Origin of the sequence: Pseudomonas sp. R1-6, from assembly GCF_051132115.1 — a bacterium.
Classification (GTDB): Bacteria; Pseudomonadota; Gammaproteobacteria; order Pseudomonadales; family Pseudomonadaceae; genus Aquipseudomonas.
In genome coordinates this window covers 4,590,400-5,051,772 of the sequence record NZ_CP071662.1, presented here as the reverse complement: position 1 = coordinate 5,051,772, position 461,373 = coordinate 4,590,400, and the positions used below count along the sequence as shown (strand labels likewise).

Here is a 461,373-nt window from a genome sequence, read left to right as displayed (position 1 = left end):
CTTGAGCAGATAATCGGAAAGCTTGAGGTTGGCCGTGCTTTCGGTCGCCAGCAGGCTGCTGCCGCCGGCTTTCTGCGCTTCGATGGATTGCTGCGTCACCGTTTCCTGGGACTGGGCCAGGCGTTTCTGGTTGATCAGGTTCTGCAGGTCCTGGATTTCCCGCTCCATGCGGTCGATCTTTTCCGAAAGCAGATCGTGCTGGCTATTGCCCAGGTCTTGCAGTTGGCTGTTGCCGGCCAGCTCCTGGCGGCGCAGTGGAATCAGCGCGTTGAGGGCCGCCAGTTCCGCATTGAGCTGGTCGCGCTGCTCGGCGCTCAGCGCCTTGCCCGCATCCCGTCCGGCCTTGAGGATGGCGTTGATCTGCTGGATTCGGGTCTGGCTGGCGGAGATTTCCGCCTGGGCGCGCTCGGGGCGGGTCTGGGCGGTGATGACCAGGCTGTTGGCGTCGGCCAGGGCCTTTTGCAGATCGCTCTGCTGGGTAGAGCGTTCCGTCAGCATTTGCTCTAGCTGGGGAATCGGCAGGTTGGCGTAGCGTTGCGCCACCGGCACCACATTGGTGCCCTTGAGCCGCGCCAGTTCGCGCTGGTTCTCGATGTTCTGTTTGGGCGCGTTGGCCAGTTGCTGCTTGAGGGCGAGCAGTTTCTGTTCGTAGTCGGCCTTGTTGGTCAGCTGGGTCAGGGTGTTTTGCAACACGGCCTGCAAGGCTTTCTGGTCGGCTTCCGGGAGCTTGCGGTCGGCGATTTTGTCCAGGCTGGCCTGGACCGAGGTGCTGGTCGGCGGCTCAGCGGCCTGGACCGTGCAGATGGAAAGACCCAGGCCGAGCAGGGCGATGGCGAATAAGGAGCGCAGGGTAGGCATAGAGACCGGTCAAGCAAATGAGAGTGGGAGCAGTTTAGAGGAACAAGCCGGGACCCGGGCGACTTCCTTCGGGGAATCTGACGCCCACTTTGCCAATCTTGTTCCCGTCCATGGCCGCGACGGTCCACAGGGTGTTGTTCCAATCCACCTGGTCGCCAACCACGGGTGCACCGCCGACTTTCTGGGCAATGAAACGGCCCAGGGTCATGTCCGGATCGATGCCGTCCAGCTTCAACCCATACAGCGTGGCAACCGCGGCCAGCTGGGCGTCTCCTTCGAGTACGAAGTCGCCGAAGAAGCGCAAATCCAGGCCCCGTTGCGGTGCCTGGCTGAACAGTTTTCCAAGGGCTGGCAAATCATGTTCATGGCCGATCACGCAGAGCAAATCGTCCACTTCCAGCACCGTACTACCCGACGGATGGAGCAATTGCTGGCCCCGAAACAGGGCCGCGATGCGCGTTCCGTCGGGCATTTTCAAGTCCCGTAGAGGCGAACCGATGCACCACTTTTCCGCACCGAGGCGGTAGATAAACAGTTCCCACTCGCTTGTCACATGTACTTCCAGCGCCGCCCGGGAAATGGGCAGCGGTTCTGGCGGGACGGTCACGTGCAGCAGCTTGGCGACCCAGGGCAGGCTGGTGCCTTGTACCAGCAGTGACACCAGCACGATAAAGAACGCGAGGTTGAAATAGAGCTGCGCGTGAGGCAGGCCGGCCATCAGCGGGAACACCGCGAGAATGATCGGTACGGCGCCCCGCAGGCCGACCCAGGAAATGAAAGCCTTTTCGCGACCATGAAACGCCTTGAACGGCAACAGCCCGACCATGACCGACAGCGGGCGCGCGATCAGGATCATCCACAACGCCAGGCCCATGGCGGGCAAGGCGATGGGCAGCAGGTCATGGGGCGTGACCAATAGCCCCAGCACGAGGAACATGCCGATCTGGGCGAGCCAGGCCATGCCGTCGAGCATGTGCAGGATGCCGTGGCGGCTGCGCACCGGGCGATTACCCAGGACCAGGCCGCACAAGTACACCGCCAGGAAGCCGCTGCCGTGCAGGGCGTTGGTCAGGGCGAACACCGCGAGGCCGCCGCTGATGACCAGGATCGGGTAGAGGCCGTTGGCCAGGTTGATGCGGTTGACCAGCTGCAGCATCAACCATCCGCCGCCCAGGCCGATCACCGCGCCGATGCCGAACTCGCGCACCAGATGCCCGAGCAGGCTCCAATGCAGCCCGGTCTCACCGCTGGCAAGCATGCCGATCAGGGTCACGGTGAGGAACACCGCCATGGGGTCGTTGCTGCCGGACTCGATTTCCAGGGTGGCGCTGACCCGCTCGTTCAGGCCTTTGCCACCGAGCAACGAGAACACCGCAGCGGCGTCGGTAGAGCCAACAATCGCGCCGATCAGCAAGCCTTGGATCAGGTTCAGGTTGAACAACCACGCGGCGGCCATGCCGGTCAGCCCGGTGGTGATCAACACGCCCACAGTGGCCAGCGACAACGCCGGCCACAGTGCCACGCGAAAGCTCGAGACCCGCGTGCGCAACCCACCGTCCAGCAGGATCACCGCCAACGCGAGGTTGCCCACCAGATACGCCGTGGCGTAGTTATCGAAAAGAATACCGGCGCCGTCGACCCCGGCGAGCATGCCCACGGCGAGGATGATCACCAGGATCGGGATGCCCAGGCGCGACGAAAGAGAACTCACCAGAATGCTCGCACCCACCAGCAACGCGCCGATCAAGAACAGGCTGTTGATGGTCGTCGCGGTCAAAGGCAGTACTCCGAAAAACTGAGGGCGGGCACAAACTGACCATGCAGTCTGCGTGCCAGCGATTCTAACCTGTTGAAATGTGATGCTGTCAAAAAAGGTTGGGGGACCGATAGGCATCGGCTCCCTTGAGCGGAAACATTGTGGCGAGGGAGCAAGCTCCCTCGCCACAAAAGCCAAGCGGAGGATTGCTCACGGTCTGTGAGCAGTCATCGTCACGTGGGTTAAAGGCTGAACCGCCCAACCATGCTGTTCAAATCCACCGCCAGGCGCGACAGTTCGGCGCTGGCGGCACTGGTCTGATTCGCACCGGTGGCCGTCTGCACCGACAGGTCGCGGATGTTCACCAGGTTGCGGTCCACTTCGCGGGCCACCTGGGCCTGTTCTTCGGCGGCGCTGGCGATCACCAGGTTGCGTTCGTTGATCTCGACGATGGCGGTGTTGATGGTGTCGAGGGACATGCCGGCGCCGCGGGCGATGTTCAGTGTCGATTCGGCGCGTTCGGTGCTGTTGCGCATCGAGTCCACGGCCTGTTCGGTGCCGCTCTGGATGCTGCCGATCATGCGTTCGATCTCGCTGGTCGACTGCTGGGTGCGGTGGGCCAAGGCGCGGACTTCGTCGGCGACCACGGCGAAACCACGACCGGCTTCACCGGCACGGGCAGCTTCGATGGCGGCGTTCAGGGCCAGCAGGTTGGTCTGGTCGGCCAGACCGCGGATCACGTCGAGCACCTTGCCGATGTCTCGCGACTCATCGGCCAGGTTGCCGATCAGCGTGGCGGTGCTCTGGACGTCGGCGCTCATGCGCTCGATGGCACCGACGGTTTCCTGCACCAGGTCGCGGCCGTCGCCCGCTGAAGTCGTGGCGTTCCTGGACGCTTCCGAGGTGCTGACCGCGTTGCGGGCAACTTCTTCAACGGCGCTGGTCATCTCGTTGACCGCGGTGGCGGCTTGTTCGATTTCGTTGTTCTGCTGGGTCAGCCCACGGGCGCTTTCGTCGGTGACGCTGTTGAGCTCTTCGGCGGCGGAGGCCAATTGCGTGGCCGAGCCAGAGATCCGTTGCAGGGTGTCGCGCAGTTTTTCCTGCATGGTCGACATCGCCCGCAGCAGTCGGCCAGCCTCGTCGCTGCCGTCAACGGTGATCGGCCGGGTCAGGTTGCCCTTGGCGATTTCTTCGGCGGCATCCAACGCGTTGGCGATCGGCTTGGTGATGCTGTTGGTCAGCAGCCAGGCGAACAGCAGGGTCAGGCCGGTGGCGATGGCCAGAAGGGTGACGACCCAGATGAAGGCTGTGGAATATTGCTGTGCCGCGTTTTTGTTGAATGCTTCCGCTTGCTGGTTGTTCATGTCCGACAGGCGAGCGAGCGCTGCGTTGATAGCGTCGGAGTTGCTCGTCAACTCAGCGTTGAGCAGCGCTTGCAGTTCGTTGAGCTGATTGTTGCGCGACAGGGTTTTCATCCGCTCTTCGAGCTGACGGTACTGATTGAGCAGCTGCGTGAGTTGCTCATACGCGGCCCGTTCTTCAGGCGCACTGATGAGTTTCTCATAAGACATCTGGGCGGCGCGGACCTGCTGGTTGCGTTGCTCGAACAGGTCCAGCGTTTTTTGCTGGGTATCCGCTTCGCGGTTGATCAGCAGGCGATAGGACAACACGCGCAGGCGCAGGGTGAGCTGGGTGACGTCATTCAGTGCTTTGATACTGGGCACGCTGTTCTGAGCGATGTTTTCGCCGGACACGCGAATCTTGCTCATCTGGCTCAAGGCAAACACGCCGAGGGCCAGCATCAGGGCGCCGATCAGGGCAAACCCCAGGAACGCCCGCGGCGCGATGTTCATATTACGTAGGGACATGGAAGTTACCGTGAAGAAGCGCGTCCGTGCGGGGCTGTGACTGGTTTCAATGACTTATCGGTCTTGCGACTGAAGTCTTGAGGGCGCTGCGTGCTTTTGTCGCACTCCACCGGCAACGGCGCGACGAAGGGTCGGAACCAGATTCCTTGTTCGCAGTCTCTACAGCTCGCCAGTGGTGCGCCGCTGTTCTCTGAGTCGTGGCGTTGACGATGACTTTTCTTTATCGTACGCGCCCCTTGAAAAACCCTGGAAATCAATATGTTGGAAACATCCCTCAGCCAGCTGGAGCAATTGGTCAACGACCTGGTGCAACAGAACCGTCACCTCGCCGGCCTGAATGAAACCCTGGGCGCCGAACTGGCGAAGGCCAAGGATGAAAACGAAAGCCTGCAACTGAGCCTGATGGAGCAGGAAGAACTCCACGGCACCACCACCGCCCGGATCCAGGCGCTGATCGAGCGCGCCAGCACCGCAACGGCCAGCGCATGAGTCAACGTGTCGATGGGGTGACAGTCGTCTCGATTCTCGGGGAGGACTATTCGATCAAGGCGCCGGCCGGGCAGGAGCAAGCGTTGCTGGACGCTGCTTCGATGCTCAAGGCGGCCCTGGCCGATACCAAGCGTAAATACCCGACCTTGATCGGTGATCGCCTGCTGGTATTGGCGGCCATGAATTTGTGTTCGCAACAAATCGAAATGCAGAAGCAGCATCGGGCGGAACTCGACCGTTACCAGGAGCAGGTCAGCGCCACGGTCGAAGTGATCTCCAAGACGATTCAGCAGGCCTGAGGCCACGGTCCGGCTTATAAGCGGCGTTGTCCGCACTTAAGTCATCGCGAGCAGGCTCGCTCCCACATGGGGGCTAAGTGAACATGAAACTGCGTTCACCGCCGATCATTGGGGGAGCGAGCCTGCTCGCGATTGGATGTCAGCCGCGCTACAGGCGCTGGCTCAGAACCATTCATCCCGCATTCCCAGGCAGGTGTCATCCCGCGCTTCGAGCAGCGTCAGCTCATGCTGGCAACCCGGCACTTCCCAGGTCAGGAAGTAGCGCGCCGCTTGCAGCTTGCCTTGATAGAAGTCGACGTCCGTCGCGGTCCCCTTGGCCAAGCCCTCCTCGGCACGAATCGCCTGTTCCAGCCAGCGCCAGCCGATCACCATGTGCCCAAACACTTTTAGGTACAGCGCCGAATTGGCCAGGCTATCGTTGACCTTGCCTTGGGCCAGGTCGGTCAGCAGGCCGAGGGTGACTGTTTGCAGGCGTGCCACCAAGGCTTCCAACGGCTGACGCAAGGGTGTCAGCGATTCGTACGCTTGGGCGCGCTCAGTGGTGTCGGCCACCAGGCGGATCAATTGCTTGAGCCCGGCACCGCCGTTCTGCGCCAGTTTGCGTCCCAGCAAGTCCAGGGACTGGATACCGTGGGTGCCCTCATGGATGGGATTCAGGCGGTTGTCGCGATAATACTGCTCAACTGGGTATTCGCGGGTGTAACCATGGCCGCCGAGAATCTGGATGGCCAGCTCGTTGGCCTTCAGGCAGAACTCCGAGGGCCACGACTTGACGATGGGCGTGAGCAAGTCCAGCAACTCATGGGCGCGCCGACGCTCGGCTTCGCTTTCCAGCGTGGTGGTGTCGTCGAACAGGCGCGCCGCGTACAGGCCCAGGTCGAACGAACCTTCCACGTAGGCCTTTTGGGTCAGCAGCATGCGGCGCACGTCGGCGTGCTGGATGATCGCCACAGGGGCGGTGGTCGGGTCCTTGCTGTCAGGCACGCGGCCCTGCGGGCGCTGGCGGGCATATTCAAGGGAATACAGGTAGCCGGCGTAACCCAGCATCACCGCCCCCATGCCGACACCGATGCGAGCCTCGTTCATCATCTGGAACATATAACTCAGGCCGTGGTGCGGTTTTCCTACGAGATAACCCACGCATTCGCCGTTGTCGCCGAAGTTCAGCGCCGTGGACGTGGTGCCGCGCCAGCCCATCTTGTGAAACAGACCGGCCAGCAGCACGTCGTTACGCTGGCCGAGGCTGCCATCATCGTTGACCAGGAACTTCGGCACGATAAACAGCGAAATACCCTTCACGCCCGGCGGCGCATCCGGCAGTTTCGCCAAGACCATGTGCACGATGTTTTCCGACAACGGATGGTCGCCGCCGGAAATGAAAATCTTGTTGCCCTTGAGCCGATAGGTACCGTCGGACGCCGGCTCCGCGCGTGTACGAATATCCGACAACGATGAACCCGCATGGGGCTCGGTCAGGGCCATGGTGCCGAAGAAGCGACCATCGATCATCGGTTGCAGAAAGCGCTGTTTCTGATCATCGCTGCCGAAGCTTTCGATCAGGTTCGCCGCGCCCATGGTCAGGAAGGGGTAAGAGGTCGACGCGGCATTGGCCGACTGGAAATGCGCGAAACAGGCCTGGGACAGCAACGTCGGCAGTTGCATGCCACCGGCCTCGAAACTGCGTGCGGCATTGAGGAAACCGGCCTCCAGAAAGGCATCCACCGCCGGCTTCACTTCGGGAATCAGGATCGCCTCGCCGTTCTCGTAGCGCGGTTCGTTTTCATCATTCTTGCGGTTGTGAGGCGCGAAAAATTTCTCGGCGATGCTGCGGGCCGTGCCGAGGGCGGCGTCGAAGGTTTCGCGATTGTGCTCGGCAAACCGCTCGCGCTGGGTCAGGCCTTCGGCATCAAGGACTTCATACAGCTCGAAAGCCAGATTGCGGGAACTGAGCAGCGTCTCGGACATGGCGGCCTACCTTTTCTTGGGATGGGCCGAGTCTAGGTCTGGGAATGGAGGCTGAACAGGATGATTGATTTGGGTGATGGAGCAGAAGGGGCGACGCTAATCAAAAAATGTGGGAGCGAGCCTGCTCGCGATAGCGGTGGGTCAGTCAGAAATGATTTCAACTAGCACACCGCTATCGCGAGCAAGCTCGCTCCCACAGGGATTTCGACGACCAGGCACCTATTGCAGATGCCTGGTTTGCAGCGTTTAACCGATGGTCATCAGGCTGGCGTTACCACCCGCCGCGGCGGTGTTGACGCTCAGTGCCCGTTCGATGACCAGGCGCTCCAGCGCGATGTTGGTTTCGCCTTGGGACAAGCCATGCACGCCGACGATGGCACCGGCTCGCTTGGCCACTTGCTGGCAGACACCGCGCAGTTGATCCGAATCGCCGTGATGCAGGACGGCGTCGAACAGCACGTCGTCCTTGGTCCAGTCGGCAACGCGCTGGATGCGCGCCTGGATTTCCTTCGGCAAGCGTGCGAACACGGCCTTGCTGGTGTCGGACTCCGGCCACACGGCCGAGCCGCCGACGGCCAGTACGGCTGCCAGTTGTGTAAGCAAGTCGCCTTCCACATCCGCCAGGCACAGCACGTGCTCGCGGGGCAGGATGGCGTAGCTGTTACGTTCGCCTGTCGGGCCGGTGAGCTGGCGGGTGATGCCGCTTTGCGACTGGGCGGCGAACTGCACGCACAGGGCGCTCAGTTCGGCAAGCTTCTGGCTGTCGGCCCAGGTTTGCAGGGCGGTCAGCGGCTTGCTCATGGCGTCGCGCAGGCGCAGGTCTGGCGCGGCCAGGGCGTCGCCACGTACGAAGGATTGCTGGATCGCATCGGTAGGACGGGTCGACAGCAGGCGGTACAAGTACAGCGGGCCGCCGGCCTTCGGACCGGTGCCCGACAAGCCTTCGCCGCCGAACGGCTGCACACCGACCACCGCACCGACGATGTTGCGGTTCACGTAGACGTTGCCGGCATGAACGTTGTCGATCACCTTGGCGATGGTCTCGTCGATTCGGGTGTGCACGCCCAGCGTCAGGCCGTAGCCGGAGGCGTTGATCTGGTTGATCAACTGGTCCAGCTCCTTGCGCTTGTAGCGAACCACGTGCAGCACGGGGCCGAAGATCTCCCGTTGTAGCTCATCGAAGCTTTCCAGCTCGATCAGCGTCGGCATCACGAAGGTGCCGCGCTTGCATTCGTCGCTGTCGGCAATCGCCATCTGGTACACAGTGCGACCTTTATCGCGCATGGCCTGGATGTGCTTCTCGATACCAGCCTTGGCTTCGGCGTCGATCACCGGGCCAATGTCCACCGACAGACGCTCCGGGTTGCCGAGGCGCGATTCGGCCATGGCGCCCTTGAGCATTTCGATGACGCGGTCGGCGGAATCTTCCTGCAGGCACAGCACGCGCAGGGCCGAGCAACGCTGGCCGGCGCTGTCGAAGGCCGAAGACACCACATCGATGACCACTTGTTCGGTCAGCGCCGAGGAGTCGACGATCATAGCGTTCTGGCCGCCGGTCTCGGCGATCAGTGGGATCGGACGGCCCTGGTTGTCCAGGCGCCCGGCGATGTTGCGCTGCAACAGGCGGGCGACTTCAGTAGAGCCGGTGAACATCACGCCTTTGACGCGATCGTCACCCACCAGGCGGGCGCCGACGGTTTCACCGCGGCCCGGCAGCAATTGCAGGACGCCTTCCGGAATACCGGCTTCCAGCAACAGGCGTACAGCCTGGGCCGCTACCAGCGGGGTCTGCTCGGCGGGCTTGGCCAGTACCGGGTTGCCGGCGGCCAATGCGGCGGCGACCTGGCCGCTGAAGATTGCCAGCGGGAAGTTCCACGGGCTGATGCAGACCACTGGACCCAGTGGGCGGTGGGCATCGTTGGTGAAATCGTTGCGGGCCTGCACCGCGTAGTAACGCAGGAAGTCCACGGCTTCGCGTACTTCGGCGATGGCGTTGGCGAAGGTCTTGCCGGCTTCACGGGCCAGCAGGCCCATCAGCGGCTGGATCTCGGCTTCCATCAGGTCGGCGGCGCGCTCGAGGATGGCGGCGCGTTCGGCCGGTGGCGTCGCCTGCCAGATTGGCGCGGCGTTGAGGGCGCATTGGATGGCGTTGTCGACGTCTTCGACGGTGGCTTCCTGGACGTGACCGACCACATCGCGATGATCGGCCGGGTTCAGCACCGGCGCCGGCGCTTCTTCGCTGGCGGCGCAACCGAGCATCGGCGCGGCTTTCCAGTTGTTGTGAGCAGTAGCCAGCAGGGCGCAGGACAACGAGGCCAGGCGATGTTCGTTGGCCAGGTCGATGCCGCTGGAGTTGGCGCGTTCGCTGCCGTACAGGTCGCGTGGCAGCGGGATGCGTGGATGCGGCAGGCCAAAACCGCCTTCCAGGGTAGCCATCTGCTCAATGCTTGCCACCGGATCGGCCACCAATTCCTGAATGGAAATGGACTGGTCGGCGATGCGGTTGACGAACGAGGTGTTGGCGCCGTTTTCCAGCAAGCGACGCACCAGGTAGGCCAACAGCGTTTCGTGGGTGCCAACCGGAGCGTACACGCGGCACGGACGGTTCAGCTTGCCTTCGGAGACTTTACCTACAACTTGCTCGTACAACGGTTCACCCATGCCGTGCAGGCACTGGAACTCGTACTGGCCCGGGTAATAGTTCTGACCGGCGATGTGGTAGATGGCCGACAGGGTATGGGCGTTGTGCGTGGCAAATTGCGGGTAAATGACTTCTGGCACCGACAGCAATTTGCGTGCGCAAGCAATGTAGGAAACGTCGGTGTAAACCTTGCGGGTGTACACCGGATAGCCCTCCAGGCCTTCGACCTGGGCGCGCTTGATCTCGCTGTCCCAGTACGCGCCTTTTACCAGGCGGATCATCAGGCGGTGACGGCTGCGACGGGCGAGGTCGATCACATAGTCGATTACGTATGGGCAACGCTTCTGGTACGCCTGGATCACAAAGCCGATGCCGTTCCAGCCGGTCAATTGCGGCTCGAAGCACAGGCGCTCGAGCAGGTCCAGGGACAGTTCGAGGCGGTCGGCCTCTTCGGCGTCGATGTTGAGGCCGATGTCGTATTGCTTGGCCAGCAGAGTCAGCGACAGCAGGCGCGGGTACAGCTCGTCCATCACCCGCTCGTACTGGGCGCGGCTGTAGCGCGGGTGCAGGGCCGAGAGCTTGATGGAGATGCCCGGGCCTTCATAAATCCCACGGCCATGAGACGCTTTGCCGATGGAATGGATAGCCTGTTCGTACGAGGCCAGGTACTTCTGGGCGTCATGCTCGGTGAGTGCGGCTTCACCCAGCATGTCGTAGGAATAGCGGAAACCCTTGGATTCGAACTTGCTGGCGTTGGCCAGGGCTTCGGCAATGGTTTCGCCGGTGACGAACTGCTCGCCCATCAGGCGCATGGCCATGTCGACGCCCTTGCGGATCATCGGCTCGCCGCTCTTGCCGATGATGCGGCTCAGGGACGAGGTCAGGCCCGCTTCGTTATGGGTGGCGACCAGTTTGCCGGTCAGCAGCAGGCCCCAGGTAGCGGCGTTGACGAACAGCGACGGGCTGTTGCCCAGGTGCGGCTGCCAGTTGCCGGTGCTGATCTTGTCGCGGATCAGCGCGTCGCGAGTGCCCTTGTCCGGGATACGCAGCAGCGCTTCGGCGAGGCACATCAGTGCCACGCCTTCCTGGGACGACAGGGAAAATTCCTGCAGCAAGCCCTGAACAATACCGGCACGACCGCCGGCACTCTTCTGGTTACGCAGCTTCTCAGCAATAGAAGCCGCCAGCTTGTTGGTGGCTTCGGCCATTTCGGCCGGCAGGCGCGCTTGCTCGATCAGCATCGGCACCACTTCCGGCTCTGGGCGACGGTAAGCGGCGGTGATGGAGGCACGCAGGACCGATTGCGGCAGGATGCTCTCGGCGAATTCCAGGAAGCATTGATGAGCGTGGTCCGCTTGGACTTCGCCGGCATCGTCATTGTCGGCGCGGCTTGAACCGTTCAGCTCGGTCAGGGTTGCACCACCCTCGAGTTTCTCCAGGTAATTGAAAATTGCCTGCTTGATCAGCCAGTGCGGCGTGCGATCAATCGAAGTCGCGGCCGCCTTGAGACGTTCGCGGGTCGGGTCGTCGAGTTTGACCCCAAGGGTGGTGGTAGCCATATTTTTATCCTCATGTTTGCCACGTACCGCGTGGCATCAGCTGGCGGCAAGATTAGCTGCGAGCCGGGGGAGGTGCAACCGGGTGCAACCGGTTTTTTGTCGAAATTATGAGCAGTTCATCCGGATGGTCTGTAGTCCCTTTCATGAGGGCACCTGTTTGGTGCGAAAAATCTTGCAAAAGCTTCCTTCGATGCACCAATAACGGGCAATAACTGCCATCCGTACGATTATTCCGACTGGGTGCAACTTATTTGAACGAAACTGGTTGCACCTTATTTGGATTGTTGAATAGCATTCGCGGCCAAGGTGCAACCGGTTCTGGGTACAAAAACCGGGTCGAGCTGCATCGGCTGATGGCTTTCCTGGGGAAACATCAGTCATAAATTCGCGGGTCCACAAAACGTCCGCACAACGTTCGCGTTGTCGACGCTTTCAACTGCCACCGCACCATAAAAACAAAGCCAGGGCGTAACTCATGAGTGTTAGCAATCCCACCCTGATCACCTTCGTGATCTATATCGCAGCCATGGTCCTGATCGGCCTGATGGCTTATCGCTCCACCAACAACCTTTCCGACTACATCCTGGGCGGTCGCAGCCTGGGCAGTGTTGTGACGGCGCTTTCTGCCGGCGCTTCCGACATGAGCGGCTGGTTGTTGATGGGCTTGCCCGGTGCAATCTACATGTCCGGCCTGTCGGAGAGCTGGATCGCCATCGGCCTGATCATCGGTGCCTACCTGAACTGGCTGTTCGTGGCCGGTCGCCTGCGGGTCCAGACCGAGCACAATGGCGATGCGTTGACGCTGCCGGATTATTTCTCCAGCCGTTTTGAAGACACCAGTGGCTTGCTGCGGATCATCTCTGCGGTGGTGATCCTCGTGTTCTTCACCATCTATTGCGCTTCCGGCATCGTGGCCGGTGCACGCTTGTTCGAAAGCACCTTTGGCATGTCCTACGAGACGGCGCTGTGGGCCGGTGCTGCCGCGACCATCGCCTACACCTTCATCGGTGGTTTCCTGGCGGTCAGCTGGACCGATACCGTACAAGCCACGCTGATGATCTTCGCGCTGATCCTGACGCCGATCATCGTGCTGCTGGCCACGGGCGGCGTGGATACCACCTTCCTGGCGATCGAAGCGAAAGACACGACTTCGTTCGACATGCTGAAAAACACCACCTTCATCGGGATCATCTCGCTGATGGGCTGGGGCCTGGGCTACTTCGGCCAGCCGCACATCCTGGCGCGCTTCATGGCGGCGGATTCGGTCAAGTCGATCGCCAAGGCGCGTCGCATCTCCATGGCCTGGATGATCCTGTGCCTGGGTGGCACCGTTGCCGTTGGCTTCTTCGGTATCGCGTACTTCTCGGCTAACCCAGAGGTGGCCGGTCCAGTGACCGAAAACCCTGAGCGTGTATTCATCGAGCTGGCGAAAATCCTGTTCAACCCATGGGTTGCCGGTGTACTGCTGTCGGCCATCCTCGCGGCAGTCATGAGCACTCTGAGCTGCCAGTTGCTGGTGTGCTCCAGCGCCCTGACCGAAGACTTCTACAAGACTTTCCTGCGCAAGAGCGCTTCCCAGGTAGAGCTGGTCTGGGTCGGCCGTGCCATGGTGCTGCTGGTGGCCCTGATCGCCATCGCCCTGGCCGCGAATCCGGAAAACCGCGTTCTGGGCCTGGTGAGCTACGCCTGGGCCGGTTTCGGTGCCGCCTTCGGTCCGGTGGTCCTGATCTCCGTGGTCTGGAAGAACATGACTCGCAACGGCGCCTTGGCCGGTATCTTGGTCGGTGCGATCACCGTGGTGGTCTGGAAGCATTTCGAGCTGCTGGGTCTGTACGAAATCATTCCGGGCTTCATTTTCGCCAGCCTGGCCATCTACTTCGTCAGCAAGATGGGCACGCCTACCACCGGCATGCTGCAGCGCTTCGAAGCGGCTGAGAAAGATTTCCGCTTGAACCAGTAAGGCTTTGGCGAGCCTGCAATGGCTCGCTCAAAACAGTAAAAAAACGGCCCGCCTCCATTGGAGCGGGCCGTTTTTTATGGCTGAGGGTCCAAGGTGTCGGGCTGGTTGAGAAAAATCAGTACGCCCAGCAGCGCCATGTAGAACCTGAACGCGGCATCCTGGCCATTCCAGATCTCGGATTGCCACATCAGGAACCACTCGCCGCCAACAACCATGAAGCCGAAAAACCAGACGAAGAATCCGACCGTCAGCCCAACGATGGGCCATTTTTTTGCCCGATTGAAAGCCAGGCCATCCGCCCTGCGTGCCCGCCAGAGTGTCAGCCCGCCATAGGCCAGCAGCACGGTGGTGATTGCTTCGCCGAGGATGATCAGCCCATAAGCCCCGTGCCACATCCAGGGCTTGTCAATGGCCCGATATCGGGCGGCGTTGTTGGGAAAGGTGGTGTCCATGCTCAGCACATGCTGGACGAAATTGAAGTTGGAGCTGTAGTCCGTGACGTTGTTGAACACGGTCAGGAAGGCGAAGGCGGCAAGCGCCAGGATCATGGCGATTTTTGTATAGCGGAGGGTCATGGTTGCGTCCTTGGCTTTTACGACCAAACGACGTTATCACGCCTTTGCGCGATAGAAGGCCGGTCGCTGTGTAAGAAGCAGCTGATTACTTTGTACGAAGGCTTTCAGGATCGCGGTGTATGGATTGTCCATCGGAAAATGCAGCGTGCCTTGCAGCTTTTTGACTCTTGGGTGTAGGGGAAATCTGTTTTTCCTGACAATGGATCAACACTGCCAGTGGCTCGTGCAGAATGGCCCGTCTCATTCAGCAGAGGCACATCGGATGTTCGCGCCTGCCAATTCACCACGTTTCACGCTGGCGTTCGACAGCGGGCCAAATGACCTCAAGGTGCTTGAGTTCAAGGGCAAGGAAGCCATCAGCCAACCCTATTGCTTTGATCTGGAGCTGGTCAGCGATCGGCCCGACCTGGTGCTGGAGGACCTTCTGCATCGCCAGGCTTACCTGGGTTTCGATCACCGCGGCGGTGGGATACATGGCCAGGTCTACAGCGTGGCCCAAGGCGACTCGGGCAAGCGCCTGACCCGTTACCAGATCACCCTCGTGCCACGCCTGGCGTACTTGCGCCACCGCATCAACCGGCGAATTTTCCAGCATCTGAGTGTGCCCGCTATCGTTGGCCTCGTCCTGAAGGATCACGGCATCCTGGCCGATGCATGCCAGTTCAGTCTGGGTGGGCAATACCCCGAGCGTGAATATTGCGTGCAGTACGGTGAAAGCGATCTGGACTTCATCGAGCGGCTATGTGCCGAGGTCGGCATCCATTACCACTTCCAGCACAGCCCTGACGGGCATCTGCTGGTGTTTGGCGACGACCAGACGATGTTCAAGCGTTTACCCGAGTCGACACTATACCTGCCGGGCAGCGGGATGGCTGGCGCTGCGCCGGCCATCAAGCGCTTGGCGGTACGGCACCAGGCGCGAACCACTGCGGTGACGCTACGCGACTATGACTTCCGCAAGCCTGGCCTGCTGCTGCAAGCCGGTCTCGGTGGGCAAGCGCCAGCTTCGCTTGAAGATTATCAATATCCCGGCCAATTCATCGACCGTGCCGATGGTAGCCACCTGGCCCGACGTTCCCTCGAGCGACACGGCGCGGAGCACCTTTTGGCGGAGGGCAGCAGTGACGACAGCGCTTTCGCCAGCGGACATTTCATGCGCATCGAGGAGCATCCCCGCCCGCAATGGAATGATCTCTGGCTGTTGACGCAGGTCGATCACCGTGGCCGGCAGCCGCAAGTGCTGGAAGAGAACGCTTCGGTCGGCCCGGGTGAATTCCAGGGCTACGGCAATACCTTCCTGGCGACGCCCTGGGACGTTTTTTTCCGTCCGCCTTTGCAGCACAAGAAGCCGTCGATCAGTGGCTACCAGTCAGCGGTAGTGACCGGACCGGTGGGCAGCGAGATCCATTGCGATGAGTTCGGGCGGGTCAAGGTGCAACTGGTCTGGGATCGCGACGGTGCAGGTGATGAGCATTCCAGCTGCTGGCTGCGCGTGGCCACCGGCTGGGCGCACGATCGTTACGGCAGTGTGATGGTTCCTCGGGTCGGCATGGAAGTGCTGGTCGGGTTCATGGACGGCGACGTCGATAAACCGCTGGTGGTCGGTTGCCTGCCGAACGGCGCCAACCCGCTGCCGCTCGACCTGCCGGCCGACAAGACCCGCAGTATCCTGCGCAGCCAGAGCAGCCCCGGTGGTGGCGGCTACAACGAATTGCGCATCGAAGACCGCAAGGGCGCCGAGGAGATCTACCTTCGAGCCCAGCGCAACTGGACCCAGCATGTGCTGCATGACCAGCGCGTGCAGGTCGATCATGAGCGCAGCATCTTCGTTGCCGGCTTGTCCCGGCACGAACTCAAGGACGGCGAGCAGCGCATCACCCGGGGGCGACGGCAGGTTGAAGTTCGCCAGGACGATCACCTGATGGTGGCGGGCGACCGGCATATCCGCGTCGCCAACCAGGCCCTGAGCGCTGCTGGGCGGTTTCATGTCAGCGCCGGCCAACAGATCGTGCTGGAGGGCGGCGCCACTGCGACCATCCAGGCCGGCGGGCACTGGATCAACATCGGACCGGGCGGAATCTTCAGCAGCGTACCCATCCAGGTCGGCGGCGCGCCGATGGTGGCGATGGGCGCCGAACCCGTTGCAGCGGGCGCTCCGGATAAACTTGCCGCCGCGCTGGCGCCACCGCTGTCATTGGCGCAAATACTCAGTTTGAAAAGTCCTGCGCCGTTCTGTGAGGAGTGCGAACGCTGCAATGGGGGTTCCTGTGCCGTGCCGTTGGCTGCGCTTGGGAGATAAGTTCAGAGATGCGCAGTGCAGCGTGAGCAAGCTCCCTCGCTACGGGGCGCTGTTCGTCCACTCGGCCGCCAACCCTGACGTTGGGCGCGCTTCGAGGTAAACTCGTCGCCCTTCGCAGGAGCCGCCATGAATTATCGCCACGCCTTCCACGCCGGCAATCACGCCGATGTGTTCAAACACCTGACCTTGACCCGCCTCATCGCCTTGATGTCGCGCAAGGAGCAGCCCTTCGCCTACCTTGATACCCACGCAGGCATCGGGCTTTACGACTTGCAGGGCGACCAGGCCAGCCGTACCGGTGAATACCTGGAAGGCATCGCACGGTTGTGGGACCAGGACGACCTGCCGCCCCTGACCGCCGATTATATGAAGGTGCTGCGCGAGATGAACCCGGACGGCCAGTTGCGCTATTACCCGGGCTCGCCGGAGTTGGCACGGCGACTGACCCGACCGCAGGACCGAGTATTGCTCAACGAGAAGCATCCGGAGGACGGCGTGCTGCTCAAGGACAACATGAAGGGCGACCGTCGCGTGGCGGTCCACTTGGGCGAAGGCTGGCATGTTCCTCGTGCGTTGTTGCCGGTGGCAGAGAAGCGCGCTCTGATGTTGATCGATCCGCCGTTCGAACAGCTGGATGAGATGCAGCGTTGCGCCGCGTCGCTCAAGGAAGCCGTCAGTCGGATGCGCCAGACCGTGGCGGCGATCTGGTACCCGGTAAAGGACCAGCGCATGTTGCGTCGTTTCTACCAGGACTTGGCCGGCACGGGCGCGCCTAAATTGTTGCGGGTGGAATTGCTGGTGCACCCGCTGGCCACGCCCAACAGCCTGAACGGCTCGGGCCTGGCCATTGCCAACCCGCCGTGGGGGCTTGAGGAGGAACTGCGCGAGCTGCTGCCGTGGTTGTCCAGGAAACTTGGGCAGACCCAGGGTGGGTGGCAGATGGATTGGTTGATTGCTGAAAGCTGATCGCTGAGCCGATGCATTCAGGTCGTCAGGCAGGACGCCTTCGCGAGCAAGCCCGCTCCCACATGGGGTGTCGAGGTGTGCGCGACATCTGTGTCCGCCCCGGGCCCCTGTGGGAGCGAGCTTGCTCGCGATGGCGGCGGCACATCCAACATCACCGCCCCAGATCCACCGCTATCGCGAGCAAGCTCGCTCCCACATGGGGATCTGAGGCGTACGCAAGAGTTATGTACGCCACCGGACCTGTGGGAGCGAGCTGGCTCCGGGCGGCGATCCGACGAAGCTTTTCAGGGCCCGACCGTCAGATCGGGCAGGTCACGCCCGTGCCGCCAATCCCGCAATAGCCTTCAGGGTTCTTCGCCAGGTATTGCTGGTGATACGCCTCGGCAAAGTAAAACGTCGGCGCTTCGTCGATTTCGGTGGTGATTTCCCCCAGCCCGGCCTTGCCCAGCTCAGCCTGGAACACTTCCTTGCTCTTCTTCGCCGCTTCCAGTTGCTCGGGCGTGGTGCAGTAGATCACTGAGCGGTACTGGGTGCCGATGTCGTTGCCCTGGCGCATGCCCTGGGTCGGGTTGTGCAATTCCCAGAACATCTTCAGCAAGTCGTCATAGCTGACTTTTTCCGGCTCGTAGACCACCAGCACGACTTCGCTGTGGCCGGTCAGGCCCGAGCAGACTTCTTCATACGTCGGGTTTGGCGTAAAGCCGCCCGCATAACCCACCGCCGTGCTGACGACGCCTTCACGTTGCCAGAACCTGCGCTCCGCGCCCCAGAAGCAGCCGAGGCCGAAGATGGCGAAGTCCACATTGGTGACGAATGGGCCCAACAGCGGCGCGTCGAGGACAAAGTGTTTTTCCGGCACGGCCATTGGGGTTTCACGGCCAGGGAGAGCTTGATCGGGAGTAGGAAGCACGTTTTTGTTCACCAGGATTTCCGAGCGCAAGACCATCATCAGTCCTCTCAGTCAGATTGAGTTGAGCGAAATAGACCGTCAGTGTGCCTCAGAAAAGCCGCTGCAAGCTATAAGCGGCTGTCAGACCAGCGGACCGCGCGGGTAGCGCTTGAGCTTCTCGACGAGCTCTGCGCCGGGGATCGGCCGGTCGAAGAGGTAGCCTTGGCCGACGTCACAGCGGTGGCGCCGCAGGAAGGCGAGCTGCTGGGCGGTCTCGATGCCTTCGGCCACGACCTTGAGCTTCAGATTGTGGGCCATGGCAATCACCGCGGAGGTGATCTCCATGTCGTCCTGGTTGTCCGGGATTTCATGGATAAAGCTGCGATCGATCTTGATGATGTCGATCGGGAATTTCTTCAGGTAGCTCAGGGATGAATAACCGGTGCCGAAGTCATCCATCGCCAGGGTCAGGCCCAGGCGCTTGAGCTGGTCGAGTTGCAGGTGGGTGTCTTCGGTGGCTTCGAGCAGCAGGCCTTCGGTCAGTTCAAGTTCCAGCAGCCGCGCGGGCAATTGTTCTTCCTTGAGGATGCTGGCGATCGAGGCCACCAGGTCCGGGTCGGAAAACTGCTTGGGCGACAGGTTGATCGCCACTTGCAGATTGCCCAGGCCAGCCGCGGTCAGCTGTTTGCTCATGCGGCAGGCCTGGCGGGCGATCCATTTGCCGATGGGGATGATCAGGCCGGTTTCCTCGGCCACGCTGATGAACTGGTCAGGACGGATCATGCCTTTTTCCGGATGATTCCAGCGCAGCAGCGCTTCCATGCCCAGCAAGCGACCGCTGCGCAGACACAGCTTGGGCTGGTAGAACACGTCCAGTTCGTTCTGGGTCAAGGCGCGTCGAAGGTTGTTTTCCACGAACAGCTTGTAGCTGGCCTCGGCGTTCAGCGCCTCGGTGAACACCTGGACCTGGTGCTTGCCGTTGGCCTTGGCCTTGTGCAGGGCGAGGCCGGCGTTGCGCATGAGGGTCTGCGGGTCGCGGCCATGCAAAGGCGCGCAGGCCAGGCCCACGGAGCCGGTCACGCTGATCAACTGGTTATCGACGAACATCGGCTTGTCGAGCGTCATCAGCAGCTGGCTGGCGATCTGTTGGCCGGCCTCAAGGTCGGTGTCGTCCAGCAGCACCGCAAATTCGTTACTGGCGAAGCGCGCCAGGCTGCCGCTGGAGCTCAGGCTATTGCGCAGGCGCCGGGCCAGGCTGATCAGCAGTTTGTCGCCGGTCTGATGGCCGAGGCTGTCGTTGATGCGCTTGAAGTTGTCGATGTCCACCAGCAGCAGGCTAATGGGCGAATTGCTGTCGCGGGCGAAGCGTTCATCCAGGTTGCGGATAAAAGCCGGACGGTTGCCCAGATTGGTCAGGTTGTCGGTGTACGCCAGGCGTTCGATGCGCTGCTGGGCCAGTTTGGTCTGGGTGATGTCTTCGTAGATGCCGATGTAGTGGGTCAGCTCGCGGTTGTCGCCATAGACCTTGGAGATCGACAACTGGCCCCAGTAGGGTTCGAGGTTCTTGCGTCGGCTCTTGAATTCGCCCTGCCAGCTGTTGCTCTGGGCCAGGGCCGATGGCGCATCGAACAGCAGTTCGCTGAGGTTCTCCAGGGCCGGCAGTTCCGAGAGGCGCTGGCCGTGGACTTCTTCGGTGGTGTACTGGGTGATGGCGGTGAAGCTTGGGTTGACGTACTCCACCACACCGTCGCAATTGACCAGCAGGAACGCGTTGGCGCTCTGTTCCACGGCGCGCTGGAACAGGTGCAGGGCGCTGGTGGCGGTGCGGCGGTTGTGGTTGTTGATGACCTGGGCGAATTGGTCGGCCAGTTCGCCGGCGAAGGCGATTTCGTCCGACTGCCAGGCGCGGGTCGCGCCTACTTGCTCCAGGCAGAGCACCCCGACGACTTGCCCGTCGATACGGATGCTGGCGTCGAGGATGGCATTGACGTCCCGGGCCCGGAGGTTCTCGGCCAATTCCCGCGTGCGAGGGTCGCGCATCGCGTTATGGGCATCGATGGCGCGGCAGGTCTGCAACGCTTCCATGTAGTCTGGAAATTCGCTGGCGTTGATCACCTTTGGCAGGAAATGTTCCTGGGAGGCGCGATTATAGGCGGAGATCGGTACCAGCTTGCCGTCCTCCAGATTCCAGATGCTCGCGCAATCGATCTGGTAGATGTCACACGCGCTGCGCGTAATCAGCTCGGCGGCTTCTTGCAGGGATTTGTTGGCGCTGTAGCGCTGGCGAGTCAACAACAGGATCAGGTCTTGCTGGGCGCGGACCCGGTCCAGGTGCTGGAGTTGCTCCTGCTGCGCGCGTTGATTCAATTCCAGGGCGATCTGGAGCCTGGAGTTCTGGGTTTCCAGGTCCACGGCCGGCATGGATGGCCCGTCCTGCAGCAGGTCGTCCACCACCATCAGATAGCCGCGCAGCAGATGGCGATTGTGCTGCCTGTAGGCTTCACCGGTCTCCAGCAGGTTCATCGGCCCTTTGGCGGTGTGCAGTGTGTAGCGGATCAGATAGTGGGACGCCTGGGCCAACTGCTGTTGGATCGCGTCATGCAACTGATAGCGCGCTTCAGGCTCCATCAGGCTGGCGAAGGGAGAGCTGACCAGCGAGCAAAGCTCAACGGCCGGCAGGCCGAAGTAGCGTTCGCAGTTTGGATCGAGGAACAGCAACGCCCAGCTTGCTTCATTCAGCCGTTCGAAACGCAGCATACCGAGCCGCGAGGGCACCGGTAACTGCGTCACTACCTCGGCCGCCATACGACTGGCGGCATCGGGTTGGCTTTTCATGGGGAGACTCGCTTCGAAAATGCTGATCGCGCCGGGCTGACGCCCTCGTTATTACGGATTGCCGCAAGGTTGCATCATTGCGGCACTGGCTGACAAGAGACATGAAGGCCAAGTGCTATAAACCTTTTATCGGCCGACGAGGGGATTTCTCCAGTTGTCGGCCGATCAGAGGTGTTCCCTGGGCTACGCAAGCTCAGCGCAACGGTATGTCGACGACCTCCAATGGGTCTCCGTCACGGTCATGAAACGTCACTTGAACGCTCTGGGCCGTGACTTTCAGCTGGGCAAAGTTGTCCTGGCTGATCACCTTGCCGGTCAGCTCGTATTGATACTCACCGCTTGGAGCCCGAGCCATGGGTTTGCCGGGAATAAAAGTCGAGGCATTGGCGTAAGGCAACAGCCTGCTGTTGCAAAATGGCGACGAGACGACTGTGTGGATTTGGAAGTCAGGATCCTGGCTGTGGGTCAGCATGCTCGTCAGGGAACCGTGCACGTCACCAGAGACGAAGATCACATTCTTGATCCGATGGCTGCGGATGGTTTCAAGCAAGCGTAGCCGTTGCTCTGGAAACGCTTGCCAGGCATCCCCTGCGTTGAATTTGCGGTCGGGGTAGAACATGACACCGGTGACGACGAATTTGACCCGGTAGGGGCTGTCGATCAGCCATGTCAGCAGCGAATGTTCCTGTTCTTCATCCAGGATGCGCCGGTTGTTTGCCGACAGGTTGCGTCGAGTCCGGCTGTCGGTAACGAACCATCCTGTATTGCCATGGGCAAATGTATACCAGTAGCGAGTGAGTGCCCTTAACGTGCCGTCATCCAGAAGTTCATGGGCCGGGCTGTGACTGGCTTGATAAAGCTCGTAAGTATCAAGAGCGTTTGTATAGAGAGTTTCGTCTTGGTGATTCTTCTTGGCGGGCCAGTTGTCCTTTATTTCATGATCGTCGAGCATCATGTAAGTCGGCACGCTGGACATCAGTTTTTTAATATGGGGTTGGGAAAAGGCAGTTCGGTACTTGAATAACATGTCCTTGAGGTTGCGGTCCGGCGCAATGAAATTCAGGTCGTCGAGATACACTTGGTCGCCGGTCATCACTACTGCGCTGATGGGTGGGTTGGCTCGCTCCACGATTCGGTTGATACCCGCGAATGTGCGATCCCCCCGTTCCGGTGTCGCCGGGACACCCGCGATAATGCGCAGGTATCGACACGAGCCGACGATATAGCTGCGTGGGGCGTCGGTCTCGCTAGAGGGCGTGCGCAACTGGTAAATCTCCTTGGGCCACTGCAGCGGCAGCTCCAGTATGGTCTCTGGAGTGTGCGCCGGGCTCAATGTGCTTTTCCAGCCGGCCTGGTATTCATAGAAGGTGTCGGGCTCAAGGCCTTTCAATACGATGACACCGGCTAAGTCGCGATAAGAAACCAGTCGGATGAACTGTCCCCTGGACCAGGCCGTGTCGCCTTTTCGGCGGTAGCGGATACCGGCGAATAAAGGATTGTCGGTGTTCCCATCGCCTCGTAGAAAGATACGAGCGTGGTGGGTTGTCGTGTGGCCAATAATAGGGCCAACCGTTGGCTTTAACATGTTCGAATCCATTCGAAGTTTATATTTTCGTCAGCGCCAAAGTTGTTGGGCGCGTTGGATTCATGCTAAAGCCGCAAGCAGGTTAAATATCGGTAGGGCAGGGGGCGGTAGTTGTGGGCAACGACTACCAGAGCAAGTAGTCTTTTATGCGCAAGGGGGTAGGAAAAACCGTTAGTGAAATACGGTTTTAGCCCGAGCAAAAAAAGCCCCGCCAAACGGGCGGGGTTGAGGTACGAGCGTGGCGCTCGGAAAACAGCAGTCAAACGGCCCTCCGCAAGGGAGGGCCGTTCGGTATTACAGCAGGATGGTGCGGATGTCGCCCAGCAGGTCACTCAAGCGCTTGGTGAAGCGCGCTGCGGCGGCGCCGTTGATCACGCGGTGATCGTAGGACAGCGACAGTGGCAGCATCAGCTTCGGCTGGAAGGCTTTACCGTCCCAGACTGGCTGGATGGTGGCCTTGGAAACACCCAGGATCGCCACTTCCGGCGCGTTGACGATCGGCGTGAAGCCGGTGCCGCCAATGTGGCCGAGGCTGGAGATGGTGAAGCAGGCGCCCTGCATGTCGTCGGCGGTGAGCTTCTTGTTCCGGGCTTTTTCGGCCAGGGCAGCGGCTTCGCCAGCCAGTTGCAGAAGGCTCTTCTGGTCGACGTTGCGGATGACCGGTACCAGCAGGCCTTCCGGGGTGTCGACGGCAAAGCCGATGTGCACGTATTTCTTGCGGATCACAGCCTTGCCGCTTGGGGCCAGGGAGCTGTTGAAGTCCGGCAGTTCCTTGAGCAGGTGCGCGCAGGCCTTGAGCAGCAGCGGCAAGACCGTCAGTTTCACGCCGGCCTTTTCCGCCACGGCTTTCTGCGCAACGCGGAAAGCTTCCAGCTCGGTGATGTCAGCCTGGTCGAACTGAGTCACGTGCGGGATGTTCAGCCAGCTGCGGTGTAGGCTCGACGCGCCGATCTGCATCAGGCGAGTCATGGCCACTTCTTCGGTTTCGCCGAAGCGGCTGAAGTCCACCGCCGGGATCGGCGGGATGCCCGCGCCGCCGGTGGCGCCTTCGGCCGGTGCGTTCTTGGCCTTCTGCATCATGGCCTTGACGTAGGCTTGCACGTCTTCCTTGAGCACACGACCGTGAGGGCCGCTCGGGCCTACGGCGGACAGCTCGACACCGAACTCACGGGCCAGCTGACGCACCGCAGGGCCAGCGTGCACCTTGGCACCGCTAGGCGCAGGCGCCGCGGCGACAGGGGCAGGAGCCGCTTCGGCCTTGGCGGCGGGGGCGGCGGCTGGCGCTGGCGCTGGGGCGGCTTCGGCCTTGGCGGCAGGCGCAGCAGCCGGGGCTGGCGCGGCAGGCGCCGAGGCACCGGCCACTTTCAGCTTCAGGATCAGGTCACCGGTGCCGACTTCGTCTTCCAGCTTGATCTCGACGCTTTCCACCACACCGGCGGCCGGCGATGGGATTTCCATGCTGGCCTTGTCGGATTCCAGGGTGATCAGCGACTGGTCGGCTTCGACGGTGTCGCCGGCCTTGACCAGTACTTCGATGATCTTGGCCTTGCCCGACGAACCGATGTCCGGGACATGGATGTCCTGAACGGTGGCGGCGGCAGGCGCAGCGGCCGGAGCTGGAGCTGGAGCTGGAGCCGCTTCGGGAGCGGGCGCAGCGGCAGGCTTTTCAGCCGCCGCCGGGGCAGCAGCAGGGGCGGCCGCTTCAGGCGCCGCGGCGGCGCCCTCGACTTCCAGCTCCAGCAACTCGTCGCCTTCCTTCAGGCGATCGCCCAGCTTCACTTTCAGGCTCTTGATGACACCGGCTTTCGGCGCAGGCACTTCCATGCTGGCCTTGTCCGATTCAAGCGTCAGGATGCTCTGGTCGGCTTCGATGCGGTCGCCGACCTTCACAAACAGTTCAATTACTTCACCTTCACCGCTGCCGATGTCAGGTACGCGAATGAGTTCGCTCACGAAAATTCTCCTCAGCAGTCCAGTGGGTTGCGTTTTTCCGGATCGATGCCGAACTTGGCGATGGCTTCGGCCACCACTTTAGGTTCGATATCGCCGCGGTCAGCCAGGGCTTCCAAGGCTGCCAACACAACGAACTTACGGTCGACTTCGAAGAAGTGACGCAGCTTCTTGCGGCTGTCGCTACGGCCGAAACCGTCGGTGCCCAGCACTTTGAATTCCTTGGAAGGGACCCACTGGCGGATCTGTTCGGCGAACAGCTTCATGTAGTCGGTAGAGGCGATGACCGGACCTTTGCGGCCGTTCAGGCACTCTTCGACGTAGCTCAGCTTTGGCTTCTGGCCAGGGTGCAGGCGGTTGCTGCGCTCCACGGCCAGGCCGTCGCGACGCAGTTCGTTGAAGCTGGTGACGCTCCAGACGTCGGCGCCGACGTTGAACTCTTCACGCAGGATCTTCGCCGCTTCACGCACTTCGCGCAGGATGGTGCCGGAGCCCATCAGCTGGACGTGGTGCGCCGCTTCGCGGGTGTCTTCTTCGAGCAGGTACATGCCCTTGACGATGCCTGCCTCGACACCGGCCGGCATGGCTGGCTGCTGGTAGGACTCGTTCATCACGGTGATGTAGTAGAAGACGTCCTGTTGCTCTTCGGTCATCTTCTTCATGCCGTCCTGGATGATCACCGCCAGCTCGTAGCCGTAGGTCGGATCATAGGTGCGGCAGTTCGGGATGGTCCCGGCCAGCATGTGGCTGTGGCCGTCTTCGTGCTGCAGGCCTTCACCGTTGAGGGTGGTCCGGCCGGCGGTGCCGCCGATCAGGAAGCCACGGGTACGGCTGTCGCCAGCGGCCCAGGCCAGGTCGCCGATACGCTGGAAGCCGAACATCGAGTAGAAGATGTAGAACGGCAGCATCGGCTGGTTGTGGCTGGAATACGAAGTACCGGCGGCAATGAAGGAGCTCATGGCGCCCGCTTCGTTGATGCCTTCCTCGAGGATCTGGCCCTTCTTGTCTTCCTTGTAGAACATCACCTGGTCTTTATCGACTGGCTCGTAGAGCTGGCCGACGGACGAGTAGATGCCCAACTGGCGGAACATGCCTTCCATGCCGAAGGTACGGGCCTCGTCCGGGATGATCGGGACGATGCGCGAGCCGATTTCCTTGTCCTTGACCAGTTGCGCCAGGATCCGCACGAAAGCCATGGTGGTGGAGATTTCGCGGTCGCCCGAGCCGTCCAGGATGGCCTTGAGGGTATCGAGTGGCGGCGTCGGGATGCTGAAGCTCTTGGCGCGACGCTGCGGCACGAAACCACCCAGGGCGGCGCGGCGCTCGGCCAGGTAACGGGCTTCGGCGCTGCCTTCTTCCGGCTTGAAGAACGGCAGGTTTTCCAGTTCGCTGTCCTTGACCGGGATGTCGAAGCGGTCACGGAACAGCTTCAGGCTCTCGACGTCGACCTTCTTGGTGTTGTGCGCGGTGTTCTTCGCTTCGCCGGCACCGGTGCCATAACCCTTGATGGTCTTGGCCAGGATGACGGTCGGTTGCTCTTTGTGATTGACCGCCTGATGGTACGCCGCGTAGACCTTGTACGGGTCGTGGCCGCCACGGTTGAGCTTCCAGATCTCGTCGTCGGACAGGTCGGCAACCATCGCCTTGAGTTCAGGCGAGTTGAAGAAGTGCTCACGGACGAACGCGCCGTCCTTGGCCTTGTAGTTCTGGTACTCGCCGTCGATGACTTCGTCCATGCGGCGTTGCAGGATGCCGTCGACGTCCTTGGCCAGCAGTGGGTCCCAGAAACGGCCCCAGATGACTTTGTTGACGTTCCACTGGGCACCACGGAACACGCCTTCGAGTTCCTGGATGATCTTGGCGTTGCCGCGAACCGGGCCGTCGAGGCGCTGCAGGTTGCAGTTGATGACGAAGATCAGGTTGTCCAGCTTCTCGCGGCCGGCCAGGGAGATCGCACCCAGGGATTCCGGCTCGTCGCACTCACCGTCACCCATGAAGCACCAGACTTTCTGCTTGCCTGGCTGGATGAAGCCACGGGCTTCGAGATACTTCATGAAGCGCGCCTGGTAGATCGCCTGGATCGGGCCCAGGCCCATGGAAACGGTCGGGAACTGCCAGAAATCAGGCATCAGCCAAGGGTGCGGGTACGAGGACAGGCCGTTGCCGTCCACTTCCTGGCGGAAGTTGTTCATTTGGTCTTCGGTGATGCGGCCTTCCATGAACGCACGGGCGTAGACGCCTGGCGATGCGTGACCCTGGAAGTAGATCAGGTCGCCGCCATGTTCGTCGGTCGGGGCCTGGAAGAAGTAGTTGAAGCCGATGTCATACAGCGTCGCACTGGAGGCGAAGCTAGAGATGTGACCGCCCAGGTCAGAATCTTTCAGGTTGGTACGCATGACCATGGCCAACGCGTTCCAGCGCACCAGCGAGCGAATGCGGCGTTCCATGAACAGGTCGCCAGGCATGCGTGCTTCGTGGGTGACAGGGATCGTGTTGCGGTATGGCGTGGTGATGGCGTAGGGCAGTTGCGAACCGCTGCGGGTTGCGAGTTCACCCATACGGGTCATCAGATAATGAGCACGGTCTTCGCCTTCTTTGTCGAGAACCGATTCCAGGGCGTCCAGCCATTCCTGGGTTTCGACGGGATCGAGGTCTTGCATGGCTTGCTCCAGGGCGGAAAGGCTACCAGAATCGGTTGCCTGAGTTTGCGACTGGCCTTGTGGGCAGACGATATAAATTCTTGGATTGCCGAAGGTTGTCTCGGCGGCGTGTAGTTTTACTACAAATCGTTGGCCGTTTCAGCCTTTCGAATGTATAGACGAGTAGTAAAACTACACATGAGCGGCTTATGGCCCCTCGTTTCGTTGTGAGAATAATCGTTACTGTTGGTCATTAGCCAACTCGAACAGGTAAAAACTTGATGCCGGCTGCCAATAAAACCAGAAAATCAGCTATTTATCATCTTTGTTCGACAGTCGATCAGGTAGTGGCATTCGAAAAAATACTACATCCAGCCTTTCCCGCGCCGATCAAGGATAGACCATGAGCCTGCCCTCGCTTGCCGAAATACCGGCGATTCTCCAGTCATTGGTCAGTCGGGCCGAGCAGTCGTTCCGCGCGGCGGTCGCCACTCTGGACGACGACCATGGGCTCTCTGCCTGGACGCCGCAGCGCTGGGCCGAGTTCAATCGCGTCGTCGCGGCCAGCGACTTTGTCATCGAGCAAAGTGTACGAGACCCGTCGATGCTATTGGAGCTGGTGCACAGCGGCGAGCTGGACCGCAGCCTGGCCCCCGGTGAAATGTGCGCGCAGATCGGCGCCGCCGTCCAGGCCGCCGAAACCGAAGATGAGTTGGGTCGCGTGCTGCGTCGCCAGCGCACCCGCCAGCAGGTGCGCATCATTTGGCGTGACCTGACCCGCCAGGCGGACCTGGTCCAGACCTGTCGCGATCTCTCGGACATGGCCGACACCTGCATCGACCAGGCCTATCGATGGTTGTACCAACGCCTGAGCCAGCAATTGGGGATACCCACCGGCCGGCGCAGTGGCGAGCCGCAGCAGATGGTCATCCTAGGCATGGGCAAGCTAGGCGCCGTCGAGCTGAACCTGTCGTCGGACATCGACCTTATCTTCGCCTATCCCGAAGGCGGCGAAACCGTCGGCGCGAAGCGGCCGCTGGATAACCAGGAATTTTTCATCCGCCTTGGCCAGCGCCTGATCAAGGCCCTCGATCCGATGACCGTCGATGGCTTTGTATTTCGTGTCGACATGCGTCTGCGTCCCTATGGCTCGGCCGGCGCGCTGGTGCTGAGCTTCAATGCCCTGGAGCAGTATTACCAGGACCAGGGGCGCGACTGGGAACGCTACGCGATGATCAAGGCGCGGGTGGTGGCGGGCGACCAGGTGGCCGGCGCGCAACTGCTCGACATGCTGCGCCCGTTCGTCTATCGCCGTTACCTGGATTTTTCCGCCATCGAAGCGTTGCGCACCATGAAGCAGTTGATCCAGCAGGAGGTGCGGCGCAAGGGCATGGCCGACAACATCAAGCTGGGTTCGGGCGGCATCCGCGAGGTGGAATTCATCGCCCAGGCGTTCCAGTTGATCCATGGCGGTCGCGACCTGAGCTTGCAGCAACGACCGTTGTTGAAGGTGCTTGGCACATTGGAGGGCCAGGGCTACCTGCCGTCCAAGGTGATCGACGAGTTGCGCCAGGGTTATGAGTTCCTGCGTTACACCGAACATGCGATCCAGGCCATTGCCGACCGCCAGACGCAGATGCTGCCGGACACTGCGCAGGATCAGGCGCGCATTGCGTTCATGCTGGGCTTCGCCGACTGGTCGGCGTTCCATGAACAGCTGATGCATTGGCGTGGGCGCGTGGCATGGCATTTCGGCCAGGTCATCGCCGATCCGGACGAAGAAGAGGGCAGCGAAGGCGAAGTCGCGGTGGGTGGAGAATGGCTGCCGCTGTGGGAAGACAGCCAGGATGAGGAAGCGGCGTGTCGCCAGTTGGAGGCGGGCGGTTTCACCGATGCGTCCAAGGCGCTGAGGGCCTTGGCTGCCTTGCGCGCCAGCCCGCAATTGCGCGCGATGCAACGTTTGGGGCGCGAGCGCCTGGATGCATTCATTCCGCGCCTGTTGGCTCAGGCGGTGGAGCACGCCAATCCGGACCTGGTGCTGGAACGGGTATTGCCATTGGTTGAAGCCGTGGCCCGCCGTTCGGCTTATCTGGTGCTGCTGACCGAGAACCCTGGCGCGTTGCGGCGTTTGCTGACGTTGTGTGCGGCGAGCCCATGGATTGCCGAGCAGATCACCCGTTTTCCGCTGTTGCTCGATGAATTGCTCAACGAAGGCCGTTTGTTCAAGCCGCCGTTGGCGCCTGAGCTGGCGGCGGAATTGCGCGAGCGGCTGACGCGCATCCCCGAGGACGATCTCGAACAACAGATGGAAGCCTTGCGGCATTTCAAACTGGCCCACCGCCTGCGCGTCGCTGCCTCGGAAATCGCCGGCAGCCTGCCGTTGATGAAAGTCAGCGACTACCTGACGTGGCTGGCCGAAGCCATCCTCGAGCAGGTGCTGGCCCTGGCCTGGCGCCAGACAGTCGCCAAGCATGGCGTACCGTTGCGCACCGATGGGAGCCCGTGCGATCCGGGGTTCATCATTGTCGGTTATGGGAAAGTCGGTGGCCTGGAATTGGGGCATGGTTCCGACCTGGACCTGGTGTTCATCCACGATGGCGACCCGCAGGCTGAAACCGACGGCCCGAAACCCATCGACGGCGCTCAATTCTTCACCCGGCTTGGCCAGCGGATCATTCACTTGTTGACGGCCCAGACGAACTCCGGGCAGTTGTATGAAGTGGACATGCGTCTGCGGCCGTCCGGGGCGTCGGGCTTGCTGGTCAGTTCCCTGGGGGCGTTTGCCCGCTATCAGGAAAACGAAGCCTGGACCTGGGAGCATCAGGCGTTGGTGCGTGCGCGAGTGCTGGTGGGCAGCCAGGACGTCGGCCAGGCGTTCGAAAAAGTCCGCGCCCAGGTGTTGGGACGCACCCGTGATTTGCCGACGCTGCGCCAGGAAGTCAGCGAGATGCGCGCCAAGATGCGCGACAACCTTGGCAGCAAGGCCACCGCCGCCGGGACCGCGCCGAATGCCTTCGAAGCCACGGCGCCCTTTGACCTCAAGCAGGACGCCGGAGGTATCGTCGATATTGAATTTATGGTGCAATACGCGGCCCTGGCCTGGTCCGAGGCGTACCCTTCACTGGTGCGCTACACCGATAACATCCGCATCCTGGACGGATTGCAGGAGGTCGGATTGATGCCTGCCGAGGATGCCACGCTGTTGCGCGAAGCCTACAAGGCCTACCGCTCCGCCGCCCACCGCCAGGCCTTGCAGAAAGACACTGGGGTGATAGCAGGCGACCAGTTCGTGGATGAGCGTCGACAGGTGATGCGGATCTGGCGAGAGCTGGGGCTGAGTTGAAGGATTGAATGTAGGAGCGAGCCTGCTCGCGATAGCGGTGTGTCAGGCGACATCGACGTTGGATGTGCTGGCCCCATCGCGAGCAGGCTCGCTCCCACAGTTGATTGGCGGTGCCGCACGGTATTGGATACTTGTGCGCAACCCCTGTGGGAGCGAGCCTGCTCGCGATAGCGGTGGGTCAGGCGACATCGACGGTGGATGTGCTGGCCCCATCGCGAGCAGGCTCGCTCCCACAGTTGATTGGCGGTGCTGCACGGTATTGGATACTTGTGCGCAACCCCTGTGGGAGCGAGCCTGCTCGCGATAGCGGTGGGTCAGGCGACATCGACGTTGGATGTGCTGGCCCCATCGCGAGCAAGCTCGCTCCCACAGTTGATTGGCGGTGCTGCACGGTATTGGATACTTGTGCGCAACCCTTGTGGGAGCGAGCTTGCTCGCGATAGCGGTAGGTCAGGCGACATCGACGTTGGATGTGCTGCCCCATCGCGAGCAAGCTCGCTCCCACAGTTGATTGGCGGTGCCGCACGGTATTGGATACTTACGCGGAACCCCTGTGGGAGCGAGCCTGCTCGCGATAGCGGTAGGTCAGACAACATCGACGTTGGATGTGCTGGCCCCATCGCGAGCAAGCTCGCTCCCACAGTTGATTGGCGGTGCTGCACGGTATTGGATACTTATGCGGAACCCCTGTGGGAGCGAGCCTGCTCGCGATAGCGGTAGGTCAGACAACATCGACGTTGGATGTGCTGGCCCCATCGCGAGCGGGCTCGCTCCCACAGTTGATTGGCGGTGTCGCACGGTATTGGATACTTGTGCGCAACCCTGTGGGAGCGAGCCTGCTCGCGATAGCGGTAGGTCAGGCGACATCGATGTTGGATGTGCTGGCCCCATCGCGAGCAAGCTCGCTCCCACAGTTGATTGGCGGTGCCGCACGGTATTGGATACTTGTGCGCAACCCCTGTGGGAGCGAGCCTGCTCGCGATAGCGGTGGGTCAGGCGACATCGATGTTGGATGTGCTGGCCCCATCGCGAGCAAGCTCGCTCCCACAGTTGATTGGCGGTGTGTTGTAGATTAAGGCCACAGGCAACGACCTAAGCCACAGTGATTCTCGAGGCGGGGAGGCGTAGGCCTCCCCGTATCGTTTTTGGAAAGCACATGAATATTCTGATCGTTGGGCCCAGTTGGGTCGGTGACATGGTGATGGCCCAGACACTGTTCCAGTGTCTGAAGCTGCGTCATCCGCAGTGCGAAATCGACGTTCTGGCCCCTGAATGGAGTCGTCCGATCCTTGAGCGCATGCCCGAGGTGCGCAAGGCCTTGAGCTTTCCGCTCGGCCATGGCGTGCTGGAGCTGGCGACTCGCCGGCGCATCGGCAAATCCCTGGTCGGCCACTACGACCAGGCGATCCTGTTGCCCAATTCGCTGAAATCGGCGCTGGTGCCGTTCTTTGCCGGCATTCCCAAGCGCACAGGCTGGCGCGGCGAGTTTCGCTATGGCTTGCTCAATGACGTGCGCACGCTGGACAAAGATCGTTATCCATTGATGATCGAGCGCTTCATGGCCCTGGCCTACGAGCCGGGGGCCGAATTGCCCAAGCCGTATCCGCGGCCGAGCCTGCAAATCGATCCGGTAACGCGCGAAACGGCCCTGGCCAAGTTCGGTCTGACCCTGGATCGCCCGGTATTGGCCCTGTGCCCGGGCGCCGAGTTCGGTGAGTCCAAGCGCTGGCCGGCGGAGCATTACGCCCAGGTTGCCGAGGCGAAGATCCGTGAAGGCTGGCAAGTCTGGCTGTTCGGTTCGAAAAACGATCACTCGGTGGGCGAAGACATCCGTTCGCGGCTGATTCCGGGCCTGCGGGAAGAGTCGGTCAACCTCAGCGGCGACACGTCCCTGGCCGAGGCGATTGACCTGTTATCCTGCGCCGATTCGGTGGTGTCCAATGACTCCGGCTTGATGCACGTCGCGGCCGCGCTGAACCGTCCGTTGGTGGCGGTCTACGGCTCGACTTCGCCGGGTTTTACTCCGCCGTTGGCCGATCAGGTCGAAGTCGTGCGCCTGGGCATCGAGTGCAGTCCATGCTTCGACCGTACCTGCCGCTTCGGCCATTACAACTGCCTGCGCCAGCTGATGCCGCCGGCGGTGAACGAGGCCCTGGAGCGTTTGCAGGGCACTCCCGTGGAGGTCCGGTAACTTGCGGGTATTGTTGATCAAGACCTCTTCGCTGGGGGATGTGGTCCACACGTTGCCAGCGCTGACCGATGCGACGCGGGCAATTCCTGGCATCACATTCGACTGGGTGGTGGAAGAGGGTTTCGCCGAAATCCCTACCTGGCATCCGGCCGTGGGCAAGGTCATCCCGGTGGCGATCCGGCGCTGGCGCAAGAACCTCTGGCAAACCCTCAAAAGCGGTGAATGGCGACGCTTCAAGCAGAGCATTCGCGCCGAAAAATATGATTTGGTGATCGATGCCCAAGGCCTGCTGAAAAGTGCCTGGCTGACCCGCTACGTCAAGGCGCCGGTGGCTGGGCTGGATAAGGATTCGGCGCGTGAACCGCTCGCGGCGCGCTTCTATTCGCGTCGCCTGGCGGTCGCTCGTGGTCAGCATGCGGTGGAGCGTGTACGTCAACTGTTCGCCTTGGCGCTGGGCTATGACTTGCCGCAAACCCAGGGCAGCTATGGCCTGGACATCGACCGACTGGTTGAATTGCCGCGCCCATACACCTACGTGGTGTTCCTGCATGGCACGACGTGGGAATCCAAACATTGGCCTGAGCTCTACTGGCGTCAGCTCACCGAGCGCATGGGGCAATTCGGCGTGGTGGTGAAACTGCCGTGGGGCAACCCAGCCGAGAAGGCCAGGGCCGAGCGCATCGCCAACGGGCTGCGCAATGCCTTGGTGCTGCCGAAATTGAACCTGGGCGGCATGGGCAAGGTGCTCGCCGGTGCCCAGGCCTGCGTGGCCGTGGATACGGGCCTCGGGCATCTGGCCGCCGCTCTGGATGTGCCGACCATCTCGCTGCTCGGTCCGACCAATCCCGTGCTGACCGGCGCCTATGGCAAGGGCCAGATTCATCTCGCCAGTGATTTTCCTTGCGCGCCGTGCATGCAGAAACAATGCACTTACCCACCGACCGCCGAAGATGCCCGGCGGTTCGACCTGAAACGCGAGCAGCCCCTGTGCTTCACGCGTCTGAATCCCGAGCGTGTTGCCAGCCACCTGAGCACGTTATTGGCTGAGGAGCCGCGCTGATGCAATTGGCTTTTGTCCTTTACAAATATTTCCCCTTCGGCGGCCTGCAGCGTGACTTCATGCGCATCGCCTTGGAGTGTCAGCGACGCGGTCACCAGATCCGCGTCTACACGCTGATTTGGGAAGGTGACGTCCCGCCCGGCTTCGAAGTGCTGGTGGCGCCGGTCAAGGCGCTGTTCAATCACCGCCGCAACGAGAAACTCAGCGCGTGGATGGAGGCCGACCTGGCCAAGCGCCCGGTGGACCGGTTGATCGGCTTCAACAAAATGCCCGGCCTGGACGTGTACTACGCCGCCGACGGCTGCTTCGAAGACAAGGCGCAGAACCTGCGCAATTCGCTGTACCGACGCTGGGGGCGCTACCGGCATTTCGCCGAGTACGAGCGGGCCGTGTTCGCCAAGGACGCCAAGACCGAAGTCCTGATGATTTCCGAAGTCCAGCAGCCGCTGTTCATCAAGCACTACGACACGCCGCTGGAGCGCTTTCACCTGCTGCCGCCGGGCATTGCCCACGATCGTCGTCGGCCCGCCGATGCCGATGAGATCAGGGCGGCGTTCCGAGCCGAATTCGAGCTGGCCGACGACGATTTGTTGTTGGTGCAGATCGGCTCCGGGTTCAAGACCAAGGGCGTCGACCGCAGCCTCAAGGCCCTGGCCGCGCTGCCCACGCAATTGAAAAAACGCACTCGGCTGTTTGTAATCGGCCAGGACGACCCCAAGGTATTCCAGATGCAGAGCGCTGCGCTGGGTCTGGGCGATAATGTGCGGTTCCTCAAGGGTCGCAGCGATATCCCGCGTTTCCTGCTCGGTGCCGACCTGTTAATCCACCCGGCCTACAACGAAAACACCGGCACGGTACTGCTCGAAGCGCTGGTGGCCGGGTTGCCGGTGCTGGTCAGCGCGGTGTGCGGGTACGCTCACTACATCGCCGAGGCCGACAGCGGCCTGGTGCTGGATGAGCCGTTCGAACAGGCGCAGTTGACCGAATATCTGAGCCGGATGCTTAGTGATCCGCAAGCGAGGGCGGCCTGGAGCCGCAATGGTCTGGCCTTCGCCGAGACGGCCGACCTCTACAGCATGCCGCAGCACGCGGCCGATGTGATATTGGCGGAGCACGCTTAATGAAATTGATGCTGGCCGAACCGTTCAAGAGCCTTTGGGCCGGGCGCGATGCGTTCGTCGAAGTCGAAGCGCTCCAGGGCGAGGTCTACCGTGAGCTCGAAGCCCGGCGCACCCTGCGCACGGAGGTAGAGGGTCGTGGTTTTTTCGTGAAGATCCATCGTGGCATCGGCTGGGGCGAGATTTTCAAGAACCTGCTCACCGCCAAGCTGCCGGTGCTGGGCGCGGGCCAGGAATGGAAGGCCATCCAACGGCTGCAGGAAGTCGGCGTGCCAACCATGACCGCCGTTGCCTATGGAGAGAAGGGCAACAATCCGGCGGACCAGCATTCCTTTATTGTTACCGAGGAGCTGGCGCCTACCATAAGCCTTGAAGACTTCAGCCTCGACTGGGTCAAGCAGCCTCCGCAGCCCCGGCTAAAGCGAGCACTGATCGCCGAAGTGGCGCGCATGACCGGCATGATGCACCGCGCTGGGGTCAACCATCGCGACTGCTACATCTGCCACTTCCTGCTGCACACCGACAAACCGGTGACGCCCAAGGATTTCAAACTCTCGGTGATCGACCTGCACCGCGCCCAGACCCGTCCGGCTATCACCACGCGCTGGCGTAACAAAGACTTGGCGGCGCTGTATTTCTCCGCGCTGGACATTGGCTTGACCCGGCGCGACAAGCTGCGTTTTCTCAAGGGCTATTTCCAGCAGCCGCTGCGCCAGATCCTGGCGCAAGAGGCTGCGTTGCTGGCCTGGCTCGAAGGCAAGGCCAAGAAACTGTATGAGCGCAAACAGCGGTACGGGGATGCGCTCTGATGTCGGGTTGGAATTTGGAACCCGCCTACGCTGAGCTGGCACAGGATTTCGGCAGCCTCGACGCGGTGTTCGCCCTCCAGGGCGAGCGCCTGACCCGCGATCCACTGTCAGAGGTGATCCGCGTACAGCGCAACGGCGTGAATTATTACGTCAAGCGCTATACCGGCGCCGGCAAGGGCTTGCGTCGTTATCTGGGCAAGCCACGGGTCAAGTCGGAATGGCAGAACCTCAAGCGTTTCGCCAAGTGGGGAATTCCCACAGCGGAAATTGTCGCCTGGGGGCTGGAACGACGGGGTGCGGCCTATGATCGCGGCGCGATGATCACCCGCGAATTGCCGCGCACCGAAGACCTTTCAGCCCTGGCCGAGCGGCACGATTCGCGGCTCGACGATCGCGCCTGGGTCGATGGCGTGAGCCGGCAGCTCGCCGGTTATACCCGGACCATGCACGATCACCGTTTCACCCATAACGACTTGAAATGGCGCAACCTGCTGATCGACGACCGGGCGCGTCTGTTCCTGATCGACTGCCCGAACGGTGACTTCTGGCGCGGCTTCTGGCTCAAGTACCGGATCACCAAAGACCTGGCATGCCTGGACAAAGTCGCCAAATATCATTTGTCGGCCACCCAGCGCCTGCGTTTTTACCTGCAATATCGCCAGCGCGACCGGCTCGATGCGTGCGACAAGAAACGTATTCGCCACGTGGTGAGATTTTTCGAGGGGCGTGAATGACCGATTTCCTGGCCGCCGAAGACCGGGCCTTGCTGGAGCGCCATGGCCTGGACAGCTTCGAAGCCCTCTGGTTGCGCAAGCTGGACGCAGTGGACGAGCCCAATACGGCGGGCGATGGCTGGAGCAGTGTGTTCCGGCTGGAGCTCGAGGGGCAGGGTTATTACCTCAAGCGCCAGAGCAATTACCTGACCCGGACGCTATCGCACCCTTTTGGCGAACCCAGTTTTTCCCGGGAGTTTCGCAACATCAGCCGGTATCGCCAGTTGGGTATCCCAGCGTTGCAAGCGGTCTTCTACGGGCGGCGGAAAGTGGACGGCGAGGTTCGGGCGATTCTGTTGACCCGCGCCTTGGACGGCTGGGATGACCTGGATTCGCTCCTGGAGCGCTGGCCGTCCCTGACGACCGTGCAACGCACCACCATCGTTCAGGCCTGTGGTCACCTGGCGCGGCGACTGCACGACATGCATCAGGTGCATGGCTGTTTCTATCCCAAGCATATTTTTCTGCAGGCCACTGCCGGCGGTCACCAGGCACAGTTGATCGACCTGGAAAAGACCCGTCCGCTGCTGTTCGGGCAGCGTGACCGGGTCAAGGACCTGGAGCCGTTGCTGCGCCGGGCCCGGGCCTGGAGTGAAGAGGATGTGCGTCAGCTGCTGTCTACCTATCTGGACCAACCGCTTGACGGTGCGCTGGTCGATCGATGGTTGGCCCGCCTGAGCGCTCGACGCACTCATAAGGAGACCCGCTGATGCATTTGTCGGAATTGAAAGGCGCTGGCCGCAGCCCAAGCCTGCCCCTGAGCCTGGAGCTGGCGGATGCCGCTGGCCCGGCGCAATTGCAACTGTTGTCACTGTTGCGGGTGCTGCCTGGGCAGCGTTACGTCGGCGCCGGTATCTGGCGCGGCCGGCCGGTGCTGGCCAAGTTACTGGTGGGCAGCAAGGCGCCGCGGCATTTCCAACGAGAGCTGCAAGGTGTTCGCCTCCTCGCGGAACAGGGGCTGACGACCCCATTGCTGCTGGCCGATGGCTTAAAAGAAGGCGAGGGTGGCTGGCTGCTGTTCGAGCTGCTGGAAGGCGCCGAGAGTCTTGGCGATGCCTGGAAGCAGGTCGAACATCTCCCCATGCTGGCGGACGAACAAACGGCGGTGCTGGCCGAGGCGCTGGGCGCTATTGCGCAGCTGCACGGCAAGGGCCTGTGGCAAGAAGATCTGCACCTGGACAATCTGCTGCGCCATGGCGACAAGCTCTATCTCATCGACGGGGCCGGCATTCGCGCCGAAACCCCCGGCCAGCCATTGTCGCGGCAAAAGGTCTTGGAAAACCTGGGGGTGTTTTTCGCCCAGCTTCCAAAATCCATCAAGCCGTTCAATGAAGAGTTGCTGGTGCATTACCTGTTGAGTAACGCCGAACACGCCCTGCCGATGGAAGCGCTGCAAAAACAGATCGACAAGGTCCACGCCTGGCGGCTGAAAGATTTCCTTGAAAAGGTCGGGCGCGAATGCAGCTTGTTCAGCGTGCAGCGCGGGCCGTTCGGCCTGCGGGCTATTCGTCGCGATGAAGAAACGGCCATGGTCCCGGTGCTGGAGCATGCCGATGCGTTGCTTGACCAGGGTCACTTGTACAAGACCGGTGGTGCCGCCAGTGTCGGTAAGGTCGAGTCGAACGGTCGCACCCTGGTAATCAAACGCTACAACATCAAGGGCTTCGCCCACTGGCTCAAGCGCTTCTGGCGCCCGAGCCGAGCCTGGCATTCCTGGCGCGAAGGCCATCGGCTGGCCTTCCTCGGCATCGCCACGCCCAAGCCACTGGCGTTGCTGGAGAAGCGTTTCCTGTGGTTGCGTCGTGGCGCCTATCTGGTCACTGAACACCTGTCTGGCCCGGACATCATCGAACGCTTCGCCCCGCATGTGGAAAGCGGCGAAGCTCCTGAGTCCGAGCTGTTGGCGCTGGATCGCTTGTTCGCCGACCTGATCCGCGAGCGCATCAGCCACGGGGACTTCAAAGGACACAACCTGTTCTGGCAAGACGACCGCTGGGCATTGATCGACCTTGATTCCATGTGCCAACACCGGACCCAGGCCAGCTTCGCCCAAGCCTACGCCCGGGATCGCGCACGGTTCATGCGTAATTGGCCTGAGGGAAGTGCGCTGTATCGGGTGATCGATCAGCGGTTGCCGAAGGCAGTCGATAACACGTCGGCTATCGTGTAACCGCTCACCGTGGCGAGGGAGCTTGCTCCCGCTGGGCTGCGCAGCAGCCCCGACGCCATTCAAAGCGCAGTACCAGGAAAAAACGATTCGCAGTTCCTGTGACGGCTGCGCCGCCGAGCGGGAGCAAGCTCCCTCGCCACGGACCGTGTAAACCCTACGACTCCGCTAGAGGCTTAAGATCGCTTTTAAGCTATAATCCCGCCCTTTAGCTGCCCCGTACCCTTGATGCGTGGCACATCATTTTTTCGCGGCGCTTGTCGCCCGTATGCAGACATAAGAGGCTAGACCCCTGTGGCATTGACGATTCTTGGCCTGTCCGGCGCCCTTAGCCATGATCCTTCCGCAGCGCTGTACATCGACGGCAAGCTGATCGCGGCGGCCGAGGAAGAGCGCTTCGTACGCGATAAACATGCAAAGAACCGCATGCCCTACGAGTCGGCGAAGTTCTGCCTGGAGCAAGCCGGCATCAAGCCGTCTGACGTTGACGTGGTGGCGATCCCCTTTGCCCCGATCAGCCTGTTCGGCGAAGCGCGCTGGCACTACGCCAAGCGCTACTGGTACGCCCCGGACCGTGCCCTCGATGCGATTCTGATGGGCAATCGTCGCTACAAACGTTATCGCCGCAAGATCGTCTGGTGCCTGGAACAACTGGGTTTCGACCCGAAAAAAATCAAGATCGAGCCGGTTGAGCACCACCTGGCCCATGCCTCCAGTGCCTATCACTGCTCGGGTTTCCAGGAAAAAACCGCCATCCTCGGCATCGACGGCAAGGGCGAATACGCCACGACCTTCTTCGGCTATGGCGAAAACGGCAAGATCCACAAGATCAAGGAATTCTACGACCCGGACTCCCTGGGTGGCCTGTACGGCGCGATCACCGAGTTCCTCGGCTTCGAGATGCTCGATGGCGAATTCAAGGTCATGGGCATGGCGCCCTACGGCGACGCCAGCAAATATGATTTCTCGCGCCTGGCCTCGTTCGAAAACGGCCAATTGGTGATCAATACCGATTACGCCAACGTGATCGGCCTGCGCCGCTATAAAGAGAAAGGCAAGGGTTTCTACTTCTCGCCAAAGCTGATCGAGTGGCTCGGTCCGAAACGCGAAGGCGACATCGCCGACGAGCCGTACATTCACTACGCGGCCAGCATGCAAGCGCTGTTCGAGAAGCTTGCGCTGCAAATGATCGATCACTACCTGGGCGACGTGCTCAAGGAAACCGGCAAGCTGGCGTTCGCCGGCGGCTGCGCATTGAACGTCAAACTGAACCAGAAAATCATCGCCCGCGATGACGTCAAGGAGCTGTTCGTGCAACCGGCTTCCGGCGACGCCGGTACGGCGGTGGGCGCGGCGGCTTATGTGTCCCACGCCCGTGGCGTGCCGGTGGAGAAGATGGAACACGTCTACCTCGGCCCAGCCTATAGCAACGAAGATGTGATCGCCGCCTGCGCCCGTCACCCGAGCAAGCCGGCGTGGCGCAAGATCGACAACACCCCTGAGCGCATCGCCAAGATCATGGTCGACGGCAACCCGGTGGCCTGGTTCCAGGGCCGCATGGAGTTTGGCCCGCGGGCCTTGGGCGGTCGCTCGATCATCGGTTGCCCAAGCGCCAGCGGCGTGGCCGACCGCATCAACGAACAGATCAAGTTCCGTGAACGCTGGAGGCCTTTCTGCCCGTCGATGCTCGACACCGTTGCGCCGCAGATGATCAAGGTCGACCACCCGGCACCGTTCATGACCTTCACGTTCGAAGTGGCTGAGGAATGGAAAACCCGCGTGCCGGAAGTGGTCCATGAAGACGGCACCTCCCGGGCCCAAGTGCTCAAGCGTGAATACAACCCGCGTTACTACGACATGATGAAAGCCCTGGAAGTCCTGACCGGCAATGGCGTGTCGCTGAACACCTCACTCAACCGTCGCGGCGAACCCATGATCTGCTCGCCCACCGACGCGCTGAACATGTTCTATGGTTCCGACCTGCAATACCTGATCATGGAGGACATCCTGGTGGTCAAGGACGGCGTGGACGCTTATGACACGCTCGGCTGAGCGACATGTGCTGCAGTTCTGCCACGGTTATGACGGGCCGTTCCTGGACTGCGCCCGTCAGTACGCCAGTCTGTTCGCCGGAACCGGTTATCGTGTGACCACGGTGTTTCTCACCGGCTCGGCGGACGCCGAGGTTGCCGCTGCCTGTGCCTCGGACGAGGTGTTGTTCATGGAGTACAGCTCCAGTGCCATTCGCGGCCTGAAGCTGGGTGCCATCGGCGATCTGCGCAAGATCGCCGCCTCGCGCAATTTCAGTTTCTGCATCGCGCACCGGTTCAAGCCGATCTACATCGCCCTGCTCGGCACTGGGTTGCCGGTGATCGGCGTGCACCATGCCTTTGGCGATTATCAACGGCGTACCCGCCGGTTGTTCGCCCAGGTTTTTCGCAAGCGCCTGAGCTTGCTCGGGGTGTCCGACGCCGTGCGCGACGACATGCGTCGCTGCCTGCCAAAATGGCCGGTCGGCAGGATCCAGACCCTCTACAACCGTATCGATCTGGAGGCCTTGCAGGCCAGCCAGGTTTCCCGGGAGCAGGCGCGACAAACCCTTGGGCTGGAAGCGAACGCCTGGATTGTCGGCAACGTCGGACGCCTGCATCCGGACAAGGACCAGGCCACCCTGCTTCGCGGTTTTGGCGCTGCGCTGGCGTACCTGCCAAGCCACAGCCAACTGGCGATTCTGGGCAAGGGGCGCCTGGAACAGGACCTCAAGGCTCTGGCGCGAGAGTTGGGCATTGCCGACCGCGTGCTGTTTCTCGGCCAGGTGCCAGAGGCCCGTCGTTATTTCCGTGCCTTCGACGCGTTTGCGCTGAGCTCCGATCACGAGCCGTTCGGCATGGTGCTGCTCGAAGCCATGGCTGCCGGCGTGCCGTTGCTGGCCACGGCCTGCGGTGGCGCAAAGGAGGTCGTCGAGGGCGTCGGTATCCTGTTCCCGCTTGGTGACGCCGAGCACATGGCCCAAGGTCTGCAACACCTGGCTGCGATGGACGAATTGCAGCGGCGCCAATGCGCCGAGCTGATGCTGGAGCGCTTGCGCGAACGTTTTTCCGATCGCGCCGTACGCGAGGCATTCTGGCGCTTGCCCCAAGTGACTGAACTGGCGCCGAGGAACTGATGCTCAACCGATTCCAAGGCTGGCGAGAGCGCGGCTGGACCACCACGGATGCCTCGAGTTACGCCCAGGCGTGGCAACGTTTTGGCGGCAGTGTGGCGACACACCCCCTGGTCGTGGAGCGCCTGGCCGCCCTGGCTGGGATTCCCGTGCGTTACCTGGCATTCGAGCAGGGCGGCGAGCTGAAGGCGGCAATTCCGACCTGGGGCCGCGATCTGGCGCTGTCGAAGGACGTGCTCAAGCGCAGCGGAAAAAAAGGCCTGTTCGACCTGGGCAATGCCGAGTTGATCCTGCCGGCCGCGCCCGACACCCAGGCACCGTTGCGTCATCGAGGACGGTATCTGTCGGCGCTCAATGAAGGTCGCTTCAGCGGTTTGAAACTGCAGAAAGAGCAGCTGGCCATGGCTCGCCTGCCGGAAGAACTGTCCAAGAAGTTCCGCTACAACCAGCGCCGTGAATTGCGTCTTCTGGAGGAAGCCGGCGGGCAGGTGCGGCCGGTCGGCGAGTTCTCCAGTACCGAGTTGGCGTCGATCTACTGTGATCTTTTCCAGCGTCGCTGGGGTTTTCCCGCCACCGGTGCCGAGCGCATGGGCGAGGTGGTCGAGCTGCTGCGCGAGCTGCTGATCGGCTCGGTGATTTTTCTCAACGATGCGCCCATCGCCATCCAACTGGTCTATCGCGTCGAAGCGCCTGAATGGATCAGCGTCGAATACATCAATGGCGGCGTCGACCCGCAAACTCGCGAATTCAGCCCGGGCAGCGTTTTGAGCTTCCTCAATACGCAAGGCGCCTGGGAGCACGCCCGGGCCGCTGGCAAGCCGTTGCGGTTTTCCTTTGGCCGGGCGGATCGCGAATACAAGGATCGCTGGTGCAACCCCGTGCCGGTATTCAGCGTATGAACCCGCCGATGAATCGAAAACAACAACTGCTCAAGCGCCATCGTCGCAACAAGCGCGTGGGGCTGTTGTGCGCCCTTGTCGTATTGGGGCTGATAGGCGTTTGGGTGGCCTGGTGGCTGCCGCTGGTGCTGGCGCTGTTGGGCTGGGTAGCCCACGAGGCGTGGTTCGCCGATCATCTGTTCTATTCGCCCAAGGATGACTACCAGTACGATTTTCCCCCCTTCACGCAGCAACCGAAGGTTCACCTCAATGCAGGGCGACTGCGCCTGGATGAAGGTGTGATTCTCGATGACGGCGCGACTCTGGTCCTGGCCTTGCGGATCAAAAGCACCTGGCTGGGGCGTTTCTTCGATCCGAGCGTCGAGTTGTCGGGCGGTGAAGCGGCGGACCGACAAACATTCGAGCGTGGAGTCAACGGCCTGCGCTACCTCAACCTCAGCGAGCAGGGCGCGGTGCTGTCCCGGGGTGAATTGCGCTTGCGCGGACGCTTTTGTCGCTTGTCGGGCGAGCCGATGCTGTGGTCGTTTGCGCCGATGGAGCTACAGCGTCCGCGGCTGATGGTTATCGCGCCCCACGCCGACGATGCGGAACTGGCCGCTTACGGACTCTACAGCCAGGCCGAAGAGGCCTGGATCGTCACCCTGACGGCCGGGGAAATCGAAGCACAACATTACCAGCGCATGGGCCTGGGACGTGCCGAAGCTGCGCGGCTCAAGGGCCGATTGCGCGCCTGGGACAGCCTCGCCGTGCCGCGTTGGGCCGGTGTGCCGCAGGAACACTGCGTGCAACTGGGGTATTTCTGCCTGCAACTGGCGGCGATGCAAGCCGCGCCCGGCCAACCCCAGGGCTCCCGCGAGGCGGATCTGAGCGATACCCGGCTGTTTCGCCAACTGAACCCGTTTGCCTTGCCCGGCGATGCAGACGGTGCGCCGACCTGGAACAACCTGCTGGCGGACTTGCGCGAAGTGCTGCTCAAGGCGCGTCCCGAAGTGATTGTGCTGCCTCACCCGACGCTCGATCCGCATCCCGATCATCTTTGTGCCCACCAGGCTGTCTTGCAGGCGCTGGAAGGACTGGAGTGGCAGCCCTCCGTGCTGCTGGGATACGCCAACCACCTGCACGACAACGATCGTTGGCCCATGGGTGATACCGGCATGGGCGTCGTGTTGCCGCCCCATTTCGACCCGGCCCGGCCGATGCATCCGTTCAGCCTGGGCCTGACCCTGGCCGGGCAACGTGACAAGGCCATGGCGCTGGGCATGATGCATGACCTGCAGCCGCCTGCTCCGTTCAAGCGTCGATTGCGTCGTGGTATCCAGCGTCTGTTGGCCGGGCGCCGGGAGTCGCCCTATGGCGAGAATGAATTCTTTCGCAAGGCTGTACGCCGTCATGAACTGTTCTGGCGGCTTTAAGGGCCCAGGGGGCTACAAGGCCTCCGGTTATCTATCAAGTCGTTCGGTGCCGCAAGGAAGACGATGAAAGTTCTGTTTCTGGTGCAGAAAGAACAACGGGCCATCCTGGATCGGCTCTATGAAGGTGTCGCCGCCCATTGCGAGTGCGACCTGCGCTGGCTCGACAGCCAGGAGCAACGCAACCTGCGAGGCTACTTCCGGAGACACGTGGACGTCTCCCGCTACGACCGGATTGTATTTTTCCTGCGCTTCAAGCAGGAAATCCGCCAGGCGGGGTTCATCCGCACGATCCCCAACCTGGTGATCCTGGAGCATGATGCCTACCAGAACTACATCCCGTGCAAATACACCGGCAAGTTCAGCGCTCATTACCGACGCCTGCCGTGGGTGCGGGTCATCAGCTCCGGGTTCATGGTGACCGAACGCTTGCGTGCCGAAGGGTTCGATGCGGTTTTCGTACCCAAGGGCTATGATCAATCGCTGTTGCAAGACCAGCAGCGCGAGCGGGACATCGAGCTGGCGTTTGTCGGCAGTACCAACAGCGTCGCCTATAGCGGGCGCAAGGCATTGCTGGACGAGCTGGCGCGCGTCGAGCCGCTGGTCGTCACCCGTACCAAGTCCGGCGAAGAGTATTGCGAAACTCTCAATCGGATCCGCTTCTTCGTCAGTGCCGATGTGGGCATGGGCGAGTACATGATCAAGAATTTCGAGGCGATGGCCTGCGGTTGTGTGCTGCTGGCCTATGATCAAGGCGCCGAGGAAGCGCGGGCGCTGGGGTTGCAGGACATGCATAACGTGGTGTTGTATCGGGACATCCCGCAACTTCAGGAAAAACTTTCCCGGCTGCGCGCCGAGCCCGAACTGGCGCAAAGTATCGCCCGCAACGGCCACAGGCTGGCATTGGAGCAGTTCAGCTTCGCGCGTATCGGACAAAAAATCGTGGAAGCGCTGGAACCTCCGCTGCGACCGCGCGAACCGTTGAGTCTGCTAGAGTCCTTGCGCCAGAAACTGGGTATTTAACAAAAACCGCGATGCCATCCAACGACCTGGGTGGCATTTGACTAAATGGTATTTCAGTGCAGTTTTCCGACGATAGTGACATCACCCTGGTGGTCACCAGTTGCGGCCGGCTCGACCTGCTCAAGCGGACGCTCGAGAGTTTCGACCGTTTCAATACTGCGCCTATCCGCGAAGTGTTCATTACCGAAGATGCGGGCGACGATGGGGTGCATGAGGTCCTTCCTGCCCATTGGAAGGCGCACTGCACGGTTTTCATCAATCGGCCGAAGCTGGGGCAGCTGGCGTCGATCGATCTGGCCTACGGACACGTCAAGACAGCGTATATCTTCCACTGCGAGGATGACTGGGAGTTCTACCGCCCGGGGTTCGTGGAGGACTCTCTGACGGTCCTGCAACTGCGGCCCGAGATTCTCCAGGTATGGCTGCGCAATTATGTCTACGACCTGTGTGTCCACAGTCCCTACATTCGCTTGGGCGAGCGTCAGCTGATCGGCGGCGTGCCGTGCTATCCACTGATATCCGACAAGCCTGAATGGCAGAGTTTTTCCCTCAACCCTGGCCTGCGCCGTTTGAAGGAATACCAGTTGTGCGCCCCGTTTGCCGGTTTTGGTGGCGAAAAGGCCCTGTCGCTTCGTTACGCTCAACTGAACTTGACCGCGGTCACCCTTGAAGGGGATGCTGTTTTACACACCGGATTCGGTGTCCATGTCGAAGTCCCTGTCGAACGCCAGCGCAAGGCGCGTCGCAGGCGCCGTGAGCAAATCAAGCTCTTTCTGATCCTTTTGCTCGGAGTCTGTGTTGGCTGGCTTATCAATTATTGAGTTTCTCGAAGCACGAGTTCGGGTCCGCGATCAAAGGTTTGCTGCTCGATGAGCATTATTAATGTTATGTGGGCAGGCGGTTCGCCATTCGCTTCGGTGCATAAGGTCCATCGCCAGATACTTTCACAAATCGACCCGGCGATGCCTATCAGGACATGGCTCTTGCAGGGCTCGGAATCTGCGTGCCTGGAGGGCGTGGGTCCGGCGCGTGAATGGAACCTGACCTCGGCGAAACTCAAGGGGCGGCACTTCTGGCGCCTGTTCAGGCCCTGGATGCACAGCCGTTTTCGCCAGGCGCTGCTCGACAGCGCTGCCCAAGTGGTCCTGCTCGACGGCCTCGGTGTGGCTCGTACCCTGTTGCCAGTATTGAAGGACATGCCGCACATCCATGTGGTGGTGATATTCCACGGGGCGACACGGCTCAATGCCGTGGGCCGGGATCTGCTGCGCGGCTTTGCGCCCTCGCGCCTGGCCCTGGCTGCGGTGTCGCAGACATTGGCGGCATCGCTGCAGGAAGCGCTGGGGTTGCCGGTCACTGCGTTGCGCAGTGCATTCGATCCGGCCGGATTCCAGACCTGCCTCCTGCCACGTGAAGAGGCTCGTGCCCGGATGCACTTGCCTTTGGCGGGCCCCCGCATATTCGGCGCCGTGGGGCGGCTGGTGGACAAGAAGGGCTTCGCCAGTTTGCTCGATGCCTTTGCCCTGGCGGCTGTCGCGCAGCCTGACTGGCGCCTGGTGATCGTCGGCGAAGGGCCTGCACGGGAAGCACTGCAGGCGCGCATCGACCAGCCGGACCTGGTCGACAAGGTATTGCTTGCCGGGCATCTGGAAGACGTGGCGAAGCTCTATAGAGCGTTCGACTGGGTGCTGGTCCCCTCCTTTGAAGAGGGCCTTGGCCTGATTCTTCAGGAGGCGATCCTGGCCGGCGTTCCGGTGCTGGCCAGTGACCTGGCGGTGTTCCGCGAACAGCTGGCCGATGCCGGTTGGTATGCGCCTGCCGGCGATGAGAGTGCCTGGGGCGAGGCGATCACGCGGGCTTCAGAGGCTTCGGCCGAAGCCGTCGCGGCGGCGCAATACCAGGCATTGGCGCCGGACGAGGCATGGTCGGGTTTCTGCCGGACCGCCCGGGAATTGATCTCAGGCAGGCAGTAGGGCGTTTTCCAGCGCTTGCATCGGAAAGCTCCCGTTCAGGTTTTCCCGCGCAATATAACGAGCGAAATGCTGCAAGTTGCGGCGCGCCAGATAGCGCGGCAATGGCGAGCGCAGGAAGCGCATGTCGGCGACATCGATCAGCCCCAGGGTGTTTTCCGGAGTGACGACGATATTGCCCAAGTGCAACGAGCGAAAATAGACACCACGGGCGTGGAGGCTGCGGATCAGTTCGATCAGGTCCGGGAGGCGCTGTTGCCAGCTGAAGCTCTCCTGATTCGACAATTGGCGCAGGGTTTTTCCCGGAAGCGGCCGATACAGTACGGCGGTCATGCCGGGCTTTTGCAGTTTGTAGTAGGCAAGCACTTCGAGAGTCGGTACGCCGAGTTCTTGCAAGCGGGCCGCGTTTTTGATGAATCGCGTCGAATAGGGCCTCAACAGGGCCGACGAAAATAGCCGCTTGCGGCGAAACAGTTTGAGGATGTTTCCATCCTGCAACAGATAGACTTTTGGGCCGTAGCTGTCGGCCTCCAGAATGCTGGCGCCTTCAATCAATTGATTCAAAGCGGCTTGGGGAAGCCGTGAGGATTGCATCGTAGGGAAACCTTGTTGAAAGAACCGGTGCCGTGGCGGGCCATGATGCCCAAAAGTTTTTGTTTTAACCATGCCGGTTTGGCTGGTACATCGATTAGGAGCTTTGGATGCAAGCAACACGTTGGGCGCAGGTATGGATGGCCTTTGGCTTGTCATGGTTTTTGCTGGCGATCGCACTGGCACCCGCCAACAAGGTTTATCAACAAGGAATGATCGCATTCGTCTGGTTGCCCGCGATCCTGTTCGCCTGGCCCGCGCGGCACAGGCTGGTGGAGTTATGGCGCGCCCAGCGCTTGATCTACACGGCGTTGCTGGCATTGATGGCGTGGGCATTGATCACCCTGTTCTGGGCCGAGTCGCCGGAGCCCGTGCGCGAAGCCAAGCGGTTGTTGTACATCCTGATATTCCTGATGTTCTTCCCGATTTTCGCTGACGGTCGACCTGAGCGGGTGATCCGTATCATGCAGTGGGGCGGTGTTGGGCTAGCCCTGACGGCCTTGATGGCAATGATTCATTTCTATGGCATCGAGAACCAGCGCTGGGTGGCGCGTCTCGAGGGGCTGGGCGAGTTGTCCCATCCGATCCTGGGTGGCTACGTGATTGGCCTCGCGGCGATCTGGATGCTGCATTGGGTGCCGCGTCGTATCGGGCTGCAAGCTGTGTGTGCCGTGGCCTTGGCTCTGCTGGGCTTGTTCGTGGTCATGAGCCAGAGTCGCGGCGCGGCCCTGGCCTTGTTGCTCAGCGTACTGGCCATGCCGCTTTACTGCCGGGACTCGCGTACTCGTTTGATTGCCGCCGCGGCGCTGGTGCTGGCGATGGTGACTTTCTGGTTGCTGGAACCCTTGGTGATGGCCCGCGGAGCTTCCTATCGTCCGGAAATTTTTGCGTCCAGCCTGCAGATTATTTCCGAGCATCCCTGGGGGGGGCTGGGATTGGCAGGCGACTACCGGGTTCCTGTCGGTGGCCGTTTGTTCGACCACTCGCATAACCTGTTCACCCACGTTGCCATTCAGTTGGGCCTGCCCGGAATGTTGATATGGTGCGTGGTCTGGTTCGCGGTGCTGCGCGAGGCCTGGCGTGCCCGTGACACCCTGCTGGGCCGAGGCGTGCTGGGCATGTGGGTGTTTTCGTTCCTGGCGATGCAGTTCGACGCGGCGAGCCTGACGGGCACCCCGCGCGCCGAGTGGTTCATCACTTGGCTGCCGGTCGGCATGGCCAGCCTTTTGACCTGGGCGCGGGCCAATCCCGATGGCTGTGATAAAATCCCGCGCTCTTCCTAACCAGTGAGCTCGACGATGAGTGACGCACCGCCTAAAGCGGAACAGGATTCCAGCCTGAAAATCTATTTCCGGCTGCTGGGATACGTCAAACCCTACTTGGGCATTTTCCTGCTGAGTATCGTGGGCTTCGTGATATTTGCGTCCACCCAGCCCATGCTGGCCGGGATACTCAAATATTTTGTCGACGGGTTGAGCAATCCCGATGCGGTACTGTTTCCCAGCGTGCCGTATCTCAAGGATTTGAAGCTGCTGATGGCCGTGCCGCTGCTGATCATCCTGATCGCTGCCTGGCAGGGCCTGGGGTCGTTCCTAGGCAACTATTACCTGGCCAAGGTCTCGCTGGGGCTGGTGCATGATCTGCGGGTCGAGTTGTTCAACAAGCTGCTGGTCCTGCCCAACCGCTATTTCGACACCCACAATTCCGGTCATCTGATTTCCCGGATCACCTTCAACGTGACCATGGTCACCGGTGCTGCCACGGACGCCATCAAGGTGGTGATTCGCGAAGGCCTCACCGTGGTGTTCCTCTTCGCTTACCTTGTGTGGATGAACTGGAAACTGACCTTGGTGATGCTGGCGATCCTGCCATTGATTGCAGTGATGGTCAGCAGCACCAGCAAGAAATTCCGCAAACAAAGCAAAAAGATCCAGGTGGCCATGGGCGACGTGACCCACGTCGCCTCTGAGACCATCCAGGGTTATCGGGTGGTGCGCAGCTTCGGTGGCGAGGCCTATGAAGAGCAGCGTTTTGCCAGCGCCAGCCAAGGCAATACCGACAAACAACTGCGCATGACCCGCACCGGCGCGGTCTACACGCCGATGCTGCAATTGGTGATTTACACCGCCATGGCCGCGCTGATGTTCCTGGTACTGTTCCTGCGCGGTGACGCGACAGCGGGCGATCTGGTGGCCTACATCACCGCGGCGGGCCTGCTGCCCAAGCCGATTCGCCAACTCTCGGAAGTCAGCTCCACGATCCAGAAGGGCGTGGCGGGCGCCGAAAGCATCTTCGAGCAATTGGACGTCGAGCCCGAAGTGGATAAAGGCACGGTCGAGCAGGAGCGCGTGAGCGGCCGTCTCGATGTGCGCAACCTGAGCTTTACCTACCCGGGCGCCGATCGGGAAGTGCTCAAGGACATCAGCTTCACCGCTGACCCTGGGCAGATGATCGCCCTGGTAGGGCGGTCGGGCAGCGGCAAGTCGACCCTGGCCAGCCTGATCCCGCGTTTCTATCACCACGAAGTCGGCCAGATCCTGCTCGATGACGTGGAAATCGAAGATTATCGACTGCGCAACCTGCGCCGGCATGTGGCCCAGGTGACCCAGCACGTCACGTTGTTCAACGATACGGTGGCCAACAATATCGCCTACGGCGACCTGGCCGGCGCGCCGCGGGCCGACATCGAAAAAGCCGCCCAGGACGCCTACGCGATGGACTTCATCGCGCAGCTTCCCCACGGCCTGGACACCGAGGTCGGCGAAAACGGCGTGCTGTTGTCCGGTGGCCAGCGCCAACGGCTGGCGATTGCCCGGGCGTTGTTGAAAAACGCGCCGCTGTTGATCCTCGATGAGGCCACCTCGGCACTGGACACCGAGTCCGAGCGGCATATCCAGGCCGCGCTGGACCAGGTCATGAAAGGCCGTACGACCCTGGTCATCGCGCATCGGCTGTCGACCATCGAAAAGGCCGACATGATCCTGGTCATGGATCAGGGGCGCATCGTCGAACGCGGCACCCATGGCGAACTGCTCGCGCAAAATGGCTATTACGCGCGTCTTCATGCCATGGGCCTGGATGTTCCCACCCAGGACATCGCCTGAATACGAGGCCAAGGCTATGCTCTGGTGCATGACGACGATGGAATGCTCGACATGGATGAGACAACAAGGGCATCAAAGCAACAATCGCAGGCTCAGCCGGGCGCGCTGACACTTTCGCCCTCGGACCGGGCGGCCATCAAGATCCAGCGGCCTCGCTGTTTCTGGTTGACCGGGCTGTCGGGGGCTGGAAAGTCGACCTTGGCCAATGCCCTGGAAGTTCGCCTTCACCAGCAAGGCCTGCATACCGCTTTGCTGGACGGCGACAACCTGCGCAGGGGGCTTTGCAGTGACCTTGGGATGGATGCCGGCTCCCGAAAGGAAAACGTGCGGCGAATAGCCGAAGTGGCGCGCTTGATGGTCGAAGCAGGGCTGATTGTCATCGTCGCGGCGATTTCGCCGTTTCGGGCCGATCGAGACGCGGCACGACTGCTCTTTTCCCAAAATGACTTCATCGAAGTCTACGTCAGTACGCCGTTCGACGTGTGTGCCGAGCGCGACCCCAAGGGGCTGTACCGCGAAGCCCTAGCCGGGCGGATCAAGCATTTCACCGGTCTCGATAGTCCTTACGAGGCGCCGCTGGCGGCCGAATGCGAAATCGATACCAGCGAGATGGAGCTGGCCCAGGCCTGCGCGCAGATGATGGCATTGCTGTGTGAAAACAATGAAAGCGCGGCTTGATACTTCCGGTCACCGCCATGGACGAGCCTCCCCCAACCCTGTGCTAATATCGCGCCCCTGTTCATTTTGTATGTGGGATGTTCCATGAAGTTGTCCATGCCGCGATTCGATCAAGCCCCTGTATTGGTGGTCGGCGATGTCATGCTCGACCGCTATTGGCATGGCGGTACATCACGGATTTCCCCCGAGGCGCCGGTACCGGTGGTCAGGGTCGAGCACATCGAGGACCGTCCCGGCGGTGCCGCCAACGTTGCCCTGAACATCGCCGCCCTCGGCGCCCCGGCTTCCCTGGTCGGCGTGACCGGCGACGATGAAGCGGCAGAGAGCCTGGCCAACAGCCTGGAAGGCGCTGGCGTGCGGGCGATCTTCCAGCGCATCGCGCACCAGCCGACCATCGTCAAGCTGCGGGTCATCAGTCGTCACCAGCAACTGCTGCGCATCGACTTCGAAGAACCGTTCGCCACCGACCCGCTGTCCCTGGGCGCCGAGGTCGACAACCTGCTCGACGGTATCAAGGTCTTGGTGTTGTCGGACTACGGCAAGGGCGCGTTGAAGAACCATCAAGTGCTGATCCAGGCTGCCCGTGCCCGCGGTATTCCCGTGCTGGCCGACCCCAAGGGCAAGGATTTTTCCATCTACCGTGGCGCGAGCCTGATTACCCCTAACCTCAGCGAGTTCGAAGCCATCGTCGGTGGTTGCGCCGATGAGCACGAACTGGTGAGCAAGGGCGCACAGCTGATGCACGACCTGGATCTTGGGGCGTTGCTGGTTACCCGCGGCGAGCACGGCATGACCCTGCTGCGTCCCGATCATCCGGCCCTGCATCTTCCGGCCCGTGCCCGCGAAGTATTTGACGTGACGGGCGCCGGTGACACGGTGATCTCCACCCTGGCCGCGGCGATTGCCGCCGGCGAGGAACTGCCCCACGCGGTTGCCCTGGCGAACCTGGCGGCGGGCATTGTCGTCGGCAAGCTGGGTACGGCGGCGATCAGCGCCCCGGAACTGCGGCGCGCGATCCAGCGCGAAGAGGGATCGGAGCGCGGTGTGCTGGGGCTGGAGCAACTATTGCTGGCTGTCGATGACGCGCGCGCCCATAAAGAGAAAATCGTTTTCACCAACGGTTGTTTCGACATTCTCCATGCTGGCCATGTGACCTACCTCGAGCAGGCCCGGGCCCAGGGTGATCGCTTGATCGTCGCGGTCAATGACGATGCTTCCGTGAGCCGCTTGAAAGGGCCGGGCCGGCCGATCAACAGCGTCGACCGCCGCATGGCGGTCCTGGCCGGCCTTGGCGCGGTGGATTGGGTTATCAGCTTCAGCGAAGGCACGCCGGAAAACCTGTTGCGCCAGGTCAAGCCGGATGTGCTGGTCAAGGGCGGCGACTACGGTATCGACCAGGTCGTGGGTGCCGACATCGTTTCCGCCTATGGGGGCACGGTGAAGGTGCTGGGGCTGGTGGAAAACAGCTCGACGACGGCGATTGTGGAAAAGATCCGCAATAACTGATTTATCTGACAAAGCGCAGCACTTGTGGGTGCGAGCACGCTCGCTCCCACAAGGGTTCGTTGTCCGGTCAGAAAAATCGGCGTCAGGCCTAACGAGCCACCTTGCTCGGGACGATTTTCTTGAGCAGCTGCCGCGCCTTGCCCTTGAGCCGGGTCAGCCCGGACTCCTTGCCCGGTGGCGTCAGCCCTTGCTGGCGTAGCCAGTCCTTCCAGCGAATCCGCTCGTCACGCACCAGCCAACCGTCCTGCCGGGCGAAGCTCTCCGCCAGGTATAAGCCACGGGTGCTGGCCGCAAGCAGCTGATCTTTCTTCAACGTATACAGTTCGGGCAGCGGTTGTCCGTCCTGCAGCGGCATCAGGTAAAGATCGGGTCGCTTGCGGTCCAGGCGCGCCACCAATTGATCGCCCTCCAGACGCTCATCGACATGAAACAGGCTCAGTGACTTGGCTTCCTTGGGCACGTCCAGGCGCAAGTCATAAATCAATTGCAGGGAGGCCGTCGGCAGATGCACGTAGGCCCGTGGTCGTTCGATCAGTTGCAGATTGGCGCAGCGCACCGGCCGGGCCGAGCCGGACAGCGGAGCCAGGCGAAACGGCAAGGCTTCGCGATAATGCAGTGCGCTCGAATAAGGCGCCGGGAGCCAGGTGTCGTTGAAGCGCCCGCCGAGCCAACCTTCAGGTGTTTCCAAAAGGCATTCTTCGGCTATTTCGTTGATGGCGGTAAGCAGCGGCAGGTTCAGCTCATGGGCCGGGACATAGCCGGAGATCAGCTTGAGCACCACGTCGCCGCGATCCTGCCGACGCTGACGCACCAATACCCAATACTCGCGGTTCTGCCAGTGCAGGGTCAGGCGCACCGAGACGCCCAGGTTCGCAAGCTCCAGGGAGAAACGCTCGGCATCGTCCACAGCCACGGGACGCCGCCGCTGCAAGGTCTGGGCAAAATTGAGCGGCATTCCCACGCTCTGGTAAGTCAGGCCTTCGGGAGTCGCTTCGACGGAAAGGGGCAGAGTCTTGAAGTTACTTGGATTTTTTCTGATGAGCGTACGCGGCATGTCGGCTCCTTCCTTAAGGCCGCGTAGGGCGGCGTCAGTTTCTGCGTAGGACCTTGGCTACGGTCGCAACGTTGTGGGCGAGGTGCAGCGGATTGATGGTGCCGACAATAGCACTGGCAACCCCGGGATGCTCAAACAACAGTTCAAAGCTGGCGCGAACCGGGTCCTCACCGGGGCTCAGGCAGGCATGACCGCTGGCCAGGGCTTTTTTCACCAGGATCGCCTTGCCGTGCTCGGCCGCGTACTCAATGACCGCCTTTTCGCTTCGTTCGTTCAGATTGTAGGTGACCATCGCGCAATCACCTTGCTCCAGGGCTTTCAAGCCACCGTCGACGGTCTTGCCAGAGAATCCGAAGCCGCCGATCTTGCCCTCGCGCTTGAGCGCCGCCAGGGTCGGGTAGACCTCGCTGTCGTCGAGGATCGCCAGGTCATTGCCGTCCGAATGCACCAGTACCAGGTCGATGTAGTCCGTTTCCAGGCGCTGGAGGCTGCGCTCAACCGAGAGCCGCGTATGAGCAGCGCTGAAGTCATGACGGGACTGGCCATCGCTGAATTCCTCGCCGACTTTGCTGACGATCACCCAGTCGTGACGCTGGCCGCGCAACAGCGGCCCGAGGCGTTCCTCGCTGCGGCCATAGGCAGGCGCGGTGTCGATCAGGTTGATGCCCAGGTCGCGCGCCAGCTTGAGCAGCATGCGCGCTTCGGTGTCATCCGGAATCTGGAAACCGCTGGGGTACTTGACGCCCTGGTCGCGGCCCAGCTTGACCGTGCCCAGGCCCAGGGGCGAAACCAACGGGCCGTTTTTGCCCAGCGGGCGACGCAGATCGTGGAGTGTCGGCTGGCTCATGGCAGCAGTTGCTCCCAGGCGGGAACGCCCATGGGCGGCTTGGGCAGGTCCGGCAGCGGGGCGGTATGGCTGGGCTGGATACCATCGCGTTGCAGCGCGGCGATCACCCGGTCGGAGAAGTCCGGGGCCAAGGCGAGCTTGGTCGGCCAGCCCACCAGCAGGCGACCCTGTTCGGCGACAAAGGCGTTATCCGGGCGGGTCAGGCCCGATTGCAGCGGCTCGGCGCGGGCGACCCGCAACGTGGCCCATTGTGCGGTGCTCAGGTCGATCCACGGCAGCAACTGGCCGAGCTCTTTCTGGGCGACGGCGATCTGCGCAGCGGGCTCGCGGGCGACGGCATCCCCCTCGGCAAGATCGCCTCCCAGGTACCAGACCCATTGGCCATCGGCGGCCGGATGGGTGGTCACAGTCACCCGGGGCTTCGGCCCGCCACCCAGGCAATGGGCGTAAAGCGGCTTGAGGCTGGGGCCCTTCGCCAGGACCATGTGCAACGGCCGGGTCTGCATGGCCGGCTGGTCGAGGCCCAGGGCGCGGAGCAGGTCGGCGGTGCCGCCGCCGGCACTGAGGACGATGCGCTGGGCGCGGATTTCGCGACCGTCGACCTTCAGCCCGACAAGTTGGCCTTCCTCGTGCAGCGGTTCGACCTGCTGCCCGGCCAGCAGGCTGTCGCCGGCCAGGTCTGCCAGGCGCGCGATCAGGCTGGGAACATCCACCACCAACTCGGCCAGGCGGTAGACCTTGCCTTTGAAACGCTTGTCTTGCAGGGCTGGCGGCAGTTGCTCGCCCTTGACCTGGTCGACGCGCCCGCGCACGGCCTTGCTGGCGAAAAAGCTCGTGAGGTTGCCGGCCAGGGTGCCTGGGGACCAGAGGTAATGGGCGTCGGACAACATGCGTACCCCCGACAGGTCCAGCTCACCGTCGCCCTTGAGGGCCTCGCGCCAACGGCGCGGCATGTCGGCAATGGCTTCCGAGGCGCCAGTCAGGGCTCCGTGCAACGCATACTTGGCGCCGCCATGGATGATGCCCTGGGATTTGACGCTCTGCCCGCCGCCAAGGCTGGCGCTTTCCACCAGCACGGTTGAAAACCCCTGGCGGCGCAAGCGCGCATTCAGCCAGAGGCCGGCGACTCCGGCGCCGACAATGAGGATGTCGGTGGAAATAACGGATGGCATGCAGCGACCTCGGAGGAAATTAAGCGGCAAGTTTCAAGCTTCGAGCTGCAAGTTACAAGCGAGAGGGTATCGCTTGTGCTTGCAGCTTGAGGCTTGGAGCTGCGCTGCTTCAATGTCCTGCAGTCTTGGAAAACAACTGGATCACCACCACCCCCAACACAATCAACGCCATCCCCAGCATCGCCGGCACGTCCAGTTTCTGCCCATAGATAAACAGCGCCGCGACGCTGACCATCACGATCCCCAAGCCGGCCCAGACCGCGTAGGCCACCCCCACTGGAACGGTGCGCACCACCAGCGTCAGCATCCAGAACGCAGTGCCATAGCCGGCGATGACCAACAACAAGGGCAGGGGCGTGCTCAAGCCCTTGATCGCTTTCATCGATACGGTGGCGATCACTTCGGCGCAGATGGCGATGGCGAGGTAGTAATAGGCGTTCATGAGCGATTCCTCTCGGGTCGTTGCGTCGTTCGATGGGCCCATTCTAGGGAATGGCCAAATGGGGTAAAGTCATTACCTATCTGCGATAGAGATAGGTTGAGCGATGAATGTTCAATGGAATCTGGAGCAATTGCGACTGTTCGTCGGTGTCGCCGAGAAGCGGTCGTTTTCCGCGGTGGCCCGGGATCAGCGCAAGGCTCAGTCGGCTGTCAGCAGTGCGATTGCACTGCTGGAAGAGGACCTGGGTGTGAGCCTGTTCGAGCGCAGCAGTGGTCGCCAGCCCAGACTCACCGATGCGGGCGTGGCGCTGCTTGAGGAGGCCCGGGAAGTGTTACGCCAATGCGAACGCCTCAACGGCCGGGCCTTGGCCCTGATGCGCGGGCAGGAGGCATCGCTACGCCTGGCCCAGGACGAGGCCATGCCCTATCAGCCCGTTATCGACAGCCTGGCGGCGCTGGCCGAACGGTTTCCCACCCTAGAAGTGCAACTGGCCAGCGCCGCCCAGGGCGATGTGGCGCGCAAGCTGGTGGAGCGTCGCGCCGATCTCGGGTTGTTGTTTTATCACGATCAGATTCCCGAGGCGCTGGAGCGCCGGGTATTGGGTAGCGTCGAGATGGTCACGGTGTGCGGCCGGGGGCATCCCTTGGCGAGCCATGATTACGTGACCTGCCTGGAGATGGCCCGGCACCGGCAATTGCTGATGGCGACCCAATCCAGCGTCTATCCCGGCAGCGAGCAGGCCAGCCCGCAAGTCTGGCGGGCCGACAGCTTCTACGTGCTGGCCGAGTGGTTGAGAAGTGGGCTGGGCTGGGCCTGGCTGCCGCGGCACGTCGTGCAGTACCCGGCGTACCTGGGGGACATGGTCGAGCTCAACAGTGAATGGACCCCGCCAGCCCTGGTGGTGGAGTTGGTCTGGCGCCGCGACGAACCCCTGGGCCCGGCGGCCCGTTGGCTGGCGGAACGTTTTGCCGTGCAGTTGCAGGCGCTCGGCTGAAAAACCGATAAACTCCGCCGCCATGAACAGAACTCTCTATAGCGCATTGTTTTATCTGGGGCTGCCACTGGTGGCGATTCGGCTGTGGCTGCGGGCTCGCAAGGCACCGGCGTATGCGCGGCGTATCGGCGAGCGTTTCTCGTGGGGCTTGCCGACGATGGCGCCGGGCGGCATCTGGGTCCACGCGGTGTCAGTGGGCGAGAGCATTGCCGCTGCGCCGATGATTCGCGCGTTGTTGCAACGCTACCCACAACTGCCGATCACGGTGACGTGCATGACGCCCACCGGTTCGGAGCGGATCAAGGCGTTGTTCGCCGATGAGCCGCGCATCCAGCATTGCTACCTGCCTTATGACCTGCCGTGCGCGGCCAAGCGTTTTCTCGACGAGGTCCGGCCGAAACTGGCGGTGATCATGGAAACCGAACTGTGGCCCAACCACATCCATCAATGCGCCCTGCGCGGTATCCCCGTGGCGTTGGCCAACGCGCGGCTGTCGGAGCGCTCGGCGCGCGGTTATGCCCGTTTTCCCAAGCTGACCCGGCCGATGCTTGCTGAGATGGGCCTGTTTGCCGTGCAGACCGAAGCCGAGGCAGAGCGCTTTCGTCAACTCGGTGCCAGGGCGGAAACCGTTGAAGTGACCGGCTCCATCAAGTTCGACCTGACCATCGACCCGCAACTGCTGGAAAGCGCCAGTGCCTTGCGCCGTCAATGGCAAGCGGTGGAGCGACCGGTGTGGATCGCCGCCAGTACCCATGAGGGTGAGGACGAAGTGGTGCTGGCCGCCCATCGTCGGTTGCTCGACAGCTACCCGGATGCGTTGCTGATTTTGGTGCCGCGTCATCCGGAACGGTTCGATGCGGTGGCGCAACTGTGCGAGCGTGAAGGCTTCGCCACGGTCCGGCGCTCCAGTGCCCGACCGGTCGACGCACAAACTTCGGTGCTGCTGGGCGACACCATGGGTGAACTGTTGTTTCTCTATGCCTTGGCTGACAGTGCGTTTGTCGGCGGCAGTCTGGTACCCAACGGCGGGCACAACCTGCTGGAGCCGGCGGCGCTGGCAAAACCGGTGCTCAGCGGGCCGCACCTGTTCAACTTCCTTGAAATTGCCGCCCAACTGCGCGCGGCCGGAGCCTTGGCGGAAGTGGAAGATGCCCACGGCCTGGCCCTGGCCGTGCAGCGTCTGTTCGAACTGCCCCGGGATGCCCAGCGCATGGCCGAGTCGGGGTTGGCGGTGATGCGTCGCAACCAGGGCGCGTTGCAGCGGTTGTTGGATGGGTTGGGGCGCTTGCTCGACTGAGCTCTGTGGCGAGGGAGCTTGCTCCCGCTCGGCTGCGAAGCAGTCGTAGGATCAGCGCTGCGGTTCTGGCCGGCAGAGCGCGGCGACTGGTTTTGGGCCTGCTTCGCAGGCCAGCGGGAGCAAGCTCCCTCGCCACAGGGGATTTGTCGCAGCTGTACTACTGCGCCGGCCGCGAGCGCAACTGTTGTGCCGCCGCTTGTGCCAGGTCTGGCGGCAGGAAGTCCTTGTCCGGGTTGTAGTCGGGCTTGAGGTAGCGGGACAGGGCTTGCAGGTCTTCCGGGCTCAAGGTCCCGGCGGCTTGCTTGAGGCGCAGGTTGTCCAGGATGTAGTCATAGCGGGCGTTATTGTAGTCGCGCACCGAGGTGTACAGCTGGCGCTGGGCGTCGAGTACATCGACGATGTTGCGAGTGCCCACCTGGTAGCCGATCTCCGTGGCGTCCACCGCGCTCTGGTTCGAGATGATCGACTGGCGCCGGGCCTGGACCTGCTCCACATCGGTGTTCACCGCGCGATGCAGGTTGCGGGTGTTTTCCACCACCTGCCGGCGCAGGCCTTCGCGCTGCTGCTCGGTCTGGGTGAGTTGCGAGTAGGACTCGCGAACCTGGGAGCTGGTCAGCCCGCCGCTGTAGATCGGAATGCTCAATTGCAGGCCAATGGTGCGTTGCTCGGCGTCGCCACCGTAGCGCTGGCCGGTGGGGCTTGGGTTGGTGAAGCCGAGGCCGTCGTTGTCACCTTTGCGGTACTGGGCGATTGCATCGAGGGTCGGCGCGTGGCCGGCCTTGCGCTGGCGAACGGTGTCTTCGGCGGCATCGACGGCATAGTTGCTGGCCAGCAGGTTGAGGTTCTGCCTGGCGGCGGTGTCGACCCAGGCCTTGGCGTCGTTGGGCGCCGGCGGCAGGATCGGCAGGGTATGAACGACGCCCTGGATCGAATTGTACTGGCGGTTGGTCAGGGTGATCAGCGCTTCGAAGGCATCTTCGACTTGACGCTGGGCGATGATCCGATTGGCCCGGGCGGTGTCGTAGCTGGCCTGGGATTGCAGCACGTCGGTCTTGTCCGACAGGCCGACGTCGAAACGTTCGTTGGACTGGTCGAGCTGACGCTTGAACGCGGCTTCCTCGGCCTTGGTCGAGGCCAGGTTGTCCTGGCTGCGCAGCACGTTGAAATAGGCTTCAGCGCTTTGCAGGATCAGGTTCTGCTCGGTAGCGGACAGCTGCAGCGATGCTTGTTCATTGACCGATTTGGCCGCTTGCAGCTGGAACCAGCGGTCGGCGCGGAAGATCGGCTGCGACAAGGTGGCCTGGTAAACCGTTGAGCTGCGGTTGGCGGTCATCGCCGGTTGGTCGAGCTCGGTACGGGTGTTGTTCAGGTCGGCGCCGGCCGACAGGTTGGGCAGCAGCCCGGCGCGTGCCTGGGGCACCACTTCCTTCTGAGCACCATACTGGGCACGAGCGGCGGCCAGGTCGGCGTTGTTGTCCACCGCTTCCTGGTACACGCTGACCAGATCGGTCTTGGTGGATAAAGGCGCTTCGGCGGCCCAGGCCATTCCATTGGACGCACAAGACACGGCCAGGGCCAGTGAGAGTTTGCGCAGCATGAGGCGATCCCTTACGTTCAAATTGAATGCGCATAACAGGCGCGCGGCGTAGCGAGTGTAGTTGTGCGTACGCACGGCAACAATCCTGTATTTGCGCCATTCATCACGGCTTTTGCCCAGGCGATGGCGTTCTGCGCCGGTTGTGTCTAGACTGGCCGGGTTCTTGTCGGGGTGCCTTGCTATGAGGCTGAGATCGAATAATTTCGGATCCCGTTGAACCTGATCAGGTTAGCGCCTGCGTAGGGAACAAGATTTCTCGTCACCCGGCGAGTCCTCTTGTGCTTCGTCCGGGATGTTGTTCGACAATCGATTTCCGATGTTCGAACAGGCTCGAGCAGCAAGCACAGCGTCCGCACTGTCGTGCAGGGGCGCGTCCATTCGTTACAGGTTCGCTCCGACAAAAATCCACTGCCTGGATGTGTGTCTGGAGAGCCCGTGATGACGACAAAATCAAAAAACGCGACCAACCTCAGTGAATCGGCCCAGGTCGATCAGCAATCGGTTCAGCCCTTTACCCGCTCGCAAAAAATCTACGTCCAGGGCAGCCGCCCGGATATCCGCGTGCCCATGCGCGAAATCAGCCTCGACGTGACCCCCACCGACTTCGGCGGCGAAATCAACGCGCCGGTAGTGGTCTACGACACCTCGGGCCCCTACACCGACCCGAATGTGGTTATCGACGTGCGCAAAGGCCTGGCCGACGTGCGTTCGCCTTGGATCGAAGCCCGTGGCGACACCGAGCGCCTGGCGGGCCTGAGTTCCAACTTCGGCCAGGAGCGCCTGGCCGACCCCGAGCTGACCCAACTGCGCTTCGCCCACGTGAACAACCCGCGTCGCGCCAAGCCGGGCGCCAACGTCAGCCAGATGCACTATGCGCGCAAAGGCATCATCACCGCCGAGATGGAATACGTCGCCATCCGCGAGAACATGAAGCTGGAAGTGGCCCGCGCCGCCGGCCTGCTTGACCAGCAACACGCCGGCCACAGCTTCGGCGCCAGCGTGCCGAAGGTCATTACCCCGGAGTTCGTGCGGGACGAAATCGCCCGTGGTCGCGCGATCATCCCAGCCAACATCAACCACACTGAACTGGAACCGATGATCATCGGCCGTAACTTCCTGGTGAAGATCAACGGCAACATCGGCAACAGTGCCCTGGGTTCGTCCATCGAAGAAGAAGTGGCGAAGCTGACCTGGGGCATCCGCTGGGGTTCGGACACGGTCATGGACCTGTCCACCGGCAAGCACATCCATGAAACCCGCGAATGGATCATCCGCAATTCGCCCGTGCCCATCGGCACCGTGCCAATCTACCAGGCCCTGGAAAAGGTCGGCGGCGTGGCCGAAGACCTGACCTGGGAACTGTTCCGCGACACGCTGATCGAGCAGGCCGAGCAGGGCGTCGACTACTTCACCATCCACGCGGGCGTGTTGCTGCGCTATGTGCCGATGACCGCCAAGCGCGTCACCGGTATCGTCAGCCGTGGCGGTTCGATCATGGCCAAGTGGTGCCTGGCGCACCACAAGGAAAACTTCCTCTACACCCATTTCGAAGACATCTGTGAAATCATGAAGGCCTACGACGTCAGCTTCTCGCTGGGCGATGGCCTGCGTCCGGGCTCGATTGCCGACGCCAACGATGAAGCGCAGTTCGGCGAGCTGGAAACCCTTGGCGAGCTGACCAAGATCGCCTGGAAGCACGACGTGCAGTGCATGATCGAAGGCCCCGGCCATGTGCCGATGCAGTTGATCAAAGAGAACATGGACAAGCAGCTCGAGTGCTGCGACGAGGCGCCGTTCTACACCCTCGGCCCGCTGACCACCGACATCGCGCCGGGCTACGACCACATCACCTCCGGTATCGGTGCGGCGATGATCGGCTGGTTCGGTTGCGCCATGCTTTGCTACGTCACGCCGAAGGAGCACCTCGGCTTGCCGAACAAGGATGACGTGAAGACCGGGATCATCACGTACAAGATCGCCGCCCACGCCGCCGACCTTGCCAAGGGCCACCCGGGCGCGCAGATCCGCGACAACGCCTTGAGCAAGGCGCGTTTCGAGTTCCGCTGGGAAGACCAGTTCAACCTCGGCCTGGACCCGGACACCGCCCGTTCGTACCACGATGAAACCCTGCCGAAGGACTCGGCCAAGGTGGCGCATTTCTGCTCGATGTGCGGGCCGAAATTCTGCTCGATGAAAATCACCCAGGAAGTGCGTGAGTACGCGGCGAACCAGCGCATTGAAGCGGTGGACGTCGAAGTCGCCCAGGGGATGGCCGAGCAGGCGGAGCGGTTCAAGCAGGAAGGTAGTCAGCTTTACAAGAAAGTGTGATTTGAGCTGGGGGCGGTGGTGACTTTACTGCCGCCTTCGCGAGCAGGCTCGCTCCCACAGTGGAACTCGGTCGTTCACAAAACTTGTGTTCACCGCAGGTCCATTGTGGGAGCGAGCCTGCTCGCGAAAGCCATCACCAGAACAACAAAATATCCCTCTGAGATAACAACCCTTGAATATCCAACCCAGCACCTACTCCCCAGACGCTGCCGTACCTTTGGACAAACGCGTCTTCGGCGCTCGCGATCTGTTTTCTTTGTGGTTCTCTCTCGGCATCGGCCTGATGGTCTTGCAGGTCGGCGCCCTGCTCGCGCCGGGCCTGGGCCTGAGCGGTTCGTTGCTGGCGATTTTCCTCGGCACGCTGGTGGGCGTCCTGCTGCTGGCGGCGGTCGGGGTGATCGGCAGCGACACTGGCCTGTCGGCCATGGCCGCGCTCAAGCTCAGCCTTGGCGGCAAGGGCGCGAGCGTGCCGGCGGTATTGAACCTGCTGCAGCTGATCGGTTGGGGGTCGTTCGAAATCATCGTCATGCGCGACGCCGCCAGCCTGCTCGGCGCCCGGGCCTTCAGCGAAGGCAGCCTGGGCTCCAACCCACTGCTGTGGACGCTGTTCTTCGGCGCCCTGGCGACCCTGCTTGCCGTCAGCGGGCCGCTGACCTTTGTGCGTAAGGTCCTGCGTAAATGGGGCATCTGGCTGCTGTTGGCCGCGTGCATCTGGCTGACTTGGAACCTGTTCGCCAAGGCTGACCTGGCGGCACTCTGGGCCCAGGCGGGCGACGGCTCGATGCCGCTGGCGGTGGGGTTCGATATCGCCATCGCGATGCCGTTGTCGTGGTTGCCGCTGATCGCCGATTACTCGCGTTTCGGCAAGCGCGCCAAAAACGTCTTCGGCGGTACGGCCGTGGGCTTTTTCATCGGTAACTTCTGGCTGATGAGCCTGGGCGTGGCCTACACCCTGGCGTTCGCGCCGAGCGGCGAAGTCAACGCATTGCTGCTGGCCCTGGCCGGCGCCGGACTGGGCATCCCACTGCTGCTGATTCTGTTGGACGAGTCGGAAAACGCCTTCGCCGACATCCACTCGGCGGCGGTGTCCAGCGGCATGCTGTCAGGGTTGAAAGTCGAGCACCTGGCCTTGGCGATTGGCGTCATCTGCACCTTGATCGCCTGCTTCGCGCCGTTGGCGCAGTATCAGAACTTCCTGTTGCTGATCGGCTCGGTGTTCGCGCCGCTGTTCGGCGTGGTGCTGGTGGACCACTTCATCCTGCGCAAGCGCAGCAGCCAAGTGGTGTCAGCCGCGTTGCGCTGGCCGGCCCTGTTGGCCTGGTTGGGTGGGGTGAGCACTTATCACCTGCTGGCCAACTTCTACCCGGACATCGGTGCAACCCTGCCATCGTTGATCCTGGCAGGGTTGCTGCAACTGTTGCTGGGCCGGGCCTTCAGCTACGGCCGGGAAACAGCTCGGGCTTGAGGATGCCGTTGAGGCGTGGGTAGGCGATCTTCAATTCGATGTGGCCCAGGGCGTACGGCGCGATGGTGCTCACTTCGTACTTGAGGATCACCCCGCCGTAGGTCAGCGCGATGTGTGGGGTTTTCTGAAAGGACCACTGTTTCAGGAACTCGGGTTCCTGATCCAGCTTGGTACTGATCAGCCAGCTGTTGTGAGCCACTTGCGCGGCTTTCCAAAAGGCTTCCTCCTGGCCCGGCAGCAGCATGTCCGACAGCGTCAGCACTTTGTGCTGCTGGCGCGAATAGTTGATGAAACCGCGACCCGGCGTGCCATGGGCGCCGCCAGTGTCCAGATAGCTGGACAATTCGATAATCACCAAGCCGTCATGCTGCTCGCGTACCTTGGCCTGCAAATAGCTGCTGTTGCGCGGTGCGGCGCTGCGCAGGAACTGCTCGCGATAGGCGGCCAGCGTCGGAGCCGCAGGGGCGTCCGGGCTGGTGCGGGTCATTTGCAACAGGCGTTTTTCGATGATGCCGTCCAGGGCCGGCTCGGCGGGAAAGCGCAGGGTGTCGATGTTCACCAGCGGGCAGTCGGCACTGGCGCAACCGGGCTGCAATTGCTCCGACGCATCGCGAGTCGTCTCCAGGGGCGCTCGGTAATTGGGTTGGAAGAGGCTTTGGCAAGCACCCAGGGTCAGGGCGATGGCGGCCAGGGAAGCGATTCTAAAAAGCGACATGGGCGTCCTTCGTGGAACAGGGAAAGGCAAAAAGTTACCCGCTTCGACTGTCGGCAGGGCAATCAGTTCGCCACTAAGCTCATTAGAGTAATTTTAAAGGCAGCCGTCTATCCCGATGACCGGAAAGGGGCTGCATCAAACGGTACGGGCGCGTTAGGATGGCGCGAAGCCGAGGTTGGAACCTCGTACTGGATCACCGCACACGAGGATTGTCATGACTGATTTCGCCAACGCCACACCGAGCGCCGTGGAGATCGTCAAGCGCGAAAATTGCTTCAAGGGTTTCTACAAACTTGATCGCGTGCACCTGCGCCACGAATTGTTCGCCGGTGGCATGAGTCGCGAAATCAGCCGCGAGCTGTTCGTTCGCCATGACGCGGTGTGCGTGCTGCCCTACGACCCACAGCGCGATGAGGTGGTGCTTATCGAACAGTTCCGCGTCGGTGCCATGGGCAAGACTGCCAATCCCTGGCTGGTGGAACTGGTGGCCGGCCTGATCGACAAGGACGAGCAGCCGGAAGAAGTTGCTCATCGTGAGGCGCAGGAGGAAGCTGGGCTTGTCTTCGCCGCGCTCTGGCCGATGACTCAATATTTTCCATCGCCGGGCGGCAGTGACGAGTACGTGCATCTTTTTTTGGGGCGTTGCGACAGCTCGGGGGCGGGCGGCCTGCATGGCCTGCTGGAAGAGGCTGAAGATATCCGCGTGAAGGCCTGGGCTTTTGAAGATGCCCTTCAAGCGGTGCGCGACGGGCGAATTTGCAACGCGGCCAGCATCATTGCCTTGCAATGGCTGGCCTTGAACCGTGATGAAGTGAGGGGGCTATGGTCCTGAACAAGTTGCGCGATCGTTATCGCGTCGATCTGGTGGGGTTGCAGGCCGCCTGCGAGGCCAACTACGCCCGCCTGATGCGCTTGTTGCCGGACATGCGCAACGATCCGGCACCGCGCCGCATCGCCGTCACCCACGGCGACCAGATGCTGGGTGTATTGGCCCTGGAAGTGCTGCAAACCTGTCCTTACACCACTACTTTGCAGGTGCGCCAGGAACACAGCTTGCCCTGGCTGCCGGTGCCGCAGTTGGAAGTGCAGGTCTATCACGATGCGCGCATGGCCGAAGTCGTCAGCGCCGAACATGCACGACGCTTTCGCGGCATCTATCCTTATCCCAATGCGTCGATGCACCAGCCAGATGAAAAAGCCCAGTTGAACCTGTTCCTGGGGGAATGGCTGAGTCATTGCCTGGCGCTGGGCCACGAGTTCGAAGTCGTACGGTAGTTGTGAACCGGTTCCGGTTCGCGGGTTTCCCCTTTCGATCATCCCCCAGCATAATTGCCGCTTCATGCAACGGCGTGATTGCGCCTGGGAGAGAGCGATTTGCCGAGCGTATCCAGCTTGACCACGGCCGATGCGGTGCTGTTGGTCCAACTGTCTGACAGCCATTTGTTCGCCGATGCCGATGCATCGTTGCTGGGCATGAACACCCGTGACAGCTTGCGGTCGGTCATCGATTTGGTGCTCAAGCAACAGCCGGCCATCGACCTGATGCTCGCCACCGGCGACCTGTCCCAGGACGGCACGTTGCAATCCTACGAGTCGTTTCGACAACTGACAGCGCGTATCGATGCGCCGACGCGGTGGATTCCCGGCAACCATGATGAGCCGCAGGTGATGCTTGAGGCGGCGGTCAGGAGTACGTTGCTCGATCCGGTGGTGGACATCGGAAACTGGCGGGTAACGATGCTCGATTCCGCCGTGCCAGGTTCGGTGCCGGGCTTCTTGGCCGAGGAGCAATTGATTCTGTTGGCCAATGCCTTGAGCGAAGCGCCGGAGCGGCATCATCTGGTGTGTCTGCACCACCATCCGGTGTCGATTGGGTGCGCGTGGATGGAACCGATCGGGTTGCGTAATCCCGAGGCTTTGTTTGCGGTACTGGATCGCTTTCCCCAGGTGCGAGCGGTGTTGTGGGGGCATGTGCATCAGGAGATTGACGAGGTGCGCGAGGGGGTTCGTTTGTTGGCTTCGCCTTCGACCTGTATTCAATTCGAACCGGGCAGCGAGGATTTTGCGGTGGGCTCGCAGGCGCCGGGGTATCGGTGGTTGCGGCTATTGCCGGACGGGCGGTTGGAGACGGGGGTAGAGCGGGTGGTTGGGTTTGCTTTCACTCCGGACTATGGCTCCAACGGATATTGAGGACGAGGCGGCCTGACAGCCTGCCCATTTCTCACTGCTGTACTCCGATCCAATTGTGGGAGCGAGCCTGCTCGCGATGGCGGCTTGACAGTCGGCCTTGTTGACCGGGTACATATCCATTTCTGCGGTAATAGCGGCTTATGGTTCCGCCCTTACGGCGGCTCACTTTTTTTCAAACGCCAAAAAAAGTAAGCAAAAAAGGCTTGGCCCCACCACTCGGTGCCTCGCCAAGGCTCGGCATGCCCTCACTCCGGCATTGCTCCGTGGGCCCGCCGCGAAGGACCATCCATGGTCCAGCGCGGCTATCCCGGCATCCATGCCGGGATGCCCACTCCACAATGCCTGCGTTCGGCCATCGTGGTTAACGGGGCCCCTAGATCAAAAGCCAAGCCGAGGCGGCCTTAGGGCCGACCTGGCTCTCGGTGGGACCGCGTTTCCCCTGTGGGAGCGAGCCTGCTCGCGAAGACGGCGGCACATACAACATGGATGCAAGCTGACCCACCTCCATCGCGAGCAAGCTCGGCTCCCACAGGGATCGGCGGTGGACACTGATCTTATAAACGACCCGAAACCTGTGTGGGAGCGAGCTTGCTCGCGATGGCGGCCTGACAGTCGGCCTTGTTGACCGGGTACATATCCATTTCTGCGGTAATAGCGGCTTATGGTTCCGCCCTTACGGCGGCTCACTTTTTTTCAAACGCCAAAAAAGTAAGCAAAAAAGGCTTGGCCCCACCACTCGGTGCCTCGCCAAGGCTCGGCATGCCCTCACTCCGGCATTGCTCCGTGGGCCCGCCGCGAAGGACCATCCATGGTCCAGCGCGGCTATCCCGGCATCCATGCCGGGATGCCCACTCCACAATGCCTGCGTTCGGCCATCGTGGTTAACGGGGCCCCTAGATCAAAAGCCAAGCCGAGGCGGCCTTAGGGCCGACCTGGCTCTCGGTGGGACCGCGTTCCCCCTGTGGGAGCGAGCCTGCTCGCGAAGACGGCGGCACATACAACATGGATGCAAGCTGACCCACCGCCATCGCGAGCAAGCTCGGCTCCCACTGCAATCGGCGGTGGACACTGATCTTATAAACGACCAAAAACCTTCGTCGAGCCGAGACTATGAGGATTCAAGGCTGACAAAGCCCTCGCCACTAAGGCGAAGTGTTATCGAAATCACCCCAAACCCCCACAAACTCCCTGTAAACTCCGGCCTTTGCCCAGCACCCAGGGAGTCGGCAATGTCGGGTTCGATCCTTTATATCCATGGCTTCAACAGCGCCCCGGCGTCGACCAAAGCCTGTCAATTGGTCGACGTGATGGCTCGCCTTGGCCTCAGCGACCAATTGCGGGTGCCTGCCTTGCATCACCACCCTCGCCAAGCGATGGAGCAGATGGAGCAGGCGATTGCAGAACTGGGCCGGCCGCTGCTGGTCGGCAGCTCGCTCGGCGGCTACTATGCGACTCACTTGGCCGAGCGCCACGGGCTCAAGGCCCTGTTGGTCAATCCTGCCGTGAGCCCGCATCGGATGTTCGACGGGTACCTGGGAACGCAGAAGAATTTGTACACCGACGAAACCTGGGAGTTGACCCACGACCACGTCACGGCCCTGGCCGAGCTGGAAGTGCCGGCGCCCCGGGATCCGCAGCGCTTTCAGGTATGGTTGCAAACCGGTGACGAAACGCTGGATTATCGCCACGCCCAGCAATATTACCGGGCCTGTGCCTTGCGCATCCAGGCCGGCGGTGACCACAGTTTTCAGGGGTTTGCCCGACAGTTGCCGGCGTTGTTGAGTTTTGCCGGCATTGGCGCCGATTTGTATCAGGCGATCGACTTCACGTCGCTGTGAGCCATCGCCCCCTTTTTCATTGAACACTGACGACGAGACCCCATGGCCACTCCCAGCGCTAGCTCTTATAACGCAGACGCCATCGAAGTCCTCTCGGGCCTCGACCCGGTGCGCAAGCGCCCCGGCATGTACACCGACACCAGTCGGCCGAACCACCTCGCCCAGGAAGTCATCGACAACAGCGTCGACGAAGCCTTGGCTGGGCATGCGAAGTCGGTGCAGGTCATCCTGCACGCCGATCACTCGCTGGAAGTCAGCGATGACGGTCGCGGCATGCCTGTGGACATTCACCCTGAAGAGGGCGTGTCGGGCGTCGAGCTGATCCTCACCAAGCTCCACGCCGGCGGCAAGTTTTCCAACAAGAACTACCAGTTCTCCGGCGGTCTGCACGGGGTGGGTATTTCCGTGGTCAACGCCTTGTCGACCCAGGTGCGGGTGCGGGTCAAGCGTGATGGCAACGAATACCAGATGACCTTCGCCGATGGCTATAAGGCCACCGAGCTGGAAGTGGTCGGCACTGTCGGTAAGCGCAACACCGGGACCAGCGTGTATTTCGCCCCGGACCCGAAGTATTTCGATTCGCCGAAGTTCTCCGTCACCCGCCTCAAGCACGTGCTCAAGGCCAAGGCTGTCTTGTGCCCGGGGCTGTTGGTCAGTTTCGAAGACAAGGCCACCGGCGAGAAGGTCGAATGGCATTACGAGGACGGCCTGCGTTCCTACCTGGTGGACGCGGTCAACGGTTTCGAATGCCTGCCCACCGAGCCGTTCTGCGGCAGCTTGGCCGGTAACAAGGAAGCCGTGGATTGGGCGTTGTTGTGGCTGCCCGAAGGTGGCGAAAGCGTTCAGGAAAGTTACGTCAACCTGATTCCGACGGCCCAGGGCGGCACGCACGTCAACGGCTTGCGCCAAGGCTTGCTCGACGCGATGCGCGAGTTCTGCGAGTTCCGCAACTTGCTGCCCCGTGGCGTGAAGCTGGCGCCGGAAGACGTCTGGGAGCGCATCGCCTTCGTCCTGTCGATGAAGATGCAGGAGCCGCAATTCTCCGGCCAGACCAAGGAACGCCTGTCGTCCCGTGAGGCGGCGGCCTTTGTTTCCGGCGTGGTCAAGGACGCGTTCAGCCTCTGGCTCAACGCCAACCCGGAAACCGGCCTGGCCCTGGCGGAGCTGGCGATCAACAACGCCGGCCGTCGTCTCAAGGCCAGCAAGAAAGTCGAGCGCAAGCGCATCACCCAAGGACCGGCGTTGCCGGGCAAGCTCGCCGATTGCGCCGGGCAGGATCCGATGCGCTCCGAGTTGTTCCTGGTGGAAGGTGACTCCGCCGGTGGTTCGGCCAAGCAGGCACGGGACAAGGAGTTCCAGGCGATCCTGCCGCTGCGGGGCAAGATCCTCAACACCTGGGAAGTGGACGGCAGCGAAGTGCTGGCCAGCCAGGAAGTGCATAACATCGCGGTGGCCATTGGCGTCGACCCCGGCGCCGAGGACATGAGCCAGCTGCGCTACGGCAAGATCTGCATCCTTGCCGACGCCGACTCTGACGGCCTCCACATCGCCACGTTGCTCTGCGCCTTGTTCGTCCAGCATTTCCGCCCGCTGGTGGATGCTGGCCACGTCTATGTGGCGATGCCGCCGCTGTACCGCATCGACTTGGGCAAGGAAATCTACTACGCCCTGGACGAAGCGGAGCGCGACGGCATTCTCGACCGCCTGGTCGCCGAGAAGAAACGCGGCAAGCCGCAGGTCACCCGATTCAAAGGCCTGGGCGAGATGAACCCGCCGCAGCTGCGTGAAACCACCATGGACCCGAACACCCGTCGCCTGGTGCAGTTGACCCTGGACGACTTCGCGGCAACGTCGGAAATCATGGACATGCTGCTGGCGAAAAAACGTGCAGGCGACCGCAAGACCTGGCTCGAATCCAAGGGTGACCTGGCTGAGGTTCTGGCCTGATGCGCAAGGGTTTCGCCCTGGCGCTGTTGCTGTGGGCGGGGGGGGTAGTGGCCGAGCCGGCGCCGGAGCTCACGTTGTTGTCCGAGCATGTCGTCGAAGGCATGCGCGGCGGCAATTTGTCTGGGCTGGCCCTGTGTGGCAACGAAATGTGGACTGTGTCCGATCGCGACGATGACCGGATCTATCGCCTCCAGCCGGTCGATGCGCCAGTCTGGGCGGCCGAAGTGGTCGAGATCAAGGTGCCGATGGTGCCGGACAGCGGTTTGCCGTGGGGCTTGAGGTCCCGCACATGGGCGGCGTCGTTCCTGCGCGGTGGCGAATTGGATTTCGAAGGCATCAGTTGCGACAGCGCAGGCAATCGCTATGTGGTCAGCGAGTCCCATGCCGCCGTCCTGCAAATCCCGCCGACAGGCGCTGCATCGTGGTTGAAAATCGCCCCGACGATGATTCGTCAAGCCCGGGGCAGTGGCATGTTGTTGCATTTCAATTCGCTGTTCGAAGGCCTTGCGGTCAACCCGGCCGGGGATCACATCTGGCTGGCGGCCGAGCGTGAACGGCGCGGCCTGCTGTTGATCAAGCGCCAGCAAACTGTCTGGGACTGCGACGGCAATTGTGTGTTGCTTAGCGAAGCGGGGCAGCAGATGCAGCCGCCTCAATTCCCCAAGGCCAAGGCGGTTTCACGGGATTTTGCCGATCTGTCATTGTTCAACGGCAAGCTGTTTACCCTGGAGCGCAACGCCTTCCAGATATGCCGGCGGGATGCGCGGACGGCCGAGGTCGAGCGCTGCTGGTCGTTCGCAGCCGAGGCCTTGCAGGACGCTCGTCGTTTTTCCCAGCCCTACGGACTGGCCGAAGCGCTGGTGGTGGACGCCACCGGCGCGTGGATTGGCCTGGACAACAACGATGGAGCCCGTGCCGATGGCGAGCGGCGGCCGGTGATCTGGCGCTTCGCCGCGCCGGACAGCGGCTGGGGCGCCTCGCCATGACCCGGCAATCGCCGGGCACCAGCGCCCTCCAAGCATTTGAATTTATCCTGCGCGACGGCAATGCGCCGTTGCGCCAGACAACGAACTGATGAGGCCCGCATGAGCGATATTCTTGCAGACAGCTTGGACGGCGTAGAACGCCGGTCGCTGGCTGACTTCACCGAAAACGCCTACCTCAATTACTCCATGTACGTGATCATGGACCGCGCCTTGCCGCACATCGGCGATGGCCTGAAACCGGTTCAACGGCGGATCGTCTACGCCATGAGCGAATTGGGGCTGGATGCTGACTCCAAGCACAAGAAATCGGCCCGTACCGTCGGTGACGTGCTCGGTAAGTTCCACCCCCACGGCGACTCGGCCTGCTACGAAGCGATGGTGCTGATGGCTCAGCCGTTCAGCTATCGCTACACGCTGGTGGACGGGCAGGGCAACTGGGGTGCGCCGGATGATCCCAAGTCCTTCGCGGCCATGCGCTACACCGAGGCGCGGTTGTCGCGCTATTCCGAGGTGCTGCTCAGCGAACTGGGCCAGGGCACCGCGGACTGGGGCCCTAACTTCGACGGCACCCTCGACGAACCCCTGGTGTTACCGGCGCGTTTACCGAATATCCTCCTCAACGGCACCACCGGCATCGCCGTCGGCATGGCCACCGACGTGCCCCCGCATAACCTGCGGGAAGTGGCCACTGCGTGCGTGCGTTTGCTGGACGAGCCGAAGGCCACGGTGGAGCAGCTCTGCGAGCATATCCAGGGGCCGGATTATCCGACCGAAGCGGAAATCATCACGCCCCGCGCCGATCTGCTGAAAATCTATGAAACCGGTCGTGGTTCGGTGCGCATGCGGGCCGTTTATCACATCGAAGACGGCGACATCATCGTCACGGCGCTGCCCCATCAGGTCTCCGGGGCCAAGGTGTTGGAGCAGATTGCCGCGATGATGCAGGCAAAACCGTCGAAAGCGCCCCAGGTGGCCGACCTGCGTGACGAATCCGACCACGAGAACCCATGCCGCATCGTGATCATCCCGGTCAACAGCCGGGTCGACCACGAAGCACTGATGCAGCACCTGTTCGCCAGCACGGACCTGGAGTCCAGCTACCGGGTCAACATCAATATCATCGGCCTGGACGGCAAGCCGCAGCTCAAGAACCTGCGGGCGTTGCTGGTGGAGTGGCTCGAATTCCGGGTCAAGACCGTGCGCCGGCGCCTGCAATTCCGCCTGGACAAGGTCGAGCGCCGCCTCCACCTGTTGGACGGTTTGCTGATTGCCTACCTCAACCTGGACGAAGTGATCCACATCATCCGGACCGAGGAGCACCCCAAGGCCAAGCTGATCGAGCGTTTTGCGCTGAGCGAAATCCAGGCCGACTACATCCTCGACACTCGCCTGCGCCAGTTGGCGCGCCTGGAAGAGATGAAGCTGCGTGCCGAGCAGGACGAACTGCTCAAGGAGCAAGCCAAGCTGCAAGCCTTGCTGGGCAGCGAAGCCAAGCTCAAGAAGCTGGTGCGCACCGAGCTGCTGAAGGACGCCGAAACCTACGGCGACGACCGTCGCTCGCCGATCGTCGAGCGCGCCGAAGCCAAGGCGTTGAGCGAGCACGACCTGCTGCCGAACGAGAAGGTTACCGTCGTGCTCTCTGAAAAAGGCTGGGTGCGCTCGGCCAAGGGGCATGATATTGACGCCGCCGGGCTTTCCTACAAGGCCGGGGATGGCTTCAAGGCCTTGGCGCCGGGGCGTTCGAACCAGTTTGCGGTGTTCATCGACTCCACCGGGCGTAGTTATTCGGTCCCGGCCCACACCTTGCCATCGGCCCGTGGACAGGGCGAACCGCTGACCGGTCGTCTGACGCCACCACCGGGTGCAACTTTTGAATGTGTGCTGATGCCTGATGATGACGGGCTGTACGTTATCGCGTCGGACGCCGGGTACGGGTTCGTCGTCAAGGGTGAGGATCTGCAAGCCAAGAACAAGGCGGGCAAGGCGCTGTTGAGCCTGCCGAACAACGCCAAAGTCATCGCGCCTCGCCCAGTCATCGACCGCGAGAGCAATTGGCTGGCGTCGGTGACGACAGAGGGCCGGTTGCTGGTGTTCAAGATCAGCGATCTGCCACAGCTCGGTAAAGGCAAGGGCAACAAGATTATCGGTATTTCCGGCGAACGGGTGGCGAGTCGCGAGGAATATGTCACGGATATTGCAGTGATACCGGAGGGTGCCACGCTTGTGCTGCAGGCTGGAAAGCGTACGCTTTCATTGAAAGCGGACGATCTTGAGCATTACAAAGGTGAACGTGGTCGGCGGGGCAACAAGCTTCCGAGAGGTTTTCAGCGGGTGGATGCACTGCTCGTCGAAAACCTCAATTGAGCGTGCTAGAGGGCTCGGTCCGCGATTAAAAGCCGCGGATCGGTGCTTTGGCGCTGGAGTCGGGACGCATATTCACGGATGATAGGCCCTTTCAAGCGCCGGCGTGGCCGAGCGTTCTTCAATAATGACCGAGTATTTTTCACTGTGGTAAGCCTTGTGGCCGCCACCTGGACGAGACGATGACTGCTCTGCGCCTTCCTATTTTGTGGCTCGCCGGCCTGCTTGGCCTGGCGGGCTGCAGCATGAACCAGCCGGTGTCGCTGTACCAACTGGACAGCGGTACCCCGGCCCAACCTGCACAAAGCACGGGCATGGCCGTACTGCTTGGCCCGGTTCTGATCGCTGACTACCTGCAGCGTGAAACCTTGTTGCAACGTCAACCGGACGGCAGCCTGCAAGCCGCCACCGATGGTCGTTGGGCCGGCAGCCTGTCTTCGGACATCGATCAATTATTGCTGCGTCAGGTGGCCGGACACCTGGACAGCCAGCGCGTGGTACTGGCCCCCGCTACCCAGGGGTTCACTCCGGACGTACAGGTCTTGTTGTCGATTACCCGTCTGGACTCAGGCAAATCCCAACCTGCGGTACTGGATGCCCAGTGGCGGCTGATCGATCGTCGCGGCACGGTTCGCGAAAACCGTATCGTGCACCTGCAGGAGCAGCATGCAGGTACCACCGCGGCGCAGGTCCAGGCTCAAGGCGTGCTTTTGCAGCGCCTGGCCGAGCAACTGTCCGTGTCGCTCAAGCCCCTGGCCAACCAACCCCCTATCGCGGAAGTCCCGCGCAAGGCGGCGCCCGCTCCGGCCAAGCCGGTGGAAAAGGAAAAGGACAAGATTCCCATGGCTCTGCCGATTCGTACGGACATGGAAGTGTTCCGGTTCTGACGATTTGATGACTGCCAGACAAAGCCCGCGTTGATGCGGGCTTTGTTGTTTCTGCCGGTTGGAATATCTGGTGTCTGTGCTGGCCTCATCGCGAGCAAGCTCGCTCCCACAGGGGACCTACGGTCGTATGAAGATCCCTGTGGGAGCGAGCTTGCTCGCGATAGGGCCAGCGAAGGCAACAAAAAACCCGCAGACGATTACTCATCTGCGGGTTTTATTATTTCAGGGCCGAGACCTCAGGCCTGACGCTCATGCATGCGCGCCAGTTGCCGCTCCAGCATCGATGGATATGGCTCCATCAATCGTTCCACACAGCAAGCGCCTTCCGGGCTGGCGATGGGGCGGATGCGGGTGCGTTGGCGGATCAGGGCGTCATCGTTGATCTTGCGCTCCACCAGCAACAAGTTGCGGCTGTGCTGGGAGAGGGCCAATGCGTCCTGGGCGGTTTCGGTGAGCAGCAGGTCGATCTGGCTCAGGCCGAACAGGCCGTCGCCCAAGGTCAAGCCCAACTGCAATTGCAGGGTGATGCCGCTGTCGGCGACTTCGATTTGCAATTGATGACCCAGCGCGCGCAGCAGTTCACCGCAGCAAATGGCGTTGGTCAGGTAGTCGTCGCCGCTGTCTTCGGCATGGAAGAGCATCAGCGTACTGCCGTCATTGAGGGTATGCAGTTCGCCTTGATAAAGCGATGCGGCTTGGTCAAGGCAGTCGCGATAGCGTTCGAGCAGCTCCTTCAGGCGCGCCTGGGGCAGGCGGCGCAGCTGATCCTGGGCACCCAGTTGAACGGCCAGCACAGCGCTGTGCTGGGGCACGTTCGAGGCGGGGCGGGCAGCCGGTTGAGGAGCGCCGGTCACCGCGTCGTCGCGCAAATCGGCAAAGGCGTCGTCGTCTTCCTCGTCTTCGACCGTGCGCACCACATGGCGCGGCGCAGGGCGGGAGGCGGGCATCGGTGCGCTTTCGTCAAAGCCCGGGTCACGCAGGTTGCGCACCTCGAAGCCCGGCTCGGCATCGTCCTCGTCGACGTAGTCGATGTCTTCAGGCTCCGGCACCGGCTCAGGTTCCGGCGCGAAGCTGGCGTGAAGTTGCCGGGCCAGGTCGCCGATCTCATCCTGGCGCTGGGTCGCCGGCGTGTGTTCATCGATGTCCCGCAGCCAGACGCGCAATTGCAGCAGCGGCGTGGAGATGTGCCGTCCCAGGCGCAGGCTCAAGGCCAGGGCAAGCGCCAGCAGGATCGCGCTGAGGATGCCCATGCTTTGCAGGCTGATGGTCATCGGTTGTTGGAACTGGTCCATGTCCAGGCTGATGCGCAGTTGCCCGGCCGTCACATCCTGGAAAGTGATCTTGCTCTGGTACATGCCGCCGGTCTCGCCCAGCAGGCCAGGTTTAGGGCGCTGGCCGGCCTCCGCGAGGATGCGGTTGTCCACGCTGTAGATGGCGGCGTGGGCGACCAGTTTGTTCTTGGTCAGGTTGTTGAGCAGCACGTTGAGGCTGAGGATGTCGTTGGACACCAGCAACTCGGTGGCAGAGGTGGCGGTCTGGGTGGTCAGGCTTTCACCCAGGGCGTCCGCCTGCTCATGCATGGCCTGCTTGAATTGCAGGCCCATCACGCAGGCATAGATGACCAGGGCCAGGGCGACCAGGATCACGTTATGGCTGGCGATGCGCAATGCAATCGGCACGCGGCGATGGCGCAATGCACGGAAGATCAGCAGGAAGAAGTTGTCGGTTTTGACTGGCGTGGGCCGGTTCACTGAGCTCGGCTCTTTGTCCGTGAAATTGACGCGCAGTATAGCGACAGGCCCATGGCCGGCAAAGCACTGGCGGTGCCCGATGGTCACTGAATGTGGGTAGAATGCGGTTTTTTTCCACCTGCGGGGGTGCGCCTTGCGCGAAATCGTCCTGATAAACATCACTGGCAGCGACCGTCCGGGTCTGACTGCGGCCATTACCGGCGTTCTGGCCCAGGGTGGTGTGACCATTCTCGACATCGGTCAGGCGGTGATCCATGACACGCTGTCGTTCGGCATCCTGGTTGAAATTCCGGACGCCGAACAAAGCAAGTCGGTGCTCAAGGACATCCTGTTCACGGCCTACAAGCTTGACCAGCAGGTGCGTTTCACCCCGGTATCCGAAGCTGATTACCAGCATTGGGTAGCCGGCCAGGGCAAGAAGCGCCACATCGTGACGCTGTTGACCCGCAAGGTGACCGCCGAGCAGTTGCAACGGGTCAGTTCGATCACCGCCCAATACGGGCTGAACATCGACCATATCGACCGACTCTCCGGGCGTATGCCGCTCGATACTCCGGCTGACCAGGGCAAGGGCTGCATCGAGTTTTCCGTGCGCGGCGAACCGGCCGATCCCCAGGCGCTGCGGGCCGAATTCCTCAGCGTGGCCCAGGAGCTGAACGTCGACATCGCGTTCCAGGAAGATTCGCTGTTCCGCCGCAACCGTCGCCTGGCGGTGTTCGACATGGATTCGACGTTGATCGAAGCCGAAGTCATCGACGAATTGGCCAAGGCGGCTGGCGTGGGCGATAAGGTCTCGGCGATCACCGAGCGGGCCATGGCCGGCGAGCTGGATTTTCGTGCCAGTTTCAAAGAACGCCTGGCGCTGCTCAAGGGCCTGGACGTCAGCGTGCTCGATTCCATCGGCGCCTCACTGCGGCTGACGGAGGGCGCCGAAACCCTGTTCGCCGAACTCAAGCGCCTGGGCTACAAAACCGCCATCCTGTCCGGCGGCTTCACCTATTTCGCCAAGCAGTTGCAGGCCAAGCTCGGCATCGACTACGTGTTCGCCAATGAACTGGAAGTGGTGGACGGCAAGGTCACCGGCGTGGCCGTCGAGCCGATCGTCGATGCCCAGCGCAAGGCGGACCTGCTGCGCGAATTGGCCGAAAAAGAAGGCCTTCGCCTGGAGCAGACCATTGCCGTGGGCGACGGAGCCAACGACCTGCCGATGCTGGCCATCGCCGGCCTGGGCGTGGCGTTTCGGGCCAAGCCGTTGGTCAAGCAATCGGCCCGGCAGGCGATTTCGACCTTGGGGTTGGATGGGGTGTTGTACCTGTTGGGCTTCCGGGATCGCGACGGGCAGGTTTGAGCAATTCGCCGATCGTTGGATTTCGCATACCCGTGGCGAGGGAGCTTGCTCCCGCTGGCCTGCGCAGCAGGCCCAATACGGCCCACCTGAAACGCCTGGGTGTCAGGTTTCGGGGCCGCTTTGCGGCCCAGCGGGAGCAAGCTCCCTCGCCACGGAATAGTTGTTGTTCCTTAGAGCGACTTCCACAACGAATCGAAATCCCCCTCTTGCGTGCCGTCACCCCCGTTCGCCGCTGATTCGTCCTGGCGATAAGCGAACTGGTTGAAACTGTGGGTGCTGGTCACTCGTCGATCGAGCCCAGCGCGCCGTTCCTCGCCATTGGTGTTGATCAACACCTGCTGGCCTTCCTGGAAAGGCAGGCGCGGGGCGATTACGGTGGGGGGCAAGTCGATGGCGCTGATCTCCGGAAGCAGCAGCCCGCGCAGATAGTGCCCTTGCTCGTTTTGCTCTCGAAGCAATTGCAGGCCGCACGGCTGGGCATGGGGCGCGACCAGTTCGATCCCCATCTGCATGGCGCCATTGCGCACCTGGCGAATCCAGCGCACCACGGCGATGCTCCAGCTCTGGTCGTTGGCGTCCCGGATACCCACCATTTCCCCAGCCTGTAGTTGTTCCGGCACCTCCTTCGGCCAGCCAAGGCAGTAACCTCCCGGGCTGTGGTTGATGATCGGCAAGTCGTAGGTGGGGAAATGGTGCTGGTTGTCGGAGCTTGCGGCGTCATCATCGGCCGGATTGACCGGGTATTCGATTTCTTCGTAGGGCAAAAGCTCACTGTCACCGCTGGGCGCTGCGTCGAAGGCTTGGTCCCAGGTATCGTTTTTCCGGGTGGGCGACGCCTCGAAGCGGGCCTTGCGGGTGGCCGGGTTCTTCAGGATTTCACTGAATGAGCGTTCGCCGCCAAGGTAATAATGCAAGGCGCTCATGCCCACGCACAGGGTCAGTGTGCCGTTGCCCTCGGTGCGCTGGAAACTGCGCTCGGCAGCTTCGCCCCAGGCGGCTTGCAGATGATGCAAGGTGTCGGCGCTCATGCCGGCCGGTACCGTCAACGTCGACTCGACCGGTTGCGCCAAGTGGGTGGTAATGGCACGCACCAGCGGCTGTGGGTCGAAACCCAGCAGCGTGGGTTGCTGTTCCGCCCGGAATTTCGAGCGGTAGCGCGGACCGACATCCAGCTGCGGCGCGACCGCGAACAGGCTGGAGGCGGTCACGGCCGGGTCCAGCTTGACCCCTTGGCTCCAGGGTTCGAGCACTTCGGCCAATCGGGCAATCTGGCTCTGGCGCAATTGGTTGCTGCGCGAGGCGCCCAGCAATAGCGCGACGACGTAGGTTTGCTCGACGTTCAGTTGGTGAACCTGGCTGGCCAGTTCATCGCTGACGGCCAGGTGCTGCAGTTTATGCTGGCAAGCGATCCGGTACAGCTGATGCAGATCGAGCCAGAGCCCCTCGGGCACAGGGCTGTACAACTGGCTGGAGCGTAGCAACGTGCTATTGAGCGCGTGGACTGCCCGTTGCGCTGCGGTAGCCAGCAGGCGCGCCCGGTCCTTGGAAAATTTCGACGAGATACGCCCGACGATCTGTTTGTAGCCCATCGCCAGGTGGGCTTGCAGGGCCTGGCACAGGTTGACGATCTTGCGCGATCGCTCATCCAGCACGATGGCCTGCTGCAGGAAGTGCCGCTCAAGGTGCTTGCAGACGTAATAAACCTCTGGTCGCAGCAGCTCCAGCAGTTGCAGGCGATTATCGCTGGGGGTCAGCAGTTGGTTCAGCTCGCCGAGTGCCTGGTACAGCAGGCGAGCGGTTTCGCCGATGTTGGCCTTGGGCAGGTTGGCGATCCAACGCTTGAGGTCGCGTGGCGCGGCATCGCAGAAAGACAGGCGCGACTGGGTCGGTGTCAAGACGCGCAGTAGCTGGAGAGGGCTGGTCTCATTCATGCCGTGGACGGGCTCCGGCGGGAAATGAAAAGGATGTTTCCAACTCTAGCAGCTGTAGGCGAAAGAGGTGCTCTGTGATTGTCGGATACCCAGTGGGAGCGAGCTTGCTCCCACTGGGTGAGTTTTTGGGTCAGGCGTTCGGCAGTGCCAGGGCCTGGCCCATCTGCACCGGCGAGCCCGCCACGAGGTCTTCGGCCCATTTCACCTGGTCTGGTCCAAACAGCACGATAGCGGTCGAACCCAACTTGAAGCGGCCCAGTTCGGCGCCTTTTTCCAGGTGGATCGGCGCGCGAGCGGCCTCATCGTAGCGGAAAGTCTTCAATTCGCGCTTGGGCGGTGTCACCAGGCCGGCCCAGACGGTTTCGATGGAGGCGACGATCATCGCGCCCACCAGCACCACGGCCATCGGCCCGCGCTCGGTGTCGAAAATGCACGCGACGCGTTCGTTGCGGGCGAACAGCTCCGGGACGTTTTCGGCGGTGGTCTGGTTGACCGAGAAAATCCGTCCTGGGATGTAGACCATTTCCCGCAGGGTGCCGGCCAGCGGCATGTGTACGCGGTGGTAGTCCTTGGGCGACAGGTAGATGGTGGCGAAGTCGCCGCCCATGAATGGCGCCGCGTTGGCCGCATCCCCGCCCAGCAGTTCCAGCACGCTGAAACTATGGCCCTTGGCCTGGAACACCCGGCCATGCTCGATCGGGCCGAGTTGGCTGACGGCGCCGTCGGCGGGGCTGAGGATCGCGCCGGGCGTTTCGTCCAGGGGACGAGCACCGTCTTTCAATGCGCGGGTGAAAAACGCGTTGAAGTGTTCATAGGCGGTGAGGTCTTCCACCAGCGCCTGGGACATGTCCACCTGGTAACGCTTGGCGAACCAGGCCGTGAAGGCGTTCTTGAACCAGCGAACGCGACACTCGGCGATGCAGCCGGCCAGCCGCGACAGCAGGTGGTGCGGCAGCAGGTATTGGGAGAGGATGAACAAGCGGTTTTTCATTAACTGTCCTTAAATCTTCAAAGCTCGATGGGCGTGTCGGGATGATTGCCCCATTCGCCCCATGAACCGGCATAGCCCTTGACCCGCGGATAACCGAGCGCCTTGGCCACCAGATAGGTGAAGCCAGAGCGGTGGTGGGTCTGGCAGTGGGTGATGACTTCTTTATCGGGCGTGATGCCCAGCTGTTCGAGAATCTGCGGCATGTCCTTGCGGATGCGCAGGCTGCGCGCAGGATCCATGCCGGCCGTCCATTCGAAATTGACCGCGCCGGGGATGTGTCCGCCCCGGGCCGCCACGACTTTTTCACCGGAATATTCCAGCGGGCCGCGTGCATCCCAGATCGCCAGGTCTTTCGAGCCAAGACGGCTTTGCAGGTACTCGCGAGTGGCGGTGGGTTCGTCGTGCAGCACCAGGCTGACATCGCCGGCGGCCGGCGCCGGGGTGTCGATCGACACCGGCAGGCCCTGGTCCAGCCAGGACAACAGGCCGCCGTCGAGATAGTGGTAATTGGAGTGCCCGATCACGTCGAGCAGCCAGATAAAACGCCCGGCCCAGCCGCCGCCTTCGTCGTCATACACCACATAGACCGCGCCAGGGTTATGCCCGAGTTCGCCGAACAGCGTTTCCAGGTCGGCCTTCGCCGGCAACAGTCCCGGCGCCGGGGGCTGGCCCAGTTGCGTGCGTTTGGGATCGACGAAGCGCGCGCCAGGAATATGGCCGGTGCTGTAGCGCGCCGCGCTGGTCAGGTCCACCAGAATCAGATTGGGAGCATCGAGGCGCGGCAAGAGCTCGTTGGGCTCGATTACCAGCGGCAAGCCAGAGAAGTCAGGCATGTGAGGTCTCCTGGGGCGCAAAGGGAAAGGATTGTAGCAAGTTCAGCGGCCACGGTTGGTAAAGCTGTGCAGGGCCCTTTCGATGCATTGCACGGTTTTGCCGAAAGCCTGAACGGACACGTCCGAGAACGGACCGCCACCCTGGTCCGCGACCACTAGCATGATCACCCGTCCATTACACGTCAGTGAGCGCAACAGCAGGTGCTCGCCCCGGAACAGGGCGCGAAGGCCCGGAGGCAGCAAGGCGGAGAACTGGGCGTTGTTCTCTGGAGTCAGGCGAACCTGGGCCTGTTGAGCCAGTAGCCGCTGCAAGACCTTGCTTTGGCTGATGGAGAAGCTCATCGCCGCCGCTTCCTTGGGCAGGCCGGCGGTCTGATGCACACGAACGCTGGTCTGGCTGCGATCGGGCATTAAAATCATCACCCGGCGCATGCCGCACGCCACCAGGGTATCTCGCGCCGAAGTGGTCAGGTGCATGGCGTTGCTGAAAGGGCTCGGTTCCACCAGCAGCGCGGCGCATTGCTTGCGCCATTGGGACAGGTCCTGGGCGCTGGGCGGGGCGGCGGGCAACAAGCCGGGATGCACGCGGCGGCTGCCCGGGGGCCAGATCAGTGCCACGGCGGGGTGCCAGAGGTCCGGCATGGTGTGCTGGCGAGCACTGTTGGCGGCTTGTTGGTGCAGTTGCTGCTGAAGTTCGTCCATCGGCATCTGCAGATACAGGCTGGTGAGGTATTGCCAGCGAGCGCTGTGCGGGCTTTCCCAGGCCTCTTGCGCCGACAGTGCCAGACCATTGGCCAGCAGCACTGTATTGGCGGGTTGATTGAGCCAGCGCCGCAGCGTTGGGTCGTCGTCCAGGCGATTCTGCTGGCGTAGCGGATGTTCGCTGTCGCGGGCGATGCGCAGCACTTTCATCAGTTCGCGGCGTTCATTCAGCAGCAGGCGATAGCCTTGCGCCACCCAGATGGGCAGGCGCCACGCCTCCACCAACGCGAGGCAGATGTTCAGCAGGCTGACGCCGAACAGTTCGCGCTCGACCTGTCTGGCCGGCTGGCGTTTATGGACGACCCGCAGCTCCCATTCCGCCAGCAGGCGTGGATGGGTCAGGGCCAAGGGCCAGAGCGGCGACAGAAACAACAGGCTGCCCCAGTGGATGTCCTGCCACAGCCGCGCCAGGCGGCTGGCGAAAAAACCATTGGCCTGTTGTGTGGCGTGCTGGCTGATCAATTGCAACTGGCGCAGGGCGACCGGTATCTGGTGCGCCGGTAGCGAAGGCAGGCGCGCGAGCAATTCCTCGGTGCGCTTGAGGCCGAGGCGGTTGATCGCCACTTCGAGGTTTTCAGCCGGCTCCGCCAGGCTGCCGTGGGTGTGATGGTTGGCTTCGCGGATGACGCTCAGGGCCAGCGCGGGGCTGTCCTGCATCAATTCGGCGATGTCGCGCAACGAGCGGCGGCTGTCGGAAATGGCCTTGCAGACCAGATCATGACTGGCCTGGGGCACCGGCAAATGGACGCCTTCGAGCAGCTTTACCCAGCCTTCGATCGTGGTCGGTCTTGGAGTTGGAACGTTCGTTTCGTTAGCCATGGTTGGACGTGATCTTCGCATGAGGTATCTACGCCCGGAACGGGGCAAATTGGCTTTTCGCCGGAACTGGCTATAGTCTGGCGCAGTTTTGCCGATAAGTAGAAGAAGAGATTTTTCAGCTTCCGAATATGACCTTGAACCCGACTTAAATAAGTACTTTCTATCTATGGCTAAAATTATCGGCATCATTGTCGTGTTCGCGAGCGTGCTCGGCGGATACGTGCTTTCCCATGGCAAGATCGCTGCGCTGATCCAACCGTTCGAGGTGATGATCATCGGCGGTGCGGCTCTTGGCGCATTCCTCCAGGCGAACCCTGGCTATATGACCATGCATGTGCTCAAGAAATCCTTGAGCATGTTCGGCTCGCGCTTCAGCCACACCTTCTATCTTGAGGTGCTGGGGCTGGTCTACGAGATCCTCAACAAGAGTCGCCGCGAAGGCATGATGGCGATCGAGGGCGACATCGAAGACGCCGCCGCCAGCCCGATCTTCGCCAAGTACCCTTCGGTGCTGAAAGACGAGCGCATGACCGCGTTCATCTGCGATTACCTGCGCATCATGTCGTCCGGCAACATGGCGCCCCATGAGCTGGAAGGCTTGTTCGACATGGAGCTGTACAGCCTCAAGGAAGACCTGGAGCACCCATCCCACGCAGTCAACGGCATCGCCGACGGCATGCCCGGCTTCGGTATCGTTGCGGCGGTATTGGGTATCGTGGTGACCATGGCGTCCCTGGGTGAAGGCGACCAGGCTTCCATCGGCCTGCACGTGGGTGCGGCACTGGTGGGTACCTTCTTCGGTATTTTGGCCGCGTACGGTTTCTTCGGCCCGCTGGCCCACTCCCTGGCCCATGACGCCAAGGAAGAACTCAATGTCTATGAAGCCATCAAGGCTTCCCTGGTGGCCTCGGCCTCGGGCATGCCACCGTCCCTGGCGGTGGAGTTCGGCCGCAAGGTCCTGTATCCGGCGCACCGTCCAAGCTTTGCCGAGCTGGAACAAGCGGTTCGCGGTCGATAGTGCTCTGCTTTGCAGATACGTTCCTTTTTTGGCGAGTGACTGTTGCTGCCAGACAAGGCGCCGCGACGAGTCATAGCCCGCTATGGCGAGGAGCGGCAACACAGTATGGCAGCAACAGGCACCGTCAAAATGGAACAGTATTTGTGAAGCAGAGCACTCGTTATGGAGAATAACCAACCGATCATCGTTAAGCGCGTCAAGCGTATAGCTGGCGGGCATCACGGCGGCGCCTGGAAAATCGCTTTCGCTGACTTTGCCACGGCGATGATGGCGTTCTTCCTGGTGCTGTGGCTGCTGTCCACGGCGACGCCGGAACAGAAGATCGCGATCGCCGGTTACTTCAAGGACCCGGTGGGTTTTTCCGAGAGCGGCACGCCGTACATCATCGATCTGGGCGGCTCGCCTGTCCTGGCACCGGAAAATACCCTCAACCCCGAGGTCAAATCCCAGCCCCAGCCCGACAAGGCGACCGTCGACGCCAATGAGGCCGAGGGCATGGCCGAGCAGGTCGAGCGCGAGCGCCTGGAATTGCTCCTGCAAGAGTTGCAGAACAAGGTCGAAGAAAATCCCGAATTGCAGAAGTTCAAGGACCAGATCCTGTTCGAGATTACGCCGAACGGCCTGCGCATCCAGATCATGGACGCCGATAACCGGCCGATGTTCGACTCTGGCAGCGCGCGGCTCAAGCCGTATTTCGAAGACATCCTGCTGGCCATGGCCGACACCATCAAGGCGGTGCCGAACAAGATCAGTATCAGCGGCCATACCGATGCCAAACCGTACGTGGGCAAAGGCGATTTCGGTAACTGGGAACTCTCGGCCAACCGCGCCAACGCGGCACGTCGCGCCCTGGTGGCGGGCAGCTATCCGGATGAGCAAGTGGCGCGGGTGGTCGGTTATGCGTCTTCGGCACTGTTCGATCGCCAAGACCCCTTCAATCCGGTCAACCGGCGTATCGATATCGTGGTGTTGACCAAGAAGGCCCAAAAAGCCATCGAGGGTTCACAAGCAGACGATTCGGTGCCCGATTCGGTGCCCGGTTCGGCCCAAGGCGAGGGCGCGCCAGGTGAAGTGTCGGTGCCACCGGCCGCGCCAGGTGCAGCGGTCGATCCGAACGCCTTGCCGGCGGACCAGCAGCCGGTGCCGGCCCACGAGTTGCGCGAACGCCTGAACCTGTTCGACGACGCCGCACCGAAACCGGCCGAGCCGCCGGCGCAGTGATCCACAAAAAAGCCGACATCATTGTCGGCTTTTTTGTGGGTATCGGTTTACCTGAGACTCGTCACCATAGTGACCAACAGTCAGTAACTGCTCTCCGGCAGGCTGGCAATGATCGAGCGGTAACTGTTCATCCGTTGCTGGTGCACGCGGCCTTCTTCCAGTGCCTTGAGCAAGGCGCACCCGGGTTCGCGATCATGCTTGCAGTCGCGGAAGCGGCAGGTGCCGATCAGCTCGTTGAATTCGATGAAGCCGGCTTCGACATCCGCCCGGCTGACGTGGCCCAGGCCGAATTCGCGGATGCCCGGCGAGTCGATCAGTTCGCCGCCGCCGGGAAAGTGGAACAGCCGCGCGGTGGTTGTGGTGTGCGTGCCCTGGCCGGACAGCTCGGACAACGGCCCGACGCGGGTCTCGACCTCCGGCAGCAGGCTGTTGACCAACGAAGACTTGCCGACGCCGGACTGGCCGACGAACACGCTGATGCGTCCGTCCAGTTGCCGCTGCAATTGTTCCATGCCGTTGCCGTGATGGGCCGAGACCTCCAACACTGGGTAACCCAGGTCCCGATAGACCGACAGCAGTGCATTCAGCGCCGGGGCGTTGTGCTCATCGATCAGGTCGAACTTGTTGAGCAGCAGCAGCGGACGGATGCCGGCGTGTTCGGCCGCTACCAGGTAACGGTCGATCAGGTTGGCGTGGGGCTCGGGCAACGGAGCGAACACGATGACGATCATGTCGACGTTGGCGGCCACTGGCTTGAGTTGGCCCCGGCTGTCGGGACGGCACAGCTCGGTGTGCCGGGGCAGTTGCGCGACGATCACGCCGATGCCCTGGTTGCCGGCACGCCAGACCACTTGGTCGCCGGTCACCAGCGCTGGCAGGTTGGCGCGCAGGTGGCAGCGGAACACCTGGCCGGCCAGTTCGCCTTCCCGGGCCTCGACCTCGACCTGCACACCGAAGTGAGCGATCACCAGGCCGGTCTGCTCGGGGCCCAGGTCACCGCCTTCCAAGGCTTCGACAGCGCTGGATTCGCGCTTGGCGGCACGGGCGGCACGCTCGCCCTGGATCTTTTCGATGCGCCAGTTCTGACGACGATTGAGTTGGCGTTTGGCCATGGGTGTTCCGTATGAAGAAATACATCGATTGGTTTAAAACGGCGGCGAGTTTAGCACGCCCAAGGGGCTGCCTAAGCTAAACTGCGCAGCTAGCCGAGGAGCTCCCCCATGCAAAACCTGCAAAACCCGCAGAACCTGATCTGGATCGACCTGGAAATGACCGGTCTGAACCCTGACACCGACGTCATCATCGAAATGGCCACCATCGTCACCGACAGCGATCTCAATACCTTGGCCGAAGGGCCGGTGATCGCAATCCATCACAGTGACGAGATCCTGGCCGGCATGGACGAGTGGAACACCCGCCAACACGGCGGCTCGGGCCTGACCCAACGGGTGCGCGAGAGCAAGATCAGCATGGCCGAGGCTGAAGCCCAGACCATCGCTTTCCTCGAGCAATGGGTGCCGAGGGGCAAGTCGCCGATCTGCGGCAACAGCATCTGCCAGGACCGTCGCTTCCTGTACACCCACATGAAATCCCTGGAAAGCTATTTCCATTACCGCAACCTTGACGTCTCCACGCTCAAGGAACTAGCCGCTCGCTGGGCTCCCGAAGTGCGCGACAGTTTCCAGAAAGGCAGTACGCACCTGGCCCTGGACGACATCCGCGAATCCATCGCCGAGCTGAAGCATTACCGCAAGCACTTCATCAAGTTCTGAGCCAACCCCAAGCGATTGGCGGGCAAGCTTTTGTGGCGAGGGGATTTATCCCCGTTGGGCTGCGGAGCAGCCCCTTGACCTGATGTCTGGTTGTGTCAGGCCGGTCGGTGTTGGTTGTATTTGGGGCTGCTTTGCAGCCCAGCGGGGATAAATCCCCTCGCCACGCTCCGGCAGCCGGCGGATCTTGCCCTCTTTTGGTGCTCGCCAAAACTGGCTAGACTGCGCGCCTTCCCGCAAGGACCGCCACCATGTTGCTGATGCTGTATCTGATCGCCATTACCGCCGAAGCCATGACCGGCGCGCTATCCGCCGGGCGGCGTGGCATGGACTGGTTTGGTGTGGTGCTGATCGCCTGCATCACGGCGCTGGGTGGTGGCTCGGTGCGCGACGTGTTGCTCGGTCACTACCCGCTCACATGGGTCAAGCATCCGGAATACCTGGTGCTCACCACTGCGGCTGCGATGCTCACGGTGTTCCTGGCGCGCTGGATGCGTCACCTGCGCTCGCTATTTTTGGTGCTCGATGCCGTGGGGTTGGTGGCATTCACGCTGATTGGCTGCATGACTGCGCTGGAAATGGGCCATGGCATGTTGGTCGCCTCGGTGAGCGGCGTGATCACGGGGGTATTTGGCGGCATCCTGCGGGATATCTTCTGTAACGATATTCCGCTGATCTTCCGTCGCGAGCTCTACGCCAGCGTCTCGTTTGCCGCCGCGTGGTGCTATTTGTTATGCGTCTACCTGCAATTGCCCAGCGAGCAGTCGATCCTCATCACATTGTTTGGCGGTTTTCTGCTGCGGCTCCTGGCGATTCGTTTTCACTGGGAAATGCCTAAGTTCGTCTATAACGACGAAGTCTGACGCGTGGCGTGCTGGCGCAGCGCCCATTCCACGTGTTCGCGCACCAGTTCCGACGGATAATCGCGCCGCGCCTCCAGCGCTTGCAGCACGGGAATCGTTGACGGCGCGTTGCCCAGGCCCACCGCCAGATTGCGCAGCCAACGTTCGTACCCAGCACGGCGCAACGGTGAACCTTCGGTACTGCTGAGGAATTTTTCCTCGTCCCACATGAACAGCTCCGCCAGCCCGGCGTTGTCCAGGTTGTGCCGTGGCTTGAAGTCGCTTTCGCCGGATGGCCGGGCGAAGCGGTTCCACGGACAAACGATCTGGCAGTCATCGCAACCGAACACCCGGTTGCCGATCAAGGGCCGCAGATCCTCCGGAATGGCGTTCTTCAACTCGATAGTGAGGTATGAAATGCACCGTCGGGCATCCAGTACATAAGGGCCGACGAAGGCATTGGTCGGACAGATGTCCAGGCAAGCGGTGCATTTCCCACAATGCTCGGTGCCGTGGGGCGGGTCCACCGGCAACGGCAGGTCGACAAAAAGCTCGCTGAGGAAAAAATAACTGCCGGCCTTGCGGTTCAGGACCAGGGTGTTCTTGCCGATCCAACCCAGGCCGGCCTGTTCGGCAATGGCTTTTTCCAGCACCGGCGCGCTGTCGACGAAGGCGCGATAGCCGAAGGGGCCGATGGCCTCTTGGATTTTTTCCGCCAGTTGCTGCACGCGCTTACGGATCAATTTGTGGTAATCGCGGCCCAACGCATAACGCGAAACGTAGGCTTTTTCCGGTTCGCCAAGTAACTGGGCCATTTGGGTGTCGCCCGCCAGGTAATCCATGCGCAGCGACACCACCCGCAGCGTGCCGGGCACCAGTTCTTCAGGGTGCGAGCGTTTGCTGCCATGGGCGCCCATGTAGTCCATTTCGCCGTGGTAGCCGGCCTCAAGCCAGCGTTGCAGATGTTGTTCATGCTCGGCCAGGTCCAGGCCGCTGATGCCGACCTGCTGGAAGCCCAGCTCGCGGCCCCATTCCTTGATGGATTGGGCGAGGGTGGCAAGGTCTGTGGGAATGGCAGGCATGAGGCGAGAGAAACCGGAGCTGAGATGCGTATAATTCTGCCAGACATCGGAGCCCGAAGACGCATGCCGCAGACTAAAGATGATTTTCCCGACGCGCTGTACAGCGCCGCGCAGGTCCGGGCCTTGGATGCACAGCTGATCGCGGCAGGCACCAGCGGCTTCGAACTGATGCAGCGTGCCGCCCGCGCCACGTGGCGAGCAATCGTGCGACGTTGGCCGCAAAGCACTGAATTGACCGTGCTGGCCGGGCATGGCAACAACGCCGGCGATGGCTACCTGGTCGCTGCCCTGGCTCGCCGAGCCGGCTGGTCGGTACGGGTCCTGGCCGTGGGCGAGCCCCGGCGCCTGTTGGGTGATGCCGCCAATGCCCATGCAGAGGCCGTGGCCGTGGGTGTGCCGGTGGAGCCTTGGACGGACGATAGCGAGCTGCGGGGAGTGCTGCTCGACGCGCTGCTCGGCACCGGGACCACCGGCGAAGTGCGCGAGCCTTATATCCGGGCGATCGATACGGTCAATGTCAGCGGTTTGCCGGTCGCGGCGGTGGATATACCGTCGGGGCTGTGTGCGGACACCGGCCGAGTGCTCGGGACCGCCGTGGCGGCTGACCTGACCGTGACGTTCATCGGCTTGAAGCTTGGCTTGTTCACCGGGGATGCGGCGGATCGAGTCGGTGAGTTGGTGTTCAACGACCTGCACGCCGACCCTGACATTGTTGAGTCGGCGCCTTCCAGTGCCCGCCTGCTCCTGCCTGTTAATCTGCCGCGCCTGACGCCTCGCCCGCCCACGTCCCACAAAGGCAAGTTCGGTCACGTGCTGTTGATCGGCGGCGACCGGGGTTTCGGCGGCGCGATCCAGATGAGCGCCGAAAGTGCGCTGCGCTGCGGCGCGGGCATGGTTTCGATGGCCACCCGCAGCGAGCACGTCGCCTCGGCGCTGGTCCGTTTGCCTGAGGTGATGGTGCAGGGCACTCATTCGGCCAATCAATTGATGGACTTGCTCAAGCAGGCCAACGTCCTGGTGGTCGGCCCGGGCTTGGGCCAGGCTGCCTGGGGACGCAGCCTGCTGTCGGCGGCGGCCAATGCTGCGCTGCCCCAGGTGTGGGACGCCGATGCCCTGAATCTGTTGAGCCTTGGCGCGGTCAGCCTGCCCGAACATTGCGTCATTACCCCGCATCCGGGCGAGGCAGCGCGATTGCTGGGGATATCCACGGCTCAGGTGCAGGCCGACCGCTCGGCGGCGGCCCACGCGTTGAGCCAGAAATACACAGCTACCGTGATCCTCAAGGGGGCCGGCAGCTTGATCGCCAGCCCGGACGGCCGCCTGGCGGTTTGTACCCAAGGCCACCCGGCCATGGCCACCGCCGGCCTGGGGGATGTGCTCGCCGGGGTCGTCGGCGCGTTGTTGGCCCAGGGGCTGGAAGCGTTCGAGGCCGCATGCCTGGCGGTCTGGCTGCATGCCAGCGCGGGCGTCCAGTGCGGTCGCTCGGGCCGGGGATTGGCGGCGACCGATCTGATCCCGGCCATTCGTCAGTTGTTGGAGGAGCATTCACCGTGTCTGAAGTAACCCTGTACGTGCCGGACGAACAAGCCATGACACAATTTGGCGCGCGTATCGCGCAAATCACCGCAGGGCATGGCTTGATCTTTCTCGAGGGCGACCTCGGCGCGGGAAAAACCACCTTGTCCCGTGGCATCATCCGTGGTCTCGGGCACGTCGGCTCAGTCAAGAGCCCTACTTTCACCCTGGTCGAGCCCTACGAGATCGGCGACATCCGGGCGTTTCATTTCGATCTGTATCGGCTGGTCGATCCCGAAGAGCTGGAGTTCCTCGGCATCCGTGATTACTTCGAAGATGACGCCTTGTGCCTGATCGAATGGCCCCAGAAAGGTGCAGGCTTTTTGCCAAAGCCGGACCTGACCATTACCATTGGCGCGCAGAATGGCGGGCGTTCGCTGAAACTGACACCGCAAGGCTCGCGTGGCGAGTCGTGGTGTGCCGCCTTGGCTTTGGAAATTAATTAAATGATGGGGTTTGGTATGCGCTTTCGCGCGGTGGTTGCTGTCGTAGGACTGTTGCTTACGGCACTGGCCGTCGATGCTGTGGCTGAGACAAAGGTCAACAGCGTTCGCCTCTGGCGGGCGCCGGACAATACCCGGCTGGTGTTCGACCTGACAGGCCCGGTGCAGCACAGCGTATTCACCCTGACCGCCCCGGATCGCCTGGTGATCGACATCAATGGCGCGTCCTTGGGCGCGCCGCTGAACGTGCCCACCGCCAACACTCCGATTACCGCCATGCGCTCGGCCCAGCGTACGCCGACCGACCTGCGGGTGGTCGTCGACCTGAAACAAGCGGTGACCCCGAAGAGCTTCACCCTGGCGCCCAACGCCCAGTACGGCAACCGGCTGGTGGTGGACCTGTTCGATAACCCGGCCGATGCCGCGCCGACACCGCCGCCGCCGACCAAAGTCGCCACGGTGCCCGCCGTGCCGGTCACGCCCACTGAACCCGCGATCAAGCTGCCACCGGCCCCGGCCGGCAAACGCGACATCATTGTGGTTATCGACGCCGGCCACGGTGGCGAAGACCCTGGCGCCTCGGGTTCGCGCGGGCAGCGTGAGAAGGACGTGGTGCTGTCCATCGCCCGCGAACTGCAACGCCAAGTCAACGGCATGAAAGGCTTCCGCGCCGAACTGACCCGCACGGGCGACTATTTCATTCCCCTGCGCGGACGCACGGAAATCGCCCGCAAGAAGGGCGCGGACCTGTTCGTCTCGATCCATGCCGACGCCGCACCCTCCAAGGCTGCATTTGGCGCCTCGGTATTTGCCTTGTCCGACCGTGGTGCCACTTCCGAGACCGCCCGCTGGCTGGCCGACAGTGAAAACCGTTCCGACCTGATCGGCGGTGCTGGCAACGTCAGCCTCGACGACAAGGACCGGATGCTCGCCGGTGTGTTGCTGGACTTGTCGATGACCGCCTCGTTGACCTCCAGCCTGAACGTCGGCCAAAAAGTGCTGAGCAACATCGGCCGCGTCACGCCATTGCACAAGCAGCGGGTCGAGCAGGCCGGGTTCATGGTGCTCAAGTCGCCGGACATCCCGTCGATCCTGGTGGAAACCGGGTTCATTTCCAACGCCAACGAAGCCTCTAAGCTGTCGTCGTCAAGCCACCAGCAGGCCTTGGCCCGATCCATCAGCAGTGGCGTGCGGCAGTTCTTCCAGCAGAATCCACCGCCCGGCACCTACATCGCCTGGCTGCGCGATTCGGGCAAGATCGCCCAGGGCCCGCGCGACCATCGAGTCAACCCGGGCGAAACCCTGGCGATGATCGCCGTGCGCTATCAGGTGTCGCCCGCGACCTTGCGCAGCGCCAACAATCTGCAAAGTGACGAGCTGAAGATCGGGCAGACCCTGACCATTCCTGGCAACGAAGTGGCGGCCAAGCAATGAGCGATGACGTGATCGACAGCACCGCCCGCATCGAACTGCTCAGCCCTCGGCTGGCGAACCAGATCGCCGCCGGCGAAGTGGTCGAGCGCCCCGCGTCGGTCATCAAGGAGCTGCTGGAAAACAGTCTCGACTCCGGGGCCAAGCGCATTGACGTCGATGTCGAGCAGGGCGGGGTCAAGCTGTTGCGGGTGCGCGACGACGGTCGCGGCATTCCCGCCGATGACCTGCCGCTGGCCCTGGCGCGTCACGCGACCAGCAAGATTCGTGACCTGGAAGACCTCGAACGGGTCATGAGCCTGGGGTTTCGTGGCGAGGCGCTGGCGTCCATCAGTTCGGTGTCACGCCTGACGCTCACGTCCCGCACCCGAAACGCCGATCAGGCCTGGCAGGTCGAGACCGAAGGCCGCGACATGGCTTCCCATGTGCAACCCGCCGCTCATCCGGTGGGCACGTCGGTTGAAGTACGGGACTTGTTCTTCAATACTCCGGCCCGGCGCAAGTTCCTCAAGGCCGAGAAAACCGAATTCGATCATTTGCAGGAAGTCATCAAGCGCCTGGCCCTGGCACGGTTTGACGTGGCGTTTCACCTGCGCCACAACGGCAAGACCATCCTCAGCCTGCACGAGGCCAACGATGATGCGGCTCGCGCCCGGCGTGTGGGCGCGGTGTGTGGCGCGGGTTTTCTGGAGCAGGCCTTGCCCATCGAGGTGGAGCGCAATGGCTTGCACCTGTGGGGTTGGGTCGGCTTGCCGACGTTTTCCCGCAGCCAGGCGGACCTGCAATATTTCTACGTGAACGGCCGTGCGGTGCGCGACAAATTGGTGGCCCATGCGGTGCGCCAGGCCTACCGCGATGTGCTGTTCAACGGTCGGCATCCCACCTTCGTGCTGTTCTTCGAAGTCGACCCATCGGTGGTGGACGTCAACGTCCACCCGACCAAGCACGAAGTGCGTTTCCGTGATGGACGCATGGTCCACGATTTCCTCTATGGCACGTTGCATCGAGCCCTGGGCGATGTTCGGCCGGAAGATCAGTTGGCGGCCCCGGCGGCCGTGGCCGGCATGGTCCGGCCGACCGGGCTGGAGGCCGGCGAGTTTGGCCCCCAGGGGGAAATGCGCCTGGCGGCCCATGCCCTGCTGGAGCAACCCCAGCCCCAACCAGCCTACAACACAGGCGGAAGCGGCGCTGGGAGCGGTTATCAGTATCAATACACGCCGCGCCCACAATCCAATGTGCCGGCAGCCGAGGCCCAGGCCGCGTATCGCGAGTTCTTCAAGCCTCTGCCTGAAACCGCTGCGGCGACATTGCCCGACGGTCAGGGAGATATACCGCCGTTGGGTTATGCCCTGGCCCAGCTAAAAGGCATCTACATCCTTTCCGAAAACGCCCAGGGCCTGGTCCTGGTGGATATGCACGCCGCTCACGAGCGGATCATGTACGAGCGATTGAAGATCGCCATGGCCAGCGAAGGCTTGAGCGGCCAACCGTTGTTGGTTCCCGAATCCCTGGCCGTCAGCCAGCGCGAAGCCGATTGCGCTGAAGAGCACATGAGCTGGTTCCAGCGCCTGGGCTTCGAGCTACAGCGCCTGGGCCCGGAAACCCTGGCGATCCGGCAGATCCCGGCCTTGTTGAAACAGGCCGAGGCCAATCGCCTGGTCAGCGACGTGCTGGCGGACCTGATGGAATATGGCACCAGCGACCGGATCCAGGCGCACTTGAACGAATTGCTCGGCACCATGGCCTGCCACGGCGCGATCCGCGCCAACCGGCGCCTGGCCTTGCCGGAAATGAACGGCCTGTTGCGGGACATGGAAAACACCGAACGCAGCGGTCAATGCAACCATGGCCGGCCGACCTGGACCCAACTGGGCCTGGACGACCTGGACAAACTGTTCCTGCGCGGTCGTTGATGAGCCAGTTGCCACCCGCGATTTTCCTGATGGGGCCGACGGCCGCCGGCAAGACCGACCTGGCCATCGAACTGACCAAGGTCTTGCCCTGCGAGTTGATCAGCGTCGATTCGGCGCTGGTCTACCGGGGCATGGACATCGGCACCGCCAAACCGTCGAAAGCGTTGCTGGCTGAATATCCCCATCGGCTGATCGACATCCTCGACCCGGCCGAAGCCTATTCGGCGGCTGATTTTCGGCGTGATGCGCTCCAGGCCATGGCCGAGATCACTGCGCGAGGCAAGATTCCGCTGCTGGTGGGCGGTACGATGCTGTACTACAAAGCCCTGGTCGATGGCCTGGCGGACATGCCGGCGGCCGATCCCGAGGTGCGCGCGCAGATCGAAGAAGAGGCTGCGCGCCTTGGCTGGCAAGCGCTTCACGAACAATTGGCGGTGATCGATCCTGAATCGGCGGCGCGCATTCACCCCAACGACCCGCAGCGGCTCAGCCGGGCCCTGGAGGTTTATCGGGTGAGCGGCCAGAGCATGACGGCCCTGCGGCAGCGACAATCTGCGCAAAGTACTGAAGCAGCCGCTTCGGGACTGCAACAATTGCCCTATACTGTCGCGAATCTGGCCATCGCTCCGGCGAACCGGCAAGTGCTGCATCGGCGAATTGAACAAAGATTCACATTAATGTTGGAACAGGGATTCATAGACGAGGTCGTAGCCCTGCGTGAGCGAAGTGACCTGCATGCCGGGTTGCCGTCTATACGTGCGGTGGGTTATCGACAAGTCTGGGACTACCTGGACGGCAAGCTGACGTCAGCCGAGATGCGCGAGCGTGGAATCATTGCCACGCGCCAATTGGCGAAACGCCAGTTCACCTGGCTGCGCAGCTGGACTGACTTGCATTGGCTTGACAGCCTTGATTGCGACAATCTGCCACGCGCCTTGAAATACCTCGGGACCATCTCCATATTGAGCTGAGTCCTTGCAATTGCCGTCTATCCTTGGGGGTGTGACGGCCCAAGCCATCTGAATTCCGATTTTTATAATTGATCCTTAAAGGAGTGCGGCACATGTCAAAAGGGCATTCGCTACAAGACCCTTACTTGAACACTTTACGTAAAGAGAAAGTTGGGGTGTCCATCTATCTGGTCAACGGGATCAAACTGCAAGGCACGATCGAGTCGTTCGACCAGTTCGTCATCCTGCTGAAGAACACCGTCAGCCAGATGGTCTACAAACACGCTATCTCGACAGTGGTGCCGGTTCGTCCGATTCGTCTGCCTAGCGCAACCGAATCCGAAGGCGGTGACGCTGAGCCGGGTAACGCTTGATAGGAGCCTCCTTTGTTCTTTGAGCGCCACGGTGGTGGTGAGCGGACCATTCTCGTTCACTTGGAAGGACAGGACCCTGAGGCGCGCGAAGATCCGCAGGAGTTTCAGGAATTGGCAATTTCGGCCGGCGCCGAGACCGTCGCGTTTTTCAACGTGCCGCGTCATCGGCCAACCGCCAAATTCCTGATCGGCAGTGGCAAGGTCGAGGAGTTGCGCGACCTGGTCAAAGCCGAGCACATCGATCTGGTGATTTTCAATCACATCCTCACGCCCAGTCAGGAACGCAACCTCGAACGTGTCTTCGAGTGCCGCGTGATCGACCGCACCGGGCTGATTCTCGATATCTTCGCCCAACGCGCGCGTACCCATGAAGGCAAGCTCCAGGTCGAACTGGCCCAGCTTGAGCACATGAGCACGCGGCTGGTCCGCGGCTGGACTCACCTTGAGCGCCAAAAAGGCGGTATCGGCCTGCGGGGCCCAGGTGAAACCCAGCTCGAAACCGACCGGCGCCTGCTGCGGGTTCGCCTGCGCCAGATCAAAGGGCGGCTGGAGAAAGTCCGCAGCCAGCGCGAGCAATCGCGGCGCGGCCGCAAGCGGGCCGACATCCCGACGGTTTCACTGGTGGGTTATACCAACGCCGGCAAATCGACCCTGTTCAACAACGTCACCCAATCCGATGTCTATGCCGCCGACCAGTTGTTCGCCACGCTCGACCCGACCTTGCGTCGGCTCGACCTGAGCGACCTCGGGCCCATCGTGCTGGCCGATACCGTGGGTTTCATCCGGCATTTGCCGCATAAGCTGGTCGAGGCTTTCCGGGCTACGCTCGAAGAGTCGAGCAACTCCGACCTGCTGCTGCACGTGATCGATGCCGCCGAACCGGACCGGATGCTGCAGATCGAACAGGTCATGGTGGTGCTGGGAGAGATCGGGGCCCAGGACTTGCCGATCCTCGAGGTATACAACAAACTCGATTTGCTCGAAGGCGTGGAGCCGCAGATCCAGCGCGATGCCGACGGAAAGCCGCAGCGGGTCTGGCTTTCGGCCCGTGATGGCAGTGGCCTGGACCTGCTCAAGCAGGCCGTGGCGGAACTGCTGGGCGATGACCTGTTTGTGGGCACCTTGAAGCTGCCGCAGCGTTTTGCCCGGCTGCGTGCGCAGTTTTTCGAGTTGGGGGCGGTGCAGAAAGAAGAACACGACGAAGAAGGCATCTGCCTGCTGGCCGTTCGCCTGCCTCGGTCGGAACTGAACCGGCTGGTCAGTCGCGAAGGGCTCCAGCCGATGGAATTCATCGAGCAACACACTTTGCAATAAAAGCCTGAGAAAGCTGTGTCAGGCATTCTGTAGCATTGGCCGGCGCGCCGTGGGTGCGTCTTTGCTTTATCAGATGGAGAGCGCTATGGCTTGGAATGAGCCGGGTGGCAACTCGAATAACCAGGATCCCTGGGGCGGCAAGCGTCGTAACAACGGCGACCGCAAGGGACCACCGGATCTCGACGAGGCCTTCCGCAAGCTGCAGGACAGCCTGAACGGTTTGTTCGGTGGTGGTAGGAAACGCGGTGACGATGGCGGCAGCCGTCCGGGCAAGGGCGGCGGTTTCGGCCTGCTCGGCATCGGCCTTGTCGTGCTCGCGGCTGTCTGGCTGTACAGCGCGGTGTATGTCGTGGACGAGCAGGAGCAGGCCGTGGTGCTGCGCTTCGGCAAATACTACGAAACCGTCGGCCCGGGCCTGAACATCTATTTCCCGCCGATCGACCAGAAGTACATGGAAAACGTCACGCGCGAGCGTGCCTACTCCAAGCAGGGCCAGATGCTGACCGAAGACGAGAACATCGTCGAAGTGCCGCTGACCGTGCAGTACAAGATCACCAACCTGCAGGACTTCGTGCTCAACGTCGACCAGCCGGAGATCAGCCTGCAACACGCGACTGAAAGCGCCCTGCGCCACGTGGTGGGTTCCACCGCCATGGACCAGGTGCTGACCGAAGGTCGTGAGCTGATGGCCAGCGAAATCAAGGAGCGCCTGCAACGGTTCCTCGATACCTATCGCACCGGTATCACGGTCACCCAGGTCAACGTCCAGAGCGCAGCGGCACCGCGCGAAGTGCAGGAAGCCTTTGACGACGTGATCCGCGCCCGTGAGGACGAGCAACGCTCGCGCAACCAGGCCGAAACCTATGCCAACGGCGTTGTACCGGAAGCCCGTGGTCAGGCCCAGCGCATCATCGAAGATGCCAACGGTTATCGCGACGAAGTGGTTTCCCGCGCCAAGGGTGAGGCTGATCGCTTCACCAAACTGGTAGCCGAGTATCGCAAGGCGCCTGAAGTCACGCGCCAGCGCCTGTACCTGGACACCATGCAGGAAGTCTTCAGCAACACCAGCAAGGTCCTCGTGACCGGCAACAAGGACGGCCAGAGCAATCTGCTGTACCTGCCGCTGGACAAGATGGTCGAGAGTGGTCGCAACACCGGCACACCGCCAACCGGCGCGGCGGCAGCCGCCAGCAATGAAGCCAATGCCCGCGCGGCGGCGGACCTGCAGCAACAGCAAGCACGTACCAGGGAGAGTCGCTGATGAGCAATAAATCGCTGATCGCCCTTATTGTCGGCGTCGTCGTGGCGATCGCTGCCTGGAACTGCTTCTATATCGTGGCTCAGACCGAGCGCGCGGTGTTGCTGCAATTCGGTCGCGTGGTCCAGGCTGATGTCCAGCCAGGGCTGCATGTGAAGGTGCCGTACGTTAACAAGGTGCGCAAGTTCGATGCGCGCTTGATGACGTTGGACGCACCGACGCAGCGCTTCCTGACGCTGGAAAAGAAAGCCGTGATGGTCGATGCCTACGCCAAGTGGCGCGTGAAGGATGCCGAGCGCTTCTACACCGCGACCTCTGGTCTCAAGCAGATCGCCGACGAACGTTTGTCCCGTCGCCTGGAGTCGGGCCTGCGTGACCAGTTCGGTAAACGTACCCTGCACGAAGTGGTGTCCGGTGAGCGCGACGCGCTCATGGCAGACATCACCCGCTCGCTGAACGCGATGGCGGAAAAAGAGCTGGGTATCGAAGTGGTCGACGTGCGTGTCAAGGCCATCGACCTGCCGAAGGAAGTGAACCGCAGCGTGTTCGAGCGCATGAGCACCGAACGTGAGCGTGAAGCCCGCGAGCACCGCGCAAAGGGTAACGAGCTGGCCGAGGGCATCCGTGCCGACGCCGATCGTCAACGCCGCGTGCTGCTGGCCGAAGCCTATCGTGAATCGGAAGAGGTCCGTGGTGATGGTGATGCCCAGGCCGCTGCGATCTACGCCAAGGCCTATGGCCAGGACCAGGAGTTCTACGCGTTCTACCGTAGCCTGCGTGCCTACCGTGAAAGCTTCGCGAACAAATCCGACGTCATGGTCCTGGACCCAAGCAGTGACTTTTTCCATTACCTGGAAAAGGCCAAGCCTTGATGCGACGTTGACCTGAAGCACTCCGCCCGGCGGCTAAAACGTCGGGCGGGGTGATCCTTTGGGAAAACGTGTGTATGATGCGGCAGCCGGGAAATTCCCGGCTTTTTTGCGTCTGCGCGTTCGATTGTGGTTTATACGGTGCAGGCGTCGGGTTGAATGACCCGACAGGTTTTTCGAGGAAAGTGCTTGGCGAGGCCGATCCAGGGCCATTCGTCACGTCGCCCTTGCGCGTTGTTTGCGGTTTTTCGCATGACGCGGGCATTTTCTGCTTCACTCAAGGCCAGCCCGAAAGCTGGCCGCCCGGACCATAGGGGAATGGCGTAATGGCAACGGTAGACCGCTGGCTGCTGCCAGATGGCATCGAAGAAGTACTGCCACCGGAAGCCGCGCGTATCGAAGTAGCGCGTCGGCAGGTGTTGGATCTGTTCCAGAGTTGGGGTTACGAGTTCGTCGTTACCCCGCATATCGAGTACCTGGAATCCCTGCTGACCGGTGCGGGCCAGGACCTGGATTTGCGCACCTTCAAGGTTATCGACCCGCAATCGGGCCGGCAGATGGGCTTTCGGGCCGACATCACGCCACAAGTGGCACGCATCGATGCCCACACCTTGCGCCGCGAAGGCCCGAGCCGTCTGTGCTACGCCGGCAGTGTCCTGCATGCCCAGCCGCGTGCCTTGTCGTCTTCGCGCAGCCCGATCCAGTTGGGCGCCGAACTTTATGGCGACGCCAGCCCAGTCAGTGACGTGGAAGTCATCAGCCTGATGTTGGCCATGCTGCAACTGGCCGACGTGCCGGATGTCCACATGGACCTGGGCCATGTCGGCATCTACCGTGGCCTGGCCCGTGCGGCCGGTTTGTCCGGTGAAGTGGAGCAGCGGTTGTTCGACGCCTTGCAGCGCAAGGCCATCGATGAAGTCATCAGCCTGACCGAAGGGCTGCCGAGCGACCTGTCCGGCATGTTGCGGGCATTGGTGGATCTTTGCGGCGGCCGTGAAGTGCTGGGCGCGGCCCGCGAACGCTTGGCCGGCGCGCCGGCACCGGTGTTGGCGGCGCTGGACGACCTGTTGGCGATTGCCGAGCGTCTGTCGGTGCGTTTCCCTGAGTTGCCGCTGTATTTCGACCTGGGTGAGCTGCGCGGCTATCACTATCACACTGGCGTGGTGTTCGCAGTGTTTGTACCGGGCGTTGGCCAGTCCATCGCCCAGGGCGGTCGCTACGACGACATCGGCGCCGACTTCGGTCGCGCCCGTCCGGCGACCGGCTTCTCTACCGATTTGAAAACCCTGGTGACCCTGGGGCGTGCTGAAATCGAGTTACCGTCCGGCGGTATCTGGATGCCTGACAGTACGGATGCGGCACTCTGGCAGATGGTCTGCCAGTTGCGCAGTGAGGGTCAGCGTGTCGTCCAGGCCTTGCCTGGGCAACCTTTGGCCGCCGCCCGTGAAGCGGACTGCGACCGGCAATTGATTCAGCAGAACGGGCTTTGGCAAGTATTGCCGCTGGCTTCTTGAGTTTTCCTGCCGGCCTGGAGCCGGCACCAAGTTTGCGCGAATGAGGACAAGTGTTATGGGTAAGAATGTCGTAGTCCTGGGCACCCAGTGGGGTGATGAGGGCAAAGGCAAGATCGTTGATCTGCTGACCGAACATGCTGCCGCCGTAGTGCGCTACCAAGGTGGCCACAACGCCGGTCACACCCTGGTGATCGACGGTGAAAAAACCGTTCTGCACCTGATTCCATCGGGCGTGCTGCGCGAAGGCGTGCAGTGCTTGATCGGCAACGGTGTGGTGGTGGCGCCCGACGCCCTGCTGCGGGAAATCATCAAGCTGGAAGAGAAAGGCGTACCGGTGCGCGAGCGCCTGCGCATCAGCCCGTCCTGCCCGCTGATCCTGTCCTATCACGTTGCGCTGGACCAGGCCCGTGAAAAGGCCCGTGGCGAGCTGAAAATCGGCACCACCGGCCGCGGCATCGGCCCGGCCTATGAAGACAAGGTGGCCCGTCGTGGCCTGCGTATCGGTGACCTCTTCCACCGTGAGCGTTTCGCCGCCAAGCTGGGCGAGTTGCTGGATTACCACAACTTCGTGCTGGTCAATTACTACAAAGAGCCGGCCATCGACTTCCAGAAGACCCTGGACGAGTGCATGGAATACGCCGAGTTGCTCAAGCCGATGATGCTCGACGTCACCGCCGAGCTGCACGAGCTGCGCCGCGCCGATAAGGACATCATGTTCGAAGGTGCCCAGGGCTCGCTGCTGGACATCGACCACGGCACCTATCCGTACGTTACCAGCTCCAACACCACCGCTGGCGGCATCGCCACCGGTTCGGGTTTTGGCCCGATGTACCTGGACTACATCCTGGGCATCACCAAGGCCTACACCACCCGCGTCGGTTCGGGGCCGTTCCCGACTGAGCTGTTCGACGACGTCGGTGCGTTCCTGGCCAAGCGTGGCCACGAGTTCGGTGCAACCACCGGTCGTGCCCGTCGTTGCGGCTGGTTCGACGCCGTCATCCTGCGTCGCGCCATCGACGTCAACAGCATCTCGGGCCTTTGCCTGACCAAGCTGGACGTGTTGGACGGCCTGGAAACCATCAACATCTGCGTGGGTTACAAGAACCAGGACGGCGCTGTCATCGACGCACCGACCGACGCCGACAGCTACATCGGCCTGGAGCCGGTTTACGAGCAGATGCCAGGCTGGACCGAGTCCACCGTGGGTGCCAAGACCCTGGAAGAGCTGCCAGTGGCCGCGCGCAACTACATCAAGCGCGTCGAAGAGTTGGTCGGCGCGCCGATCGACATTATTTCGACGGGGCCGGACCGCAACGAAACCATCGTTCTGCGTCATCCATTTGCCTGATAAGTCGTTGATGTAACAAGCAAAGGGCTCCGTATGGAGCCCTTTGTCGTTTCTGCCTGTCGGGCGGCATGACACTTGCTACGCATCTCCATTAAGGCACCGCTTCCAGGCGTGCCATCAAATTAATGGCGTTTGGTAGAGGGATTTCACGTGTCGGCCGTTCTCTCACTGTTACAAAGCCGTTTGCTGCGGCCTGTTTTCGTTACCCTCGGTATCGCCCTTTTGGTGCAGGTGCTGGTGGCCGTTGCGCTGACCCGAAGCACGGTCACCGCGCTTGAGTCCGACCTGGGCGTGCGCCTGGGCGTTGACAGCCAGAAACTGGCGGGTGAGTTGGAGCAGGCTGGGCGAGAAGTCACCTCCAGCCTGGACAGCTTGTCCACCAGTACCCGCCAGCGATTGACCGCGGGGTTGTCTTCCCGTCTGAAGGAAGAGCAGGCTCAACTGCGTGCGACCCTGGAAAAAGACCTGAGGGATTCCGCCAATGATATGGCGCAGCTTCTGGCCTCGGTCGCGCCCCGGGCAATGTGGGACAGCGACGTGCCCACCCTGTCCGAATTCGCCCGTCGGGCCCAGCGCAATCCCAATGTACTGTTCGTCATCTATGACGACGCCGCAGGGGAACACCTGACTCGCTACCTGAACCGGGAAAATCCGATCAACAAGGCCCTGCTGGAAAAGGGCAAGGGCGATCGGGCGTTGGATAAAGTATTGGATGCGGCGAAGAACGATCCATCGGTTTATTACCTCGAAGCGTCGATCAACCCCAATGGCGTCGAGATCGGCAAGGTGCTGATGGGCGTTTCCACCGCCTCGGTGGAAACCGACCTCAAGGCGCTCGACCAGCGCTTCTCCGCGCTGATTGCCAGCAGCGATCAATTGGTGGGCGACAGCCTCAAGGGCGCGGCTGCCGACAGTGCCGCAGCCATGCGTGGCCGCCTGGGCTCGGCGCAGGCCACCGCCACCGATATGCAGACCAATACCGCCGTCACGGTTCAAGAAGCCGCAGAGACCTTGCGTTGGCGCATCGGCCTGGGCCTGGCGTTGGTAGGGTTGGGCGTGTTGGTGTTGTTGGCCGTGGTGCTGGGGCGTCGGGTGGTCAATCGCTTGAAGTTGTTGATCGCCGCGATGAACGATCTGGCGGCGGGCGAGGGTGACCTGACCAAGCGCGTGCAAATCAACAGCAAAGACGAAATCGGCGACATGGCTTCGGCGGTCAACCGCTTTGTGGATAAATTGCAACCCATCGTGCGCGAGGCGGGCGATGTGGCCCAGCGTACCGGTCAGGAGATCGGCGCGATGACCCTGCGCAACTCGGGCGCCGACGCGGCGGCCGGCATGCAGCGCGATGAAGTGGCCGAGAGCCTGCGTGCGCTGTCGCAGATGGCCGATGAGGCTCAATCGGAAAGCCAGGCGATGCAGGCGGCCTTGCAACAGGTAGCGGAGATCCGTCAGGCCACCGATGAAACCACCCGCACGTCAGCCAAGGTCGGCGGCTTGATCGAAGCGTTGGCCGGGCAGGTCGACACGGGGGCGAAAGTCATCGAACGGCTGGCCCAGCAGAGCGAGCAGATCGAAGTCGTGTTGACGGTGATCCATGGTATTGCCGAGCAAACCAACCTGTTGGCCCTGAACGCGGCCATCGAGGCGGCGCGCGCCGGGGAGACCGGACGCGGCTTCGCGGTGGTTGCGGATGAAGTGCGGGCGCTGGCAAGCAAGACCCAGAGCTCGACGGGCGATATCCAGGCGCACATCGTGGCCTTGCAACAAGGCGCGCGCGAAGCCGTGGCGGCCATCGGCCAAGCGGGACGGCAGGCCAATGAAGGTCTGTCAGTGTTGCGTGACAGCGCGCGGCTGCAGCAGTCGGTGCAGGCGTCGGTCGAGCAGGTTCACGCGGCCATCGGCTTGGCGACTCAAGCAGCCGCGCATCAAGCCCAGGGCGCGCAAGCGGTACGCGGCCGGGTTGAGACCATCCACGCCCAGGCCGAGAAGGCTGCCCAGGCGGTGGTCGAGACCACGGCCAGCGGCAAGGTGCTGGATAAACTAGCGGCGCAGTTGAAGGCCAGCCTGGGTCAGTTCAGGGCTTGATTCGAGGTTGTGGCGGGCCCTCCGCGAGCGGGCTCGCTCCCACAGGTTTCTTGCCGTTTACAAAACGGGTGTCCACACCAACTTTGTGGGAGCGAGCCTGCTTGCGAAAGCGGACTCAGCGACTCAGATACATCCGCGTCGTCAGCAAATAGACTGGCAACCCCGACACCAGAATCAACAGCGCCGCATAGGGCGCCGCCGCTGCGAATTCCACATTCGACGTATGTGCCCAGACCGCCGTCGCCAACGTATTGAGTCCGGTCGGGCTCAGCAACAGCGTCGCGGTCAATTCCTTCATCGCATCCAGGAACACCAGGGCGAACGCCGCGCCCAGGGCCGGGAAGATGATCGGCAGGGTCACCCGACAAAACGCACCGAGCGACGAAGCCCCCAACGTCCGCGCCGCTTCTTCCAGTTGTGGGGCGGCCTTGTTCAGCGCCGTACGCACCGGTGCTTGGGCCAGCGGCAGGAACAGCAGCGCATAGGCAATCAGCAGCAGGCCGGAAGTCTGGTACAGCGCGGGCACGTAGTGCAGCGCGAAATACACCAGGCTCAGGGCGATGACCAGGCCCGGCAGCGCGTGCAGCAAGTAGGGCAGGCGCTCGGCCCAAATCGCCAGCCGCCCCTTGTGGCGCACCACCAGCAGGCCCACCGGTACCGCCAATACGAGGCAGAGGGCGGCGCCGCCCAGCGAAAGCGCCAGGGACGACAGCAGCGCTTCGCCGATCTCGCCCGCCGGGAACGCCGCGGAAGTGCCCACGGCCAGCCAATACGCCAGCATTCCCAGCGGGATACCGCTGCCGATGATCGCCAACGCCAGGCAATACAGTTGACCGCTAAGCATCCACCGGCCCAGGCGTACTTGTTCGGCCTGGCGTGCCGCGCCTTGCCCGGTGCGCACATGGCGCCCCTTGCCGCGCACCCGCAGTTCCAGCCACAACAGGACCAGGCACAGCGTCAGCAATACCGCCGACAACATGGCGGCATTGGCGTTACTGAATTCCAGCTCGAATTGTTGATAGATGGCTGTGGTGAAGGTCTGCAGCCCGATGATTGACAGTGCGCCGAACTCCACCAGCATGTGCAGGGCAATCAGCAACGAACCGGCCAGCAGCGAAGGCCAGAGCAGCGGGAGCGTGACGCGAAAGAACACGCCCCAGCGATTTTGCCCCAGGGTGCGGGCAGACTCTTCGAGGGACGGGTCGAGGTTGCGCAGCGTTGCGGCCACGGGGAGGAAAATCAGTGGGTATTTGGACAGGGTCATCACCAGGATCGCCCCGCCCAATCCCTCGAATTGCGCACTGAGGGATACCCAGGTGAAGCTGCTGACAAACGCCGGCACGGCGAACGGCAGGCACAAGACAACGCCCCAGATACGACGCCCCGGCAGGTTGCTGCGTTCCAGCAGCCAGGCCAGGGACAGGCCGACGATGCCGCAGGCCAGCGTGACGCCGGCCATCAACGCCAAGGTGTTGCGCAGCAAGCCGAATACATAGGGCCGCCACAACAGATGCAGTGCCTCGGTCCAGCCGGCCTGCCAGGTCTTGGTGACGACGTAGAGCAGTGGCAGCAGGCTCAGCAAAACGAGCAGCAGCACGGGCAGCAGCAACCCGATCGAGGGGCGCTTGCGCCGGGGCACGTAGACCCCGGCTGGAGGAGAGGCGCTCAGCGACGACGTCATCAGTTCAAGCCGACTTCACGTTCCAGCTCCAATGCTTCTTCGGCGTTACCCAGGTCGGCGGGCGTCACTTTTGGCGGCTCCAGTTCATTGAACGGCTTGAGGCCGCGATCCGACGTCATGCCCTTGTGCAGAGGATATTCGGCGGACGTCTGGGTAATCACCCGCTGCCCCTCCTCGCTGGCCATATAGGCAAGCAACTGTTGGGCCTCCTTGGGGTGTTTGCTGGATTTCAGTGCCGCGGCGCTGGAGACGGTGACCAGGCCACCGGCATCGCCGCCAGTGAAGTAATGCAGCTTGGAATCCAGCTGTCCCTTCTCCCGCTGCAGGGCGAACCAGTAGTAATTGTTCACCAGGACCGTCGCCACTTCACCGTTCTCCACGGCTTTGAGGGCGACCATGTTGTTGCTGTAGACCTTGCCGAACGCACGTAGCCCGGTGAGCCATTCTTCGGCGGCTTCCTTGCCGTGCAATTTGATGATCGCAACGGCTTGTTCCTGGAATGCGCCGCTGGTCGGTACGAAGCCGACCTTGCCTTGCCATTGTGGCTGGGCGAAATCGAGGACGGTTTTCGGGAGGTCCTTTTCATCGATCAGTTTGGGGTTATAGGCAACCACGCGAACGCGAGCGGTCACGCCCATCCAGGAGCCGTTGCTGGCGACATAATCCTTGGGAAGCACGTTGAGGGTCGCATCGTCGATCTTCGCCAGCAGACCTTGTTCACCAAGTTTGTTCAGCGGCGGCGATTCCTCGGTATAGATCACATCGGCCGGGGAGCGGTCGCCTTCCTCGACGACTTGGCTGGCGAGCTGGTTGCTGCTGCCCTTGCGAACGTTGACGTGGATACCAGTCTTGGCTTCGAAGGCCTTGGCCAGTTCATCGCCGACTTCTTTGTGTTGGCCGTTATAGAGTGTCAGTTCAATTTTGTCGGCGGCTTGGGTGAGGGGTGTTGCGAGGGTCAGGCCGAGCAGGGTGCAGGTCAGGGCGCGGCGCAGGGTGGTTCGAAACATCATTCGCGGGGTTCCTCACTGTCGTGTAGCAAAAACTTGTAACAATGATAAACGATATTGTTTCTCATGTGCGTTGTGGCGAGGGAGTTTTCGGGTGCCGGAAACGCAAAAACCCGCTTTCGCGGGTTTCTGTGAGGTTCAAGGCGTATAACCTTGAAGCTTGAATTTGGTGCCCAGAAGAAGACTCGAACTTCCACGACCTTGCGGTCACCAGCACCTGAAGCTGGCGTGTCTACCAATTTCACCATCTGGGCAGCATCTGCAGCGTTGCCGCTGTTGATGTGGCGCACTATACGGAGCGCGTTTTGATCTGTAAACCCCTGTTTTTATTTTGATAATTGCCAAACACATTCCAGGGGCCTGAAACGCAAAAACCCGCTTTCGCGGGTTTTTGTGAGGCTGGCAGGCCGTTGACCTGCTGCTCGAAATTGGTGCCCAGAAGAAGACTCGAACTTCCACGACCTTGCGGTCACCAGCACCTGAAGCTGGCGTGTCTACCAATTTCACCATCTGGGCAATATCGGCAACGTGAGTGCGTCGTCGATGGCGCGCACTATACGGAGCGTGTTTTTAACTGTAAACCCCCAGGAACAAAAAAAACGCTAAATTTCACGAGCGGTGCAATCAGGGGCTTCAAAGGCCTGTCGAAAGACTTTAGAAAAGGCATCTGCTGCTTGAAATTTCCCGTTTCATTACGCCTATGCCAAACTAACCCGCATATAGACAAGGTGAAAACTCTCTAATGGCCGATTGGCAGTCCCTCGATCCCGAGGCCGCTCGTGAAGCGGAAAAATATGAAAACCCTATTCCTAGCCGCGAACTGATCCTGGCGCATCTCGCCGATCGGGGTTCGCCTGCTAGCCGTGAGCAGCTGGTCGAAGAGTTCGGCCTGACCACCGAGGACCAGCTCGAAGCCCTGCGCCGCCGTCTGCGTGCCATGGAGCGCGATGCTCAACTGATCTACACCCGGCGTGGCACTTATGCTCCGGTCGACAAGCTCGACCTGATCCTGGGCCGTATCGCCGGTCACCGCGACGGTTTCGGTTTCCTGATCCCCGACGATGGCAGCGACGATCTGTTCATGAGCCCGGCGCAGATGCGCCTGGTGTTCGATGGCGACCGTGCGCTGGCCCGGGTGTCCGGCCTGGACCGGCGCGGGCGCCGTGAAGGCGTGATCGTCGAAGTGGTGTCCCGTGCGCACGAAACCATCGTGGGGCGTTATTTCGAGGAAGGTGGCATCGGCTTCGTCGTCGCCGACAACCCGAAGATCCAGCAGGAAGTGCTGGTCACCCCAGGTCGCAACGCCAACGCGCAGATCGGGCAGTTCGTCGAGGTGAAGATCACTCACTGGCCTACCCCGCGCTTTCAGCCTCAGGGCGATGTGGTGGAAGTGGTCGGCAACTACATGGCGCCGGGCATGGAAATCGACGTTGCCCTGCGCACCTACGACATTCCTCACGTCTGGCCTGAAGCGGTCCTGAAAGAGGCCGCCAAGCTCAAGCCGGAAGTCGAAGAGAAGGACAAGGAAAAGCGCATCGACCTGCGTCACCTGCCGTTCGTCACCATCGACGGTGAAGACGCCCGGGACTTCGACGATGCGGTCTACTGCGAAGCCCGGCCCGGCAAGTTGCGCCTGTTCTCCGGCGGCTGGAAGTTGTACGTGGCCATTGCCGACGTTTCCAGCTACGTGAAGCTCGGCTCGGCGCTGGACGCTGAAGCCCAGGTGCGCGGCAACTCGGTGTATTTCCCCGAGCGCGTCGTGCCGATGTTGCCAGAGCAACTGTCCAACGGCTTGTGCTCGCTCAACCCCCATGTCGATCGCCTGGCCATGGTTTGCGAGATGACCATCTCCAAAGCCGGCGAGATGACTGACTACTGCTTTTATGAAGCCGTGATCCATTCCCACGCGCGCCTGACCTACAACAAGGTTAGCGCGATGCTGGAAACGCCGAAGCTGGCCGAGTCGCGCAAGCTTCGTGGTGAATACACGGATGTGCTGCCGCACCTCAAGCAGCTCTATTCGCTGTACAAGGTATTGCTGGCGGCGCGTCACGTACGGGGCGCGATCGATTTCGAAACCCAGGAAACCCGGATTATCTTCGGTACCGAGCGCAAGATCGCCGAAATCCGGCCGACCGTGCGCAACGATGCCCACAAGCTGATCGAGGAATGCATGCTGGCGGCCAACGTCGCTACCGCCGAGTTCCTGAAGAAGCATGAAATCCCTGCCTTGTACCGGGTCCACGACGGCCCGCCGCCGGAGCGCCTGGAAAAATTGCGGGCCTTCCTCGGTGAGCTTGGCTTGTCCCTGCACAAAGGCAAGGAAGGTCCGACGCCGAAGGATTACCAAGCCCTGCTGGCGAGTATCAAGGATCGTCCGGACTTCCACCTGATCCAGACTGTGATGCTGCGTTCTTTGAGCCAAGCGGTGTACAGCGCCGATAACCAGGGCCACTTCGGCCTCAACTACGAGGCGTACACCCACTTCACGTCGCCGATCCGTCGCTATCCCGATCTGCTCACGCACCGGGCCATCCGCAGCGTGATCCATTCGAAGATGAACACCCCGCACGTCAAGCGTGCCGGTGCGATGACCATTCCGAAGGCGCGTATCTACCCGTACGACGAAGCGGCTCTGGAGCAACTCGGCGAGCAGTGCTCGATGAGTGAGCGGCGCGCCGACGAAGCGACTCGCGACGTGGTGAACTGGCTCAAGTGCGAGTACATGAAGGATCGCGTTGGCGAGTCGTTCCCGGGCGTGATCACCGCCGTGACCGGGTTTGGCCTGTTCGTCGAGTTGACCGATATCTACGTCGAAGGCCTGGTGCATGTCACCGCGCTGCCGGGTGACTACTACCACTTCGACCCTGTGCATCACCGCCTGGCCGGCGAACGCACCGGCCGCAGCTTCCGTCTTGGCGATACCGTCGAAGTACGGGTGATGCGCGTCGACCTGGATGAACGCAAGATCGACTTCGAGATGGCGGAAAAAACCATCAGCGCACCGATCGGCCGCAAGAAGCGTGGCGCCGAAACCACAGCGCCTGCCGCCAAGACCGCCGCCGAGCCCGCACCGTCCAAATCCGGACGTCGCGGTCCGGCCAAGGAAAAGGCCGGCGAAGCCTATCGTCCGAGCGATGCGGCGGCGAAAAACGCCGAATTGCGTAAGAGTCGCGAAATGAAACAGGCCTTGCTGGCCGAAGCCAAGAGCGGCGGTAAAGCGGCGTCCGGGGGCAAGGCCGGCCGGTCGGCTCCGGAGAAGGCGAGCAGCAAGCCGAGCAAACACCGTAAAGGCCCGCCGAAAGCAGGCTCGGCCCCTGCCAAGAGTGGCGGGGCGCGTAAACCCAAGGCCAAATCATGAGTCAGTTGGAAAAAATCTACGGCGTGCATGCCGTGGAGGCGTTGTTGCGTCACCACCCCAAGCGGGTCAAGCAGATCTGGTTGGCGGAAGGTCGTAGCGACCCGCGGGTCCAGACCTTGGTCGAGCTGGCCGGCGAAAACCGCGTTGCGGTCGGTCAGGCCGAGCGGCGCGAGATGGACGCCTGGGTCGAAGGGGTGCATCAAGGCGTCGTGGCCGAGGTCAGCCCGAGTCAGGTATGGGGCGAGGCGATGCTCGACGAGCTGCTCGATCGCACCGAAGGCGCGCCGTTGTTGCTGGTACTGGATGGCGTGACCGACCCGCACAACCTCGGCGCCTGCCTGCGTTCGGCGGACGCCGCCGGTGCGTTGGCGGTGATCGTGCCCAAGGACAAGTCCGCGACATTGACGCCGGTCGTGCGCAAGGTCGCTTGTGGCGCTGCGGAAGTTATCCCGTTGGTGGCAGTGACCAACCTGGCGCGCACCCTGGAAAAGCTCCAGCAGCGCGGCTTGTGGGTTGTCGGCACGGCGGGCGAGGCCGAGGTCAGTATTTATGACCAGGACTTGACCGGCCCTACCATCCTGATCATGGGCGCCGAAGGAAAGGGCATGCGCCGTCTGACCCGCGAGCATTGCGATTACCTGGTCAAGCTGCCGATGGCCGGCAGCGTCAGCAGCCTCAATGTCTCGGTCGCCACCGGTGTGTGCCTGTTCGAGGCCCAGCGCCAGCGTGGAGCCAAGTCGGCCGCCAAAAAGCCCTGATCCAGACGCGGTCAAAATGTGGGAGCGAGCTTGCTCGCGATGACGGTGTATCAGTGACGGAAATGTCGACTGACACGGCGCTATCGCGAGCAAGCTCGCTCCCACAGTGTTTTGTGTAGGGCCAGGAACGGCGCTGTTCAAATAATCACCAATTGCCTTGCGCCGCCCTCGGCCCTTCTCTACAATTGCGCCCCTTGCTGTGATGGCAGGCACTTATGTGTCTAGCGTCCTCAAGTCCATAAGTGTCATTCACTCCTTGTCTGACCGTTTTTGAGCGGCAGGCTACAACCCGTAAGGAGCATTCATGCGTCATTACGAAATCATCTTTTTGGTCCACCCGGATCAAAGCGAGCAAGTCGGCGGCATGGTTGAGCGTTACACCAAGCTGATCGAAGAAGACGGCGGCAAAATCCACCGTCTGGAAGATTGGGGCCGTCGTCAACTGGCCTACGCAATCAACAATGTTCACAAGGCTCACTACGTGATGCTGAACGTTGAGTGCACCGGCAAGGCCCTGGCCGAGCTGGAAGACAACTTCCGCTACAACGATGCAGTGATCCGTAACCTGGTCATCCGTCGCGAAGAAGCCATCACTGGCCAATCCGAGATGCTCAAGGCTGAAGAAAACCGCAGTGAGCGCCGTGAGCGTCGCGACCGTCCTGAGCATTCTGACAGCGCCGAAGGCGATGACAGCGATAGCGACAGCGACAACAGCGATAACGCTGACGAGTAATCCACGGACCTTTTAAGGAGCCAATCACATGGCACGTTTCTTCCGTCGTCGTAAATTCTGCCGCTTCACCGCTGAAGACGTGAAAGAGATCGATTACAAAGATCTCAACACTCTGAAAGCCTACGTATCCGAGACCGGCAAAATCGTTCCAAGCCGTATCACCGGTACCAAAGCTCGTTATCAGCGTCAGCTGGCCACCGCTATCAAGCGCGCCCGCTTCCTGGCCCTGCTGGCCTACACCGACAGCCACGGCCGCTGAGACCGGGCAGTCGACAAGTAGTAAGGGATTGAATGCATGCGCGCCTTAGCTGACTTCATCATGCGGGGACGTATGCAGGCCACTCTGGTAGTGGCTGGATGTGCGGCATTGCCGTTGTTGTACTGGTTGGGTGCTGCCGCCGGGAGTCTTGTACTCCTGCGGCGCGGATTGAGGGACGCCTTGGGCGTTCTTGCTCTGGGACTTCTGCCAGCCTTGCTCTGGTGGATGTATTCCGCGGACCCGCGTGCAGTCATGGTGCTGCTGGGGTCTTCGGCGCTGGCGTTGGTGTTGCGCGCCAGCGAATCCTGGAACCGCGTGCTGCTGGTCAGCATAGCGATAGGTGTGGTGTTTTCAGTGGTGCTCGGGGTGGCTTTTGCGCCCCAGATCGAGATGCTGTCGCAGGCTTTGATAAAAATCCTGCCCGAGGCACTCGGTGATCTCTACCAACGGATGTCGGTAGAAGAGCAGGCGCGTTTCGCGTCCCTGATCGCCCCCGTCCTGACCGGACTGATTGCGGCCTTGTTGCAGATCGTCAGTGTGCTGAGCCTGGTTATCGGGCGCTACTGGCAGGCGTTGTTGTACAACCCGGGTGGTTTTGGTCGCGAGTTTCGCGCCATCCGTTTCCCGCTTGGGCTGGCGATGTTGCTGTTGGCGGGCATGCTTCTGGGGCCGAACTTCGGTCCGCAGATGGCAATGCTCACGCCGTTGTGCAGTGTACCGCTGGTCTTTGCCGCCCTGTCCCTGATTCACGGGCTGGTGGCGCAAAAGCGACTGGCCAGATTCTGGCTGGTGGGGTTGTACGTCACGTTGCTGCTGTTCATGCAGCTGATCTATCCGTTGCTGGTGGTCCTGGCCATCGTCGACAGCCTGATTGATTTTCGCGGTCGTATGGCGCCGAAAGACGCCGACAACGCGAACGGTGAAGGTTAAAAGTTAGAGGATTTTCACATGCAACTGATCCTTCTGGAAAAAATCGCCAACCTGGGCAACCTGGGCGACAAAGTAAACGTTAAGGCCGGCTACGGTCGTAACTACCTGCTGCCTTTCGGCAAGGCCACCGCTGCGACCGCTGCCAACCTGGCTGCGTTCGAAGAGCGTCGCGCCGAGCTGGAAAAAGCCGCCGCAGACCGTAAGGCATCGGCTGAAAGCCGTGCTGCCCAACTGGCCGAGCTGGAAGTGACCATCACTGCCACCGCTGGCGACGAAGGCAAGCTGTTCGGTTCGATCGGTACTCACGACATCGCTGACGCACTGACCGCCTCCGGCGTTGAAGTTGCGAAAAGCGAAGTTCGTCTGCCGAACGGCACCATCCGCAACGTAGGCGAATTCGACGTAGCCGTGCACCTGCACGCCGAAGTTGAAGCCACCGTACGCGTTGTCGTGGTAGCAGCCTAAGCAACACCTGTCGGCTGGCACCCTCGGGTGCTTGCCGGTAACATCGGGCACGATCCTGTCTACAGGTCGTGCCCTTTGTCTTTCTGCAATTGCTGAATTTCATAACCAGACGTGGCCATGAACGAAATCACCGCCCCCGAGCAATATGATCTGCAAACCGCTGCCCTGAAGGTGCCTCCGCATTCCATCGAGGCCGAACAGGCCGTGCTCGGTGGCCTGATGCTGGACAACAACGCCTGGGAGCGTGTGCTCGATCAAGTTTCCGACGGCGATTTCTACCGGCATGACCACCGCCTGATTTTCCGCGCGATCGCCAGGCTGGCCGACCAGAACATGCCGATCGACGTCGTGACCCTGGCCGAGCAATTGGACAAGGAAGGGCAGACGTCCCAAGTCGGCGGCCTCGGTTACCTGGGCGAACTGGCGAAAAACACACCGTCGGTCGCCAATATCAAGGCGTACGCACAGATCGTGCGCGAGCGGGCAACCTTGCGTCAGCTGATCGGCATCAGCACCGAGATCGCTGACAGCGCGTTCAACCCGGAAGGACGCACCGCCGCCGAGATCCTCGACGAAGCCGAGCGGCAGATCTTCCAGATCGCCGAGGCACGACCGAAAACCGGCGGCCCGGTGAGCGTCAACGACCTGTTGACCAAGGCCATCGACCGCATCGACACCTTGTTCAACACCGACAACGCCATTACCGGTTTGTCCACTGGCTACACCGACCTCGACGAGAAGACCAGCGGCCTGCAGCCATCCGACCTGATCATCGTCGCCGGCCGTCCGTCCATGGGTAAGACGACCTTTGCGATGAACCTGGTGGAAAACGCCGTGCTGCGCAGCGACAAAGCGGTGCTGGTGTACTCCCTCGAGATGCCAGGCGAATCGCTGATCATGCGTATGCTCTCGTCCCTGGGGCGTATCGACCAGACCAAGGTCCGTTCCGGCCAGCTGGAAGACGACGATTGGCCGCGCCTGACCTCGGCGGTCAACCTGCTCAACGACCGCAAGCTGTTCATCGACGACACGGCGGGGATCAGCCCATCGGAAATGCGCGCCCGGACCCGCCGCCTGGTGCGTGAGCACGGCGACATCGCGCTGATCATGATCGACTACCTGCAATTGATGCAGATCCCCGGGTCCAGCGGTGACAACCGGACCAACGAGATTTCCGAGATCTCCCGTTCCCTCAAGGCCCTGGCCAAGGAATTCAACTGCCCGGTGGTGGCCCTGTCCCAGTTGAACCGCTCGCTGGAACAGCGTCCGAACAAACGCCCGGTGAACTCCGACTTGCGGGAATCCGGAGCGATCGAGCAGGACGCCGACGTGATCATGTTCGTCTACCGTGACGAGGTGTATCACCCCGAGACCGAGCACAAGGGTATCGCCGAAATCATCATCGGCAAGCAGCGGAACGGCCCGATCGGCTTTGTTCGCCTGGCCTTCATCGGCAAATACACACGCTTCGAGAACCTGGCGCCGGGTAGCTACAATTTTGATGATGATGAGTAAGTTCTTCGTCGCCTGATCCGCCCCTATCGCGAGCGGGCTCGCTCCCACCCTGGAATGCATTCCTCTGTGGGAGCGAGCCTGCTCGCGATAGGAGCGCCACCAATTTCCGACCATAGCCGTCGGAATTGGTTATTTTTTGTGCTATATTCCGCGCCCGCGATTTTTCATCCTTTATACCGGTCATCGACATGCAAGCAGCCAAGCCGTTATTTGACTATCCCAAGTACTGGGCCGAATGTTTCGGCCCGGCGCCGTTCCTGCCCATGAGCAGGGAGGAGATGGATCAGCTCGGCTGGGATTCGTGCGACATCATCATCGTGACCGGTGATGCCTACGTCGATCACCCGTCGTTTGGCATGGCGATCATTGGTCGTTTGCTGGAAGCCCAGGGCTTTCGTGTCGGTATCATTGCGCAGCCGAACTGGCAGTCCAAAGACGATTTCATGAAGCTCGGCGAGCCCAATCTGTTTTTCGGTGTCGCGGCCGGCAACATGGACTCGATGATCAACCGCTACACCGCCGACAAGAAAATCCGTTCCGATGACGCCTACACCCCAGGTGGCCTGGCGGGCAAGCGGCCGGACCGTGCGAGTCTGGTCTATAGCCAGCGCTGCAAGGAAGCCTATAAGCACGTACCCATCGTGCTGGGCGGTATCGAAGCGTCCCTGCGTCGCATTGCTCACTACGATTATTGGCAGGACCGGGTGCGCAACTCGATCCTGATCGACGCCTGCGCCGACATCCTGCTCTACGGCAACGCCGAGCGAGCGATCGTCGAAGTCGCCCAGCGCCTGTCCTACGGCCACAAGATCGAAGACATCACCGATGTGCGCGGCACCGCCTTCATCCGCCGTGACACGCCGCAAGGCTGGTATGAAGTCGATTCCACGCGCATCGACCGTCCGGGCAAGATCGACAAGATCATCAACCCGTACGTGAATACCCAGGACACCGCTGCTTGCGCCATTGAGCAAGAGAAGGGGCCGGTTGAGGACCCGAGCGAAGCCAAGGTCGTGCAGATCCTGGCGAGCCCGAAGATGACCCGCGACAAGACCGTGATCCGCCTGCCGTCGGTGGAAAAGGTCCGTGGCGACGCGGTGCTCTACGCCCACGCCAACCGTGTGTTGCACCTGGAAACCAACCCGGGGAACGCCCGTGCGCTGGTGCAGAAGCACGGCGAAGTCGACGTCTGGTTCAACCCGCCGCCCATTCCGATGACCACCGAAGAAATGGATTACGTGTTTGGCATGCCTTACGCACGTGTTCCTCATCCAGCGTACGGCAAGGAGAAAATCCCGGCCTACGAGATGATCCGTTTCTCGGTGAACATCATGCGCGGCTGCTTTGGTGGCTGCACCTTCTGCTCGATCACCGAGCACGAAGGGCGGATTATCCAGAACCGTTCCGAAGAGTCGATCATTCGCGAGATCGAAGAGATCCGCGACAAGGTTCCAGGCTTCACCGGTGTCATCTCCGACCTCGGCGGCCCGACCGCGAACATGTACCGCATCGCCTGCAAGAGCCCGGAAATCGAATCGGCGTGCCGCAAGCCGTCCTGCGTGTTCCCCGGCATCTGCCCGAACCTGAACACCGACCATTCTTCGCTGATCCAGCTGTACCGCAGCGCCCGGGCCTTGCCTGGGGTGAAGAAGATCCTGATTGCCTCCGGCCTGCGTTACGACCTGGCGGTCGAGTCGCCGGAATACGTCAAGGAGCTGGTGACGCACCACGTCGGCGGTTACCTGAAGATCGCCCCGGAGCATACCGAGGAAGGCCCGCTCAACCAGATGATGAAGCCGGGCATTGGCAGCTATGACAAGTTCAAGCGGATGTTCGAGAAGTACACCAAGGAAGCGGGGAAAGAGCAGTACCTGATTCCGTACTTCATTGCCGCCCACCCAGGCACCACCGACGAAGACATGATGAACCTGGCGCTGTGGCTCAAGGGCAACGGCTTCCGCGCCGACCAGGTGCAGGCGTTCTATCCGTCGCCGATGGCCACGGCCACCGCCATGTATCACTCGGGCAAGAACCCGTTGCGCAAGGTGACCTACAAGAGCGACGCGGTGACCATCGTCAAGAGCGAGGACCAGCGCCGTCTGCACAAGGCCTTCCTGCGCTATCACGACCCGAAAGGCTGGCCGATGCTGCGCGAGGCGCTGACCCGCATGGGCCGCGCCGACCTGATCGGGCCGGGCAAGCATCAGTTGATCCCGCTGCATCAGCCCTCGACCGACAGCTACCAGAGCGCTCGTCGCAAGAACTCGACGCCGGCTGGCAGCCACAAAGTGGGCAAGGAAACCACGAAGATCCTGACCCAGCACACCGGCCTGCCTCCGCGCGCCAGTGATGGCGGCAATGCCTGGGACAAGCGCGAGCAGGCCAAGGCCGCCGCGTTCGCCCGCAACCAGAAGGCCGCCAAGGAGCGCAAGGACGCGGCCAAGGGCAAGGGGCCCAAGCCGGCGCGCAAGCCTGTCGTGCCGCGCTGATCATCCGCCACCTCGTAAAACGCCAGCTTAAATGCTGGCGTTTTGCTTTCTAGCGGGCGTGCTGGCTGTTTGTTATCGTGGCGACCGCCAACGGCGTGACGGCGGATGCATAGCTTTTTGTGGCGAAGGAGCTTGCTCCCGCTGGGCTGCGAAGCGGCCCAATCCCATGCAATGTTCCCAGGCAGACCGTGCCGGCCGGTTTACGACGGCTTCGCCGCCGAGCGGGAGCAAGCTCCCTCGCCACAGGGGTTCTGTGTGGAAAGAATTAAATCCATCGATTTTCAAGGACGATTCATATGAGCAGCGCTACAACGGGCATCGGCATGGACCTGAACTTCTCCCAGTTCATGGCCCGCAAACGCATTGAAAGCCAAGTCAACCTGCCACGTCTGTTCGCCGCCATCGATGCCGACCCCAACATTGCCGGGGCGGGCGTGGTGTACATCGATTCCGAGTACAACGTAGTGACGCTGCGCGAATTCAAGCCGATTTGCAGCATCGCGCCCAAGCGAATCATCTTGCGCGAGGCCAAGAAGTACATCGCCCCGCAGCAATTCATCGATCAGGTAAAAAGCAGCCCGCGTGAGTCAAAGCTCGGGACTGAGTCGATGAATGCCGGTTTTTCCTGTGTCGCCGCTGTCATCGGTTGGGTGGTGGTATTCAGTGGGAGCGTCGCTGTGCCGTTTACGGCGGGGGCCAGTGCCTTTGTCGTTGCGCTGGGCGCCGCTGCCGCGACGGCCAGTACCGCGCAATGCGTCATAGGCGGGATGCGGGTGGCGAATGAGTTGACCAATCCTACTGGCAACGATGAGATGAACGACGCCGATTGGTACAACATCGTAAGCCCCATTCTTGACGGTGTTTCCCTTGTCGGCGTCGGTGGCTCGGCTCTCACGACTGTTCGGCTGCTAAAGGCCAGCAAAGCAGCGGGTACCGGGAAGAGCTGGTATCAGTTGCTCAAAGGCCTGAGTCGTCAGGAGCGCAGCAAACTGACAAAGGAGTTGTTGACCCTGAAAGATCCGAGTCTTACCGCCAAGCTGCTTAAGCTGCAGCAACGAGCGGGCGCCTTGCCCAAGCGTTATTCCTCCGCTGAAATCAGGCATGCCACGCTGACTCAGATAAAGGATTCTCTCGGCGGCGCTTTGGGGATCATCGGCAGTTATACCGGTGATGGCGCCGTGAAGACTGTTGCCGTCGGGCTGTATGAGGAGTTCACGGAATGATCGGCGGCGGATCACTGAGGCAGTTCCTCGCCCGTTATTTTCCGGTGTTCATGGGGGCGATCTTTCTGGGCTGCTTTTCCGGGTCTACGCTGCTCGTTTTGTGCGCAGGTACTTATTGGCGTGCCTTGGAGCCTTCCGTCAGGAGCAACTACGTTGGTCTCGGCACTTTGGCTCTAGTGAGTGTCCTGGTCTTGGGCAATCTCATGATCGCACGCGGGCGCGCCTGGGCGATCTGGTGCGTGGCGGGTTATTTCCTCGCTTGCCTGGCGGCGGTGCTGCCGACGTTCGCTTATGGACCGCACCAAGGTGTTTACGTGTTTGCGGTGCTGTTGCCGCTACTGGGACTATTGCTGCTCAATAGCAAACGCCACCGGGAAATGCGCAGCGAACTCATCGAAATCCGTCACCAACGCGAACGCATCATCCAGTCCGCCAAGGCCTCGCGCCCGCGCCGCTGAGTCGATTCGCTACCCTCTGCGCCGCATTTATGTGCGGCCTTCGCAGATCAATACAGGCATCGCGCGGTTTTAGTGCTCTACTGCCCTGAGTAGAGGTTGAAAGTGTCCGGCCTGCCTGCATGGCATAAGTCTTGCGCCGCTTTCGATAACGCCCAGGCTCCGCAGGAGGCACGCCGTGTCGATCCATGTCGCTTTGCACCATGTCACACACTATCGCTACGAGCGCGCTGTCGAACTCGGTCCACAGATCGTTCGCCTGCGTCCGGCGGCCCATAGCCGCACGCGCATTCTTTCGTACGCGCTGAAGGTTTCCCCCGATCAGCATTTCATCAATTGGCAGCAGGATCCCCAGGGCAATTACCTCGCGCGGCTGGTGTTCCCGGAAAAGACAGATGAGCTGCGGGTGGAGGTCGATCTGGTCGCCGAGATGGCGGTGTTCAATCCGTTCGATTTTTTCCTCGAGCCTTACGCCGAGAAAATCCCGTTCACCTATGCGGCTGACGAAAAACACGAGCTGATGCCCTACCTGGAAAAGCTTCCGCTGACGCCGAAATTCAAGGCGTATCTGGACAGCGTCGACCGCACGCCGTTGCCAGCGGTGGACTTTCTGGTGGCGCTCAACCAGCGCCTGAGCGAAGACATCAACTACCTGATCCGCATGGAGCCGGGCGTGCAGACGCCGGAGCATACGTTGGAGCACGCGTCCGGCTCCTGTCGCGACTCGGCCTGGCTGCTGGTGCAGCTGTTGCGTCACTTGGGCCTGGCGGCGCGTTTTGTCTCCGGTTACCTGATCCAGCTGACCGCCGATGTGAAAAGCCTCGACGGCCCGTCCGGTACGGAAGTGGATTTCACCGACCTGCATGCCTGGTGCGAAGTGTACCTGCCCGGCGCCGGATGGATCGGCCTCGATGCCACGTCCGGGTTGTTCGCCGGCGAAGGGCATATCCCGTTGGCGTGTAGTCCTGATCCGTCCTCGGCGGCGCCCATCAGTGGCCTGGTGGAACCGTGCGAGTGTGAGTTCAGCCACGAGATGTCCGTCGAGCGAATCTGGGAAGCGCCACGGGTCACCAAACCCTACACCGAAGAACAATGGCTGGCGATCCAGGCGTTGGGTCGACAGATCGATGCGGACCTGCAGGAAGGTGACGTGCGCCTGACCATGGGCGGTGAGCCGACCTTCGTTTCCATCGATGACCCGGACGGCGCCGAGTGGAACACCGCGGCGCTTGGACCGGACAAGCGCCGCCTCAGCGCCGAATTGTTCCAGCGCATGCGCGAACATTACGCGCCGCAGGGGCTGGTGCATTTCGGCCAGGGAAAGTGGTACCCCGGCGAGCAATTGCCGCGTTGGTCGCTCAACTGCTATTGGCGGCGTGACGGGGTGCCGATCTGGCACGACAGCGCGTTGATTGCCGACGAGAAAAAAGACTACGGCGCCGATGGCGAATTGGCTGGGCGTTTTCTGGCGAGTGTCGCTGAACGCTTGAAAATTCCCACGCAATTCGTATTTCCCGCCTACGAGGATAATTTCCATTATCTCTGGCGCGAAGGCTCGTTGCCTTCGAACGTGACGGCTGAGGATTCCCGTCTGGAAGACCCGTTGGAGCGGGCGCGATTGCGCAAGGTCTTCAGCCAGGGGCTGGGCAAGGTGATCGGTCAGGTCCTGCCGCTGGCACGCACCGCCAAGGGCGACCAATGGCAAAGCGGGCGCTGGTACCTGCGCGACGATCAATGCCGGCTGGTGCCGGGGGATTCGCCACTGGGCTACCGCCTGCCGCTGGCGTCTCAGCCGTGGGTGACGGCGGCCGAATATCCGTTCATCCACCCCACCGACCCGAACCAGGATTTGCCCGAGCTACCCGACACCGAGCAGTTGAAGCATCACGGCGAGCCGGCGCTGGAACAGGAGCGCGTGCCAAAGGTCGACGACTCGGCCGATTGGCTGACCCGCACCGCCTTCTGTGCCGAGGCCAGGGAAGGGCGGCTGTACCTGTTCATGCCACCGCTGGAGCGGGTCGAGGATTACCTGGAACTGGTCAGCGCCATCGAAGCGACGGCGCAGGAACTGGGTTGCCCTGTTTTGTTGGAGGGCTACGAGCCACCGAGCGATCCGCGCCTGAGCAATTTTCGTATCACGCCAGACCCAGGTGTCATCGAGGTCAACGTGCAGCCTTCGGCAACTTGGGAAGAATTGGTCGAGCGCACCGAGTTTCTTTACGAGCAAGCGCGACTGAACCGGCTGACCACCGAGAAATTCCTGATCGATGGCCGGCACACCGGCACCGGTGGCGGTAACCATTTCGTACTGGGCGGCGCGACACCGGCAGATTCACCGTTCCTGCGGCGCCCGGACTTGCTGCGCAGCCTGATCAGCTACTGGCACAACCACCCGTCATTGTCCTACCTGTTTTCCGGATTGTTCATCGGCCCGACATCCCAGGCACCGCGCGTGGACGAGGCGCGCAACGATGCGTTGTATGAGCTGGAAATAGCCTTCGCGCAAATGCCACAGCCCGGCGACGAATGCCCGCCGTGGTTGGTGGATCGGCTGCTGCGCAACCTGCTGATCGACGTCACCGGCAACACCCATCGCGCCGAGTTTTGCATCGACAAGCTCTATTCGCCGGACGGCGCCACCGGACGGCTCGGCTTGCTGGAGCTGCGCGCTTTCGAAATGCCGCCCCACGCGCGCATGAGCCTGACTCAGCAATTGCTGTTGCGGGCGTTGGTGGCGCGGTTCTGGCGCGAGCCCTATGCACCGGCCAAACTGGCGCGCTGGGGCACCGAGCTGCATGATCGTTTCCTGCTGCCGCACTTCATCGAGCAGGATTTTGCCGAGGTCATCGAAGAGTTGAATGGCGCCGGCTACCCGCTGCGTGCCGAGTGGTTCGCCGCGCACCTGGAGTTTCGCTTTCCCAAAGTGGGCGACTACGCAGTCAACGGTGTCGAGCTGCAGTTGCGCCAGGCGCTGGAGCCTTGGCATGTGCTGGGGGAAGAGGGCTCGGCGGGCGGCACGGTGCGTTATGTGGACTCGTCCCTGGAGCGGTTGCAGATCAAGCTTACGGGGCTGGCGCCACAACGTTACCTGCTGACCTGCAATGGCGTGCCGGTGCCGTTGCAGCCCACCGGCCGGGTGGGGGAGTTTGTCGCCGGGGTACGTTTCCGTGCGTGGCAACCGTTCAACTGCTTGCAGCCGACCATCCCGGTCCATGCGCCGTTGGTCTTCGATGTGCTCGACACCTGGATGCAGCGCTCCCTGGGCGGCTGCCAATACCACGTGGCGCATCCGGGCGGGCGCAACTATGACAGCCTGCCTGTCAACGCCAACGAAGCGGAGAGCCGGCGGATGGCGCGATTCTTCCGTATCGGACATACGCCCGGAAAATTGCCGATACCCAGCCTGGCGGTGGATGACGAGTTTCCCTTCACGCTCGATCTGCGACGCTTTCACCGGACCTCAAAAAGCTAGCTGGACCTTCTGGCGGGGGGATAAATCCCCTCGCCACGATTGCACTCTGAAAACCCAGGTCGGATCCAACACAAACACACCTATCCGGGCGTCATGCGCTTGCGCTAGTCTCACCTATCATCGCTGTCCTGCCGAGCTTTCCATGCCTGACCTGCTTGACCGTTACCCGCTGACGACGGGGACCTATCACGAACTGCTGGACGGCAGCGGCGCGGTGCGTGCGCACTGGCAACGGCTGTTCGACCAGTTGCAGCGCAGCACGCCGGGCCAATTGGTCCAGCGCCAGGCACTGCTGGCAAGGCAGATCCAGGAAAACGGTGTCACCTATAACGTCTATGCCGACCCTAAGGGCGCCGACCGGCCGTGGGAGCTGGACCTTCTGCCCCACGTCATCGACGCCCAGGAATGGAAGCTGTTGTCGGCCGGCATTGCCCAGCGCGCGCGTTTGCTCAATGCGGTACTGGCCGACCTGTACGGACCGCAGCGGCTGATCAGTGAAGGGCTGCTGCCAGCGGAGCTGGTCTTCGGACACAACAATTTCCTCTGGCCTTGCCAGGGCATCGCTCCGCCGGACGGTGATTTCCTGCACTTGTATGCCGTGGATCTGGCGCGTGCGCCCGACGGCCGCTGGTGGGTCACCGCCGATCGGACCCAGGCGCCCTCAGGGGCGGGTTATGCGCTGGAAAACCGCATGATCGTCTCTCGTGCCTTTCCCGATCTCTATCGCGACCTGAAGGTGCGGCATCTGTCCGGTTTCTTCCGCACCTTGCAGGAAACCCTGGCGCGACAGGCCCCCAGCGATGGCGAGCCGCCGCTGGTGGTATTGCTCACGCCGGGACGATTCAACGAAAGCTATTTCGAACATCTCTACCTGGCGCGCCAACTCGGCTATCCCCTTGTGGAGGGGGGTGACCTGACCGTTCGGGACGCCACGGTGTACCTCAAGACCCTCAGCGGCCTGCGCCGGGTTCACGCGATCATGCGTCGGCTCGACGACGATTTCTGCGACCCCCTGGAGTTACGCACCGATTCGGCCCTTGGCGTACCCGGATTGTTGGACGCGGTGCGCCAGGGCCGGGTATTGGTGGCCAATGCCCTGGGCAGTGGCGTGCTGGAGTCGCCAGGTCTGCTGGGCTTCCTGCCGCGGATCAACCAGTATCTGTTCGGCGAAGAACTGCTGCTGCCCTCCATCGCCACCTGGTGGTGCGGCGAGCCGCCGGTGCTGGCCCAGGCGCTGGAGAAATTGCCCCAGTTGTTGATCAAGCCGGCGTTTCCTTCCCAGAGTTTCGCACCGGTGTTCGGCCGCGATCTGAACGAGGAGCAGCGCGGCCAGCTGGCGGCGCGCATGCAGGCGCGGCCCTATGCGTATGTCGCCCAAGAGTTGGCGCAACTGTCCCAGGCTCCGGTGTGGCAGGCCGAACACGGTCAGCTCCAGCCCCGGGCGATCGGCATGCGCGTGTATGCCGTAGCGGGAAAAGACGATTATCGGGTCTTGTCCGGCGGCCTGGCCCGAGTGGCCGCCGAGGCCGATGCCGAAGTGGTATCGATGCAGCGCGGCGGTGCCAGCAAGGACACCTGGGTGCTTGGAGAGCAGGCACCCGGCGGCGAGCAATGGAAGGCCCAGCGTACCGTGGGTGTTCACGACCTGGTGCGGCGTGATCCGTACCTGCCCTCCCGGGTGGTGGAAAACCTGTTCTGGTTCGGTCGCTACTGCGAGCGTTGCGATGACAGTGCGCGTCTTTTGCGGATCATGTTGGCGCGGTACGTCGATGGCGATGACCCCCAGGCCTTGCAATCGGCGGTGTCTCTGGGCGAAAGCCTGATGTTGTTGCCTGAGGAGGGGGCATTGCCCGAGCGCTTGCTGGCTGCAGTCCTGGGGGATGACTGGTCGTTCAGCCTGCGCTCCAACCTGCAGCGCTTGCAGTGGGCGGCCTCGCAGGTGCGCGGCAAGCTGTCGCGGGAGAACTGGCAGGCACTGGTGGAGTTGCAGCGGGAAGCCATGGAGCTGGAAACCAGCGAGCCGGATTTCGGCGAGCTGTTGGATTTCCTCAACCGCCTGGTGATGTCCCTGGCCGCATTGTCGGGGTTCGCCCTGGACGACATGACGCGCGACGAGGGTTGGCGTTTTCTCATGATCGGCCGACGCCTGGAGCGCTTGCAATTTCTCAGCAGCAGCCTGGCGGCGTTCCTGCGGGGCGAGGCGGTATTCGATCAGGCCGGGCTGGAATGGTTGTTGGAATTGGGCAACAGCAGTATCACGTACCGCTCGCGCTACCTGGCGGTGGCGCAGTTGATTCCGGTGCTCGACCTGTTGTTGCTGGACGAACAGAACCCCCATGCGGTGCTTTTCCAATTGAAACTGGTGGCGCGCACCCTCAAGCGCTTGAACGATGATTTTGCCGCGCCGAGAGAAACCGCCCTGCCGGAGTTGGTGGCGCGCCTTTCGCGGTTCGACTTGCGGTGCCTGGAGAATCCGCTGTTCGGTGAGTCCAGCTTGCGCGCGGCGGTCGATGGCCTGGCCGATCTGTTACAGGAAGTCGCCGACGTCAGCGCCCAAGTCTCCGATCGCCTGGCCTTGCGACACTTCGCCCACGTTGACGATGTCAGCCAACGCACGGTATCCGTCTGATGAGTGCCCGTTACCAGATCCTCCACGACACCCATTATCACTACGACAGCCCGGTGTCCCTCGCGCAGCAACTGGCTCATCTATGGCCGAGACACTGCGAATGGCAGCGCTGTACCGGGCAACAGCTGTCCATCAGCCCGGAGCCGACGACCCGCCGTGACGAACACGATGTATTCGGCAACCCGCTGACCCGCCTGGCTTTCGAGCGGCCTCACGATGAGCTGCTGGTCAACGCCCGGCTGAGCGTCGAGGTGCTCGCGCGGCCCGCGCTGGATTTCAACCTGTCGCCGGCCTGGGAGTCGACCGGTAACGCCTTGACCTACAGCGGCCGGCCCCTGACGGCACAATGGATGGACGCGTGCCGCTACCGTTTCGAATCACCCTACGTGCATCTCAAGCGCAGCTTCGTCGAGTTTTCCGAGAGCTGTTTCCCGGCCGGCCGACCGTTGATGGTCGGTGTGCGGGCGCTGATGGAAAAAATCTTCGAGGAGTTCACCTTCGATGCCGAGGCCACCCAGGTCGCGACACCGCTGGTAGAAGTGCTGGAGCGACGCCGGGGTGTCTGTCAGGATTTCGCCCATCTGATGTTGGCCTGCGTGCGTTCCCGCGGGTTGGCGGCGCGGTATGTCAGTGGCTACCTGCTGACCCAGCCACCGCCCGGCCAGGCCCGGCTGATCGGGGCCGATGCGTCACACGCCTGGGTCTCGGTGTTCTGCCCGGTGCTGGGCTGGGTGGACTTCGACCCGACCAACAACGTGCAGCCGGCGCTGGAACACATCACCTTGGCCTGGGGGCGGGATTTTTCCGATGTGTCGCCGCTGCGCGGGGTGATCCTGGGGGGCGGTACCCATGATCCGGATGTTCGGGTGACGGTGATGCCGCTGGAGTCATAAGAAGATCCATCGTGGGAGCGAGCCTTCTCGCCAAAGCGGCGGTTCAGCCAGCATGGAAGGGCCAGGCAAACCGTCATCGCGAGCAAGCTCGCTTCCACAGGGCATCGGCGGAACGCTGAATTCAGGCGTTGGGTGCCTGGTCTTTCGGCACGTCCACATCGTGTTCTGCCGCCACGTCGCCGTCGCTGTCCGGGTTCAGGGCCGCTTCTTCAGCCGAAGCCTTCTTGCGCTGGAGCTTTTCCTCTTTCTTCTGCTCCTTGGCCAGGTCTCTTTGACGTTTGGCGAAGGAATAATTGGGTTTAGCCATGGGCGATCCTCTGGGGTCGAAGGTGAGGTTGAGCGGCGCGTATTCTGCCCTGTATCGGGACCGAGCCGTTAGCTTGGTTTTTGTTCGGCCCACTTTGGCTGCACGGACGGTTGCCATTCGTCCAGCGCATCGAGCAGTGTGTGCGCAGATTCGCTTACCTGCAGCATGTCACGATGCGGCGCGCGGACGAAGCCTTCGCCGACGATATGATCGAGGAAGCCGGTGAGCTTGCTGTAGAAACCGTTCACTTCCAGCAGCCCCAGCGGCTTGCCGTGATAACCGAGCTGACCCCAGGTCCAGACTTCGAACAGTTCCTCCAGGGTGCCGAGCCCGCCGGGCAAGGCGATGAAGGCGTCGCTGAGCTCAGCCATGCGGGCCTTGCGCGCATGCATGCCGTCTACCACTTCAAGGCGCGTCAGGCCGCTGTGACCGATTTCCTTGTCTTTCAAACTTTGCGGGATGATGCCAATCACTTCGCCGCCAGCGGCGAGGGCTGCATCGGCAACGACACCCATAAGACCGACCGCGCCACCGCCGTAGACCAAGGTGAGTTTTCGTTCGGCCAAAGCACGGCCCAGGGCCCGGGCCGCTTCCAGATAGGCCGGGTGGCTGCCGGTGCTGGCGCCGCAAAATACACAAACAGACGCTATGGACATGCTTCACTCCGCGATTCGATGACCGGACCAGAGTAAAGCCTGCCCTTTGTTGCGCAAAGAATTAAACCTCGCGGCGAGGTTTTTCATAGGTGCCACTGGCACCGCAGGCGTAGGCGGCGAGCAAGCTGCATAACAGGCTGTTGAGGTTCATGACCAGCACTCCAGGGTTGATGGGACAGATCTTAGAGGTGCGTCATACTTCTGGCCGGTTGATTCTGTCCATCAGGCTGATAGTCTTAAGTTGTATACAATCTTTGACTCAGGTCATAGGAACTTGCCAGAAAATCAGGCAGTCTTCCCCTCTGACGGATTTCGTTAACCATGCTTTGGAGATTCATGATGTTCGCCAAACTTGTAGCAGTATCCCTGTTGACGCTGGCCAGCAGCCAACTGATGGCAGCGGAGTGCAAGACCACCATCGATTCCACCGACCAGATGACCTTCAGCACCAAGGCCATCGAAATCGATAAGAGCTGCAAGACGTTCACCGTTGAGCTGACTCACTCGGGTAACCTGCCGAAAAACGTGATGGGTCATAACTGGGTGCTGAGCAAAGAGGCCGACATGCAGCCGATCGCCACCGATGGCCTGGGCGCCGGTATCGACAAGAACTATCTCAAGGAGGGTGACGCCCGCGTTATCGCACACACCAAGGTTATCGGCGCCAAGGAAACCGACTCGGTGACTTTCGATGTCTCTAAGCTGGACGCTGCCGAGAAGTACGGTTTCTTCTGCTCGTTCCCGGGCCACATCTCGATGATGAAAGGCACGGTTACCCTGAAGTAACAAATTTCAGGCAGAAAAAAGCGCCCCCGTGCAGGGCGCTTTTTTTATACCAGGCAAATAACCTTTGTGGGAGCGAGCTTGCTCCTACATGATGCTGTCCACCAAATGGTGGTCAAGGAGCGTACGGCATCACTCGCTTGTGCTCGGTCTTGCGGTAGGTGTCGCAGATAATCTTCGCCGCTTCTTCGCGAATCGGTTGGCCATGCAGGAACGCGTCGATCTCGGCATAGGTCACGCCGTGGGCCGCTTCGTCCGGCTTGCCAGGCGACAGGTCTTCCAGGTCGGCGGTGGGGACTTTTTCCACCAGCGATTCCGGCGCGCCAAAGTCGCGGGCGATGGCCCGGACCTGGTTTTTCACCAGCCCGCTCAGCGGCGCCAGGTCGCAGGCGCCGTCACCGAACTTGGTGAAGAACCCCATCACCGCTTCGGCCGCATGATCGGTGCCGATCACCATGCCCTGTTCGGCGCCGGCGATGGTGTATTGCGCCACCATGCGCATCCGCGCCTTGGTATTGCCCAACACGAAATCCCGCGAGCCCGGCGCCTTGCCCTCAAACGCGAGGACTTCCTTGGCCAATGCCTTGACCGCCGGGCCGATATTGACGGTATGGCGCTCGTCAGGCTCGATGAAATCGACACAGGCCTGGGCTTCGTGTTCGTCGAACTGGGTCTCGTACGGTAAGCGCACGGCAACGAACTTGTACGCCGCATTGCCGGTTTTTTCCCGCAACTCGCGCACGGCACGCTGGGCCAACAGGCCGGCGGTCAACGAGTCGACCCCGCCGCTGATGCCCAGTATCAGGCTCTTGAGCCCGGAGTTGACGAGGCAGTCCTGGATGAAGCTCACCCGACGAGCGATTTCGGCCTTGAGGGCGGCGTCATCGGCAAATGGCGGTTGGACCTTGAGCTGTTCAGCAATCTCACGCTGTACGGCTTGCATGAATTCACTCCTTGCTTGATGTGCCAGAAAGGGCGGCAGGTACTTGGAAAACATGTCGCATATAGGCGACGAAATTCGGGTCCTTGCAGTGGGTCTTACCGGGCTCGTCTGAAATCTTGGCCACGGGTTGCCCGTCACAACTGATCATTTTAAGCACGATGCTCATGGGCTCCACGCCTGGAATGTCACAGGTCAGGTTGGTCCCGATACCAAAGCTCACATTAATGCGACCACGCAAGGCGCGGAAAATCTCCAGGCATTTTGGCAATGTCAGGCTGTCGGAGAACACCAGGGTCTTGCTCATCGGGTCGATACCCAGCTTGTGATAGTGGGCAATGGCTTTCTCGGCCCAGATGACCGGGTCACCCGAATCATGGCGCAAGCCGTCAAACAGCTTGGCGAAGAACAGATCGAAATCCTTGAGGAAGGCGTCCATGGTGATGCAGTCGGTCAGCGCGATGCCCAGCAGCCCTCGGTATTCGCGCACCCAGCAGTCGAGCGCGGCGATCTGACTGTCGATCAGCCTTGGGCCCAGTTGCTGGTGAGCCATGATCCACTCATGGGCCATGGTGCCCAAGGGTTTCATGTCCAGTTCACGGGACAGATGCACGTTGCTGGTGCCGACGAAGCGTCCCGGGAAGTCGTGCTTGAGCACGTTGACCACTTCTTCCTGGGTTCGGTAGGAGAACCGACGGCGGGTGCCGAAATCGGCCACTTGCAGTTCGGACAATTCCTCGGCACTGGCATTGGCGTTCAGCCAGTCGAACTTGCGATAAAGCTGTTCCCGCGCCTGTTCCAGAACGATTTCACGGTAGCGATAGCGGTTGCGCACTTCGCTGACAATGGCCAGCAAAGGCACTTCGAACAGGATGACGTGCAGCCATGGCCCGCGCAGGCGGATAAACAGCTCGCCGTTTTCGATGCCCGTGTGCACATAGCGCAGGTTGAAACGGAACAGGCCCAGAAAGCGCAGGAAGTCCGGTTTCAAGAAGCAGATGCGTTCGAGAAAACCCAACTGGTCGGCGCTCAGGCTCAGCTCGGCCAAGCGTTCGATCTGGAAGCGGATCTCCGCCAGGTAGGGCCGCAGGTCTTCGCTGTTTCGGCAGCGGAACTCCCACTCCACTTCGACGTTGGGGTAGTTATGCAGCACCGCCTGCATCATCGTCAGCTTGTAGAAGTCGGTGTCGAGCAGGTTCTGCACGATGCGATCGGCAAATACACTCTCGCTCATAACGTGAATCTCCAGACAGGTGGCTGCGGCGGGCAGCGGCGTACGGCAGTTCGTAGTGAAAGGGCTAGTGGCGCATAACCGTGGTGGGTTTTGCCAGTGTTTTTTGCCTCACACGCCTTCGTGGCGAGGAGCCCTCTTATTGTTGCGCAATATCAGCACCGTCGATCTGCTCCAACATCCACTCCACGAACATCCGCACCTTGGGCACTTCCGCCGAATGTTCCGGATAAGCCAGATAATAGGCATTGGTGCTGGGCATCGCATGCTGCCAGGGAATGACCAGCTTGCCGTCGGCCAGTTCTTCTTCCACCAGAAACCTGGGCAGCAGGGCCACGCCGCAGCCGACCTGGGCTGCGCGGATGCACATATAGAAGGTTTCGAAGCGCGGCCCGTGGTAGCTGTGTTCGGTGTGATAACCCAGGTCTTCGAACCAGTCGTGCCAAGCCTGTGGGCGCGAGGCGTTTTGCAGCAGGACCAGATCGGTCAGTTGCGTCGGGTCGGTGAAAGGCTGGTCCGGCAGGCTGCCCGGCGCGCAGACTGGCACCAGTTCTTCGCCGAACAGTTTCAAGGATTCAGTTCCGGGTCGTGAGGCTTGGCCAAAATAGAACGCCAGGTCACTGCGACCTTGCTGTAGGTCATCGGCCTCTTGCTCGCTGCACAGGTCCAGATGAATGCTGGGATGGCGCAGGCGCCAGCCCTTGAGCCGTGGGACCAGCCAGCGCGCGCCGAACGTTGGTGGCGTAGACACGCGCAGGACTTCGGTGTCACCACCGTAGGAACGCAGGTAATGAGTGGACATCTCAACTTGGGTGAGGATTTTTCGTACTTCTCCCAGGTACAAATCCCCTGCGGGAGTCAATTGCAGGCGTCGACGCACGCGACGGAACAGCAAGTGCTGGAGCAACTCTTCCAACTGCGCGACCTGTTTGCTGACGGCGCTCTGGGTCAGGTTCAATTCTTCGGCGGCGCGGGTGAAGCTCAGGTGACGGGTCACTGCTTCGAAGCACTGCAGCGCGGTGATCGACGGCAAATAGCGTTTATTGAGCATGATGGAGCCTTATTTTTTGTCGCTCTGCTTTTGTGCTGAAGAGTCTGCTTCAGTGGCAGCATGAATAAACGGAATGATATCTCGCTTAAAGGTCGTTTGTTGGCAAGTCTCGGGCCAGCTACAACTACAGGTCTGATCAGCCGTGTTCGTCCGGCTGCCAACCCATTGTCTTTCGCTTGAGGAATTTACCCATGGTTGCTGCATTGCTTGATCGTCTGGGTGTCGACCCGGCCTTGTACCAGAACGGCACACAGCCAGTGCATTCGCCCATCGATGGCAGTCGCATCGGCGCGGTGAACTGGGAAGGCGCCGCCGAGGTCGAGCAGCAGGTCAGCCGGGCCGAGCATGCCTTTGACCTGTGGCGCAAGGTGCCGGCCCCCCGTCGTGGCGAGCTGGTGCGCCAGTTCGGCGATCTGTTGCGTGAATACAAGGCCGACCTCGGTGAACTGGTGTCCTGGGAAGCCGGCAAAATCACCCAGGAAGGCCTGGGCGAAGTGCAAGAGATGATCGACATCTGCGATTTCGCCGTCGGCCTGTCCCGCCAGCTTTACGGCCTGACCATCGCGTCGGAGCGCCCCGGCCATCACATGCGTGAGACCTGGCACCCGCTGGGCGTGGTCGGCGTAATCAGCGCCTTCAACTTCCCTGTTGCAGTCTGGGCCTGGAACACCACGTTGGCCCTGGTCTGCGGCAACCCGGTGATCTGGAAGCCTTCGGAAAAGACTCCGCTGACCGCCCTGGCGTGCCAGGCCTTGTTCGAGCGCGTACTGAAGAACTTCAGCGACGCGCCACCGTACCTGAGCCAGGTGATCATCGGCGGTCGCGATGCCGGCGAAGCCTTGGTGGACGACCCGCGCGTGGCGTTGATCAGCGCCACCGGCAGCACCCGCATGGGGCGTGAAGTGGCGCCGAAAGTCGCGGCGCGCTTCGCCCGCAGCATTCTCGAATTGGGCGGTAACAACGCCATGATTCTGGCCCCGAGCGCCGACCTGGACATGGCGGTGCGCGCGATCCTGTTCAGCGCCGTCGGCACCGCCGGCCAGCGCTGCACTACCTTGCGCCGGCTGATCGCCCATGAGTCGGTGAAGGAAGAAATCGTCACCCGGCTCAAGGCTGCTTACTCGAAAGTGCGCATCGGTCATCCGTTGGAAGGCAATCTGGTGGGCCCGCTGATCGACAAGCAAAGCTTCGAGAACATGCAGGACGCACTGGAGCAGGCCCTGAGCGAAGGCGGGCGGGTGTTTGGCGGCAAGCGCCAGCTCGAAGACCAGTTCCCGAATGCCTATTACGTTTCGCCCGCCATCGTCGAGATGCCGGAGCAAAGCGACGTGGTGCGCCATGAAACGTTCGCACCGATCCTTTATGTGGTCGGCTACAAGGATTTCGCTGAAGCGCTGGACTTGAACAACTCCGTGCCCCAGGGCCTGTCCTCCTGCATTTTCACCACCGACGTGCGTGAAGCCGAGCAATTCATGTCGGCGGTGGGCAGCGACTGCGGCATCGCCAACGTCAACATCGGCCCGAGCGGCGCGGAAATCGGCGGCGCCTTCGGTGGCGAAAAGGAAACCGGCGGCGGTCGCGAATCCGGCTCCGATGCATGGCGCGCCTACATGCGCCGTCAGACAAACACCGTGAATTACTCGTTGGAGTTGCCGTTGGCGCAGGGGATTACGTTCGACTGAGAACCGGTCAAGTGTCCCTGTAGGAGCGAGTCTGCTCGCGATAGCGGTGTGCCAATCACTTCTGATGTGACTGATTCGCCGCCATCGCGAGCAGGCTTGCTCCTACATTGAATTGTGTGTTTGTTGGGTTTCTGTTGGAGTCTGGCAATGCCGTTACGCGAAGAATGTCTGTGGGAAAAACTGACGCCGCAAAGGCCTGAAAACACTGCGCTCACTGGCGAGATCATGGTGGATGTCTGCATCATTGGCGCAGGTTTTACCGGCCTGTCGGCGGCGGTGCATTTGCTGGAGCAAGGCAAGCGTGTCGCGGTGCTTGAAGCTCATCGGGCCGGGCATGGCGGATCGGGGCGTAACGTTGGGCTGGTGAATGCCGGCCTGTGGATCCCGCCGGACGAGATCGAGGCTGGGTTTGGCGCGGCAGTGGGCAGCCAGCTCAACCGTATGCTGGGCGCCGCGCCGGCGTTGGTGTTCAGCCTTGTCGACAAGTACGCCATCGATTGCCAGCTGCGCCGCGAAGGCACCTTGCACATGGCCCATAACGCCCGGGGCGAGGCGGACCTGCGCAGCCGCGAGGAACAATGGAAGCGCCGTGGCGCGCCGGTTGAGCTGCTCACCGGCCAAGCCTGTGTCGATGCCACCGGCACCGACAAGATCGCCGCGGCGTTGCTCGATCGCCGGGCCGGCACGCTCAATCCGATGGCCTATGCCAGTGGATTGGCCAAAGCCGCCAAGGATCTTGGCGCCCAGATGTTCGACCATTCGCCGGTGACGCGGTTGGAGCGCCAAGGCCAGCGTTGGTCGGTTCAGACCGCCCAGGGCTCGGTGCTGGCCGAGCAAGTCGTGATCGCCTCCAACGCCTATACCGAGGGCGACTGGACCGAATTGCGGCGCAATTTTTTCCCCGGTTATTACTACCAGGTGGCCTCGGTCCCGCTGGACGACGAGGCGGCCCGACGCATCCTGCCGGGCGGGCAGGGCTCTTGGGATACCCGCCAGGTGTTGAGCAGCATTCGCCGGGACAAGGACGGTCGCCTGCTGCTGGGCAGCCTGGGCAATGGTAACCGCAAGCCAGCCTGGTTCCTCAAGGCCTGGGCTGACCGGGTGCAGCAGCACTATTTCCCTTACCTGAAGCCGGTGGAATGGGAATGCACCTGGACCGGTTGCATCGCTTTCACGCCTGATCATTTGATGCGTCTGTTCGAACCGGCCCCCGGCCTGGTGGCAGTGACCGGTTACAACGGGCGGGGCGTGACCACCGGCACTGTGGTGGGCAAGGCATTTGCCGATTACCTGTGCCACGGCGATGCCAAGGCGCTGCCGATCCCCTTCGCGCCGATGCAGCCTTTGGCGGGTGTCGGCCTGCGCAGCTGTCTGTATGAAGCGGGCTTTTCGCTGTACCACGCGGGCCAGTGCTTGCGCATCGTCATCTGATTGTTGAAAAGTGTTTCGGATGGCGGCGTTTTTTAGTTCAACGTCTAGCCTGTTATGGTGCGGGTTGTAGCAGCCGCGCACCGACAGTGTGCAGTTCGGTGACGTAGGTTGTTACACAGTGGTTGCACGCCGTTTCATGTGGCGGTTGCAATGATGGCTCATGGAGGGTTTTACCTACTTTTAAATCAGGTTGCACCTCGTGCGGTTTAGACGGTTGCACGCCCTGTGAAAAAGGGCCCGAAACAGTCGAAATAACAATAAAGCAGCGACTTTTTTAAGAATAAAAAACCGATGGCACGGCCCTTGCTCTGAGCTTTTCAGTGAAGTGAAGTCGCAGTGCCAACTAAAAAAAACCTTGGAGCACCACCTCATGTCCCAGACGTTTTACAAGAAAGGCTTTCTGGCCCTCGCAGTGGCAACTGCGCTGGGTGTTTCTGCGTTTGCTCAAGCTGATGTGAAATTCGGTGTGGCGGGGCCGATGACCGGTGCCAACGCTGCGTTTGGCGAGCAATACATGAAAGGTGCGCAGGCAGCGGCCGATGTCATCAACAAAGCGGGTGGCGTCAACGGCGAGAAAATCGTACTGGTAGCCGGCGACGACGCCTGCGAACCCAAGCAAGCCGTGGCCGTGGCCAACCGTCTGGTTGACCAGGACAAAGTGATCGGCGTGGTTGGGCACTTTTGCTCGTCCAACACCATCCCGGCTTCCGAGGTCTATGACGAAGCCGGCGTCATCGCCATGACCCCCGGTTCGACCAACCCGGCCGTGACCGAGCGTGGCCTGAGCGCGATGTTCCGCATGTGCGGTCGTGACGACCAGCAAGGCATCGTGGCCGGCGACTACATCGTCGATGTCCTCAAGGGCAAGAAAGTCGTCGTGCTGCACGACAAGGACACCTACGGCCAAGGCCTGGCGGATGCCACCAAGGCACAACTGGCCAAGCGTGGTGTGACCCCGGTGTTGTACGAAGGCCTGACCCGTGGTGAAAAAGACTTCAGCGCCGTGGTCACCAAGATCCGTTCGGCCGGTGCCGACGTGGTCTACTTCGGCGGCCTGCACCCGGAAGCCGGCCCGCTGGTTCGCCAGTTGCGCGAGCAAGGCCTCAAGGACGTGAAATTCATGTCCGATGACGGCATCGTCACCGACGAACTGGTCACCACCGCTGGCGGCGCGCAATACGTCGATGGCGTGTACATGACCTTTGGCGCCGACCCACGCCTGCTGCCCGACAGCAAGGCCGTAGTGGACGCTTTCCGTGCTCAGGGCGTCGAGCCTGAAGGCTACACGTTGTACGCCTATGCGTCGGTCCAGGCCTTGGCCGCCGGCTTCAACGGCGCCAAGTCCAACAAGGGCGAAGACGCTGCCAAGTGGCTGAAAGCCAACCCGGTGAAAACCGTCATGGGCGAAAAAACCTGGGATTCCAAGGGTGACCTGAAAGTCTCCGACTACGTGGTCTACCAGTGGGACAAGGATGGCAAATACCACCAGTTGGAAAAACAGAAGTAATTTGAAGGGATGACTAGCCTGTGGCGAGGGAGCAAGCTCCCTCGCCACGGAGACTGTGCTCACCCTGTCCTGATTGGCATTAGCCAACGGCCCGTCTGTTTTTTTCTACGAGCCGCACATTTTTGGGCGCTGGGCTTCGAACCCGTCGTCGCGTCCCCGGGATGTGCTGTCTCACTGCGTGAGATTGCGTTATGGATGGTATTTTCCTGCAGCAACTGATCAATGGCCTGACCCTCGGGTCGGTCTATGGTCTGATCGCCATCGGCTACACAATGGTCTACGGCATCATCGGCATGATCAACTTCGCCCACGGCGAGGTTTACATGATTTCCGCTTACCTCGCGGCAATCAGTCTGGCTCTGCTGGCTTACTTCGGTATCGAATCCTTTCCGCTGATGATCCTTGGCACCCTTGTGTTCACGGTCGTGGTCACCGGGGTCTACGGCTGGGTCATCGAACGCGTCGCCTACAAACCCCTGCGCAACTCAACCCGGCTGGCACCGCTGATCAGTGCCATCGGCATTTCGCTGATCCTGCAAAACTATGCACAGATCAGCCAGGGCGCCCGTCAACAGGGTGTTCCGACACTGCTTGAAGGCGCCATGCGCGTCGACATCGGTACCGGTTTCGTGCAGCTCACCTACACCAAGATCTTCATTCTGATCGCCGCGTTCGCCGGCATGGCGCTGCTGACCTACATCATCAAGTACACCAAGCTCGGACGCATGTGCCGCGCCACCCAGCAAGACCGCAAGATGGCCTCGATCCTGGGGATCAACACCGACCGGGTGATTTCCTACGTGTTCATCATCGGTGCAGCCATGGCGGCCCTGGCCGGTGTGCTGATCACCATGAACTACGGCACCTTCGACTTCTATGCCGGCTTCATCATCGGCATCAAGGCGTTCACCGCGGCGGTACTCGGCGGCATCGGCTCCCTGCCTGGGGCGATGCTCGGCGGGATCATCCTCGGGATTTCCGAGTCGCTGTTCTCCGGTCTGATCAACTCCGACTACAAAGACGTGTTCAGTTTCTCGCTGCTGGTGCTGATTCTGATCTTCCGTCCCCAAGGCCTGTTGGGTCGCCCACTCGTGGCGAAGGTGTAAGTATGTCTGCTGCCAATAAACCGCTTGATATCAAACAGAGCGTCATCGACGCGATCCTGGCCGGCCTGATCTCGCTGATTGTGTTCGGGCCGATCGTCGGCGTGGTGCTCGATGGCTACAGTTTCAACCTGCAGCCGGCCCGCGTCGGCTGGCTGGTGGCGATCGTGATGGTCGGGCGCTTTGCCCTGAGCCTGTTCCTGCAAACCCCCAAGGGACTCAAGATTCTCCAGGGTTTCGAGAGCACCGGGTCCGGCGTGCATGTGCTGCCTCCGGACTACAAGTCGCGCCTGCGCTGGATCATCCCGGCGCTGATCGTGATCGCCATCGTGTTTCCATTCTTCGCCAACAAGTACGTGCTGACGGTGGTCATCCTCGGGCTGATCTACGTGCTGCTGGGCCTGGGCCTGAACATCGTGGTCGGCCTGGCCGGGCTGCTCGACCTGGGTTATGTGGCGTTTTACGCCATCGGTGCCTATGGGCTGGCGCTGGGCTACCAATACCTGGGGCTGGGTTTCTGGACCGTGTTGCCGCTGGCCGCCATCGCTGCGGCGATGGCGGGGTGCATATTGGGCTTCCCGGTGTTGCGAATGCACGGCGACTACCTGGCCATCGTGACCCTGGGGTTTGGCGAAATCATCCGGTTGGTGCTCAACAACTGGCTGTCGTTCACTGGCGGACCGAATGGCATGCCGGTGCCTTCCCCGACCTTCATGGGCCTGGAATTTGGCAGGCGAGCGAAGGACGGTGGGGTGCCGTTCCATGAGTTCTTCGGCATCGACTACAACCCCAACGTCAAATTCCTGTTCATTTACATCGTGCTGTTCATCACCGTCCTGTTGGTGCTGTATATCAAGCATCGCCTGACCCGCATGCCGGTCGGTCGCGCCTGGGAAGCCTTGCGCGAAGATGAAATTGCCTGCCGCTCCATGGGCCTGAACCATGTGCTGGTCAAGCTCTCGGCCTTCACCATCGGTGCCTCCACCGCGGGCCTGGCGGGTGTGTTTTTCGCCAGCTATCAGGGCTTCGTCAACCCATCCTCGTTCACCTTCTTCGAGTCGGCGCTGATTCTGGCCATCGTCGTGCTGGGTGGCATGGGATCGACGGTGGGTGTGGTGATCGCGGCATTCGTGCTCACCGTGGCACCGGAGCTTCTGCGCAGTTTCTCTGAATACCGGGTGCTGCTGTTCGGCGTGTTGATGGTGCTGATGATGATCTGGCGCCCGCGCGGCCTGATTCGTATCAGCCGTACCGGCGTGACGCCGCGCAAGGGGGTAGCGCCATGAGCGAAGTCGTACTCAAAGTCGAAAACCTGATGATGCAGTTTGGTGGCATCAAAGCCCTCAGCGACGTGAGCCTGCAGGTCGAGCGCAATTCGATCTTCGCCCTGATCGGCCCCAACGGCGCGGGCAAGACCACCGTGTTCAACTGCCTGACCGGCTTCTACAAGGCCTCGGGCGGCAAGATCGAACTCAACGTACGCGGCGAACAGACCAACGTGATCAAGTTGTTGGGCGAAGCGTTTCGTCCTACTGATTTTGTCTCGCCGAAATCCTTCGCCAGCCGGCTGTACTACAAGATGTTCGGCGGCACGCACCTGGTGAACCGCGCCGGCCTGGCGCGCACCTTCCAGAACATTCGCCTGTTCAAGGAAATGTCGGTACTGGAAAACCTGCTGGTGGCCCAGCACATGTGGGTCAACCGCAGCCTGATCGCGGGCATCCTCAACACCAAGGGCTATCGCAAAGCTGAAAGCGACGCCCTGGACCATGCCTTCTATTGGCTGGAAGTGGTGGACTTGGTGGATTGCGCCAACCGCCTGGCCGGCGAGCTTTCCTACGGCCAGCAGCGCCGCCTGGAAATCGCCCGGGCCATGTGCACGCGTCCGCAGATCATCTGCCTCGACGAACCGGCCGCCGGCCTCAACCCCCAGGAAACCGAAGCGCTGAGCGCAATGATTCGGCTGCTGCGCGACGAGCATGATTTGACCGTGGTGCTGATCGAACACGACATGGGCATGGTGATGAGTATTTCCGACCACATCGTGGTGCTGGACCACGGCAACGTGATCGCCGAGGGTGGTCCCGAGGCGATTCGCAACGATCCGAAGGTGATCGCGGCCTACCTGGGCGCCGACGAAGAGGAGCTGGTATGAGTGGACCTATCCTCGAACTCAAGGAACTGGACGTATTTTACGGGCCGATCCAGGCCCTGAAGAAAGTCTCGATGCACATTGGTGAAGGCGAAACCGTGAGCTTGATCGGCTCCAACGGCGCGGGCAAATCCACGCTGCTGATGTCGATCTTCGGCCAGCCCCGCGCTGCGGGCGGGCAGATCATCTACCAAGGCGTGGACATCACCCACAAGTCGTCGCACTACATCGCCTCCAACGGTATCGCCCAATCGCCGGAAGGACGGCGGGTATTCCCGGACATGACCGTCGAGGAAAACCTGCTGATGGGCACCATCCCCATTGGCGACAAATATGCCAGCGAAGACATGCAGCGCATGTTCGAGTTGTTTCCCCGGCTCAAGGAGCGGCGCAACCAGCGGGCCATGACCATGTCCGGCGGCGAGCAACAAATGCTCGCCATTGCCCGGGCACTGATGAGCCGGCCGAAGTTGTTGCTGCTCGATGAGCCGAGCCTGGGGCTGGCGCCAATCGTGGTGAAACAGATCTTCGCCACCCTGCGTGAATTGGCTTCCACCGGGATGACTATTTTCCTGGTGGAACAGAACGCCAACCACGCGCTCAAGTTGTCGGACCGGGCCTATGTCATGGTCAACGGCGAAATCCGCCTGACCGGTACCGGCAAGGAACTGCTCGCCAACGAAGAGGTGCGTAACGCGTATCTCGGCGGCCATTGAGGCGGCGGCTGCAACAAAAAAACCGGCGAGTGATCGCCGGTTTTTTTATCTCTCCAAAACGCCACCAACCCCTGTGGGAGCGAGCCTGCTCGCGAAGGCAGTGGATCAGGCGACATTCATGTATCTGATACGCCGCCTTCGCGAGCAGGCTCGCTCCCACAGTGAAATTTGTAGGGCTTCAGCAATTGTGGACAACAATCCTGACCCTCTGTGAAACCGCGACATAAAGTCGCCGCAAACAGTTGTTTTGTCACGGTTTTGACTTGTCCCCGTTTGCTGTGGAACTGGCTGTGGGTAACGTGGGAGTAGCTGGCTGTAAGCCTTTGAATACGTGCCTTTCAGGCTTGTGATCGTTTTTTGATCAGGCATTTTTGGTTAAAGGGGAGCGGCTGTTGTCAACAGTTTTATGTGGGTGGAAATGGGCTCGAAAGTCTGGGGGCAAGCCTGTGGATAAGTCTGTGACTAAACTCTGGAAAGACGGCGCTCAGCGGCGTGATTGCTGGCTTGGAGCCATCGCGACATCAAGCGCCGCCTTATAGCAGATAACCTGATCTGCACAACCTGACTTGCCAGGTCAAGCGAAAAAATATTCCAAAACCCGCGCAAAGCCTTGTGCACAAAGGGTTACCGGTTTTTCACTTGCCCCCGTTTATTGTGGACCTACCTGTGGATAAGGTGCGGGCAACCCGCTGCGGCCCTTGCTGGACAAGGCCTGACGGTCATTGTTTGTTTTTTGAGCAATCGCAGGATTAAAGCGTTGATCAAGCCTTGCCCCTGGCGGGCCAGCCCGGGCATGCTGTGGGCCGATTTCCATTCAATGGCTGTTTGAAGCCCAAGCAAGGAGAACACGATGTCTGACACCCTGTTTATCACTGGCGCGACGTCCGGTTTTGGTGAAGCCTGTGCCCGTCGTTTCGCCGAGGCCGGTTGGAAGCTGGTGCTGTCCGGCCGTCGTGAAGAACGCCTCGATGCCCTTTGTGCCGAGCTGTCGAAGCAGACCGAGGTCCATGGCCTGGTGCTGGATGTGCGTGATCGCAAGGCCATGGAAGAAGCCATCGGCAACCTTCCGCCATCCTTTGCCACGCTGCGCGGGCTGATCAACAATGCCGGCCTGGCCTTGGGCGTCGATCCGGCGCCCAAGTGCGACCTTGATGATTGGGACACCATGGTCGACACCAATGTGAAAGGTCTGATCTACAGCACGCGCCTGCTGCTGCCGCGCCTGATCGCCCATGGTCGTGGCGCTGGCATCATCAACTTGGGTTCCATTGCCGGTAATTACCCGTATCCAGGCAGCCATGTTTATGGCGCGAGCAAGGCGTTCGTCAAACAGTTCTCCCTGAACCTGCGTTGCGACTTGCAAGGCACGGGTGTGCGGGTGAGCAACATCGAGCCGGGGCTGTGCGAGAGCGAGTTCTCGCTGGTGCGTTTTGGTGGCGACCAGGCGCGCTACGACGCGACCTACGCCGGCGCCGAGCCGATCCAACCGCAGGACATCGCCGACACCATTTTCTGGGTGCTCAACACCCCGGCGCACATCAACATCAACAGCCTCGAACTGATGCCGGTGAGCCAGACCTGGGCCGGGTTCGCCATCGAACGCAACAAGGCCTGACCGCTGGCCTTATTGAGCTGGAATTGATGAGCTCTTGTGGCGAGGGTGCAAGCTCCCTCGCCACGAAAAGTGTTACGCCAGGTAGTGGGCCAGACCGCGGTAGCAGGTCAGAAGATGATAAGGGGTGGTCGAAGGCATGTCCCGGCGGCTGACGATGCCGTCGGCGTCAAGACATTCATTCCAGCCCCGGGGATGCAGGAAATGCTGCTGCAGCGCTTGCAGTTGACGCAGCAAGGCATTGTCGCTTCCCGGGCGCAACGTCAATGCCCGCAGGTATTCCGCTTGGGCCCAGATGCGTTGAGTGGCGTCGCGTGGGGTCGATTGCGGCGCCAGGCTCAGCATCGCGCGTACCGCGCTGGAGTCCGGATCGACACCTTGTCGCTCGGTAAAACCAAAGCTGTGCTCTAGCGCCGTGTGCAGCTTGCCACCACGCAACAAGGGCGATGAGGCCAGCAGGAAATACCATTCGAATTGATGGCCTGGCTCGAACCAGTTATCCACAGCCTTGAGTGGTTTCTCCATCATGGCCTTCTGTTCCGGGTCCACGAAGTGCCGGTACATCCCATCGCAAAGGCTCAGCAACGCCTGGCGCACGGTGGCATCGTCGCGAACCGAGAGGGTTGCCAGGAACGCTTCGGCCAGGTGCATCAGCGGATTCTGCAACGGGCCGGATTGGCAGGTCGACCAGTCACGCCCCAGGCTGGCTTCGTAGAGACCGTCCCCGGTGGCGAAGCGCCGGCTGATCACTTCCAGCGCGGCGTTCAACGTCGATTCCACCAACGGCTCGCGAACCTTGCCCCAGTAATGGGCGCAGGCGAACAGGATAAACGCGTGGGTATAAAGGTCTTTGCCCGTGTCCAGCGGCGCGCCCTGCGGGTCGATGCTGTAGAACCAGCCGCCATGTTCGGCGTCGTGGAAATGCCGCTGCAATGAGCGGAACAATGCGGCGGCGCGCTCCTCGGCCTGCGGCACCTCACCGATCAGGCTGGCGAACACATACAGCTGCCGCGCACAGGCCATGGCCCGGTAACGCTGGGGCGGCAGCGGCTGGTGCTGGCTGTCGAGGGATTCATAGGGCAACGCCAGTTCGGCATTCCAGCCCGGGCCCTGCCACATCGGCACGATCACGTCGTGAAAATGCTGGCGCACCGTGGCGAACAGGGCGGTCAATTCAGGCTGGGGAGCGGGGCGGGAAGCATCAGGCATTGGCGGACGTCGTCACGGCGGGGGCGAATGCGCGACATGGTAGCAGAGTGACCGACTCCAGAGAGATGACGCCTGTAAGTCCGTCATCGCGAGCAAGCTCGCTCCCACAGGGCGGGGCGTACACCGATCAAAGTGGGGGAGCGAGCTTGCTCGCGATGAGGGCCGGCTGGGCGCTAGAGAATCAACCCGCCAACAGCCAAACCCCGGCCGCCGCCGAAGCCGCCCCAGCCAACCGCACCAATGGCGCCGCCGCTCGCGGCAACACCCGCACCAGCGCAAAACCTGCGCCGTGCAACGCCGCTGTCGCTGCGACAAAGCCTACGGCGTAAGCCCAGGGGCTGGACATGTCCGGCAGCTCCAAGCCATGGGCCACGCCATGGAACAGCGCAAACACCGCAGTCGCAGCGACAGCCAGGCCCAGCGGTGGACGCACGGCCAGTGCCACCGCCAGGCCCAGGGCGAGTACCGAGGCGGCGATCCCGCTTTCCAACGCCGGAAGGTGCAGGCCTTCAAAACCCAGCACGCCGCCAAGCAGCATTGCGCCGACGAAGGTACACGGCAGTGCCCAGCGCGCAGCGCCTTGTTGTTGGGCGGCCCACAAACCGACCGCGAGCATCGCCAGCAAATGATCGAGCCCGCCGATCGGGTGGCCCAGCCCGGCGATCAGGCCATTATCGCCGTGGCCGGGGTGGGCGAAGGCCAGCGCCGGGGTCAATAGCAGGGCGAGGGCGCCGCAGATACGTTTGCATGTCATGGAGAAGCTTCCTTGTTGAAATGGGAAAGATCACGCGGCCGTCAACAGGCCTTGGCGCTCGATGAAGGCGATGATGTCGTCCAGGCCCTGGCCGGTCTTCTGGTTGCTGAAGACGAACGGCTTGCCGTTGCGCATCCGCTGGGTATCGCTGTTCATCATTTCCAGGGACGCGCCGACCAGTGGCGCAAGGTCGATTTTGTTGATCACCAGCAAATCGGACTTGCAGATACCCGGCCCGCCTTTGCGCGGCAGCTTGTCGCCCGCCGAAACGTCGATGACGTAGATGGTCAGGTCTGACAGTTCGGGGCTGAAGGTAGCCGACAGGTTGTCACCGCCGGACTCCACCAGGATCAGGTCCAGGCCTGGGAAACGCCGGTTCAACTGGTCCACTGCTTCCAGATTGATCGACGCGTCTTCACGGATCGCCGTGTGTGGGCAGCCGCCGGTTTCGACGCCAATGATCCGTTCCGGCGCCAGGGCTTCGTTGCGCACCAGGAAGTCGGCGTCCTCGCGGGTATAGATGTCGTTGGTGACCACCGCGAGGTTGTAGCGCTCGCGCAGGGCCAGGCACAGGGCAAGCGTGAGCGCGGTCTTGCCGGAGCCCACCGGGCCGCCGATACCCACGCGCAGAGGTTGTGTGTTCATATGTGTCTCCTAGGAACGAAACAGGCGGCTGTACTGGCGCTCATGAGCCATGCACGCCAGGGACAGGCCAAACGCGGCGCTGCCGTAATGATCGGGATCGATGTTCGAGGCGATGTGCTGGGCTTGTTGAAGCACCGGCAGCAACTCGCTCGTCAGACGCTGGGCGGCTTGTTGACCCAGGGGCAGGGTTTTCATCAGCACCGCCAATTGGTTTTCCAGCCAGCTCCACAACCACGCGGCGAGGGCGTCCTGCGGGCCGATGTTCCAGGCGCGCGCCGCCAAGGCCCAGCCCAGCGCCAGGTGGGGTTCGCCGCGCTGCTGCAGAAAGTTCCGGGCCGCACTGTCGAGTTCCGGCAGGCCGGCGAGCAGCTGCTGCAACGAGTAACCCATCTGCCGGCTTTCCTGAAACAGCTCGCGGGTTTCCCGGCTGGCGCGGTGTTGCTCGCAAAGTTGCCGCAGCCCGTCCCAATCGTCAGCCGCGGCGGCTGTGCAATGGGCCAGCAGCAGAGGCGCTTCGAAGCGCGCCAGGTTCAGCAGCATTTGGTCGCTGAGCCATTGGCGTGCGTCGTCGGGCGTCCGAACCTGGCCGTTATCCACCGCCATTTCCAATCCCTGGGAATAGCTGTAGCCGCCAATCGGCAGTTGTGGACTGGCCAGGCGCAGCAGCGCCCAGGCCGGGTTCATGTGCGCACACCAAACTGGTGCAGGCGCGGCGCGTAGTTGAAATCTTCATCGCCGTGCCGGGAATGATGGTGGCCGCCGCCGTAGGCGCCGTGTTCTGGCTGGAATGGGGCTTCGATGGATTCGGCGGTGGCGCCCAACTGTTCGAGCATCGCCTTGAGCACGTAGTCATCCAGCAAGCGCAGCCAGCCATCGCCTACTTGCAGGGCCACGTGGCGATTACCCAAGTGGTAGGCCGCGCGGGTCAGCTCGAACGCATTGGCGCAGGTGACATGCAGCAACTGCTCGGGACGCGCGCAGACACGCACGATGCGCCCGTCCTCGGCCTGCAGGCATTCGCCGTCGCACAGCGGTGGCTGGCCTCGTTCGAGGAACAGCCCCACGTCCTCGCCTTCGGCACTGAAACAGCGCAGGCGGCTTTTGCTGCGTGCGTCGAAGGTCAGGTGCAACTCGGCGTCCCAGCCTGGTTGTGTGTCGATTCTGCGGTGAATCACCAGCATCGGAGTGCTTCCAGCAATGAACATTGCTGTGTTTAGAGCAAGGGGCTTGCCAATCGAAGATGGTGTAGGAAATACCTGGGGATGGCGTTTCAGGATGGGGCGGATTGCGTGTCGTTATGGTGCGCTTGGTGGTGTTGCGCACCATTTTGTAGCTTGCACGGCGCACTGTGGAAGCGAGCTTGCTCGCGATAGCGGTAGACCAGCCGACATCAGTGTTGCCTGACCTGCCCCCATCGCGAGCAAGCTCGCTCCCACACGAAAGCGCTGCCTGGTTCAAGCCTGACAGTGCCTTTCTGCCATATGATTTGCTGACCATCGCGATCAGCGTTGATCACAAGGCACAGGTCGAGCTATGGAACAGGAAGACTAAGCGAGACCAAACTTAACGAGCATGGCAAGAGCAATCATTACCGATAGAAGTGCGATAACACACCACTGCAGTGCTACTAGCTTGCGCTTAAGGCTCGCGGGAAAACTATTTATGTCTTCGACATTAAGTCCGCCTCTTTTGAGGTAGAAATTGGGAAAGGTGATGAGTCCGGAAATACCGCCTACCAGCATCAATTTTCCCCAAGGACCACCATGGCGCAGTGATGCGATCGTCGTGACGGCTGAACAATTTTTCAAGTGATCCAATATTAGGTCTATTTTTTTGTAAGCCAAGTACAGACACATTCCAATCCAAATGAAAATTCCTCCCAAATCAATTATCCCGACGACCATAAATAATTTTTCAGAGACGCTCACAGTCATTGGGCAGCCTCATAGATAAGTTCGCCTGTTTTTTCACCCAGTATTCCTCCAAGGACACCCCCCGCAAGCGACCCCGTTCCGACCACCAGAAGACCGCACCCCACCATTGCCAACCCTCCTGTCGGCACACTTAACCCGATACAGATCGCTCCAACCACAGGCCCAGTCAGGGCGGCGCCTGCTGCTACACCACCTGCCACGCCACCAGCGAAGCTGCCAGTCTCAGCGAACTTAACTTTCTTACAAGCCTGCGCACTGTCTGCCGTGCAAACATCCTGGACCTTCATATACGAAGCTCCACCACCAATAATCGGGCCAACCCACCCCCCGTACTTGATGATTTTGGCCGCTTTGGAGACACCCTCAATATGTGTCGCATAACCTGGAATCTGACCTGCGCCACCAGCCTTGGTCCAACGGTGGACCAAACTGCGACTGGAGATGCCCAAGGCGCTTTTCAAGTTTGGATGATCTGGAAGCCCGGTGCCCTTTCGCGTCAGGGTGGTCAGATGAGTGTCGAGCCTAGAGAGCAGTTGTTTGCGCTCTGCAAAAAAATCCGACGACCGTAAGTGCCCATCGCGCCGGAAAGTACGTTGATGCAACGCCTCGATATCCCGCAGAACGGTTTTAACGTCCTCCAGATTTTTGGCGAAGATGGCCTCACCAACACCGATGGCAGTCGAGCCTTGGGCGAAGAAGGTCTCGATTTCATCTCGATGCCGGGCCATGAAGTCGGCCTCGTCCGCGCTTAGCGGCTCAAGGGCATCGTTGATCCATATTGCTGTTTCCATCAACAGCGCCTCTTCGCGGGTGCATTGATGATTGTTCGGATCGCTCAGCACGATCATCGAACCGGCCTTGACCACATCGCGATTAGGATTGAGCGCGCGGAATTTGCGCATCACCGCCGGGTCGGGTGATTGGAACAGCATCGCCTCCAGCGCTTCGCGGGTCACGCTTCTGGGCACAACGTAGAAGCCCGGTTCCAGGGGTTCTACGCGGGTGGATGTGCGGGGCGGCGGGCTGATTGACGGGGCGAGAAACGATTGGCGTGAAGCACTTGGTGCGTGGGTCGCGGTCGCGGGCTGAGGAGCCGGCTGAGCGGCTCGGTTGGCTTGCGGTGCAGAATTCGCACCTTCATAGGTGGCCCAGGATACCGAGGGGATCAGTTGCGCTTTGCAGGGGCAGGTACTGTGACTATCCAACGTGCCGGCCATTCGCTTGCCATGGCTGACCATGTGCGCTATACCGCCCCTGATCTGATAGATTTTTCCGTCCTTTCCACACGAAACCCGGTCCCCTTCGCGGGCGTGCAGCAGGCCGAACATATTGACCCTGCCATCGCCATCCAGCACTTCACCACCACACGTGGTCTTGTCGCCCCGGCCAATGAAATAGCCTCTGTTCATTGGGTGTTCTCCTTCATTTCATTGCGGCGCGCAAGGCGGCCCACGGCTGGCTCTACCGTGGGTAAAAAATCTTCTGCGTTCATTTTCATGGCTCCTATACAAGTCCGTCTTACGCAAGGGCGCGTTGACAGTTCTCGGAAGCGATGAATAAGACGATGAGCCGCTGATTGAGCGCAATTCCGGCGCGGGTGGCATTTGCAGCGAATAGGAAAGTTCGCAGGCTCGGATGCGCCTTTTCCTACATCGCGGAACATCTGTCCCGTGGTTTTTCGGGAGGCGGTGTGTCAGGTAAGCAACCAGGGGACTGAGACTCCGCCATCGCGAGCAAGCGCCTTCCCACTAAGGAAACATCAGGCGCTATTCGGTACTGCCCAATCCACGCCAATGCTTGAGGCCAATGAAGATGAACCGCAGTTGCTGGGTAATCTTCGCCTGGGGCGTGAGGTGCTCGGGCAGGGCTTCGGCGGGCGGGTCGATGATGTCCGGCAAGGTGGCGAAGACACTCTTGACGATGAGATCGGCCATTACGTTGAGCCCGGCGAGGTCCAGGTGCTGGAGTTTCGGCATCAGCGCCAGGTCGGCGGCCAGGTCCGAGCTGATGTCTTCACGCAGCCTCGCGATGGCTTGTCGGACCGGCTGCGATCCACCGTATTGCTCGCGAGCCAGGAACAGGAACTGGGATCGGTTGGCATGAACCACGTCGAGAAAAATCCGCACTGACGCGTCGATGATGCCGCCCATGACGAACTCGTTGTGACGTACCAGTCGTATGGTTTCGCGAAAGGTCTGGCCGACTTCGCTGACGAGCGCCAGGCCCAATTGGTCCATGTCCTGGAAGTGTCGGTAGAACCCGGTCGGTACGATGCCTGCCGTCTTGGCCACTTCACGCAGGCTCAGGCTGCCGAACCCCCTGCCACATTCCATCAAGTGGCGGGCTGCGTCCATCAGGGCGTTTCGGGTCTGTTGTTTCTGTTCGGCGCGGGGCAGCATCGCAGGACTGACTTCCGAGTCATGGGAGCGACGCACTCTAGCAAATCGGCTTTGCCGTCGTCGAACGGTAGGAGGTAATCGGGGAAAACGAGGTGCTGGAAAATCAAAAGCCCGATTCAAGGAATCGGGCTTTTTTCATAACCACCATGGGCTCAGCTCACTTCGCCGCGGCGTTTGATGACGCGATCGCCGCCGTCCGCAGCAAGGAGTTGGCCTTGTGGAGTGCGACCGGAACCATCGGCAGCCAAGGTCTGGCCTTGTGGAGTGCGGTCGGAACCATCGGCAGCCAGGGTCTGGCCTTGTGGAGTGCGGTCGGAACCGTCAGCGGCCAGGGATTCGCCCAGTGGGGTGCGGTCGGAACCGTCAGCGGCCAGGGATTCGCCCAGTGGAGTACGGTCGGAACCATCGGCAGCCAAGGTCTGGCCTTGTGGAGTACGGTCGGAGCCATCGGCAGCCAAGGTCTGGCCTTGTGGTGTACGGTCCGAGCCACCTTCAACCAGGCCTTTTTCTTCCAGGCGGTCACGGCCACCTTCGGCGACGGTTTGGCTGTAGATAGAGTGGCTGTCCTTGACCTGTGGAGTGGCTTGTTCGGAAGCTGGCAGGGCGAAAGCGGTAGAGGCCAGCAGTGAAAGGGAAAGGCTCATCAGTATTTGGCGTTTCATGATCGTTGCTCCTCGGGAGGGCTGAAAAGTGGGTACGAGGGCAATGCTACTCTCGATAAGTCGATATAAAAGTTCATAAAGACAATGGTAATAATCAACAGAATTGATTGTTCCGCGCAAAGGCTCTAGAACGGGGGTCTCAGGGCAGCAGTTTTGCCCTGAAGTGGGTAGTTTGTACTCACTCGCGCCCCGCAGATGTGCGGGGGCGGTAACAGGTAGCTGTCGAGTCGGTCAGGTTCGTGCGTGTTTTTTTAGTGCCGTTCGTCACCCTTGGTGGTAAACCTGTTGGCCGTTTTGCCTGTCCAACGATCATCGCAACGAGCCGGCTACAGGTTCGTGCTGCCCCAGACGTCGCGGTCCGGACGTCCATCTGCCTCAGGAGCCTTGTGCATGACGCGCACCTCAAAAATCTTCGCCTGGGGCTTTGCCTGCCTCGTTGTCCTGCTGACCGTGCTGGTGCTGTTCATCGCGTTCTTCGATTGGAACCGCATCAAGCCTGCGCTCAATGCCAAGGTTTCCGAAGAGCTGCATCGCCCATTCGCAATCAATGGCAACCTGGCGGTGATCTGGCGGCGCGAACCCGGCGAGGGCGGCTGGCGGGCATGGCTGCCATGGCCGCATGTGGTCGCCGAAGAGCTGACCCTGGGCAACCCTGATTGGTCGAAGCTCCCGCAGATGGTCACGCTCAAGCGCGTCGAGTTGCGTATCTCGCCCCTGGCGTTGCTGGCGCGGCGGGTGGCCATCCCGCGTATCGACCTGACCGGCCCCGACGCCAGCCTGCAGCGCCTGGCCGATGGACGGGCCAATTGGACTTTCCAGTTCGATCCAAAGGACCCGGACGCCGAACCGTCCAGTTGGGTGGTGGACATCGGCGCCATCGGTTTTGACAAGGGGCATGTCACGCTCGACGACCAGACGCTAAAGACCCGGCTCGACGTGCTGGTCGACCCTTTGGGCAAGCCCATTCCCTTCAGTGATATCGTCGGGGAAAAAACCGCGAAAAGAACCCGGGAACAGGGCTCGTCACCACAAGACTATGCCTTTGCCTTCAAGGTCGACGGGCAATATCACGGGCAGGGTCTCAGCGGATCCGGCAAGGTCGGCGGCCTGCTGGCGTTGCAGGATGCGGCACAACCTTTTCCATTGCAGGCCCAGGCGAAGATCGCCGACACCCGCGTCGAACTGGCCGGCACCCTGACCGACCCAAAGAACCTCGGCGCCCTTGACCTGCGTTTGAAACTGTCCGGCAACAGCCTGGCCAATCTTTACCCGCTGACGGGCGTGACCCTGCCGGATTCGCCACCGTATTCCACGGACGGCCGATTGATCGCCAAGCTCCACGAGCCGGACGGCGCACAGTTTCGCTACGAGGCGTTCAACGGCAAGATTGGCGACAGTGACATCCACGGTAACCTGGCCTATGTCGCCAGCCAGCCCCGGCCGAAACTCAGCGGTGCGCTGGTGTCCGACCAGTTGTTGTTCAGTGATTTGGCGCCGTTGATCGGCGCAGACTCCAATGCCGAACAAAAAGCCCGTGGCGGCGCCAGCAAACAACCGTCCGACAAGGTGTTGCCGGTGGAGGAGTTCCGCACCGAACGCTGGAGTGCGATGGACGCCGACGTGGAGTTCACCGGCAAGCGTATCGTTCACAGCGAGCAGTTGCCGTTCACCGATCTCTACACGCACCTGGTGCTCAACGACGGCCAACTGAGCCTGGAGCCCCTGCGCTTTGGCGTCGCCGGTGGCCGGCTCGATGCGCAGATCCGCCTCAACGGCCACACCCAGCCCCTCGAAGGCCAGGCGAAATTGACTGCGCGGGGCTTCAAGCTCAAGCAGTTGTTCCCGGGATTCGAGCCAATGAAGACCAGTTTTGGTGAACTCAATGGCGACGCGGATATTTCCGGGCGCGGCAATTCGGTGGCGGCGTTGCTGGGCACCTCCAATGGCACCCTGAAGATGCTCATCAACGACGGCGCCATCAGCCGCGAGCTGATGGAACTGGCGGGGCTCAACGTCGGCAATTACGTGGTGGGAAAAATCTTTGGCGACAAGGAAGTGAAGATCAACTGCGCAGCGGCTGACTTCGATATCAAGACCGGCCTGGCGACCACGCGCCTGTTCGTGTTCGACACCGAGAACGCGATTATCTATATCGACGGTACGGCGAACATGGCCACCGAACAACTGGACCTGACCGTCACGCCCGAGTCCAAGGGCTGGCGGTTGATTTCTCTACGCTCGCCGCTGTACGTGCGGGGCACGTTTGCCAACCCTGCCGCCGGCGTCAAGGCTGTGCCACTGATGTTGCGCGGTGCCGGGATGGTTGCCCTGGGTGTCATCGCCGCACCGGCGGCGGGGCTGTTGGCCCTGGTCGCGCCCAGCGGTGGCGAGCCGAACCAGTGCGCGCCGTTGCTTGAGCAGATGAAGGCGGGCAAGGCGCCGGTCACGGTCAAGCCTACCCGGTAGCCGAGTAGTGACGCTACCGGCCTCACCGCGAGCAGGCTCGCTCCAACCTTCGATCGAGTTTCTTCAAAAGAAGAACGCGATCCCCTGTGGGAGCGAGCCTGCTCGCGAAAGGCGTATCAGAGATCGGCCAGGATATCGGCCATGTCATCAGCGTGCTCTTCTTCCTGGGCCAGGATGTCTTCGAAGATGCGCCGAGTGGTTGGGTCTTTTTCGCCGATGTATTGGACGATTTCCCGATAGCTGTCGATGGCGATACGTTCGGCGACCAAGTCTTCGAACACCATTTCCTTGAGCGTATTGCCTGCCACGTACTGGGCGTGGGAATGCCGGGTCAACAGGTCGGGGTTGAATTCCGGTTCGCCACCCAGTTGCACGATGCGTTCGGCGAGCCTGTCGGCGTGCTCGGATTCCTGGTTGGCGTGTTCCAGAAACTCACTCGCCGCGACACCGGCCTTCAGGCCGGTGGCCATGAAATAGTGACGCTTGTAGCGCAGTGTGCAGACCAGTTCGGTGGCCAATGCTTCGTTGAGCAGGCGGATGATTTCCTGTCGATCGGCGTTGTAGCCTTCGGTGACCGCGCCGTTCTGGACGTTCTGGCGCGCACGTTCGCGCAGGGTCGTGACGTCGGATAAGTGCATGTCGCTCATCTCGTTCTCCTGGAGGCTGATCCGGTTAGGCGTCACGCTCTGCTGGCGCGATCGCTCTAGTTCTGAGTGATGCGATCCTGGAAAAGTTTTACCGGATTTTTCAAGGCGTGTCCGGACAAGCGTGCTTCCTCCTCCACCCATTGGAAAAAAGCCCGCACGGGCGGGTGCCGCTCTCGTCCCGGCACGCAAAGCGCACTGTAGCCGGCACCGCTGACTTGGACCTTGGGGCGATAACCCACCAGCAACCCGCTGGCGACGCTTTGCGAAGCGAGGATATTGCTCGCCAATACCAGGCCCTGGCCGGCGATGGCCGCTTGCAGGGCGTAGTGCTCTTCATCGTATTCACGCATGCAAGGTTGCCGGGTCATCCAGCTTTCCCCCGCCTGGGCGCACCAGGCGTCCCAACCGTGGGCGTACAGCTTGGCGTTATGCCAGCGCACGCTGATCAGTGTCGGCGGCTGCCGGGTGGCCAGCGCGACTTGTTCCGGCGAGCCATACACGCCGAAGCTCTCTTCGAACAGGCACATGCCATAGAGGTTCGAGTAGGCGTCCAGGCTGTAGCGCACCACCAGATCGACGCTGGCGTCCTGAAGCAAGTCGATGACTTCGCAATGGGTGTCCAGGCGTACGTTGATGTTCGGATGGCGCGCGTAAAACCGCCCCAGGCGCGGCACCAGCCACAGGGCGGCAAACGCCGCCGTGGTGGATATCGTCAGGTGCGTGGTGCTGCGTTGCGGGCGCAGGCTGTCGACGCTTTGTGCAACTTCCAGCAATGCCCCGTGCAAGCTGTGGAACAGCCGCTGTCCCGCGTCGGTGAGGCGTACCCGGCGCGGCAAGCGTTCGAACAACTGCGCCCCCAGCCAGGTTTCCAGGGAGCGGATCTGGTGGGAAATCGCTGTCGGGGTGACCGCCAGCTCTTCGGCCGCCGCCTTGAAACTGAGCAGGCGTGCAGCCGCCTCGAAGGCTCGCAAGGCATTGAGGGGCAGGGTGGCAAACATTGGAAATCTCCGTATGGATGAAAACAACTCATCCGGATGAACTAACGCTCATTTGCGATCAAGGGCGACCGGGCTCCAATCTTAAAGCCACAGGCCGTTCCGATTGTAGTCGCATTAGAAGGAGTTACAGATGAGCAGCATTCTTGTCGTACAAGGTAGCCCACGCGGTGAGCGTTCCCATTCCCGACGTCTGACGGAGGCATTCATAGCGGCGTGGCAGGCCGCCAATCCACTTTGCCAACCGACTCGCCGCGAGGTGGGCCGCACCGTCATCCCTGCGGTCAACGAAGCCTTTATTGCGGCGGCGTTTTACTCCGAGCCCCAGGCGCGGCCATTGACCATGCAGGCCGACCTGGCGCTGAGCGATGCGCTGGTTGCCGAACTGCAAGCCCACGATCGCTTGGTAATCTCGGCACCCATGCACAATTTTGGCGTGCCCAGCGGCGTGAAAGCCTGGGTCGACCAGATCGTACGCATCGGCGTGACATTCAACCACAGCCTCGACAACGGTGTTTCCCAGTACGAGCCGCTGGTGTCGGGCAAAAAGGCGCTGATCGTGACCAGCCGAGGTGATTTCGGCTTCGGCCCCGGTGGTCAATTGGAGGCCATGAACCACGCCGACACCTGGCTGCGGGCGGTGCTGGGCTTCATCGGTATCAACGACGTGACGGTGGTGGCGGCCGAAGGCGAAGAGTCGGCCGAGCACAGCTTCGCGCGTTCCTATGCCGAGGCCGAGCAGCGCTTGCTGGCGCTCGCCCGAACCTTTTGAGGACCTGGGTCTTGCCGCGATCGGGCTGAAGTGCCTCGGGTGTCATAGACTGGTCATCATCGGTACTGATGCTGACCACCTCTTGATCGCAAGGATGTCGCCATGTCGCAACGCTGTGCCACTCGCTACCCCTTGGTGCTGGTCCCGGGCATGCTCGGTTTCATTCGCCTGGTGTTGTATCCGTACTGGTATGGCATCGCAGAGGCATTGCGCCGGGGCGGGGCCGTGGTGATTCCTGTGAAGGTCTCGCCCTTGCATTCATCCGAGGTTCGCGGCGAGCAGCTGTTGGCCCGGATTGAGGAAGTGCTGCGGCAAACCGGCGCGCAAAAGGTCAACCTGATCGGCCACAGCCAGGGCGCCCTCACTGCCCGCTACGCCGCGGCCAAACGCCCGGACCTGGTGGCGTCGGTCTCTTCGGTGGCCGGCACCAACCACGGTTCCGAGCTAGCCGATTACCTGCAAACCCATTACCCGGCCGACAGCGCCAAGGGCCGGGTGCTCAGTGCCTTGCTGCGGCTGATCAACGCGATCATGAGCCTGCTGGACACCGGTTATCACGGGCCACGGCTGCCAGCCGACCTGAAGGCATCCCATGCTTCGCTCACCACTGCCGGGGTGGCGCTGTTCAACGAACGTTATCCACAGGGGCTGCCCCAAACCTGGGGCGGACACGGGCCGGAAGAGGTCAATGGCGTGCGTTACTACTCCTGGTCGGGGACGTTGCAGCCGGGCAAGACCGACAAGGGTCGCAACTTCTTCGATGGCACCAATCGAAGCTGCCGGTTGTTCGCCCGCACCTTCGTGCGCGAAGCCGGGCAGAGCGACGGCATGGTCGGGCGCTACAGTTCGCACCTGGGCACGGTGATCCGGGATGACTACCCGCTGGATCATTTCGACATCGTCAATCAGTCGCTGGGGCTGGTGGGCAGGGGGGCGGAGCCGATCCGGTTGTTTGTCGAGCATGCCGAGCGGTTGAAGGCGGCAGGCTTGTAGGACGCAGGGCGTCGCGCGTTATCGTTCGTTGCCGACATGCTCCAGACACTGGTAGTTCATGCTCGGGAAATCGAACAGATGAAGGTGTAACAGGCTTTGTCTACACTGCACCCCATCGCCACACCCTCGTGCGGCAACCAGGAGAAACACCATGAAGATGCTCCGTGTCCCTTTGTTGATGATGGGTTTGCTGCTGTGTTCCCAGGGGTTCGCCGCCACGGCCCAACAAACCAAGATGACCACCTGCAACGCCGACGCCACCGCCAAGGCCCTCAAGGGTGACGAACGCAAGGCCTTCATGAGCAACTGCCTCAAGGCGACCCCACAGGACCGCATGAAAAGCTGCAATGCCACTGCCACCGAGCAGGCGTTGAAGGGTGACGCTCGCAAGGCGTTCATGAGTGAGTGCCTGAAGAAAAAATAAGCGCCGGATCATCTGAGCCCTGGGCCAAATCGGCCGATACAATCCCTAGTGCTGCCAGCGGATCGCTGGCAGACTGCCGATCCTTTCATGCCGTTTTGTCCTGGGGCTGTATGCCAACGTTTTCTCAGCGTCATGTGTTGTTGGTGATCAGTTGGGTGATCATTTTTGGTGGGCTGTTGCTGGTGTTGCCGCTGCGCCTGTTGCCGAGCCTGTTGGCCGGGTTGCTGGTGTTCGAGCTGGTCAACATGCTCACTCCGCAGTTGCAACGATTGATCGAAGGCCGGCGTGCCCGCTGGTTGGCGGTGGCATTGCTCGGCACGTTGGTGGTCAGTGTGCTGACCCTGATCTTTGCCGGCGCCTTCAGTTTCCTGCTGCACGAAGCGGAAAATCCCGGGGCCTCCCTGGACAAGTTCATGACCGTGGTCGATCGCGCCCGTGGGCAACTGCCGCCGTTCATCGATGCCTACCTGCCGGCCAGCGCCGCCGAGTTCCGGGTGGCGATCGGTGATTGGGTGAGCAAGCACTTGAGCGACCTGCAGCTGGTGGGCAAGGACGCGGCCCACATGTTCGTGACGCTGTTGATCGGCATGGTGCTCGGCGCCATCGTCGCCCTGCAACGCATCCCCGACCTGACCAAGCGCAAGCCCCTGGCCGCTGCGCTGTTCGATCGCCTGAACCTGCTGGTCAAGGCCTTTCGCAACATCGTCTTCGCCCAGATCAAGATTTCCCTGCTCAATACGTTCTTCACCGGGATTTTCCTGGCGGTGGTGCTGCCGCTGTTCGGCATCCAGCTACCCCTGACCAAGACCCTGATCGTGATGACGTTCCTGCTGGGGCTGTTGCCGGTGATCGGCAACCTGATGTCCAACACCCTGATCACTGTGGTCGCCCTGTCATTGTCGATCTGGGTGGCGGTGGCCGCGCTGGGTTACCTGATCGTGATCCACAAGCTCGAATACTTCCTCAACGCCCGTATCGTCGGCGGACAGATCAGCGCCAAGTCGTGGGAATTGCTCATGGCGATGCTGGTGTTCGAAGCGGCATTCGGCCTGCCGGGGGTGGTGGCGGGGCCTATCTACTATGCGTATCTCAAGAGCGAGTTGAAGCAGGTGGGGATGGTTTGATCCGACCGTTGTATCGATTGATCTACCGCTTTCGCGAGCAGGCTCGCTCCCACAGTTCGATCGCATTCGGTCAAACTGTGGGAGCGAGCCTGCTCGCGAAGGGGGCGCCTCGGTCCTGAATCAGGCCTGACTCCCATACCGCTTCATCGCCTCGATCGCCAATCCACTGCCGATACTGCCAAAGATATTGCCTTCCACATGCCGCGCCTGGGGAAGCATCGCCGAGACGCTGTTGCGCAGCGCCGGGATGCCGCTGGAGCCGCCGGTGAAGAACACCGTATCGACCTGATCAACCCGCACGTTGGCATCGTTGAGCAACTGCGTGACGCTGCCGCGTACCCGCTCAAGCAAGCCGTCGATGGCCGACTCGAACAAGGCCCGGCTCAGATCGACGCTCAGGCCCGGCTCGATCCGGTCCAGGGCCACGTGGCGCTGGTCGGCGTGGGTCAGGTGAATCTTGGTTTCTTCCACTTCCATCGCCAGCCAATGCCCGGCGCGCTGTTCGATCAGCTTGAACAGCCGGTCGATGCCCGCGGTGTCTTCGATGTCGTAGCGCATGCTGCCCAGGGCCAGGGTGGATTTCTGCGAATACACCGCGTTGATCGTGTGCCAGGTCGCCAGGTTCATGTGGTGGCTGGTGGGCATGTAGGCGCCGCTTTTCATGCGGCTGCCGTAGCCGAAAAGCGGCATCAGGCCTTGCAGGCTGAGTTGCTTGTCGAAGTCGGTGCCGCCGATGTGCACGCCACCGGTCGCCAGGATGTCGGCGTGACGGTTATCGTGGGCACGACGCTCGGGCGACAGGCGCACCAGGGAGAAGTCCGACGTACCCCCGCCGATGTCGACGATCAGCACCAGCTCTTCTTTCTCGATGGTCGATTCATAGTCGAAAGCCGCCGCGATGGGTTCGTACTGGAACGACACTTCCTTGAAACCGATGGCCCGTGCCACATCGACCAAGGTGTTCTCGGCTTCCTGGTCGGCCATTTCGTCGTCATCGACAAAAAACACCGGGCGGCCCAGTACCACTTCTTCGAATTCTCGACCGGCGGTGGCTTCGGCGCGTTTCTTCAACTGGCCGATGAACAGCCCCAGCAGGTCCTTGAACGGCATCGCCGTGCCCAGCACGCTGGTGTCGTGCTTGATCAGCTTGGAACCCAGCAGGCTCTTGAGCGAACGCATCAGCCGGCCTTCGTAGCCTTCCAGGTATTCGTGCAGCGCCAGGCGACCGTACACCGGGCGGCGCTCTTCCTGATTGAAAAAGACCACCGAGGGCAAGGTGATCTTGTCGTCCTCCAGCGCGATCAACGTTTCCATGCCGGGGCGCAGCCAGCCGACAGTGGAGTTGGACGTGCCGAAGTCGATGCCGCAGGCACGGGCCGGGGATGCGTTTTTCATGTCTTTCAGATTCCGGTCGAAAAAACGGCCGCGCAGTGTATGCCAGTGCGGCGCGGATTCGAAGGCCGGTTATCCGCTAATTCGCAAACACGGGCCTTGAAAGACGACGTCACACCCCCAAACTTGCTGGCATGAGCCTGGCAGCCATCGGGCGGACACAAGAACCGCCACCCGCTGCCGATAAATTTCTGATGCGCCGCCCGGTCCCAATCTTGAGGCTGGTCAACCCGCTGTCCGGTCATCCGGGCATGCCGTGCGTGGCGGTGCGACATCGATAACGGATGGTGATGCTTAAGATGGACTTCAAAGACTATTACAAGATCCTGGGTGTCGAGCCGACGGCCGACGATGCCACGATCAAGGCTGCCTATCGAAAGTTGGCGCGCAAGTACCACCCGGACGTGAGCAAAGAGAAGGACGCCGAAACCAAGTTCAAGGACGTCTCCGAAGCCTATGAGGCGTTGAAAAGCGCCGACAAGCGTGCCGAGTACGACGACCTGCGCCGTTATGGTCAGCACGGACAGCCATTCCAGGGACCGCCGGGTTGGCAGAGCCGTGGCGGTTTTGGTGGCCAGGATACGGGTGACTTCTCGGACTTCTTCAGTTCGATCTTTGGCAATCGCGGGCCGGGTTTCGGTGGCCGTCAATCGGGTCGCAGCGCCGGCCGTCGGGGGCAAGACGTGGAAATGGAATTACCGATCTTCCTGGAAGAAACCCTGTCGAACGAGTCGAAGAAGGTCAGTTTCCAGGTGCCGCAATACAACGCGGCGGGCCAGCACGTGAGCAATACCAGCAAGAGCCTGAACGTGAAGATCCCGCTGGGCGTGACCGATGGCGAGCGCATCCGCCTCAAGGGCCAGGGCGCGCCCGGCATCGGCGGTGGCGCCAATGGCGACTTGTACCTGACCATTCGTTTCGCCCCGCACCCCAAGTTCGACGTCGAAGGCCAGGACCTGATCATCACCTTGCCCCTGGCGCCGTGGGAATTGGCCCTGGGGACCGAGGTGGCGGTGCCGACCCTCACCGGCAAGATCAACCTCAAGGTGCCGGCCGGCAGCCAGAACGGCCAGCGCATGCGCGCCAAGGGCCACGGCTTGCGCAACAAGGCCGGCGAGCGCGGCTACCTGTTCGTACAGCTCAAGGCCGTGATGCCCAAGGCCAGCGATGAATCGGTCAAGGCGTTATGGGCCGAGTTGGCGAAGAAAGCTGCGTTCGATCCTCGGGAGCACTTCTGACCGGCAATCACAGGCCTGGCAACGCACGCCGTGGCGAGGGAGCTTGCTCCCGCTGGGCTGCGAAGCAGCCCCAAAACCATTCGACACGGTGCGCCAGGAAAAACCGGTAGGCAGGTTTTACGACTGCTGCGCAGCCGAGCGGGAGCAAGCTCCCTCGCCACAAAACCGGGTTTTCACAATCCTGGCTAGACTCGACAGTTGAAGCATTGGGAGAAGCAGACCATGAACGACCCGATCATCGAACTGAACCTGATGGAATTCTGTGAAGCCGCTGCGTTGGCGGATGTCCACGTGATTGAAATCGTCGAGCACGGCATCCTCGAGCCCCACGGCGCGGCCCCGACCGATTGGCGTTTCACCGATTACGAACTGGTCCTGGCCCGCCGGGCCGCCAAGCTGCGCCGTGAGTTGGAACTGGAGTGGGAAGGTGTCGCGCTGGCGCTGGATCTGTTGGAGGAGGTCCAGCAGTTGCGATCCGAGAACCGTCGGCTGCGCCAGCAACTGGGCCGTTGGGTGGAGTAGGCACGCGCGGGGTCCCTGGCGGAAAAAACGATAAATAGTTACCGCACTCGTCAGTGACGCGCTGGGTAGGCTCGGGTTTTCCACCATCAAGGATGATCCGAATGCCATTACCTATTTCTGCCGTTAGCGACCCCGGCATGACGCCGCTGCCTGAAAATCGCGGCGTCCATGTCGACCTGCTCAGGCAGCGCGTTCCCGATTGGTACATCGGGGCCGTCATGCGGCGCCAGCAGGCGTTGAGCGACCACGACCTGAAACTCCCGGCCTGGTACCCCAAGACCTCCCACGAAACCCGGACCCGCCTCAAGGACCAGCATGCGCGCTACCGCGCCAGCCTGAACCTGATCGACAACAGCTTGGGCCGCATCGAGGATATCCGCGCCTTTGCCAAGCCGTTGCTGACCCAGGCCATCCAGCAGGAATTCAAGCGAACCCTGGATGTGGAGAAGGTTTATTACGCCCGCCAGTACGCAAGCAAGACACGCAAGGACCTGGGCAGCACGCTGCTTCACCGCCTGACGGGCGAGGCCTGGGATACCTACGAGTACCGAGGTGCTTCGCTGCTGGAAACGGCACTGGCGAACTTCGAACCCGACGAAGAGCAAAAGCTCGATTGCGATGGCTGCCATGTCATCACCGCCACGGCGCTGACCGCCAGCGGTACGCCTGCGCCTACGCTGGAGGCCGTTCGGGCGGGGGCGTTGCCAATCGCTCCGCACGCCTTTGCCAGACTATGCCGCAAGCTGGACCTGGGGCGCCGCTACCAGCAGCACATTCGCGCCATCGCTCGACCCGCTGACGAAGACGCCCGCCGCCGTCTGGACCAGCAAATGCGCGACCACCACCGTCAGTCGTTGGCGCTGAGTGTCGAAGTCGCCTGGGCCAAGGCCGACATCAGCCGTGACACGTACCTGATGCTGCGGCAAGTGGTCGGCGATCAGGACGGCGCCATGCTCGACGGGCGACCGGTGACGTTCACTTCGCTGAAAATCTTCGACACCGAACTGGTCGGCCCGGTACTGATGGGGCCCGACCGGGAAAATACCCGGCGCCTGGAGCGTGTGGTGGCGTATCTACCGGGCGATCCCGAGCATCCTCTCAAGGAGTATCCGTCCAGCACCGAATTCATGGTGGAACTGCGTCGGCGCCTCCATGGCATCGCCTACCGACAGTTTTTCAGCCGTTTCGTACCGCTGAGTCAGCAAGGGCATTTTTTCAAGCAGTTCGACCAGTTGTACCAACCCTCTCCCGAGGCCGATACCCAATCGGACTATCCGCTCAAGCCCTCGTTGAAGAATTTGCGCATGGCCGCATCGCCCATCACCGGCTCGCTGTGGGAAGCCTTGCGCCGCGAGCAATTGCAGAAAATCGAGATGGACGCGCGAACGGTGGCGGTGCCCACCGCCGATGAAGACAAAGCCGCCCGCCTGGCGCGCCTGGAGAGTTGGACGAACACGGTGATCGACGTGCTTAACCAATTGGCATTCGTGGTGCCTGCGTTGGGGCCACTGATGCTGACCGTGGCGGCCGTGCAGATGTTCGAAGAAGCGTTCGAAGGTATCGAGGCGTTCGAGCAAGGGGAAACCCAGGAGATGTGGGCGCACTTTTCCAGCGTGGCGCTCAATATCGCGTTTATCGTCGCAGGCGCCAAAGTGTTGCCGAAGATCCAGGCATCGGCCACGGTGGATCGGTTGGAAGCGGTTGAACGGGCCAGCGGGGAGTCGCGACTCTGGAAGCCTGATCTCACGCGGTACCGCAGTCCTTTGCGCCCACTCGCCGGCGCCGTCCCGGACAGTCTAGGGCTGTACGAGGTCAGTGGCCGCAAGGTCCTGCCATTGGACGGGCACCACTACGAAGTACAACAGGACCCGATTACCCACCGCTATCGCATCCGTCACCCTTCCCGGCCGGATGCCGTTGCAAAAAGCGCCACGACTTCACCCGCTTCGAAACACGGCGAGCACGACGATCTGCTCAGAAGTCGCATTTCCTCCTGCTACATGAAAGCCACCGCGCAGCGCCAGAAGGCGCTGAGCGATCATGACCTGGAGCTTCCAGACTGGTACGTGAAGACAACCCACCAGACCAGGGCCAACCTAAAAAGCATTCACGAGCGATACTGCGCAATTTTCAACCAGGTCGACTACGCGCTGGGCAAGGTCCAGGACATACGGACCTTCGCCGAACCCTTGCTCAGCCAGGCCATCCAGACAACCTTCAGGCGTACGCTCAATGTCCGGGAGGTTTATTTTGCCCGCAAGTTCGCGGTCAAGACGCGTACCGACTTGGGCATCAACTTGCTCCATCGACTGACGGGCGAGGGCTACGACACTTACCAATACCGGGGCGGTTCGTTATTGGACGTCGCGCTGGCGAATTTTGAACCCGAAGAAGAACACAAACTCGATTGCGATGACTGCCATCTCATCACCACCACGCCGGTGTCCGCCGATGGCACCTTGAGTCATACCCTGGAATCCGTGCGCGCGGGAGCATTGCCCATTGCCCCCGAGGCGTTCATCAAGCTATGCCGCAAGCTCGACCTGGGACGCAAGTATCGGGAACACCTCACGACGATCCTGGAACCGAACGACCGCCAGGCCCGCGAACGGTTGGATGAACAGTTGCGCGAGCATCACAAGCAACTCCTCACGATCAGTACCGAGATCGCCCACGCCAAGGCGGACATCCGGCAGGACACCTACCGAATGTTGCAGCGGGTAGTGGGTGGGCAGCCCTCGGCCGAGCTGGACGGCCGCGCGGTGATGTGTCGAAAGACCCGCGGGTCAAGCTGATCCAATCCCGTTTTCCTTCGGTTCCGGCGGCCGCCATCGAGCAGATAATGGCCCACGCCAGTCCCGGCGAAACCCGGCAAATGGCCGGATGGGATTACACCGATGCGACCCAGACCAAACCCATCCCGCTGCGCATCGCCGAAGAGCTGCGTCACTTCCAGCGGGCGATCCGCTTGAACCGGGCCTACGAAGGGTTATACCAAGAGAGCCTGGCCACGGCGGATACACCCCGCCTGGCGCTGGCGACCCTCAAGACCCTGGCGGGTTGGAGCGATACGGTACGCATCGAACTGAGGGAGGATTTCACCTCGGGCAGATTGATCGACAGTGTCGGGCCGTCGGACTCGACGCAGGTCAAGATCGTGGTCAAGCGTGACGATCTCTATCAAGCCCATGACGACAGCGGCAACGACCTGAGCAGCGAGGGCAGCCTCTATGCGGCCTTGCAGCACGCGCTGCCGGATGCCGAACGCCAGGCCATGGGCCGCCCCTCGATTCATCATGGCGCGTTGCTGAAGACGGCTATCGGCGCGGCGCCGGTGAGGCGGGGTTCATTGGCAAAGGTCTTGAAGATGCCGGCAGTCAAACCGTTGCTCGTGTCGCCAATGCGCCTGGCCTCGGGCAGATACGGCTATCCATTGGGCGGGCCGCTGGAATGGCTGCGCCTGGGCCGGTCGCCTGAAAGACGGGTGCGAGAGTTGTTTCCCGATTATTCGTCCCAGGAAGCCCGGGTCTTCGTGCGGGAACTGGGCGACAGAGCGACCGTGGAGATCGGTCGCCTTGAAACCGAGTACCGTACGTTGCGCGACGAGCTGGACCGTTGGGTCGCTTCCACCGAGACGGATGAAGGGAACGACGACTTAGCGGCGTCATGGCGACGAGTCAAGCAAAACACCGCCGATCGTATCCGTAGATGTTGGAGGCGCCAGTCCCGGGCCATCATCGTGGTCGACGGCCGGCGTGTCGGGTATGAGCTTGATCTGAGCTGGATGCATATGAGGTCGTTGCCGCAACTGTCGGCTGATTTCAGCCACGTGACCTTCCTGAAACTTAATAACATGGGTTTGTCGCAACAAGCCTGCAACGGTTTCCTCACGCGTTTTCCTGCCGTTCGTTGGCTGGACATGAGCCATAACAACCTGACCGAAGTGCCGGAGGCGTTGGCGGCAATGCCCCGTCTGAGCAACCTCACGCTGGCATCGAACCAGATCGGCCTGACGCCGCGTGGCGTTGAGATCCTGGCCGGCCTGCCCGCCATGGAATTCCTTACCCTCAACGACAATCCACTGGGTCGTTTGCCGGACTTCAGCGCCATGCCGGCCCTGACGGAGCTGTCGCTTCGAAACATCAGGATCGACACTTGGCCCACGGGCCTGCTGGAACAGCCGCTGGAGGAACTGGACTTGCGCGCCAACCAACTGACCGAAGTGCCGGCACACGTGATCGATCCGCCCGCCGACCAGGCCCACGCCATGGCCCGGCTCAATGGCGTGACCTTTATCCAGGGCAATCCGATGGACGAGGCGACCAGGCAGCGCTTGCGTGAGTATTGGGCGAATCTTCATCAGGCCCATCCCGAATGGACCGCCCCGCGAATGCAAGGAACACTCCAGCTGGCGGCCAACGCTCCGGTGGGTGGGCGCACAGGTGTGCGGCCATGGTTGCGTGATCTGCCGCCTGAACAACAGCAGGATAGAAAAGACCTGTGGCGAAGCCTCCAGGCGGAGCCGCAATCCGGGGAGTTCTTTCAGCTATTGAGTCGATTGATCGGGTCCTACCAGGACACCGAGAACTATTCGGACCTGCAGGCCCGCGTCTGGCAAATGCTGGAGGCTGCCCGGGATTCCACTGACTTGCGTCGTGAGCTTTTTGAATTGGCTGGAGAGCCGGCCTGTGAAGATCGTGCTTCGTTGTCGTTCAGCAATCTGGAAATCAAATTGATGATCCACAACGCCAAGGCGTTGCCGGTGGAAGGGGATGAGGCTGCCACGCTGATTCGCCTGGCCAAGGGATTGTTCCGGCTGGATGAAGTGGAGCGTATAGCGCTGCGGGACATCCAGGGGCGTCGTGCTGCCATCAATGCTCGTGAAGAACTCACCGCCGCGCAAAAGACCGAGTTGATCAGGCAGATCGAGGAAGTCGAGGTCCGGTTGGCCTATCGTGCGGGGCTCCGGGACCGGCTGGAATTGCCGGGGCAACCGAAAGGTGGACGCTTCACCAGCCTGGGCAACGTCTCCAGCGCCATGCTTGATGCCGCGGCCGCCGAGGTGTTGTCCCTGGACGACTCGCCCGAACAAATGCAGTCACTGGTGGGCCGTGATTTCTGGATCGACTATTTGAAGCAGCAACACGCGGCAGACTTCCAGGCATTGACCGACGCCCTCACTGAGGATCTGCTGGCGCTGGATGAGCAGAAAGCGGACGGAACCCTGGAGGAAGCGGACTACAACAGTCGAACCGAGGCGCTGGACTTGCAGCAAAGGTTCAAGGAAGCGGAGCTGATCCAGTCGTTGACCCAGGATGAACTGGATTCGCCCCAGGAGAGTACAGACCTGTAAGGCGAACCGGCGGCGAGGGCACTTGCCTTCTCGCCGCCGGCTCTGTTCAGAACAGGAAATAGCGCTGCGCCATCGGCAACACGTCGGCCGGTTCACACCACAGCAGCACGCCGTCGGCCTTGACCTGATAGGTCTGCGGGTCGACGTTGATACTAGGCAGGTAGTCGTTGTGGATCAGGTCTGTCTTCTGCACGTCGCGGCAGCCTTTGACCACGGCGATTCTTTTCTTGAGCCCAAGCTGTTCCGGCAGCCCGGCCTCGGCGGCGGCCTGGCTGATGAACGTCAGGCTGGTGGCGTGTCGCGAGCCGCCGTAGCTGGCGAACATCGGCCGGTAATGCACCGGCTGCGGCGTCGGGATCGAGGCGTTGGCGTCCCCCATCAGGCTGGCGGCAATCGCTCCGCCCTTGAGAATGAGCGTCGGCTTGACGCCGAAGAATGCCGGGCGCCACAGCACCAGGTCGGCCCACTTGCCCACTTCGATGGAGCCCACTTCATGGCTGATGCCGTGGGTAATCGCCGGGTTGATGGTGTACTTGGCGATGTAGCGCTTGATGCGGAAGTTGTCGTTGCCTTCGCCGTCGCCGGGCAGGGCGCCGCGTTGCTTTTTCATCTTGTCGGCGGTCTGCCAGGTGCGCGTGATCACTTCGCCAACGCGGCCCATGGCCTGGCTGTCGGAGCTGATCATGGAGAAGGCGCCGAGGTCGTGGAGGATGTCTTCGGCGGCGATGGTCTCGCGTCGGATACGGCTTTCGGCGAACGCCACGTCCTCGGCAATGCTCGGGTCCAGGTGGTGGCAGACCATCAGCATGTCCAAGTGTTCGTCGATGGTGTTGCGGGTGAACGGCCGGGTCGGGTTGGTGGAGCTGGGCAGCACGTTGGGGAAACCGCAGGCCTTGATGATGTCCGGCGCGTGACCGCCACCGGCGCCTTCGGTGTGGTAGGTGTGGATGGTGCGGCCCTTGAACGCGGCCAGGGTGGTCTCGACGAAACCGGACTCGTTGAGGGTGTCGGTGTGGATCGCGACCTGCACGTCGTACTGGTCGGCCACGCTGAGGCAGTTGTCGATGGCCGCCGGGGTGGTGCCCCAGTCTTCGTGCAGCTTCAGACCGATGGCCCCGGCCTTGACCTGTTCGACCAGCGGCTCCGGCAGGCTGGCGTTGCCCTTGCCGGTGAAACCCATGTTCATCGGGAAGGCATCGGCGGCCTGTAGCATGCGCGCCAGGTGCCACGGCCCGGAGGTGCAGGTGGTGGCGTTGGTTCCGGTGGCCGGGCCCGTGCCGCCGCCGATCATGGTGGTGACGCCGCTCATCAAGGCTTCTTCGATCTGCTGCGGGCAGATGAAGTGGATGTGGGTGTCGATGCCACCAGCGGTGAGGATCATGCCTTCGCCGGCAATCACTTCGGTGCTGGCGCCGATGGCGATGGTGACGTCGGGCTGGATGTCCGGGTTGCCGGCCTTGCCGATCGCCGCGATGCGTCCCTCCTTGAGGCCGACATCGGCCTTGACGATGCCCCAGTGGTCGATGATCAGCGCGTTGGTGATCAGCGTGTCGACGACCTCGGCAGCCAACAGCTGGCTCTGGCCCATGCCATCGCGAATCACCTTGCCGCCGCCGAATTTCACCTCTTCGCCGTAGGTGGTGAAATCCTTTTCCACCTCGATCCACAGCTCGGTGTCGGCCAGGCGGACCTTGTCGCCGACGGTGGGGCCGAACATGTCGGCGTAGGCTTGTCTCGAAATCTTCATGTGCTCGCCTTGAGACTCAATTAATAGTAAGGCCGTTCGCTGCGCTCACTTTTCGCGAGCAGGCTCGCTCCCACAATTGATCGCATTCCCTTGTGGGAGCGAGCCTGCTCGCGAAGGGGCCAACGCAAATGCCGTGACCTAAAGGTCGCCCATGATCCGCCCGGCAAACCCGAACACCCGGCGATGCCCGGCCAGGTCCACCAGTTCCACCTCTCGGCTCTGACCCGGCTCGAAGCGCACGGCGGTGCCGGCCGGGATGTTCAGGCGCATGCCACGGCTGGCGGCGCGGTCGAAGGCCAGGGCGTCGTTGGTCTCGAAAAAATGAAAATGCGACCCGACCTGGATCGGCCGGTCGCCGCTGTTGGCGACCTTCAGCGTCACGGTGCGGCGGCCGGCGTTGAGCTCGATATCGCCGGGCTGAACCTGGTATTGGCCTGGAATCATTGCGGTTGTCCCAAAGTCTTGTAGTAGATGGCGGTCGGGGTGTAGGTCCCGTCCGGGCTCTGGCAGTAGTCGGGCAGTTCTCCGACGCGGGTGTAGCCCATGGCGCGGTAGAACGCCTCGGCTTCGGAACCGGCCTCGGTGTCGAGGTACAGCAGCCCACGCTTGTGCTGACGGGCGCCGAGCTCCAGGGCGCTCATCAATTGCTGGCCCAGGCCCCTGCGACGAGCGTCGCCGCGCACCAGCAGTTTTTGTACTTCGGCACGGTTGAGGCCGTTGGGCTTCTGGCACAGGGCGAGCTGGACGCTGGCCTGTACCTGTTCATCCTTGACCACCACCCACAACAGCAGGTGACCCTGATTGAGGCTGGCCTGGACTTCGTCGAAATAAGCCCTGGCCTGGACGGCATCCAGGTCGGCCATGAACCCCACGCTGGCGCCATGACCCACGGCGTCGAGCAACAGGTCGACCAGGCCCTGGCGATAATGCGCAAAGCTTTCAGCGTGGATTCGACGCAACTGGGCGGCGTTCATTCGGTATTACTCCTTGTCCATGGCGGGCGGTGGCGCCCCGGGGTCGAGGACCAACTGCATGAAGGTCAGGTCCAGCCAACGGCCGAACTTGGTGCCCACCTGGGGCATCTGCCCGGTGGTGACGAAACCCGCCCGCTCATGGAGGCGAATCGACGCCGCGTTGCCGCTCTCGATAGCGGCGACCATGACGTGCTTGCCGCAGGCCCGGGCGCGCTCGATCAGGTCGCTCATCAGCACAGGGCCAAGGCCCTTGCCGCGCTGGTCCCGGCAGACGTACACCGAATGCTCGACGGTGTGGCGGAAGCCGTCGAACGGCCGCCAGTCGCCGAACGAGGCATACCCAAGCACGTTGTCCTCGGCATCGATGACCACCCGTACCGGGTAGCCCTGGGAGCGCCGGGCACTGAACCAGGCCTGGCGATTGTCCAGGTCCACGGGCTGCTCGTTCCAGATCGCCGTGGTGTTGAGCACGGCATCGTTGTAGATGTCGCGGATCGCCGGCAGGTCGCGGTGCTGGGCGTCTCGGATCTGATAAGTCATGCCGTTGCCTCAGACGATGGGTTGGTGGACGGTGACCAGTTTGGTGCCGTCGGGAAACGTCGCTTCTACCTGGATTTCCGGGATCATTTGCGGGATGCCTTCCATCACCTGCTCGCGGCTCAGCAGGGTGGTGCCGTAGTGCATGAGCTCGGCCACGGTCTGGCCGTCGCGGGCGCCTTCGAGCAACGCGGCGGAAATGTAGGCCATGGCCTCTGGGTAATTGAGCTTCAAGCCCCGGGCCAGTCGCCGCTCGGCGACGAGGCCGGCGGTGAAGATCAGCAGCTTGTCTTTTTCGCGTGGGGTCAGGTCCATGTGCAATCCATAAGGGCAGATAAAAATTTTGCAGTAGACACATTCCACTGTGGGAGCGAGCCTGCTCGCGAAAGCGGTGTGTCAGTCAACAATCATGTTGGATGTTCTATTGCTTTCGCGAGCAGGCTCGCTCCCACAGAGGAAATAACTAAGTACTCCAGATTCTTGGTGGCACGGCTTCTTTTCCAAGCAGTGCAGGCCTGAGCAAGCGCCACAATTCAATCAACCACCCCCGCGCCATAAGCGCCTCGCTCGCCAGGCAACGGGCCACGACCAGGCCGGGCAGTTGGGTCAGGTCGCCACGCACGGCATGGTCCAGGGAGCGGCAGCGCTCCAGCAGCTCGCTGTCGATCTCGCCGGTCACCAGCAAGGTGGCAAACACCGGGTCGCCGCCCAGGCCGATGGGGGAGTCGAGCAACCCATCGCCACCGGCGATGCGCTGACGCTCGTGCCAGAGCAACTGGCCGTCGCGGCGGATGTCCAGCCACGACTGAAAGTGTCCCACGTCGAACCGCTCGCCGCTGGCCGGCCGACCGAGGGCAACGATGTCCCAGTAGAACAAGCGGGCGTCGCCTTGCAGATCGATGTTCGTGCTGAGTTCGGCCTGGGCCGCGCTGAAGACGATGGTTTCCTGAGGGAGCCATTCCAGGGTCGCGCCGGGGGCCACGCTCAGGCTCAGTTGCTGGTACGCCGGGCCGGCGGCGCGGTACCACTTGGCCGCGCCGGGGCTGGTCAATTGCGCCCAGGCGCCCTGGCCGACCTGGGCCGAAATGTCCAACCGATCCCCACCGGCAATGCCGCCGGGCGGGTGGACGATGATGTGCTGACACACCTCGGGACCTTCGGCGTACAAGTGCTTCTGCACCCGCAACGGGCCTTTGTGCCGGCGCTGGACCGGGCGCGTGCAATCACCGAATCGGGCATAGCCCAAGTCCAGCTCGGCGTGCCAGCTGGGGGTGAACAGGGCGGATGGCGATACAGGTAGATTCATGTTTTTCTGATTGTCGTCGGGACGCTACAGACTAGATCGTAACCAATCCGCGCACACCCTCGGCTTCCATATTTTCTCCACGGCCCTGCTGCACGATCTCGCCCCGGGACATCACCAGGTACTGATCAGCCAGCTCGGCGGCGAAGTCGTAGAACTGCTCCACCAGCAAAATCGCCATGTCGCCCCGGGCCGCGAGTTTCTTGATCACCGCGCCGATTTCCTTGATCACCGACGGCTGGATGCCTTCGGTGGGCTCGTCGAGAATCAGCAGTCGCGGCCGGCTGGCCAGGGCCCGGCCGATGGCGAGCTGCTGTTGCTGGCCGCCGGACAGGTCGCCACCCCGGCGTTGTTTCATCTGCAGCAGCACCGGGAACAATTCGTAGATGAAGGCCGGTACTTCCTTGGCTTCTGAGCCCGGAAAGCGCGACAGGCCCATCAGCAGGTTTTCTTCCACCGTCAGCCGCCCGAAAATTTCCCGGCCCTGCGGCACATAGGCGATGCCGGCGTGGACCCGCTGATGCGGCTTGAACGTGGTGATGGCCTTGCCTTCCCAATTCACCACGCCTTCCTTGGCCGGCAGCAGGCCCATCAAGCATTTGAGCAGGGTGGTCTTGCCCACGCCGTTGCGACCGAGAAGGCACGTCACCTCGCCGACCTTCACGTCGAACGACAGGCCGCGCAGGATGTGGCTTCCGCCATAGTATTGGTGCAGCTTGTCGACTTGCAGCATGTCTTGAATCCCCTTGTGTCCCTTGTGGGAGCGAGCCTGCTCGCGAATGCGGTGTGTCAGTCACAGTTATCCCGACTGATACCCCGCATTCGCGAGCAGGCTCGCTCCCACAGGGAACAGCATGTTTCGATCTAGCGACCGAGGTAAACCTCGATCACCCGCTCATCGGCCTGCACCTGTTCCAGCGACCCTTCGGCCAGCACGCTGCCCTGGTGCAGCACGGTGACGTGGTCGGCAATCGCGCCGACGAAGCCCATGTCGTGCTCCACCACCATCAGCGAATGCTTGCCCGCCAGGGATTTGAACAGCTCGGCGGTGAAGTCGGTCTCGGCGTCGGTCATGCCCGCCACCGGCTCGTCGAGGAGCAGCAGTTGCGGGTCCTGCACCAGCAGCATGCCGATCTCCAGGAACTGCTTCTGGCCGTGGGACAACAGCCCGGCGGCGCGGTTGACGGAGGTGGTGAGGCGAATTGTCTCGAGCACTTCGCTGATGCGGTCGCGTTGCTCGCCGGTCAGTTTTGCCCGCAGGCTGGCCCACACCGATTTGTCGGTCTTGAGGGCCAGCTCCAGGTTTTCGAACACGCTCAGGGCTTCGAACACCGTCGGCTTCTGGAACTTGCGCCCGATGCCGGCCTGGGCAATCTCGACTTCGCTCATGGTCGTCAGGTCGAGGGTTTCGCCGAACCAGGCCTTGCCGTGGCTGGGACGGGTCTTGCCGGTGATGACGTCCATCAGCGTGGTCTTGCCGGCGCCGTTGGGGCCGATGATGCAGCGCAGTTCGCCGACGCCGATGTACAGGTTCAGGTCGTTCAGCGCCTTGAAACCGTCGAAGCTGACGCTGATGTCTTCCAGGGTCAGGATGGTGCCGTGGCGGGTGTTCAGGCCCACGCCGGCGGCCCGGCCGAGGCCGATGGCGTCGCGGCTGCTGCCTTGGTCCCGATTGGCATCGAGAGGGGGTTCAATAATCGGTTCGAGCATGAAATCCGCTGTCGGTGTGATTTTCATTGTTCGCCCCTTTTCTTCAACAGCCCGATAACGCCTTTGGGTAGATACAAGGTCACGACGATGAACAGGGCTCCGAGGAAGAACAGCCAATATTCCGGAAACGCCACGGTGAACCAGCTCTTCATGCCGTTGACCACGCCGGCGCCCAGCAACGGCCCGATCAGCGTGCCGCGCCCGCCGAGGGCCACCCACACGGCGGCCTCGATGGAGTTGGTCGGCGACATTTCGCTGGGGTTGATGATCCCCACCTGCGGCACGTACAGCGCCCCGGCCAGGCCACACAACACCGCGCTCAACACCCAGACGAACAGCTTGAAGCCTCGGGGATCGTAGCCGCAGAACATCAGGCGGTTTTCCGCGTCGCGCAGGGCGGTCAGCACCCGGCCGAACTTGCTGCGAGCCAGGCGCCAGCCGATGAACAGGCTCGCCACCAACAGCAGCACTGTGGCAAAAAACAGCACCGCGCGGGTGCCCGGCTCGGTGATGCCAAAGCCCAGGATCGAACGGAAATTGGTGAAGCCGTTGTTGCCGCCAAACCCGGTCTCGTTGCGGAAAAACAGCAACATCCCGGCGAAGGTCAGGGCCTGGGTCATGATCGAGAAGTACACGCCCTTGATCCGCGAGCGGAAGGCGAAGAAACCGAACACCAGCGCCAGCAAGCCCGGCGCCAGCACCACCAGGCACATCGCCCAGAGGAAGCTGTCGGTGCCGGCCCAGTACCAGGGCAGCTCGGTCCACGACAGGAACGTCATGAACGCCGGCACGCCATCGCCGGCGGCCTGGCGCATCAGGTACATGCCCATGGCGTAGCCGCCCAGCGCGAAGAACAGGCCGTGGCCCAGGGAGAGCAAGCCGGCGTAGCCCCAGACCAGGTCCAGCGCCAGGGCGACAATGGCGTAGCAGAGGATCTTGCCCACCAGGGTCAGGGTGTATGCCGAGACATGCAGCGGGTTATCCACCGCCAACAGCGACAACACTGGCAGGCTCAGCAGCACGGCGAGGATCACCGCGCCGACGGCGAGGGTGACTTTGGGTCCGGCCTTTTGCGTGGCCGTAAGCATCAGGGGCTGGTTCATCAGTCGATTACCCGTCCTTTAAGCGCGAAGAGGCCTTGCGGACGCTTCTGGATAAACAGAATGATCAGCGCGAGGATCAGGATCTTGCCGAGCACTGCGCCGATCTGCGGTTCGAGGATCTTGTTGGCGATGCCCAGGCCGAACGCGGCGAACACACTGCCGGCCAACTGGCCGACGCCGCCGAGCACTACCACCAGGAACGAGTCGATGATGTAGCTCTGGCCCAGGTCCGGGCCGACGTTGCCGATCTGGCTCAGGGCAACGCCACCGAGCCCGGCGATGCCCGAGCCGAGACCGAAGGCGAGCATGTCCACCCGCCCGGTGGGCACGCCGCAGCACGCGGCCATGTTGCGGTTCTGGGTCACGGCGCGCACGTTCAGGCCCAGGCGCGTCTTGTTCAGCAGCAACCAGGTCAGCACCACCACGAACAGCGCGAAAGCAATAATCACGATGCGGTTGTACGGCAGCACCAGGTTCGGCAGCACCTGGATCCCGCCCGACAGCCAGGCCGGGTTGGCGACTTCCACGTTCTGCGCGCCGAACACCAGGCGCACCAGCTGGATCAGCATCAGGCTGATGCCCCAGGTGGCGAGCAGGGTTTCCAGGGGCCGTCCGTAGAGGTGGCGGATCACCGTGCGTTCCAGGGCCATGCCGATGGCGGCGGTGATGAAAAACGCCACCGGCAAGGCGATCAGCGGATAGAACTCGATGGCGTTCGGGGCGAAGCGCTGGAACAGCATCTGCACCACATAAGTGGAATAGGCGCCGAGCATGAGCATCTCGCCGTGGGCCATGTTGATTACCCCCAGCAAGCCAAAGGTGATCGCCAGGCCAAGGGCGGCCAGCAGCAGGATCGAGCCCAGGGACATGCCGCTGAACGCCTGGCCCAGCAGCTCGCCGATCAGGAGTTTGCGCTTGACCTGGCCGAGGCTGGTTTCGGCGGCGGTGCGCACGGCGGCATCGGTTTCGACACCGGGTTCGAGCAGGTTTTCGAGGCGAGTGCGGGCCAGCGGGTCGCCGGTTTCCCCCAGCAGTCGCACGGCCGCCAGGCGCACGGCGGGGTTGGTGTCCACCAGTTGCAAATTCGCCAGGGCCAGGCTCAGGGCGGCGTGGACATCTTCGTCCTGCTCGCCGGCCAGTTGCCGATCAAGGAACGCCAGTTGCGCCGGGCGGGCGCTTTTTTGCAGCTGTTGCGCGGCAGCCAGGCGCACGCCGGCATCGACGGCGAGCAGTTGATGGCTGGCCAGGGCGGTTTCGATCAGCCCTCGCAAGCGGTTGTTCAGGCGCAGGGTCTTGGGTTGGCCATCGACGGTCAACTGGCCTTGCTGCAAGGCGTTGATCAGTTCGACACGCTCAGGCTCCGGCTGCGTGGCCCAGGTTTCCAGGAGCTTGGCCTGCTGGGGCGGGTTGGCGGCGACGAAGTCTTCGGCGTCGCCGGCATGGGCGCCCAGTGGCAACAGCAGGGCCAGGGCGAGGATGAGGCGGTAAAGGGCGGTGGGCATATGCTAGGCCTTGCGCAAACTTCTTTCTTTGTGGGAGCCAGCTTGCTCGCGATAGCGGTGTGTCAGTCACATGTCTTCTGGCTGATCCGCCGCTATCGCGAGCAGGCTCGCTCCCACAAGGGGTGTGTGTCGGCCCGGGGATCAGGGCCGACTCCCATGGGCTCAGTTGCTCTTCACCGCGTAGTCAGGCTTCTTGTCGTTGCCGGCGATGAACGGGCTCCACGGTTGCGCGCGGATCGGCCCTTCGGTCTGCCAGACCACGTTGAACTGACCGTCGGCCTGGATCTCGCCGATCATCACGGGCTTGTGCAGGTGATGGTTGGTCTTGTCCATGGTCAGGGTGTAGCCCGACGGTGCGGCAAAGGTCTGGCCGGCCAGGGCTTCGCGGACTTTGTCGACGTCGGTGGACTTGGCTTTTTCCACCGCATGGGCCCACATGTGAATGCCGACGTAGGTGGCTTCCATCGGGTCGTTGGTCACGGCTTTGTCGGCACCGGGCAAGTTCTTGGCCTTGGCGTAGGCTTTCCAGGAGTCGACGAACTTCTTGTTCGCCGGGTTATCCACGGACTCGAAGTAGTTCCACGCCGCCAGGTTGCCGATCAAGGGTTTGGTGTCGATGCCGCGCAGTTCTTCCTCGCCCACCGAGAACGCCACGACCGGTACGTCGGTGGCCTTCAGGCCCTGGTTCGCCAGCTCCTTGTAGAACGGCACGTTGGAGTCGCCGTTGACGGTGGAAATCACGGCAGTCTTGCCGCCGGCCGAGAATTTTTTGATGTTGGCCACGATGGTCTGGTAATCGCTGTGGCCGAATGGGGTGTAGACCTCTTCGATGTCCTTGTCCGCCACGCCTTTGGAGTGCAGGAACGAGCGCAGGATCTTGTTGGTGGTGCGCGGGTAGACGTAGTCGGTGCCCAGCAGGAAGTAGCGCTTGGCGCTGCCGCCTTCTTCGCTCATCAGGTATTCCACCGCCGGAATCGCCTGCTGGTTCGGCGCCGCGCCGGTGTAGAAGACGTTCGGCGACATTTCTTCGCCTTCGTATTGCACAGGGTAGAACAGCAGGCCATTGAGCTCTTCGAACACCGGCAACACGGATTTACGCGACACCGAGGTCCAGCAGCCGAACACCACGGCGACCTTGTCCTGGGTCAGCAATTGCCGGCCCTTTTCGGCGAACAGCGGCCAGTTCGACGCCGGGTCCACGACCACCGCTTCGAGCTTCTTGCCGTTGACCCCACCCTTGGCGTTGATCTCGTCGATGGTCATCAACGCCATGTCCTTGAGGGACGTCTCGGAGATCGCCATGGTCCCGGACAGCGAATGCAGGATGCCAACCTTGATGGTCTCGGCGGCCTGGACGGTCCAGGTCATGCCCATCGCGGCAATGCTTGCCGAGAGTGTAAAAGCCTTGATCAAGCTACGACGCTTCATTGTGCGATCTCCGTGGACTTATGATTTTTAAGGGCAGATGCAAACGCTGGAAGCGCTTTTGCAAGGGGTGTGCCCAGTTGGAGAAAGGCGTTGAAACGCGGGGATGGCGGCGAGGCAGGAAAATGACAATGCACCATCAGTGACCGTATCGCGGGTGTTGGTGCAATGTGCCGCTCCGCATTGGGGCGTGGATTGGGGTTGACTCAAGGTGAAATTTTCATCTGCCCGACTATGCTGACGCTTCTGCCATTCTGAAGTAGGGGAATCCGTTTGAATGACGCTGGCGTTGCGAACCATTTTCTTTTGGACGAGACGGCTGTTTTTGACGTGCTGCCTGAAGTCAGACGGGCCGAGCATCCCCGATGGATGCATGTGACGCATTTGAGGGAAGGACGGTATTCGCTGATTCTCACCGCTGGTGAACGCCTTCGAAGTAGCACGCTGAGGGTGTCTTCTGATTCAAGGTTATACGTTCGCTTTTCGGCTGCCCTGCCCAGCATCAGTTTGGATGGGCTCACCTGTGCCTTTGTTTTTTTGGATGATGGGGCCCAAGCCGAATGTCCACTTGGCATGTTTCATTTTGGAGGAGGGCCTACGCCGTCGGAATGCAGGACGGTAACGCTGGATCTGGCTTGGTTGGCCGGCAAACGTGGCCGTCTCTTGATAGAGTGCGGGCCAGGTGCGCAGAACGATCCTACCGCCGACTGGCTAGCGATATCTGACTTGTGCATCGCCAGGGAGGGGGAGATGAAGGCCCTTCTGGCGAAGACACATCATTCAATGCGCATGAAAAACGAGATAGCGCATTTCAGTAGCGTCTACCGGAACGAGTTCTACTCCAAAGTGCAGGAACAACAGCGTGCTAATGCAATGGGCGTTGCTCGCAACGTGCGCCGATTGGATGGAATGGCCCCTGCGCCAGAGCGTGGTGCGCAGGCTGATGTTGTGATCCTCGAACCGTTCGAAGGTGAGGCAGCCTACTCCTATGCGACTCGTCTCCTGAGGGCGAATGTCCCGCAAACTCCGCCTGATTTCCAAGCGAGGCTGCGCCAGAAAGTCAGGGATCATGGGGAAATAAAAGTCTTGTCGATCTGTAGTGGCGCCGCGCGGATAGAGGCGGGCCTGTCGGCGGCTATTCCCGAAGGGGTGCAGTGGTCGCTGTTGGATATCAATGAGGACCTGCTGCAGATCGCTGCACAGCAGTTTCCGCCAGGCATCAGCCTCGACTTGATCGTGGCGGATGCGAACAACCTGGTGCCTACCGGTGAGCAGTGGGATGTCATTATTTGTGTTTCGGCATTGCATCATTTGGTAGAGCTGGAAAAGGTCATGTTCTTTATCTCCCGCAGTTTGAAAAATGACGGCGAGTTCTGGAGTGTCGGGGAGGCGGTGGGACGTAATGGCAATCGCTTGTGGCCCGACGCGATAGTCGCTGCTGATGCGGCGTTCTCAGCCTTGCCGGCGCGTTATCGGTTAAATGCCGATACCCAGGTCGTCGATTCAGTCATTCCAGACAAGGACCACTCGATTGGGTGTTTCGAGGGGATTCGAAGCGAGGACATTACCGCGCTGCTTGAACGCTGGCTCAAGCCTGTGGATGTTTACCGTACCAACTGCTTCCTCTGGCGAATGGTCAATCTGGCCTACAGTGGAAATTTCAATCTTGAACAAGCGCAAGATCGGGCGCTGGTCATTGATATGGTCCGAGCGGAGCTTGAGCATTTTCGTCATGGAGGGCTGGGGACCGAGCTGTTCGGCGTGTACAAAAAGAAGCATCTTTTCAACGACGGCGCATCAAGCCAATGAAGAAAAGCCCGCCGATGGCCGCGGTAGCGACCCCAATCGGCAAATCCTCCGGCGCGATCAGCGTGCGGGCCGCCACGTCCACCCACACCAGGAACAGGCTGCCGAGCAGCACGCAGGCAGGCAACAACCGACGGTGCTCGGCGCCCACCAGGCGCCTGGCGATGTGCGGCACCATCAACCCGACAAAGCCGATCGAGCCGCTGATGGACACCAGCACGCCGGTCATCAAGGACGCGATCAGGAAAATCCACAGCCGCACCTTCGCCGCGTTCAGGCCCAGGGTCACGGCGGTCTGCTCGCCGGCCATCAGCGCGTTCAAGGGCCGGGCCATGCCCAGCAGCAACACTAGCCCCAACAGCACGCTGGCGGCAGGCACGGCCAGCAGTTCCCAGCGCGCCAGGCCCAGGCCACCGAGCATCCAGAACATCACCGCCGAACTGGCGCGATGATCACCGAGGAATAACAGCAGGTTGGCCGCCGCCATCATCACGAAGGACACCGCCACGCCACACAGCAATAGCCGATCGCTCTCCAGACGACCCTGGCGGGCAGCGATGGCCAGCACCAGCAACATGCTCAGCAATGCACCGATGAACGCGGCGAGGGGCAGGGTCAGCAGGCCGATGATTTCACCGACATGCAACACCACGATCACCGCACCCAGGGTCGCGCCGGAGGTGACGCCTAGCAGATGCGGATCGGCCAGTGGGTTGCGCGTGACCGCTTGCAGCACCGCGCCGATCAACGCCAGCCCCGCGCCCACCAGGGCTCCGAGCAGCAGGCGCGGGACGCGTATCAGCCAGACGATATGTTCCTGGCCGGGCGTCCAATACACCTCGCCGACACCGAAGGCCTTGTGCAGCAACAGGTCCCAGACCACCGCCACCGGCACCCGCGCCGGCCCGAAGCCCAGGGACACCACGCACGACACCAGTAACAGCGCGCCGAGAATCATCAGCAGGGCGGCGTAGCGACGATCGTTCATTGGCCGTGGAAACCCCGCGCCAGGGTTTGCACCGCCAGCACGTTATCGATGCCCGGGGTGGCCTGCACGTAGGGGATCACGATGAAGCGCCGGTGCTTGATCGCATCCACCGATTGCAGGGCCGGGTTCGCCAGCAAGAACTGCTGCTTCTGCTCGGCACTGACTTCGCCATAGTCGACGATCACGATGACCTGGGGGTTGCGCTCCACCACGTTCTCCCAGTTCACCCGGGTCCAACTGGTTTCCACGTCATCGAGGATGTTGCGTCCGCCGGCAGCGTCGATCAGGGCCTGGGGCATGCCCAGGCGCCCAGAGGTCATGGCGCGATCTTCGCCGCTGTCATACAGGAACACGCGCGGTCTTTGGGTTGGAAGATGCTTGCGCACCTCGGCCACCTGGGCCTGCATCGTGGCGATCAGCGCATCGGCGCGGTCCTGCACGTCGAAAATTTTCCCCAGGTTGCGCAGGTCGTTGTAGGTGTCTTCTAGGGAAGCCGGCGGACGTTTCATCACGAAGGCGCAGGATTCGGTCAACTCGTACACGTTGATGCCCAGTGGTTGCAGGGTTTGCGGGGTCAGGTCGCCGCCCACGCGCATGCCGTAGTCCCAGCCGGCGAAGAAGAAATCGACGTTGGCATCGAGCAGGGTTTCCACCGAGGGGTATTTGGCGGCCAGTTCCGGCAGGCCTTCGAGGATCTTCGCCATCTCGGGTGTCACCGATTTCCAACCGCTGATGCCGCTGTAGCCGACCATGCGCGGCTTGAGGCCCAAAGCGAGCATCATCTGCGTCATGTTGATGTCATGGCTGACGGCGTGGCGAGGGGCCTCGTTGAACATCACCTGGCGATTGCAGCTCTGGATCGTCAAGGGGTAGCGGGTGGCTTCGGCCAGGGCATGGGCACTGCCCAGCAGCAGGGGTAGCAACAGCAGTAAGCGCAAGGTCATGGTTGGGTTATCCAAGTGATTCGTGGGTAGCCGGACAGGGGATGTTCGTCCACCAGGGCTTCGACGCCGAACACCTCGCGCAACAGCTCGGCGGTGAGGACATCCCTGGGCGTGCCGCTGGCGAAAATGCGTCCATGTTCGATCACGTACAGGCGATCGCAGAAGGCGGCCGCCAGGTTGAGGTCGTGGAGGCTGGCGAGGGTGCCGATGCCCAGCCCCTTGATCAGCTGCAGCAATTGCAACTGATAGTGGGGGTCGAGGTGGTTGGTCGGTTCGTCGAGGATCAACAACTGCGGTTGTTGGGCCAGGGCGCGAGCAAGGATCACCCGCTGTTTTTCCCCGCCCGACAACGTGGCGAAGGCATGATCGCCAAAGCCTTCGAGCCCCGCCGATTCCAACGCCTGGAGCACCCATCTGCGGTCTTCTTCGTTGTCGCCGTCGAACAGGCCCTTGTGGGGCGTGCGGCCCATGGCGACCACTTCTTCCACGGTCAGGCCGAAGGCGTCGGGAAACTCTTGCAGCACCACGGCGATGCGCTGTGCGCACCAGCGCGAGGATTGTTGCCAGAGGTTGTGATGCTCGAGTCTGACCTCCCCCTGTTCCGGCCGGCTGAAGCGATAGGCGCAGCGCAACAGGCTGGTCTTGCCGCTGCCATTGGGGCCGATCAATCCGACAAACTCCCCGGCCGCCACCTGCAACGTGGCGTCACGCAGCTGGAACTGGTGATGGCAATGGCCATGGCCCAGGGGCGTCCAGGCGAGATTGGAAAGGGTCAGGGAGGTCATGCGTTCACTCAAGTTATTGGCTCGCAACCCCAGTCCATTGTGGGAGCGAGCCTGCTCGCGATCGCGGTGGGTCAGCCGATTAAGATGCGACTGACCGATTGCGATCGCGAGCAGGCTCGCTCCTACAGGGGAAGGTATTCATCCTTTGGGAAGCGGGCGCGATTGTAGAGGTTTCGCGCCGCTTTTCGTTAACGCGCGGTCTTCAGCTTGAAGATGAGACGATCTCAGGTTGACGATTCAAGCGTGTGACGAGCCGGTCCAGCAACCACACCACCACCAGCGAAACCCCCACCAGCGGGAACACCACCGCCAGGGCCAGCATGATGAACACCCCGGTCTTCCACGTCGGCAGGTCGTGGCGCAGCGGCGGGACGCCGAACTTGCCCAGAGGCCGGCGCTTCCACCAGATCACCACGCCGCTCACGGCGCTGAGCAGGATCATCAGGCAAACCAGCAGCACAAGGATCTGGTTCAGCGGGCCGAACATCTTGCCTTCGTGCAGCATCACGCCGGTTTCGGTGGCGCGGGCCACGACGCTGTAATGTTCCCAGCGCACATCGGCCAGGACCTTGCCGGTGTATTGGTCCACGTGCAGAGTCGCGTCGTTGCGCGGGTCATCGGCGAACACGGCGATGGTGAACACGCCCGAGGCGGTCGTTGGGAAGGTGATGCTGTAGCCGGGCTCGACCTGGCGTTCGGCGGCGATGTCCTGCACCGCCTGCAGGCTGACGGTTGGCGCGGCGGGGCCTTCGTGCATGCCGCCGTGGGCCATGTGTTCGGCATGGTCGCCGGACATCGGCATCGGCGTGTTCTCCATGGCCCATGGCACGGTCTGGCGGTGAGCGTTGTTGAGGCTGCCGGCTTCGACGTCGGACTTGGGCACGTCATTCCACATCGCCGCCGGGAAGCGGTTCCAGAGGTCCGCGTATTGCTTGCCCCAGAAGCCGGTCCAGGTCATGCCGCTGAGCAACATCACCAGCAGGAACGCGGCGCCCCAGAAGCCGACGACGACGTGCAGGTCACGCCAGAACACCCGCCCGCGCGCGCTCCAGCGCGGCCAGAGGACGCCGGCCGACGACTGCCCGCGCGGCCACCACAGGTACAGGCCGGAAACCACCAGCACCACGCCCCAGCCGGCGGCCATTTCCACCAAGCGGTCACCCACCGTGCCGATCAGCAACTCGCCGTGGATCGCCCTGGCCATGGCTTGCAGATTGTTTTTTGCATCCTGCTCGCCGAGTACGTTGCCACGGAAGGGGTCGATGAAGACGTTCAGCTCGTGGCCCTTGTCGATCACCACGAATTGCGCGCTGCGTTCGGCGCTGACCGGTGGCAGGTACTGCGTGACCTGGCCTTCGGGGTAGGCCTGGCGGACCTGCTTGAGCAGATCGTCGGCTGCCAGGGTGTGATGCCCGGCCGGTACGTTCAACAGGTTGCCGTACATCAATGGGTCGAGTTGCGGCTTGAACAGGTAAATGATGCCGGTCAGGGCCAGCATGACCATGAACGGCGCCACGAACAGCCCGGCATAAAAATGCCAGCGCCAGGCCAGGTTGTAGAAGTTCGGTTTCGGTAGGCTCATTGCAAAGCGCTCCGCAGGGCAAATTCGGTTCTTCAAATGGGGGCTGAACGATGCAATCCATGTGGGAGCGAGCCTGCTCGCGAAAGCGGACCAGCCAACAATGATGTGAATGACACATCACTTTCGCGAGCAGGCTCGCTCCCACAGTTTTTTATGTTTGCTTCGGCCAAGCTGTCAGGCGCTCATACCCGCATGCAGGACAGCCTTGGGCTGTCCCGCATGCGGGTGAGCAAGCGTCAGGCTTACGCGTCGAGGGGCGGTGCGCGGGTGCGGGCGCCAGGGAAGAGCGCCGGTCGGGCATGGCCCAGGCGCGGGAAAGGGCTCGTGTAGGTGCGGGTAAACGGTGTGGCGAAGACGGTGAACGTGTGGCCGCCAGGCAACGCGGGGCAGTTGAACAGCAGGCTGCAATAACCGCATTTCTCCCACAGCGCATGATGGTCGCTCTGGGGCGGGCAATCGTCATCTGCTGGCGCTTCGTGCGCCGACATGTCCATGCCCATCTCCATGTCCATGCCTATGGATACAGGCGTGGACATGGACATGCGCTGATCCATCGGCATCGACTGGGAAACCAGCGGGCCGATAAATATCATCAGCATGGCGAACAGGCTGATCCAGCTACCGCGGGTCAGGCTCAATGGCTGACGGCGGTGCATGGAAAGGCTGGCGCGACGAAGTTGCATGGGCGGCTATGTCTATTGGGCGTGCATGTGCGTTTGGGTGCCGTCGGGGGCTTTTTTCTGCACCGTGACGTTCACCGTGACATCCCCGGCCTTTTCGAAATGCAAGGTCATGGGGAAACGTTTGCCGTCGCTGAGCAGGCTACGGTCCTTCAGGTCCAGCAGCATCACGTGGTACGCCATCGGTGCGAAGGTCACCGTTGCGCCTGGAGCGATAACTATGCCGTCCACCGGTTGCATTTTCATCAAGTCGTTTTGCATCACATGTTCATGGAGCTCGGCCTTGCCGGCGATGGGTGAGTCGACACTGAGCAGTTTATCCTCGGACCTGCCGCTGTTGTGGATAATGAAGTAGCCGGCGACGGTCGGCGCATTGGGCGGCAATTCCTGGGACCACGGGTGGGCGATCTCAAGCTCCCCGGCCTTGTACTGGTGAGCTTGGGCGAAGCCAACGGGAAGCAGCAGGGCGACCAGCAGGATGAGTCTGTTCAACATGGCAATTCTCCGGAACGATTCAGGGCGCAGGTGGGTGCGGAAGAATCAGGCCAGAGGCGAGGCGCGGGGATTTAGACTGGGCCATTGTTGGCGTGGCGTGGGGCTGTCGAGCTTCGAATGGACGACATTGCGATGGGCCAGTTGCGCATCCAGATACAACTGCGGGGCGTGCCCGGCAATCGCCACCAACGGCGCCGGGCCTGAGCAGCACCAGCAATGCTGCATGGTCGAGTGAGGATCCTGTCGCGGCGTTCCCTGTTCGAACTTACCCAGGGAAATCGCCACCATTTTTGTTCCGCCGGAAGAGCAGAAACTGCCCCAGAGCAATTGTTCGGTTGGCGTGTCGGCGGTCGTACCGCTGCCATTGGAAAGCGGCATGGCGAGCATGTTGAACAGCACTGCGAAGCAGGCGATCCAGGCAAATGCAAGCCGTTGTCGGGACATGGGGCAATCCGCTCGGTTGGGCGATCAGGTGGCCGGTATTTAGCCTGATCGGGAGGCAGAAGTAAAAAAGCCACGTGCGGTGTAGGGTCGCAGGGCTTGTGAGTAACAGTAGCAAAATATTTTCAGATGAGTGGTACTGACAGGACAGGCTTGTAGGACTGTGCAGGTTTCTGTCAGGCCAACTGCCGCAGCCCCTGCAACACCTCATCCGCCGTCCCAAACTCCCGATCCACCTCCGGCAACATTGGCCGCTTCAGTACCAATACCGGCACTCCTCGCTCCCGCGCCACGTCCAGCTTCGGTTCAGTCGCGGTGCTGCCGCTGTTCTTGCTCACCAGCACATCGATCCGCCGCCGTTCGAACAGCTCACGCTCGCCCTCGATATGAAACGGCCCCCGGGCTCCAATCACTTCGCAGCGCTCATTGCCGGGGTAAACGTCCAACGCCCTCAAGGTCCAGAATTGCTCTGGCGGGATTTCATGCATGTGTTGCAGCGGCTCTCGGCCAAGGGTGAACAGAGGCCGGTGGAAGGGGCGCAGGGCCTGGATCAGTTCGGCCCAGTCGGCGACTTCGCGCCAGTCATCGCCGGCCCGGGGCAGCCAGGCCGGACGGCGCAGGGCCCAGCAGGGGATGGCACAGGCGTGGGCCGCATGGGCGGCGTTGTGGCTGATTTGGGCGGCGTAGGGGTGAGTTGCATCCAACAGCACGTCGATGCCCTCGGCGCGGATGAATTGCGCCAATCCTGCGGCGCCGCCATAGCCGCCGACGCGCACCTGGCAGGTCAGGTCGGTGGGGATGCGGCCGATGCCGGCCAAGCTGTAGATGTGCTGGGGGCCAAGCGTGCGGGCGATGGCCAGGGCTTCGGTGACGCCACCGAGGAGCAGGATGCGTTTCATTTCAAGGCTCTTCATGACAAGGCTCCGGCGTGACCGACAATCCCACCCTGGCGGTCGATGGCGAAGACTTCGACTTGGACCTGGGCCGGCACCACGCTGCGGGCGAAGGCCAGCGCGTGCTCGCACACCGCATCGCCGAGGGCGATGCCGGCGGCGCTGGCCATTGCCAGGGCTTGCTGGCTGGTATTGGCTTGCCGGATGCCCTGTTGCAAAACCTCATCGGCGCCGAGGGCGGCGGCCCATTCGGCCAGTTGTGGCAGGTCGATGCTCGAATGGCGGCTGTGCAGGTCCATGTGGCCGGCGGCAAGTTTGCTGATCTTGCCAAAGCCGCCGCAGAGGCTGAGCTTTTCCACCGGTACCTTGCGCACATGCTTGAGCACGGCGCCGACGAAATCGCCCATTTCGATCAGGGCGATTTCCGGCAGGTTATAGACCCGGCGCATGGTGTCTTCGCTGGCGTTGCCGGTGCAGGCGGCGATGTGCAGGTAGCCGTTGGTTTTCGCCACATCGATGCCTTGGTGGATCGAGGCGATGTAGGCCGCGCAGGAAAAGGGCCGGACGATGCCGCTGGTGCCAAGGATCGACAGACCGCCGAGAATGCCCAGTCGCGGGTTCATGGTTTTCAGCGCCAAGGCTTCGCCACCCTCGACATTGACCGTGACTTCGAAACCACCGGCGTAGCCGCTTTCCTCGGCCAGCCGGCCCAGGTGATCGTTGATCATCTGGCGTGGCACCGGGTTGATTGCCGGCTCACCGACGCCCAGCACCAGCCCCGGTCGCGTCACCGTGCCCACGCCGCGACCGGCGACGAAGCGCACGCCGGGTTCGGCTACCAAGCGCACTTGGGAAAACAGCAGGGCGCCGTGGGTCACGTCCGGGTCATCGCCAGCGTCCTTGATCGTCCCGGCCTCGGCGCCTTGCTCGGTCAATCGGCAGAACTCCAGGCGCATCTGCACCTGCTTGCCCTTGGGCAAGACGATTTCCACGGCGTCGGCCTCGGTGCCGCGCAACAACAAGCGGGCCGCCGCCAGGCTGGTGGCGGTGGCGCAACTGCCGGTGGTCAGGCCGCTACGCAGGGGGGCGGGTTGTTCGGCGGTTTCGTCACGCATCGAGGGGCTTCGTCAGGTCCAGCAAGGTAATCGGCAGCGCCTGGCGCCAGGTGTCGAACTCACCCAACGGCTGCGCCTGGGCAATGTGGATGCGAGTCAGCTCACCGCCATGGCGTTCGCGCCAGCCCATGAGGGTCATTTCGCTCTGCAGGGTCACGGCGTTGGCGACGAGCCGCCCGCCGGGCTTGAGGTGGGCCCAGCAGGTGTCAAGTACGCCTTCGCGGGTGACGCCGCCGCCGATGAACACCGCGTCCGGCCGCTCCAGGTTTTCCAACGCTTGCGGGGCGCTGCCGCGAATCAATTGCAGGCCCGGCACGCCGAGAGTGTCGCGGTTGCGTTCGATCAAGCCTTGGCGGCCCTCGTCGGCTTCGATGGCCAGGGCCCGGCAACTGGGGTGGGTGCGCATCCATTCGATGCCGATGGAGCCGCTCCCGGCACCGACATCCCACAGCAATTCACCGGGCGTGGGGGCGAGGCGGGCGAGGGTGATGGCGCGCACGTCGCGCTTGGTCAATTGGCCGTCATGTTCGAACGCGGTGTCCGGCAAACCGGCCAGGCGTGACAGGCGCTGTGTCGATGGTTCGGCCCGGCATTCGATGGCGATCAGGTTCAGGTCGCCGACGGTTTCATCGGACCATTGCGCGGCGCAACCGTCGATCCGGCGTTCTGCCGCACCGCCGAGATGCTCCAGCACAGTCATGGCGCTCGGGCCGAAGCCGCGCTCGCGCAGCAACGTCGCCACGGCGCCGGGGCTGTGGCGATCATTGCTCAGCAGCAACAGCCTGACGCCTGTGGATAAATACCCATTGAGCACCGCCAGGGGGCGCGCCACCAGCGACAGCGTGACCACGTCCTGCAGCGGCCAGCCCATGCGCGCCGCCGCCAGCGAACAAGAGGACGGCGCGGGGATGACCAGCATCTGATCACCCGGCACTTGTTTCGCCAGGCTGGCGCCCACGCCATAGAACATCGGATCGCCGCTGGCCAGCACGCACACTGCTTCGCCCTTTCGAGCCAGCAGCGGCTCCAGGGAGAACGGGCTGGGCCATAGCTCCCTTTCGCCGCGAATACACAGTGGCAACAGTTCCAACTGACGAGCGCTGCCCAGAATCCGCGGCGCCCGCAGCAATGCATGGCGAGCCGTTCGGCCCAGGCCCTTGAAGCCATCTTCACCGATGCCCACTACGGTCAGCCAGGGGGTCATCTCTGTTCCTCGAATAAATGGGGTTGTTCGGCGCACTGGTTGCGTCCGCGAACCGGGCCGCCATCATACCGCGCCTGGCGGATCAGGCGTGGACCATCCCTTGTGGGAGCGAGCCTGCTCGCGATGCCGGCGTCACATTCAACACTCATTTTTTCAGGCACACCGCTATCGCGAGCAAGCTCGCTCCCACAGTGGGATTTGTGATGGATACAGGATTTGTGTATGCACGATCGGCAATCCGACCAGCAAGCTTTTCATGACCCCAGGCAAAGCAGGCATAATGGCGGCCTTTCGCCGATGCGGCGCTCCTACTTGCCGGTTATAACTTGAACGAACGTCCGTCCCGCCACGTCATACGCCCCTCGGGTTGCCCCGGGTTGCTGCGTGTCGTCCAGGCGCTGGACGGTGGGATCTGTCGGATCAAGCTCGATGGCGGTTCGATCCAGGCGGACCAGGCCGAGGCCGTGGCATTGGTGGCCGAGCGGTTCGCCGGCGGTGTGATCGAGGCGACCAACCGAGCCAACCTGCAAGTTCGTGGGATCGGCCCCGAGCGCGACGCGCTAATCGAGTCTTTGCTGGCTGCTGGGCTTGGCCCTCGCAATCCGGCCGGCGATGACGTGCGCAATCTCATGCTCAGCCCCTCGGCCGGCATCGATCGGCGGATGCTCATCGACACTCGCCCATTGGCCGAACAGATCCTCACTACGTTGCAAACCCACGAACGTTTCCATGAACTGTCGGCCAAGTTCGCCGTGCAACTGGACGGTGCAGAAGCACTGGCGATGTTGGAACATCACCACGACCTATGGTTGTCGGCGTTGGTACGCGATGGTGAGCCCTGGCTGGCCTTCGGCTTCGCTGGCGTCCCGCTGGACGAGCCGGCGGGACGGGTACCCCTGGCCCAAGGGCACGCCTTGGTGGTGGCGGTACTTGAGCTGTTCCTCGACCTGGCCCGCCCCGACCAGAACCGCATGCGTGAGTTGCTGGCTGAATTCTCCGCGGATGAATTCGTCACGCTTTTGGCCCGCCGGGTACCGCTGCAACCCTGCCCGGATTGGCGGCGGGTTGCTTCGACCGATGGCCTGCACATCGGTATTCATCCCCAGCATGACGATGGCGTTTTCGTTGGCGCCGTGGTTCCCCTGGGCCGGCTCGATGCCGCCATGCTGCGCGGCGCGGCGCGGCTGGCGCGGGAGAAGGGCGACGGCAGCCTTCGTTTCACCCCTTGGCAAAGCCTGTTGCTGCCTAACGTTCGCGCCGATAACGCCGCCGGTGTACTGGCGCGGCTTCAGGCGCTGGGCCTGTTGGTTTCGGGCGATCAGCCCCTGGCGCAGCTCATCGCGTGCACCGGGTCCAGTGGCTGCGCCAAGGCCATGGCCGACACCAAGGCCGACGCTCACCAATTGGCGGAGCGGCTGCACCGCCGTGGCCAGGCGCTGAACATTCATTTGTCCGGTTGCCCGCGTTCCTGCGCGGCGGCCCATATCGCGCCTGCCACTTTGCTAGCGGTCGCCCCCGGTCGTTATGACCTGTATTTTCGCGATGCGACGCTGCCGGGTTTCGGCGCGTTGCAGGCGCACAATCTGACTATCGAAGCGCTCGACCACTGGCTCGACGCTCATCCCCGGAGCCCCCTTGATGCTTGATTACATCCGCGACGGTCAGGAGATCTATCGCAACTCCTTCGCGATCATCCGCGCCGAGGCCAACCTGGCGCGCATACCGGCCGATCTGGAAAAACTCGCGGTGCGGGTGATCCACGCTTGCGGCATGGTCGAGGCGGTCGATGGCCTGCAGTTTTCCGAGGGCGCGGGCACGGCCGGTCGCCAGGCGCTGGCGGCCGGCGCGCCGATCCTGTGCGACGCGCGGATGGTTTCCGAGGGCGTGACGCGGGCTCGCCTGCCGGCCAACAATCCGGTGATCTGCACCTTGCGTGACGAGCGCGTGCCGGCGTTGGCCCTGGACCTGGGCAACACCCGCTCGGCGGCGGCCCTTGAGCTGTGGCGCCCACACCTGGAAGGCAGCGTCGTGGTCATCGGCAATGCTCCAACGGCACTCTTCTACCTGCTGGAAATGCTCGACGCCGGGGCGCCAAAACCGGCCCTGATCCTCGGCTTTCCGGTGGGGTTTGTCGGCGCCGCCGAATCCAAGGCGGCGCTGGCGGCCAACAGCCGGGGCGTGCCGTTCGTGATCATGCAAGGGCGGCTCGGCGGCAGCGCCATGGCCGCAGCCGCCGTCAACGCCCTCGCCACGGAGGTGGAATGATGCAGCAGCCAGGACGCCTGATCGGCCTCGGCGTAGGGCCCGGTGACCCCGAACTGATCACAGTCAAAGCCTTGCGCCTGCTGCGCGAATCGCCCGTGGTGGCGTACTTCGTCGCCAAGGGCAAGAAGGGCAACGCTTTCGGCATCATCGAGGCCCATTTGCAGGACGCGCAAACGTTGCTGCCGCTGGTCTATCCAGTCACCACCGAGGTGCTGCCAGCGCCGCTGTCCTATGAAGAGGTGATCGCCGACTTCTACGACACCGCCGCCGAACAGTTGGCCGTACACCTGGATGCTGGTCGCGACGTGGCGGTCATCTGCGAGGGCGACCCGTTCTTCTACGGCTCCTACATGTACCTGCACGATCGGCTGGCCGAGCGTTATGTCGCCGAAGTCATCCCCGGCGTATGCTCGATGCTCGGTGGTGCCTCGGTGCTCGGCGCGCCGCTGGTCTATCGCAACCAGAGCTTGTCGGTGCTTTCGGGGGTATTGCCCCACGTGGAACTCAAGCGCCGGCTGGCCGACGCCGACGCGGCGGTCATCATGAAGCTGGGACGCAACTTCCCCAAGGTTCGGCAGGTGTTGCAGGAGCTGGGTCTGGATGGGCGGGCGTTGTATGTGGAGCGAGCTACCATGGCCAACCAGAAAATCGTCCCGCTGGATGAAGTCGAGCCGATGTCCTCGCCGTATTTCTCGCTGATCATCGTCCCTGGCGAACGGTGGCAGGGATGACGGCAAAAGCTCCTGCCATTGTCATTCTCGGCACCGGCAGCCTGGCAACGGCCCGGCGAATCCAGCAGCGTTATCCCGAGGCTTTGATCCATGGGCTGGCGGGCCGGGTCGAGGGCAGCGATCGGCCATACGCCGAGTTTGGCGCGACGTTGCGCCAGCTCTATCAGGAGGATTCGCCGATCATCGCGCTATGCGCGGCTGGCATTGTCATCCGCACGCTGGCGCCGCTGTTGCTGGAGAAGGGCGTCGAGCCGCCGGTGCTCGCCGTGGCCGAGGATGGCAGCGCCGTGGTGCCGTTACTGGGCGGCCTGGGGGGCGTGAACGTCATGGCCCGCGAGATTGCCGGGGCGCTCCAAGTCGCGCCGGCCATCACCACCAGCGGCGAATTGCGTTTCGGCACATGCCTGCTTAATCCGCCAGGCGGCTACAGCCTTGGCGACCTGGAGCAAGGCAAGCGCTTCGTGTCCGACCTGTTGGCCGGTGAGCCGGTGCGGATCGAGGGCTCGGCGCCGTGGCTGGACCAGGCGCAGTTGCCACAGGATGCACAGGCGCGGCTGGCGATTCGTGTCGACAGTGCCGCGGGCGTGCCGGCGGCGGATGAGTTGCGCATCTATCCGCGCAACGTCGTGGTCGCGGTGAGCGCCGGCGCGTCAGACGATTCCACCGCCATTGTCCAAGCGCTGGCCCAGGCGGGGCTTGCAGTGCAGTCACTGGCCTGCCTGTTGGCGGCGGACAGCGACATGGCGCGCCCGCAATTGCAGCAAGCCGCTTCGGCCTTGGGCGTACCGCTGCGATTCGCCGCGCCCGACGGCAGCGTCGCGCAGTGGCTGGCCGGTGCCTTGGGGCAGCCGGTATCGATTCAGACCACGGGCAATATCGCCATTGCCGTGGCCGCACAACCCGTCGATCCGCAACGGATCGGCCGCGCGCGCGGACGTCTGGCGGTGATCGGTCTTGGCCCTGGCGCGGCCGAGCTGATGGTGCCGGCCGTGCGCGCCGAACTTGACCGCGCCACCGACGTGCTGGGGTATGAAACCTATGTGCGCATGGCCGGCCCTTTCCGTGCCGACCAGGTGCAGCATTGCACCGACAATCGTGAAGAGATGCAGCGCGCCCGGCACGCCTTTGAGCTGGCTGCCCAGGGGCGATCGGTGGTGGTGGTGTCTTCGGGTGACCCTGGCGTATTCGCCATGGCGGCGGCGGTGCTCGAAGCGTTGCATGAATCCAGTGACCCGGGCTGGCATAACGTCGACTTGCAAATCCTGCCGGGCGTGTCGGCCTCCCTGGCCACCGCCGCCCAGGCCGGCGCGCCGCTGGGGCACGATTTCTGCGTGATGTCGCTGTCGGACAATCTCAAGCCCTGGTCGATTATCGAGAAGCGCCTGGCCCTGGCGGCGGAAGCCGACCTGGCCCTGGCGTTCTACAATCCGATTTCCCGTTCTCGCCCATGGCAACTGGGCCGTGCGCTTGAGATCGTGGCAGAACACCGCGCACCGGATACTCCGGTGGTCTTGGGGCGCGACATAGGCCGTCCCGGCCAGACATTGCGTGTTACGACACTGGGGCAGTTGACCCCGGAGCAGGTCGACATGCGCACGATGGTGCTTGTGGGTTCTTCCACGACCTGTGTCTTCCCTCGTGCCGAGGGTGGGAACTGGGTCTACACCCCACGGTGGTACGGCGATAAACCGCTCTGAAAAAATCTGGCGGCCCGTTCGGGTCGCTGTCTTTAAGTTACCCTCCTTTTTTAGTCTCGACCGATTCGTTGAGGCGAGTTAGTTCAGATTAGTTGTCAGGTCTTGTTTGACGGTGTTCTGCTGTCTCGCGGTGAAGTGTAACTTTTTAATGGTTTTATCTTGAATGATGATTGACGCAGCGACTGGTTGAGGTTCGCCCGGGTGACGGTTATGTTTGTGCCGTAAAATGTGAACTGCTCTATTGGTTTTTAAAAGTATGCACGAGTGCAGGGAAGTGCTCGATTAAAACAATGCCCGCCCCGTCGGGCTGTTATATCAAATGGAATTGCCGTTTTATGAAACGATTCAAGGATTCACCCGTGAGGGATTACGCCACTTTCGACAAGTTGGTGGCGCGCGATGCGCTAGAGCGAATATTGACGCCTTATACAGGTACCGAAGGATACGACGCAGCGCTTAGATACTATGACAGCTGTGTCAAAACGCGAGATACGCCTGAAATGCTGACGCCTTTGGCGTTGCTGAAAAGAACCTTGGAGTCGCTTCAGGGGCAAAGCAGGCGTAGGCGTGCGTCAGAATCGTCTTCGGACCCGGCCAGCGAGGATATGGGCCTGAGGCGTAGTCACCGCAGGGTAGAAAGTTACGAAACGCGCCTGTCCAACCGTATTGAGTTAATGAAACAACCCGTCAGCGAAGTGCCACGAAAACTGCATTTTGTTTGGCTTGGCGGAGGCTTGGGCGATATTCAGCTGGATTACCTTCGCCTGTGGAAACAGGTAATGCCCAAAGATTTCACCGTGAATGTCTGGCATGACCCGGATGGGCTATTGGTACACGAAACTACGCGAATTATCGTTGAGGCGGCGAAGGCTGATACATGGGGTGGCGAAGAGCAGTCGGCGGCGTCTGGCGATGATCTGGCCACTCGCTACGAGATGAGAGTGACGGCGTTGAAGCGCCAGATGTCAATGCACATTGACCGAGCTATCAAACGGGGTAAGCGTGCGGACGAAGCACGCATAGACTTGTTGGTTCGCGGATATGAACGCGATGAAAGTGTTCTGCGCGCACTGAAGAATAAGAACGCTCAAGTCATGCACGGTTTGAGCGACGAAGGCATGCAACTGCGCGACGTCCGTGAGCTTCAGGCTTTCCCTCGTCTGGGGGAATTTTATCATCGTGAAATGTCCTTGCGCGGTAACCTCGCGGCAGCCTCGGACATTGTGCGGATGCTGGTGGTGCATGACGAAGGTGGTATCTACAGCGATGTGGACTTCTTGCCGCCCTTTGTCCAAGGCGTGGCGGGCGTTGATATCAACCGTCTGGAGAAGCAACCACGGCTGGGCGCGTTGCAGTTGTTGCTCAACAATAATCCCGATTGGATGCCGGGTCGCCAGGCGCTGGCCGATCGATACAAGGACTACACTGCCGCCATCCCTGAAGAGCATCGCGGGGCGTTGGAACAATTTGCAAAAACTACCCCGTCGTTGAAGCAAGTGTTTGCTCCGTTCACGGATGGCAGCGCGCGTGCCGACAGTTTGCGCCTGGCCCAAATCGAAGGGGGGGAATCCAATGCCTTGATTATCAGCCATCCGGGGTCGGCTGCGGTCAATGCCATTATCGAGCGCTTCGAGATTCATCATCAGGCACTGCTCGCTGTTGAGCGCGAAGCCCGCAAAAATAATATCGATTTCCATGAGGCCAATCGCATCTTGAATCTTGCGGAGCGAGTCCTCAAGGTTGAATTCGATATCGTCGAAGAAAAGGTCAGCATTGAAGATAGCCATGCCTTGAGGCTTCGCGTGGCAATAATGGACTATTTCAGTGACGGTTTACGTCCCCAGGCCCAGGGTTCGATATTCCTGACGGGGCCGGGCGCTGTGCGGGCGGGGCTGATGGAGTATGGGAGCAGGTTTCTCACGCCACATGGGGCTCAAGCGCTACGCAAATCCATTCGGTTGAAGACGGGCTTCAACAACAATACGGAGGAAGAGCAGGACCATTCATGGAAGGAAAACACCGAAGACATGGACGCCTGGTTCGCAGCCGAAAAAGCTCGCTGGACCGAAGGCCGGATGCAAGCCCGCTACACCGCGAACCTGGCGGAACTGCTCAAGCCGTACAGTATCGAGTTCGAGGAAGGCTGGCCGTTGATCGAGGGGCGCCATGTGCTCTCCACCGACGTGCTACAGCCACTCGCCGATGAGTTGGGTGAGCCCTTCATCACCGCGATGAGTCAGGGCCACACCGGTGAGGTGGTATTCGATGAGGTCATTCCCCTGGGGTTCGATGACCGCCAATCCATTCGTGCCCAAAGCAACGGAAAACTCATGCCAGCGCCACCGCGCGAACAGCGGGTGCAACCGTTATCCATTGGGCAACTCTTGAACGAGATGGCTGGCGGGCACCTTGACGTTCTCCAGTTGGGACCGCTGCAACGCCTTCAGATTGGGGCATTGATCGGTTTGAAGAGGCTGGACAATGCCAGTTTCGACGCGGCTCGCCCGCAGTTGGAAAACCTGCTCAATGATTTCAAGAAACCCGGAACCCTGAACCGTTACACAGCAATCGAGCGCGCGTTATATGCGCATCAGGCCCCGGCGTTCCTGGCAGGGATTGAAAGTGCGGTGAACGGTGCTCCCCGGCATGACGAAACCGCGTTGGGGCTGAGGAGGTCCCTGCTCGAAAAGCCGTTGACGTTACGTCAGTGGGGTCAATACGTAGAGCGCGTCCAGCAAGCGGCGATGCATGAATACCGGAGCCAGATAGTCAGGCGGTTGAACACTGTTCTGTTTGCCGTTGACCCGAACGCTTTCAGGTCCGTACCACAGGACCTACTGTTCCAGGGCCCGGGTGATCGCGTAGCTGGGCGTTGCTACCCATTGTCCCTGGCCATGGCGGCTGCTTTTTCTCAGGGGGCGGATGCCATTCGGACCCTGTGTAATCGATTCGAGCTGGCGATCGCGGCATCTGACGAGGGGGACTCGCCTGATTTCATGAGCAGCCTGGAATCGTTGCGTGAGATGAAAGTGGACAACGTGGGTAATGTCCTCGAACGCGCTGATCTGGGTGAGGTCGTGCATATTCTGCAGAGCAAGACGGCCAGTACATTGATGCTCAATTCAGATAATCACGTCATGCTTGCCGCAAAGACTGTCGAAGGCGGACACGAAACCTACCACTTCTACGATCCGAATTTTGGCGTGTTCGATTATCAGGACGCCACGGGTTTTACGAAGGCGCTGGAAGAGTTTTTTATCACCCAGGGGATGGCCGCCCAGTACGGCGCATATGGCGAAGAGACTCGTCCTTCGTTTGACTTGATCGAGCTGGATGGTAGCCGGGTGGCAAAGGAGGTATTACCCAATACGGTACGGGTTTCGCAGTTGTTGCTACCCGACGCCTTACGAGGCCAGTCGCAACGCTCTGTCAGGACGCGGATCGCCAGCGCCCGGGGACAATCGCTCCAGGACAATCCGCGACTTGGCAGTTGCTTGCTGGCCTTGGATGGCCATTGGTGGGCGCAACAGATCGCTGACGCGACAACGCGTTTGCAACAGACGAGTGAGTCTGCCTCAAGCCTCGTACCGCTGTTCGACACTCTGGAGGGTGATCCGGACGGGACGTACCGGATAACCATGGTCGATCCGGCCGATCCAGGGCATCCGGTACAGATCAAGACCGATGACCATCGTCTCCTGCGCATAAAAAACCACCTTTCGGAACGTTTCTCGACGTTGGCCAACCAGCCCACCGCCACGGACGATGCCCATGCGGTGGGCGGCGTTCATACGTTGAACGCCGGTTTCGCCATCCAGGCGTTGATGAACGCGCTGAGGGGACGGGAAGGGGCCGACCGTCCCCTCACCCTGGCGGTGCGATTGCATGCCTATGTCAATTACGCGCAAATGGCCCATGGCACTGTGGCCGACGTCGCCGGGCTGGTCGGCCTGGTTCGCAAAGCGTTGGATGAGGAGAAACTGATCGCTAGCACCGTCGCGCCGGTGGTCAAGGCCTCCGTGGGCGCCACTGTGAGCGAAGCGACGGGGGGGGTGCTGCAACTGGCGAATGTCGGGTTCGACATCTACCAATTAGCGACCGCGCATAACGATGTTGAACGCGCTCAGTTTGGCACCCAACTGGCTTTCGATTCGGGCGGCCTTGCATTATCGGCGGGAGCCCTGATGGCTGGCGCCACGACCGGGGCGTTCCTCGGCAGCGCTTCCGTGTTGCTGGCGGGGCTGGGCGTCGGAGTCGCCGCACTGGCCCAAGGGTTTGCCATTATTGCCGAGGAAGCCAAGCAGGTCGGGTTGTTTTTCGATGAGGTGGCAAAGGCCCATTTGAACGCCTATCGGCTCGATGCGGCTCATGGCGCCTGGAAGCCACGCCCGTCGCTGATCATCGACGCCGTGAATCTGGCCGATGGAACCCTGAACCTTGGCAGTCCCACGCTGTATCCCTTGTACGATCATTTTGGCGTGCCATCGTTTTCGACCGACCGCGGCCAGCCGATCTATATCCGCGGGGAACTGGACTTGCCGTCTCGAGTCAGCTTCACGCCGCCCCCCGGCCAAGCCATCGTCTTGCCGTGCATTCCGCAGACCTGTTACCGCTACGAATACAAGGCTTTGCCCTTTGCGAACTGGCGCCATGACACCGGTTTCGACACGGCGCGACGCCTGGAGAAAAGAAAGGCGAACGGCGAATGGCTGTTCCTTTTTTCCTTCTATTCGTTTCCCAGTGACTACATCCTCCATCGTCTTTTCGAGCCGGACTACAGTTCAACCACGATCGATGTAGTGCTGGATGATACCGATCGTTCGCTGGTGATCCCCGAGCTTCCGCCGATCTGGCACAAATTGATCACTTATCGCATCCAGGGCGCCGGCAAGCGGTGTGCGGTGCTGATCAACCCCGGTGTGAAGCTGGCTCTCGGTACAACGCAATCAGGTCATTCGACCTGGATACTGGACGCTCCCTGGGCCGAGGAAAGCGATATCAAGTTTCCATCCACGGAACGTCTGTCCATTGGTGACGTTGAGGTGACATTCACTGCAACTGGACGCCATGAGGTTTTGTTGCGGACCGCCCAAGGAAAAGTGTTCCAGGTAGACCGAGGCTCTCGCCAGCTCAATGTTGTCCTGGAGGTGGTGCCGGAGTGCCAGGGCCAGCAGGCACTGCAGGAACATTTCAAGGCCTTGAACCAACAGCACCGGCTGACGGCACCGTACACGCCGGTTCGTCAATACCTGATTCCGTTCGAAGACCCGAAACCCCCGCGACACGTTACGGCTTGGTACGACTCGAAAGAGGACCGTTTCCTCTACATCCGCGATGAAATCATAGGTGACGAACCGACATCGCTTGGGGCGGTGGTAAATGGTTATGCCTGGTTCTATGACCCGAAGGATGTGAGGATCTGGCAAGTCGACGCTAAGACAGGGCTGTTGAGCCGACACTATTGGTTGTGGGGTTCAATAAGCGTAAAGGCGGCGATCAAGAGTGTCGAGGCAGACGCACAGGGGATCATCCATATCGTGCAGCAGATTACCCGCAAGGATCGCAGCATCGATGTTCTGGCTTACGTCATCCAGGATGAGAGACTGCTGCTGACTTCGATCACACGAGGTTTGGACCCCCATCTGGAAGCACTTCTGGGGAGCAGCGAAACCCTTCGCGACTGGTCGCTAGTGCTTGCGGATGGTTTTGAATATTCGTCAACGTTTGGAGGGATGCACACTTTCGAAACTGTCACCTGGCAACCGGCGCCCTTTGTATCGATCTGCTGGAAGCTGAACGATGCAGACAGGGATATGGCGTGGGTGCGCTGGGGCGATAACCTGATCATTCGTCCCGTGCCGCCACCCAAGCACTACCGCGGCTGGCGTGACACGATCAAGGACGGGACCGAGCTGACCCTGTTGAGCCTGGCAGACGAAATCGATGCATTCATGATTTTCGACCGCAAATACCGGACGGTGTGTCGTCGGCAGCGCACCCTTGTCGATGGCAAGGCAGTTTGGTCCGATAAATGGCGGCAGAGAGGGTTCGTCGAGGATTTTGTTGCCATGGACAACGGATACGCGGCCATGAGGACCGACGGCTTGTTCTTCAACCTGACCCGCCAGGGAGACTTTGGGTTTGGGGGCATAAACGAACATTGGTTCAAGGCGCCGCCGCAGAAACAACAGCATTGGTGGCCTGCCCTGGAGTCACTCGCCCGCAAGCAAAACACAGATCGTTTCGACCTTCTGGGGCTGGTGGCGCACGACGGCAAGACGAGGTTGTACGCCTGGTATATCGACAACAGGCTGCTGCTGGCTAAACCGGAGCACGCGACCGTCCTTCGTCTTTTGAACGTCACCCCGGATGGCGAGGCGGCCTGGTTGTTCGATATGTCCAATGGCGAGGTCCTTCGCCAGGCCCTGATCGATCATGAACAGGTGGAGCGCGCGTTCGGTCAAGGTTCGCAGTTGCTCCAGGCTGACGTGTTGGCTCCTGCGAAACGTGAGTGGGCGCCCTGGAAGTTCGTCAACCTGACGGTCGACGGACCGGGATTGCGTGGTGTCACCGAGGAGGGCCTGGTGATCATGCTGCGAGATCCTGGACACGCTTTGCTCACCGGAGTCACCCGTGAGTGGGTGGTCACCCAGGGCGGGCGAGAGCAAGAAGCGCTTGAGCGATTGGCGAGGTCCGTCTCCCATAGCGCCCTGTTGACGGTGGAAGTGCCTGATGGCCTGGCGTGGTTCGTCGCCGATACCGGGCGCATGATCCGCGTGCCCAGGGTTGCCTTCGCGCAGGGGTTCGAGGTGCTTGGAACCCAGCACCAGACCAACGTATTACTTCGCGAAAACAAGGATGGGAAACTGCTGACATACCCCCGCGAAGGGGATGCGGGACCGCTCAGCTATGTTCAGCGTGAGGGCGAGGTGCTGGTTGTCCAGAGCGCCGAAACGAAGGTTGATGATCTGCCCGCGCTGCTTCCAGACGATGTCACAACCTTGGTCCTGCGCATGGGCGAAGGTGCGGTGACTTACCGACTTCCACCGTCCATCTGGTGGCAAGTCCAGTCGGTCATCCTTGACTGCCGGCCTTCGTTGCCCGACAAGGCAACCGTTCCCGGCACGTTGGTCTGGGACCTCAAGGAGCCTGAGCAACTACAGTTGAGCATTGTCGATGAACACCTGGTGATTTTTGATCCGAACAGCGGACGCAGTGTGATTTGTCGTGAGGTGTTTGCCACCGATGTCAGCTTGCGTGGCAATGTGCGGTTCAGTTTCGACGGGGCTCGTTACTATTCCGTTTCGACATGGGTGACGCAGGTGGGCGCTTTGTCGGGTAGCCTGAGCATCACGCTAAAGGAGTTACTGGAAACATCGGCGGCGAGGGAAGTCGATTTGGCGGGTTGATCCCTGGCTAAATCGAGCGGTAAGAAGAAGGGCTGCGGATGTGATCCATTAGCAGCCCTTTTTAATGGACGCTCAACGGATAGCGCCCCCTTGAGTTCCGTTACTGGCCGCTTATGCGGCTATTGCTTCGTAGGGCAAATCGTCTCATGAGTTGCTCGTCAAGTTTCTTCCGGATTGATTCCCTTCGTGTGTCCAGCCTGCTTCTGTCAAGTCTCAAGTACGCTTTGCGTTGGATCACTCGGGCAGTGCGGTTTTCCCAGTTCCAGAACAAAAAACTGCTTCTTTTTACATTTACGCTCAGTTCGAGCTTAAACAGAGCGATATGCAGGTTGCCTTGTGAGTCGTATCGAGCCGGGGCGATTTGAAATGACTCGCCCTGGAGCGTTTCCGTATCGAACGATAACAGGGCAGGACTGTTGGCCTTGAAGGTGTCCAATGTATCGATCATCGCATTCGCTTGCCGTGAATCACGCATGGCGTCGGCGCTTCGTACCAGGAACTCTGCCACGGAACCGGATAAAGAGTGTTGTGTGCTTTCGAAGATAGACCCGTCATAAAGCCCCCAGCCGAGAAAATTCAGTGTGTTGACATATTCGCCAAACCAATCGCGGGGGTTGGCGTGACGGAGATAGCCGAGGTCGGCCGATAGGGTGGCTATATTGGTGCAGTCTGCAATGTCGTCGTGGTCCTGTAGGGAAAGTGCCCCGATATATGAGAACAGATTCGGGCCCGTTACGAGTCCGGTTAATGTTTTGTCGGCCATGACAAAAATTTCCTTCATTAGAGAGGGTGGATTAGTTGAAGGGCTACTATCGCAGAGTGTTTATAAAGGTAGGAATGATAGTTGTCGTCTAAATATGTTTTTTGGCGGTGGTAGGGTGGTGCGACATATATCGTATCTGCTTTTGGGTTGTGAGTTTGGTTGTGCGTGGTTTAGATTGTTTTTTGTCCGCAGGAGCGGTCAGTCATTAAATAAGGAAAGTAGTATGGAAAAGTTTGATAGTGTCGTTAGCGTTGCGCAAAGTTTGGAGTTGGTGAGTGCTCGCATCAATAGGCGGAAGGCGTTGGTTGATACCGGGCGGCGTACGCGCAGGTCCGTTATGCAGACAGTGCAGGATAATCCCAACAGGGAAATGGATGCCTTGATGCTCGGGGATGCACTTTTGGGTTATGGCAATAATATGTCGCTCAATAACATGGCGATCATGGAGAACCTGATCACCATGTCAATCATGGAGGCCAACTATGAAGTGCCTGGCGGCAAGAATACTCATGGCTGGTATGAGGCTTTCATTCGATGCTTGCAGGATCTTGGCTGCTTTGTGGCCGATGACGGCTACTCGCGCTATTCCGAGAATTCGCTACAGGTGGATATGGACAATGTCATCAGCGACATCGTCAAAGGAGTTATCGATGGCGTGAAAGCCAGCCTACCGGCGGCAACGGTACTTGGTGCGGTGGTCAGTACGACAATTGATGGTTTGAAGCAGGACAAGGAGACCATTGACCTATTCAACACCCAAGTCAAATCCGCCGATGGTGCGCGCCTGTCTGTCCTTCCTTGTGAGCAGTTACCCAACGGTATTCTCATCGCATCCTCCAGTTCGATAAAACAGACCGGCTCCTCAAGTAACGGTGGCGTTCTTTTCGTGAACTGGCGTGCGTCGGCACGGGATATCTTCCGGGGCAAATCGTTCGTGACCTTCAATCCGGAACGTTACGAGGCACTCAGGAACGATATTGAAGGGTATTTGGGCAAGCATCGCAGGGAAGTTCTGAGTAAACGCTTCAGCCGCCGCAAGAGCAGCTAATTCCTCTCTCGGCCAAGGTCACGGCACCAGATAGCCTCTCACCCCGGTGAAAATGATCTGGGCCGCCAGCGCACAGACAAACAACCCCATCAGCCGGCTGACAATCTGCAAGCCCTGGTCGCCGAGGATTCGCTCGATGCGGCTGGACAGGTACAGCACCACGCCGACGGTGAAGCTGGCCAGGGCGATGCTGATGATCGCCATGAGCTTGTCGTCCCAGTGCGGCTGGCTTACGCCCATCACCAGCAGGGCGCCGATGGTGCCGGGGCCGACGGTCAACGGAATGGTCAGCGGGACGATGGTCACGTCCTGCTGAACATTATCGGTTTGTACCGCCGATTTGCCCTGGGCCATGCCCAAGGCCGAAATGAACAAGACGCTGCCAGCGCCGATACGGAACGCATCCACCGTGATGCCGAACACGCTGAAGATCACCCTGCCAAACAAATACAGCAACACGCTGGAAACCAGCGTTGCGGTCGCGACTTTCCAGGCCAGGCGACGCTGTTCCTTGCGGGAATAGCCGCGTGTCAGGCTGATAAAACACGACAGCACGAAAAAGGGGCTGTAGAGCACCAACATTTTCAGGTAAACGCTGAACAGCACATGGAGCATGGTCAAGGCTCGTGACAGAGGAAGACGACGGGAGTCTATCAGGCGATTTGACGCCTGTCGGCTCAGGACGTATGCGCTGTATTGTTTTGCTGATCGCGCTGGGCCACCCAGTGTTCGATCAGCTCACGCAACTGCGACAGTTCCACCGGCTTGGCCATGTGCCCGTCCATGCCCGCCTGGCGAGCGCGCTCCTTGTGTTCGGCGAGGATATGCGCGGTGAGCGCCACCACTGGCGTGCGGGTGCGCTGGTTTCCGACTTCCCAGGCGCGTAGCTGTTGGGTGGCGGAGAACCCATCGAGAATGGGCATTTCACAGTCCATCAGCACCAGGTCGTAGCGTTGCTCTTTCATCGCCTTGAGCGCTTCTTCGCCGTTGCTGGCGGTGTCGGGTTGCAGATTGAGCTTGCCGAGCATGCCGCGAATGACCTTGGTGGAGATGGTGTTGTCTTCTGCCACCAGGATGCGGAAATCGCTGGGGACCTTCACTGGGAGTGGCAGACCGGCGTTGACCGGGACATTCGGCGCCTGGCCTTTATTACGCTGGTTCAGTTCGTCCGCCAGGGTGGTCTTGAGCGTGTAACCTGCCACGGGTTTGGCGAGGATGCGCTTGACGCCGCTGTTGCGCGCCACGATCTTGCTGGGCGCGTTGCTGATGCCGGTCAGCATGATCAGCAGGATATCGTGGTTGAGGCTTGGGTCTTCCTTGATCTTGGCGGCCAGTTGCATGCCGGTCATGCCAGGCATGTTCTGGTCCAGCAGCACCACGTCGAAGTAGTCGCGCAGGTGCGCCTTGGTGCGCAGCAGCGCGAGGGCTTCCTTGCCCGACGGTACGGCGCTGACGTTCAGGCCCCAAGCGCTGCATTGCTGCACGAGCACCTTGCGGCAGGTGTCGTTGTCATCGACCACCAAGACCCGCGCGCCCTGTAGCGGGCCATCGAGGTCGGCGGTCGGATGTTCCAGGCGGTCTGGGTCCAGCGGCAAGGTCAGCCACAAGGTGCTGCCTTGGCTGCTGCCACTCTTGATGCCGAATTCGCCATTCATCAGCATGATCAACTGGCGAGCGATGACCAGCCCCAGGTTGCCGCCCAGGCGCGTGGCCGATAGGACGTTCTTGCTGTGCAGCTCGGCATGCATCAGCGTTTCGCGTTCTTCCGCATCCATGGGCGAGCCGCTGTCCTGTACCGCGATTCGCAGGCGCGGTTGACTGCTGCGCTCGTCGAGGGCGACAACGATCAGGACCTCGCCTTCATCGGTTTTCTTCAAGGCATTTTCCAGCAGGCTCAACAGCGCCTGACGCAGCCGCGTCGGATCGCCGCTGATGACCCGAGGCACCTGGGGCTGGATGAAGCTGATCAGCTCGACATTCTGCTGTTCGGCCTTGGCGCGGAAGATGCTCAGGCAGTCCTCGATCAGTGCATTGAGATCGAACTGCACGTCATCCAGCTCGATTTGCCCGGATTCGAGACGGGAAATGTCGAGAATTTCGTTGATCAGGGTAAGCAGTTCATTGCCGGCGCTGTGGATCGTCTGCACGTAGTCGCGCTGTTTGACGGAGAGCGGCGTGCCCAGCAACAGCTCGGTCATGCCCAGCACGCCATTCATCGGTGTGCGGATCTCGTGGCTGATCTTGGCCAGGAACTCGGCCTTGGCGTTGATCTCGGCATTGCTCGCCGCCAGGTCGCGGCTCAGGCTGAAACGGTTTTCATTGATCGATCGCTGGCGTTCGCCCAACGCGACGCTCATCAGCAGGCCGCTGACGCAGATAATGACCAGCAAGGTGACGATCAGCCCTTGGGGCGCGACTTCGGTCAGCCCTTGCAGGGCTGGAAGAATGATCAGCGTACCCAGGTTGAACACCACCATGGCGGCGACGAAAAGCCGCGCCGGGCGGTAGCCCTTCTGCCAGTGCCAGGCGCTGACGAACAGCATGCTCAGGCCGGCCAGGGCCACCAGCGCATAAGTCATGATATTGAGGGGCAGCGTGTTGACGAATAACAGCAACAGGCTGCAGAGCATGATGAAGACAATTTCGCCCAGCAGCAGCCGGTCCAATGGATGCGGTCCCAGTGGGGCGAAATAACGATAGGCGAACATCAAGCCGCAGGGCGCGGTCAGCAACAAGGCCAGATAGGCACCCGGCGTCTGGATCGCCGGCCAGTCAGGCAGCCAGGCCCCAGCGAGGTTCAGCAGCAGTACCAGGCTGAGCATCAGCAGCCCTTCGCAGGCGGCCAGCCACAGGCAACTGCGCGATCGGGTATAAGCGTAGCGGGTGAGGTTGTGCAGGATCAGCATGGCGATACAGCCGAACAACAGCCCATAGACCAGCGTCTGGTTCTGGTTGGCCGCCGCCAGGACCGCCGGCTGCAACGTGACATAGGGGCGCAGTTCGTAGCGCGATGCCAGTCTCAGGTAGACGTCCAGCGATTTATCGCTGCGCGGCAAGGGCAGCATGAAATCGCTGCTGGGCACCGTAGGTTCGGTATGCGGCATGGCGTTGCCGGTGACTTGTTGGCTGACCAGAGTGTCGCCATCCAGCACATAAAGATTCAGGCGCGACAGATCGGGCGCGAAGACTCGCAGGATCTGTTCATGCCTGTCGGGGGAAAGCCGGAAGCGCAGCCACAGGGCTCCCCCCGGCTCGGCTGCCTTGAGGTGATCCAGGTCAATGGGGCTGAACTGGTTGGTATAGCGGGCAGAGCGGATGTCGCTCAGCTTCAGGTCGCCCTGTTCGTCGAGCAATACCGCCCAGCCGCTGCCGGGCGCGGCCTGTGCCGGGAGCACGCAGAGCAGCGTCAGCAGGGTAACGGTCAAGCTTATGGCAATCCTGAGCCAGCGCACGGCGAAATCCCTTCGTAGGTTGATGCCAGATGATAACTATGCGCGGCGCCCGAGCAGACAGGCAAGAGCCCTGGACCCTTGCCTGTCTGAATGACCGGATTATTCCAGGTTTTCGCCACGCTCGCGTGCAATGGCACGGTAGCCAATGTCCTTGCGGTAGAAACAGCCTTCCCAATCAATCTGCGCGGCAAGCTTGTAGGCTTGCTGCTGAGCGGCGTCGACGCTGGCACCCATGGCAGTGGCGCACAACACTCGACCACCAGCCGTCACGACCTGGCCGTCCTTCAATGCCGTACCTGCGTGGAAAACCTTACCTTCCAACTGGGCGGCGGCTTCCAGGCCCTTGATGGCGCTGCCCTTGGCGTAGTCGCCCGGGTAACCACCGGCCGCCAGCACGATGCCAACGCTCGGACGTGGATCCCATTGGGCTTCAACCTTGTCCAGCGCTTGGGCCAGAGCGGCCTCGACCAGCAGCACCAGGCTCGATTGCAGGCGCAGCATGACCGGCTGGGTCTCAGGATCGCCGAAACGGCAGTTGAATTCGATGACTTTTGGGTTACCAGCCTTGTCGATCATCAGGCCAGCATAGAGGAAACCGGTGTAGACGTTGCCTTCCTCGGCCATGCCACGCACGGTTGGCCAGATGACCTGGTCCATCACGCGCTGGTGAACGTCGGCGGTGACCACTGGCGCGGGGGAGTAGGCACCCATGCCGCCGGTGTTCGGGCCGCTGTCGCCATCGCCGACGCGCTTGTGGTCCTGGCTGGTGGCCATGGGCAGGACGTTCTTGCCATCGACCATGACGATGAAGCTGGCTTCCTCGCCGTCGAGGAATTCTTCGATTACCACACGGGAACCGGCGTCACCGAAGGCGTTGCCAGCGAGCATGTCGCGTACGGCTTCTTCGGCCTCGCTCAGGGTCATGGCCACGATCACGCCTTTACCAGCGGCCAGGCCATCGGCCTTGATCACGATCGGTGCGCCTTTTTCGCGCAGGTAAGCCAATGCCGGTTCGATTTCGGTGAAGTTCTGGTAGTCGGCAGTTGGGATCTTGTGGCGCGCCAGGAAATCCTTGGTGAACGCTTTCGAACCTTCCAGCTGCGCGGCGCCGGCAGTCGGGCCGAAGCAGTCCAGGCCACGGGAGCGGAACAGATCGACTACACCGGCAACCAGTGGTACTTCCGGACCGACGATGGTCAGCGAGACATTTTTCTCGGCGAAATCGGCCAGTTGCTCCAGGGCCAGCACGTCGATGGCGACGTTCTCGCACTTGGCTTCGATGGCGGTGCCGGCATTGCCCGGAGCGACAAAGACCTTCTGCACGCGCGGATCCTGAGCCACTTTCCAGGCCAGGGCGTGTTCACGGCCACCGCTGCCAATGATCAAAACATTCATTTCAAAAAACCTCGATGACGCTGATTCGGTTTGGAGCCTAAGGCGTTTTTACGCCGTAGGAGGCTGCAATGAAGTCGGTAGATGCAAGGCGGAGTCGACCTTGATGAGCGGAGTTGCCTTATGGCAATGAGCATCATCGAGGTCGGCTCCAACGCAGCAGATGCCGACTTCAGTGCGGCCGTTCTCTTGTTAGTGGCGGAAGTGGCGCATGCCTGTGAATACCATTGCAATCCCTGCCTCGTCGGCGGCAGCAATCACTTCTGCATCACGCATCGAACCACCCGGCTGGATCACCGCGGTGATGCCGACCTTGGCCGCATTGTCGATGCCATCACGGAACGGGAAGAACGCATCGGAGGCCATGACCGCGCCCTGGACCTGCAAACCAGCGTGTTCAGCCTTGATGGCGGCGATGCGAGCCGAGTTCACGCGGCTCATCTGACCGGCGCCGACGCCGATAGTCTGGCGGTTCTTGGCGTAGACGATAGCGTTGGATTTGACGTACTTGGCGACTTTCCAGGCGAAGATCAGGTCGTTGATTTCCTGCTCGCTCGGGGCGCGCTGGGTCACGACCTTCAGGTCTTCACTGCCGATCATGCCGATATCGCGGCTCTGGACCAGCAGGCCGCCGTTGACGCGCTTGTAGTCCCAGGCTGGCGCCCGGTCGGCCGACCATTGGCCGCAGGCCAGCAGGCGCACGTTGGCCTTGGCGGCAACAATAGCGCGGGCTTCTTCGCTGACGGAGGGGGCAATGATCACCTCGACGAACTGGCGCTCGACGATGGCCTTGGCGGTCTCGGCGTCCAGTTCACGGTTGAAGGCGATGATGCCGCCGAAGGCCGACTCGGTGTCGGTGGCGTAGGCCAGCTCGTAGGCCTGGCGGATGCCGCCCTCGGCGTCCGGGCTCACCGCCACGCCGCACGGGTTGGCGTGCTTGACGATTACGCAGGCTGGCTTGACGAAGCTCTTCACGCATTCCAGCGCGGCGTCGGTATCGGCTACGTTGTTGAAGGAAAGTTCCTTGCCTTGCAACTGGGTGGCGGTGGCGATGCCGACTTCGGCAGGCTTGGCTTCCACGTAGAACGCCGCGCTCTGGTGCGGGTTCTCGCCGTAGCGCATTTCCTGGGCCTTGACGAATTGGGTGTTGAAGGTGCGCGGGAATTCGCTGCGGCCTTCGGTGCCCAGGGTTTCGGCCGCCTGGTTCACGGTGCCCATGTAGTTGGCGATCATGCCGTCGTAGGCCGCGGTGTGTTCGAAGGCCTTGAGCATCAGGTCGAAACGCTGGGCGTAGGTCAGGCCACCGGCCTTGAGATTTTCCAGCACGCTGGCGTAGTCGCTGGCGTTGACCACGATCGCCACGTCTTTATGGTTCTTGGCCGCCGAGCGGACCATGGTCGGGCCGCCGATGTCGATGTTCTCGATGGCGGTCGGCAGGTCGCAGCCGGGCTTGTTGATGGTGGCTTCGAACGGGTAGAGGTTGACCGCTACCAGGTCGATCGGCTTGATGCCGTGTTCGTTCATGATGGCGTCGTCGATGCCGCGACGGCCCAGGATCCCGCCGTGGATTTTAGGGTGCAGGGTCTTGACGCGACCGTCCATCATTTCCGCGAAACCGGTGTAGTCAGCGACTTCCACCGCGGCGACGCCGTTATCCTGCAGCAACTTGAAGGTCCCGCCGGTGGAGAGGATCTCGACGCCCAACTGTTGCAGCTCGCGGGCGAATTCAAGGATCCCGGTCTTGTCGGAGACGCTGATCAAGGCGCGGCGGATCGGCAGGCGGGTGGTCTGGTCGGTCATTTCAGGTTCCATCAAAAGCAAGGGAAGTCAGCAAAAAAGGCGACCGTTTTTTACGCGGGCGCCTTTCTGGTTTGATTGAATGCTTAAAGTAGATCGTACTGCTTGAGTTTCTTGCGCAGGGTTCCGCGATTCAAGCCCAGCAGCTCGCTGGCCTTGGTCTGGTTGCCCTTGACGTAGTTCATCACGCTTTCGAGCAGAGGCGCCTCGACTTCGGAGAGCACCAGGTTGTACACATCCGTGACGGCAGCGCCCTCAAGGTGGGCGAAATAATTGTGCAGCGCCTTCTCGACGCTCCCGCGAAGGGTCTGGCCTTCTTCGCTGGGCGTATTGAGGTGCTGTTTCAAATTCACGTTGTCGCTCACGGGTGCTGTTCCACTCACTAAAGTCTCGGTCATCATCGTCATGCGGCCACCCCTTCGTCCCCTGTCAGGCTCTTGTAACGTTCGGCGAAAAACGCCTGAACGTCGGCGCATTGTGCTTGCGTACCATCCAAACGATTGAAACGGGCGCGAAACTCCCTGGCGCCCGGCAGGGTTGCGAGATACCAGCCCACATGCTTGCGAGCGATGCGTACGCCCATGACTTCTCCGTAGAAGGCATGCAGCGCGGCCAGATGCTCTAGCAGAATACGTTCCACCTCGGACAACTGCGGCGCAGCGAGCTTTTCTCCCGTGCGCAGGTAATGTTCGATTTCACGAAAAATCCATGGCCGCCCCTGGGCGGCCCGGCCGATCAACAGGCCGTCGGCACCGGTCGCGTCCAGCACGTACCGGGCCTTCTCGGGCGAGTCGACATCGCCATTGGCGAAGACCGGAATGGACACCGCCTGCTTGATCGCGGCTATGGTGTCGTACTCGGCTTCGCCGGTGTACAGGTCGGCACGGGTGCGGCCATGGACCGCAAGCGCCGTGATACCTGCCTGTTCGGCGATCTTCGCCACCGTCAGGCCGTTCTTGTTCTCCCGGTCCCATCCGGTGCGGATCTTCAGGGTCACCGGCACATCGACCGCGGCGACAACCGCCTGCAGGATCTCGGTGACCAGCGCTTCGTCTTTCAACAGTGCCGAGCCTGCGGCCTTGTTGCAGACCTTCTTCGCCGGGCAGCCCATGTTGATGTCGATAATCTGCGCCCCCAGCTCTACGTTGGCTCGGGCCGCTTCCGCCAACATCTGTGCATCACCACCGGCGATCTGTACCGAGCGCGGCTCGGGATCACCTTCGTGGATCATGCGCAGGCGCGATTTGCGGGTGTTCCACAAACTCATGTCGCTGGTGACCATTTCCGAAACCACGAGTCCTGCGCCCAATCGTTTGCACAACTGACGGAAGGGCTGGTCGGTGACGCCCGCCATAGGGGCCAGGACCAGACCGTTCTGCAATGTATATGGGCCGATGCGTACCGCCGACATAGGAGTTCCCTGAAGTGGGGCCGGATCATGAGACTTCGAAAAAGGGTTGGCATGATACCCGCTCTCGATGACTGGATAAAGGTCGAATTGGATAAAATCTGAACAGCTATTCCGTTATCGCCAGCGGTTTGGTCCGGGTCGGGCGAGTCAGAATGCCGTCGTCAATCGATCGACCCTGCAGCCTTCATTCGGGCGAATGGAAGCTCAGGCTGTAGTTCACCGCCTTCGGTCCCGGATCGAGGATGTCCAGGGCGATATGGATCGGCGTCTGCGGCGGCATTTCCCCCCGGCCTTCGAGATCTCCGCCCAAATACTCACCTGGCTTGAAACGGCGACTGGCGATCAGGTGGCCGTTGAGGTCGGCAAAGCGCAGCTCCAGCAGTGGGAAGGGCTGGGAGAAGGGCGCGCGGTTGTAGATGATCGCATCCACCACCAGGGCTGCGCTGAACTCTGGATGGCTGCGCACCACCAGGTTGCTGCTCTTGATCTTGGCGATGTCGACCTTGGAGGGGACGTCGCAGCCGATGGCCGGGCAGATTTGCAGGAACCACGGGCGGTACTGGTCCTGGCGAGCCAATTCCTCGAAGTGATAGGCGATGTACTGACCGCCCAGGGCTGCGGCGGCGAGCAGCACCAGCAAACCCCAAAGCAAGCGCCGGCCCCAGGGCGAGCGGCGTTTGCGCCAATCCAGTTGCAGCGGGTCGTCGTCCAGGTCCTGGAGGGCTTCGGCGCGTATGCCGGGCTCCTGGCGATCACGTTTCTTGCGCGGTGTCACCAGCGGCTCCGGCTCGTCGTCCAGGTCGTCCGTGGCGGACAGTCGCTCCAGGTGCTCGTCGGTCTCCTCGTCCGGCGCCAGGCTCAGCGGGGCGACGGGCTCATCGTCCGGTTCCAGCGGCTCGAGGGCCAGGGACAAGGATGGCTCGGTTCGCGGCGGGCGGGCCGGTTCATGGGGTTCGAACGGTTCGAGAGGGGGCTGGATGGCGGTCTCGGCGCGCTCGGCGGTGGATTCGCTGTACAGGCTGTCAGCCCAGGGCTCCTGGTCGCTCGAAGGATGCTCGCGCAGTGCGCTCAGGTTGTCTTCGCGGCGCCGTCCGAAGGTGTCGGGTGCGCGTTTGTCGCGCCGTTCCAGGCGAGCCAGTTCCTTGTCCAGGTCATCGAGATCCAGTTCGGCGGCAGTCCATTGTTTCTGGCTGATCGCCCGTGGCGCTTCGACCACGGGTTTTGCCGGGGAAGCTGGAGCAGTAGCGACGTCCTTGGTGGCGCGTTGCTCCAGCAATTGCTTCGCGGCATTGAACACTTGCAGGCACGAGCCGCAACGAACCACCCCGCGTGCCACGCTCAATTGAGCATGGCTGACGCGAAAACTGGTGTGGCAATGCGGGCACTGAGTGACGAAGCTGTCGGTCATGCGGCAATCCGGTCGATACAGGCGGTCATTCTAGCGCCGACGTCCAGTGATGCGCACCCAGCCATCGCGATTGGCGATCGGGTCCAGGTTGAAATCCGCGGCATAAGCGGCAGCGACTTCTTCACCCTGTTCGGCGAGGATGCCCGACAATGCCAGGCGTCCGCCCGGTTTGACCAGGCTCGACAATTGCGGCGCCAGGGACACCAGCGGGCCGGCAAGAATGTTCGCCACCAGCACGTCGGCCTGTACTTTCGGCAGATCCTCGGGCAAGTACAGCGGGAACAGCGCTTCGTCGATGTTGTTGCGCCCGGCGTTGTCGCGGGAGGCTTCCAGGGCCTGGACATCGATGTCGGTGCCGACCGCTTCCTTGGCTCCCAGCAGCAGGGCGGCGATGGCCAGGATCCCCGAGCCGCAGCCGAAGTCGAGCACATTGCAGCCGTCCAGGTCCTGGCCGTCGAGCCATTCCAGGCACAGCGCGGTGGTGGGATGAGTGCCAGTACCGAAGGCCAGGCCCGGGTCCAGCAGCAGGTTCACCGCGTCCGGTTCCGGCGCTGCATGCCAGCTCGGCACGATCCACAGGCGCTGGCCGAAACGCATGGGTTGGAAGTTGTCCATCCAACTGCGTTCCCAATCCTGGTCTTCAATCACTTCGCTGTGATGTTCGGGCAACGGGCCGCCGGTGAGCAGCTCCAAATGGGCGAGCACGCTGGCCGCCTCGGTGCCGCCCTCGAACAGCGCCAGCAGGTGGGTGTGGGACCACAGCGGGGTGGTGTTGAGCTCAGGCTCGAAGATCGGCTGGTCTTCGGCGTCCATGAAAGTCACCGATACGGCACCTACTTCAAGAAAGGCGTCTTCGTAGGTTTCGGCTTGTTCCGGGCTGATGGCCAGGCGTACTTGCAGCCAAGGCATGGCGGGCACCTTTGAAAAATCGATAGGGGGCAGCAGGAGGCTGCAAAGGCGCGCAGTGTACGCCAGGTCGCTCCCAAAGTGGATAAGCGAGGCCTGGACGGGCCCGGTTGGTGTTTCGATATATATATGTATGACATTGGCCTGCCGCAGGGCGGATAAGGTGCGCATCCACACAACAGGGAAGGATGTGCATGGACGACATGGCCGAGTGGCAACAAGACAGGGATGGCGCGACGTCGTTATCTGACCGGAAAGAGGCATCTGCCCAGGCGATTCTGGAAAAGCTGACGGGCTGGCAGACTGTTATCGAGGCAAAGATGCAGGCCCAGAATACTTTTCTGGAGGAGCTGGAAGTTTATCTGCTGGTCGGGCTGCGTACCCATTATCGTCATGGCAACATCGATTCAGACTTTATTGGCACGCTGCTCGACGCGGTGTTGCAACGCAAGATCGACCCGTCGCCCGCGGTTTATGACGAGCATCAGGATGCGCCTTATCGCTGGGAAGGGGGGGCTGACCTGGGGTTCTCGGCTGAACGTCGGGATATCCTCGAGCAGGTCCTCGAAGGGACCGCTTCGACCATCCTCAACCATTACGAGGACTATCTTCGGCGCCATTGGAAAATGGCCGGACACGATGCTGCGCTCGAAAGCATCCTCCAGGAAAAACTCAACGAGCATGTGGCGGCAATCGACGCCATCCTTCAACCGCAAAGGTTGGTTGGGTTGGATGTCGAGCAACTGCGCGCAAGGATAGAGGAGCTGCAACAATCCTGGCGCCACATGGGGAAAGCGAATGCGCTGGCGACCCCTCGGGAGCGACGGGCATTGGACGCGATAATGCGTGCGCAATTGCCTGATTGGCTACGGGGGTTGGGTGCAGCCGACCGTAAACGGTTGGAGGCGTTGAGCGAACATGCTGGGCAAACCCAGGCAATGGTCGATGAATTGCTCGACGGCTTGGGCTCCCTGGAAGCGTTCGCTCGGCGCCAGGCCCAAGGCTACATCAGGCGCGAGCTGGACATGGAAGTCGAACCTGACTGGGTTCGCGTGCAGCTGCAGTGGCGAGCGGTCATTGGCCAGCCTGTGCGAACCTATAACCTGAGTGAACTGGTGGCGGCGGGGCCGGTCAGGCCCGATGCGGTGACGGTGCGCCTGGTGGAGAATGGCGGCATGCTGCGCAACGAGCCCCTTGCCTCGGTATTCGTGGGGCAGATGTTGTCGAGCCTGGACGCACCTGCCGGTTACTTTTCTGCATTGTCGAGTCGGTACAACCGCGCGGACCTCAAGGACGCCCTGCTCGATTGGTTCATGGCGCGATTGCGACACAGCGCATTTGTCGCGCGGTGCGCGGGCCTAGTCACGGTGTCCAGCCACGATGAGCTCTACACTTTGCTGAACAGCTCATTTGCTGGACAAGGCGTGGGTGGATTGCAGGTTACCAATGTCGAACTGCCCAATTCGTTCCGATGCGCCGATCTGCTGCTGTTCTACCACGACGATGCACAGGGACAAGTCAGCGCCCCCCTGCTGTATGCCCCTGGTAAGCCCGATGGGCAGGAGTGGATCGCCCTGCCTTCGCTTCGGGCCGTGAGCGCCGAGATCGGTAGCTGGATTGCGAGCGAAACGGGTCGTGAATACCTGTTGCAGCAGATCTCCCCGGTTGAACGTGACAGCGCTCGGGAATATTTTGTCGGCGTGAGGCAAAAGCCGACCACATGGGATTTGAGCAGGGACCCCAGAGGGACGCAAAAAGGGCTCAGGCATTGTCTTGAGCAGGCTGTCCTGACAGGGCTGAACCACAATCTGCAGCAGGTGGAGTGGCACGACTCGCCTCGCTGGTACTCGGCCTTGCCACTTGAATCGCGGCGAAGCATCAGTGGCTTGAAACAAGAGTCCCTGGTCCATCAGCAGGTCTTCGATGAGCAGTTGGCTGGTTATGAACTTTTTGTCGACTTTGCCAAGCGTACCGTCACGCAAGCGATTGCTCCGTATATGCGCAGCAAGGGCGTACGAGAACCGGTGGATCCGGAAACGGTTCTTATCGACTACTTCCCGGGGCTGGGAAGTGACAGGAGGGTAGCCAGCCTGCTGGAACTCGCGATTTATGGGTACGACGACAACGCTGGGATAGACAACCCGAAACAAGGTGTGCGCTCGTCCGTTGGGCAGGATTTGGGCCAGGTCCGCAGCGCCGACCTGGCGCTTTATGTTCGTGGGGCCTACCTGGGCGAAAAATACACCAAGGAAATCCGTGCCAGGTTTCTCGATGCCAATGACCCGCAATACCAGAAGCGTCGCGATGCCTGTCGCTACATGCTGCTGGCGAAGATGGATCGCGACCTACGTATCGCGTATGGCCGGTCAGTGTTGAGCACCGACGCGTTCAACTGGCTCACGCGGCAAGTCACGTTGCTGAGCGACAGGAGACCGGCTGGCGGCCCCATCTATCCAGCGACGGCGGTCACGCGTGAAGGTGTGTTCAAGTTTACGGTCAACGGTCATGTCGTGTTGGGCGTCTACGTTTTCGCCTACTTCGAACCGAAGGGCTCCTACTGGCTGTACACGCCCGATGCCCCGGACGGCATCCGTTTTCGCAACTACCTGGCCTTCACCGGGCGCACCGCGGCGCAACTGCACGATTATGTCGTGGAGCGGGTGGCATTGATCGCGCGCGGTTCCGTCGAACAATCGTTGCGGGCATTGGGGGCAGGTACCACGCGCGTCGATACCCTGCGTGAATTCAGCCGTGTGGTCGATATCGACGCTGAGTTCGATGCCTGTATCGAGCGGGCTATCGCCGACGTGGAAGATGTCACCACCCGTCGTGCAGAGGCCATCACGCAGCAGATTCAGAAAGGGCTGCTCTTTGCGGCTGCGCCGGTGTGCATGGTCTTCCCGCCGTTTGCCCTGCTGTTGGATATCGTATTTATCGGCCTCAGCTCCAAGCAGGCAATCGAGGCGCATAGGCAGGGCGATACCCAGGAGGCTCTCGAGCATTGGCTGGAGGTTTCCTGGGGCGCGCTGCTGGCGGTGCCAGGGGTGACCGGCATGGCTGCATTGCTGCGCCGTTCGGTGATGAGTCTCAAGCGTGCGGCCAAGCCGTTGTCGTTGTCGGCGCAACGTCTGAAAGGCGCTGCGGTATCCGCTGTGAACAAGGATACCGGGCCGCTGGTCCAGCCCATCCGTTTGAAGCCAAGGCAGGCGGTCGACGCAACGCCTGAAAATCTGCAATGGGTGAGCGAGGAGGGGATTTTCTACGGCACCTACCGCAGTCCGCCCAGCGCATCGCAGCCACGAAGTACCTATTACATACGCAGCCGGGGCCGGTACTTCCAGGTAAAGGAGGACGCTTACTTTGGCGGTCTATGCCTGGTGGATGCCAGTCGTCCCGGCGCGCTATACAACATGCCCATACGCAGGATGACGAATGGCAAGTGGACGCATAACAGCGTTGGCTTGAGAGGGGGTAATGATGGCGTGCGTAACCTGGGGCGAGTCGACGATCTACGGGAGGCGTTCCCGGGGCGCGTCGATCCTGACGTGACAAGAGGCGCGTTGCAGGGCGAGGCCGTAGTAGCACGCTTCAATGAGGCGACGGCTGACGGGTATCTGTTCTCGCTCAACGCCCAGACATGCGTGATCGCTTCGTTATATAACCCCGTTACCCGAGTGGGGGCGGTCATTCATTTCGATCACAATATTGGCAGGCTCATAGAGGAAGGTGTCGAGGCTCTGTTGCGGCGCCTTGGCGGATCCGCAAAGGATATCCGCGTCACGCTTGTAGGTGGGGACTGGTTGACGGGTCTGGACATTGGCGAGCCGGTCAGGACCGTGATGCGGCGCAAAGGTCTTGAGCCAACCTGGGACTTCTGGTCGTATTCTTCCTGCTTCGGTAATACCTATGGTGTATCGCTGAACCTCAAGAGCGGCATCACTACGGTCTTCAAGATGTCGCAGACCCAAGTCGAGCGTTATTACGTCCCAGTGCTGTCACGGGCCAAGTACAGTACCGATCCGGTATCGATACGTGCGCGTAGATTCATGACGCGCACGCGCAGCGAACCTTTGATGGCAAACGCCAACGGTGCCGTCCGCACCCGCCAGGGCAGGCCGGCGACAACGGCGCAACTTGCGATGAACAGGTTCTCGATGGTGAGCCTGAACTGAGTGGGTCTTCTAGCCCGACGATGGGCAAAAAAAGACCCCGGGCCAAACGGACCGGGGTCTTTTCACATCCCTTGGAGCATCAGTGCTGGTTGCCCAGCTTGTGTTCCAGGTAATGAATGTTGACGCCACCCTCACAGAAACCCTCGTCGCGGACGAGATCGCGGTGCAGCGGGATGTTGGTCTTGATCCCGTCCACCACGATTTCATCCAGCGCATTGCGCATGCGCGCCATGGCTTCTTCACGGGTCGCCCCGTAGGTGATCAGCTTGCCGATCAGCGAGTCGTAGTTCGGCGGAACCGCATAACCGCTGTACAGGTGCGAATCGACGCGAACGCCGTTGCCACCTGGTGCGTGGAAATGCTTGACCGTGCCTGGGCTCGGCATGAAGGTCTTCGGATCTTCAGCGTTGATCCGGCACTCCAGCGAGTGGCCGCGAATAACGACGTCATCCTGAGTGAACGACAGCTTGTTGCCGGCGGCGATGCTGAGCATCTCCTTGACGATGTCGATACCGGTGACCATCTCCGAAACCGGGTGCTCCACCTGAACACGGGTGTTCATTTCGATGAAGTAGAAACGACCGTTTTCGTACAGGAACTCGAAGGTGCCGGCGCCACGGTAGCCGATGTCGATGCAAGCCTTGACGCAGCGAGCCAGGACTTCCTGGCGAGCCTGCTCGTCGATGCCCGGTGCCGGTGCCTCTTCGAGGACCTTCTGGTGACGACGCTGCAGCGAGCAATCGCGGTCGCCCAGATGGATGGCCTGGCCCTGGCCGTCGGACAGAACTTGCACTTCGACGTGGCGTGGGTTGGTCAGGAATTTTTCCAGATAGACCATCGGGTTGCCGAACGCCGCGCCTGCTTCGGAGCGGGTCAGTTTTGCCGAGGAAATCAGGTCTTCTTCCTTGTGAACCACGCGCATGCCGCGACCACCGCCGCCGCCGGCGGCTTTGATGATCACCGGGTAGCCGACTTCGCGGCCGATGCGCAAAGCGGTTTCTTCGTCTTCAGGCAGCGGGCCGTCGGAACCCGGAACGGTGGGTACGCCTGCGGCGATCATGGCGTGCTTCGCGGAAACCTTGTCGCCCATCAGGCGGATGGTCTCGGCTTTCGGGCCGATGAAGGCAAAACCGGAGTTTTCGACCTGTTCGGCGAAGTCGGCGTTTTCCGCCAGGAAGCCGTAGCCAGGGTGAATGGCGGTGGCGCCGGTCACTTCGGCGGCGGCGATAATCGCCGGGATGTGCAGGTAAGAGTGCGCAGCCGACGCGGGACCGATGCAGACGGATTCGTCCGCCAGGCCCAGGTGCATCAGTTCTTTGTCGGCCTTGGAGTAAACGGCGACGGTCTTGATGCCCATCTCTTTGCAGGCACGCAGAATCCGCAGGGCGATCTCACCGCGGTTAGCGATCAGAACTTTTTCCAACTTCGCAGTCATCAAAGGCTCTCCGCGGTTCAAACGATGGTGAACAGCGGTTGGTCGTACTCAACCGGCTGGCCGTCTTCAACGAGGATGGCTTCGATCACACCGCTGGTTTCAGCTTCGATGTGGTTCATCATCTTCATGGCTTCGACGATGCACAGGGTGTCGCCTTTCTTCACGGTCTGGCCAACTTCAACGAAGGAAGGCGAGGTTGGGGAAGACTTGCGATAGAACGTGCCCACCATTGGCGAGCGGGCAACGGTGCCGTTCAGCGCTGGCGCGGCAGGTGCGGCTGGCGCTGCGGCGGCGGCCGGAGCTGCTGCGGGAGCAGGCGCAGCGGCTGGAGCCTGCATCGGTGCAGGTGCGTAGAACTGCTGGGCCGGGGTCTTGCTGTGACGGCTGATGCGTACGGACTCTTCGCCTTCCTTGATCTCGAGCTCGTCGATGCCGGACTCTTCCAGCAACTCGATCAGTTTCTTAACTTTACGGATATCCATGAATCATCAACTCCCAAGGGTCGGTCAGGGGCGTTTAACGCTTGTTGTTCAAGCTGTTGCCTGTTTTTCAAGCTGCTCTAGGGCGGCCTCCAGGGCCAGTCGGTAACCGCTGGCGCCAAGGCCGCAGATCACTCCCACCGCTACATCGGAGAAGTAGGAGTGATGGCGGAAAGGTTCGCGTTTGTGCACGTTGGACAAATGCACTTCGATGAATGGGATGCTCACCGCCAGCAGCGCGTCACGTAATGCGACGCTTGTATGTGTAAAAGCTGCTGGATTGATCAAAATGAAGTCCACGCCTTCGCCACGCGCGGCATGGATGCGGTCGATCAACTCGTATTCGGCATTGCTTTGCAGATAAAGCAAATGATGGCCGGCGTCCCGGGCCCGCTGTTCCAGGTCCTGGTTGATCTGGGCTAGCGTCACGGCGCCATAAACGCCCGGTTCACGGGTGCCAAGCAGGTTCAGGTTGGGTCCGTGCAGGACCAATAGGGTCGCCATCTGCTGTTCCTTGTTATCTGTGAGCAGGTGTCAGAACCCGGAGACTATGCCGCAAAGCCTTTATGACTGTCCAGTTCTCGGCAATAGCCAGCACGTTGACCGATGTTTACGCGAAGTTTTTGACTGACCTTCATCATCCGGTCATTCGGTTGAACTGACCCACCGCTATCGCGAGCAGGCTCGCTCCCACAGGGGGATGTGCGGTGAGCATCTTCCTTGGGCCATACCCAATAAATGTGGGAGCGAGCCTGCTCGCGATGACGCCGGCACATTCAATACCCATGCAAACTGAGCCACCGCTATTGCGAGCAGGCTCTCTTCCACAATGGGTTTGTGGTGTTTGCTGAGGTCATACCCGAAATGCCTGGACTGCGGTGTGCAACCGCCCGCCGAGCACCAGGAGGTTGTCGCCTTGCTCGCGACCCTGGCCGATGCGCAGCAGGTTATCCCCACCCAGTTGGTGAATGCGCTCGCTGTGGTCGCGGATTTCGCTGACAGCGCCGCTTTGCTGGGCCGTGACATCGGCGATTCGCACGGCGGTATCGGCGATGGTCTGGATGGCTGCGACGATTTCATCCAAGGCGCCGTCAGCCGCCTGGGCCTGGCTGGCGGTGGCCTCGGCGTGTTCAACCTGGGCGCGCATGCCATCCACTGATTGGCGCGCGGCCAGTTGCAAGCGGGCGATCAGCGCCTGGATTTCCGAGGTGGCGCCAGCGGTGCGTTGGGCCAGGGAACGGACTTCTTCAGCCACCACCGCAAAGCCCCGGCCCATTTCCCCGGCGCGGGCGGCTTCGATGGCGGCGTTGAGGGCAAGCAGGTTGGTCTGGTCGGCAATCGAGCGAATGACCGTCAATACGCCACCAATGGTTGCCGACTCCTCGGCCAGCTGTTCGATCATTTGCGCATTGCCTTGCACCTCGCCTACCAACGCATGGAGGCCGGCGAGACTCAAGCCGATGACTTGCTGGCCATGTTCCACGGCGTTACCGGCGCTGCGACTGGCCTGCGCGGCCTGGCTGGCATCGCCAGCCACTTGCTGGATGGTCGCCTCCAATTCGCCGAGCGAATCACGGATCAATGCGGTGTCGCCGGCCTGGTCCTCGGCGCCACTGTGCAGTTCGCCGCTCAACTCGGCCAAGGCACGGCTACTGCCAGCGACCTGTTCGGCGTTCATCCGAATGGTGCCCACCAGGTCCACCAGATAAGCGCGCAGGCGATTGAGGGACGCCTCGATGTCTTGCATTTCACGGTTGCTGGCGCCCATGTGGATGCCCCGGCTGAAGTCGCCTTCGGCCCAGGTGGACAAGGCCGGCGCCAGGTGCGTCAAGGTGCGGGCCAGGCGCCGTTGCAAGGTGTCGATGAGCAGCGCAATCAGCAGGATCAAGCCGATCATCACGCCCTGGATCAAGCGAACCTCCCTCTGAATCTGCCCATGCTGGGCACGTACCGCCGGTTCCAGGGTGTCGATGGCCGTCTGTGCATCAGCGATTTTCAGGTGGGTGGCGCGGCTCAGTTCGGTGCGCTTTTGGATCAGCTCCCGAGTGCGGGTCAATTCCGCAGGGTAGCGGCCGAGCAGGCTGTTGAGCTCACGCTTGAGACCGATGCCGGCGTCCTCGCTGACAGTTTTTTCCTGGGTTTGCAGGCCCATCAGCGCGGCGAAGTCATCGCTACCCGATTCGCTGCTGGCGGTTACGCCCAGCAGAGGCAGGCTCTCGAGGCGTTCTGCTTGCACACGGATGCCTGCCAGTTCCCGCTCGACATCGGCGGCCAGTTCGCTGCGACCGCTGCTGACCAATTTGTCACGGGTGAGGGACAACCGACCCAGGTGCTGTGAAGCGGCGAACAATGGAGGTGAGTAGGCCGGGGCGCCACTTGCGTACTGAGCGAGTCGATCGAGACTGGCGCTCAGTTCCCGTTCGGCCTGCAACAGCAGGGCCTGAGGGTCGCCGGCCAGCTTGCCGGCGGCCAGCAGGTCGGTCCTGCTGAAGTTGTCGAGGTTGGACAGGCTTGGGCGCAGGGTCTTGGCCAGGTCCGGTGGGAACTGGTCCAGCTCCTTTTGCAGGCTTTCCAATGCTTGGGTAGCCGCGCTGAGGCGCAGGGCGTCGCCGCTGGCCAGGTAGTCCTCGATGTTGCGCGCCACTTCGCTCTGGAACTGCCGCGACAGGCCGAGGTAGCGTTCCATCAACAGGTAGGGTCGCTCCAAGGCAATCTGCGACCACCAAAGGGTCGCGCCAAGGCCAAGGCATACGGCAACTAAGAGAAGGGTGTTGAGATTGGTCAGCAGCTTCAGGCGCATCAAGGGTCTACCGGGGGCAGAATCGAAGTGCCTGAAGTTATTGCGTTTGCGTTACACGTTTATGACCGAATCAGTGGAATCCGATGAAAAGGTGGCACTTTGCTTTGATTGTCTGGCGCTCTGTACCCGGTTGCGTCCGGCATGCTTGGCGCGGTACAGCGCTTCGTCCGCCTGGCTGGCCATCATCAGGCTGTCGGACGCTTCGCTCATTTCCACCACGCCGGCGCTGAAGGTGCACCACAGGTCCTGGGGTTGGGCCGGGTAATGGATTTCGGCGAAGCGTTGGCGGATTTCGTCCAGCACCTGACAGGCTGCATCAATATCGGTGTCGGGCATGACGATCGCGAACTCTTCGCCGCCATAGCGCCCGATGAAATCGGTCTTGCGCAGGCGCTGCTTGAGAAACAGCGCCAGGCTCTTGATCACTCGGTCCCCCATGGGGTGGCCGTGGCTGTCATTGACCCGCTTGAAATGATCGATGTCCAGCATGGCGAAACTCAAGGGCTTGCCTTCGCGGCGGGCGCGAAAACTGCAGTCCTCGAGCAATTGCAGGATATGGGTGTGGTTGTAGAGGCCGGTGAGGCTGTCGCGCACCATTCGCGCCTTGAGATTGCGCGCCCGGGCCGCGCGGTTGCGCACGGTGGTGATCAGGTGCCGGGGTTTGATCGGCTTGGTCAGGAAGTCGTCGCCGCCTTCGCTCATGGCGTCGAGCTGCTTATCCAGGTCGTCTTCGGCGGACAGGTAAATGATCGGCACGCTGACATAACGGTCGTTGTGGCGAATTACCTTGGCCAGTTCCGTGCCGGTGCAAGCGGGCATGTACATATCGAGAATGATCAGGTCGGGCTGGAAGTCCGCCAGCTCGGCCATTGCCTGGATCGGCTCGATCAACGTCCGGGTGATGATGCCGGCGCTGTTCAGCAGCCGTTCGGTGTGCAAGGCCTGGGCGCGGGAGTCATCGATGATCAGCACTTTATAGGGCTCGTACTGGGCGACGCAGGTCAGCACTTCGATTTTTTCCAGCAGGCTCGACGCCTCGAGCGTGCCGGTTAGAAATTCCTGGCCGCCGGCGCGCACCGCCGCCAGGCGGGTGGGCGTATCGGTTTCAAGCAGGCTGAAAAAGAGCAGCGGGATGGCCTGGTCGAGGCCTTCCTGGGCTTGGGCCGCCAACGTCAGGCCCACGCCAGGGCCGCTGAAATCCACGTCCATGACGATCGCCGCGGGCAGGCGCTCGACCATCGCGGAGCGGAACGCGGCGATACTGTTCAACGCATGGGCGCTGAGGCCAAAGAATTCCAACTGCTTGGCCAGCCGTTCCGCGCGGTCATGGTCTTGCAGCATCACGTAGATGGGCTTGCGCAGCGGCGGCAGGAAGGTCTGCTCGAGTTGATCGCCGTGGCGCAGGCCGGTGCGGGACAGGCGTTGCATCAAACGGTTGATGTCGCTGATCAACTGGCTGCTCAGGCGGCCGCGATTGGCATCCACCGCTTGCAGCGACTGGCTGATGCCGTGGGCAAGCTGGCAATGCTCGGGCTGTTCGAAACGCTCGGCAAAGCGCAGCAGGCGCAGATTGGCTTCGCTGAGCTCAGACAGGTCGTTACTCGACCACTCGCTGCGTTGCAGGCGCTGCCATATCTCAAGGATCTGGCGAGCCTGATGAATTACCCGCTGGGCAAAGTGGTGCTTGAGGCGCTCACGGCTGGGGTCTTCTGACTCGGTCATATCCTGACTACTAGTTAGGGGGCATGCTGAGGTCGACTGGTGGCTCTATGCTAGCACCTCTTTTCCCTTACATGAGTGTCGTACGTCAATAAACTGCCAAGAGATGCGATTCAGTTTTCGACCGCACGGTCTTCGATTGGCGGCCTGTCATGCACCGGGGTCCGAGAATAAAGGCTTTCGGGGCTTTTTTGGACTGTTTGTCCAGTTGCTTCGTTGGGTGCGCAAGCACGATTCGATTCGCTGATATCGAGTCAGCTCGCTACCAAATCATGACTGGCAGGGTTAAGGGAAACCCTTAGGAGGCTCCTGGTCTGGTGACGGTAATTGTCCTATAAGCCCAACGACGGATGCTGGCCAAGGCACGTTGATGTAAGGTTGTGGTCGAACCGTGAACTCAAGTGATTGAAGGAACATCGCCATGCTGGACTGGAAAAACCGCGCGGGCAGCGCGCCTGAACGCGCCGCCGAGCCGAAATCGGACACCCGCAGCTACCTGGGCGGGCTGTTTTTCAGCCGGGCACTGGCCACGCTCATTGGTTTGTATCTGCTGGTGACCATTGCGGTGGGTTGGTATTGGAGCCAGGAGCCGGCGCTGTTTCCCGTGCAGCAGAACGCCCAGGCGGCGGCCGAGAAGGACGGCAGGCAAATGGTGGTCGGCTACACCACCGTCGAAACCCTCAAGACCGTGGCCGGAACCTTGCTGACCAAGCAGGGTGGCTACATTTCCAATGACCGCTTCCCGCCGGGCCTGTGGATGGACAACATGCCGAGTTGGGAATACGGCGTGCTGGTGCAGGTTCGCGACCTGAGCCGCGCCTTGCGCAAGGATTTCGCCCGCTCGCAGTCACAGTCCGCCGAAGATGCGGACCTCGCCAAGGCCGAGCCGCGCTTCAACTTCGACAACCGCAGCTGGGTGCTGCCCTCCAGTGAGTCGGAGTACCAGGAAGGCATCAATTCCTTGAGTCGTTACCAGGCGCGCCTCTCCGATCCAGGCCAGAAGAGCGCATTGTTCTATGCCCGCGCCGACAACCTGAACAACTGGCTGGGCGATGTCGGCACTCGCCTGGGGTCGTTGTCCCAGCGGCTGTCCGCCAGCGTCGGCCGGGTCAAGCTCAACACGTCGCTGAAAACCGAAATCCCCGCGCCCGGCCAAGTGCCGCAGGTCGACGAAGAAGTGGTTGAAACCCCATGGCTGCAAATCGATAACGTGTTCTACGAAGCCCGTGGTCAGGCCTGGGCGCTGTCTCATTTGCTGCGCGCCATCGAGGTGGACTTCGCCGACGTGTTGGCCAAGAAGAACGCCACGGTCAGCGTGCGGCAGATCATTCGTGAGCTGGAAGCCTCGCAAGAGCCGGTCTGGAGCCCGATGATCCTCAATGGCAGCGGTTTCGGTGTATTGGCGAACCACTCGCTGGTCATGGCCAACTATATTTCCCGCGCCAATGCGGCGGTCATCGACCTGCGTCAGTTGCTGAACCAGGGCTGATCGATGGACGAAAGCACCCGGGAGGCGGCTCACCGAGCGGCTTCGGATGCCGAGCTCATCGCTTGGGTCGACGAGCATGACAACCTGCTCGGCAGCCTGGTGCGCTCGGATCTGCGCGAGCGCGGCCTGATCGGGCGGGGCACCTATATCATGTTGTTCAATTCGGCCGGGGAGTTGTGTGTCCATCGGCGGACGCTGAGCAAAGCCATCTATCCCGGTTACTGGGATGTCGCGGCCGGCGGCATGGTGCAGGCGCACGAGAGCTACGCCGAGTCGGCGGCCCGCGAGCTTGCCGAAGAGCTCGGTGTCAGCGGCGTGGAGCTGGTCGCCCACGACCATTTCTATTTCGAAGACACCGGCAGCCGCCTGTGGTGCTCGGCGTTCTCGGCCGTGTGGGATGGTCCGTTGGTGCTGCAGCCCGAAGAAGTGCTGGAGGCGCGTTTTCTGCCCGTCGAGCAGGTGCTCGATGAAATCCGCCACAAGCCTTATTGCCCGGACTCCCTGGCGGCTCTTGGGCGCTATTTGCGCGCCTGCGAAGCCGGTGTCGCAAAGAAGCTCTAAATTGGCGCCGATTGGCCCTTAGCAAGTCGCCTTTTTGCCGTTACACTGCGCGACTTTTCAAGCTTGGCCGACATCGTTCGGCCCAGTTGCGCTGCCCCTGCCTGAGTGGGGCTTCGCGGTCGAGGCTTTCGCCCCTTGACCAGTCTTTGTCCTCCGAAGAGGATTGCCGGTGGCCAAAAAAGCCGCATCCTTCGCCGCCCTGGGTGGCCTGGTATTTTCTACCGACGCCGGTCGTCATTGCCCCGATTGCCGCCAACCGGTGGATGCCTGCATCTGCAAACAGACAATCATCCCCGAAGGGGACGGTATCGCTCGCGTGCGCCGCGAAAGCAAAGGTCGCGGCGGCAAGACGGTGACGACCATTACCGGTGTGCCGCTGGCCGAAGACGCCCTCAAAGAACTGGCGACGACGTTGAAAAAACGCTGTGGCACGGGTGGCGCGTTGAAGGACGGCGTCATCGAGATCCAGGGCGATCACGTCGAGCTGCTGTTGGCGGAACTCACCAAACACGGTTTCAAGGCAAAGAAATCCGGCGGCTAGCAGCCTCTGTGAAGACCACCCCGGCTTGATCCGAACCCCGGTTCGGGGTCGCCCACATGGTTTTCACAGAGCCTGTTCTGAACGGGTTCTAAACTCAGCGCTGCGGGCAGGGTCTACCGTGCTTACAGGCAAATCGTCATTTCCATTCTCTACACTGCGCCAGCCTGCGACCGGGTGGGTGCATTTTGACTTCTTTATAGGGGACTTCGATGTCCGTACGACGCACACGCAAAGACGATGGCAGCCAATGGACAGTTGCGGACAGCCGCAGTGTTTACGGGATTCGCCATTGGGGGGCCGGGTATTTCGCGATCAATGAAGCCGGTCGCGTCGAAGTCCGTCCGAACGGCCCCGACAGTTCGCCCATCGATTTGTACGAGCAAGTCGACCAGTTGCGCCAGAGCGGCCTTTCGCTGCCCTTGCTGGTGCGCTTCCCCGATATCCTGCAAGACCGGGTGCGTCAGCTCACCGGCGCGTTCGACAGCAACATCGCGCGCCTGGAATACCAGAGCCAGTACACCGCGCTTTACCCCATCAAGGTGAACCAGCAGGAAGCGGTGATCGAAAACATTATCGCGACACAGAACGTGTCGATCGGCCTGGAAGCCGGCTCCAAGCCCGAGCTGCTGGCGGTGCTGGCCCTGGCGCCGAAGGGCGGGACCATCGTCTGCAACGGCTACAAGGACCGCGAGTTCATCCGCCTGGCGCTGATGGGCCAGAAGCTGGGCCATAACGTTTTCATCGTGATCGAGAAAGAATCCGAAGTCGGCCTGGTGATCGAAGAAGCCGCGTCGCTCAAGGTCAAGCCACAGGTCGGCCTGCGGGTTCGCCTGTCGTCCCTGGCGTCGAGCAAGTGGGCCGACACCGGTGGCGAAAAATCCAAGTTCGGCTTGTCGGCCGCGCAGCTGTTGTCGGTGGTCGAGCGCTTCCGTGGCGCGGGCCTGGACCAGGGCATCCGCCTGCTGCACTTCCACATGGGTTCGCAGATCGCCAACCTGGCGGACTACCAGCATGGCTTCAAGGAAGCGATCCGTTATTACGGCGAGCTGCGCAACCTTGGGCTGCCGGTGGATCACATCGACGTCGGCGGCGGCCTGGGCGTGGACTACGACGGCACGCACTCGCGCAACGCCAGCTCCATCAACTACGACATGGACGATTACGCCGGTGTCGTGGTGGGCATGCTCAAGGAGTTCTGCGATGCCCAGAGCCTGCCGCATCCGCACATCTTTTCCGAAAGCGGTCGTTCGCTGACCGCGCACCACGCCATGTTGGTGGTGCAAGTGACCGACGTCGAGAAACACCACGATGACGTCCCGGTCATCGAGAACAAGGAAAGCCTGCCGGAAACCGTGCAGTGGCTGGTGGACCTGCTGGGCCCGACCGATATCGAGATGGTCACCGAGACTTACTGGCGAGCCACCCATTACATGAGTGACGTGGCAGCCCAATACGCCGATGGCAAGCTGACCCTGGCGGAAAAAGCTTTGGCCGAGCAGTGCTACTTCGCGGTGTGCCGTCGCCTGCACAATTCGCTGAAGGCCCGCCAGCGTTCGCACCGCCAGGTGTTGGACGAGCTCAACGACAAGCTGGCCGACAAGTACATCTGCAACTTCTCCGTCTTCCAGAGCCTGCCGGACACTTGGGCGATCGGCCAGGTATTGCCGATCCTGCCGCTGCATCGCCTCGACGAAGAGCCACTGCGCCGTGCCGTGCTGCAAGACCTGACCTGCGACTCCGATGGCAAGATCAAGCAGTACGTCGACGAGCAGAGCATCGAGACCAGCCTGCCGGTCCACTCGCTCAATCCAGGCGAGGACTATTTGTTGGGTATTTTCCTGGTGGGTGCCTACCAGGAAATCCTGGGTGACATGCACAACCTGTTTGGTGACACCGACTCGGTGAACATCTACCAGAACGCCGATGGCAGCGTGTACCACGCCGGTATCGAAACCCACGACACCATCGAAGACATGTTGCGCTATGTGCACCTGTCGCCGGAGGAGTTGATGACTCACTACCGTGACAAGTGCGCCAGCGCCCGGATCACGGCGGCCGAGCGCACTCAGTTCCTGGATGCGCTGCGACTGGGGCTGACGCGTTCGTCCTACCTTTCTTCCTGACGGTGGCCCCTTGCGGGGCCGCTGTTGCAGGCTAGAGCGATTCATCGTGGCGAGCTTCCTCGCCACGTTGTTTCTGCATTGCAAACCCGTGCGCCGCGTTTATCGGCCTATTGATGCCGTTTAGCTGACGGCGTCCTAATTTCATGTAGTCCCTTTCCTAAATAGTCCTTGAGCCCTCTACTCGTCCTCTGCTGTCGGCGAGAATGCCCGGTCGCCCCTCCTGTAGAGAAAACGCCGATGTCCGATCCAGCCTGCGAGCTACCTTTTCGTCTGGAGATAGCCGGTCTGTCCGAACCTTTCGTCGTCGTAGCCTTAACAGGCAATGAAGCCATCAGCGAACCCTTCGTTTTCGAAGTGGAGCTGTCGGTCAGCGACATGGCCCTGGACATGGCCGGGTTGCTGTACCGCAACGTCTGGCTGAGCTTCGGAACCAAGGATCAAGGCATCCACGGGCGACTTCACGAAATCGTCCACCGCCATGGCGAGAGCTGCCGGGTACGCATCGGGCCGAAGCTGGCGAGCCTTGCGCAGCGTTTCAGTCAACGGGTCTTCAATGCCTGCTCGGTGCCACAGATCATCCGCCAGGTCCTGGGCGGGCATGGTATCAACGGCCGCAGCCTGTGCCTGGATCTGAGCAACGCTTATCCTTCGTTGGATCTGTATACCCAGTACCGCGAATCCGACCTGCATTTCCTACAACGGATGTGCGCCCAGGCGGGTATCCACTTTCATTTCGATCACACCCGGGACGGGCAATGCCTGGTTTTTGCGGATACGGCGGGCAACGTTCCGACGATGGACAAGGCTTTGTACAGTGTTGAAGGGCGGGCCCGCGCAGTGCGTGCGTTCACGGTGAAGGCGGATATCCACGGAGCGTTGGTCGCCCAGGGCCGTAGCGATCTGACGCACTTGCACGCCGGCCAGATCCTGTCGCTGAAGGGCCATCCTCATGGAAAGTGGAACCAGGGCTGGTTATTGACGCAGGTTGAACACCACGGTCATGCGGGCGGTTATGGCAATCTTTTCCAGGCCATTCCCTGGGGGATGCCCTTCTTGGTGGACAGGGCGCCGGACAAGCCTGTCATGGTGAGCAGGCAACGCGGCTGGGTCGTGGAAGTGGATGAGCCGCGAGTGGCCGGGCGAGTGGCGGTGCAGTTCGACTGGGCCTATCAGGGAGAGGGCGCCATCCCCAGTCATTGCTGGCTGCCCTTGGCACCCGAGCTTGCGGCGCGTGGCGTGGGGACGATTGCCGAGGGCACCGAGGTTCTGGTGAGTTTTATCGAGGGCGACCCGGACCGTCCCCTGGTCAGCGCATTCCTGGGTGGCGCCCCCGGCGCGCAGTCAACGCAGGCGCCTTCTCCCACCGCGCCTGCCGGGGAAATTCCCGGGGCTTCTGGAGTCGATTCATCCTTGTTGTCCGCAATCAAGGATGGTGAGCCACTGGTCTTGCTGTGCCTTTTGCCAGGCGGGGGGCGTTTCAGCCCTTGTGCGCAGCCGGTATGTACCTGTCGCATGGTGATGGGACAGGGCGCGGGCGCGGCGCCATGAATGTGGCCACGTTGCCGGGTCCCGCTCCCCAATGGCTGCTGTTAGACGTTCCGGACGCGCCCGAGGCCGCACAGCGCCTGAAGGAGCAGTTTGCCGAGGTGCCGCGTTTTGCCCTGTTCGAGGGAACCGAGTTCGACGGAGCGAGATCACACGGCCCGCTGTTGGTGGATCTTAGGCAATCGCCTGCGCTGGCCAGCCTGTGCCATCTGGACGCTCGATCCTGGCCCGGGTTGCTGTTGGTGACCTCGACGCCAGCCGAGTCCTTGCTGGTACATTTGCGGCGCATGCTGACGGTGACGCTGGGCCTGCATTACAAGGCCTTCCTGAGTTATTACAACCCGCACACCGCCAGCTATTTCTTCGATGCCTGCGATCCCCGGGAGCTCAGTTGCTGGCTGGGACCGATCAGCCTGTTGCGCTGGTTCGGTGGCACCTGGTCCGATCGGACGATGGGGTGCCAGGGGTGGCAACAGCTCTCCAATCCCAGGCTTGCGGTGCCTGCGCTGGAAAACGAGCATGGCCTCAGCGACAGGCAACAGGTCAAATTGCAGGAGTGCTTCCTGGAACGTCACGTCTGGCGATGGTCTCGCTCCACCGGCCATGACTATTGGGTGCTCTGGGACTACGTGCAACAGGGGCGCAAGCTGGGGTTCAGCGAGCAGGCCGTTCTCGACGGCTGGTTATGGCTGCGCTTGCAATACCCCGATGCCGAGCCCGTGCCGGGGCTGCCTGGTGGTTCCCAGCGAGAACGTCTCGATCATTTGCGACGCCTCTGGCAAGGCAAACAGGGCTGAACATCATCGAGTTTCGGCATCGACCCAGCCGCCCCGACGGTGCAAGAGCCAGGCGACCGTCCCGAGCGTCAGGCTGCGCACCGTCATGAACAACAGGAAGGTGATCCACAGTCCGTGGTTGCCGAGTCCTTGCAGCGCCCAGGCCAGCGGCAACACCAGCAACAGGGTCAGGAGCATGCCGTTGCGCATTTCCCGGGCGCGGGTGGCGCCGATGAATAGGCCATCGAGCAGATAGCTCCACACGGCAATCAATGGCAGCGTTGCCAGGTAAGGCAGGTAGCGGTAAGCGGTGTCGCGCACGTCGGCAATGTCGGTCTGCATGTCGATGAACAAATGTCCGGCCAGCAGAAACAGCAGTGCGAACCCGACGCTCGCGATCAAGGACCAACCGCAGGCGACCACCAGCGAACGGCGCAGGGCCAGGCGGTCGCGAGCGCCAATGGCGTGGCCGCATAGCGCTTCCACCGCATGGGCCAGGCCATCCAGGGCATGGGCGGTAAGCAGCAGGCCATTGAGCAGCAGCGCATTGGCCGCCACCGTCGCGTCCCCCAGCCGCGCGCCTTGCACGGTGATCAGGAAAAACACCGATTGCAGCACCAGGCTGCGGATGAAAATGTCCCGGTTTACCGCCAGCAGCGGTCGCCAGCTCTGCCACAGGCTCAGGGCGGCCCAGGCGATCCGCCCTGGCCAGGCGCGCAGCGTCCTTCGGGCCAGGGCCAGGCCCACCAGCGCGCCCGCCCACTCGGCGATGACCGAGGCGCGTGCCGAACCCGTCACGCCCCAATCCAGGCCGATCACGAACCACAGGTTCAAGGCGATGTTCACCAGGTTGGTGACCAACAGGATCGTCAACGGTGCGCGGGCGTTCTGGGCGCCAAGGAACCAGCCCACCAGCGCGTAACTGGCCAGCGCCGCCGGCAAGCCGAAAAGCCGGGTGTGGAAGAAATCCCGGGTCAATTGGTCGAGCTCGGCCGAGGGCTGCATGAAGTGCAATGCCACGTCGCTCAACGGAACCCCGACCGCCCCGAGCACCACCGACAGCCCCAACGCCAGCAAGAGTCCTTGCAGCAAGACCTGCCGCAGCGCAGCGCCATCGCCACGCCCGGCTGCCTGGGCGGCGAACCCGGTTGAGCCCATGCGCAGGAACCCCATGGCCCAGGCCAGCACCGTGTACAGACTCGCCCCGACCGCCACCGCGCCCAACTGATGGGCATGGGGCAAGTGGCCGATGACGGTACTGTCCACCAGTGCTACCAGCGGTACGGATATATTCGAGAGAATCATTGGCGCGGCCAGCGCCCATACCCGACGGTGGGTGAGGCGGTCGCGCCAGTCGGCGATCAGGTTGGACATGGTGGCTCCTTGATGGAGCGCGATTGTAGCGTTATCGCAGCGTTCGTTCCTGATGTCGCCCTGTTTGTCTTCAGTGGATGATCCAGCTCAGCAACCACAACCCCAATACCAGCCAGATAATGCCCATGACAATCGAGGCCCGCATAAAGGCGCGGATCGCCGAATACAGCAGCATCAGCCCGAGGATCAGTGCGACGATGCTGATGATCGAGGTGTCCATGCCAAGCGTGCGGGACAGGCCATCGACAAAATTGCCACCGGCATTGGCCAAGGTGTTGAACAGCCCGCTGAGCAGGTCGACGATGAAACGGATCACCGAACCGAGCGCCTGGCCGAGCCATTCGAAGAAACTTTCTACCTGCATGTTTGCATCCTGATGGAGAGGAATCGGAATCGAGCCGTCGGCTCCTGACTGTAGGAGTTGTGGCGGCTGCGATCGTTCGATTATGGAGCAATTCACCGCTTCGTACCGAGACGCTTGCCTTCCCTCGTCATCGCCCCGAAGCTATGCGCATTCAGGAGAACCCGATGAACCTTGTTGAACTGACCGAACGCCTGCATGCCATTCGTGACCGTAACGATTGGCGGCAATTCCACAGCCCGAAGAACCTCGCCATGGCCGCCAGCGTCGAGATGGCCGAGCTGGTCGAGATTTTCCAATGGCTGACCGAGGACCAGTCGCGCCAGCTGCCCGCGGATAAACTGGCCCACGCCGGGCAGGAAGTCGGTGACATTGTGTTGTACCTGTTGCTGCTGTGCAGCGAGTTGGGCTTGGATATGAACGCCGTGGTGCGCGGCAAATTGGCCGACAGCGAGCGGCGGTTCGCCCCATGAGTGACCGTCATTTCGACCAGCTCGCCACGCGTTTCGCGGAAAAAATATACGGCGGGGCCAAGGGGGCGATCCGCCTGGCGGTGCTCCAGGCCGATTTGCTTGAAGCCTTGCCTGACCGCCCGTTGCGTATTCTGGATGTTGGCGCGGGCCTGGGGCACATGTCACTGTGGCTGGCCGAGCGTGGTCACCAGGTCACCTTGGCTGAACCGGCCGAGCCCATGCTTGAGGGTGCCCGTCAGCGGTTTGCCGAGGCCGGCCAGGACGCAACGTTCATTCAGGCGCCGTGGCAGGACCTGCTCGGCCAGCTCACCGAACCGTACGATCTGGTGCTGTGTCACGCGGTGCTGGAGTGGCTGGCCGAGCCCCACGCGATCCTGCCGGTTCTGCATCAACTGACGGCGTCTGGCGGCTGGTTGTCGTTGGCGTTCTACAACCGCGACGCGCTGGTTTATCGAAACTTGCTCAAAGGGCATTTCCGCAAGTTGCGCAAAAACGACCTGGCCGGTGAAAAACAGAGCCTGACCCCGCAACAACCCCTTGATCCTCGCGAATTGGCGGCGCAACTTGAAGACCTGTGGCAGGTCGAAATTCAAAGTGGCGTGCGGGTTTTTCATGACTACATGCCGGTGCAATTCCAGGGCCGCGTAGAACTCGCGCAATTGCTGGAAATGGAACTGGCCCACCGGCGCCACCCAGCGTTTGCCGGGTTGGGACGCTACCTGCATTGGGTCTGTCGTCCCCTCTGATCCGAAAGAGCAGTCGGAGAGCGAAATGAAAGGTCGTTCAGGATTATTGGTGTTATGCCTCGGGCTGGCAGCCTGCCAGAGCGACAATCCGTATGTCGCGACTTCCAATCCGTTGCCGCCGGCGCCGCCCGAGGCCGCCAAAGTGTTCGATCGCAGCGCCTATCCGGCGCCGCCCCGTGACTATGGCCGCTATCGCAGTTGGGCCTGGCTCAACGGTCGGTTGCCGCCGGGTACTGCCTGGGCGGATTCGGCCCAGGTGGCCGAAGCGGTAAGCGCAGCGTTGGACCAACGCGGGCTGCGTCCGCTGCATGACAACCGCCCGGCGGACCTCTTCGTCAGTGCCGACCTGCGCCTGGAAACCCGGCTGCGGCAGGTCCGGGACGACTATAACGCGGGCTATTACGGCGGCTACAACCGCTACGGGCCGGGTTATGGCATGTACAACACCATTCCCGTAGTGCGCACCTATCAGGAGCAGGTCGTGGTGGTTCGGGTCGATCTGTTCGACGCCCGCAATGGCCAGCCCGTGTGGAGCGCCAGCGCCGAGACCAGCCAGCGCGGCAATCAGAGCGAGCGCACCGATGCCATTCGTGACGCGGTGGAAAAGGCCATGTCGGCCTATCCTCCCAGTTGATTCAAACAACGGAGAAAAACCATGTTTCGCCGTCTTGTCCCGCTTGCCCTTGCCCTGTTGCTCAGCGCCTGCGCTTCCAACCAGGTCAATCATGATTTCGACACCAGCCGCGACTTCGCGGCCTACCGCAGCTGGAGCTGGAAGGAGCCGGCGTTGCAATATCGCCCGGACGATCCGCGCATCAAGAGCGACCTGACCGAACAGCGCATCCGCCAGGCGGTCGCCGATCAACTCGACCAGCGTGGCCTGCGTCCGGCTTCGGGCGGCGCGCGGGGCGATGTGCAGGTCCAGGCCTACCTGATCGTCGAGGATCGCCAGCAACAGGTGACGACCAACTATGGCGGCGGTTGGGGCGGCCCATGGAATGGTTATTGGGGCGGACCGATGTACAACGAAACCCGTAACCTCAGCTACAAGGTCGCCACCGTGCAGATCGACCTGCTCGACGGCAAGGATGGCAAGCTCGTCTGGCGTGGCAGCGACGAGCAATTGCTCAGTGATTCACCCAACCCGATGGATCGCAGCGCGAAGGTGCGCGAGACGGTGGGGCGGATCCTGTCCAACTACCCACCGCGTTGATTGGTTGACCCATAGGTTGGGTGGAAATACTTTCAAGCAACCGGCTGCCAAATTCCCAGCATATGCTCCAGCTCACCAGCCCCCACCAATCGCAATTGCCCGCTGGAACCGGCCGCGCTCGCCAACAATGTCACCTCGCTGGGCAGGCGCACTGGCTTCTTGAACGTTACGTCGATTTCGATATTGGCTTCGGGCAAATGATCATCGAGCGCCGCCAACGTCCTTGCCTTGTTCCACAGACCATGGGCGATGGCAGTGGGGAAGCCGAACAACCGGGCGCTGGCGCCGCTCAGGTGGATCGGGTTGTAGTCGCCTGACACCTTGGCGTATTGCCGGCCAATATCCACGGGTGCGGTCCAGCGTGTCACTTGCGTCAACTCGGGGCTGTCCTCGGATGAGTCCTCGGCCAATGCGCCGTCAAGCTGGACGCCTTTGCAGAGCATCTGGCTTTGGGCCTGCCACAAGGGGCCCAGCTGATCTTCGATACGGGTCACCAGATCGAATACCGCCCCCTTGGCATGAGGCTGCAGGTTCTCGACGTTGACGCTCGCCCGCACCTGGCTGACACCGCCCATGGGCCGCAGCACGCGGATGCGGTTGTTCAGGTGGATCAAGCCCAGCAATGGGAACGGGAAATCCCGGGCGGTCAGCAATTGCATCTGCAAGGCGAACGCCAGCACGTGTGGATAGGTCGGCGGCAATAGTCCGCTTTCGCTGAAACCACACACTTTGCGATAGGCCGCCAGGTTCTTTTGGTCGACCTGGATCACTTGGCGCAGCCCGACGTCAGGCAGGACCGTGCCGGTGATCTTGCGGCGAGTCGCGGCCTTGGCGTAGAGCCCTGACATCGAAGGGGCGGTGTTTATTTCCTGCCATTGGATCGTCATGGTCACGCCCCCAACAAGCTTTGCCCGCACACGCGTAGCGCCTGCCCGGTTACGGCGCCGGTGCCTGGTTGTGCCAGCCAGGCCACGGCTTCGGCGACGTCCTGGGGCAAGCCGCCCTGGCCCAGCGAACTCATGCGGCGCCCGGCTTCACGCAGGGCGAAGGGAATGTCGGCGGTCATGCGTGTCTCGATAAAGCCCGGTGCCACCGCGTTGATGCTGATTCCCCGCGCCTCCAGGCCAGGCGCCCAGGCTTGGGCGAGGCCGATCAGCCCGGCCTTGCTCGCGGCATAGTTGGTCTGGCCGCGATTGCCGGCGATGCCGCTGATGGAGGCAAGCAACACGATCCGGCCATTGTCCCGCAGGGTGCCGCTGTCGAGCAGGGCCTTGGTCAGCACCTGCGGCGCGTTGAGGTTGACCGCCAGCACCGCGTCCCAGAACTCGGGCGTCATGTTGGCGAGGGTCTTGTCCCGGGTGATGCCGGCGTTGTGCACCACGATGTCGACGCCGTCGGGCAGGTGTTCGATCAACTGCGCGGCGGCATCTTCGGCGCAGATGTCCAGCGTCACGCTGCGCCCACTCAGGCGCGCGGCCAGGGCGTCCAGGTCAGCCTTGGCTTGCGGGACATCGAGCAGGATCACATCGGCGCCGTCACGGGCCAGGGTTTCGGCGATGGACGCGCCGATGCCACGGGCGGCGCCGGTTACCAGCGCCTTGAGCCCTGTGAGCGGTCGCGTCCAATCCTGGACCTGGGTCTGGCAGGCCTTGAGGCGGATAACCTGCCCGGAAACGTAGGCACTCTTGGGCGACAGGAAAAACCGCAGGGCCCCCTCCAACTGCGCTTCGGCGCCGTCACCGACATAAAGCAACTGCAGCGTCCCGCCATGGCGCAATTCCTTGGCCAGGGAGCGGCTGAAGCCTTCCAGCGCCCGTTGCGCACTGGCGGCAAACGGGTCATCGAGGCTTTCCGGGGCGCGACCGAGGATGACGACATGGGCGCTGTGGTCGAGGTTTTTCATGAGGGGCTGGAAGAATTCGCGCAACTGCTTGAGCTGCTCGACCTGCACCAGATGGCTGGCGTCGTACACCACCGCCTTGATTTTCGGGCCGTGGCCGGGGATCCATTCGGTCGCCAGCGTCGGTTCGCCACCGTAGATTAAAATCGCGTCGGTCAAGCGCTTGGCGAACGTGGCGACCTGTTCGGTCAGGGGGCCACCGCCCAACAGCAAGGCGCCCTCGATAGGCCGCAGCCGCCCGGCCTGCCAGCGTTCCAGGCGCACCGGCGAGGGCAAGCCCAGAGCGCCAACCAGACGCAGGCCAATGGGCGAGTTGGCGAAGCCTATGTAACGGTCTGACATGGAACACACTCCGGCTGATGAGGTTCCAAGTGTGGACCATGTTTGGCAATTGGTCGTTCGATCGCCCGGATAAAGCCTAAGCTTGTGGCTGGGCACGTTACCGCAGGCCAATTTCACACATTCGCGCATACAGGGGAGTTCTTCATGGCACAGCTACGCCGCGTCGCGATCATCGGTGGTAACCGCATTCCGTTCGCCCGCTCCAACGGGCCCTATGCCACCGCCAGCAACCAGGCGATGCTGACGGCTGCGCTCGAAGGTTTGATCGAGCGCTACAACCTGCACGGTGCTCACATCGGGGAAATGGCCGCGGGGGCGGTGCTCAAGTTTTCCCGGGACATGAACCTGACTCGCGAATGCGTGCTCGGCTCACGGCTGGCACCCAGCACCCCGGCCTATGACGTGCAACAGGCGTGCGGCACGGGGCTTGAGACCGTGCTGCTGGTGGCGAACAAAATCGCCCTGGGCCAGATCGACAGCGCCATCGCCGGCGGCGTGGACACTACCTCCGACGCGCCCATCGGCGTCAATGAGGGGCTGCGCAGGATCCTGCTGCAAGCCAATCGCTCCAAGACCACCGCCGATAAGATCAAGGCTTTTCTGCAACTGCGTCCCCAACACTTGGTTCCCGATCTGCCGCGCATCAACGAACCGCGCACGGGCCTGAGCATGGGCGAACATTGCGAGTTGATGGCGCAGACCTGGCAGATTCCCCGAGACGAGCAGGACCGTCTGGCCCTGGAAAGTCATCAGAAAATGGCCGCTTCCTATGCCGAAGGCTGGCATAACGATTTGATGACGCCGTTCCTGGGCCTGACCCGCGACAACAACCTGCGCCCGGACCTGACCCTGGACAAGCTCGCGTCCCTCAAGCCGGCCTTTGAAAAAAGCGCCAAGGGCACGCTGACCGCAGGCAATTCCACGCCGCTGACCGATGGTGCCTCGCTGGTATTGTTGGGCAGCGAAGAGTGGGCGAACGCCCGCGGACTGCCAATCCTGGCCTACCTGCGTGACGGTGAAACGGCAGCGGTGGATTTCGTCAACGGCGCTGAAGGCCTGCTGATGGCGCCGGTCTATGCGGTGCCGCGCTTGTTGGCACGCAACGGCCTGACGTTGCAGGATTTCGACTACTACGAAATCCACGAGGCGTTCGCGGCCCAGGTCTTGTGTACGTTGAAGGCCTGGGAGGACCCGGATTACTGCAGATCCCGGCTGGGCCTCGACACGCCGCTGGGCGCCCTCGACCGCAGCCGATTGAATGTGAAAGGCAGCTCATTGGCCGCCGGGCATCCATTCGCCGCGACTGGCGGCCGTATCGTCGCCAACCTGGCCAAACTGCTGGACGCGGCCGGGAAGGGCCGGGGCCTGATTTCCATCTGCGCGGCGGCCGGCCAAGGTGTGACGGCGATCATCGAGCGCTGACCATCGCCTCGCGCGTGGGCGCAACCTGGGCTCGCTGGCGGCTGGCGTAGCGTTCGGCGAGGATCGAACAGACGATCAGTTGCATGGGGTGATAGATCATGATCGGCAGCAGGATCAGCCCCAGGCCGGGATCGGTGCCGAAGATCAACGCCGCCATCGGCACCCCGGCGGCCAGGGATTTTTTGCTCGCGCAGAACACTGCAGCGATTTCATCGGCGTTGCTGAACCGCAGAGCGCGGGCGGTGCGGGTGGTCATCCACAGGATAATGGCCAGCAGTACGGCGCTGCCGAGCACCGCGCTGACAAGCACGCCATTGCCTTGTTGTCGCCAGATCCCGGAAACCATCGAATTGCAGAACGCGGCGTACACCAGCAGCAGGATGACCAATTTGTCGATGATGCTGGTATAGCGCTTGTATCGGGCGAAGAAACCGGCCAGCCAGCGCCGCAGGAATTGCCCAAGCACCAATGGCAGCAGCAACATCAGGCACAGATCGAGAAGGGTCGAGCCCAGGTCGATGCCACCGGCACCGCTGCCGACCACCAGGCTGACCAGCAGTGGCGTCAGGAAAATCCCGAGCACGCTGGACAGGCTGGCGTTGAGAATCGCCGCCGGCACGTTGCCGCCCGCGCTGCCTGTGAGGGCCACCGACGAGGAGATGGTCGAGGGCAGGGCGCACAGGTAAAAGAACCCCAGCATCAATAGCGACGGCACATGGCTGCCCAATGACCAATCACCGATCAGCCAGATCAAGGGAAACACGACGAAGGTAAAACCCTGCACCATCAAATGCAGCCGGACGTTCTTCAAGCCGTGGCGGACCTGCTCCCCGGACAAGTTGATCCCATGGAGGAAAAACACCACGAAGATGCCGATGTTGACCACCCAATCCGCATGCATCGCGCCGCCCGTGGCGCCGAATCCGGGAAAGAAATACGCCAACAACGTGGCAAGCAACATGCCGCACAGGAACCAGTCGGTCACCAGGCGTTTAAGGTGTCTTAGGATGTGCATAGGGCGCCGCAAGTTGTATGAGAAGTCGACTTAGCCTAACGTCGGCCTGAACAGTCGTCTTGCGATATAAGGCCAATCAATGCCGACTAACGGACAGCAGCAGCTTGAACGGCGCATTCCCGATCTGACGGAACTGCCTCGGCCACTTTATGCTCGGGTCGAAAGCCTGGATGCGGGTTCATGGACCCAGGCACATCGACACGATTGGGTGCAGTTTTCCTATGCCATCAGCGGTGTGCTGGGCGTTCATACCGCCGAGGGCAGTTTCTTCGCGCCGCCGCAACGGGGCATCTGGATCCCGGCCGACCTCGAACATCACGTCGTGACATCCACCCGTGCGGAAATGCGCAGCCTTTATGTGCATCGCCAGGCTTGCCCGTGGGCCGATGGGCGTTGCCGGGTGCTGGAGGTCACGCCCTTGGCGCGAGAGCTGATCAAGGTCTTCTGCCAATTTCCCGCCGCCTACCCGCAAGGCGATACTCAGGAGTCGCGGCTGGTGCAAGTGCTGCTGGACCAGTTGGCGGCATTGCCGGAAGTGGGTTTTTCCCTGCCGCTGCCACGGCATGCCCGCCTGCTGGAGCTGTGCAACGAGTTGATCGAACAGCCCGAATCCTGCGTCACCCTGCAAGCCTGGGCCGAGCGACTGGGCACATCCGAAAAGACCCTGACCCGTTTGTTTCTACGTGAAACCGGCCTCAACTTTCGCGCGTGGCGCCAACGCATGCGGCTGTTGTCCTCCTTGGGGTCGCTGGAGAAAGGCGACAGTGTGACCAGCGCGGCGCTGTCTTGCGGATATGAGTCGACGTCCGCTTTCATCGCGGCATTCAAGGGATTGTTCGGTTTCACCCCGGGCGAACTGTTCACGCATTGAGCCCTTGTCAGTTCTTGTCGCAAATACTTGCTTATCCAATGACCTGCGACGGGCCGGGTCTCGGCTATGATCTTGCGCGGTTGATCTGATCCGGCACAGTGTGTGCATTCAGGGTTCATAGGTCGGAACCCCTCCCCGTGAAGGGAGGATTGCCGTATAACGACCTGTCATTCGCGTGTTTGGTAATAAAGGACCCAGAATAAAAGCTGATGAAGACTCCAAAACGCATTGAACCCCTGATCGAGGACGGTCTGGTCGACGAGGTGCTGCGCCCACTCATGAGTGGCAAAGAAGCAGCTGTTTATGTGGTGCGCTGCGGCAATGAGCTGCGTTGCGCCAAGGTCTACAAGGAGGCGAACAAGCGAAGTTTTCGCCAGGCGGCCGAATACCAGGAAGGTCGCAAGGTCCGTAACAGTCGTCAGGCCCGTGCCATGGCAAAAGGTTCGAAGTTCGGGCGCAAGGAAACTGAAGACGCTTGGCAGAACGCCGAAGTGGCTGCGTTGTTCCGGTTGGCCAACGCCGGTGTGCGAGTGCCCAAGCCGTACGACTTCCTTGAAGGCGTGCTGCTGATGGAACTGGTGGCCGACGAGTATGGCGATGCCGCGCCACGCCTGAACGATGTCGTGCTGGAGCCGGACCAGGCACGCGAATATCACGCCTATCTGATTTCTCAGATCGTACTGATGCTGTGTACCGGCCTGGTGCACGGCGACCTGTCGGAGTTCAACGTGCTGCTCACGCCGACAGGCCCGGTCATCATCGATCTGCCGCAAGCGGTGGACGCCGCTGGCAACAACCACGCCTTCAGCATGTTGGAGCGGGATGTCGGCAACATGGCGTCCTACTTCGGCCGTTTCGCTCCGGAGCTGAAACGCACCCGGTACGCCAAGGAAATGTGGGCGCTTTATGAAGCCGGCACGTTGCACCCGGGCAGTGTGTTGACCGGTGAGTTCGACGAGCCCGAAGAGCTGGCGGATGTTGGCGGGATCATGCGCGAGATCGAGGCCGCGCGCCTGGACGAAGAACGACGCCAAGCTGTGCGCGCCGCCGACGATGCGCCGCCAGGCAAGACCGAGGAGCCGCCTCCGCCTTGGATGCAGTGATCGGTTGTCCCAGAAACCCGGCCCAGGCCGGGTTTTTTATTTGTGTTCGGTATAGGGCATCACTTCTTGCAACACCCCGATTCCAGCTCCTTGAGGATAGGGCAGTCGGGCCGGTGATCGCCCTGGCAGTGTTCCACCAAGTCCTGGAGGGTATCGCGCAGCTCCGCGAGTTCACGGATTTTCTGGTTCAGTTCATCGATGTGTTGCTTGGCCAGGGTCTTCACGTCGGCACTGGCACGTTGGCGGTCCTGCCACAGCGTCAACAGTTTGCCGACTTCTTCCAGGGAAAACCCCAGGTCCCGGGAGCGCTTGATGAACGCCAGCGTGTGCAAATCATCGGTGCTGTAGATCCGGTAGCCGCTGTCCGTGCGATGGGCCGCCTTGAGCAAGCCGATGGATTCGTAATACCGGATCATCTTCGCGCTAAGGCCACTCTGGCGGGCCGCTTGGCCGATGTTCATCGCTTGTCCTCCAGATCTGCGGGTGTCCAGAACTTCAACAGCAATGCATTGCTGACCACGCTGACGCTCGACAGCGCCATGGCTGCGCCGGCCAGCACCGGGTTGAGCAAGCCGAACGCGGCCAGGGGAATCCCGACCAGGTTATAGACGAAGGCCCAGAACAGGTTCTGGCGGATCTTTGCGTAGGTCTTGCGGCTGATATCCAGCGCCGCCGGCACCAGGCGAGGGTCGCCGCGCATCAGCGTGATGCCGGCGGCGTGCATCGCCACGTCGGTGCCGCCGCCCATGGCGATGCCAATGTCGGCTGCGGCCAGGGCCGGGGCGTCATTGATACCGTCGCCAACCATCGCCACCACCGAATGGCCCCTCAGTCGCTCGACGATGGCGGATTTGTCGGCCGGCAATACTTCGGCGTGGACGTTGTTGATTCCCAGCGCCTGGGCCACAACCCGAGCGCTGCCTCGGTTATCGCCGGTGAGCAGATGGAGGGTGATATGACGCTGGTTCAAGGCCTCCACCGCCGCCAAGGCGCCCGGCTTGAGTGTGTCGCCGAAGGCAAACAGGCCGAGGACGCGAGGTGTCGAGCCTTGATCGATCAGCCAGGACAACGTCCGACCTTCGGTTTCCCAGGCCTGCGCCGCCTCGGCCAGCGAGTCGGGGTCTGGACCGAGCTCTTCCAGCAAACGCCGATTGCCCAGCGCCAGTCGGCGCCCGTCGAGGCTGCCGGCGATGCCGCGCCCTGTAAGCGACTGGCTATCGCTGATGTCCGGTACGTTCAAGCCGCGCTCGGCGCAGGCGTCCAGCACTGCTTCGGCCAGCGGATGCTCGCTGCCCCGTTGCAGGGCGCCGGCCATTGTCAGCAGCGCATTTTCTTCACCTTCGAGCGCCGCCAAGTGAGCAATGCGCGGCGCGCCGGACGTCAAGGTTCCGGTTTTGTCGAACACCACTGTGTCCACGTCATGGGCGCGCTCCAGCGCCTCGGCGTCCTTGATCAAGATGCCGTGGCGCGCGGCGACGCCGGTGCCGGCCATGATCGCTGTCGGCGTCGCCAGGCCCAGGGCACAGGGGCAGGCGATCACCAGCACGGCGACGGCGTTGATCAGTGCTGTCTCCAGCGGCGCTCCGTAGAGCCACCAGCCCGCCAATGTCGCAAGGGCCAAAAGCAACACAACCGGCACGAAGACCTGGCTGACTCTGTCCACCAGCTTCTGGATGGGGGCCTTGGCCGCCTGGGCGTCTTCCACCAGGCGAATGATGCGCGCCAGGACCGTCTCTGCGCCAAGGGCCTGGGTGCGCACCAGCAAACGACCTTCGCCATTGATCGCGCCACCGGTGACCTTGTCACCGGGTTGCTTGGGCACGGGCAGGCTTTCGCCACTGATCAGTGCCTCGTCGGCATGGCTCTGGCCTTCGATCACTTCGCCGTCCACCGGGAATCGCTCGCCAGGCTTGACCAACACCCAGTCATTCAAGCGCAGCGCGTTGATGGCAACGTCCCGTTCCTCGCCGTCGATCACCTGGACAGCCCGCTCCGGTCGCAGGGCTTCGAGGGCGCGGATGGCGCTGGCGGTTTGTCGTTTGGCACGGCTTTCCAAATATTTGCCGAGCAATACCAGGGCAATCACCACGGCCGAGGCCTCGAAGTACAAGTGCGGCATGCTCCCGGGCTGGGCAATCGCCCATTCGTAGAGGCTCAGGCCATAACCGGCGCTGGTGCCCAGGGCGACCAATAGGTCCATATTCCCGGCCCCGGCGCGGACAGCTTTAAAAGCCGCGACGTAGAAACGTGCACCGAAGATGAATTGGACGGGCGTCGCCAACGCGAACTGCAGCCAGGCTGGCAGCATCCAGCTCACGCCGAAGGGCTGCAACATCATCGGCAATACCAAGGGCAGGGACAGCAGAATTGCCAGTATCAGTGCCAGCCGCTCGCGGTTCAGTCGATCGCCCTGGTTTTTTCGCGGTTGTTCCACCTCCCAGACACTGGCGTCATAGCCGGCGCGCTTGACCGCTTCGAGGAGCGTTTGCGGGTCGATCTGGCCCAGCAATTCGAGGTGAGCCCGCTCATTGGCCAAGTTCACGCTGGCGCGATGCACGCCGGCGACTTTGCTCAATGCTCGCTCGACCCGTGCAACGCACGAGGCGCAGGTCATGCCTTCGATGCTCAATTCCAGGGTCTGCACGGGAACGCCGTAACCTGCTTGTTCGACTGCCTCCATCAAGGCGGGCAGGCTTCCTTCTGGCGCCTGGACCCGCGCCTGTTCCGTCGCCAGGTTGACGCTGACGGCACTGGCGCCGGTCACCTTGCGCAACGCTCGCTCGACTCGCCCGGCGCAGCTGGCGCAGGTCATGCCGCAGATCGGCAGATCGAAAATAGTGGGTTCAGGCATGGGGCAGGCTCCCTGTAGTGGACGACCACAGGATCAACCTTGCCATGTTGGCAAGGTCAAGCGCCAATGCAAAAGCTTGCACGTTGCACTGTGGGAGCAAGTTCGCTCCCCCATGTTAGGGGCAACGTCAGTATCCGAGGTCAGCCTGCTTGAGGTACATGCCTTCCCCATTCGCTGCGATTCGGTATTTCAGAATGTCGCCGGCCTTGAGCGTGATGTCCTGCGATCCCGGAGCGAGCATGCCCGGGGCGCAACCCGCGGCCTGGCCAGGCAGCAGTTTCAGGCGCAAGGAAAACCGACCGGGCGGCAGATTGAAGGAGGTGCTTTGCTCTTGGAATAGCCTGGCCGAGAGCTGATCCTCGATGTAGATGCCGATTTCGCAACTGGTCGGCACTTCCAGGCGCTCACGAGAAATGATCAGCACACCATAGTCTTCGCCAACAGCCGATGCCTGGGGGGCCACTGCTGAAAGACCGAGCATGCAAAACAGGCTGAACGCTGACCAGCGCATGGCTGAACCTCCGGTATGAAATCCTGATAGGTGCAGCTTGGCCGAGCAGGACGCCGATTGCCAGCCCGGCAGTTTTTGCCAAAACTTGACCTTGCCATGATGGCAAGCTTGAAACTGTGGGCAATTCCAATCCCAAGGAGTCATTTCATGCAAATCTTCAATGTTCGAGGAATGTCTTGCGGTCATTGCGTAAAGGCCGTTACCCAGGCTGTGCAGGCTCAGGATCCAACCGCGCAGGTGCAAGTGGATCTGGGGGCTGGGACCGTCCAGGTCCAAAGCACGTTGCCGCAGAAGACGGTGATCGATGCGATAAGGGAGGAGGGCTACGAAGCCAGTCCCGCCTGAGATTCTGAATCGTTAGCGACCTATCGGAATGTTCAAGAGCGCTCAGCCCGGCTAAACTGTCGGGCTGCCGACTGACGCTGATCTGGACGCCTGATGAACCTCCGTACCATTCTGATTCTTGGCGCCTTGAGCGCTTTCGGTCCCTTAGCGATCGATTTTTATCTGCCGGCGTTCCCGGCGATGGCAATCGCTTTCGGCACCGATGAAAAACATATCCAACTGACCTTGGCGGCTTATTTCCTCGGGCTGTCCCTCGGCCAACTGGCCTACGGGCCGGTGGCGGATCGCTTCGGACGGCGTATCCCGCTGCTGGCGGGGGTCGGCTTGTTCACCGTGGCATCCCTGGCCTGCGCCTACGCGCCAAGCCTCGAATGGCTGATCGGGGCCCGCTTCGTGCAGGCTTTGGGCGGATGCGCGGGAATGGTGATTTCCCGGGCGGTGGTCAGCGACAAATGCGACGCAGTGGGCTCGGCCAAGGTGTTTTCGCAGTTGATGCTGGTAATGGGCCTGGCGCCGATCCTCGCGCCGATGCTCGGCGGCCTGCTGGTGAACGTTTACGGTTGGCAATCCATTTTCATTGGGTTGACGTTGTTCAGTGCGCTTGCGGCGACGGCGGTTGCCTTGTGGTTGCCGGAAAGCCTGCCTGAGCATGTGCCACGGCAACCGTTGTCCGGGGCATTGCGCCAATACGGTCGCCTTCTCAAGGACTCTGTTTTCCTTGGTCATGCCTTGACAGGCGGCATCGCGATTGCCGGGATGTTTGCCTACATCGCCGGTTCGCCGTTCGTTTTCATCAAGCTCTATGGCGTGCCCGCTGAGCACTTCGGCTGGCTGTTTGGTACCAACGCGGCGGGCTTCATCCTGGTGGCGCAAGTCAATGCCAGGCTGTTGTCCAAACGCGGTCCGGCCTTCCTGCTGGCCCGCGCGGTCTGGGTCTATTGGATTGCCGGGCTGAGTTTGTTGGCCATCAGCGCCTTCCAGCCGGAGCGGCTATGGCCGTTGTTGATCCCGCTCTTTATCTGCATCGCCAGTCTGGGTTGCATCATCCCCAATGCGTCGGCTTGCGCCATGAACGGGCAGGGTGCCCGGGCGGGGAGCGCCTCGGCCATGTTGGGATGCCTGCAGTTTTCCGTCGCCGCGGGTGCCGCCGCGTTGGTGGCAGCGCTACATGACGGCACGGCGGTGCCGATGGCGATCGTCATCAGCCTTTGCGGATTGTTGGTGGTCGGCGCGGCAATGCTGACCCGTCGTCTGCAAAACGCTTTGGCGCTTGCCCAGGCGAGTCAGCGAAGCTGATTCAACCGGCCGCGCGCTGCTGATGTTCGGGAAAGTGATGGGGCGCTCGAATGCGCGCTTGCAGGGTGTTCGCGAAAGCCTGGGCTTCGGCTTCGGAGCGAAAGGTCACGACATGCTGGTCAAGGCGCACTTGCCATTGGGATTTTGCCACCTCTTTTATCAGGATCTTCATTGCTGACCTCCTCGTGTAAAAGATTGCGTTGCAAAGGCCTCGAGTGTAGACCCGATTGCGAGCGCAGTTGTGACAACGGTCAATTGTCGGACTGACGGTGCAGGCTTTTGTGGCGAGGGAGCAAGCTCCCTCGCCACGGGCGACGGCCCGGCATCAGAATCCTTCAAGCACGATCTTACCCTTGGCCTTCCCACTTTCAAGCAATGCGTGGGCTCGGCGCAGGTTCTCTGCATTGATGACGCCGAAATGTTCGCCCACCGTTGTTTTCAAGGTGCCGGCGTCGATCAATCCCGCCACGCGATTGAGCAGCTTGTGCTGTTCAAGCATGTCGGCTGTCTCGAACAGGGAACGGGTGTACATGAACTCCCAATGCAAGGACAGGCTCTTGCGCTTGAGCTTGGTCACGTCCAGGGATTTCGGGTCGTCGATGAGGGCCAGCTTGCCTTGGGGCGCCAAGGCTTCGACCAATTGATCCAGGTGCTGGTCGGTCTGGGTCAGGCTGGCCACGTGGGTCACTTGAGCCTGGCCTGCCTGCTTGAGGACTTCGCTCAGCGGCTGGCTGTGATCGACCACCAGGTCGGCACCCAGGTCACGCACCCAATCCACTGTCTGCGGTCGGGACGCGGTACCGATGACCTTGAGGCCGGTGAGCTGGCTGGCCAGTTGCGTCAGGATCGAACCCACGCCCCCGGCGGCGCCGACAATCAGCAGGGTCTGGCCCTGGTCATCCTGGCCTTCTTTTATCTGCAGCCGGTCGAACAGTAGTTCCCAGGCGGTGATCGCCGTGAGCGGCAGCGCGGCGGCTTCGGCGAAACCGAGGGTCTTGGGCATGTGGCCGACGATACGCTCATCCACCACATGCATTTCGCTGTTGCCACCGGCCCTGGCGATGGATCCGGCGTAGAACACCTTGTCACCAGCCTTGAACAGCGTGACTTCGCTGCCCACGGCCTTGACGACTCCAGCCACGTCCCAGCCCAATACCTTGCCGGCACCGCCTTCTGGCTGCACGTTCTGGCGAACCTTGGTATCGACGGGGTTGACCGAGATGGCCTTGACTTCCACCAGCAAGTCTTTCGGGCCGGCAACCGGCTCCGGCAGCTCGACGTCTTGCAGCGCGCGAGGATCGCTGATGGGCAGTGATTGGTAATAGGCGATGGCTTTCATGAAGCGGCTCCGTAAGCAGGGACGATGGCGCCCATGTTTGGCGATTTGGGGGCGGGGTAAAAGCGGCTAAACCAACAGGCTCTTTCAGTGTTTTTTTGATAATGACCATTAGTCGCGGGCAAATAGAGATTTTTCCCTCACGCACAATCGCCTCCAAAGGTTTCTGGAGGACAGGAAACCTTGATCCGCACGCTTATACTAGCGGCCGCCTGTGTCAGCGTTGAAACGGGCACGACGGCAAGCGAAGTCCGCACGGGCATGCCGGTCTTCCAGGCGGTCAGCCGCTTTGGGCGGCACCTTCTTACGGGTCAATATGCCCCAAAGCAGTAGACAGACGATTCAACAGGGAGTGAATACATGGAACATGCACCTTGCATCAGCCAGATTGCCACGCTGCTGGCCGACCCAAAGCGTAGCGCGATGATGTGGGCGTTGATGGATGGTACGGCCCGACAGGCCGATGAATTGGCTTTGCTGGCCGGGCTTTCGCCCTCTTCGGCCAACGCCCACCTGGGGCGGTTATCCACGGGCGGTCTGTTGAAAGTCGAAGTCCGCGGCCGCAAGCGTTTTTTTCGCCTGGCGGCCCCCGAGATCGGTGCCGCCGTCGAGGCGTTGGCGAGTGCAACCCTTGCCAGCACGCCGCGACAGGTTCCAGAAGTTTTCAAACGCGGCCTCATGCCAACCAAGGCGCCGACGGCACCGGCTTCGCTGATGCGCGCCAGGCTTTGCGATGATCATCTGGGCGGTACCCTGGCGGCGGATCTGTATCAGCGATTGTTGGATGCCGGATGGCTTGAACAGGTTGAGCAGCGGGTAATCGTCACGCACAAGGGCGCGAACCAGTTGGCCGGGCGTGGCCTGTTCATCCAGGCACTGGCTCATCGCAACGCGCGCATTGCCTGCCCCTGCCCTGATTGGAGTGAGCGGCGCCCGCACTTGGGTGGCGCGCTGGGGGCTGCGTTGCTGCAGTTGTTCATGCAATCGGGTTGGCTAAGCCTTCCAAATGACTCGAGGGCCCTGCAGGTGACCACCCTCGGCCAGCAGGAAATCCATCGGTTCGCCAGGCAGGACACCTTGGAAATGGCGCTCTAGGGCTGTCGGCAGGTCGCTATCAGCAATAGTCGCCTGTGAGGTTCGCGCACACTCGGTCTGGGGTTCTTTCGGATTGGGGAATGCAATGGACACTCACGTTTACAGTGCCGCGGAACGACTGGAGCGATTGCCGATCAGCGGCTATCACCGGGTCATATTCATCATCATCGCCTTGGCGTTTTTCTTCGACTCCATGGACCTGGCCATGATGACGTTCTTGCTGGGGTCGATCAAAACCGAGTTCGGCCTGAGTTCGGCCCAGGCAGGGTTGCTGGCCAGCTCGAGCTTTTTTGGCATGGTGGTGGGCGCCTCGCTGTCGGGCATGTTGGCCGATCGATTTGGACGAAAGCCGGTGTTCCAGTGGAGCATCGTACTGTGGGGGGTGGCCAGTTACCTGTGTTCCACCGCCCAGGACATCGAGACATTGACGTTGTTTCGTGTCCTGTTGGGCGTCGGCATGGGCATGGAGTTTCCAATCGCCCAGTCGATGCTTTCGGAGCTTATTCCAGCGAAGCGCCGTGGACGCTACATCGCCTTGATGGACGGCTTCTGGCCGCTGGGCTTTGTGGCGGCGGGCGTGTTGTCGTATTTCCTCCTGCCGGTGATCGGCTGGCGTGACATTTTCCTGGTATTGGCGGTGCCGGCGGTCTTCGTCCTGGTGATTCGTTTTTTCATTCCCGAATCGCCGCGTTGGCTGGAGCAGGCTGGCCGGGGCGATGAAGCGGATGCCGTGCTCAAGCGGATCGAAGACAAAGTCCGCGCCTCGCTGGGCACGCACGATTTGCCCGAGCCCATTCGCCTGCCGAGGCTGGCGACCGTGCCTGGCAACTTTTTCTCGGCTTTGGCGCAGATTTGGTCACCGTTGTATCGCCAACGCACGGTGATGATCTGGAGCGTCTGGTTCTTTGCCCTGCTCGGGTTCTACGGGCTGACGTCCTGGCTCAGCGCCTTGTTGCAGCAATCGGGTTTTGCGGTGACGCAGTCGGTCTACTACACGGTTCTGATTTCTCTGGGCGGGATCCCCGGTTTCCTGATGGCGGCCTGGCTGGTGGAACGTTGGGGGCGCAAGCCGGTGTGCATCATCACGCTGCTGGGCGGCGGGGTCATGGCATTTCTGTATGGCCAGAGCGCGGTGTTCGGCGGCAACGTCGGCCTGCTGATAAGCACCGGACTGTTGATGCAGTTCTTCCTGTTCGGCATGTGGGCGGTGCTTTACACCTATACACCGGAGCTTTACCCCACCTCGGCGAGAGCCACGGGATCGGGCTTTGCCTCGGCGGTCGGACGCATCGGTTCGCTGCTTGGCCCCTTGGTAACAGGGTTGGTATTTCCGATCACCGGGCAAGGCGGTGTGTTTGCCCTGGGCGCGCTGTGCTTTGCGGTGGCGGCGGGTGTGGTCTGGTTGTACGGAATGGAGACGCGGGGCAAGACGCTGGAGGAGTTGAGCGAAGCGAATGTCGCTGACTGAACACAGTCTCCTGTGGGAGCGAGCTTGCTCGCGATAGCGCCGGGTCAGCCAACATCAATGTTGAATGATCGACCGCCATCGCGAGCAAGCTCGCTTCCACAGGCGTTGAGACCTGCTTAAGGTTTTACCAGTCGCGCATCCAGGCTGTTTTGCGCCAAGCGCTTGGCCTGGTCTTGAGTCATGCCCAAATGCGTATGCAGCGCATGGAAGTTTTCGGTGACGTAGCCGCCGAAATACGCCGGGTCATCGGAGTTCACCGTTACCTTCACGCCGCGTTCGAGCATATCGAGGATGTTGTGCTGCGACATGTCGTCGAACACGCAGAGCTTGGTGTTGGACAACGGGCACACCGTCAGCGGGATTTGCTCGTCGATGATTCGCTGCATCAGCCGTTCATCTTCGATTGCCCGAACGCCGTGGTCGATGCGCTGGATCTTCAGCAGGTCCAAGGCTTCCCAGATGTACTCGGGCGGACCTTCCTCGCCAGCGTGGGCGACGGTCAGGAAACCTTCGTTTCGCGCGCGGTCGAACACCCGCTGGAATTTGCTTGGTGGATGGCCCATCTCCGAGCTGTCGAGGCCGACGGCCACGAACGCGTCACGGAAAGGCAGCGCCTGGTCGAGGGTCTGCTCGGCCTGTTCTTCGCTCAGGTGGCGCAGGAAACTCAGGATCAGGCCGCTGGTGATGCCCAGTTGCTGTTCGCCGTCCTTGAGGGCGGCGGCGATGCCGTTGAGCACCACTTCGAATGGAATGCCGCGATCGGTGTGGGTCTGGGGATCGAAGAACGGTTCGGTGTGGATCACGTTCTGCGCCTTGCAACGCAGCAGGTAGGCCCAGGTCAGGTCATAGAAATCCTGGGAGGTGCGCAGCACGTCGGCGCCCTGGTAGTACAGGTCGAGAAATTCCTGCAGGTTGTTGAAGGCGTAGGCCTGGCGCAGGGTGTCAACGTCGTTCCATGGCAAGGCGATCTTGTTGCGTTCGGCCAGGGCAAACAGCAACTCGGGCTCCAGCGAGCCTTCCAGGTGCAGGTGCAGTTCAGCCTTGGGCAAGGCGTTCAGCCAGTCGTACATGTCTTTTTCTCATCAGCGAATCGATGGCGGGCATTCTACAGGGGTAGGCGCCGATGTCTGGTAAAACCTGACCGGGTGATCCACTGCGCAGCGCTCCATCCGCACGAAACGTTCCCGGCCTGCCACAGTCTAGTAGCTCATGACCCGTCCATTGCCAGGCCCACGATGCTCTCGTTGATCAAGCAAGAAAAACTGCTGTTGTTGGCCCTGCTCGCCGCCTTCGTCGCCTACCCGCTGGAACATTGGTTTCTGGGCAGCGGGCAGGCCGTGGCGCTGGCGAGTGGGTTGGTGCTGATCGGTTTTATTGTTTCTGCGTCCATGCGCGTTGCTCATCACGCGGAACTGTTGGCGGAAAAGGTTGGCGATCCCTACGGCACCATGATCCTGACCTTGTCGGCGGTGCTGGTGGAAGTCGTGATCCTGGCGATCATGATGAGTAACGAGGCATCACCCACCCTGGTACGAGACACGATTTATTCTGCGGTCATGCTCGACATCAACGGCATTCTCGGGCTCGCGGCTTTGATGGGGGGGCTCAAGCATGGCGAGCAGGTCTATAACGATGACTCGGCGCGCACCTACAGCGTGATGATTCTCACCGCCATGGGCGTGTCGATGGTGGTGCCGGAGTTCATCCCACAGGAAAACTGGAAACATTATTCGGCGTTCACCATCGGCGCGATGGTCGTGTTGTATACCTTGTTCCTACGGATGCAGGTGGGACCCCACAGCTATTTTTTCAGCTACAGCTACCCGCAAAAGCGCCGCAGGAAAGAGCCCGTGGAAACCGAGCCGAAACCCATCAGCCTGGCATTTTCCATCGGCGCATTGGTGTTTGGCGTAGTGGTAATCGGTGCGCTGGCAGAAGTCATGTCCAAAGCCATCGACCTGGGGCTGGAGGGCTCCGGCGCGCCGCCGGTGGTCACGGCAATCCTGGTGGCGGCCATCTCCGCTGCGCCGGAGATCCTCACGGCCCTGCGCGCAGCCCTGGCCAATCGCATGCAGTCGGTGGTCAACATCGCGCTGGGGGCGTCGTTGTCCACCGTGATCCTGACCGTGCCGGTGATGGAAGCGATGGCGCTCTACACCGGGCAACCTTTCCAGATGGCGATGACGCCGGTGCAGACGGTGATGATTTTCATCACCCTGATCGTCAGCGCCATCAACCTCAACGATGGCGAAACCAACGCCATCGAGGGGATGACCCATTTTGTGTTGTTTGCGACGTTTGTGATGTTGTCGTTGCTGGGCCTTTAGCTTGTCAGAGTCCTTGTAGGAAGCGAGCAAACTCGCTCCCACATTCGTCCTTTGATTGGGTCACGATGCAGCAATCAGCTCCCGCGCGGCCTGGCTGTGATCGGCAATCAACCCTTTCAGGTCGAGGCCTTCGATCAGTCCGTCGATCACACGCCACTCGCCTGCAACCATCACTCGATCCGCCCGATCGGCACCGCACAGCAGCAGTGCCGAGATCGGGTCGTGGCTGCCGGAAAAGCGCAACTCATCAAGTTTGAATAACGCCAGGTCAGCCTGCTTGCCCACCGCCAGTTCACCGATGTCGCTGCGCCCCAGCAATTGCGCCGAACCCCGGGTCGCCCAGCCCAGTACCCGTTCCGGTGTGATCGCTTGTGCGCCGTAGCGCAGGCGCTGGATGTAGAGCGCTTGGCGGGCTTCCAGGATCATGTTCGAGGCATCGTTGGAGGCTGAGCCGTCAACCCCCAGGCCCAGCGGGGCGCCGGCGGCAGTGAGTTCAAGCGTCGGACAGATCCCCGAGGCCAGGCGCATGTTCGAGCTGGGGCAATGACAGATACCGGTGCCGGCGGCGCCGAGACGGACGATTTCGTCCGGATTGAAATGAATGCCATGGGCCAGCCAAGTGCGCGGGCCCAGCCAGCCGACGCTGTCCAGGTAATCGACGGTGCGCAGGCCGAAGCGTTGCAGGCAGAAATCTTCTTCGTCGAGGGTTTCGGCCAGGTGCGTGTGCAGGCGTACGTCGAGTTTTTCCGCGAGTTCGGCGCTGGCGCTCATGATCTCGGGCGTGACTGAAAACGGCGAGCACGGCGCCAAGGCAATCTGGATCTGCGCGCCATCGCCTCGTTGGTGATAGCGGGCAATCAATCGCTGGCTGTCGTCGAGAATCACCTGGCCCTGCTGGACGGTCTGTTGCGGCGGCAAGCCACCGTCGGCTTCGCCCAGGCTCATGGAACCGCGAGTCAGCATTGCGCGCATGCCCAGCTCGCGAACGCTTTGAACCTGCACATCGATCGCATTTTCCAGGCCTTGCGGGAACAGATAATGATGATCGGCCGCCGTCGTGCAGCCTGACAGCAGCAGTTCAGCCAGCGCCACCTTGCTTGCCAGGGCGAGTTTTTCTGGCGTCAGTCGTGCCCATACGGGGTAGAGGGTTTTCAACCAAGGGAATAGCGGCTGGTTGACCACCGGTGCCCAGGCGCGGGTGAGGGTCTGATAGAAGTGGTGATGAGTGTTGATCAGCCCAGGCAGGATTACATGATCGCGGGCGTCAAAGACTAGGTCGCAGGGCTGGCGAGGTTGCTGGCCGAGGCCCAGCAGTTCGACGATCGCACCGTCCTGCAGGACGAGACCGCCACGGGCATCGAGGCCGTTGGCCGTGAAGACGGCGAGGGGATTTTTTAACCAGGTACGGGTCGCAGGCATGATGGCCGGCTCCTCTGAAAGTGGGTTCAGGTTAGCCAGCTCAGTGATACCCTGTCTGCTGATCCAGGGGCGCCATGGGAGGGCGCGGGTCGGAGTTTACTCAGGTTGTTCGGCACATATCCAGTACCCGGCGACGTAATGGGTGGCGTTTACCAGGGAATCGTCTCGCCCCTGTAATTGACGAAGTGATGCCCGCCCTTGCCGGTGAAGGCATTGACCTGGTCGATCAGCCCACGGGTACTGGTCGGGACGTCTATCTCGGCACCTTCACCGCCCATGTCGGTCTTCACCCAGCCCGGATGCAGGGACAGTACGGTCAGCGACTGCTCGCCCAATTGACTGACGAAACTGTTGGTCATTGAGTTGAGGGCGGCTTTGCTTGCCTTGTACAACGCCAGTTCCGGCGCGTCGGGCATGGTCACGCTGCCCAGTACGGAGCTCATGAAAGCCAGCACGCCGCTACGTTCGCGAATCTGCCCGACGAAGCGCTGGGCCAGATTGATCGGTGCCACTGCGTTGGTGAAGAACAATTGGCCCACCTCCGCCAGCGTTGCGCCGCCAGGGTTCTGATTGGCCGGGCCCTTTACGCCGGCGTTGACGAACAGCAGGTCGAAGATTTCGCCCTTGAGTTGCTGGCTCAAGGCGATGACGGCTTGCTGGTCGTCCATGTCGAGCCTTTCGATTCGCACCGGACCCAGCGCTTTCAAGGCGTCCGCGTGCTGCGGGTTGCGCACGGTAGCAGTGACGTTCCAGCCGTCGCTGAGCAACGTCTTTACCAAACCCAGGCCCAAGCCCCTGGAAGCACCGATGATCAATGCATTTTTCGCCGAATTCATGAAGGCATCCTTGAAAGAAAAGGCCATGGATTTAATGGACAACGTTGCCCGAGCCGTTGTTTCAACTCGTGACGCAACGCGTCGGGTTTGTATCACCGTATCGATTGATTAAAAATTGATCAAGCGGCTGCGGTCCATGCCGTTACTGAGGCTGCTGGACCCATGAACGGGTTATCCACAGCTTGTTCCACAGTAATTGTGCGCAAGCTCCAAGGTCGGGAATAAGCCCCGTGCGGCTTTCTTCTAAAGGTGATAAAGCGCCGCAAGTGTTTGTTTTGCTGACGGATCTCTGAAGTCTGGATGCCCCTGTACGAAAAATGTACAAATCCCCGAAAGCCGCATGACAGAAGGGTTACAGCGTGGTACGCCCAGGTTATCCACAAGCGGGTGCACAGCGCGTGTGGGCAAATCCGCGTTTTGCCGTCACACGGCGGTCTCACGCTCCAGGCGTATGTGCCCGCGACTCAGGTCGGCCAGCCGTGCCTGCAGCGTTTCAATGTGTTCTTCGCCCACCGCCAATTGAAGCTCTACACCATCGGCGGTGAAATGCTCGGCGTTCACCAAACCCCCGCATTCGGTTGTGCGCAGTTTCACCAGAGCCAGTTCCGCGAACCCGCAAACGCAGCGCAGCCCCACGCGGCTGATCAATTCAATCTTCTCGGCGTTTTGCAGGCATTTGTTTGCACCGCCGCCGTACGCCCGCGCCAACCCACCGGTCCCCAGCTGGATTCCGCCGTACCAGCGGATCACGAGCACCACCACCTGATCGCAGGCTTGGGCCTGGATGGCTGCCAGGATCGGACGTCCGGCGGTACCGCCTGGTTCGCCATCGTCGCTGCTGCGGTACTGGTTGCCGAATTTCCAGGCCCAACAATTGTGCGTGGCGGCCACGTCGCTGTGCTGTTCGATAAAGGCCTGGGCCTCGGCAGGGCTGTTGATGGCGGCGGCAAGGGTAATGAAACGGCTTTTGCGGATTTCTTCACGGTACTCACAAAAGCCGGCGAGGGTATAAGGCATGTAGTCCTAGGATCTGTATGAGAGGTCAGGTGTCAGGCCGCAGCCTTTTAGAATGATACGGATCAAGTTGTCGCCAGCGTCGATCATGTCTTGCTTGGTCAGCTTGCTGCGACCGGTCACGCGGCAGATCTGGGTAGCAAAGTCGGCATAATGCTGGGTGCTGCCCCATAGCAGGAAGATGAGATGCACCGGATCGACCGGGTCCATTTTTCCTGCATCGATCCAAGCCTGGAAAACAGCCGCTCGGCCCTTGAACCAGGCCTGATAGTCCTGGTTGAAATATTCGCTCAGGCACTCGCCGCCACTGATCACTTCCATGGCGAAGATCCGCGATGCCTGAGGTTGGCGCCGCGAGAACTCCATCTTGGCGCGGATGTAGCGGGTCAATGCCTGCGCCGGATCGTCTTCGGCCGTCAGGGAATTGAACGTGCTGTCCCATAACTCGATGATGTTGCTCAATACCGCCACGTAGAGCCCGAGCTTATTGGTGAAATAGTAGTGCAGGTTGGCCTTGGGCAATCCAGCCTTCAAGGCAATCGTATTCATGCTGGTGCCCTTGAAACCGTGACGGGCGAACTCATCCTCGGCGGCCCTGAGGATGGTCTCTTCGTTCTGTTGACGAATGCGGCCGGTAGGCTTGCCGCCATGGGCGGGAACTTCAAAAGTCATGGACGTTTCCGGGCTGGGTCTGTGGGTGCGGGCAAATGCGTTCATAGCGCACCGGCGCGGATCAGACAAGTGCTGCGGCTATAAAAGCGGCACGTTGAAGAAATTCAGCGTGTTGCAGCGAGATTTTCGAGGAAACTTTCCAGCACCAAATGAGGGCGACGTCCCTTGCGCGTGACTGATGCCAGGCTCAGGTCGTAGAAACGCGCGAAGGGTTTGAGCGCGCGTAGGCGACCTTGTTGTACCCAGAGATTGGCGTAGTGATCTGGTAGATAACCGATATAACGACCCGTGAGAATCAGAAACGCCATGCCTTCGCGGTCCGATGCGCTGGCCGTGCAGTTCAGTGCCTGGTAATGGGCCTGGATGTCGGCCGGCAAGCGAAAGGTTGGCGCGATGGCGTCCTGGGTATTGAGGCGAGCGTCTTCGAGTTGCTGGTCGTCCACGTAAAACAGTGGATGACCGACCGCGCAATACAGCAGCGAGCGTTCGCTGTAGAGCGGTTGGTATTCAAGACCCGAAAGGGCGCTGGCCTGGGGGACCACGCCGACGTGAAGGCGACCGTCGAGTACGCCTTGCTCGACTTCGTTGGGTGCGATCATGCGAATCTGGATTTGCACGTCTGGCCCGCGTTCTTTCAACTGGGCCAAGGCGTGGGTGATACGCATATGCGGCAGGGTGACAAGGTTGTCCGTCAGGCCAATGATCAATTCGCCGCGTAAATGTTGATGGAGGCCGTTGACCTCGGTACGGAAACTTTCCAGCGCACTTAATAGTTGCAGCGCCGATTGATAGACCTCGCGGCCTTCTTCAGTCAGGGAAAAGCCCGCGCGGCCACGCTGGCACAAGCGCAGCCCTAGGCGTTGTTCAAGATCATTCATCTGCTGGCTGATAGCCGAGCGGCCGATCCCGAGGACCGTTTCGGCGGCAGAAAAACCACCGCATTCCACCACGCTGCGGAAAATGCGCAGCAAGCGGATATCGAAGTCGCTGACCTGGGCCAGCGGATCGGAACGACGCATGCTCATAGTTTAGTAATCCGCTGACTGAAGGTTAGAAAAGCTGGGTTTCACCGACTTTATCGCCGTGGCAACGTAGTCGCAAGAACGCTCCTGATTTCATACCGTTTATGTCTTGCGAGGTTTTGTCGATGAACATGCCCGAACACGCTGTCGGTTCCCTGGCCAGCCAGCTCAAGCTGGACGCTCATTGGATGCCTTATACGGCCAATCGCAATTTCCAACGCGACCCTCGCCTGATCGTCGCCGCCGAAGGTAGCTGGCTGACCGATGACAAGGGACGCAAGGTCTACGATTCGCTGTCGGGATTGTGGACATGCGGCGCCGGGCACACCCGCAAGGAGATCCAGGAAGCGGTCGCCAAGCAACTGGGCACGCTCGATTACTCGCCGGGATTCCAGTACGGACATCCGCTGTCGTTCCAATTGGCGGAAAAGATCACCAACCTGACCCCGGGCAACCTCAACCATGTGTTCTTCACCGACTCAGGTTCCGAGTGCGCCGATACCGCAGTGAAGATGGTTCGCGCTTATTGGCGCCTCAAGGGGCAGGCCACCAAGACCAAGATGATCGGTCGTGCCCGCGGTTATCACGGTGTGAATATTGCCGGCACCAGCCTGGGCGGGGTCAGCGGCAACCGCAAATTGTTCGGCCAAGCCATGATAGATGTTGATCATTTGCCCCATACCTTGCTGGCCAGTAACGCCTATTCCCGCGGCATGCCCAAGGAGGGCGGGATCGCCTTGGCCGATGAGCTGTTGAAGTTGATCGAGCTGCACGACGCTTCCAATATCGCCGCTGTGTTTGTCGAGCCAATGGCTGGGTCCGCCGGTGTGCTGGTGCCGCCAGAGGGATACCTGAAGCGTCTGCGGGAAATCTGCGACCAGCACAACATCTTGCTGGTGTTCGACGAAGTGATCACCGGGTTCGGTCGTACCGGCGCGATGTTTGGTGCCGACAGCTTTGGCGTGACGCCGGACGTGATGTGCATCGCCAAGCAAGTCACCAACGGTGCAATTCCGATGGGGGCGGTCATTGCCAGCAGCGAAATCTACCAGACGTTCATGAGCCAGCCGACGCCTGAATATGCCGTGGAATTTCCCCATGGCTATACGTACTCGGCGCACCCAGTGGCGTGCGCGGCGGGACTGGCGGCGTTGGACCTGCTGCAAAAAGAGAATCTGGTGCAGGGTGTGGCCGAGGTGGCGCCGCATTTCGAGACCGCATTGCATGGCTTGAAAGGCTCGAAAAACGTTATCGATATTCGCAACTTTGGCTTGGCCGGGGCGATCCAGATCGCCCCCCGTGACGGTGACGCTATCGTGCGTCCTTTCGAGGCGGGAATGGCACTGTGGAAGGCTGGGTTCTATGTGCGCTTTGGCGGCGATACCTTGCAGTTCGGGCCGACGTTCAACAGCAAGCCGCAGGACCTGGATCGCCTGTTCGACGCAGTTGGTGAAGTGCTGAACAAGATCGACTGATTTCTTCTATATAGAGTGACGCTCGTTAATGGGCGTCTGGTGATCAATTTCCTGGAGTCCCCATGAGCCTCATCCCGCATTTGATCAATGGCGAACTGTTGAGCGATAACGCCCGTACAGCCGATGTGTTCAACCCGTCCACCGGCCAGGCAATCCATCAAGTACCGCTGGCGGATCGCGCAACTGTCCAGCAGGCGATCGATGGCGCCAAGGCCGCTTTCCCGGCCTGGCGCAACACGCCGGCGGCGAAGCGCGCCCAAGTAATGTTCCGTTTCAAGCAATTGCTGGAGCAGAACGAGTCGCGCATCGCCCAGTTGATCAGCGAAGAACACGGCAAGACCCTGGAAGACGCGGCGGGGGAACTCAAGCGGGGTATCGAAAACGTTGAGTTTGCCTGTGCGGCGCCGGAAATCCTGAAGGGCGAATACAGTCGCAATGTAGGGCCGAATATTGATGCTTGGTCAGATTTCCAGCCTTTAGGTGTCGTGGCGGGTATCACGCCGTTCAATTTCCCGGCAATGGTGCCGTTGTGGATGTACCCGCTGGCTATCGTCTGTGGGAATTGTTTCATTCTCAAGCCGTCGGAGCGCGATCCGAGTTCGACACTGCTGATCGCCCAGCTTTTGCTAGAAGCCGGTTTGCCCAAGGGTGTATTGAGCGTAGTCCATGGCGACAAGGCGGCGGTGGATGCTTTGATCGAGGCGCCGGAGGTGAAAGCGCTGAGTTTTGTCGGGTCGACACCGATCGCTGAATACATCTATGCCGAAGGTACTCGTCGAGGTAAGCGCGTCCAGGCGCTGGGTGGTGCGAAGAACCATGCGGTGCTGATGCCGGATGCAGATCTGGACAACGCAGTCAGCGCCTTGATGGGTGCGGCGTACGGTTCGTGCGGTGAGCGCTGCATGGCAATTTCGGTGGCGGTATGTGTCGGCGATCAAGTAGCTGATGCCCTGGTGGCCAAGTTGGTGCCGCAGGTCAAGGCACTGAAGATCGGTGCGGGGACTTCTTGCGGACTGGACATGGGGCCGCTTGTTACCGGGCAGCACCGCGACAAGGTCAGTGGGTATATAGAGGAGGGCGTGTCGGCGGGGGCATCATTGATTGTCGATGGTCGTGGCTTGAGCGTTGCGGGGCACGAGGAAGGCTTTTTCCTGGGCGGTTGCCTGTTTGATCGCGTGACGTCTGAGATGCGCATCTACAAGGAAGAAATCTTCGGGCCGGTGCTGTGTATCGTCCGGGTCAACAGCTTGGAAGAGGCGATGCAACTGATCAACGATCACGAATATGGCAACGGCACCTGCATCTTTACCCGTGACGGCGAAGCGGCGCGGTTGTTTTGCGATGAGATTGAAGTTGGCATGGTTGGCGTCAATGTTCCATTGCCAGTGCCTGTCGCCTATCACAGCTTCGGTGGCTGGAAGCGTTCACTTTTTGGTGACTTGCATGCCTATGGTCCGGACGGGGTGCGTTTTTATACCCGTCGCAAGGCCATTACCCAACGCTGGCCGCAGCGTGCCAGCCATGAGGCTTCGCAGTTTGCATTTCCCAGTTTGTAACCTGTAAGTGAAGAGGCCGGCGCCCCTGGGCGTCGGCCTCTGTATTTCCGGGGTTTCTGACTGATATGACAGAATTATGAAAATAAAGGGTTGACGGCAAATTCTGGATGTCTATAATTCGCCCCACTTCCGGCGCAGTCGAAACGGAAAACTCCTTGAGTTTCAATGAGTTAACCAAGTTTCGGTAAGTGCTTCGCTTCAGTTCATCGAGGCGCGGAAGGAGTGGGTAGGCCGGTTTGTTGGGCGCTATCGACGGTTCGATCTTCTCGGTCGAAAGCGGTAAAAAAGAGGTGTTGACAGCAGCGAGTAACGCTGTAGAATTCGCCTCCCGCTAACGAGAGATCGGAAGCGCAAGTGGTTGAAGTTGTTAAGGATTTCCAAGCGAAACTTTGAAAACTTCTTAAAATAACCGCTTGACAGATACACGGGGCGCTGTAGAATGCGCGCCTCGGTTGAGACGAAAGGCTCAACCCACCGCTCTTTAACAACTGAATCAAGCAATTCGTGTGGGTGCTTGTGGAGTCAGACTGCTAGTCAACAGATTATCAGCATCACAAGTTACTCCGCGAGAAATCAAAGATGTAACCAACGATTGCTGAGCCAAGTTTAGGGTTTCTCAAAACCCAAAGATGTTTGAACTGAAGAGTTTGATCATGGCTCAGATTGAACGCTGGCGGCAGGCCTAACACATGCAAGTCGAGCGGCAGCACGGGTACTTGTACCTGGTGGCGAGCGGCGGACGGGTGAGTAATGCCTAGGAATCTGCCTGGTAGTGGGGGATAACGCTCGGAAACGGACGCTAATACCGCATACGTCCTACGGGAGAAAGCAGGGGACCTTCGGGCCTTGCGCTATCAGATGAGCCTAGGTCGGATTAGCTAGTTGGTGAGGTAATGGCTCACCAAGGCGACGATCCGTAACTGGTCTGAGAGGATGATCAGTCACACTGGAACTGAGACACGGTCCAGACTCCTACGGGAGGCAGCAGTGGGGAATATTGGACAATGGGCGAAAGCCTGATCCAGCCATGCCGCGTGTGTGAAGAAGGTCTTCGGATTGTAAAGCACTTTAAGTTGGGAGGAAGGGCATTAACCTAATACGTTAGTGTTTTGACGTTACCGACAGAATAAGCACCGGCTAACTCTGTGCCAGCAGCCGCGGTAATACAGAGGGTGCAAGCGTTAATCGGAATTACTGGGCGTAAAGCGCGCGTAGGTGGTTCGTTAAGTTGGATGTGAAATCCCCGGGCTCAACCTGGGAACTGCATTCAAAACTGTCGAGCTAGAGTATGGTAGAGGGTGGTGGAATTTCCTGTGTAGCGGTGAAATGCGTAGATATAGGAAGGAACACCAGTGGCGAAGGCGACCACCTGGACTGATACTGACACTGAGGTGCGAAAGCGTGGGGAGCAAACAGGATTAGATACCCTGGTAGTCCACGCCGTAAACGATGTCAACTAGCCGTTGGGAGCCTTGAGCTCTTAGTGGCGCAGCTAACGCATTAAGTTGACCGCCTGGGGAGTACGGCCGCAAGGTTAAAACTCAAATGAATTGACGGGGGCCCGCACAAGCGGTGGAGCATGTGGTTTAATTCGAAGCAACGCGAAGAACCTTACCAGGCCTTGACATCCAATGAACTTTCCAGAGATGGATTGGTGCCTTCGGGAGCATTGAGACAGGTGCTGCATGGCTGTCGTCAGCTCGTGTCGTGAGATGTTGGGTTAAGTCCCGTAACGAGCGCAACCCTTGTCCTTAGTTACCAGCACGTTATGGTGGGCACTCTAAGGAGACTGCCGGTGACAAACCGGAGGAAGGTGGGGATGACGTCAAGTCATCATGGCCCTTACGGCCTGGGCTACACACGTGCTACAATGGTCGGTACAGAGGGTTGCCAAGCCGCGAGGTGGAGCTAATCCCACAAAACCGATCGTAGTCCGGATCGCAGTCTGCAACTCGACTGCGTGAAGTCGGAATCGCTAGTAATCGCGAATCAGAATGTCGCGGTGAATACGTTCCCGGGCCTTGTACACACCGCCCGTCACACCATGGGAGTGGGTTGCACCAGAAGTAGCTAGTCTAACCTTCGGGGGGACGGTTACCACGGTGTGATTCATGACTGGGGTGAAGTCGTAACAAGGTAGCCGTAGGGGAACCTGCGGCTGGATCACCTCCTTAATCGACGACAGCAGCGGCTCCATGAGCTCCCACACGAATTGCTTGATTCATTGAAGAAGACGATTGGGTCTGTAGCTCAGTTGGTTAGAGCGCACCCCTGATAAGGGTGAGGTCGGCAGTTCGAATCTGCCCAGACCCACCAATTTCATGGTGTACCCTGTAGCGATACGGGGCCATAGCTCAGCTGGGAGAGCGCCTGCCTTGCACGCAGGAGGTCAGCGGTTCGATCCCGCTTGGCTCCACCATTACAGATTGGTTCCAACGTTTAAAGCTTAGAAATGAGCATTCCATCCGCGGGATGATGAATGTTGATTTCTAGTCTTTTGATTAGATCGTTCTTTAAAAATTTGGGTATGTGATAGAAAGATAGACTGAACGTTACTTTCACTGGTAACGGATCAGGCTAAGGTAAAATTTGTGAGTGGCTCTTAGAGCCAGATCGAATTTTCGGCGAATGTCGTCTTCACAGTATAACCAGATTGCTTGGGGTTATATGGTCAAGTGAAGAAGCGCATACGGTGGATGCCTTGGCAGTCAGAGGCGATGAAAGACGTGGTAGCCTGCGAAAAGCTTCGGGGAGTCGGCAAACAGACTGTGATCCGGAGATGTCTGAATGGGGGAACCCAGCCATCATAAGATGGTTATCTTGTACTGAATACATAGGTGCAAGAAGCGAACCAGGGGAACTGAAACATCTAAGTACCCTGAGGAAAAGAAATCAACCGAGATTCCCTTAGTAGTGGCGAGCGAACGGGGACTAGCCCTTAAGCTTCTTTGATTTTAGCGGAACGCTCTGGAAAGTGCGGCCATAGTGGGTGATAGCCCTGTACGCGAAAGGATCTTAGAAGTGAAATCGAGTAGGACGGAGCACGAGAAACTTTGTCTGAATATGGGGGGACCATCCTCCAAGGCTAAATACTACTGACTGACCGATAGTGAACTAGTACCGTGAGGGAAAGGCGAAAAGAACCCCGGAGAGGGGAGTGAAATAGATCCTGAAACCGTATGCGTACAAGCAGTGGGAGCCCACTTTGTTGGGTGACTGCGTACCTTTTGTATAATGGGTCAGCGACTTATTTTCAGTGGCGAGCTTAACCGAATAGGGGAGGCGTAGCGAAAGCGAGTCTTAATAGGGCGTCTAGTCGCTGGGAATAGACCCGAAACCGGGCGATCTATCCATGGGCAGGTTGAAGGTTAGGTAACACTGACTGGAGGACCGAACCGACTACCGTTGAAAAGTTAGCGGATGACCTGTGGATCGGAGTGAAAGGCTAATCAAGCTCGGAGATAGCTGGTTCTCCTCGAAAGCTATTTAGGTAGCGCCTCATGTATCACTGTAGGGGGTAGAGCACTGTTTCGGCTAGGGGGTCATCCCGACTTACCAAACCGATGCAAACTCCGAATACCTACAAGTGCCGAGCATGGGAGACACACGGCGGGTGCTAACGTCCGTCGTGAAAAGGGAAACAACCCAGACCGTCAGCTAAGGTCCCAAAGTTATGGTTAAGTGGGAAACGATGTGGGAAGGCTTAGACAGCTAGGAGGTTGGCTTAGAAGCAGCCACCCTTTAAAGAAAGCGTAATAGCTCACTAGTCGAGTCGGCCTGCGCGGAAGATGTAACGGGGCTCAAACCATACACCGAAGCTACGGGTATCACGTAAGTGATGCGGTAGAGGAGCGTTCTGTAAGCCTGTGAAGGTGAGTTGAGAAGCTTGCTGGAGGTATCAGAAGTGCGAATGCTGACATGAGTAACGACAATGGGTGTGAAAAACACCCACGCCGAAAGACCAAGGTTTCCTGCGCAACGTTAATCGACGCAGGGTTAGTCGGTCCCTAAGGCGAGGCTGAAAAGCGTAGTCGATGGAAAACAGGTTAATATTCCTGTACTTCTGGTTATTGCGATGGAGGGACGGAGAAGGCTAGGCCAGCTTGGCGTTGGTTGTCCAAGTTTAAGGTGGTAGGCTGAGATCTTAGGTAAATCCGGGATCTTAAGGCCGAGAGCTGATGACGAGTTGCCCTTTGGGTGACGAAGTGGTTGATGCCATGCTTCCAAGAAAAGCTTCTAAGCTTCAGGTAACCAGGAACCGTACCCCAAACCGACACAGGTGGTTGGGTAGAGAATACCAAGGCGCTTGAGAGAACTCGGGTGAAGGAACTAGGCAAAATGGCACCGTAACTTCGGGAGAAGGTGCGCCGGTGAGGGTGAAGCACTTGCTGCGTAAGCCCACGCCGGTCGAAGATACCAGGCCGCTGCGACTGTTTATTAAAAACACAGCACTCTGCAAACACGAAAGTGGACGTATAGGGTGTGACGCCTGCCCGGTGCCGGAAGGTTAATTGATGGGGTTAGCTAACGCGAAGCTCTTGATCGAAGCCCCGGTAAACGGCGGCCGTAACTATAACGGTCCTAAGGTAGCGAAATTCCTTGTCGGGTAAGTTCCGACCTGCACGAATGGCGTAACGATGGCGGCGCTGTCTCCACCCGAGACTCAGTGAAATTGAAATCGCTGTGAAGATGCAGTGTATCCGCGGCTAGACGGAAAGACCCCGTGAACCTTTACTATAGCTTTGCACTGGACTTTGAATTTGCTTGTGTAGGATAGGTGGGAGGCTTTGAAGCGTGGACGCCAGTCTGCGTGGAGCCATCCTTGAAATACCACCCTGGCAACTTTGAGGTTCTAACTCAGGTCCGTTATCCGGATCGAGGACAGTGTATGGTGGGTAGTTTGACTGGGGCGGTCTCCTCCTAAAGAGTAACGGAGGAGTACGAAGGTGCGCTCAGACCGGTCGGAAATCGGTCGTAGAGTATAAAGGCAAAAGCGCGCTTGACTGCGAGACAGACACGTCGAGCAGGTACGAAAGTAGGTCTTAGTGATCCGGTGGTTCTGTATGGAAGGGCCATCGCTCAACGGATAAAAGGTACTCCGGGGATAACAGGCTGATACCGCCCAAGAGTTCATATCGACGGCGGTGTTTGGCACCTCGATGTCGGCTCATCACATCCTGGGGCTGAAGCCGGTCCCAAGGGTATGGCTGTTCGCCATTTAAAGTGGTACGCGAGCTGGGTTTAGAACGTCGTGAGACAGTTCGGTCCCTATCTGCCGTGGACGTTTGAGATTTGAGAGGGGCTGCTCCTAGTACGAGAGGACCGGAGTGGACGAACCTCTGGTGTTCCGGTTGTCACGCCAGTGGCATTGCCGGGTAGCTATGTTCGGAAAAGATAACCGCTGAAAGCATCTAAGCGGGAAACTTGCCTCAAGATGAGATCTCACTGGAGCCTTGAGCTCCCTGAAGGGCCGTCGAAGACTACGACGTTGATAGGCAGGGTGTGTAAGCGCTGTGAGGCGTTGAGCTAACCTGTACTAATTGCCCGTGAGGCTTGACCATATAACACCCAAGCAATTTGTAGACTCGAAAGAGGCCAGATTGCGGTGTTGTGAAGACGAAACGAACCGAAAGTTCGAGATACTCACAAAACAACACGCTATCACATACCCATTCGCTGGAACGTGACCGCAAGGCACGCGCTGGCTACCGAATTTCTTGACGACCATAGAGCATTGGAACCACCTGATCCCATCCCGAACTCAGAAGTGAAACGATGCATCGCCGATGGTAGTGTGGGGTTTCCCCATGTGAGAGTAGGTCATCGTCAAGATTAAATTCCGAAACCCCTATCTGCTGATGCAGGTAGGGGTTTTGTTTTGCCCGCAGGAAAGTTCTTACGATAAGCGCGGACAGCTCCCGGCTGCCACAGCCCACCGACAGTGCTAAGGTTCTGCCCTAGCTTTTGCACTTTTCAAGGATGCCTTTATGCCGGACGCGACGTCCCTCAGCCCTGCTTTCATGGTGGTCCATGGGAATCGCCTTGATGAGTTGCGCAGCCTGGTTATCAGCCTGATGCGACGCTATCCGCTAGGCCCTCTTGAAAATGAAATCGCCCTCGTTCAAAGCAACGGCATCGCCCAATGGCTGAAGCTGGCACTGGCTGAAGATCCTGAAGACGATGACAGTGGCGGCTGCGGAATTGCGGCTGCCATCGAGGTGCAGCTGCCCGGCAGTTTCATGTGGCAGCTCTATCGAATGGTGCTTGGCCGTGATGAAATTCCGGCTAAATCCTTACTGGATAAGGCGCCGCTCACATGGAGGCTGATGCGTCTCCTGCCGCAGCTAATTGAACAGCCTCATTTCGAACCGTTGCGACGTTTCCTGTCTGACGACACTGATTTACGTAAGCGCTACCAATTGTCCGAGCGTCTGGCTGATCTTTTCGACCAGTATCAGGTGTACCGAGCCGACTGGCTTGAAGATTGGGCGCAGGGACGGCACCAGACAAGGAGCGTGCGTGGTGAAACAAAGCCGCTCGCGCCGGCAAATTGCTGGCAAGCGGAGCTGTGGCGAGCGCTGCTGTTGGATGTGGGTGAAGAGGGCATGGCTCAAAGCCGTGCCGGCGTTCACCAGCGCTATCTTGAGCGAATCAATCACCTTGAAGCCGCTCCCGAAGGCCTACCGGCTCGCGTAATCGTGTTCGGTATTTCTTCACTGCCAGCCCAAGCGCTTGAGGCCCTGGCCGGTCTTTCACGGTTCAGCCAGGTTTTACTGTGTGTTCACAACCCCTGTCGTTACCATTGGGCGGACATCGTCGCCGACAAGGACCTGCTTCGTCACCAATACAAACGGCAGGCACGAAAAAGCGGCATGCCAAATGTCCTGGATTCGCAGACTTTGCATCAGCATGCACATCCGCTGTTGGCTGCCTGGGGAAAGCAAGGGCGCGACTACATCAACCTTCTCGACAGCTACGATGATCCGAACACCTATCGCTCGGTATTTCGCGAAGGGCGTATCGATCTGTTCAGCGACGGTAATCCCACGACCCTTCTTAGTCAGTTGCAGGACGATATCCTGGAATTGCGCCCCTTGGATGAAACCCGGCAACACTGGCCTTCAGTCGATACGCAACAAGACGAGTCGATCCGTTTCCATGTGGCCCACAGTGCCCAGCGTGAAGTTGAGATCCTTCATGATCAATTGCTTGCGCACTTCAGCAAGGATTCGTCCCTGCGTCCCCGGGATATCATTGTCATGGTCCCGGATATCGACAGTTATGCGCCGCATATCCGCGCCGTGTTTGGCCAGCTTGATCGGGGTGACCCTCGTTTCATCCCCTTCACCCTGACAGATCAGGGCCAGCGTGGCCGTGACCCTTTGCTCATCGCCGTCGAGCATTTGCTCAGGCTCCCGGATAGTCGGTTTCCGGTCAGCGAGATTCTCGATCTGCTGGACGTGCCAGCGTTGCGCGAGCGGTTTGGCATCAATGAGGCCGACTTGCCGACACTGCACCGCTGGATTGAGGGAGCAGGCATTCGCTGGGGGATGAATGCCCGACATCGCGCCAGTTTGGGTTTGCCCGCAGAGCTTGAGCAGAACAGCTGGCGTTTCGGCCTGCGTCGCATGTTGCTGGGGTATGCGGTTGGCGATTCAGAGGCTTACGAGGGCATCGAGCCCTATGACGAAATCGGTGGCCTCGATGCGGCTTTGATCGGTCCGCTGGTGGCTTTGCTGGATGCGCTGGAAGTTGCTCACCGGGAGCTGAGCCAGCCAACCTCTCCCAAGGAATGGGGGGCGCGTCTGCATGGCTTGATGCAATTGTTCTTCCTGGCAAGCAACGAGCACGACGATTATCTGCTGGCCCAACTCGAGGACCTGCGTGAAACCTGGCTGGAAACCTGCGATTCGGTCGGGCTGGAGGATGAGCTTCCTTTGACGGTTGTCAGGGAAGCCTGGCTGACCGGACTGGATCAGGGGAAGTTGTCCCAACGTTTCCTCGCCGGAGCGGTCAATTTTTGTACGTTGATGCCGATGCGAGCGATACCCTTCAAGCTGGTTTGTTTGCTGGGAATGAATGACGGCGACTATCCACGAGCTCAGCCACCGCTGGATTTCGATCTCATGGGCAGCGATTACCGCCCAGGCGATCGTTCCCGGCGCGAGGACGATCGGTACCTACTGTTGGAAGCGCTGCTTTCTGCCCGGGAAAAGCTCTACATCAGTTGGGTCGGTCGCAGTATTCGTGACAACAGCGATCGGCCGGCATCGGTCTTGATCGGCCAGTTGCGTGATCATCTTGCCAGTGGGTGGCGGTTGGCAAATGGTGATGAGGGTCTACTCGAGGCGTTGACTCAGGAGCATCCTTTGCAGCCGTTCAGCGCCCGGTACTTTTATCAGGGTGACGGGCTGTTCAGCTATGCCGGTGAATGGCGTTCGCTTCACGAGGCCCAAGAACACGGCGCGCTGCCTGCAATGTTGGAGCCCTATGCCCAGGAAGAGCCATTGGGGATCGCTCAGTTGCAGGATTTTCTGCGCAATCCTGTTCGTCATTTCTTCAGCCAGCGACTCAAGGTGTTCTTCGAGGCTTTCGAAGCCCCCCTGGCCGATGACGAACCTTTCGTTCTCGATGCCCTGCAGCGCTACAGCTTGAGCGACAGCCTGCTCGAGGCCGCCCTTGTTCGCCTCGACCAATCGGACCTGGCGTTGGCGGCGCACGCCAAGCGATTACAGAACAGTGGCCTGCTGCCCATGGCGGGTTTCGGTGAAAGCCTGCAGCGCGAGTTGATCGAGCCGTTGCCTGACCTGCTCCAGCGCTACCAGCAGCTCCTGTCTTCATGGCCCACTCCACTGACCAGCGCCGTCCCCGTCAGCCTTCGTATACACGATGTCAGCGTAGAAGGATGGCTCAGCGGCCTGCATCAGCGAGGCGATGGCTCGGTCCTCGCCATTACCGCTATCCCCAACAGCATCGGATCTACCAAGACCCGCAAATGGCATCGACTGATACGGGTCTGGGTCAACCATCTTGTAGCCTGCGCCAGTGGGCTTTCGATGACTACGGCATTGGTCGCCAGTGATGACAGCTTGCTGCTCGCCCCTTTTGACGAAACCGTAGCGCGCCAGGTGCTTGGCGACCTGCTGCAAGCCTGGCAGGCTGGTATGCGCCAACCCTTGCCAATCGCGGTGAAAACCGCATTCGCCTGGCTCGGCCAAAGCGAACCGGAGAAAGCCCTGGCGGCGGCTCGCAAAGCCTACGAAGGTGACGGGCTGACGTTTGAGGGGGAGCGCCGGGAAAGCCCTGCCCTGGCACGGCAATACCCCGACTTCAATGCGCTGGTCGCTGACGAAACATTTCCCGACTGGTGTGATGCGCTTTATCGGCCGCTACTCGAAGCGCCTTGGCGCTCACTGGTGAGCGAGGACGTACATCCATGAGCCGGAAAACTCCCTTGGCCCTGGCCTTCCCGCTACGTGGCAGTCAATTGATCGAGGCCAGTGCCGGTACCGGGAAAACCTTTACCATTTCGGCGTTGTATTTGCGCCTGGTGTTAGGGCATGGCGACCCGCAGACGCGGTTTGACCGCGAGCTGCTTCCTCCCCAGATTCTGGTAGTGACCTTCACCGATGCCGCGACCAAGGAACTGCGGGAGCGTATCCGTACGCGCCTGGCGGAAGCGGCGCGTTTTTTTCGCGATGAGATTCCCGCCCCGGACTCGTTGATTGCCTCGTTGCGTGATGAGTTCGGGGAAGGGCAATGGGCAGCCTGCGCGAACCGGCTCGATATAGCCGCGCAATGGATGGACGAAGCGGCCGTTTCGACTATCCATAGCTGGTGTCAGCGAATGCTTCGCGAGCATGCCTTCGACAGTGGCAGCCTGTTTACGCAAACCCTGGAAACCGATCACAGCGAGTTGCTCGCAGAGGTGCTGCGCGACTACTGGCGGCTGTTCTGCTATTCGATGCAAGGTGAAGCGCTGCACTGGGTGCGGGCTCACTGGGGCGGGCCTGCCGCCCTGCTGCCCCGGGTAAGGGGTTTGTTTTCCAGTTCTCGAGGTGAGGCGCAGGGGATCGAGCCGGCCGAGCTGATCGTCGCATCCCTTCAGGAACGCAGCGCGGCATTGCTCGACCTCAAGGCTCCTTGGCGACAATGGGCCGTGGAGTTGTTGGAAATCTGCCAGCAGGGCGTTGCCAATAAAAGCGTCGACGGACGCAAGATGCAGGCTCGCTATTTCGAACCCTGGTTCCAGAAGATCACGGCCTGGGTCGAGGACGAAAGTCTCGAGCTGCTGGACATTGGCACCGGCTTCACACGGCTGACGCCCGAGGGCATGGCCGAGGCCTGGAAAGGCGATGTGCCCAGTCATCCCGGGCTGGATGCGATGTCGGGACTCAAGGCCAGCCTGGACGCCCTGCCTACCCCGGACGCGGCGGTGTTGCAGCATGCCGCGCAATGGGTCGGGACACGCTTCGAAGCGGAGAAACGGCGCCGGGCTGAAATGGGTTTCGACGACATGCTGCTGCGCCTGGACGCGGCGTTGCAGGCTGAAGGCGGGGAGCGGCTGGCTAGCCTGATTCGCGAGCAGTTCCCAGTGGCGCTGATCGATGAATTCCAGGACACCGATCCGATCCAGTACCGAATCTTCGAAAGCATCTATCGCATTGAAGACAACAATCCGCAAAGCGGGCTGTTCCTGATCGGTGATCCGAAGCAGGCCATTTATGCGTTTCGCGGCGCCGATATCTATACCTACCTGCGCGCCAGGGAAGCCACCGCTGGCCGGTTGCATACGCTGGGGACAAACTTCCGCTCCAGCCATGCCATGGTCGGCGCGGTGAATCAGGTTTTCCAACATGCCGAGGCGCGTCAGCAGGGGCGAGGGGCTTTCCTGTTCCGCGAGCCATCGGGTGAGAATCCCGTGCCGTTCCTGCCCGTCGAGTCCCAAGGGCGCAAAGAGAGCTTGCGGGTTTCGGGACAGACTGTCGCTGCCCTTAATGTTTGGCACCTGGTCTCTGACCAGCCAGTTTCCGGAGCGGTGTATCGGCAGCAGATGGCTGCAGCCTGCGCCAGCGAAATCACTGCGCTGCTCAACGGCGGACAGTCGGGGCGCGATGGCTTTTTCCATGATGGGGAAATGCTTCGTGGTCTTCTGCCGGCCGACATCGCCATTCTCGTGCGCGATGGCAAGGAAGCGCAGGCCGTGCGCGGCGAGTTGTCCGCACGAGGCGTGCGCAGTGTCTATCTATCAGACAAGGACTCGGTATTTGCTTCCCAGGAAGCAAGGGATTTGCTGACCTGGCTCAAGGCATGTGCCGAGCCGGATGTGGAGCGACTGCTGCGCACAGCCCTGGCCAGCACTACGTTGAACCTGCCGCTCACAGAGCTTGAGCGCCTGAACCAGGATGAGTTGGCGTGGGAAAGCCGTGTGATGCAGTTCCGGGGCTATCGGATGGTCTGGCGCGCGCAAGGTGTGCTGCCGATGCTGAGGCGCTTGTTGCACGACTTCAAATTGCCTCAGTCCCTGATGGCACGTGATGACGGCGAGCGGGTGCTGACCAACCTGCTGCACCTTTGTGAGTTGTTGCAGCAGGCCGCCGTCGAGCTGGATGGCGAGCAAGCCATGATTCGTTACCTGGCCGAGCATCTGGCCATGACCGGGCAGGCGGGAGAAGAGCAGATCCTTCGCCTCGAAAGCGACGAGCAGTTGGTCAAGGTAGTGACGATCCATAAGTCCAAGGGACTCGAATACCCCCTGGTGTTCCTCCCGTTCATATGCTCGACGAAGCCGGTGGATGGCAGTCGACTTCCGCTGCATTACCACGATGAGCGCGGCCTGGCGCAGATCAGTCTCGCCCCGACCCCGGAATTGATCGCCAAGGCCGATGACGAGCGTCTGGCAGAGGACCTGCGTCTTTTGTACGTGGCACTTACCCGTGCCCAGCACGCCTGCTGGCTGGGTGTCGCCGATCTCAAGCGCGGCAGTAATAACCGCTCGATTCTACATTTGTCTGCCCTGGGCTATCTGTTGGGTGGTGGTGCGCCGTTGAACGAGTCGGTAGAGCTCAGACGTTGGTTGGAAGACCTGCGGCAAGGCAGCCAGGCGGTGAGCTGCCTGGATATGCCCCAGCCCAGCGACGAGCACTACCGACCCGCACGCAACGACGCGGTATTGCTTGAACCCTTGATTCCGTTGCGCAAAGCCAGCGAGAACTGGTGGATTGCTTCCTACAGTGCGTTGCGTTTCGGCGACAGCCTCAACGTGGGCGGTGACACCGCACCGGAAAATCCCCAAGCCCAGAAACTGTTCGATGATGAGCGACTCGACCCAGACGCCCCGCGGGAAGTTGCGGCTGCGGGCGGTGACATCCACCGTTTTCCACGTGGCCCCAACCCCGGTACCTTCCTGCATGGGCTCCTGGAGTGGGCTGCCGGCGAAGGATTCCCGACGGCGCCAGCTATCATTGAGGATGCCATTGCCCGACGCTGCAACCGCCGGGGTTGGAATGGCTGGATCAAAACCCTTGGCGACTGGTTGTTGCACCTGATCAAAACGCCTCTGTGTATTGGCGGCGGCCAAGCGCCGGTGGTGCTGGGAGACTTGACCCGGTTCCAAGTGGAAATGGAATTCTGGTTCGCCAGCCACAAGGTCGATGTGCTCAAGCTCGATGATCTGGTTTGCCGATTCACCCATGACGGCGTGGCTCGTGTCGCTGCGGAACCGGTATTGCTCAATGGCATGTTCAAGGGTTTCATAGACCTGACCTTCGAGCACGACGGTCGATATTATGTGGCCGATTACAAGTCCAACTGGCTGGGATTGGACGACGCCGCCTACACCATACAGGCCATGGAGCAATCGATCCTGGATAACCGCTACGACTTGCAATACGTGCTGTACTTGTTGGCCTTGCACCGCCAGCTCAAGGCGCGCTTGCCCCACTATGACTACGACAAGCATGTCGGCGGCGCGCTGTATATATTCCTTCGTGGCACACGCGCTGCCAGCCAGGGTGTCTACTTCACCAAGCCTGCGCGCGCCTTGATAGAGCAACTGGATCGCCTGTTCCAAGGAATGCCCGAGCCCAAGGCGGAGCCGGCTTGGGTGCAGGGAGAACTGTTATGAGTCGTTCTTTTGCGGACCTGCTTCCCAAGAATTCCGACGACGAGAGCCTGGTGGATTTGGCGCCCTTGAGCGACGTGGACGACCTGTTGCTGCTGCTGACTCGCTGGGTGGAGCGCGGTTGGCTGCGAGCCTTGGACAGGGCATTCGTAGCTTTCCTCCATGAACTGTGCCCAGAAGACGACCCGCTGGTGTTGCTTGCCGCGGCCCTTGCCAGCCATCAATTGGGGCACGGGCATGTCTGCCTGGATCTGTTCGAAACACTCAAGGAGCCGGATTTTGCGTTGTCCTTGCCACCGGAGGGAGACCTGCAGCCCGGCGTGATGCTATTGCCGTCGCAGGTTTTGCAGACACTCGATGGTGCCGACTGGTGCAAAGTACTGGCTTCCAGCCCGCTGGTCGCCCTGGCAGGCGACGAGCGTGAGCAGGCACGACAACGGCCGCTGGTACTCGCCGGAAAACGTCTTTATCTGCGCCGCTACTGGGGCTACGAGCGACGAATCGACGATGCGTTGCGTCAACGGCTGGCCGACCACGGAGCGGTGCCTGATGACTTGGATGAGCGCCTGGCCGGGCTGTTTGGTCCGGCCAGCGCGACGGGGCCGGTCGACTGGCAGAAACTGGCCTGCGCGCTCGCGACCCGAAGCGCGTTCAGTATCGTCACGGGTGGCCCCGGCACCGGCAAGACCACCACGGTCGTGCGTCTGCTCGCCTTGTTGCAGGCACCCGCTGTCGAAGCAGGTAAGCCGCTGCGCATTCGTCTGGCCGCGCCCACCGGCAAGGCGGCGGCACGCCTGACCGAGTCCATCAGCCAACAGGTTCGCACGCTGGACGTCACCGATGCCGTGCGTGAACGCATTCCCTGCGAAGTCACTACGGTCCATCGCCTGCTGGGCAGTCGTCCCGGTACCCGTCATTTTCGTCATCATGCAGGCAATCGCCTGCCACTGGATGTGCTGGTCATCGATGAGGCTTCGATGATTGATCTGGAGATGATGGCCAATCTGTTGGATGCGCTGCCGTCCCATGCGCGTTTGGTATTGCTGGGGGACAAGGACCAGTTGGCTTCGGTCGAAGCCGGCGCGGTGCTTGGCGATTTGTGCCGCGATGCCGAAGAGGGTTGGTATAGCCCACAGACTCTGGCGTGGCTCGAATCCGTCAGCGGCGAAAACCTGATGACCAGTGACCTGAAGCAGGACCTCGAAGGTACTCACCCCCTCGCCCAGCAAGTGGTCATGCTCAGGCATTCCCGGCGTTTCGGCGAGGGCAGTGGGATTGGCCAGTTGGCCCGCCTGGTCAATGGACAACAGCCGGAGCAGGCGCGGAACCTATTGCACAAGGGCCAATACCCCGATCTGTCCACGTTGGCGTTGAAAGGCGAACACGATACTGCGCTGGAACGTTTGCTGCTGGATGGCCAAGCCTCCGGGCCGCAGGGATATCGGCATTATCTGAGCGTCTTGCGGCAACGGCGTCCGGCGGCCTCCCGCCCGCTGGAAGACGATTGCTGGAATGATTGGGCTCGGGAGGTCTTGTCGGCGTTTGACGAATTCCAGTTGCTTTGCGCGGTGCGCAGAGGCCCGTGGGGTGTCGAAGGGTTGAACCAACGGATCACTGCCGCGCTGCTCAAGGCGCGGCTGATCGACAATGACCAGCTTTGGTATGAGGGGCGTCCGGTATTGATGACGCGCAATGATTACGGGTTGGGATTGATGAATGGCGATATCGGCATTGCCCTCAGGTTGCCTGAGCGTGACGGACCGGATGCCGGAAAACAGGTGCTGCGGGTTGCATTTCCTCGTAACGACGGCCGAGGTGGCGTGCGTTTTGTGCTGCCCAGCCGATTGAACGATGTGGAAACCGTATACGCCATGACCGTGCATAAATCCCAAGGCTCGGAGTTCACTCACACGGCGTTGATCCTTCCGGATGCACTGAATCCTGTACTGACCAAGGAATTGGTGTACACCGCTATCACCCGGGCCAAACAATGGTTCAGTCTGATAGAGCCACGCGCGGGAATTTTCGAAGAGGCGGTGCAACGCAAGGTCAAGCGCTTGAGCGGCTTGATGTTGGAATGGGAGTAAGGTGACGCAATGATCGGTTTTGGTGTGCCAGTGCGTTGCTTGCGCTAATGCCTGTTTTTTGTCGGAGCTCTTTGTAGGACACTGTCTCGCTGGCTTTTTGACACTGTGCTATCGTTCCGGCTCTTATCTACAACAAGAGATCATTCATGACGGCGGTGGGACGGGAGGCGGTGCGCAGCAAGGATTGCAGGCATTATTTGCTTGCCTTTCTCTTGTGGCTGCTGTCGCCTGCGGTCATTGCCCAGGACCCGCCGGCTGTTACTCGAGCCGACCAGCGAGCCGAGGCGGTCACCCAGGTTGTATTAGGCATTCTCAGTTATGCGCGGTGGCCGGTCGAGCCAACGCAACTGCAACTGTGTATCGTCGGCCCCACCCAATATACCGATGACCTCGTCAAAGGCACCACCCAGGCGACCGGTCGCCCCGTGACCGTGCAGCGTGTGCTGGCTGATTATCCGAGCATCACCGCTGACTGCAACGCCGTCTATATCGGCAATCTGAGCACTGCTGAACGCTCCCGTCTGTTTGCTTCGCTGATTGGCCAACCTGTGTTGAGCATCAGCGAGGGCGGGGATGAATGCACCGTGGGCAGTCTGTTTTGCCTGCGGGTCGGTGATGAGCAAGTGTCGTTCGAGGTCAATCTCGACTCGGTCGCCCGTAGTGGCGTGCGCATCCATCCCAGTGTCCTCCAACTATCACGCCGCAGGCCTGCCGCCCCATGAGTTCGTCAAAACCACGAATTCGTCCCACGTTGGGGTCGGTCATCGGTCGCGGTCATTTGATCGTCGCGCTGGTGGCGATCGCCATGGCCAGTGTTTCCCTTACATTGCTGGGCGTGCTTGCCTTGCGTGTCTACGCCGATCACAACCTGCACCTCATCGCCCGTTCGATCAACTACACCGTGGAAGCGGCAGTGGTGTTCGATGACGAGGCCGCCGCCACCGAAGCGCTGGCCTTGATCGCCACCACCGAAGAGGTGGCCGATGCGCAGGTATTCAACGAGCAGGGCCGCTTGTTAGCGCGCTGGCAGCGGCCGGAGACCGGACTTCTTTCAGAGCTGGAAATGCACATCGCCAAGGCGTTCCTGGAAAAACCCATCAGCCTTCCCATCGTCCACCAAGGGCAAAATATCGGCAGGATCCTGCTGGCGGGGCATGGCGGCAGTCTGTTGCGTTTTCTGCTCAGCGGCCTGGCGGGAATCATTGTGTGTACGGCGGTCAGTGCCTGGGTCGCGCTGTATCTGGCGCGACGTCAGTTGCGGGCGATCACTGGACCGTTGCGCAGCTTGGCTGAGGTCGCCCACGCCGCACGCTGCGAGCGAGCCCTGGACCGAAGGGTTCCGCCGGCCGACATCGCCGAGCTGGATAACCTGGGAAATGACTTCAATGGATTGCTCGCTGAGCTCGAGTCCTGGCAGACCCACCTGCAAAGTGAAAACGAGACCTTGGCTCACCAGGCCAGCCACGACAGCCTGACCGGGTTGCCGAACCGGGCATTTTTCGAAGGTCGATTGATCCGCGCCTTGCGCAATGCCAGCAAGCTCGACGAGCAAGTGGCCGTCCTGTATCTGGACAGCGATCGCTTCAAAGGCATCAATGACAACTTCGGCCACGCCGCCGGCGACGCGGTGTTGACTGCCGTCGCGACCCGGGTGCGGGCTCAGTTACGAGAAGATGACCTTGTGGCACGCCTGGGCGGCGACGAATTCGCGGTGCTGCTGACGCCGTTGCACAAGATCGAGGATGCCGAGCGAATCGCCGAAAAAATCATCGCCAGCATGGAAATGCCGATCCAGTTGCCAGGTAATGCCTCGGTGTTGACCTCCCTCAGTATCGGCATTGCCGTTTACCCCGAGCATGGGGCAACGCCCGGTGCGCTGCTCAGCGCCGCCGATGCGGCGATGTACCAGGCCAAACGCCTCGCCCGAGGCGGTCAACACACGGCGGGTGCGGAGCACCCGGTCGCGGAACTTCAAACCAGGAGCTGAATGCATGCTTTCGAATGCTCGTTTTTCTCTGCTGCGGTTCGCAGCATTTTTATTGATCACCGTATTTACCCTCGCTGGGTGTCAGACCGCCCCGCAAAAGGGCCTGACCCCAGCGCAAATCGCCGTCCTCAAGGAGCAGGGTTTCAAGTTGACGGAGGAGGGCTGGGCCTTCGGCCTCTCAGGCAAAGTGCTGTTTGGCAGCGATGTGGAAACCCTCAATCCAGCCAGCACCGAAATTGTCGAGCGCATTGGCAAGGCGCTGCTGGGCGCGGGTATCGAGCGAGTTCGCATCGATGGTCACACCGACGCATCAGGCTCCCAAGCCTATAACGAACAACTGTCGATACGTCGGGCCGACAGCGTCGGTAAAGTATTGATCGGCGTGGGCATGCGCGAAGAGAACGTCCAGTCGCGCGGCCTCGGCAGCAGCCAGCCCGTCGCGTCCAATGACACTGCCAGCGGTCGCACCGAAAACCGCCGCGTTGCCATCGTGGTCATCGCCGATTAGTCGGCAAAAACCATCTCCCGGCTGTTGCCCATCAGCAATGGCCGGTTCTGCTCAGTCACGTCTCTGATGTAGTCCCATAACAATGTAATCCGCTTGAGCTTCCTCAAGTCCTCCCGGCAGTACATCCAGAACTGCCGCGTAACGGTGATTTCGTCTGGCAGCACCGGCAACAGGCGTGAGTCCTGGGCCGCGAGGAAGCACGGCAGGATTGCCAGCGACCGACCTTGCTGCGCAGCGACGAACTGCGCGATCACGCTGGTGCTGCGCAGATGTGCGTGCGCGCCGGGCAAGACATTGGCCAGGTACAGCAGCTCGGAGCTGAATGCCAGGTCGTCGACATAACTGATGAACGAATGCTTGCCCAGATCCGCCGGATGGTGGATGGGCGGATGGTTGTCCAGGTAGTGCTGGGTTGCGTAGAGCTGCAGCCGGTAATCACACAGCTTGCAGCAGACATACGGGCCATGTTCAGGGCGCTCGAGGGCGATGACAATGTCGGCTTCGCGCTTGGAGAGGCTGATGAAGTGCGGCAGCGGCAGGATGTCCACTGAAATCGCCGGGTACGCATCGACGAAGTGGCTCAATTGCGGCGTGATGAAAAAGCTGCCGAAGCCTTCGGTGCAACCCATGCGCACATGGCCGGACAGCGCGACGCCGGAGCCAGACACCTGTTCGCAAGCCATGTGCAGCGTACTTTCGATCGATTCGGCGTAGCCCAGCAACCGCTGGCCTTCGGCCGTCAGGACAAAACCATTGGTCCGGGATTTTTCGAACAGCAGCGTGCCCAATGAAGCTTCCAGCGAGCTGATGCGTCGCGACACGGTGGTGTAGTCGACCGCCAGGCGCTTGGCGGCTGTGCTGGCCTTGCGGGTACGGGCCACTTCGAGGAAAAACTTGAGGTCGTCCCAGTTCAGCGAACCGAGGGAGGTGATGTTTTTTTGCATGATGGACCGGTTTTTATGTGCGTTCTTATTAGAAGTTTGCACATCTATACTCCATAAACCGTCTCATCACCAAGCGTGCTCGTGCGTCTTGGTCTTAGCTGAACCAGCGCTCTCTATATAAGAACAATCCCGGAGGCCAGCATGAACGTTTCCCTCACGCCCAGCGACACTGCCCTGCATACCGTCAAACTGTTGATCGATGGCGAGTGGGTTGAATCCCGATCCAACGAATGGCACGACATCGTCAACCCGGCTACCCAACAGGTGCTGGCGAAGGTCCCGTTTGCCACGGCCTCGGAAGTCGATGCAGCCATCGCCGCTGCCCAGCGTGCCTTCCAGACCTGGAAACTGACGCCCATCGGTGCGCGGATGCGCATCATGCTCAAGCTCCAGGCCCTGATTCGCGAGCATTCCAAGCGCATCGCCGCGGTGCTGAGCGCCGAACAAGGCAAGACCATCGCGGATGCCGAAGGCGATATTTTCCGTGGCCTTGAAGTGGTCGAGCACGCTTGTTCCATCGGCACCCTGCAGATGGGCGAGTTCGCCGAGAACGTCGCCGGGGGCGTGGACACCTACACACTGCGCCAGCCGATCGGGGTATGCGCGGGTATCACGCCGTTCAACTTTCCGGCGATGATCCCGTTGTGGATGTTCCCGATGGCCATCGCCTGCGGCAATACATTCGTGCTCAAGCCGTCCGAACAGGATCCGTTGTCGACCATGCTGCTGGTGGAACTGGCCATCGAGGCCGGCGTACCGGCAGGCGTTCTCAATGTGGTGCACGGCGGCAAGGACGTGGTGGATGCGCTTTGTACCCACAAGGACATCAAGGCCGTTTCCTTCGTCGGCTCCACAGCGGTAGGCACCCACGTCTATGACTTGGCGGGCCGTCATGGCAAGCGCGTGCAATCGATGATGGGCGCCAAGAACCATGCGGTGGTGTTGCCCGATGCCAATCGCGAGCAAACCCTCAACGCCCTGGTCGGCGCCGGTTTCGGCGCGGCGGGCCAGCGTTGCATGGCCACCTCCGTCGTGGTGATGGTGGGCGCGGCCAAGCAATGGTTGCCGGAGCTGAAGGCGCTGGCGCAGAAGCTCAAGGTCAACGCAGGCAGCGAGCCGGGCACTGATGTCGGCCCGGTGATTTCCAAGCGAGCCAAGGCGCGGATCCTTGAATTGATCGAAAGCGGCGTGAAGGAAGGCGCGAAGCTGGAGCTCGACGGACGGGAAATCAGCGTGCCGGGTTTCGAGGAAGGTAACTTTGTCGGCCCGACCCTGTTTTCCGGTGTGACCACCGACATGCGCATCTACACCGAAGAAATCTTCGGCCCGGTGCTGGTGGTGCTGGAAGTCGACACCCTGGATCAGGCCATTGCCCTGGTCAACGCCAACCCATTCGGCAACGGCACCGGCCTGTTCACCCAGAGCGGAGCGGCGGCGCGCAAGTTCCAGAGCGAAATCGACGTCGGCCAAGTGGGCATCAACATTCCGATCCCGGTGCCGGTACCGTTCTTCAGCTTCACCGGTTCCCGTGGTTCGAAGCTTGGCGACCTTGGCCCTTACGGCAAACAGGTGGTGCAGTTCTACACTCAGACCAAGACCGTTACCGCGCGTTGGTTCGATGACGACAGCGTCAATGACGGTGTAAACACCACCATCAATCTGCGTTAAGGAGCCGGACATGAACATCGCATTTATCGGCCTGGGTAACATGGGCGCCCCCATGGCGCGCAACCTGCTCAAGGCCGGCCATTCGCTGAACCTGTTCGACCTGAACCAGACGGTGCTGGCCGAACTGGCGGCGCTGGGCGGCACGATCAGCGCCTCGCCCCGCGATGCGGCCCAGGGGGCGGCGCTGGTGATTACCATGCTGCCGGCCGCCGCCCATGTACGCAGTGTCTGGCTGGGTGAGGACGGCGTGCTCGCCGGCATCGCCGCTGGTACGCCGGCCGTTGATTGCAGCACCATCGATCCGCAGACCGCTCGTGACGTGGCGGCCGCCGCTGCGAAGCAAGGAGTGGCGATGGCCGATGCGCCCGTCTCGGGCGGTACTGGCGGCGCGGCGGCGGGCACGTTGACCTTCATGGTTGGGGCTACGGACGAGCTGTTCGCCACCCTGCAACCGGTGCTGGCGCAAATGGGCCGCAACATCGTGCACTGCGGCGAAGTCGGCACCGGGCAGATCGCCAAGATCTGCAACAACCTGCTGCTGGGGATTTCCATGGTGGGTGTCAGCGAGGCCATGGCGCTGGGCGATGCCTTGGGGATCGACACCCAGGTGCTGGCCGGCATCATCAACAGCTCGACCGGGCGGTGCTGGAGTTCGGATACCTACAACCCATGGCCGGGCGTGATCGAAACGGCACCAGCGGCGCGCGGTTATACCGGCGGTTTCGGCGCGGACTTGATGCTCAAGGACTTGGGCCTGGCCACCGAAGCCGCGCGCCAAGCCCGTCAGCCGGTGATATTGGGCGCGGTGGCGCAGCAGCTATATCAGGCGATGAGCCAGCGGGGCGAGGGCGGCCAGGATTTCTCGGCGATTGTTAACAGCTATCGCAAGCCGCAGTAAAACTTGAGGCGCTCTGAAGTTTTTGTGGCGAGGGGATAAATCACCTCGCCACAGGGTAGTGCATTCTGGAAGTTATTTGCCGAGCGACCGCGTCGGGTGGTCTCTCGGCTTTTTTACGTCAGGCAAACACGAAATACTTACGCACGGTCTCGACCACTTCCCAAGTGCCTTTCATGCCCGGCTCGACGACAAAGATGTCACCGGCGCGCAGATGGATCGGCGCCATGCCGTCCGGGGTGATCACGCAATAGCCTTCCTGGAAATGGCAGTACTCCCACTTCACATAGTCCACACGCCATTTGCCGGGCGTGCAAATCCAGGTGCCCATGATCTTGCTGCCGTCTTCGCTGGTGTAAGCATTGAGGTTGACGGTGTGCGGATCGCCTTCGAGTTTTTCCCATTTGCAGGCATCGAGTACGGGCAGCGGATGGGTGTCGCGCAGGACGGTGATGGGGGCGGTCATGTGAGCTCCGAAAAGGGGCAAAAAAGAAGCTGCACCCTAGCGCGGAGCAGGACTGGGCAGATGCCTGTGCTCGACACCGGGCTGTCCAGAAGCGCGCATTATTCGGCCAAATGCTGAGCCAGGGCTTTGGCATAGGGCGGCAAACCTTCGAAGTTACGGGCGCAGAGCAGCAGCGCTCGACGGGTCCAGGTCTCTTGCAACGGGACGCACCGATACGCGCGCTCGGACGGTCGCCGGTCGATGGCAGCCTTTGGCACGATAGCGATGCCAGCGCCATGGGCCACCATGCGAATCACCCCATCGAAACTGTCGGCGCGAATGCGGATCTGCATGCGTGAGCCGATGTGCAGGGCCTGTTCTTCCAAGTGGATCGCCAAGGCGCTGGAGGCGTTCAGGCCGATATAGTCGTGATTGAGGGTCTCGCTGAAACGCACGGCTCGGCCGTCAGCCAGCGAATGTCCGGTCGGTAGGATCAATACCAGCGGGTCGTCGCGAAATGGCCAGGCCTGAAGGTCATCGGTGTTCACCGCGTCAGAAACGATACCCAGGTCCGCTGTGCCCTGGCGCAGCGCATGGGTGATCCGGGAGCTGGGCAACTCCTGCAGGTCGATGTCGAGATTGGGATGGGCCTTGAGAAAACCGGCGAGCAATTCGGGCAGGTACTCGGTCATGGCGCTGGTGTTGCAGAGCAGCCGCACCCGGCCTTTCGCGCCTCGGGCGTATTCGGCCAGATCTTGCTGGAGGCGTTCGGCATGTTGCAGCAGGATCCGCGCATGTTCGGCCAGCGCCTTGCCGGCCGGCGTCGGGGTGATGCCGCGTCGCCCGCGTTCAAGCAGGTCGATGCCCAGGGACGCCTCCAGGGCACGGATTCGCGCACTGGCCGCAGCCAGGGACAAATGGCTGCGGGCCGCGCCGGCGGTGATGTTGCCAGCGTCGAGGACGTTCAGGTAGAGGCGCAGGTCGGTGAAGTCGAGGTGCATGGCCGGGGATCCTGTCTCAGTGTTGCGGTGCCGGGTTTATCGTCATCGCGAGCAAGCTCGCTCCCACAGTTTCGAATGCAATCCATTGTGGGAGCGAGCTTGCTCGCGATGGCGCCAGTAGCATCGCCAAAGTTACCAGCCTCTTGCAGGAAGAGAGGCACCCTCAGTATATGGCACATTTCAAAACCAAGGCCCGGGGCGCACGATAGCCCTATGGACACACTCTTCGCTTTCTACCAGAACCTCGGTCCGGCCCTTTCGCTGCTGGTCATTGGCACCTTCCTGCTGGCCGGTACCGTCAAGGGGGTGATCGGTCTCGGCCTGCCGACCATCGCCATGGGCTTGCTCGGGCTGGCTATGGCCCCGATGCAGGCTGCAGCGCTGTTGATCATTCCGGCGACACTGACCAATGTCTGGCAGTTGACGTTTGGCGGGCATTTGCGCGCGCTCATACGGCGGCTGTGGCCGCTGCTGCTGGCGATTTTCATCGGCACCGGATTCGGTACGTTGTGGATCGGCATGGTGGGCGGGGCATGGGCAATAAAGGGACTGGGCGCCGCGCTGATGGTTTACGCGTTGAGCGGCTTGTTTCTACCGACGTTGCGGGTCGGTGTCGGGCAAGAAGGCTGGCTTGCTCCGCTTTGCGGCTTGCTCACCGGTGTGATCACTTCGGCCACTGGCGTGTTCGTGATTCCAGCGGTGCCTTATCTCCAGGCGTTGGGCTTGAACCGAGATGAGCTGGTCCAAGCCCTGGGCTTGTCATTTACCGTTTCAACATTGGCCTTGGCGGCCGGGCTGTTGTGGCGAGGCGCCTTGGGCGGCGGCGAGTTGAGCGCGTCGCTGCTGGCGCTGATACCGGCGTTGCTGGGGATGTGGTTGGGGCAATGGTTGCGCCAGCGGCTCAGCGCCGTGCTGTTCAAGCGGGTGTTTTTCATCGGCCTCGGTGTGCTCGGCGGCCATCTTTTGATCAGCGGTTAGCCGAAGAGGGGCTGAGCATGTCGACGCGACGAATCTCGAAGTCTCGTTCCAGGTAATCCATACGCTGTTCGAAAAATTGCTTCATATGCGGCAGGTTCGAGTGCACATCCAGATCGGCCTGGGATGCCCAGATTTCATAGAAGATGAATAACGTCGGGTCCTGCTGGTCCCGCAACATGTGGTACTCGATGCAGCCGGGCTCGGCCCGACTCGGTTCGACGTAAGCGCGGAACAAGGCTTCGAAGGCTTCGGCTTTTTCCGGTCGGGTCTTGGCATGCAGGATGAAACCGTGCAATTCACTCATCAGGGCTCGGGCTCCAGGATTAAAGGACTGTAAGAGTTTAAGGCAACAATCGGGCGGCGATTCGTGCGTATGGATCAAAACAGTTTTGCCGTTCGGGTGCTTATTCCACGCGAGTCTCATCGGTACTCTGCCGCCATCTTTTTAATCTTCCAGTGAGCGACGGCCCAGCGGCCACGCCTGGAATCGATGAGGCTTGCAATGAAAAAAGTCCTGTTGCTCAACGGCGGTAAGCAATTCGCCCATTCCGACGGTCGCTACAACGCCACCCTTCACGACACCGCGCTCAGCGTCCTGGACCGAGGCGGCCTTGATGTGAAAACCACCTTCATCGATGGTGGCTACGACATCAAGGAAGAAGTCGCCAAGTTTCTCTGGGCCGACGTAATCATTTATCAGATGCCCGGCTGGTGGATGGGCGCTCCGTGGACCGTGAAGAAATACATCGACGAAGTCTTTACCGAAGGCCACGGTAGCCTCTATGCCAGTGACGGCCGGACTCGTTCCGATGCGTCGCAAAAATACGGCAGCGGTGGTTTGGTACAGGGCAAGCAATACATGTTGTCGCTGACCTGGAACGCCCCGCAGCAAGCCTTCGACGACCCGACGGATTTCTTCGAAGCCAAGGGCGTGGACGCGGTGTATTTCCCGTTCCACAAGGCCAATCAATTCCTGGGCATGACCGCTCTGCCGACCTTCCTGTGCGTGGACGTGATGAAGCGCCCGAACATCGAAGAAGATGTGGCGCGGTATGAGCGGCATCTGATCGAGGTGTTCGGCCTTTCGCGGTAATCGGGCTACTATCGGGACTTGCCTGAAAGCGAGAGGACACCTGTGAAAGCCAGATCCGACGAGTTGCAGATCTTCGTCTGCGTGATCGAATGCGGGTCGATCTCCGCCGCCGCCGAGCAAGTCGGGCAGACGCCCTCGGCGGTCAGTCGCACCTTGTCGCGCCTGGAAGCCAAGCTCGACACCACGTTGATCAACCGCACCACGCGGCGCATGGACCTGACTGAGGAGGGCAAGTACTTCTTCGAGCAGGCCAAGGGCATTCTCGACCAGATGGATGAGCTGGAAGAGCGGTTGTCGTCTCGCCATAAGACCCCCGCCGGGCGCTTGCGGATCAACGCGGCATCGCCGTTCATGCTCCACGCCATCGTCCCCCACATCGAAGAGTTCCGCACGCTGTATCCGGATATCCAGCTGGAGCTCAACAGCAACGACTTGATCATCGATTTGCTCGAACAAAGCACGGACGTCGCCATTCGTATCGGTACGCTCACGGATTCGACGCTCCATGCCCGCTCACTGGGTTGCAGCCCGTTGCACATTCTTGCCAGTCCGGCTTACTTGAAGCGGCGGGGGACGCCCTCAAGCGTTGCCGAACTGGCGGAACATTCGCTTTTGGGGTTTGCCCAGAACGACGGGCTCAACCAGTGGCCACTGCGTCACATCCACGGCGATCGCTGGCCGATCCAGCCGGCCATCAGTGCGTCCAGCGGCGAAACGGTGCGTCACCTGGCGCTGCAAGGGCAGGGCATTGCCTGCCTCTCGGACTTCATGACCCGGGACGACATCCGCGCCGGTCGCCTCAAGGTGTTGCTCGCCGATGCCAACAGCGGTTATCGCCAGCCGATCAATGCGGTGTACTACCGCAACTCCCAACTGGCCCTGCGCATCCAGTGCTTCCTGGACTTCATTCAAGGCAAGCTCGCCGGGTACGCTTCGAGTCCCAAGAGAGCCGACCAGATCGTTAATTAAAGCGTGGAACCTGTGGGAGCGAGCTTGCTCGCGATGGCCCCGGGTCAGTCAGCATTGATATGGCTGGCCCAACGCTGTCGCGAGCAAGCTCGCTCCCACAAATTTTGTGCCGGGGGTCCTGTCAATCGTGGTGCACATCCGCGCGCTTGAGCATCTGCTTGCAACGCTCGGACAGATGAAACACCCGCAGGTGCTTGCCGGCCTTGCTGTAGCGCTCGCGCAGGGTCATCAGCGCGGCGATGGCCGAGTAGTCGACGAAGCTCAGGTGACGACAGTCAAGGGTAACGAGATCAGGGTCGTTGGCCGGGTCGAACTGGTTGAGAAACGGCGTCGTCGAGGCGAAGAACAAGGTGCCGTGCACGCGATAGAGCTTGCTGCCGTCCGCTTCCAGTTGCGCGTCGGCATACAGCTCCCGGGCTTGTTGCCAGGCGAAGTTGAGCGCCGCGATGATAATCCCGCAGAGCACGGCGACGGCCAGGTCGGTGAATACCGTGATGACGGTCACCGCGATGATCACCAGCACATCGTTCGCCGGTACCTTGTTGACCACTCGCAACGAGGCCCAGGCGAATGTCTGCTGCGACACCACGAACATCACGCCCACCAGCGCCGCCAGCGGAATGCGCTCGATCAGCGGCGACAGGAACAACACGAACAGCAACACCATCACCCCGGCCACGACGCCCGATATCCGCCCGCGCCCGCCCGAGCTGAGGTTGATCATCGTCTGGCCGATCATGGCGCAACCGCCCATGCCGCCGAACAACCCGGAGGCCATGTTGGCCGCGCCCAGCGCCACGCATTCACGGTCAGGATAACCGCGGCTCTCGGTGATTTCGTCGGTCAGGTTCAGGGTCAGCAGGGTTTCCAACAAGCCTACCATCGCCATGATGACGGCGTAGGGCGCGACGATCAGCAGGGTTTCGAGATTCCAGGGAATGTCCGGCAGGGCGAAAACCGGCAAGCCGCCTGCAATGTGCGCCATGTCGCCCAGCGTCCGGGTAGGCAAGCCAAGCAGATAGACCGCCAGGCCAACGCCGAGGATCGCCACCAGGGCCGGCGGCACGCTGCGGGTCAGGCGCGGCAGCAGGTAGACGATGGCCATCGTCAGCGCCACCAGGCCGACCATCAGGTAGAGCGGGGGGCCACTGAGCCAGGCGCCGTCGCGCTTGAAATGCTCCAGTTGCGCCAAAGCGATGACAATTGCCAGGCCATTGACGAACCCCAGCATCACCGGATGCGGCACCATGCGCACCAGCTTGCCCAGTCGCAGCAGCCCAAACGCCATCATGATCAAACCGCCCAGCAGCACGGTCGCCAACAGGTATTGCACGCCGTGCTGTACCACCAGCGCGACGATCACCACCGCCATCGACCCCGCCGCGCCCGACACCATCCCGGGCCGACCACCGAACAACGCGGTCAGCGTGCAAATGATGAACGCGCCGTACAGCCCCATCAGTGGGTTGAGGTGGGCCACCAGGGCGAAGGCGATGCATTCGGGGAGCAAGGCGAAAGAAGTCGTGAGGCCGGCGAGGGCGTCGGCGCGAAGGCGTGCTGGTTTCATGGTTTACCTGACTGGGCGCCGGTGGACGGTCGGCTGCCGGGGAAGCGGTGTGAAGACAGGTGCGGATGGTACGGAATTGAGTGCAGGGCGGCCAGTCGTCTGTGGGCGATGAAAATCTTGCGCTGAATTTTCATCGTCGCCCTGTCGCGATGTCCATCAGCGACATTTTTTGTCTGTGCGCGAAAATTATTTTCAGTGGGTTTGAAGATTTCCCGTCGAAATGATTTATGACTTTCACAACACATCGACGTGACCCCATCGAGGAGTAACGCATGGCACCTGCTTTCGGTTATTGGCTATTGGTCTACGCGGCCATTGCCATCATTGCATTGATCGTCCTGATTGCGCGCTACCGGCTCAATCCGTTCATCGTGATTACTCTGGTTTCCATCGGCCTGGCGTTGCTGGCCGGGATGCCGCCCTCGGGTGTGGTGGGGGCGTACGAGGCGGGTGTCGGCAAGACGCTGGGGCACATCGCGCTGGTGGTGGCCCTTGGCACGATGCTCGGCAAGATGATGGCCGAGTCCGGCGGCGCGGAGCGGATGGCGCAGACGTTGATCGAACGATTCGGCGAGCGCAATGCCCATTGGGCAATGGTCTGCATCGCATTCCTGGTCGGTTTGCCGCTGTTTTTCGAAGTCGGTTTTGTGCTGTTGGTGCCTATCGCCTTTACCATCGCCCGACGCGTGGGCGTGTCGATTTTGATGGTGGGGCTACCCATGGTCGCCGGGCTTTCGGTGGTCCATGCGCTGGTGCCGCCGCACCCGGCGGCGATGCTGGCGGTGCAGGCGTTCCAGGCGTCGGTGGGGCAGACCTTGCTGTACGCGATCCTGGTCGGCATTCCCACTGCGATCATCGCCGGACCTCTGTACGCCAAGTTCATCGTACCGCGCATCCAACTGCCCGCTGAAAACCCGCTGGAGCGCCAATTTCTCGATCGGGAGCCACGGGCCAATCTGCCTGGCTTCGGCATAACGCTGGGGACGATTCTGTTGCCGGTGATCCTGATGCTGATTGGCGGCTGGGCCAACCTGATCTCCACGCCGGGGAGCGGTTTCAATCAGTTCCTGTTGTTTATCGGCAACTCGGTGATCGCCCTGCTGCTGGCGACCATCCTCAGCTTTTGGACCCTCGGCCTCGCCCAAGGCTTCAGCCGCGAATCGATCCTCAGGTTCACCAACGAATGCCTGGCGCCGACGGCCAGCATCACCTTGCTGGTGGGGGCGGGCGGTGGTTTGAACAGGATTTTGGTGGATGCCGGGGTCACTCAGCAAATCGTCGGCCTGGCCCAGGAGTTTCAATTGTCGCCTCTGGTGATGGGGTGGCTGTTCGCCGCATTGATGCGTGTTGCAACGGGGTCGGCCACGGTGGCGATGACGACGGCGTCGGGCATTGTCGCGCCCGTGGCGATTGGCCTGGGTTATCCCCATCCCGAGTTACTGGTGCTGGCGACCGGAGCTGGGTCGGTTATCTTTTCCCACGTCAATGACGGCGGCTTCTGGCTGATCAAGGAATACTTCAATATGACCGTCACGCAAACGTTCAAGACCTGGACCGTGCTCGAGACATTGATATCCCTGGTCGCGTTCGCCTTGACCCTTGGGCTTGCCCGCGTGCTCTGACCGCCATTGCAAGGAACCGTCATGGACATCCTCTACCAGATCCGCTCCCGTCAGGATTCTTTCAGCGCCGGCGAAGGAAGAATCGCCCGGCTGATGCTCGACGACGTAGGATTTGCCGCCTCCGCCAGCCTGGAAGAGTTGGCCCAGCGCGCGGAGGTCAGCAGCGCCACGCTGTCGCGCTTTGCCCGTACCGTCGGTTGCCGCGATCTGCGAGACCTGCGCCTGCAGCTGGCCCAGGCCAGTGGCGTCGGCAGTCGCTTCCTCGACCCCGCCGGCGCGCCCGAGCAATCGGCGTTTTATGGACAGATCGTTGGGGACATCGAAACGACGTTGCGTCAGCACTTGGCAGCGTTCGAAGAGCCGCAGTTCGGCGATGCGGTACGGATGATCGGCAAGGCACGAATGGTCCATGCGTTCGGCCTCGGTGGCTGGTCGGCGCTGTGTGGCGAAGAATTACAGGTGCGCCTGGTGCGTTTCGGCTACTCGATCGCCGCCTGCCGCGACCCGGTGATGATGCGCATCACGGCCACTTCGCTGAGCGATCAACACTTGGTCATTGCCTGTTCACTGACTGGTATCACGCCAGAGTTGTTGAGCGCGGTTGAACTGGCCCGCAGCTACGGTGCTCCGATCCTGGCCATCACCCGTGCCGACTCGCCACTGGCCCGCCTGGCCGACGTGGTGCTGCCGCTGCAAGGCGCCGAAACCTCGTTCATCTACAAACCCACGGCGGCGCGCTACGGCATGCTGCTGGCCATCGATGTGCTCGCCACTGAACTGGCGCTGGCTCATCCGCAAGACAATCAAGAGCGCCTGCGGCGGGTCAAGCTTGCCCTGGACGATTACCGTGGCGGCGACGATCGCCTGCCGCTGGGAGACTGACATGCTGTACGACACACTCATCCGCAACGCCTTGGTGATCGATGGTCACGACAAGCCTGGCTATAACGCCGACGTGGCGATTCGCGCGGGTCGCATCGAGCGCATCGGCGATCTGGGCGACACCCGGGCGGTTGACGAAATCGACGCCGCTGGCCGCGTGCTGGCGCCAGGATTCATCGACGTGCACACCCACGACGACACGGTGGTTATCCGCCAACCGCAAATGCTGCCCAAGCTCAGCCAGGGCGTGACCACGGTGATCGTCGGCAACTGCGGCATCAGCGCGTCGCCGGTTCGCCTTCAGGGCGATCCGCCGGACCCGATGAACCTGCTCGGCACCGCCCAGGCGTTTGCCTACCCACGCTTCGCTGATTATCGTTCGGCGGTGGAGGCGGCGACACCAGCGGTCAACGTAGCCGCCTTGGTCGGGCACACGGCGCTGCGCAGCAATCATCTGGACGACTTGTTGCGCACCGCCAGCGCAGGAGAAATCGCCGCCATGCGTCAGCAACTGCGTGAAAGCCTGGAGGACGGTGCGCTGGGCCTGTCCACCGGCCTGGCCTATGCCAACGCGTTCTGCGCATCCACTGACGAGGTCATGCAATTGACCGAAGAGTTGGCAGCGTTCGGCGCGGTCTACACCACCCATCTGCGCAGCGAATTCGAGCCGGTGCTGGAAGCCATGGACGAGGCGTTCCAGATCGGTCGTCATGCCCAGAGCCCGGTCATTATTTCCCACCTCAAATGTGCCGGCGCCGGTAACTGGGGACGTAGTCCACAGGTGCTCGCGGCGTTGGAAAACGCGGCGAAAACCCACCCAGTTGGTTGTGACTGCTATCCCTATGCGGCGAGCTCTTCGACACTGGACCTCAAACAGGTGACCGATGCCCATCGCATCACCATCACCTGGTCGACACCGCATCCGCCCATGGGCGGTCGAGACCTGGCAGACATCGCCGCCGAATGGGACGTGTCGCTCCTGGAAGCGGCGAGTCGCCTACAGCCGGCAGGTGCGGTGTATTACGGCATGGATGAAAGCGATGTGAGACGAATCCTCGCGCACCCTTTGTCCATGGTCGGCTCTGATGGCCTGCCCGAAGACCCCTTTCCGCACCCACGGCTGTGGGGCGCTTTCCCTCGAGTCTTGGGACATTTCAGTCGAGACATCGGGCTTTTTCCGCTGCATACCGCCGTCCACAAGATGACAGGGCTTTCAGCCGCGCGCTTCGGCCTGAAGGAGCGGGGCGAAATACGTGAAGGACATTGGGCGGACCTGGTGTTGTTCAATCCACAGACCATCCGCGACGTCGCGGACTTCAACGAACCGCAACGGGCGGCGGAAGGCATTGACGGCGTGTGGGTCAACGGCGTCCTGAGTTATTGCAAAGGGCAAGCGAATGGCAAAAGAGAAGGACGTTTCCTGGCGCGTGAAGGCGACCTGCGCCACGGATTTCACTGCTCCCGATAGCATTCAAAGGCAAGCAGTTGCATTAATTGACGCCACAATAATGGCACTACGACACTAAAGAAGCCCAATCACAGGCCGAAGCATTGGAGTCAACCCATCTAAACTGGGTCTTTTCAGCCAGGGAGCAACCCATGAGCTTCGGTAAAACCACTCCGATCCTGCGGATCTTCGATGAAACCAAGGCGTTGGCGTTCTATGTCGACTTCCTGGGCTTTACCGTCGACTGGCAACACCGCTTCGGTGACGACTTTCCGTTGTACCTGCAAGTCTCCCGTGGTGACTGCGTGCTGCACCTGTCCGAGCACCATGGCGATTGCACGCCGGGCTCGGCGTTGCGAATCGAGACTGATGAACTGGAAGTCTTCCAGCAGCAATTGATCGCCAAGCAATATCGCTACGCCCATCCACAGATCCAGGCCATGCCGTGGGGTAGCCAGGACATGACCGTGATGGATCCGTTTGGGAATCGGTTGGTCTTTACGAACGCGATCAGTGTGTAACGGCGGCTGGACAATTCGACGACTCGTCGACTAATCTTGCAGTCAATGATTTCATTGATTGCGGTGGCGTTATGGCTAGTATCACGATTCGAAATCTAGATGATCAAATAAAAGAGCAACTGCGTATCGCTGCGGCTCACAATGGTCATTCAATGGAGGAAGAGGCTCGTCTTATCCTGGGGCGCGCACTGGCCACGGTTAATTCTGCGGGAGGATTGGGAAGTCGTATTCGAAACAGGTTCCGGGCCCTGGGGGGCGTTGAGCTTGACCTACCGTCCCGTGACGAAAAAGCAAAGGCGTTGGATTTCTCTGAATGATAATCCTCGATACCAATGTGATTTCCGAATTCATGCGCGTTGAGCCGGATACAAAAGTTCTGACTTGGGTCGATTCACAGCCAGCGATGGATCTGGTCATCTGCGCTATCACGGTAGCGGAAATTCTTCATGGTATAGCCAGGCTGCCCTTCGGCAAGCGAAAGCAGAAGCTCGAATCCCATGCGATGGCAATTTTTGAAGAGGATTTTGCAGGCAGAATTTTATCTTTTGATGCCCATGCGGCTGTTGAGTACGCAACGCTTGTTGCGTCGTGTGAGGCCAAGGGTAAGGCGGCGGGTATGGCCGATGCGCAAATTGCGGCTATTTGCCGGTCTCACGGCGCGCCGATTGCCACACGCAACATAAGAGACTTCGAGTTTCCGGGGATTGAGGTGATCAACCCCTGGAACGCTTGAGCTGCATCGGTAGGCAAGACGCCCGTTTCCATTGGAAGCGGGCGTTTGCGTAATCAAACCCTGAAATGACTGACCATCTGCTGCAACTGACCGCCCAACCGCGCCAGTTCAACACTGGACGCTGCGGTCTCTTCGCTGGCGGCGGCGGTTTGTTCGGAGACATCGCGCACGTTGATGATGCTGCGGCTGATCTCTTCGGCCACGGCGCTCTGTTGCTCGGCGGCGGCCGCGATCTGCTGGTTCATCGACTGGATGTTCGACACCGTGCGGGTGATGTTCTCCAGTGACACGCCGGCCTTGCGGGTCAGTGCCACGCTGCTGTCGGTGAGGTTGCGGCTGTTGTTCATCACGGCGGCCACTTGCTGGGTGCCGTTCTGCAGGCCGGCCACCAGGCCTTCGATTTCCTCGGTGGATTTCTGCGTGCGTTGGGCCAGGCCACGGACTTCGTCGGCGACGACTGCGAAGCCACGACCGGCTTCACCGGCGCGGGCCGCTTCGATGGCGGCGTTGAGCGCCAGCAAGTTGGTCTGCTCGGCGACGGCCTTGATGACGTCCATCACCGCGCCGATCTTGTCGCTTTCCTGCTGCAGAACGGTCATCGCATCGGTAGAGCGCACCACTTCACTGGCCAGGCGTTCGATCTGAGCGATGGCTTCGTTGACCACCTGGTCGCCATCACGGGCTTCGCCGTCGGCGGCGGCCGCGGCTTGGGACGCTTCTTCGGCGTTGCGGGCGACTTCCTGGACCGTGGCGGTCATCTCATGCATGGCGGTCGCGACCTGGTCGGTCTCGACTTTCTGGCTGTTGACCCCGGCGCTGGTCTGCTCGGTGACGGCCGACAGCTCTTCGGCGGCGCTGGCGATCTGCGTCACGCCATCGCGGATGCCGCTGATGAGGTCGCGCAAGGTCACGCCCATGCGGGCGATGCCTTGTTGCAAGACGCCGAGTTCATCGCGACGGGTAACGATAACGTTCTGCGACAGGTCGCCGCCGGCGATGCGCTCTACCACGGCGAGCGTTTCACGCAGCGGGCGAGTGATCTGGCGAGTGATGACCACGGCGGCAATGACGCCCACCAATAGGGCCAGCAAGGTGCTGACCAGTTGCAGCGTGCGGGCTTGGGCGCTTTCGTCGTCGCGACGGTCGAGTTGGATCTGGTACAGCTGCTCGCTCAGGGAGACGATGGCCGCGCCTTGGTCAGTCATTTCCTTGCGTGCCTGTACAACATCGGCCGTGGCCAATTTGAAAGCCTGTACGGCGCTGCGGTATTGGACCAGGGTCGACTCAAGCTGGCGCAGCTCACCTTGGCGGGTACTGGCGAAGTATTCATCGAGCGGCTTGAGCGACGCGATGGCGGCATCCAGTTGGGCGAAGGCCTTGCGTTCGGTATCGGCGTTGGGGTTGGCGGTATAGCCGCGCACTTCATAACGAGCCAGCATGAACGCCTGCTTGGTCTGGGTAATGGCCTGGAACTGCTCAAAGCGTTCATCGCTGAGGGCCATCTGCTTGACGTCCGAATCGATTGCTTCGATCAGCTTGTAGGCCGTCTCGGCGTTTGCGCCCATGACCTCACGGGCGGTGTTGCCGGTACGGTAGGCGCTGCGCATTTTGTTCAGCGACACTTGATAGGCGTTGATGGTCGCATTCTGCTCTTTGAGCAGTTTGACGTTTGCAGGGCTTTTGAAACTGTTGAGCAGCGCGTTCTGCTGCGCCAGGAAACCATCAAGGGTGGTCTGTACATTTTGCGCGGCGGTCTCGTCGCCGTTGGTCAGCATGTATTGCAGGCGCGTGACGCGCAGCTTGGTCAGGCCAGCGTTGAGCTGGGTGATATCGCTCATCCAGTTGCTGCGGTCAATCAAGCCACCCAGGCTGGTCCAACTGGTCAGGGCCAGGAGACAAGTCAGTACCAGCACCAGGCCGAAGCCCAGGCCCAGTTTCATGTTGACGCTAATGTTGCCAAACCAGCTATTCATCAAATTCCTCCAGGAACGTTGCGCTGCTTGATCGTCGGTTGGCTGGAAGATTGTTGTTGTTAAGAGCCAGCAAAAACGTTTAACGGAGCTGTATCGGCGGCTGGTCCTGAATCTGAAAGTTTTTTTGTCGGGATGAGGAATGACAGGCAAAAAAAAGCCCGCGGGAGAGCGGGCTAAAACCTTAGTTTCTTGAATGAGCGAGGGGACTGTAACGGATCACATGAAGACCCGGGGTGAAGAAAAATTCATTCGATGCGGCTACGTATGTCCCGAGTGCCGGTGGACGATCCGCACCTGAAGTCTTCTACCGTCAAGTCCCCTTTTGTCTTTCCCTGTTGTCAAAATTCCTGTTGAGTCGGACGGAGCACGATTTCGTTGATGTCCACATCGTTCGGCTGCTCGATCGCGAAAGCGATGGCACGAGCCACCGAGGCAGCCGGGATTGCTTTCTTGTAGAAGTCCAGCACGGTGTCTTTGGCTGTGCCGAAGGTGCTGTGCTTGAGGTCGCTGTCCACCGCGCCGGGTGCGATGGACGTCACGCGAACCTTGTCGCCTACTTCCTGGCGCAAGCCTTCGGAAATGGCGCTGACGGCGAACTTCGTTCCCGAGTACACCGTTCCACCGGGTGCAAAGACTTTCACTCCAGCCACGGAGCTCAGGTTGATGATGTGTCCGCTTTCCTGCGCGAGGAAACGTGGCAGCGCCGCTGCGATACCGTAGAGCGTGCCCTTGAGGTTGACGTCGATCATGGCGTCCCATTCATCGGTGTTGACCTCTGCCATGGGGCGAATCGGCATCAGTCCGGCGTTGTTGATCAGCACGTCGAGCTTGCCGAAGTCGGTCACGACCGCGGCGACCACGGCCTCGACCTGGCGTTTGTCGGTGACGTCGAGGGTGTAGGCTTTGGCCGCGCCACCCTGGCGAGCGATCCCGGCCACCACGGCCTCCAGTTTGTCAGTCCGCCGTGCGGCCACTGCCACCTTGGCGCCGCGTGCGGCCAGCAGGCGAGCGACTTCGGCGCCGATGCCGGTGCTGCCGCCGGTGATCAGGACGACTTTGCCTTCGATTCCTTCGTTCATGCCAATACCTCTTCTTTTACGTCAGATGTGGAGGGGCTGTACCGCGGGTAGTCGGTGAACCCTTGCTCGTTGCCGCCATACAGCCCAGCGGCGTTCAGAGTGTTCAGCGGCCAGCCATTGGCGATGCGCTCAGGCAAGTCGGGGTTGGCAATGAAGGGACGACCGAACGCAACCAGGTCGGCCAGGCCCGCTTCGACCAGGCGTGCCGCGCGATCCGCGGTGTACAAACCGGCATAGATGATGCGACCGCTGAACGTGCGTCTGACCTCGCGACGAAACGCGTCGGGCAGGTCCGGCGCATTCGGCCAGTCGGCTTCGGCGATCGAGAGGTAGCCTACGCCTGCTTGCTCAAGCACCTTGATGGCCTCGATGTAGGTCTGGTGCGGGTCTTCTTCGACAAAGCCGATGTACACCCGGTCTTCGTCGGTGCTGGTGAACAGCGGCGTGAAGCGCACCCCGACGCGTTCGGGCCCGACCACGGCGCTGACGGCTTGCACCACTTCGCGCAAGAAGCGCAGGCGGTTGTGCAGCGAGCCGCCGTATTCATCGGTGCGCTGGTTAGCATGGGTCGAGATGAACTGATTGACCAGATAGCCATTGGCCGAGTGGATTTCAATGCCATCGAAGCCGGCGCTCAGGGCATTGCGTGCGGCCTGGGCATAGAGTTCGACAAGCGTCTTGATCTCGGCGACGCTCAATTCCCGAGGCATGGACGGCTCCACCAGAGTACCGGTGCCAGGGCCGGTTTCGATGAAGGCCTTGGCCTTTTGCGCCTGGATCGGCGACGGCGCGATGGGGGCGGCGTTGTTGGGCTGCAGTGCGTTGTGGGACACCCGGCCAACGTGCCAAAGCTGGGCGAAAATCACCCCGCCCTTGGCATGCACGGCGTCGGTCACGGTGCGCCAGCCATCGATCTGCGCCTGGCTGTAGATGCCTGGCGTCCAGGCATAACCTTTGCCCCGAGGCTCGATCTGGGTGCCTTCGCTGACGATCAGGCCGGCGCTGGCCCGTTGTTGGTAGTAGCGAGCCATCAGGGCCGTGGGAATGTCGCCGGGCTGTCCGCTGCGTTGGCGGGTGAGTGGCGGCATGACGATGCGGTTCTTCAGCGTGATGGAGCCCAACGAGGTGGGCTCGAACAACGAGCGATGTTCCATGATTCGATTCCTTGTCGCGTCAATGTCGGGTTGGCTTACAAACCACCGAGGCTGAGGTATTTGAGGTTGAGGTATTCATCCAGGCCGTGAGTCGAGCCCTCGCGGCCGATACCGCTATCCTTGACCCCGCCGAAGGGCGCTTCGACGGTGGTGATGACCCCGGCGTTGATGCCGATCATGCCGCTCTGCAAGGCGCGGGAGACGCGGAAGGTGCGCGCCAGGTCGCGGGTGAAGAAGTACGCGGCCAGGCCGAACTCGGAGGCGTTGGCGGCGTCGATGCCTTCTTGTTCGGTGCTGAAGCGGAACAGCGCGGCCACGGGGCCGAAGGTCTCTTCCTGGGCGATGAGCATGTCGGCTGTGGCGTCAGCGATCACGGTGGGCTCATAAAACGTCGCGCCGAGCGCATGGCGTTTGCCACCCAGCAATACGCGACCGCCTTTGGCTTGGGCGTCTCGCACGTGCGCATCGACCTTGCTGACGGCGGCCTGGTTGATCAGCGGGCCTTGCTCGACGCCCTCATCGAAGCCGTTGCCGATTTTCAGCTGCCGGACCCGTGCCGTCAGGCGCTTAGCGAACTCGTCATAGATACCGTCCTGGACATAGAAGCGGTTGGTGCATACGCAGGTCTGGCCACTGTTGCGAAATTTTCCGGCGATGGCATTTTCGACGGCTAGGTCGAGGTCGGCGTCGTCGAAAATGATGGTCGGTGCGTTGCCGCCCAACTCCATCGACAATTTCTTCATGCTGTCGGCGGATTGCTTGTACAGCAACTTGCCGACGCGGGTGGAACCGGTGAAGGTGATCTTGCGCACCAACGGGTTGGCGGACAGTTCGCCGCCCACCGCGGCACCGTCGCCTGTGACGACATTGACCACACCGGCGGGGATGCCCGCTTGCTGCGCCAACACACCATAGAGCAGGCCGGAGAACGGCGTGAATTCGGATGGTTTGATGACGATGGTGCAGCCGGCCGCCAGCGCCGGAGCGACTTTGCGCGAGAGCATGGAGAAGGGGAAGTTCCACGGCGAGATCGCTCCCACCACGCCGACGGGCTCGCGGGTGACCAGGATCTGCCGGTCTTTCCAAGGCGAGGGAATGATCTCGCCATTGATGCGCCGCGCCTCTTCGGCAAACCACTGAATGTAGTCGGCGCCCAGTTTCATTTCGTTGCGCGCTTCGGCCAGCGGCTTGCCTTGTTCGAGCGTCAGCATGCTGGCGAGGATGTCGAGGTTGTCGCGTACCAACTGCGCCATGCGATTGAGCAGAATGGCGCGCTCTGCCGCGGTGGTCAGTGACCAGGATGCGAACGCTGCCTGTGCGGCGTCGATGGCGCGGCGTGTTTCAACAGCGCCGCTCCAAGGGATCTGGCCGATCTGGCTCTCGGTGGCTGGGTCGTTTACCGCGAAGTGGCTGGCGTCATCCGCTGCCACCCACAGGCCGTCGATATAGTTGGCTTCTTTCAGCCAGCCAGCGTCTTTGATCTGCTGCAAGTTGAACGCAGTCATGGGTGTCTCCAGGAATGTGAGGGCTTTTGCCGATGGCGTCGGGGGATGTCGTAGAGTGCGGGAGACCTGCGGCGTCTCCCGCCCAAGGCTTGATCAGGCGTTGTTCAGCAGCTCTGTCAGGACCTTCGCGGCTTCGCTGGACGAGCCGGGGTTCTGGCCGGTGATCAGCAGGCCGTCGCGAACCACGTAGGAGGCCCAGTCCGGGCCTTTCGAGTACAGGCCGCCGTTGGCCTTGAGCATGTCCTCGACCAGGAAGGGCACGACGTGGGTCAGGCCGACTGCCTCTTCTTCGGAATTGGTGAAACCGGCAACTTGCTTGCCTTCGACCAAGGGTGTGCCGTCAGCCTTCTTTACATGGCGCAGGACGCCCGGGGCATGGCACACCAAGGCAGCGGGCTTGCCGGCGGCGATGAAGGACTCGATCAACTGGATCGAGACCGGGTCTTCTGCCAGATCCCACAGCGGGCCGTGGCCGCCTGGGTAGAAAACCGCATCGAAATCGGCAGGCGATACGCTGTCCAGGCGCACGGTGTTGGCGAGCAGCGCGGTGGCTACGGCATCGGTTTCGAAGCGGCGGGTCAGGTCAGTCTGGAAGGACGGCTCGTTGCTCTTCGGGTCGAGCGGCGGCTGGCCGCCCGCTGGGGACGCCAGGACGATCTCGGCGTTGGCGCCCAGGAAGGTGTAATAAGGCGCCGCCAGCTCTTCGAGCCAAAAACCGGTTTTGCGGCCGGTATCGCCAAGGGTGTCGTGTGAGGTCAGAACCATGAGAATTTTCATTTGTGCTTCCTTTTTTCAGTTGGGTCGTGAGGTCACGACAAATCGTAAAATTAGACCGGTCGTCTAGCATGTGGGCAGCGAACGATCATTGGTTGACTGGCTAAGGCTGTAGTTCTTTGTTCCCAGAGGTGAACGTGTTGCTACGGTATTTCAAATTAGACCGGTCGTCTAGTAACTTTTCGAAATTTTTTACGGGTGCTGTTCAGGGGCTGCAAGTGAGCGTAGGGAGAATCGTAGAAACGTCGGGGAAAAAGCGGCGAGGGATGACGCGAGCAGTGCAACGCCGTGACGGGCGCTACACCGCTCATGCCGGTGTATCAGGACAGGTTGAGAAGCTGGCGAGTCGTGGACATCGCCGTCTCGAAGGGTTGGACGCTCTTGGTGATCTTCACCATGACGCTAGCGCCGACCCAAAGTTGATAGAGGCTCTGCGCAACCTCGTGGGGAGTACCGCTGATGGACAATGAGCCCTCGGCCAAGCCGGACTCGATCCCACTCGCCAGGCGATCGATGATTCCTGACGTACCGCGGTTAAGCACTGCACGCATGGCCTCGGAAAGGTCAGCGACTTCCACGCCCAGCTTCACCGCCAGGCACTTGCCCTGGCAATCATGAAAGGACTGGGTGTCCTGCCAGATGCGGAAATAGTCCAGCAGACGCTGCGCCATCGTCAGGCCCGGCTGGGCGAGGGTCCGGTCGATATCGTCGAGATAAGTCTCGAAATAGTTCTCAAGCAGGGCCTCGCCAAACGCGTCCTTGGAGCCAAAGTAGTGATAGAACGAGCCCTTCGGCACACCGGCAGTCGCCAGGATCTCGTTCAGACCCACCGCGGTATAACCTTTGGCGGCCATGATTCTTTGGCCCACATCAAGGATGCCTTGGCGGACGTCGGATGTTTCGCGGATCTTTAGAGTATTCATGGGGGCGATGCTAATCGTTTCTAGTCGATCGGTCTACTAGTAGGAGATGAATGCCGCTGCTTCGTGGGTTATGAAATGGCAGGCACAAAAAAGACGCCTTTTGGGCGTCTTTTTTGTTGGGCTGCGCCAGGGTCGGCGCGCCTGATAAGGCAAGTGACGATGCCAGCTGCCCGATACCCGGAAACAGGAACTCAGGTGTTTTGAGGCATTTCGCCTCTCGACAGGCGTGCATTGATGTCATCGATCACTGCCGGCAACTCGGCGATGGTGTCGATCAAGTAGTGCGGGCGCGAACCCTCGAACATGCGACCGATGCGGTTGCGCTCCTGATCCAGCTTATCCCCAGGCATGCTCTTGTATTGCTCGTAGGTCATCCCTAGAGCATTGCCCGAGCAGGTCAGTGCGACCGTCCACATGCCGGCGCTGCGACCTTCCAAAATGCCTGGCCAGGTGTCATCGACTTTCACACAGGCCGCGACATCACTGATACCCAGTGCGATGACGTTGGCCAGGGACTGTGCCGGATAAGGGCGGCCATTGGGCACTTCATCGGTGGCCACGACGTGATCAGGTTCATAACCGTTGCGGCGAGCCAGCTCCACAACTTTCTCCATCACCACCGCCGGGTAGCCCGAGCAGGTGCCGATCTTCAAACCCTTATCACGCAACACCGTGATGGCCTCCAGCGCGCCCGGAATCAATGCCGAATGAAGGCCGATCTTGTCGATCTGCAGCGGCATGAAGCGCTCATAAATCGCCGTGACGTCCGCATCCGTAGGCGTACGGCCAAATTTTGCGCGGTAGCGCTCGGCAACCGCGGGCATGTCGCACAGGGTTCGGATGTGATCCCACTTGCCCATCCCCATCGGACCGCGTGCCTCTTCAAGGGACACCTCGACCCCGAACTCGCCGAACGCTTCGACAAAGATCTGCGTAGGCGCGAAGGAGCCAAAGTCAACGACGGTACCTGCCCAGTCGAGAATGGCCGCTTGCAGTTGTGTCGGTTGGTTGTAGTTCATGGTGCATCTCCAAATGACGAGTGAAAAAGTCCTGCCCCCCCATTGAATGGGCAGGCTGAGTGATGAAATCGATGGCATTCAGGTCGGTGGCGGTGTGCAGTTTTCGAACAGCTCGACAATCATTGGTCGGTTACGACGAATGCCCAGGCAGCACAGGTGATATTCGATGTGAAACGGATGATCGACAAAGGTGACCGGCCGGGTACCGGGTGTTTCCGCGTATTCCACCGCCGAGACGAAACCGATACCTATGCCCTGAGCGATGGCATGCACGATCGCTTCGCGGCTGTTGAGCTGCATGGCGCAGTCGAGCTCGATGCCGGCTCGATGACAGGCCTCTTCCACCAACTGCCGGGTGCGTGAAGCCTGCTCGCGCAAAACCACTCGCTCGCCGCGAATCTGTTCGATCCGAACCTGTTCCAGTCCTGCCCATGGATGATCCTCGCGGACCACGCCGACAATCGGGTAACGCCGATATAACTGTGTGTGCAGGCGATGATCGAACTCCGAGAGCGCCAGGATCGCCACATCGATGTCGAAGTTGTAAAGCCGATCCAGTGTTTCCCGTTCAGAGGAAAAAGAGGTTTCCAACTCCACATCCGGGTACTGCTGCATCAACGCATACGTCAGGCTCATGGCGATGGGCGGCGAAACTGCGCCGAGCCTCAACAAACCTGCCTTTCGTTGGCGGAAGCTCTGCAGCAATTGCACAGCTTCATCCTCCTGACCGAACAGGCCCTGGGTGATCGCATAGAGTTGGCGACCGGCAGCCGTCATCTCGATGGAACGCCCGCGACGATGGAAGAGCTCGACGGAGAACATGTTCTCCAACGCGCTCACCTGCTCGCTGACAGTCGGCTGTCCCACGCTCAGATACTCAGCAGCAAGCGTGAAGCTGCCATTGCGAGCGACTGCGTGAAAGGAGCGAAGCCATTTGTGGTACTGATACATGGCGATTACCGATTTCGTGAGTTCCGCTGGTTAAGCCTAGGTCAGCGCCGTACGAACAATGCGACCATTGCACTGCAGATACAGGCAGAAGCGACGACTACGAATATCAATGACGTGTTGCCCGTGCTGTCCAGCATGCTGCCGATCAATGGCTCAGCCAGGCCGGCGAACAGGTAAGAGGAGAAATTCATGATGCCGGTGGCGGTGCCTGCGCGCTTGGCGCCAACCAGATCGGGGCACAGCGCCCAGAAGCTGGAGGCGGGGCCGTAGACGAAAAAACCGCAGAGGAACAGGGCGATCAAGCCGACGGTGCTATGTGCCGGCAGGCTCCACATCCATAGGCTGGTGGCTGCGCCGAGGAACATGTACAACATGATGGCCAGGTAGCGCTTGGAGCCGAATAACTTGTCGGACACCCAACCGTTGCTGAGCGCACCTACCGCCATGCCAACCGGCAGCGCGACGGTGATCCATTTCGGATCGATCCAGCTGTCGCCGCTTTTCCAGTCGGCACCCAGGAAATGCACCGGCACCCAGACGATCAAGCCATACCGCGCCGCATTCTGAAACCCGAGAGAAACGGCGGCGATGATCAGACGCGTATTCTTCAGGACTGCTTTGTAGCGCTGAGCCGAGGTCTCGACTTCATCCGAGGCTTCTTGTCCCTTGTCATCGGCGTTTGCCACGCCGGTGTCGGTAAGCGGCTCGAACCCCATGTCCTGTGGGCGCTCCCGGGCGATGAAGTAAAACAGGATACCGCCGGCCAGCATGAGCAACACTGGCAGACGGAAAATCCAGCGCCATTCGAGCTCTAACACTTCCAGCACGACCACCGATGTGACATAGGACAGAATCGAGGCACAACCTGCCGCGAACACGTAGAACCCATATACCTTGCCGCGCTCCGACACTCCCCACCAATTGGACAGCAGACGGCTACCTGGCGCCCAGCCAAGCGCCTGAAAGTAGCCATTGACGCCCCACGGTAGGATGAGGCTGACGATGCCGCTGGCGAAGCTGGTCACCCAATTGGCGGCGCAGGAGAGGACAGCCCCCAGCGTCATGATGCGGCGCCCGCCGAACTTGTCCGCCAGGTTTCCATTGATAGCTTGGCCGATGGCGTAAGCCCACAGCATCGCCGCAGAAACCCAGCCCAGGGTCTCCTTGCTCAGGCCGAACTCAGCCTGCATGCCGGGAATTGCGAAGCCGAACGTTTGCCGACCGGTGTAGAAAAACAGGTAGCAGAACATCGCCGCCAGCAGCATTCGCCACTGAGCCAAGCGAAAGGATGGGGCTGCGGACACAGCGAGACCAGACAGAGCATGCTCACGATTCATCATGTTTTCCTTTTTGTTACGCCTTCAACCAGGTGGTCGAAGAGCGGCACTCTTATTCGGTGCAACAGGAAATAGGCGGCCTAATCAGTCGCCCTCGTTTGGGTAAGCGACGTATCAGGCAGCCCGCGAGCCGATGAAATTCTTGCCGCGGGCGCCCTGCATGGCAGAAAGGATCATCTCCTGCGCCTCGACCTCCGTCACCCCGTAGTCGGTGAACTCGGTCTTCACGTCCAGGTGATGGAGAAAGCTGCGCAAGCGCTCCTGGGCCTCGGCCAGGTCAGTTCCAAAGACACGCTGTAGCGTCTGGTCCCGAGCGGCGTCGCGGCCCCACGCCAGCCCCAGTACGTGTGGCAGCGTAAAGGAGCAGGCGATGCCGTGCGGCAAGCCATGACGCAGCGTCATCTCGTAGGAAATGGAATGGGCCAGCGCGGTCTTGGTGTTGGAAAATGCCAGGCCCGCTTTCAGGGCTGCCAACGCCATTCGCGAACGAAGCTCGCGGCTGGACAGGTCCTGGCGCAAGCGAGGCAGGCAGTCCAGGATGTCTTCGATGGCAGAGGTCGCAAAAGTGTCGGAGATCGGGTTGGCGTTGACGTTCCAGATCGACTCCAGCGCATGTGACAGGGCATCAAGGCCGGTGGATACCGTCACACCTGCCGGCACAGTGAGCATCAGGTCCGGGTCAATGATCGCCGCTTTGGGCCAGGTGCACTCCAGATGCAGCGAGTACTTCTTTTGCTGGCCTGAATCCCAGATCGTTGCCCATGGCGTCACTTCGCTGCCAGTACCGGCTGTTGTAGGTGCTGCAATGAGCGCCTTGCAGCGCGCCGGCGTGAAGGGCTTGCCACTGCCCAGCAAAGTCAGCAGTTCATCGAAACGCCCTGATGCCGTACCGACGATCAGAGCCTTGGCGGTATCGATCGCACTGCCCCCTCCCACCGCCAACACGGTTTCACAACCTCCGGCCTGCGCCCAGAAACGCTCGTAAGTGGCGCTCAACTGCGAGACATCCGGGTTGGGCTGCACATCTTCCACGATATGAATAAGACGCTCACCCAGCAGCGCCTGGATCTTATCGATCACGCCCAGGCCACGGGCTTCCGGGAAAGTCACCAAGGCGACCGTCTGGCCCTCGGTGAGTGCAGTGATCTGGCTCAAGCTACCGCCGCCAAAATAAGTGGCGACCGGATTATGGAAGTGGGCAGGCATGACGTTCCCCTTGTTATTTGAAGGTGCGGCCATGTTCGCTGGCGCATTACATGAGCTCAAATCGATTGATACGAGTTCTGCATCGGCCAGGCCGATACTGCCAGGCGTTGAATGGGTGTGCGTGACCACTGGGATACTCCGCTGGATCAAGTCGGGTAAAAGGGGCGTGATCGCCGGCTGAAACGCGGCGACGAGCGTGATGGGCTAGTGTCTGCCGCCCTGCTGAATCGAGGCTCGCAAGCGGTTCGAAACCATGTCGGCGGCGATTACCATCACCGTGATCACAATGATGCAGGTGGCAGTCTCCTGGTATTTGAACAGCTTGATGCTGCTCACCAGCTCGAATCCGAGACCACCAGCACCGACCATGCCCAGCACGGTCGCCGAGCGCAGGTTGACCTCGAAGCGATAGAGGATCACGGCGATCCAGGCTGTAATGACTTGCGGTATGACCCCGAACACAATCACCTGCAGCGGTCGCGCGCCCGTGGCTCGAAGTGCTTCCAGAGGGCCCTGATCAATCTCTTCGATGCTCTCGGCGAAAAACTTGCCGAGCATGCCAATGCCATGGACGGCAAGCGCCAGTACGCCGGGAAAGGGTCCCAAGCCCACAGCGGAGACAAAGACCAGCGCGAGGATCAGCTCGTTGATACTGCGAATGACGTTGAGCGCTTGTCGGGTTCCTTGATACAGCCAGCGGTTGCTTTGCAGATTACGTGCAGCGAGAAAGGCCAGCGGCACGGCGAAGAGGATACCCAGGAGCGTGCCCCAGATTGCGATCTGCAAGGTCTCCAGAGCCGGCGCTATCAACTTGGGCAAGATATCCAGGTTGGGTGGCACTGACCGAGACAGGAAATCGCCGATTTGCGGAAGGCCGGCCGCCAACTCCCCCCAACTGAGCTGAGCGCCATTGGCACTCCAGTGCAAAACGACCATCAATATCAATACCAGCGAGGCTGTTGAAGCCCAGCCGCGAAGGCTGTCCGGCGTTTTAACCATCCAGCGGTAATTTTCAGTGCGCATGTCAGCCTCCCAAGCTATTGCTGTAACGCAGCGGCGAGGAGCATTCAATGTCCGTCGCATTGTCATCCGCGCCTGTCGCTGGATAGATACGATTCAGCGTGGGTTGATCGAGACCGCTCGCGTCACCGTCATAAACGAGGCGACCATGGGCAAGGCCGATGATTCGGTCGCCAAACTCTCTTGCGAAATCGACTTGGTGCAGGTTGCACACCACGGTAATGCCGAGCTCGCGACTGGCATCACGCAGGTACTGCATGACCAGCCGCGCCGTCTTTGGATCAAGACTGGCAACGGGCTCGTCAGCGAGAATTACCTTGGGTTGCTGGGCGAGTGCGCGTGCGATCCCGACCCTTTGCATTTGCCCACCCGACAGCGAGTCAGTGCGCGCGTCAGCTTTGTGCAGCAGCTCTACTCGGCGCAGGCATTGTTGCGCTAATTCCACGTCGGCTCGACTGAACAGCTGGAGTACCGAGGCCAGTGTCGACAGCGATCCCAGGCGTCCAGTGAGTACGTTTTTCAACACCGAAAGGCGCGGTACCACATTGTGATGCTGGAAGATCATCGCCACCTGACGACGCAGGGCGCGCTCGTCACGTGACTGCATTGCGTCGACCCCAGCGATGTGAAGCTCGCCACCATCTGCCTGGGCCAGCCGATTCATGCAACGCAGCAGCGTGGATTTTCCAGCACCTGATTGCCCAAGCACGACGACGAACTCACCGGCTCCGATCTGCAGGTCGATGCCTCTGAGCACGGGGTTGTCCCCGTAGTGCTTGGTGAGTTGATGAACCCTGATCATTTCATTTTGCTCAGGTCGAGATCGAGTACCTTGGCGGTCTCTCGGACCACGTCGTACGCGCCGTCGCGGGTGGGTTGAAAACCGTTGAGCATGCCCTGATCGCCCCAGGGGATATCCTTGACCTCGGCCAGTGCAGCCGCCAGCTTCTGCTTCAGCGCCGGATCCAGATCCTTGCGCCACACCATCGGTGACTCGGGAATATCCGACGAGCTCCAGACGACGCGCAACTCGTCCGGCTTGACTTCACCCTGCGTCGTGGCGGTCGCCAGAATGCGGTCAGCCACAGCGGCAGCGTCCACCTTGCCGTTGGCCACGGCCAGGATGCTCGCATCGTGCGAGCCAGAAAAAATCACGCGGGAAAACAGCTTGTCCGGCTGATAACCAGCCTTCTCGATACCGGCTTTGGGAAAGAGGTGACCGGACGTCGAACTTGGATCGACGAAAGCGAACGTATGACCCTTCAAGTCGGCCAGCGACTTCAGGCCGCTGTCGGAGCGGGCCACGATCAGGCTGCGATAGGCACTTTTGCCGGTTTTTTTAGTGACTGCCACGGCGAACGCTTCCACGTCGGCCACCTGGCTGGCAAGCACGTAGGAAAATGGCCCAAGGTAAGCAACATCCAGCTTCTTGGAGCGCAACGCCTCGATGACACCGTTGTAGTCGGTGGCCACGAACGGCTTGACGGGCATGCCCAACTTCGCCTGCAACTGGTCGAGCACCTGTTGGCTGCTCTCGATCATCGATTGAGAATCTTCGGATGGAATCAGGCCGATCCTCAGCGCCGTCTCGGCAGATACTTCACTGCTGATCAGCAGCGGTAGGGACACACTGGCAGCGCAAAACAGCTTACGAAGAATTTTCATGGCATATCCGAGTCGTGGTTGGGTATGCCGCTTACCTTATTTTTGTAATGTGACCGTCATGCCATCGATTCAATATTGGTTTACACGAAAAAGTATTGAGGGAGTCTATGGATGTCGAACAGTAAGCTGCGCGCGTTTCTGGCTGTGGCCCGTCAGGGAAGCTTCAGCGCGGGGGCACGATCACTTGGGCTTAGCCAACCGACGGTCACCACGCAGATACAGGCCTTGGAGCGCTTGCATAACCTGGAGTTGTTCCACCGCCGTGGGCGCCGCGCCGAGCTGTCGACGGTTGGCCGCCAACTGTTGCCTATCGCTCAGCAGTTGATGGCCCTTGAAGCCGAAGCGCATGGCTTATTGCGTGACTCCGGGACAATGGTCAGGGGACAGTTGCGACTGGGGGCGGTTGGCCCGTTTCACGTCATCGAAATGGTCGATGCTTATCGTCGCGAGTTCCCCCAGGTAGAGCTGTCGATCCGGGTGGGCAACTCGGCCTCGGTGTTGGCGGACTTGGAAAACTACGTGACAGACATCGGAGTCCTCGCAGGCCTGCATGAAGATCCGTCGTTCCACTCCACGCTCTATGCCCGGCACCGGGTAATCGTGTTTGCTCATCACCAGCATCCGCTGGCACAGCGCGATGTCGTACGCCTGGAAGAACTACAGGGGCAGCCGATGTTACGCCGCGAGCAAGGCTCAACGACACGCCTGGCATTTGAGCGGGCGCTGGCCGAACGGGACGTGACGCCGCGTATGGTCATGGAGATCGGTAGTCGAGAGGCACTACGGGAAGCAGTCGCCAGGGGCATCGGCCTGGGTGTTGTATCCGAGGCCGAGTACATCCCAGGTGCAAACCTCAAAGCCATTCGTATCGAAGGGGATCCGGTGCATACAGAGACGTACCTTTACTGCCTCGCCGAACGCCGCAGCCAGGTCATCGAGACGTTCCTGGCCTGTGCAAACCAGGCCCGGCTCAAACGTCCGGACGGAGCTCAGTGACTCGTCACCTGAGGCGGATAGTTGGTGAATGCACATCTGGGGATACTTGCCTTGGGAAATGTGACACCCGGAGGCAGGTTGGCTTCCGGGTGTCTGGCTGCAGCATCGCTTATCGCAACTCGACAAGGGTTTTATCTGCTGAACAGATCCTTGTGTAAGGTCACGAACGCTTGAACAGTCATCGGTGGCTGTCCCGTGATTTCGCCAATAATGGAATCCTCACCGGCGAACACACCCTGCTGGTAGTCCTTGGCAACTTCCAGCAGATGCTGAATGAGGAAAGGCTGTAAGCCGTCGCTCTGCAACTCCTGGCGGTACTGATCCAGTGTTATCGCCACGTATTTGATGTCACGACCCAATACTCTGCCGACTTCGTCAGCTACGGCCTGTTGGTTCAGTTCCACCGGACCGTACAACGGGTACGTCCTGCCCTTGTGGGGCTGCGGGTTTTCCAGGATGGCAGCGATCAGCCGAGCCTGATCCTCTGCTGCGATCGGCGCGTGACGACCTGAACCAAACGGCAGGCGAATCTCGCTGTGTTCAACAATGTGTTTTCGCCAGTGCGGGTAGATCAGCCATTGTGCAAAGTAAGTGGGCCGCAAGTGGGTCATATCCAGGCCCGACCAGTCAAACACTCGCTCGGCTGTGTAGTGGTTGAGGGCTGCGTGACTCTTGGCCACGCGACGTGCCGAAACTTGAGACATGTTTACAACTGACTCTACCCCGGCTTCTCTAGCAGCGAGAGCGAAGTGGGCAGTCGCTTCAATCAAGCCAGGTGCGATTGGGTAAACGAAATAAGCTCGCTTGATGCCTTCAAGCGCTGCTCGAACTGCGTTCAAGTCCAGCAGGTCTGCGACCACAACATCGGCACCCAGTTGGCGCAATCTGTCCGCTCGTTCATCGTTCGTGCGGACCAGCGCACGTACCGCGTATTTTTTCTCACGCAATATCTCAACGGTTCTCCTGCCGGTAAAACCGCTGGCGCCGGTAATGAGGATAGTGGGGCTCGTCATCGTTTTCTCTCTCTTAGGTTCCAACCGAATATGTCGCTGGAAATTATTATCACCGTAATATAATTAGATTATGAGAATAATCATTGTCAACGAATAATTCAGCTCGAGGAAATCAGCGGTACCTTAGGGGGGAGGTGGCGTTGTTGCAGGAGGCGAAAATCAAGACATGGCGCTGAACGATTATTTTCGCAACGACGGCGCAGATTCAAACGCCTGCAAACCCAGCCTCACTGCGGGCCGGGTTTCTATCAACGCCAGCCAGCGTGTCATACGGGGCAGTTTTTCCCAGTCAACTTGGCCGTGCACCGATCTTGCAAACGTAAACGCCGAAATATCGGCCATTGAGAAGAAGTCGCCCGCCATGTACTCGCCTTCAAGGAAAGCTTCCGCCATCAGCAGGTGCTCCAGCGCTCTTCGATCCAGTGGCGCAGAGGCGTCTTGTTGCCCTGTCTGGCGCAGGAAAAAAGCGCTGTGGCTAGGAGCGATAACATCCGTAACGAAGAAATAAAACCGGTCATAAACCCTATATCGTTGAGCGCTCGGTCTTTCGGGCGACAGCCGACCAGGCGCCTGCTCGTCAGCGTATTGAATAATTGCGTTCGATTGATTGATGACTAGGGCGGGGGAAACGCTGTGATCGGCGAACGTCGGAACCTTACCTAACGGGTTAAGCGCCAGATATTCCGGGGCACGCTGATCGCCCGAGCGCAGATCAAGGCACCTTGGGGTAAATTCTATGCTCGCTTCAGCAAGGGCGATCGCAGCTCGAATACTGTTTCCCGTTGACGCGCCGTAGAGTTCTCGTGTTTCGGACATAACTTTCCAGCCTCGTAAATTAGGTTTGCGAATGCCGCGAACACGGGCGATCTGGGGCCGTTGCGACAGTTTTACTGACCTTTATGAGTTTCGTTGGCACCGCGCAAGTCTCGGTGTCTCAATATTTGTACTTGACTGGTGTGTATATGCACATATTATGGGCGTCATGAAAAGCCCCCATGACGCCGACCTTTGTCATTGTCTCGCCGCAAGACGCCATGCGCGTCTGCTCACCCGCCTCTACGACCGGCATCTGGCTGCTGCGAGCCTCACTGTCTCGCAATTTTCCGTTCTTGCACTGATCAATGAACATCCCGGGATCATGATCGCCGAACTGGCGGAGGTGATGGTCATGGAACGAACCACGTTGGTTCGGGCATTGAAGCCGCTGCAGAGCGAAGGTTATGTCGCTAGCCATGCCGAAGGGCCGCGATCTGCCATCAGACTCTCACTGTCAGCGCAAGGACGAGCGAAGTTCAAGGAGGCTGAACCTCATTGGAAAGCTGCGCAGCTTGAGCGTGAGGATCAAATCGGTGAGGCCGCAGCTGTGCAGATTCGTAACTCGCTTCTTGAGCAAACCGGTGGCAAATGAAATTTTTTTTGCGCGTCAGATGTGCAACTGCACATATAATTTCCTACCTGAAATGAGGAAGTACTCATGAAAGCTTTTCCGAGAATTTCGTCCCAGAGTGGCGTCGATACAGCGCAGCGAATCAGCGCGATCGACTTCGTGAACAGGGTCAATTGGTGGTTTGAGACTTGGGATGTTGAGGCCATGGTCGATGCATTTCTACCGGACGCCGTCGCCTACCACTTCCATGGCACCATTCGTGGGCACGATGAGATCCGACAGTTTTTCGAGAAGGACTACCCATACCTGATCCCAGGGGTCAGCCGACACGCTACCAATCACATCGTTGATGTCGATGAGGATGGAGTAATGGTGCGATATCAGAATTTGCTTGTGCGCTACGCCACGCCAGCGTTGGCAGCGATGCTGGGAGATGGGCGGGCCATTGATAGTCCCGGTGATTTGCCAGGCATCTGGCTGTACTCGCCCATGATGGATCGCTTGCGTCGAACTGAACACGGCTGGAAAATCTTCGAACGATTCATAGGCGGTTCAACCATCAACACAGAGCTCAACCCACCGACAACTGATCCTGCTGAACTTGCCGCGTATATGCCTCAGCTAAAGCAAGCGTAACAATCATCGTCGAACTGGAGATGATGCCGGCGTCGTTAGTCACCTGATCGATTTTCATTGCGGTACCTGCAGCGATTGCTCGCGTCGCTGCAGGTATGGCGCCTCAATCAAGGCGTGTCGACAAAACAGCGAACCTTAAGGCAATAGACCTGCCGAGCGATACGTCTCGATTGTCTTGTCAAAAACGCTAATGTCATCACGCCCCCGAGCGATCAACTGAGCTCCTTCCACCGCCGCATAGATCGCCAGTGCCTGATGTTGTCGTTCCTCGAGGCTCAACTGTGGCCGGCAAACAGACAACACTTCCGTCAACCAGCGCACATTCAGTTCGGTAAAGCCGTCGACCTCTGTCCTCACCTCGGGTGGTAAGTCATCGTATTCGGCAGCCATGATCCCGCACAGGCACATGCGATTGTCATTGACCAGTGCCATGCGAAATACGTCGGTGTAACCCTTCATCCACACATTCAGATCTTCGGAATGGGCGCGTAGACCATCAAGGTACTCAAGACCATCCTCGGTGTAACGTTTGGCCAAAGCCGCACCCAAGTCACCTTTGGTAGGGAAGTGGTAGTGAATGCTCGCGCTCTTGATGCCGACCTCTTTGGCCAGTTCACGAAAGCTCAAGCCGTTGTAGCCTCGGGTCTGCACCATTTTTCGGGCAGCCGCCATGATCATTTCTCGCGTATCCGTCGTCACAACTTTACCTTTCTATCGATAGATAGACGTTGACAGTGAAAATACTCTTGCAGTAGCTTATACCTATCGATAGGTAGATAGATAGTGTGGAGCTCGTATGAAGATTTTTGATATTCCTGGTTTTCCTAACCCACTGCGCATTCGTATCGTTCTGGCCGAAAAAGGCCTGGGCTCGCAAATAGAGTTCATCAAGATCGACCTGCCCGCAGCGGAACACAAGCAACCCGCGTTCCTGGCGATCAACCCTCTGGGGACCGTCCCAGTTCTGCAATTGGATGACGGCACCAACATTTCCGAATGTACCGCAATCACCGAGTATCTGGACAATCTGGACGGCAACCCGATTCTCACCGGCAAGACGCCGAAGGAAAAGGCCATTATCCACATGATGCAAAAGCGCGCGGAGTCCGAACTGGCGGATCCGGTCGGGTTTTACTTCCACCACGCCACGCCGGGGCTCGGTGCCGCACTTCAGCCATACAAGAGTCCTGAATGGGAAGGTCGTATCGAATGGGGTAACCGTCAACGCAACAAAGCGGTGGCTGGGATGCACTACTTCGATCAGGTGTTGCGTAGCCAGCCCTATATCGCTGGCGAGCATTTTTCCATGGCCGACATCACGGTATTTGCCGGGCTTATTTTCGCCGGTTTCGCGAGTATTGCCATTCCCGATCAATGCAGCGCGCTGTTGGCATGGCAGACAAACGTGCAGCAACGTCCAAGTGTAAAAAATCCGGCCTGATCCTGCTCCGTCCCGACCGGCAATCAGTCAGGACGGACCCTAAACCAACTCGTCTTTGTCAGGTATTTCTACATGACCGTTCTCAACACCCGATGGGCGTTGCGCCATACCCTGGCCATCGTCGCGCTGACGGCTACGTGCTCGACACTGACCGTTCAGGCAAGCACCACCCCCGCAGACAAAGCTGCTCAAAGCTACACCCATCAAACCGCTCCTACGCGGTTCATCGAAGTCGACGGCGTGCGCCTGGCATATCGTCGCTTCGGCAAACCCAGTGGCGTGCCACTGGTATTTCTCCAGCATTTCGTTGGCAACCTGGACAGCTGGGATCCTAAAGTCATCGACGGTTTTGCCCGTGATCGGGAAATTATCCTCTTCGATAATGCCGGCGTCGCCAGTTCCGGCGGTGAAGTGCCGAGCACTATCGAAGGCATGGCCAAATATGCCGCCGGCCTGCTCCAGGCACTGAACGTGAAAAAGGCTGACTTGCTGGGCTTTTCCATGGGCAGTCTGATCGCACAGCAAGTGACGCTTGATCATCCGAACCTCGTACGTCGCCTGATTCTGGTCGGCTCATCACCTCGCGGTGGCGTTGGTATGGAATCGCTGACGCCGGAATTCCAGGGCTATCTGGCAAAAAAACGAGCCGTACCGGATGAACTGCTGCTGGACGTTTTCTTTACCCAGACCGCTGAAAGCCAGGCCGCCGGACATGAGTTCCTTACCCGTCTGCGCTCACGTAAGGTCAATCGCGATGTCGATGTCGATAGCAAGACTGCACCCGCACAAGCAGCCGCCATCGCGGCCTGGGGAGTACCGGCCGACAACGCCGATGATTATCTGAAAGGCATCAAGCAACCGACGTTAATAGTCGCCGGTAGCCATGACATTGTCTTCTATACGGCCAATGACGTGACCTTGCAGCAGACTTTGCCCAACGCCCAACTGGTGATCTACCCGGATTCAAACCATGGCGCGATCTATCAATACCCGAATCTGTTTTTGAGACACGCCACGTTGTTTCTCAATGGGGTGAAATAGTCGAAACAATGCGGTGGCGATTTGCTCGGCAGCACATACCGCGCCTCCGATCAGCCTCCAAGTCAGGCCTGCGTTCACAGATCTGACGTGCTAAGAATCCAGGATCTCAGATGATGAAAGCGATTCAGTTCCGTAGCTTCGGCGGGCCCGAAGTACTCGATTACGTCGACTTGCCAACGCCCGCGCCGGGGGCCGGAGAGGTGTTGATAGACACCTCTGCGATCGGGGTGAATTTTCCAGATATTCGTGAGCGGTTGGGCATGTATAACCGGCCCGAAACACGCGTTGGAGGTGTCACGCTGCCGCATGTCGCCGGACTTCAGCTCGTCGGACGCGTTTCGCAAAGAGGGGAGGGCGTTGACCCTGGCATTGTCGGGCGCAAGGTCATGGCCTTGATGCCTAAAGGCGCATACGCACAACAGGCTATTGCTCGTGCTGACATGCTGGTAACGCTGGATGAGTCAGCAAACGACGTCGCCATGGCGGGTTTACCTTGTCAGGGAGTGACTGCGTTTCTAGCTCTACGCACATGCGCGCATTTACAGTCTGGTGAAAGCGTTTTGATTCAAGGCGCCGCCGGGGGGGTTGGCAGTCTGGCTGTGCAGATTGCTAAAGCCATGGGCGCAAAGACGGTTTTCGGTACGGCCAGCACTGAAAGTCGACGCGCATTCGTGCGCGGTCTCGGGGCCGACTATGCCATTAGCTACGACACTCCTCAGTGGCCGGAACGCGTGCTTGAGCTGACCGAGGGGCGTGGAGTTGATGTGATCCTCGAAACCATCGGCAGCGAGGTATTCGATCAGAACTTTGAGTGTCTCGCCATGCTGGGACGTTGTGTGGTGGTGGGCTCCACGCGGGGGCCAGGCAAGGCGTTGCCGCCTCGTCGGTTGATGGCCAAAGCGCAAACCTTGGCCGGCATGTACCTGCCGGCATTCTTCCAGCGCCCAACATTGATTCGCGAGGCTTTGCAGTTCCTCGCTGATGGCGTTACAGATGGATTGATCAGACCAGTCATCGGCGCGACGTTACCCTTGAGCGAAACGGGGCTGGCGCACGCGTTATTGGAGCGAAGGGAAGTTCAAGGCGTCATTGTGCTGGACCCGAACCTCTAATATTGGAATGTCGACTCCCCCGAATTTTCTTGTGGGCTGGGGCGCGAGAACGTCCGGGACGGCCATGCGACGTCAGCTGATATTTAATATCGATTCATCACTGTCGCTGGCAAGGAATGTTTTATCGGGAGGGCCGGCGTTCCTCATAAACCAACCACTCTGCTACTTCATGGTTTTGCGCCGTCTTCGCACATGTTTCGCGGCCTGAGAACGCTCGCGCAACAGAACCGTCCTCGCTCTGTATCAAACCTTGTCCGTCGTACAGGCGATAGGGCTTGTCCCAGGCTTTGCGTTGCGGCAGTTGGTGTCTTTCAGGGGCATTGGGGGCACATCCTCTCCGAGCGAGCTGATGAGCGTTTTATGCCCCATAGATGCCCCGTCAACCGTGGGATGTCCTGGGACTAGGTGGGAAAACGCGGGCAATAAAAAAGCCGTAAAGCTTTGATTTCTATAGGCTTTACGGCTTTTTCGGGTCTTCCTGGGAAGACAAAATGGTGGGCCGGGGTAATTTGAATCGGCTTGGTAAGCCATTGATTTTCAGAATTAATATCTGTTTCCAATTTTTAATTGGAATACCAATTGGAATACCAATTGGAATACAGCACTCCACTTGACCACCCGTTTGCATTCGATCTGACCAGCGATTGCATCGGAGTTGACCAGCATGCTTCGTAACCATGATAGGCAGAGAACTGCCCGAAGCGGTCATCCCGGTGGCATGCATGGTGTGAGATTACGACGTCTATTTTCCGAACTTCGCCCGGTTCGTCCCCAGTGATGCGTTTGGTCATCTGGGACCGGGTGCAGTCTTTAGGTCCCCGTCGCGTCATAGTGCTCCTTGATCAATAGCAACATCTGCGCCTGGTGCCGGTCGATAGCAGGCGCATCCCATTCCATCTCGGCCTTGCCCTTGAAGTCTTCTCGCTTCTTACCGACGCGCTGGTTGCTATAGGACAAGTTTTCGCTAGGACTCAGCAGCACCAGATTGCCAAAGCTGTCGAGGTGAACCTTAGCCAACTCAACGCCGAACTCCTCCCACTGGGGATGGACATGCTCCACAGAGTTCTTCGAGGTGATTTGGTAGGCTGCCAGCTTGGACGCGTCAAAGAAACCGAAACGGCTGCGCTCTCGCCAGAGAATGTATTCCAGTTTCTGAAACCAGCAATGCTCGAGGCTAGGTGAAAACAAACGGGCGATGCGCGCACGGAACGCGGCCAGCGAGAGTCGCTAACGTCGATAACATTTTCCTGGGCGGCGCTGCCTGACGTTCAGGCCCATCTTCCAGTATCCGACTTTGGGTATTGAGTAAGTAGGCTTGTGGTTAGCATTTAAACGACACATAACTGAAAAATAAAAATTTTTATATTCTCAAATTTGATCTGGCTTTCTCATCTATACGTATTTTTTGTGGAGCTTTTTTGCACGACATTTGGCCGGCTCTTTTTACGGCACTGGCCTCTGCTTCCGAGGCGTTGATCTTATGTCTGCTACCAGCGCCATCGTTTTTTGACTTCATGTGTCGTCGCTTCTGCTCTGGAGCGGGTGAATAACGGGCTCATTCGGTTTTACCCGACCTAACCAGGCTTAACCCATGCATGCAGGTCTGAACCCGTGTAAACTCGATTAAATTTCCTATACAGCAAGTAGGATTCGCTATGGACGACCGCTGGCTCTCCGTCGATGAAATCGCCGAATATCTGGGTGTAGCCAAAGACACCATCTACACCTGGGTGACCTCCAAAGGTATGCCTGGGCACAAGGTTGGTCGCTTCTGGAAATTCAAAAAGGATGATGTGGACGCCTGGGTGCGAGAGGGCGGTGCCGCTGCCAGTAGTGACGACTTTGACAACAAGGAGCCGCGTAATGCCTGAGCAGCGCTCCATACAGGACAGCAATAATATGAGCGACTTTGATCAAGAACTCCAAGTGCCAGAGCGCATGCTCGAAGAGGGTAAGGTTTTTGACTACATCACTGGCAACCCAGTGAAAGACAGCGACAAAGAAAAGGTTCGACAGCGCATTTCTCGCGCCATCATCCATGAGTACGGCATCGCCGCTGAAGACATGGAGCCTGACTTCAAAATCAAGGTGCTGGGGAAGAATCGCAAGCTTGATATCGCGATCTTCAAGCCTGGCCGGGCGCATACGGTAGATAACCTCTGCCGAGCTGTAGTAGTGGACAAAGAACCGAAGGTCGGCACCAAAGGTGCGTACCGTATGCGTGACCCAGAAGAGGCGAGTAAAGAGTTTGAGCTGTTGGAAGCCGTCATGGCTGAAGTCGATAGTTGCGAATACAGCCTGTGGACGAATGGCCTGGAGTTTTTCTTTTTCAAGAAGGAAGTCACCCGCTTCGACACTAAATTCAAATCCATCGGCGACTGGCCATTGGGTGATGACACATTCAGTGTTGAGGGTCGCTCTACGGGACGTATGCGTCGCGCGGATCCAGTGATGCTGCGCACCGCTTTCCGTCGTTGCCATAACTACATTCATGGCAACGAGGGCATGCCCAAGGACGCCGCTTTTTGGCAGTTTCTATATCTAATCTTCTGCAAAATGTATGACGAACAGCAGCCCAATGAAGCACGAGGATTCTATGTAGGTCCATATGAACCCTTTGATCCCGAAGGTCAGAAATCCATCCGTCTACGGATCAAGCCACTTTTTGAAAGAGTGAAAAAGAAGTACGACGGCCTGTTCAAGGGCAATGAAGAAATCACGTTGTCCGATCGTGCCTTGGCCTTCATCGTCTCGGAGTTGGCCCGCTACGACTTCGGTCGCACCGATGTCGATGCCAAAGGCGCGGCTTATCAAGAGATCGTTGGCACCAACCTACGTGGAGATCGTGGCCAATACTTCACGCCGCGGGGAGCCATCAGCCTCGTGGTTAAGATGCTCGCACCCAAAGAGCACGAGCGCGTGTTCGATTCGTCCTGCGGTACCGGGGGCTTCCTGGTTGAGACTTTGAACTATCTGAGCAAAGTCTTCCACGAAGAAAAACATATCAAGGTAGGTGATGAGGACACTGAAGAGTTCATATCCATCCGTGATCGCCTGGCCAATTTTGCAGCCAAGAACCTTTTCGGTGCTGACTTCGACCCTTTCCTGGTGCGAGCTGCTCAAATGAACGTGATGATGGCCGGCAACTCGCTAGGACACCTCTATCACATGAACTCGCTGGAGTTCCCGTTGGGGCATCTGCCCGGCGTTCAGGCTGCAGAAGAAGCTATCCGGCTTGGCACGATTGATGTACTGATGACCAACCCGCCGTTCGGTTCAGACATTCCTGTCACTGAGAAAACAATTCTGGAACAGTACGAGCTGGCTCGTCGCTGGGAGCGGCAAGGCGATGGTTATGTGATGACAAATACCATCAAACCAGCGGTGTCGCCCGAGGTTTTGTTCGTCGAGCGCTGCGTGAAGTGGCTCAAACCGGGTGGTCGAGCGGGCATTGTCTTGCCCGATGGTATCTTGGGTAACCCAGGTGACGAGTACATCCGCTACTGGATTCTTCGCCACTGCTGGGTACTGGCTAGCGTCGATCTTCCGGTGGAATCGTTTATCGTCGAGGCCAACGTTAACATACTCACTAGCCTGCTTTTCCTCAAGCGCAAGCCTGATGAAGTCATTCAGGCAGAAGACCTGGGGCAGATTCAGGACTACCCCGTGTTCATGGCAGTGGCCGACAAGGTAGGCTTCGACCGGCGTGGTAATACGCTATATAAGCGTCAACCGGACGGTGAAGAGATCCTTGTGGATGTGAGCCATGAAGAGAAGGTGCGCATTGGTGGTGGTCTGCAAGTACGCACGCTCCATCGCAAAGAGCGCATCCTTGATGACGACCTGCCCGAGATTGCCAAGGCTTACGCCGAGTTCCGTGCCAAATACCCGGAGCCTAGCTAATGATCACGCGACTTGAAGCAGCACATTATCGCTCTTTTGAATACCTTGGGGCAGATACGCTTCGCTACAGTGGCGATAAGTCCCTGTGTCAGCGCTTCGCCGACAACCACTGGTGGCCCATTTTTGCTGCCAAGCCGGCCCGATCAAAGGAGGCGGCAGAGTGGGTATCGAGGCAGGCTCGCCGGCCGCGCTCTTCTGCGAACTATCAAGCGCTAGCGGAGCACATCTCGATCAGAGACTGCACGGATACTGCATTTGTCGAGATGCATACCGCGTTTTTTGCGTGGTTCCCCGTGGAGGTGGCTACATGAATTTTGCCTCTTTTAAGAATGCACGGATTGTTCGGTCAAGCTGGTTGGAAGAAGGCGGCCGACGGCTGGATTGCAATCCGTATATGTCGGGGGCGCTGGAAGCTCGGGAAATGCTGCGCCGCTTGAGTTTCCGCAAGGATGCCTTGCACACCCTTACATCTGGTCACGAGGGAGGCATTTATAACGGACCTATTTTCGCACGGCTGTGGGTTGATGAACCTAAGTTCGGTGTTCCGTTTTTGAGTGGTAGTGACGTACTTGCTGCTGATCTATCTGCGCTCCCCCTGCTAAAAAGCGCTTACGCAAAGTCCTCGAAGCTGGCGCATCTAGAAGTGCAGGAAGGCATGACGCTGATTACATGCTCGGGCACGATTGGTCGAATGTCCTACGTGCGTCCAGACATGGCTGGTATGTGGTCATCACAGCACATCATGAAAGTTGTCCCGGACCCGGCACGCATCCCTCCTGGCTACCTCTTCGCTTTCCTTTCAAGCCGCTATGGCGTGCCACTGGTTGTTTCCGGTACTTACGGTGCGATCATTCAACACATTGAGCCTCAACACATCGTGGATATTGAGGTTCCACGATTGGGGGCTGATCTAGAGGCAGTGATTGACCGCCTAATTAATGCTGCAGCTAATCTACGATCAGCGTTCCAGCGTGGAATCAATCAAGCGACGAGCAAGTTACTTGCATATGCTGGTGTTGAAGACTGCCAACCGCATAAGTGGCATGCGCTTCCGCCACAGACTGCTTTCTCTGCATCAGTTTCTTTCTCCCGAGCATTGCGTGCTGCAAATTACTCACCCAGAGTTCGTATGCTCCTTCGGAAAATCGAAGAAGCAGGATCAATTCCTCTCGGGGCCATCTGCAAAGAAGGGCAGCTCAGCACTGGCGCACGATTCAAGCGGATCGATTGTGCCCCTAGTGAAGGAGTGCGTCTTGTCGGCCAAAAGCAAGCATTTTGGATGCAGCCAGAGGGACGATGGATTTCGCCGCGACATGCCCCGCGTGGAATTTTTGCGGCGGACGAGTCAGTGTTCATCGCGTCGAGCGGGACGTTGGGTGAAAACGAAGTGTATTGCCGTCCCATTTTGGTCACGGGACGTTGGCTGGAGTTTGCCTATTCGCAGCACTTCCTCCGTGTTGTATCCGGTGACAGTAGGTTCTCTGGCGCATACTTGTTTGCATATCTTCGTAGCGAGCTTGCCTTTCGTGCATTGAGGTCGATGAGTACAGGAAGCAAGCAGCAAGAAATTCACTTCGACTTTGTTTCAAGAATGCCGGTCCCGCTCTTGACTGCATCTAAGCGCTCTGAAATCGAAACACTTGTGAGAGCTGCATTCAGAGATCGTGATCAGGCTGATGCTCTTGAAGCTGAAGCAGTTCAAAAGATTGAGGCGGCAATCGGGGGGAACAACTGAAATGGCGAAAGTGATCCCAGTAGGTCTGCCCGTTAACGATGCAGAACGCAGCGCTATCGCTTACCTGCGGGATCGCTTACCGGACAACTACGTCCTGTTGCACAACTTCGAAATCGAGCGCCAGGGTGAGCGCTTCGAAATCGACATTGCTCTGCTGACGCCGCACGCGCTGTACTTGATCGATGTGAAGGGCACGCGCGGCACCATCGATGTGTACGGAAACAAGTGGTATCCCGAGGGGCGTGCGCCATACCCGTCGCCACTGGGTAAGTTGCGCGGACATGCGCGTACAGTCAAGGGCCTGGTAACTCAGGCCCATCCAGGGCGGAATGAGCTGAACGACATCTATGTGGATGCAGCCATCTTGCTCACTGCGTCGGATGCGCACCTGATTGACCGCGAGCAGCTGGATTCAGACCGCGTGGTGAAATTGAAGGACGCCGAGCGCTATTTCAAAGATGCCACACGCATTCCCGCGCGCTTTTCGAAGAACATCCTGCAGCAGCAAGGGTTGATACTGCATGCTTTGAAGGTGGTTAAACCCGCCTCTGCCGTGCAGCGCTTCGGCCACTGGGAGGTGAAGGAAAAGCTCGGCGCAGCGCAGGCCTACAGCGAATTCCGTGCAGAGAACGCCTTTGCGGGAGGCACGGCCCGTCTGCGGGTGTATCAAGCGGACCCTTACCAGCCTGAAGATGTGCGTGAGGCTCAGGTTCATCGCATTGCCAATGCCTATCGGGCGCTATCCAAATTACCACTACATCCCAACATTGTTGCCGCGCGGGACTTCTTCCCGAGCGACGATGACAGGTCCTTCATCCTGATCCTGGACGATGCGCCCGGCCAAGCGCTGACTGTACACATGGCACGGCCGCAGTTGGCACTGACCTTAGACCAGAAATGGCGTGTTGCCAAAGACCTGCTGGCAGCCCTAGCACATGCTCATCAACATGGTGTGGTACATCGCAACCTTACGCCTGGCGCGATTCTGATCGGCCAAGACGGCACCACCCGTATTACGGACTTCGATTTCGCGAAGCCGGGTGAGAACCGCAGCTTGAGCATTGCTGCAGACATCGTTGATTTGGTCGAGAAGGCTTATGTCGCGCCAGAGGCATTCCGCGAGCCGGGTGCAGCGTCTAGCGCGTCGGACATCTTCTCGGCTGGCGTCATCATTTATGAACTGTTCACTGGAGAGCGCCCGTTTGCGGGCGAGCCGACCGCAGTGTGGGATCGTGTAGGTGAGTTCCTGAGCAAGCCATCTGCGCTGCGGCTGGAGTTGAATGACGCTTTCGATGTTTGGCTGCAAAGTCTGTGCGCGTTTGACGAGCATAAGCGGCCACCAGCCCCCAACGCTCTGGCGGCATTGAATGCCTTGCTGCAGCCTGCGGCACTACAAGTAGCGGTCCCCCTTGAGGTGTCTGACTTTGAGCCCAATCAGGTGTCTGATGACCAAGCCGACTACCTAAACCTGCCTGCGGGCTACAGGCTGACCCGCAAGTTCATCATCGAGAAGAAGCTGGGGCGTGGCAGTTTCGGCGTGGTCTACAAGGTTATCGACACGCTAGGCGATGTGGCGCGCACAGTAAAACTCATCGTCAGCGACCGCCACTCGACTCTGGATCGCCTGAAGCAGGAGTACCGTCACCTGGTGCACATCCCTGAGCATCCACACGTAGTACGCGTGCTGGACGCGGATGTGATCCCTGGTCGTGACATTCCCTTCTTGGTGTTCGAGTACGTTGAAGGCTCTGACGTTGGCGACATGATTCAGGAGCGCCTGCTGTCGCCCGAGGACGTCCTGGAGCTGGGCAAACAGGTGATAGAAGGCTTGGTGCATTTGCATGCCAATGGCTTCCATCATTGCGACATCAAACCGCGGAATCTGCTGTGGACGCAGAAGGGCGCGAAAATCATCGACTTCAATGTGTCGGTGCGGGCTGATGATAAGGAGTCGCGAGGAGGCGGTTCGCGTCGTTATCTGCCACCTGACTTCGACCCAGAGGTCATCCCGTATAACGGGGAGCGCGCAGACCGCGACCTCTATGCCATGGGGCTGACGTTGTATGAGGCGCTGACCTCGCGGTATCCCTGGGATACGACAGAGCCGCCCATCAACAAGCCTGCGCCAGACCCGCGTGAGTTGTCGGGGTTCTCTGACCTTGCTCCAGAGCTTGTGAGCGTGGTGCTGAAGGCCATCGCCCCACGTCGTGCGGAGCGCTTTGCCACAGCCACAGATTTCCGTGGTGCCCTGGCCGAGGTGCGCCACGCGCGGCGCATCCAAACCGTGAGCTTGGCTACGATGGCAGCCGGCAGCAGCCAAGGGGTGTTGGCCAAGTCCGCGCCTAACAGCAATGCCTTCGTTTCGCACCTGCTTACACTCTACAGCCAAAGCCACCGCAGCAATGCCGGCACGCGGGGCATGGATGCACTGGGATTTTCAGCCTATGTGGATACCGCCTTGGATCGGGCGCTGTTGCCAGCGGTCCTGTCAGGCGAGTTCCGCTTAGTGCTGATCTCTGGCAACGCGGGCGATGGAAAAACGGCCTTCTTGCAGCGCTTGGAGAAGGAAGTTGAAGTCCTTGGAGGATCTGCCAATCGCGGGTTGCCCAATGGCAGCGAGCTGGCATTGGGCGGCAAGCGTTACTTAATCAACTACGACGGCAGCCAGGACGAAGGCAACAAGGACAACAACCAGGTGTTGTTGGATTTCTTGTCACCCTTCAAGGGTAGCGATGCAAGAACCTGGACGCCGAAAGAAACTCGCCTTATTGCAATCAATGAAGGCCGCTTGGTGGACTTCCTTGCGACGCATGAGCAAGACTTTTCTGAGTTGACGGCGCTGGTTCGGCGGGCGTTCTCGTCGGGTGAAACTGAGTCTGGCGTCGCGGTGGTGAACCTGAACTTGCGCAGCGTAGTTGCAGACGCCGAAGGGGGCTCGATTCTGGAACGCACGATGCAGAGTATCGTGCAGCCCAAGAACTGGTCAGCCTGCGAAAGCTGCGACCTGAAGAACAGCTGCTATGCCTTGCATAACGCACGCAGTTTCCAGGATGAGATTGCTGGCCCACGTTTGCTAGAGCGGCTCAAGACCCTTTACACCATGGCTCACTTGCGTGGTCGTTTGCATATCACGATGCGTGACCTGCGTTCGGCGCTGTCGTTCATGCTGATCGGGAACCGTGATTGTGGCGAGATTCATGCGCTGTATATGGCCGGAAAGCATGACGAAGTGGCGCGCAGCTATTACTTCAACAGCTGGATGGGCGGTGGGCAGCCTACTTCGGATCGATTGCTCACCTTGCTGGGCGAACTCGATGTGGGCAAGCAGGAAGACCCACGCTTTGACAGAGGGCTCGACTTTGTGCAGCCGGATGACCGGGCACTGTTCCGTTTTGAGCGGCGGGGGCAATTCGATTTCGAGGTGCTGAAGCGTCTGTTCGGTGATCTACCTCGTGGATGGGCCGACGTGTCCGTTCGGCAGCGCGCACGCAAGCACCGAGAGTATGTGACGATGGCCCGGCGCAAGCACTTTTTCGAGCGCCGCGACGCGAGCTGGGAAAAGATGCTGCCGTACCGCTCGGCCAAGCGCATGGTTGAAATCGTTCGTGGCGAAACCTCGATTGATGCACTGATAAGCGAAATTCTGCATGCCATCAACCGCGGCGAGGGGTTGCAACGACCGGAGCGCTTGGGGACGAGCTTGGCGCTGCAATTACGTCAGGTTGAGCACGGTACGGTTCGCAGCTATCGGCTTTTTCCCGCGGAGGGTTTTGACCTGCAGGTGCAAGACTTTGCCACCAACGCGCGTTTCGTCGAGCACCTGCCGACGGGCGTACTGCTGAAGTTTCAGGGCCAGGGTTTCGGTGCCATCTCCAGTGAGTTGATCATCAATCTCGATGTTTTCGAGATGCTGGTTCGTCTGAATGAAGGCTACCGGCCCAGTGTCGAAGAGATGCAGGGCTTTTATCTGTGTCTGGGTGTGTTCAAGAACAGCCTAAATGCACAGCCCTATCGGGAGATTTTGCTGACCACGACGGGGCATGACTTCTACCGCTTGGCTCGCCATGACGACGGCCGGGTGGAGATGCGCTTGTTGCAGGGGGCAGCAACCAGTGAGCACAGAGCAGAGGCCTTAGCACAAGGCTTCAGGGGGAACTGATGGCATTGCAAAAAAAGGACAGGGAGTTCCGCCTCCCGAAAGTCAGCTACCTCGATTTCAAGACCATCGAGATGGACCGCGTGCTCACGGGCTTGTTTGAACGCTTGGAACATGGCGGCTATCCGAGCGTGTTTCGCGACAAACGCGAACTGACAGTGGACAAGTTCGTGGACGACATTCTCGAAGCCGGCGACCGTTTCTTGGGGTTCGCTCAGCACCGAGACATGGTGCAGCGCTGGGTTGAAACCCACCTCATGGACATCGTTAATCGTGGCAAGAAAAATGCTGCGGTGGCTGGCCCACGTCCCCTGCATGGTTACACTTACCGCTTCCGTAACCCCAAACATTCACGTGACTACGGTGCTGCCCAGCACCTGTACCAAATGCTGCACCACGCCCGGCATCTTTCGGGGCACAAGGCCATCGAGCACCTGAAGGGCTTCTTCTTTGACGGCTTCGATAAACTCACGCGAGAGCTGAACGATAAGGCGCTGACGGACATTGAGACGTCCACGCTTTTGCACTTCCTATCTCAGCGCAAAGACACGGCGGATACCCGTGCCGGTGGAGAGCGCTTCGCGCCGGTGTGTATTGGATCGGCTGACTTGATGGCTGAGGACATTCAGCGACTGCTTTTCTACAAGCAATACATGCCGCGCTCGGTGATGGTGGAGTACCTGAAGGTGCTGCTATCGTTTCACTTGGCGCTCTATCACCTGCGCTTGCTGAAGCTCCTGCCTGCCTGGCAAAAATTGGAGGGTGCGAATTCGTTGTGCGCTGAGTCAGCGTGTCCGATGAAACCCCGTGAGCAGCGCGAACCACAGGGTGACTGCCCGTACAAACTGGGGATGTTTGTTGACCTCTCGGGCAACGCCAACTCAGCAACCGCTGGGCTCGCTGAGCGTAGTGCCGATGGTTTTTACCGGCGAATCCCGAGTTTTATTCGCGCGTACTTTGTTGCGAAGAAGCTAGACGAGTTCTCTGAGCACCTTGTGCGGCGTGGCAAATTGATCCGTCCGTTGAATTCGGTGTTCTCTGTTGGCGAACTGTATGGCCTTCAAGCAGAGCCATTCGCTGAGGAACGAGATAAGTTCTTCGGTGAGCGTTTGTCGGGGCTTTTGGAGTCGCTGTCAGAGGGCGAATCCGGACTGGATGCCGAGGTTGAAGCCATCACTAAGATGGGGCTCTCGGATTTTGAGACCTATATCGAAATTCTTGTCGCTCTCCGCGGTGCTTTTCACAGGAAATACATCATCGAGTCGCTAGACGCTACGATGTTGAAGAACAAGTCGGGAGCACTGCTGGCTCAAACGCGTGCGCGAAATGCCCCTCGTCGATTTTCTCTTGAGAGCCGTTTGCTGGAGGTGCTGCTGCAAATTGCGGTGCTGCGTCCAGGGGGGGATCGGGGCTACTTCACTGGCGAGATGCGGATAGATGATCTGCTGTCTTTTCTACGTGAACGCTACGGTCTCTACATTGATCAGTTGCCGCCCGGTGAAGGGTTCGCAACGCCCACCATCGATGAGCGAAAAGCCCTACGAAGCAACGTTCAGGCATTTACTGGACGCCTGCGCGAGATTGGCTTCTACCGCGACTTGTCCGATGCCTATGTAACCCAGACGGTTGTACCGCGCTACACGATTGCAGAACGAACAGAAGGGGGGCGCACATGAGTCTGGGCCTGCGTGAACTTACCAGCCAAGAACTGAACGTGGCGCTTGAGTCCGTCTTGCTGCCGAGGCTTTTCAAGGTCTTGGCCGCCCGTGATCTTGGGCATTGCATGCGTGTCACGGACCTGGATCGTGAGCTGATGATCCGATTGGCTGGGGGGCTGCGTGCGGTCGTTCCTTCTGCCAATGTGGTTGTGCTAGCGGACGACGCTCTGCGTGCCCAAGCACCGGAGTTGGCCGTGACGAGTACCAAGCTCGTTGAACTGCGCAACCCGTTGCCCAACGACGAGCTAAGGCCCCCGCTGCTGGTCTTTGTGCCAAATGATCTGCGTGCTTCTGCCGAGGATTCGTTCGGTGTTGCGACGTTTGAAGATGTGTCGATTGATGGTGCCTACGCCGAGCTGAATGCACAGCTGATCACGCAGATTCCGGCCAACCTTCGGGTTGCTGTCGAAGCTTGTTTGGGTGAGCTGCGCCGGAGCGATTCGCGCTGGCGATATGCCGACGATGCCGCAGTGGTTCGCTACCTGCTCACATGCCAAGTCAACGGCTTTGACCCAGATGCTATGGGGGCGGCGCTGTTCGAGCTCGCCCTCGTGCCGGATTTCGAATTGTTCCAGCAGGCGGAACGTGCCCCTGCGCGGGTGGCTCGCAACCGCGAATGCGTCGAGCAAGTCACATGGTCAACTAAAACGGAGCGCGTGCGCGCCCTTGAGCTGGGCTTGCTCGATCCAGTTTTCTGCAAGCAGCTTGGTGAGTTCTTTTCGAGGATTGGTGTTGCCAATCCGAGGGAGTGGACCCAATTAATCGTCCGCGATCGGGTCAATTGGCCCCTTGCGTTCAACAAGTGGCTGTTTGAGGACGGGGGCGTCAATCCGGATGCCATTTTCATCGGCGATGTTGAGCTGCCAGATTTGCCGGTGGTGAAGGACGACAATGAAGACCCCCGTCTGGCCGAGCTGATCGGCCACCGGGTGTTGCCTATCTCGAAGACGGGCCTCAAAAAGTTCAGTGTATCCTTCAGGGTCGATCCTGTTCCGTCCAGGGTGGAGGGCTTGTCTCGATTCGTGGCTGAGGTGGTGTCGCGCGACAATGGCCCAACAGGCTTGCGCCGCCGCAAGGCCGCGTGGACCAAGGGCACGGATTCTGGGGTGATCGCATTTTCGTCAATTGGCAAGATCGACTGGGAAGAGGGTTGGCACTTTGTTCGTGTATACGGGGAGACTGAAGACGGTGACCGTATTCCGCTTGCTGACGGCGGGGGCAATCCTATTCGCTTCAACAGCGATGCCTCCGAGACCCTTGCCCAAGCCAATGAGAGCGATCTCTTTTATGTGGTCACCGACGAAGAAGTAGAGGTTGAGCCTCCACAGCGAGCTGTGCCGCGCGAGCCAAGCTTGATGCATGCGCTGCTGCGCGCGCGCTTTGCTGCTGTAACTCAGGATCGAGACCCGAGTTCTATCTCGATCACGGGATGCGCTTGGGTGGAGCGAAGCAGCAAAACTGCAGCCAGTGGCGAGACCCTGGAGGTTCGGCTGGGAAAAGAAGGGAAAGCGAATGTCTTGGTGTCTGCCGTCTTGGCCGGCCTGGAACGCGCATTTCTTGGCGACCCGGATGGCCTCAATCGATTGAGGCTGTCGATCAACGCGTCCGGCGCTGCCACGCGATCAACGATCTCTTTCAAATGGCCGACCTCGGATGAAGCAGCGAGGTTTCGGGAGTCTCGGGCAACCCTATTTGGTGCAGTCTTGCAAGGCGATCGGCGCTTGATGATGCAGGCCAGTGACCTTCTGAGCCTGCAAGAGCCCGCTCAGAACTATGCGGCAGCCTACCTGGCTTGGATTGATGCTGTGTTGGTTCGATGTGGCTCAACAGATGCCGTCATTGCACGCTTGGCTTTTGAAGAGTTGCGTTGCGCCCTCACCATTGATTCAGTTGCCTTGGTCCTGGAGGACTATCAGGGTAGGCGGCGTGACGCCGTTCTTCTGGGCCCGACGCATCCTCTTCGTGCCAACTGGCATGTCGCCTGGAGCCAGCTGGGGCAGCGTTGGATGGAGCGCAGCCAGGCGAGTGGCCGTGAGTATGTGGTGCCGACTCGAGACGCTGTTCTCAATCAGCTTTCGCCTGCAGCATTTCCACCTGTATTGCCTTTCGGTGAGGAGCTTGGACGCACGGCGCTGGCTGTGGATAACATCAACCCATTCTGGTCGCTGTACGCGGCGACCGACGAAGAAGACCCGCGTGGTTTGGTTGGCGAGGTGTGCGCTGCACTGGGGTTGCCCGAGCCAGCAATTGGCGGTGCGACCATCGATAGCACCTACTTGGCGGCTCGGGTGCAGCGTTATCTGATCCAGCACCCGTATGTTGAGACGCTGACGATCAACGCGTTCAATTCGGGACGGGCGACGGCTTTGGCTGAAGTGCTACTTGCACTGCAGCGTCATTCCGAATTTGCCGATCTTCGGTACGACATTAGGCTGTTCGTGCCCGATCCGGCGGCTCCTTCAACGGGAGAGGCGCTGCTGGAACTGCTGGCCCCTGATTCGGGAACTAGCGCGAAGGAGGCGGACGCATTCTCCACGCCGACTGACAGTCACCTGCACCCCAAGTTGCGATTGGCGATCCGCGCCATCAAGGAGTTCCGCGACGAGCCTGATTTGCATGCCGCGCATTTGTCATTTTTGTTTGATTTGTTTCCGGCTGAGGAAATTCGTGCTGTAGACGTTCGGGACTCGGATGACTCTTCCTTCGTCCATGGACTTGTCCAGCCCTTCGAGGTGGATTACCTGGAAGATGAGCAATCCATCACTTGGCTTCGTCGCCCGCTGCATGGGGTGGCACGGCCGATTGAGGGGGCTGAGGCCTTGTCAGATCTGATGGGAGGCATCTCACGTGCGTTTTCGGTTGCCGTGGCGACCATTGCGCGTAGCCAGTATTTACCACATGCACGGCCGGTGGTGGCGTTGAGCTTGTCTGCCGACGAGCGCGCGATGCTCCATCAGGTGCATGAGGTTAGCGATTGGGTGCTCACTATTGATCGGAACCTGGGCATCGAGTTTTTTGACCATCGACGGCACCCAACTCGCCCTGACTATCTGATTGATCACTCGCCTGACATGGCAAATGCGATGGGCCATCGGCTGGCAATCACCTCCCGCTCAGTGGCAGAGCTTGAGTCATTGTTGGTGCCAATCTTGGGCGAATACGGCCTCCCAAATTCAGGCAGTCATGCCCTGGTGATGCTAGATCAGCTTCGCTCGCTATCTGGCCGGTTGGCCCTGAAGCTATTGTCGTCGTCTTCGCAAAGAGCGGAGGCGATGGGGCTCGCCCTTTCACGGTTGTTTCTTGAACATCAAGGTGTGTTTCAGAACCAGGTTGTTGTGCCCCTGGATGCTCACCTAGAGCTGTACAAGGCTATTCGTCAGAACGCCGAGGAAATGGGCGACGAGGTCAGTTTCCGGCGAACTGATCTTGCACTTTTCGACCTTGATCCAATGAGCCGTGTCGTGACCTGCAGGCTGGTCGAGGTGAAGTGCTACAGCCAGGTTGGGGATGTGGCCGCATATGCGCAGTTAAAGGCATCCATTGCTGACCAGATCGCGCAGACGGAGCACGTTCTCGCCCACCACTTCGACCCTAAGTTGGCAGAAGTGGATCGTCCGGATCGCCCTATCAAAAACCGCGACCTTGCAGCTTTGCTGGGATTTTATTTGGACCGCTCGGAACGTTATGGCGTTGTCTTGCCTGAAGCTGCAGAAGAGGCGCACTTCTTCTTGCGTCGCTTGGATGAGCGGTCTTACACACTGCAGTTCACGCGAAGCGCTGTGGTATTCGACTTCAGCAAACCGGGCACGGAACCGGCTGAGCATGAGAACGGCATCGAGTTCTACCGCATCGGCAGCGACCTGATTCGCCAATTGGTCGAAGCAGCAGTGATCGACACCGAGACCATCGCGAGCTTGCCGAGTGTTCGATCCACCGATACGGCGCGCGAGGTGACCCAAGAATTGCTACGTCGCAGGACTTTGGCACCAGCTGTCCCGACCTTTGAGACCGCTGCTTTCTTGAGTCCGCCTCGTGATAGAACTCTGGCATGGGACGACAGGCCACGAATTTCGTACAGCCCATCAAATTTCACGCCTGCAGCGCAGGTGCGGGAACCAGAGCCGGCCGTGATGGTGGTCTCAGAGGCGATAGAACCGCGTCAGCCGCCGAACACAATGCCAGAGGCGAAGCAACCTGCCATCGCTGACTCCAAGCCTGCGCTTGTGCCAGACGAAGATAAGGTGGCGACGCCCATGGTCACCGAAGCCCCAGTTGCTTCGTCTAAAGTTGCTCAGCCAATCAATGGCCGGGTCGCCTACGACATCATGCTTGGCACGACCGGATCAACGCCTCAGTACGGGTTGCTCGGAGAAGTATCTGGGCGCAAGGTTGCACTAGATCTGAACCAGACCCACACCATCAGCCTATTCGGTGTTCAAGGGGGCGGGAAGAGTTATACCTTGGGCAGTGTTGCGGAGATGGCCTCGTTGCCAATCCCAGGCATAAACTGTCTACCAGAACCGCTGTCCACGGTGATCTTCCATTACAGCCCGACGATGGACTATAAGCCCGAGTTTACGTCGATGGTAGGTGCCAATAGCGTTGAGGATCAGGTCCGAGCGCTGAAGGAGGTGTACGGCGCAGAGCCGAAAGCTCTGACTGATGTTTTGCTGCTTGTACCCGCAGACAAAATTGAAGAGCGGCGTGCGGAGTATCCGGACATTGAGGTGTTGCCGCTGCAGTTCTCCGCATCGGAATTGAAGGCCTCGCACTGGAAGTTTCTGATGGGGGCCGTGGGCAATCAGGCCACCTACATTCGTCAGATCATGCGCATCATGAAGTCCATGCGCGATGACATAACTCTGGAAGGGTTACGAGCCGGTGTCGAAGCGTCGTCAATCCCGGAGCATCTGAAGGAACTGGCCAGAATGCGTCTGGAGCTGGCTGCCGAGTTCATCAACGATTCGGCCTCGCTTACCGAAGTGGTCAAGCCTGGTCGCTTAATCATCGTGGACCTTCGAGATGAGTACATAGAGAAGGACCAGGCTCTTGGGCTCTTCGTCGTACTCTTGCAGCTGTTTGCAGAAGCGCGAATCGAGGGGCGTAGCTTCAACAAGCTGGTGGTGTTCGATGAGGCCCACAAGTATATCGAAAGCCCAGACCTTGTTGCGGGGCTTATCGAAGTTGTACGCGAAATGCGCCATAAGGGCGTGAGCATTATGGTGGCGAGTCAAGATCCACCATCTGTTCCTGTCAGCCTGATAGAGCTATCCACCCAGATCATAATGCACAAATTCAACTCACCCGCCTGGCTAAAGCACATTCAGAAAGCCAACGCCGCATTGGCCAACTTGACTCCCGAGCGCATGGCTCTGCTCAAGGCCGGCGAGGCTTACGTCTGGTCAAGCAAGGCCACTGACGAGTCGTTCTCAAAGGGTGCCGTAAAGCTTAGATGTCGGCCACGAGTGACTGAACACGGCGGAGCAACCAGGGTCGCGGTTAAAAGCTCGTGATATATGCATCACGAGCAGACTCAATTACAGCTAGCAGAGGAAAGAAAAAAGCGTTGTAAGCGCAATGCCCGCACCGCATAAGACTTGCACTACAAGGTACCTGAGGTCTGAGGTACACCTAATTTTTCTAGACACATATGACAGACTACATCTGGCCGACGGCTTTGCTTTTCCCGCCAAACCCTTCGTTCAAGCGATCTTTGATCGCGCTGATCGGAGGGTTCACTCGCTTTTTTTCGAAGCCACCACGTACCACCATTTCATATCTGATTAACGCCACGCCGACTTTTACTGCCGGTAATTACCCTCGATATCTATCGAGGGCCGCGCAGTTGGACGTCAGAGCTGAGCTTGTCGTAAGGCTACGGTTGAAGAGATGGCGACAGCGGCGACACCGGCGACACTGCACGTAGAACGTAGCCTGGAGCATGGCGACAAAAGTGGCGACAGTCGCCACTTCTTGCGCGTTTTGGCCGTGATGCTTGACCGCCTTTTCGAGTCGGTATAAAAATTGGCGCACGGATCGCTGTCGTTGACAGCACCAGCCCAGGTAGCCAGAACCTTTAAGGCTAAGCCACTTATGTGGTGGTTCTTCCGAAGTGCGATTAGCGTCCGGCGGCTCGCACGGTCACTCCCGAAGAGTGATGGATGCCTACTCGACTGATCTGCCCACTGTGGCAGACGATGGACCTTCCTCGCTGCGCTGCAGCTACCTCACCTCTCGGCACACTTCGCTGCGCCAATCAGTGCCCGTCTCTTTCTCCTTGAAAGAGACGGGCGCTCGTACCACTGCTGCAAGTCACGTCGTACAAGGCATTGCCGCAACTCTCCTCGTGACAATCGGCCTGACAAATCCGATTCGTCGCCATCCGCAATAACACAGGCACCGGTGCCGCAGCCTAAGGAAAGGCTGCACCTGACTGACAGTCAGACATGCCCCAGGTGTCGATGTTGTTGCCTTCTCCCATTCAGGATCTTCAGGTGCCGAACTCGTCAGTCGGCACAGCCTCCACCCGCCCGTGTCTTTGGATACGTCAAGGAGGTCAGGTTCATGGGGTCATGCCCTCGCTCCCGGTCGTAAGGAGCCGCACGTTCCGCGTCAGTGAACACCTCACAGGCCGCAGGGGCCTTGATCCCTGATAACACTCAACAGCCGTGGCGGGACTACGTGAGGACAACCAGCAATGATCGAGGAGAGGGCCCATGCAGCAGTTAGATCCGAAGCTTGATCTACCACGACCACCTCGACCGCTGATTGAGTCGAATCCCGTGGCCCAGCCTTATCCGGTGCAGGCACTGGGTGGGATTCTTGGGCCTGCAGTCGAACGCATGGCTGAGGTCATCGGGGTGCCCCAGGCATTGGCTGCACAATCGGTGCTGGCTGCTTCGGCGCTGGCCACTCAAGGTCATGCGGGCTTACAGCTCGATGGGAGAAATTATCCGCTGTCGCTGTATCTGATCACCGTCGCCGCATCCGGCGATCGCAAAACGGCGGCAGATCGATTTGCATTGCTGCCCGCACGGCAATGGGAGCGTGAGCAGTGGCAGCGCTATCGCGAACAACTCGCCCGGTACCGTGTCGCGCAGCGACAGGCGCAGCGTATCAACCCTGGCGATCCCAACCCCACAAACGGCGTACCGCTTGAAGCGGAGCCCTCTGCACCTAGGCTGATCACCACGGATCCGACTATCGAGGCCCTGATCAAGGGACTCTGCCATGACTTACCGAGCATGGGCCTGTTCTGTGACGAAGGAGGGCAGTTCCTCGGTAGCAGCACCATGAGTAGGGATAACCGTTTGAAGGCGGTCACAACCTTGTCGTCACTCTGGGACGGTAGCCCGATAGATCGCGCGCGCTCCATGGTTGGTGAAAGCTTGCGAGCCTACGACCGGCGCTTGAGCCTGCATCTGATGCTGCAACCATATTTAGCCATGCAATTACTCAGTGACCCGTTGCTGCAAGGGCAAGGCATTCTCGGCCGCTGCCTGATGACCTGGCCCACCAGTCTAGCCGGGCAACGTAGCTACCAAGCTGTCGACTTGTCCAAAGACGCCGCCCTCAAGCGCTATCATCACCGCCTTTCGGCTCTGTTTTATCAGCCTTGGTCACTTTCTGCTGACGGAGCCTTGCAGCTGTCAAAGCTGAGCCTCAGTCCGCTGGCGCGTCGTCGCTGGATTGATTTGCATGATGCTATCGAAGCTCAGTTGGGGGAGTTTGGCGAACTGGCCAGCGTACGGCCCAGCGGATCAAAGGCCGCCGATAACCTGCTGCGCGTCGCCGGCATTCTTGCAGTCTTGGAGGAGAGCAGCGTCGTGGAGGTCGACCATATCCAACGGGCCTCCGCTTTAGTCGGCTACTACCTCACTGAGATCCAGCGCCTGACTGAGCAGGAGCCAGTGTGTCGAGTAAAAGAAGAGGCAGACCGGCTGCTGCGATGGCTACAGGTCAAAGATTGGAAGCGTTTCAGTATTCGTGAATTGAACCGCAACGGTCCCCGCTTTGCCCGCAAGAGCAGTCGTCACGCCGCCAAGCTGCTGGTTGAGTTGATTGATCATCAGTGGTTGATCACCGATGGCCACACCTTCGAGGTGCGCCATGTTTAATCTTGATGAAGCGCTGCGCAACCATCTGGCTCAGCGTCAAAAGGAGCCTAAAGCGCGATTTGTCGCCGCTACTGTCGCCACTTTGTCGCCACGCTCAAAACCAAGCAGGACGAGGGTTGTCGCCGCTGTCGCCAGTGTCGCCACCACCCATAAAGCTATCGCCTCTACGACAGCCATTATTCAACGGTTGAAAGAGGAGGGTGCGCATCTTTACGTCACCGACAACACGCTGTGTTTTCGCCCGACTGATTGGGCCCAGTTCGCTATTGTGAATGCACACTGGCGAGCCCTTTTTTATGAGCTCGCGGCAGTCGATCAGGAGCAGGAAAATGGCTCGGGTCGATAAGCGAGCGGGTCGTAATTTTGGCTTTGGTCGCCAGCTCAGCTATGCCGGACCGCAAGCACTGAAAGATCTATTTGGCGATGGCCATTTTGCTACCGTCAAAGCCCATAGCGATCGGTGGCAGGCCTTCGTGAATTGGTGTCGATCCGATGAAGGTCCGGGACTCAATGACGCGCGACAGATCGACCGTGAGATCCTCATGCGGTACGCCACGTATGTGCGTGAGCAGGTTGATCAGGGCAACATCGGCATTGCCACCGCGCAGAACCGACTGTCCAGCGTGAACCGAACGATGGCCGCGCTGCGCGGTGATCAGTACGTCAAAATCCCGAGTCCGAGTAAGGCGCTGGGCTTGCAGCGCTCAAGCGTGCGTAGTGAGGCTCCGCAAGGCCAAGACCGTGCGCAGGTTAAGTTGATCGCACGGGCGCTGTCAGATCGTCAGCAATCGAGGGTGAGTGCCATTGTGCTCCTAGCCCGGGAGACAGGCATGCGCCTGCGCGAAGCGATCTTGGCGGACTTGCCACGACTGCAAGGAGAGGCTCAGCGACTGGGAAAGATCAATATCCAGGACGGCACTAAGGGCGGCCGATCCGGCGCGTCCGCACCACGTTGGATTACGATCACGGATCAAATCCGTGGCGCCTTGGATAGGGCCTGGGAGGCTTCACCCAGTCGCAGTCGGAACCTGTTGGCACCCAATGAGAGCTACAAAGAGTTTATACAGTCAGTTGTGCGACCGGCACGGGACATCTTGCATGAGCATGGATTGAAAGGCTTTCATGAGCTGCGGGCGGCTTACGCCTGTGAGCGCTATGAGCAACTGACCGGCTTCCCCGCACCCGTCAATGGCGGTCGTGGTCATCGAGAGGATCGAGAGCTCGATCAACGTGCACGCGAGCAGATCAGTCATGAGTTGGGACATAACCGCATCGATGTGGTGAGTGCCTACATCGGAGGCCGGCGATGACGGCCGAGTTCGACATAGCGTTGTTCCTGCACCCCGTGCTCAAAGGTGCACATGCCACGCAGCAGCGGCACATCAGGCAAGCAGAAAGGATGCACGAGGTGATTCGTGAACGCTGGGGTTGCGCGACTCCCTGGTCCTGGAGAGAAAAGCACGTGAGATGGTTTTTGGAGCACTATTTGCGATGCTCAGCTCCAGCTACCATCTACTACTACGAGTTAACAGCAGGGTTGATCCGCCGTAGAAAGGCAAAAATCGTGGTTGCCTGATAGACCTTTAAGCGTGAGCCCCTGAGTGTGGGAATGCGGAGCCTTCCCATACTCAGGGGCTTGGCTTAAGAAAGCGCTGGCAAGCTCCACTACACGGATGGCATGAACTGTCGCCGTGATGTCAGCGTATCGGCACCACCTTGCGGTCCCTGGTTTGATTGATGGCCGACGCTGACAGGCTGCCGGTAGCCGCTTTTTGGATATGTTCACTCCACCAGGCCATCATCGGGCGCCGACGCTCGATGTAATCCGCCCGGTTGTAGGCGCTCCGAACTTCGTCCTTGTCGACATGCGCCAGCGCGACTTCGATCAGTTCCGGATCCCATCCATGCTCGTTCAGGATTGTGCTGGCCATGGAGCGCATGCCGTGGCTGACCAAGCGGTCCTGGAAGCCCATCCGTTTCAACGCCATGTTGGCTGTTTGGCTATTCGCGTGGGTGCGCGGGTTTCTATCTGACGGGAAAACATATTCCCTGTGGCCGCTATGGGGCTTAAGCGTATCCAATAACGAGAGTGCATGTTCGGTCAGCGGTATTGTGTGCGGACGACGCTTTTTCATTCGCTCCGGAGGGATGGTCCAAATGCGTTTGTCGAAGTCGATGTCTGCCCATCGGGTTGTCGCCGCTTCGACAGGGCGGGTCATAGTGTGTAGCTGCCATTCGATCAGGCAGCGTGTGGTCCGTTTGATGCTGGCGTTCGCGATTTCCATCATGAGCTCCGGAAGCTCGTCAGGTGGTAGCGCGGCCATATTCTCTTTCTTAGGTTTCTTGAACACCGCTCGAATGCCACTGAGAGGGTTGGCAAAGATCATTCCGGAGTTGACCCCGTAGGTCATGATTTCGTTAAGGCGCTGACTCACTCGCTTAACCGTCTCGAGGCTGCCCTTGGCCTCAATCGGCCGAAGGAGCTTGATGACCATCGGGGCATTCACTTCTGATAACGGCGTTGATTTCATGCTCGGAAATACATGCAGCGTGAGTGAGCGCCAGATGTCTTCGGCATACGCTGGGGTGACGGAATCTTTCTTCAATTCGAACCACGCGGTGGCTACGTTCTCGAACGTATGTTCCGTTTCCGCTCGTTTGGCTTCCTGCAGTTCATTACGCTGAGCTTTGGGGTCGATGCCCTGTGCAAGCAGCTCTCTGGCCTCAACGGTTTTCTTCCTGGCTTGCGCAAGAGAAACCTCGGGATAGGAGCCGAGAGCCATGTTGATTCGGTTCTTGGTTACTGGATGCCGGTAGTTGAAATTCCACTGCATCGAGCGATTGACCCTGACTCGCAGCTGGAGCCCGTCGCCATCCGTGAGGACGTAATCCTTGTCTTTCGGTTTGACCGCCTTGAGCTGGCGGTCGGAGAGGCGGGTGGTTTGAGCGCACATGAGAAGTACTCCATGACACCTTTTGGTATTCCCAAGATTAGCGCCGGGGAGTCGGGAATACCATTGGGAATACCAAATCGCCTGGAACTCTACAAACCTCGAAAGCCCCCAATAGCCCTGAAAGCCCCGTATTTACTGGATTTCAGGCACAAAAAAAGACGTCCGTGGACGTCTTTAGATGTTGAAGTGGTGGAGCCGGGGGGATTTGAACCCCCGTCCGCCAGTACTCCGCTGTCGGTACTACATGCTTAGCCGTGTCTATTGAGTTAACCCGCAGCGACCCGACGGGCAGGGTGCTTTGGGCGAGTTGTGTAAGTTTTAGCCGCTTCGTCCACAACGTACTGCACGGCGATTCCGTTCTATATGACAATCACTTTGGGTTTACGGACATCCCCTGGTGATTGCTGGACCCGAAGGTACCAGAAGGGAAGGGCTAAGGCTGCTTACGCAGCGAGAGCGTATTCCCCGTAGGTTTCGTCATTGGCAACTATAGGAAGTTGCAACAGTGGATTTACGAGTTCTGTTACCAACTCGGCATGCACCTAAAGTTTCGCAACCGGCGTCGAATCCTAAACGGCCCCGAACCTGGCACTCCGTGAATCTCTGGAGCGACAGGCCTGCGTAGTGTACGCCAATCGAGCGAGCAGGCCAACCCGAAGGTTGGCCTGCTCATCGATCACTTGTTGGTGCCGTCAGAGGTTTTTCTGATTTCCAGGATGGTCCGATCGGTTTCGGCGACACAATCGTCAACTTTCCCTTCAGCCTTGAGCGCCTTTGCCTTCGCCACGCTGGTTTCCACACGGCCCTGTAAGTCGGGTGAAGACTGATACTGCGTCTTGGCGTTCTCGATGGTTTGGATATTGGTGTCACACTGGCTGTCCGGCTTACTTGCTGCGAACGAACCGGTTGCCAACATTGAGGCGGTAACGAACAGACCTAACAGTGCAGAACGCTTCATATCTATCTCCTTGAACTGAGGATCCAGACTTGGCTGGCCGTCAGGACGGATGACCGAATGGAGGGAAAGCCCCGATCTTCGGGGCTTGTTCTGTGGACTACCGTCTCGCTCAAGGGTTCTATTTTTCTTCACGTCACCCTGGCACGGGTCACTCGATCAACCAGGTAGACCAGGCCGTGGTAGTCGATTGCGCCATGCTGCGTAAGACCGATCTCACAGGTCCGGCTGGTGGAAATTCCCTCGCTGCAATGCTGTACCGCGTCCTTCAAGGTGCGTAATGAGTGGGCGTTCAGTTCCGGCGTGGTGAAACCTTTGTCACCGGCAAAACCGCAGCAATGGATGCCTTCAGGTATGACCACGTTTTTGCTGCACCTGCGCGCCAGGTCGATCAACGCCTGGCTTTCACCGAGGTGTTGGGTGCTACAGGTGACATGCACTGCGATAGGCGCCTCCTGTGGCATGAAGTCGAGGCGATCCATCAAGTGCGTGCGAATGAAGCGCACCGGGTCGTAGAGATCCAGGCGTACGTCGCCCAAGTCCTGGACCAGGCGCAGGGTGCAAGGGCTGGTGTCGCAGTAGATCGGGTCGAGCCCGCCCCGGCTGGCCTGCAGCAACGCGCCGATCAGTTCCTGGCGTTTCTGCTCGGCTTGGTCGGCGTAACCTTTGGACGCAAAGGGCTGGCCGCAGCAAAGGCTGTCCACATTGTCCGGGACGACAACTTGATAGCCGGCCTTTTCCAATAGCCCACGAGTCTTGTCATGCAGCGACATTTGTTCCTTGTCCCCTGCCGCAGGTCCCATGACTCGCGACACGCAGGCCGCCAGATAAACCACTCTGGGTCGTTCGTCCGACACGGCGGGACTGAATCGAATGGCCCTTTCCGGCTGCGGCATGGCGTGGGTCCACTGTGGGACCTGGCCTTTGGACAAGCGTGTCAGTCCTGCGGACAAACGCGCCAGCCTCGGCGCCCCCAAGAGCATCCGCGCACCATTGGCAACATGCAGGGTAAAGCGCGCCCCTTGCAATGCGGTTGTGAAATTACTCGCAAGCCAGTCGGCGGTTTTCGTACGCGTCGCGTCGCGTCCGCGGAGCTTTTTTACCAGTTCGCCGGTATTGATGCCTACAGGGCAGCGTTGGGCGCACAGCCCGGTGGCGGCGCAGGTGTCGATGCCCTGGTATTGATAGGCCGCTTCGAGCTGCGAAGTGTCCATGCCATCGCGTTTTTTCGCCTGTATGTCCCGCCAGATCACGATGCGCTGGCGCGGGCTCAGGGTCAGGTCCTTGGACGGACACACTGGCTCGCAGAAGCCGCATTCGATGCACTTGTCCACAATCTCATCGGCGGCTGGCAAGGGTTTGAGGTGCTTGAGATGAATCTGTGGGTCCTCGCTGAGCACCACATCCGGGTTGAGAATGCCGTTGGGGTCGAGCAGGCGTTTGAGTTGCCACATCAATTGATAGGCATCGCTGCCCCATTCCAGCTCGACGAACGGCGCCATGTTGCGGCCGGTGCCGTGCTCGGCTTTCAGTGAGCCGCCAAACTCCACCGCCACCAGGTGCGCCACGTCATCCATGAACGCCTGGTACCGTGCGACTTCTTCGGTATTGTTGAAGCCCTGGGTGAAGACGAAGTGCAGATTGCCCTCCAGCGCGTGTCCGAAAAGGATCGCTTCGTCGTAGTGATGTTTGTCGAACAGCGCGATCAGGCGATTCACCCCGATAGCCAGTTGTTCGACCGGGAAGGTCACGTCTTCAATGATCACAGTGGTCCCGGTCTTGCGAACCGCGCCCACGGCGGGGAAGGTGTCCTTGCGGATCGCCCAGAGGCGAGCGTTTTCCCGTGGGTCTTCGGTGAAGTCGACCTGCTTTTCCACCGGGAAGCTGGCCAATGAGGCCATGATCCGTGCCAGCTGTTCTTGCAGCAGCGATGACGAAGCCGCGCGGGATTCGATCAGCAGGGCGCAGGCATTGTTCGACAAATGCTGTACGAAATCCGGCATGCCGGGTTTGTCCTGTACCGAGCGCAGGCTGCGGCGGTCCAGCAGCTCGACGGCGGAAACCGGCTGGCTTTTCAAAACGGTGACGGCGTTGCAGCAGGTTTCCACGTCCGGGAATACGATCAGCGCTGACGCTTTGTTCGGGTGATCGATGACGGTGTTGTAGGTCACCGCGCTGATGAAGCCGAGGGTGCCTTCGGAGCCCACCAGCAGGTGGCTCAAGATATCCACAGGCTCGTCGAAATCCACCAAGGCGTTGAGCGACAGGCCGGTGGTATTTTTCAGACGGTATTTGTGGCGAATTCGGGCGGCCAGTTCCGTGTTGGCGCGGGTCTCGCGGCCGAGGGTCGCCAGTCTTTCCAACAGTTCACCGTGGCTCGTCCGGAAGGCCGCCACGCTGGCGGCGTCTTCGGTGTCCAGGCGCGTGCCGTCGGCCAGGACCAGGCGGATGCCGGCCAGGGTGTGATAGGTATTCTGTGCGGTGCCGCAGCACATGCCGCTGGCGTTGTTGGCGACGATGCCGCCGATCTTGCAGGCATTGATCGACGCTGGGTCCGGGCCGATCTTGCGCCCGAACGGGGCGAGCCAGGCGTTGGCCTGGGCGCCGATCACGCCGGGTTGCAAACGAATCTGCGTGCCCTGCTGGCGAATCTCGCGACCGTTCCAGTTATCCCCCAACACAATCAGCACCGAGTCGCTGATGGCCTGGCCGGACAGGCTGGTACCGGCCGCGCGGAAGGTGACGGGAACGCGATCACGCTGGGCCAGTTTCAGCAGGGCAATCACCTCGTCTTCGGATTCGACGCGTACCACCAGTTTCGGAACCAGCCGATAGAAACTGGCGTCGGTGCCGAACGCCAAGGTCGATAGCGGGTCGTCGAAACGTCGCTGCTGCGGGATCAGCTGTAGGACATCGCGCAGGAAAGGGGCCGGAAGTGTCATTGGTCCTCCAGAATCAGCACCACCAGATCCTTCGGGCCATGGGCGCCATACGCCAGGACTTGCTCGATGTCAGCGGTTTTCGACGGACCCGATACCAGCAGGGCGTTGGTGGGCATGCCCTGGGCCCACTCGAATTCCTGTTGCACTTCATAGAAGTTGTCGCGGATCTCGCTGGCCTTGAGCAAGGCGAAATGCACCGGTGGGACGAGGCTCATCAGTCGCGGTTCTTCCCGCGTCGGCCACAAAATAAGGCTGCCGGTCGCGGCGATGGCACCCAGGGTGCCGGTCAGGCTGGCGGGGGTTTCGTTGAACAGTTCGGCTTTCCATTCTTCCACAGGCCGATCGTAGGATTTGAGAGCAGGCAGGTCCGGATTGTTCGCCCAGAACTGTGCGATTTTTTGCCCGTGAGGCGTCGTCGGGGCGATCAGCAGGCTCGGCAGTTGGCGGTCCCGCAGCAGTTGCGCCAGCAGCGCCGGCCATATGTCACCAGAGGTCAGGTGGATCTCGGTGTGTACCGCCTCCATCAGCTTGCGCAATTGCGGGATGCGTTCTTCGGGTGCGTAGCGGTAGGTCTGCGTCACAAATTCGACGTCATAGTTGTCGGCAACCGGAGTTGTGCCTGTGAGGCTTTTACGCAGTTTGGCGAGGATATTTTCCTTGGCGCTCATCGGCGGTCTCCCTGCGGGCTCAGGTGGTCGCGGGCCAGGTCATGCAGCGAGCGGGCGGCGGGTTTCGGGGCGCTGTGGTTCTGGGTCCAAGGCCCGACGTTCCGCGGTGTCAGGGCGCGCAGGCGCGTGGCGAAGAACGCGAACAACCGGTACAGCCGTGGCGAGCTGTTGAGCCGGGCCCAGGCATTCCAGATGAACCGTTCCTTGCCCGAGTATTTGCTGCCCTGGCCGCGCATCACCGGGTTAGGGCTATCCGGTGCCTTGACGTTTTCCTCTCGCAGCCGCCGCAACAGGGCCGGGATCGGAATCTTCACCGGACACACTTCGCCACAGGCGCCGCACAACGAGGAGGCGCTTGGGTGATCCGGCACCTTCGCCAAGCCGACCATGTGCGGCGTGATGATTTTTCCGATAGGCCCCGGGTAGACCTCACCGTAGGCATGCCCGCCAATTCGGGTGTAGACCGGGCAATGATTCATACAGGCGCCGCAGCGGATGCAATTCAGGGTCTGGCGTAGTTCGCTGTCGGCAAATGCCTGGCTGCGACCGTTATCCAGCAAGACCAGGTGGACTTCCTGAGGCCCGTCCAACTCATCGGCCTTGCGTGGCCCGGAGATCATGTTGACGTAGGTGGTGATCGGCTGGCCCAGGGCCGAGCGGGTCAGCAGCGAAAGCAGCGGAACGACGTCCCGCAGGTTTTCCACGACTTTTTCGATGCCGGTCACGGCAATGTGCACCGGCGGCACCGTAGTGGACATCCGCCCGTTGCCTTCGTTTTCCACCAGCAGCAGCGTGCCGGTTTCGGCGACGGCAAAGTTGACGCCCGAAACGCCGATGTCGGCTTCGAAAAATTTCTGCCGCAAGACCTTGCGACCGATCTGAATGAGTTGGTCAACGTCCTTGGTGTATTCCACGCCAAGTTTGTCGTGGAACAAGGACGCGACCTGACCGGCATTCTTGTGGATCGCCGGCATAATGATGTGGGAAGGCTTCTCGTGGTCGAGCTGGACGATGTATTCCCCCATGTCGGATTCGAGACACTCAATGTCCCGAGCCTCGAGGAAATGGTTCATCTCCATCTCTTCGCTGACCATCGATTTGCCCTTGATCACTTGCCGCGCCTCGTGAGCGCGGATGATCGAAAGAACGATGCCGTTGGCTTCGTCCACCGTTTCCGCCCAGTGCACTTTCACACCGTTGCGGGTCAGGTTGCTTTCAAGTTGCTCGAGCAGGTCGGGCAGCTTGGATAACGCGCGGGCCCGGACAGCGTTGCCGAGCACTCGCAAATGTTCTCTTTCGTGGGCATCGCTGAAAGACGTTGCCCGTTTTGTCATCAGTGAATCCATCGCGCTGCGAAAGTTGTTTCGCAGTTGCGTGTCGTCCAGCGCCTTGTGGGCGCGGGCGCGAAAATCTTCCTGCACCTCAACGGTCGGAATCAGCGTCGGCGTGCTCATGCGGCACCTCCGGTTCGCTGCCAGAGGAAGCTTGCCAAGTGTTGGCCGCGCAACGCTTCCTGCTGTTTTTCCAAGGCGCCGTTGATGTTCATCAAGCACCCGCAGTCGGCGCTGACGACCTGGTGCGCGCCGGATTCCTTCAGCGCTAGGGTCTTGTCGGCCACCATCGCGCCGGAAATATCCGGCATGCGAACGCTGAACGTCCCACCAAAACCACAGCATTCACTCTCATGGCTGTGGTCGACTCGCTCCACATTGCGCAGCTGCGCCAACAACGCACGGCCATGCAGGTGGGTGTTCATTTCCCGTCGTGCCGAGCAGGACGTATGCAGCGCCACCTTCACTGGCGTGCCACTGTCGTTCAATTGCACCTTGCAAACGAACAGCAGGAACTCCGCCAATTCGTAGGTCCTGGCGGCCAGCGCCTGGACCTGCTTGAGCATTTGCGGCTCGTCCTTGAACAGGTCGGCGTAATGCTCGCGCAGCATGCCGGCACATGAGCCCGACGGCACGACCACCGGGTAATCCTCGGCGAATAACGCCAATTGCGCCCGCGCCACTGTCCGCGCCTGTTCGGTGTAACCCGACGTGTAGGCCGGTTGCCCACAGCAGGTCTGGCCCTGTGGGTAGTCCACCCGGATTCCTTCGCGCTCGAGGAGATGAATCGCATCCATCCCGGCTTCGGGGTAGAACAGGTCGACCACGCATGTCCCGAAGAGGTAGACCCGAGCAGGTTTCTCGCTGGGGTACTGCCGGGGCTCGGGCAATGGCGGGGCGACACGGGTCGCGTTCGGCACGGCGTTATAAAAAAGCTCGCTCATCAGGCGTGTCTCCGGGTGGTCCCGGTTATCCGTCTGCTGAGGCTGCTGAATATAGAGGGGAAATCTTTCAGCAGCCTTGCAGACCCGGTTGTGAATAGCGGACGACGATTACGGTTCGGCGTCGGTTTTTTCAGTGCTTCGTGTAGTACTCAGTGAACCAGCATGCCGGTGAACCAGTAGGCCTGAGCCAGCGTGATCAGGCCAACGATCGTTGCAAAGAATAGGCTGTGTTTCAGGGTGAAACGGAACAGATCGGATTCTTTGCCAACCAGCCCGGTCGCTGCGCACGCCACGGCGATCGATTGTGGCGAAATCATCTTGCCGGTCACGCCGCCGCTGGTATTGGCCGCCACCAGCAAGGTGTCGTTGACGCCGATCTGGTGCGCGGTGGTCGCTTGCAGCGAACCGAACAGCGCGTTGGACGAGGTATCGGAGCCGGTCAGGAACACGCCCAGCCAACCGAGGAACGGCGAGAAGAACGGGAACGCTGCGCCAGTGCCAGCCAATACCAGGGCCATGGTCGACGACATCCCCGAGAAATTGGTGACGAAGGCGAAGGCCAGCACCATGCCGATGGACAGGATCGGCCAGCGCAACTCAAAAAGCGTCTCTTTAAAAGTGGTAAGACCAGTTCTGAAATCGATTTTCAACACCAGCATCGAGATCAACGCGGAAAAGAAAATCGCTGTGCCGGTCGCCGAAATCGGATCGAGCTTGAACACCGCCGGGATGGCGGTCGGGTTGACCACGATTGGCGCGGACTTGATCACCAACTGGTCCAGGTGCGGGATCGCGAAGTTGAACACCCAACCGTACATCGAGCCGCCAGGGGCGAACATTGCCTTGAATGGCTTCAGCGTCCAGATCGTCACCAGCACGGTGAGGATCAGAAAAGGCGACCACGCCTTGATGATTTCTCCCAGGCTGTAGGGCGACACCACGGTGCTGCGAGGCTGGCCGAAACCACCGGCGCTGGCGGTGATGGCTGCGCTGGACGTTGCGCCGGCGATCTGGGCGCCTGCGGTGCGCTTGGGCTGCCAGATTTTCAGGAACAACGTCAGCGAGACCAGGCTGGCCAGGGCCGAGGTGATGTCTGGCAGTTCCGGGCCGATGAAGTTCGAGGTGAGGTACTGAGTGATGGCGAAACTCAAGCCCGCCACCAGTGCCGCCGGCCAGGTTTCTCGCACGCCGCGCAGGCCATCCATCATGAATACCAGCCAGAACGGCACGAACAGCGACAGCAATGGCAGCTGTCGGCCGGTCATGGCGCCGATCTTGAACGCATCGATGCCGGTGACTTGGCCTGCCACGATTATCGGGATGCCCAGCGCGCCGAATGCCACCGGGGCGGTATTGGCGATCAGGCACAGGCCCGCGGCATAGAGTGGGTTGAAGCCCAGGCCCACCAGCAATGCGGCGGTAATCGCGACGGGCGCGCCGAAGCCGGCGGCACCTTCCAGAAAGGCGCCAAAACAGAAGCCGATCAGCAGCACCTGAAGGCGCTGGTCGTCGGTGATCGACAGCACCGAGCTGCGGATCACTTCGAACTGGCCGCTCTTGACGGTCAGCTTGTAGAGAAATACCGCGGCAACGATGATCCAGGCGATAGGCCACAACCCATACGCAAAACCATAACCCGCCGCCGCGAACGCCATGTCCGCCGGCATCTGGAATGCAAAAATCGCGACCGCGATCGCCAGCGCCAGGGTGATGCTGCCGGCCACGTGCCCCTTGAGGCGAAACACCGCCAGGGCAAGGAAGAAAAATACGATTGGAATGACGGCCGCGAGTGCGGACAGGCCTAGGCTGCCGAGCGGACTGTAAAGCTGTTGCCAGGTTTGCATATTGGGTGAGCCCCTAATTGTTTTTGGTCAGGCACTGGTCAGCGGCTTTGGACAATTGGTAATACCAATTTACAAGCGCTGTCGGCTAGGGTAAAAGCCTTGGTTGTCATGTGTCAATTTGTCGCCCGGAAACTTTCGTCGCATAACACCCAGCCGATGGCATCCGCCCCGTCGGCATCCGTGGTTTTTGATAGGTGTGGAAGGGGCTCGGATGGGCGAGAATAGAGAGCCCGGCGAGCTGTCGGGTCCGTGGAGAGTCGAGTTATGGGGTTTGATCAGATTCGTCAGCGCCGTTTGTCTGACGATATTGTCGAGCGGCTTGAAGGCATGATCCTTGAGGGCACGTTGAAATCCGGCGAGCGGTTGCCGGCCGAGCGGACCCTGGCCGAGCAGTTCGGCGTGTCACGTCCTTCGTTGCGTGAAGCGATCCAGAAACTGACGGCCAAGGGCTTGCTGATCAGTCGCCAGGGCGGCGGCAACTATGTTGTGGAGTCGCTGGGCTCGACGTTCAGTGATCCGCTGCTGCACCTCTTGGAAAGCAACCCCGAAGCGCAGCGCGACTTGCTTGAGTTCCGGCATACCCTGGAAGCGTCCTGCGCTTATTACGCAGCACTTCGGGCCACGGAGGTTGATCGGGAGCGGCTGACGACAGCCTTTGAAGCGTTGCAGGATTGTTATTCGCGCCACGAGGACGTGAGCCGCGCAGAGGAGGGCGCGGCAGATGCGCGTTTTCACCTGGCGATCGCCGAGGCCAGCCATAACGCTGTCTTACTGCATACGATCCGTGGATTGTTCGACCTGCTCAAGCGCAATGTGGTGACCAATATCGGCGGCATGTACAAGCAGCGCAGCGAGACGCGCGACATGCTGATCAGCCAGCATCGGGAGCTTTATCAAGCCATCATGGACGGGCACGCCGAGTTGGCGCGGGAAGTGTCCAGCCGACACATCTTGTACGTGCAGGAAGTCTTGGAAGAGGTGCGTCAGGAAGTGCAGCGGGTGGCGCGAGCGGAGCGGCGCAAGGGCATCTGATCGAGCTTGCGGACCTTTTGGGAGCGAGCTTGCTCGCGATAGCGGTCTATTTGACACATCTACAGTCGATGTGACGACGCTATCGCAATCAAGCACGCACCCACGGTCGCTCCGGGCTGGCTACTCTTCCTTGCCCTTGTTGCGCACCGCACGTTGCAATTCGCGACCGGCATCGCGCTCGCGTTCGGTATCACGCTTGTCGTATTCCTTCTTGCCCTTGCCCAGCGCGATCTCGCACTTGATCAAGTGCTTGCTCCAGTACAGCGATGTACAGACGCAGGCATAACCCTTCTGCTGCACGGAAGCGAAGAGCTTCTCCAGCTCGCGCTTGTTGAGCAGCAGCTTGCGCGAGCGCACAGGGTCGGCGATGACGTGGGTGCTGGCGGTGGTCAGCGGCGTGATATGACTGCCCAGCAGCCATGCTTCGCCGTCCTTGAGCAAGACATAACTGTCGACCAGTTGCGCCTTGCCGGCACGCAAGCTCTTTACTTCCCAACCGGCCAGGACCATGCCAGCCTCGAAACGTTGTTCGATGAAGTAATCGTGTCGCGCCTTTTTGTTTTGCGCGATGGTCCCTGTGGGGTGTTTCTTCTGTTTAGCCATAGGGGCGGCATTATAGGCAGTTGCGTGCGTGTCGGCTACGGTGAACCTGTGTGCTTGAGCAGGTTGCATGAATCCCGGACAATGCGGCCTCTTTTTTGAACGCTTGGGCGTGATCACGATGTCGACAGACAAGGTTTCTGTCCACGGCAGTTGGGCTAGCCGCTGGGTCTTCATATTCGCCGCGACCGGTTCGGCCGTCGGGCTGGGTAGTATCTGGAAGTTTCCGTACATGGTCGGTGTCTATGGCGGCGGCGCCTTCGTGCTGATGTTCCTGGCGTGCATCGCGCTGATCGGTGCGCCGGTGATGTTGGCTGAGACGCTGATCGGTCGTCGCGCCCGGCAAAGTCCGGCCAATGCCCTGAAAGTGCTGGCGGTGGAGGCGGGGCATTCGTCGAAGTGGTCCTGGGGCGCATTCGCCGGGATGATCACGGCGCTGCTGATCCTGTCGTTCTATAGCGTGGTCGGTGGCTGGTCGCTGGACTACATCATCGACATGGGGCGCGGCGACTTCCAGAACGCAACGCCCGATCAGGTTGGCGCCTACTTTGGGAGCGTGATCGCCGATCCCTGGAGGCTGACGCTCTGGCACACGCTGTTCATGGTGCTTTCCGCCGTCGTGATTGCCCGTGGTGTCGTCGCGGGCCTTGAGCGCAGCCTGCGAATCATGATGCCGCTGCTGTTCGTGATGATCCTGGTGCTGCTGGGCTACAGCATGACCACGGGGCACTTCATGGAGGGCGTGCATTTCATGTTCGATTTCCAGCCGGAAAAAGTCATGGATGGACTGTTGCCGGCCATGGGGCACGCTTTTTTCTCCCTGAGCGTGGGGGTCGGTTCGATCATGATCTACGGCGCCTACATGCCCAAGAGCGCCTCTCTCACCAAGACAGTCGTCGGCGTTGCGCTGCTGGACACCTTCGTGTCGTTGTTGGCTGGGGTGGCATTGTTTCCCATTGTGTTCGCTGCTGGCCTGAACCCTAGCGAGGGGCCGGGGCTGATGTTCGTCAGCCTGCCATTTGCCTTCGGCAGCATGGCGTTCGGCCAAGTGATGGGCGTGGTGTTTTTTGTCCTGGTGGCGATTGCCGCCTGGAGTTCGGCCATTTCCTTGCTCGAGCCGATGGTGGCTTATCTGGTTGAGCGGACTCGCCTCAGTCGTGCCTGGGTGACTTTCTGGCTGGCTTTCACTTGCTGGTTCGTGGGGCTGGGTACGGTTTTTTCCTTCAATATATGGAAGCAGGCAAAGTTTTTCGTGAACGAAGGCCACCTGTTCCACCTCTATCAGTGGGGAGCAACCGGAGGGCTGGATTTCTTCGGTGTGATTGATTTCTTCACGTCGCGGATCATGTTGCCCTTGGGCGGTTTGTGTTTCGTGGTGTTTGCAGGGTGGATCATGGGGCGTGAAGCCGTGCGCGATGAGCTGTCGCTACGCAGTCCTGTATTGTTCGCCTTGAGTCTGTTCTTGATGCGCTATGTGGCGCCCATTGGCATTCTTGTAGTGTTTGCCACCCAGCTGTGGAAGTGACGCTTACATGACGACACATATTCAACGCTCGGCCCTCCTGCCCTATCCGGCCCAGGCGCTGTACGACTTGGTCAACGACGTGGCGAGTTACCCGCAATTCCTGCCCTGGTGCTCGTCCGCCGAGGTGCTCGAAAGCTCCGAAACCCATATGCGCGCGAGCCTCAATGTCGCCAAGGGCGGGTTGAGCCAGCACTTTGTCACTCGTAACACCTTGGTGCCGGGCCAGTCCATCGAGATGAACCTTGAGGAAGGGCCTTTCAATCAGCTCCATGGCGTCTGGGTGTTCAAGGCGCTGGGTGAGAAAGCCTGCAAGATCAGCCTGGACCTGTCGTTCGATTACGCCGGGCCGCTGGTGCGGGCGACGTTAGGCCCGTTGTTCAATCAGGCGGCCAACACCCTGGTCGACGCTTTTTGCCAGCGTGCCAAGCAGAATGCCGAGCTCAAGCGTTGATTGAGATAGAAGTGGTGTATGCCGGTGTCGATCGTCAGGTATTGCGACGATTCGCCGTCAAGGAAGGGACATCTGTTCGTGCTGCCCTGATGTCGTCGGGTATCGCTGCGGATTTTCCGGAGCTGGATTTGACGACGAGTCCGATCGGGATTTTTGGTCGGGTGGTCGCAGATCCGGACCGGCAGCTGGTGCAGCCAGCCGACCGGCTTGAGATTTACCGGCCATTGTTGGCTGACCCCAAGGAAATTCGTCGCCTGCGGGCGGCCAAGGCAGCCCAGGCTCGTCGAACTGAATAAAAAACTGGCTTGTATTGCAGGCAATAAAAAACCCGGCATGCCGGGTTTTTTATTGTCGCGATTTATTGCGGCGAGGTATCCAGAGGTTCTGGCGTCGGGACAGGTACGGTCTCGACGTTGTCCACGTCCTTCTGGATCTGATCCAGCAGCGAACCTGGCTTGGCCGGTTTTTCCGGTTTCGGCTGTTCGGTGTTCTGGGTCGGGTCGGTGACCGTGGTGCCGCTATCCTTGCCCATGATGGCCTCGTCGCGGCTCACGCCGGGCATGAAATCTCCCGACAAGCTGACGAGTTGATCATTGGCATTGAAAATAACGCTGATGCGTTCCTGCTGCCGCTCGCCGCCGCCTGGCTGCAAGCTGTACAGGTAATCCCAGCGATCGGCATGAAACGTGTCGGTCAACAGAGGGTTGCCCATGATAAACCGTACTTGCCGGCGGGTCATTCCCGGGCGTAACTGGTCTATCATGTCCTGCGTGACGACATTGCCCTGCTGGATGTCGATTTTGTAAACCCCGGGGAATGAACAACCGGCGAGTGCGAGCAGTCCCACGAAGGTGAAACTGGTTAGCAAGAGCTTGGTGTTTTGCATCGGTGGGCGACTTCCACTATCTTGGCTGGGACAACGTAAACACCGATCATACCCGCATTAAGAGAAGCTGCGAAGCAGCATCGCGAGAAAGCTGACCATGGTTGAAAATAGCGAACTACGCAAAGCCGGCCTCAAAGTGACCCTGCCAAGGGTCAAGATTCTGCAAATGCTCGACTCTGCCGAGCAGCGCCACATGAGTGCCGAAGACGTCTATAAGGCGCTCATGGAAGCTGGCGAGGATGTCGGTCTGGCCACGGTCTACCGTGTCCTGACTCAATTCGAAGCTGCCGGGCTGGTCGCTCGTCATAACTTCGATGGCGGTCATGCTGTCTTTGAATTGGCTGACGGGGAGCACCATGACCATATGGTGGATGTTGAGACCCGTGAAGTCATCGAATTCATCAGCCCTGAAATCGAGCAACTGCAAAAGGCTATTGCTGAGGAGTATGGCTTCGAGCTGATCGATCACCATCTCGTCCTGCATGTGCGCAAGCGCAAATAAGCTTGTGACGTGGGCTCAGGCCCTCAGAACAAAAGAAGGCGACCCTCGGGTCGCCTTCTTTTTTTCAACGGCCTATGTCAGGTTTTCGCCGCAACCACCATTTTTTTAGCGTGGGCCAAGGATTCCTTGGTCAGGTCTATTCCCCCGAGCATCCGAGCGACTTCTTCCACGCGTTCATTTTTGTTGAGTTTGGACACTGCGGTACGAGTGGCGTCTTCGCCGCGCACCTTGTGGACAAATAGATGTTGGTGTCCCTGGGCGGCAACCTGGGGCAGGTGAGTGACCGTCAGGACCTGTCCACGCTCGCCCAATCTGCGCAGCAACTGGCCGACAATTTCCGCCGTAGGGCCGCCAATGCCGACATCCACCTCGTCGAACACCAGCGTTGGCACCCGCGATGTCTGCGCTGTGATCACCTGGATGGCCAGGCTGATACGCGACAGCTCGCCGCCGGAAGCCACTTTTGCCAATGCTTTAAGGGGTTGCCCGGGGTTGGCGCTGACCAGCAGTTCCACTTGCTCCAGCCCGTTAGGCTGAAGATCATCACCGCCGTTAGGGTGCAGTTCGATGGTGAATCGGCCCCCTGGCATGCCCAGGCGCTGGATCTCCTGTTCTACCGCGCTCGCCAAGCCCGTCGCGGCTTGTCGGCGCAATTCGCTGAGCTCCTTGGCCTTTTCCTGGTAATGGCGCGCAAAGGACGCCAGTTCATCCCCGAGCCGCTCGATGGATTCATCATTGGCGTTCAGGCTTTCCAGTTCCTCCAGCAGCCGTTGCTGCAATTCGACGACATCGGTTGGCTGGACGCGATGCTTGCGGGCCAGCGTATAGATAGTGTCCAGGCGCTCTTCCAGAAACTGGAGGCGTGCCGGGTCGGCGTCGAAATGATCAAGGAAGCGGTTCAACTCCCCGACGGCTTCTTCGACCTGGATCTGGGCGCTGGTCAGCAGGTTGCTCGCTTCGCCCAGGGCTCCCACGGCATTGCTGACGCTGGAAAGTCGGTTGATGCTTGCGGTCAGCGCACTGAGCACATTGCCGGAATCACTTTCGCTGCATTGCTCGACCACTTGCCGACAGACACCGAGGAGTGCCTCGGCATTGGTCAGGTTCTTGTGCTCCTGCTCAAGTTCCTCCAGCTCGTTTTCGCCCAGGGCCAGGTTTTCCAGCTCTTCAAGCTGGTAGCTCAACAGTTGGTGGCGGGCCCGTTGTTCATCGCCTGAGTTGGAAAGTCGATCCAGTTCCTGCCGGGTCTGTCGCCAGCGTTGGGCGGCCAATTGAACCTGGCGGGCCAGGTCGGTGGCACCCGCGTACTCGTCGAGCAAGCGACGATGTGTGTCGGTCTTGAGCAGCGATTGGTGTTCATGCTGGCTGTGAATATCGATCAGCAGTTCGCCGAGTGCCTTGAGGTCGCCGAGGGGGCAAGGGGTGCCGTTGATATAGCCTCGGGAGCGGCCTTCGGCGGTGATGACCCGGCGCAGGATGCACAGCCCATCGGTGTCCAGGTCGCGCTCGGCCAGCCAGGCGCTGGCTTCGGGGATGTCGACGAGGTCGAATGTCGCCAGGATGTCGGCCTTTTCCGCACCGGGACGTACCACGCCGCTGTCAGCGCGGTCGCCAAGTGTCAGTCCCAGGGCGTCGAGCATGATCGATTTGCCGGCACCGGTTTCACCGGTAATCACGCTCATGCCTCGATCGAGTTCGAGGTCGAGATGTTCGACGATGGCGTAGTTGTGTACGGACAGGTGCACCAGCATAAGGCCGCTCCCAGGCATTAGGTCTGGTTATTTATACAGTGTTTTGTTTCGCGCTGACAATGCCTGCGCTTAGCTCGATTTGCTTGGACCAACCGATTCCTTAGTGCTGCGAGGAATGACTATGCTGCTGCCTTTTGTAGGGTTAATTCGTCAGATGGCCCTTGAAGCTGGAAAACCCGGCCCCATATACCGGGGCAGAAGCGCGAGTCGAGCTCGCGGACGAAATTGAAAGGAGAAATCTATGGCTGACGAACAGACGCAGGACACCCAAAATCTAGACGCCAATCAGGCTCCCCAGGATTCGGGTGAAGACCTGGCGGCACGTGTACAAGTGCTCGAAGAGCAACTGGCCGGTGCGCAGGATCAGGCGTTGCGTGTAGCAGCCGATCTGCAGAACGTCCGCCGTCGTGCCGAGCAGGATGTGGAAAAGGCTCATAAATTCGCCCTGGAACGTTTTGCTGGCGACCTGCTGCCGATCATCGACAGCCTGGAGCGGGGTCTGGAGCTGTCCAACCCGGACGACGAGAACATCCGTCCAATGCGTGAAGGCATCGAGCTGACCCTGAAAATGTTCCAGGACACGCTCAAGCGTTACCAGCTTGAAGCGATCGATCCTCACGGTGAACCCTTCAACGCCGAGCACCATCAGGCCATGGCGATGCAGGAAAGTGCAGACGTCGAGCCAAACAGCGTGCTGAAAGTGTTCCAGAAAGGCTATCTGCTCAACGGTCGTCTGCTGCGCCCGGCCATGGTTGTGGTCAGCAAGGCGCCAGCGCCGGTTTCGCCTTCTATTGATGAGCAGGCTTGAAATCGGGCGAAACGGCCCCATTAAGAAGTCAAGCGTTTAAGTGCTACCGCAGTTAACCACCAATGCTGCGGCAACAAAATCCAAGTTCCGGGAGAGTCAAGATGGGCAAAATTATCGGTATCGACCTGGGGACCACCAACTCGTGCGTCTCCGTGCTGGAAAACGGCAAGGCCAAGGTTATTGAAAACGCTGAAGGCGCGCGCACCACGCCGTCGATCATCGCGTACGCCAACGATGGCGAAATCCTGGTGGGTCAGTCCGCCAAGCGTCAGGCTGTGACCAATCCGCATAACACCTTGTACGCGGTGAAGCGTCTGATCGGTCGCAAGTTCGACGAAGAAGTCGTTCAGAAAGACATCAAGATGGTGCCTTACAAGATCGCCAAGGCTGACAACGGCGACGCCTGGGTTGAAGTGAACGGCCAGAAAATGGCGCCGCCACAGATCTCGGCTGAAATCCTGAAGAAAATGAAGAAAACCGCCGAAGATTACCTCGGCGAAGCAGTGACTGAGGCGGTTATCACTGTCCCTGCTTACTTCAACGACAGCCAGCGTCAGGCGACCAAAGACGCCGGCCGCATCGCGGGCCTGGACGTAAAACGCATCATCAACGAACCAACCGCGGCCGCTCTGGCCTACGGCATGGACAAGGCCAAGGGCGATCACACCGTGATCGTTTACGACCTGGGTGGCGGTACCTTCGACGTTTCCGTGATCGAGATCGCTGAAGTCGACGGCGAGCACCAGTTCGAAGTGCTGGCGACCAACGGCGACACGTTCCTCGGTGGTGAAGACTTCGACATCCGCCTGATCGACTACCTCGTCGATGAGTTCAAGAAAGAAAGCGGCATGAACCTCAAGGGTGACCCGCTGGCCATGCAGCGCCTCAAAGAAGCCGCTGAAAAAGCCAAGATCGAACTGTCCTCGAGCCAGTCGACCGACGTCAACCTGCCGTACATCACCGCAGACGCCACCGGTCCGAAGCACCTGAACGTGAAGATTTCCCGCGCCAAGCTCGAAGCGCTGGTTGAAGACCTGGTTCAGCGCACCATCGAGCCTTGCCGCATTGCGATGAAAGACGCCGGTATCGACGTGGGTTCGATCAACGACGTGATCCTGGTCGGCGGCCAGACCCGTATGCCGCTGGTGCAGAAGCTGGTAACCGATTTCTTCGGTAAGGAAGCTCGTAAGGATGTGAACCCTGACGAAGCCGTTGCCATGGGTGCTGCCATCCAGGGCGCCGTTCTGGCCGGTGACGTGAAGGACGTTCTGCTGCTCGACGTCAGCCCGCTGACCCTGGGTATCGAAACCATGGGCGGCGTGATGACTGCGCTGATCGAGAAAAACACCACGATTCCTACCAAGAAATCCCAGGTGTTCTCGACTGCCGATGACAACCAGAGCGCCGTGACCATCCACGTGCTGCAAGGCGAGCGCAAGCAAGCCGCCCAGAACAAGTCGTTGGGCAAGTTCGACCTGGCCGAGATTCCACCGGCTCCACGTGGCGTGCCACAGATCGAAGTGACCTTCGACATCGACGCCAACGGCATCCTGCACGTCGGCGCGAAAGACAAGGCCACCGGCAAGACCCAGTCGATCGTGATCAAGGCCAACTCCGGCCTGTCCGAAGAAGAAATTCAGCAGATGGTTCGCGACGCTGAAGTCAACGCCGAGGAAGACCGCAAGTTCGAAGAGCTGGCAAGCGCGCGTAACCAGGGCGATGCCTTGGTGCACTCGACTCGCAAGATGATCGCCGACGCCGGTGACAAAGTGACCGCCGAAGAAAAAACGGCGATCGAAGCGGCTGTAGTTGCCCTTGAAGCTGCCGTCAAAGGCGACGACAAGGCGGCCATCGAAGCGAAGATCGAAGAGTTGTCGAAAGTCTCCGCGCCAGTGGCTCAGAAGATGTATGCCGAGCAGGCCCAGCCCGCTGAAGGCGCAGCGCCGCAAGGCGAGTCGGCCGAGAAAACCGACGATGTCGTCGACGCTGAGTTCGAAGAAGTGAAAGACAACAAGTAATCGCTTGTTGGTCGGCCGGTTGACTGCTTTTGTGCGGTGGCTGGTAGGATGTCGCCGCGCGGGAGCTTGCTCCCGCGTTGGCGTGTCTGGAGGCAGCGAATTTTTGCAGCATGCGACAAAGCTCGGGTGCTGACGGTGGGTTCGGGAATGCTCCTGCTTTCCGGGCGATATGCACCGAGACCAGGATCGTTGAATCGACGTGAGTTGGGTTCGGGCCTGTATGGAGGCCCAACGAGTTTGGCGAGGTTCAGGAGAGGTTTGCCGAACGTCCTATAAGAGTGCAAAGACTAATGGCAAAACGTGATTTTTACGAAGTATTGGGTGTTGAGCGGGGGGCCAGCGAAGCAGAGCTGAAGAAGGCCTATCGTCGCCTGGCGATGAAACACCACCCGGACCGTAATCCCGGCGACAAGGCTTCGGAAGAGATGTTCAAGGAGGCCAACGAGGCCTATGAAGTCCTGTCCGATTCCAGCAAACGCGCGGCTTACGACCAGTACGGCCATGCCGGTGTCGATCCTAGCATGGGTGGCGGCGGTGCCGGTTTCGGCGGACAGAACTTCTCCGATATTTTCGGCGATGTGTTCAGTGATTTCTTCGGTGGCGGCCGTGGCGGTGCCCGTGGTGGCGCCCAGCGAGGCAGTGACCTGCGCTACACGCTGGAGCTGAGCCTCGAGGAGGCGGTGCGGGGGACCACGGTCAATATCCGTGTTCCGACGCTGGTCAATTGCAAGCCATGCGACGGCTCGGGTGCCAAGAAGGGTTCCTCGCCAGTCACGTGCCCTACCTGTGGCGGTATCGGCCAGGTTCGCATGCAGCAAGGCTTCTTCTCGGTCCAGCAGACCTGTCCGCGCTGCCATGGCCAAGGCAAGATCATTTCCGATCCGTGCGATGCCTGCCATGGCGAAGGGCGTGTCGAAGAGTACAAGACGCTGTCGGTGAAAGTGCCGGCCGGTGTCGACACGGGCGACCGTATCCGCCTGTCTGGCGAAGGCGAGGCAGGTGCCCAGGGTGGTCCGACTGGCGATTTGTATGTGGTCATCAACGTGCGCGAACACGCGATCTTCCAGCGTGACGGCAAGCACTTGTTCTGCGAAGTGCCTATCAGCTTCGTCGATGCGGCGCTGGGTGGCGAGCTGGAAATCCCGACCCTCGATGGTCGCGTCAAGCTGAAGATCCCTGAGGGGACGCAAACCGGCAAGCAATTCCGGATTCGCGGCAAGGGCGTGGCGCCGGTGCGTGGCGGTGGTGCGGGTGACCTGATGTGCCGCGTTGCGGTAGAAACACCGGTCAACCTGAGCCGGCGTCAGCGGGAACTGTTGGAAGAGTTCCGCAGCTCGCTGGCGGATGACAATAGCCACTCCCCAAAAACCACTGGCTGGTTCGAAGGCGTGAAGCGCTTCTTCGGCGACCTGTAAGGAGTGGGCATGCGACGTATTGCTGTGATGGGCGCCGCGGGGCGCATGGGCAAGGCGCTGGTCGAAGCGGTGCAGCAACGCTCGCCGCTTTCGGGCCTGACCGCTGCCATCGTGAGGCCCGACAGTACGCTGGTAGGCGCCGATGCTGGCGAGTTGGCCTCGCTTGGGCGTATCGGCGTGCCAATGTCCGGTGGGCTGGAAAAGGTGCTCGACGAGTTTGACGTCCTGATCGATTTCACCCTTCCGGAAGTGATGCTCAAGAACCTTGCCATCTGCCGCAAGGCTGGCAAGGCCATGGTGATCGGCACGACCGGCCTGGATGCCGCGCAAAAGCAATTGCTGGCCGAGGCAGGCAACGACATCCCGATTGTGTTTGCGGCGAACTTCAGCGTCGGCGTTAACCTGTCGCTGAAGTTGCTGGACTTGACTGCTCGAGTGTTGGGCGACGATGCGGATATCGAAATCATCGAGGCACATCACCGGCACAAGATCGATGCGCCTTCGGGCACCGCGTTGCGCATGGGTGAAGTGATTGCCGATGCGCTGGGTCGCGATTTGCAGGAAGTGGCCGTGTACGGGCGCCAGGGGCATACCGGTGCTCGGGACAGAGACACCATCGGTTTCGCGACCGTGCGTGGCGGCGATGTGGTGGGTGATCACACCGTGCTGTTCGCGACTGAGGGCGAGCGTTTGGAAATTACCCACAAGGCATCGAGCCGGATGACCTTCGCCAAGGGCGCTGTGCGTGCCGCGCTTTGGTTGGATGGTCGTGAGCCTGGTTTGTACGACATGCAGGATGTTCTCGACCTGCGTTGATGTCTCTGAAGACGGGGTTCAGGTTATACTGAGCCCCGTTTTACGCCGCTTCGCGACGACCTGTCGCATTCCCCTGCCTTTCAGGCTCATTAGCGGTGGACCAAAAAAGCCTTTTTCTGTAAGCTACAGCTTTAGTGTGTCCACTAAAAGCGCGCAGAATAATTCAGTGAACAAGCGGGGTGACGTGTCCATACGTCACTCCGCTTTTTTACAACCTGCGATCGCCCTTTCAGGCTTTATTTACGGGAGGTCTTCTTGACTAAGCCAGCCATACTCGCCCTTGCTGATGGCAGCATTTTTCGCGGCGAAGCCATTGGAGCCGACGGTCAGACCGTTGGTGAGGTGGTGTTCAACACCGCAATGACCGGCTATCAGGAAATTCTTACCGATCCTTCCTACGCCCAACAAATCGTTACCTTGACCTATCCGCACATCGGCAACACTGGCACCACGCCGGAAGACGCTGAGTCCGATCGTGTCTGGTCCGCTGGCCTGGTCATCCGCGACTTGCCGCTGGTAGCGAGCAACTGGCGTAACACGATGTCCCTCTCCGACTACCTAAAAGCCAACAATGTCGTGGCGATTGCCGGTATCGATACCCGCCGCCTGACCCGCATCCTTCGGGAAAAAGGCGCGCAGAACGGCTGCATCATGGCCGGCGACAACATTTCCGAAGAGGCGGCCATCGCCGCCGCCCAGGGGTTTCCAGGCCTCAAGGGCATGGACCTGGCGAAGGTCGTCAGCACCCAGAAGCAGTATGAGTGGCGCTCCTCGGTCTGGGATCTGAAAACCGACAGCCACGCGACGATCGAAGCCTCCGAGCTGCCGTACCACGTGGTCGCGTACGACTACGGCGTCAAGTTGAACATCCTGCGCATGCTGGTCGCACGTGGCTGCCGCGTGACGGTAGTGCCAGCACAAACCCCGGCGGCTGACGTCCTGGCGCTCAAGCCCGATGGCGTGTTCCTGTCCAACGGCCCGGGTGACCCGGAGCCTTGCGACTACGCCATCCAGGCGATCAAGGATGTGCTGGAAACCGAGATTCCGGTATTCGGTATCTGCCTCGGTCACCAATTGCTTGCCCTGGCCTCGGGTGCCAAGACCGTCAAAATGGGTCATGGCCATCATGGTGCAAACCACCCGGTCCAGGACCTGGACACCGGCGTCGTCATGATCACCAGCCAGAACCACGGTTTTGCCGTCGACGAAGCGACCCTGCCGGCCAACGTGCGCGCGATTCACAAGTCGCTGTTCGACGGCACGCTGCAAGGTATCGAGCGTACCGACAAGAGCGCGTTCAGCTTCCAGGGCCACCCAGAAGCGAGCCCGGGCCCGAACGACGTGGCGCCGCTGTTCGATCGCTTCATCAACGAGATGGCCAAGCGACGCTGACCGCGTGAAGCCCGAGGGCGGCCCCGAAAACGGCGGCCCCCTCGGGCGCTTCAAAGATTGTTCGACGGCCTAGCCGACTGACCTGCGGATTTGAGTGACAAACCCATGCCAAAACGTACAGACATAAAAAGCATCCTGATTCTCGGCGCTGGCCCGATCGTGATCGGCCAGGCGTGCGAATTCGACTACTCCGGCGCCCAGGCCTGCAAAGCCCTGCGCGAAGAGGGCTATCGCGTCATCCTGGTGAACTCCAACCCGGCCACCATCATGACCGACCCGGCCATGGCTGACGCCACCTACATCGAACCGATCAAATGGCAAACCGTTGCCAAGATCATCGAGAAGGAGCGCCCGGACGCTCTGCTGCCTACCATGGGCGGCCAGACCGCGCTGAACTGCGCCCTTGAGCTGGAGCGCGAAGGCGTCCTGGAGAAATTCGGTGTGGAAATGATCGGCGCCAACGCCGACACCATCGACAAGGCCGAGGACCGTTCGCGTTTCGACAAGGCGATGAAATCCATCGGCCTGGACTGTCCGCGCTCGGGTATCGCCCACAGCATGGAAGAAGCCAACGCGGTCCTGGAGCGCCTTGGTTTCCCGTGCATCATCCGTCCGTCCTTCACCATGGGCGGCACCGGTGGTGGCATCGCCTACAACCGTGAAGAATTCGAAGAAATCTGCGCCCGTGGTCTTGATTTGTCGCCGACCAAGGAATTGCTGATCGACGAATCCCTGATCGGTTGGAAAGAATATGAAATGGAAGTTGTCCGTGACAAAAAGGACAACTGCATCATCGTCTGCTCCATCGAGAACTTCGACCCGATGGGTGTGCACACCGGTGACTCGATCACCGTTGCGCCGGCCCAGACCCTGACGGACAAGGAATACCAGATCCTGCGTAACGCCTCCCTGGCGGTATTGCGCGAGATCGGCGTGGAAACCGGCGGTTCCAACGTCCAGTTCGGCATCTGCCCGAACACTGGTCGCATGGTGGTCATCGAGATGAACCCGCGGGTGTCCCGTTCCTCGGCGTTGGCCTCCAAGGCCACCGGTTTCCCGATCGCCAAGGTCGCCGCCAAGCTAGCCGTGGGCTACACCCTGGACGAGCTGTCGAACGACATCACCGGCGGCAAGACACCGGCGTCCTTCGAGCCGTCCATCGACTACGTCGTGACCAAGCTGCCACGCTTCGCCTTCGAGAAGTTCGCCAAGGCTGACGCTCGCCTGACCACTCAGATGAAGTCGGTCGGTGAAGTCATGGCCATCGGCCGGACCTTCCAGGAATCCCTGCAGAAAGCCCTTCGCGGCCTGGAAGTGGGTGTTTGCGGCCTCGATCCGAAGCTGGACCTGAGCAACCCGGAAAGCATGAGCGAGCTCAAGCGCGAGCTGACCGTGCCGGGCGCCGAGCGTATCTGGTACGTGGCCGATGCCTTCCGCGCCGGCATGACGGTCGAACAGATTTTCGGCATGAACATGATCGATCCTTGGTTCCTGGTGCAGATCGAAGATCTGATCAAGGAAGAAGAGAAGGTCAAGACCCTGGGCATGTCCAGCATTGACCGCGACACGATGCTGCGCCTCAAACGCAAAGGCTTCTCCGACCAGCGCCTCGCCAAGTTGCTGGGCGTGACCGACAAGAGCCTTCGCGCCCATCGTCACAAGCTGGAGGTTTTCCCGGTCTACAAGCGCGTCGACACCTGCGCCGCTGAGTTCGCCACCGATACCGCCTACCTGTACTCCACGTACGAAGAAGAGTGCGAAGCCGCGCCGTCGAGCCGTGACAAGATCATGATCCTGGGTGGCGGCCCCAACCGGATCGGCCAGGGCATTGAATTCGACTACTGCTGTGTACACGCGGCACTGGCCCTGCGCGACGACGGTTACGAGACCATCATGGTCAACTGCAACCCGGAAACCGTGTCCACTGATTACGACACGTCCGATCGTCTGTACTTCGAGCCTGTCACCCTGGAAGACGTGCTGGAAATCGTCCGCGTCGAGAAGCCAAAGGGCGTGATCGTCCAGTACGGCGGCCAGACCCCGCTGAAACTGGCTCGCGCCCTTGAAGCCGCTGGCGTGCCGATCATCGGTACCAGCCCGGATGCCATCGACCGCGCGGAAGACCGCGAGCGCTTCCAGCAGATGGTCGAGCGCCTGAACCTGCGCCAGCCGCCAAACGCCACCGTGCGCAGCGAAGACGAAGCCATTCGCGCCGCCGCGAAGATCGGCTACCCGTTGGTTGTTCGTCCGTCCTATGTACTGGGCGGTCGCGCGATGGAAATCGTCTACCAAGAAGACGAACTCAAGCGTTACCTGCGCGAAGCGGTCCAGGTGTCCAACGACAGCCCGGTATTGCTTGACCACTTCCTCAACTGCGCCATCGAGATGGACGTGGATGCGGTCAGCGACGGCAAGGATGTGGTGATCGGCGCGATCATGCAGCACATCGAACAGGCCGGTGTTCACTCCGGTGACTCCGCTTGCTCGTTGCCACCTTACTCGCTGCCGGCGCACATCCAGGACGAGATGCGCGAACAGGTCAAGAAAATGGCCTTGGAGCTGGGCGTCATCGGCCTGATGAACGTGCAACTGGCCCTGCAGGGCGAAGACATCTATGTCATCGAAGTCAACCCGCGCGCTTCCCGGACCGTGCCGTTCGTTTCCAAGTGCATCGGTGTTTCCCTGGCAATGATCGCTGCACGGGTCATGGCTGGCAAAACCCTGCAAGAGCTGGGCTTTACCAAGGAAATCATCCCGAACTTCTACAGCGTGAAAGAAGCGGTGTTCCCGTTCGCCAAGTTCCCGGGTGTTGACCCGATCCTCGGCCCGGAAATGAAATCCACCGGTGAAGTCATGGGCGTGGGCGATACTTTCGGTGAGGCTTTCGCCAAGGCCCAGATGGGCGCCAGCGAAGTGTTGCCGACGGGTGGCACGGCGTTCATCAGCGTGCGTGATGACGACAAGCCACTGGTTGCAGGCGTGGCCCGTGATCTGATCAACTTGGGCTTCGAAGTGGTCGCCACTGCCGGTACTGCCAAGCTGATCGAAGCAGCAGGCCTGAAAGTGCGCCGCGTGAACAAGGTGACCGAGGGCCGTCCGCACGTGGTCGACATGATCAAAAATGACGAAGTCACGCTGATCATCAACACCACCGAAGGTCGCCAGTCGATCGCTGATTCCTATTCCATTCGTCGCAATGCGCTGCAGCATAAGATCTACTGCACCACGACCATTGCTGCCGGCGAAGCGATCTGCGAAGCGCTCAAGTTCGGCCCTGAGAAGACCGTACGTCGCTTGCAGGATCTACATGCAGGATTGAAGGCATGAGCATAACCAAGTACCCCATGACCGTTCAGGGCGCTCGCGCCCTGGAAGAAGAGCACGCTCACCTGACCAAGGTCGAGCGTCCTCGCTTGAGCCAGGCCATCGGTGAGGCCCGTGAGCTGGGCGACCTGAAGGAAAACGCCGAATACCACGCTGCCCGTGAAGAGCAGGGCATGGTCGAGGCGCGTATCCGTGACATCGAAGGCCGTATGCAGAACGCGGTGATTATCGATGTCACCACGATCCCGCACACTGGCAAAGTGATTTTCGGCACCACCGTGGAAATCGCCAACGTCGAGACTGATGAAAGCGTCACTTACCAGATCGTTGGCGAGGACGAGGCGGACATCAAGCTCGGCAAGATTTCAGTCGGTTCCCCTATCGCCCGTGCCTTGATTGCCAAGGAAGAGGGTGACGTGGTTGCCGTGAAGACGCCTGGCGGTGTCATCGAGTATGAGATTGTCGAAGTCCGTCATATCTGAACGAAGGCGCCCGCTGCGAGCGGGCGCCATGATCTGGCAGCTCGCCCAGATGTTGTGGGTGGGCGGCGTCTGGTTGCTGCACATCGGTCTGCTGCCGGTACTGGGCAAAATTGGCCTGGCGCCGCTGCTTATCGATGAAATCGCGAGCATGCTGACGGCGCTGCTGGTGGGATTTTCCGCAGCGTGCGTGCTGTTTCAGGCACTGGTGTTGGTTCAGGCTGAGGGTTTTGTCAGTCTATGGCGCGACATTCGTGGGCAATTGCTGCTCATGTCGTTGTACGCATGCGGGATGTTCCTGGCGGTGCGTCTCGGTTGGCCAAGTGCAACGCAGTGGCAGGTATTCAGTTATCTGATACTGGGCTTTTCCGGATTGGTGCTAGTGTTGCAACCGGTTCCCGGCTGGAGCGGCAGGGTGTGCGAAGCACACCCTTGACCCTTTGGTATCACTTGAAGCGGTGAACGTTCGACAATTGCTTGTTGACGCTGAAGTTCTTGCGGTAAATCAGCGCCATCTTGCCGATGACCTGCACGAGGTCTGCCTTTCCGACTTTACACAGTTCGGCAACGGCAGCCAGGCGGGCTTCGCGGTCGAGGATGTTGAGCTTGATCTTGATCAGCTCGTGATCGCCCAAGGCGCGTTCCAGTTCGGCGAGCACACCCTCAGTCAAACCGTTGTCAGCCACAGTCAAAACCGGTTTCAGATGGTGGCCAATGGATTTGTATTGTTTCTTCTGCTCTTGAGTGAGCGGCATAATCTGACCCCTGCGTCTGATCTTGTAAAAAGCGGCGGCCAGTTTACCCGAGCGAGTCCGGGACCGCCCAGTTAATCACGACGCGATTTATTTTTTAGAGGTGGCCCGTGGCCCGTTCCAAGACTAGCCAGAACTGGCTCAAAGAACATTTCAACGACCCTTACGTCAAAATGGCGCAAAAAGACGGCTATCGTTCGCGCGCCAGCTATAAATTGCTGGAGATCCAGGAAAAAGATCGCCTGATTCGTCCTGGCATGACCGTGATCGATCTCGGCGCAGCGCCGGGAGGCTGGTCGCAAGTAACCAGTCGTCTGATTGGCGGCCAGGGGCGGCTGATCGCTTCCGATATCCTGGAAATGGACGGCATCCCCGATGTCACCTTCATCCAGGGCGACTTCACGGAAGACGCGGTGTTGGCGAAAATCCTGGAGGCCGTCGGAAATACCGAAGTCGACCTTGTGATTTCCGATATGGCCCCCAATATGAGTGGATTAGCGGCTGTCGACATGCCTCGTGCGATGTTTCTGAGCGAGCTGGCCCTGGATCTGGCTGGGCGGGTTCTGCGTCCGGGTGGTGATTTCCTGATCAAGGTTTTCCAGGGTGAGGGCTTCGATGAGTACCATAAGGGTATCCGCAAGCTGTTCGACAAAGTGCAGATGCGCAAGCCGTTGTCGTCCCGTGACCGTTCTCGCGAGCAGTACCTGCTGGCGCGTGGGTTCCGCGGGATTGAAGGCGCTGCCAGTGATGAGCGTCTTTGATCAGGGGCGATAGTTTTTTTTGTCTCGCCTTGAAAATGGCAGGTAACGAAAATTACGCGAGTCAAAGTTTCACAAAGGGTTACAGACGGCGCCTGCCAAGTCGCAGGTAATGTAGTAAGTTAGGCCGGTGAATATCATGCGAAGCGCGCGCCAGTAGCGGAGCTTGCTTCAGAGGGTAGTTAATTGAACGATATGGCAAAGAATCTGATCCTGTGGTTGATCATCGCTGCTGTCCTTGTGACCGTGATGAACAACTTCTCCAGCCCTAACGAGCCGCAGACCCTCAACTATTCCGACTTCCTCCAGCAGGTCAAGGAAGGCAAGGTCGAGCGCGTAGCCGTTGATGGCTATGTGATTACCGGCAAGCGCGCCGACGGCGACACTTTCAAGACCATTCGTCCGGCTATCCAGGACAACGGCCTGATCGGCGACCTGGTGGACAATCATGTCGTGATCGAAGGCAAGCAGCCCGAGCAGCAAAGCATCTGGACCCAGCTTCTGGTCGCCAGCTTCCCTATCCTTGTGATCATTGCGGTGTTCATGTTCTTCATGCGCCAGATGCAGGGTGGAGCCGGAGGCAAGGGCGGGCCGATGAGCTTCGGCAAGAGCAAGGCTCGGCTGTTGTCCGAAGATCAGGTCAAGACCACCCTTGCCGACGTCGCGGGTTGCGATGAGGCGAAGGAAGAAGTGGGTGAGCTGGTCGAGTTCCTGCGCGATCCGGGCAAATTCCAACGCCTGGGTGGCCGCATCCCACGTGGTGTGCTGATGGTTGGCCCGCCGGGTACAGGTAAAACGCTGTTGGCCAAGGCGATTGCCGGCGAAGCGAAAGTACCGTTCTTCACGATTTCCGGCTCCGACTTTGTCGAAATGTTCGTCGGCGTGGGCGCCAGCCGTGTTCGTGACATGTTCGAACAAGCCAAGAAACACGCCCCGTGCATCATCTTCATCGACGAAATCGACGCGGTCGGTCGTCACCGTGGTGCTGGTATGGGTGGTGGTCACGACGAACGTGAGCAAACCCTCAACCAGTTGCTGGTGGAGATGGACGGATTTGAAATGAACGACGGCATCATCGTGATTGCCGCCACCAACCGTCCTGACGTGCTTGACCCCGCGCTGTTGCGTCCAGGTCGTTTCGACCGCCAAGTCGTGGTGGGGCTGCCAGACATCCGCGGTCGCGAGCAGATCCTGAAGGTCCACATGCGCAAGGTGCCAATGGGTGACGATGTCGCTCCAGCGGTCATCGCCCGCGGTACGCCGGGTTTCTCCGGTGCGGATCTGGCGAACCTGGTAAACGAAGCGTCGTTGTTCGCGGCCCGTTCCGGCAAGCGCGTCGTTGAAATGAAAGAGTTCGAATTGGCCAAGGACAAGATCATGATGGGCGCCGAGCGCAAATCGATGGTCATGTCGGAAAAAGAAAAGCAGAACACGGCTTACCACGAAGCGGGTCACGCTATCGTCGGTCGAGTGGTGCCTGAGCATGATCCGGTTTACAAGGTTTCGATCATCCCGCGCGGTCGCGCGCTGGGTGTGACGATGTTCCTGCCGGAAGAAGACCGCTACAGCCTCTCCAAGCGTGCCTTGATCAGCCAGATATGTTCGCTGTACGGCGGTCGTATCGCTGAAGAGATGACGTTGGGTTTCGATGGCGTGACGACTGGTGCGTCAAACGACATCATGCGTGCCAGCCAGATTGCGCGAAACATGGTGACCAAGTGGGGCTTGTCCGAGAAGCTCGGGCCGCTGATGTATGCCGAGGAAGAAGGCGAAGTGTTCCTTGGCCGCGGTGGCGGTGGTCAACATGCTAGCTTCTCCGGTGAGACTGCCAAGCTGATTGACACTGAAGTTCGCAGCATCATCGACCACTGCTACGGCACGGCGAAGCAGATCCTCACGGACAATCGCGACAAGCTGGATGCGATGGCTGATGCCTTGATGAAATATGAAACCATCGATGCCGAGCAGATCGACGACATCATGGCAGGCCGCACGCCACGTGAGCCTCGGGATTGGTCCGGTGGCACGGGTGCCTCAGGTACGCCTCCGGCGGTGCAGGGCGAGCGCCCGGAAACACCCATCGGCGGCCCGGCTGCCGACGTTTAAGGCTTGAAATGACTTCTGTTCAGTCCTCGACCCGGTTGCCTTGCGGCAACCGGGTTCTTGATTTGGCCCATGTGCATGTCATGGGCATCCTCAATGTCACTCCTGATTCCTTTTCCGATGGTGGGCGCTTCAGTCAGCTTGACGCTGCGTTGCGACATGCGCAGGCCATGGTCTGCGCTGGCGCGACGTTGATCGATGTTGGCGGAGAGTCCACTCGTCCCGGTGCGCGGGCGGTTTCGCCTACGGAAGAGCTGGAGCGAGTGGCGCCGATTGTCGAGCGCATCCATCGCGAGCTCGATGTCGTCATCTCAGTCGATACGTCCACGCCGGCAGTCATGCGGGAGGCGGCGCGCTTGGGGGCGGGGCTTATCAACGATGTTCGCTCCTTGCGTCGAGATGGCGCTCTGGATGCGGCCGCCGCCACGGGCCTGCCGGTTTGTCTGATGCATATGCTGGGCGAGCCTGGAACCATGCAGGACGACCCGCATTATGACGACGTGACCAAGGAGGTGGGCGAGTTCCTGGCGGAGCGCATGAACCAGTGCGCTGCCGTGGGCATTCCCGCCGAGCGCATTATCCTTGACCCTGGATTCGGTTTTGCGAAGACAGTGGCCCACAATCTAAGCCTGTTCAAACATATGGAAGCCTTGCATGCCCTTGGGCGACCCTTGTTGGTTGGGGTTTCGCGAAAGAGCATGATAGGCAACGCCCTGGGGCGTCCGGTAGGAGAGCGCCTCTATGGAGGTCTCGCCCTGGCGGCCCTGGCCATTACGAAAGGCGCGCGTATATTACGGGTGCATGATGTGATCGAAACAATGGATGTCGTGCGGATGATCGCCGCGGTGGATTCAGCCGAATAAGAATGATGGAGCACTTATGAGCAAAAAATACTTTGGCACCGACGGTATCCGTGGTCGGGTCGGCGAATACCCCATTACCCCCGATTTCATGCTCAAGCTTGGCTGGGCTGCCGGCATGGCGTTCCGAAAGATGGGGGCCTGCAAGGTCCTGGTCGGAAAGGACACGCGCATATCCGGCTACATGTTCGAATCGGCCCTTGAGGCCGGCCTGACCTCCGCTGGTGCCGATGTCATGCTGCTCGGGCCGATGCCTACACCTGCCATCGCCTACCTGACGCGTACATTCCAGGCGCAGGCTGGCATTGTGATCAGTGCGTCGCATAACCCTCATGACGACAACGGCATTAAATTCTTCTCCGGCAAGGGCACCAAGCTGCCGGACGAAATCGAACTGATGATTGAAGAGTTGCTGGACGCGCCCATGACGGTGGTCGAGTCGAGCAAGATCGGCAAGGTATCCCGGATCAACGACGCATCGGGCCGCTACATCGAATTCTGCAAAGGCAGTGTTCCAACCGGTACCAGTTTTTCGGGGCTGAAGATCGTTGTCGATTGTGCCCATGGAGCAACCTACAAAGTCGCACCGAGCGTTTTTCGAGAGCTGGGCGCCGAGGTGGTGGTGCTTTCAGCCCAGCCTAACGGGCTGAACATCAACCATAACTGCGGTTCGACCCACACCGAGGCATTGCAGGCGGCTGTACTGGCTGAGCATGCGGATCTCGGTATCGCCTTTGACGGTGATGGCGACCGAGTGCTGATGGTCGACCACACCGGTACGGTTGTCGACGGTGATGAGCTGCTGTTCATTATTGCTCGTGATTTGCACGGTCGGGGCAAGCTGCAAGGTGGTGTTGTCGGGACATTGATGAGCAACCTCGGACTTGAGCTGGCCCTGGCTGACCTGGATATTCCCTTCGTGCGCGCCAATGTGGGCGACCGCTACGTTATTTCCGAGCTGCTGGAGCGCAGTTGGGTGATTGGTGGCGAGAACTCGGGACACATCGTTTGCTTCGACCATACCACCACCGGTGATGCGATCATTGCCGCGTTGCAGGTGCTGATGGCGCTCAAGGCGCGCAACGAAGGGCTCGCCCAGTCGCGCCAGGCGTTGCGCAAGTGTCCGCAGGTATTGATCAACGTACGTTTCGGTGGCGGTGTGAATCCACTCGAACACACGATGGTCAAGCAAGCCAGCGAGCGAGTGACCCAGGCGATGGCTGGGCGCGGAAGGGTATTGTTGCGCAAGTCAGGGACAGAGCCTTTGGTGCGTGTAATGGTCGAAGGCGAGGATGAAGCACAGGTCCGTGGTTATGCCGAAGAGTTGGCAAAAGTCGTTACTGAAGTTTCTGCCTGAATTCGGCTTGCCAGTCATGAAACGGTTGGGTAACATCTGCGCCCACTTTGACCGACGAGGTACAGCATGCGTCGCCCTATGGTAGCTGGTAACTGGAAGATGCACGGTACCCGCGCCAGCGTCGCTGAGCTGATCAAAGGCCTTCGTAGTCTGGCCTTGCCAAGCGGTGTTGATGTCGCGGTATTCCCGCCTTGCCTGTATATCAACCAAGTGGTTGATGGCTTGAAAGGTAAGTCGATTTCGATCGGTGCGCAGAACTCTGCGGTGGAATCGATGCAAGGCGCGTTGACCGGTGAGATTGCACCGAGCCAGCTCGTTGATGCAGGTTGTTCGCTGGTTCTGGTAGGGCACTCCGAGCGCCGCATGATCATGGGCGAGCAGGATAAAGCCCTGATCCGCAAGTTTGCTGCGGCCCAGGCCTGTGGCCTTGTTCCGGTGCTGTGCGTAGGGGAGACTCTGGAACAGCGTGAATCCGGGCAGACGCTTGAAGTGGTAGGGCGCCAACTGGGTAGCATTATCGAGGACCTGGGTGTCGGAGCCTTTGCCAAGGCGGTCATCGCTTACGAGCCTGTCTGGGCCATTGGCACCGGACTGACGGCTTCGCCGCAGCAGGCGCAGGATGTGCACGCCGCCATCCGCGCGCAGCTGGCGGCAGAAAATTCTGAAGTGGCACGAGGTGTGCGGCTTCTATACGGCGGCAGCGTGAAGGCGGCCAATGCGGTCGAACTGTTCGGCATGCCGGATATCGATGGGGGGCTCATTGGTGGAGCGTCCCTGAATGCAGATGAGTTCGGTGCGATCTGTCGCGCCGCGGGAAACTGAAAAAATGCTGGAAACAGTCGTAGTCGTTTTTCATCTGCTGGGCGCGCTGGGTGTTGTCGCTCTCGTATTGCTGCAGCAGGGTAAAGGTGCGGATGCTGGTGCGTCTTTTGGTGCAGGTGCTTCAAATACTGTATTCGGAAGCCAAGGTTCCTCTACCTTTCTTAGTAAGTTTACTGCTATACTCGCCGCCGGTTTCTTCATAACCAGCTTAGGGTTAGGTTACTTTGCTAAAGAGAAGGCTCATGAGCTGACTCAGGTAGGTTTGCCAAACCCAGCGGTGTTGGAAGCGCCAAAGCAACAACCGGTTTCTGATGATGTCCCGGTGCTTCAAGAGCAAAAGTCGGCCAACTCGGCGACTGACGTGCCTCCAGCTCAAGAGCAGAAGTAAGAAAGTTTCAAACGCTGTATTGCCGAGGTGGTGGAATTGGTAGACACGCAACCTTGAGGTGGTTGTGCCCATAGGGTGTAGGGGTTCGAGTCCCCTTCTCGGTACCAATTATCAGGAGAGCCCGCTATTGCGGGCTTTCTTGTAGGTGGAAGGGTTACATTGACCCTATAAGGGATCGGTCGTATACTTCCGCCCCAGCTTTGTCGCGGGATGGAGCAGCCTGGTAGCTCGTCGGGCTCATAACCCGAAGGTCGTCGGTTCAAATCCGGCTCCCGCAACCAGTTTCAGGGCCCCTTCCAAGGGGCTTTTTGTTAGCTGGACACTTTACAACGCCGCTGTTCAACGGCGTTTCAAGGATGGGCGTTTCGCCCATTTTTTATTTTGCACAGCATGCACTACATGCACGAGGGGGTTCAGGTGTCGAGCAAGCTAGAAGAGTTGCAGGCCTTGTTGGCCCCGGTGGTCGTGGCCCTAGGCTATGAATGCTGGGGTATTGAGTTTTCGGCTCAAGGTCGCCACTCAATGTTGCGCGTTTATATTGATAAAGAAGGCGGTGTGCTGGTGGACGATTGCGCCATTGTCAGCCGTCAGATCAGCGGTGTGCTGGATGTTGAAGATCCAATCACATCCGAATACACCCTTGAAGTTTCCTCGCCTGGCATGGAGCGCCCTCTGTTCACCCTTGAGCAGTTCGCTTTGTTTGCCGGTGAACAAGTGAAAATCAGGCTGCGCTCGCCTTTCGAAGGTCGACGCAACTTCCAAGGCCTTCTACGCGGTGTAGAAGAGCAGGACGTCGTGGTTCAAGTAGACGAACACGAATTCCTGTTGCCGATCGATATGATCGACAAGGCCAACATTATTCCCAGTTTTGACTGATACGTGCCAGATACTGCGGATCCCGCGGATCCAATGGCTTGCGAAAGGCGAGGCGTACGATGAGCAAAGAAGTACTGCTGGTTGTTGAGTCGGTATCCAATGAAAAGGGCGTACCGGCTAACGTTATTTTTGAAGCGCTGGAGCTGGCCCTGGCCACTGCTACCAAGAAGCGGTTCGAAGACGAAGTTGATCTGCGTGTGGAAATCAATCGCCACACCGGTGCCTACGAGACTTTCCGTCGCTGGACGGTAGTCGAGGAAGAGGACCTGGACGATCCGGCTATCGAAACCTGGCCGAGCAAGGTCGCGGAAACGCACCCGGGCGCCAAGGTCGGCGATGTCGTCGAAGAAAAAATCGAATCCATCGAGTTCGGTCGCATCGCTGCACAGACTGCCAAGCAGGTCATTGTGCAGAAAGTTCGCGAAGCCGAGCGCGCACAAGTTGTTGACGCTTATCGCGAGCGCCTGGGAGAAATCATCTCCGGCACCGTGAAAAAAGTGACACGCGACAACGTGATCGTCGACCTGGGCAACAACGCCGAAGCGTTGCTGGCCCGTGAAGACATCATTTCTCGCGAAACCTTCCGGGTCGGCGTGCGTTTGCGCGCGCTGCTCAAGGAAATCCGCACCGAGAACCGGGGCCCGCAGCTGATCCTGTCGCGTACCGCGCCGGAAATGCTGATCGAGCTGTTCCGCATCGAAGTGCCGGAAATTGCTGAAGGTCTGATCGAAGTCATGGCCGCGTCCCGTGATCCGGGTTCGCGCGCCAAGATCGCGGTCCGCTCCAAGGACAAGCGCATCGACCCGCAAGGTGCCTGCATCGGCATGCGTGGTTCGCGTGTCCAGGCCGTATCCGGCGAGTTGGGCGGCGAGCGTGTGGACATCGTCCTCTGGGACGACAACCCGGCTCAGTTCGTGATCAATGCCATGTCGCCTGCTGAAGTGGCGGCAATTATCGTCGACGAAGATGCCCACGCCATGGACATCGCCGTTGGCGCAGACAATCTCGCTCAGGCCATCGGTCGCGGTGGTCAGAACGTGCGTCTGGCCAGCCAATTGACTGGCTGGACCCTGAACGTGATGACCGAATCGGACATCCAGGCTAAGCAGCAAGCTGAAACCGGCGACATCCTGCGCAACTTCATCGAAGAGCTTGAAGTCGATGAAGAGCTGGCGCAGGTGCTGGTGGATGAGGGCTTTACCAGCCTGGAAGAGATTGCCTACGTACCGGTGGAAGAAATGCTCAACATCGACGGCTTTGACGAGGAAATCGTCAACGAGCTTCGCGCTCGGGCCAAGGATCGTTTGTTGACCAAAGCCATCGCTACTGAGGAAAAGCTGGCAGACGCCCATCCGGCCGAAGACCTGCTCTCGCTTGAGGGCATGGACAAGGATTTGGCGATGGAACTGGCGGTGCGCGGCGTAATTACCCGCGAAGACCTGGCCGAGCAGTCTATTGACGACCTGCTCGACATCGACGGCATTGACGATGATCGTGCCGGCAAGTTGATCATGGCCGCCCGAGCCCACTGGTTCGAGTAATTAGGCGCGGCCTGAGGAGAGAAGTGCATGACGCAAGTCACGGTGAAACAACTGGCCGATGAGGTCAAAACACCGGTAGAGCGCCTGTTGCAGCAGATGCGTGAGGCAGGTCTGCCGCACACCGCCGCCGAGGAACATGTGACCGACAGTGAGAAGCAGTCCCTGCTGACTCACTTGAAGAGCAGTCACAAGGCGAAAGTGGAAGAACCGCGCAAGATCACACTGCAGCGTAAAACCACCAGCACCCTGCGTGTTGCCGGTAGCAAAAGCATCAGCGTTGAAGTACGCAAGAAGAAAGTCTTCGTACAGCGCAGCCCGGAAGAAATCGAAGCCGAGCGCAAACGCGAACTGGAAGAACGTCGTGCAGTGGAAAATGCTGCTCGCCAGAAGGCTGAAGAAGAAGCCAAGCGTCGCGCTGAAGAAGAAGCGCGTCGCCAGCCTGCTGCTGCGCAACCCGCTCCAGTCGAAGCTGTCGAGGCTGCGGCCCCGGTAGCCGAGCCTGTGCGTGAAGCCGCACCGGTCGCGGCACCAGCGCCGGCTCCGGCCGACACTCGCAAGCGCGATGAGCAGCGTCGTCCCGACAAGCCACGTGCCGACGACAACCGTCGTGGCGGTAACGATGGCGAGCGCAAGAATGCTCCTCATCGTGCTTCGGTCAAGGAAAAGGCGCCGGCTCCACGCGTTGCGCCTCGTACTACCGACGAAGAAAGCGATGGCTTCCGTCGCGGCGGTCGCGGCAAGGCCAAGCTGAAGAAACGCAACGCCCACGGTTTCCAGAGCCCTACCGGCCCTGTCGTGCGCGAAGTGAAGATCGGCGAGACCATCACTGTGGGCGACCTGGCCCAGCAGATGTCGGTCAAGGCTGCTGAAATCATCAAGTTCATGTTCAAGCTGGGTACCCCGGCCACCATCAACCAGGTACTGGATCAGGAAACTGCCCAGCTGGTCGCCGAAGAACTGGGCCACAAAGTGACCCTGGTCAGCGACACCGCCCTGGAAGATTCCCTGGCCGAGTCGCTGAAGTTCGAAGGCGAAGCGGTCGCCCGTGCGCCGGTCGTGACCGTCATGGGTCACGTTGACCATGGTAAGACGTCGCTGCTCGACTACATTCGTCGCGCCAAGGTTGCGGCGGGCGAGGCTGGCGGTATTACCCAGCACATCGGCGCCTACCACGTTGAAACCGACCGCGGCATGGTGACGTTCCTCGACACCCCGGGTCACGCCGCGTTTACCGCGATGCGTGCCCGTGGTGCCAAGGCCACCGACATCGTGATCCTGGTGGTCGCGGCGGACGACGGCGTCATGCCGCAAACCATCGAAGCTGTTCAGCATGCCCAGGCAGCTGGCGTGCCGCTGGTGGTTGCAGTGAACAAGATCGACAAGCCGGGCGCTGATCTCGATCGCATCCGCAGCGAACTGTCGGTTCACGGCGTGACCTCTGAAGAGTGGGGTGGCGACACTCCATTCGTCCCGGTTTCCGCGAAGATGGGTACTGGCGTCGACGAACTGCTCGAAGCCGTCCTGTTGCAGGCCGAGGTTCTGGAATTGACCGCTACGCCTTCGGCTCCAGGCCGTGGCGTGGTGGTTGAATCGCGCCTCGACAAGGGCCGCGGCCCGGTGGCGACCGTACTCGTCCAGGACGGTACCCTGCGCCAAGGCGACATGGTGCTGGTCGGTTCGAACTATGGCCGCGTGCGCGCCATGCTCGACGAGAACGGCAAGCCAATCAAGGAAGCCGGTCCGGCTATCCCGGTCGAGATCCTCGGCCTGGACGGTACTCCGGACGCTGGCGACGAAATGAGCGTTGTGGCTGACGAGAAGAAAGCCCGTGAAGTCGCGCTGTTCCGTCAAGGCAAGTTCCGCGAAGTCAAGCTGGCCCGTGCTCACGCCGGCAAGCTGGAGAACATCTTCGAGAACATGGGCCAGGAAGAGAAGAAGACGCTCAACATCGTCCTCAAATCCGACGTCCGTGGCTCGCTGGAAGCTTTGCAGGGCGCTCTGAACGGCCTGGGTAACGACGAAGTGCAAGTGCGCGTGGTCGGTGGCGGTGTCGGTGGTATCACCGAATCCGACGCCAACCTGGCACTCGCCTCCAACGCTGTACTGTTTGGCTTCAACGTGCGTGCCGATGCCGGTGCTCGCAAGATCGTCGAGCAGGAAGGCCTGGACATGCGTTACTACAACGTGATCTACGACATCATCGAAGACGTCAAGAAAGCGTTGACCGGTATGTTGGGCAGCGACGTGCGGGAGAACATCCTGGGCGTGGCCGAAGTTCGCGATGTGTTCCGTTCGCCGAAGTTCGGTGCGATCGCCGGTTGCATGGTGATCGAAGGTGTCGTTCACCGTAACCGTCCTATCCGTGTATTGCGTGAAGACATCGTTATCTTCGAAGGCGAGCTGGAATCCCTGCGCCGCTTCAAGGATGACGCTTCCGAAGTGCGTGCCGGCATGGAGTGCGGTATTGGCGTCAAGAGCTACAACGACGTCAAGGTTGGCGACAAGATCGAAGTCTTCGAGAAGGTCCAGGTTGCTCGCAGCCTCTGACTCGCGCACTTCAAGAGCCGCATCGGGCAGCCGCATGAACATGCGCTGCCGTGCAGGCGGACTCTAAACGCAACGCCCGGTCTGGCTTTTGCCAGGCCGGGCGTTTGCCGCTTTCAGACCTCGCGGGTTTCACCGTGGGGCAGTAACAGGTAACAAGACATGGCAAAAGAATACAGCCGTACCCAACGAATCGGCGATCAGATGCAGCGCGAGCTGGCCCAACTGATCCGTCGCGAAGTCAAGGACCCGCGCGTCGGCCTGGTCACCATTACCGCAGTGGAAGTCAGCCGTGACGTCGGTCATGCCAAGATTTTCATCACCGTGATGGGCCAGGACAGCGCCGAAGAAATCGCCCAGAGCATCAAGGTGCTCAACTCGGCCGCCGGCTTCCTGCGCATGCAGTTGGCCCGGGAGATGAAGCTGCGCAGCGTTCCGCAGTTGCACTTCCACTACGACGAAAGCGTCGTGCGAGGCGCGCATCTGTCAGCGCTGATCGAGCGCGCCGTGGCTGAAGACAGCCAGCACCCGGCTGCGGCTGAACCCGAAGACACCAAGGAGTAACCGGTGGCTCAGGTCAAACGTATCCGTCGTAACGTCAGCGGTATCATCCTGCTCGACAAACCGTTGGGATTCACCTCCAACGCAGCCCTGCAGAAGGTTCGCTGGTTGCTCAACGCCGAGAAGGCTGGCCACACCGGTAGTCTCGATCCGCTGGCTACTGGCGTGCTGCCCCTGTGTTTCGGCGAGGCGACCAAGTTCTCCCAGTACCTGCTCGATTCCGACAAGGGTTATGAAACCCTGGCGCAGTTGGGCAAGACCACCACCACGGCGGACGCCGAAGGTGAGGTTTTGCTGGAACGCCCGGTGACCGTTGGTCAGACGGATATCGAGGCGGTCTTGCCGAAATTTCGCGGGCAAATCAGTCAGATACCGCCGATGTACTCTGCCCTCAAGCGCGATGGACAGCCGTTGTACAAACTGGCCCGTGCAGGTGAAGTAGTGGAGCGTGAACCGCGTTCTGTTACTATTGCGCGCTTGGAATTGCTGGCCTTTGACGGTAATACTGCACGGCTAGCCGTGGATTGCAGCAAAGGCACCTATATCCGTACCCTGGTGGAGGATATCGGCGAGCAACTCGGCTGTGGCGCGTACGTGGCAGAATTGCGACGGACCCAGGCCGGGCCTTTCACCTTGGCCCAGACGGTCACATTGGAAGAGCTCGAAGCCGTGCATGCCGAAGGCGGGAATGAAGCGGTCGACCGTTTCCTGATGCCGTCGGACAGCGGTTTGCTCGACTGGCCGCTGCTGCAGTTCTCTGAGCACAGTGCGTTCTACTGGCTCAACGGCCAGCCAGTACGTGCCCCGGATGCGCCGAAGTTCGGCATGGTTCGGGTACAGGATCACAATGGTCGCTTCATCGGTATCGGTGAAGTGAGCGAAGACGGGCGCATTGCGCCACGTCGATTGATTCGGTCGGAATGACCGGAACCAGCCTGCGTAACAACAGGCTGGCGAGTGTGGCTGTTAACAGGCACGGTCACTACTCATTTATAGATACAGGGATTTGTCCCTGGCCTGTTGAAGCTGTTTCATTGAAACAGTTTCCTGACTAAAAGGATTGCCTCATGGCTCTCGACGTTCAAGAAAAAGCTCAAATCGTAGCTGACTACCAGCAAGCTGTTGGTGACACTGGTTCGCCAGAAGTGCAAGTTGCACTGCTGACCGCCAACATCAACAAACTGCAAGGTCACTTCAAGGCCAACGGTAAAGATCACCACTCCCGTCGTGGTCTGATCCGCATGGTAAACCAGCGCCGTAAGCTGCTGGACTACCTGAAAGGCAAGGACGTGAGCCGTTACAGCGCTCTGATCGCTCGCCTGGGTCTGCGTCGCTAATCAGCGATTGCGCTAGAGGTTGGTGGTCTGTCGTACGTCAGGGGTTTCCCTTTGGCGCATGGCAGGCTCCCAGCCTCAAGTTTTATCTGGATGCACGTTTTACCCTGGACAGTCGCCGGGCCGATTCCCGTCATTGCCCAAGAATTTCGCAAGAAGACAAGTTCCCCCAAGAGCCACAAAGAAGGTAGGACACCGTGAACCCGGTAATCAAAAAATTCCAGTTCGGTCAGTCGACCGTTACCCTCGAGACCGGCCGTATCGCCCGTCAGGCCTCCGGCGCAGTGCTGGTCACCGTTGACGACGACGTCAGCGTATTGGTGACCGTTGTCGGCGCCAAGCAAGCCGATCCAGGCAAGGGCTTCTTCCCTCTGTCTGTCCACTACCAGGAAAAGACTTACGCAGCCGGTAAGATCCCTGGCGGTTTCTTCAAGCGCGAAGGCCGTCCTTCCGAGAAAGAAACCCTGACTTCCCGACTGATCGACCGTCCGATCCGTCCGCTTTTCCCAGAAGGCTTCATGAACGAAGTGCAGGTCGTCTGCACCGTCGTGTCCACCAGCAAGAAGACCGATCCGGACATCGCTGCGATGATCGGTACCTCGGCTGCCCTGGCCATCTCCGGCATTCCTTTCGATGGCCCGATCGGCGCTGCCCGCGTCGCCTTCCACGAAAGCACCGGCTACCTGCTGAACCCGACCTACGAGCAGTTGAAGGCATCGAGCCTGGACATGGTCGTGGCCGGTACTTCCGAAGCCGTGCTGATGGTTGAATCCGAAGCCAAAGAACTGACCGAAGACCAGATGCTGGGCGCCGTGCTGTTCGCCCACGACGAGTTCCAAGTGGTGATCAACGCCGTCAAGGAACTGGCCGCCGAAGCCGCCAAGCCAACCTGGACCTGGGCGCCACAGCCAGAAGCCACCGAGCTGCTGGGCGCGATCCGTGCCGAGTTCGGCGACGCGATTTCCCAGGCCTACACCATCACCATCAAGGCCGACCGTTATGCGCGTCTGGGCGAGCTGCGTGACCAGGTCGTCGCCAAGTTCTCCGGCGAAGAAGGCCAGCCATCGGCCAGCGACGTGAAGGCTGCGTTCGGTGAAATCGAATACCGCACCGTTCGCGAAAACATCGTCAACGGCAAGCCGCGTATCGATGGTCGCGACACCCGCACCGTACGTCCGCTGAACATCGAAGTCGGCGTTCTGCCGAAGACCCACGGTTCGGCACTGTTCACCCGTGGCGAGACCCAGGCACTGGTCGTTGCAACACTGGGCACCGCCCGTGACGCGCAACTGCTGGACACCCTGGAAGGCGAAAAGAAAGACCCGTTCATGCTGCACTACAACTTCCCTCCGTTCTCGGTGGGCGAGTGTGGTCGCATGGGTGGCGCCGGTCGTCGCGAAATCGGCCACGGCCGTCTGGCCCGTCGTTCGGTCCAGGCCATGCTGCCAGCCGCTGACGTGTTCCCGTACACCATCCGCGTGGTATCGGAAATCACCGAATCCAACGGCTCGAGCTCGATGGCTTCGGTCTGCGGCGCTTCCCTGGCCCTGATGGACGCTGGTGTGCCGATGAAGGCTCCGGTTGCCGGCATCGCCATGGGTCTGGTTAAAGAAGGCGAGAAGTTCGCTGTCCTGACCGACATCCTGGGTGACGAAGACCACCTGGGCGACATGGACTTCAAAGTGGCCGGTACCGCCAAAGGCGTCACCGCACTGCAGATGGACATCAAGATCAAAGGCATCACCGAAGAGATCATGGAAATCGCCCTGGGCCAAGCCCTGGAAGCGCGCCTGAACATCCTCGGCCAGATGAACCAGATCATCGGTCAGTCCCGCACCGAGCTGTCGGAAAACGCTCCGACCATGATCGCGATGAAAATCGACACCGACAAAATCCGTGATGTCATCGGTAAAGGCGGCGCGACCATCCGTGCGATCTGTGAAGAAACCAAGGCCTCGATCGACATCGAAGACGACGGTTCGATCAAGATTTTCGGCGAAACCAAGGAAGCGGCGGAAGCAGCACGCCAGCGCGTCCTGGGCATCACCGCCGAAGCCGAGATCGGCAAGATCTACGTCGGCAAGGTTGAGCGCATCGTCGACTTCGGCGCGTTCGTCAACATCCTGCCGGGCAAGGACGGCCTGGTTCACATCTCCATGCTGAGCGATGCTCGTGTCGAGAAAGTGACCGACATCCTGAAAGAAGGCCAGGAAGTGGAAGTGCTGGTACTGGACGTGGACAACCGCGGCCGTATCAAGCTGTCCATCAAGGACGTCGCGGCAGCCAAGGCATCGGGCGTTTAATCACTCCCTCGCTTAGCCGCTGAACAAGCAAACGCCCCGACTGGTTCGGGGCGTTTTGCTGTGCGCGCAAAAATCATTTTTGCCGCGGGTTGCCTGCCCTCTGGCTCAATGCTAGGTTTAGCCCCACGCCCGTGTAGCTCAGTCGGTAGAGCAGCGCACTCGTAACGCGAAGGTCGCAGGTTCGATTCCTGTCTCGGGCAAAGTCACACTTGTTTTCAGATGATCCCCCGAATGGTTCTGAAGGCCAGGTAAACCGGGCTTCCAACGGCTTCCTGCGTCAGAGAGATCCTTGATGATCCAGATCCATCTTCCATTCCCAGATCAGCGAGAACGCCATGACCGTCAAAGAATTGAGTCAAGAAGCCAGACACCAAGAAGCCCTGGAAAAGTACTTGAACGAAACGCCGCAGCTGCGGGATGAGATCAAGGACCTACCCGCCGATGATCAGAAAGACCAGATCCAATGGGCGTTCGAAGACGAGGCCGAAGCCCAGGGGCTGCAGCCTTGGGAGTTGACACTCAAATACACCAGCACGCCTGAAGAGTTCGAGGCGCAGCGCCTTGCCTTGCACAAGGAGGCTGCCGAGGTGTTGGGTGTGGAATGGGATGAATACTGCGAGATGAACAATCTGGTGGTCTGAAGAAAACGCCAGCCTTTTGAGGCTGGCGTTTTTCGTTGTCAGAGGCTCAAGCGCATCGACAAATCCACGGCCTTCACATCCTTGGTCATCGCACCGATAGAGATGTAATCCACTCCGGTCTCGGCAATCGGGCGCAACGTGCTCTCGTTGATGCCGCCGCTGGCTTCCAGCTTGGCCTTGCCGCCGTTCAGACGCACCGCTTCGCGCATGTCGTCCAGGCTCAGTTCGTCGAGCATGATGATGTCGGCACCTGCCGCCAGCGCTTCTTTCAATTCCGCCAGGCTTTCGACTTCGACTTCCACCGGTTTACCCGGTGCGATCTGCTGGGCGGCGCTGATGGCCTGGGCAATCCCGCCGCAAGCGGCAATGTGGTTTTCCTTGATCAGGAACGCGTCGTACAGGCCGATGCGGTGGTTGTGACAGCCACCGCAGGTCACGGCGTACTTCTGGGCCAGACGTAGCCCAGGCAACGTTTTGCGAGTGTCCAGCAGCTTGACCTGGGTATCGGCGACGAAGTCGGCCAGGTAGCGAGCCCGGGTGGCAACGCCCGATAGCAACTGCAGGAAATTCAGCGCGCTGCGTTCGCCCGTCAGCAGTGAGCGGGCCGGGCCTTCGAGGTGGAACAGGGCTTGGTCAGGGCTCACGCGGTCGCCGTCATGTACTTGCCAATGCACCGCGACACGTGGGTCCAACTGCCGGAACACCGCATCCACCCAAGCCGTGCCGCTGATGATCGCTGCTTCACGGGTGATGATGGTGGCCTTGGCCAGGCGTTCGGCGGGGATCAGTTGCGCGGTGATGTCGCCGCTGCCGATGTCTTCCAACAGCGCGCGGCGCACATTGGCTTCGATTTCGGCGGTCAGGTCGGCGAGATGTAGATTCGGCATAACAGGCTCCACGAACAAAGTGGCCGGATTATATCCGCTTGGCACCTGTTGGCTTGCATTTGGTCGCGTCCACGCAACATTTACCCGAAATGCCGGTCATTTATTGCGATCTCTTTGAGCCTGTTCACAGAGTCCTCTGGTGTGGCGGGCTCTTTTTACCGGATAATCCGCCTTTCGTTTGACGTCATGAGTTTGACGTCGCGAGCCGAAGAATGCCGTTTCAGGAGTCCAGGATGCATAACGACGGGAATGTAGTGCCTTTGCATAAAGTGCCTACCGACCAGGCGAATCGTTCGCCGCTCGCCCGGCTGCCGGTCATTCTGCTCCAGGTTCGCGACAAGGCCGCGCAGCAGTTGCGCGTGGGTCTGCAGGGCTTGTTCGATAACGCCGATGACACGCTGTTCGAAATGGCCGACCGGGCGCGCAATGATCTCGAGCAGAACCTCTACTTCGAAGCCATGCGCGACTTGCGTTTGAAACGCAAAAGCATCGAGCGTGAATTCATCGAACAGTTTTTCGAGGCTTTTGTCAGTCTCGCCCAGTACGACCTTACCCAGGCGACCCTGGCACCCGTGGTGGGCGCCATACCGGCCCAGCCAAACCATGACGAGCTGGAGCGCCGCCTGGCGGTGGAAACCATGGTCGCCCGAGTGATCAGCCGCGACGGCGTGTCGCTCGACCAACTCACGGCGCGGCTCAGTGTGTTGCTGGACCGGCCATTGACGAACCAGTTGAACCCGTTAAGCCCAGGTTTATTGTGCGGGCATTTCCTTCAGGCTGGACGCAACCTGGGCGTGGGGATCAAGGTCAAGCTGATCCTGCTCAAGCTGTTCGAGCGTTATGTGCTCAGCGAATGCGACCAGTTCTATGCGCAGGCCAATCAATTGCTCGCCGCGACGGGCGTCTTGCCGGACCTCAAGATCTCACCGTCGCGACGGGCATCGGATCGTGTCGAGGAAGTCGCCCAACCCAACGTCGATGGCGCCGCCAGGCCAAGGGCCGATGACGTCGACGACAGCGTCCAGGAGGTCTTCGCCGCGTTGCAGAAATTGCTGGTGCAGGTACGCGGCAGCGTCGCGCCAACCTTGGAAGCCAGCGCCCCAGCCCAGCCGATTTCGAAACGGGACCTGCTGCGATTGTTGTCTCATTTGCAGCAGTACGTTCCCTCGCCCACGGTGCAGGACGAGTTCGACCTGCGCAGCCAGCTCGAACAGTTGCTGACGCGTGTCAGCGTCAAGAGTGGCAAGTCCCGGGTCGTCGACGGCGCCGACGAAGACGTGATCAACCTGATCGCGATGATGTTCGAGTTCATTCTCGACGACCAGAACCTGCCGGACTCCCTCAAGGCGCTGATCGGTCGACTGCAGATTCCGATGCTCAAGGTCGCGGTACAGGACAAGAGTTTCTTCAGCCGAGGCAATCATCCGGCCCGCCGGCTGCTCAACGAAATTGCTGCCGCCGCGATGGGCTGGGGCGATTGCGACGATCATCAGCGCGACAGTCTTTACCTGCGCATCGAGCAAGTCGTGCAGCGTTTGTTGAACGACTTTGTCGACGACCCGGCGATATTTTCCGAAGTGCTGGCGGACTTCCTGGCGTTCACCAGCGATGAACGTCGTCGCAGCGAACTGCTGGAGCAACGCATTCGCGACGCTGAAGAAGGGCGGGCCAAGGCCGAACTGGCCCGACAGCGGGTCGAAGGGGCGCTGAACCACATCATGCTGGGCAAGGTCTTGCCCCAGGCTGTGGTGGATTTCGTCCAGCAGGCGTGGAGCCAGGTGTTGTTGCTGACCGGCTTCAAACATGGCGAGCAATCAGCTGAATGGCAGGCCGACGTGCTGACCCTCGAGCAGTTGGTGTGGAGCGTCCAGCATCACGAAGAACCCGACGCCGGCCTGCGCTTGCTGGCGATGGTGCCGGAGCTGCTCAAGGCCCTGCGCGACGGCTTGAGCCGTTCGGCGTTCGATCCGTTCGCCACCAGCGAATTCTTCAGCGAACTGGAAGTGCTGCATGTCCAGGCTCTCCAACGACTGGGCCAGGCAACGGAGCAGGCACAGCCGGCGGATTCGCCGGTGCTGGTCGAGGTGGTGGAGCCCATCGTCCTGCGGGCTGCGCCGGTAACCGCGACGGACGAACCGACCGTACGCTTGCCTGCCGATGACGTGGGCCTGCTCCAGGTCGATCAACTGCGCCTGGGAAGTTGGGTCGAGTTCCAGGAAGACGAAGACAACAACCTTCGTTGCAAACTCGCGGCGATTATCCAGGCCACTGGCAAGTATGTCTTCGTCAACCGTACCGGCCTCAAGGTCCTTGAGCACAGCCGCACCAGCCTGGCCTTGGAGTTCCGCCGTGGGGCGGCGCGGTTGCTGGACGATACCCTGTTGTTCGACAGGGCGCTGGAATCCGTGCTGGGCAACCTGCGCCAGCTCAATCGCGGCAAGTGATCGCGCAGCCGGGGCCGATCGCGGCATACTGACGGCCTTCACCGTCTCATCGAAGGAACCTGTATGCAGCTGGACTCCGCGAGCGGTTGGTGCGATGGCGTGCGTCATTGCCCTTCGCCCAACTTCAATGCGCGCCCCGAGGGCGAGATCTCCCTGCTGGTCATCCACAACATCAGCTTGCCACCGGCACAGTTCGCCACGGGCAAAGTGCAGGAATTTTTCCAGAATCGCCTGGATGTCACGGAACATCCCTATTTTGCGGGTATCGCGGACCTGCGCGTGTCCGCGCATTTTCTAATCGAACGTGACGGCACCGTGACCCAGTTTGTCTCTTGTCTTGATCGTGCCTGGCACGCTGGTGTTTCGTGTTTCGAAGGGCGGGAGACGTGTAACGATTTTTCCATAGGCATCGAGCTTGAAGGCACCGATGACCTGCCGTTCACCGACGGGCAATATGTCGCCTTGGTGGACTTGACCCGGCAGCTGCAAAAAGCGTTTTCGGCGATCACGGTGCAGCGCATCTGCGGGCACAGCGACATCGCGCCGGGACGCAAGACCGATCCGGGGCCGGCATTCGACTGGGCGCGCTACCGCGCGGCCCTGACAGAAGGGGAAGGACAATGAGTTTTCTGGTGTTGCTGCTGGCGGTCTGGATCGAGAAGTTCTCGGCCTTGCGCCAGCGGGTCCAGCGTGACGGCGGCTGGCTGGGCGAGCTGAACAAACTCGAGGCGAGTCCGCGCTGGGGCAACCGGCCCTGGCTGGTGCTGGTGGTGATGGTTCTGCTGCCGGTTTCGCTGCTGGCGTTGCTACTCTGGGTGTTGGAGCCGGTGGCCTATGGTTTGCTGGCGCTGCCGATTCACCTGTTGGTGGTGATCTACAGCCTGGGGCGCGGCGATCTGTTGGCTGATCTCGGGCCGTTTCGCGATGCCTGGCGACGTGAAGACCTGCAAGCGGCCACCCACGTGGCCAAGCGTGACCTGAACATCGATGCCGATGACGGTGAGCAGTTGCTCGAACGGGTCCAGGGGCATTTGCTATGGCAGGCTTACCAGAGTTTTTTCGCGGTGATCTTCTGGTACTTCCTGCTGGGACCGGTGGCCGCCCTGAGTTATCGATTGTTGGCGTTGGCCGCCGAGCACAGCCAAAACCCGGGTGTGGCCGAGCGTGCAGCGCAACTGCGCCACGCCTTCGACTGGGTACCGGTGCGATTGCTGGCGGCGAGCTTCGCCCTGGTGGGCAACTTCGTCGCGGTCAGTCGGGTCATGCTGCATGAACTGTTGAACTGGAACATCAGCGCCGCCGACCTCATCGACAAAGTCGGCTTGGTCGCCGGCGAGATTCCCACGCCGGTCGCCGGGCCGGACGGCATCAACAGCCTGGATCGACTTTGGGAATTGCTGCTGCGCGCTGCGTTGCTCTGGTATGCCGGGTTCGCATTATGGACGGTGTTGGCCTGATCGAACCCAGCAAGTTCGTAACGCTAAGCTGTCGTGGCGAGGGAGCTTGCTCCCGCTCGGCTGCGCAGCAGTCGTAAACCAGGATAAAAACGATCCCCTCTGCGCAAACCCCACGGGGCCTGCCGCACAGGCCAGCGGGAGCGAGCTCCCTCGCCACTGGATCGTGTGCCCTCGTTAACCTTAAGTTACAAATCTCCCCGCCGAATTAGGCTATACAGGAACAGCGTCCGAATAGTGGCTTTGTGCTGTCTGCGTGCGCAGCTCATAACAATAAAAACTACCGGGAGACTTCCCTTGTGAAGAGTTTGCTCTGGCCCGCCGTCGCCCTGATGAATCGCCTTAGCTTCGGCATGAAGTTCAGCCTGATCAGTGTCCTGTTCCTGCTGCCGATGTTGGTGACCAATTTCTTTCTGGTGCGTGATTCCTACCGCGAGTTCCAGGGCACGCAAGTGGAGCTGCAAAGCCTGGATTTGCTGGGCAGCAGCCTGGCGCTGCGGCGTGACCTGGAGACGCTGAACGACCTGGTGCAGATCAATGCCAGCCTGGGCCAGTCGGGCAAGGCCGGCGACGTGGACGCGAAGATCGCCGCGCTCGAGCACAAGGTGCTCGCCCGGTTGCAAGGCATGACGGCCATGGCGATGGAGCCCGAGCACGTCAGTGCCTTCGATACCAAGCGCGACGAAATGATCGCCGCTTTCAAGGCCCAACAAGCCGAAAGCTCGCTGCAGAGCAAAAGCGCGTTGATCGGCACTCTGCTCAACAATGCACAAATATTCGGCCAGATCATCGCCAGTCAGGCCGGCCTGAGCCGTGACAACCAGGCCGACATCCGCCAGCTCAGCGAGCTGATCGTCGGCCTGACGCCCAGGGTCACTCAGATTTTGGGCGAGGGCCGTGCCTTGGGCGCTTCTTCGTTGGGGTTGGGTTTCCTCAATTCCGCGTCGAGTACCCGGTTCGATGAGTTGCTGGTGCAGATCGAGAAGCTCCAGGGCGAATATGAGCTGAAACTGCAGGACGCGCTGGGCTCGAGCAAGGCGGTCGGACAAGCGCTCGCCGATCAGGCCGGTGGCAGCAAGAGCACCCTCAAGCAAGCGGCCGAGCTGATTGAAAACCAGGTTGTCATGGCGGACACCCTCGATGCGCCATGGCCGGCATTCTTCGATCAGGTCAGCGGCCTGATGGAGCAGACCTATCGGTTGAACGAGGCGACGTTGGGCTTTCTCGGTGTGCAATTGCAGCACCGCCTGGAGCAGAACCGCAGCCACATGGTGCTACAGGCGGTGGCGCTCGCAGCGGTGTTCCTGTTGATTTTCTATCTGTACGCCGGTTTCTACGCCTCGACACGCACGACGCTCAAGCACCTGGGGGCGATGATGGACAAAGTCGCGGCGGGGGATATGACGGTCAGTTTCGTCGCCCGCAGCAAGGATGAGCTGGGCGAGTTGGGCGAGGTGTTCAATGGCACCGTGGCGAAGATCCATGACTTGATCGAACAGGTCGGCCACACCGTCGCCGAGGTCGAGCGCCAGGCCGGGCAGGTGGAAACGGTATCGGCCCAGAGCAACCAGGCCGTGGCCGGCCAGCGCAGCCAGATCGAACTGGTCGCCACGGCGATGAACCAGATGTCCGCCACTGCCCAGGAAGTCGCCCGCAGCGCTGCGGCGGCGGTCAGCAGCGCCCATAGCGTGAATGATGAAACCCTCAGTGGACGAGGCTTGGTGGAATCCCAGCAGGGCAGCATCGCCCGGCTCGCCAGCGAAATCGACCAGTCGGTGCAGGTGATCAATCAACTGGCGACCGACAGCCAGGCCATCAGCCGCGTCCTCGATGTGATCAAGAGCATTGCCGAGCAAACCAACCTGCTGGCCCTCAACGCCGCTATCGAAGCCGCCCGGGCTGGCGAGCAAGGGCGCGGATTCGCGGTGGTGGCCGACGAGGTGCGAACCCTGGCCAAGCGGACCCAGCAGTCGACCGAAGAAATCGAAGCGATGATCAGCCGCCTGCACGGCGGCGTCGGCGCCGCCGTCAAGGCGATGGGCACCAGCCATGAAATGGCCAGCGGCACGGTTGGCCAGTCGGAGAAGGTCCAGCAGGCGCTGGAAAACATTCTTGGCGCCGTTGGCATGATCGTCGACCAGAACCAGCAGATCGCCGCTGCGGTGGAGCAGCAGACCGCCGTCGCCCATGACATCGACCAGAACATCGTCGAGATCAACCGCGCCGGCGAACGCACCGCCGAAGGGGCTCACCAGACCGAAGACGCCAGCCGCGAACTGTCCTCCCAGGTGGTGCGGCTCAAGCAACTGATCAATGCGTTTCGGGTGTGATCTCCTGCCTCACCACAGGCCCAATGTGGGAGCGAGCCTGTGTGGGAGCGAGCTTGCTCGCGATGGCGGAGTGTCAGCCAATGAAAGGTTGCCTGGATCACCGCTATCGCGAGCAAGCTCGCTCCCACAAGGATCACCATTGGAATAGCTGCCGGGCGTTTGCCGTGCTGGCCTCGGCCAGTTGTTCAGGCGTCACCGCCATGATGCCCGCCAACGCCTCGCAAATCGCTGGCAAATGCGCCGGGCTGTTGCGTTGCCCGGGAAACATCGACGGCGCCATGTCCGGTGAGTCCGTCTCCAGCACCACCGCATCCAGCGGCAGTTTCGGCAGCACCCGGTGCATGCGCAGGGCCTGGGGCCACGTGGCCGCGCCGCCGAGGCCGAGCTTGAAACCGAGCTTGATGTATTCGCGAGCCTCTTCGAAGCTGCCGGCAAAGGCATGGATGATGCCCGCACGGGCCGGGCAGATGCGTTTGAGCGTCGCGATCACGGCGGCGTGGCTGCGACGTACATGGATCAGCGCCGGCAGTTCGAAATCCCGGGCCAGTTCCAGCTGCGCCTCGAACAGCGTTTGCTGGCGATCGCGGTCCAGGGTCTGGACGTAATAGTCCAGGCCGATTTCCCCCACCGCGCACAACTGCCGATGCCCGGCCAGGCGCTCCAGCCATTCGCGTAACTGCGCCAGGTCTTCGCCGCGATGCTCGTCGAGAAACACCGGGTGCAGGCCCAGCGCGGCATGCAGGTGCGGGTCGCTTTGGACCAGGTCCCAGACGCGCTGCCAGTTGTCCCGATATACGCCCAGCACCACTATTTCCCGGACACCCAAGGCGCGGCTTTCGGCCAGCAGCGCCGGGCGATCCGCGTCGAAATCCGGGAAGTCCAGATGAGTGTGCGTGTCGATCAACTGCATATCCGCACCCTGAACCTCAGCCCTGGTGAATGCGCTGCTTGAACGTGCGCGCAATCGCCTGGACACCGGGTTGATAGACATCGTTTTCGATGGCCGCCAGCGCCAGTTCCAAGGCTTTGTCGGCGATCAGTTGATGCTGCTGGGACATGGCGTTGACCGGCAGCGGCAGGAAATCCAACAGTTGCGTGTCGCCAAAGGTGCCCAGGCGCAGGGGACGCGCCTTGAGCGGAAAATCATGCAGGGCATCGAACACCCCTTGCAGCAGCACATAAGAGGAGGTGATCAGCGCATCGGGGAGATGGCCCAGGCGCGCGAGCATGTCGTCCATCAACTGACGACCGCATTCACGGCTGAACGACTCGCCGTGCTCGATCAGCACCTGGCCTTCGAACCCGGCCAGCGCCTCGCGGAAACCGGCGGTCCGCTCCTGGCTGATGCTCAGTTCGGGGCGGGCGCTGATCAGCGCGATCTGCCGTGGATTCGTTTCCAGCAGGCTTCGAGTCAGTTGCAGGCTGGCCTGGCGGTCGTCGCTGATTACCGAGCAGAACTGCGCCGGTTCCATCACCCGGTCGATGGCGATGATCGGGATGCCCTTGGCCTGCAATTGGCGGTAGCTATCGTCTTCGGCGGGCAGGCAACTGGCAACGATCAGCGCATCGCAGCGTCGGGCGCGGAACAGTTGCAGCAACTGGCGCTCGCTATCAGGCGCATCATCGGAGCTGGCGATCAGCAACTGGTAACCTCGGGCGCGGGCACCTTGTTCCAGCAGCTTGGCGATACGCGCGTAACTGGGGTTCTCCAGGTCGGGCAGGATGAACCCCAACGTGCGGGTATGCCGGCTGCGCAGTCCGGCGGCCTGTGGGTTGGGCGTGAAGCCATGCTCTTGGACCACCGCCCGCACCCGTTCGACGGTCGCGTTGCTGATGCGTTGCTGTTCGGCCTTGCCGTTGATGACGTAGCTGGCGGTGGTCACGGACACACCGGCGAGCTGGGCGATATCACTGAGTTTCAACCCGGTTTTCCTTGTTTTTTCGAGTTTGCCCCGACAATGAAGGCTCATCCTACCCGATTCGGATCGATGGTCACCCCCGGACGCTTTCGACAAGTTGCACTTCAAGGATGAGAGATTATCGAGTAACGTGCCAATCTTTCTAGATTAAACGTTTCAGCAAGCGTATTTTCAGGGCTTCAGGATTTTCGGTCGCACTGCCGCGATACCGCCGCAAGCCGTTTGCAACGCTAAGCTGATTCATTCAAAACAATACCTGGCGCCAACCGGACGCCAAAAAGGAGAAAGCATGCTCGAGCTCACTCTAGAGCAGATATCCATGGCCCAGGTGGCTGTGGATAAAGACGCCGCGCTGCAACTGCTCGCTGACAAACTGGTGGCCGATGGCCTGGTAGCCGAGGGTTATCTTGCCGGATTGCAGGCCCGCGAGGCCCAGGGCTCGACCTTTCTTGGCCAAGGTATTGCCATCCCCCACGGTACTCCGCAGACCCGCGACCTGGTGTATTCCACCGGCGTGCGCTTGCTTCAATTTCCCGAAGGCGTGGACTGGGGCGACGGCCAGATCGTTTACCTGGCGATCGGCATCGCCGCCAAGTCCGACGAACACCTGCGCTTGCTGCAACTGCTGACCCGCGCCCTCGGCGAGACCGATCTGGGCCAGGCATTGCGTCGCGCCGGCAGCGCCGAAGCCTTGCTGAAACTGCTGCAAGGCGCGCCGCAGGAACTGGCGCTGGATGCGCAGATGATCGGCCTCGGCGTGTCGGCCGACGATTTCGAAGAACTGGTGTGGCGCGGCGCCCGTTTGTTACGCCAGGCCGATTGCGTGAGCAACGGCTTCGCCGGCGTGCTGCAGCAGGTCGAAGCGTTGCCTCTCGGCGATGGGCTCTGGTGGCTGCACAGCGAACAGACCGTCAAGCGCCCGGGCCTGGCCTTCGTCACGCCCGACAAACCCATTCGTTATCTGGGCCAACCCCTGAGCGGGTTGTTCTGCCTGGCCAGCCTCGGCGAGGCCCACCAGGCGTTGCTGGAAAGGCTTTGCGCATTGCTGATCGAAGGTCGCGGCCACGAATTGGGCCGCGCTACCAGCAGCCGCAAGGTCCTGGAAGTGCTGGGGGGCGAACTGCCCGCCGACTGGCCCAGCGCGCGCATCGGCCTGGCGAATGCCCACGGCCTGCACGCGCGCCCGGCGAAAATCCTTGCCCAGCTGGCGAAAAGTTTCGAAGGCGAGATCCGCGTGCGCATCGTCGACGGCCAGGACAGCGCCGTATCGGTGAAGAGTCTGAGCAAACTGCTGAGTCTGGGCGCCCGTCGCGGTCAGGTCCTGGAGTTCATTGCCGAACCCAGCATTGCCGCCGACGCGTTGCCGGCGTTGCTCGCAGCCGTCGAAGAAGGTCTCGGCGAAGAGGTCGAACCGCTGCCGCCACCGAGCGCGCCGCGAGAAACCACCATTGCCGAAGTTGCCACCGTGCTGCTCGCGCCGGAATCCGGCAGCCTGATCCAGGCCGTCGCCGCCGCGCCGGGCATTGCCATCGGTCCGGCGCATATCCAAGTGCAGCAAGACATCGATTATCCACTGCGTGGCGAGTCTCCGGCGATCGAGCGCGAGCGTCTACAAAACGCCCTAGGCCAGGTACGTCGGGACATCGAGGGCTTGATCGAGCGCGCCAAGGCCAAGGCCATCCGCGAGATTTTCATCACCCACCAGGAAATGCTCGACGACCCGGAACTGACCGACGAAGTCGACACCCGCCTGAAGCTGGGCGAGAGCGCGCAAGCGGCGTGGATGGGCGTGATCGAAGCCGCCGCGAAGGAACAGGAAGCCCTGCAGGATGCCTTGCTTGCCGAGCGCGCCGCCGATCTGCGGGATGTTGGCCGTCGGGTGCTGGCGCAGTTGTGCGGCATCGAGACCCCGGCTGAACCGGATCAACCCTACATCCTGGTGATGGACGAAGTCGGCCCCTCCGACGTCGCGCGCCTGGACCCGGCCCGCGTGGCGGGGATCCTCACCGCACGCGGCGGCGCCACCGCCCACAGTGCCATTGTCGCCCGCGCCCTGGGCATTCCGGCCTTGGTGGGCGCAGGCGCGGCGGTGTTGCTGTTGGCGCCGGGCACGTCCTTGCTGCTGGACGGGCAGCGTGGTCGGCTGCATGTCGACCCGGACGCTGCGACCCTGCAACGGGCCGCTGAAGAGCGCGACACCCGTGAGCAGCGTCTGAAAATCGCCGCCGAACAGCGCCACCAACCGGCGCTGACCCGCGACGGTCATGCCGTTGAAGTATTCGCCAACATCGGCGAAAGCGCCGGCGTCACCAGCGCGGTGGAGCAGGGCGCCGAAGGCATCGGCCTGTTGCGCACCGAGCTTATCTTCATGGCCCACACCGAGGCCCCGGACGAAGCGACCCAGGAAGCCGAATACCGCAAGGTGCTCGATGGTTTGGCCGGTCGGCCGCTGGTGGTGCGCACCCTCGACGTCGGCGGCGACAAGCCGTTGCCTTATTGGCCGATCGCGAAGGAAGAAAACCCCTTCCTCGGCGTGCGCGGCATCCGCCTGACCTTGCAGCGCCCCCACGTCATGGAAGCGCAACTGCGCGCCCTGTTGCGCTCGGCGGACAACCGTCCGCTGCGGATCATGTTCCCCATGGTCGGCAGCATCGACGAGTGGCGCCAGGCCCGGGACATGACCGAGCGTCTGCGTCGGGAGATCCCCGTGGCGGATTTGCAATTGGGCATCATGATCGAAGTGCCGTCCGCCGCGCTGCTGGCGCCGGTACTCGCCAAGGAAGTCGATTTCTTCAGCGTCGGCACCAACGACCTGACGCAATACACCCTGGCGATCGACCGTGGTCACCCGACCCTGTCGGCCCAGGCCGACGGCTTGCACCCGGCGGTATTGCAACTGATCGACATCACCGTGCGCGCCGCCCATGCCCATGGCAAATGGGTCGGTGTGTGCGGCGAGCTGGCGGCCGATCCGCTGGCGGTGCCGGTGTTGGTGGGCCTGGGCGTGGACGAGTTGAGTGTCTCGGCCCGCAGCATCGCGGAGGTCAAGGCACGAGTCCGCGAATTGAGCCTGGCACAAGTACAAACCTTGGCCCAAGCGGCATTGGCCGTGGGCAGCGCCGATAACGTGCGCGCATTAGTGGAGGCGTTGTAATGGCGAAGATTCTTACCCTGACCCTTAACCCGGCGCTCGACCTCACGGTGGAGTTGGCGCGCCTGGAACCGGGCCAGGTCAACCGCAGCGACGCCATGCACGCCCACGCCGCCGGCAAGGGCGTGAACGTGGCGCAGGTGCTGGCGGACCTCGGCCACACCCTGACCGTCAGTGGTTTCCTGGGTGAAGACAACGCCCAAGTGTTCGAGACGCTGTTTATCCAGCGTGGCTTCGTCGACGCTTTTATTCGCGTCCCCGGCGAAACCCGCAGCAACATCAAGCTGGCCGAACAGGACGGACGCATCACTGACCTCAACGGTCCTGGCCCGATGGTCGATGAAGCCGCGCAACAAGCGTTGCTGGAACGTCTCGAGCAGATAGCCCCAGGCCACGATGCCGTAGTGGTTGCCGGCAGCATGCCCCGAGGCGTCAGTGCGCAATGGTTGCAGGCGCTGATCATGCGGCTCAAACAGCTCGGCCTGAATGTCGCCCTCGACACCAGCGGCGAAGCGTTGCGCGTCGCCCTGGCGGCGGGGCCATGGCTGATCAAGCCCAATACCGAGGAGCTGGCCGATGCGCTGGGTTGCGACGTGGTGACCGAGGTCGCCCAGGCACAAGCGGCTCAGCGGTTGCATGCCCAAGGCGTGGAACATGTGGTGATTTCCCACGGCGCCGACGGTGTGAATTGGTTCAGCGTTGGTTCGGCCCTGCATGCCTCGCCGCCCAAGGTCACTGTCGCCAGCACCGTGGGCGCCGGCGATTCGCTGTTGGCCGGCATGCTGCATGGATTGCTCGCTGCCCACGCACCGGAGCAGACCCTGCGCACCGCCACGGCCATCGCCGCCATGGCGGTCACCCAGATCGGGTTCGGCATCCACGACACCGCGTTGCTGGCGTCGCTTGAACAGGGCGTGCGCGTGCGCCCCCTGACAGAACAATAAGAGGGTTCGCAAGATGAAATTAGCCATTGTGACGGCTTGCCCGAACGGCATGGTCACCAGCGTGTTGTGCGCCCGCCTGCTGGATGCGGCGGCCCAGCGCCAAGGTTGGAGCACCAGTGTCGAAGTCCATGACGCGGCCCACCCGGAACGCCAGTTGTCGGCGGCGACCCTCGAAGCGGCCGAATGGGTATTGCTGGTTGCCAGCGGCCCGGTGGACCTGTCGCGATTCGTTGGCAAGCGGGTGTTTCGCAGCACCCCGGCCCTCGCCCTGCAGGACGTTGACGCGGTGCTACGTCGCGGCGCCGAAGAGGCCCAAGTGCTGGGCGAGGCCGAGGTGCTCGCCGAAGAACCTGCGCCATCGACCGAACGCGCCCCGCGCCTGGTGGCCATCACCGCGTGCCCGACCGGCGTCGCCCATACCTTCATGGCCGCTGAAGCCTTGCAACAGGCAGCGGCACGCTTGGGTTATGACCTGAAGATCGAAACCCAGGGCTCGGTGGGCGCCCGCAACCCGCTGAGCCCCGAGGCGATTGCCGAGGCCGATGTGGTGTTGCTGGCGACCGATATCGAGGTCGCCACCGAGCGTTTCGCCGGTAAGAAAATCTATCGCTGCGGCACCGGCATTGCGTTGAAACAAGCCGAAGCCACGCTGAAAAAAGCCTTGGCCGAAGGCGTCCAGGAAAGCGCAGCGAGTGGTGCTTCCACGGGCCCGGCGAAGGCGGAAAAAAGCGGTGTCTATAAACACTTGCTGACGGGTGTTTCGTTCATGCTGCCGATGGTGGTAGCGGGTGGCTTGATGATCGCTTTGTCGTTCGTGTTCGGCATCGAGGCCTTCAAGGAACCTGGCACTCTCGCAGCGGCGCTGATGCAGATTGGCGGCGACACCGCATTCAAATTGATGGTGCCGCTGCTGGCGGGCTACATCGCCTATTCGATTGCTGACCGACCTGGCCTGGCGCCAGGGATGATCGGCGGGATGCTGGCCAGCACCCTGGGCGCTGGATTCATCGGCGGGATCATCGCCGGTTTCCTCGCCGGGTATGCGGCCAAGGCGATCAACCGTTACGCGCGCCTGCCCCAGAGCCTTGAAGCGCTCAAGCCGATCCTGATCATTCCGTTGCTGGCGAGCCTGTTCACCGGCCTGGTGATGATCTACATCGTCGGCAAACCGGTGGCGGGCATGCTTGAGGGTCTGACCCATTTCCTCGACAGCATGGGCACCACCAACGCGCTTTTGCTGGGCGTGCTGCTGGGGGCGATGATGTGCGTGGACCTCGGTGGGCCGATCAACAAAGCCGCCTACGCGTTTTCCGTGGGACTGCTGGCTTCGCAAAGTTATGCACCCATGGCCGCGACCATGGCCGCCGGCATGGTGCCGCCGATTGGGCTGGGCATCGCCACGTTCATAGCCCGCCGCAAGTTCGCCAAGACCGAGCGTGAGGCCGGTAAGGCAGCGCTGGTGCTGGGGCTGTGCTTCATCTCCGAAGGCGCGATCCCGTTCGCGGCCAAGGATCCACTGCGGGTGATCCCGGCCAGCATTGCCGGCGGCGCGCTGACCGGTGCGCTGTCGATGTACTTCGGCTGCAAACTCATGGCGCCTCACGGCGGGCTGTTCGTGATGCTGATCCCCAACGCCATCAACCACGCGCTTTTGTACCTGCTGGCGATCGTGGCGGGGAGTTTGGTGACGGCAGTGGCGTATGCGCTGCTCAAGCGACCGGAAGTGGTGGAAATGGCGTTGGAGCCGGCGAAGGCCTGATCGCTTTTGAGACAGTAACTTTCCCCTTGTGGGAGCGAGCCTGCTCGCGAATGCGGTGTGTCAGTCGATGAGTTTGTTGTCTGACACACCGCTTCGCGAGCAGGCTCGCTCCCACAAAGGTCATTGATGTCCGTAAAATCCCTGTCACACCCACTTCACACAGCCATGCTTAAGTTTTCCCATTTGGGGAGAACACCATGAGCGAATTCGACCTGGGCCGCCGCCGTGTGATGCAAGTCGTTGGCGCGGGCTTGTTGCTGCCCGGGCTGGCCCCGGCCGTGATCGCTTCGGTCAAGGACCGGCCCGTGTTGACCGAAGGTGTGCAGTCGGGCGACTTGCAAGGTGATCGCGCGATGATCTGGAGCCGCAGCGACCGCCCGGCGAGGATGGTGGTGGAGTGGGACACCCGCAGTCAGTTCCCCAACCCCCGGCGCTTCGTCTCGGCGCTGGCCGATAGCCGCAGCGATTTCACCGCTCGGGTCGAGCTCACCGGCTTGCCACCCGACCAGGCGATTTTCTACCGCGTGCATTTCGAAGACGCCCAGAGCGGTGTGGCCAGCGAGCCGTGGCTCGGCCACCTGCGCAGCGTGCCGCAGTTCAAGCGCAACATCCGTTTTGTCTGGAGCGGCGACACCGTCGGCCAGGGCTTTGGTATCAATCCGGACATCGGCGGCATGCGCATCTATGAGGCCATGCGCCTGCGCCTGCCGGATTTCTTCATCCACAGCGGCGACACCATCTACGCCGACGGCCCGGTGCCGGCGCAGATCACCACAGAGGGCGGGCGCATCTGGCGCAACCTGACCACCGAAGCCAAGAGCAAGGTCGCCGAGACCCTGGATGAATATCGCGGTAACTACCGCTACAACCTGATGGATGAAAACGTCCGCCGTTTCAACGCCGAAGTGCCGCAGATCTGGCAGTGGGACGATCACGAAGTGGTCAACAACTGGTCGCCGGGCAAGCAATTGGACGAGCGCTACCAGACCAAGGATATCCACAGCCTGGTCGGTCGTGCGCGACAGGCCTGGTTGGAATACGCGCCGATGCGCCTGCAGAAGGCCGATGGGGGAGGGCGCATCTACCGCAAGCTCGGTTACGGGCCGATGCTGGATGTGTTTGTGCTGGACATGCGCAGCTATCGCCAAGCCAATGACGCGAACCTCGGTGCGGCCAAACCGTTCCTCGGGCGGGAGCAGTTGGACTGGCTCAAGCGCGAATTGAAGCAATCCGGTGCCCAGTGGAAAGTCATCGCTGCTGACATGCCCATCGGCCTGGGCGTGCCGGATGGCGAGGTCAGCCCCGGCGTTGCGCGTTGGGAAGCGGTCGCCAACGGTGACCCGGGCGAGGCCCAGGGGCGCGAAGTCGAGATCGCCGAATTGCTCGGTTATCTGCGCAAGCATCAGGTGCGCAACTACGTCTGGCTCACCGCCGATGTCCACTATTGCGCCGCCCACCACTACCACCCCGAACACGCCGCGTTCCAGGATTTCGAACCCTTCTGGGAGTTCGTCGCCGGCCCATTGAACGCCGGCAGCTTCGGGCCCAATCCCTTGGACAAGACCTTCGGCCCTGAAGTGGTGTTCCAGAAAGCCCCTCCGGCCCAGAACACCTCGCCGTTTGCCGGCTATCAGTTCTTTGGCGAGGTGAACATCGACGGGCAGAGCGGGGAGATGAGCGTGGTGCTGCGGGACCTGGAAGGGCTGGCGGTGTTCGAGAAGAAGTTGCAGCCGGTGTGAATCAGAGGCCACTACAGACCCCATGTGGGAGCGAGCCTGCTCGCGAAAGCGGTGTGCCAGGCAACACTTGTGCAAACTGACACACCGCTTTCGCGAGCAGGCTCGCTCCCACAGGGTTGATGTTGGGTGTCCAGGATCAGTACACATCCCGCCGATACCGCCCTTGCTCGATCAGCTTCTCCACTTCCTCACGCCCCAGCACTAGGTTGAGCACGTGATCCACCCCTGACGCCATGCCTTGCAGGCTGCCGCAGACATAGATCACCGCGCCGTCGGCCAGCCATTGCTTGAGCAATGGCGCCGATTCCAGCAGGCGATCCTGGACGTAGATTTTCTTGTCCTGGTCTCGGGAGAAGGCCAGGTCCAGTCGCTCCAGGTCGCCGGAGGTGACCCATTCCTGAAGCTCATCGCGACAATGGAAATCGTGTTCGCGGTTGCGTTCGCCAAACAGCAGCCAGTTGCGTTGCATGCCCTCGGCAACACGGGCCTTGAGCAAGCTGCGCAGGCCGGCCAGGCCGGTTCCGTTGCCCAGCAGGATCATCGGCACGCCTTGGGGTGGCAAGTGAAAGCTGCTGTTGCGTCTTACCCGCAAGCTGATTGGGCTGCCCAGCGGCGCATGTTCGGTCAGCCAGCCGGAGCCGACGCCCAGGCTGCCATCGGCGCGGCGCTCCTGGCGCACGATCAGTTCCAGCACGCCATCGGCGGGGATCGATGCGATGGAGTATTCGCGCATGCCCAGCGGTGCCAACGCCTCCACCAGTGCCTGGGCGTGCAGGCCGACCAGGTGGGCGCGGTTTTCCGGCAACTGGCGTGTCGCCAGGGCTTGTTCGAGTGTCTGCTGCAAGCCGTCGACGTGTACCCGAGCAATACCGGCGATGCCCAGCCCATCGAGGAAATGTTCAATGGCCCATGGATCATTGCGCGGCAGGATTTCCACCAGGTCACCGGCCAGCCAACTGCTCGGCCCCGGTGCGGTGAGGCCCAGCAGGTATACGCCAGACCCGCAGCTGTCGGGGTTGAGCAGGGTGCGTTGGTTCAACGTCCAATGCTCGAAACTCGGCGCCTGCCAGGCGTCCGCCGGGGCCTGGCCGGTGAGTTCCGCCAGCTGTTGTTGCCAGTGGCGCAAGGCGTAAGGATCGCCGCTGTCCACTTCCACCGGCGCGAACAGTGTCTTGCCGCCGTGTTCCGCCAGCCAGGCATGCAGGCGGCGGGCGAAGCCGCAGAAGTTTTCATATTGGCGGTCGCCCAGGCCCAGCACCGAATATTGCAAGCGTTCCAGGCTCAGCGGCTGGCCCAACACCTTGCGCTCGAAACCCCGGACACTGTCGGGGCCTTCGCCATCGCCAAAGGTACTGACCACGAACAAGGCGCGAGTGGAGCTGTTCAAATCCTGCTCGCTGACGCCGGCCAATGGCCGGACCTTCACCGGCAGGCCGGCGGCCTGGAGCTGGCCGGCGGTCTGCCAGGCCAGTTGCTCGGCGAAACCGCTCTGGCTGGCGAAACCGATCAGCCACGCCGGGGCGTCACCAGGGGTTTGGGTCAGCGCCTGGCGAGCCTTTTGGACCTGGCGCTTCTTGCGTCGACGATCGAGATACAACAGCCAGCCAGTGATGAAAAACAGCGGCATGGCCAGCGCGGCGACGGTCACCAGGATCCGGCCGACCAGGCCGAAGTAGCTGCCGACATGCAGGGCGTAGATGCTGGTCAGCAATTGCGCCTTGAAGCTTTTGTCGCTGTAGCGGCTGTGACGGCTGACGACGCCGGTGGCCGGGTCGAGGATAAGCTGGTTCAGCGCCCGGTCATGGGGGGAGTTTTTCAGCAGGTAGAACACGGTCGCCGGTTGTCCCGCTACCGGCGGCATGCGCACGTTATAGGCGGACAGGTCGGGGCCGGCGGCGCTGTAGATGCTGCTCCACATGGCGCGGTAGTCGGCGATCGGCGCCGGGCCACCGGGTGCGGGGCCGCGCTTGCGCACGCGCTCATCCTTGGGCGAATCGGAAAGCAGGCGGGTTACGCCTTTGTTGTACCACTCGTAGGACCAGGTCAGCCCGGTCAAGGCGGCCAGCAGGTAGAACACCAGGCACCAAGTGCCCGCGACGGAGTGCAGGTCCCAATTGAAACTGCGGCCTTTTTTCGCCCAATCGAGGGTCAGCCAGGCGCGCCAGTTTTTCCATTGGCGCGGCCAGCGCAAGTAAAGCCCGGACAAGCAGAAAAACACCAGGATCAGCGTGCACGCGCCGGTAATCTGCCGGCCTACGTCGTCCAGGGTGAGGACGCGGTGCAGACGGAGCATCAGACCAAAGAAGTCCTGCCCCACCACATCCCCCATGAATTGCGCGTTGTAGGGATTGAAGTAGCGCATCGGGCCACGCTTTTCCCCGGGCGGGGCGGTGAAAACCGCCCGTGCGGCGTTGCCGCTGTCGGTCTCTACCCAGAGCATGCTGACGGTCTTGCCGGACGCGGCTTCGATCTGTTCCACCAGTTCGGCAGGCGGCAATACGCCGGCCGGTTGCTTTTCAACCGTCAGCACCTGTGGGTTCAGCGCGCGCAGGATCTCGTCCTGAAACGACACCAACGCACCGGTAATGCCCATCAATGCCAGGACCAGCCCGGCACTGATGCCAAAGAACCAGTGCAACTGGAACAGGGTTTTCTTCAACACGTCGCCCGCCTTGTTCGTTCAATACTGTTTGTCACGGCGTGCATTATGCCGTGTGTTATCGAGAACCATTCATAAACACACCTGAAAGCCCCGATCATTTGCATGAGCGGGGCTTTTTGCCCGGTGCCGGTCAGTGATGGCTGGGCGCAGTCCTGTGGGAGCGAGCTAGCCACCACAGGTCCATTGCCTGACCATCGGCATCGGTTTTTTTCACTTTTAGAAGTGGAAATTGGTACTCAACAACGCGGTGCGCCCGGCCGCTTGGTTGGCGAAGTGGGTCGAGAAAGCCTTGTCGTAGTAAGTCTCGTCCGTCAGGTTCTGCACGTTGAGTTGCAGGTCCAGGTTTTTGCTGACCTTGTAGCTGGCCATGGCGTCGTAACGCACGTAGGAGTCGACCATCGTAGTATTCGCCACGCTGCCAAATACATCGTCCACATAAAAGGCACCGCCACCGATGGTCAGCTTTGGCGTGAGGGCATAGGTGGTCCAGACGCTGGCGCTGTTCTTCGGTGTGTTGGGCAATTGATTGCCATCGGTAACACTCAACGGCCCGCCATCGACCTGTTCGCTGTCCAGGTAGCTATAGCCGGCGAATACTTGCCACTTTTCCGTGAGCTTGCCGCTGGCTGACAGTTCGAGGCCGTCGACGCGAGTCTTGCCGGCGTTTTCATAGGTGGTGGTGTCGACCTGGACCCGGGCGTTTTCCTTCTCGGTGCGGAAGATCGCGGCCGTCAGTGACAGGCGACTGTCGAGCAAGTCCCACTTGGTGCCGATTTCGTAGTTCTTGGTGGTTTCCGGCTCCATGTCGCTGGCGAGCAGGTTGCCGCTGCGGTCCGGCGTGCCACCCAGCGGGTTGCCTTCCTGACCTTCACCGACCGTGTTGCCCGGCGGCGTGGCCGAGGTGGCGTAGGACGCATAGATGCTGCCGTTGTCCGCAGGTTTCCAGACCAGGCCGAACTGGCCGGTAACGAACTCGCTGGTGTCATCACCCTTGGAAGTGGTGGTGCCGGCGGCATTGTAGGTTTTGTATTTCGTGTCGAAGTGGTCGTAACGCAAGCCCATGTTCACCAGCCATTGCGGTGACAGCTCCAAAGTGTCGAACACATAAAGCGCACGGGTGACGCTGGTGGTGTCGGTGCCGGCGTAGTTGCGGGAAATCGCGCCGTTCCAGGGATCGTTCGGGTTTGGATTGGACAGCGACGTGCAGTTGTTCCCGCTTGGCGAGCCGACTGTCGCCGGGGTGCAGTTGGTGTTCGCGGCGGCGGTGCCCGGCACGGTGTCGGTGTTGACGTTGTACGAGGATTTCTCGCCGGTTTCGCGGCTCAGTTCGACGCCTGTGGAGAAGCTGTTCTTGAATCCTGCGACGTAAAAATCGCCAAACAGATCGGTCTGGTTGGTGGTGGTGTCGACATTGCTGACGCGAGTGTTGGCCCGGCGCCAGACCGTACCATTGTTGACGTTGCCCTTGCTGTCGTCGGGCTGGGTCAGGATGTAGTCCTGCATGCTGGAGCCGTGGCGCAGGGTGTTCTTGACCGTCAGTGCATCGCTCAGGTCGTGCTCGATGGCGATGGTCGCCGTGTCGACGCGAGTCTTGCGGAAGTCGCGGTCGGTGAGGCCGTAGAAGTTACTGCTGTCACCGCCGGCGTAGGGCTTGTCGGGGTTGGCCTTGGTGCGATCGGCCGTACGACCCGAGGCGGGCACGGTGTAGGGAATGCCCGAATCCGGCAGGTCGTTGCTTTCCAGGTGGTAGTAATCGAGGTTGACCCGGGTATCGGTGCCCAGGCCGAACGCCAGCGATGGCGCGACGCCCCAGCGGTCGTAGTTGACCTTGTCACGACCGGCGACGTTGCTTTCATGGCTCATCAGGTTGAGACGGCCGGCGGCGCTGTCGCTGAACTGGTAATTGCCGTCCAGTGTGTAGCGCTGGGTCTGGTCCGAACCCCAGGTGAAACCGCCGTCGAAGGAGTCGCCCAGATGCGCTTTCTTGCTCACCAGGTTGATGGTGCCGCCGGCGGCGCCACGGCCACCGATGGCGGAGTTGGGGCCCTTGCTGACCTCGATGGACTCGACCGCGAAGATCTCCCGGCTCTGGGAACCGGTGTCACGCACGTTATCCAGGTAAGTGTCGCCCTGGGCATCGAAGCCACGGATGAAGGGGCGGTCGCCCTGGGGGTTGCCGCCTTCACCCGCGCCGAAAGTAATGCCGGGCACGGTGCGCAGCGCGTCTTGCATGTTGAGCGCGCCGGTGTCCTTGAGCACTTGCTGGGGGATGACCGTCACCGAGCGTGGCGTGTCGACCAGCGGCGCGGTGTATTTCGAGGACGAGGCTTTCTCGACCTGATAGGACGTCGTGTCCTGGGCTTCGCCGGTGATACTGGTGGCATCCAGGGAAATGGCATTGCGCGGGGCTTTTTCTTCGGTATTTTCTGCCGCCTGGGCCATCTGCGCCACGGAGGTAGCACTGAGCGCGACGCCGATGGCGGAAGCCAGTAAACGAGGTGAATGGGCCGGTGATTGTAGTTGTTGACGCGACATGAACAGTGCCTTCCCCAAGGTTTGAGGCCGCGGAATATAGGGGAAACAGGTATTTGTATCAATTGCGAAATATTGCTATTTGAGAGGAATTTACATTCTTTACAATTTGCCCTTACGGTTTCCGTCGAGTGGTGCGTTGTGCGGGGTTGTGCACAGCCAATAAGAATCACTACCATTGGCGCCCCTCTATCCACAGGTCCGAATGCCATGTTGTTGCACATCCCCGGTGTGTTTAGCGCCGAAGAAGCGCAGCGTATTCGTGAAGCGCTGGAGCAGGCCGAATGGGAGGACGGCAAGGTCACCGCCGGTTATCAATCGGCCAAGGCCAAGCACAACCTGCAACTGCCCGAGGGCCATCCCCTGGCCAAGGAGATCGGCGCGGCCATGCTTGAACGGCTGTGGAAAAACCCGTTGTTCATGTCGGCGGCCCTGCCGCACAAGGTGTTCCCGCCATTGGTGAACTGCTACAGCGCTGGCGGCAGCTTCGATTTCCATATCGACAATGCCGTGCGCCAGCCCAAGGGCAGTGCCGAGCGGGTGCGCACCGACCTGTCGGCGACGCTATTTTTCAGCGACCCGCAGGACTACGACGGCGGTGAGCTGGAAATCCAGGACACCTACGGCACCCAGCGGGTCAAGCTGCCGGCCGGCGACATGGTGTTGTATCCGGGGACCAGCCTGCACAAGGTCAACGCCGTCACCCGGGGCGCGCGCTACGCCTCGTTTTTCTGGACACAAAGCCTGGTGCGCGAAGACAGCCAGCGGGCGCTGCTGTTCGAGATGGACGGCGCGATCCAGCAATTGACCCGGGACGTACCCGACCACCCTTCGTTGATCCGCCTGACCGGCACCTATCACAACCTGTTGCGCCGCTGGGTCGAGGTGTAAGTGGCGGATTTTCGTCTGCGCCGAGAAGAGGTGCTCGACGGCGAAAGCCTCAAAGCCATGCTCAAGGACAGCCCGGCGCGCGCGGCCCAGGCGATTCTCATCGCTGCTGGCGCTGGCGTGCTGGAGGCCCAGGCGTTGCTTGGGCAAATTCTGTTGGATGGCCAGGGCATCGAACAGGACAAACCCCTGGCCCTGCGCTGGTTCGACATCGCCGCCCAACGCGGGCACTTGATGGCGCGCAACATGCTGGGCCGTTGCCATGAGCATGGTTGGGGCTGTGTTGCCGATCCTGCAGTCGCTGCCGCCCATTATCGACAGGCCGCCGAGGCAGGGCTGGATTGGGCGATGTACAACTACGCCAACCTGTTGGCGACCGGGCGTGGGGTTACTGAAGATCAGCCGCAGGCGTTGGCCCTGTACCGCCGCGCCGCAGAATTGGGCCACGCCAAGTCAATGAACCTGCTGGGGCGTTATCTGGAGGACGGGCGCTGTTGCCCGGCGGATCCAGTTGCGGCGGCCGAGTGGTATCGGCGTTCGGCCGAAGCTGGAGATTTCCGAGGCCAGTTCAGCCATGCGGCGGTGCTGGCGCAAGAAGGTCGCATCGACGAGTCCCTGACTTGGCTGCGCGAGGCGCTGGCGGGTGGAAATGTGAGTTTCCTTCGCGTGAGCAGTGAGGCGTTGCGGGATGCTCTGCATCCGGAAGTTCGTGCCATGGCTTGTGCTTATCGGCAGCGGCTTTTTCAAATAACGGGCAGCGACAACTCATAACTAGGCCTGCCGCCAGCCCTATGTCTTTCTAAATAGTGTTGTTGTCCATAAACATATTTCGAGTTTTATAACTTCAGGATTTGTCGGGTCGACAGTTTTGCGCTTCGGCGCGCTCGGCTGTCTTGTTTGTTAATACTTGAGGTGTTGTGGCGTGTTGCAGATATATCCTAGAGTCTTTTTGCGCGCTTTTATAAGTGTGCGCAATAACACTGGATAGTCTAATGACAGGAAGTTAAAGATGGAAATCGAGTTGGATGACAGGATAGTCAAGGCGGCCGCGGAGGCGCCTGAGGTGTTTGTGAAAGCGTCTTTCGGTGAGGGCGGAGGAAATAACAGGCAACCGGGAATACAGCTAACCAAGGAACAGATCATTAGCCTGAAAAAATATGAAGTGCTGGGTTTATCGCTTCCTGTTCGTTTACAAGATGTGGAAGTGTATTTGAATTATGGCGCGGGTGACGTGGGCGGACCGGGGCTCAAGGCGGTTGACTTTCAGAGGACATTCGCCATCACGTATGATCATGCCAAACGTTGGTCACCTTTGCGTGAGCGTATCATGCAGACGGGCAATCAACTGAGCAACTTCTCGGATACATTCACCAAATACGGCAAGCGAATAATTGCTGTGTATGAGTATCTTGACGCTTCGGACTATTTGAAGAAGCATAAAATCAAAACAGTCGAAGAGTATTTCGAGCTTATGCGCACGCTGCCCGATCTCCCGGACCTGACGGTAGAAAAGGGGGACATTGAGGAGATACAAGGTTTTCTTAAGGAGATGTTGTTCGAAGTCCAAAAAAATCATAAGAATGCCGAAGGAGTGAGGCTCGAGCTTGATAAGTTTGGCATCGATATGCGCGAGACCGTGCTGCCGGCGGTCAAGTTGCGATTGAAAGCTGTCAGCGACAATACCTATAAGCAGGATATTGAAGTCATTCAGAAAGAAATTGATCAGCGTGCCGCTAGTATTGACGAGCTTAATCAGCAGTATGCCGATATGGTTAAAGAGGCGATTCGCGCCGCCGCGACCTTGAATATCGGCGGATTGATAATGGGTATCTATCAGGGCGTCAAGGCTGAAGAGTTGCGCAAAGAACGAAATCGGTTAAAGAACGAACAGGATGGCGATATTCAGAAGCTGTCGAGTAAAAGTCAGACGCTAGCTTCATTGAATCGTGTGCGAGGGGATCTTCAAAACCTAAGTGCTGTAACGATTGAGGCGGAGGCGGCGACGCGCAACCTCATGTTGGTGTGGAACTCGCTAAGCAACTTTATAGAATCGTCATCGGAACATGTCGAAAAAATAGAAAACGCCGTCAGGCTGAGAATGTTCATTACCCAGATCGAGCTGGTGGTTTCGCCTTGGGAGAATGAGATTCAACACCGTTCCGATGCGCTGCTGGCGATTTTTGATGAGGCCGAGAAGGAATATCAGGCCGGTAACTTAATTAAACCAAGGATGGCGAGAATGTCCTATATGTCGAATGAATCGTATTACCCACAACTGAATGTCAGTGCATTGTTAGGCTCTAACGAGGGCATGCAGAGCTCTAGGACGCAGGCGCAGTTACTTTTAGAGTTTCACAATTATTTGCCCGATGTGGTAGCAACAATGACGGGTTTGGCATCCGTAGCAAATGTCGAGACGGCAGAACTTCGCAAACGCGCGCAGACGACAATTTTCAATCTGGAGCAAACGGCAAAAAAACTTGAAACCTATAAAGCTAAAATGGACCGATTTGATGAGGAAGATAAGGAGGATTTTCGCTCGGAGATTGAATTTGAAGTTGATAAGTTAAATAAATTGATCAGTCTAGAGGCCAAGGAATTGGGTGGAATCCAGCTGAGCCTGAGCACTCACTATGACAGGTCGGCATCGAAAGAATGGGTGCTTGTACTGGAACAAGATCGAGCCTATGCAGAGGAGCAAAAAGCTAATGCGCAAGCCAAGCGTATCGAGCTGGATGAGCAGGCCAAGTCAGTTTCCGAAGCGATAGAGACGATCAGGAAAAATGGCGTCGAAAAATTTGGCCAGGAGGCGCAGCTGACAGTGGAAAACTTGGCGGCGATGGGAATGGCGCCACCTCAGGTACAAGTCGCACTGCTGGCGATGGACACACTGAAAAAACTGGTCGCTGGTATTGGCGAAACGATTTCCTATCTGAGTATGGTTGCTGGTTACAACACGCTCAAGGAAAGAGTCCGTCAGCTGCGTATCGATATTGACGTGCAAGACAAGGACATCGCCGTCATACGAGGGAAAATAGAGTTGGTCAAAAGCCTGGATAGCTTGGATGGTTTTCGCTTGGACTATGTCAAGGAGTTCGCAAACATCGCTGGCGCCTATGAGAGGTTCGCAAAGGTTTTTGCTCGTGAAGAATCGCCGTCTATTGAAGAAGATATCCAGAAGGTTCTCTCCACTGTTCCCGGCGTTATTCAATATCTGCGCCCCCTTTCCGGCCAATGGCTGATTTGAGGTGGTTTCGGCGTGAGCCAAGAATGTTAATTGATAGAACGTTGGCGGCCCGATAGGCCGCCATCATCAAGGCATATCATGAACTCATTACAAAGTGGTTTTACCGAGACTCAGCGCAGGACTCTAGATCGCCGCATATATTTTCTCGATACGCTGCGCTCGGTCTTTGACAAGATTCCGGTCGTCTTGGAGCGACGTCGCATAGCCGGCCATCAGCCTGCTACGTTGGCTATGGATACACGTTTGAACAATGCGTACTTCCATGCGGAGTATCTTTCGGCATTGGAGCAAGACGTTAATGCAATCAGGGTGTCCTGCGGCGCCCATACGGAGGAACTGAGATCTTTCACCCAGGAGGCGCTGGATATCACGGCGCAGAGCTCAAGGCGGCAGCTGCTCGCCGACCTGGATTTTCGACAGTTCAGTTTTTCCCGTTCCGAGCGCTGGACGATAAGGCCACCGAAGAACATCGGGGACCTGGTCCATGAGTTTTACGCTCGCTTCATTACCGTCAGGAGCTCAATCAGACAGCTGGCGTTCAAGTTCACCGAGCTGAACAATGAGTCGTTTGGTGTGAACGCGGTATTTACCAGCGCCATGGATCAACGGTCCTGCCATTGTCATGCCCAACCGACGCTAGGGCAGGCGTTGTTCCAAGAGGTCGATACCACACCGCCCTGGGACATTGTTTATTCCTCCCCGGATGCCTCGGTCAGGGCTGCGGAGTACAAGGCTGATATCGCATCCTTGTCCGGTGCTTTCGTCAATTTGAATTCACACATGAGCTTGCTGGCCCAAGCGCTGTTCCAGCGGATGCACAGCGTAGTGGAGGAACTCGACCGAGCGATTCCCTCGCGTACCTTGGGAGAGCTGAATTTGAAATTGGATACGGCGATAACGACGCTCGACCATTGCTTGACTGAGTTGAAGGATTTTGAAACCTGGCTGCGAAAATAAAAAAAGGTCCATGATTGCATGGACCTTCTCTTTAGCCGTCGGGGTTACACGTAAAACGACTTCAACGGCGGAAACCCATTGAACTCCACCGCGCTGTAGCTGGTAGTATAGGCGCCGGTCGACAACCAATACAGGCGATCACCGATTGCCAGGTTCAACGGCAAGCCGTACTTGTAGTTCTCATACATGATGTCGGCGCTGTCACAGGTCGGGCCGGCGATCACTACTTCTTCCATCTCGCCTTTTTTCTCGGTCCAGATCGGGAACTTGATGGCTTCGTCCATGGTTTCGATCAGGCCGGAGAACTTGCCCACGTCCGTGTACACCCAGCGCTCGACGGCGGTACGGGACTTGCGCGCCACCAGCACCACTTCGCTGACCAGGATACCGGCGTTTGCAATCAACGAACGGCCCGGCTCCAGGATGATTTCCGGCAGGTCGTCACCGAAGTCTTCCTTGAGGAAACGGATGATTTCCTCGGCGTAGGTTTCCAGGCTGTTGGTACGAGTGATGTAGTTGGCCGGGAAGCCGCCGCCCATGTTGATCAGCTTCAAGACGATGCCGTCTTCTTCCTTCAGGCGCTCGAAGATCACCTTGACCTTGGCGATAGCCGCGTCCCAGACGCTGATGTCGCGCTGTTGCGAGCCAACGTGGAACGAGATGCCGTACGGCACCAGGCCCAGGTCGCGGGCGAGGATCAGCAGGTCCATGGCCATGTCGGTCTGGCAGCCGAACTTGCGCGACAATGGCCAGTCAGCGGTGGTCGAGCCTTCAGTGAGGATCCGCACATACACCTTGGAGCCCGGCGCGGCCTTGGCGATGTTGCGCAGGTCGGCTTCGGAGTCAGTGGCGTACAGGCGCACGCCCTTGTCGTAGAAATAGCGGATGTCTCGGGATTTCTTGATGGTGTTGCCGTAGCTGATCTGCTCCGGGCCGACGCCACGGCTCAGGACCTTGTCCAGCTCGTAGATCGAGGCGATGTCGAAGTTCGAGCCTTTTTCCTTGAGCAGGTCGATGATTTCCACCGCCGGGTTGGCCTTGACCGCATAGTAGACCTTGGCGAATTCGAAACCGGCGCGCAGGTCGTCATAGGCCTGGGCGATCATCGCGGTGTCGATCACCACGAACGGGGTTTCCTGCTTGTCGGCGAACGCCTTCATTTTCTGAAAGGTTTCGCGCGCGAAATAATCTTCGACCTGGATCGACATACTTGGGACTCCTACTGGCAAACATCAGAATCAATGGGTTTGAGGGCAAGCTGCCCCCGCGAACGTCCTCCGTATCCCCACTTTGGTTCGCCTACTTCCCAAGGCATGTCGCCGAAAGCAAAAAGGCCATGGGACGCTTGATTCCCTTGGCCTTGCTGTCTCGTCGTCAGTACTTGAGCCGGATGGATCGTTTCCAGCATGGACGTTCGGCGCGAACTTTAGGGCGTGAGGGACCTGAGATCAACTAAAAATGTCGCGTTTTTGCACGCATCCGTCGTGCGGTCCGCGACAGCTCATGATGTAACCGACCTGCGTGACAGATTGACGTTCCCCTCGATCGGTTTCGAGCTTGCTCTATATGGCTTTTGCCTTTGTGGCGAGGGAGCTTGCTCCCGCTGGGGCGCGCAGCGGCCCCAAAGAAGCGATGAGCGCTTCGCACTGGAGCGCCAGCCCGGTCAAGCGGGAGCAAGCTCCCTCGCCACAAAAGCAGCCACAAAAGCCAGCTAAAGGCTGCGGTGATCGATCAGGAGGACGCAGCCTCCGCCGGCGAAACAATACTGGTCTTGCCCCCACGGGACTTGCCGGAGCTCAGGTACTCGGCAATCGATTCCTGCGTCACTTCGCCGAGGAACACCCGCTCGGCGTCCATCACCGGCAGCCACGAGCGATTGAACTCGTACATGCGTGACAACAGGATCCGCAGATGTTCGTCGTAGGCGGCGGTGGCATTGAATTCCCGCAGGTATTGGCCGCAGGTTCCGGTCTGACGGTACAGGTCGCGGCGTCTTACATACCCCAGGGCCTTATTCTCGGCACAGGTGACCACCACGTAGCGCCGGTCATGTTCGTCCATCAGTTCCAACGCCTCGGCCACCGGGGTTTCGGGGCTGACCGAGGGGGCGTTGTCCGCCGCGTCTTCGGCCTTGACCAGCAACAGCCGCTTGAGCGTGCTGTCCTGACCGACGAAATTGCTGACGAACTCATCGGCGGGATGTGCCAGCAGCGTGTCCGGGTGATCGCACTGGATCAATTTACCGGCGCGGAAGATCGCGATCTTGTCCCCCAGCTTGATGGCCTCGTCGATGTCGTGGCTGACCATGATCACGGTCTTGTTCAATGCCCGCTGCATCTCGAAGAACTCATTCTGGATCATCTCGCGGTTGATCGGGTCGACCGCGCCGAAGGGCTCGTCCATCAGCAACAGCGGCGCATCGGCCGCCAGGGCGCGGATGACGCCGATCCGTTGTTGCTGGCCGCCGGACAATTCGCGCGGGTATCGGTGCAGGTATTGCTTGGGTTCAAGCTTGATCATGCTCATCAATTCGCGGGCGCGGTCGTGGCATTTCTGCTTGTCCCAGCCCAGCAGGCGTGGGACGACGGTGATGTTTTCCTCAATGGTCATGTTCGGGAACAGACCGATCTGCTGGATCACGTAGCCAATATTGCGGCGCAGGGTCACCTCGTCCAGGCCGGTGGTGTCTTCGCCATTGATCAAGACCTTGCCCGAGGTCGGCGGGATCAGTCGGTTGATCATTTTCAGCGTGGTGCTCTTGCCACAGCCCGACGGCCCGAGGAACACGCAGATCTCGCCTTCGTTGACGGTCAGGTTCACCGAGTCCACGGCTTTCACATCCTTGCCGTTGCTCTTGAAGGTTTTGCTGAGGTTTTGTAATTCGATCATTTCAGTAATCCTTTCGGAGTCAACGAGCGTTGCAGCCATTGCAAAAGCAGGTCGGCGAAGATGGCCAGGAGGCTGACCAGCAAGGCGCCGACGATCAGCATCGACATATCGCTGCGGCTGATGGAAGCGAGGATGAGCACGCCCAGGCCACCGGCGCCGATGGTGGCGGCGATGGTCATGACGCCGATGTTCATGACAACGGCGGTGCGCACGCCAGCCAGGATCACCGGCACGGCGATGGGCAGTTCGACCATGCGCAGGCGCTGGCCGAAGGTCATGCCGATGCCGCGGGCGGCTTCGCGAATACCGGGTTCGACCCCGGTCAGGGCCAGGTAGGTGTTGCGCATGATCGGCAACAGTGAATAAAGAAACACCGCGGTGATCGCCGGCATCGGCCCCAGGCCTTGGCCGAACTTGGAATAGAACGGCAGCAGCAGCCCGAACAGGGCAATCGACGGAATCGTCAGCAGCACCGTGGCGCTGGCCTGCAACGGGCCGGCGAGCGCCGGGAAACGGGTCATGAAAATGCCCAGCGGCACGCCGATCACGATTGCCAGGGTCACGGCGATGCCCACCAGGGTGATGTGCTGCAAGGTCAGGTGCAGCACCAGCGGCCAGTCCAGATGGGAAAAGGCGTCAAGAAAATCCATGGCTTTTCCTCCAGGTCATTGGGTTGAGAGCAGCGAATGCTGACGCAGGAAATCGGCGGCAACGGCGGAAGGGCTTTCATGATCCACGTCCACGCGGGCATTGAGCTGGCGCATGGTTTCGTCGTCGAACAGTTCGGCCAGGGGCTTGAGTTGCGCGGCCAGTTGAGGGTGCGCGTCAAGGAATGCCTGGCGTACCACCGGCGCGGCGGTGTAGTCGGGGAAGTAATGCTTGTCGTCTTCCAGCAGCTTCAGTTTGAAGGCATTCAGGCGCCCGTCGGTGGTGTACACCAAACCGGCGAAAACCTGGCTGTTGCGCAGCGCCGTGTAGACCAGGCCCGCGTCCATCTGGCGGATGTTCCTGCGGGTCAGGTTCATACCGTACTGCTTGACCATGCCGGCCAGGCCGTCGGAACGGTTGGCGAACTCGGTGTCCAGGGCAACCAGATGGTTCTCGTCGGCCTCGGCCTGCAACACCGTGTTCAACTGGCTGATGGAGTTGATCTGCGGGTACTTCTTCGCGACTTTTTCAGGAAGGGCCAAGGCGTAGGTGTTGCTGAATTTCGACGGAGCAAGCCAGACCAGGCCTTTTTTCGCGTCGAGTTCTTTCACTCGAGCGTAGGATTGGGCGCTGTCGAGTTTTTCGGTGACATGGTTGTAGGCCGCCAACGACACGCCGGTGTACTCCCAAAGCAAATCCAATTGCCCGGATTCCTGGGCGCTACGGGCCAGGTTGCTTCCCAGGCCGCCGGTGACTTGCGCGTCGTAACCTTTGTCACGCAGGTATTGCGCGGTGATTTCCGCCAGCAATGTCTGCTCGGTGAATACCCGGGCGCCGAGGCGGATCAGCGGTTTTTCAGCGGCTTGGGCAAACCCTGCGAACAGCAGCAGGCAGCCCAGAATCAAGCTCATCTTCTTCATAACGTTTCCTTTATCCAGCCAGGCTCAGGACGGTCGTAGACCGCGTTCCAGCCAGAGGCGGCTGGCCAGTGTCACCAGCCCGTCGAGCAGCAAAGCGAGCAGGGCGGTGCAGGCTGCGCCGAGCAGCAATTGCGGCTGGTTGTTCAAGGCGATGCCGGGGAAGATCAGGCTGCCAAGGCTGTTGGCGCCGATCAGGAACGCCAGGGGCGCGGTGCCGACGTTGATCGCCAGGGCCACGCGCACCCCGCCGACTATGATTGGCACGGCGTTGGGCAATTCGACTTTCCACAACACCTGGCGCGCAGTCATGCCGATGCCGATAGCGGCTTCCTTGAGGGAACCTTGAACGTTTTTCAGGCCTTCATAGGTGTTGCGCACGATGGGCAATAGTGAGGCGAGGAAGAGGGCGAAGATGGCGGGCCCGTTGCCGATGCCCAGGACGCCTAGGGCGATGGCCAATACGGCCAGGGGGGGCACGGTGTTGCCGATGTTGAACACTTGCATGAAGCGTTCGGCACGCCCGACCATGCCGGGGCGGCTGAGGAGTATGCCGGCTGGGATGCCGACTATCAGGGCCGCCAACATGGATGCCAATACAAGCATCAGGTGCGCTTGCAGGTAAAACAGCAGATCGTCGCGGTAGCGTTGGATCGTATCGATGCCAATCCAGTGGACCAACAGGGCCAGGAGTGCGACGACGAACGCAGCCCCTGTCAGCCCTTTGCCATAGCGGATAGCCACAGGCGGACTCCTTTTTCTTTTAGTCGGCGCACGCTTTGCTCGGGCGGCAAACCATCATGGGATGCCGGGAAAACGTTCGCGAGAAGCAGCTCTTTTCGAGGCGGGTCAAAGGACCGTCGAAGCGAGCCATGGGCGCAGCCTCGTCAGGCTAACTTGCTGATTTCGCAGGCCCCGACGGTTGCTCATATCAGGGTTGTGGACGGCTCCACGCGGCAAAAGGTTCCCATGCTGGGCAGCATTTGGCCACCCTCGATGTGCTCAACGGTTCGGTTCCTGGCCCAAGTTGAGCTATAATCGCCGCCCTTTTTTGAATCACCTGCCAGGCGATTTCCCATGACCAAACAGGCCGCCGAAGTCGCGAAACGCCGCACTTTCGCCATTATTTCCCACCCCGATGCCGGTAAGACCACCATCACCGAAAAGCTCTTGCTGATGGGCAAGGCGATTGCGGTGGCCGGCACGGTGAAATCCCGCAAGTCCGACCGCCATGCCACCTCTGACTGGATGGAGATGGAAAAGCAGCGGGGTATCTCCATTACCACGTCGGTCATGCAGTTCCCGTATCGCGATCACATGATCAACCTGCTCGACACCCCGGGCCACGAAGACTTCTCGGAAGACACCTACCGCACCCTGACCGCGGTGGACTCGGCCTTGATGGTTCTCGACGGCGGTAAGGGCGTCGAGCCACGGACCATCGCGCTGATGGACGTCTGCCGTCTGCGTGACACGCCGATCGTGAGCTTTATCAACAAACTCGACCGCGACATCCGCGACCCGATCGAATTGCTCGACGAGATCGAAGCCGTCCTCAAGATCAAGGCCGCGCCGATCACCTGGCCGATCGGTTGCTATCGCGACTTCAAGGGCGTGTACCACCTGGCCGACGACTACATCATCGTCTACACCCCAGGCCACGGCCATGAACGCACCGAAACCAAGATCATCCAGAAGCTCGACTCCGACGAAGCCCGCGCGCACCTGGGCGATGAGTACGAGCGTTTCGTCGAGCAACTGGAGCTGGTGCAGGGCGCCTGCCATGAGTTCAACCAACAGGAATTCATCGATGGGCAACTGACCCCGGTCTTCTTCGGGACCGCCCTGGGCAACTTCGGCGTCGACCATGTGCTCGACGCCGTGGTCGACTGGGCCCCGCGCCCGCTGCCGCGCGTTGCCAACGAGCGCACCGTGGAGCCGGTGGAAGAGAAGTTCGCAGGCTTCGTGTTCAAGATCCAGGCGAACATGGACCCCAAGCACCGCGACCGCATTGCCTTCATGCGTATCTGCTCCGGCAAATACGAAAAAGGCATGAAGATGCGCCACGTGCGCACCGGCAAGGACGTGCGTATCGGCGATGCCTTGACCTTCTTCTCCTCGGAACGCGAGCAACTGGAAGAAGCCTTCGCCGGTGACATCATCGGCTTGCACAACCACGGCACCATCCAGATCGGCGACACCTTCACCGAAGGCGAAGCCCTGGGCTTCACCGGCATCCCGCACTTCGCCCCGGAACTGTTCCGCCGCGTGCGCCTGAAGGACCCGCTCAAGTCCAAGCAGTTGCGCCAAGGTTTGCAGCAATTGGCCGAAGAAGGCGCCACCCAGGTGTTCTTCCCGGAGCGCAGCAACGACATCATCCTCGGCGCCGTCGGTGTGCTGCAGTTCGACGTCGTCGCCAGCCGCCTGAAAGAGGAATACAAGGTCGAGTGCTCCTACGAGCCGATCACCGTTTACTCCGCCCGTTGGGTCGAATGCGGCGATAAGAAAAAGCTCGAAGAGTTTTCCAACAAGGCCGTGGAAAACCTTGCGCTGGATGGTGGTGGGCATTTGACCTACCTGGCGCCAACACGGGTCAACCTGGCGCTGATGGAAGAGCGCTGGCCGGATGTGAAATTCCGCGCGACGCGGGAGCATCACTAAGCAGTAAGCGTTTAAAGCCAAAAGCTGTGGGAGCGAGCCTGCTCGCGAAAGCGATAGGTCAGCTTGCCTGGATGTTGGTTGTGCCGGCCTCTTCGCGGGCAAGCCCGCTCCCACAATGGTCTTGTGTCAGATCCTCGATCTCCCGGTCATCCATAGCCCCTGTGGGAGCGAGCCTGCTCGCGAAAGCGGTGGGTCAGGCTGCCTGGATGTTGGATGTGCCGACCTCTTCGCGAGCAGGCTCGCTCCCACACTGGATCTTCAGTGGGCATAAAATTTGTGTCCGGCACTGTTTCCTCTGTGGGAGCAAAGCTTGCTCGCGATAGCGGTGGGTCAGCCTGCCTGGATGTTGGGTGTGCCGGCCTCTTCGCGGGCAAGCCCGCTCCCACAATGGTCTTGTGTCAGATCCTCGATCTCCCGGTCATCCATAGCCCCTGTGGGAGCGAGCCTGCTCGCGAAAGCGGTGGGTCAGGCTGCCTGGATGTTGGATGTGCCGACCTCTTCGCGAGCAGGCTCGCTCCCACACTGGATCTTCAGTGCTAAGAAAATTATGCTCTGCACAGAACCCTCTTTGGGAGCGGGCTTGCTCGCGAAAACGGTGGGTCAGCTTGCCTGGAAGTGGGATGTGCCGGCCTCTTCGCGAGCAGGCTCGCTCCCACACTGGATCTTCAGTGGGCATAAAATTTGTGTCCGGCACTGTTTCCTCTGTGGAAGCAAAGCTTGCTCGCGATAGCGGTGGGTCAGCTTGTCTGGATGTTGGATGTGCCGACCTCTTCGCGAGCAGGCTCGCTCCCACACTGGGTTTTGGGTGTTAGTTGGTTTTGAAATAAGGCTTATTCGAAACCATTCTGTCGTGCGGGGGCATTTCTGGCGGTTCGGTGGCGTCTTATCTGGTGAACCGGGCAGTTCAGAACTAGATTTTCTTGAGCGCCGTCGGGCCCCGGCTTTATCCGGAAAAAGAAGGAATTGGTCATGACTAAGCTGCTACGCATGATGTTTTTGCTCAAGGTGTTGGTGATGCTGTCCCTCGGTTCAACGGTTGCCTGGGCTGAGTGCGATGAGCATGAAAAACATGCATCAAGCGGATCGGTGGCGCAGGGTGAGTTGATGCTTGCCGCGACCGGTGCGGATGCAGGCGATCCGGACGATGGCGAGGATGATGATGGTTCGCCAATCGATACGCCGGATGATGATGAGGATCCGGAAGGCGATAGCCAGACGTAGATTTTTGACCTGAAGAAAACCCCTCCAGCCCCAACTGAGACTTAGTTGGGGCTGGAGGGGTTTTTTGTTTACTACTTGCTAATAACTTAGGCTGTCTACTGTCATCTTTGACAGTAGACAGCCCTATCCCGACGCGCATAGATTCGGCTCGACAAACGCTTCACATGTAATGTCAATACAGGGAGACGATCGTGGAGTCGTTATATTTTGCTGCCACACTTAACGTCTTAAGTGCGCTTATTCTTTGGGCCAGATATTCCTATGCCAAGCCGTCGGCATATTTGTGGAGTGGTCTCTGGATAACGAGTTTCATATCGAGTCTCATCTCAGTCGCCGTCGTTACAGGAGAGATGGAGGGGGCGTTGTTTTCTTTGCTAGGCGGAGTAGCTTTAGGGTTTCTAGTTCGTTTTTATATTCCAATTATCAGTCTGTTTGGTGTCGGGCTGCTGGTGGCTAGGTTTACTGTGCCTGCGGCTATCCTGATTTTTGTAAATCAAAAAATTCAGCAAGTGGAGTTGGGGATTTTACTTTGGGGTTGTATCTATGTTATTCAGCTTATTTGTCTGCTCATCGCGGTATATTATATGCTTTGCAGAGTGCTTGAAGACTTGCCGAGATTTACCATCAATTTTCCGAAGCGTGATGCTGCGCTGCAAAAAATAAGTATGGCCGATGGGCGGTGGAATCCGTTGATTTCCATACATGTTCCTTGTTATGCGGAACCTCCGGCTTTGGTTATTGCCACCCTAAGTGCAGTGGCGAACCTTGAGTATGATAATTTTGAGGTGTTGGTTGTTGACAATAACACAAAAGATCCTGAGCTTTGGAAGCCGGTTGAAAAATTCTGTACAAAACTAGGGCAACGATTTTGTTTTTTTCATGTCGATCCTCTCGCTGGTGCAAAGGCGGGCGCCATAAATTTTGCGCTACGTCACTCGAACGTCGACGCAGAAATTGTTTTGATTATCGATGCGGATTATATAGTGGACCCTGCGTTCATAAGGCGATATATCGCACTTTTTGAAGATGAAAAAACGGGGTTCGTGCAGACCAGTCATGACTATCGGGAGTGGCGGGGTAATCCGTTTTTATCTGGCGTTTATCATCACTATTTAATTGGCCATAAAACAGTACATCCTGCCTTGAACGAATACGGTGCCGGTTACCTGGTGGGTACGGTGTGTATGGTTAGGCGTCATTTGATTGAAGAACTCGGCGGGTGGGCAGAATGGGCGCTTACCGAGGATCTGGAGCTGGCCATGAGAATTATGGCTAAGGGATATACAGGGCATGTATTCAGCGACACATGGGGCAAAGGGCTTATACCAGAAACTCTGGACGGGATAAAAAAACAACAGTTTCGTTGGTGGGCGGGAGCCACCCAGGAGTTCAGGGTGAATTGGCGTCGATACCTTGGGCTGACTAACGAAAAAATGACGGTGGCTCAAAGAAGCTTGAGATTGTATACGACCTTTAAAGATTGTATCGGTGCGTGTGCATTTTTGGTGGATATATCTTTTTTTCTCATTTGCGTCTTTCTGGTGTCGAGTTCGCAGGTATTGCAAATACCCCATGGTTTCTTGGGTTTGATTGGGGCGGCAGTGGTTGTAAAATTTCTTGAAATATGGATCGGCGTCAGAGAACTGGGGAGCAACGAAGTGCGTGATTATTTCATGACATTGATGCTCAAAGGTGCCCTGAGATGGGTGGGTGTGAAGGCGTTCATTTTACCTTTATTTAAACTCCAGATTTCGTGGGTTAGAACGAATAAGTTCAAACAATCCGGAAATTTTCTGCGAGGGGTTAAGTCGTCTTCGGTCGAAATTTTGATAGGGCTCATTTATCTCCTGTGTGCTCTGTTTCTCGTGCCTTTTGCACATTTCGTAGAGTTTGACCTCGTGGCGTTGGTGTCCATCTGGTTTTTTATTCAAGGCGGATCGTTCTTCTGTACGCTAGTCATGGCAATCGTTAGTGAGAGCGCATTGGATCAGGAGCGACTGGAATTAGCCAAGGTGACTGATAGCGAGGTGTGAGGATCTAGCGCTTGGCGCTAAGTTGACGCGCGGCTTGTGGGGGCGAGCTTGCTCGCGATGGCGGCGTTTTTCAAGGTAGTGGTTCAGCTTGCATGGACGGGCTGCCGGCCTTGTAGTCGAGGCGCCTACAAATGCCGGCCAGCCCTTTTGATGTGCGGCGAGTTGCTAGCGTGGATCGGCGATATCCAGCGCCCGATTCGCCAGTAGCTCACTCACCTCTGTCACTTGCAGGATCCCCATCGCAACATGCCGGCGAGAACCCTCAAGATCGAACGCCAAGTCGCTGATCATGGCGTTGGCGGAGGCCAGGTTTTCGCTGAGGTTGGCGAGCAGGCTTTCAGTATCGATGCTCTCGACGACAGTGAAGAGCTGCGCTGCTGACGGGGCTTTCTTGGCTTTGGCCTGTTCCGGCTTCAAATAATAATCGAGCGCCCGCTCAGTGGCTTCGTGGAATTTTTCCGGGTCGAGGCTTGAGTAGGACGAGGTGGGGTCTGATTCTGGTGGGTTGGGTGTGGCTTTGAACATGATGACGCTCCTATGGGGAATGGGAGCCGCCAAGACCTATCGCTAAACAGGATGGTGGCGACTGCACGCAGGTTAGCGAACCGGACATAGGCACCCGGTAGACCCGAAGGTCTCCTACATACAGCCGCCATAACATTGTTGCGAGTTTGGACGCCGCAATGATGCATGGTTGCTTATGTGCCTAAGGTTCGGGTCGCTAAACCCGACCGCTGATTTTCAGCGACCCGGTAACCATAAGGTCCCGCCCCAAGGCGCACAAGCGGGCGGATTCTGGCTTAGTTGTAGGCAAAGGCGCAAGGCAACGTAGCCTCGGGACTAGGGCTCCGTGTTACTGGGTATTTGTCTGTAAGGCTCGATGCCTGCGGTTAAAGGGCCCAGGTTCTTAACACCAATCTCGGGCCAACCTGTGGTAGCAAAGCTTGCTCGCGACAGCGGTGGTCAGCCGGCATCTTTTCAGGATGTGCCGGCGTCATCGCGAGCAGGCTCGCTCCCACATTGGTTTTGTGCCCGCCCTTGATCTCCAAGCCACCCACACTGTTTTTGTGCAACTTCTCCATTCTTGATCACCCAAACCCAGGCAATGGGAAACGGCGATCAGCACCTTTTGTAATAAGGGTTATTCGAAACTTGTCTTTACGACGGCGGCATTTCTAGCTGTTTCGGGGCGTCCTATCTTGTGTGCTACTTTGTTCAAAATTAGCTTCCCTTAAGCGCCATCGGGCTCTGCTGTATCCGGATAAAGAAGGAATTGGGCTATGAATAAGCTGCTGCGCATGATGTTTTTGCTGAAAGTTTTGGTGGTGCTTTCCCTCGGCTCAACGGCTGCGTGGGCCGAGTGCGACGAGCATGAGAAACACGCCTCGAGCGGTTCGGTGGTGCAAGGCGAGATGATGCTGGCCGCGACCGATGCGGACGCAGGCGATCCGGACGATGGCGAGGATGATGATGGTTCGCCAATCGATACACCGGATAGCGATGAAGATGCAGAGGGCGATAGCCAGACGTAGATATCCGACATAAAAAACCTCCAGCCCTGGTCGGACTGGAGGTTTTTTTATTGCCCGTGGCGAGGGAGCTTGCTCCCGCTGGGGCGCGTAGCGGCCCTTTTTGGGACTGCTGCGCAGTCCAGCGGGAGCAAGCTCCCTCGCCACAAGTGCTTTTCTGCCTTAAGTGCTTTGCTGCCTTTTAGCCTTTTAGTCTCACGCCGCGCCGTCGAGGAACCGCTCGGCGTAGTGACACGCCACCAACCGGTTATCCAACGGCCGCAACGCCGGCTCTTCGGTCTTGCAGCGCTCGGTCGCGTACGGGCAGCGCTTGTGGAAGGCGCAGCCGGACGGCGGGTTCAACGGATTGGGCAGTTCGCCGACGATCTTGATCTTCGGCTTGTTCGGGTCCGGATGGATGGTCGGGGTGGCCGACAGCAGCGCCTGGGTGTATGGGTGCAGCGGGCGGCTGTAGATCGACTCGTTGGGGCCCATTTCCACTGGGCGGCCGAGGTACATTACCATCACGTCGTCAGCGACGTGCTGGACCACCGCCAGGTTGTGGGAAATGAACACGTAGGCGGTGTTGAATTCCTGTTGCAGGTCCATGAACAGGTTCAGCACCTGGGCCTGGATCGATACGTCCAGCGCCGAGGTCGGTTCGTCCGCCACCAGCACCTTGGGTTGCAGCATCATGGCGCGGGCCAGGGCGATGCGCTGGCGCTGGCCGCCGGAGAACATGTGCGGGTAGCGCTGGTAATGCTCGGGACGCAAGCCCACCTGCTTCATCATCGCCTGGACTTTCTCACGCCGCTCGGTGGCCGACAGGTTGGTGTTGATCAGCAACGGCTCGGCCAGTTGATCACCGATTTTCTGCCGCGGGTTGAGGGACGCATACGGGCTCTGAAACACCATCTGCACGTCTTTACGCAGTTGCTTGCGTTCGGCCTTGTTGGCGCCGGCCACTTCCTGACCGGCGATTTTCAAGGAGCCCGCGGACGGCTCTTCGATCAGCGTCAGGGCCCGGGCGAGGGTGGATTTGCCGCAACCGGATTCGCCCACCACGGCCAGGGTCTTGCCGGCCTCCAGTTCGAACGACACCCCGTTGAGGGCGCGCACAGTCGCATGGCCCTTGAACATGCCACGGGACACTTCGTAATGACGGGTCAGGTCACGGGCGGTAAGTACGACGGCCATCACGCCACCTCCTGGTTCAACGGGTAGAAGCAGCGGGCGAGGCTGTTGGTTTTCGGATCGAGGGCAGGGCGCTCCTGGCGACAGTTGTCGCGCACATACGGGCAGCGCGGCGACAGCAGGCAGCCTTGCGGACGGTCATAGCGACCGGGAACGATACCCGGCAAGGTCGCCAGGCGCTCGGCGCCCATGCTGTGTTCTGGAATCGCCGCCAGCAGCGCTTCGCTGTATGGGTGGGCGGGAATGTCGAACAACTGAGGCACCTTGCCCACTTCCACGGCCTGGCCGGCGTACATCACGCACACGCGCTGGGCGGTTTCAGCCACGACGGCGAGGTCGTGGGTGATCAGCACCAGGCCCATGTTCTGCTCTTTTTGCAGGGCCAGCAGCAGGTCCATGATCTGCGCCTGGATGGTCACGTCCAGGGCGGTGGTCGGTTCATCGGCAATCAACAACTTCGGCTCGCCGGCAATCGCCATGGCAATCGCCACGCGCTGGCTCATGCCGCCGGACAGTTGGTGCGGGTACGCGTCCATGCGGCTCGCGGCGCCGGGAATTTCGACTTTTTCCAGCAGTTCGATGGCGCGCTTGCGGGCGGCTTTGCCGGACATCTTCAGGTGCAGGCGCAGCACTTCTTCGATCTGGAAACCGACGGTGTAGCTGGGATTGAGCGCGGTCATCGGGTCCTGGAACACCATCGCCAGGTCCTTGCCGACGATCTGCCGACGCTGGCGGTTGCTCAGCTTGAGCATGTTCTTGCCGTCGAAGTTCAGCGCGTCGGCGGTGACGATGCCGGGGTGCTCGATCAGGCCCATCAGCGCCATCATGGTCACGGATTTACCCGAGCCCGATTCGCCGACGATCGCCAGGACTTCGCCTTTGTCCACGCTCAGGTCCAGGCCGTCAACCACCGGCACGGCGGTGGCGTCGCCGAAGCGGACGTTGAGATTCTTGATTTCTAGCAGTGACATGGGAATCTCCTCAGGCGGCATTTTTGAGTTTAGGGTCCAGCGCATCGCGCAGCCCGTCGCCCATCAGGTTGATTGCCAGCACGCTGAGCAAAATGGTCAAGCCAGGCAGGCTCACGACCCACCAGGCGCGTTCGATGTAGTCGCGGGCCGAGGCCAGCATGGTGCCCCATTCAGGGGTTGGCGGCTGCACGCCGAGGCCGAGGAAGCCCAGGGCGGCGGCGTCGAGGATCGCCGAGGAAAAGCTCAGCGTCGCCTGGACGATCAGCGGTGCCATGCAGTTGGGCAGCACGGTGATGAACATCAGGCGCGGCAGGCCGGCACCGGCCAGGCGGGCGGCGGTCACGTAGTCGCGGTTCAGTTCGCCCATCACGGCGGCGCGGGTCAGGCGCACGTAGGATGGCAGCGAGACGATGGCGATGGCGATCACGGTGTTGATCAGGCCTGGGCCGAGGATGGCGACGATCGCCACGGCCAGCAGCAAGGACGGCAGGGCGAGCATGATGTCCATCAGACGCATGATGGTCGGGCCGAGGATGCGCGGGAAGAACCCGGCGAACAGCCCCAGCAGGATGCCCGGGATCAACGACATCACCACCGACGACAAGCCGATCAGCAGCGACAGGCGCGAGCCCTGAATCAGGCGCGACAGCAGGTCGCGGCCCAGTTCGTCGGTGCCCAGCAGGAATTGCATCTGCCCACCTTCCAGCCAGGCCGGTGGCGTCAGCAGGAAGTCACGGTATTGCTCGCTCGGGTCATGAGGCGCGACCCACGGAGCGAAGATCGCGCAGAACACGATCAGGATCATGAACATCAGCCCGGCGACGGCGCCCTTGTTGCGGGAAAACGCTTGCCAGAATTCTTTGTAAGGGGACGGGTACAGCAGGCTTTGATCGACTGCTACCGCGGTAGTTGGAGTACTCATGGTCTTGATCTCAGCGCTGGTGACGGATACGTGGGTTGGCAAAGCCGTAGAGGATGTCCACGACGAAGTTGACCAGAATCACCAGGCAGGCGATTAACAGGATGCCGTTCTGCACCACGGGATAGTCCCGGGCGCCGATGGCTTCGATCAACCACTTGCCGATGCCCGGCCAGGAGAAGATCGTTTCGGTCAGGACCGCACCGGCCAGCAGCGTGCCGACTTGCAGGCCGACCACGGTCAGCACCGGGATCAGCGCGTTGCGCAGGCCATGCACGAACACCACGCGCGACGGCGACAGGCCCTTGGCCTTGGCGGTGCGGATGTAGTCTTCGCGCAGCACTTCGAGCATCGAAGAGCGGGTCATGCGGGCGATCACCGCCAGCGGAATGGTGCCCAGCACGATCGCCGGCAGGATCAGGTGATGCAGCGCATCGAGGAACGCGCCTGGCTCGTCGGCCAGCAGCGTGTCGATCAGCATGAAGCCGGTTTTCGGCTCGATGTCGTAGAGCAGGTCGATCCGCCCCGACACCGGCGTCCAGCCAAGGGACACCGAGAAGAACATGATCAGGATCAGGCCCCACCAGAAGATCGGCATCGAGTATCCCGCGAGGGAGACGCCCATCACCCCATGGTCGAACAGGGATCCTCGCTTGAGTGCCGCGATCACCCCAGCCAGCAGGCCCAGGATACCGGCGAACAACAGGGCGGCCATGGACAGTTCCAGGGTCGCGGGGAACAGGGAGCTGAACTCGGTCCATACGCTTTCACGGGTACGCAGCGATTCGCCGAGATCGCCCTGGGCCAGTTTGCCGATGTAGTCCAGGTATTGGGCATACAGCGGTTTGTTGAGGCCAAGGCGTTCCATTGCCTGTGCATGCATTTCGGGATCGACCCGACGTTCGCCCATCATCACTTCCACGGGGTCGCCGGGGATCATGCGAATCAACGCGAAGGTCAGCAAGGTGATGCCGAAGAACGTGGGGATCAATAATCCCAGTCGGCGGGCAATAAAACTAAACATCTTCAGGTGTACCTCATCAGCCGGTTAGGCGTGCCCTTCGAGGCTTGGGGTCAAGCGTCGAAGGGCGTTTTCTTATCTACTTCACCTGGGTGGTGGCGAAGTTGTTGGTGGTGAGCGGGCTAATCACGTAGCCCTCTACGTTCTTGCGCATTGCCGTGAACATGCGGGTGTGGGCCATGCTGATCCATGGCTGGTCCTGGTTGAAGATCACCTGGGCCTGTTCATAGAGCCTGGCGCGCTCCTCGGGGTTCACTGTGGCGCGTGCCTGGTCGAGCAGCGCCTGGAATTTCTCGTTGCACCAGCGCGCGTAGTTTTCGCCGTTCTTGGCGGCTTCGCAACTGAGCATAGGCGTCAGGAAGTTATCCGGGTCGCCGTTGTCGCCCGCCCATCCGGCGGACACCATGTCGTGCTCGCCGTTTTTCGCGCGCTTGAGCATTTCGCCCCACTCCATCACGCGGATGTCGACCTTGATCCCGACTTTCGCCAGGTCGGCCTGCATCATTTGCGCGCCGAGCATCGGGTTGGGGTTGGTCGGGCCGCCGCCGTTGCGGGTGAACAAGGTAAACACGGTGCCTTCCGGCACGCCGGCTTCCTTGAGCAACTGGCGGGCCTTGTCGAGGTCGCGGGTCGGGTTCTTCAGTTCGTGATTGAAGCCCAGCAGTGTCGGCGGGTACGGGTTAACCGCCACGGTGGCGTTGCCCTTGCCGAACAGGGCGTTGACGTAGGCTTCCTTGTCGAAGGCCAGGTCGATGGCCTTGCGTACACGCACGTCGCTCATGTACTTCTTGCTGGTGTTCAGCGCGGTGTAGGAAACGGTCATCGCGTCCAGCTCGGTGACCTTCAGGTTCGGGTCTTTCTTGATGCTGGGGATGTCATCGGGTTTTGGGTACAGCGCGATCTGACATTCGTTGGTCTTGAGTTTCTGCATGCGCACGTTGTTGTCGGTGGCGATGGCCAATACCAGCGCATCGGCCGGTGGCTTGCCACGGAAGTAGTCCGGGTTGGCCTTGAAGCGAACCTGGGCATCCTTGCTGTAGCGCTGGAACACGAATGGGCCGGTGCCGATCGGCTTGCTGTTGAGGTCGCCGGCCTTGTTGGCCTTGAGCAACTGGTCGGCGTATTCAGCCGGGTAGATCGAAGAGAACGCCATGGCGATGTCGGCCAGGAACGGCGCTTCGCGGCGGGTCAAGGTGAACTTGACCGTGTGCTCGTCGACTTTCTCGACGTTTTTCAGCAGCTCCTTGAAGCCCATGCTTTCAAAGTACGGGAAGCCCACGCTCGACAGTTTATGCCACGGATGATTCGGGTCCAGCTGGCGCTGAAAGCTCCAGACCACGTCGTCGGCGTTCATGTCGCGGGTCGGCTTGAAGTAATCGGTGGTGTGGAACTTGACGCCCTTGCGCAGGTGGAAGGTGTACGTCAGGCCATCGTCGCTGATGTCCCAGGATTCGGCCAAAGCCGGAATCACTTCGGTGGTGCCGGGCTTGAAATCAGCCAGGCGATTGAAAATGGTTTCCGCCACGGCATCGGCGGTGACTGCAGTCGTGTACTGGACCATGTCGAAGCCTTCCGGACTGGCTTCTGTGCAAACCACAAGGGGTTTGGCCGTGGCGCCAACGGCGACACTCAGCAGCGCGGCGGCGATGGCGGCGCGTAGGGGGTTCATGTTCATCGTCAATCCTCTGCAATCGGGTAATTGGCAAAAGACCGGGCGGGCGACCTTTTGAGTCGACCGCCCGGTGGCAGTTTAGAGAATGTTGAACGGGATGGTGGTGACCAGACGGAATTCGTTGATGCTGCCGTCGGCCTGGTTCTCGCTGGCGCGGTGAGCGGTGTAGGTCGCACGAATCGCGGTGGCCTTCAACGGACCGCTCTGCACGGCGTAGGAAGCACCGATGCCGTACTCGTAGTGATGTTCACCGTCCATGGCCTGGACGCCGTCGTAACCCTTGCCAACTACGCCTTTGTTACCGGTGTAGTGAGTGCCATCGATACCCCAGCCGCGGGCTTGGTAGACGTTGAACTTCAGGCCCGGCACGCCGTACTCGGCCATGTTCAAGCCATAGGCGATCTGGAAGGATTTCTCGTTCGGGCCGTTGAAGTCCGACAGCAGAGAGTTGGCCAGGTAGATGCCGTTGGTTTCGTGCAGGTAGTCGAAGTACTCGTCGCCATTGATTTCCTGGTACGAGAAGGTCACGGTATGAGCCTGGTGAGTCAGGCCGAACGACAGCGAGTAGGTATCGTTGTCGATATCGCCCAGCAGGGCAGAACCCGAATCGACGGTCTTGTAGTAGTTCAGGCCAGTGGTCAGGCTCAGTACCGAGCTGTCGCCAAGCACGTGGCTGGCGCCGAAGTAGTACTGGTTCCACAGGTCTTCGGCCTGGGTACCCCACAGGCTGGTGGTCAGGCTGGCGAGCGGCTGGTAAGTGATACCGGCGGTATTTACATGGTCGGCTTCAGCCGAGGAGTTACCGTATTCGGAGCGGAACTTGCGCTGGCTCTGTTCGGTACGAGGCGAGTTGCGATCGAAGGTGCCGATATCGAAAGACAGGTTCTCCAGCTCTTCGCTGTGCAGGCTCACACCTTCGAAGCTCGAAGGCAGGGCACGGTTGCCGATCACATCGACCATCGGGCTGCTGAAATTCTGGCGACCTGCAGTCAGGGTAGTGTTCGAAACACGGGCCTTGACGTTGGCCAGGCCCAGCTTGCTCCACTGGTCGACAGCATCGCCGCCACTCTCAGTCAGGGTACGGTTGTTTCCGCGGCCGCCTCGTCCTGGCTCTGGAGCGCCACCATTGGCCGATGCCAGATTCTTGCGGTCGCGCTCCAGCGCGATAGCGTTGTAGGCAGCCACTTCGGTACTGAAGCCAACAGTGCCCTCGGTGAAGCCCGAGTTGTACTTGATGATGGTGCCTTGCATCCAGTTGATGCGGCGATCAGTTGGAGCCAGGGCGCCGTTCTTCTGATACGAGAATTTTGCGCCACGCTTGAGTTGTTCGTTGGAGTACCAGTTACGGGTACTGCCCTCAAGCTTTTGCCCTTCAATAAAGCCCTTGGCTTCGGATTGAGCGCTGCTGGTCTTGACCGTCACCGGCGTAACAGCCTGGCTCTGGGACTCTGCATAGGCCGTCGCGGTGATGCTGCTGATGGCCAAGGCCAGTATCGCGGTGCTGCTCAGTTTCATCGGTAACGCTCCTTTTTCTTTCTTTTTTATGCCGTTCTTTTTTGGTGATACGGCTATTTGGTTTACAGCTCATTTGCAGCGTGCAAACGTTTGCCTGGCGCCGGATCGGCGAATTACGGCAAGACGTCTGCGTGAGGGCTTCCAGAGAAGCCCTCGCTGTGCGGCGATACGGTTATGGGTTCAGGCTGACGCCCGAGAAGACGTTGCGACCGAAGGGGCTGACTTTGAACCCTTCGACTTTGGCGCTCAGCGGCTGGTTGACCGTCGAGTGGGCAACAGGGGTGATCGGCACTTGCTGCTTGAGCAACTGCTGGGCCTGTTTGTAGAGCACGGTGCGCTTTTCGCGGTCGGTGACGATCTTGGCCTGCTTGATCAGCTTGTCGTAATCCTGGTCACACCACATGGAGTAGTTGTTGCCACCAATGGCGTCACAGCTGTACAGCGTGCCCAGCCAGTTGTCCGGGTCACCGTTGTCGCCGGTCCAGCCGATCAGGCTGATGTCGTGCTCGCCGTTCTTGGTGCGCTTGATGTACTCGCCCCATTCATAGCTGACGATCTTCACTTTCAGGCCGATCTTCGCCCAGTCGGCCTGGAGCATCTCGGCCATCAGCTTGGCGTTGGGGTTGTACGGGCGTTGCACGGGCATGGCCCAGAGGGTGATTTCGGTGCCTTCCTTGACTCCGGCGGCCTTGAGCAGCTCTTTGGCTTTTTCCGGGTTGTAAGGCGTGTCCTTGATGGTCTCGTCGTAGGACCATTGGGTCGGTGGCATGGCGTTCTGCGCCAGTTGCCCCGCGCCCTGGTACACCGCGTTGAGAATCCCTTGCTTGTTCACCGCCATGTCCAGCGCACGGCGCACTTCGACCTGGTCGAAGGGTTTGTGGCGAGTGTTATAAGCGATGTAGCCGAGGTTGAAGCCGGGCTTCTCGATCAACTGCAGCTTGGGATCGTTCTTCAAGGCGGGCACGTCGGCCGGGCGCGGATGCAGGGTGACCTGGCATTCGTTGGCCTTGAGTTTCTGCACCCGCACCGACGCATCGGTGTTGATGGAGAAGATCAGGTTTTTCAGCTTCACCCGCTCCGGTGCCCAGTACTTGTCGTTGGCGACGTAGCGAATGTTGGAGTCTTTCTGGTAGCTCTTGAACTCGAACGGCCCGGTGCCGATCGGCTTTTGGTTGATATCGCTCGGCTTGCCGCCCTTGAGCAACTGGTCGGCGTATTCAGCCGACAGGATCGAGGCGAAGCTCATAGCGATGTTCTGGATGAACGCTGCGTCGACGCTGTTCAGCGTCATGACTACCGTCAGCGGCCCGGTCTTTTCTACCTTGGCGATGTTCTTGTTCAGGCTCATGCCGTTGAAGTACGGGAACTCAGTGGGGTAGGCCTTGCGGAACGGATGCTGCGGGTCAAGCATGCGGTTGAAGGTGAACAGCACGTCGTCGGCGTTGAAATCCCGGGTCGGCTTGAAGTAATCGGTGGTATGAAACTTCACCCCTTCGCGCAGGTGGAAGGTGTACTTCAAGCCGTCTTCGGAAATGTCCCAGCTTGTTGCCAGGCCCGGGACGACATTGGTCGCGCCTTTTTCAAACTCGGCCAGGCGGTTGTACAGCGGCTCGGCGGCGTCGTTATCAGTGGCGGTGGTGTATTGCGCGGTGTCGAAACCGGCGGGGCTGCCTTCGGAACAGAACACCAGGCTGCCGCCGGCGGCCTGGGCTGCGGATGTGGCGGCCAGCAGGCCGGTGCCCAGCAATGCGGATAAAACCAAGGTATGGCGCATGACGCTCCCTCTCTCGTTCGGGGTGTTTGTCAGCGAACCGGCGTCCTTCTTCGGGGACAGGTCCGGGGCACTGGGCTCATTCCATTGCGTAAAACAGCGATGCCACAGCATTAGCAAACCGGTAGCCCGACGGTATGAGTCGTGGGCGAGGCGGTAAATGCGTAACGCCTGAAAGACATGTGGGAAAAGGCGATGCCCTCTCGGCTACCGCTGTGTGCGGTGCTTCCAAAGGCAGGCGGTTTCCTTGGGTCTTGGCGGATAGCACAACGGCGACGTTGAAGCGCCGCCGTTGCCTATCGTTATTTGCTGACGCTGACGCCGTAGAAGGAGTTCAAGCCAAATGGGCTGATCTTGAAGTCCTGCACGTTGGCGCGCATGGGTTGATACACCGTCGAGTGAGCGATAGGTGTCATCGGCACAGCATCCTTGAGGACGTGTTGTGCCTGTTTGTAGAGGTCGGTGCGCTTGGCCTGGTCGGTGGTGCGCTTGGCTTCTTTCACGAGGCCGTCGAACTTCTTGTCACACCATTTGGAAAAGTTGTTGCCTTGCAGCGAGTCGCAGCCGAACAGCACGTTTAGCCAGTTGTCCGGGTCACCGTTGTCGCCGCTCCAGCCAATGATCATGGCCTGGTTTTCGCCACCTTTGGAACGCTTGATGTATTCGCCCCATTCGTAGCTGGTGATCTTGACCTTCAGACCGATCTTGGACCAGTCATTCTGCAGCATTTCCGCCATCAGTTTGGCGTTCGGGTTGTACGGACGCTGAACCGGCATGGCCCACAGAACGATCTCTGTGCCTTCCTTGACGCCGGCTTCCTTGAGCAGCGCCTTGGCTTTCTCTGGGTCGTATTTGGCATCTTTGATGGTGGTGTCGTAGGACCACTGGGTCGGTGGCATGGCGTTGACCGCCAGCTGGCCCGCTCCTTGGTACACAGAGTCGATGATCTGTTGCTTGTTCACAGCCATGTCCAAGGCTTGACGAACTCGCAGGTCAGCCAGTGGGTTGGGCTTGTCGTCGCCTTTGACTTTGTCCATCACGTTGTAAGCTACATAACCCAGGTTGAAACCCGCCTGGTCAGGCATCTTCAGCGCTTTGTCGTCCTTCAGGGCCTGGAGGTCGGCCGGGCGTGGGAAGAGAGTGATCTGGCACTCGTTCTTCTTCAACTTCTGGATACGCACCGACGGGTCGGTGGTGATGGCGAAGATCAGGTTGTCGATCTTCACGTCTTCAGGCTTCCAGTATTCCTTGTTGCCTGTGTAGCGGATGTTGGAATCTTTCTGGTAGCTCTTGAACACGAACGGGCCGGTGCCGACCGGCTTCTGGTTGATGTCCGGGGCCTTGCCTTCCTTGAGCAGTTGAGCGCCATATTCGGCGGACTGGATCGAGGCGAAGCTCATGGCCATGTTCTGGATGAACGCGGCGTCGACATCTTTGAGGGTGAACTTGACGGTGTGGTCGTCGACTTTATCGATCTTGGTGATGTTGGTGTCCATCCCCATGTCGGTGAAGTACGGGAATTCGGTTGGGTACGCCTTACGGAACGGGTCGTCCTTGTTGATCATCCGATTGAACGTGAACAGCACGTCGTCGGCATTGAATTCACGGGTCGGCTTGAAATACGGGGTGGTGTGGAACTTGACGCCTTCACGCAGGTGGAACGTATAGGTGAGGCCGTCTTCGGAGATGTCCCACTTGGTGGCCAGGCCAGGAATCACGGCGGTGCCGCCGCGCTCAAACTGGGTCAGGCGGTTGAACATGGTTTCTGCAGAGGCATCGAAGTCGGTTCCGGTGGTGTACTGACCGGGGTCGAAACCGGCCGGGCTGCCTTCGGAGCAGAACACCAGGTTAGTCGCGGCGGAAGCGAAAGGAGCGCTGGCTAACAAGCCTGCACCGACTAAAAACGGAATGACCGCGTGTTTAAGCATGTTGGCCTCATGATTTGTTGTCATTTTTGGATTTGAGGGCGACCTCGTGAGTCGTCCTGCGGATACTTATGCAGGCCCCATACCCAATGCAAGATCTAGAGCGGTTTCAACTCTGAAACAGTGGCACGAACGTACCTTAATGTCGCATCTTTGTAACTTTTGACGCATTTGATCGTTTGCGCAGGTTTTTTTGGGGCAAAAGGCGCCCGCTGGCGGTGCAGCGCAGGGCTGCGATGCACCGCCATGGAGCGGGTTTTACTTGTTCAAACCCACGCCATAGAAGGGTGTAAGGCCAAACGGGCTGAGTTTGAAATCCACCACTTCCTTGCGTATCGGCTGGAACACCGTTGAGTTGGCAATGGGTGTGATGGGCACCTGCTGCTTGAGGATTTTCTGCGCCTGCTGGTACAGCTCGATCCGTTTTTGCCGGTCGGTCGCGACCTTGGCCTGCTGGATCAACCGGTCATAGGCCGGGTCGCACCACTTGGCGTAGTTGCTGCCCTTGACCGCCGCGCAGCTATAAAGCACGCCGAGCCAGTTGTCCGGATCACCGTTGTCGCCGGTCCAGCCATAGATCATTGCGTCATGCTCGCCGTTCTTGGCGCGCTTGATGTATTCGCCCCATTCGTAGCTGACGATGTTGGCCTTGATACCAATCTTGGCCCAATCCTGCTGGATCATTTGCGCCGACATCCGCGCGTTGGGGTTGGAGGCGCGCTGCACCGTCATCGCCCATAAATCAATGGTTGTACCGGGCGCAACCCCGGCTTCCTTGAGGAGCGCCTTGGCCTTGGTCACGTCATGGGGCGCGTCCTGGATCGCAGGGTCGAACGACCATTGGGCCGGTGGCAAGGCGTTTTGCGCCAGTTGCCCGGCGCTCTGGTACACCGCTTTGATGATCGCTGGCTTGTCGATGGCCATGTCCAGCGCCTGACGGACCTTGAGCTGGTCCAGAGGCGGGTGCGTCACGTTGTAGGCCAGGAAGCCCAGGTTGAAGCCGGGCTGCTTGAGCACCTGCAGGTTCGGGTCTTGCTCCATCACTTCGATATCGGCCGGGCGCGGATAACCGCTGACCTGGCATTCGCCACGCTTGAGCTTTTGCAGGCGCACGGCGGCGTCCGGGGTGATGGAAAAAATCAGGTTGTCGAGCTTCACGTCCTCGGGTTTCCAGTACGCGGTGTTGGCGACGTAGCGGATCTGCGAATCCTTCTGGTAGCGCTTGAACACGAACGGCCCGGTGCCGACGGGTTTCTGGTTGAGGTCGCCGGCTTTGCCTTCTTTCAACAATTGCGCGGCGTATTCGGCCGATTGCACCGAGGCAAAACTCATCGCCAAATTTTGCACGAACGCGGCGTCGACGTTATTGAGGTTGAAGCGGACGGTGTGCTCGTCGACCTTCTCGACGCTCTTGATCGTGGTGTTCAGGCCCATGTCGGTGAAGTACGGCGATTCGGTGGGGTAGGCCTGGCGGAACGGGTGTTGTGAGTCGAGCAGACGCTGGAAGGTGAACAACACGTCGTCGGCGTTGAAGTCGCGGCTCGGGGTGAAGAACTCGGTGGTATGAAATTTCACACCCTCGCGCAGGTGGAAGGTGTAGGCCAGGCCATCGGCGGATACGTCCCAGCTTGACGCCAACCCGGGCTCGACCTCGGTGCCGCCGCGCTTGAACTGGGTGAGGCGGTTGAACACGGTTTCGGCCGAGGCATCGAAGTCGGTGCCGCTGGTGTATTGGCTGGGGTCGAACCCGGCGGGGCTGGCTTCGGAGCAGTAGACCAGGGTGGTGGCGGCTTGGGCCAATGGGGCGCTGCTGATCAGGGCCAGCGCGAGCAGGAGGGGCTTGAAGGTGGTTCTGTCCATGAAATCCCTTGGGGGCGGTGAGGTTTTCAGGAGAGTAGCGTTGCGGGTGGGGGTGGTGGAAATATCGAAAAGTGAGGGGGACCGTGGGGTTTGGGTATAGCGTTTCTCCCGGGTCGTACACCTGTCAGGTCTGTGGGAGCAAAGCTGAACTGGTAGTCGACCTGGCTCTCCCGGTCATACCCAATCCATTTGTGGGAGCGAGCCTGCTCGCGAAGGCGGCCTTGTAGCCTGCCTATCTTTTCACGGATGTACCCGATCAGTTGTGGGTGGGTTTGTTCGCGAAGGTACCCTGAAGGCCCAGGTGTGAAGGCTGTACATTTCATGCCTGAGAAAAACATTTTGACTTTTCAAGGAGGCCTAATCTTTCGCTGTCCACGTTCCATAAAACGTGGACAGTTCTCCCGTGCTGCTTTTGGAAATGTCAAAACTATTGTGCGACTCCGTTCCGAGAAGACCCCAGCAGAGGTCGAAGCAATATGCCTATGTCCCGCCGACCACCAAACCTGTGGCGAGGGAGCTTGCTCCCGCTGGGCTGCGAAGCGGCCCTAACAGCAGCGACTCCATCCATCTGATCCACCGAGGTGTCAGGTTTGGGGCCGCTGCGCAGCCCAGCGGGAGCAAGCTCCCTAGCCACGGAGTTTTTGTCGCTCGGCTTCGGTGGTTCAGTCAGTAAAATTAACTGAACCACCGCCGATCATCACTGCATCAACACCTCAACAACCCCATCCGCCGTCATCGTCACTTTGCTGGTGCCTGCTTCCACTTCCGGCGTGACCGACTCGGCATCCATGGACGCCGCTTTCATCATCATCTGCGGGCGCATGTACGGTTGTGGATAACCGTTGGTGTTGAAGTTCAGGTTGACGATTTTGTAACCCTTGCCGCCCAAGGCTTCGGTGGCGAGTTGGGCGCGGGCCTTGAAGGCGTTGACGGCGTCCTTGAGCAGGGCGTCTTCGCTGGTCTGGCGGGTGGCGGTGGCGATGGCGAAGTCCATGCCGGCCATTTTCATGTCGGTGAGCAATTCACCGGTGAGTTTGGACAGGGCGGCGAAGTCGGCGCTTTCCAGGCGCAGCTCGGCGCGTTCGCGCCAGCCGGTGATCTTCTGGCCCTTGTTATCGTAGACCGGGTAGCTGTTGCGGCTGCCTTGGCGCAAGTTGATGTCCTTGACCTGCTTGGCCTGGCCAATGGCTTTGTTCAGTGTGGTGCTGACGGTGGCCGCGAGTTTGGCCGGGTCGGTGTTCTGTTCCTCGGTGTAGAGGGTGACGATCATCAGGTCGCGGGCCACTTCCTGGCTGGCTTCGGCGCGCAGGGAAATCTGGTTGTAATGAAGCTCATCGGCGGCCAAGGCCGGCAGGCTGGCGACGGTGCCGAGGCTGAGGGCGAGCAGGGCGGCGGGGCGACTGAACGTGTGCATGAAAGCTCCTTGGGATGATGCGCAGGGGTAGGTTCCGGGCCTGCGTGAACGATAAGACTCTAGCGTTTATGGTGCGGTTCGCACAGTTACAACTTCTATACAGATTGCGGCCCAGTGGCTTTTCGTGGCGAGGGAGCTTGCTCCCGCTCGGCTGCGCAGCAGTCGTAATCTTTTGGGCCTGCTGCGCCCGAAGCGTCGGACCGGTCCAGCGGGAGCAAGCTCCCTCGCCACAGGGGGCTATGTAGCGTCCAAAGCTGTGGCGCTTTGCCGCATATCCGCCGCTGCAAGCCCTGCCTTGGTTATACTCCGTGCGATCCGCCTGGAGCGCTCATCAGGAGAGCTCATGCTCGCCCCTTTGCAAATGACTTCCGCTTCGCGCCAGAACCTATGGCGCCTGACGTTTATCCGCATTCTGGTCCTCGCAGCCCAGGCCGGCTCGGTGGGGCTTGCCTATTGGTTCGACCTGCTGCCGCTACCTTGGCTGCAACTGGCAATCACGCTGGTCTTTTCCAGCGTACTTTGCGCGTTGACTGCGATTCGCCTGCGCACCTCATGGCCAGTGACCGAACTTGAATATGCTGTGCAACTGGCCTGCGACCTGTTTATCCACAGCGCGCTGCTGTATTTCTCCGGCGGCTCCACCAATCCTTTCGTCTCTTATTACCTGGTGCCGCTGACCATCGCCGCCGTGACACTGCCGTGGCGTTTTTCGCTGATCCTGTCCGGCATCGCCCTGGCGCTGTACACCTTGTTGCTGGCGCGCTTCTATCCGCTGGAAACCTTCCCCATCGCCCGGGAAAACCTGCAGATCTACGGCATGTGGCTGAGCTTCGCCCTGGCGGCTGCGGTCATCACCTTTTTTGCCGCGCGCATGGCCGAAGAATTGCGTCGCCAGGAAGAGTTGCGGGCGATCCGTCGTGAAGAAGGCCTGCGGGACGAGCAACTGCTGGCCGTGGCGACCCAGGCCGCCGGCGCTGCCCATGAACTGGGCACGCCGCTGGCGACCATGAGCGTGCTGCTCAAGGAAATGCGCCAGGACCATAAAGACCCGGCGTTGCAAGAAGACCTCAGTGTGCTGCAAGACCAGGTCAAGCTCTGCAAGGAAACCCTGCAATACCTGGTGCGCGCCGCCGAGGCCAACCGCCGGCTGGACATCGACATGCAGGCGGTCACGTTCTGGCTCGACGATGCCCTGAACCGTTGGCACCTGATGCGCCCCGAAGCCAGTTATCGCTTCCAGTGCCTGGGCAAGGGCACGGTGCCGCGCATGGCGCCGCCGCCGGACTTGACCCAGGCCTTGCTGAACCTGCTGAACAATGCCGCCGACGCCTGCCCGGAAAACTTGGAAGTGGTGCTGGACTGGGACGCCTATGAACTGACGATCTGTATTCGCGATCACGGCGCCGGTGTGCCGCTGGCGATTGCCGAGCAGATCGGCAAACCGTTTTTCACCACCAAGGGCAAGGGTTTCGGCCTGGGCCTGTTTTTGAGCAAGGCCAGCGTGACACGCGCCGGCGGCTCGGTGAAACTCTACCCCCATGAGGAAGGCGGTACGCTCACCGAGCTGCGCCTGCCCCATGCCGACCGAGGAGACGAATATGAGTGACGAGATCCAAGTCGACGGCGAAGAACTGCCGCACCTGCTGCTGGTGGATGACGACGCCACCTTTACCCGCGTCATGGCCCGGGCCATGTCCCGTCGCGGTTTTCGGGTCAGCACCGCCGGTTCCGCCGAAGAGGGCCTGACCATCGCCCAGGCCGACCTGCCGGACTACGCCGCCCTCGACCTGAAAATGGACGGCGACTCCGGCCTGGTGCTGCTGCCCAAGCTGCTGGAGCTGGACCCGGAGATGCGCGTGGTGATCCTCACCGGTTATTCGAGCATTGCCACCGCGGTCGAGGCCATCAAGCGCGGCGCGTGCAACTACCTGTGCAAACCGGCGGATGCCGACGATGTGCTGGCGGCGCTGCTGTCCGAGCACGCCGACCTCGATACCCTGGTGCCGGAAAACCCCATGTCGGTGGATCGCCTGCAATGGGAACACATCCAGCGGGTGCTGACTGAGCACGAAGGCAATATTTCCGCCACGGCTCGTGCCTTGGGCATGCACCGGCGGACCTTGCAGCGCAAATTGCAGAAGCGTCCGGTGCGTCGCTGAACCTGCGCTGAACGAATGCTGTCCCTCTCGCGACAGATCGGGCCGTTGCTCTATCATCGGCCCGAGTTATTCCTTTATTGAGCCTTAACCATGAATCAGAACGCTGAATATTCCGCGGTCAATGACGCGGTGCGCGGCCATTTTTTGCGCCGTGTCTGGCAGATGACCACGCCATACTGGCGCAGTGAGGAGAAGGGCAAGGCCTGGACGCTATTGATCGCCGTGATCGCGCTGTCGTTGTTCAGCGTGGCGATTTCGGTGTGGGTCAACAGTTGGTACAGGGATTTCTACAACGCCCTGCAAGAAAAGGACACCGTGGCATTCTGGCGGTTGATCCTGTACTTCTGCGGCATCGCGGCGGTAGCGATCCTGGGGGCGGTGTACCGCTTGTACCTCACGCAAATGCTCACCATCCGCTGGCGGGCCTGGCTCACCGAGCAGCATTTCGCCCGCTGGCTCAACAACAAGAACTACTACCGGCTGGAGCAGGGTGGCTACACGGACAACCCCGACCAGCGGATCTCCGAAGACCTCAACAGTTTTACCAGCAACACGCTGGAGCTGGGCCTGGGGCTGCTTCGCACGGTGGTCAGCCTGGTGTCGTTCTCGATTATCCTGTGGGGCGTGTCTGGCAGCATCGAGGTGTTCGGCTACACCATCCCTGGCTATATGTTCTGGTGCGCGTTGGTCTATGCGGCGGTGGGCAGTTGGCTGACGCACCTGATCGGCCGTCGCCTGATCGGTCTGAACAACAACCAGCAGCGCTTCGAAGCCGACCTGCGTTTCTCCATGGTGCGGGTGCGCGAGAACGCCGAGAGCATCGCGCTCTATGGCGGCGAGCCTAATGAGAATCATCGCTTGAGTGGTCGTTTCGGCCTGGTCTGGCACAACTTCTGGGACATCATGCGGGTGTCCAAGCGCCTGACATTCTTTACGTCCGGCTACGGCCAGATCGCAATCATTTTCCCATTCATCGTCGCCGCGCCGCGTTATTTCGCGGGCAAGATCCAACTGGGCGAACTCATGCAGATCAACTCGGCGTTCGGTAATGTGCAGGAGAATTTCAGTTGGTTCATTACCGCCTACGCCAACCTCGCCGCGTGGCGCGCCACCTGCGACCGTCTGCTGAGTTTCCGCCAGGCGATGAGCGACAACGAAGAGCGCGTGCCGGCCATTGATGTACAGAGCCAGGGCAACGAGCTGAAGGTCCACGATCTCGGGCTGGACCTGAACGATGGTCGGCATCTGCTGACCCATGGCGAACTGAGCGTGGAGCCGGGCGAGCGGGTGATGCTCAGTGGTCGCTCCGGCAGCGGCAAGTCAACGTTGCTGCGGGCGATGGGGCATCTGTGGCCTGCGGGGCATGGCAGCATTCTCCTGCCCTCGGCGCGTTATCTGTTCCTGCCGCAAAAGCCCTACTTGCCGATTGGCAGCCTGCGGGAAGTGCTGAGTTACCCACAGGCCGGCGATGTCTACCCCAACGAACGTTATGCACAGGTGCTCGAAACCTGTCGCCTGCCGCACCTGGTGGCGCGGTTGGATGAAAGCAACCACTGGCAGCGCATGCTCTCGCCCGGCGAGCAACAACGCCTGGCCTTTGCCCGGGCGTTGCTTTACGCGCCACTGTGGTTGTACATGGACGAAGCGACTTCGGCGATGGATGAAGAAGACGAGGCGACGTTGTACCAGGCGCTGATCGACCAGTTGCCAGGCCTGAGCATTGTCAGTGTCGGGCACCGAAGCAGCTTGAAACGTTTCCATCCGCGACATGTGCGTATCGAAAATGGCCAACTGGTGGAGCAGGCCGTGACCGCTTGATCGTCATTGTCGAACGCTGTTGTGGCGAGGGGATTTATCCCCGCTGGGCGCGAAGCGCCCCTTTCAAATCAACGGTCTCGATATTGAGTCTGCCAATAGACCAAGGGGCTGCTACGCAGCCCAGCGGGGATAAATCCCCTCGCCACAGCGATGCATGGCAGTAACCTTTGAAAAGGCCCACCAGTGAGCACGGTGATCGTACAACCACGTTGCGCTATGATGCATACTTAGCCGCCTGTCAGATAGAGACACACCATGGAAAACCCGATCAACGTCCCACGCCTTCCCCGCAAGCGCCGCAGCCTGGCGCAGGAGCTGGTGACGGTGCTGACCGAGCAGATTCGCGACGGCCTGCTCAAGCGTGGCGATAAGTTGCCCACCGAGTCGGCGATCATGGAGGCCCATGGCGTCAGCCGCACGGTGGTGCGCGAGGCAATTTCCCGTTTGCAGGCGGCCGGCCAGGTTGAAACCCGCCATGGCATCGGCACCTTCGTGCTGGACACGCCCAGCCCGAGCGGCTTTCGCATCGACCCGGCGACGGTGGTCACGCTGCGCGATGTGCTGGCGATCCTGGAGTTGCGCATCAGCCTGGAAGTGGAATCCGCCGGGCTCGCGGCGCAGCGCCGCAGCGATGAGCAACTGTCGGCGATGCGGGCGGCGCTCGATGCCTTGAACGAAAGCGCGGCCCACGCCAGCGACGCGGTGGCCTCGGACTTCGCCTTCCACCTGGAAATCGCCCTGTCCACCGGCAACCGCTACTTCACCGACATCATGACCCACTTGGGCACCAGCATCATCCCGCGCACCCGGCTGAACTCGGCGCGCCTGGCCCATGACGACCAACAGCACTACATGGATCGACTGAGTCGCGAGCACGAGGAAATCTACGAGGCCATCGCTCGCCAGGATTCCGATGCGGCCCGTGCGGCCATGCGCTTGCATTTGACTAACAGTCGTGAGCGGCTGCGCCAGGCCCATGAAGAGGCGCAGGCGCAGGGCTGAAAGTCGCTCACTGCTCGGGCGCCGAGGATGCTGTTGTGGCGAGGGAGCTTGCTCCCGCTGGGCTGCGAAGCGGCCCCCTCAGCTCTTTGAGCGATCCGTCCTTCTACAGGTTGGCGACTGCTTCGCAGTCGAACGGGAGCAAGCTCCCTCGCCACAGGGTAGTGGTGTCCAGCTTTACGTCTGTGCACCGTTCGATAAAGAGTAGATGCGCAGTCCTACGCCTTGATCCGCAACATTAGCGGGTCGGATTTGTCATCCCCGCCGCTCTCATAGGTCACTTCGTAACGAAGCTCAACCGATTCGCCTTCGAAAGCTTCCAAGTCGGCGCGAGTTAGATCCACTTTCACATTCGTGCATGGGGTACCTTCCTCGCCATCGGTCAAAGGTGTAAACGCTCCTACAGGACGCGTTAGAGTCAGAGTCAGCGTGGCGTTCGAGTACTTGTGGAAATCTGCATCCGGAATTTTCACGGTTAACATCTCTGTCTTTGACAGGTTGATCGTCACTGCGTCTTTGTCTGGAAATTCCTCGAGCGTGGGCTTTGCATACGTCCTCATGATGTCACTCCTGTGAGGCAGCCCTGATCGTCACGTACGGGCGACTCACTTACAGTTTATGAAAAGGATCACGGCCGAGCTTTGCACGGCCATGCCTGGGTTATGCCCCCATGCCGCAACGGCGCCTACTGGCAGAGTTGACAGTGGCGACAAGCGGTTCCGGTTCTCAGTCCACAAGTTTCACTCGTCTCCCATCACACCCAAAGCCCCGTTCTACAAGGCTTCCCGCCAAACACCCGTTGCCCGCTTCCCGACAAAAGACGAAATACAGTTGACGCCCACATTTTAAGTTGTACGATGACCTACAACTTCACATGAAGCTGAACCATTTCCACAACACAACATTTGCGTCCAGGGTGTTCGAATAATGAATCCACAAGAACTGAAGTCCATCCTCTCGTCGGGCCTGCTGTCGTTCCCGGTTACCGATTTCACTGCCAATGGCGATTTCAATCGCGACAGCTACATCAAGCGCCTCGAGTGGCTGGCCCCGTACGGCGCCTCTGCATTGTTCGCGGCGGGCGGCACCGGTGAATTCTTCTCCCTGGCCGCCAGTGAGTATTCGCAAGTCATCAAGACTGCCGTCGATACCTGCGCCACCAGCGTGCCAATCCTCGCCGGCGTCGGCGGTGCCACCCGCCAGGCTATCGAATACGCTCAGGAAGCTGAGCGCCTGGGCGCCAAGGGTCTGTTGCTGCTGCCGCACTACCTGACCGAAGCCAGCCAGGACGGCGTTGCCGCCCACGTTGAAGCCGTGTGCAAATCGGTGAAGATCGGCGTGGTGGTGTACAACCGCAACGTCTGCCGCCTGAACGCGACCCAGCTGGAACAACTGGCCGAGCGCTGCCCGAACCTGATCGGCTACAAGGACGGCCTGGGCGACATCGAACTGATGGTGTCGATCCGTCGTCGCCTCGGCGACCGTTTCAGCTACCTGGGCGGCCTGCCGACCGCTGAAGTCTACGCCGCGGCCTACAAGGCCCTGGGCGTGCCGGTCTACTCCTCGGCGGTGTTCAACTTCATCCCGAAAACCGCGATGGACTTCTACCACGCCATTGCCCGCGAAGATCACGAGACTGTCGGCAAGATCATCGACGACTTCTTCCTGCCATACCTGGACATCCGCAACCGCAAGGCGGGTTACGCGGTGAGCATCGTCAAGGCCGGCGCGAAGATCGTTGGTTATGACGCGGGCCCAGTGCGCACGCCGCTGACCGACCTGCTGCCAGAAGAGTACGAAGCCCTGGCCGCGCTGATCGACAAGCAAGGCAAGCAGTAACAGACCCGACAAGGCCGCTGAGCAATCAGCGGCTTTTTGCGTAAGGCTTGATCGTTTCCACGTGCGCGTGGAAACGCAGCCAGGGACGCCCTGCGTTCCTAGACAGCTTTTGTGAGAGGAGAAGCTCCGTGGCAGATGCAAAGCGTTTCGATAACTACATCAACGGTGAGTGGGTGGCCGGTGCTGACTATTGCACCAACATCAACCCGTCTGACTTGTCCGACGTCATCGGTGAATATGCCAAGGCTGACGCAGCGCAAGTCAACGCCGCCATCGAAGCCGCCCGTGCCGCGTTCCCGGCCTGGTCGACCTCGGGCATCCAGGCCCGTCACGATGCGCTGGACAAAGTCGGCAGCGAAATTCTCGCCCGTCGCGAAGAGCTTGGCCAACTGCTGGCCCGGGAAGAGGGTAAGACCCTGCCCGAAGCCATCGGCGAAGTAACCCGCGCCGGCAACATTTTCAAATTCTTCGCCGGTGAATGCCTGCGCCTGTCGGGCGACTACGTGCCGTCGGTGCGCCCGGGCGTCAACGTCGAAGTGACCCGCGAAGCCCTCGGCGTGGTTGGTCTGATCACTCCGTGGAACTTCCCGATCGCCATCCCTGCGTGGAAAATTGCCCCGGCCCTGGCCTACGGCAACTGCGTGGTGATCAAGCCCGCCGAGCTGGTGCCGGGCTGCGCCTGGGCCCTGGCCGAGATCATTTCCCGTGCCGGTTTCCCGGCCGGTGCGTTCAACCTGGTGATGGGCAGCGGCCGTGTGGTCGGTGACATTCTGGTCAACAGCCCGAAAGTCGATGGCATCAGCTTCACCGGTTCCGTGGGCGTCGGCCGGCAGATCGCGGTCAACTGCGTGGCGCGCCAAGCCAAGGTCCAGCTGGAAATGGGCGGCAAGAACCCGCAGATCATCCTCGACGACGCCGACCTCAAGCAGGCGGTCGAATTGGCGGTGCAGAGCGCGTTCTACTCCACCGGCCAGCGTTGCACGGCATCGAGCCGACTGATCGTCACTGCCGGTATCCACGACAAGTTCGTTGCCGCCATGGCCGAGCGCATGCAATCGATCAAGGTCGGTCACGCGCTGAAGGCTGGCACCGACATCGGCCCGGTCGTTTCCGAAGCCCAGCTCAACCAGGACTTGAAGTACATCGACATCGGCCAGAGCGAAGGTGCGCGGCTGGTCAGCGGTGGTGGTGTAGTGACTTGCGACACCGAAGGTTACTTTCTGGCGCCGACCCTGTTCGCCGACAGCGAGGCTTCGATGCGCATCAGCCGCGAAGAGATCTTCGGCCCGGTGGCCAACGTCGTGCGCGTGGCTGACTACGAGGCGGCGCTGGCGATGGCCAACGACACCGAGTTCGGCTTGTCGGCCGGTATCGCCACCACGTCGTTGAAGTACGCCAACCACTTCAAGCGCCACTCCCAAGCAGGCATGGTGATGGTCAACCTGCCGACCGCCGGCGTGGATTACCATGTTCCGTTCGGTGGGCGCAAAGGTTCGTCCTACGGTTCGCGCGAGCAAGGTCGCTACGCGCAAGAGTTCTACACCGTGGTGAAGACCTCCTATATCGGCTCGTAATACGCAAGACCGGTCGGCGCCGGGCTCTGGCGCCGACCGTACAATTTGATTTCCCGCATAAAAATAAATAGTGGAAGTAGATTACATGCAAGAGACCAAGCCGACGCACGTCCGCTATTTGATCCTGCTCATGCTGTTTTTGGTGACGACGATCAACTATGCCGACCGCGCCACCATCGCCATCGCTGGTTCCAGCCTGCAAAAAGACCTCGGCATCGACGCCGTCACCCTCGGTTACATCTTCTCCGCTTTCGGCTGGGCCTACGTGGCCGGGCAGATTCCTGGCGGCTGGCTGCTCGACCGTTTCGGGTCGAAGAAAATCTATGCACTGAGCATTTTCACTTGGTCGCTGTTCACCGTGCTCCAGGGTTACGTCGGTGAGTTCGGCATGTCCACGGCGGTGGTTGCGCTGTTCATGCTGCGCTTTCTGGTCGGGTTGGCCGAAGCGCCTTCTTTCCCCGGCAACGCCCGTATCGTCGCGGCCTGGTTTCCCACCGCCGAACGTGGCACCGCCTCGGCGATCTTCAACTCGGCGCAGTATTTCGCCACCGTATTGTTCGCGCCGCTGATGGGCTGGATCGTCTACCGCTTCGGCTGGCAGCACGTGTTCATCGTCATGGGCGTGATCGGCATCGTGTTCTCGCTCGTCTGGCTGAAGGTCATCTACAGCCCGCGCCAACACCCGATGATCAACGAGGCCGAGTTCAACCACATCGCTTCCAATGGCGCGATGGTCGACATGGACCAGGACAAGGGCAAGGAAAAGAAAGCCGACGGTCCGAAGTGGGATTACATTCGCCAACTGCTGACCAACCGCATGATGCTCGGCGTGTACCTGGGCCAGTACTGCATCAACGGCATCACCTATTTCTTCCTGACCTGGTTCCCGGTGTACCTGGTGCAGGAGCGCGGCATGACCATCCTCAAGGCCGGTTTCATCGCGTCCTTGCCGGCCATTTGCGGTTTCATTGGTGGCGTCCTCGGCGGGGTGATTTCCGACTACCTGCTGCGCAAGGGCCATTCGCTGACCTTCGCCCGCAAGGCACCAATCATCGCCGGGCTGCTGGTGTCCAGCAGCATCGTGGCGTGCAACTACGTCGATATCGAATGGATGGTGGTGGGCTTCATGGCCCTGGCATTCTTCGGCAAGGGCGTGGGCGCATTGGGTTGGGCCGTGGTGTCCGACACGTCGCCAAAACAGATCGCCGGCTTGAGCGGTGGCCTGTTCAACACCTTCGGCAACCTGGCGTCGATCACCACGCCAATCGTCATCGGCTACATCATCAGCGCCACCGGTTCGTTCAAGTGGGCCCTGGTGTTCGTCGGTTGCAATGCGTTGGTGGCGGTGTTCAGCTATCTGGTCATCGTGGGCCCGATCAAGCGTGTGGTGCTCAAGGAGCCCACGGCCAGGGAAGCCGACCTATCCAGCCTGTCTGAAGCCAAATCCTGAGGAATGGCGTCCATGAATCTGATTGAACATGCCGATTCGCCCCGTTACATCCGCCTGCACGAGCGGGACAACGTGGTGATTGTTGTCAACGACCAGGGCGTACCCGCCGGGACCGAGTTCCCGGACGGCCTGGTCACCGTGGACTTCGTGCCACAGAGCCACAAGGTCACCCTGGTGGACATTCCCGAGGGTGGCGAGGTGATTCGCTACGGCCAGGTCATTGGCTACGCGCTGCAACCGATCCCTCGTGGCAGCTGGGTCAAGGAAGACCAATTGCGCATGCCCACCGCGCCACCCTTGGACAGCCTGCCGCTGTCCACCGATGTGCCGGCGGCGGATGCGCCACTGGAAGGCTACACCTTCGAGGGCTACCGCAACGCCGACGGCACCGTCGGCACGCGCAACATCCTGGGCATCACCACCACGGTGCAGTGCGTCACCGGGGTGCTTGACCATGCGGTCAAGCGCATCAAGGAAAAGCTGCTGCCCAAGTACCCGAACGTCGATGACGTGGTGGCGCTGACCCACAGTTATGGCTGCGGCGTGGCGATCACCGCCACCGACGCCTACATCCCGATCCGCACCGTGCGCAACCTGGCGCGCAACCCGAACCTGGGTGGCGAGGCGCTGGTGATCAGCCTGGGCTGCGAGAAATTGCAGGCCGGGCAGGTGATGCACGAAGGCGATAGCTCGGTGGACCTCAGCGAGCCATGGTTGTATCGCTTGCAGGATTCCAGCCACGGCTTTACCGAGATGATCGAGCAGATCATGGAGTTGGCCGAGACTCGCCTGAAGAAACTCGACCAGCGTCGCCGCGAAACCGTGCCCGCCTCGGAGCTGATCCTGGGCATGCAGTGCGGCGGCAGCGATGCGTTCTCCGGCATCACCGCCAACCCGGCCCTGGGCTACGCCTCGGACCTGTTGCTGCGGGCCGGTGCGACGGTGATGTTCTCTGAAGTCACCGAAGTGCGCGATGCGATCTACCTGCTGACCTCCCGGGCGCAAACCCAGGAAGTCGCCCAGGAACTGGTGCGCGAAATGGACTGGTACGACCGTTACCTGGCCAAGGGCGAGGCCGATCGCAGCGCCAACACCACGCCGGGCAACAAGAAGGGTGGGTTGTCGAACATCGTCGAGAAGTCCTTGGGCTCGATCGTCAAATCCGGAAGCAGCGCAATCAGCGGCGTGCTTGGCCCGGGTGAGCGCTTCAAGCAAAAGGGCCTGATCTTCTGCGCCACGCCGGCCAGCGACTTTGTCTGCGGCACACTGCAACTGGCGGCGGGGATGAACCTGCACGTGTTCACTACCGGTCGGGGCACCCCGTACGGCTTGGCCATGGCGCCGGTGGTGAAGGTCTCGACCCGTACCGAACTGGCCCAGCGCTGGCCGGACCTGATCGACATCGACGCCGGCCGCATCGCCACCGGACGCGCGACCATCGAAGAGTTGGGCTGGGAGCTGTTCCACTACTACCTGGACGTGGCCAGCGGCAAGAAACAGACCTGGGCCGAGCGGCACAAGTTGTTCAACGACATTACCTTGTTCAACCCGGCGCCGATTACCTGATCCGGCGCTGATCGCGAGCAGGCTCGCTCCCACAGGGATGTGGGGGTGAATGTGGATTCTGTTATCGCTGGAGATCCAATGTGGGAGCGAGCCTGCTCGCGAAGAGGCTCGACCAGACGCCAACGTCGTGAGTGGCTTATCATTAGCCACCTAACGACACCTCCTTCTCAAGGTCCTCGGCATGCTGGCAATTTTCCTCGAAACCCTGAACGTCACCGCGCCGGTGTTCGCCATGCTGTTTCTGGGGACGCTGCTCAAGCGCATCGGCTGGATCAACGACAACTTCATCCACATCGCCTCGTCGCTGGTGTTCAACGTCACCATGCCGGCGCTGTTGTTCCTTGGCATTCTGCACGCTGATTTGCACGCGGCTTTGCAGCCAGACCTGCTGATCTATTTCTCGATTGCCACCCTGGTGAGTTTCGCCATGGCCTGGGGCTGGGCGATCTGGCGTTGCCCGCGGGAGGATCGCGGGATCTACACCCAGGGCGCGTTTCGTGGCAACAACGGCGTGATCGGCCTGGCATTGGCCGCGAGCATGTATGGCGACTATGGGATTTCCCTGGGGGCGATTCTGGCGGCGCTGGTGATCCTGTTCTACAACACCCTGTCGACCATCGTGCTGGCGGTCTACAGCCCGGTGATCAAGTCCGACCCCTGGAGCATCTGCAAGAGCGTGATCAGCAACCCGCTGATCATCAGCGTGCTTGCCGCCGCGCCGTTCGCCTATTGGCAGATCGGCCTGCCGAACTGGTTCGAGACGTCGGCCAAGTATCTGTCCCAAATGACCTTGCCCCTGGCGCTGATCTGCATCGGCGGCACGCTGTCCCTGGCGGCCTTGCGCAAGAGCGGCAAGATGGCCCTGAGTTCGAGCCTGGTGAAGATGGTCGGCTTGCCGTTGGTGACTACTCTGGGCGCATGGTTGTGGGGTTTTCGCGGGGCGGAACTGGGGATCCTGTTTCTGTACTTCGGCAGCCCCACCGCCGCCGCCAGCTACGTCATGGCCCGCGCCGCGAATGGCAACCACGAGCTGGCGGCGGCGATCATCGTCATCACCACCTTGATGGCGGCGATTACCACCAACCTGGGGATCTTTGTGTTGCAGTGGGGTGGGTGGATCTAGCTTCAGGTTTGCAGCGTTCTTTCGATCCTTTCGCGAGCAGGCTCGCTCCCACAGGGGATTCTTGGTGGGCACAAATCTGGTGTTCACCACCGGCCAAATGTGGGAGCGAGCCTGCTCGCGAAGGCGGTCGCCCGATCACCCAGGTTTCTGGTAACTATCGATCACTTCCTGCGCCGCCCGAAACGCATCGATCGCCGCTGGCACGCCCGCGTACACCGCGCAATGCAGCAACGCTTCGCGAATTTCTTCTACCGTGCAGCCATTGTTCAGCGCGCCACGCACGTGGCCCTTGAGTTCCTGCGGGCACTTGAGCGCGGTGAGGGCGGCGAGGATGATCAGGCTGCGGGTCTTCAGCGGCAGGCCTTCGCGGCTCCAGACGCTGCCCCAGGCATGTTCGTTCACGAAATCCTGCAGCGGCTGGGTGAATTCGGTGGCGTTGCCCAGGGCGCGGTCGACGAACGCATCGCCCATCACTTTGCGACGCATATCGAGGCCGGTCTTTGGATTGTCGGTCATGGCAAATCCCTCTTGTGGTGTTGGCGGCGCCAGGCGCGCAAGGAAGTGAACAGCAGAAACGCGAGCAGGGCCGGCAGCACGTAGAACAACATCAGTCGTTCTAGCTGGCCGGCCAATGGCATGCCGGTGGTGAACGACACCACGTGCAGCCCGTACGCCGTGTACAAGCCCAGGAACAGCAGCCCTTCGGCACGGGTGACGCGATAGCCGGAATAGAACACCGGCAGGCACAGCACCGCGACGCCAAGCATCACCGGCAGGTCGAAGGCCAGGGCATTGGGCGAGACCGAGAGCGGAGAAGGCGCGGCGAGGGCGGTCACGCCCAATACACCCAGAAGGTTGAACAGGTTGCTGCCGATTACGTTGCCTACCGCGATGTCCCGTTGACCCCGAAGGGCGGCGATCAACGAAGTGGCTAGCTCCGGCAGCGAGGTGCTCACGGCAACGATGGTCAGGCCGATGATGCGCTCGGACAACCCCAGGTCGGTCGCCACTTCCACCGCCGCGCCCAACAACAGGTGCCCGGCGAAGACCAGCATCGCCAGGCCCGAAACGATCATCACCAGGCTCTTGGGCCACGAACCATGGGCAACTGCGCCTCCCAGCGGATGCGGTCGCGCGGAGTGCCGGGACTGGCGCAGCAACAGGCCCAGGTACACCGCCAGGGCTACCAGCAGCAGGACGCCGTCGAGTCGGGTCAGTTCTTCGTTCCAGGCCAGCACGAACACCAGCAGGCTGGCGCCGATCATCAGCGGGATGTCCAAGCGCACCAATTGACGCGAGACGCGCAGCGGAATGATCAGCGCCGACAGCCCGAGGGTGACGAGGATGTTGAAGGTACTGCTGCCGATCACACTCCCCACGGCGATGTCAGCGTTCTGTGCCAGGGTCGCTTGCAGGCTGACAGCCATTTGCGGTGCGCTGCTGCCGAATGCGACGACGGTCAGGCCGATAATCAGCGGCCGCACCTGCAAGCGTGCCGCCAGCCCCACGGCGGCACGCACCAGCAACTCGGCGCCGGCGACCAGCAACAGCAGGGCGCCACACAGTTCGATCAGGCTGAGCAGCGGTAAAGCATTGATCAGGGAAATGGCCGGGCTCCGTCTATCAGTCGTCGAGGGCTTGCACACGCACACGCGCGGTACCGCTGCGCAGCATGCCCAATTGTTCGGCCGCGGCGCGGGACACATCGATCAGGCGCCCACGGGTATACGGGCCACGATCGTTGATACGGACCACAACGCTGTCGTTGTTTTTCAGGTTGGTGACTTTCACCCGGGTGCCGAATGGCAACTGGCGATGCGCGGCGGTCAGGCCGTGCTGGTCGAAGCGCTCGCCGCTGGCGGTACGCTTGCCATGGTGCCTGGAGCCGTAATAGGAGGCGACGCCGGTCTGGTCGTAGCCGTGTGGATCGACCGTCCCGCTCTGGCTGGCGCAACCGGCCAGCAGGGACAGCAGGGCGCAGGCGCCGAGGAGACGCTTCATCTGAGAGGTTCCAAATACAAATGTGGGAGCGAGCTTGCTCGCGATGGGGCCATCACATTCAACATCTAGGTTGACTGTCATACCGCTATCGCGAGCAAGCCCGGTCCCACAGGGGGTTGAGCCAGATTCAAAGACTGGCTCCATGGCAATCAGCCCTCGAGCTTGCTTTTCAGCAGTTCGTTGACTTGCTGAGGGTTGGCCTTGCCCTTGGAAGCTTTCATGGCCTGGCCGACGAAGAAGCCGAACATCTTGCCGCGCTTGGCTTCGTCCGCCGCACGGTATTGCTCGACCTGCTCGGCGTTGGCCGCGAGCACTTCATCGAGCACGGCGCTGATCGCACCGGTGTCGGTGACCTGCTTCAAGCCGCGCTTGTCGATGATTTCGTCTGCGCTGCCCTCACCATTGGCCATGGCTTCGAATACCATTTTGGCGATCTTGCCGGAGATGGTGTTGTCCTTGATCCGCAACAGCATGCCGCCCAGTTGCTCGGCCGACACCGGCGACTCGTCGATTTCCAGGCCCTGCTTGTTCAACAGGCTGCCCAACTCGACCATCACCCAGTTGGCCGCCAGCTTGGCGTCGCCGCCGATGCTCACGACTTTCTCGAAGTAGTCGGCCTGTTCGCGGCTGGTGGCCAGGACATTGGCGTCATAGCTCGACAGCCCGAACTGCGCCTGGAAGCGCTCGCGTTTCTGTGGCGGCAGTTCCGGCAGGGTGGCGCGTACTTCATCGAGGAACGAATGCTCGATGACCACCGGCAGCAGGTCCGGGTCGGGGAAGTAACGGTAGTCGTTGGCTTCTTCCTTGCTGCGCATCGGACGGGTCTCGTCCTTGTTCGGGTCGTACAGGCGGGTCTGCTGGATGACCTTGCCGCCGTCCTCGATCAGTTCGATCTGGCGTTGGATCTCGCTGTTGATCGCCTTTTCGATGAAGCGGAACGAGTTGACGTTCTTGATCTCGCAGCGGGTGCCGAACTCGGCCTGGCCTTTCGGACGGATCGACACGTTGCAGTCGCAGCGCAGCGAGCCTTCGGCCATGTTGCCGTCGCAGATGCCCAGGTAGCGCACCAGTGCGTGGATCGCCTTGACGTAGGCCACGGCTTCCTTGGCGCTGCGCATGTCCGGCTCTGAGACGATTTCCAGCAGCGGCGTGCCGGCGCGGTTCAGGTCGATGCCGGTAGCACCGTTGAATTCTTCGTGCAGGCTCTTGCCGGCGTCTTCTTCCAGGTGCGCGCGGGTGATACCGACGCGCTTGACCGTGCCGTCTTCCAGGGCGATGTCCAGGTGGCCCTTGCCGACGATCGGCAGCTCCATCTGGCTGATCTGGTAGCCCTTGGGCAGGTCCGGGTAGAAGTAGTTCTTGCGGGCGAACACGTTGTGCTGGCCGATCTCGGCGTCAATCGCCAGGCCAAACATCACCGCCATGCGCACCGCTTCGGCGTTGAGCACCGGCAATACGCCGGGCATGCCCAGGTCAACCAGGCTGGCCTGGGTGTTGGGCTCGGAACCGAAGGTGGTCGAGCTACCGGAAAAGATTTTCGACCGGGTGGTGAGCTGGGTATGAATCTCCAGCCCGATCACGACTTCCCATTGCATGTGTTTCTCCTCAGAAGTCTTATCAGGGGATTTTGAAACGTCGCGAGCGAAGGTAAGGCAAGGCGAAAACTGGCGAGAAAGCGGAGTTGACTTTAGTCAATGAGCATTTCGAGCCAGTTTTCAACGCAGCATTACCGAGCGCAGCAGTTTCAAAACCCCTGAGGGGTGCGGGTGTGCCAGTCAGTGTTTAACTGGTACTGGTGCGCCACGTTGAGCAGGCGGCCTTCCTGGAAATACGGCGCGAGCAACTGCACGCCCACCGGCAGGCCATCGACGAAGCCGGCCGGCATGGACAGGCCCGGCAAGCCGGCGAGGTTGGCGGTGATGGTGTAGACGTCTTCCAGGTACTCGGCGACCGGGTCGCTGTTCTTGGCGCCGAGCTTCCAGGCCGGGTTCGGCGTGGTTGGGCCGAGGATGATATCGACCTCGTTGAAGGCGGCCATGAAGTCGTTCTTTACCAGGCGGCGGATTTTCTGCGCCTTTAGGTAGTAGGCATCGTAGTAGCCGGCGGACAGCGCGTAGGCGCCAACCATGATCCGGCGCTGCACTTCGGCGCCGAAGCCTTCGCCACGGGAGCGCTTGTACAGGTCGACCAGATTTTGCGGGTTCTCGCAGCGATAGCCGAAGCGCACGCCGTCGAAGCGCGACAGGTTCGAGGACGCTTCCGCCGGGGCGATCACGTAATACGCAGGGATCGCGTGCTGCATGTTCGGCAGGCTGATTTGCTTGATGACCGCGCCGAGCTTTTCCAGCTCCTTGATGCTGTTTTGAATCAGATCGGCGATGCGCGGGTCGAGGCCGGCGCCGAAATATTCCTTCGGCACGCCGATGCGCAGGCCTTGCAGCGAACCGTTGAGGCTGGCGCTGTAGTCCGGCACCGGTTCATCGATGCTGGTGGAATCGTTCGGGTCGAAGCCGGCCATGCCTTGGAGCAGGATCGCGCAGTCTTCGGCGGTGCGGGCCAGCGGGCCACCCTGGTCGAGGCTGGAGGCGTAGGCAATCATGCCCCAGCGCGAGACGCGGCCGTAGGTCGGTTTCAGGCCGGTGAGGTTGGTGAACGCAGCTGGCTGGCGAATCGAGCCACCGGTGTCGGTGGCGGTGGCGGCCGGCAACAGGCGCGCGGCCACGGCGGCGGCGGAACCACCGGACGAGCCGCCCGGTACGTGTTCAAGGTTCCACGGGTTTTTCACCGCGCCGTAATGGCTCGACTCGTTGGCCGAGCCCATGGCGAACTCGTCCATGTTGGTCTTGCCCAGGGTCACGGTGCCGGCGGCGGCCAGCTTGGCGACCACGGTGGCATCGTACGGGGCCTTGAAATTGTCGAGCATCTTCGAGCCGCAGCTGGTGCGGATGCCCTGTGTGCAAAACAGGTCCTTGTGGGCAATCGGCGCGCCAAGCAAGGGGCCGTTCTCACCCTTGGCGCGACGGGCGTCGGCGGCCTTGGCCTGGCTCAGGGCCAGTTCTTCGGTGAGGCTGATGAAGCTGTTGAGCTGCGGATCGAGCTGGGCGATGCGCGCCAGCAGGGCCTTGGTCAGCTCTTCGGAGGAAAACTTTTTGTCGGCGAGTCCGCGGGCGATCTCGGCCAGGGTCATCTGATGCATGAGAGGCTCTTTCCCTTTAGTCGATGACTTTCGGAACCAGGTACAGGCCGTTTTCGACCGCTGGCGCGATGGACTGGTAGGCCTCGCGGTTATTGGACTCGGTGACGACGTCGGCGCGCAGGCGCTGGCTGGCTTCCAGTGGGTGGGCCAGCGGCTCGATACCATCGGTATCGACCGCCTGCATTTCGTCGACCAGCCCGAGGATGCTGTTCAGGGCAGAAGTGATGTGTGGAAGATCGGCTTCATTGAGGCCCAGGCAGGCCAGATGAGCGATTTTTTCCACGTCGGAGCGTTCAAGCGCCATGGGATTCTCCAGTGGAAAACAAAACGGACGCAGTCTGTCCGTGTGTTAGATTGTCGGAACACTACCGCATTTCTACGGCGCTACGGCCGCGATTGTAGGGTTTGGTGCACAGAAAAGCGGCCAATTTAACATATTGGCGCCTTGCCCAAAATCCCTGTCGTTGTTAGAGTTTGCCGCACTTTTTTACCCACGCGTTGCCTAGGGTCCCTTTCCCATGTTCAAGAAACTGCGTGGCATGTTTTCCAGCGATCTCTCCATCGACCTGGGCACTGCCAACACCCTTATTTACGTGCGCGAGCGCGGTATCGTCCTGAATGAACCCTCGGTCGTGGCCATCCGCACCCACGGTAACCAGAAAAGTGTCGTGGCTGTCGGTACGGAAGCCAAGCGCATGCTGGGCCGTACACCGGGCAACATTGCAGCCATTCGCCCCATGAAGGACGGCGTGATCGCCGACTTCAGCGTCTGCGAAAAGATGCTGCAGTACTTCATCAACAAGGTTCACGAAAACAGTTTTCTGCAGCCCAGCCCTCGTGTGCTGATCTGCGTGCCCTGCAAGTCCACCCAGGTGGAGCGTCGCGCCATCCGTGAATCGGCCCTGGGTGCCGGTGCTCGCGAAGTATTCCTGATTGAAGAGCCAATGGCCGCAGCCATCGGTGCCGGCCTGCCGGTGGAAGAAGCCCGTGGTTCGATGGTCGTCGATATCGGTGGTGGTACCACTGAAATCGCCTTGATCTCCCTCAACGGTGTGGTCTACGCCGAATCCGTGCGTGTGGGCGGCGACCGTTTCGACGAAGCGATCATCACCTACGTACGTCGCAACTACGGCAGCCTGATCGGCGAATCCACCGCCGAGCGCATCAAGCAGGAAATCGGCACGGCCTACCCGGGCGGTGAAGTGCGCGAAGTCGATGTTCGCGGTCGCAACCTGGCCGAAGGCGTTCCACGCGCGTTCACGCTCAACTCCAACGAAGTGCTCGAAGCGCTGCAAGAGTCGCTGGCAACCATCGTCCAGGCCGTCAAGAGCGCCCTGGAGCAATCGCCGCCGGAGCTGGCCTCGGACATCGCCGAGCGCGGCCTGGTGCTGACCGGTGGTGGCGCGCTGTTGCGTGACCTCGACAAACTGCTGGCCCAGGAAACCGGCCTGCCGGTGATCGTTGCCGAAGACCCGCTGACGTGCGTTGCCCGCGGTGGTGGCCGTGCGCTGGAAATGATGGACAAGCACACCATGGATCTGCTCTCCAGCGAATAAATCTGGCGCAGTGGTCTATGTTGTTTGCGCTCGGGCGGCACTTTGCAGTGCTGCCCGTTGGCGTTTAATTCGTATCCAGGCCGGTTCGATACCGTATGAATAAAGACAACGTTTGCCTGGGAGGAGCGGCTTATTAAACCGCTTTTTGCCAAAGGCCCCTCATTGGGTGTACGCCTGCTGGTGTTGACCGTGCTGTCGGTTGCGCTGATGGTGGTGGATGCCCGCTTCACGCTGCTCAAGCCAGTGCGCAGCCAGATGTCGCTGGTGTTGATGGAGTCCTACTGGATCACCGACCTGCCGCAACGGTTGTGGCAGGGTGTGGCCAGCCAGTTTGGCAGCCGGACCGAACTGGTCGCCGAGAACGAAAAACTCAAGACTGAAAACCTGCTGCTGCAGGGGCGCATGCAGAAGCTGGCGGCCCTCACCGAACAGAACGTGCGGCTGCGCGAGTTGCTCAACTCCTCGGCGCTGGTCAATGAGAAAGTCGAAGTGGCCGAGCTGATCGGCATGGACCCGAACCCGTTCACCCACCGCATCATTATCAACAAGGGCGAGCGCGACGGTGTGGTCCTCGGCCAGCCGGTGCTCGATGCCCGTGGCCTGATGGGGCAGGTGGTGGAACTGATGCCCTATACGTCTCGTGTGCTGTTGCTGACCGATACCACCCACAGTATCCCGGTGCAGGTCAATCGCAACGGCTTGCGGGCAATCGCAAGCGGCACCGGCAACCCCGAGCGCCTCGAACTTCGCCATGTGGCCGATACCGCCGACATCAAGGAAGGCGACCTGCTGGTCAGTTCCGGCCTCGGCCAGCGGTTTCCGGCTGGTTATCCCGTGGCGACGGTCAAGGAAGTCATTCATGACTCTGGCCAGCCGTTCGCGATCGTGCGGGCGGTGCCGACGGCTGCGTTGAACCGCAGCCGCTACCTGCTGCTGGTATTCAGCGACAACCGCACGCCTGAAGAGCGCGCCAACGATGCCGCCGTGGCCCAGGAGGCCCAAGACCAGCAGAGCGGCGAATCGCCTGCTCCGGCCACACCTGCACCCGCGCCCGCACCTGTACCAGCCACTGTGCCCAAGCCCCAGGCTGCGACGGCCCCGGCAACAACAGCTCCGGCCGCACACGCCGCGGCTCCCGCCCGCCCGGCCGCAGCCCAGCAGCCGGCGGTCCAACCCGCCCGGCCCGCGACCAAGCCACCGGCCCCAGCGCCTGCCGCCACGCCCGCCACCAGGGGAGCACGCGAAGAATGAGCAGTACTCGATCCGGTAATGGCTGGATGGTCTGGCTGACCTTTGCCATCGGCCTGTTGCTCAGCGTTTCCCCGCTGCCGCAGTTCATGGAGATCCTGCGCCCGCTGTGGCTGGCCTTGCTGCTGGCCTTCTGGGCCCTGGCCTTGCCGCACAAGGTCGGCATGGTCACGGCCTGGTGCCTGGGGCTGGCCGAAGATGTGCTCTATGGCACGTTGCTGGGTCAGAACGCGCTGATCCTGACCTTGATCACATTCCTGGTGCTGTCGTTGCAACAACGCCTGCGCATGTTCCCGATGTGGCAACAGTGCTTGGTGATCCTGGTGATCTTCGGCTTGGCGCAACTGGTGCAATTATGGCTCAGCGCCTTGACCGGTAATCGCCAGCCGACCCTGGCGCTGGTCTTGCCGGCCCTGGTCAGCGCATTGCTGTGGCCGTGGATAAGTTTCGGTTTGCGCGGCTTGCGGCTGCGTTTCAAAATCAACTGATTCGGTCAGGATATCTACACTTTTTTGATGACTTACATCCCTGTGGCGAGGGAGCTCCCTCGCCACAAAAGCCGGTCGCCATAAGGGAGATGTCTTGATGAAACCGCTTTACCTCGCCTCAGGGTCGCCGCGCCGGCGTGAATTGCTCACGCAGATCGGGGTGCCATTTACCGCCATCGGTGCGGACATCGACGAAACTCCCCACGATCACGAAACCCCATCGGCCTATGTAGAGCGCTTGGCGCGTGGCAAGGCCGATGCTGGACGACGTGCCCTATCAAATGACATCGATGGCTGCGTGCTCGGCGCGGACACCGCCGTGGTGCTGGATGGACGAATTCTCGGCAAGCCTCAGGATCAGGCCGACGCCGTGTCGATGCTCATGGGCCTGTCCGGGCGCGATCATGAGGTATTGACTGCCATTGCCGTGCTGGATGCCGAACGCTGCGAATCCCGGGTGGTTCGCAGCCGCGTGCGCTTTCGCCTGATCACGGAACAGGAAGCGCTCGCCTATTGGGCCAGCGGCGAACCGCGAGACAAGGCCGGCAGCTATGGTATCCAAGGGCTGGGCGCGGTGTTCGTCGCCGGGCTTGAGGGCAGTTATTCGGCCGTGGTCGGCCTGCCGCTCTGCGAAACCGCAGAATTGCTCGGCGATTTCGGCATACCCTGTTGGCAAACCTTGAGCGCGCGTTGAGCGCCGTCTGACTAGATGCGGCCATAATCGTGAATATGCCTGAACGAGACCCTGCCATGAGTGAAGAGATTCTGATCAACATCACGCCGATGGAGTCGCGCGTGGCGGTGGTTGAAAACGGTGTCCTGCAAGAAGTTCACGTCGAGCGCACGCAAAAGCGTGGCATCGTCGGCAATATTTACAAGGGCAAGGTGGTGCGGGTTTTGCCGGGCATGCAGGCAGCCTTCGTTGACATCGGCCTGGATCGCGCGGCGTTCATCCACGCCTCGGAAATTTCCATGCGCGAAGGGCCAGCGGTGGAAAGCATCAGTGCGCTGGTCCATGAGGGCCAGAGCCTGGTGGTGCAGGTCACCAAGGACCCCATCGGCTCCAAGGGCGCGCGCCTGACCACCCAGCTGTCGATTCCGTCGCGCTACCTGGTGTACATGCCGCGCACCGCCCACGTCGGCATATCCCTGAAGATCGAAGACGAAGCCGAGCGTGAGCGCCTCAAAAAAGTGGTCAGTGACTGCGTGGAAAAAGAAGGCATCAAGGAAGCCGGCGGCTTCATCCTGCGTACGGCCGCCGAAGGCGCCGGGGCCGATGAGATCCTCATGGATATCCGCTACCTGCGCAGGCTCTGGGACCAGATCGCCGCGCAGATCAAGACCATCGCCACTCCCAGCGTGATCTACGAAGATCTGGGCCTGGCGTTGCGAACCCTGCGTGACCTGGTCAGCCCGAAGATCGAGAAGATCCGCATCGATTCCCGGGAAACCTTCCAGAAAACCACCCAGTTCGTCGCCGAGCTGATGCCGGAAATCGCCGACCGCCTGGAGCACTACCCTGGCGAGCGGCCGATTTTCGACCTGTACGGCGTCGAAGATGAGATCCAGCGCGCCCTTGAACGCAAGGTGCCGCTCAAGTCCGGCGGTTACCTGGTGGTCGATCCGGCCGAGGCGATGAGCACCATCGACGTCAACACCGGTGCCTTTGTCGGCCATCGCAATCTCGAGGAAACCATCTTCAAGACCAATCTTGAAGCGGCCACGGCCATTGCCCGGCAATTGCGCCTGCGCAACCTCGGCGGGATCATCATCATCGATTTCATCGACATGGAAGACGAAGAGCACCAGCGCCAGGTGCTGCGCACCCTGGAAAAACAGCTGGAGCGCGATCACGCCAAGACCAACATCATCGGCATCACCGAACTGGGCCTGGTGCAGATGACCCGCAAGCGCACCCGCGAAAGTCTTGAACAAGTGCTGTGCGAACCATGCAGCAGTTGCCAGGGCCGGGGCAAGCTCAAGACCCCGGAAACCGTGTGTTACGAAATCTTCCGGGAAATCCTCCGGGAAGCGCGCGCCTACCAGGCCACTGGCTATAGAGTGTTGGCGAACCAGAAAGTGGTGGACCGGTTGCTCGATGAAGAGTCGGGCAACGTCGCGGAGCTGGAAACCTTTATCGGCCGCACGATCCGTTTCCAGGTGGAGACCATGTATTCGCAGGAACAATACGACGTGGTGTTGCTCTGACGTGGCATGCGCAGTGGCGAGGCCGCGGCGAGAATGCCTTTGCCAAGGGGGGCTGCTGACATGGAGCGTCTGACACGCCTGTTGGGCACATTGACACGCTGGGGGCTTGGCCTGTGTGCGCTGCTGCTGGTCGTGCTGGCCTTGTACGTGAGCCTCGGCCGGGAGTTGGTCCCGCTGGTGGCTGAATACCGTAGCGAGGTCGAGGCCCGTGCCGGCGAAGCGCTCGGCATGCCGGTGCACGTCGGTAGCCTCGAAGGCGGCTGGAACGCCCTGGCCCCCATCTTCGCCGCGCGCGATGTAGTGGTCGGCGACGGCCCCAATGCCCTGCACCTGGATCATGTGCGCGCCGTGCCCGCGGTGTGGGACAGCCTGGTGGCCCGCCAGGTGCGCATCGCCCATCTGGAAATCAGCGGCCTGAAGATCAGCCTCAAGGAAGGCGCCGACGGGAAATGGGCCCTGGAAGGCCTGCCAGTACGGGACGACCAGCCACTCGATCCGCAGCAACTGTTGAACCGCATGCAAATGGTCTCGAAGCTGTCGGTGCTCGACAGCCAAGTCACGTTGCAGCCACTGGACCATCCGCCCCTGAGCCTCACCTACGTTGGCTTGAGCCTGCGCACCGGTATCTCCCGCCAACGCCTGGACGCTCGGCTGACCCTGCCCGACGGCCAGCCCGTGGCGATCAACCTGCGTACCCGCATCCGCGCCAGCGATTGGAAAAATGGCGTGGCCGATGCCTACCTGAGCCTGCCGCAAAGCGATTGGTCCCAATGGCTGCCTAAACGCCTGACCCGGCAATGGAATTTTTCCGAAATCAAGGCGGGGGGCGAGTTCTGGCTCAGCTGGGGCGCGGGCACGGTGCAAAGCGCGGCCGTGCGCTTGAACGCGCCGCAGCTCCAGGGCGCCTATGCCGACCGCAAGCCCGTGCAGATCCATAACCTGGCCCTCAACGGCTATTTCCAGCGCAGCAGCCAAGGATTTATCGCAACCTTCGACACTCTGGCGATGAGCCTGGGTGACACCCGCTGGGAGTCGCGCCTGCAGCTGCAGCAGACCGACGCCTCCGACAAGGCCGAGGAACGCTGGCACGTGCAGGCCGATCGTCTCGACTTGACGCCGCTCACGCCGCTACTCAATGCCCTGGCGCCATTGCCGGAAGGCGTCGCCACCGCCATCGACCGACTCAAGGTGACCGGTGGCTTGCGCAACGTCTTGCTCGACTACCGGCCACACAATACCGGTGATCAAAAAGTCAGCTTCGCCACCAACCTCGACACGGTGGGTTTCAACGCCTATCACGGGGCCCCGGCGGCACGTAATGTTTCGGGCAGCCTGAGCGGCGACCTCGGCGGCGGCGAACTGCGCATGGACAGCAAGGATTTCTCCCTGCACCTGGACCCGATCTTCGCCAAACCCTGGCAGTACTTGCAGGCCAACGCACGGCTGACCTGGAAGTTGGACAAGCAAGGGTTCACCTTGATCGCGCCTTACCTGAAGGTGCTGGGTGAGGAGGGCCGGATTGCCGGGGATTTCCTGATTCGCCTGCATTTCGATCACAGCCAGGAAGATTACATGGACCTGCGGGTCGGCCTGGTGGACGGTGATGGGCGCTACACCGGCAAGTACCTGCCGGCCGTTCTCAGTCCTGCGCTGGACGAGTGGCTGCGCACCGCAATTGTCAAAGGCGCGGTGGATGAGGGCTTCTTTCAGTATCAAGGCTCGCTGAACAAAGGCGCCGAGGATGCGGCTCGCAGCATCAGCCTGTTTTTCAAGGTGCATGACGCTGAGCTGGCGTTCCAGCCCGGCTGGCCTTCGGTCAGTAAGGTCAGCGGCGATGTGTTTGTCGAGGACAGCGGCGTACGCATCTTCGCCAGCCAGGGGCAACTGCTGGGTACCCAGGTAAAAGACGTTTCGGTGAACATTCCCCACGTGCCGACCGGGCAAAACTCTCATTTGCTGCTCGACGGTGGGTTTGCCGGAGGGCTCGGCGACGGGTTGAAGATCCTCCAGACCGCGCCCATCGGCACGGCCGAAACATTCGCCGGCTGGGAAGGCGAGGGCGACCTGCGCGGCAGCGTAAAGCTCGATATCCCGCTCGTGAAAAGCGAGCAACCGAAGATCCTCGTGGATTTCTCAACGGACAAGGCTCGGCTCAAACTCAGCGAGCCGGCCTTGGAATTGACTCAGCTCAAGGGGGATTTCCGCTTCGACAGCAGCAAGGGGCTGAGCGGCAAGAACATTGCGGCCCGGGCATTCGACCGACCCGTGACCGCGCAGATATTCGCCGAGGGCCGCACCGGCGCGCTCAATACGCGTGTCACGGCGTCCGGACGGGTTGAGGTGAAGAAACTCACCGACTGGCTGAGCGTGACCCAGCCGTTGCCCGTCTCCGGCGTGATTCCTTACCAGTTGCAAGTGATCCTGGACGGCGCCGACAGCCAGCTGTCGATCAATTCCAATCTCAAAGGCGTCGCGGTGGATCTGCCGGCGCCCTTCGGCATGGCGGCTGATGCCGAGCGCGACACCGTGTTCCGTATGACATTGCAGGGGCCGGAGCGGCGTTACTGGGCCAATTACGGCGACCTGGCCAGCTTCACTTATGCCGCCCCGAGCGGAAAAACGGCCGATGGCCGTGGCGAATTGCTCCTGGGCGGGGGCGATGCAGTGCTGCCGGGAGCGAAGGGGCTGCGCCTGCGAGGCACGCTATCGGAGCTGGACGTGGGTCCCTGGCAGGATCTGTTGGGCAAATACGCCGGCCAGGACCCGGGCGGCAGCGCCCGGCAAGTGCTCAGCGGTGTCGACCTGAAAGTGGGCAAACTCACGGCGATGGGCACGACGCTGGACCAGGCATCGGTGCAACTGGACCGCAAGCCGGACGCCTGGGCCATGCGGCTCGACAGCCAGCAGGCCAAGGGCAGCGTCAACGTGCCGGACGCAAAGGCCGCCCCCATCGGTATCAAGCTGGACTACGTGCGCCTGCCCGCTGCCGACCCGACGGTGCAGGCCGACGAAAACGCCCCGGATCCGCTGGCTTCGGTTGATCCGAGCAAGATACCGGCCCTGGATATCGCCATCGACCAGTTGTTCCAAGGGCCTGATCTGATCGGCGCCTGGTCGTTGAAGGTGCGTCCAACCGGTAAAGGTATTGCGTTGAACGATCTGGACATGGGCCTCAAGGGCATGGTCCTCAATGGCAATGGCGCTTGGGAAGGTGCGCCAGGCTCGACCAGCAGTTGGTACAAGGGGCGGATCAAGGGCAAGAACCTGGCCGATGTGCTGAAAGGCTGGGGATTCGCCCCCAGCGTGACCAGCCAGGAGTTTCGCCTGGACGTTGACGGCCGTTGGCCTGGTTCGCCCGCCTGGGTGGCCACCAAGCGCTTCTCCGGAAGTCTCGATGCGTCGCTTACCAAGGGGCAGTTCGTCGAGGTCGAAGGCAGCGCGCAGGCGTTGCGGGTATTCGGCCTGTTGAACTTCAACTCCATCGGCCGCCGCCTGCGCCTGGATTTCTCCGACCTGTTTGGCAAGGGGCTGAGCTATGACCGGGTCAAGGGCTTGCTGGTGGCGAGCAATGGCGTCTATGTAACGCGTGAGCCCATCGCCTTGACGGGACCTTCGAGCAACCTGGAACTGAACGGAACGCTGGACATGGTCACTGACCGGGTCGACGCCAAGCTGCTGGTGACGTTGCCGGTGACCAACAACCTGCCCATCGCCGCGCTGATTGTCGGCGCCCCGGCGGTGGGTGGGGCATTGTTTTTGATCGACAAACTGATCGGTGACCGCGTAGCGCGTTTTGCCAGCGTAAGATACGACGTCAAGGGGCCGTGGAAAGAGCCGAAGATCAGCTTCGACAAGCCGTTCTGACGAGTAACGCTAGCCCTTGTGGGAGCGAGCAAGCTCGCTCCCACAAGGGAATGATGCACGAAATGAGGGAGGCAGCATGCCAGTCGCCGTGATTCAAATGGTCAGCCAAAGCGATGTCCTCGCCAACCTGGCCCGCGCCCGTGTGCTGTTGGAACAGGCAGCGGCTGGCGGTGCGAGGCTGGCGGTGCTGCCGGAAAACTTCGCCGCCATGGGGCGGCGGGACGTTGCCGACATCGGTCGCGCCGAAGCCTTTGGTCAGGGACCGATCCTGCCTTGGTTGAAACAGGTCGCTCGCGACCTCAGGTTATGGATTGTCGCCGGCACGCTGCCATTACCGCCGGAGGACGAGCCCGAAGCCAGGGCTCATGCCTGTTCGTTGCTGGTGGACGACCAGGGCCAGATCGTGGCGCGTTACGACAAGCTGCATCTGTTTGACGTGGACGTGGCGGACAATCGTGGGCGCTACCGCGAATCCGATGACTATGCTTATGGTCGCAACGTGGTGGTCGCCGATACTCCCGTGGGCCGGGTGGGCCTGACGGTCTGTTACGACTTGCGTTTTCCGGAGCTCTACAGCGAGTTGCGAGCGGCCGGGGCTGAGTTGATCACCGCGCCTTCGGCCTTTACAGCAGTAACCGGCGCCGCCCATTGGGACGTATTGATTCGCGCCCGAGCCATCGAGACCCAGTGCTACCTGCTGGCGGCAGCCCAAGGCGGGACGCATCCGGGGCCAAGGGAAACCTTCGGCCACGCTGCAATTATCGACCCATGGGGGCGGGTGCTGGCGCAACAGGATCAAGGCGAGGCGGTGCTGCTGGCCGAGCGCGACAGCAGCGAACAGGCGTCCATCCGGGCGCGCATGCCGGTGGCGAGCCATCGGCGCTTTTTCTCGCAGGGCGCCCGACAGCGACCTGCCCAAGACGACGAATTCAAGGCGTAAAACATATGAGCGGGTTGTTGTCCTCAGTCAGTGAACACCTTTTAGCCCCCGGTGGCGTGACCCTCGAAAGCCTGCAAGGCGTGCTGGGTGACCTGGCCGGCCCGGGCATCGATGCCGCCGACCTGTATTTCCAGGGGCAGATTTCCGAGTCCTGGTCGTTGGAAGACGGCATTGTCAAGGAAGGCAGTTTCAACCTTGACCAGGGCGTCGGCGTACGGGCCCAGTCCGGTGAAAAGACCGGTTTTGCCTACAGCAACGCCATCACCCTCGAAGCCCTCGGCGCCGCGGCCCGTGCCGCTCGTTCGATCTCGCGCGCCGGGCAAAACGGCACGGTCCAGGCGTTCAGCAGCCAGGACGTGGCGCAGCTGTATGCGCCGGATAATCCATTGGAGGTCATGAGTCGCGCCGAGAAAGTCGAGCTGCTCAAACGCATCGACGTTGCCACTCGCGCCCTCGACCCACGGATCCAGCAGGTGTCGGTGAGCATGGCGGGCGTCTGGGAGCGAATCCTGGTGGCATCCACCGATGGTGGCCTGGCGGCGGACGTCCGGCCCCTGGTGCGGTTCAATGTCAGCGTGATCGTCGAGCAGAACGGCCGGCGTGAGCGCGGCGGTCATGGCGGCGGCGGGCGCACCGACTATCGTTATTTCCTCAGCGAAGACCGCGCCATGGGCTACGCCCGCGAAGCCCTGCGCCAGGCGCTGGTCAATCTGGAAGCGATTCCGGCCCCGGCCGGCACGTTGCCGGTGGTGCTGGGCTCCGGCTGGTCCGGCGTGCTGCTGCATGAAGCGGTCGGCCACGGCCTGGAAGGCGATTTCAACCGCAAGGGCAGCTCTGCCTACAGTGGTCGCATGGGTGAAATGGTCGCCTCGAAACTCTGCACGATTGTCGACGACGGTACATTGGCCGGGCGTCGGGGCTCCCTGAGCGTCGATGACGAAGGCACCCCGACCGAGTGCACCACCTTGATCGAAAACGGCGTGCTCAAGGGCTACATGCAGGACAAGCTCAATGCTCGCCTGATGGGCGTCGCTCGCACCGGCAACGGTCGTCGCGAATCCTACGCGCACCTTCCGATGCCGCGCATGACCAATACCTACATGCTGGGCGGCCAGAGCGATCCGGCGGAAATCATCGCCTCGGTGAAAAAAGGCATCTATTGCGCCAACCTCGGCGGTGGCCAGGTGGACATCACCAGCGGCAAATTCGTGTTTTCCACCAGCGAGGCCTACCTCATTGAAGACGGCAAGATCACCGCGCCGGTCAAGGGCGCGACCCTGATCGGCAACGGGCCGGAGGCGATGAGCAAAGTGTCGATGGTCGGTAATGACCTGTCGCTGGACAGTGGCGTGGGCACGTGTGGCAAAGACGGCCAGTCGGTGCCGGTGGGTGTCGGCCAGCCGACCTTGAAGATCGATGCGATCACCGTGGGTGGCACGGGCGCATGAAAGTCGTCGAGGGCTTGGGTGAGTCATCGTGGCGAGGGAGCTTGCTCCCGCTGGGCTACGCAGCAGCCCCGATGCGGTCGCTACGCACTGGAGCGCAAGCCCGGCCGAGCGGGAGCAAGCTCCCTCGCCACTGTAACAATCACCCTTGGAGGGAAGTGAAGCGGGTGGCGATCAGCGCAGGCCGCGTTGAGTCTCGTCCAGCTCACGGATGTATTTGAAGATTTTACGGCTCGAGGCCGGCGGCTTGTTGTGCGCCAGTTCGTGCTGGGCCTGACGGATCAGGGAGCGCAATTGCTGGCGATCGGCCTCCGGGTAGTCGATGACGAATTTTTCCAAGGTGCCGTCATCGCCAGCGATCAAGCGATCACGCCAGCGTTCCAGGTTGTGGAAGCGCTCGTTGTACTGCCGGGTGGAGGCATCGAGCTGGTCTAGCAAAACCAGGATCGCGTCAGTGTCCTGGTCGCGCATCAGTTTGCCGATGAACTGCAGGTGCCGTTTACGCGCGATATTCGCGGTGTGCTTGGGGGCATCGGCCAGGGCCCGGCGCAAGGCGTCGGTCAATGGCAGTTTGGCCAGCAAGTCAGGCTTGAGTGTTGTCAGGCGCTCGCCGAGGTCAACCAGAGCATGCAGCTCGCGTTTGACCTGGGATTTGCTTTTTTCACCCTCGTAGAGGGAGTCGTCGTAAGAATCAACCATGGTGGCAGTCCGCAAAGAAACGCCGCCATGATAACCAGTCGGGGGCCGCTTGTCCGGCCCGGTCGCTAGAAGGCCA

The 461,373-nt window shown here is 60.6% G+C and carries 360 protein-coding genes, 7 tRNA genes, 3 rRNA genes, 1 other RNA gene, 6 pseudogenes and 1 riboswitch (1 of these 378 only partly in view); of the genes and pseudogenes, 215 read left to right on the top strand and 162 right to left on the bottom strand.

From position 1 onward, the window contains the following. The 4 genes and pseudogenes from mscK to J3P81_RS22650 all read right to left on the bottom strand — a co-directional run. On the bottom strand, window positions 1–858 hold the beginning of the coding sequence (gene mscK / locus J3P81_RS22665; RefSeq protein WP_420767092.1) for a mechanosensitive channel MscK. 2,505 nt of this gene lie to the left of the window's left edge; only the first 858 of its 3,363 coding nucleotides appear in the window; it begins with the start codon at window positions 856–858; its stop codon lies off the left edge, out of view. Between the two features lie 34 nt (window positions 859–892). Next, window positions 893–2,635 (bottom strand): potassium/proton antiporter, encoded by a 1,743-nt coding sequence (locus J3P81_RS22660; protein ID WP_420767093.1) that lies wholly within the window; start codon window positions 2,633–2,635, stop codon window positions 893–895. 221 nt (window positions 2,636–2,856) lie between these two features. Then, a pseudogene (locus J3P81_RS22655) lies at window positions 2,857–3,456 on the bottom strand (methyl-accepting chemotaxis protein); the annotation flags it as partial. A 303-nt stretch (window positions 3,457–3,759) separates the two neighbouring features. Further along, window positions 3,760–4,416 (bottom strand): annotated as a pseudogene (locus J3P81_RS22650) (MCP four helix bundle domain-containing protein); the annotation flags it as partial. A gap of 324 nt (window positions 4,417–4,740) precedes the next feature. Here J3P81_RS22650 and J3P81_RS22645 point away from each other — a divergent pair. Further along, window positions 4,741–4,971 carry a hypothetical protein gene (locus tag J3P81_RS22645; RefSeq protein ID WP_420767094.1) on the top strand — a complete coding sequence of 77 codons (231 nt, stop codon included), beginning with the start codon at window positions 4,741–4,743 and terminating at the stop codon, window positions 4,969–4,971. Beyond that, window positions 4,968–5,270, top strand: coding sequence for a cell division protein ZapA (locus J3P81_RS22640; protein ID WP_420767095.1), 303 nt, complete (start codon window positions 4,968–4,970; stop codon window positions 5,268–5,270). Before J3P81_RS22645 ends, J3P81_RS22640 begins: the two co-directional genes overlap by 4 nt. 162 nt (window positions 5,271–5,432) lie before the next feature. Here J3P81_RS22640 and J3P81_RS22635 read toward each other — a convergent pair whose 3' ends face one another. Continuing rightward, entirely contained in the window at window positions 5,433–7,235 is a 1,803-nt protein-coding gene (locus J3P81_RS22635) for an acyl-CoA dehydrogenase (RefSeq protein ID WP_434561028.1), read from the bottom strand. 246 nt (window positions 7,236–7,481) lie between these two features. Beyond that, window positions 7,482–11,435 carry a trifunctional transcriptional regulator/proline dehydrogenase/L-glutamate gamma-semialdehyde dehydrogenase gene (gene putA, locus J3P81_RS22630; protein ID WP_434561026.1) on the bottom strand — a complete coding sequence of 1,318 codons (3,954 nt, stop codon included), beginning with the start codon at window positions 11,433–11,435 and terminating at the stop codon, window positions 7,482–7,484. Window positions 11,436–11,910: 475 nt separating this feature from the next. Here putA and putP point away from each other — a divergent pair, with 475 nt between their 5' ends. After that, the gene (putP, locus tag J3P81_RS22625; RefSeq protein WP_434561024.1) at window positions 11,911–13,395 is read left to right on the top strand and encodes a sodium/proline symporter PutP; all 1,485 of its coding nucleotides are present in this window, start codon (window positions 11,911–11,913) and stop codon (window positions 13,393–13,395) included. A gap of 74 nt (window positions 13,396–13,469) precedes the next feature. Here putP and J3P81_RS22620 read toward each other — a convergent pair whose 3' ends face one another. Then, complete coding sequence (locus tag J3P81_RS22620) at window positions 13,470–13,970, bottom strand: DUF2165 family protein (protein ID WP_434561022.1); 501 nt, start codon at window positions 13,968–13,970, stop codon at window positions 13,470–13,472. Window positions 13,971–14,232: 262 nt separating this feature from the next. Here J3P81_RS22620 and J3P81_RS22615 point away from each other — a divergent pair, with 262 nt between their 5' ends. Next, window positions 14,233–16,269, top strand: coding sequence for a type VI secretion system tip protein VgrG (locus J3P81_RS22615; protein ID WP_434561020.1), 2,037 nt, complete (start codon window positions 14,233–14,235; stop codon window positions 16,267–16,269). A 126-nt stretch (window positions 16,270–16,395) separates the two neighbouring features. Next, window positions 16,396–17,235 carry a 23S rRNA (adenine(2030)-N(6))-methyltransferase RlmJ gene (locus J3P81_RS22610; RefSeq protein ID WP_420766135.1) on the top strand — a complete coding sequence of 280 codons (840 nt, stop codon included), beginning with the start codon at window positions 16,396–16,398 and terminating at the stop codon, window positions 17,233–17,235. 298 nt (window positions 17,236–17,533) lie between these two features. Here the strand turns inward: J3P81_RS22610 and msrA are convergent, their stop codons facing one another. The 5 genes from msrA to aceE form a co-directional block, all read right to left on the bottom strand. Further along, window positions 17,534–18,181, bottom strand: coding sequence for a peptide-methionine (S)-S-oxide reductase MsrA (gene msrA, locus J3P81_RS22605; protein WP_420766136.1), 648 nt, complete (start codon window positions 18,179–18,181; stop codon window positions 17,534–17,536). An 84-nt stretch (window positions 18,182–18,265) separates the two neighbouring features. After that, entirely contained in the window at window positions 18,266–20,959 is a 2,694-nt protein-coding gene (locus tag J3P81_RS22600) for an EAL domain-containing protein (protein WP_420766137.1), read from the bottom strand. Between the two features lie 193 nt (window positions 20,960–21,152). Further along, window positions 21,153–22,544, bottom strand: coding sequence for an alkaline phosphatase D family protein (locus J3P81_RS22595; RefSeq protein ID WP_434561018.1), 1,392 nt, complete (start codon window positions 22,542–22,544; stop codon window positions 21,153–21,155). Window positions 22,545–22,838: 294 nt separating this feature from the next. Then, a complete protein-coding gene (aceF, locus tag J3P81_RS22590) occupies window positions 22,839–24,497 on the bottom strand; it encodes a dihydrolipoyllysine-residue acetyltransferase (protein ID WP_434561016.1) in 1,659 nt (552 codons plus the stop codon). A gap of 11 nt (window positions 24,498–24,508) precedes the next feature. Further along, window positions 24,509–27,154 carry a pyruvate dehydrogenase (acetyl-transferring), homodimeric type gene (aceE, locus tag J3P81_RS22585; RefSeq protein ID WP_420766140.1) on the bottom strand — a complete coding sequence of 882 codons (2,646 nt, stop codon included), beginning with the start codon at window positions 27,152–27,154 and terminating at the stop codon, window positions 24,509–24,511. 382 nt (window positions 27,155–27,536) lie between these two features. Between aceE and glnE the strand changes: the two genes are divergently transcribed. The 15 genes from glnE (at window position 27,537) to J3P81_RS22510 (ending at window position 47,061) form a co-directional block, all read left to right on the top strand. Then, complete coding sequence (gene glnE, locus J3P81_RS22580) at window positions 27,537–30,476, top strand: bifunctional [glutamate--ammonia ligase]-adenylyl-L-tyrosine phosphorylase/[glutamate--ammonia-ligase] adenylyltransferase (RefSeq protein WP_420766141.1); 2,940 nt, start codon at window positions 27,537–27,539, stop codon at window positions 30,474–30,476. A 1,156-nt stretch (window positions 30,477–31,632) separates the two neighbouring features. Beyond that, entirely contained in the window at window positions 31,633–32,667 is a 1,035-nt protein-coding gene (waaF, locus tag J3P81_RS22575; protein WP_434561014.1) for a lipopolysaccharide heptosyltransferase II, read from the top strand. A gap of 1 nt (window position 32,668) precedes the next feature. Continuing rightward, window positions 32,669–33,727 (top strand): lipopolysaccharide heptosyltransferase I, encoded by a 1,059-nt coding sequence (waaC, locus tag J3P81_RS22570; protein WP_434561012.1) that lies wholly within the window; start codon window positions 32,669–32,671, stop codon window positions 33,725–33,727. Further along, window positions 33,727–34,848, top strand: a complete 1,122-nt coding sequence (locus J3P81_RS22565; protein ID WP_434561010.1) for a glycosyltransferase family 4 protein — start codon at window positions 33,727–33,729, stop codon at window positions 34,846–34,848. The genes waaC and J3P81_RS22565 overlap by 1 nt, the downstream gene beginning before the upstream one ends. Beyond that, complete coding sequence (gene rfaP / locus J3P81_RS22560) at window positions 34,848–35,654, top strand: lipopolysaccharide core heptose(I) kinase RfaP (protein ID WP_434561008.1); 807 nt, start codon at window positions 34,848–34,850, stop codon at window positions 35,652–35,654. Before J3P81_RS22565 ends, rfaP begins: the two co-directional genes overlap by 1 nt. Continuing rightward, the gene (locus tag J3P81_RS22555) at window positions 35,654–36,388 is read left to right on the top strand and encodes a lipopolysaccharide kinase InaA family protein (protein WP_434561006.1); all 735 of its coding nucleotides are present in this window, start codon (window positions 35,654–35,656) and stop codon (window positions 36,386–36,388) included. The genes rfaP and J3P81_RS22555 overlap by 1 nt, the downstream gene beginning before the upstream one ends. Then, the gene (locus J3P81_RS22550) at window positions 36,385–37,137 is read left to right on the top strand and encodes a lipopolysaccharide kinase InaA family protein (protein ID WP_420766147.1); all 753 of its coding nucleotides are present in this window, start codon (window positions 36,385–36,387) and stop codon (window positions 37,135–37,137) included. Before J3P81_RS22555 ends, J3P81_RS22550 begins: the two co-directional genes overlap by 4 nt. Beyond that, window positions 37,137–38,597, top strand: a complete 1,461-nt coding sequence (locus J3P81_RS22545; protein ID WP_434561004.1) for a lipopolysaccharide kinase InaA family protein — start codon at window positions 37,137–37,139, stop codon at window positions 38,595–38,597. The genes J3P81_RS22550 and J3P81_RS22545 overlap by 1 nt, the downstream gene beginning before the upstream one ends. A 291-nt stretch (window positions 38,598–38,888) precedes the next feature. Continuing rightward, complete coding sequence (locus J3P81_RS22540; protein ID WP_420766149.1) at window positions 38,889–40,646, top strand: carbamoyltransferase family protein; 1,758 nt, start codon at window positions 38,889–38,891, stop codon at window positions 40,644–40,646. After that, window positions 40,630–41,760, top strand: a complete 1,131-nt coding sequence (locus tag J3P81_RS22535) for a glycosyltransferase (RefSeq protein ID WP_420766150.1) — start codon at window positions 40,630–40,632, stop codon at window positions 41,758–41,760. Before J3P81_RS22540 ends, J3P81_RS22535 begins: the two co-directional genes overlap by 17 nt. Next, window positions 41,760–42,656 (top strand): antimicrobial resistance protein Mig-14, encoded by an 897-nt coding sequence (locus tag J3P81_RS22530; protein WP_420766151.1) that lies wholly within the window; start codon window positions 41,760–41,762, stop codon window positions 42,654–42,656. Before J3P81_RS22535 ends, J3P81_RS22530 begins: the two co-directional genes overlap by 1 nt. Window positions 42,657–42,664: 8 nt before the next feature. Then, window positions 42,665–44,068, top strand: coding sequence for a PIG-L deacetylase family protein (locus tag J3P81_RS22525; protein WP_434561002.1), 1,404 nt, complete (start codon window positions 42,665–42,667; stop codon window positions 44,066–44,068). 63 nt (window positions 44,069–44,131) lie between these two features. Then, window positions 44,132–45,088, top strand: a complete 957-nt coding sequence (locus tag J3P81_RS22520) for a glycosyltransferase family protein (protein WP_434561000.1) — start codon at window positions 44,132–44,134, stop codon at window positions 45,086–45,088. A gap of 56 nt (window positions 45,089–45,144) precedes the next feature. Next, a complete protein-coding gene (locus J3P81_RS22515) occupies window positions 45,145–45,909 on the top strand; it encodes a glycosyltransferase family 2 protein (RefSeq protein WP_420766154.1) in 765 nt (254 codons plus the stop codon). Window positions 45,910–45,957: 48 nt separating this feature from the next. Continuing rightward, a complete protein-coding gene (locus J3P81_RS22510; RefSeq protein ID WP_434560998.1) occupies window positions 45,958–47,061 on the top strand; it encodes a glycosyltransferase in 1,104 nt (367 codons plus the stop codon). On the opposite strand, the gene J3P81_RS22505 is transcribed toward J3P81_RS22510, so the two are convergent. After that, complete coding sequence (locus J3P81_RS22505) at window positions 47,047–47,652, bottom strand: toluene tolerance protein (protein ID WP_420766313.1); 606 nt, start codon at window positions 47,650–47,652, stop codon at window positions 47,047–47,049. The two genes, J3P81_RS22510 and J3P81_RS22505, sit on opposite strands and share 15 nt — an antisense overlap. A gap of 107 nt (window positions 47,653–47,759) precedes the next feature. Here J3P81_RS22505 and J3P81_RS22500 point away from each other — a divergent pair, with 107 nt between their 5' ends. The 4 genes from J3P81_RS22500 (at window position 47,760) to hldE (ending at window position 52,937) form a co-directional block, all read left to right on the top strand. Further along, complete coding sequence (locus J3P81_RS22500; RefSeq protein ID WP_420766156.1) at window positions 47,760–48,932, top strand: O-antigen ligase family protein; 1,173 nt, start codon at window positions 47,760–47,762, stop codon at window positions 48,930–48,932. 15 nt (window positions 48,933–48,947) lie between these two features. Beyond that, entirely contained in the window at window positions 48,948–50,753 is a 1,806-nt protein-coding gene (gene msbA / locus J3P81_RS22495; protein ID WP_420766157.1) for a lipid A export permease/ATP-binding protein MsbA, read from the top strand. 51 nt (window positions 50,754–50,804) lie between these two features. After that, window positions 50,805–51,431, top strand: a complete 627-nt coding sequence (gene cysC / locus J3P81_RS22490) for an adenylyl-sulfate kinase (RefSeq protein WP_434560996.1) — start codon at window positions 50,805–50,807, stop codon at window positions 51,429–51,431. Window positions 51,432–51,515: 84 nt separating this feature from the next. Continuing rightward, window positions 51,516–52,937, top strand: a complete 1,422-nt coding sequence (gene hldE / locus J3P81_RS22485; protein WP_420766159.1) for a bifunctional D-glycero-beta-D-manno-heptose-7-phosphate kinase/D-glycero-beta-D-manno-heptose 1-phosphate adenylyltransferase HldE — start codon at window positions 51,516–51,518, stop codon at window positions 52,935–52,937. 88 nt (window positions 52,938–53,025) lie between these two features. On the opposite strand, the gene J3P81_RS22480 is transcribed toward hldE, so the two are convergent. From J3P81_RS22480 to J3P81_RS22465, 4 genes are all read right to left on the bottom strand, one after another. Beyond that, on the bottom strand, window positions 53,026–53,991 hold the full coding sequence (locus J3P81_RS22480; protein ID WP_434560994.1) for a metal ABC transporter ATPase: 966 nt from the start codon (window positions 53,989–53,991) through the stop codon (window positions 53,026–53,028). Between the two features lie 34 nt (window positions 53,992–54,025). Further along, window positions 54,026–54,838 carry an aldo/keto reductase gene (locus J3P81_RS22475; protein WP_420766161.1) on the bottom strand — a complete coding sequence of 271 codons (813 nt, stop codon included), beginning with the start codon at window positions 54,836–54,838 and terminating at the stop codon, window positions 54,026–54,028. Next, a complete protein-coding gene (locus J3P81_RS22470) occupies window positions 54,835–56,010 on the bottom strand; it encodes an NAD(P)/FAD-dependent oxidoreductase (RefSeq protein WP_434560992.1) in 1,176 nt (391 codons plus the stop codon). The genes J3P81_RS22475 and J3P81_RS22470 overlap by 4 nt, the downstream gene beginning before the upstream one ends. 109 nt (window positions 56,011–56,119) lie before the next feature. After that, window positions 56,120–56,452, bottom strand: coding sequence for a DMT family transporter (locus tag J3P81_RS22465; protein WP_109752132.1), 333 nt, complete (start codon window positions 56,450–56,452; stop codon window positions 56,120–56,122). Window positions 56,453–56,555: 103 nt separating this feature from the next. Here J3P81_RS22465 and J3P81_RS22460 point away from each other — a divergent pair, with 103 nt between their 5' ends. Both J3P81_RS22460 and waaA read left to right on the top strand, forming a co-directional pair. Further along, the gene (locus tag J3P81_RS22460) at window positions 56,556–57,446 is read left to right on the top strand and encodes a LysR family transcriptional regulator (RefSeq protein ID WP_434560990.1); all 891 of its coding nucleotides are present in this window, start codon (window positions 56,556–56,558) and stop codon (window positions 57,444–57,446) included. 22 nt (window positions 57,447–57,468) lie between these two features. Then, window positions 57,469–58,743: a lipid IV(A) 3-deoxy-D-manno-octulosonic acid transferase gene (gene waaA, locus J3P81_RS22455; protein WP_434560988.1), complete on the top strand. Its 1,275-nt coding sequence runs from the start codon at window positions 57,469–57,471 to the stop codon at window positions 58,741–58,743. A gap of 157 nt (window positions 58,744–58,900) precedes the next feature. On the opposite strand, the gene J3P81_RS22450 is transcribed toward waaA, so the two are convergent. Next, entirely contained in the window at window positions 58,901–60,340 is a 1,440-nt protein-coding gene (locus J3P81_RS22450) for a TolC family outer membrane protein (RefSeq protein ID WP_434564157.1), read from the bottom strand. A gap of 157 nt (window positions 60,341–60,497) precedes the next feature. Beyond that, a riboswitch (TPP riboswitch) is annotated at window positions 60,498–60,603 on the top strand. A 175-nt stretch (window positions 60,604–60,778) separates the two neighbouring features. Here J3P81_RS22450 and thiC point away from each other — a divergent pair. Next, window positions 60,779–62,668, top strand: a complete 1,890-nt coding sequence (thiC, locus tag J3P81_RS22445; RefSeq protein ID WP_420766165.1) for a phosphomethylpyrimidine synthase ThiC — start codon at window positions 60,779–60,781, stop codon at window positions 62,666–62,668. 172 nt (window positions 62,669–62,840) lie between these two features. Further along, window positions 62,841–64,133, top strand: coding sequence for a putative hydroxymethylpyrimidine transporter CytX (cytX, locus tag J3P81_RS22440; protein ID WP_434560986.1), 1,293 nt, complete (start codon window positions 62,841–62,843; stop codon window positions 64,131–64,133). Here cytX and J3P81_RS22435 read toward each other — a convergent pair. Next, window positions 64,102–64,848, bottom strand: coding sequence for a DUF3298 domain-containing protein (locus J3P81_RS22435; RefSeq protein ID WP_420766167.1), 747 nt, complete (start codon window positions 64,846–64,848; stop codon window positions 64,102–64,104). The genes cytX and J3P81_RS22435 overlap by 32 nt on opposite strands. A 214-nt stretch (window positions 64,849–65,062) precedes the next feature. Here J3P81_RS22435 and J3P81_RS22430 point away from each other — a divergent pair, with 214 nt between their 5' ends. The 8 genes from J3P81_RS22430 to J3P81_RS22395 all read left to right on the top strand — a co-directional run bounded on the left by J3P81_RS22430 (window position 65,063) and on the right by J3P81_RS22395 (window position 75,057). Further along, on the top strand, window positions 65,063–65,680 hold the full coding sequence (locus J3P81_RS22430) for an NUDIX domain-containing protein (RefSeq protein ID WP_420766168.1): 618 nt from the start codon (window positions 65,063–65,065) through the stop codon (window positions 65,678–65,680). After that, window positions 65,671–66,123: a DUF1249 domain-containing protein gene (locus J3P81_RS22425; protein ID WP_003186471.1), complete on the top strand. Its 453-nt coding sequence runs from the start codon at window positions 65,671–65,673 to the stop codon at window positions 66,121–66,123. Before J3P81_RS22430 ends, J3P81_RS22425 begins: the two co-directional genes overlap by 10 nt. Window positions 66,124–66,222: 99 nt before the next feature. Next, complete coding sequence (gene cpdA / locus J3P81_RS22420; protein WP_434560984.1) at window positions 66,223–67,038, top strand: 3',5'-cyclic-AMP phosphodiesterase; 816 nt, start codon at window positions 66,223–66,225, stop codon at window positions 67,036–67,038. A 1,229-nt stretch (window positions 67,039–68,267) separates the two neighbouring features. Continuing rightward, the gene (locus tag J3P81_RS22415) at window positions 68,268–68,876 is read left to right on the top strand and encodes a YqiA/YcfP family alpha/beta fold hydrolase (protein WP_420766170.1); all 609 of its coding nucleotides are present in this window, start codon (window positions 68,268–68,270) and stop codon (window positions 68,874–68,876) included. A 42-nt stretch (window positions 68,877–68,918) separates the two neighbouring features. Then, window positions 68,919–70,823 (top strand): DNA topoisomerase IV subunit B, encoded by a 1,905-nt coding sequence (gene parE / locus J3P81_RS22410; RefSeq protein WP_420766171.1) that lies wholly within the window; start codon window positions 68,919–68,921, stop codon window positions 70,821–70,823. Next, window positions 70,823–71,809: an esterase-like activity of phytase family protein gene (locus J3P81_RS22405; RefSeq protein ID WP_434560982.1), complete on the top strand. Its 987-nt coding sequence runs from the start codon at window positions 70,823–70,825 to the stop codon at window positions 71,807–71,809. The genes parE and J3P81_RS22405 overlap by 1 nt, the downstream gene beginning before the upstream one ends. Before the next feature lie 99 nt (window positions 71,810–71,908). Then, window positions 71,909–74,173 carry a DNA topoisomerase IV subunit A gene (parC, locus tag J3P81_RS22400; protein WP_420766173.1) on the top strand — a complete coding sequence of 755 codons (2,265 nt, stop codon included), beginning with the start codon at window positions 71,909–71,911 and terminating at the stop codon, window positions 74,171–74,173. Between the two features lie 179 nt (window positions 74,174–74,352). Beyond that, window positions 74,353–75,057: a PqiC family protein gene (locus tag J3P81_RS22395; RefSeq protein ID WP_420766174.1), complete on the top strand. Its 705-nt coding sequence runs from the start codon at window positions 74,353–74,355 to the stop codon at window positions 75,055–75,057. 236 nt (window positions 75,058–75,293) lie between these two features. Here J3P81_RS22395 and J3P81_RS22390 read toward each other — a convergent pair whose 3' ends face one another. Next, entirely contained in the window at window positions 75,294–76,808 is a 1,515-nt protein-coding gene (locus J3P81_RS22390; RefSeq protein WP_434560980.1) for an AhpA/YtjB family protein, read from the bottom strand. A 133-nt stretch (window positions 76,809–76,941) separates the two neighbouring features. Here J3P81_RS22390 and serB point away from each other — a divergent pair, with 133 nt between their 5' ends. After that, window positions 76,942–78,156, top strand: a complete 1,215-nt coding sequence (gene serB / locus J3P81_RS22385; protein WP_420766176.1) for a phosphoserine phosphatase SerB — start codon at window positions 76,942–76,944, stop codon at window positions 78,154–78,156. Window positions 78,157–78,326: 170 nt separating this feature from the next. Here the strand turns inward: serB and J3P81_RS22380 are convergent, their stop codons facing one another. The 4 genes from J3P81_RS22380 to J3P81_RS22365 all read right to left on the bottom strand — a co-directional run bounded on the left by J3P81_RS22380 (window position 78,327) and on the right by J3P81_RS22365 (window position 83,492). Then, the gene (locus J3P81_RS22380) at window positions 78,327–80,087 is read right to left on the bottom strand and encodes a molecular chaperone (protein WP_434560978.1); all 1,761 of its coding nucleotides are present in this window, start codon (window positions 80,085–80,087) and stop codon (window positions 78,327–78,329) included. A gap of 130 nt (window positions 80,088–80,217) precedes the next feature. Next, the gene (gene asd / locus J3P81_RS22375; RefSeq protein WP_420766178.1) at window positions 80,218–81,078 is read right to left on the bottom strand and encodes an archaetidylserine decarboxylase; all 861 of its coding nucleotides are present in this window, start codon (window positions 81,076–81,078) and stop codon (window positions 80,218–80,220) included. 17 nt (window positions 81,079–81,095) lie between these two features. Continuing rightward, on the bottom strand, window positions 81,096–81,911 hold the full coding sequence (locus J3P81_RS22370; protein WP_420766179.1) for a rhodanese-like domain-containing protein: 816 nt from the start codon (window positions 81,909–81,911) through the stop codon (window positions 81,096–81,098). 42 nt (window positions 81,912–81,953) lie between these two features. Beyond that, complete coding sequence (locus J3P81_RS22365) at window positions 81,954–83,492, bottom strand: HDOD domain-containing protein (protein WP_434560976.1); 1,539 nt, start codon at window positions 83,490–83,492, stop codon at window positions 81,954–81,956. Window positions 83,493–83,658: 166 nt separating this feature from the next. Here J3P81_RS22365 and motA point away from each other — a divergent pair, with 166 nt between their 5' ends. Together motA and motB are read left to right on the top strand one after the other, a co-directional pair. Beyond that, complete coding sequence (motA, locus tag J3P81_RS22360) at window positions 83,659–84,510, top strand: flagellar motor stator protein MotA (RefSeq protein ID WP_198797221.1); 852 nt, start codon at window positions 83,659–83,661, stop codon at window positions 84,508–84,510. A gap of 162 nt (window positions 84,511–84,672) precedes the next feature. Continuing rightward, a complete protein-coding gene (gene motB / locus J3P81_RS22355) occupies window positions 84,673–85,731 on the top strand; it encodes a flagellar motor protein MotB (RefSeq protein ID WP_420766181.1) in 1,059 nt (352 codons plus the stop codon). A gap of 80 nt (window positions 85,732–85,811) precedes the next feature. On the opposite strand, the gene rsgA is transcribed toward motB, so the two are convergent. Further along, window positions 85,812–86,843, bottom strand: coding sequence for a small ribosomal subunit biogenesis GTPase RsgA (rsgA, locus tag J3P81_RS22350; protein WP_122567315.1), 1,032 nt, complete (start codon window positions 86,841–86,843; stop codon window positions 85,812–85,814). Between the two features lie 117 nt (window positions 86,844–86,960). Between rsgA and orn the strand changes: the two genes are divergently transcribed. Continuing rightward, window positions 86,961–87,503 carry an oligoribonuclease gene (gene orn / locus J3P81_RS22345; RefSeq protein WP_420766315.1) on the top strand — a complete coding sequence of 181 codons (543 nt, stop codon included), beginning with the start codon at window positions 86,961–86,963 and terminating at the stop codon, window positions 87,501–87,503. Between the two features lie 248 nt (window positions 87,504–87,751). After that, window positions 87,752–88,363 (top strand): trimeric intracellular cation channel family protein, encoded by a 612-nt coding sequence (locus J3P81_RS22340; protein ID WP_420766182.1) that lies wholly within the window; start codon window positions 87,752–87,754, stop codon window positions 88,361–88,363. On the opposite strand, the gene queG is transcribed toward J3P81_RS22340, so the two are convergent. Beyond that, complete coding sequence (gene queG / locus J3P81_RS22335) at window positions 88,345–89,424, bottom strand: tRNA epoxyqueuosine(34) reductase QueG (RefSeq protein WP_420766183.1); 1,080 nt, start codon at window positions 89,422–89,424, stop codon at window positions 88,345–88,347. The genes J3P81_RS22340 and queG overlap by 19 nt on opposite strands. 63 nt (window positions 89,425–89,487) lie before the next feature. Between queG and J3P81_RS22330 the strand changes: the two genes are divergently transcribed. The 13 genes and pseudogenes from J3P81_RS22330 to J3P81_RS22270 all read left to right on the top strand — a co-directional run bounded on the left by J3P81_RS22330 (window position 89,488) and on the right by J3P81_RS22270 (window position 104,498). Then, window positions 89,488–90,987 carry an NAD(P)H-hydrate dehydratase gene (locus J3P81_RS22330; RefSeq protein ID WP_434560974.1) on the top strand — a complete coding sequence of 500 codons (1,500 nt, stop codon included), beginning with the start codon at window positions 89,488–89,490 and terminating at the stop codon, window positions 90,985–90,987. Continuing rightward, window positions 90,975–91,445, top strand: coding sequence for a tRNA (adenosine(37)-N6)-threonylcarbamoyltransferase complex ATPase subunit type 1 TsaE (gene tsaE, locus J3P81_RS22325; RefSeq protein ID WP_434560972.1), 471 nt, complete (start codon window positions 90,975–90,977; stop codon window positions 91,443–91,445). The genes J3P81_RS22330 and tsaE overlap by 13 nt, the downstream gene beginning before the upstream one ends. Beyond that, on the top strand, window positions 91,446–92,876 hold the full coding sequence (locus tag J3P81_RS22320) for an N-acetylmuramoyl-L-alanine amidase (protein WP_434560970.1): 1,431 nt from the start codon (window positions 91,446–91,448) through the stop codon (window positions 92,874–92,876). It abuts the gene before it with no gap. After that, the gene (gene mutL / locus J3P81_RS22315; protein ID WP_420766187.1) at window positions 92,873–94,786 is read left to right on the top strand and encodes a DNA mismatch repair endonuclease MutL; all 1,914 of its coding nucleotides are present in this window, start codon (window positions 92,873–92,875) and stop codon (window positions 94,784–94,786) included. The genes J3P81_RS22320 and mutL overlap by 4 nt, the downstream gene beginning before the upstream one ends. Continuing rightward, on the top strand, window positions 94,786–95,757 hold the full coding sequence (gene miaA / locus J3P81_RS22310; RefSeq protein ID WP_420766188.1) for a tRNA (adenosine(37)-N6)-dimethylallyltransferase MiaA: 972 nt from the start codon (window positions 94,786–94,788) through the stop codon (window positions 95,755–95,757). Before mutL ends, miaA begins: the two co-directional genes overlap by 1 nt. 92 nt (window positions 95,758–95,849) lie before the next feature. Continuing rightward, window positions 95,850–96,110 (top strand): RNA chaperone Hfq, encoded by a 261-nt coding sequence (hfq, locus tag J3P81_RS22305; RefSeq protein ID WP_003186419.1) that lies wholly within the window; start codon window positions 95,850–95,852, stop codon window positions 96,108–96,110. Window positions 96,111–96,122: 12 nt separating this feature from the next. Next, a complete protein-coding gene (gene hflX, locus J3P81_RS22300; RefSeq protein ID WP_420766189.1) occupies window positions 96,123–97,424 on the top strand; it encodes a ribosome rescue GTPase HflX in 1,302 nt (433 codons plus the stop codon). Window positions 97,425–97,509: 85 nt separating this feature from the next. Next, entirely contained in the window at window positions 97,510–98,685 is a 1,176-nt protein-coding gene (gene hflK / locus J3P81_RS22295; protein WP_420766190.1) for an FtsH protease activity modulator HflK, read from the top strand. Then, a complete protein-coding gene (gene hflC, locus J3P81_RS22290; protein ID WP_420766191.1) occupies window positions 98,685–99,554 on the top strand; it encodes a protease modulator HflC in 870 nt (289 codons plus the stop codon). The genes hflK and hflC overlap by 1 nt, the downstream gene beginning before the upstream one ends. Before the next feature lie 323 nt (window positions 99,555–99,877). Then, entirely contained in the window at window positions 99,878–101,065 is a 1,188-nt protein-coding gene (locus tag J3P81_RS22285; RefSeq protein WP_420766192.1) for an ATP phosphoribosyltransferase regulatory subunit, read from the top strand. Window positions 101,066–101,120: 55 nt separating this feature from the next. Next, window positions 101,121–102,413, top strand: coding sequence for an adenylosuccinate synthase (locus tag J3P81_RS22280; protein WP_434560968.1), 1,293 nt, complete (start codon window positions 101,121–101,123; stop codon window positions 102,411–102,413). A gap of 486 nt (window positions 102,414–102,899) precedes the next feature. Continuing rightward, window positions 102,900–103,592: pseudogene (locus tag J3P81_RS22275) on the top strand (methyl-accepting chemotaxis protein); the annotation flags it as partial. 21 nt (window positions 103,593–103,613) lie between these two features. After that, window positions 103,614–104,498, top strand: a complete 885-nt coding sequence (locus J3P81_RS22270) for a methyl-accepting chemotaxis protein (RefSeq protein WP_434564156.1) — start codon at window positions 103,614–103,616, stop codon at window positions 104,496–104,498. A gap of 115 nt (window positions 104,499–104,613) precedes the next feature. Here J3P81_RS22270 and J3P81_RS22265 read toward each other — a convergent pair whose 3' ends face one another. The 4 genes from J3P81_RS22265 to J3P81_RS22250 form a co-directional block, all read right to left on the bottom strand. Continuing rightward, window positions 104,614–106,179: an ABC transporter permease gene (locus tag J3P81_RS22265; RefSeq protein ID WP_434560966.1), complete on the bottom strand. Its 1,566-nt coding sequence runs from the start codon at window positions 106,177–106,179 to the stop codon at window positions 104,614–104,616. Then, a complete protein-coding gene (locus J3P81_RS22260) occupies window positions 106,179–107,189 on the bottom strand; it encodes an extracellular solute-binding protein (protein ID WP_420766194.1) in 1,011 nt (336 codons plus the stop codon). Before J3P81_RS22260 ends, J3P81_RS22265 begins: the two co-directional genes overlap by 1 nt. Before the next feature lie 164 nt (window positions 107,190–107,353). After that, window positions 107,354–107,440, bottom strand: a tRNA-Leu gene (locus J3P81_RS22255). 175 nt (window positions 107,441–107,615) lie between these two features. Next, window positions 107,616–107,702 (bottom strand) — tRNA-Leu (locus J3P81_RS22250). Between the two features lie 226 nt (window positions 107,703–107,928). On the opposite strand from J3P81_RS22250, the gene rnr reads away from it, so the two are divergent. The 13 genes from rnr to J3P81_RS22185 all read left to right on the top strand — a co-directional run bounded on the left by rnr (window position 107,929) and on the right by J3P81_RS22185 (window position 126,368). Next, a complete protein-coding gene (gene rnr, locus J3P81_RS22245) occupies window positions 107,929–110,547 on the top strand; it encodes a ribonuclease R (RefSeq protein ID WP_434560964.1) in 2,619 nt (872 codons plus the stop codon). Continuing rightward, window positions 110,544–111,305, top strand: coding sequence for a 23S rRNA (guanosine(2251)-2'-O)-methyltransferase RlmB (rlmB, locus tag J3P81_RS22240; RefSeq protein WP_434560962.1), 762 nt, complete (start codon window positions 110,544–110,546; stop codon window positions 111,303–111,305). The genes rnr and rlmB overlap by 4 nt, the downstream gene beginning before the upstream one ends. A 304-nt stretch (window positions 111,306–111,609) precedes the next feature. Beyond that, a complete protein-coding gene (gene rpsF / locus J3P81_RS22235; protein ID WP_420766197.1) occupies window positions 111,610–112,038 on the top strand; it encodes a 30S ribosomal protein S6 in 429 nt (142 codons plus the stop codon). 28 nt (window positions 112,039–112,066) lie between these two features. Then, the gene (gene rpsR, locus J3P81_RS22230; protein WP_002551829.1) at window positions 112,067–112,297 is read left to right on the top strand and encodes a 30S ribosomal protein S18; all 231 of its coding nucleotides are present in this window, start codon (window positions 112,067–112,069) and stop codon (window positions 112,295–112,297) included. 36 nt (window positions 112,298–112,333) lie between these two features. Beyond that, on the top strand, window positions 112,334–113,227 hold the full coding sequence (locus tag J3P81_RS22225) for a hypothetical protein (protein ID WP_420766198.1): 894 nt from the start codon (window positions 112,334–112,336) through the stop codon (window positions 113,225–113,227). Window positions 113,228–113,245: 18 nt separating this feature from the next. Further along, window positions 113,246–113,692, top strand: coding sequence for a 50S ribosomal protein L9 (rplI, locus tag J3P81_RS22220; protein ID WP_003186385.1), 447 nt, complete (start codon window positions 113,246–113,248; stop codon window positions 113,690–113,692). 117 nt (window positions 113,693–113,809) lie between these two features. Next, complete coding sequence (gene dnaB / locus J3P81_RS22215; protein ID WP_420766199.1) at window positions 113,810–115,207, top strand: replicative DNA helicase; 1,398 nt, start codon at window positions 113,810–113,812, stop codon at window positions 115,205–115,207. Between the two features lie 188 nt (window positions 115,208–115,395). After that, window positions 115,396–117,696, top strand: a complete 2,301-nt coding sequence (locus tag J3P81_RS22210) for a YgiQ family radical SAM protein (protein ID WP_420766200.1) — start codon at window positions 115,396–115,398, stop codon at window positions 117,694–117,696. A gap of 296 nt (window positions 117,697–117,992) precedes the next feature. Beyond that, complete coding sequence (locus J3P81_RS22205; RefSeq protein ID WP_420766201.1) at window positions 117,993–118,919, top strand: NAD synthetase; 927 nt, start codon at window positions 117,993–117,995, stop codon at window positions 118,917–118,919. Then, entirely contained in the window at window positions 118,916–119,377 is a 462-nt protein-coding gene (locus J3P81_RS22200) for a hypothetical protein (protein ID WP_420766202.1), read from the top strand. Before J3P81_RS22205 ends, J3P81_RS22200 begins: the two co-directional genes overlap by 4 nt. A gap of 175 nt (window positions 119,378–119,552) precedes the next feature. Beyond that, complete coding sequence (locus J3P81_RS22195) at window positions 119,553–122,846, top strand: DUF2126 domain-containing protein (protein WP_434560960.1); 3,294 nt, start codon at window positions 119,553–119,555, stop codon at window positions 122,844–122,846. A 142-nt stretch (window positions 122,847–122,988) separates the two neighbouring features. Next, window positions 122,989–125,475, top strand: a complete 2,487-nt coding sequence (locus J3P81_RS22190) for a circularly permuted type 2 ATP-grasp protein (RefSeq protein WP_434560958.1) — start codon at window positions 122,989–122,991, stop codon at window positions 125,473–125,475. Further along, window positions 125,475–126,368 (top strand): transglutaminase family protein, encoded by an 894-nt coding sequence (locus tag J3P81_RS22185; protein WP_434560956.1) that lies wholly within the window; start codon window positions 125,475–125,477, stop codon window positions 126,366–126,368. The genes J3P81_RS22190 and J3P81_RS22185 overlap by 1 nt, the downstream gene beginning before the upstream one ends. A gap of 121 nt (window positions 126,369–126,489) precedes the next feature. On the opposite strand, the gene J3P81_RS22180 is transcribed toward J3P81_RS22185, so the two are convergent. Beyond that, entirely contained in the window at window positions 126,490–126,675 is a 186-nt protein-coding gene (locus J3P81_RS22180; RefSeq protein ID WP_434560954.1) for a hypothetical protein, read from the bottom strand. Window positions 126,676–126,743: 68 nt separating this feature from the next. Then, window positions 126,744–127,331 (bottom strand): TIGR00730 family Rossman fold protein, encoded by a 588-nt coding sequence (locus J3P81_RS22175; protein ID WP_434560952.1) that lies wholly within the window; start codon window positions 127,329–127,331, stop codon window positions 126,744–126,746. A 339-nt stretch (window positions 127,332–127,670) separates the two neighbouring features. Between J3P81_RS22175 and azu the strand changes: the two genes are divergently transcribed. Beyond that, complete coding sequence (gene azu / locus J3P81_RS22170; RefSeq protein WP_434560950.1) at window positions 127,671–128,117, top strand: azurin; 447 nt, start codon at window positions 127,671–127,673, stop codon at window positions 128,115–128,117. A gap of 112 nt (window positions 128,118–128,229) precedes the next feature. Here the strand turns inward: azu and nadE are convergent, their stop codons facing one another. The 3 genes from nadE to J3P81_RS22155 all read right to left on the bottom strand — a co-directional run bounded on the left by nadE (window position 128,230) and on the right by J3P81_RS22155 (window position 131,336). Then, entirely contained in the window at window positions 128,230–129,057 is an 828-nt protein-coding gene (nadE, locus tag J3P81_RS22165; protein WP_434560948.1) for an ammonia-dependent NAD(+) synthetase, read from the bottom strand. 4 nt (window positions 129,058–129,061) lie between these two features. Further along, window positions 129,062–130,288 carry a nicotinate phosphoribosyltransferase gene (gene pncB, locus J3P81_RS22160; protein WP_420766210.1) on the bottom strand — a complete coding sequence of 409 codons (1,227 nt, stop codon included), beginning with the start codon at window positions 130,286–130,288 and terminating at the stop codon, window positions 129,062–129,064. 136 nt (window positions 130,289–130,424) lie between these two features. After that, window positions 130,425–131,336, bottom strand: coding sequence for a LysR family transcriptional regulator (locus tag J3P81_RS22155; RefSeq protein ID WP_420766211.1), 912 nt, complete (start codon window positions 131,334–131,336; stop codon window positions 130,425–130,427). 191 nt (window positions 131,337–131,527) lie between these two features. Here J3P81_RS22155 and amaB point away from each other — a divergent pair, with 191 nt between their 5' ends. From amaB to J3P81_RS22115, 8 genes are all read left to right on the top strand, one after another. Continuing rightward, entirely contained in the window at window positions 131,528–133,018 is a 1,491-nt protein-coding gene (gene amaB / locus J3P81_RS22150) for an L-piperidine-6-carboxylate dehydrogenase (RefSeq protein ID WP_420766212.1), read from the top strand. Between the two features lie 147 nt (window positions 133,019–133,165). Continuing rightward, complete coding sequence (gene amaA / locus J3P81_RS22145; RefSeq protein ID WP_434560946.1) at window positions 133,166–134,449, top strand: L-pipecolate oxidase; 1,284 nt, start codon at window positions 133,166–133,168, stop codon at window positions 134,447–134,449. 370 nt (window positions 134,450–134,819) lie between these two features. Further along, window positions 134,820–135,956, top strand: coding sequence for an ABC transporter substrate-binding protein (locus J3P81_RS22140; RefSeq protein WP_420766214.1), 1,137 nt, complete (start codon window positions 134,820–134,822; stop codon window positions 135,954–135,956). A 191-nt stretch (window positions 135,957–136,147) separates the two neighbouring features. Beyond that, window positions 136,148–137,062: an ABC transporter permease subunit gene (locus J3P81_RS22135; protein ID WP_420766215.1), complete on the top strand. Its 915-nt coding sequence runs from the start codon at window positions 136,148–136,150 to the stop codon at window positions 137,060–137,062. 2 nt (window positions 137,063–137,064) lie between these two features. After that, a complete protein-coding gene (livM, locus tag J3P81_RS22130) occupies window positions 137,065–138,345 on the top strand; it encodes a high-affinity branched-chain amino acid ABC transporter permease LivM (protein ID WP_434560944.1) in 1,281 nt (426 codons plus the stop codon). Further along, window positions 138,342–139,214 carry an ABC transporter ATP-binding protein gene (locus J3P81_RS22125; RefSeq protein WP_420766217.1) on the top strand — a complete coding sequence of 291 codons (873 nt, stop codon included), beginning with the start codon at window positions 138,342–138,344 and terminating at the stop codon, window positions 139,212–139,214. Before livM ends, J3P81_RS22125 begins: the two co-directional genes overlap by 4 nt. Beyond that, window positions 139,211–139,927 (top strand): ABC transporter ATP-binding protein, encoded by a 717-nt coding sequence (locus tag J3P81_RS22120; protein WP_053117959.1) that lies wholly within the window; start codon window positions 139,211–139,213, stop codon window positions 139,925–139,927. The genes J3P81_RS22125 and J3P81_RS22120 overlap by 4 nt, the downstream gene beginning before the upstream one ends. An 850-nt stretch (window positions 139,928–140,777) precedes the next feature. After that, window positions 140,778–141,542 (top strand): SDR family oxidoreductase, encoded by a 765-nt coding sequence (locus tag J3P81_RS22115; protein WP_434560942.1) that lies wholly within the window; start codon window positions 140,778–140,780, stop codon window positions 141,540–141,542. 72 nt (window positions 141,543–141,614) lie between these two features. Here the strand turns inward: J3P81_RS22115 and J3P81_RS22110 are convergent, their stop codons facing one another. The 9 genes from J3P81_RS22110 to J3P81_RS22070 all read right to left on the bottom strand — a co-directional run bounded on the left by J3P81_RS22110 (window position 141,615) and on the right by J3P81_RS22070 (window position 149,142). Beyond that, the gene (locus tag J3P81_RS22110) at window positions 141,615–142,748 is read right to left on the bottom strand and encodes an AGE family epimerase/isomerase (RefSeq protein ID WP_434560940.1); all 1,134 of its coding nucleotides are present in this window, start codon (window positions 142,746–142,748) and stop codon (window positions 141,615–141,617) included. A gap of 181 nt (window positions 142,749–142,929) precedes the next feature. Next, window positions 142,930–143,502: a HupE/UreJ family protein gene (locus tag J3P81_RS22105; RefSeq protein WP_434560938.1), complete on the bottom strand. Its 573-nt coding sequence runs from the start codon at window positions 143,500–143,502 to the stop codon at window positions 142,930–142,932. 30 nt (window positions 143,503–143,532) lie between these two features. Then, window positions 143,533–144,147, bottom strand: coding sequence for an urease accessory protein UreG (gene ureG, locus J3P81_RS22100; protein WP_420766222.1), 615 nt, complete (start codon window positions 144,145–144,147; stop codon window positions 143,533–143,535). Window positions 144,148–144,156: 9 nt separating this feature from the next. Further along, entirely contained in the window at window positions 144,157–144,831 is a 675-nt protein-coding gene (locus J3P81_RS22095; RefSeq protein WP_434560936.1) for an urease accessory protein UreF, read from the bottom strand. Continuing rightward, window positions 144,828–145,328 (bottom strand): urease accessory protein UreE, encoded by a 501-nt coding sequence (gene ureE, locus J3P81_RS22090; RefSeq protein ID WP_434560934.1) that lies wholly within the window; start codon window positions 145,326–145,328, stop codon window positions 144,828–144,830. The genes J3P81_RS22095 and ureE overlap by 4 nt, the downstream gene beginning before the upstream one ends. A 366-nt stretch (window positions 145,329–145,694) precedes the next feature. Further along, the gene (locus J3P81_RS22085) at window positions 145,695–146,081 is read right to left on the bottom strand and encodes a hypothetical protein (protein WP_434560932.1); all 387 of its coding nucleotides are present in this window, start codon (window positions 146,079–146,081) and stop codon (window positions 145,695–145,697) included. Further along, window positions 146,078–147,490 (bottom strand): PAAR domain-containing protein, encoded by a 1,413-nt coding sequence (locus J3P81_RS22080; RefSeq protein WP_434560930.1) that lies wholly within the window; start codon window positions 147,488–147,490, stop codon window positions 146,078–146,080. Before J3P81_RS22080 ends, J3P81_RS22085 begins: the two co-directional genes overlap by 4 nt. A gap of 357 nt (window positions 147,491–147,847) precedes the next feature. Continuing rightward, entirely contained in the window at window positions 147,848–148,480 is a 633-nt protein-coding gene (locus J3P81_RS22075; protein WP_039592574.1) for a TetR family transcriptional regulator, read from the bottom strand. 152 nt (window positions 148,481–148,632) lie between these two features. Continuing rightward, on the bottom strand, window positions 148,633–149,142 hold the full coding sequence (locus tag J3P81_RS22070) for a hypothetical protein (RefSeq protein ID WP_434560928.1): 510 nt from the start codon (window positions 149,140–149,142) through the stop codon (window positions 148,633–148,635). A gap of 390 nt (window positions 149,143–149,532) precedes the next feature. On the opposite strand from J3P81_RS22070, the gene J3P81_RS22065 reads away from it, so the two are divergent. After that, window positions 149,533–151,608 (top strand): AsmA family protein, encoded by a 2,076-nt coding sequence (locus J3P81_RS22065; RefSeq protein ID WP_434560926.1) that lies wholly within the window; start codon window positions 149,533–149,535, stop codon window positions 151,606–151,608. Between the two features lie 116 nt (window positions 151,609–151,724). On the opposite strand, the gene J3P81_RS22060 is transcribed toward J3P81_RS22065, so the two are convergent. Both J3P81_RS22060 and J3P81_RS22055 read right to left on the bottom strand, forming a co-directional pair. After that, complete coding sequence (locus J3P81_RS22060) at window positions 151,725–152,255, bottom strand: ferritin-like domain-containing protein (protein ID WP_420766229.1); 531 nt, start codon at window positions 152,253–152,255, stop codon at window positions 151,725–151,727. A 56-nt stretch (window positions 152,256–152,311) separates the two neighbouring features. Beyond that, complete coding sequence (locus J3P81_RS22055; protein ID WP_434560924.1) at window positions 152,312–153,253, bottom strand: LysR substrate-binding domain-containing protein; 942 nt, start codon at window positions 153,251–153,253, stop codon at window positions 152,312–152,314. Between the two features lie 130 nt (window positions 153,254–153,383). On the opposite strand from J3P81_RS22055, the gene J3P81_RS22050 reads away from it, so the two are divergent. The 4 genes from J3P81_RS22050 to J3P81_RS22035 all read left to right on the top strand — a co-directional run bounded on the left by J3P81_RS22050 (window position 153,384) and on the right by J3P81_RS22035 (window position 156,563). After that, window positions 153,384–154,022: an FMN-dependent NADH-azoreductase gene (locus J3P81_RS22050; RefSeq protein ID WP_434560922.1), complete on the top strand. Its 639-nt coding sequence runs from the start codon at window positions 153,384–153,386 to the stop codon at window positions 154,020–154,022. Between the two features lie 102 nt (window positions 154,023–154,124). Next, window positions 154,125–155,015 carry an alpha/beta fold hydrolase gene (locus J3P81_RS22045; protein WP_434560920.1) on the top strand — a complete coding sequence of 297 codons (891 nt, stop codon included), beginning with the start codon at window positions 154,125–154,127 and terminating at the stop codon, window positions 155,013–155,015. A gap of 151 nt (window positions 155,016–155,166) precedes the next feature. Continuing rightward, window positions 155,167–155,439 (top strand): PsiF family protein, encoded by a 273-nt coding sequence (locus J3P81_RS22040; protein WP_420766233.1) that lies wholly within the window; start codon window positions 155,167–155,169, stop codon window positions 155,437–155,439. Between the two features lie 110 nt (window positions 155,440–155,549). Further along, window positions 155,550–156,563 carry an AI-2E family transporter gene (locus tag J3P81_RS22035; RefSeq protein WP_420766234.1) on the top strand — a complete coding sequence of 338 codons (1,014 nt, stop codon included), beginning with the start codon at window positions 155,550–155,552 and terminating at the stop codon, window positions 156,561–156,563. A 120-nt stretch (window positions 156,564–156,683) separates the two neighbouring features. On the opposite strand, the gene J3P81_RS22030 is transcribed toward J3P81_RS22035, so the two are convergent. Continuing rightward, complete coding sequence (locus J3P81_RS22030) at window positions 156,684–157,958, bottom strand: Hsp70 family protein (RefSeq protein ID WP_434560918.1); 1,275 nt, start codon at window positions 157,956–157,958, stop codon at window positions 156,684–156,686. Between the two features lie 296 nt (window positions 157,959–158,254). Here J3P81_RS22030 and J3P81_RS22025 point away from each other — a divergent pair, with 296 nt between their 5' ends. The 4 genes from J3P81_RS22025 (at window position 158,255) to J3P81_RS22010 (ending at window position 165,068) form a co-directional block, all read left to right on the top strand. Next, window positions 158,255–159,193 (top strand): DnaJ C-terminal domain-containing protein, encoded by a 939-nt coding sequence (locus J3P81_RS22025; RefSeq protein WP_420766236.1) that lies wholly within the window; start codon window positions 158,255–158,257, stop codon window positions 159,191–159,193. A 222-nt stretch (window positions 159,194–159,415) separates the two neighbouring features. Then, on the top strand, window positions 159,416–159,715 hold the full coding sequence (locus tag J3P81_RS22020) for a chaperone modulator CbpM (protein WP_420766237.1): 300 nt from the start codon (window positions 159,416–159,418) through the stop codon (window positions 159,713–159,715). A 101-nt stretch (window positions 159,716–159,816) separates the two neighbouring features. Then, window positions 159,817–162,510, top strand: a complete 2,694-nt coding sequence (locus tag J3P81_RS22015) for a dermonecrotic toxin domain-containing protein (protein ID WP_434560916.1) — start codon at window positions 159,817–159,819, stop codon at window positions 162,508–162,510. Further along, window positions 162,483–165,068 (top strand): NEL-type E3 ubiquitin ligase domain-containing protein, encoded by a 2,586-nt coding sequence (locus J3P81_RS22010; RefSeq protein ID WP_434560915.1) that lies wholly within the window; start codon window positions 162,483–162,485, stop codon window positions 165,066–165,068. The genes J3P81_RS22015 and J3P81_RS22010 overlap by 28 nt, the downstream gene beginning before the upstream one ends. Window positions 165,069–165,114: 46 nt before the next feature. Here J3P81_RS22010 and ureC read toward each other — a convergent pair whose 3' ends face one another. The 11 genes from ureC to urtA form a co-directional block, all read right to left on the bottom strand. Beyond that, window positions 165,115–166,815 (bottom strand): urease subunit alpha, encoded by a 1,701-nt coding sequence (gene ureC / locus J3P81_RS22005; RefSeq protein ID WP_434560913.1) that lies wholly within the window; start codon window positions 166,813–166,815, stop codon window positions 165,115–165,117. Between the two features lie 138 nt (window positions 166,816–166,953). After that, window positions 166,954–167,259 (bottom strand): urease subunit beta, encoded by a 306-nt coding sequence (locus J3P81_RS22000; RefSeq protein ID WP_420766241.1) that lies wholly within the window; start codon window positions 167,257–167,259, stop codon window positions 166,954–166,956. Next, window positions 167,256–167,789 (bottom strand): GNAT family N-acetyltransferase, encoded by a 534-nt coding sequence (locus J3P81_RS21995; RefSeq protein WP_434560911.1) that lies wholly within the window; start codon window positions 167,787–167,789, stop codon window positions 167,256–167,258. Before J3P81_RS21995 ends, J3P81_RS22000 begins: the two co-directional genes overlap by 4 nt. Window positions 167,790–167,795: 6 nt before the next feature. Continuing rightward, window positions 167,796–168,329, bottom strand: a complete 534-nt coding sequence (locus tag J3P81_RS21990) for a GNAT family N-acetyltransferase (protein ID WP_434560909.1) — start codon at window positions 168,327–168,329, stop codon at window positions 167,796–167,798. Between the two features lie 9 nt (window positions 168,330–168,338). Further along, a complete protein-coding gene (gene ureA, locus J3P81_RS21985) occupies window positions 168,339–168,641 on the bottom strand; it encodes an urease subunit gamma (protein ID WP_420766244.1) in 303 nt (100 codons plus the stop codon). Window positions 168,642–168,789: 148 nt separating this feature from the next. After that, entirely contained in the window at window positions 168,790–169,632 is an 843-nt protein-coding gene (locus J3P81_RS21980; protein WP_434560907.1) for an urease accessory protein UreD, read from the bottom strand. A gap of 31 nt (window positions 169,633–169,663) precedes the next feature. After that, window positions 169,664–170,362, bottom strand: a complete 699-nt coding sequence (gene urtE, locus J3P81_RS21975; RefSeq protein WP_434560905.1) for an urea ABC transporter ATP-binding subunit UrtE — start codon at window positions 170,360–170,362, stop codon at window positions 169,664–169,666. A gap of 131 nt (window positions 170,363–170,493) precedes the next feature. Further along, window positions 170,494–171,366 carry an urea ABC transporter ATP-binding protein UrtD gene (gene urtD / locus J3P81_RS21970; protein WP_434560903.1) on the bottom strand — a complete coding sequence of 291 codons (873 nt, stop codon included), beginning with the start codon at window positions 171,364–171,366 and terminating at the stop codon, window positions 170,494–170,496. Then, a complete protein-coding gene (gene urtC / locus J3P81_RS21965) occupies window positions 171,363–172,442 on the bottom strand; it encodes an urea ABC transporter permease subunit UrtC (RefSeq protein WP_420766248.1) in 1,080 nt (359 codons plus the stop codon). The genes urtD and urtC overlap by 4 nt, the downstream gene beginning before the upstream one ends. Continuing rightward, window positions 172,442–173,944, bottom strand: a complete 1,503-nt coding sequence (gene urtB, locus J3P81_RS21960) for an urea ABC transporter permease subunit UrtB (protein ID WP_434560901.1) — start codon at window positions 173,942–173,944, stop codon at window positions 172,442–172,444. The genes urtC and urtB overlap by 1 nt, the downstream gene beginning before the upstream one ends. A 162-nt stretch (window positions 173,945–174,106) precedes the next feature. Next, on the bottom strand, window positions 174,107–175,372 hold the full coding sequence (gene urtA, locus J3P81_RS21955; protein WP_434560899.1) for an urea ABC transporter substrate-binding protein: 1,266 nt from the start codon (window positions 175,370–175,372) through the stop codon (window positions 174,107–174,109). A gap of 270 nt (window positions 175,373–175,642) precedes the next feature. On the opposite strand from urtA, the gene J3P81_RS21950 reads away from it, so the two are divergent. After that, window positions 175,643–177,178 (top strand): class I SAM-dependent methyltransferase, encoded by a 1,536-nt coding sequence (locus tag J3P81_RS21950; RefSeq protein WP_434560897.1) that lies wholly within the window; start codon window positions 175,643–175,645, stop codon window positions 177,176–177,178. On the opposite strand, the gene J3P81_RS21945 is transcribed toward J3P81_RS21950, so the two are convergent. The 10 genes from J3P81_RS21945 to cbiE all read right to left on the bottom strand — a co-directional run bounded on the left by J3P81_RS21945 (window position 177,153) and on the right by cbiE (window position 186,302). Further along, the gene (locus tag J3P81_RS21945; RefSeq protein ID WP_434560895.1) at window positions 177,153–178,163 is read right to left on the bottom strand and encodes a FecCD family ABC transporter permease; all 1,011 of its coding nucleotides are present in this window, start codon (window positions 178,161–178,163) and stop codon (window positions 177,153–177,155) included. The two genes, J3P81_RS21950 and J3P81_RS21945, sit on opposite strands and share 26 nt — an antisense overlap. Then, the gene (locus J3P81_RS21940) at window positions 178,160–179,107 is read right to left on the bottom strand and encodes an ABC transporter substrate-binding protein (protein ID WP_434560893.1); all 948 of its coding nucleotides are present in this window, start codon (window positions 179,105–179,107) and stop codon (window positions 178,160–178,162) included. Before J3P81_RS21940 ends, J3P81_RS21945 begins: the two co-directional genes overlap by 4 nt. Then, window positions 179,104–179,892: an ABC transporter ATP-binding protein gene (locus J3P81_RS21935; RefSeq protein ID WP_434560891.1), complete on the bottom strand. Its 789-nt coding sequence runs from the start codon at window positions 179,890–179,892 to the stop codon at window positions 179,104–179,106. The genes J3P81_RS21940 and J3P81_RS21935 overlap by 4 nt, the downstream gene beginning before the upstream one ends. Before the next feature lie 202 nt (window positions 179,893–180,094). Then, complete coding sequence (locus J3P81_RS21930) at window positions 180,095–181,474, bottom strand: PepSY-associated TM helix domain-containing protein (RefSeq protein ID WP_434560889.1); 1,380 nt, start codon at window positions 181,472–181,474, stop codon at window positions 180,095–180,097. Between the two features lie 242 nt (window positions 181,475–181,716). Then, entirely contained in the window at window positions 181,717–182,157 is a 441-nt protein-coding gene (locus J3P81_RS21925; protein ID WP_434560887.1) for a DUF2946 domain-containing protein, read from the bottom strand. A 12-nt stretch (window positions 182,158–182,169) separates the two neighbouring features. Then, window positions 182,170–182,649 carry a copper chaperone PCu(A)C gene (locus J3P81_RS21920; RefSeq protein WP_434560885.1) on the bottom strand — a complete coding sequence of 160 codons (480 nt, stop codon included), beginning with the start codon at window positions 182,647–182,649 and terminating at the stop codon, window positions 182,170–182,172. Window positions 182,650–182,694: 45 nt separating this feature from the next. Next, entirely contained in the window at window positions 182,695–183,093 is a 399-nt protein-coding gene (locus J3P81_RS21915) for a DUF2946 domain-containing protein (protein ID WP_420766258.1), read from the bottom strand. 173 nt (window positions 183,094–183,266) lie between these two features. Next, window positions 183,267–183,989, bottom strand: coding sequence for a cobalt-precorrin-6A reductase (locus tag J3P81_RS21910; protein WP_434564155.1), 723 nt, complete (start codon window positions 183,987–183,989; stop codon window positions 183,267–183,269). 11 nt (window positions 183,990–184,000) lie between these two features. After that, the gene (locus tag J3P81_RS21905; protein ID WP_434560883.1) at window positions 184,001–185,098 is read right to left on the bottom strand and encodes a cobalt-precorrin-5B (C(1))-methyltransferase; all 1,098 of its coding nucleotides are present in this window, start codon (window positions 185,096–185,098) and stop codon (window positions 184,001–184,003) included. Beyond that, the gene (gene cbiE / locus J3P81_RS21900; RefSeq protein ID WP_434560881.1) at window positions 185,091–186,302 is read right to left on the bottom strand and encodes a precorrin-6y C5,15-methyltransferase (decarboxylating) subunit CbiE; all 1,212 of its coding nucleotides are present in this window, start codon (window positions 186,300–186,302) and stop codon (window positions 185,091–185,093) included. Before cbiE ends, J3P81_RS21905 begins: the two co-directional genes overlap by 8 nt. 326 nt (window positions 186,303–186,628) lie before the next feature. Between cbiE and cobG the strand changes: the two genes are divergently transcribed. The 5 genes from cobG to J3P81_RS21875 all read left to right on the top strand — a co-directional run bounded on the left by cobG (window position 186,629) and on the right by J3P81_RS21875 (window position 198,404). Continuing rightward, a complete protein-coding gene (gene cobG, locus J3P81_RS21895; RefSeq protein ID WP_434560879.1) occupies window positions 186,629–187,948 on the top strand; it encodes a precorrin-3B synthase in 1,320 nt (439 codons plus the stop codon). Then, window positions 187,941–188,567 carry a precorrin-8X methylmutase gene (locus J3P81_RS21890; protein ID WP_434560877.1) on the top strand — a complete coding sequence of 209 codons (627 nt, stop codon included), beginning with the start codon at window positions 187,941–187,943 and terminating at the stop codon, window positions 188,565–188,567. Before cobG ends, J3P81_RS21890 begins: the two co-directional genes overlap by 8 nt. Beyond that, window positions 188,567–189,298, top strand: coding sequence for a precorrin-2 C(20)-methyltransferase (locus J3P81_RS21885; RefSeq protein WP_434564154.1), 732 nt, complete (start codon window positions 188,567–188,569; stop codon window positions 189,296–189,298). Before J3P81_RS21890 ends, J3P81_RS21885 begins: the two co-directional genes overlap by 1 nt. Next, the gene (cobJ, locus tag J3P81_RS21880; protein WP_434560875.1) at window positions 189,295–190,995 is read left to right on the top strand and encodes a precorrin-3B C(17)-methyltransferase; all 1,701 of its coding nucleotides are present in this window, start codon (window positions 189,295–189,297) and stop codon (window positions 190,993–190,995) included. The genes J3P81_RS21885 and cobJ overlap by 4 nt, the downstream gene beginning before the upstream one ends. A gap of 335 nt (window positions 190,996–191,330) precedes the next feature. Then, the gene (locus J3P81_RS21875; RefSeq protein WP_434560873.1) at window positions 191,331–198,404 is read left to right on the top strand and encodes a TcdA/TcdB pore-forming domain-containing protein; all 7,074 of its coding nucleotides are present in this window, start codon (window positions 191,331–191,333) and stop codon (window positions 198,402–198,404) included. Window positions 198,405–198,504: 100 nt separating this feature from the next. Here the strand turns inward: J3P81_RS21875 and J3P81_RS21870 are convergent, their stop codons facing one another. Then, window positions 198,505–199,167: a hypothetical protein gene (locus tag J3P81_RS21870; RefSeq protein ID WP_434560871.1), complete on the bottom strand. Its 663-nt coding sequence runs from the start codon at window positions 199,165–199,167 to the stop codon at window positions 198,505–198,507. Window positions 199,168–199,390: 223 nt separating this feature from the next. On the opposite strand from J3P81_RS21870, the gene J3P81_RS21865 reads away from it, so the two are divergent. Continuing rightward, window positions 199,391–200,215 carry a hypothetical protein gene (locus J3P81_RS21865; RefSeq protein ID WP_434560869.1) on the top strand — a complete coding sequence of 275 codons (825 nt, stop codon included), beginning with the start codon at window positions 199,391–199,393 and terminating at the stop codon, window positions 200,213–200,215. Window positions 200,216–200,233: 18 nt separating this feature from the next. Here J3P81_RS21865 and J3P81_RS21860 read toward each other — a convergent pair whose 3' ends face one another. The 8 genes from J3P81_RS21860 to prmA all read right to left on the bottom strand — a co-directional run bounded on the left by J3P81_RS21860 (window position 200,234) and on the right by prmA (window position 210,584). Continuing rightward, a complete protein-coding gene (locus J3P81_RS21860; protein ID WP_230148745.1) occupies window positions 200,234–200,830 on the bottom strand; it encodes a MarC family protein in 597 nt (198 codons plus the stop codon). A gap of 62 nt (window positions 200,831–200,892) precedes the next feature. After that, window positions 200,893–203,667 carry a response regulator gene (locus tag J3P81_RS21855; RefSeq protein ID WP_434560867.1) on the bottom strand — a complete coding sequence of 925 codons (2,775 nt, stop codon included), beginning with the start codon at window positions 203,665–203,667 and terminating at the stop codon, window positions 200,893–200,895. Between the two features lie 99 nt (window positions 203,668–203,766). Further along, window positions 203,767–205,062 carry a phosphoribosylamine--glycine ligase gene (purD, locus tag J3P81_RS21850; RefSeq protein ID WP_434560865.1) on the bottom strand — a complete coding sequence of 432 codons (1,296 nt, stop codon included), beginning with the start codon at window positions 205,060–205,062 and terminating at the stop codon, window positions 203,767–203,769. Window positions 205,063–205,251: 189 nt separating this feature from the next. Continuing rightward, window positions 205,252–206,859 (bottom strand): bifunctional phosphoribosylaminoimidazolecarboxamide formyltransferase/IMP cyclohydrolase, encoded by a 1,608-nt coding sequence (gene purH, locus J3P81_RS21845; RefSeq protein ID WP_420766270.1) that lies wholly within the window; start codon window positions 206,857–206,859, stop codon window positions 205,252–205,254. A gap of 83 nt (window positions 206,860–206,942) precedes the next feature. Continuing rightward, window positions 206,943–207,263 (bottom strand): DNA-binding transcriptional regulator Fis, encoded by a 321-nt coding sequence (gene fis, locus J3P81_RS21840; RefSeq protein WP_007921650.1) that lies wholly within the window; start codon window positions 207,261–207,263, stop codon window positions 206,943–206,945. Continuing rightward, window positions 207,260–208,267: a tRNA dihydrouridine synthase DusB gene (gene dusB / locus J3P81_RS21835; RefSeq protein WP_434560863.1), complete on the bottom strand. Its 1,008-nt coding sequence runs from the start codon at window positions 208,265–208,267 to the stop codon at window positions 207,260–207,262. Before dusB ends, fis begins: the two co-directional genes overlap by 4 nt. Window positions 208,268–208,451: 184 nt before the next feature. Further along, window positions 208,452–209,675 (bottom strand): DUF3426 domain-containing protein, encoded by a 1,224-nt coding sequence (locus J3P81_RS21830; RefSeq protein ID WP_434560861.1) that lies wholly within the window; start codon window positions 209,673–209,675, stop codon window positions 208,452–208,454. Between the two features lie 30 nt (window positions 209,676–209,705). Further along, complete coding sequence (gene prmA, locus J3P81_RS21825; RefSeq protein WP_420766273.1) at window positions 209,706–210,584, bottom strand: 50S ribosomal protein L11 methyltransferase; 879 nt, start codon at window positions 210,582–210,584, stop codon at window positions 209,706–209,708. A 191-nt stretch (window positions 210,585–210,775) separates the two neighbouring features. Here prmA and J3P81_RS21820 point away from each other — a divergent pair, with 191 nt between their 5' ends. Beyond that, a complete protein-coding gene (locus tag J3P81_RS21820; RefSeq protein ID WP_434560859.1) occupies window positions 210,776–214,753 on the top strand; it encodes a dermonecrotic toxin domain-containing protein in 3,978 nt (1,325 codons plus the stop codon). A 79-nt stretch (window positions 214,754–214,832) separates the two neighbouring features. On the opposite strand, the gene accC is transcribed toward J3P81_RS21820, so the two are convergent. From accC to J3P81_RS21795, 5 genes are all read right to left on the bottom strand, one after another. Next, on the bottom strand, window positions 214,833–216,188 hold the full coding sequence (gene accC / locus J3P81_RS21815) for an acetyl-CoA carboxylase biotin carboxylase subunit (RefSeq protein ID WP_420766275.1): 1,356 nt from the start codon (window positions 216,186–216,188) through the stop codon (window positions 214,833–214,835). A 17-nt stretch (window positions 216,189–216,205) separates the two neighbouring features. Beyond that, window positions 216,206–216,670 (bottom strand): acetyl-CoA carboxylase biotin carboxyl carrier protein, encoded by a 465-nt coding sequence (gene accB, locus J3P81_RS21810; protein ID WP_434560857.1) that lies wholly within the window; start codon window positions 216,668–216,670, stop codon window positions 216,206–216,208. A 48-nt stretch (window positions 216,671–216,718) separates the two neighbouring features. Next, window positions 216,719–217,171 carry a type II 3-dehydroquinate dehydratase gene (aroQ, locus tag J3P81_RS21805; RefSeq protein WP_420766277.1) on the bottom strand — a complete coding sequence of 151 codons (453 nt, stop codon included), beginning with the start codon at window positions 217,169–217,171 and terminating at the stop codon, window positions 216,719–216,721. A gap of 349 nt (window positions 217,172–217,520) precedes the next feature. Beyond that, the gene (locus J3P81_RS21800; RefSeq protein ID WP_434564153.1) at window positions 217,521–218,345 is read right to left on the bottom strand and encodes a methyl-accepting chemotaxis protein; all 825 of its coding nucleotides are present in this window, start codon (window positions 218,343–218,345) and stop codon (window positions 217,521–217,523) included. A 1,173-nt stretch (window positions 218,346–219,518) separates the two neighbouring features. After that, window positions 219,519–221,189 (bottom strand): diguanylate cyclase, encoded by a 1,671-nt coding sequence (locus J3P81_RS21795; RefSeq protein WP_420766278.1) that lies wholly within the window; start codon window positions 221,187–221,189, stop codon window positions 219,519–219,521. Between the two features lie 418 nt (window positions 221,190–221,607). Between J3P81_RS21795 and J3P81_RS21790 the strand changes: the two genes are divergently transcribed. The 6 genes from J3P81_RS21790 (at window position 221,608) to J3P81_RS21765 (ending at window position 228,242) form a co-directional block, all read left to right on the top strand. Next, on the top strand, window positions 221,608–222,675 hold the full coding sequence (locus J3P81_RS21790) for a DUF2333 family protein (RefSeq protein WP_420766279.1): 1,068 nt from the start codon (window positions 221,608–221,610) through the stop codon (window positions 222,673–222,675). A 3-nt stretch (window positions 222,676–222,678) separates the two neighbouring features. After that, window positions 222,679–223,236: an NUDIX hydrolase gene (locus J3P81_RS21785; RefSeq protein WP_434560855.1), complete on the top strand. Its 558-nt coding sequence runs from the start codon at window positions 222,679–222,681 to the stop codon at window positions 223,234–223,236. A gap of 169 nt (window positions 223,237–223,405) precedes the next feature. Next, on the top strand, window positions 223,406–223,777 hold the full coding sequence (locus J3P81_RS21780; protein ID WP_420766281.1) for a translation initiation factor Sui1: 372 nt from the start codon (window positions 223,406–223,408) through the stop codon (window positions 223,775–223,777). Window positions 223,778–223,986: 209 nt separating this feature from the next. Next, entirely contained in the window at window positions 223,987–225,900 is a 1,914-nt protein-coding gene (gene speA / locus J3P81_RS21775) for an arginine decarboxylase (protein WP_039593533.1), read from the top strand. Window positions 225,901–226,137: 237 nt separating this feature from the next. Next, entirely contained in the window at window positions 226,138–227,448 is a 1,311-nt protein-coding gene (locus tag J3P81_RS21770) for a type VI secretion system Vgr family protein (protein ID WP_434560853.1), read from the top strand. Continuing rightward, a complete protein-coding gene (locus J3P81_RS21765) occupies window positions 227,445–228,242 on the top strand; it encodes a DUF4123 domain-containing protein (protein WP_434560851.1) in 798 nt (265 codons plus the stop codon). Before J3P81_RS21770 ends, J3P81_RS21765 begins: the two co-directional genes overlap by 4 nt. A 3-nt stretch (window positions 228,243–228,245) precedes the next feature. Here J3P81_RS21765 and J3P81_RS21760 read toward each other — a convergent pair whose 3' ends face one another. Together J3P81_RS21760 and J3P81_RS21755 are read right to left on the bottom strand one after the other, a co-directional pair. Beyond that, complete coding sequence (locus tag J3P81_RS21760; RefSeq protein ID WP_420766284.1) at window positions 228,246–229,595, bottom strand: MATE family efflux transporter; 1,350 nt, start codon at window positions 229,593–229,595, stop codon at window positions 228,246–228,248. Between the two features lie 70 nt (window positions 229,596–229,665). Next, the gene (locus tag J3P81_RS21755; RefSeq protein WP_420766285.1) at window positions 229,666–229,959 is read right to left on the bottom strand and encodes a hypothetical protein; all 294 of its coding nucleotides are present in this window, start codon (window positions 229,957–229,959) and stop codon (window positions 229,666–229,668) included. Between the two features lie 164 nt (window positions 229,960–230,123). On the opposite strand from J3P81_RS21755, the gene J3P81_RS21750 reads away from it, so the two are divergent. Genes J3P81_RS21750 through J3P81_RS21735 form a run of 4 tightly spaced genes read left to right on the top strand, consistent with a single transcriptional unit; the run spans window position 230,124 to window position 232,388 of the window. Next, window positions 230,124–230,429, top strand: coding sequence for a MazG-like family protein (locus J3P81_RS21750; protein ID WP_434560849.1), 306 nt, complete (start codon window positions 230,124–230,126; stop codon window positions 230,427–230,429). Beyond that, a complete protein-coding gene (locus J3P81_RS21745; RefSeq protein WP_434560847.1) occupies window positions 230,426–231,175 on the top strand; it encodes a methyltransferase in 750 nt (249 codons plus the stop codon). Before J3P81_RS21750 ends, J3P81_RS21745 begins: the two co-directional genes overlap by 4 nt. 25 nt (window positions 231,176–231,200) lie before the next feature. Beyond that, window positions 231,201–231,809 carry a DUF4136 domain-containing protein gene (locus tag J3P81_RS21740; protein ID WP_434560845.1) on the top strand — a complete coding sequence of 203 codons (609 nt, stop codon included), beginning with the start codon at window positions 231,201–231,203 and terminating at the stop codon, window positions 231,807–231,809. Window positions 231,810–231,830: 21 nt separating this feature from the next. Further along, a complete protein-coding gene (locus J3P81_RS21735; RefSeq protein ID WP_420766289.1) occupies window positions 231,831–232,388 on the top strand; it encodes a DUF4136 domain-containing protein in 558 nt (185 codons plus the stop codon). A 32-nt stretch (window positions 232,389–232,420) separates the two neighbouring features. On the opposite strand, the gene J3P81_RS21730 is transcribed toward J3P81_RS21735, so the two are convergent. Both J3P81_RS21730 and J3P81_RS21725 read right to left on the bottom strand, forming a co-directional pair. Next, window positions 232,421–233,275, bottom strand: a complete 855-nt coding sequence (locus J3P81_RS21730) for a MaoC/PaaZ C-terminal domain-containing protein (protein ID WP_434560843.1) — start codon at window positions 233,273–233,275, stop codon at window positions 232,421–232,423. Window positions 233,276–233,277: 2 nt separating this feature from the next. Beyond that, on the bottom strand, window positions 233,278–234,630 hold the full coding sequence (locus tag J3P81_RS21725; protein ID WP_434560839.1) for a 3-oxoacyl-ACP reductase: 1,353 nt from the start codon (window positions 234,628–234,630) through the stop codon (window positions 233,278–233,280). A 144-nt stretch (window positions 234,631–234,774) separates the two neighbouring features. Here J3P81_RS21725 and J3P81_RS21720 point away from each other — a divergent pair, with 144 nt between their 5' ends. Continuing rightward, a complete protein-coding gene (locus J3P81_RS21720; RefSeq protein ID WP_420766292.1) occupies window positions 234,775–236,052 on the top strand; it encodes an acetyl-CoA C-acetyltransferase in 1,278 nt (425 codons plus the stop codon). Here J3P81_RS21720 and J3P81_RS21715 read toward each other — a convergent pair. Further along, window positions 236,039–237,067, bottom strand: a complete 1,029-nt coding sequence (locus J3P81_RS21715; protein ID WP_434560837.1) for a bile acid:sodium symporter family protein — start codon at window positions 237,065–237,067, stop codon at window positions 236,039–236,041. The genes J3P81_RS21720 and J3P81_RS21715 overlap by 14 nt on opposite strands. A gap of 79 nt (window positions 237,068–237,146) precedes the next feature. Here J3P81_RS21715 and J3P81_RS21710 point away from each other — a divergent pair, with 79 nt between their 5' ends. Further along, entirely contained in the window at window positions 237,147–237,938 is a 792-nt protein-coding gene (locus J3P81_RS21710; protein ID WP_434560835.1) for an AraC family transcriptional regulator, read from the top strand. Between the two features lie 209 nt (window positions 237,939–238,147). Continuing rightward, a complete protein-coding gene (locus tag J3P81_RS21705) occupies window positions 238,148–239,041 on the top strand; it encodes a PA4780 family RIO1-like protein kinase (protein WP_039593547.1) in 894 nt (297 codons plus the stop codon). Window positions 239,042–239,100: 59 nt separating this feature from the next. Here the strand turns inward: J3P81_RS21705 and cueR are convergent, their stop codons facing one another. The 3 genes from cueR to J3P81_RS21690 all read right to left on the bottom strand — a co-directional run bounded on the left by cueR (window position 239,101) and on the right by J3P81_RS21690 (window position 242,403). Further along, entirely contained in the window at window positions 239,101–239,502 is a 402-nt protein-coding gene (cueR, locus tag J3P81_RS21700; protein ID WP_420766295.1) for a Cu(I)-responsive transcriptional regulator, read from the bottom strand. After that, window positions 239,499–241,892, bottom strand: a complete 2,394-nt coding sequence (locus tag J3P81_RS21695; RefSeq protein WP_434560833.1) for a heavy metal translocating P-type ATPase — start codon at window positions 241,890–241,892, stop codon at window positions 239,499–239,501. Before J3P81_RS21695 ends, cueR begins: the two co-directional genes overlap by 4 nt. A 127-nt stretch (window positions 241,893–242,019) precedes the next feature. Next, window positions 242,020–242,403: a hypothetical protein gene (locus tag J3P81_RS21690; RefSeq protein WP_434560831.1), complete on the bottom strand. Its 384-nt coding sequence runs from the start codon at window positions 242,401–242,403 to the stop codon at window positions 242,020–242,022. A 147-nt stretch (window positions 242,404–242,550) separates the two neighbouring features. On the opposite strand from J3P81_RS21690, the gene J3P81_RS21685 reads away from it, so the two are divergent. Beyond that, complete coding sequence (locus J3P81_RS21685) at window positions 242,551–242,748, top strand: heavy-metal-associated domain-containing protein (protein WP_420766298.1); 198 nt, start codon at window positions 242,551–242,553, stop codon at window positions 242,746–242,748. A 93-nt stretch (window positions 242,749–242,841) separates the two neighbouring features. Next, on the top strand, window positions 242,842–244,044 hold the full coding sequence (locus J3P81_RS21680; protein ID WP_420766299.1) for a multidrug effflux MFS transporter: 1,203 nt from the start codon (window positions 242,842–242,844) through the stop codon (window positions 244,042–244,044). Window position 244,045: 1 nt separating this feature from the next. On the opposite strand, the gene J3P81_RS21675 is transcribed toward J3P81_RS21680, so the two are convergent. Then, window positions 244,046–244,216 carry a hypothetical protein gene (locus tag J3P81_RS21675; RefSeq protein ID WP_420766300.1) on the bottom strand — a complete coding sequence of 57 codons (171 nt, stop codon included), beginning with the start codon at window positions 244,214–244,216 and terminating at the stop codon, window positions 244,046–244,048. A gap of 153 nt (window positions 244,217–244,369) precedes the next feature. Beyond that, window positions 244,370–245,383: a zinc-binding alcohol dehydrogenase family protein gene (locus tag J3P81_RS21670; RefSeq protein ID WP_434560829.1), complete on the bottom strand. Its 1,014-nt coding sequence runs from the start codon at window positions 245,381–245,383 to the stop codon at window positions 244,370–244,372. 357 nt (window positions 245,384–245,740) lie between these two features. Here J3P81_RS21670 and J3P81_RS21665 point away from each other — a divergent pair, with 357 nt between their 5' ends. Both J3P81_RS21665 and J3P81_RS21660 read left to right on the top strand, forming a co-directional pair. Further along, the gene (locus J3P81_RS21665; RefSeq protein ID WP_420766302.1) at window positions 245,741–246,475 is read left to right on the top strand and encodes an ArsR/SmtB family transcription factor; all 735 of its coding nucleotides are present in this window, start codon (window positions 245,741–245,743) and stop codon (window positions 246,473–246,475) included. Between the two features lie 85 nt (window positions 246,476–246,560). Beyond that, window positions 246,561–247,943: an MFS transporter gene (locus J3P81_RS21660; protein WP_434560827.1), complete on the top strand. Its 1,383-nt coding sequence runs from the start codon at window positions 246,561–246,563 to the stop codon at window positions 247,941–247,943. Window positions 247,944–248,059: 116 nt separating this feature from the next. Here J3P81_RS21660 and J3P81_RS21655 read toward each other — a convergent pair whose 3' ends face one another. Beyond that, complete coding sequence (locus J3P81_RS21655; RefSeq protein ID WP_420766304.1) at window positions 248,060–249,013, bottom strand: adenosine deaminase; 954 nt, start codon at window positions 249,011–249,013, stop codon at window positions 248,060–248,062. A gap of 165 nt (window positions 249,014–249,178) precedes the next feature. Here J3P81_RS21655 and J3P81_RS21650 point away from each other — a divergent pair, with 165 nt between their 5' ends. Then, complete coding sequence (locus J3P81_RS21650) at window positions 249,179–250,270, top strand: calcium:proton antiporter (protein WP_434560825.1); 1,092 nt, start codon at window positions 249,179–249,181, stop codon at window positions 250,268–250,270. A 60-nt stretch (window positions 250,271–250,330) separates the two neighbouring features. Here the strand turns inward: J3P81_RS21650 and J3P81_RS21645 are convergent, their stop codons facing one another. The 5 genes from J3P81_RS21645 to J3P81_RS21625 all read right to left on the bottom strand — a co-directional run bounded on the left by J3P81_RS21645 (window position 250,331) and on the right by J3P81_RS21625 (window position 255,236). Further along, on the bottom strand, window positions 250,331–251,689 hold the full coding sequence (locus tag J3P81_RS21645) for an 8-oxoguanine deaminase (RefSeq protein ID WP_434560823.1): 1,359 nt from the start codon (window positions 251,687–251,689) through the stop codon (window positions 250,331–250,333). Window positions 251,690–251,838: 149 nt separating this feature from the next. After that, window positions 251,839–252,525 (bottom strand): SDR family oxidoreductase, encoded by a 687-nt coding sequence (locus tag J3P81_RS21640; RefSeq protein WP_420766307.1) that lies wholly within the window; start codon window positions 252,523–252,525, stop codon window positions 251,839–251,841. Between the two features lie 423 nt (window positions 252,526–252,948). Beyond that, window positions 252,949–253,542: an IMPACT family protein gene (locus J3P81_RS21635; protein WP_434560821.1), complete on the bottom strand. Its 594-nt coding sequence runs from the start codon at window positions 253,540–253,542 to the stop codon at window positions 252,949–252,951. Between the two features lie 6 nt (window positions 253,543–253,548). After that, window positions 253,549–254,211, bottom strand: a complete 663-nt coding sequence (locus tag J3P81_RS21630; RefSeq protein WP_420766309.1) for a TetR/AcrR family transcriptional regulator — start codon at window positions 254,209–254,211, stop codon at window positions 253,549–253,551. Between the two features lie 104 nt (window positions 254,212–254,315). Beyond that, complete coding sequence (locus J3P81_RS21625; protein ID WP_434560819.1) at window positions 254,316–255,236, bottom strand: LysR family transcriptional regulator; 921 nt, start codon at window positions 255,234–255,236, stop codon at window positions 254,316–254,318. Window positions 255,237–255,358: 122 nt separating this feature from the next. Between J3P81_RS21625 and J3P81_RS21620 the strand changes: the two genes are divergently transcribed. The 13 genes from J3P81_RS21620 (at window position 255,359) to J3P81_RS21560 (ending at window position 275,969) form a co-directional block, all read left to right on the top strand. Beyond that, the gene (locus J3P81_RS21620) at window positions 255,359–256,708 is read left to right on the top strand and encodes an aspartate aminotransferase family protein (protein WP_434560817.1); all 1,350 of its coding nucleotides are present in this window, start codon (window positions 255,359–255,361) and stop codon (window positions 256,706–256,708) included. A gap of 62 nt (window positions 256,709–256,770) precedes the next feature. After that, entirely contained in the window at window positions 256,771–258,264 is a 1,494-nt protein-coding gene (locus tag J3P81_RS21615) for a CoA-acylating methylmalonate-semialdehyde dehydrogenase (RefSeq protein ID WP_434560815.1), read from the top strand. 635 nt (window positions 258,265–258,899) lie between these two features. Further along, window positions 258,900–260,438, top strand: a 16S ribosomal RNA gene (locus tag J3P81_RS21610). A 65-nt stretch (window positions 260,439–260,503) separates the two neighbouring features. Next, window positions 260,504–260,580: transfer RNA gene (locus tag J3P81_RS21605), tRNA-Ile, on the top strand. Between the two features lie 27 nt (window positions 260,581–260,607). After that, window positions 260,608–260,683 (top strand) — tRNA-Ala (locus tag J3P81_RS21600). A gap of 250 nt (window positions 260,684–260,933) precedes the next feature. Continuing rightward, window positions 260,934–263,825: ribosomal RNA gene (locus tag J3P81_RS21595) — 23S ribosomal RNA — on the top strand. A 155-nt stretch (window positions 263,826–263,980) separates the two neighbouring features. After that, a 5S ribosomal RNA gene (gene rrf / locus J3P81_RS21590) occupies window positions 263,981–264,096 on the top strand. The 16S, 23S and 5S rRNA genes sit together here with 2 tRNA genes alongside, the layout of an rRNA operon. Before the next feature lie 155 nt (window positions 264,097–264,251). Beyond that, window positions 264,252–267,704 (top strand): exodeoxyribonuclease V subunit gamma, encoded by a 3,453-nt coding sequence (gene recC / locus J3P81_RS21585; RefSeq protein WP_434560813.1) that lies wholly within the window; start codon window positions 264,252–264,254, stop codon window positions 267,702–267,704. Continuing rightward, complete coding sequence (gene recB / locus J3P81_RS21580; protein WP_434560811.1) at window positions 267,701–271,390, top strand: exodeoxyribonuclease V subunit beta; 3,690 nt, start codon at window positions 267,701–267,703, stop codon at window positions 271,388–271,390. The genes recC and recB overlap by 4 nt, the downstream gene beginning before the upstream one ends. Beyond that, complete coding sequence (recD, locus tag J3P81_RS21575; RefSeq protein ID WP_434560809.1) at window positions 271,387–273,474, top strand: exodeoxyribonuclease V subunit alpha; 2,088 nt, start codon at window positions 271,387–271,389, stop codon at window positions 273,472–273,474. The genes recB and recD overlap by 4 nt, the downstream gene beginning before the upstream one ends. A 146-nt stretch (window positions 273,475–273,620) precedes the next feature. Continuing rightward, window positions 273,621–274,196 carry a YfiR family protein gene (locus tag J3P81_RS21570; RefSeq protein ID WP_434560807.1) on the top strand — a complete coding sequence of 192 codons (576 nt, stop codon included), beginning with the start codon at window positions 273,621–273,623 and terminating at the stop codon, window positions 274,194–274,196. Continuing rightward, window positions 274,193–275,461: a diguanylate cyclase domain-containing protein gene (locus tag J3P81_RS21565; RefSeq protein ID WP_420765645.1), complete on the top strand. Its 1,269-nt coding sequence runs from the start codon at window positions 274,193–274,195 to the stop codon at window positions 275,459–275,461. Before J3P81_RS21570 ends, J3P81_RS21565 begins: the two co-directional genes overlap by 4 nt. Window positions 275,462–275,465: 4 nt before the next feature. Then, the gene (locus tag J3P81_RS21560) at window positions 275,466–275,969 is read left to right on the top strand and encodes an OmpA family protein (protein WP_420765644.1); all 504 of its coding nucleotides are present in this window, start codon (window positions 275,466–275,468) and stop codon (window positions 275,967–275,969) included. On the opposite strand, the gene J3P81_RS21555 is transcribed toward J3P81_RS21560, so the two are convergent. After that, complete coding sequence (locus tag J3P81_RS21555; RefSeq protein ID WP_434564152.1) at window positions 275,966–276,913, bottom strand: LysR family transcriptional regulator; 948 nt, start codon at window positions 276,911–276,913, stop codon at window positions 275,966–275,968. The two genes, J3P81_RS21560 and J3P81_RS21555, sit on opposite strands and share 4 nt — an antisense overlap. A gap of 141 nt (window positions 276,914–277,054) precedes the next feature. Here J3P81_RS21555 and J3P81_RS21550 point away from each other — a divergent pair, with 141 nt between their 5' ends. Both J3P81_RS21550 and mmsB read left to right on the top strand, forming a co-directional pair. Then, on the top strand, window positions 277,055–278,581 hold the full coding sequence (locus J3P81_RS21550) for a CoA-acylating methylmalonate-semialdehyde dehydrogenase (protein WP_420765643.1): 1,527 nt from the start codon (window positions 277,055–277,057) through the stop codon (window positions 278,579–278,581). 10 nt (window positions 278,582–278,591) lie between these two features. Beyond that, the gene (mmsB, locus tag J3P81_RS21545; RefSeq protein ID WP_434560805.1) at window positions 278,592–279,479 is read left to right on the top strand and encodes a 3-hydroxyisobutyrate dehydrogenase; all 888 of its coding nucleotides are present in this window, start codon (window positions 278,592–278,594) and stop codon (window positions 279,477–279,479) included. 118 nt (window positions 279,480–279,597) lie between these two features. Here mmsB and J3P81_RS21540 read toward each other — a convergent pair whose 3' ends face one another. Together J3P81_RS21540 and J3P81_RS21535 are read right to left on the bottom strand one after the other, a co-directional pair. After that, a complete protein-coding gene (locus J3P81_RS21540) occupies window positions 279,598–279,942 on the bottom strand; it encodes a cupin domain-containing protein (protein ID WP_003177747.1) in 345 nt (114 codons plus the stop codon). Window positions 279,943–280,040: 98 nt separating this feature from the next. Continuing rightward, a complete protein-coding gene (locus tag J3P81_RS21535; protein ID WP_434560803.1) occupies window positions 280,041–280,922 on the bottom strand; it encodes a LysR family transcriptional regulator in 882 nt (293 codons plus the stop codon). A 213-nt stretch (window positions 280,923–281,135) separates the two neighbouring features. On the opposite strand from J3P81_RS21535, the gene J3P81_RS21530 reads away from it, so the two are divergent. Beyond that, on the top strand, window positions 281,136–281,900 hold the full coding sequence (locus J3P81_RS21530; protein ID WP_434560801.1) for a sulfite exporter TauE/SafE family protein: 765 nt from the start codon (window positions 281,136–281,138) through the stop codon (window positions 281,898–281,900). On the opposite strand, the gene J3P81_RS21525 is transcribed toward J3P81_RS21530, so the two are convergent. Next, on the bottom strand, window positions 281,890–282,204 hold the full coding sequence (locus tag J3P81_RS21525) for a putative quinol monooxygenase (RefSeq protein WP_420765639.1): 315 nt from the start codon (window positions 282,202–282,204) through the stop codon (window positions 281,890–281,892). The two genes, J3P81_RS21530 and J3P81_RS21525, sit on opposite strands and share 11 nt — an antisense overlap. Before the next feature lie 198 nt (window positions 282,205–282,402). Between J3P81_RS21525 and J3P81_RS21520 the strand changes: the two genes are divergently transcribed. Continuing rightward, on the top strand, window positions 282,403–282,993 hold the full coding sequence (locus tag J3P81_RS21520; protein ID WP_420765638.1) for an NAD(P)H-dependent oxidoreductase: 591 nt from the start codon (window positions 282,403–282,405) through the stop codon (window positions 282,991–282,993). Window positions 282,994–283,035: 42 nt separating this feature from the next. After that, window positions 283,036–283,962, top strand: a complete 927-nt coding sequence (locus J3P81_RS21515) for a LysR substrate-binding domain-containing protein (protein WP_434560799.1) — start codon at window positions 283,036–283,038, stop codon at window positions 283,960–283,962. A gap of 121 nt (window positions 283,963–284,083) precedes the next feature. Here J3P81_RS21515 and J3P81_RS21510 read toward each other — a convergent pair whose 3' ends face one another. Next, a complete protein-coding gene (locus tag J3P81_RS21510; RefSeq protein ID WP_420765636.1) occupies window positions 284,084–285,529 on the bottom strand; it encodes a SulP family inorganic anion transporter in 1,446 nt (481 codons plus the stop codon). 272 nt (window positions 285,530–285,801) lie between these two features. On the opposite strand from J3P81_RS21510, the gene J3P81_RS21505 reads away from it, so the two are divergent. The 6 genes from J3P81_RS21505 (at window position 285,802) to J3P81_RS21480 (ending at window position 290,734) form a co-directional block, all read left to right on the top strand. Next, on the top strand, window positions 285,802–287,151 hold the full coding sequence (locus J3P81_RS21505) for a gluconate:H+ symporter (protein WP_420765634.1): 1,350 nt from the start codon (window positions 285,802–285,804) through the stop codon (window positions 287,149–287,151). Between the two features lie 21 nt (window positions 287,152–287,172). Then, on the top strand, window positions 287,173–288,033 hold the full coding sequence (locus J3P81_RS21500; protein WP_434560797.1) for a MurR/RpiR family transcriptional regulator: 861 nt from the start codon (window positions 287,173–287,175) through the stop codon (window positions 288,031–288,033). A 1-nt stretch (window position 288,034) separates the two neighbouring features. Continuing rightward, the gene (locus J3P81_RS21495; RefSeq protein ID WP_434560795.1) at window positions 288,035–289,501 is read left to right on the top strand and encodes an N-acyl-D-amino-acid deacylase family protein; all 1,467 of its coding nucleotides are present in this window, start codon (window positions 288,035–288,037) and stop codon (window positions 289,499–289,501) included. 131 nt (window positions 289,502–289,632) lie between these two features. Next, entirely contained in the window at window positions 289,633–290,001 is a 369-nt protein-coding gene (locus J3P81_RS21490; protein ID WP_434560793.1) for a glyoxalase superfamily protein, read from the top strand. 71 nt (window positions 290,002–290,072) lie between these two features. After that, complete coding sequence (locus J3P81_RS21485; protein ID WP_434560791.1) at window positions 290,073–290,318, top strand: FitA-like ribbon-helix-helix domain-containing protein; 246 nt, start codon at window positions 290,073–290,075, stop codon at window positions 290,316–290,318. Then, entirely contained in the window at window positions 290,315–290,734 is a 420-nt protein-coding gene (locus J3P81_RS21480) for a type II toxin-antitoxin system VapC family toxin (protein ID WP_434560789.1), read from the top strand. The genes J3P81_RS21485 and J3P81_RS21480 overlap by 4 nt, the downstream gene beginning before the upstream one ends. Before the next feature lie 53 nt (window positions 290,735–290,787). Here the strand turns inward: J3P81_RS21480 and J3P81_RS21475 are convergent, their stop codons facing one another. The 14 genes and pseudogenes from J3P81_RS21475 to phnD all read right to left on the bottom strand — a co-directional run bounded on the left by J3P81_RS21475 (window position 290,788) and on the right by phnD (window position 305,340). After that, window positions 290,788–291,492 (bottom strand): methyl-accepting chemotaxis protein, encoded by a 705-nt coding sequence (locus tag J3P81_RS21475; protein ID WP_420765661.1) that lies wholly within the window; start codon window positions 291,490–291,492, stop codon window positions 290,788–290,790. Between the two features lie 201 nt (window positions 291,493–291,693). After that, window positions 291,694–292,572, bottom strand: a pseudogene (locus tag J3P81_RS21470) (methyl-accepting chemotaxis protein); the annotation flags it as partial. A 473-nt stretch (window positions 292,573–293,045) separates the two neighbouring features. Beyond that, complete coding sequence (locus tag J3P81_RS21465) at window positions 293,046–293,786, bottom strand: SDR family oxidoreductase (RefSeq protein ID WP_434560787.1); 741 nt, start codon at window positions 293,784–293,786, stop codon at window positions 293,046–293,048. Further along, a complete protein-coding gene (locus J3P81_RS21460; protein ID WP_434560785.1) occupies window positions 293,783–294,940 on the bottom strand; it encodes an alkene reductase in 1,158 nt (385 codons plus the stop codon). The genes J3P81_RS21465 and J3P81_RS21460 overlap by 4 nt, the downstream gene beginning before the upstream one ends. A 35-nt stretch (window positions 294,941–294,975) precedes the next feature. Continuing rightward, window positions 294,976–296,445 carry an NAD-dependent succinate-semialdehyde dehydrogenase gene (locus J3P81_RS21455; protein ID WP_434560783.1) on the bottom strand — a complete coding sequence of 490 codons (1,470 nt, stop codon included), beginning with the start codon at window positions 296,443–296,445 and terminating at the stop codon, window positions 294,976–294,978. Between the two features lie 93 nt (window positions 296,446–296,538). Continuing rightward, window positions 296,539–297,222, bottom strand: a complete 684-nt coding sequence (locus tag J3P81_RS21450) for a type 1 glutamine amidotransferase domain-containing protein (RefSeq protein WP_420765626.1) — start codon at window positions 297,220–297,222, stop codon at window positions 296,539–296,541. A gap of 317 nt (window positions 297,223–297,539) precedes the next feature. After that, window positions 297,540–298,142, bottom strand: coding sequence for a TetR/AcrR family transcriptional regulator (locus J3P81_RS21445; RefSeq protein WP_434560781.1), 603 nt, complete (start codon window positions 298,140–298,142; stop codon window positions 297,540–297,542). A 191-nt stretch (window positions 298,143–298,333) separates the two neighbouring features. Beyond that, window positions 298,334–299,161 (bottom strand): phosphonoacetaldehyde hydrolase, encoded by an 828-nt coding sequence (phnX, locus tag J3P81_RS21440; RefSeq protein ID WP_434560780.1) that lies wholly within the window; start codon window positions 299,159–299,161, stop codon window positions 298,334–298,336. 78 nt (window positions 299,162–299,239) lie between these two features. Beyond that, complete coding sequence (locus J3P81_RS21435; protein WP_420765623.1) at window positions 299,240–300,112, bottom strand: LysR substrate-binding domain-containing protein; 873 nt, start codon at window positions 300,110–300,112, stop codon at window positions 299,240–299,242. A 41-nt stretch (window positions 300,113–300,153) separates the two neighbouring features. Beyond that, complete coding sequence (locus J3P81_RS21430; protein WP_434560779.1) at window positions 300,154–301,449, bottom strand: MFS transporter; 1,296 nt, start codon at window positions 301,447–301,449, stop codon at window positions 300,154–300,156. Window positions 301,450–301,563: 114 nt separating this feature from the next. Continuing rightward, window positions 301,564–302,655: an iron-containing alcohol dehydrogenase PsrA gene (gene psrA, locus J3P81_RS21425; RefSeq protein WP_420765621.1), complete on the bottom strand. Its 1,092-nt coding sequence runs from the start codon at window positions 302,653–302,655 to the stop codon at window positions 301,564–301,566. Window positions 302,656–302,859: 204 nt separating this feature from the next. Then, complete coding sequence (phnE, locus tag J3P81_RS21420) at window positions 302,860–303,678, bottom strand: phosphonate ABC transporter, permease protein PhnE (RefSeq protein WP_434560777.1); 819 nt, start codon at window positions 303,676–303,678, stop codon at window positions 302,860–302,862. A 1-nt stretch (window position 303,679) separates the two neighbouring features. Continuing rightward, the gene (phnC, locus tag J3P81_RS21415) at window positions 303,680–304,477 is read right to left on the bottom strand and encodes a phosphonate ABC transporter ATP-binding protein (RefSeq protein WP_434560775.1); all 798 of its coding nucleotides are present in this window, start codon (window positions 304,475–304,477) and stop codon (window positions 303,680–303,682) included. Beyond that, a complete protein-coding gene (gene phnD / locus J3P81_RS21410) occupies window positions 304,474–305,340 on the bottom strand; it encodes a phosphonate ABC transporter substrate-binding protein (RefSeq protein ID WP_434560773.1) in 867 nt (288 codons plus the stop codon). Before phnD ends, phnC begins: the two co-directional genes overlap by 4 nt. Before the next feature lie 111 nt (window positions 305,341–305,451). On the opposite strand from phnD, the gene J3P81_RS21405 reads away from it, so the two are divergent. Beyond that, window positions 305,452–306,336 (top strand): LysR substrate-binding domain-containing protein, encoded by an 885-nt coding sequence (locus J3P81_RS21405; protein WP_420765618.1) that lies wholly within the window; start codon window positions 305,452–305,454, stop codon window positions 306,334–306,336. A gap of 131 nt (window positions 306,337–306,467) precedes the next feature. Here the strand turns inward: J3P81_RS21405 and J3P81_RS21400 are convergent, their stop codons facing one another. Both J3P81_RS21400 and J3P81_RS21395 read right to left on the bottom strand, forming a co-directional pair. Then, complete coding sequence (locus J3P81_RS21400) at window positions 306,468–307,349, bottom strand: NmrA family NAD(P)-binding protein (RefSeq protein ID WP_434560771.1); 882 nt, start codon at window positions 307,347–307,349, stop codon at window positions 306,468–306,470. A 180-nt stretch (window positions 307,350–307,529) separates the two neighbouring features. Further along, on the bottom strand, window positions 307,530–308,165 hold the full coding sequence (locus J3P81_RS21395) for a glutathione S-transferase family protein (RefSeq protein WP_434560769.1): 636 nt from the start codon (window positions 308,163–308,165) through the stop codon (window positions 307,530–307,532). Between the two features lie 166 nt (window positions 308,166–308,331). On the opposite strand from J3P81_RS21395, the gene J3P81_RS21390 reads away from it, so the two are divergent. Further along, window positions 308,332–308,757 (top strand): MarR family winged helix-turn-helix transcriptional regulator, encoded by a 426-nt coding sequence (locus J3P81_RS21390; RefSeq protein WP_434560767.1) that lies wholly within the window; start codon window positions 308,332–308,334, stop codon window positions 308,755–308,757. 66 nt (window positions 308,758–308,823) lie between these two features. After that, on the top strand, window positions 308,824–309,372 hold the full coding sequence (locus J3P81_RS21385) for a nuclear transport factor 2 family protein (RefSeq protein WP_434560765.1): 549 nt from the start codon (window positions 308,824–308,826) through the stop codon (window positions 309,370–309,372). Window positions 309,373–309,507: 135 nt separating this feature from the next. On the opposite strand, the gene J3P81_RS21380 is transcribed toward J3P81_RS21385, so the two are convergent. Beyond that, on the bottom strand, window positions 309,508–310,071 hold the full coding sequence (locus tag J3P81_RS21380) for a TetR/AcrR family transcriptional regulator (RefSeq protein WP_434560763.1): 564 nt from the start codon (window positions 310,069–310,071) through the stop codon (window positions 309,508–309,510). 97 nt (window positions 310,072–310,168) lie between these two features. On the opposite strand from J3P81_RS21380, the gene J3P81_RS21375 reads away from it, so the two are divergent. From J3P81_RS21375 to J3P81_RS21365, 3 genes are all read left to right on the top strand, one after another. Next, window positions 310,169–310,813 (top strand): glutathione S-transferase, encoded by a 645-nt coding sequence (locus J3P81_RS21375; protein WP_434560761.1) that lies wholly within the window; start codon window positions 310,169–310,171, stop codon window positions 310,811–310,813. A 72-nt stretch (window positions 310,814–310,885) separates the two neighbouring features. Further along, on the top strand, window positions 310,886–311,854 hold the full coding sequence (locus J3P81_RS21370; protein WP_434560759.1) for an alpha/beta fold hydrolase: 969 nt from the start codon (window positions 310,886–310,888) through the stop codon (window positions 311,852–311,854). Between the two features lie 110 nt (window positions 311,855–311,964). After that, window positions 311,965–312,966, top strand: coding sequence for a quinone oxidoreductase family protein (locus J3P81_RS21365; protein ID WP_434560757.1), 1,002 nt, complete (start codon window positions 311,965–311,967; stop codon window positions 312,964–312,966). Window positions 312,967–313,776: 810 nt separating this feature from the next. Here J3P81_RS21365 and J3P81_RS21360 read toward each other — a convergent pair. Beyond that, window positions 313,777–314,154: an HNH endonuclease family protein gene (locus J3P81_RS21360; protein ID WP_434560755.1), complete on the bottom strand. Its 378-nt coding sequence runs from the start codon at window positions 314,152–314,154 to the stop codon at window positions 313,777–313,779. A 467-nt stretch (window positions 314,155–314,621) separates the two neighbouring features. On the opposite strand from J3P81_RS21360, the gene mads1 reads away from it, so the two are divergent. From mads1 to J3P81_RS21310, 10 genes are all read left to right on the top strand, one after another. After that, window positions 314,622–314,837 (top strand): methylation-associated defense system helix-turn-helix domain-containing protein MAD1, encoded by a 216-nt coding sequence (mads1, locus tag J3P81_RS21355; RefSeq protein WP_248671835.1) that lies wholly within the window; start codon window positions 314,622–314,624, stop codon window positions 314,835–314,837. Further along, window positions 314,830–316,869: a methylation-associated defense system DNA methyltransferase MAD2 gene (gene mads2, locus J3P81_RS21350; protein WP_434560753.1), complete on the top strand. Its 2,040-nt coding sequence runs from the start codon at window positions 314,830–314,832 to the stop codon at window positions 316,867–316,869. The genes mads1 and mads2 overlap by 8 nt, the downstream gene beginning before the upstream one ends. Before the next feature lie 307 nt (window positions 316,870–317,176). Continuing rightward, window positions 317,177–318,604 carry a methylation-associated defense system restriction endonuclease subunit S MAD5 gene (mads5, locus tag J3P81_RS21345; RefSeq protein ID WP_434560751.1) on the top strand — a complete coding sequence of 476 codons (1,428 nt, stop codon included), beginning with the start codon at window positions 317,177–317,179 and terminating at the stop codon, window positions 318,602–318,604. 1 nt (window position 318,605) lies between these two features. Beyond that, window positions 318,606–322,763 (top strand): methylation-associated defense system protein kinase MAD6, encoded by a 4,158-nt coding sequence (mads6, locus tag J3P81_RS21340; RefSeq protein ID WP_434560749.1) that lies wholly within the window; start codon window positions 318,606–318,608, stop codon window positions 322,761–322,763. Further along, window positions 322,763–324,436, top strand: a complete 1,674-nt coding sequence (gene mads7, locus J3P81_RS21335; RefSeq protein WP_434560747.1) for a methylation-associated defense system protein MAD7 — start codon at window positions 322,763–322,765, stop codon at window positions 324,434–324,436. The genes mads6 and mads7 overlap by 1 nt, the downstream gene beginning before the upstream one ends. Further along, on the top strand, window positions 324,433–329,991 hold the full coding sequence (mads8, locus tag J3P81_RS21330) for a methylation-associated defense system ATP-binding protein MAD8 (protein ID WP_434560745.1): 5,559 nt from the start codon (window positions 324,433–324,435) through the stop codon (window positions 329,989–329,991). The genes mads7 and mads8 overlap by 4 nt, the downstream gene beginning before the upstream one ends. Window positions 329,992–331,194: 1,203 nt before the next feature. After that, window positions 331,195–332,595, top strand: coding sequence for a YfjI family protein (locus tag J3P81_RS21325; RefSeq protein ID WP_434560743.1), 1,401 nt, complete (start codon window positions 331,195–331,197; stop codon window positions 332,593–332,595). After that, window positions 332,588–332,941 carry a hypothetical protein gene (locus J3P81_RS21320; RefSeq protein WP_434560741.1) on the top strand — a complete coding sequence of 118 codons (354 nt, stop codon included), beginning with the start codon at window positions 332,588–332,590 and terminating at the stop codon, window positions 332,939–332,941. Before J3P81_RS21325 ends, J3P81_RS21320 begins: the two co-directional genes overlap by 8 nt. Next, window positions 332,925–333,905 carry an integrase domain-containing protein gene (locus J3P81_RS21315; protein ID WP_434560739.1) on the top strand — a complete coding sequence of 327 codons (981 nt, stop codon included), beginning with the start codon at window positions 332,925–332,927 and terminating at the stop codon, window positions 333,903–333,905. The genes J3P81_RS21320 and J3P81_RS21315 overlap by 17 nt, the downstream gene beginning before the upstream one ends. Further along, window positions 333,902–334,171 (top strand): hypothetical protein, encoded by a 270-nt coding sequence (locus J3P81_RS21310; RefSeq protein WP_434560737.1) that lies wholly within the window; start codon window positions 333,902–333,904, stop codon window positions 334,169–334,171. The genes J3P81_RS21315 and J3P81_RS21310 overlap by 4 nt, the downstream gene beginning before the upstream one ends. Before the next feature lie 121 nt (window positions 334,172–334,292). Here J3P81_RS21310 and J3P81_RS21305 read toward each other — a convergent pair whose 3' ends face one another. The 8 genes from J3P81_RS21305 to J3P81_RS21270 all read right to left on the bottom strand — a co-directional run bounded on the left by J3P81_RS21305 (window position 334,293) and on the right by J3P81_RS21270 (window position 344,233). Beyond that, window positions 334,293–335,549, bottom strand: a complete 1,257-nt coding sequence (locus J3P81_RS21305) for an integrase domain-containing protein (protein WP_027605348.1) — start codon at window positions 335,547–335,549, stop codon at window positions 334,293–334,295. 187 nt (window positions 335,550–335,736) lie between these two features. Further along, window positions 335,737–336,130: a transfer-messenger RNA gene (gene ssrA, locus J3P81_RS21300) on the bottom strand. A 95-nt stretch (window positions 336,131–336,225) separates the two neighbouring features. Continuing rightward, a complete protein-coding gene (locus tag J3P81_RS21295; protein WP_420765600.1) occupies window positions 336,226–336,507 on the bottom strand; it encodes a hypothetical protein in 282 nt (93 codons plus the stop codon). A gap of 128 nt (window positions 336,508–336,635) precedes the next feature. Continuing rightward, window positions 336,636–339,446 carry an FAD-binding and (Fe-S)-binding domain-containing protein gene (locus J3P81_RS21290; protein ID WP_434560735.1) on the bottom strand — a complete coding sequence of 937 codons (2,811 nt, stop codon included), beginning with the start codon at window positions 339,444–339,446 and terminating at the stop codon, window positions 336,636–336,638. Further along, on the bottom strand, window positions 339,443–340,114 hold the full coding sequence (locus J3P81_RS21285; protein ID WP_434560733.1) for a LutC/YkgG family protein: 672 nt from the start codon (window positions 340,112–340,114) through the stop codon (window positions 339,443–339,445). Before J3P81_RS21285 ends, J3P81_RS21290 begins: the two co-directional genes overlap by 4 nt. Continuing rightward, a complete protein-coding gene (locus J3P81_RS21280) occupies window positions 340,111–341,568 on the bottom strand; it encodes a LutB/LldF family L-lactate oxidation iron-sulfur protein (protein ID WP_434560731.1) in 1,458 nt (485 codons plus the stop codon). Before J3P81_RS21280 ends, J3P81_RS21285 begins: the two co-directional genes overlap by 4 nt. Further along, window positions 341,565–342,389: a (Fe-S)-binding protein gene (locus J3P81_RS21275; protein WP_434560729.1), complete on the bottom strand. Its 825-nt coding sequence runs from the start codon at window positions 342,387–342,389 to the stop codon at window positions 341,565–341,567. The genes J3P81_RS21280 and J3P81_RS21275 overlap by 4 nt, the downstream gene beginning before the upstream one ends. A 149-nt stretch (window positions 342,390–342,538) precedes the next feature. After that, window positions 342,539–344,233: a lactate permease LctP family transporter gene (locus J3P81_RS21270; RefSeq protein ID WP_434560727.1), complete on the bottom strand. Its 1,695-nt coding sequence runs from the start codon at window positions 344,231–344,233 to the stop codon at window positions 342,539–342,541. A 264-nt stretch (window positions 344,234–344,497) separates the two neighbouring features. Between J3P81_RS21270 and J3P81_RS21265 the strand changes: the two genes are divergently transcribed. Continuing rightward, window positions 344,498–345,265: an FCD domain-containing protein gene (locus tag J3P81_RS21265; RefSeq protein ID WP_420765594.1), complete on the top strand. Its 768-nt coding sequence runs from the start codon at window positions 344,498–344,500 to the stop codon at window positions 345,263–345,265. Window positions 345,266–345,385: 120 nt separating this feature from the next. Here the strand turns inward: J3P81_RS21265 and smpB are convergent, their stop codons facing one another. Continuing rightward, window positions 345,386–345,868 carry an SsrA-binding protein SmpB gene (gene smpB, locus J3P81_RS21260; RefSeq protein ID WP_434560725.1) on the bottom strand — a complete coding sequence of 161 codons (483 nt, stop codon included), beginning with the start codon at window positions 345,866–345,868 and terminating at the stop codon, window positions 345,386–345,388. 118 nt (window positions 345,869–345,986) lie between these two features. Here smpB and J3P81_RS21255 point away from each other — a divergent pair, with 118 nt between their 5' ends. Genes J3P81_RS21255 through J3P81_RS21245 form a run of 3 tightly spaced genes read left to right on the top strand, consistent with a single transcriptional unit; the run spans window position 345,987 to window position 348,137 of the window. After that, window positions 345,987–347,390, top strand: a complete 1,404-nt coding sequence (locus J3P81_RS21255; RefSeq protein WP_434560723.1) for a sodium-dependent transporter — start codon at window positions 345,987–345,989, stop codon at window positions 347,388–347,390. Window positions 347,391–347,397: 7 nt separating this feature from the next. After that, window positions 347,398–347,841 carry a type II toxin-antitoxin system RatA family toxin gene (locus J3P81_RS21250; RefSeq protein WP_420765592.1) on the top strand — a complete coding sequence of 148 codons (444 nt, stop codon included), beginning with the start codon at window positions 347,398–347,400 and terminating at the stop codon, window positions 347,839–347,841. After that, entirely contained in the window at window positions 347,838–348,137 is a 300-nt protein-coding gene (locus J3P81_RS21245; protein ID WP_434560721.1) for an RnfH family protein, read from the top strand. Before J3P81_RS21250 ends, J3P81_RS21245 begins: the two co-directional genes overlap by 4 nt. A gap of 62 nt (window positions 348,138–348,199) precedes the next feature. Here J3P81_RS21245 and bamE read toward each other — a convergent pair whose 3' ends face one another. Then, a complete protein-coding gene (bamE, locus tag J3P81_RS21240; protein ID WP_039592330.1) occupies window positions 348,200–348,727 on the bottom strand; it encodes an outer membrane protein assembly factor BamE in 528 nt (175 codons plus the stop codon). 97 nt (window positions 348,728–348,824) lie between these two features. On the opposite strand from bamE, the gene fur reads away from it, so the two are divergent. Beyond that, on the top strand, window positions 348,825–349,229 hold the full coding sequence (fur, locus tag J3P81_RS21235; RefSeq protein ID WP_420765589.1) for a ferric iron uptake transcriptional regulator: 405 nt from the start codon (window positions 348,825–348,827) through the stop codon (window positions 349,227–349,229). Between the two features lie 77 nt (window positions 349,230–349,306). Here the strand turns inward: fur and recN are convergent, their stop codons facing one another. Beyond that, entirely contained in the window at window positions 349,307–350,980 is a 1,674-nt protein-coding gene (recN, locus tag J3P81_RS21230; RefSeq protein WP_420765588.1) for a DNA repair protein RecN, read from the bottom strand. Window positions 350,981–351,221: 241 nt separating this feature from the next. Between recN and grpE the strand changes: the two genes are divergently transcribed. The 8 genes from grpE (at window position 351,222) to J3P81_RS21190 (ending at window position 361,668) form a co-directional block, all read left to right on the top strand. Further along, entirely contained in the window at window positions 351,222–351,788 is a 567-nt protein-coding gene (gene grpE / locus J3P81_RS21225; protein WP_039592327.1) for a nucleotide exchange factor GrpE, read from the top strand. A 101-nt stretch (window positions 351,789–351,889) separates the two neighbouring features. Continuing rightward, window positions 351,890–353,806, top strand: coding sequence for a molecular chaperone DnaK (gene dnaK / locus J3P81_RS21220; protein WP_420765587.1), 1,917 nt, complete (start codon window positions 351,890–351,892; stop codon window positions 353,804–353,806). Window positions 353,807–354,096: 290 nt separating this feature from the next. Beyond that, complete coding sequence (dnaJ, locus tag J3P81_RS21215) at window positions 354,097–355,221, top strand: molecular chaperone DnaJ (protein WP_420765586.1); 1,125 nt, start codon at window positions 354,097–354,099, stop codon at window positions 355,219–355,221. Between the two features lie 9 nt (window positions 355,222–355,230). Beyond that, window positions 355,231–356,037: a 4-hydroxy-tetrahydrodipicolinate reductase gene (gene dapB / locus J3P81_RS21210; RefSeq protein WP_434560719.1), complete on the top strand. Its 807-nt coding sequence runs from the start codon at window positions 355,231–355,233 to the stop codon at window positions 356,035–356,037. A gap of 255 nt (window positions 356,038–356,292) precedes the next feature. Further along, entirely contained in the window at window positions 356,293–357,429 is a 1,137-nt protein-coding gene (carA, locus tag J3P81_RS21205) for a glutamine-hydrolyzing carbamoyl-phosphate synthase small subunit (RefSeq protein ID WP_420765584.1), read from the top strand. Window positions 357,430–357,534: 105 nt separating this feature from the next. Continuing rightward, the gene (gene carB, locus J3P81_RS21200) at window positions 357,535–360,756 is read left to right on the top strand and encodes a carbamoyl-phosphate synthase large subunit (protein ID WP_420765583.1); all 3,222 of its coding nucleotides are present in this window, start codon (window positions 357,535–357,537) and stop codon (window positions 360,754–360,756) included. A 2-nt stretch (window positions 360,757–360,758) separates the two neighbouring features. Next, the gene (greA, locus tag J3P81_RS21195) at window positions 360,759–361,235 is read left to right on the top strand and encodes a transcription elongation factor GreA (RefSeq protein WP_420765659.1); all 477 of its coding nucleotides are present in this window, start codon (window positions 360,759–360,761) and stop codon (window positions 361,233–361,235) included. A 28-nt stretch (window positions 361,236–361,263) separates the two neighbouring features. Further along, complete coding sequence (locus J3P81_RS21190; RefSeq protein WP_420765582.1) at window positions 361,264–361,668, top strand: MFS transporter; 405 nt, start codon at window positions 361,264–361,266, stop codon at window positions 361,666–361,668. A gap of 10 nt (window positions 361,669–361,678) precedes the next feature. On the opposite strand, the gene J3P81_RS21185 is transcribed toward J3P81_RS21190, so the two are convergent. After that, window positions 361,679–361,987 (bottom strand): YhbY family RNA-binding protein, encoded by a 309-nt coding sequence (locus J3P81_RS21185; protein WP_181287543.1) that lies wholly within the window; start codon window positions 361,985–361,987, stop codon window positions 361,679–361,681. Window positions 361,988–362,094: 107 nt separating this feature from the next. Between J3P81_RS21185 and rlmE the strand changes: the two genes are divergently transcribed. The 17 genes from rlmE to J3P81_RS21100 all read left to right on the top strand — a co-directional run bounded on the left by rlmE (window position 362,095) and on the right by J3P81_RS21100 (window position 378,072). After that, complete coding sequence (gene rlmE, locus J3P81_RS21180) at window positions 362,095–362,745, top strand: 23S rRNA (uridine(2552)-2'-O)-methyltransferase RlmE (RefSeq protein ID WP_039592319.1); 651 nt, start codon at window positions 362,095–362,097, stop codon at window positions 362,743–362,745. Between the two features lie 192 nt (window positions 362,746–362,937). After that, window positions 362,938–364,848, top strand: a complete 1,911-nt coding sequence (ftsH, locus tag J3P81_RS21175) for an ATP-dependent zinc metalloprotease FtsH (RefSeq protein ID WP_420765581.1) — start codon at window positions 362,938–362,940, stop codon at window positions 364,846–364,848. 8 nt (window positions 364,849–364,856) lie between these two features. Continuing rightward, window positions 364,857–365,708 carry a dihydropteroate synthase gene (folP, locus tag J3P81_RS21170; protein ID WP_420765580.1) on the top strand — a complete coding sequence of 284 codons (852 nt, stop codon included), beginning with the start codon at window positions 364,857–364,859 and terminating at the stop codon, window positions 365,706–365,708. A 16-nt stretch (window positions 365,709–365,724) separates the two neighbouring features. Then, window positions 365,725–367,062, top strand: coding sequence for a phosphoglucosamine mutase (gene glmM, locus J3P81_RS21165; RefSeq protein ID WP_434560717.1), 1,338 nt, complete (start codon window positions 365,725–365,727; stop codon window positions 367,060–367,062). A gap of 66 nt (window positions 367,063–367,128) precedes the next feature. Continuing rightward, complete coding sequence (gene tpiA, locus J3P81_RS21160) at window positions 367,129–367,884, top strand: triose-phosphate isomerase (protein WP_420765578.1); 756 nt, start codon at window positions 367,129–367,131, stop codon at window positions 367,882–367,884. A gap of 4 nt (window positions 367,885–367,888) precedes the next feature. Beyond that, window positions 367,889–368,272, top strand: coding sequence for a preprotein translocase subunit SecG (secG, locus tag J3P81_RS21155; RefSeq protein ID WP_420765658.1), 384 nt, complete (start codon window positions 367,889–367,891; stop codon window positions 368,270–368,272). A gap of 21 nt (window positions 368,273–368,293) precedes the next feature. After that, window positions 368,294–368,379: transfer RNA gene (locus J3P81_RS21150), tRNA-Leu, on the top strand. 97 nt (window positions 368,380–368,476) lie between these two features. Next, window positions 368,477–368,553: transfer RNA gene (locus J3P81_RS21145), tRNA-Met, on the top strand. Window positions 368,554–368,689: 136 nt separating this feature from the next. After that, window positions 368,690–369,148 carry a ribosome maturation factor RimP gene (gene rimP, locus J3P81_RS21140; RefSeq protein ID WP_420765577.1) on the top strand — a complete coding sequence of 153 codons (459 nt, stop codon included), beginning with the start codon at window positions 368,690–368,692 and terminating at the stop codon, window positions 369,146–369,148. A gap of 59 nt (window positions 369,149–369,207) precedes the next feature. After that, the gene (nusA, locus tag J3P81_RS21135; RefSeq protein ID WP_420765576.1) at window positions 369,208–370,689 is read left to right on the top strand and encodes a transcription termination factor NusA; all 1,482 of its coding nucleotides are present in this window, start codon (window positions 369,208–369,210) and stop codon (window positions 370,687–370,689) included. A 27-nt stretch (window positions 370,690–370,716) separates the two neighbouring features. Further along, entirely contained in the window at window positions 370,717–373,236 is a 2,520-nt protein-coding gene (infB, locus tag J3P81_RS21130) for a translation initiation factor IF-2 (protein ID WP_434560715.1), read from the top strand. A gap of 159 nt (window positions 373,237–373,395) precedes the next feature. Further along, on the top strand, window positions 373,396–373,797 hold the full coding sequence (gene rbfA, locus J3P81_RS21125; RefSeq protein ID WP_181287552.1) for a 30S ribosome-binding factor RbfA: 402 nt from the start codon (window positions 373,396–373,398) through the stop codon (window positions 373,795–373,797). 3 nt (window positions 373,798–373,800) lie between these two features. Then, window positions 373,801–374,718 (top strand): tRNA pseudouridine(55) synthase TruB, encoded by a 918-nt coding sequence (gene truB, locus J3P81_RS21120; RefSeq protein WP_420765573.1) that lies wholly within the window; start codon window positions 373,801–373,803, stop codon window positions 374,716–374,718. A 143-nt stretch (window positions 374,719–374,861) separates the two neighbouring features. Next, complete coding sequence (gene rpsO, locus J3P81_RS21115) at window positions 374,862–375,131, top strand: 30S ribosomal protein S15 (protein WP_011332409.1); 270 nt, start codon at window positions 374,862–374,864, stop codon at window positions 375,129–375,131. Window positions 375,132–375,325: 194 nt separating this feature from the next. Next, entirely contained in the window at window positions 375,326–377,431 is a 2,106-nt protein-coding gene (pnp, locus tag J3P81_RS21110) for a polyribonucleotide nucleotidyltransferase (RefSeq protein WP_420765572.1), read from the top strand. Window positions 377,432–377,558: 127 nt separating this feature from the next. Continuing rightward, window positions 377,559–377,631, top strand: a tRNA-Thr gene (locus tag J3P81_RS21105). A 135-nt stretch (window positions 377,632–377,766) separates the two neighbouring features. Then, window positions 377,767–378,072 (top strand): DUF6388 family protein, encoded by a 306-nt coding sequence (locus J3P81_RS21100; protein WP_420765571.1) that lies wholly within the window; start codon window positions 377,767–377,769, stop codon window positions 378,070–378,072. A gap of 38 nt (window positions 378,073–378,110) precedes the next feature. Here J3P81_RS21100 and nadC read toward each other — a convergent pair whose 3' ends face one another. Next, window positions 378,111–378,959, bottom strand: coding sequence for a carboxylating nicotinate-nucleotide diphosphorylase (nadC, locus tag J3P81_RS21095; RefSeq protein WP_420765570.1), 849 nt, complete (start codon window positions 378,957–378,959; stop codon window positions 378,111–378,113). A 233-nt stretch (window positions 378,960–379,192) separates the two neighbouring features. Here nadC and J3P81_RS21090 point away from each other — a divergent pair, with 233 nt between their 5' ends. From J3P81_RS21090 to J3P81_RS21070, 5 genes and pseudogenes are all read left to right on the top strand, one after another. Next, on the top strand, window positions 379,193–381,403 hold the full coding sequence (locus tag J3P81_RS21090) for a DUF1631 domain-containing protein (protein WP_420765569.1): 2,211 nt from the start codon (window positions 379,193–379,195) through the stop codon (window positions 381,401–381,403). Between the two features lie 63 nt (window positions 381,404–381,466). Further along, window positions 381,467–382,027 carry a 1,6-anhydro-N-acetylmuramyl-L-alanine amidase AmpD gene (gene ampD, locus J3P81_RS21085; protein ID WP_434560713.1) on the top strand — a complete coding sequence of 187 codons (561 nt, stop codon included), beginning with the start codon at window positions 381,467–381,469 and terminating at the stop codon, window positions 382,025–382,027. Beyond that, window positions 382,024–382,860: a regulatory signaling modulator protein AmpE gene (gene ampE, locus J3P81_RS21080; protein ID WP_434560711.1), complete on the top strand. Its 837-nt coding sequence runs from the start codon at window positions 382,024–382,026 to the stop codon at window positions 382,858–382,860. Before ampD ends, ampE begins: the two co-directional genes overlap by 4 nt. A gap of 329 nt (window positions 382,861–383,189) precedes the next feature. Beyond that, window positions 383,190–384,281: pseudogene (locus tag J3P81_RS21075) on the top strand (methyl-accepting chemotaxis protein); the annotation flags it as partial. 333 nt (window positions 384,282–384,614) lie between these two features. Next, window positions 384,615–385,187, top strand: a pseudogene (locus J3P81_RS21070) (methyl-accepting chemotaxis protein); the annotation flags it as partial. Between the two features lie 133 nt (window positions 385,188–385,320). On the opposite strand, the gene J3P81_RS21065 reads toward J3P81_RS21070, so the two are convergent. Together J3P81_RS21065 and cra are read right to left on the bottom strand one after the other, a co-directional pair. Further along, window positions 385,321–386,097 carry a TatD family hydrolase gene (locus J3P81_RS21065; RefSeq protein ID WP_434560709.1) on the bottom strand — a complete coding sequence of 259 codons (777 nt, stop codon included), beginning with the start codon at window positions 386,095–386,097 and terminating at the stop codon, window positions 385,321–385,323. A 16-nt stretch (window positions 386,098–386,113) separates the two neighbouring features. Then, window positions 386,114–387,109: a catabolite repressor/activator gene (gene cra, locus J3P81_RS21060; RefSeq protein ID WP_434560707.1), complete on the bottom strand. Its 996-nt coding sequence runs from the start codon at window positions 387,107–387,109 to the stop codon at window positions 386,114–386,116. 286 nt (window positions 387,110–387,395) lie between these two features. On the opposite strand from cra, the gene ptsP reads away from it, so the two are divergent. The 4 genes from ptsP (at window position 387,396) to J3P81_RS21040 (ending at window position 394,699) form a co-directional block, all read left to right on the top strand. Then, window positions 387,396–390,260 carry a phosphoenolpyruvate--protein phosphotransferase gene (ptsP, locus tag J3P81_RS21055; protein WP_434560705.1) on the top strand — a complete coding sequence of 955 codons (2,865 nt, stop codon included), beginning with the start codon at window positions 387,396–387,398 and terminating at the stop codon, window positions 390,258–390,260. Beyond that, the gene (gene pfkB / locus J3P81_RS21050) at window positions 390,260–391,201 is read left to right on the top strand and encodes a 1-phosphofructokinase (RefSeq protein WP_434560703.1); all 942 of its coding nucleotides are present in this window, start codon (window positions 390,260–390,262) and stop codon (window positions 391,199–391,201) included. Before ptsP ends, pfkB begins: the two co-directional genes overlap by 1 nt. Before the next feature lie 13 nt (window positions 391,202–391,214). Further along, complete coding sequence (locus tag J3P81_RS21045) at window positions 391,215–392,960, top strand: PTS fructose-like transporter subunit IIB (protein ID WP_434560701.1); 1,746 nt, start codon at window positions 391,215–391,217, stop codon at window positions 392,958–392,960. Window positions 392,961–393,157: 197 nt separating this feature from the next. Then, window positions 393,158–394,699: an alkaline phosphatase D family protein gene (locus J3P81_RS21040; protein ID WP_434560699.1), complete on the top strand. Its 1,542-nt coding sequence runs from the start codon at window positions 393,158–393,160 to the stop codon at window positions 394,697–394,699. Window positions 394,700–394,835: 136 nt separating this feature from the next. Here J3P81_RS21040 and J3P81_RS21035 read toward each other — a convergent pair whose 3' ends face one another. Together J3P81_RS21035 and J3P81_RS21030 are read right to left on the bottom strand one after the other, a co-directional pair. Further along, entirely contained in the window at window positions 394,836–397,361 is a 2,526-nt protein-coding gene (locus tag J3P81_RS21035) for a PepSY domain-containing protein (protein ID WP_434560697.1), read from the bottom strand. A gap of 216 nt (window positions 397,362–397,577) precedes the next feature. Then, window positions 397,578–399,896 (bottom strand): TonB-dependent receptor, encoded by a 2,319-nt coding sequence (locus J3P81_RS21030; RefSeq protein ID WP_434560695.1) that lies wholly within the window; start codon window positions 399,894–399,896, stop codon window positions 397,578–397,580. 207 nt (window positions 399,897–400,103) lie between these two features. Here J3P81_RS21030 and J3P81_RS21025 point away from each other — a divergent pair, with 207 nt between their 5' ends. From J3P81_RS21025 to J3P81_RS21010, 4 genes are all read left to right on the top strand, one after another. Then, window positions 400,104–400,784, top strand: a complete 681-nt coding sequence (locus J3P81_RS21025; protein ID WP_434560693.1) for a Fe2+-dependent dioxygenase — start codon at window positions 400,104–400,106, stop codon at window positions 400,782–400,784. Window positions 400,785–400,841: 57 nt separating this feature from the next. Next, complete coding sequence (locus tag J3P81_RS21020; protein ID WP_434564151.1) at window positions 400,842–401,552, top strand: tetratricopeptide repeat protein; 711 nt, start codon at window positions 400,842–400,844, stop codon at window positions 401,550–401,552. 238 nt (window positions 401,553–401,790) lie between these two features. After that, window positions 401,791–404,028 (top strand): alpha-xenorhabdolysin family binary toxin subunit A, encoded by a 2,238-nt coding sequence (locus J3P81_RS21015; protein ID WP_434560691.1) that lies wholly within the window; start codon window positions 401,791–401,793, stop codon window positions 404,026–404,028. Between the two features lie 78 nt (window positions 404,029–404,106). Continuing rightward, window positions 404,107–404,985: a hypothetical protein gene (locus tag J3P81_RS21010; RefSeq protein ID WP_434560689.1), complete on the top strand. Its 879-nt coding sequence runs from the start codon at window positions 404,107–404,109 to the stop codon at window positions 404,983–404,985. Between the two features lie 44 nt (window positions 404,986–405,029). On the opposite strand, the gene J3P81_RS21005 is transcribed toward J3P81_RS21010, so the two are convergent. From J3P81_RS21005 to J3P81_RS20985, 5 genes are all read right to left on the bottom strand, one after another. Next, window positions 405,030–406,193, bottom strand: a complete 1,164-nt coding sequence (locus J3P81_RS21005) for a type III PLP-dependent enzyme (RefSeq protein ID WP_420765555.1) — start codon at window positions 406,191–406,193, stop codon at window positions 405,030–405,032. Window positions 406,194–406,716: 523 nt separating this feature from the next. Continuing rightward, window positions 406,717–407,874 (bottom strand): osmoprotectant ABC transporter ATP-binding protein OsmV, encoded by a 1,158-nt coding sequence (locus tag J3P81_RS21000; protein WP_434560687.1) that lies wholly within the window; start codon window positions 407,872–407,874, stop codon window positions 406,717–406,719. Then, the gene (locus J3P81_RS20995; protein WP_434560685.1) at window positions 407,871–408,524 is read right to left on the bottom strand and encodes an ABC transporter permease; all 654 of its coding nucleotides are present in this window, start codon (window positions 408,522–408,524) and stop codon (window positions 407,871–407,873) included. Before J3P81_RS20995 ends, J3P81_RS21000 begins: the two co-directional genes overlap by 4 nt. Window positions 408,525–408,539: 15 nt before the next feature. Then, window positions 408,540–409,442 (bottom strand): glycine betaine ABC transporter substrate-binding protein, encoded by a 903-nt coding sequence (locus J3P81_RS20990; RefSeq protein ID WP_434560683.1) that lies wholly within the window; start codon window positions 409,440–409,442, stop codon window positions 408,540–408,542. 24 nt (window positions 409,443–409,466) lie between these two features. Further along, entirely contained in the window at window positions 409,467–410,183 is a 717-nt protein-coding gene (locus J3P81_RS20985; protein WP_420765551.1) for an ABC transporter permease, read from the bottom strand. Window positions 410,184–410,516: 333 nt separating this feature from the next. Between J3P81_RS20985 and J3P81_RS20980 the strand changes: the two genes are divergently transcribed. The 3 genes from J3P81_RS20980 to J3P81_RS20970 all read left to right on the top strand — a co-directional run bounded on the left by J3P81_RS20980 (window position 410,517) and on the right by J3P81_RS20970 (window position 415,354). Beyond that, the gene (locus tag J3P81_RS20980; RefSeq protein ID WP_434560681.1) at window positions 410,517–412,100 is read left to right on the top strand and encodes a peptide chain release factor 3; all 1,584 of its coding nucleotides are present in this window, start codon (window positions 410,517–410,519) and stop codon (window positions 412,098–412,100) included. A 969-nt stretch (window positions 412,101–413,069) separates the two neighbouring features. Then, entirely contained in the window at window positions 413,070–413,321 is a 252-nt protein-coding gene (locus J3P81_RS20975) for a hypothetical protein (RefSeq protein ID WP_434560679.1), read from the top strand. A gap of 191 nt (window positions 413,322–413,512) precedes the next feature. Beyond that, entirely contained in the window at window positions 413,513–415,354 is a 1,842-nt protein-coding gene (locus tag J3P81_RS20970) for a glycosyltransferase (protein ID WP_434560677.1), read from the top strand. A 165-nt stretch (window positions 415,355–415,519) separates the two neighbouring features. Here the strand turns inward: J3P81_RS20970 and J3P81_RS20965 are convergent, their stop codons facing one another. Next, window positions 415,520–415,879, bottom strand: coding sequence for a DUF6124 family protein (locus tag J3P81_RS20965; RefSeq protein WP_434560675.1), 360 nt, complete (start codon window positions 415,877–415,879; stop codon window positions 415,520–415,522). 755 nt (window positions 415,880–416,634) lie between these two features. On the opposite strand from J3P81_RS20965, the gene J3P81_RS20960 reads away from it, so the two are divergent. Next, a complete protein-coding gene (locus J3P81_RS20960; protein ID WP_420765549.1) occupies window positions 416,635–416,886 on the top strand; it encodes a hypothetical protein in 252 nt (83 codons plus the stop codon). 192 nt (window positions 416,887–417,078) lie between these two features. Here the strand turns inward: J3P81_RS20960 and J3P81_RS20955 are convergent, their stop codons facing one another. The 10 genes from J3P81_RS20955 to J3P81_RS20910 form a co-directional block, all read right to left on the bottom strand. Beyond that, a complete protein-coding gene (locus J3P81_RS20955) occupies window positions 417,079–418,059 on the bottom strand; it encodes a peptide ABC transporter ATP-binding protein (protein WP_030139820.1) in 981 nt (326 codons plus the stop codon). Beyond that, window positions 418,059–419,027: an ABC transporter ATP-binding protein gene (locus J3P81_RS20950; protein WP_420765548.1), complete on the bottom strand. Its 969-nt coding sequence runs from the start codon at window positions 419,025–419,027 to the stop codon at window positions 418,059–418,061. Before J3P81_RS20950 ends, J3P81_RS20955 begins: the two co-directional genes overlap by 1 nt. A 10-nt stretch (window positions 419,028–419,037) precedes the next feature. After that, window positions 419,038–419,949, bottom strand: coding sequence for an ABC transporter permease subunit (locus tag J3P81_RS20945; protein ID WP_186706009.1), 912 nt, complete (start codon window positions 419,947–419,949; stop codon window positions 419,038–419,040). Between the two features lie 10 nt (window positions 419,950–419,959). Next, window positions 419,960–420,970 carry an ABC transporter permease subunit gene (locus J3P81_RS20940; protein ID WP_063322947.1) on the bottom strand — a complete coding sequence of 337 codons (1,011 nt, stop codon included), beginning with the start codon at window positions 420,968–420,970 and terminating at the stop codon, window positions 419,960–419,962. A 76-nt stretch (window positions 420,971–421,046) separates the two neighbouring features. Continuing rightward, the gene (locus tag J3P81_RS20935; protein ID WP_420765546.1) at window positions 421,047–422,642 is read right to left on the bottom strand and encodes an ABC transporter substrate-binding protein; all 1,596 of its coding nucleotides are present in this window, start codon (window positions 422,640–422,642) and stop codon (window positions 421,047–421,049) included. 75 nt (window positions 422,643–422,717) lie between these two features. Then, window positions 422,718–424,154: an OprD family porin gene (locus J3P81_RS20930; RefSeq protein WP_434560673.1), complete on the bottom strand. Its 1,437-nt coding sequence runs from the start codon at window positions 424,152–424,154 to the stop codon at window positions 422,718–422,720. A gap of 172 nt (window positions 424,155–424,326) precedes the next feature. Beyond that, a complete protein-coding gene (locus tag J3P81_RS20925; protein ID WP_434560671.1) occupies window positions 424,327–425,928 on the bottom strand; it encodes an ABC transporter substrate-binding protein in 1,602 nt (533 codons plus the stop codon). 299 nt (window positions 425,929–426,227) lie between these two features. Beyond that, complete coding sequence (locus J3P81_RS20920; protein WP_420765543.1) at window positions 426,228–427,853, bottom strand: ABC transporter substrate-binding protein; 1,626 nt, start codon at window positions 427,851–427,853, stop codon at window positions 426,228–426,230. Window positions 427,854–428,108: 255 nt separating this feature from the next. Continuing rightward, the gene (locus J3P81_RS20915; protein ID WP_434560669.1) at window positions 428,109–429,710 is read right to left on the bottom strand and encodes an ABC transporter substrate-binding protein; all 1,602 of its coding nucleotides are present in this window, start codon (window positions 429,708–429,710) and stop codon (window positions 428,109–428,111) included. A gap of 697 nt (window positions 429,711–430,407) precedes the next feature. Next, a complete protein-coding gene (locus tag J3P81_RS20910; protein ID WP_434560667.1) occupies window positions 430,408–431,124 on the bottom strand; it encodes an SIMPL domain-containing protein in 717 nt (238 codons plus the stop codon). Window positions 431,125–431,467: 343 nt separating this feature from the next. Here J3P81_RS20910 and J3P81_RS20905 point away from each other — a divergent pair, with 343 nt between their 5' ends. The 4 genes from J3P81_RS20905 (at window position 431,468) to J3P81_RS20890 (ending at window position 436,103) form a co-directional block, all read left to right on the top strand. Next, complete coding sequence (locus J3P81_RS20905) at window positions 431,468–432,730, top strand: ATP-binding protein (RefSeq protein WP_420765538.1); 1,263 nt, start codon at window positions 431,468–431,470, stop codon at window positions 432,728–432,730. Then, window positions 432,723–433,283, top strand: coding sequence for a response regulator transcription factor (locus J3P81_RS20900; protein WP_003177957.1), 561 nt, complete (start codon window positions 432,723–432,725; stop codon window positions 433,281–433,283). The genes J3P81_RS20905 and J3P81_RS20900 overlap by 8 nt, the downstream gene beginning before the upstream one ends. Before the next feature lie 90 nt (window positions 433,284–433,373). Continuing rightward, window positions 433,374–435,101, top strand: coding sequence for an ABC transporter ATP-binding protein/permease (locus J3P81_RS20895; RefSeq protein ID WP_434560665.1), 1,728 nt, complete (start codon window positions 433,374–433,376; stop codon window positions 435,099–435,101). A 255-nt stretch (window positions 435,102–435,356) separates the two neighbouring features. After that, on the top strand, window positions 435,357–436,103 hold the full coding sequence (locus J3P81_RS20890) for a FadR/GntR family transcriptional regulator (RefSeq protein WP_420765536.1): 747 nt from the start codon (window positions 435,357–435,359) through the stop codon (window positions 436,101–436,103). A 215-nt stretch (window positions 436,104–436,318) separates the two neighbouring features. Here the strand turns inward: J3P81_RS20890 and J3P81_RS20885 are convergent, their stop codons facing one another. Further along, window positions 436,319–436,660, bottom strand: a complete 342-nt coding sequence (locus J3P81_RS20885; RefSeq protein WP_434560663.1) for a hypothetical protein — start codon at window positions 436,658–436,660, stop codon at window positions 436,319–436,321. 367 nt (window positions 436,661–437,027) lie between these two features. Between J3P81_RS20885 and kdgD the strand changes: the two genes are divergently transcribed. From kdgD to J3P81_RS20860, 5 genes are all read left to right on the top strand, one after another. Beyond that, a complete protein-coding gene (kdgD, locus tag J3P81_RS20880) occupies window positions 437,028–437,939 on the top strand; it encodes a 5-dehydro-4-deoxyglucarate dehydratase (protein ID WP_186613371.1) in 912 nt (303 codons plus the stop codon). 128 nt (window positions 437,940–438,067) lie between these two features. Beyond that, the gene (locus J3P81_RS20875) at window positions 438,068–439,513 is read left to right on the top strand and encodes an aldehyde dehydrogenase family protein (RefSeq protein WP_434560661.1); all 1,446 of its coding nucleotides are present in this window, start codon (window positions 438,068–438,070) and stop codon (window positions 439,511–439,513) included. Window positions 439,514–439,598: 85 nt separating this feature from the next. Then, window positions 439,599–440,963: an MFS transporter gene (locus J3P81_RS20870; RefSeq protein ID WP_434560659.1), complete on the top strand. Its 1,365-nt coding sequence runs from the start codon at window positions 439,599–439,601 to the stop codon at window positions 440,961–440,963. Window positions 440,964–440,975: 12 nt separating this feature from the next. Next, complete coding sequence (garD, locus tag J3P81_RS20865) at window positions 440,976–442,529, top strand: galactarate dehydratase (RefSeq protein WP_434560657.1); 1,554 nt, start codon at window positions 440,976–440,978, stop codon at window positions 442,527–442,529. A 181-nt stretch (window positions 442,530–442,710) separates the two neighbouring features. Continuing rightward, on the top strand, window positions 442,711–443,652 hold the full coding sequence (locus tag J3P81_RS20860) for an AEC family transporter (protein ID WP_434560655.1): 942 nt from the start codon (window positions 442,711–442,713) through the stop codon (window positions 443,650–443,652). 135 nt (window positions 443,653–443,787) lie between these two features. Here the strand turns inward: J3P81_RS20860 and J3P81_RS20855 are convergent, their stop codons facing one another. The 6 genes from J3P81_RS20855 to gatC all read right to left on the bottom strand — a co-directional run bounded on the left by J3P81_RS20855 (window position 443,788) and on the right by gatC (window position 449,153). Further along, the gene (locus J3P81_RS20855) at window positions 443,788–444,168 is read right to left on the bottom strand and encodes a carboxymuconolactone decarboxylase family protein (RefSeq protein WP_434560653.1); all 381 of its coding nucleotides are present in this window, start codon (window positions 444,166–444,168) and stop codon (window positions 443,788–443,790) included. Next, a complete protein-coding gene (locus tag J3P81_RS20850; RefSeq protein WP_434564150.1) occupies window positions 444,165–445,226 on the bottom strand; it encodes a calcium/sodium antiporter in 1,062 nt (353 codons plus the stop codon). The genes J3P81_RS20855 and J3P81_RS20850 overlap by 4 nt, the downstream gene beginning before the upstream one ends. A 49-nt stretch (window positions 445,227–445,275) precedes the next feature. After that, on the bottom strand, window positions 445,276–445,653 hold the full coding sequence (locus J3P81_RS20845) for a septal ring lytic transglycosylase RlpA family protein (protein ID WP_420765529.1): 378 nt from the start codon (window positions 445,651–445,653) through the stop codon (window positions 445,276–445,278). 149 nt (window positions 445,654–445,802) lie between these two features. Next, window positions 445,803–447,248 carry an Asp-tRNA(Asn)/Glu-tRNA(Gln) amidotransferase subunit GatB gene (gatB, locus tag J3P81_RS20840; protein ID WP_434560651.1) on the bottom strand — a complete coding sequence of 482 codons (1,446 nt, stop codon included), beginning with the start codon at window positions 447,246–447,248 and terminating at the stop codon, window positions 445,803–445,805. A gap of 149 nt (window positions 447,249–447,397) precedes the next feature. Beyond that, window positions 447,398–448,849 carry an Asp-tRNA(Asn)/Glu-tRNA(Gln) amidotransferase subunit GatA gene (gene gatA, locus J3P81_RS20835; RefSeq protein ID WP_434560649.1) on the bottom strand — a complete coding sequence of 484 codons (1,452 nt, stop codon included), beginning with the start codon at window positions 448,847–448,849 and terminating at the stop codon, window positions 447,398–447,400. A 16-nt stretch (window positions 448,850–448,865) separates the two neighbouring features. Then, a complete protein-coding gene (gene gatC, locus J3P81_RS20830) occupies window positions 448,866–449,153 on the bottom strand; it encodes an Asp-tRNA(Asn)/Glu-tRNA(Gln) amidotransferase subunit GatC (protein WP_039592252.1) in 288 nt (95 codons plus the stop codon). Between the two features lie 214 nt (window positions 449,154–449,367). Here gatC and mreB point away from each other — a divergent pair, with 214 nt between their 5' ends. The 8 genes from mreB (at window position 449,368) to tldD (ending at window position 460,601) form a co-directional block, all read left to right on the top strand. After that, entirely contained in the window at window positions 449,368–450,405 is a 1,038-nt protein-coding gene (gene mreB / locus J3P81_RS20825; protein ID WP_002555108.1) for a rod shape-determining protein MreB, read from the top strand. A gap of 162 nt (window positions 450,406–450,567) precedes the next feature. Beyond that, entirely contained in the window at window positions 450,568–451,656 is a 1,089-nt protein-coding gene (gene mreC, locus J3P81_RS20820) for a rod shape-determining protein MreC (RefSeq protein ID WP_434560647.1), read from the top strand. Then, a complete protein-coding gene (gene mreD, locus J3P81_RS20815; RefSeq protein WP_249876151.1) occupies window positions 451,653–452,141 on the top strand; it encodes a rod shape-determining protein MreD in 489 nt (162 codons plus the stop codon). The genes mreC and mreD overlap by 4 nt, the downstream gene beginning before the upstream one ends. A gap of 97 nt (window positions 452,142–452,238) precedes the next feature. Beyond that, complete coding sequence (locus J3P81_RS20810; RefSeq protein ID WP_434560645.1) at window positions 452,239–452,835, top strand: Maf family protein; 597 nt, start codon at window positions 452,239–452,241, stop codon at window positions 452,833–452,835. A 56-nt stretch (window positions 452,836–452,891) separates the two neighbouring features. Continuing rightward, complete coding sequence (gene rng, locus J3P81_RS20805) at window positions 452,892–454,349, top strand: ribonuclease G (protein ID WP_420765526.1); 1,458 nt, start codon at window positions 452,892–452,894, stop codon at window positions 454,347–454,349. A gap of 60 nt (window positions 454,350–454,409) precedes the next feature. After that, window positions 454,410–458,213, top strand: coding sequence for a YhdP family protein (locus tag J3P81_RS20800; protein ID WP_434560643.1), 3,804 nt, complete (start codon window positions 454,410–454,412; stop codon window positions 458,211–458,213). Window positions 458,214–458,289: 76 nt separating this feature from the next. Beyond that, window positions 458,290–459,153, top strand: coding sequence for a carbon-nitrogen hydrolase family protein (locus tag J3P81_RS20795; protein WP_434560641.1), 864 nt, complete (start codon window positions 458,290–458,292; stop codon window positions 459,151–459,153). Window positions 459,154–459,158: 5 nt separating this feature from the next. Further along, window positions 459,159–460,601 carry a metalloprotease TldD gene (gene tldD / locus J3P81_RS20790; RefSeq protein WP_186710681.1) on the top strand — a complete coding sequence of 481 codons (1,443 nt, stop codon included), beginning with the start codon at window positions 459,159–459,161 and terminating at the stop codon, window positions 460,599–460,601. A gap of 171 nt (window positions 460,602–460,772) precedes the next feature. Here the strand turns inward: tldD and yjgA are convergent, their stop codons facing one another. After that, window positions 460,773–461,297: a ribosome biogenesis factor YjgA gene (gene yjgA, locus J3P81_RS20785; RefSeq protein ID WP_420765523.1), complete on the bottom strand. Its 525-nt coding sequence runs from the start codon at window positions 461,295–461,297 to the stop codon at window positions 460,773–460,775. Window positions 461,298–461,373: the final 76 nt, after the last annotated feature.

Excerpts from the sequence above, each read along its gene's own strand:
- dusB (WP_434560863.1), bottom strand. The coding sequence starts at position 208,267 with ATGTCGGCGGTACGCATCGGCCCATATACATTGCAGAACGGTCTGGTC.
- J3P81_RS21830 (WP_434560861.1), bottom strand. The coding sequence starts at position 209,675 with ATGACCGACAGCTTCGTCACTCAGTGCCCGCATTGCCACACCAGTTTT.
- J3P81_RS20870 (WP_434560659.1), top strand. The coding sequence starts at position 439,599 with ATGCAAGAGACCAAGCCGACGCACGTCCGCTATTTGATCCTGCTCATG.
- J3P81_RS22395 (WP_420766174.1), top strand. The coding sequence starts at position 74,353 with ATGACTGCTCTGCGCCTTCCTATTTTGTGGCTCGCCGGCCTGCTTGGC.
- J3P81_RS22370 (WP_420766179.1), bottom strand. The coding sequence starts at position 81,911 with ATGCCTGACTTCTCTGGCTTGCCGCTGGTAATCGAGCCCAACGAGCTC.
- rplI (WP_003186385.1), top strand. The coding sequence starts at position 113,246 with ATGCAACTGATCCTTCTGGAAAAAATCGCCAACCTGGGCAACCTGGGC.
- J3P81_RS21715 (WP_434560837.1), bottom strand. The coding sequence starts at position 237,067 with ATGCACATCCTAAGACACCTTAAACGCCTGGTGACCGACTGGTTCCTG.
- J3P81_RS21665 (WP_420766302.1), top strand. The coding sequence starts at position 245,741 with ATGGAACATGCACCTTGCATCAGCCAGATTGCCACGCTGCTGGCCGAC.
- rpsF (WP_420766197.1), top strand. The coding sequence starts at position 111,610 with ATGCGTCATTACGAAATCATCTTTTTGGTCCACCCGGATCAAAGCGAG.
- ureG (WP_420766222.1), bottom strand. The coding sequence starts at position 144,147 with ATGAACACACAACCTCTGCGCGTGGGTATCGGCGGCCCGGTGGGCTCC.
- J3P81_RS20810 (WP_434560645.1), top strand. The coding sequence starts at position 452,239 with ATGAAACCGCTTTACCTCGCCTCAGGGTCGCCGCGCCGGCGTGAATTG.
- J3P81_RS22155 (WP_420766211.1), bottom strand. The coding sequence starts at position 131,336 with ATGCTCAATAAACGCTATTTGCCGTCGATCACCGCGCTGCAGTGCTTC.
- J3P81_RS21795 (WP_420766278.1), bottom strand. The coding sequence starts at position 221,189 with ATGACCGAGTCAGAAGACCCCAGCCGTGAGCGCCTCAAGCACCACTTT.
- J3P81_RS21040 (WP_434560699.1), top strand. The coding sequence starts at position 393,158 with ATGAGCGAATTCGACCTGGGCCGCCGCCGTGTGATGCAAGTCGTTGGC.
- psrA (WP_420765621.1), bottom strand. The coding sequence starts at position 302,655 with ATGCCTGCCCACTTCCATAATCCGGTCGCCACTTATTTTGGCGGCGGT.
- J3P81_RS22565 (WP_434561010.1), top strand. The coding sequence starts at position 33,727 with ATGCAATTGGCTTTTGTCCTTTACAAATATTTCCCCTTCGGCGGCCTG.
- J3P81_RS22435 (WP_420766167.1), bottom strand. The coding sequence starts at position 64,848 with ATGTCGCTTTTTAGAATCGCTTCCCTGGCCGCCATCGCCCTGACCCTG.
- J3P81_RS22205 (WP_420766201.1), top strand. The coding sequence starts at position 117,993 with ATGAGCAGCGCTACAACGGGCATCGGCATGGACCTGAACTTCTCCCAG.
- mads7 (WP_434560747.1), top strand. The coding sequence starts at position 322,763 with ATGGCATTGCAAAAAAAGGACAGGGAGTTCCGCCTCCCGAAAGTCAGC.
- J3P81_RS22210 (WP_420766200.1), top strand. The coding sequence starts at position 115,396 with ATGCAAGCAGCCAAGCCGTTATTTGACTATCCCAAGTACTGGGCCGAA.
- J3P81_RS20855 (WP_434560653.1), bottom strand. The coding sequence starts at position 444,168 with ATGACCGACAATCCAAAGACCGGCCTCGATATGCGTCGCAAAGTGATG.
- J3P81_RS20960 (WP_420765549.1), top strand. The coding sequence starts at position 416,635 with ATGAATAAGCTGCTGCGCATGATGTTTTTGCTGAAAGTTTTGGTGGTG.
- J3P81_RS21705 (WP_039593547.1), top strand. The coding sequence starts at position 238,148 with ATGAAGACTCCAAAACGCATTGAACCCCTGATCGAGGACGGTCTGGTC.
- J3P81_RS21100 (WP_420765571.1), top strand. The coding sequence starts at position 377,767 with ATGACCGTCAAAGAATTGAGTCAAGAAGCCAGACACCAAGAAGCCCTG.
- J3P81_RS21325 (WP_434560743.1), top strand. The coding sequence starts at position 331,195 with ATGCAGCAGTTAGATCCGAAGCTTGATCTACCACGACCACCTCGACCG.
- J3P81_RS22430 (WP_420766168.1), top strand. The coding sequence starts at position 65,063 with ATGACTGATTTCGCCAACGCCACACCGAGCGCCGTGGAGATCGTCAAG.
- motA (WP_198797221.1), top strand. The coding sequence starts at position 83,659 with ATGGCTAAAATTATCGGCATCATTGTCGTGTTCGCGAGCGTGCTCGGC.
- J3P81_RS21405 (WP_420765618.1), top strand. The coding sequence starts at position 305,452 with ATGTCGAACAGTAAGCTGCGCGCGTTTCTGGCTGTGGCCCGTCAGGGA.
- J3P81_RS20800 (WP_434560643.1), top strand. The coding sequence starts at position 454,410 with ATGGAGCGTCTGACACGCCTGTTGGGCACATTGACACGCTGGGGGCTT.
- J3P81_RS21735 (WP_420766289.1), top strand. The coding sequence starts at position 231,831 with ATGTTTCGCCGTCTTGTCCCGCTTGCCCTTGCCCTGTTGCTCAGCGCC.
- J3P81_RS21375 (WP_434560761.1), top strand. The coding sequence starts at position 310,169 with ATGAAGATTTTTGATATTCCTGGTTTTCCTAACCCACTGCGCATTCGT.
- hfq (WP_003186419.1), top strand. The coding sequence starts at position 95,850 with ATGTCAAAAGGGCATTCGCTACAAGACCCTTACTTGAACACTTTACGT.
- J3P81_RS22270 (WP_434564156.1), top strand. The coding sequence starts at position 103,614 with ATGGCTTCGGCGGTCAACCGCTTTGTGGATAAATTGCAACCCATCGTG.
- J3P81_RS20980 (WP_434560681.1), top strand. The coding sequence starts at position 410,517 with ATGACCAAACAGGCCGCCGAAGTCGCGAAACGCCGCACTTTCGCCATT.
- J3P81_RS21090 (WP_420765569.1), top strand. The coding sequence starts at position 379,193 with ATGCATAACGACGGGAATGTAGTGCCTTTGCATAAAGTGCCTACCGAC.
- J3P81_RS22415 (WP_420766170.1), top strand. The coding sequence starts at position 68,268 with ATGTCGGGTTCGATCCTTTATATCCATGGCTTCAACAGCGCCCCGGCG.
- J3P81_RS20950 (WP_420765548.1), bottom strand. The coding sequence starts at position 419,027 with ATGTCACTGCTAGAAATCAAGAATCTCAACGTCCGCTTCGGCGACGCC.
- J3P81_RS21490 (WP_434560793.1), top strand. The coding sequence starts at position 289,633 with ATGAGCTTCGGTAAAACCACTCCGATCCTGCGGATCTTCGATGAAACC.
- J3P81_RS21890 (WP_434560877.1), top strand. The coding sequence starts at position 187,941 with ATGCTTGATTACATCCGCGACGGTCAGGAGATCTATCGCAACTCCTTC.
- J3P81_RS21000 (WP_434560687.1), bottom strand. The coding sequence starts at position 407,874 with ATGATCGAATTACAAAACCTCAGCAAAACCTTCAAGAGCAACGGCAAG.
- J3P81_RS21885 (WP_434564154.1), top strand. The coding sequence starts at position 188,567 with ATGCAGCAGCCAGGACGCCTGATCGGCCTCGGCGTAGGGCCCGGTGAC.
- J3P81_RS21745 (WP_434560847.1), top strand. The coding sequence starts at position 230,426 with ATGAGTGACCGTCATTTCGACCAGCTCGCCACGCGTTTCGCGGAAAAA.
- nusA (WP_420765576.1), top strand. The coding sequence starts at position 369,208 with ATGAGCAAAGAAGTACTGCTGGTTGTTGAGTCGGTATCCAATGAAAAG.
- J3P81_RS21020 (WP_434564151.1), top strand. The coding sequence starts at position 400,842 with ATGCTCAAGGACAGCCCGGCGCGCGCGGCCCAGGCGATTCTCATCGCT.
- purH (WP_420766270.1), bottom strand. The coding sequence starts at position 206,859 with ATGACCGACCAGACCACCCGCCTGCCGATCCGCCGCGCCTTGATCAGC.
- J3P81_RS20860 (WP_434560655.1), top strand. The coding sequence starts at position 442,711 with ATGCTGGCAATTTTCCTCGAAACCCTGAACGTCACCGCGCCGGTGTTC.
- J3P81_RS22105 (WP_434560938.1), bottom strand. The coding sequence starts at position 143,502 with ATGACATGCAAACGTATCTGCGGCGCCCTCGCCCTGCTATTGACCCCG.
- J3P81_RS22470 (WP_434560992.1), bottom strand. The coding sequence starts at position 56,010 with ATGCCATCCGTTATTTCCACCGACATCCTCATTGTCGGCGCCGGAGTC.
- J3P81_RS21185 (WP_181287543.1), bottom strand. The coding sequence starts at position 361,987 with ATGCCGCTCACTCAAGAGCAGAAGAAACAATACAAATCCATTGGCCAC.
- J3P81_RS22135 (WP_420766215.1), top strand. The coding sequence starts at position 136,148 with ATGGATGGTATTTTCCTGCAGCAACTGATCAATGGCCTGACCCTCGGG.
- dnaJ (WP_420765586.1), top strand. The coding sequence starts at position 354,097 with ATGGCAAAACGTGATTTTTACGAAGTATTGGGTGTTGAGCGGGGGGCC.
- hflK (WP_420766190.1), top strand. The coding sequence starts at position 97,510 with ATGGCTTGGAATGAGCCGGGTGGCAACTCGAATAACCAGGATCCCTGG.
- J3P81_RS21450 (WP_420765626.1), bottom strand. The coding sequence starts at position 297,222 with ATGAAAATTCTCATGGTTCTGACCTCACACGACACCCTTGGCGATACC.
- J3P81_RS20975 (WP_434560679.1), top strand. The coding sequence starts at position 413,070 with ATGACTAAGCTGCTACGCATGATGTTTTTGCTCAAGGTGTTGGTGATG.
- parE (WP_420766171.1), top strand. The coding sequence starts at position 68,919 with ATGGCCACTCCCAGCGCTAGCTCTTATAACGCAGACGCCATCGAAGTC.
- miaA (WP_420766188.1), top strand. The coding sequence starts at position 94,786 with ATGAGCCAGTTGCCACCCGCGATTTTCCTGATGGGGCCGACGGCCGCC.
- J3P81_RS21670 (WP_434560829.1), bottom strand. The coding sequence starts at position 245,383 with ATGAAAGCCATCGCCTATTACCAATCACTGCCCATCAGCGATCCTCGC.
- J3P81_RS22525 (WP_434561002.1), top strand. The coding sequence starts at position 42,665 with ATGAATCGAAAACAACAACTGCTCAAGCGCCATCGTCGCAACAAGCGC.
- J3P81_RS21730 (WP_434560843.1), bottom strand. The coding sequence starts at position 233,275 with ATGACGATCCAATGGCAGGAAATAAACACCGCCCCTTCGATGTCAGGG.
- amaB (WP_420766212.1), top strand. The coding sequence starts at position 131,528 with ATGGTTGCTGCATTGCTTGATCGTCTGGGTGTCGACCCGGCCTTGTAC.
- yjgA (WP_420765523.1), bottom strand. The coding sequence starts at position 461,297 with ATGGTTGATTCTTACGACGACTCCCTCTACGAGGGTGAAAAAAGCAAA.
- J3P81_RS21530 (WP_434560801.1), top strand. The coding sequence starts at position 281,136 with ATGGACACACTCTTCGCTTTCTACCAGAACCTCGGTCCGGCCCTTTCG.
- mmsB (WP_434560805.1), top strand. The coding sequence starts at position 278,592 with ATGAACATCGCATTTATCGGCCTGGGTAACATGGGCGCCCCCATGGCG.
- J3P81_RS21255 (WP_434560723.1), top strand. The coding sequence starts at position 345,987 with ATGTCGACAGACAAGGTTTCTGTCCACGGCAGTTGGGCTAGCCGCTGG.
- J3P81_RS21570 (WP_434560807.1), top strand. The coding sequence starts at position 273,621 with ATGACGGCGGTGGGACGGGAGGCGGTGCGCAGCAAGGATTGCAGGCAT.
- J3P81_RS21645 (WP_434560823.1), bottom strand. The coding sequence starts at position 251,689 with ATGCCTGCGACCCGTACCTGGTTAAAAAATCCCCTCGCCGTCTTCACG.
- hldE (WP_420766159.1), top strand. The coding sequence starts at position 51,516 with ATGAAGTTGTCCATGCCGCGATTCGATCAAGCCCCTGTATTGGTGGTC.
- J3P81_RS20905 (WP_420765538.1), top strand. The coding sequence starts at position 431,468 with ATGCTCGCCCCTTTGCAAATGACTTCCGCTTCGCGCCAGAACCTATGG.
- J3P81_RS21465 (WP_434560787.1), bottom strand. The coding sequence starts at position 293,786 with ATGAACGAAGGAATCGAAGGCAAAGTCGTCCTGATCACCGGCGGCAGC.
- J3P81_RS21480 (WP_434560789.1), top strand. The coding sequence starts at position 290,315 with ATGATAATCCTCGATACCAATGTGATTTCCGAATTCATGCGCGTTGAG.
- J3P81_RS21315 (WP_434560739.1), top strand. The coding sequence starts at position 332,925 with ATGGCTCGGGTCGATAAGCGAGCGGGTCGTAATTTTGGCTTTGGTCGC.
- J3P81_RS22000 (WP_420766241.1), bottom strand. The coding sequence starts at position 167,259 with ATGATTCCAGGCCAATACCAGGTTCAGCCCGGCGATATCGAGCTCAAC.
- rpsR (WP_002551829.1), top strand. The coding sequence starts at position 112,067 with ATGGCACGTTTCTTCCGTCGTCGTAAATTCTGCCGCTTCACCGCTGAA.
- J3P81_RS21940 (WP_434560893.1), bottom strand. The coding sequence starts at position 179,107 with ATGACCTTGCGCTTACTGCTGTTGCTACCCCTGCTGCTGGGCAGTGCC.
- J3P81_RS21870 (WP_434560871.1), bottom strand. The coding sequence starts at position 199,167 with ATGGCCGACAAAACATTAACCGGACTCGTAACGGGCCCGAATCTGTTC.
- fur (WP_420765589.1), top strand. The coding sequence starts at position 348,825 with ATGGTTGAAAATAGCGAACTACGCAAAGCCGGCCTCAAAGTGACCCTG.
- J3P81_RS22015 (WP_434560916.1), top strand. The coding sequence starts at position 159,817 with ATGCCATTACCTATTTCTGCCGTTAGCGACCCCGGCATGACGCCGCTG.
- J3P81_RS21555 (WP_434564152.1), bottom strand. The coding sequence starts at position 276,913 with ATGCAAAAAAACATCACCTCCCTCGGTTCGCTGAACTGGGACGACCTC.
- J3P81_RS22110 (WP_434560940.1), bottom strand. The coding sequence starts at position 142,748 with ATGCCTGATGCTTCCCGCCCCGCTCCCCAGCCTGAATTGACCGCCCTG.
- J3P81_RS21620 (WP_434560817.1), top strand. The coding sequence starts at position 255,359 with ATGAACATGCCCGAACACGCTGTCGGTTCCCTGGCCAGCCAGCTCAAG.
- recN (WP_420765588.1), bottom strand. The coding sequence starts at position 350,980 with ATGCTGGTGCACCTGTCCGTACACAACTACGCCATCGTCGAACATCTC.
- aceE (WP_420766140.1), bottom strand. The coding sequence starts at position 27,154 with ATGCAAGACCTCGATCCCGTCGAAACCCAGGAATGGCTGGACGCCCTG.
- thiC (WP_420766165.1), top strand. The coding sequence starts at position 60,779 with ATGACGACAAAATCAAAAAACGCGACCAACCTCAGTGAATCGGCCCAG.
- J3P81_RS21675 (WP_420766300.1), bottom strand. The coding sequence starts at position 244,216 with ATGAAGATCCTGATAAAAGAGGTGGCAAAATCCCAATGGCAAGTGCGC.
- J3P81_RS21740 (WP_434560845.1), top strand. The coding sequence starts at position 231,201 with ATGAAAGGTCGTTCAGGATTATTGGTGTTATGCCTCGGGCTGGCAGCC.
- smpB (WP_434560725.1), bottom strand. The coding sequence starts at position 345,868 with ATGGCTAAACAGAAGAAACACCCCACAGGGACCATCGCGCAAAACAAA.
- J3P81_RS20935 (WP_420765546.1), bottom strand. The coding sequence starts at position 422,642 with ATGAACATGAACCCCCTACGCGCCGCCATCGCCGCCGCGCTGCTGAGT.
- J3P81_RS22520 (WP_434561000.1), top strand. The coding sequence starts at position 44,132 with ATGAAAGTTCTGTTTCTGGTGCAGAAAGAACAACGGGCCATCCTGGAT.
- mads1 (WP_248671835.1), top strand. The coding sequence starts at position 314,622 with ATGGACGACCGCTGGCTCTCCGTCGATGAAATCGCCGAATATCTGGGT.
- recC (WP_434560813.1), top strand. The coding sequence starts at position 264,252 with ATGCCGGACGCGACGTCCCTCAGCCCTGCTTTCATGGTGGTCCATGGG.
- J3P81_RS21860 (WP_230148745.1), bottom strand. The coding sequence starts at position 200,830 with ATGCTCCATGTGCTGTTCAGCGTTTACCTGAAAATGTTGGTGCTCTAC.
- msrA (WP_420766136.1), bottom strand. The coding sequence starts at position 18,181 with ATGGTCTTGCGCTCGGAAATCCTGGTGAACAAAAACGTGCTTCCTACT.
- parC (WP_420766173.1), top strand. The coding sequence starts at position 71,909 with ATGAGCGATATTCTTGCAGACAGCTTGGACGGCGTAGAACGCCGGTCG.
- rpsO (WP_011332409.1), top strand. The coding sequence starts at position 374,862 with ATGGCTCTCGACGTTCAAGAAAAAGCTCAAATCGTAGCTGACTACCAG.
- mads5 (WP_434560751.1), top strand. The coding sequence starts at position 317,177 with ATGAATTTTGCCTCTTTTAAGAATGCACGGATTGTTCGGTCAAGCTGG.
- J3P81_RS22060 (WP_420766229.1), bottom strand. The coding sequence starts at position 152,255 with ATGAGCGACATGCACTTATCCGACGTCACGACCCTGCGCGAACGTGCG.
- J3P81_RS22125 (WP_420766217.1), top strand. The coding sequence starts at position 138,342 with ATGAGCGAAGTCGTACTCAAAGTCGAAAACCTGATGATGCAGTTTGGT.
- J3P81_RS22040 (WP_420766233.1), top strand. The coding sequence starts at position 155,167 with ATGAAGATGCTCCGTGTCCCTTTGTTGATGATGGGTTTGCTGCTGTGT.
- gatB (WP_434560651.1), bottom strand. The coding sequence starts at position 447,248 with ATGCAATGGGAAGTCGTGATCGGGCTGGAGATTCATACCCAGCTCACC.
- J3P81_RS20795 (WP_434560641.1), top strand. The coding sequence starts at position 458,290 with ATGCCAGTCGCCGTGATTCAAATGGTCAGCCAAAGCGATGTCCTCGCC.
- ureE (WP_434560934.1), bottom strand. The coding sequence starts at position 145,328 with ATGCTGGTGATTCACCGCAGAATCGACACACAACCAGGCTGGGACGCC.
- J3P81_RS21045 (WP_434560701.1), top strand. The coding sequence starts at position 391,215 with ATGAAATTAGCCATTGTGACGGCTTGCCCGAACGGCATGGTCACCAGC.
- J3P81_RS21275 (WP_434560729.1), bottom strand. The coding sequence starts at position 342,389 with ATGAGCGAGCTTTTTTATAACGCCGTGCCGAACGCGACCCGTGTCGCC.
- J3P81_RS21680 (WP_420766299.1), top strand. The coding sequence starts at position 242,842 with ATGAACCTCCGTACCATTCTGATTCTTGGCGCCTTGAGCGCTTTCGGT.
- J3P81_RS21935 (WP_434560891.1), bottom strand. The coding sequence starts at position 179,892 with ATGACCTCCCTGACCCTTTCCAATCTCGCCTGGACGCCCCTGGGCCAT.
- J3P81_RS21800 (WP_434564153.1), bottom strand. The coding sequence starts at position 218,345 with ATGAACGCCGAACAGGTCGCTGGCAGTAGCCGTGCCTTGGCCGAGTTG.
- dnaK (WP_420765587.1), top strand. The coding sequence starts at position 351,890 with ATGGGCAAAATTATCGGTATCGACCTGGGGACCACCAACTCGTGCGTC.
- J3P81_RS21930 (WP_434560889.1), bottom strand. The coding sequence starts at position 181,474 with ATGAGCCTACCGAAACCGAACTTCTACAACCTGGCCTGGCGCTGGCAT.
- msbA (WP_420766157.1), top strand. The coding sequence starts at position 48,948 with ATGAGTGACGCACCGCCTAAAGCGGAACAGGATTCCAGCCTGAAAATC.
- J3P81_RS21500 (WP_434560797.1), top strand. The coding sequence starts at position 287,173 with ATGGACATCCTCTACCAGATCCGCTCCCGTCAGGATTCTTTCAGCGCC.
- J3P81_RS21905 (WP_434560883.1), bottom strand. The coding sequence starts at position 185,098 with ATGCGTGACGAAACCGCCGAACAACCCGCCCCCCTGCGTAGCGGCCTG.
- J3P81_RS21295 (WP_420765600.1), bottom strand. The coding sequence starts at position 336,507 with ATGAAGCGTTCTGCACTGTTAGGTCTGTTCGTTACCGCCTCAATGTTG.
- J3P81_RS22615 (WP_434561020.1), top strand. The coding sequence starts at position 14,233 with ATGTTCGCGCCTGCCAATTCACCACGTTTCACGCTGGCGTTCGACAGC.
- J3P81_RS22030 (WP_434560918.1), bottom strand. The coding sequence starts at position 157,958 with ATGAAAAACGCATCCCCGGCCCGTGCCTGCGGCATCGACTTCGGCACG.
- J3P81_RS22070 (WP_434560928.1), bottom strand. The coding sequence starts at position 149,142 with ATGAAACGCCAAATACTGATGAGCCTTTCCCTTTCACTGCTGGCCTCT.
- J3P81_RS20900 (WP_003177957.1), top strand. The coding sequence starts at position 432,723 with ATGAGTGACGAGATCCAAGTCGACGGCGAAGAACTGCCGCACCTGCTG.
- J3P81_RS22620 (WP_434561022.1), bottom strand. The coding sequence starts at position 13,970 with ATGACCCTCCGCTATACAAAAATCGCCATGATCCTGGCGCTTGCCGCC.
- urtC (WP_420766248.1), bottom strand. The coding sequence starts at position 172,442 with ATGAACCAGCCCCTGATGCTTACGGCCACGCAAAAGGCCGGACCCAAA.
- J3P81_RS21725 (WP_434560839.1), bottom strand. The coding sequence starts at position 234,630 with ATGTCAGACCGTTACATAGGCTTCGCCAACTCGCCCATTGGCCTGCGT.
- J3P81_RS21485 (WP_434560791.1), top strand. The coding sequence starts at position 290,073 with ATGGCTAGTATCACGATTCGAAATCTAGATGATCAAATAAAAGAGCAA.
- J3P81_RS22020 (WP_420766237.1), top strand. The coding sequence starts at position 159,416 with ATGAACGACCCGATCATCGAACTGAACCTGATGGAATTCTGTGAAGCC.
- J3P81_RS21305 (WP_027605348.1), bottom strand. The coding sequence starts at position 335,549 with ATGTGCGCTCAAACCACCCGCCTCTCCGACCGCCAGCTCAAGGCGGTC.
- J3P81_RS22450 (WP_434564157.1), bottom strand. The coding sequence starts at position 60,340 with ATGCTGCGCAAACTCTCACTGGCCCTGGCCGTGTCTTGTGCGTCCAAT.
- ptsP (WP_434560705.1), top strand. The coding sequence starts at position 387,396 with ATGCTCGAGCTCACTCTAGAGCAGATATCCATGGCCCAGGTGGCTGTG.
- J3P81_RS21820 (WP_434560859.1), top strand. The coding sequence starts at position 210,776 with ATGGACGACATGGCCGAGTGGCAACAAGACAGGGATGGCGCGACGTCG.
- nadC (WP_420765570.1), bottom strand. The coding sequence starts at position 378,959 with ATGCCGAATCTACATCTCGCCGACCTGACCGCCGAAATCGAAGCCAAT.
- mads2 (WP_434560753.1), top strand. The coding sequence starts at position 314,830 with ATGCCTGAGCAGCGCTCCATACAGGACAGCAATAATATGAGCGACTTT.
- queG (WP_420766183.1), bottom strand. The coding sequence starts at position 89,424 with ATGCCTGCCATTCCCACAGACCTTGCCACCCTCGCCCAATCCATCAAG.
- J3P81_RS21925 (WP_434560887.1), bottom strand. The coding sequence starts at position 182,157 with ATGCAACTTCGTCGCGCCAGCCTTTCCATGCACCGCCGTCAGCCATTG.
- accB (WP_434560857.1), bottom strand. The coding sequence starts at position 216,670 with ATGGATATCCGTAAAGTTAAGAAACTGATCGAGTTGCTGGAAGAGTCC.
- J3P81_RS22260 (WP_420766194.1), bottom strand. The coding sequence starts at position 107,189 with ATGATGTTTCGAACCACCCTGCGCCGCGCCCTGACCTGCACCCTGCTC.
- ureC (WP_434560913.1), bottom strand. The coding sequence starts at position 166,815 with ATGAAGATTTCGAGACAAGCCTACGCCGACATGTTCGGCCCCACCGTC.
- J3P81_RS21920 (WP_434560885.1), bottom strand. The coding sequence starts at position 182,649 with ATGTTGAACAGACTCATCCTGCTGGTCGCCCTGCTGCTTCCCGTTGGC.
- cbiE (WP_434560881.1), bottom strand. The coding sequence starts at position 186,302 with ATGACCCCCTGGCTGACCGTAGTGGGCATCGGTGAAGATGGCTTCAAG.
- J3P81_RS20845 (WP_420765529.1), bottom strand. The coding sequence starts at position 445,653 with ATGAAGCGTCTCCTCGGCGCCTGCGCCCTGCTGTCCCTGCTGGCCGGT.
- J3P81_RS22225 (WP_420766198.1), top strand. The coding sequence starts at position 112,334 with ATGCGCGCCTTAGCTGACTTCATCATGCGGGGACGTATGCAGGCCACT.
- J3P81_RS20885 (WP_434560663.1), bottom strand. The coding sequence starts at position 436,660 with ATGAGGACGTATGCAAAGCCCACGCTCGAGGAATTTCCAGACAAAGAC.
- J3P81_RS22085 (WP_434560932.1), bottom strand. The coding sequence starts at position 146,081 with ATGACTGTGAGCGTCTCTGAAAAATTATTTATGGTCGTCGGGATAATT.
- J3P81_RS22510 (WP_434560998.1), top strand. The coding sequence starts at position 45,958 with ATGAGCATTATTAATGTTATGTGGGCAGGCGGTTCGCCATTCGCTTCG.
- J3P81_RS22045 (WP_434560920.1), top strand. The coding sequence starts at position 154,125 with ATGTCGCAACGCTGTGCCACTCGCTACCCCTTGGTGCTGGTCCCGGGC.
- carB (WP_420765583.1), top strand. The coding sequence starts at position 357,535 with ATGCCAAAACGTACAGACATAAAAAGCATCCTGATTCTCGGCGCTGGC.
- dnaB (WP_420766199.1), top strand. The coding sequence starts at position 113,810 with ATGAACGAAATCACCGCCCCCGAGCAATATGATCTGCAAACCGCTGCC.
- urtE (WP_434560905.1), bottom strand. The coding sequence starts at position 170,362 with ATGCTGCAAGTCGACAAGCTGCACCAATACTATGGCGGAAGCCACATC.
- grpE (WP_039592327.1), top strand. The coding sequence starts at position 351,222 with ATGGCTGACGAACAGACGCAGGACACCCAAAATCTAGACGCCAATCAG.
- putA (WP_434561026.1), bottom strand. The coding sequence starts at position 11,435 with ATGGCTACCACCACCCTTGGGGTCAAACTCGACGACCCGACCCGCGAA.
- dapB (WP_434560719.1), top strand. The coding sequence starts at position 355,231 with ATGCGACGTATTGCTGTGATGGGCGCCGCGGGGCGCATGGGCAAGGCG.
- J3P81_RS22095 (WP_434560936.1), bottom strand. The coding sequence starts at position 144,831 with ATGAACCCGGCCTGGGCGCTGCTGCGCCTGGCCAGTCCACAACTGCCG.
- J3P81_RS20965 (WP_434560675.1), bottom strand. The coding sequence starts at position 415,879 with ATGTTCAAAGCCACACCCAACCCACCAGAATCAGACCCCACCTCGTCC.
- rfaP (WP_434561008.1), top strand. The coding sequence starts at position 34,848 with ATGAAATTGATGCTGGCCGAACCGTTCAAGAGCCTTTGGGCCGGGCGC.
- J3P81_RS22555 (WP_434561006.1), top strand. The coding sequence starts at position 35,654 with ATGTCGGGTTGGAATTTGGAACCCGCCTACGCTGAGCTGGCACAGGAT.
- J3P81_RS21865 (WP_434560869.1), top strand. The coding sequence starts at position 199,391 with ATGGAAAAGTTTGATAGTGTCGTTAGCGTTGCGCAAAGTTTGGAGTTG.
- tpiA (WP_420765578.1), top strand. The coding sequence starts at position 367,129 with ATGCGTCGCCCTATGGTAGCTGGTAACTGGAAGATGCACGGTACCCGC.
- pfkB (WP_434560703.1), top strand. The coding sequence starts at position 390,260 with ATGGCGAAGATTCTTACCCTGACCCTTAACCCGGCGCTCGACCTCACG.
- J3P81_RS20925 (WP_434560671.1), bottom strand. The coding sequence starts at position 425,928 with ATGCGCCATACCTTGGTTTTATCCGCATTGCTGGGCACCGGCCTGCTG.
- J3P81_RS21280 (WP_434560731.1), bottom strand. The coding sequence starts at position 341,568 with ATGAGCACGCCGACGCTGATTCCGACCGTTGAGGTGCAGGAAGATTTT.
- ampE (WP_434560711.1), top strand. The coding sequence starts at position 382,024 with ATGAGTTTTCTGGTGTTGCTGCTGGCGGTCTGGATCGAGAAGTTCTCG.
- J3P81_RS20915 (WP_434560669.1), bottom strand. The coding sequence starts at position 429,710 with ATGGACAGAACCACCTTCAAGCCCCTCCTGCTCGCGCTGGCCCTGATC.
- gatA (WP_434560649.1), bottom strand. The coding sequence starts at position 448,849 with ATGCATCAGATGACCCTGGCCGAGATCGCCCGCGGACTCGCCGACAAA.
- J3P81_RS21435 (WP_420765623.1), bottom strand. The coding sequence starts at position 300,112 with ATGTATCAGTACCACAAATGGCTTCGCTCCTTTCACGCAGTCGCTCGC.
- J3P81_RS21995 (WP_434560911.1), bottom strand. The coding sequence starts at position 167,789 with ATGAACGCCGCCCAGTTGCGTCGAATCCACGCTGAAAGCTTTGCGCAT.
- J3P81_RS21495 (WP_434560795.1), top strand. The coding sequence starts at position 288,035 with ATGCTGTACGACACACTCATCCGCAACGCCTTGGTGATCGATGGTCAC.
- J3P81_RS22465 (WP_109752132.1), bottom strand. The coding sequence starts at position 56,452 with ATGAACGCCTATTACTACCTCGCCATCGCCATCTGCGCCGAAGTGATC.
- mreD (WP_249876151.1), top strand. The coding sequence starts at position 451,653 with ATGAGCAGTACTCGATCCGGTAATGGCTGGATGGTCTGGCTGACCTTT.
- waaF (WP_434561014.1), top strand. The coding sequence starts at position 31,633 with ATGAATATTCTGATCGTTGGGCCCAGTTGGGTCGGTGACATGGTGATG.
- J3P81_RS20940 (WP_063322947.1), bottom strand. The coding sequence starts at position 420,970 with ATGTTTAGTTTTATTGCCCGCCGACTGGGATTATTGATCCCCACGTTC.
- rbfA (WP_181287552.1), top strand. The coding sequence starts at position 373,396 with ATGGCAAAAGAATACAGCCGTACCCAACGAATCGGCGATCAGATGCAG.
- J3P81_RS21250 (WP_420765592.1), top strand. The coding sequence starts at position 347,398 with ATGACGACACATATTCAACGCTCGGCCCTCCTGCCCTATCCGGCCCAG.
- J3P81_RS22320 (WP_434560970.1), top strand. The coding sequence starts at position 91,446 with ATGATGGGGTTTGGTATGCGCTTTCGCGCGGTGGTTGCTGTCGTAGGA.
- urtB (WP_434560901.1), bottom strand. The coding sequence starts at position 173,944 with ATGCCCACCGCCCTTTACCGCCTCATCCTCGCCCTGGCCCTGCTGTTG.
- J3P81_RS21655 (WP_420766304.1), bottom strand. The coding sequence starts at position 249,013 with ATGTACGACTGGCTGAACGCCTTGCCCAAGGCTGAACTGCACCTGCAC.
- J3P81_RS21430 (WP_434560779.1), bottom strand. The coding sequence starts at position 301,449 with ATGAATCGTGAGCATGCTCTGTCTGGTCTCGCTGTGTCCGCAGCCCCA.
- J3P81_RS21785 (WP_434560855.1), top strand. The coding sequence starts at position 222,679 with ATGGACGAAAGCACCCGGGAGGCGGCTCACCGAGCGGCTTCGGATGCC.
- secG (WP_420765658.1), top strand. The coding sequence starts at position 367,889 with ATGCTGGAAACAGTCGTAGTCGTTTTTCATCTGCTGGGCGCGCTGGGT.
- J3P81_RS21400 (WP_434560771.1), bottom strand. The coding sequence starts at position 307,349 with ATGACGAGCCCCACTATCCTCATTACCGGCGCCAGCGGTTTTACCGGC.
- kdgD (WP_186613371.1), top strand. The coding sequence starts at position 437,028 with ATGAATCCACAAGAACTGAAGTCCATCCTCTCGTCGGGCCTGCTGTCG.
- J3P81_RS21915 (WP_420766258.1), bottom strand. The coding sequence starts at position 183,093 with ATGTCCCGACAACGGCTTGCATTTGCCTGGATCGCCTGCTTCGCAGTG.
- J3P81_RS21720 (WP_420766292.1), top strand. The coding sequence starts at position 234,775 with ATGGCACAGCTACGCCGCGTCGCGATCATCGGTGGTAACCGCATTCCG.
- J3P81_RS20955 (WP_030139820.1), bottom strand. The coding sequence starts at position 418,059 with ATGGCCGTCGTACTTACCGCCCGTGACCTGACCCGTCATTACGAAGTG.
- J3P81_RS21615 (WP_434560815.1), top strand. The coding sequence starts at position 256,771 with ATGAGCCTCATCCCGCATTTGATCAATGGCGAACTGTTGAGCGATAAC.
- J3P81_RS21460 (WP_434560785.1), bottom strand. The coding sequence starts at position 294,940 with ATGGAACATCGCTCGTTGTTCGAGCCCACCTCGTTGGGCTCCATCACG.
- J3P81_RS22330 (WP_434560974.1), top strand. The coding sequence starts at position 89,488 with ATGCCGCAGACTAAAGATGATTTTCCCGACGCGCTGTACAGCGCCGCG.
- J3P81_RS22480 (WP_434560994.1), bottom strand. The coding sequence starts at position 53,991 with ATGCCGCGTACGCTCATCAGAAAAAATCCAAGTAACTTCAAGACTCTG.
- J3P81_RS21765 (WP_434560851.1), top strand. The coding sequence starts at position 227,445 with ATGAATGTGGCCACGTTGCCGGGTCCCGCTCCCCAATGGCTGCTGTTA.
- accC (WP_420766275.1), bottom strand. The coding sequence starts at position 216,188 with ATGACTGCGAAGTTGGAAAAAGTTCTGATCGCTAACCGCGGTGAGATC.
- J3P81_RS22600 (WP_420766137.1), bottom strand. The coding sequence starts at position 20,959 with ATGAAAAGCCAACCCGATGCCGCCAGTCGTATGGCGGCCGAGGTAGTG.
- J3P81_RS21475 (WP_420765661.1), bottom strand. The coding sequence starts at position 291,492 with ATGACCGCCACGGTCCAGGAAGTCGCCCGCAACGCCGAAGAAGCGTCC.
- motB (WP_420766181.1), top strand. The coding sequence starts at position 84,673 with ATGGAGAATAACCAACCGATCATCGTTAAGCGCGTCAAGCGTATAGCT.
- J3P81_RS21505 (WP_420765634.1), top strand. The coding sequence starts at position 285,802 with ATGGCACCTGCTTTCGGTTATTGGCTATTGGTCTACGCGGCCATTGCC.
- J3P81_RS20895 (WP_434560665.1), top strand. The coding sequence starts at position 433,374 with ATGAATCAGAACGCTGAATATTCCGCGGTCAATGACGCGGTGCGCGGC.
- J3P81_RS22380 (WP_434560978.1), bottom strand. The coding sequence starts at position 80,087 with ATGAATGAGACCAGCCCTCTCCAGCTACTGCGCGTCTTGACACCGACC.
- putP (WP_434561024.1), top strand. The coding sequence starts at position 11,911 with ATGAGTGTTAGCAATCCCACCCTGATCACCTTCGTGATCTATATCGCA.
- garD (WP_434560657.1), top strand. The coding sequence starts at position 440,976 with ATGAATCTGATTGAACATGCCGATTCGCCCCGTTACATCCGCCTGCAC.
- J3P81_RS21980 (WP_434560907.1), bottom strand. The coding sequence starts at position 169,632 with ATGAATCTACCTGTATCGCCATCCGCCCTGTTCACCCCCAGCTGGCAC.
- pncB (WP_420766210.1), bottom strand. The coding sequence starts at position 130,288 with ATGAGCGAGAGTGTATTTGCCGATCGCATCGTGCAGAACCTGCTCGAC.
- glnE (WP_420766141.1), top strand. The coding sequence starts at position 27,537 with ATGAGCCTGCCCTCGCTTGCCGAAATACCGGCGATTCTCCAGTCATTG.
- prmA (WP_420766273.1), bottom strand. The coding sequence starts at position 210,584 with ATGCCTTGGCTGCAAGTACGCCTGGCCATCAGCCCGGAACAAGCCGAA.
- J3P81_RS21535 (WP_434560803.1), bottom strand. The coding sequence starts at position 280,922 with ATGCACCTCGACTTCACCGACCTGCGCCTCTACCTGAACGTCCTCGAC.
- cueR (WP_420766295.1), bottom strand. The coding sequence starts at position 239,502 with ATGAACATCGGCCAAGCGGCCCGCCAGAGTGGCCTTAGCGCGAAGATG.
- ftsH (WP_420765581.1), top strand. The coding sequence starts at position 362,938 with ATGGCAAAGAATCTGATCCTGTGGTTGATCATCGCTGCTGTCCTTGTG.
- bamE (WP_039592330.1), bottom strand. The coding sequence starts at position 348,727 with ATGCAAAACACCAAGCTCTTGCTAACCAGTTTCACCTTCGTGGGACTG.
- J3P81_RS21910 (WP_434564155.1), bottom strand. The coding sequence starts at position 183,989 with ATGAAACGCATCCTGCTCCTCGGTGGCGTCACCGAAGCCCTGGCCATC.
- J3P81_RS21625 (WP_434560819.1), bottom strand. The coding sequence starts at position 255,236 with ATGAGCATGCGTCGTTCCGATCCGCTGGCCCAGGTCAGCGACTTCGAT.
- J3P81_RS22175 (WP_434560952.1), bottom strand. The coding sequence starts at position 127,331 with ATGTCCATAGCGTCTGTTTGTGTATTTTGCGGCGCCAGCACCGGCAGC.
- gatC (WP_039592252.1), bottom strand. The coding sequence starts at position 449,153 with ATGGCGCTTGAACGCTCCGACGTGGAAAAAATCGCTCATCTGGCCTGC.
- phnX (WP_434560780.1), bottom strand. The coding sequence starts at position 299,161 with ATGAACTACAACCAACCGACACAACTGCAAGCGGCCATTCTCGACTGG.
- J3P81_RS20995 (WP_434560685.1), bottom strand. The coding sequence starts at position 408,524 with ATGGATTTTCTTGACGCCTTTTCCCATCTGGACTGGCCGCTGGTGCTG.
- J3P81_RS21550 (WP_420765643.1), top strand. The coding sequence starts at position 277,055 with ATGAACGTTTCCCTCACGCCCAGCGACACTGCCCTGCATACCGTCAAA.
- J3P81_RS21790 (WP_420766279.1), top strand. The coding sequence starts at position 221,608 with ATGCTGGACTGGAAAAACCGCGCGGGCAGCGCGCCTGAACGCGCCGCC.
- J3P81_RS22595 (WP_434561018.1), bottom strand. The coding sequence starts at position 22,544 with ATGTTAAAGCCAACGGTTGGCCCTATTATTGGCCACACGACAACCCAC.
- J3P81_RS22550 (WP_420766147.1), top strand. The coding sequence starts at position 36,385 with ATGACCGATTTCCTGGCCGCCGAAGACCGGGCCTTGCTGGAGCGCCAT.
- J3P81_RS22425 (WP_003186471.1), top strand. The coding sequence starts at position 65,671 with ATGGTCCTGAACAAGTTGCGCGATCGTTATCGCGTCGATCTGGTGGGG.
- purD (WP_434560865.1), bottom strand. The coding sequence starts at position 205,062 with ATGAATGTTTTGATCATTGGCAGCGGTGGCCGTGAACACGCCCTGGCC.
- J3P81_RS21065 (WP_434560709.1), bottom strand. The coding sequence starts at position 386,097 with ATGCAGTTGATCGACACGCACACTCATCTGGACTTCCCGGATTTCGAC.
- J3P81_RS21525 (WP_420765639.1), bottom strand. The coding sequence starts at position 282,204 with ATGAGTGAATTGCACGGTTTCATCCTGCATGCCAAGACCCGACCGGAA.
- J3P81_RS21685 (WP_420766298.1), top strand. The coding sequence starts at position 242,551 with ATGCAAATCTTCAATGTTCGAGGAATGTCTTGCGGTCATTGCGTAAAG.
- J3P81_RS22505 (WP_420766313.1), bottom strand. The coding sequence starts at position 47,652 with ATGCAATCCTCACGGCTTCCCCAAGCCGCTTTGAATCAATTGATTGAA.
- J3P81_RS22640 (WP_420767095.1), top strand. The coding sequence starts at position 4,968 with ATGAGTCAACGTGTCGATGGGGTGACAGTCGTCTCGATTCTCGGGGAG.
- J3P81_RS22645 (WP_420767094.1), top strand. The coding sequence starts at position 4,741 with ATGTTGGAAACATCCCTCAGCCAGCTGGAGCAATTGGTCAACGACCTG.
- J3P81_RS22025 (WP_420766236.1), top strand. The coding sequence starts at position 158,255 with ATGGACTTCAAAGACTATTACAAGATCCTGGGTGTCGAGCCGACGGCC.
- J3P81_RS21365 (WP_434560757.1), top strand. The coding sequence starts at position 311,965 with ATGATGAAAGCGATTCAGTTCCGTAGCTTCGGCGGGCCCGAAGTACTC.
- J3P81_RS20930 (WP_434560673.1), bottom strand. The coding sequence starts at position 424,154 with ATGAAACTGAGCAGCACCGCGATACTGGCCTTGGCCATCAGCAGCATC.
- J3P81_RS21010 (WP_434560689.1), top strand. The coding sequence starts at position 404,107 with ATGAACTCATTACAAAGTGGTTTTACCGAGACTCAGCGCAGGACTCTA.
- J3P81_RS22200 (WP_420766202.1), top strand. The coding sequence starts at position 118,916 with ATGATCGGCGGCGGATCACTGAGGCAGTTCCTCGCCCGTTATTTTCCG.
- J3P81_RS20910 (WP_434560667.1), bottom strand. The coding sequence starts at position 431,124 with ATGCACACGTTCAGTCGCCCCGCCGCCCTGCTCGCCCTCAGCCTCGGC.
- J3P81_RS21660 (WP_434560827.1), top strand. The coding sequence starts at position 246,561 with ATGGACACTCACGTTTACAGTGCCGCGGAACGACTGGAGCGATTGCCG.
- J3P81_RS21445 (WP_434560781.1), bottom strand. The coding sequence starts at position 298,142 with ATGAATACTCTAAAGATCCGCGAAACATCCGACGTCCGCCAAGGCATC.
- mads6 (WP_434560749.1), top strand. The coding sequence starts at position 318,606 with ATGGCGAAAGTGATCCCAGTAGGTCTGCCCGTTAACGATGCAGAACGC.
- J3P81_RS22075 (WP_039592574.1), bottom strand. The coding sequence starts at position 148,480 with ATGCTGCCCCGCGCCGAACAGAAACAACAGACCCGAAACGCCCTGATG.
- phnD (WP_434560773.1), bottom strand. The coding sequence starts at position 305,340 with ATGAAAATTCTTCGTAAGCTGTTTTGCGCTGCCAGTGTGTCCCTACCG.
- cysC (WP_434560996.1), top strand. The coding sequence starts at position 50,805 with ATGGATGAGACAACAAGGGCATCAAAGCAACAATCGCAGGCTCAGCCG.
- rlmB (WP_434560962.1), top strand. The coding sequence starts at position 110,544 with ATGAGTCAGTTGGAAAAAATCTACGGCGTGCATGCCGTGGAGGCGTTG.
- J3P81_RS21520 (WP_420765638.1), top strand. The coding sequence starts at position 282,403 with ATGAAAAAAGTCCTGTTGCTCAACGGCGGTAAGCAATTCGCCCATTCC.
- J3P81_RS22115 (WP_434560942.1), top strand. The coding sequence starts at position 140,778 with ATGTCTGACACCCTGTTTATCACTGGCGCGACGTCCGGTTTTGGTGAA.
- J3P81_RS22610 (WP_420766135.1), top strand. The coding sequence starts at position 16,396 with ATGAATTATCGCCACGCCTTCCACGCCGGCAATCACGCCGATGTGTTC.
- J3P81_RS21005 (WP_420765555.1), bottom strand. The coding sequence starts at position 406,193 with ATGTCGATCCAGGTCGAAGATTATTTCGCGCGCGAAACCTTTCAGAAA.
- J3P81_RS21640 (WP_420766307.1), bottom strand. The coding sequence starts at position 252,525 with ATGAATTCGGCGAAAAATGCATTGATCATCGGTGCTTCCAGGGGCTTG.
- speA (WP_039593533.1), top strand. The coding sequence starts at position 223,987 with ATGTCCGTACGACGCACACGCAAAGACGATGGCAGCCAATGGACAGTT.
- J3P81_RS21630 (WP_420766309.1), bottom strand. The coding sequence starts at position 254,211 with ATGACTTTTGAAGTTCCCGCCCATGGCGGCAAGCCTACCGGCCGCATT.
- phnE (WP_434560777.1), bottom strand. The coding sequence starts at position 303,678 with ATGCGCACTGAAAATTACCGCTGGATGGTTAAAACGCCGGACAGCCTT.
- J3P81_RS22475 (WP_420766161.1), bottom strand. The coding sequence starts at position 54,838 with ATGAGCCAGCCGACACTCCACGATCTGCGTCGCCCGCTGGGCAAAAAC.
- hflC (WP_420766191.1), top strand. The coding sequence starts at position 98,685 with ATGAGCAATAAATCGCTGATCGCCCTTATTGTCGGCGTCGTCGTGGCG.
- J3P81_RS20890 (WP_420765536.1), top strand. The coding sequence starts at position 435,357 with ATGGAAAACCCGATCAACGTCCCACGCCTTCCCCGCAAGCGCCGCAGC.
- J3P81_RS21755 (WP_420766285.1), bottom strand. The coding sequence starts at position 229,959 with ATGCAGGTAGAAAGTTTCTTCGAATGGCTCGGCCAGGCGCTCGGTTCG.
- recD (WP_434560809.1), top strand. The coding sequence starts at position 271,387 with ATGAGTCGTTCTTTTGCGGACCTGCTTCCCAAGAATTCCGACGACGAG.
- J3P81_RS21750 (WP_434560849.1), top strand. The coding sequence starts at position 230,124 with ATGAACCTTGTTGAACTGACCGAACGCCTGCATGCCATTCGTGACCGT.
- J3P81_RS21370 (WP_434560759.1), top strand. The coding sequence starts at position 310,886 with ATGACCGTTCTCAACACCCGATGGGCGTTGCGCCATACCCTGGCCATC.
- azu (WP_434560950.1), top strand. The coding sequence starts at position 127,671 with ATGTTCGCCAAACTTGTAGCAGTATCCCTGTTGACGCTGGCCAGCAGC.
- rnr (WP_434560964.1), top strand. The coding sequence starts at position 107,929 with ATGGCCGATTGGCAGTCCCTCGATCCCGAGGCCGCTCGTGAAGCGGAA.
- J3P81_RS21875 (WP_434560873.1), top strand. The coding sequence starts at position 191,331 with ATGAAACGATTCAAGGATTCACCCGTGAGGGATTACGCCACTTTCGAC.
- amaA (WP_434560946.1), top strand. The coding sequence starts at position 133,166 with ATGCCGTTACGCGAAGAATGTCTGTGGGAAAAACTGACGCCGCAAAGG.
- J3P81_RS22635 (WP_434561028.1), bottom strand. The coding sequence starts at position 7,235 with ATGTCCGAGACGCTGCTCAGTTCCCGCAATCTGGCTTTCGAGCTGTAT.
- J3P81_RS21030 (WP_434560695.1), bottom strand. The coding sequence starts at position 399,896 with ATGTCGCGTCAACAACTACAATCACCGGCCCATTCACCTCGTTTACTG.
- J3P81_RS21285 (WP_434560733.1), bottom strand. The coding sequence starts at position 340,114 with ATGAGCGCCAAGGAAAATATCCTCGCCAAACTGCGTAAAAGCCTCACA.
- asd (WP_420766178.1), bottom strand. The coding sequence starts at position 81,078 with ATGAAAAACCGCTTGTTCATCCTCTCCCAATACCTGCTGCCGCACCAC.
- rng (WP_420765526.1), top strand. The coding sequence starts at position 452,892 with ATGAGTGAAGAGATTCTGATCAACATCACGCCGATGGAGTCGCGCGTG.
- J3P81_RS20990 (WP_434560683.1), bottom strand. The coding sequence starts at position 409,442 with ATGAAGAAGATGAGCTTGATTCTGGGCTGCCTGCTGCTGTTCGCAGGG.
- J3P81_RS22080 (WP_434560930.1), bottom strand. The coding sequence starts at position 147,490 with ATGAACAGAGGCTATTTCATTGGCCGGGGCGACAAGACCACGTGTGGT.
- J3P81_RS22280 (WP_434560968.1), top strand. The coding sequence starts at position 101,121 with ATGGGTAAGAATGTCGTAGTCCTGGGCACCCAGTGGGGTGATGAGGGC.
- J3P81_RS21015 (WP_434560691.1), top strand. The coding sequence starts at position 401,791 with ATGGAAATCGAGTTGGATGACAGGATAGTCAAGGCGGCCGCGGAGGCG.
- J3P81_RS21320 (WP_434560741.1), top strand. The coding sequence starts at position 332,588 with ATGTTTAATCTTGATGAAGCGCTGCGCAACCATCTGGCTCAGCGTCAA.
- J3P81_RS21695 (WP_434560833.1), bottom strand. The coding sequence starts at position 241,892 with ATGCCTGAACCCACTATTTTCGATCTGCCGATCTGCGGCATGACCTGC.
- recB (WP_434560811.1), top strand. The coding sequence starts at position 267,701 with ATGAGCCGGAAAACTCCCTTGGCCCTGGCCTTCCCGCTACGTGGCAGT.
- J3P81_RS21270 (WP_434560727.1), bottom strand. The coding sequence starts at position 344,233 with ATGCAAACCTGGCAACAGCTTTACAGTCCGCTCGGCAGCCTAGGCCTG.
- J3P81_RS22050 (WP_434560922.1), top strand. The coding sequence starts at position 153,384 with ATGAGCAGCATTCTTGTCGTACAAGGTAGCCCACGCGGTGAGCGTTCC.
- J3P81_RS21510 (WP_420765636.1), bottom strand. The coding sequence starts at position 285,529 with ATGAAACCAGCACGCCTTCGCGCCGACGCCCTCGCCGGCCTCACGACT.
- J3P81_RS21565 (WP_420765645.1), top strand. The coding sequence starts at position 274,193 with ATGAGTTCGTCAAAACCACGAATTCGTCCCACGTTGGGGTCGGTCATC.
- J3P81_RS21635 (WP_434560821.1), bottom strand. The coding sequence starts at position 253,542 with ATGCCTTATACCCTCGCCGGCTTTTGTGAGTACCGTGAAGAAATCCGC.
- J3P81_RS22405 (WP_434560982.1), top strand. The coding sequence starts at position 70,823 with ATGCGCAAGGGTTTCGCCCTGGCGCTGTTGCTGTGGGCGGGGGGGGTA.
- nadE (WP_434560948.1), bottom strand. The coding sequence starts at position 129,057 with ATGCAAGCCGTACAGCGTGAGATTGCTGAACAGCTCAAGGTCCAACCG.
- waaA (WP_434560988.1), top strand. The coding sequence starts at position 57,469 with ATGAACAGAACTCTCTATAGCGCATTGTTTTATCTGGGGCTGCCACTG.
- J3P81_RS21560 (WP_420765644.1), top strand. The coding sequence starts at position 275,466 with ATGCTTTCGAATGCTCGTTTTTCTCTGCTGCGGTTCGCAGCATTTTTA.
- J3P81_RS21455 (WP_434560783.1), bottom strand. The coding sequence starts at position 296,445 with ATGACTGCGTTCAACTTGCAGCAGATCAAAGACGCTGGCTGGCTGAAA.
- J3P81_RS21310 (WP_434560737.1), top strand. The coding sequence starts at position 333,902 with ATGACGGCCGAGTTCGACATAGCGTTGTTCCTGCACCCCGTGCTCAAA.
- J3P81_RS21190 (WP_420765582.1), top strand. The coding sequence starts at position 361,264 with ATGATCTGGCAGCTCGCCCAGATGTTGTGGGTGGGCGGCGTCTGGTTG.
- J3P81_RS21390 (WP_434560767.1), top strand. The coding sequence starts at position 308,332 with ATGAAAAGCCCCCATGACGCCGACCTTTGTCATTGTCTCGCCGCAAGA.
- J3P81_RS22545 (WP_434561004.1), top strand. The coding sequence starts at position 37,137 with ATGCATTTGTCGGAATTGAAAGGCGCTGGCCGCAGCCCAAGCCTGCCC.
- J3P81_RS22065 (WP_434560926.1), top strand. The coding sequence starts at position 149,533 with ATGACGCGCACCTCAAAAATCTTCGCCTGGGGCTTTGCCTGCCTCGTT.
- urtA (WP_434560899.1), bottom strand. The coding sequence starts at position 175,372 with ATGAAGCGTCGTAGCTTGATCAAGGCTTTTACACTCTCGGCAAGCATT.
- J3P81_RS22535 (WP_420766150.1), top strand. The coding sequence starts at position 40,630 with ATGACACGCTCGGCTGAGCGACATGTGCTGCAGTTCTGCCACGGTTAT.
- J3P81_RS22185 (WP_434560956.1), top strand. The coding sequence starts at position 125,475 with ATGAGTGCCCGTTACCAGATCCTCCACGACACCCATTATCACTACGAC.
- J3P81_RS22180 (WP_434560954.1), bottom strand. The coding sequence starts at position 126,675 with ATGGCTAAACCCAATTATTCCTTCGCCAAACGTCAAAGAGACCTGGCC.
- J3P81_RS21025 (WP_434560693.1), top strand. The coding sequence starts at position 400,104 with ATGTTGTTGCACATCCCCGGTGTGTTTAGCGCCGAAGAAGCGCAGCGT.
- J3P81_RS21945 (WP_434560895.1), bottom strand. The coding sequence starts at position 178,163 with ATGAACGATCGTCGCTACGCCGCCCTGCTGATGATTCTCGGCGCGCTG.
- ampD (WP_434560713.1), top strand. The coding sequence starts at position 381,467 with ATGCAGCTGGACTCCGCGAGCGGTTGGTGCGATGGCGTGCGTCATTGC.
- J3P81_RS22460 (WP_434560990.1), top strand. The coding sequence starts at position 56,556 with ATGAATGTTCAATGGAATCTGGAGCAATTGCGACTGTTCGTCGGTGTC.
- J3P81_RS21760 (WP_420766284.1), bottom strand. The coding sequence starts at position 229,595 with ATGTCCAACCTGATCGCCGACTGGCGCGACCGCCTCACCCACCGTCGG.
- J3P81_RS21540 (WP_003177747.1), bottom strand. The coding sequence starts at position 279,942 with ATGACCGCCCCCATCACCGTCCTGCGCGACACCCATCCGCTGCCCGTA.
- folP (WP_420765580.1), top strand. The coding sequence starts at position 364,857 with ATGACTTCTGTTCAGTCCTCGACCCGGTTGCCTTGCGGCAACCGGGTT.
- J3P81_RS21650 (WP_434560825.1), top strand. The coding sequence starts at position 249,179 with ATGCTCTCGTTGATCAAGCAAGAAAAACTGCTGTTGTTGGCCCTGCTC.
- tldD (WP_186710681.1), top strand. The coding sequence starts at position 459,159 with ATGAGCGGGTTGTTGTCCTCAGTCAGTGAACACCTTTTAGCCCCCGGT.
- mreB (WP_002555108.1), top strand. The coding sequence starts at position 449,368 with ATGTTCAAGAAACTGCGTGGCATGTTTTCCAGCGATCTCTCCATCGAC.
- J3P81_RS22365 (WP_434560976.1), bottom strand. The coding sequence starts at position 83,492 with ATGGCTAACGAAACGAACGTTCCAACTCCAAGACCGACCACGATCGAA.
- J3P81_RS22055 (WP_434560924.1), bottom strand. The coding sequence starts at position 153,253 with ATGTTTGCCACCCTGCCCCTCAATGCCTTGCGAGCCTTCGAGGCGGCT.
- J3P81_RS22285 (WP_420766192.1), top strand. The coding sequence starts at position 99,878 with ATGGCAACGGTAGACCGCTGGCTGCTGCCAGATGGCATCGAAGAAGTA.
- J3P81_RS22035 (WP_420766234.1), top strand. The coding sequence starts at position 155,550 with ATGCCAACGTTTTCTCAGCGTCATGTGTTGTTGGTGATCAGTTGGGTG.
- urtD (WP_434560903.1), bottom strand. The coding sequence starts at position 171,366 with ATGAAAATCACACCGACAGCGGATTTCATGCTCGAACCGATTATTGAA.
- J3P81_RS22265 (WP_434560966.1), bottom strand. The coding sequence starts at position 106,179 with ATGACGTCGTCGCTGAGCGCCTCTCCTCCAGCCGGGGTCTACGTGCCC.
- J3P81_RS22120 (WP_053117959.1), top strand. The coding sequence starts at position 139,211 with ATGAGTGGACCTATCCTCGAACTCAAGGAACTGGACGTATTTTACGGG.
- J3P81_RS21690 (WP_434560831.1), bottom strand. The coding sequence starts at position 242,403 with ATGCGCTGGTCAGCGTTCAGCCTGTTTTGCATGCTCGGTCTTTCAGCA.
- infB (WP_434560715.1), top strand. The coding sequence starts at position 370,717 with ATGACGCAAGTCACGGTGAAACAACTGGCCGATGAGGTCAAAACACCG.
- J3P81_RS21265 (WP_420765594.1), top strand. The coding sequence starts at position 344,498 with ATGGGGTTTGATCAGATTCGTCAGCGCCGTTTGTCTGACGATATTGTC.
- J3P81_RS21990 (WP_434560909.1), bottom strand. The coding sequence starts at position 168,329 with ATGACTTATCAGATCCGAGACGCCCAGCACCGCGACCTGCCGGCGATC.
- phnC (WP_434560775.1), bottom strand. The coding sequence starts at position 304,477 with ATGATCAGGGTTCATCAACTCACCAAGCACTACGGGGACAACCCCGTG.
- J3P81_RS22340 (WP_420766182.1), top strand. The coding sequence starts at position 87,752 with ATGTTGCTGATGCTGTATCTGATCGCCATTACCGCCGAAGCCATGACC.
- fis (WP_007921650.1), bottom strand. The coding sequence starts at position 207,263 with ATGACGATGATGACCGAGACTTTAGTGAGTGGAACAGCACCCGTGAGC.
- J3P81_RS21395 (WP_434560769.1), bottom strand. The coding sequence starts at position 308,165 with ATGTCCGAAACACGAGAACTCTACGGCGCGTCAACGGGAAACAGTATT.
- mads8 (WP_434560745.1), top strand. The coding sequence starts at position 324,433 with ATGAGTCTGGGCCTGCGTGAACTTACCAGCCAAGAACTGAACGTGGCG.
- ureA (WP_420766244.1), bottom strand. The coding sequence starts at position 168,641 with ATGGACCTGACCCCACGCGAAAAAGACAAGCTGCTGATCTTCACCGCC.
- aroQ (WP_420766277.1), bottom strand. The coding sequence starts at position 217,171 with ATGGCGACCCTATTGGTCCTGCACGGACCCAACCTGAACCTGCTTGGC.
- J3P81_RS21710 (WP_434560835.1), top strand. The coding sequence starts at position 237,147 with ATGCCGACTAACGGACAGCAGCAGCTTGAACGGCGCATTCCCGATCTG.
- J3P81_RS22500 (WP_420766156.1), top strand. The coding sequence starts at position 47,760 with ATGCAAGCAACACGTTGGGCGCAGGTATGGATGGCCTTTGGCTTGTCA.
- J3P81_RS22190 (WP_434560958.1), top strand. The coding sequence starts at position 122,989 with ATGCCTGACCTGCTTGACCGTTACCCGCTGACGACGGGGACCTATCAC.
- J3P81_RS22530 (WP_420766151.1), top strand. The coding sequence starts at position 41,760 with ATGCTCAACCGATTCCAAGGCTGGCGAGAGCGCGGCTGGACCACCACG.
- J3P81_RS20945 (WP_186706009.1), bottom strand. The coding sequence starts at position 419,949 with ATGAGTACTCCAACTACCGCGGTAGCAGTCGATCAAAGCCTGCTGTAC.
- mutL (WP_420766187.1), top strand. The coding sequence starts at position 92,873 with ATGAGCGATGACGTGATCGACAGCACCGCCCGCATCGAACTGCTCAGC.
- livM (WP_434560944.1), top strand. The coding sequence starts at position 137,065 with ATGTCTGCTGCCAATAAACCGCTTGATATCAAACAGAGCGTCATCGAC.
- cobJ (WP_434560875.1), top strand. The coding sequence starts at position 189,295 with ATGACGGCAAAAGCTCCTGCCATTGTCATTCTCGGCACCGGCAGCCTG.
- glmM (WP_434560717.1), top strand. The coding sequence starts at position 365,725 with ATGAGCAAAAAATACTTTGGCACCGACGGTATCCGTGGTCGGGTCGGC.
- J3P81_RS20920 (WP_420765543.1), bottom strand. The coding sequence starts at position 427,853 with ATGCTTAAACACGCGGTCATTCCGTTTTTAGTCGGTGCAGGCTTGTTA.
- J3P81_RS21770 (WP_434560853.1), top strand. The coding sequence starts at position 226,138 with ATGTCCGATCCAGCCTGCGAGCTACCTTTTCGTCTGGAGATAGCCGGT.
- J3P81_RS22140 (WP_420766214.1), top strand. The coding sequence starts at position 134,820 with ATGTCCCAGACGTTTTACAAGAAAGGCTTTCTGGCCCTCGCAGTGGCA.
- J3P81_RS21385 (WP_434560765.1), top strand. The coding sequence starts at position 308,824 with ATGAAAGCTTTTCCGAGAATTTCGTCCCAGAGTGGCGTCGATACAGCG.
- J3P81_RS21290 (WP_434560735.1), bottom strand. The coding sequence starts at position 339,446 with ATGACACTTCCGGCCCCTTTCCTGCGCGATGTCCTACAGCTGATCCCG.
- rsgA (WP_122567315.1), bottom strand. The coding sequence starts at position 86,843 with ATGGCCAAACGCCAACTCAATCGTCGTCAGAACTGGCGCATCGAAAAG.